The following is a 331,374-nucleotide window of genomic DNA, read 5'->3' as shown; positions in this document are numbered from 1 at the left end:
CAAGCGACTGTTTATCAAAAACACAGGTCTCTGCCAAGCCGAAAGGCGAGGTATAGGGGCTGACGCCTGCCCGGTGCTGGAAGGTTAAGGGGAGGGGTTAGCTAAAAAAGCGAAGCTCCGAACCGAAGCCCCAGTGAACGGCGGCCGTAACTATAACGGTCCTAAGGTAGCGAAATTCCTTGTCGGGTAAGTTCCGACCCGCACGAATGGCGTAACGACTTGGGCGCTGTCTTGGCGGTGTGCCCGGCGAAATTGTGGTACCAGTGAAGACGCTGGTTACCCGCGGTTGGACAGAAAGACCCCGTGGAGCTTTACTGCAGCCTGGCACTGTGTTTTGGTGTGCCCTGTACAGGATAGGTGGGAGGCAGAGAAGTGGGTGCGCCAGCATCCATGGAGCCGACGGTGGGATACCACTCTGGGTGCACTGGGGCACTAACCAGACACTCTGAACCGAGTGATGGGACACTGTCAGGTGGGCAGTTTGACTGGGGCGGTCGCCTCCTAAAAGGTAACGGAGGCGCCCAAAGGTCACCTCAGCACGGATGGAAATCGTGCGGTAAGAGTGCAAAGGCGGTAAGGTGGCTTGACTGTGAGAGGGACACCTCGAGCAGGGACGAAAGTCGGGCTTAGTGATCCGGCGGTTTCAAGTGGGAGAGCCGTCGCTCAACGGATAAAAGTTACCCCGGGGATAACAGGCTGATCTCCCCCGAGAGTCCACATCGACGGGGAGGTTTGGCACCTCGATGTCGGCTCATCGCATCCTGGGGCTGAAGTAGGTCCCAAGGGTTGGGCTGTTCGCCCATTAAAGCGGTACGTGAGCTGGGTTCAGAACGTCGTGAGACAGTTCGGTCCTTATCCGCCGCGGGCGCAGGGTATTTGAGGGGAGCTGACCCTAGTACGAGAGGACCGGGTTGGACGGACCGCTGGTTTACCAGTTGTCCCGCCAGGGGCACGGCTGGGAAGCCAAGTCCGGATGGGATAAACGCTGAAAGCATCTAAGCGTGAAGCCCACCCCAAGATGAGATACCCCACACCGTAAGTGGTGGTAAGGGTCCTGGAAGACTACCAGGTAGATAGGCCGCATGTGTAAGCGCCGCAAGGCGTTGAGCAAGGCGGTACTAATGGCCCGAGGAGCTTGACCAAGAGAGCTTTCCTCCTATTCACTTGCGAGGCTGCTTAAAAAGCTTTTGAAAAAATGAATATTGATAACAAATCCGGTGGCGAAAGAGCGAGGGAAACACCCGTTCCCATTCCGAACACGGAAGTTAAGCCTCGCAACGCCGATGATACTGTGCTGGAGACGGCACGGGAAAGTAGGTGGCTGCCGGATTTTTTATTTTTGTGTCCAAATGTTAATTGTTTAACAATAATGGGGCAAGATAAAACAGAGTTGAAAAAAGAGTTTGGATAAAGTAACGATAGTTATTTCGCGTATATGTTTTGGTGTATACTTTTTCAATAAGAAGATGTATAACTTGTAAAAATGTTCAAAGGCTTGAGTATAAAAAATCTAAGAGGTGCAAAACATTTCCTTGAAATTTCAATTCTATTTAAGTTTACAATTCTTTTATTATCATGAAACTCAGTTAGTTTGCGTTAATCTAATGTTCTCGATTCAAAAAAATATATGACAGAAAGAAGAAGTAGATGTAAAATAAAATTATAAAGGATGTATAATAAGGTGACTTAAAGTTTAAAACAATAAATAAAATAGAAAAATTGATGGCTTAATAGAAAAAACTAATACAAAACGAACTCAATCTGGATAAAAAATTCATGTATAAAATTTAATAACTTTTTCGTGAGGATTACTTTGGTGAAGTGCGAGTTTTCAAAGATTTACTAAATCAGGAGGCTTAAAAATGAAAATATTAATAGTTGATGACGAGATGTTTTCCCGAGAAAATATAAAAGAAATAATTTCAAGTTATGGGGGAAACAAGTTTGAGATTATAGAAACTGAAAGTTCGGAGGAAGCATTAGAATTTTGCAAAAGTTTTTTTCCTCAAATAATTTTTATAGATATTAGAATGCCTCATATGGATGGGATAGAATTAGCAGTAAGAATTAGACAGATCTTACCTTCTGCTGCAATAATATTTGTAAGTGCTTATCCCGAAAAAGAATATCTAAAAGCAGCACTGTCATTAAGAGCAATAAGGTTTGTTGAAAAACCGATAATTGCTACTGAACTTATAGAGGCATTCGAAGAAGCTTTAAGCCAAGTAAAAGAGAAGGAAGAACATATTTTGTCGTTATTTTCTGGTAATCGTGATACTCTTGATTGGATTAAGTTGGCGATAGGGACTTTATTAAGTGAGGGTGGACAAAATTCTTCGGAAATTTATAGTTTAGAAAAAATAATGGGTGCAGATGTTCTAAGAAATATAACTGCTGTTAGTATCGCGATAAAATTTTTGAAAAATGATGTTGCTTCTCTATCGAGTTATCTTCTCACACTGGTCAATTCCTTTCTCAATACAATACAAAGAAAAAAATGTTACGAAAATATTTGTGCATTTTATACTCTTAAAGATCATTTGGTTTTTATATACCTAATAAGTCCCAAAAAAGAAATTAGGACGAGTGTTTTGATTTCTTTTTGCAACGAATTGAAGGATTTTTTGGAAACATACAATTTAAAATTTCTAATAGGAGTGGGGAAAATAGTCTATGATATTAGAGAGATAAATTCTTCCTCAACTGCTGCTCTACTGGCTTTGGAAGATGCGTATATAAAAAAAGCAGGATATGTAGCGTTTTTTGAGGAGAGAAAATATGTGCCTTTTCCTTATGGAGAAAAAGAAAGGATATACTTCTTTAATCTTCTGAATCAAAAAAACTATGAACAAGCAAAAATTTTTGTAAAAAGCCTGGCTTTAGAAATAAGAAAAAGAGAAAATTTGCGTACAAGAGATATAAAATTATTTTTCTTCAAGCTTATAGAAATTTTGGATGAAAGAGAGGCAGAAAGAAAATTGGAGATTTATCTCAGAATACTTGATACAACTATATTGGATGAATTAGTAGACATCATAATAGAAGAAATAGATCGTTACAGAGTATCTGCACTCCAGAAGTACGAGAATGAGTACGTAAACAAGATGATAGAATTTTTAAATGAAAATTATTCAAAACCGGAATTGCGTATAGAAGATGTAAGTAGAGCAGTTAACTTAAGTACTTCATACGCATGTTTTCTCTTCAAGAAAGTCACAGGAAAGACCATAAAGCAGTATTTACTCGAATTAAGAGCACGAAAAGCAGAAGAACTTCTTAGAGGTGGAAGTGAAAAAATTAAAGATGTAAGCAATAAAGTAGGATTTAGATATAGTGATTACTTTACCAAAAAATTTAAAAAAATTACAGGAATTTTACCATCCCATATTAAAAACAAAAAAAAGAGGTGACTATTTGATGATAAACGTAATGAAAATGATAATGCAAAAAATTCTAAAAGGTAGTATATGGAGAAAATTCTTTTTTCTAAACTTGTGTTTTATGGCTTTTCCCCTCATAGCAGTAAATATAATTTCGTATATGACTATTGCAAAGACTTTGGAGTATAATACAAAGTATGCTGCATTTAAAAATTTTGAGCAAACTTGTTCCTATTTATCTTATAAGATTAACAATATTGTCCAAGAATGTTTGCCAATGATTGTTAATAATGATTTAAGAACTATTCTTGTGTCTGACTCAGAAACATATGAAAAAGATCCTCTTGCATTATTTAAAGCTGCAAAATCTCTGAAAATGTATATTCAAGAATACGAGAAAAAAGATGATATTTACAAAATCAGATTGTACGTAGATGAACGGCTAAAAGTTTTATGCGATAATAGAAATGTGTTTAGCATATCTGATATTGATTCTTCTCTTTGGTATAAAAAAATTAACAATTCCTTTACTTCTTACATTTTAATTCCTTCTCAGTATTTAAAAGGAGACCACACCTATTTAGAACAAACAGACTTGCCCATTACATCTACTATTTCCATCATATTCAAAATAGTGGATTTGTACGATTACAATAAAATTGTAGGCTATTTACGGTGCGATTTAAAAAAAGAGGATATAATAAGTATACTTAAAAATGGAACATCATCCAAAAATGATATTATGTGGATAGAGAACAAAGATGGTATTGTAGTCGCAGCAACATCGAAACTTTTCTTTCCAATGAGCATAAAGGGCATGTTAAATAAAGAAAATAATAATATTTTAGAAAGAATAGTAATAACGAAGGGAATAAAATATTTCCTTTTATCCTCTTTAATTGAAGGCACAGATTGGTGTCTTGTGGCAGCAATACCTCTTAGCGAAATCAGAAAAGAAGCCCAAGAAGTATTTTTGTTTGCCTTTGTAGGAATAACCACTACAGTAATGGCGTTTCTTATTTCATTAAAAAATGGAAAAGCAATTACAGATAAAATAAATAAGCTTGCTGCACAAATGAGAAACGTTAAAAAAGGTGAAATATTGCCACTTACTCATTTGAGAACTGAAGATAATGAGATAGGGAGTTTAATTGATAGCTATAACTATATGGCAAATAAAATTAAAGAATTAATGGAACAACAATACAGGTTAGGTATGGAAAAGAAAAGTGTAGAATTAAAACTTTTGCAGAGTCAGATAAACCCTCATTTTCTCTACAATACCTTAGACATGATAAACTGGTATGCAAGAATGTATAAGTGCTTTGATATTGTTGACATAGTGGAATCCTTAGCAAAATTTTATAAAATGAGTCTCAAAACCGAAACGGAAGTAGTGAGTATAAGGGAAGAAATAGAGCATGTTAACTATTATTTTTCGATCCAAAATAAAAGGTTTGGAAATCAATTAAGATTAATGGTAGAAATTCCAAAAGAATTATTGGACTACGAAATACCTCGGGTAACTTTACAGCCATTAGTTGAAAACTCCATTCAGCATGGAATTATGAATAAAAAAGAACGAACGGGAAATATCAGAATATGGGCGAAAAGGGAAGAAAATATTATTAATATTTTTGTAGAAGATGATGGTATTGGTGTAGAAGAAGAAAAACTCTTGGCGCTCAAAGAAGGTTTAGTACCAAGTAGTGGGTATGGTGGAATTGGTTTGAAAAATATTAATCAGAGAATAAAAACTCTTTATGGTAATGAATATGGTTTGGATTTTGAACACAATTCTTTAGGAGGACTTACCGTAATTATTACTCTTCCAGCTCACAAAATGGTCTAACGTCTTGAAGAAATCTTTAGAGTTATTTGAAATATATCATTTTAAAGGTAAATATATACAGTACATACATTAAAATAAAATAATTTTATACTGAAAATAAGAAAAAGGTACGTATGTTTTTATAAATTTTTTATTTATAATAAAATACGAATTGTAATTCACTAAGACAACTACAAGTAACATTTATAAAATTTACAGATCTAAAAAGGAGCGAGAAAATAATGGAAAAAGCACACAATACATTTTCACTTTTTCACAAAGACAGAAAAGTGGGTGTACATACTTTTTGGAAAAATATTTTAAAAAACAAAATACTGCTCCTTATGCTACTTCCCTCTGTTTTGTATGTAATAATTTTTAACTATATTCCAATGGGAGGCATAATAGTAGCATTTAAAAATTACAACTATCAAGATGGCTTTTTAAAAAGTCCGTGGGTAGGGTTTGAAAATTTTAGATATTTGCTTATATCTAATAAATTGTGGCTTCTCACAAGAAATACAATCTTATATAATATCGCCTTCATCCTAACCGGTATGATAGTAGAAGTAGGGATAGCAATTTTGCTTAGTGAAATGAGTGGTAGGTATTTCAAAAAAATATGCCAGTCTGCAATGCTTCTTCCTTTCTTCATTTCATGGGTTATTGTAGCAGCGATTGTTCTTAATATTTTTAGTTTTGAATATGGAGTATTAAACAATTTTTTGCGGTCGATAGGTGCGGAACCTTTTGATTTGTACAGTAATCAGTCTATATTTCCTTTGTTTTTAGTATTATTAAGGATATGGAAAAATACAGGATATGGCTCAGTCATTTACTTGGCAGCAATTACAGGCATTGATAGGGAGATGTATGAAGCAGCAGAAATTGATGGTGCTTCTATTTGGCAGAGAATTAGGTATATTACTATTCCATGTTTGCGACCAACGATGGTTATCATGTTAATATTGGCATTAGGCCAAATATTTAAAGGTGACTTTGGGATGTTTTATCAAATAGTAAAAAATAATCAAATTCTTCTTGAAGTGGCCGATATTATCGATACATTTGTTTACAGGTCCTTAATGTCATCAACAGATATTGGAATGTCTGCCGCTGCGAGTTTATATCAATCTGTGATGGGATTTATTACGGTGATAATAGCGAATAAAATAGTAAAAAAAGTGGAACCAGATTATGCTCTATTCTGATCAAAAATTTAAAAAAAAAAGGAGGCTAAAACATGCACAAAAGTTCAATTGTTGGGAGGGGACAAATAGATAAGATAATATTTAATTTTCTTTCATATACGATTGTTGGTATCTTTGCTTTGGCATGTATTTTACCTTTTTACTTAGTAGTAATTGGTTCCTTTAGTGATGAAAGAACAATTATTACAGAAGGGTATAGTTTAGTAATAAAGAAATTTTCGCTTGAGGCTTATAAACTCATCTTTAAAAATCCAATTTCAATTATACGTGCATATGAAATTACTATCTTCGTAACGGTCGTGGGGACAATTTGTAATTTATTTATTACCCTAATGACTGCTTACGTGTTGGCAAGAAAAGATTTTCCTTGGAGAAACGGCATTATGTTTTTCTTTTTCTTCACTACTTTGTTTAATGGTGGTCTTGTACCTTGGTATTTGCTTTGTAGTGAAGTATTAAAGTTTAATGATAAAATATATGCGTTAATTCTACCATTAATGTTCTCGGTTTGGAATATGATAATTGCAACAAATTACATAAGAAATAATATCCCATTTGAAATCATTGAATCAGCCAAAATTGATGGTGCAGGAGATTTTACAATGTTTATCAAACTAATAGTTCCTTTGTGTAAACCATTGACAGCAACGTTAGCGCTATTTACTGCGTTAGCCTATTGGAATGATTGGTATAATTGTATGTTGTTTATTCGAAATGAAAACATGTATACACTTCAATATTATTTGCAAGAACTTTTGAACAGTGCAGAAGCGATAAGAAGGATTGCTGAAAAAAGTGGAAGAATAGTCCAAGCGTTACCAATGGAATCTACAAAAATGGCCATGACAGTTATTGCTACAGGTCCGATTATTTTACTCTATCCATTTTTGCAAAAATATTTTATCAAAGGTATTACAATTGGGGCTCTTAAGGGTTAAAAACCCTTAAGGATTATAAAAAAATCATAGACAAGGAGGAGGAATTGAAAAATGCGTATCAAAAAAATTTTAGCCTTGGTAACAGTTATTTTGGTTGTCAGTAGCATTACATTAGGACTCTTTAACTGGCAAAGTGCAAATGCAACTAAACCAAACCAGAAATTAATTCATCCTACCGGAGTGGACCTTTCAAAACCAATAAAATTGGTTATCTATATGGTAGGAAACAAGCCAGATGACTTGGAGATGGTGCTAAAAGAAGCTAATGGAAAGTATTTCAAGCCTAAACTAAATACTACAATTGAAGTTCGTTTTATTCCTTTTGCTGACTTGCAAAATAAATACTCACTAATCTTAGCAGGTGGAGAACAATGTGATATTATATATACAGCAAATTGGTGTTATTATGCTCAGGAAGCAGCAAAAGGTGCCTTCAGAGAACTCACTATGAATTGGATCAAGAAATATATGCCTCAAACTTATAAGAGTCAAGATCCTGCCTCATGGGAACAAATGATGATAAATGGAAAAATCTATGCAGTTCCTAAAAATTCCTCTCCACCTGTGAATTATAAATTTGTGGTAATTAGAGAAGACCTAAGAGAGAAATACAAACTGCCCAAAATTACTAATGTCGCCACATACGAGAAATATTTATTCACTGTTGCTCAGAAGGAGAAAGGAATTCAGGCATTAGGTGTTGCAGGGAATAACTGGGAACTAAGACAAGTACTATGTAAGCAGCTTAACAAAATATGGAATATAGATGAAAGTTATGATTTCTATTATAAAATGAACAACAAACCTGATGCACCTGCTTCGTCAGAAATTTTTTATCTGTTTACTTCCCCCTATTTCAAAGAATATGTAAAGAGAATGGTCACATGGGCAGCTAAAGGAGTATGGCCTAAGAATGCTATAAACAATACTATCTCTCCAAGTGATTTATTTGCTCAAGGAAGAGCAGCTTCTTATGTTCATAACTTTGCAGTTTTTGGATCTGGTAAGCGTTTAGAAGAAGCTAAACTGGGGAAAGCTGGGTACTATGATCTTACACCTGATATTAAGTTTAAGCGAGCTTCATTTGCTAACGATGCTTTTGCTATTACCAGAAAATGTCAATATCCAGAGCGAGCAGCATTGGTTTTAGATATGATGAAAAATGATAAAAATCTCAATTTATTACTTATAGGTGGAATAAAAGGAGTGCATTGGATAGAAAAACCTGGCAATCTATATGCACGGGGTCCAAGAGCAGATAAGTATAGTTGGAATACGTGGGGTTGGGCATTAACAAGACCTGATCTTCCTCAGGATGCAGAAGCTAGTGCAGTCCAGCGTGCAATGGAAAAGAGCATAGGAGCAAGAGCTATTCCAACCCAAACAGATGGTTTTGTTTTTGATGAAAGACCTGTTAAAGCAGAACTTGCAGTAATAAACTCTTTGAGAGATGAATATGTACCTGCATTAGAATTAGGAATGTTTGGGAATAAAACGGATGAGAAGTTAAAAGAATTCGAGCAAAAACTTAAAAAAGCTGGTTTAGAGAAAGTTTTAAAAGAAGTAAGAAGACAATTTGATGAATATAAGAAGAGAAAAGGATTGAAGTAAGTTTGAGTTAAAAAACTAAGTTAAAAAGGGGAGTAATGTGACCTGATTTTCTTTTAAAAAATTTTGGTTGAGGAGAAGTTTACCAAAAGGGACATTACTTCCCTTTATTTCTTGAGATATTATTCCTTCGTTGCGAAAAGTAATTGAACTTTAACTAATCTTATAAAATGTTCCTGGAAAAGATACCATAGGGGGATAGGAAAATGAGGAAGTATGAAGATTTTGATACAGGGTGGAAATTTACAAAATGTGAAAAGTACGAGGCCGAGATTTTTTCTATTGATTATGACGATAGCGAATGGAGAATAGTAGATCTTCCTCATGATTGGAGTATAGAAGGGGATTTTTCAAAGGATCATCCTACAGGGGGAAGTGGTGGCTATCTTCCTGCAGGTATAGGTTGGTATAGAAAAAAGTTTATGATTTCAAAGGAATTGGAGAATAAAAAATTTTTTATTGAGTTTGATGGAAGTGCAGGGATTACAGATGTGTGGATTAATGAATTTCATGTAGGAACACACTATCACTATTATACTAGTTTTTACTTTGATATCACTTCTTTTTTGAAGTTTGGAGATGAAAATGTAATTGTAGTAAGAGTTGATAATTCGGAACAACCGAATTCAAGATGGTACACTGGTTCAGGTCTTTATAGGCATGTGAAGTTAATTGTTACGGAAAGAGTTCACTTTGAAGAGTGGGGGGTATTTATTAAAGCTACCTATGTGGATGAAAAGAAAGCAACATTAGAAATTGAAATGGAGCTTTGTAATGAAACACCTGAAGATTTTGAAGGAATATTAAAAACGGTAGTTTATGATCTTTCAGGAAAAGTAGTGGCAGAAGAAAGTGTTGCAATAACACTTGAGAAAAACAAAAAAGGAAAGAAAAAAATAGTTACAAATGTAGAGAATCCTCACTTGTGGAGCATAGAAAATCCGTATCTTTATTCAATTGAAAATATTATTCAAAAAGGAGAAGAAATAATTGATTGTATTTCCATACCCTTCGGAATCCGAACTATAAAATTTGATGCGGAAAAAGGATTTTTGTTAAATAGTAAGCAAGTAAAAATAAAAGGAGTTTGTTTACACCATGATGGTGGATGTGTGGGTGCTGCTGTGCCTGAAGGAGTATGGGAAAGAAGGTTAAAACTCCTAAAAGAAATGGGGTGCAATGCAATTAGAACAGCGCATAATCCTGCTGCTCCAGAATTCCTTGATATGTGTGATAGAATGGGATTTTTAGTAATTGAAGAAGCATTTGATGAATGGAAAATTGGAAAAATAAAAGAGTTTGGAGAGAATTTTTTAGAAGGAGATAGTAGATATGGGTATCATAAATATTTTGATGAAAACTTTGAAGCTGATTTAAGATCAATGATAAGAAGAGACAGAAATCATCCTTCCATCATTATTTGGAGTGTAGGGAATGAAGTACCTGAACAAACTACACCAGATGGACATCTTATTCTGAAAAAGCTAATAGAAATATGTCATGAAGAAGATCCTACACGGCCAGTGACGGCTGCATGTGACCAGATAGAGGCAGAACCGAAAAAAGCAACAGAAGAATTTTTAAATTTATTGGATGTTGTTGGTTATAATTATGTAGATAGATGGAGAAATAGAACAGAAATCTTTTATGCAGAAGATCATTTTAAACACCCGAATTGGAAAATAATAGGCACAGAGCATGCTTCTATTAATCAAGTCAGAGGAGAATATTCTTTTGAAGCAAGCCAATTTGGATGGTGGCGAGGTCCTTATTACACTTCAATGATAAGGCCAGAAAAACTGTGGAAATTTACAAAAGTTCACGACTATGTCGCAGGTGATTTTATTTGGACAGGATTTGACTATTTAGGAGAATCTCGTTGGCCAGCAAAAAATACAAGTTGTGGGATATTAGATACCTGTGGTTTTAAGAAAGATTCTTTCTATTTTTACAAAAGTCAATGGTCTGAAGAACCAGTGCTTCATATTTTTCCTCATTGGAATTGGAAGGGTATGGAAGGAAAAGTAATACCAGTTATATGTTATACAAATTGTGACTATGTAGAATTATTCTTAAATGGCAAATCACTAGGGAGAAAATGTTACGAGTTTCCTGCTCAAGGGATGACAAAAAGGTTTGGTCATTACGAAAAACCGTTTGTGTATGCTACAACTGGCGACTTGCATCTTTCTTGGGATGTTCCATATGAACCAGGTATCTTAAAAGCTGTGGGAGTGAAGGATGGTAAAGAAATTGTAAAAGAAGTAAAGACCACTGGAGAACCCCAAAGAGTAAAGCTTATATGTGATAAGCAGAAAATGAAAGCGGACGGTAAAGATGTTTGCCATATTACTGTTCTTATTGTAGACAAGGAAGGACAAATCGTACCCGATGCAAACAACTTGGTTGTTTTTGAAGTTAAAGGTTGTGGGGACTTAATAGGAGTTGATAATGGGAAACCGGATAGTCATGAATCTTATAAAGATGCGAAAAGAAAAGCATTTAATGGTATGTGTTTGGCAATAGTAAAATCAAGAAAACAAAAAGGGATGATAGAAATTGTTGCGACATCTGAAGGATTAGTAGGTGACTCAGTAGAGATTGAAGTTGATTAAGTTGAGGTGACCACCTTTCCTCATTTCTATGATGGGAAGGTGGTCGTATTTTCAAAAAATTCTTGTTTTTAGTTGCGCTTAAATATTTTCTATAGACACGTAAAATTTGTTCACAAAGGAGGAAAATAATAAATAATGTCGATTAATTTAAGTAACAAAGAGACAGTTCCAGTGGATAAATATGCTAATAATTTAGCTTTATTTTTTAAATTTTCTTTGCCGTTAGTAATTGAAAATGTGCTACGAAGTTTCCTTAGTAATATCAATATATTGATGCTAAGTAGATATTCCAATGAAGCTGTAGCAGCTGTAAGTATAGCCAGTCAAATTATTATGTTAGTTATTACCGTATATAGTATGTTTTCGGCTGGAACAGCCACTTTATTAAGCCAATATTTAGGAGCGAATAAGAAAGATATGGCTGAAGAAATTGCTGCTTTATCGTTTAGAGTGAATTTTTTAATAGGATTATTTTTAAGTATTTTTATTTCGGCTTTTGCTCGACCAATTCTAATTGGAATGAAAACTCCTTCTGAGCTTATGTCTATGTGTTTTGTGTATTTGACTATAGTAGGTGGTGGCTCATTTTTGCAGAGTATTTTGGGTGTTCTTTCGGCAATATCAAGGTCTTATAAAAATACTTTTTTGCCGATGTTTTTTTCTTTTGTTATGAATATTTTGAACATAGTAGGAAATTGGTTGGTAGTGTTTGAACCTATCAAGTTACCTGTTTCTAAAATAATGGGAATTTCCCTTTCTGTAGTTTTGAGTGAATTTATAACATGCATCTTCTTTCTATTCATTCTAAAAAGCTCTTATTCTTTAAATATTCTCTTTTTAAGAAAGAGAGGCCTTAGCTCTTATGTTGCTATCATAAAACAGCTTTTTAGTTTAAGCTTACCACTAACTGCAGAGGGAATATCTTACCCCTTGTCTCAAGTGGTAATAACATCGTTTATTGCAAGATTAGGTTCTGTGAGTCTTGCTGCTCGTACGTACGTTTCTAACATAGTTTTTTTTGTGTATATTCTTGGTTTTTCAATGGGACAATGTTCTCAAATAATTGTTGCTCATTTAGTTGGGAGCAACAAAATTGGTATTGCCCATAAATTTTGCATAATGATTTCAAAATTAATAATACTATCTAACATTAGCCTTTCGTTGCTTTTTATTATATTAGGCAAGAGAATAATTACCCTTTATACACACGACAAGGAGATAATTTATATAGCCTATTCTCTCTTTATTGTAGACTTATTCGTAGAAATTGGAAGAGGACTTAATCATGCGTTTAGCTTTGCTTTAAGGGGAGTGGGTGATGTAAAATTCATGATGATGTTCTCCCTTTTAGGCATGTGGGGGATAAGCGTTTTTCTTTCTTATATCTTGGGACTTTCACTTAAAATGGGGTTAATAGGAATGTGGATTGCATTTGCTTTAGATGAATGGACAAGAGGGATTGCTCTTGCAATAAGATGGATCAAAAAAAGATGGGTTTGTAGTATAACGAATTATAGCTAATAAAATAATGGTTTGTAATAAGTAGAAAAATACCTAATTAAGTCAATAAAAACTTACGGAAAACAAAAAATTTTTACACTTTCTTTGAGCCTGTTGAATAAATATTTTTACCATAAAAGCATGTATAAGGTTAACAAAATTGATTCCACACATATGCAAGAGTAAATTTACGTTTTTCCATTTTTCTAACAAATTCTTCAAATAAGTAAGTTGGGGTTGTTGAATAAAAGATACAACCATTGTAAGTAAAAATATCCATAGAAGAAATTAAAAAATATCCCCCTTGTGATAAAATTTTAAAGTGCAAGAAGACAACAAACACAAGGGGGATACACAACATGACTAATGATATTAAACCACAAAAGAGAAAATTTTTAAAGATCCTTTTTGCTATAAAGAAAGTAGCCCAAATCTTAAGAGTTTCCAGAAAATCAAATAAAAGAGGAAGACCAAGAAAATTTGAAGTATTTCAAATAATAGCGTGTTTGGTTTGCAAAGTAAAAAAACAGTATTACAAGTTTTAGAGAACTTGAGTACAGAATAAATGAAGATGTAGAATTTAGAAGGAGTGATAGGGATAGAAAAAAGCCCGGATTATTCTTATCTTGCGAAATATGCAGCAATGATAGAAGAAGAATATTTAGCTGATATAAAAGGAATACTGGTAAGTGCAATAAATCCAGACACAAGTATTTGTGTAATACGTTCAACACCTTTGAGAAGCAGCAAAAATGATAAGTAGGCAGTAACAGGTGTATGTGCAGTTTTGGGTTTTTACAAGGGATACAAATTACATTTGCTTGCCACAGGGAAAGACGAGATAATACCTTTAGCTTGGGAATTTTCTTGTGCGAACGAGCATGATAGTCAAAAGATAGAGTTTTTGTCCAGGGCATGTGTATATGGAGCCAAGATAGTTTTAGCAGATGCAGGATATAGCAGTAGAGAAATGGTTCAAGACAGCTCAAGAGTTTAAGATAAAATTTGTTGCAGAGATAAACAAAAGGAATATGAACAACAAGAATAATGTAAAAAGTGAAGTGAGGGCAGAGAATATGGAATATTTAGAGGCTGGGGAAGGGAAAAAGCTATACAGAAAAAGAAGGATAATAGAGGGGCTTTTCAATAAACTTAAAGGGGATATAAATTAAAAAATATGAGATTAAGAAGCTTTAGGACTTGTAAAAGGTACGTGGAGTGGATATTGATAACTTACTTATTTGAAGAATTTGTTAGGAAATTAGAAGAACATAAATTTATTCTTGCATATGTATGGAATCAATCTTGCTAACCTCATACATACTTTTATGGTAAAAATATTCATTTAACAAACTCATTTATAAGACTCTAAGAATAATTTTGTCCAAATTGGCATTTTTATAATATAAGCATCTTCCAAGTATTGAAAGCTTATATTATCCAATTTTAATTTTTGCCGAAAATAATCGCAAACGATATTGAAAACAATTCGAAAAACTTTTATAATAATCTTATACAACAATCACAGCAAAGGGGTTTACTTTTCATGGGAAAAATCAAGGCAGCTATTTTTGACATGGATGGTGTTTTAACAGATACTGTAAAGTTACATTTCAAAGCATGGAAGAAGATGTTTGAAGATCATGGTTATAAGTTTGAATATGAAGATTACAAATGGAAGGTTGATGGGAAGCCAAGGCTGGATGGGATAAGAAGCATTGCATATGATGTACCTGAAGACAAGCTCATAGAAATGGCAGAGGAAAAACAAAAGATTTTTTTGGAATTTGTTGAACAAGAAAATTTAAAAGCTTTTGAAGATAGCATATGGCTTTTAAATCATTTGAAGCAAAACGGTATAAAACTTGCTGTTGCTTCTTCAAGTAAAAATACCACCAAAATTTTAACCAAAATAGGAATTTACAATATGTTTGATACAGTTGTAACAGGGTATGATTTCAAAAAAGGCAAGCCTGACCCAGAGATATTCTTGACTGCTGCAGAAAGGCTAAACGTTAATCCAAAAGAATGTGCAGTGTTTGAAGATGCCATAGATGGTGTTAAGGCAGGCATTTGTGCGGGGATGCTTACAATTGGTATCTGTAGAGATGGTCAATTTGATAGGCTAAAAGAGGCTCATTACGTGGTTGATAGATTAGATAAGATTAGTTTAGAACTTCTTGAAAATCTTCATGAAAAACTTTTCAAAAAGGTTTAGGAGGTTTTTGATAATGAAACTTTCGGAAAAAAACTGGCTGATTGAGCAGGAAAGTTTTGGAGTTTCACATAGATATGAAACATGTTTTGCTCTTACAAATGGGTATATAGGAATAAGGGGAATCAATGAAGAGGTTTTTTGTGATGAGATACCAGGAACTTTCATAGCAGGTATATTTGACAAAGATACAGCTCAGGTTACAGAGCTTGTGAATTTGCCAAATCCAATAGGTCTTAGGATATATGTAAATAGAGAATACTTAAATCCTTTAAAATGTGAAATTCTTGAGTTTAAAAGAGTTTTAGACTTAAAACAGGGGCTACTTTTCAGAAAGTTGAGACTAAAAGATGAAAAAGGCAGAATTACATCAATAGAAGGATTCCGATTTGTCAGCATGAAAAATAAAAATCTTATTGTTCAAAAATATAATGTAGTTTGTGAGAACTACTCAGCAGTCTTAAATGTAGAAAGTTTTATTGATGCGAACACCATGAACTCCAAGGATACTCCAAACGATAGAGTAAAACATTATGAAGTAGAAGATAAAAAGGATTGCAAAAGCTGTATATTCCTTGGCATTACAACAAAGGATAAAAGGTACAAAGCAGGAATAGCGAGTTCTACAGAGGTTTTATTAGATAGCCAGAAATGTTATTTTAATAGATTTGTAAAAGATTTGGGAAGCGTTATTACCGAAAACCTTGAGGTTGAGGCAAAAGAGGGAAAAAGTTATGAGATTGTAAAGCTGAGTGTATTGGTGTCCTCGAGAGAAAAGGTTGATGATATTTTTAAAAGTTCTACAAGTAAGCTTGAAAGAACAAAAGAATTAGGTGTTGAGAGGTTGCTTTCTGAGCATATAGAAGAGTATGACAAGCTCTGGGATGTTAGTAAACTTGAAGTAATTGGTGATGAGGTTGCAGATAGAAGTCTTAAATTTAACGTTTTCCATCTACTTAGTATGGCAAATCCAGAAGATGAACATGTAAGCCTTGGTGCAAAAGGCCTTCACGGAGAAGGTTACAAGGGACATATTTTTTGGGACACAGAGATATTTATGCTCCCGTTTTACATTTACACAAATCCGAAAGCTGCAAGGTCAATGCTGATGTACAGGTACAATCTTTTGGACGCTGCAAGAGAGAACGCAAGGAAAAATGGGTACAAAGGTGCGCAGTTCCCTTGGGAGTCTGCAGACACTGGACAAGAGGAGACGCCAAAGTGGGGGTACGATTATCTTGGCAAACCTGTTCGAATATGGACAGGGGATATAGAATATCATATTTCAGCAGACATAGCCTTTGCAGTTTTAGAGTATGTGCGTGCAACAGATGATATAGAGTTTCTTTTAAACTATGGTGTGGAAATTGTGATTGAAACAGCAAGGTTTTGGGCTTCTATTTGTAAATACAATGAAGAAAAGGATAGGTATGAAATAAATGATGTGATAGGTCCGGATGAGTTCCATGAACATTGCAACAACAATGCCTACACCAATTATCTTGCAAAGTGGAACTTGGAGAAGGCCTTTGAACTTTTGACACGCTTAGAGAAAAATTATCCCAGCCATTTTGAAAGGTTAGTAAAAAAAATAAACTTATCAGAAGATGAACCTTTGAACTGGCTAAAAGTTGCATCAAAGATTTATATTCCATACCATCCTGAAACAAAGTTGATTGAACAGTTTGAAGGATATTTTAATCTTAAAGATTTTGTTATTGAAGAATACGACAGCAATAATATGCCAGTCTGGCCGAAAGGTGTTGAGCTTGACAGGCTAAATGATTATCAGCTCATAAAACAGGCAGACGTTGTGATGCTTTTGTATTTGCTCGGCGACCAGTTTGATGAAGAGGTTATAAAAATAAACTATGACTACTATGAAAAAAGGACAATGCACAAATCGTCATTGAGCCCGAGCATCTATGCCCTGATGGGAGTAAGAGCGGGTGAGACAAAAAGAGCATATATAAACTTTATGCGTACCGCTTTGACAGACCTTGAAGACAATCAGGGCAACACAGCTTTGGGGATACATGCTGCATCTTTGGGCGGTACATGGCAAGCTTTGATATTTGGTTTTGGAGGTTTAAAAGTGGAAAAAGATGATGTTCTATCTGTCAACCCATGGCTGCCTGAAAAGTGGGAAGCTTTGAAATTTAGCATCTGGTGGAAAGGAAACTTGCTGGATTTTGTCATAACCCAGGAAAATGTTGAGGTCAAAAAAAGAGTGGACAAAAGCAAGGTGAAAATCAAGGTAAGAGGTAAAGAAGTAGTCTTATAGCCTTTTGAGTCGCAACTCCCTGTGGAAAAAATTCTCACAGGGAGTTTAATTTCACGAAAAGATTTCGAAAAAAGTTTGAAAGCTGGAGAATATGAAGCAGCATTGATTATGCTTAATAAACAAAATTCAAAAATTAAATTAAAAACCTATAGACAAAATTACTAACTTGTTGTATAATAAAATCATCGAAAACATTTCCGAAATATTTAATTCAAAAAGGAGGTTTGTTTTATGAAAAAATTTCTAACAATTTTATTAACGCTAATTTTTCTACTTTCCTTAGTTGCGGGAATGGGTGCTGCGCAAAAAGATGTTTTTGCCACTTCCAAGATAACTTTAAAGCTGGGTGCGTGGGCATCTTCTCCTGCTGAGAAGAAGATTGTTCAAAACCAAATCGCAGCATTCAAAAAGCTGTATCCAAATGTTGATGTGAAAATTACTGAAATTGTCGGTGACTACAACCAAAAGATGCAGCTTCTCATGGCATCTAAAACAGAACCTGATATCTTTTACATGGATTCAATGCCAGCATGGCAGTATATTGCAAAAGGTGTTTTAGAGCCGCTTGACAGCTGGATGAAAAAGTACAATGTCAAAACAATTGGTTATGAGTCATCACTTCTCCAGCCATTCATCTACAAAGGAAAAGTGTATGGACTTCCAAAAGACTACAATACATTAGTTTTGTTCTACAACAAAGAGATGTTCAAACAAGCAGGTCTAACTCTTCCACCAAAGACATGGCAGGAGCTGAAAGAGTATGCTAAAAAACTTACAACAGACAAGGTTGTAGGTCTTACCATGAACCTTGAACTTGCAAGAATTCAACCTTTTGCATATCAAAATGGTGGTAAAGTATTTGATGGCACAAAACCAGTCTTTACCGACCCGAAAGCCTTGGAAGGCTTAAAATTTGCACTTGACCTTTTCAAAGAAGGAATATGCAAGACTCCAAAGGATTTAGGTGCTGGCTGGGTTGGGGATGCATTTGCTGACAAGAAAGCTGCTATGACAATTGAAGGTGGCTGGATGATTCCATTTTTAAACGACAGAAAGATACCAAAAGATCAATATGGAATTGCAGAACTTCCTGCAGGACCAGCTGGCAAGTCAACAATGGCATTCACCGTTGCATATGTAATGAGTAAAAATTCAAAGCACAAGCCGGAAGCGTTCAAGCTTATAAGATTTTTGACTGGTGAGGGCGGACAGAAGTTTGTTGTTGAAGCAGGCTTGGCACTTCCTTCATTAAAGAGTGCAGGTGTAAACTTTGCTAAAACTTATCCAGAGAGAAAAGCGCTTGTTGATGGTGCAAAATATGCACAGGTCTACTTCTATGGTCTGGATGGCACGAAAGTTGTGGATGTCTTCAACAAAGCATTTGAAGATTATGTAATTGGCAAAAAGTATGACCTTAAGAAGAACATTGAAGAAAGAGTAAAGCAAATCATGAAGTAAAATAGAAAATACTACCGGGAAAATAATCAAGGCAGGTAAAAAAGCCTGCCTTGATTTATAAGAATATAACTGTAAGTTATAGGGGGATGTGAATAAAAAATGAGAAATAGAACAAAAGCCCAAGAATACTTGACAGCTTTTGTCATGCTGCTTCCTTATATACTGTCTTTTTGTGTATTTTTTGCTTACCCACTTGTAAAAGCTTTTATGATAAGTTTTCAGAACTTTTCATTCTTAGGAGATGTTCCACCTAAATTTGTAGGCCTTGCTAACTATAAAGAAGCGCTGACAAACAAGATGTTTTTAGATTCTATTTTTAACACAATTTATTATTCGGTTTTAGTTGTTCCTACTCAGCTTATTATTGCTCTCATTTTAGCTGTGATAGTAAATGACAAGGTAAAATTCAAGGAGTTTTTCAGAACAACATATTATCTTCCCACAGTTACATCACCTGTAGCAGTATCAATTATATTTCTGTTTTTGTACAAAACAGATGGGCTTGTGAATCAGATTTTAAGCCATATTGGGATTACTCCCCGAAACTGGTTCAATGAACCTTCTTTTGTGATGCCGGCAATTGTCAGTGTTGCTGTTTGGGGGTCTGTAGGGTTTTATATGGTTACATTTTTGTCTGGGCTTTCAACTATTCCAGACCAGCTTTATGAAGCTGCAGAGGTTGAAGGTGCAGGAGAATTTATTAAGCTTGTTAAAATCACAGTACCTCTTTTAAAACCGATGATATTTTTCAATACAGTTGTATCTTTTATTAGCACTCTCCAGATGTTTGATTTGTCATACATTATAGGTGGTTCTGATGGTGGCCCCATGGGAAAAGCAATGACAATGGTTGTGATGATATATAGAACAGCTTTTAAAGAATTCAACATGGGAGTTGCCTCAGCTATGGCGTTTGTTGTGTTTGGGATTATATTTGTGTTTACGTTAATTCAGCGAAAGTTTTTTGGTGAGGAAATGTCGTATTAAGTAGTGATTTTTCTTGATTATCGAAAAAGGAGATGATAAAAAGGTGTGGAGGAAGGAAAATACCTATGGGATTGGAGTCAAAATAGTGCTATATACAATCTGCATTTTATGGGCACTGATAACCTTGGTACCGTACCTTATTGCCGTTATAACTTCTTTAAAACCTGTAGAAGATGTGACAAAATTCTCAGTTGACTTTGGAAAGCTGAGCTTTAGTAGCTATAAATACATCACAACAGAGTTTCCGTTTATGAGGTGGCTTTTTAACAGCTTTGTAGTTGCAGTGGCTGTGACAGCTGGTAATCTACTTTTTAATTCCATGGCAGCCTATGCTCTTGCAAGGTTAAGCTTTCCATTTAAGAAGGTTATTTTTTACATTATCATAGGTACTATGATGATTCCTGGGCAGGTACTCTTAATTCCTATTTACCTTATTCTAAACAAACTTGGCTGGATTGATTCGTACAAGGGACTAATTATTCCATGGCTTGTGAGTGCATTCTATATATTTTTTATGCGCCAGTACTTTTTGACAATCCCTAAGGATTTAGAAGAAGCTGCATTGATTGACGGACTGTCACGGTTTGGAATATTCTTTAAAATATTCTTACCGCTATCATTGCCAGCTTTGGCCACTCAAGCTATATTCATATTTGTGGGCAACTGGAACAGTTTCATGTGGCCAAGCATCATAGCTTCGTCTGAAGAGCTGTATACCCTGCCAGTAGGCCTCAACTCGTTTTACGGTCAGTACTATCAGTTTTGGAACCAGGTTTTAGCAGGAGCAATCCTTCTTTCTTTGCCAACCATAATAGTTTTCGTAGCATTTCAGAAATATTTCGTCAGGGGGATAGTAACAACAGGGCTTAAAGAGTAATAAAAATGTTGAAATAGAAGACAAAGAAAGTGTATAATTATTTTCAAGGTTTTAGTGAAACATTTCAAAAATAAGAGGGAGACACGAAAAAATGAGGAAGAACAAGAATGTGACCATAAAAGATATTGCAAAAGCTTTGGGACTGTCACCAAGCACTGTTTCAAGGGCGCTCAATAATTACTCAGATATAAACCCTGAAACAAGAGACAAGGTAATAGAGATGGCCAAAAAACTAAACTACACACCAAACATCTTTGCAAAAAGCCTTGTCACAAACAAGACAAAAAGAGTTGGACTGTTCATTGAAGACATGGAGAGGGAAGGCATATACGGTGTTTTTTATTATGAGATACTTATAAGTTTCAGGAAAGCTGCAATGGACAATGGTTATGAGGTTGTTTTGCTCTCAACATCTTCAGAGGAGCAAAAAAGAATCTCTTTTGATGCGGTTATGCAGGAAAAAGGGCTTGAAGGCGCATTTATCATGGGACTTAAGATGGATGATGAGTATCTGAATGAAATACAAAAAAGTACCTATCCTGTTGTTTTGCTTGACATTCCAATAAAAAACTCAAATATAGGTTATGTGACAACAAACAATCTAAAAGGTGCGCAGCTTGCAACAGAACACTTGATTAACCTTGGACACAAAAAAATAGGATTTTTGAATGGTCACAAAAAAGCATATGTCAGCCAAGAAAGATTAAACGGTTATATATTGGCACTGAGCAAAAACGGACTTCAGGTTGACAGTGAACTTATTTATGAAGGTGATTTTACAGAGGCAAGCGGGTTTGAAGCAGCAGACTATTTTATTAAAAAAGGTGTCACAGCAGTTTTTGCTGCATCAGACATGATGGCAATCGGTCTTATAAAAAGATTAAAGGAACTTGGTGTGGATGTGCCTAAAAAAGTTTCGGTTGTTGGATTTGACGATATATCCTTGGCACGTTACATCACCCCTACTCTTACAACAATAAGACAGAACAAGAGTGAAATGGGCAAATCAGCTTTTTACCTGCTTTTAAACCTGATTTCAAAGCAGCCCATAAACCACATTATCTTAGAGCCAGAGCTTATAAAAAGAGAATCAACAGCAAGGCTGCGCTAAATATCTTTTTAAGCTTTACAAAAAAACGGCTGTGAGGAGAAAACACAAATCTTCTCACAGCCTTTAAAATTTTAATTGGCAAGGATAAATTCTTTAGTCTGTCCTCTTTTCAATTCAAAACTGCTACCATAATGTGAAAGCTGAACACTTTCACCTTCCAAAAGTGTATAGGAAGCTTTGTCTTTTGTGATTTCCACTTTCAAAACTTTTCCCTTGTATCTTACTTTAAACGATAAACATTCAAGCCTTTGAGGAAGCTTTGGTGAAAAAGAAAGCCTGTCTTTGTTTGTTCTCATTCCACCAAAACCAAATACCAAAGCTTGCCAAGCTCCGCCCATACAAGCGGCGTGAATTCCATCTTTTGTGTTGTCATTTAAATCGTCAAGGTCCATTCTTGCTGTATATACAAAGTATTCGTATGCTTTGTCTAAATATCCAAGTTCTGCTGCAAGGATGCTAAAGATTGCAGGTGAGAGTGATGAGTCATGTGTTGTAATTGGTTCATAATATTCATAGTTATTTTTTAAATCCTCAAATGTAAAGTTTTCTCTCAAAAGATAAATGAGCAAAAGGACATCTGGTTGTTTGCAAACTTGATATCTATAAATGTCTAAATAATGCCAGTTTAAAAGAAGAGGAAACTGATTCTCTGGGATTTTTGACAAATCAAGCCTCTTTTTATAGATGAATGAATCGTCCTGAGGAATAATTTTCAGCTCTGAATTGTACGGCAAATACATGTTATCAGCAATGTTTTTCCACAGTAAAACCTCATCTTTTAAGAGCTCAATTTTTCTACAAAGTTTCTCAAGAGCATTACTATCTTTTTCTTTTAATATATTATAAAGCTCTGTAGCAAACTCAAGGGTCATCTTTACCATATAGTTTGTATAAGCGTTGTTGTCAACAAGTGCAGTATACTCATCAGGGCCGGTGACACAGAATATGCAGAACTTTCCGCCCTTTGCTTCACTGAAATGGCCAAGTTCTGAATAGAATCTTGCAACTTCAAATACAATCTCTGCACCATAGTTTTTTATAAATTCCAAATCATCTGTTGCTTCAAAATACTTTTTTATGGCATACACAATATCAGCGTTTATGTGGTATTGGGCAGTCCCAGCGGGGAAGTATGCTGAACACTCTTTTCCTGCAATGGTTCGCCAGGGATATAGTGCTCCTCTGTGGTGAAGCTCTCTTGCCCGCTTTCTTGCTGTATCTAAAATGCTGTATCTATATAAAAGAAGCATTTTTGCAATTTCTGGCTGGGTATATATGAAAAACGGCATTATATAAATTTCAGAGTCCCAGAAATAATGTCCGCCATAGCCTTCACCGGTCAAGCCTTTTGCAGCAATGTTTGAAATACCGTTTCTACCTGTTGATTGAAGCAGAGAAAATAGACTAAATCTTATAGCTTGCTGAATTTTAAAATCTCCTTTTACCACAACATTAGCGTTTTTCCAAAAGGTTTCCAAAAATTTTCTTTGTTCTTTCAAAAGGTTTTCAAATCCAATCTTTTTTGCTTCAAGTATTTCAGCAGCACAGAGCTCTTCAATCAAATCTTCTTCAACATCTCTTTGTGTAAAATATGAAAAATATTTTGTCAAGCTATATTCCATATCTTGTTTAGCATCAAACTCAATTTCAAATATAACAAGATTTTTCTCTTTGTCGGCAAAAGATTTGCAGAAAAATTCTTTGATGCTCAAAACATGATCTACCATGCAGCCATACGAGAGTCTACTCTTTTTAGTTTTCTGCATCAAAAAACCATTAAGTTTATTACAGGAAGCTTTAATTGTCTCAAAAGGAAATTTTTCTATTCCAGAACTAACCCTCACATCTTCTGTCTCAAGCAGATTTGAAGAGTTTCCATCTATTTTACTTACAATCTTTATTCTACCAGAAAAATTGAGAGGTTTTATTCTAATATTAATTGCTCCTAAATGCTGCCTTTTAAAACATGCAAGCCGCTCAAAAGATATAAAAATTTTTCTGCCACGTTCGGATTCCCAGAGTATTTCGCGTACTACCGTTCCGCTCTTCATGTTTAGTTTTCTGATATGTTTATAAATTTTCCCACTGAACAGATTAAATTTTTCATCCTCAATGCTTATTTCAAATGTCTTCACATCAGCAACATTTACCATTGCCTCGCCACGCTTTGCAAATCCATATCCACCCTCTGGATAGGTTATATCATACTCTTCATAAAAGCCGTTAATATATGTTGCTTTAAAGCTCTGGCTTTTGTCAGGAAAATCTTCATCCAAGTTTCCCCTCAGCCCTAAATATCCATTTGCAACTGTAAAAATGGTCTCAAGCAAAAAATTCTTTTCAGGATGAAAGCCCTCCTCTATTATGTTCCACTCATCTGGCAAAAATATAGGTTCCTTTTTGGGAAGCCTTCTCAAGCTGAACTCTCCTTTCGCAGCAAAATCTTTTTTATCAAAATCTAGCAAGAAGACTCCATCTTCTATAAGATGGAGATGAATTGCTAAAAATATGATACAATATTTTTCAGGTGATTTCAAATGTACAAAACACAGAAGAATCATATAAGGTGTGATAAACAAACATACAAACTTCTGCGTCTGCTGTGTTACTTTTCCAAAAACTTGTACAACTATGCTTTGTATCATATAAGGCAACATTATTTTAAAACTCAGGAATATCTGCCATATGAAAGTGTATATCATCTTGTGAGGGAAAACGAAAATTACAGACTTTTGCCTTCTCAGGTTGCCCAGCAAACTCTTATTTCTGTGGACGAAGCTTTTAAATCTTTTTTAAGTATTTTGAAAGCTAAAAAAGAAGGGAGAATAGATAAAAAAATTTCAATACCGACATACCTGCCAAAGGAAGGGATGTACCAGATTGTTTTTCCTAAAGACCAGTTCAAGGTAGAAGGGAATAAACTGAGACTCAGTCTTGGTAGAAATTTTTATAGGGAATTTGGGGTAAGGTACTTGTATTTTGAGTTGCCACAAAACATTACAGGCAAAAAGCTCAAGGAAGTCAGGATAATACCGAAGTTTTGTGGCAGGTGGTTTGAGATTGAGTATGTGTATGAAGAGGAAGAAAAGTTTTGTAATCTTGACAGAAGCAAGTACTTATCGATAGACTTAGGGCTTAACAATTTTGCAGCAATAGTTGATACCATTGGGACTGCCTTTTTGATAGAGGGTAGGTTTTTAAAATCAGTCAACCGATGGTACAACAAACAAAGAGCAAGACTTCAAAGTGTATACTCAAAACAGGGAATCAAATCAGGTTTAAAACTTGCAAAGATTTCTCTTAAAAGGCAGCATATAATTGACAATTTTTTAAATCAGGCTGTGAATTTTGTAATCAAGCACTGTTTAGAAAACAGGATAGGGAGCATAGTAATAGGTCAGTTAGAAGGTATAAAACAAGAGATAAATCTTGGCAGGGTGAACAATCAAAATTTTATGGGAGTACCGTATGAGAAATTTAAGAGAAAGTTAGAATCGAAGTGCAAGTATTATGGTATAGGGTATATGGAAGTGGATGAAAGTTATACATCACAGACATGCAGTAGATGTGGGACAGTAAGCAAAAGTAACAGGAAATACAGAGGATTGTACGTATGTAAAGATTGCGGGTATGTAGTTAATGCGGATATAAACGGGGCGCTGAATATACTTGAGAAAGTAGCTGGTGAGTCTGCTGCGGTGCAGATAACCAGTAGCGGGTGTGTGAACCACCCTGTGAGAATAAGGGTAGTTTAAACCTACCAAACTTCTCGCGAAGCCTCCACTTCTTTAGGTGGACGGTAGTTCACGTAATCATACCTTATTATAATTTTACGGAATATTTTCGGCAACATTTATGTTTAAAAAAGATTTTGATGGGTAAAAAAGAAATGAAATTTATTTTAAAGGAGGACCCGATTTATGAGCGTAAAGAATGATATGACAATAGGATTTTTGAGGTCTGCATATGGTGGGGAGAGCATGGCTCACATGAGGTATTTGCTATGGGGTGACATTGCTGAAAAAGAAGGTTTTCCAAACATTGCAAGACTTTTTAGAGCAATCTCATATGCTGAGCAGGTCCATGCGAACAACCATTTTAAAGTACTTGGCAACATCAAAGGTGGGCATATGGTTGCATCTGATGCAGTATTTGGAGTTGGCACAACAGTGGAAAATCTTCAGGGAGCAATTGACGGCGAACTTTTTGAGGTAAACCAGATGTATGATGTTTACTTAAATGCTGCAAAATATCAAAACGAAAAAGATGCTGAAAGAAGCTTTTATTTTGCAATTGAGGCAGAAAAGATTCATGCTCAGCTTTTTAAAATGGCTCAAGATAGCGCAAAAGAAGGAAAGGATATAGAGATTAAAAATGTGTATATCTGCCCTGTTTGTGGGCATACAGTTTTAGATGAAGCACCTGAATATTGTCCAATCTGTGGGACAAAGAGAGAGATGTACAAAAAGTTTTAATAAACCTCAAAAATATATGAAAAAATAAACAAAAAGGGGCAACTCCCAGACTTGTTTCTTTTCGGGAAAAGCCCCTTTCACTTTTTAATTATGAGTTTAAAATCTCATCAATCTCTCTCAGCTCTTCTTCTGAAAACTCAAGATTATTAATACATCCCACATTATCTTCAATCTGAGATACCTTGCTTGCACCAACAATTACTGAGGCTACAACTTTGTTTCGCAAAATCCACGAAAGTGCAAGCTGTGAAACTGTCTGACCACGCCTTTTTGCAATCTCAGATAACTTTTTAACTTTTTCAATTCTCTCAGGTGTTATATCACTTTCTTTCAAGAACACTCCTGATTTTCTTACTCTTGAGTCTTCAGGAATTCCGTCCAAATAACGCTCTGTCAGAAGCCCCTGGGCAAGAGGAGAATATATCACAGCTCCCATGCCAAGCTCATTTAATGTATCAAAAAGACCATTTTCAACATCTCTTGCAAACATATTGTATCGAACTTGATTTACTATAAGCTTTAGTCCCATTTGTTTTGCAACTGAATACGCTATTTTAGTTTGTTCAGGATTGTAATTTGATATACCAGCATACAAAGCTTTTCCGCTGTGCACTGCCTGATACAAAGCCTCCATTGTCTCTTCAATTGGTGTTTCTGGGTCTGGTCTGTGCGAATAAAAAATATCGACATAGTCAAGGTTCATTCGTTTAAGGCTTTGGTCTAAGCTTGCAAGAAGATACTTTTTTGAGCCCCAATCACCGTATGGACCTTCCCACATCTTGTATCCTGCCTTTGTTGCAACAATTATTTCATCTCTGTAAGGTCTTAAATTAAGTTTAAATAATCTACCAAAATTTTCCTCAGCAGCACCCGGTGGTGGTCCGTAGTTGTTTGCAAGGTCAAAGTATGTTATTCCGAGATCAAAAGCTCTTTGAACAATTTTTCGCATGTTGTCAAATGGGTCACCATCTCCAAAATTGTGCCAAAAACCAAGAGAGATAGCAGGAAGTTTTAAGCCACTTTTTCCACAGCGAAGGTATATCATGTTATTGTATCTGTTCGAATTTGCTACATACATGCTAAGTTATCTCCTTTTAAAGTATTTTTAATAATTTGATTTTATCCTTTTGAATTAAATAATACAAGTACTTTTCCAAATCTCAATTGCAAAGAATACTAAAAAAAACTATAATATAGATAACAACACTTTCAAAGCTTTTTAAAGGATTGTGAACCGATGGATGAAAATATCAGGAGAGAAGATAATTTGAAGAGAATTGAAGTGAAAATTGCGGGTATGAATTATGTATTAAAGACTGACGAAGATGAAGAATACATAATGAAGATTGCAAATTATATAAACAAGAAGATGTCTGAGGTTGTAGCTAACGAGCCTCAGCTTTCAACATCTCTTTCTGCAATGCTCACAGCTTTTTTGGTGGCAGATGAGTATTTTAAACACCTTTTAGAATGTGATGAGAAGCTTTCAAAGATAGGTGTTGAAAGCGAGAAATATCAAAAAGAGGTAGAGGAATATAAAGAGAAATTAAAAGTGGCAGAGGAAAAAATTTTGCTGCAAAGTCAAGAGATTGAAAAATTAAATGAAATTATTCAAAATCTTAACCAAGAACTTGAAAAGACAAAGCAGGAACTTGAAAAGACCAAAAAAGAACTTGATGATTTTATAAATGCATTTGACGGTGATAGATAAAATGAAAATGCTTTTTGTATTTTTGGACGGTGTTGGAAAAGGGGAGAAAAGTGAAGTTAACCCCTTTTTTTATTATCATCCAAAAGCATATGAAATATTTTTGAAAGAAGGCAATGTCTTGTTTTTGGACGCAACGCTCGGTGTTGAAGGTCTGCCGCAAAGTGCCACAGGCCAGGTTACAATCTATTCAGGCATAAACGCAGCAAAGGAGGTAGGGTTTCATATCAATGGGCAGATTACGCTAAGCCTCAAGAAAATAATTGACAAACAAAATATCTTTACTACTCTTTCCCGGCACGGTTTGAAAGTAGACTTTGCAAATGTTTACAGAAACGAGTATTTGCAAAAGATATTAAATGACAAGAATTTTAAGATGTCTGTGACAAGTTATATGGCTTTAACGGCAGGCATAAGGTTCAAAACAGTGGGAGACCTTTTGAAGTCTGAAGGGGTATATTTTGACATCACAAATCAAGTCTTAATTGAAAGTGGATATAAAGTACCAGTTTTTTCCCCTGAAAAAGCAGCTGAAAATCTTTTGAATATACTACAGAAAAATAATTTTGTTCTGTTTGAACATTTTAAAACGGACATCATAGGACACTCATGTGACATGGAAAAAGCTTTAGAACTTTTAAAACTTTTAGATGAGTTTATAATCAGCTTAATTGAGAATCTTCCTAAGGATGCTTGTCTTGTTGTGACATCTGACCACGGTAACATAGAAGATTTGTCAACAAAGACACATACAAAAAATAAAGTACCTTTTTTAGCATATGGAAATAAAAAAGAAATCTTCGCTATTGAGTCAATTGAACAGATTTATAGCAGTATTTTAAAATACTTCGAAATAAGAACGCAGAGGGATGACAAAGAAGAATGAAAAAGGTAGAGCTATTATCACCAGCAGGCGGATTTGAAGAATTAGTTGCAGCCATAAAAGCTGGGGCTGACAGCGTGTATGTTGGTGCAAAAGAGTTTTCAGCAAGGGCGTATGCAAAGAATTTTTCAGAAGATGAGCTCAAAAAAGCCATAGATTTTTGTCATGAGAGAAGAAAAAAGATATATCTTACAATAAATACCTTAATTTACAATGATGAGATGCACAAAGCTATAAATCTTGTAGAATTTGCATACAAGGAAGGAATTGATGCTGTAATTGTGCAGGATTTGGGTCTACTCTTTATTATTTTAAAAGAGTTTCCGGGTATGCCTGTTCATGCAAGTACACAGATGACGGTTCATAACTTGGCTCAGGTAAAGTTTTTGGAAGGCTTAGGAGTAAAGAGAGTTATACTCTCAAGAGAGCTCTCAATAGATGAGATAAAAAACATAAGACAGCAAAGTAATATTGAACTTGAGGTTTTTGTGCATGGAGCTTTGTGTATTTCATATTCTGGTCAGTGCCTTTTTTCAAGCATAATTTTCAAAAGAAGTGGCAACAGAGGGCAGTGTGCCCAGCCTTGCAGGCTTTATTATAAGCTTTTAGGTAAGGAGAAAAAAGAAATTGATGAAGGATATCTTCTTTCACCAAAGGACATTTGTCTTTTGGAAAACGTAGATAAGCTAATTGAAGCAGGAGTTGACTCTTTCAAGATAGAGGGAAGATTAAAGGACCAATATTATGTGTACACTGTGAGCTCAATCTATAGAAAATATATTGATATGTATTACGAAAAAGGTACAATAACAATCGACAGCACTGATAGTCGAAAACTCTTGCTTGTTTTCAACAGGGGGAACTTTAGTACTGGATATTTAGAAAATACTGATATAGACAGCATAATCTTCAAAAAAGCGCCTAACAATACAGGGCTTTTTATTGGAAAATTTTATTTTGAGAATGAAAAACTTTTTTTGCAGACTTCATATAACCTTTCAAACGGCGATGTAATTTCTTTTAGAAACAAAAATTTTGAAGAGATTCTTCTTGAAATAAATAACAATATTGTTAAGAAAGATGACGAAAGATTTGAGGTGAAAGTTGATTTTGAGAGAAAAAAGAGATTGAAAGAATTTTCACAGGGTCAAGTGTTTATTGTAAGAAGTAAAGAATATGAAAAAGAGATAGAAAAAGATCTGAAGATGGAGAAAAAATTTAGGAAGGTCGATTTCAAGGTATGGATAGAAAAAGGGAAAAGGATAAAAGCTTTAGCAAAAAGTGATGGATTTGAGGTAGAAGAGGAGGGGGGAGTTGTTCAGCAGGCAAAAGAGAAAAAGCTTACATCTGCTGCTGTAATTAACAGCTTTTCAAAACTGGGTGGAACAATTTTTGAGATGGGAAATTTTGATGTGCATATTGAAGATGGCTGTTTTGTGAAGGTTTCAGAGCTAAACAGGCTAAGAAAGGTGTTGATTGAAAAACTTTCTCAAAAGATAATTAACTCTTGCAAAAGAAGTATAAAACAAGATATTGAAATTTCAAGGTATCTTGGTGATGGTGGTGTAAGGTCATTTAATAAGAGTTACAGGTTTTCTTTCATGGTAGATTCACTTTGGCAACTTGAAAAGCTTAAAAAGTGGTGTGAGACGCTAAGTCTTTCAAGCTATGAAATCTATGTGCCTTACAATGTAATCTTTGATATGGAAACAGATGACAACATGGTTGCTTATTTTGACAGAATAACACACGATGAAGATTTGAAAAAGGTTGAAGTTGAGAAGATAAAAGAAAAAGGTATAAAGAAAGTTTTGGTAAGAAACCTTGGACAGTATGAGATATTTAAAAATCATTTTGAGATTTATTTTGATTTTAGTTTAAACATTACCAACTCTGCATCATTTAAATTTTTAGAACTTCTTGGTGGCAAAAGAATCTGTCTTTCGGTTGAGCTATCTAAAACAAGAATTATAGAAATTTACAAAAACGCACAAGAAAGTGAGATAGAAGTAATTGTCTTTGGTAGAATTCCTCTGATGATAAACAGGCTTAAATTTTTTGAAAGGGGAGAATATTTGCAAGACAGAAACGGTGAGCTTTTAAAACTCATAAAAACTCAGCATGGGAAAAACGAAATTTTAAACCCTGCATTTTTGTATATAAACGACAAGGATGTACCGGCTGATGTGTTAAGGATTGACTTTACAGGCATGAATAAAAAAGAAATGGAGAAAGCTTTGAAAGGATATTTTGATAACAAAGAGATTGGTCTAAAAATTACAAAGGGGTATTATTTGCCATGATGAAAGAGTTTACAAAAAACCGGTTTGTGGTTGCTATGATTTATGTCATCCTGATTAGCGCATTTATCTTTTCGTGTGCATATTTAATAAAGACATTTGACCTTTTTGTGAGGTTTGTGATAAAAGCTTTCATTCCGGTTATTATTGGACTTTTTATTGCAGAGGTGTCTGAACCGCTTTTAAAATACTTGGAAAAAAGAAAGGTAAGCAGGACAATCTCTGCAATTCTTATACTGATTGTTTTGAACATAATACTTGGTTTTATGCTTGCCGAGGGCATATATATTCTTGTAAATGAGTGTATGAGTTTAGTTACAAGCCTTCAAAACATTGATTATGACAAAATCTACCATACTTTGGATAAGCTCTTTGCAAGTGTAAAAAATATATATTCAGGATTGCCAGGACCTATTGTGAATTTCATTCAATCTGGTGTTGATGAGCTCACAAATGTACTCAACCAGATTGCCACAATGAGTTTAAAGGTAATAAAAGTTATACCTGCAACCTTAAAAGGTATCACTGTATGGTTTTTTTCTATCTTATCAGCCTTTTTCTTTATGCGCGACAGACACAAAATGAGAGCATGGCTAATTCAAAATTTTTCAGTCCAGCTTTACAGAGAACTTTCTTCAATTGCTTTTAAAGTTATAGACTCTGTTGTAGACTATGCAAAATCTCAGATAATTTTGGCAATTTTAATGTTTCTCTCAGGACTTGTAGGACTTTCTATAATAAAGGCGCCTTACTTTTTGGTGGTAAGCCTTCTTCTGGGGCTGTTGAGTATAATTCCAATCATAGGATCAGGCATAATATTACTTCCGTGGATCGCAGGCAGTTTTATAGCTGGAGACACTAATTTTGGAATCAAACTTTTGGTTGTTTATCTGATAATTTTAGGTATTCGAGAATTTGCGTCTATCAAGATTGTTGCAAGTCAAGTAGGGATTTCAACATTTACAACACTTGTCTCTATCTATGCAGGTGTTGAAGTGTTTGGCGCGTGGGGATTTGTGATAGGTCCGCTTTTGGTTGTGTTTTTGAAAGCAGTGTATGAGACAGGTGCAATTAAAAAGGTAAGAGAAAATCTTTTTTTGTCAAAAAGGAGTGAAAGTGTATAAAATGCCAGTTGTAAGAGTTTACGCAAAAAATGAGATTGTTGTAGAGATAGAAGTACAAAAGTGCTCAAATCTGTTGGATGTACTACAAAAAAATTCATTTGACATTGAAGCAAGCTGTGGTGGAAAAGGTGTATGTGGAAAGTGCAAAGTGAGAGTTAAAAAGGGTCAAAAACCTTATTTAGAAAATCTTACGCAAGAAGAGAAAAGACACCTGAGAGAAGATGAGATATCAAGTGGTGTTCGACTTGCATGCAGAGTAGAGATTAGTGAAGATTTAGATGTCTTTTTGAAAAAATCTTCTGAAAAGACAAATATACTTTCACATTTTACCTTGAATGATTTTGAGCGTGAAGATAATATAATTGTAAAAAAGGTAGTTTTGCAGCCACCTTCCTTAGATGATCAAAAGAGCTATGAATTGAGACTGAAAGAGGCTATAGGTGATTGCAATCTAAAAATCTTGCCAAGAACCTTACAAAAGCTTGCAAGACTAAAAGAACAGGAGTTTTATGCAATTATATATTCAGATGAGGTTGTGGATGTGAAAAATTCTTCCTTGGCATTTGGTCTTGCTGTGGATGTTGGAACAACTACTGTTGTTTGTTATCTTGTTGATATGGTTAAAAAAGAAGTAGTAGATTTTTACTCTTTTATAAATCCACAAAAAAAATTTGGTGCAGATGTCATCTCCCGGATAGATTTTGCAAAGGAAAAAGAAGAAGGGCTTTTTATTCTTCAAAACGAGATTATAAAAGCATTAAATGAATCAATTCAAATTCTTACTAGTAGAAACTATATCTCTCAAGATGATATTCTTCGCATAGTTTTTGTTGGTAACCCAACAATGCTACACCTTCTTTTAGGAGTTGACCCTCAGACAATTGCTGTTTCCCCTTTTGTTCCAGTTTTTACTGAAAGTGTTTATGCAAAACCGAATGACTTGGGGCTTGAAATAAATCCTGCAGGTGCTATTGAGATTTTAAGCAGCATCTCAGCATATGTTGGATCAGATATTGTTGCGGGAATACTCTCAACAAAATTGCATAAGAGTCCCAAGGTTTCTCTTCTTTTGGACCTTGGGACAAACGGTGAGATGGTGCTTGGTAGTAGTAGCTTTATGCTTGCATGTTCAACTGCCGCAGGGCCTGCATTTGAAGGTGTTAACATCTCGTGCGGGATGGGCGCAGTGGAAGGTGCAATTGACAGTGTTAAAATAGAGAATGGCAAAGTACATTTTACCACAATAGGATCAAAACAGCCAGTTGGAATTTGTGGTTCTGGAGTAGTGGATGTCATTGCTTATATGCTGAAAGAAGCTATAATAGATGAAACTGGCAGGTTTTGCGATAAAAATAATGTTTATAAATCATACATAAAACAAGTAAACAATCAGCAAGCTTTTTTTATCACCGACTCAGTTTATATAACTCAAAGAGATATAAGAGAAATTCAGCTTGCAAAAGCAGCAATCTCAGCTGGGATAAAGACAATGATTGAATATGCAAAAATTACTGAAGATGATATAGAAAATGTGTATTTAGCTGGTGGTTTTGGAAATTACATAAATCCATGGTCAGCCGTTGAAATTGGTATCATCCCCAAAAAATTGCAAAACAAGATAATTCTTGTTGGAAACAGTGCTGGTGCGGGAGCTTTACTTGTACTTTTAAGTAAAAAAATGGAGTTTGAAGCACAGGAGATAGTAAAGAAAGTAAATTATATAGAACTTTCAAATTCTGCAGAATTTAACAAATTTTTTATGGAAAGTATGATATTTGAGAACCTCAGCTAAGAGGGTGATTAAAATCAAAATGGTTGAAGAAATAAGAGTGAAAGATAAAATAAAATTGTGGATATTTATCTTTATCATGGTACTTTCCATATTTGCTCTTATATATGCTGAAAAACAACATCAGCTAAATCCCAAGTTTATAAAACAGTATATTACCCATTTTGGTGTTTGGTCACCGATTGCATTTTTAATTCTATACTCAGTAAAATCTTTTGTGATATTTATTCCTGCCGGAGTATTTATGCTGGCGGCAGGACTTTCATTTGGCACATTACTAGGTTCACTTATTTTAATTGTAGGTACTCTTCTTTCATCTACCATTGGCTTTGTGTTTGCAAGGTATTTTGGTAAAGACTATGTACAAAAAAAGTTAAAAAACACAAAGTTTTCTAATGTTAGCAAGAAGATAGCCCAGAAAGGTTTTTTAATCATACTACTTTTGAGGCTTGTGCCTATCCTCCCTTATGACGCTATAAACTATATATGTGGTCTTTCAAAGATAAGGTACAGAGACTTTATACTTGCCACCTTTATTGGAACAGTACCTGCATGTTTTTTGTATGCTTATCTTGGTGAAAATATCTTAAGACCGTTTTCTAAAGGATTTTATTTGAGCTTGTGTTTGGTGATTGTTATATCCCTCACGCCAGTTCTTTTTGCAAAGACAATAAAAGAATTTTTGCAGAATGATAAAGAAGAAGAGGATGAGCATAAAATTTAATTATGAAAATAGGAGATAAAGATAAAGGAAGGCATAAGGAGTTGAAAAATAAAAAAGTAAAGCTATTTTCAGTTTACGTGGCAATTTTAACTTTTATAGTTTTTAAAGTTTTTTTATTTTTGAATACCAATATTTCAAAAATTGCTGAGATATTTAGCGAAAATAATTATCAAACACGAAATCTAATTATTATTGACCCTGGACACGGTGGTTTTGACCCGGGTGCAGTGAGCGGTGATATAAAAGAATCTGTGATAAACCTTCAGATTGCGAGAAAATTGAAGGGATATTTTGAGATGTTTGGCTTTAAGGTTCTTCTTACACGTTCAACAGAAGACGATTTGAGCGAATATGATAAAAAGGCGCATGACCTGAAAAAGAGAAAAGAGATTGTTTTAGAAAATAATCCTCAGATTTTTATTTCTATTCATTTAAACAGCTTTCCAGTGAGCAAGTACTTTGGTGCTCAAGTGTTTTATGACAAGTCAAATGAAGAGGCGAAAAAACTTGCTTTGTTTGTTCAAAATGAGCTAAGATATATGCCAAATGGACTTGTAAATAGACGACAGCCAAAACCAATAGATGTGTATATCCTAAAAAACCTCAAAATTCCTGCTATATTGGTGGAATGTGGTTTTATGTCAAACAAGATGGAGCTATCTTTGCTTCAAAGCCAGCAGTATCAGGATTGGCTTTCATACTCAATATTGAAAGGAGTTTTAAACTATTTAGACCAAAAAAAGGAGATGGAAAAAAGTGGATGAAGTAAAAGCATTGATAGACAAAGAGATTGAAAATTTAAAAGATGAAATAGTAAATGCTACTTTACAGCTTATAAAAATCAGAAGTGTTGAGGATACACCTGCACCTAATATGCCGTTTGGTAAGGGAATAAACGATGCGCTACTTACGTGTGAAAATCTTTGCAAAAGATTAGGATTTGAAACAAAAAATTATGATGGATATGCGCTTGAAGCTTTCTATGGGAATCAGAATGAGGATGTGAGTGTTATAGGTCATTTAGATGTTGTACCCGAAGGGGAAGGATGGAGTGTACCACCTTATGAAGGAGTTATAAAGGACGGTAAAATTTTTGGACGCGGTGCGGTTGATGACAAAGGTCCAACTGTGGCAGCTCTTTATGGCATGTATGTGGTTAAAAAACTTGCCGAAGAAAAGAAGATTTCTCTTAAAAGAAAGCTAAGGTTTGTTTTTGGTACAAACGAAGAGGGTGGCTCTAAGTGTCTTCAGTATTATTTTGAAAGAGCAAAATATCCAACTGTTGGTTTTACTCCGGATGCGGATTTTCCTGTCATTCAAGGTGAAAAAGGTTTTCTGGTGTTTGAGCTGGCAAAAGATGTGAAAGATACATTTGAGATTGAAGGTGGACAGCGGCCTAACATGGTGCCTGACAGGTGCAGGTTCGAAGGTAGTTTTGATGTTAAGAAAGCTAAAGAAATTATTGTTAAAAAAGGGCTAAGTGATAAGGCTGAGGTTTTTGAAGAAGCTGGTAAGACATTTATAATTACAAGGGGAGTATCTGCTCACGGAAGCCTGCCTTTTAAAGGTGAAAATGCTATATCGTATATGTTTAATATCTTAGATGAGCTTTGGGCGAAAGAAGATGAGTTTAGAAGATTTATTGACTTTTACAATAATCACATTGGATTTGACGTATTTGGCGAGAAACTCTCAATTGGATTTGAGGATGAAAAATCAGGAAAGCTCGTATTAAACGCAGGGGTAATACGCAAAGAAAAAGGAAGAGTTATCCTTACAATAAATGTTCGCTATCCAGTTGACACCTCATATGAGGAGATAGAAAATAAAGTAAAGAAAGTGCTGCAGGATCATAATATTGAATATCGTTTGGTGACAAACGTTCCTCCACTTTATTTTGAATCTGACCACTTTTTAATCAGGACTTTGATTGAGGTTTACAGAGAATTTACAAATGACGATACACAGCCGCTTGTGATTGGCGGTGGAACATACGCAAGGTGGGCAAAAAATGTGGTTGCTTTTGGACCAAATATGCCAGGTGATGAAGAGGTTGCCCACCAAAAAGATGAATATATCTTTATAGATAGGCTAATCCTTTGTAGCAAAATCTATGCGAATGCTATTTACAGGCTTGCAAAAGAATAGTAAAAAGCAAAGAGGCTGTAGTCTTGGTATGCACAGGACTTTTCAGCCTCTTTGTCTTTTTAAAATAGATTGTAAATTCCAAGAAGAATCAGAACAATTCCTGGGATGTAATTGGTAATAAGGAATTTTCTAAAAATTTTGAAAAAGCAGGTAAAAACATTTCCTAAAGAAATAGCCACAAATTGGAAGACTGGTATGAGAAGTATTTGTCCTATGTTTGCAAGGTTTGAAAGACCAAACGAGAATGAAGCTGAGAGACTGTCAAACGAAAGCGCAAGAGCAACCAGGAATGCTTCTACCGGTTCTATTGTGCCTGAGCTGTCAAAGTCAGACAGCAGCGGTTCTTTTATTACTTTTACCGTTAGTCCGAGCGATTTCAATGAAAAACTAACAAGTGTCTTAGGTAGAGGGGTGTTGTTCTTCTTCTCAATCAGTGTTCTAATTACAAATGCTATACCGATTATTATCATAAAAACAGCACCTAAGTGTGAAGAAAGTTGTGGTTCAAGAAAATTACCGAACCATTTTCCCATGAAGAACGAAACTGTGGTGATGATCGTAGATGTAAAAAAGATTATCAATTTTGATTTTGTCAGGATTTTAATTCCTTTTGTACCAAATGCAACTCCAAAGAAAAGTGCGTCAATATTAAGTGACAAGATTGCCACAAAGAACTGGTATATATTCATTCTAAAATCTGTGCACCCACCATCTTTTGGTCTTTATTATTATACGAGCAAACAAGTTATTTTGGTAACGAAACGAAATTTTTGCTTTTCGCGTTATAATAAATATAGTAAAATTTAGGTGTGTGATAAAAAATAAACAAGAGGGGATTAAAAGTAGACAATGGATGAGAGAGAATTGGTGGAAAGAGCAAAGAAGGATAAAAAGTACTTTGAAAAGTTATATGAGATATATTTTGACAAGATTTATTCTTACATATACTACAGAACATTCAACCATCTTATTACAGAGGACCTGACCAGCGAAACCTTTATGAAAGTGCTAAGGTCGCTTGACAGGTTTGAATGGAAAGCAAATGGCTCATTTTCAGCATGGATATTCCGTATTGCCCAGAATGTTGTAAATGACTATTACAGGAGCAAAAAAGAGTTTGTTGATATTGAGAAAATTTCGGACAGTTCATGGTTGAAAAATCCTGAGGACGAACTTTTAGATAAAATTGAAAAAGATGAGATTAAAAATGCACTTAAAAGGCTTACAAAAGACCAGCAAGAAGTTGTGATTTTACGATATGGTGCTAATATGAAATTTAATGAGATTGCGAAGATAAAAAATAAATCTGATGTAGCTGTAAGAGCCCTATTTTTCAGAGCAATGCATTCGCTCAAAGAAATGCTTTTAAAAGAGGTGCATGAAAGTGAATGATGAAAAACTTGACAGAATTTTTGAAGAGGTTTTTAAAGTGGAGTATCGGAAAGAGTTTAAACAGGAATTAAAAGATTTGCTGTTAAAAGAATATGATAAGAGAAAAAAAGGAAGGTTTTTTTTGAGAATATCAACAGTGGTTGTAGCATGTATAGTTTTAGCCATTGTTGCATTTGGATCAATAAAACTTGATTTGATGAGATTAAATGTTAAGGACACTTCGTTAGTAAAGACAGAGATGGAAAAAGTTTTTCAGCAACAAGTTGCAAGTACAAGAAAAGAGACAAAACAAAATGATAACAATGATAAAAATAGCAGTCTTTTCAACAAACAAGAAACTTTGAAAAAAAGTGATGGAGTTGAGAAAAGTCAGACACAAAGTACAGATAAAAAGCAACCTTCAAATGATATTAAAAGGGCAAGTAATAGTAGTAAAGAAGCATTTGCAACATCTTTTTCAGGAAAACCAGATGCTGAAAAATCTCACAGCGAAAAAAAACCAAGTTCTTCTATAAATGAGGAAAAAAATAATTTAGACAAAAAAGTTTCAGATGCAAGTGTATCTTTTCGGAATACTGTAAACCCTAAAATTACTAAAGGTGATTTTGAAAGTAAAACAAAGCAGAGCATAGAGAAAGATTTTTATTCAAATTCTAAAAACGAAGTTTCAGATACATCTGCGATTGTTACAAAACAGAGTAAAGAGGTTAAAAAAGACAAGCAAGATATGATAGTAAAAGAGCAAGATGAGAATGTGTTACAAAGTGTTTATGTTTTAAAAGAGGATGAACTTAAAATAGATGAAGAACATGTTTTAGATGTTTTATCAAGCATTGTTTTATCTGGTGTGTATGAAAAAGTATATTTTACTCCCAAAAATATTGTTCAAGCTGATGTATATGATGGTTATTTTAATTTTGTGGTAGGCAAAAGCGATATGCAGGTTTCAATTTCCCGGTTCTCAGAAAACCAAGCACAAGAAGATGTTTTCAAGAGTGTTTATAATAAGACCGACCTTATTTTACAAAAACTTGGTATAAATAATTACAAAATATCTATCTTTCCTAAAGAGGAGGGCTACAGGGCGGAGATTGCCATTTATTTTGATGGATACAGGATATTTGATGTAGACAGTTTTATAGATTATTCAAACAATGCAGATGTTATTGGGGGTAGGATTTATCTTAAAAGCTTTTCGATATTAAAGAGTGTAAAAATGATAGATACAAAGACGGCAGCAAAAGAATTTGAAAAAACATATAATCTTAATGATATAGACCCATCTGATATTGATATTGTATATAAGAAAACAGGAGAATTTTATATACCAGTATATATTTACATTTATGAAAACAAAATATACTGGTTGGAAAAGTAGAGTTTAAAATGATATAATAAGATTACAAAATTGTTTACGGAGGTTTTTATGATGAACCTTGATTTAAAAGAAAAGATTTCTGAAAATGGTGTTGTTATAGAGCTTAAAGGTGAGCTTGATATATTTTCTTCACCGACATTGAAAGACAAGCTATATTCATTGATTGATACATCATCAAGTGACGTCATTGTTGATATGAATGATGTAAGTTATATAGACTCAACAGGCCTTGGGGTATTTGTTGGTGCATTAAAAAAATCAAAGCAAAAAGGTACAAACATTGTTCTTAAGAACTTAAAACCCAACGTGAAAAAGGTTTTCACTATCACTGGGCTTGACAAGGTGTTCAGAATTGAATGAGGGGGAAAAAGTCAAATATGGACCAAATTATGTTAACAATTCCGCCTAAGGCTGAATATATTATTGTAGTAAGACTAACATTGTCTGGGATAGCAGCGCGAGCAGGCTTTGATTTTGAAACAATAGAAGATTTGAAAATGGTCATATCAGAGGTTTTTAACCTTTTTGAGATAGAAAAGCTAAAAGGAAAAATATCTATTGAGTTTAACATTGCAAGTGAGTTTTTGGACATAAAAATTGATTTGCCTGGTGGTGTGTTGACAGATAACGAGCTTGCGAAGATGATTCTTCAAACTTTGATAGATGAAGCAGAGTTTGAAAAGACTGAGGATGGTCATAGAGTAAAGCTAAAAAAATATCATCGAGGGGTCTGATTTGATGGTTGATGAAAAAAGGACATTAGAGATTGATGATGAAAAAATAGATAGACTCTTCGAAGAATATCAAAAGACTAAGGCCATTGAACTTAGAAATGAACTTGTAAATAAGCACCTTTATATAGCAGAGATTATAGCAAAAAAATTTGTGGGAAGAGGACTGGACTATGAAGACCTTTATCAGGTGGCATGTATTGCACTTATAAATGCTGTTGAGAGGTTTGAACCCAACAAGGGTTATAAATTCACAAGTTTTGCCACCCCAACCATAATGGGTGAGATAAAAAGATATTTTAGGGATAGAGCTTCAATCATCAGACTACCAAGAAGAATCTATGAAACCTCTGCGAAGATAAAACTTGCAACAGAAGTGCTTTCTACAAAATTAAAAAGACCACCGAAGGTTGAAGAGATTGCTCAGCATCTTAACATGAGCACAGAAGAAGTTTTAGAGATAATGGAAGCTTCTAACAACTATCTTCCTCAGTCTTTAGAGCAGACCATGTATGAAGATGAAGAGATGACGCTTGGGGATGTTCTTGGCAAGAGCGATGAGAACATCTTGCAGGTAGAAAATGTCGAAGCTGTAAAGAAGGCAATTGAAAGGCTTTCACCTTTTGAGAGAGAGTTTGTTCAAAAGCGATTTTTTGAAGAGAAGACTCAAAAAGAAATTGCTGAGGAGATGAACGTTTCACAGATGTACATTTCACGGCTTGAAAAAAAGGTGCTGAAGAAATTGAAGGATTTCATTGAAGAGAAAAAAGAGGAATAAAAAAACATACAAGACTGCCGTGGAGGACAAAACCCAATTTTTTCCTGCGCGGCAGTCTTTTTTATCTTCCTTTTTCTAAACATTTTCCAAAAAACATGATATAATACCTTATATAAATGCTGTGAAGGAATACAAATATTGAACAAAGGAGAGAACAGCAATGTTAAAAAGATGGGGTAAGAGACTTTTTGCTTTTCTAACCTTGCTGAGTTTTCTGTTAAGCTTTTTGGTAAGTACTTCATTTTCTCAAAACCTTTCTTACTATCAGCAGGCAGCCCATGTTTTAAAACAAAAAGGAATAATGACAGGTGACACAAAAGGAAATTTGAATCTTGACAAACCTCTCAAACGTTCAGAGATTTCCAAAATGATTATCATTCTGCTTGGCAAAAAGCCTTTAGCTGATTTTTATGCAAATCAAAAAAAATCTTCTTTTAAAGATGTTAAGACAGATTACTGGGGACTTGGCTACATAGAAGCAGCAAAGGCAATAGGATTGATTTCAGGGTATACAGATGGTACTTTCAAGCCAGAACAGTACTTAAAAATTGAAGAGTTAACTGCTATAGTTGTAAGAGCACTTGGTGTGAAGGAGTCGGAGCTCAAAGGCAAGTGGCCACTAAACTATATCCAGAAAGCATATTCGATGAACATTTTTTATGGGATAGAATCCGAAATTGAGATAGGAAAGCTTGTCACAAGAGGCCAGACGGCAGTTATACTTTACAATGCATTTTTAAACGAAAGCTTAAAAGCTGCAAAACCTGTCGGGCTTGAAATAATTGACCTACAAACTTTAAAGGTAACATTTGATAAGGAGCTTTCTTCAATTGTTAAATCTGACTTTTCGTTTGATGGAGGACTTTCTGTTTTGGATGCAAAGTTTGCAGACTCAAGCAAAAAGGTTATTGAGATAAAAACATCTGCCCAGCAAGAGGGAAAAGAGTACACCCTTTTTTATAAAGGGCAAACTACAACTTTAAAGTTTGTGGCAAAGACAATGCCTTTTTCCTTTGCAGAGGATATCAAAATAGAGAGTTTAAAGAAAATTGATTTGAAGTTTACAAAGGCCATTTCAAAGAGCCAGCAAGATAACTTGCCGATAAAAATCTATGTCAATGGCAAAGAAGTTACAGATATAGGAAAGATTATTTCGAGCGATTTTAAGACTGTGAGTATAATCTTCCCAAGCAGATTAAATCAAACTGACAAGCTGATGGTAGAGATTTCAAACCTTCTTTCAGAAACAGGACAGATCTTAAGCATAACAAAAGAGCTAACAGTTATTGATGCAATCCAGCCAAAGGTTGTGGATTTTAAGGTGGTAAATAGCAAAAGGTTTAAGATTATTTTTTCTGAGCCTATGAATATTGATTCTGCAAATACTTACAAGGTATGTGATTTATCTTCGGTTGGAGCAAATATAAGAATTGATTCAAGTTATGCATATGCAAAACTTATACCTAAACTTCAAGAAAATGCTATTGACATTGAACTTTTATATCCTCTTGCTGATGGGAATCACACAGTTGAAATAACAGAAGCGAAAGACTTTGCAGGATACAAAGCTCCTGACTTTAAAACTACATTTACAACAATGCTTGAAAAAAATCCGCCAAAGCTTGTGTCCTTGGACCTTGTTTCAAACAATCGAATAAGACTTGTATTTGATGAAGAGATAAGAAGCTTAAATGGTTTGGTTCCAACAGGTGAGTATGAGGTTTACCAAGCACAGGACAGTACCAACCATGCAATTGGCGCAAAAATAGCACTTCTTTCAAATGAAAAAATGATTGACATTCAGTTAAATCCACAATTAAAGCTAGATAGCAGGGCACTTGTTTCATTTGAAGTGAGATTCCGATATGTTGAAGACCTTCTTGGCAACAAGGTATCAGATTGGGTCTCAGTTACATCCAAAGCTCAGGATGATCCTACAAAACCGGCAGTCAAGAGTGTCGAGGTTTTGGATGGGAATATAATTAAGGTAACATTTACTGAAAACGTGAATGCTGATGGCAAGGTTCAAAGTTTTTCTTTGCTTTCAGCAGATGGTACACAGATAGTAGAAGCTCTGGCAAAAAGCGTAAAACCGCTTAAAGAAGAAGATAACTCAATGTTTGCTGTTGAGTTTTCAACACTTGCAGCAATAAATGGTGGAAGATATCTTTTGAAGATTTCAGGCATTTGTGATACCTCTGTGAAGGAAAATGTTATGGACGATAGCACATATGCGATAGATGTAAAAGACACACTTGCACCAACCATAACTGCTGCAATTGCCAAGTATGATTCTTCTTCGGATATGGACAAAATAGACATATTTTTCTCAGAACCTATGGATGTTGAAAAACTAAAGAATTTGAGTAGTTATTTTGTAGGGGCATCAAGTGCAACAATTCCACTTTCGAGTATCAAAGGTGCAAAAATTGATTATATTTCACCAACCGGCGACAGAATCACTCTTTTAATTCCAGGGGCAGACGATACATTGCCTGGCAAGTGGAGTCAATCTGGAGCTGTAGTTGACAAGTTGGCAGCTCCTACCCTCACTGACAAGGCAGGCAACTTTTTAGCAAATGCTACAATAGCAATGCCAGTGTCTGTATCGGCAAACTTTAGAGGGATATCTGCCCAAGACATAGAAGTTGTTGCAGTAGACAAAAATACAATTGAAATAAGAAGCTTGAATGGATACATCTTTGCATCGTTTGACCCTGCAGCAATAATGTTTAGAAACGCATATTCGACTTCAAGTTTAAATGGAAATCCTGACAACGATAAAGTTGTCAGTCTTGGAATTGTAAGTTATACAATTTCTCAGGACAAAAAGACCATTACTTTAAAAACATCAATTTCTTTGACTTCAAGTGCTATGGCTGATACAAATGATTCAGGTCAAGATGCTGAACAGCTGAAAATATTTACAGTGAATTCAAATATAAAAGACCAGTTTGAACAGAGCCTTGTAATTCCACCAACACTTGATATTAACTTTTATCCTTCGATATTACTCAAAGACAGAATCTGTCCACAGCAGACAGGTGTTTCTGTTGGAAGTGGAAATCAATCAGACACAATAGCTATTACATTTGATGAACCAGTTTTTGCTCTGTCAGGTATAAATAATACAGTGCTGGCTGCAGGAATTGAGCTAAAAGTTGGAGGTATTACTTTAATTCCTGACGTTGATTACACAGCTTATATCCAAAACGGTACAGTTTATGTGAAGGTCAAAAAACCGGGAATTGTAGACAGCAAGGTAAGCTTGGAGATAAAGAGACCAGACTTAATAGTAGATAACAATGGAAATCCTTCTGTTGTGTTAAAAACTCAGACTATTGAACATGTGACAGAAAGGACTTCACCTGATGTCACAGCAGAGTTTTCTTCGACTGATACAAGAAAAGTCAAACTCACATTTTCTGAACCTATGGATGCTTCAACGCTAATTGCTCAAAACTTCTCATGCATTGCAGGCGGCAGCATTGTAAGCTTTGTAAAGTCTTCTGATAACAGAGTTGTTGAAATTACATTCACAAACCCGCTTCCGGCAGGAAGCATTGTAAATATATCACCAAATGTGAAGGACTTGGCGGGAAATTCAGTGTCAGTCCAGGCGGTGAGAAAATAGGGGAAAGAATAAGGGAGGAGATTGTGTTATGCTTCTCAAAAAAATCTTCAAATTTGATGCAGCGCATAATCTCACAAAGTACAATGGAAAATGTGAAAACCTTCACGGGCACACATACAAGCTTGTTGTGACAGTGGAAGGAAAACCCGATAACCAGGACATGGTGATAGACTTTGTGCTTTTAAAGAAGATTGTACAGGATGAAGTGATTGACATCTTAGACCATGCATATATAAACGATATTATAGAAAATCCTACTGCTGAAAACATTGCAAAGTGGATATGGGGAAAACTGAGCAAAAAGATAGAGGAACAAGGCGTCAAGCTTTATGAAATTGAAGTGTGGGAGACAGAGGACAGTAGCGTCATATACAGGGGTGAAGATGAATGATTGATGTTCAGAGCCAGAAAGACCTTCGTGGTATCAGTATTCAAAAAGTTGGGATAAAAGATTTAAACTGGCCGATTGTTGTAATGGATAGAGAAAACAAAACTCAGACAACAATTGCAAAAATCACTGCTGCTGCAGAGCTAAAAGGTGATATCAGAGGCACGCACATGTCCAGGTTCATTGAAGCTATAGATGAGCTAAAAGTTGTGGGACCTAAAGAGATAGAAAAACTTTTGGATAGAATAAAAGAAAAGCTTAATTCAGAAAAAGCCTATATAAAATTTGATTTTCCTTACTTTATCAACAAAAGAACACCTGTGACAGGGACCCTCTCACCACTTAAAGTTGACTGTTATTTTGAAGCTGAAAAAGACCAGAAATTTGACCTTAAAGTGGGTGTGATTGTTCCTGTTCACACTCTGTGTCCATGCTCAAAAGAAATTTCGGAGTATGGGGCTCACAACCAGAGAGCTTATGTGACGATAGAGGTGAGGATGAAGAAGTTTATGTGGATTGAGGAACTTGTTGAGATTGCAGAAGCTTCTGCATCATGTCCTCTTTATTCTATTTTAAAAAGACCTGACGAGAAATGGGTAACAGAGAGAGCTTACCAGAACCCTCGCTTTGTTGAAGACCTTTTAAGAGAAGTTGTTTTAAAAGTAAAGGAAGATAATAGAATAAAATGGTATAGGGTTTTTGTGGAGTCAATTGAAAGTATTCACAACCACAATGCCTTTGCGTATATTGAAGGTGAAATAACAAAATGATACAATTAAAGTAACAATCTGTTTTGAAAAGCGAGGGAAGGTTTTTAAAAACCGATTGTTATGAAGATAAAGATTTATACAAAAAGACTTGGGATAAGTATTGCAGCGTTTGTATTTGGAATTTTGTTTATAATCCTTCTAATTAGAAATTTTATAATCAAAGATATACCAACCCAAAATGACAACATAACCTATATAAAAAATATGTTTGAACTGAAAAATGCAAATCTTGTTGAAGACAACATTGTTGTTGAGAAGTTACCTGACGATACCTTTATGTTCAAATACCTTTTTGAAGACTCGAAATCAAAATATGAAATATACATGAAAGAAGACCAGTCGATAGTATATTTTAAAAAATTTACTCCTTCAGATACAGTTACCAGGTTTTCGATTACCGATGTAAAACCAAAAGCTTTCAAGCTTTTATACAAATTTGCGCCGTACACAAAAGGAAATGTTGAGATTGAGGTAGCATCAATGCAAAACGCCTACATTTGTGTTTTTAATCGATATGAAGGCGACAAAAGGGTTTTAGGGAACTGGGCAACGGTTGTACTTAACAAAGATAATGGTGAACTTTTAGAGTTTAGTATAAACTGGCATCAAGATATTAACTTTAAAAATGCAGGCAAAAAAGGCAATGAGGAAAACAAAGTCTTGAACAGTATAAAGGTAGTTCCTGTTTTGAGCAGTGATTCTTTTTTGAAGTATACAACAATGAATAATATACTTGGATTAAAGGATGTCTACTATGACTTTGTTGATGGTAAAGTGTATCCACAGATAAATCTAACTCCAAGCGCTTTAAATATTCGGGATTACAATAACTATGTTGAGTATGCTCAAAAAAAAGCACAAATTGAATATGTAAAGTTGAAATTTGGAAAGATTTTAAATCTACTTTCTTCACAGGCAAGACGTATTTCTTTTTCTTCTACCGAATTCAGTATTTCTTCAGGCGGTGAATACTCATACAATAAAAAAAGTTTTTTTGGCACTGTAAAGATAGCTACCGACAAGTACGGGAACATATTAAAAGCTATAGCAGATTTAAAATCATCTGGTGAAATAAAAAAGGTTGACTCAAAGGTCTTAAACGATAGAGCTGAACAGATTATGCAAGTGCTTACTGGAAAATATGTTGTTGCAAAATCTTATATATTCGAAAATGACAATCAGCACACTGTGAGTTACAAGCTCTATATAGGAAATGCCTACATAATAAATGGGAAGCTTGAAATTACATTTGATAAACTTTCTGGAGAAGTATTAAAACTTGATTTTGATTTGGGCATAAGACCAGAGTTTATGGAGAAGATAAAAACTCTAAAAAGTCCATCTGAGTATATAAATCTCATAAAATCAAGTGGATTTGAAGAGGTTTATGTTTTGACAAAAGAATATGGGAATGTGTACCTATACCAGAAACCTGTTGAGGCACATTTAGCGCTAAAACCTAAATTTGATATGACCTATCTTATGCATGCAACAAAATAAACTTGCAATATGTTCAAAGGAGGAAAGCTGCAACGATGGACATTTTAATAAAAAATGCAAAAATTTACACAATGGATGAAAAAGGAATTATTGAAAAAGGCGATATACTTATTAAAGATGGCAAGATAGCAATGGTTGACCAAAACATAAATGAAGATAGTAGCATAGTAATAGACGCAACAGGCAGGCTTGTCTTTCCAGGGTTTATAGATGCGCACTCACACATAGGAATGTGGGAAGACTCTGTCGGGTTTGAAGGTGCTGATGGTAACGAAGACTCAGACCCTGTCACGCCACACTTAAGAGCAATTGATGCTATAAATCCGTTTGACAGAAGTTTTCAAGAGGCAATTGAAGGTGGTGTTACATGTGTTGCAACAGGACCGGGAAGCGCTAACGTGATAGGCGGGCAGTTTTGTGTCATCAAGACGTTTGGCAAGAGAGTTGACAAAATGGTTGTGAAAGAACCTGCTGCAATGAAGGTTGCATTTGGTGAAAATCCAAAGAGCGTATACCACGAAAAACATCAGATGCCTCAAACACGCATGGCAACTGCTGCAATCTTAAGAGAGGCACTTTTTAAAGCAAGAGAGTACCTAAATAAAAAACTTGAGGCTCAGCAGGATGAGGAAAAAGATATGCCAGAGTTTGATATGAAAAGTGAAAGTCTTATAAAGGTTTTGACAAAAGAAATTCCGCTGAAAGCACATGCTCACAGGGCAGATGACATATTCACGGCAATAAGAATTGCCAAAGAATTTGATGTAAATCTCACCCTTGACCATGTCACAGACGGATATTTGATTGTGGATGAACTAAAACAAGAAAATATTCCGTGTATTGTTGGACCAAACCTTACTGATAGGTCAAAGGTTGAGCTTAAAAACCTTGATTTTAAAAATCCAGGTATACTTTCTAAAGAAGGCATTCTTGTTGCTATTATGACAGACCATCCTGTAATTCCGCAAAAATATCTTATTTTATGTTGCGCGCTTGCATGCAAAAGCGGAATGGATGAAATAGAGGCTCTAAAAGCAATTACCATAAACCCTGCAAAGATTTTAGGAATTGATAACAGAGTTGGGAGTATAAAGGAAGGCAAAGATGCTGATATTGTAATATACAAGGGTCATCCTTTTGACATATTTTCTGAGGTTGAATATGTCTTGATTGATGGTAAAGTTGTATATCATCGCAAATAAAAAGGGGAAATTATGAAAAATGAAGGAGATAATGTCTTATTCGTATGATGAGACAGTGTCGATTGGCTATAACATTGGAAGAAATCTTTTCAAAGGTGCTATTATTACTTTAGAAGGAGAACTTGGCAGCGGAAAAACTGCACTGACAAGGGGGATAGCCAAGGCTTTTGGAATTGAAGATATTTCAAGTCCAACATTTACTATATTTCATGTTTATGAAGGGGAAGATGACATTTTAGTTTATCATTTTGACATTTACAGGATTGAAGAGACAGAGCTTGAAGATATAGGGTATGAGGAATATTTTTATGGTGATGGTATTGTGATAATTGAGTGGGCTGATAAGTTGAAAAGGCTTCATCCAAAGGAATATTTAAAGGTTGAGATTCTGAAGATAGATGAAAATGTTCGAAAAATATTAATAACAGGTGTTGGAGAAAAATACAAAAATGTTGAGGATGTGATAGAAAAAGATGAAGATATTGGCGATTGAGACATCTGGCAAGGTTGCAAGCGCTGCTTTGCTGGAAGATTACAAGATAATTTCTGAGATAGTTCTTAACACAAAACTTGTCCACTCTGTGATGTTAATCGACTTAATTGACAAGGTATTAAAAAATGCCTCAAGTGAAATAGATGATATTGACCTATTTGCGGTATCAATAGGACCTGGTTCTTTTACCGGACTTAGAATTGGTGTTTCAACAATAAAAGGTTTTTGCTATGCAACTTCAAAGCCATGTGTAGGCATTGATACTTTGATGGCTCTTTGCTATAACTTTTGGGCTTGTTCAGATTTTCTGATGCCCATTTTGGATGCGAAGTCGCAAAAGGTATTTACTGGAATTTTTAAATTTGAAAATGGTAAGCTTAAAACATATCATCCGACTTCAATACTCGATATTGAAGAAGCAAAAGAGCTTGCAAAAAAGTATGAACCTATTTTGCTTGGCGAAGGTTTGGACATTTATGATTTTTCTGAGTTTAAAATTTCGCCTAAGTTTTTGCAGTATCAAAAAGCATCAAATGTTGGAATTCTGGCTTATGAATTTGCCCAAGAAGGTAAGGTTTGTTCGCACTTTAATCTTGTTCCTGTTTATTTAAAAAAATCATATGCAGAGAGGGATCACAATACATGATAAAAGGCAGAGTAAGAAGAATGACAAGAAAAGACATTGATATGGTGCACGAGATAGAAGTTTTATCGTTTCCTGTGCCATGGAGCAAAGAAAGCTTTGAGTATGAGGTTCAAAATGAGTCGGCTATATATTATGTATATGAAGAAGATGGCAAAGTTTGGGGGTTTGCAGGAATGCATCATATTGTAGACGAAGGGCACATTACAAATATTGCTGTACATCCTCAAAAACGAGGGCAGGGGATAGGGAAACTTCTTCTTTCTGCCCTCATTTCATATGCAAAAAAAAATGGTTTGGTTGGCCTTACGCTTGAGGTGAGAAGCAAAAACCATGTTGCCATTTCGCTTTATAAAAGTTTTGGATTTGTGGAGGAAGGTATAAGAAAAAATTATTATTCAAATCCACCAGATGATGCCATAATTATGTGGCTGTGGCTTTAGAATTTAATATAATTCAAAATCTCTTAGCAAATTCTATAAATTGGTCTTTTGGAAGAGGTTTTCCGAACAAATACCCCTGTCCAAAATCACACTCAAAAGATTTTAGTATTTCAGCTTGTTGACTATCTTCAATACCTTCAGCCACAACCTTTAGACCTAAGATATGAGAAAGGTTAATCAGACTTTCAGCTATTTTTTGTTCTTTTATGTCAATAATCATATTGGCTATAAAACTTCTGTCGATTTTCACCACGTCAATGGGAAGCTGCTTTAGATAATTAAGAGAGGAATAACCTGTTCCAAAATCATCGAGAAATACTTTCATACCTCTTGTTCTGAGAGTATTTAGAGTTTGTATAGTGCTTTGAATATCTGCCATTGCAACAGATTCAGTAATTTCAATGCCTAAGGAAGAAAAGTCGCCATTAAGCGAGTCAACTGTGTATATAATATCATCCACAAAATTTGCGCTTGAAAATTCTCTCAACGATGCATTAAATGATACATAAAAATTATAATCTATTGACTTTTTTATATTCTTCATATCAGAAATAACTTTTACAACCACCCATTTGCCGATTTGCGAAATAAGTCCTGTTTGCTCTGCTATTGGTATGAAAGAAGTAGGCGGAACAAGACCTTTTTGAGGATGAAGCCAACGAATAAGAGCTTCTGCACCGCATATCCTCATTTTTCTGAAGTCTATGATTGGTTGATAGTAAAGAATAAACTGACCTTTTTCGATTGCTTTTCTCAAATCTGACTCAAATTCCAGTCGTTGCTGAAGTATATTGTCCATTTCCAGATTATAAAAGCAGAATGTGTTTTTACCCTTTTCTTTGGCAAGTTTTAAAGCCTTATCAGCATTCTTTAAAAGTGATATGCTATCCTGTCCATCTGAGGGGTATATCGCAATACCCATGCTTGGTGTGATGTAAAAATCATATTCCATTATTTCCCATGAAGCTGAGAATGAGTTAAAGATTTTATAAATAAAATAGTTGAGAACATTTAAATCGAGAAAGTTGTAAATAATAATTCCAAACTCATCGCCTGTTAGTCGTGCAACAAATCCATTATCACTTACTATATTTTTTAATCGCTTTGCTATTTCTTTTAACACTACATCGCCTGTGGCATGACCAAGTGTATTGTTAATCTTTCCAAAGTCATCAATATCAATACATATAAGGGCTATTTGTTGTCCTTTAAAACTTGCATCTTTTATTGCTTTGTCAAGTGCCAATAAAAAGTGGTTTCTGTTTGGCAGGTTAGTTAACTGATCAAAGTAAGCAAGCTCTTTTATTTTTTCCTGATTTTTCACAAGTTTTTTGTATTGTATAACAAGTTTTTCTTGAGTTTTTGCAAGTTCTTTATTGGTTTTTTGGAGTTCTTCTAACGCAGTGTGAAGTTTATTTTCAGAAAGGTATAATGAGTAAATTTTTTTCCGTATGAGAAAATACAAAAGACTTGCTGTGACTGTTACAAAAAGTAATCCTTTTATAATAGAAAGAATAGCAAGAAAATTTTTGGTTGGGAAAATTTTAGCTGTGAGTGTATCTGAAATCAATATCCACAAAGCGCTAATTAATGCATACAATATAGAAATTTTTGCTGCATAGTTGTTTGCTTTGCAATTTAAATCTTTATTTTTTTCTGACATTATTTATCACCACTTTTATTTTAAAAATACATTTTCTTCAAATATTTATACCCACTAAAAATAATTTTAAAAACCAATTTAAAAATTTTGTTAATTATTAGACTCTACAAAAGGGTATATAATGATATATAATTTTTACTTGTTGCATAATATAACTTTTAGAAAAAGACAGGTGGTTGTAATGATAGTGAGAGCATATATAGATGATTTTGATGAGATAGTTGTTGTACTTTCTCAAATGGTTCACTCTGTTAAGAAAGAAGATTTTAAAGTGTTTTTAAATGATGAAGAAATAGACATACAAGGAATAGACAAAATAATTCCTCACTCTGACAATCCAGCTGAAGCGGAAACAAGAGGTTATGAGATATGCGAACAAAAGGGAAAGATAAGGTTTGTTTTAAAAGAAGGACATTTTAATTATCATAGAAAACCATACAGAAAACCAGTTTTTGTAATTGGTGAAATGAACGACTGGCAAATTTCACCTGAGTGGGAGATGACATATTCTAAATTGAGAAATAGATATGAACTTATAAAGGATTTAAAAGAAATAAAGATAGGTCAGAAATTCAAATTTGCAGAAGGTGCGAGTCAAAGACTTTGGTATCCACCGGGATTTGGTAATGATATTGTTATAACTGAGTACTTTGATAGAGAAACTGCTTTTGCAAATATGATAAAAATTATTACCTCAAAGAAGCTACTGCCAAATTTAAAATACAAGGTTGTCTATAAATTAGAACATATCTGGGCAAGACCAAGAGAAATTTTAACAAGGTCTGAGTTTTTTTATCCAGATGAGCTTGGAATGAAATATGAACCATATGGCACATACTTTAAACTATGGGCCCCTACTGCATATAAAGTTAAGGTTAAAATATTTGATGAAAGCGAAAATTTCAGATTCGAAAAAGAGATGGTACGTTCTGAGAATGGTACATGGAACATCTATCTTACAGGTGACTTAAAACACCACTACTATCTTTATGAGGTTTGGCATTACAATTATGATGAGGACGAAGGGTTTATAGTGTATGAGGTTCCTGATCCTTACTCAAAAGCTTCTTCCTCAAACTCTCAAAAATCTTTTATATTTGACCCGGCAGATACGCTTATTGAAGGCTGGCAACAGGATGAGTTTGTGAAAACGATAGAAAAACAACAAGATGCTATCATTTACGAGATGCACGTGCGAGACTTTACAATTGATAAAACCTCAGGTGTAGATGAAAAATTTAGAGGAAAGTTTTTAGGTCTTTGCCAGAAGAGCCTTTACAAAGAAAAGTTTTCAACCGGTCTGTTACATCTAAAAGAGCTTGGAATTACCCATATTCATCTTCTTCCCATTTCTGATTTTGGAAGTGTTGATGATAAAAATCCTGACAAAAAGTACAACTGGGGATATGACCCTGTTTTGTACCAGTGTCCAGAGTACTGGTATTCAACAAAAAGTGGTGGAATTGAGGCATTAAAAGAGCTTAGAACCATGATTAAGACCTTGCACCAAAATGACATAGGCGTTGTGATGGATGTTGTTTTCAACCACACGTACCATATAAAGGGTGAGAAATTCTCAATTTTTGACAAGATTGTTCCTGGATATTTTTACAGGATAGATGACTATGGTGACTATTCGAATGCGACAGGATGTGGCAATGAAATCGCGACAGAAAAACCAATGGTAAGAAAATTTATACTTGATACTATAATATACTGGACAGAAGAGTTTCATATAGATGGTTTTAGATTTGACTTGATGGGACTTATTGATGCACTTACTATGAGAATGATTGCAAAAGAAGTGCGGAAGCGAAATCCTAATGCTCTTATTTATGGTGAAGGGTGGGTTATGGGAGATAGTCTTTGCCTTTTGGAAGAAAGAACAACTATTGAATCTACAGCACATCAAGGTTACTCTATAGGTCTTTTTAATGATAGAATAAGGGATAGCATAAGAGGAGATTTAGATGGTTTTAAGACAGGGTATATGCATGGAAATCTTTCTGATGTTGAGAGACTAAAACAAGGTATAAATGCAGCCATTGATGATTTTGCAAAGGAACCAGATGAATGTGTAAATTATGTTTCATGTCACGACAATTTAACACTTTTTGACAAGGCACAAAAGACAATGGTTGGTGAAGATATATTCTGGATTGACCGTGCGTGTCGGTTGGCAAATGCAATCATTTTGACGTCTCAGGGCATTGCGTTTTTGCATGGAGGAGTTGAACTTAACAGAAGTAAAGGTGGACACCCAAACACATATAACGCAGGGGATAGTATAAACAAGATTGATTGGAGTTTAAAAGAAAAATTCTATGACACCTTTAAATTTTATTGTGACCTTATAAAACTGCGAAGGGAACATATGGCGTTTAGAATGCGTTCATCAGGTGAAATAAGAAAATATCTAAAATTCTTGCCAGCACCTGATGGTGTTGTGGCTTTTTTGATTTCATATCCTTATGATGCATGGAAAAGAATAATTGTTGCCTACAATCCTTTTAAAGAAAAGAAGTCAGTTACACTTCCTGAAGGAATATGGAAGATAAAAGCAAATGATGGTGTTATATTTTCAGAAGAAAATGAGCTGGAAGCGATAGGCAGTTTTGAAATTGCACCTATTAGTCTTTTTATAGCGTATCAGAAATGATATCTTTTTGGTATCCCAAAAAATATTAAGCCGCAGGTGCGAAAACAAAAATAGAATTTGCCTGCGGCGATTTTTACTTATACTCTGGCGCTTTCTAAAAGATGATGTTTTGCAAGGTAAATTCTTACATTTTCTGATTCTAAGTTTAAAGCTTTCTCATCATATTCAAGAAGAATAATAGTAAACTTAACTCCGAGCGAGGAATAAAGAAGAATAGAGTCCTCCATTTCCTTGTTAACAAAAGAAGTTATTATAAAAAGCTCACGAAAGTTGTAATTTCTTAAAACTTGATAAAGCAAAGCCTCAAAATATTCGTTTACCTGAATTTTAATGTGTGCAAGGGTTTCGAGAATTTTTAAAAGCTGATTTGAATCTTGGGATGGCAACAAAATCTCAAGCGGCTCAAGAGTTTCTTCATCTATACCATTGCAAACAAAACCAACTGGAGTATGAGCATCCAAACATTCTTTTGCCAAGCTTGCTGCAATTTTTATTCCAAGTTCAATAGCGTTTTTGTTAAAAACCTCTTTTCTTTCGTACTCTGAACTTTGGACATTTAAAAGTATTAAAGCATCACCTGATGAGGTATATTCGTACTTGTTTACCATCAAAGTATTATACTTTGCAGTCGCGTTCCAGTTTATTTTGTTGAAAGAGTCAAAAGACTGATACTCCCTTATTCCTGCAAAGTGAAATATATCTTCATAATAATGTCTTTTTACCACAACTTCGCCAGAAAGGCTGGAACGAGGCAAAAGATTTCTTTTCAAGTCCAAAAATGCAGGGTAAATGGTAATATTGGAATTCACATAGTAGCACCTGTCATCCATTGAAAGACCGAAAAGGTCACCAGTGACAAGATATATTTTGTCAAGCTTATAAAATCCTCTTTTTGTTGCAACAAACTTATGCCGCCTTACTATTTGCTGGTAAGGTAGAAGAAAGAAGATACTGATGTACCTTAGTTTATCACCTATTACGTAATTTTTTGCGTTTTCCATAAAAAATGATGCTGAAACTTCAAATTCAGATTTTACCCATGGAAGTGGTAGAGCCTTACCGTTGTAAATTCTTTCAACAATATGAATCTCATCGCCTTCAGATTTTTTGTTTTCTTCAAAGTAGATTTCATACTCTACACTTTTGAGTCCGAACTTTTTAGTTACAAAAAAGTTCAGAGCAAATAACAGAGAGCATATTATAAACAGCCAAAAGGTTTCCATACAAATAACCTCACGCTTTTTTTGAATTTATTTCTATTATAACCTAACAGTCTGAATATTAAAATTAGAAATTTCCACTTTTAGACCCTTGACTTTTTACCTTGAAAGACGGTAAAATGAAGTTGGTAATTCAATCTACCGGCAGGATTTTATCAAAATCTACCGCTTTGACAACCTCAAAAATTTATGATATAATCAATCTTGCTTGAAAATTCAAAAGGAAAATGTGCCGAAGTGGTGGAACTGGCAGACGCGCTGGACTCAAAATCCAGTGGCCGCAGAGGCCGTGCGGGTTCGACTCCCGCCTTCGGCACCAGAAGATGTAAAATAAAAAAACCCCTTTTTGGACCTTTTAATGGTTTTAAAAAAAGGGGTTTTTATTTTTGTTGTTTTTAAATTAAAAACAAGGGGTAATAAGAAATTAAGATGGTACTAAACATAGGAGAACAATCTATGATAGTTAAAAATGTATTGATTGCAGATGAAAATGAATACATAAGAAAAGCAATAATTGAAAGGTTTGAAAATTGTTTTGATTCAGTACATCACTTTGTATTTTTTGAGGCTGCTGATGGTGAAGAAGCTTTGAACAAAATTGGTGAAAATAATATTCATGTTGCAATAATAGATACAAACTTGCCTAAAATCAGTGGATTTGAAGTTTTGAGAACTATTAAAAAAAGTTCTGTTAAAGCTCACGTTCCAGTAATTTTGCTCAGTAGTAATATTCACCGTGCAACAAGATCAAAAGCGTACGAGCTTGGGGCTATTGGAGTTATCCCTAAGCCTTTTTCAACTTTAGAAGTTTATAATATGGTACGGTCATTATTGTATACTCAGGATGAATATTTGCATGTTAATGAGATTGTACATCTTATTTCTATTTTGAATGAAATGACGAACAAGCATATCTTTATAGTTCCCAAAATTGTAGATGAATTTTTATCGGAATATTTTGCTTCATATCGCTTCTTAGCTTTAAATAGTACCTCAAAAGAGGTGATTTATAACAGAGGTTTTGGTGAATTTGAAATTAAAAAGGTTATTGGCTATTTAAACGATGAGAATAAAATTAAAATAAATTTGAATAGTTATTCGATTATAAGACTTAATACCAAGGGAGAGACTTATTACTTTATATTCAAAATTTTGAGCGATAATAAAAGATTAATTCTTCTAAAGAAAGTTTTAGAACTTTGGAGTGAATTAAATGACAAATAATATTAATTTTGTTATCTTGTGTATTATTATTATTGTTATTCTTTTAGTTATAACTTCGGGAGTTGTTTTTTTATACAAAGTTGTAAATAGTATAAATCAAAAAAAAATAAAGCAAATTTTTAGGAATTATAGCGAAAATGTCTATGATGTAATAACAGGAAAGAAAAATAATATTGATTCTTCGAACATTTACATTCTGAGTGATATTATAAACATATATTATTCATGGGTAAATGGAGAAGAAAAAAATCGGCTATATACAGCTTTAAAGAATTTGAACTTTTTCAATATTGCTATTGAGATGGTTCAAAAAGGTAATAAAGTTCAAAAACTTAGGTTTGCAAAAGTTATAAGTATAGTGGGCGAAGAAGATGATCTTAAAAAGCTTTTAAAAATTAGTATTAAAGAGCCATATCTAATAGATACAACTGTAGAAGCCATTTTCAAAAACATAGATGAAATACAAAATTTAAATATTTTTAAACCTTATTTAAAGACAATTTTTCTAAACATTGATAAATATCCAGATGCAGTTAGAAGAAGAATGGAATTTTTTACAGTTTTTGGTGGTGAAAAAATAAAAGATATTATTTTATACGTCATAAAAGAAAACCCATCGGACAAGGTTCTAATATCATGTTTGAATATATTTTCAGAGATTGCAGCATTAGATGATTTAGAAAAGATTGATTTTCTTATAAACCATCCATCAGCAGAAGTCAGATCAGCTTTTTGCAGAGTGATTGAAAAAATAGGATGTAGAAACTGCAAAGAAAAACTTGAAACCCTTATACAAAACGAAAAAATAAATTTTGTGAAGTTACGTGCATTAAGAGCGCTGAGCAATATTTCGCCTAAGAGTTCATTAAAGTATTTACTTGCCTCTCTTGAAGACGACTGGTTTTATATGAGAGATTTTGCAAGAAAAATGCTTTCTGAATTTGGACCAGTTATATTAAATGAACTTCTAAAATTTTACTATTCAACAAACGATAAATTTGCAAAGGACAAATTAAGAGAAGTGTTTTATAGTCCAGAAAATTTTGATTATATTATTAAGAGTGCTTTGAATTACAGAACTGAACAAGAAAAAGATATAGCTTTAGAAATAATTAAAATACTCAAATTGTCTAACCCATACTGCTTTTATCAAAGACTGAACGATGAAGGATTTGAATATCTTATAACTGAAGAAAGAGGTAGTGAATAACAAATGCATCGGATAATAGGCTGGTTTTCATTATTTGTATCTTATTATGTTTTGGTTTTGAATACTATTTATGCTATTTTAATCTTAATTTCTCTTTTTGGTATCATTAATTACTCGAGAAATAAGATAAAAGGAAGAATTGTAGAGATTGTCTCATCAGACTTTGCGCCGCCTGTATCACTGTTAGTACCGGCATACAATGAAGAAAAAACAATAACAAAATCTGTAAAATCATTTTTACAGATAGAATATCCAGAATATGAGGTGGTAGTAATTAATGATGGGTCAAAGGATAGGACATTGGATGTATTAAAAAGCGAATTTGACCTTTACATTGTAGATAGGAAATTTAGAAAAATTCTATCAACAAAAGAGGTAAAAGCAATATACTATTCCAAAAAATATTCAAATTTAATTGTAGTAGATAAAGAAAATGGAGGAAAAGCTGATGCTCTCAATGCTGGGATAAACGTATGTACGTATCCGTATATTTGTTCACTTGATGCTGACTCGATTTTAGAAAGAGATTCAATAGCCAAGGTTATGCAACCATTTTTTGATAACCCTGATGAAGTTGTAGTCACAACAGGTATTGTAAGGATTGTAAATGGATGCAAATTAGATTCTTTCGGGAATATAAAAAAATTAAACCTACCAAATTCAAGTCTTGCAAGATTTCAGATAATAGAATACTTGAGAGCGTTTTTGGGCGCAAGGAAAGGTCTTTCTATGTTAGGAAGTCTTGTTATTGCGTCTGGAGCGTTTGCAGCATTCAATAAAAATGCTGTTATAAAGGTTGGAGGATTTTCTGATAAAACTGTTGGCGAGGATATGGAGATTGTTGTAAAACTGCGTAAAAACTCATATAAAGAAGGTATCATGGGCAGAGTTGAGTTTGTGCCAGATCCAATTGTGTGGACACAATGTCCTGAGACTTTAAATGACCTTTCAAAACAAAGAAGAAGATGGCAGAGAGGTCTTTGCCAAGTTATTTTCATGCATAAAGATGTTCTATTTAATCCTAAGTACGGCATATTAGGATTTTTTGCTATGCCATATCAGCTTATGTTTGAACTATTAGGGCCGTTTGTAGAGATGTTGGGTTATATTTTTATACCTATTTCGTATTTTGCTCGCATAATCAATTTAGAAGTGGCTTTATTTTTCTTTGCAGTTGAGATAATGTACGGAATAATTATTTCTATTTTAGCAGTTCTTCTTGGAGAATTTTCTGAAAGAAAGTATGAAGAATGGAGAGAGTTTGGAATACTTATATTATTCGCAGTATTAGAAAATTTCGGCTACAGACAGATGACAGTGTTATTCAGAATTATTGGTACATTTGAAGCTATACTTAGAAAGAAAGGTTGGTCAAAACCTGAGAGAAAAAGATTGTAACTTGTTACTTTTTAATTGATAAGGGTATATAATATATGAAAATAACTTCAATTTGAAAGGAGTGAAATAATGCCGCAAATAGAATGGCTTGACCAATATTCGGTAGGAGTTGAGTCGATAGACAATCAACACAAGGAACTTTTTGAAAGAATTAATAAACTGTTAGATTCTTGTGCTCAGGGTGAGGGGAAGAAAGTATTACCAGAAGTTTTAGACTTTTTAGGTGATTATGTTGTTTTTCATTTTTCAACTGAGGAAAAATACATGAAAGAGTATCTGTACCCAGAGTATCTGTCTCATAAAAGAGAGCATGATAACTTTGTTGACACTTACAAAAAGTTTCGAGAGGAGATAGAGAAAGAAGGAGCAGGAGTTGCGGCAGTTATAAAGACAAACAGGCTTGTTGTTGACTGGCTCAAAAATCATATCCTTGGAACAGATAGAAAACTAGGAGCTTTTTTAAAAGAAAAGATGCAATCAAAATAGATAAAAAATTCAAAAATTACAAAAAGCTGTCCACCAGAAGGGTAGACAGCTTTTTGTTTATATGCTGACAAGTTTTTTCTGCTTTATTCTTCCAATTGAAACATTGTCTTCTTTTCTGTTTCTCAAGCTTTCAACTGGGTGTGGAGCCATTTCCCACCTGTAATCTTCACCTTTTACCGTTTTGTGTTTATCAATTACCACATGGCTTGCAACCAAATTTATATCATAATTTACTTTGTTCTGGAACCAGAAAAATGTGTGGTTGTCTTGCAAATCATTTATATTTCTGAGGTCTTCTTTGTCGGCTGTGATTTCAACCATCTGGGAAAGAACTTTACGCACATATTCACGTGTATCGCGAAACATTAAAAGATTTGGGAACTGTCCGCCAGGGATAACTTCATGCCAAGATTTGTTTTCATGTTTTTGCAAAAGTTCTGCAGCTTTGTGAAGATGGGCAATTTCAGCATCAAGATGCATCTCCCAGATGGATTTTACATTTGAGTCAACCTCAGATTCGTAGAATGAGTAATACAGATAGCACTCTGTGTATTCATGCAAAAGAAGACTTTCGAACCATGTGAGTCTCGGGTCAATCAACGACCCATATTGGGTTACATGTTCTTCTTCCACCAAGGCTACTTCCAAGTAGAGCTGTCTTCCAAGGTCGTTATAATATGTGTTGCCAATATTGTTATAAAAATTCATTGTCTGTTGTTCACCGGCTGTTATGATAAAGATGTTTAGCTTTGTTCTAATATCTGCTTTTTTGAAATCAACATATTTGCTGACAGTATCATAAGGATGTCTGTGATGCGCAATTGTCGGCCGGCCTGGAATGATTTCGACATAGTTTTTTACCAGATTGTTTGCTTGGATGTTTGAATCCATGTCCAGAAGATTTGCATAGCGATAAAGGTGGTCAAAATCCTCAAGCAAAATAAAATCAAGTGTTTGTTTAACATAAGGGTCAGGCTCGTTTTGAGCAAGCCAAGCGGTAAGGTCTACAGCTACATGCTCATATCCTATTGTAGTTTCAAGAGGTGTTTCATCAATTGGCTTTAACCAGTTGATATGCTTTTGTTGCATTTGCTCAGTTCTTCTCACCATTGCTAAATCGCGTCTTACGTTGTTGTCTGTGCAGTGACGATGAAACTGATGGGAAAACATCAAAGCTTCAGCTTCAATCCCGTTCATGAGAATTATCCTTGTTTTTGTGTAAGGGTCTACTTTATTTTTATAATATGACTTGGGATATATTGTTTTCCAGTCCATAAGAAAATTCTCAATCGGCTTTGGTTTTTCTTCAAACGGGTTGAACAATTTTTTCAAGCCTCCTTTAGATTGAGTGTCGAATAAGCAGTAGTTTTTAAGTTTTCAATATATATTTTCTCAAAGACTTTATTAAATTATTATTTTCTTGCTATTAAAAAATGGTGTAAAATATTAAAGCAAAAAAACAAAGAAGTATCAGGGGGAAAAGATGTGGTAAAAAAATCACAAGAGTATATTGTTAAGATTGATACGCTTAATCACCAGGCACAGGGGATTGCAAGAATTGATGGGTTTGTAGTGTTTGTTGACAATGCTTTAATTGATGAGGTTGTAAAAATCAAAATAGAAAAGGTAAAAAAAGAGTATGCCAAAGCAAACTTAGTTGAAATTTTAGAAAAAAGCCCATATAGAAAAGACCCTGAATGCCCTTATTATGACTTTTGTGGCGGTTGTCATTTGATGCATGTAAAATACCAGCATCAGCTAAGCCTAAAAAAGCTTCTTGTTGAAGATGCTTTTAAGCGGATAGGGAAGCTCAGCACTAAAATAAATGATGTTATTGGAATGGAAAACCCATTTAGATACAGAAACAAAACTGCACTACCAGTTGGAGGAAATTATAAAAAACCCCAAATAGGATTTTATAAAAAGATGACACATGATATTGTTGATATAGATTACTGTCTTATTCAGCATGAGTTTTGCGATGATGTGATAAAAGGTATGAAAGAGCTGATAAAAAAACACAAGATAGATATTTACGACGAAAAAAAGCATCAAGGTGTTTTGAGGCACATTGTTGTTAGAAATTCGTTTGCATTTAATGAGATGATGATCATTTTTGTTTGCACAAAAGTACCTGAGAATTTAGAGGCTATCAAAAAAGACATTTTAGACAAGTTTCCCAAAATTAAATCACTCTATTTAAACTTGAACCCTAAAAGGACAAATGTAATTCTGGGGGATGAAGACATATTAATTTGGGGCAGTAGCACAATAAAAGATAAGATAGGGAATTTAACATTTGAAATTTCTCCAAAATCATTTTTTCAGGTAAATTCTGTACAAACAGAGGTGCTCTACAGTCAGGTAGTAAAATATCTGCGTAAAATTGAAGCAGAAGTTGTATTTGACATATACTCTGGGATAGGCACCATTTCAATGTTCATTGCTCCTTTTTGCAAAAAGGTTTACGCTATAGAGTTAGTTAGAGATGCAGTTGAAGATGCTAAAAAAAGCAGCAATGGTAACGGTATTTTGAACATTGAATTTATATGTGGCCGTGCAGAGATTGAAATCCCAAAACTATTGAAAAGCGGAATTATACCCCAGGCTGTGATTCTTGACCCACCGCGAAGTGGATGTGAAAAACAGCTTTTAGAAAGCTTGGTAGAGCATAAAATTTCAAACATAATTTATGTGTCCTGCAATCCTTCAACGCTTGCAAGAGATGCTAACATACTTTGTTCGGGTGGCTATGAGGTTGTAGAAGTTCAGCCTGTTGATATGTTTCCTCAGACATTTCATGTTGAGTGTGTGGCTTTATTTAAAAAGCGCAATGCTTAAAGAAGGTGGTTTATTTGGGCGATATAAAGAAAAAAGCAAAACTTTTGAAAAAGCAGATTCCAGCAATTTTTTTAGCACTAAAAAGAAAAGAGACACCGCTTATTGCTAAGATATTTGCTTTGGTTACCATTGCATATGCATTATCACCAATTGACTTTGTGCCAGATTTCATACCTATTTTGGGGTATCTTGATGATATAATAATTCTTCCATTTTTAGTTGCAATAACAATAAAGCTTATACCAGATTCTATTTTAAATGAATGCCAGAAAGAGGCAGAAAATCTTTGGCAAGAAGGAAAGCCAAAGAAATGGTATTATGGTATTCCTATTATTATTTTTTGGAGCTTAATTATTGGAGCGATTATATACAAAGTTGTTAAAAGTATTAGTTAAAAGAGCGGGGGAATTTAAATTGAAAAAATCTGTTGGTTATTTGCTGTCTCCAATTGGACTAATAAAGATTGTAGGAGAAGATGATAGCATAGTATCAGTGCAGTTTGTTACAAAAAAAGATGAAGAAGAGCTAATTTGCCCTGTTGTAAAAGAAGCTATTTTGCAACTTGAAGAGTATTTTGAGGGGAAGAGAACCAATTTTGAGTTAAAACTTCAGCTGCAAGGAACAGAGTTTCAAAAGAGAGTTTGGAGCAAGCTTATTGATGTTCCTTTTGGAAGTGTAATTTCTTACAGAGAGCTTGCGAAAAAAGTTGGAATGCCCCAGGGTTCAAGAGCTGTTGGAAATGCCGTTGGCAAAAATCCAGCTGTGATAATTGTTCCGTGTCACAGAGTTATAAAAAGTGATGGGACATTAGGAGGATTTAGTGCAGGGATTGACAAAAAGAAATGGCTCTTAGAACACGAAAGGGTGATATTTCGGAATAGCTGTGTTTGTTTTAGAAAATAAAATTGTGACTGTTCCAATTAATTTAGTAGTAACAAGAATAGGCTGGCTTATGCTAATTGCCAGCCTTAACAAGTTGAAGTTTTATGGGAACAAGAGCTGAGTATTTTATAGAGCTTTTTTCATTGTGCTTTGCGTTATCTCTTTCATTGTCATGATGGTCATTTTTTAACACAATTCCGCTTAAATCTAAATAAATTTTTTTTGTATTTTTGGCTTTGAATTTAAAGGTATATTCGAATGGGTAGTTAATATCAAGATTTAATACATTAGGGCTAATGAGCATTTTTTTGAATTGAGCGGGCAAGTCTTTAAATTTATTTATACTTCTTTCCCAACTTATACCATCATATGAAATGGAGATATCTTTTTGGTCAATTATTAAATTTCCCTGGGGTATTTTAACACGTACAAACAGCACTCCCTTATGCTCAAAAACATTTAAACTTAACGGTACCTGTTCATTTATGAAGGTAGTACCTATCTGATCCTGGTAAAAAATTATTTTTCTGGACTTTAGAAGAGAAAGTTGTTCGGAAGTTAGCCTACAGACATAGTCAGTATAAATATTTTCCTTATTAAATACTTTTTTATATTGCGCATAATCTTTTTTGTCTGCAGAAAAATAGATTCTAATAGGTAATACACTTTTTAGATTATTCATTAGTATAGCAGAGCCTAGATCCAAAAAATATGTTTCTCGAAGGTCTCCATAATAGCCGTATTTTCTCAGGGTGTATATATTATTTTCTGGATAATATACCAAATTTAATTCCAATTTCTTTCCAACATTTAGCGGATAGTTGGAATTTTGAATAAGTTGAGGTAAAAATGAGTACTGGTTCAAATCACCTTTGTAACCCAACAGTACATTTGTTGTGTTTAAAGTTAATTTAGTACCTGTAAGGTTTTCTATATATATTTTGAGCCTTATGCCTATTTTGTTTCCTTCTGGGAAAAGAGATGAGAGATTAGCCTTTATCTTGAGCCCTTTATAATCAATTAGTAAGGAATTTTTATCAAAATCGTATACAAGGTCTTTGACTGTTTGAAGAAATTCCACCTTTGTAGGGTAAAAATCAACAATGTATTTGCCGCTAATTACAGATTCTACTTTTCTGAAAAGGTTTATTAGATTTTCGGGCTGATTGTTGTACACAACAACAATGTTTGCAATAATCAAGGCTATCAATAGAAACAATGAGATAAGAATAACTGTTTTTTTCTTTTTGATCATTTTATTATTGTTACCTCCACCTAAAATATTGTTCCCTTAGGGGTTTTGCCCCTAAGGGAACATGTAAAAGTTTTTATATTATAGGCCATCTACAGAATATACAGCATAACCTCTTGGAGGTGCCCAAACTTCTACCCAACCGTTTGCATCACAGTACTTGTTTTGTGGTTGAACATTTTGACCTGATACTGTTGAAGACCATGCATAAGCCTTTAAAGTTTTACCTTTTAAGTAACTGTTGCTTGTTTGAACCCATGCACCTTTCCATTGACTTGGATGGTCATTTATTACAACGATATATCCTGGGCTTGAGGTTGAATAACCTTTGCTTCCATAAATAATTAGATCTCCATCATCACTTTTTAGAATCTCAATGTTAGGTGAACCAGCAGCAAGCTTTTCTCTACACCATACAAGTTGTTTTATACCATTTCCCCAGCCACCAGGTGATGCTCCACCGCCTGTTGCAAGACCGTAGTCATAATAATCTTTCCACCAGATGCATGGATAACCTTGATAGGTCAAAATGAAAGCATATGCCATCATCTTGTCATTGGCTATTTCATCTGTGTCGTGATTTGCCACAAAAGTAACTGCTTTGAAAGGATTCTTTGCAGCGTAACTCTTGCTATAATCAAACACATTTGGTAAGTACCCGCCGCCACTTGTATTGTTGCAAATGTCTCTCAGAGTATAGTAAAGTGCAAAGTCAAATACGTGAGCGCCGCTTGAATTTGCCCACCAGTCAAGGGTCGATGTGTTTGCGTCCCAGTATTCACCAACGCTGAATGTGGGTGATGTTGCTGCATTAAAATCTTTTACAACCCAATAGCCATAACCTTTTACATAGTCATATCTCCAGCTATCGAAACCAGCATTTGTGGATGATTTCAGCCAGTTCATCCATGCTTTCATGTCATTGTAAGCTGGACCTGAAGCATAGCAAACATCTGGAAAACCAGCAAATGTTCCTTCGTCACCACTACAATAATTATTAGGATGAAAAGCATCCCAGTGCCACTGACACATACCGCTTGCTGTATTTGTGAAATCTGTCCAAGTGTTTGTACCAGTCTTAGGGTTATATTCGCTCTTACCGCCAGAACGGTGATTCAGAACAATATCTTCTGTTACAGATATGCCATAGCTTTTATATTTTGAAATAGCATTTTTTAATTCAGCTTGGGACCCAAACCTTGTTTCAGTTGTTCCATCTTGATAATACTGGCCAAGGTCATAGTAGTCATGAGGATCATACCCCATTGAATAAGCTCCACCTTGGCCTTTATAGGCTGGAGGGAACCATATACGATTTATACCATAACTTCCTCCTACCATGTATTTAAGCTCATACGCTTTTGAAGCAAGAGTGTCCCACCACGTGCCTCCTGCTGGCACGTCCCAGTAAAATCCCTGCATCATCACACCGGCATAGATAGATAGTGAAGAAGTAAGTAAAAATACAATTATTACTATGAGAGAAATAATAGAAAGTTTTTTGGATAATTTTTTAAATAAACCTTTCATACCAAACAACCTCCTTATTTTGAGTTTGAATTAACGATATCAAACGTTTTCAATACATCTGACCTTAAAAATTTTTATTGTTTTATTCCTCCTTTCCTATATGAATGCAATCGTTTGTAATTATATTCTATAAAAAATAGCTGAAAAAAGTCAATAGTGGCTTAAATACTTTAGTTGTTTTGGCTTAAAAAAAATAGAATACTATTTATTTAATGTTAACAAAAGGATATTAAAAGTAAGAGAAAAATTTGAAAATATATTCAAAAACATGCAAGAATATTGGTATAAAAAATTTCTAAAATATAAAAAGGCTTTTGGAACAAAAACTCCTCCAAAAGCCTTTCTTTATTATTGCTTGTATTTACGAATTTTCCTTTATATACTGGTGATAAAAATAAAAGCTGTCTTTTTTAATCCTCTTTTGTGTTTCATAGTCCACAAATATAACTCCAAACCTTTTTGTATATCCCATTGCCCACTCAAAATTATCCATCAAAGACCACACAAAATAACCTCGCAAATCTACTCCATTTTCAATTGCTTTTCTTGCTTGTTCAAAGTGCTGTTTTAAATACTCAATCCTTTTACTATCGTGCACTTTTCCATCTTCAGTTACAATGTCGTTATAAGCAGCACCGTTTTCTGTTATATAAATTGGAATTTGTGAATAATTTTCTTTAATCCACATCAAAAGGTCAAAAAGCCCTTGCGGGAACACTTCCCAGCCCATTTCAGTGTATTCACCTGCAGGATGTTCCCATCTTATTGGGAATATCCAAGAAGAATTTTCATCGTAAAGTCTAACAGCACGTGTGTAGTAGTTGATACCAAGAAAATCAGGGAAGATGAAATTTTCTTTTACTTCCTTGAGCATCTTTTCGGCTTTTTGGCTATCTAACAAATCTTTTTGAACAAGATAATTTAGGAGCTTTTGCGGATAGCTTCCTTTGAGCACTGGGTCAAGGAAAAGTTCATTGTCAAGCTGGCTGCTGAGATTTACCATTTCTCTTTCAATTTCGCTTACCTTATATCCAAGTCGCTCTGTTTGAAGGTAAACTGGAGTTAAATTTAGTGTAATTCCTACCTCAACATCAATATTGTTTTCCTTTACAGCTTTTACAACTTTAAAGTGAGAAAGCATAATGTTGTGCACAACATCCATTGCAACTTTAAAATCTTTTATTCCTGGTGCATGAATGCCATAAAAGTGACCCAAAAAAGCAATGCAATAAGGTTCATTGAATGTTATCCATTTTTTTACTTTATCTTTGTAGCGGGTTATAAGAAGCATTGCATATTCGAAATAATGGTTTACAATTTCATTGTTTGCCCAGCCACCAATGTCTTGTAGTTTTTGTGGAAGGTCCCAGTGATAAATGGTGACAACCGGTTCAATACCGTTTTCAACAAGCTTGTTTATAAGTTTATCATAAAACTCAAGTCCTTTCTGATTTAAAGTACCATAACCATCTGGAAAGATTCTTGCCCATGCAATAGAAAACCTGTAGGCCTTTAGTCCAAGTTCCTTCATAAGAGAAATATCTTCTTCGAACCTGTGGTAATGGTCGCACGCAACATTGCCATTATGCCCATACAAGATATTTCCTTTTTGGTTTGTAAACCTGTCCCAAATAGATTCGCCTTTTCCATCTTCGTTCCATGCGCCTTCAATCTGATATGATGCAGTTGCAGCACCCCACAGAAATCCTTTTGGGAAACTCATTTTTGTAAACCTCCTTAAGTAATAAAACTTTTTTGTCGTGAAATCAATTACACTCATATCAAAATATATTGCCATATAAAATTTGAGTTTGCAAATAAAAATTTTAAATAAATATAGCAAAAATTTTAGATGTTTTTTACCAATAAATGTTTAAGAAAAGAAACAAAAAAAAAGAGACACACCACTTTTAAAATACAAGAGGTGTGCCTCTTTTCGTGCAGTTTTATTTTTCATACTTTAAAAGGTTATTTTCCCATCAAAACTTCAACTACATTTTCTTCATCAAGCAACTCTAATGGAATCAAATTACCCACAATCTCTTTTCCATTTACTAATATCTTTTTAACACCTTTTGAAATACGGTCTGGATTTGAAACCTTAATGGAAAGTTTTCTTCCTCTGAAAACTCTCTCAACTTCAAAACCGTCCCACTGCTGTGGTATACATGGGTCAATAATAAGCCCTTTATAGTGAGGTCTTATTCCAAGGATATACTGTGTTGCTGCAACAAATGCCCATGTTGCAGTACCTGTAAGCCATGGATTTCGCGCACGGCCAAAATAATATGGATGTTCTTTTCCGGTGATAAACTGGGAATAAACATAAGGTTCTGCTGTGTAGATTTCAGCAATATCATTTTTGTTTGCAGGAAGGAACGACATATAGTATTCAAAAGCATAATCGCCTCTTCCAAGTACAGCCTCTGCAATAATTACCCATGTATTAGCATGACAGAAAATTGCAGCATTTTCTTTTAATCCCGGTGGGAAAGAGGTTACAGCCCCAACCTCTATAATATAATCAACATAAGCTGGCCAGTTTTTGACACATCCATGTTCTGTTGCAAGGTATTTTTTAACACTGTCCATTGCCATTTTGCCTTTTTCATCAACAAAAGCGCCTGAGAATACTGACCATGACTGAGAATTTAGGAAAATCTTGCTCTGTTCACTTTCTTTTGACCCAAGTTTTTTACCGCTTGCCAAATACCCTCTTACAAACCACTCGCCATCCCATGTATACTCTTCCATTGCCTTTTTGATTTCATTTCTATAAGCTTTATACTTTTCAGCATCATCAGTCTTTCCAATATACTCAGCAAGTTCTATAAACTCAGATAAAGCTTTGTAATAAAGCTGGGTTGACCATGTACTCTCGCCACCGTCTTTGAGGTTGATACAATCATTCCAGTCAGCAGCAAGACCAAGCAAAAGTCCATGCTTTCCCCTATGCCTCCATGAAAACTCCAAAGCTTGTTTTAAATGCTCATAAACAGAAGCGCTTGACTTGTCCGCATATTCAACAACTTCATCTAAGATAGAAAAGTCACCTGTTTCTTTTATATAGTGTGGCACAGCAATCAAAAGCCATAAATGGTCATCTGAATAAATTCTATCTCGTGGAGGTATATTATGTTCTCCTTGAGCCCATGTAAGAGGCTGGAAATGATGCATCGCATATCCTTCAGACAGCTGAGCCTTCAAAAGATCAATGAGTCTTTTTCTTACTTCTTGAGGGATTGAATGTGCAACGCCCAGAATGTCCTGTGAAGAATCTCTAAAGCCAAGTCCGTCTCTTCCACCAGCTTCAATAAATGAAGCAGACCTTGACCAGTTAAATGTTGTATGGCACTGATACTGGTTCCATATGTTCAACATCAAATTCATCTTCTCGCTTGGTGTTGAGCATTTGAACTTGCTAAGCCGGTCATCCCAGTACTTTTGCACCTTTTCAAATTCTCTTTGGATATTTTCTTTTGATGCAAATAGTTTTTTATATTCTTTTCCTTCCTTATATGCATCTCCTATTCCCAGTACAAACACTAAGTATTCTTCTTGACCGGGCTGAAGTTCAATTTTTACCTGTGTTGCAGCACATGGATTTCCACCTATTGCAATTGACCCAAAACACCTGCCGTTTTGAATTGCTTCTGGATTAGCCTCACTGTTATATGGACCAATAAATACATCTCTATCTGTATCAAAACTTTCAATCTTTTTATTTGTGCATGTGAAAAAAGCTTTTGGTTCATAAGGACTCCAGAGCTTGATAGAATAATCTACAATTTCATCTTCTTTGTTGTAACCCATTCTGCAGGTGTAAAGAATATACTGAAAATCCATCATGTCAAGCATGGAATTCCAAAGACAGAACTCTGTATAAGTAAATACCGATAGTTCCTTTTTCTCACCCGACTCATTCTTGATTTTAACTTCCCAGATTTCAATTGGTTTGTCTACTGGTACAAAGATTTTTAAAGATGAGGTTATGTTGCTATATTTACTCTCAAATATTGAATATCCAAGACCGTGTCGACAGATGCTGTTAAAACTTTCAAGAGGCTTTCCAACAGGTTGCCAGCTTATTGACCAAAAGTCTTTTGTCTTTTCATCTTTGATATATACATATCTTCCAGGTCTGTCCATTGGAATGCTATTGAACCTGAAACGAGTGACCCTTCCAAGCTTAGGGGATTTGTAAAAAGAATAACCTGAGGCATTGTTTGAGATTATAAGACAATAATCACTTGTTCCTAAATAATTTACCCATGAAGTTGGTGTTTTGGGGTTTGTTATAACATACTCTCTGTTTTGAGAATCAAAGTATCCATAATTCATTAAAAAATACCCTCCTTAAAATTTTTCTATCCCATTATCACTTCAACAAAATGTTCTTTGCCATCTGAAAAAGCTGGTATTAAATTGGAAGACATTTCTTTGCCATCAACAACAACTTTTTTGACACCTTTTGAAACGCCATCAGGGTTCTTTACTTGTATATTGTAAATTGCATTTCTGAACACTCTTTTTACAGTAAATCCTTTCCACTCTCTTGGTATGCAAGGGTCTATCAAAAGACCGTCATAATCAGGTCTTATTCCCAAAATCCATTGTGTCATTGCAACAAAGTTCCATGCAGCAGAACCTGTGAGCCACGAATTTTTTGCTTCACCTGGCTTGTACGCATCTTTTCCAGCAATCATCTGGCAGTATACATATGGTTCAAGCTTGTGCACATCGCTTATCTCTTCTCTATATGATGGAGCAATCTTTGACCAGTACTCAAATGCTCTATCACCTCTTCCAACTATGCACTCTGCAATCATAATCCACGGGTTGTTATGACAAAACACCGCTGCATTTTCTTTGTAGCCTGGCGGATAGCTTGTAATCTCACCTAAATGAATTTTGTACTCTGTAAAAGCTGGCTGAACAAGAACTATTCCATGTTCAGTATCAAGATACTTTTTAACAGAATCAAGTGCACAGATAGCCTTTCCATCATCAAGTCCTATTCCTGCCATTACACAAAAACCTTGTGTCTCAATAAATATCTTACCCTCATCATTTTCTTTGCTTCCCACTTTGTTTCCAAAATAGTCATATGCTCTTAAAAACCACTCACCGTCGTAACCATAATTTAAAATTGCCTCTTTCATCTTTTCAATGTGGTATTGTGCATCTTTTGCAATATCTTCTTTGCCCAACCTTTCACAAATCTTTACAAATTCCTTTCCAACATATACAAACATCCCTGCTATCATAACAGATTCAGCAGTTTTGCCGTCTTTATTATCACATGTCTGGAACGACTCATCAGGGTTTGTTGAAAATGCGTTTAAGTTCAAACAATCATTCCAGTCAGCCCTGCCTATGAGTGGAAGTCCATGCGGTCCTAAGTTGTTCACCACATGGTAAAATGCTCTTCTTAGGTGTTCAAACATTGAAGCAGACTTTTGTGGGTCGTTTTCAAAAGGAACAATTTCATCAAGAATGGACCAGTCTCCTGTTTCCTTGATGTAATGTGCAGTTGAGAGTATGAGCCACAACGGGTCGTCGTTGAAATTGCCGCCTATTTCATTGTTACCTCTTTTTGTAAGAGGCTGATACTGATGGTAAGCACCGCCATCTTCAAGCTGAGTTGCGGCTAAATCCAGTATTCTTTCTCTTGCACGTTCTGGTATCTGGTGAACAAAACCAAGGATATCTTGGTTAGAATCTCTAAACCCCATTCCTCTTCCTATTCCAGACTCAAAGTATGAAGCACTTCTTGACAGGTTAAATGTTACCATACACTGATACTGATTCCAGATATTTACCATTCTATCTACCTTGTCTATGCCAGTCAGAACGTTAAACTTGTTCAATAGATTGCTCCAAAATTGTCTCAAATTTTCGAATGATCTTTGAACGTCTGCTGGGTTTTTGAATTTTTCTATCATTTTGTAAGCCTTTTCTTTGTTTATAACACCTTTTTTAATCCATTTTTTGTCTTCATCATTTTCTACATAACCCAGCACAAATACAAGCTCTTTTGTCTCCCCTGGCTGCAAATAGATTTTTATCATATGCGATGCAATAGGTGCCCAGCCGTGAGCTTCTGAATTAAAACTCTTTCCATTTTCAACTGCTAAAGGTGCATCAAATCCCCTGTAAAGACCAAGAAACGTGTCCCTGTCTGTATCAAATCCATCGATTGGAACGTTTACAGAATAAAAAGAATAATGATTTCTACGCTCTCTATACTCTGTTTTATGGTAAATTACAGAACCTTCTATTTCAACCTCACCTGTACTTAAATTTCTTTGGAAGTTTGTCATATCGTCAAGCGCGTTCCAAAGACAAAACTCAATCAATGAAAAGAGTGTCAAATCCTTTGCCTGGATAGATTTGTTTGTTATCTTAAGATAGTGTATCTCACAGTTTTCACCAACTGGCACAAAAAATGTTTGCTCTACCTCAACGCCATTTCTTCTTCCTGTTATGATTGTATATCCAAGACCATGGCGACATTCATAAAACTCAAGATCTTTTCTTGTTGGCATCCATGAGGGTGACCAGACATCCTCATTGTCTTTTATGTAAAAGTATCTTCCGCCCATATCAAGCGGAACGTTATTATAACGGAACCTTGTTATTCTTCTAAGTCTTGCGTCCTTATAAAAGCAGTAACCCCCAGCGTGGTTAGAAATTAAAGATAAAAAGTCTTTCATTCCCAAATAATTTATCCATGGATATGGGGTAAGAGGTGTTGTTATGACATACTCTCTTTTGGCATCGTCAAAATATCCAAACTTCATTTTTGAACTCCTTTCTCCGAAGATATTTGTTAAGGTCCTATGCCTACCTTTAATTATACCTTTTTTACCAAACTGCCAACTTTAATTATTTTGCTTTTATTTTGCACTATTTTGACATAAAACAATCCACCCAAAGCTTTGATTTTAGATATTAATAATCAACTCAAATTGTGGTATACTCAATATGAAAAAAATTTTGCATATGTTACATAAACAAAGCTTCAAGAAAGTAATCTTTAGAGAGGAAGAAGAAGATTGAAGAAAGTTTGGATATTTAATCACTATGCAATCCCGCCAAAAGTTGGGGGAATTACAAGGCATTTTGATTTTGCTAAGCAGCTTGCAGAAAGAGGCTATAGCGTTACCATCTTTGCTTCAAGTTTTGACCACAAACAAAGGGTTGAGATGTTAGAAAAAGGCAAGAAGTTTAAAATAGAGGAATATGAAAAAGTAAAGTTTGTGTGGATAAAGACGTTTCCTTATAAAAAGAATGATATAAAAAGACTTTTTAACATATTTTCATATGCCAAAAACCTTTATTTCATTGCAAGAAAATTTGAAAAACCTGATGTAATATTGGCATCTTCATTTCATCCTCTTGCATGGATTGTGGGGTATCTACTATCAAAAAAATTTCAATGCAGATTCATTGCAGAGGTTAGGGACCTTTGGCCCCAAAGTGGTATTGACCTTGGTGCTTTGAAGGAAGAGAGTATAATTGTAAAGCTTTTGAGAAGACTTGAAAAATTTATTTACACAAAAGCAGACTATGTTGTAACGGTATTGCCAAAGGCAGACCAGTACATAGAAAGTTTGGGTATTGATAAAAAGAAGATTGTTCATATTCCTAACGGATGTGATATAGAGAGATTTGATGGTCTTAAAAATGTTTTTTCAGAAGAAGCGAAAAAGATTTTAGACGAACATGAAGGATATTTTAAGGCTTGTTACTTGGGTGCGCTTGGACAGGCAAATGCAATGGAGACCATAATAGAGGCTGCAAAAATTGTCCAGGAAAATGTAGGCGATAAAGTCCATTTTTTGGTAATAGGTGACGGTCCTGAAAAAGAAAAGCTTGAGAACATGGCAAAGGAGCTTGGACTTAAAAATGTATTTTTTTATTCTCCTATCTCAAAACTTTCTGTGCCAAGCTTACTTGAGCGCGTTGACATAACACTTGTTTCTATGCACAATCTAAAAGTTTACAGGTTTGGAATATCACTTAATAAGCTTTTTGACTATTTGTGTGCTGCAAAACCGATTGTTTTTGCGGGAAATGTAGCAAATGATATTGTCAAAGAGTCGGGTGCAGGAATTTCCTGCCAAAGTTATGATAGCAAAGCATTTGCTGAGGCAATATTGAGCTTGTATGCTATGTCAGAAGAAGAAAGAGAGAGAATTGGGCAAAAGGGAAGAGAGTATGCCCAAAAGTACCATGATATAAAGGTGCTTGCAGATAGGTTAGAAAAAATATTATAAGCGGAGATGGTAGGAAATGAAGTCGTATATTAAAAGCTATCACAAGCTTAGCAAATTTTTTGTTGTACTTATGGACATTTTACTTATACACGCAGGTTACATTCTTGCATATATAATAAAATTCAACTTTACATTCCCAGAGAAAAATTTTATGCCTTATTATACATTAATTCCTCAAATAACTCTCTTTGCTCTTATACTTTTGAATATTTACGGACTTTATACAATAACAATGAAAACCATTAGCGAAATAGCATTTTCTCTGGGTCTGGCTCTAATGCTTCTACAATTTTTAACAGTTGTATCAACATTTTTTTACAGACACTTTGCTTTCCCACGGAGTATATTTATAATTGCCTTTTTTGTACAGTTTTTATTGCTTTTGGGTTGGAGAGGGTTTGTTTTATATGTCTTCAAGAGAGTTCAAGGAATCAAACATGTGCTTGTAATTGGTGAGATCTCAAAAGCGCAGGAGTTTGCTCAAAAGCTTCAAAATATTTCAAAAGGGTGGATTGATGTAAAGTATGTTCTTGAACCGAAGGCTATTGAAGAGTTGATACCATATATAAAAGTTGTTGATACAATTTATCTTTATTCAAAAATGGATGAGAATTTAAAAAGTGAGATTGTAAGAAAAGCAATAGAATTCAAAAAACATATTTTCATAGCACCAGACTTTAGAGATATATTGATTTCAAAAGCGAGGGTGATTCAGTTTGATGATGTTGCAACACTTTCAATTGAACAGCCGGAGCTTACTTCCGAGCAAAAGCTCATAAAAAGAGTGTGTGACATTCTTCTTGCATCAGTTGCGCTGGTTATTGCTTTTCCAATAATGATTTTAATTGCAATTGCCATAAAACTTGACTCTGAAGGACCGGTGATTTACAGGCAAAAAAGGGTCACTGAAGGAGAGAGAGAGTTTTATGTCTTAAAGTTCAGAACAATGGTAAAAGATGCCGAGAAGATGACAGGGCCGGTTTTGGCAACCGAGAACGACCCAAGAATAACAAGGGTTGGACGGTTTTTACGTGCAACCCGGCTTGATGAGCTTCCACAGCTTATAAATATTCTAAAGGGTGAGATGAGTTTTATAGGACCAAGACCAGAGCGTCCTTATTTTGTTGAGCAGTTTAAAAAGATCTATCCTGAGTATTCTCTTCGTCACAATGTAAAGGCAGGGCTCACAGGACTTGCACAGGTTTACGGCAAGTATGCAACAAGCCCAGAAGACAAACTCAGGCTTGATTTGATATATATAAAGAACTATTCTGTATTTTTGGATATTAAAATTTTACTGTTGACCTTAAAAACAATCTTTACCAAAGAGGCAGCTGAGGGGGTAAAAGCTAAAAATTAATAGAGCAGCTTTTGATTTTGAAAGGTAGCCTCTGTTTATAAAAAATTTCAATAAAAATGAGCAATCGGCATATTTGGCACTACCAATTGGGTAATGCACTGCCGACTGCTATACATTGTTCCATACCTCATCGTCAATATCGTTGTTCCAAAAATCTATACTACTCTCACTGGCGGACACCAAATCACTAAATAACTTTTTGTCTTGCTTGTGTTTTAAAAACAAAATAAAATTAATAACTTCTTCAAGTTGACTTTCCGGGATTTCCTCAATTAGCTTTAATAAAAGATTTTTATTTGCTTTCACTAATTTCACCTCTGAATTAATATACTATACCTCATTATTTTTCTAATGGGAGTTCTTCTTAGAAGTGTAGTCTCATAATCCTAAAACATTGTAGAATTGTTTATTTTGGCAAGTTAGGTGAATATAGATGCCATTCATTCCGAAGAATTTGCCTCAAAAGCCTTTTCATTAGCTTAGAGAATTAAAGTATGACTCAAAGGTTTTATATATGCCTTTCAATGGCTTTTTTGTATCTATATCCTTGCATTTTTCAAATATACCTTCAATATCATATCCTTCTTTATGAATAGCAATATTGTAAAGGCGTCCTTTTATAGCTCTTTGAGGACATCCATAAACACATCGGTAACATGCTTCGCATTTCAAGCCATGCTTGATCTTTCTTTTAAAATAAATGTTTTTTCGCGGACATATACGAATACATTTCATACATTCGTTGCATGCTTTCCCGACAATAAAATCTAACGGAACGGTTTTGATCGCTAACCTCACCAATAGTATTAACAGCCAACGAAACAAATAGGGGATAAAATGGTCGTTTCTAACTTTTACAGTATTTCCCAAAATGTCTTTTGTCATTATTTTTACTCTTTCAACTGCTGAATCATAAAGCCTTTTTATTATAGAATCATCATACTTAAGCAATATATTTGCTGGCATGCAAATAACCTTCTCATATATTACCTCATAGCCTTTCCGTTTTAAAATTCTCTTTATTCCAAAAAAAGCAACATTATTCAGATAACATGGTGCGGCACATGTCAGAAACAGAAATACTTTCACATGATTAACTTTTATTAAGTTTTTACAGAAATCTATAATAATTTTGGGAGGATTAAATCCATAGCTTGGTGCACCGATTCCTATGATGTCATAATTATATATATCCACTTCTATATCATTATTCAGTATATCTTCGACACGATATAAATCTATCGAAAGGTTAATCGAAAGGTTAATCATGTTATTTCTTATCAATTTTGCAATGAATTCAGTATTACCCGTGCCAGAAAAATAAAATATTGCGATTTTTCTCATTGCAAATCCTCATTCCAATTTTTTCTCTTAATACTACATACTACATTATACCATGCAGGAGGAAATTTGTGGATTGATTTCACAAATCAATTAACATTTATACTGCACAGTATAAAGCTAAAAACAAAAAGACTTTAACACGAGGGTTCAAGTCCTTTTGCTTCAATTTTGGTTGGTGGAGGCGGGGGGATTTGAACCCCCGTCCGAAGGCATCGAACCCCAAACTTCTCCGGGTGCAGTCAGTGTACTTAAATTCTCGGGAAGAAAACGCCCACTGACAGGCTTTTTCTTCCCCAGCCTGAGATTAGTCCCAAAAGTAAGGCTCAGGCGACCTTACTTTCGGTGCCCCACGACGGTTGGCGCCCGACTCGGAGGCCGTGGGCACCTCCGGCGGACGTTAGCTGCTTATTTACGCAGCTAAAGCGAGTTGTGGTTTTTCTGCAGTTATTTTTCTTCTCGGTTTTTTATAGTGGTTCCGAGAAAACCACTACCCGCTATTTGGAATCCGACTGCCCCCGTCGAATTCCAAAACACGCCCCCTTATCTTAAATACTCCTTCATTTTCTTTCTTATCTCAAGCTCAGCATCCCTTTTTGCTATTGCTTCACGCTTATCAAAAAGTTTTTTACCTTTTGCAACTGCAAGCTCTACTTTTATTTTACCTCTTTTGATGTAAATCTTCAATGGGATTAAAGTGTAACCTTTTTGCTGCACATAACCTGCAAGTCTGTTGATTTCATGTTTGTGCAAAAGTAGTTTTCTATCTCTCATTGGGTCTACATTGAAGATGTTGCCTTTTTCATATGGGCTTATATGCATGTTGTAAAGAAAAACTTCACCATCTTCTACTCTTGCAAAACTGTCTTTTAGATTTACATGACCAAGGCGCACAGACTTTACTTCGGTGCCTTTTAGCTCAATTCCTGCTTCGATTGTCTCTTCAATGAAGTAGTCGTGATAGGCTTTGCGGTTTGTTGCAATGATTTTTATGTCATTCTGTTTATTCTTTTCAGACATCTGATCAACTCCTGCAATTGATTCCAAACAATTATTCTTTGCAAACTCTCATTATATAATAGAAACAAATTTTTGTCAATCACCAATATGCATTACATTTGTTCTACATCTCATCATTCCAAAAGCTCCATTATTTCTTCTTTTGTGAGTTTTCCTATAAAAGATTGACTTGCTTCGATTAAACTATCAAATAGGTCTTTCTTTTTCTGTTGCAAAGCAAGTATTTTCTCTTCTATTGAATTTTTGGTTATAATCTTAAATGACTGAACAACATTTTTCTGACCCAGCCTGTGTGCTCTTGCTGTTGCCTGGTTTTCAACTGCCGGGTTCCACCATGCATCAAAGTGAATAACAACGTCTGCACCAGTAATATTGAGCCCAAATCCACCAGCTTTTAGAGAAAGTAAGAAGACATTTCTCTCTCCACTGTTGAACCTGTTTACCATTTCAACTCTGTCTTCAGATTTTGTTGTACCATCTAAATAAAAATATAAAATTTTTTCCTTGTCAAGCATTTTTTTGATAATAGATAGCATTGAAGTCCACTGAGAATATATAATTACCCTGTGCCCGCTTTCTAAACAGTCTTGTAAGATTTCTTTCAGTGCTTCCATCTTACCAGAGCTTCCTTTATAATCTTCAAAAACAAGCTTTGGATGACAGCAAATCTGTCTTAGTCTTGTTAATAAGGAAAATATTTTTATTTGACTTTTTTCAAACCCAGCTGAATCTATTTCTTTTTCAATTTCTTTTTTGGCTGAAACTAAAAATTGCTTGTAGATTTTTTCTTGTTCAGGGCTCATTAAAACTTGGATATTTGTTTCTATTAGCTCAGGAAGTTCGTTTAATACATCTTGTTTTACTCTTCTTAAGACAAATGGTTTTATTAGTTTTTTCAATTTTTCCAATGCATCATTGTTTCCGCTATAAATTGGCATCACAAATCGCTCAACAAATTTCTCAGCTCCTCCTAAATACCCAGGAAGTATAAAATCAAAGATCGACCACAGTTCTATGAGATTATTTTCGATTGGTGTACCTGTCAGGGCAAATTTAGCATCTGCACAGATTTCTTTTACAGCCAGCTTTATTTGTGAGTGAGGATTTTTTATGTACTGTGCTTCATCTAAGATACAAACACTAAAATCAATGTCTTTATAAAGTTCTATATCTTTTCTCAAAAGTGCATATGATGTAATTACAATATCATACTCTGGTATTTTTTCTATAGCTTTTTTGCGCTTTGCAGGTGTTGAGTCAATAATTAAAGTTTTCAGACCCGGTGCAAATTTTTCAATCTCTTGTTTCCAGTTATAAATAAGTGATGTTGGCACAATGGCTAATACCGGTTTTTTAATTTTTTGCTTATTTGCAATAATAAAGCCAAGCACCTGTAGAGTTTTTCCAAGCCCCATATCATCAGCTAAAATTCCACCAAGTTCATTTTCAAATAGAGAAGATAACCATTTTATTCCAAGTTTCTGATAATCTCTTAACACACCTTGAAGCTCAACCGGGATTTGGATATCAATTTCTTTAATATTTTCTATCTTTTCGATAATGCTTTTAACACTTTCAACTCCGGTTGCTTGAATTCCGCTTTCATCTAAAAGTTTTGTTATAGCTACTGCTTCTTGTAAAGAAAGCTCAGCTTTTTCTTTTATAAGCTGACCTATGTCAGATGCAGAATCTATAAATGAAACTAATTTTTTCATATTTGGACTATCTAAAATCAAAATTGAACCATCTTTGAGTTTGTAATACTTTTTCTTTTTCTTTATTGCATCAAGAATATTTTTAAGCTCTGAACTCTCAAGCTCATCACTTTCAAGCCAGAAGTCAATTGAGTGTTTAGAATATTTTAAGCAGGGAATAATTTTTACATCTTTTTTAATTTTAAGCTTTTTAAAATCTTCTGAATAATAAGCATCGGTTATATTTTGGATTTGCGGAACACCTTCTGCTAAAAATTCCATAAACAAATCAGGGTCAACACATTCATAACAGAATTCTTGGTCAGACTCTATCTCATTAAACCCATAAGCAAATAAAATGCTCTGAAGTTGGAACAAATTAAAGTAATCAAACAATGGGACTTTCTTTGTTTTTGATATTGTATCAAATATTTCATTCATTCCACCAATTTTTGCAACAAACCTTTCATTTTCAAATTCTAAATATAGTTTAGGTTTAATAATATAATCCTCCAATATTAATTTTTTGAGGTCTGGGTCAATTTCTAATTCAAAGTGTTCATTTAAAAATAGATAATATTTGTTCATGAACTCACAAAAGTCTTCTTTATTGAAGGTAAAAAATTTAACATATTCAACTTTGAAAAAGTTAAACACTCTATTTGCTTCAGCCATTTTTTTGATAATTGAAGAAAATATCTTCTGCTCTGGTGAAAGCTTATATAAAGTGTCACCTGAGACAAAATAACTACCATCGCTATATAAAAATTTTTTGTTGGCAGTGTCTATTAAATCACTATAAAGTCTTACCTGATTGTCTTCAAGTTTAAATGAAATCTTTGGTTTTACCTTAGTGCAAAGATCAACTTTTACTTTTTGAGCATCATAATAATTTGCCACAAAATAATCAAAAGATATAAAAATTTCTTCATTGTCAAGGATTTCGATTATTTCATTTGCAATTTTTACAGGTAAATAAATAGTATTTTTTTCTGTTTCTAAATCTAAAAAGTTCAGATACTTCAAAAGTACATCCAAAAATTTTTTGTCTTTTTCACCAAAAAAATGATAAGTAGGATTGTACACAAAATTCTTACCAAACTGAAATGGTTGTTTTTGTTCGTATGCTTTTAAAAATTCTGGTATATTTGAAACTACATAGTCTCTCTTTAAATCTGAAGTTTTTATTTTTAATTTTAAAGTTACTAAATCATTTGTAGAAGAACCAAAGTATTTTTCTAGGAATATATTAGGAGCTTTTTTAAATGAGTTATCAAGTAAAAACTTTATATAATTTTCTTCAAAATTGCTTGACATAAACTGATAAATGCGAGAGTTTTTTGTTTTTTCCTTTTCAATTGACTCATTTAGTTTTTGTTCTAACATCTGAAATAAAGTTTCTTGCATCTTATTTAGGCTATTGAGAATATATTTACCATCGGCAAAACTTTTTAACACAGCAATTATATGCCGACAAAAATCATCAAACTGAACAAAATCTTCTATATCAATATCTTCTTCTAATTCTAAATCAATATTTTCCAAACTGCATGTACACGCAGCACTTATGATTATATTTTCAATTTTTATATTACCAAAAAAGTCCTGAGCCATGTATGAAGGCAAATCAAAATCAACAAAAACCCAATATTCATTTTTGCCATCATCTACTTTGCCATATATTGCATTTTGTTCTTGGTCATATTGAATATCTTCTTTTTGTATTTTTCGAGAAAGAGATATACCTTTTTCAAAAGCTTTTCTGTTTTTTGCAAGTTGAGCAAGTTGATTGTCTGTTAAAAACTGCACAATAGTCTGATAGCTAAGCTCTGTTGACATTGTCTTTCACATCCTTTTTCATTTTAGTATTCATCACTCGGAATAAAGATTTTTATCCAAATATTAATTTTATCAAAAAATGAAGAGTATTTGATAAAAAAATTTTAGTTCTCATCATCCAAAACAAAAAGCCTCATCCCTTAAATTTTCAAGGGAAGAGGCATAAAGATTAAATTAATCGTCGATTGTTGCTCGAATAATCTCAAGCTTTTTCTCAATCATATCAGGTATTGGTAAATTATAGGGGCATCTTGTTACGCAAACTCCACATTTAATGCAATTTTTTGCTTTTTGATATGCATCATAAAACCAGCCACACTTTAATGTATTAAAAGGTAATCTTTTCATTGCAGAATCTGCATGGAGTATAACCCAAATAGGAATTTGTTGAGGGCATGGTTGACAATAATTGCATCTTCTGCAAAATTCTTTGCCAAGCTCTTTTCGAATATTTTCTATTTCTTTTATTTCATCATAAGTCAAAGGGCTAAGGTTCGTTGCTACATTTACGTTTTGTTCTAATTCCTCAATAGTTTCTATTCCAGGGTCGGGTACAACAAATTCTTTTTGCAAGACGTATTTTAAAGATAGTGCAGCATTTGGAATAACACCACCCCCAACTGGCTTCATTGCAATTATTCCAATATCTTTTTTGAGTGCTAACGGGAAAACTTTTTCTTCTACATCTGTTTCTATTATATTATAACAAAGCTGGATTACATCAAATTTATCTGTATTTATTAACTTTTCAAGAATTTCTACACTGTGGCTTGAAGCGCCGATAAACCGAATAAGGCCTTTTTCCTTTGCTTCAACCAGTCCCCAGTAAGCTCCATCTTCAGCAAAAACCCTATTGAATGTATCTATATCATTAACACCATGTAGCTGATAAATATCAATTTATTCAACACCAAAATTTTTAAGGCTTATTTCAATATCCTTCAAAATTCCTTCTTTTGTTCTATTTTGTGATTTAGATGCCAAGTATACTTTTTTGTTAATTCCTTTCAAAGCATTACCAATTTTTATTTCACTATCAGTATAACCTCTTGCAGTGTCAATCAAATTAATTCCAAGTTCAATTGCTCTTATGATTAATCTTATAGCAGACTCTTCATCGATTCTTTGTATTGGTATTCCACCAAATGCGATTGGGAAAACCTCAATATTTGTTCTACCAAGTCTGCGAAATTTCATAAATTAGTCCCTCCTGATTAGATTATCATTTTCATTTAAAAGCTGAACAGAACAAAGGGTATAATAAAGTCCTTTTTTAGCAATAAGCTCATCATGCGTACCAACCTCTACAATTTCACCTTCTTTCAAAACTATAATCTTATCAGCTTTTTTGACAGTAGATAACCTGTGAGCAATTATTAATATCGTCCTTGTTCCTGCCAAGTTGTTGATTGCTCTTTGAATCTCATTTTCAGTCTCTGTATCAACAGAAGAAGTTGCTTCATCTAAAATCAAAATCGGTGCATTTTTCAAAACAGCTCTTGCAATTGCCAAACGCTGTTTTTGGCCTCCAGAGAGCTTTACTCCTCTTTCGCCAATTACAGTATTGTAACCTTGAGGAAGATATTGAATAAAGTCGTGAGCACAGGCAATTTTTGCAGCTTGAATTATTTCATCCATGGTAGCATTTTCTTTTCCGTATGCAATATTTTGAGCAACTGTTCCATTGAACAAAAATACATCCTGCATTACCATACTGATATTATCATGCAGAGATTTCAATGTAACATCCTTTATATCAATATCGTCAATTTTAATTACACCTGAATCTGGGTCATAAAAGCGATTTAAAAGATACATAATTGTTGTCTTTCCAACACCAGTGGGGCCGACAAATGCAACCATTTGTCCAGGAAGAATTTCAAATGATATATTCTTCAAAACTTGAATTTCAGGGTTGTATGAAAATGATACATTTTCAAATTTAATTTTTCCTCTAACATTTTTGAGTTCAATAGCATTTTCTTTTTCTTTTATCTCAGACTCTGTTTGAAGAATCTCAAAAACTCTTTCAGCACCTGCTAAAGCCTGCTGAACGTTTTCAATAACTTGAGACAGCTGAGTCACCGGTTGGTAAAACATACTAAGATAAAGAATAAATCCGACAATATCTTGTACAGGCACTTTTCCTTTTAGAGCCATAAGTCCGCCAACAGAAACTACTATCACTGTTCCAACAGAGCTTAGAAAACTTACAGTTGGATGAAATACTGCTGAGAGCTTGAGGGCACTTAAAAGTGCGTGAATGTGTCTGTAAATTTTTTCTTTAATTTTTTTAAGTTCTTTTTCCTGTTTGTTAAAAATCTGTATTTCACGAATACCTGAGAGATTATCTTGCAAGTCAGCGTTTAAATCTGCTAAAGCTTTTTGTGCTTCTCTAAAATTTGGCAAAATCTTTTTAGCAAACACTGTTCCACTTAAAACAAGAAACGGAATTGGGATTAAAGATAGCGCAGCAAGCACAGGATTTATGATAAAAAGAATAATTGCAACTCCAACAATAATAAAAGCATTTGTAAACAGGTCTGGTACTGCATGAGCAATCAAGACTTCAAAGTTTGCAGTATCATTTACAACTCTTGACATAAGCTGCCCTGTTTGTTTGTCGACAAAATATCCGAAAGAAAGCTGTTGAAGCTTGCTATAAACCAAAGTTCTCACATGTGCAACTAAATTCCATGCTGCATAATGTGAGAGATAACTATTTAAAAACTGAAATACAATCCTTAAAATGTAAGATAAAATCAATATAAGAGAGATTTTGATTATCATTCTTTTTGCATTTGGGTACTTGCTAATATTTGTAATTATTCCTGTCAAATCCCTTACAAGCCACGGACCAAGAAGGTTAAGTGCTGTGATTGCAAGCATGGAGATACCAGAGATAATAAGATATTTCCAGTACGGTCTTGCCATCTTGACAAGTTTTATCAAATACCCCATTCAATCATCTCCTTGAAAAACTTACTCTATGATTTCGAAAAGTCCAAATCCCTGGGAGTTTTTTGAGCCAAGTCCGCAGTAATATGCAACTTCCATTATTCTTGGGTCAGTTTCAATTGTATAAAAACCAAGCCAGCCTTTTATAGGCGTCTTTTTAAAAAGCATGGGTTTAAAGTGTGTTTTTTCTTCAACCTTCAGTGGTTTTAAATCAAATCTAAAGCTTTTTTCGTCAAAGTCTTTTATTAAAAGCTTGCATTTTTTCATCAGGTTTTGAGAAATGAGGTTATAGAACTCATCCTCAAAAGGAGTAAAAAAGTGCTTGTATTCTGAATTTTCGTTTCTGATTGTTTTGTATGCACACATAGGAGACAACATTTTTATTTTATGAAGACTTGAAAATTTCGGTTTTTTGAGCATATTTACAGATGTCACATATAGTATATTATCTTTTAGATAGATTTGGTCTTTTTTTAAAAGCCCGGTTGAAAACTTTGTAATAAAATCCTCAACAGGTGAAGAGATTATAAGTGAAACCTTTTTGTCAAAGACTATCTTTTTATTTGAATCATTTCCCACAATTTTAAATGGTCCTTCTAAGCGAGAAAATGAAAAGAGTTTAAAGTTTTTCAAATCAACCTCATATCCCTTATCATGTAAAAATGTTGCATAAATTTTATCATCAATAGTATTGTAAATCATGGACTGGACAAAGTAGTTGTAATGAATGGGAAGTTCTATTGGCTTTTGTGATTCAAAATCTACTTTTATTCGCATTTTTTAATCCCTTTCCTTAATTTTATGTTTTGTTTTCCATAAAAATATTTTATCAGGAAAGTTAAGAATTTGCACGGTAGCTTTTAAAAAAACATATCAAAATTTTAGTGTTTATTTAATTTTTTTAAGTGAATATAGCAAAACATTTTCCATTAATGATATTATAAATTTTGAAAGTATAAGCTTAAAAAAAGGAGGCTAAAAAATGCCAATAACCTTTAACCCACAAACAAATATGTTTTTCATAGAAGCAAAAAACACAAGCTATGTTATAAAGCTTTTCAAAGGAAAGTTTTTGTCCCATGTTTACTGGGGCAAAAAGATAAAAGAGTTTGAGTGGACAGATTTTGATGTGACAGGCGAAAGAGCGTTTGGTCCAACACCTGACCTAAATGACAAAACATACACATTTGATACAATGCTTTTAGAATACCCTGCATATGGCAATTCTGATTTTAGGCATCCCGCGTATCAAGTTCAGCAGGAAGACGGTTCTCGTATCACAAACCTTGTTTACAAAACTCACAGAATCTATGATGGAAAGCCCAAACTTGAAGGTCTTCCAACAACATATGTCGAGTCGTCTGATGAAGCCCAGACACTGGAGATTGACCTTTATGATGATTTGATTGACTTGAAAGTCACATTGATTTATACAGCCTACAAAGATTATGATGCAATAACAAGAAGCGTAAGATTTGAGAACTTAGGAAAACAAAAACTAAAAATCCTTCGTGCAATGAGTGCATGTGTTGACTTTCCAGAAGGGGATTTTGAACTTTTGCACCTGTGGGGTTCATGGGCAAGAGAAAGATACATAGAGAGAACTCCTCTTATCCACGGAACTCAGATAATTGAAAGTGCAAGAGGTGAAAGCTCACATCAACACAATCCGTTTATAGCACTTTTATCAAAGGGTGCGACCGAAAAGTTTGGAGACGTTTTTGGGTTTTCTCTTGTCTACAGTGGTAATTTTGCTGCAATTGTTGAAAAAGACCAGTACAATCTTGTTAGGGTGACAATTGGTATAAATCCATTTGAGTTCACCTGGGTGTTAGATCCAGGCGAGAAGTTTCAGACACCCGAGGTTGTAATGGTTTATTCACAAGAGGGCTTGGGAGGAATGTCTCGCACATACCACAAGCTTTACAGAAAAAGACTTTGCAGAGGAGCATATCGAGACAAGAGAAGACCAATTCTGATAAACAGCTGGGAAGCAGCATATTTCAATTTCAATGAAGAAAAGCTTTTGGCATTGGCAAAAGAGGCAAAAGAGCTTGGGATTGAGCTATTTGTACTTGATGATGGATGGTTTGGCAAAAGAGATGATGACACAAGCTCGCTTGGAGACTGGTTTGTTGACAGAAGAAAGCTTCCAAATGGCTTAGATGGGCTTGGCAAAAAGCTAAATGAAATGGGGCTCAAATTTGGGCTTTGGTTTGAGCCTGAGATGATATCCCCTGATAGTGAACTTTACAGAAAGCATCCTGATTGGTGCATTCAAGTTCGAGGAAGAAGCTTGACTCAGTGCAGGAACCAGTACGTTCTGGACATTACAAGAGAGGATGTAAGAAAAGAGATTTTGAGAATGATGAAGGAGATTCTAAAAGCAGCTCCAATTGAATATATCAAGTGGGACATGAACAGACCCTTAACAGAGGTGGGTTCGCTTGAGCTTCCACCTGAGAGGCAAAAAGAGGTCTTCCACAGATATGTTCTGGGACTTTATCAAATGATGGAAGAGCTTACAACAGAGTTTCCGCACATCTTATTTGAAGGATGTTCTGGCGGTGGTGGAAGATTTGACCCGGGAATTTTGTATTACATGCCTCAAATTTGGACGAGTGATGACACAGATGCAATAGAGAGGCTTAAAATCCAGTTTGGTACAAGCATTGTATATCCAGCATCTACGATGGGTGCTCATGTATCAATTGTGCCGAACCATCAGGTTGGTAGGATAACACCAATGAAGACAAGAGGAATTGTAGCGCTTTCAGGTTGTTTTGGGTATGAACTTGATTTGACAAAGCTATCTTGTGAGGACAAAGAAGAGATTAAAAGACAAATTGAGCTTTACAAGAGAATATGGCATATAGTGTTTGAAGGTGATTTGTTCAGATTAATTTCTCCATTTGAGGGAAATAGCGCTGCATGGATGTATGTGACAGAGGACAAAAAAGAGGCAGTTGTATTCTATGTTGAAATTTTAAGGCAGCCAAACCCACCAATCAAAAGGTTAAAATTAGATGGTCTTGACCCCAGCAAGAGCTATTTAATTGAAGGTGAGCAAAAAACAAGGTTTGGCGATGAGCTTATGAACATAGGACTTATGATTCCTCAGATGTGGGGAGACTTTAATTCTCATATGTGGATTTTAAAAGCAGTTGATTAGATTTAAATTTGGTAGTATAATTGTAAAAAAGCAGGAAAGTGTGGTTCTATGATAAGGAAACTTTCAAATGCTGATTTTAAAACTCTTATGGATTTTGTCCGAAAGGAAAAAGAGTGGAATATTTTTATAATTGGCGATATTTTAAGTTTTGGTTTTGACTCACCAGTTGTTGAGGTTTGGGGAGAATTTGACGTTATTTCTGGGAATTTAAAAGCAGTTCTTCTTCGCTATCGCAGAGATTTGATTTTCTATTCAGATTCTGGCAGCTGGGACATTGACTCATTTTGCAACATAATACTTACAACAAAGTGCAAAGTTCTTTCTGGCAAAAAGGATGTTGTTGTGCCGTTTTTGAAAGCACTGAATGTGCTTAATAAAAGAGAGCAACTTTTTATGAAGCTTGACAGCAGTGTAGCTAAGAATAAATTTGAACTTTCTCAGGAAGAGTTTGAAAAGGTCAAGGTAATAAATAAGGATAATTTAGAAGAAAACCTTGACAAGCTTGAACTAATAGTATACTTATATCAGTCTATAGAAGAATTTTTAAATCCCTCAACGTTTGAACAACTAAGACAGGATGTTTTGATGGGAAGAAGCAGGATATATTATATAGAAGAAGATGGGATGGTTGTATCATCTGCACGAACGAGTGCAGAAATTGCAGACATGGCAATGGTTTTAAGTGTTTGCACAATGCACGAGTATCGTTCAAGAGGATACGCTACTATGTGCATGAAAAGACTTTGCAGTGATTTGATAAAAGAGGGCAAATCGCTTTGCTTGTTTTGTGACAATCCTAAAGCTGCTAATATATACAGAAAGATTGGCTTTCAGCAGATTGGTACATGGGTAACATTGGGATTGTAAAGTATTTGTTTTAGTCAATCTTAACCACCTGTGAATAGGCAGGTGGTTCTTACTTTTTTAAATTTTTGGTTGTGGTTATATAGATTTAGTGATATAATATAGAAAAGTTATAAATGGGGGTTTGAGGTTTTGAATAGTAAAAATATTACCTGTGTTATTGTGGCTTTAATTTTAGGAATTTCTTTGACAGTTTCATCTTACTTTTTATCAAACGGCCTTATAAATTTAAGGGCAGAAAGAAAGGTCATTACAGTAACAGGCTCTGCAAAAAAACAGCTTCGCTCTGACCTTGTCAAGTGGACAGGGATGTACACTGTTGTGGCAAAAGATTTAAAAGAAGCTTACAAACTTTTAGAAGAAAGTCAAAAGAAGGTGAAAGACTATTTCCTTTCGAAAGGACTTTCTGAAAAGGACTTAATTTTTTCTTCAATTTCAACTCAAACAATATACGAGATGCTTCCAAATGGAATATATTCAACAAAAGTTGATAGCTACAAGCTTTCGCAAAGCATTCAGATTACATCAAAAGATGTAGACAAGATTACAGATCTTTCTCGAAAGTCAACAGAGCTTATAAACTCCGGTGTTCAGTTTGAGTCTATGCCACCTCAGTATTATTACACAAAGCTTGCAGATTTAAAAATTCAGATGCTTTCTTTAGCGACAGAAGATGCTGTAAGAAGAGCAAAACAGATTGCAAAGAGCACAGGAAGTAGCGTTGAAAGATTAAAATCTGCTTCTATGGGTGTTTTTCAGATAACTCCGCTTTATTCAACTGAAGTTAGTGACTATGGAATAAATGATACAACATCAATAGATAAAGAAATAACTGCTGTTGTGAACTGTGAGTTTATAATAAAATAAGTGGCAAAAAGCCCCTTCCAGTTTCCTAGGAAAGTTGGAAGGGGTTTTAATATTCAAACTCAATCCCAAACGGTTTTAATGCTCTTGGCAAGATTCCATGGACATATGCAATCATTAGACCATAGTTTGTTATTGGCACACCCTGTTTTTTAGCAAGTTCTACTCTAAATAGCATCTCTCTTCGTGTTATCATACAGCCACCACAGTGGATTATAAGCTTATACTTTGTGAGGTCTTTTGGATAATTGTAGCCTGATACCCACTCAAAGTTTATATCAAATCCAGCTATCTGGCGGAGCCACCTTGGAATTTTAACAGTTCCAATATCATCTGATTGCCTGTGGTGTGTACATGCCTCGGCAATCAAAACTGTATCTCCAGGTTTTAAATCTTTAATTTTCCTGACTCCCTCAACAAACTCCACCAAATCCCCTTTGTATCTTGCAAACAAAATTGAAAATGAAGTAAGAGGAATATCAGGTGGGGTGTCTGCGTCAACCTTTAAAAAAGCTTGTGAGTCTGTTATTACAATTGCAGGTTTTTTACCAAGATTTTCGATAGTTTCTTTAAGCTCGTATTCCTTTGTCACAATTGCAATTGCATCAGAATCCAGAATATCTCTTATTGTCTGCTGCTGAGGCAAAATCAATCTTCCTTTTGGGGCTGCCTTGTCAATCGGCACAACTAAAACTACAAAGTCACCCGGGTTTATCAAATCTCCTACTATTCGCAAATCCTCTCCAACATCTGGCACAAGCTTTGAAAGTGAACTTTTTAGCTCATCAATGCCTTTTAAAGTAACACATGACACAGCTAAAAATGGCATTCCCAAGCTTGACTGCAAAAAAGAAAGTTTTTCTTTATAATTTGGGTCTTTGTCAATCTTATTCAAAACACCAATTTTTTGCACTTTTTTCTCGTCAAAAAGTTTTGCAAGCTGCTTTTCATACGTCAAATCATCTATATCAGATACCACTAAGATTGCAATATCTGTTTTGTTCAAAACCTCCAGTGTCTTTTCAACCCTGAGCTTGCCTAGTATACCTTCATCGTCAATTCCTGCTGTGTCAATCAAAACAACAGGCCCGAGCGGCAAAATCTCCATTGATTTGTAAACAGGGTCGGTTGTAGTTCCTGGCATGTCAGACACAATCGCAATTGGCTGGTTTGTGATGGCATTGATTAAGCTTGACTTACCAGCGTTTCGCTTTCCAAATATAGCTATGTGAAGCCTTTCACTGCTCGGTGTTGTGTTCATCTTAAAGTCAGTCCTTTCCATAATATTTCATTCTTTAAACTTTATAAACTCAAAAGGATTCAAAAGCTCTTGTGCTTCTTTTTCATCCATAATATTTAGCTCTTTGACAACATCAATTATTTGTTTGTTCTCAAGAATTGCCTTTTTTGTAATTTCTGCTGCCTTGTCATATCCAATCTTGTCGATTAAGCTTGCTGCAATAGCAGGAGTCTTTTTTGCATACTCTAAACATTTTTCTTTGTTTGCTGTTATACCATCTATACACTGCTGCCTGAAAATTTTAATACCGTTTTTGAGAATTTTAAGACTTTCAAGAAGATTGTTTGCTATCAGAGGTAAAAAAGCATTCAGCTCAAGCTGACCAGCCTGCGCTGCTAAAGTTATTGCAAAGTCGTTTGCCATCACCTGAAAAGCTATTGTGTTTATAAGCTCAGGAATTACAGGATTTACCTTTCCTGGCATAATGCTTGAACCTGCCTGAACAGCTGGCAGGTTTATCTCATTAAAGCCCGTGTTTGGTCCAGAGGAAAGAAGACGAAGGTCATTTGCAATCTTTGAGAGATTTACTGCCAAGGCTTTCAAAAGCCCAGAGCATTCAACAAAAACGTCTGCGTTCTGTGTTGCATCCATAAGATAGTCTGAACGAGCCAAGCCAATTTTGGTAAGGTTTCTTAGTATTTCTATCACTTTAAAGATGTATTTCAAAGGTGCGTTTACTCCTGTGCCAACAGCAGTTGCACCAAGATTGACAACTCTTAGCCGCTCTTCTACTTTATAAAGTCTCCATCTGTCGCGTGAGATAGCTTGGGCATATGCACCAAACTCCTGACCAAGTGTTACAGGTAGGGCATCCTGCAGCTGAGTTCTTCCTGCCTTGATCACATCTTCAAATTCATGCTCTTTTTTCTGAAGGCTTTTTTGAAGTTCTGCACATTCTTCTGAAAGTTCTCTTACATTCCATATAGTGGCAATTCGCAGGGCTGTAGGGTACACATCGTTTGTTGACTGTGACATATTTACATGGTTGATTGGATGAATTATGTCATACTCACCCGGTTTTCTTCCAATGTGAATTAAGGCTACGTTTGCAATAACTTCGTTTACATTCATATTTGTAGATGTTCCCGCACCGCCCTGGAATCTGTCTACAATAAACTGGTCATCATATTTTCCTGCCAGAATTTCGTCACATGCAAAGACAATAGCATCTTTAATTTTTTCATCCAAAAGACCAACTTCATAATTTGCAATTGCGCACGCTTTTTTGACCATGACAAGCGCTTTTATTAAATCTTTGTCAACGCTCTTTCCAGAAACGTTAAAATTAGCAAAAGCGCGTTTTGTGTGAATTCCGTAAAGCTCAAGGTCAGAAAGCTCAATACTGCCCAAGAAATCTTTTTCTATTCTTGACATTGCTGTATATCTCTCCTGATTAAATGTATTTTAAAATTGTCCTATATTAATCAACATCAAATATTATATCATATCGATGAAAATTCAGGTGAAAAAGACACGATTTTAAAAGCACTTTCTTTAATTGCGGAATTTTAAAGCTTTGCGATAGGTTTTTATGTCCAATAAAGGTAACTTTGAATCAGTTTACAATAGTCATTTAAGGTGACTTTTCCCTTTGGATTTGTGTTTGTTTTGTTAGTGTGTAATTAGAGTGCAAAAAATATAGTAATTGGTTTAATTTAAAAACAGAAAACAGTCCAAGGTAAATTTTTATCTTTGACAAGACAAAATAATGTAAAATTGAGTGCAAAATATTGCAAAAAAACAATATTGTGAATTGAAATTAAAAACAGCAGTTATAAATTATAATTAAAGGTTCTTAAATGAAATAGAATTAAAAAACGAAAGGGTGAGAAGATATGGTCAAAAAATTACTAAAAAAGGGAAGGTACAAAAGAATCGTGATTAGTGCTATTGTGTTTTTTACATTACTCTTACTGAACCTTAGTGATGCATTTGCAGAAAATACAATTACGTATGTTGAACTTCCAGTTAAAAAAGTAAGTCAGGCATATTCAAATTGGTGCTGGGCAGCAGGGTGTGAGTCGATATTGTACTATTGCAAAAACTATTTAGGTTTTGGGAGAGAGGCAACACAGTGGGATATAGTGAAATATATTTATGGAAGCTATGTAAATAAACCTGCATCTCTTTATGATATACAAAGAGCGCTGAGCTATTATGGTGTTGGCTCTTCACGCATGATACCAGTAAGTGGCTGGATAATTTCATATGGGCAAATTGCAGAGCAAATTGTAAATTACAGAAGTCCAATAGGATTAGTAATTACAGCAACAGTAAGTCAAAATCATTTTGTTGTTTTAAATGGTATATGGCAATATTTTGACTCAAATGGATATCTACAAAATTATATAATGATTATGGATCCAGCTATAGGTGGAGTAATTAGTATTCCTGATTCTGAGTTGAGAGATAATGACAATTACCAGGATTACTTAGATGCGATAAGAGTATTTAAACCATATTGATATAACGGGGGGTGAAATAGAATGAAAAAGAATAAGGTATATATTGGTTTTGTAATGACCTTTTTGTTGCTTTTCTTTACGACATTTTCAGCTACTGGAGCAAGCTATTCAATCGAACACAATGATGAAATTAATATACTAAGAAGGCAGTATTTAGCCGAGTCATGGCTCAAGCTTTATATCAGTACTCTTATTAAAAATTATATAAAAGACTCATCTACGCTGCAATCGTTAAATGAAATAACAAATATCAATGGACCGTATAACATTGAAAAATTCAAGTTGAGCAAAGAGTATGAATATTACAGGGTATTTCATATCCCAACTGAAGTTAAGATAGCTGAAAATGGGCGTCCATATCATATTGTAAGAGATGAGGTAAAAGAAAAAATAAAAAATTTGAGATTTAACTCTTGGAAAGATGTTTTTAATACTGAATTTGTAGACAAGGGATGGGCAAGAATTGTATATTACGATAATATACCTGTTGGATATCTTCTTATCGAGTGGGATAGTAAAATGAACAATTATATAGTGAATACTGGAGTGTTTGGGAATGATTCATTGGGTAATGCAGTAAATAATTTGGAAAAATATTTGGTACAACGAGGCATGAAGAGTGATGTAAAAATTGTCAATATTGAAGAAATAACATTATACGCAGTATCAGGTGATGGAAATTGGTGGTGTGCTGGTGCAAAAGGTTACGAAAATCATATATGGGATTTTGGCATAATAAAAGATGCATTAAATAAAATACCAGTTCGAATTTTAAACGCTTTAGAAGAAAGAAGTAGATTGATGAGGGAAGCTCCTGAAAAGATAATGATAGGTGGAGAAGATCCTTCAAAGACATTATACTTTGTTGCTGCCAAAAAAGAAAGAACTCAGAATGCCATGATTGCCATATACTTGCTAATTCTGACTGCTATTGTTGTTATATGCTCAAAGTGGAAATTTTCTTATCAGCATCTATTTTACAAAAATGTTAGAAATATACAAAAACAAAACTATATTCAAAAATAATTCAAACAAATATTTAAAGGGAGCTGTCTGAAGAATAGAATAAAGACTGCTCCCTTAATGCTTTTTTGTGGGTCTTTTTTAGAACAAATCAATTTCTTCCCACTCTTTTTTCATAAGGCTGTGGTACCTATCTTTAAAGAATTTCTCATGTTCCTCTTCCCACTTGGCAAGATGTAGAAGCAAACCTTTTACATTGCCATCTTCAACTTTTTCAGCAGCGTGTTTATAAAATGCTGCAAAATCGCTTTCAATCAGGTATGCAAGCCTTAAAATTGTAAGGTCTGAAAAGTCAGTTTCCAAAATTTTGGAGTTATCAACTAATATATGCGGGTCTACCATTTTGTTCTGGTCATCTACAACCCATGAAATTGAAATTGGTGGTTCTTGGCTGCCCAGACTTTTTAGAATATTCTCAAGATACTTATAATGTTCTTGTTCAATCTTTACAAACTCTTCAAAAAGTTTTTTTAGCCCTTCATCTTGCAAGCTATTTGCATAGAACGAATAAAAGTCTTGCGCATTTTTCTCCATCTTCATTCCAAACCTCAATATGTTCTCGATCTTTTTGCTCATCACAAGGTCTCTCCTTTTATAAAATTTTTCTCGAAGATATTTATACCCAAAAACAAGAATTGAAAACTTTAAAAAATCATAAAAATGAAAATTGCTTATTATTTTAATAAATGCAGGTACCACAGTTTAAGTTAATCTGTTTTGATAAAATCTATTATAAAGCTAATATTTGCTATTTAATTCTTTCATAAGGATATGCTATTAACTCTGCCTTTTTAGTATCCCATTTTTCAATGATTCTATTAAATAATTCAATACCTTTATAATTTCCTTTATTGTTAATATCTAATTTTGAAAAAAGGTCATGATACAAGAGCAATTCATTATAAATATCTTTTTTAGTCTTTATTATCATTTTGTTGCTATTAGGTAGATTAAAATGGGTTCCTCCATCTTTAATATACTTGTAAACTTCATTCAAAAATAAAAATAAAGTTTCAAATGTACTCTCTATTGAATGTAATCTTACAAAATAATCATCGTCCATATCAAGGTCTACACTAAGCAAGATGAATCTAATAGATTCATAAATAACTTTAGATTTATATTTTAAAAGCAATACGTTTCCCTCAGAAAAACTATCTTTGTCGAAATTAGATATCATATAATCTGTAAGTTGTACAGCACTTTGTATTTCTGAACATAATTTAACTTTTAAATTCTCCGAAGCCTTCTCAAAAGACGTTCTTTTTATTGAATAATTTCTATATAGAATAGATAAAATTAATACTATTATAATCAAGAAAATCATATGAATATAAATGATTTTTCTCTTCATTCATCTTCCTCCCGCTTTTTAAAAAACTTCATTAAGTTCAAATAGTTATATTAACATCTTTAAGTTCCTTGTGAAATAACAACTCTGTTTTTTTTATGTTCCACTTTTCAAGCATTTTATCAAAATACTTATCTGGTTTATTTAAAACTTTATCACTTTCTACGATTTTTCCATTTTCAGATATTATGTTTTTTACTAAACTGCAATAGTTTGATAAGATATTGCGAAGGTCTTCGTTTGTTAGTTATCTAAGTTTATTATCAACAAGTCTGGTAATCGGTGTTCCATTTGAAAGGTAAGAACTTATCTCAGATACAAGAAATTTAACACTCCTGATAGTAAACAATAAAGACGGAACCTTTGATTCATATTTTCTGTATTTGGAATTTATATTATACAATACTTCTAAGAAGCTTTCACTCTGGGTCAAAGAATCAAATAGATATAACATGTTATTATTAAGTACAAGATTATTATTATTTTTTTTCAAGTCTTGAATAACATTTAAAGCATTGTTATAAGAATTTCGTATTGACAAAAAGAATAAGTATTTAAAGTATTTAGCAGCCCGGCTCGAACTAACGAATCTATGTTTGACATTATAATAATCTCAGCTAATAACTACTAAAATCAAAGATAAAATAGTTAATAAAACAGCAAGTTTAAGAGTAAGATTTTTATTAATTAAAAATTTTCCCCCTGAAATGAGTGCCTTTTCGCTATAATAACTTTTTTATAACATTTAGTACACTACCATCTTTATTATCTTTATTAACATAACTATAACAATTTTAAAATCTTTTTGCAAAGTCTCACGAGCTCATTATTTATTTTTGAATTCTTTTAGAAGGGTATATTATTTTATCTGCCTTTTCAATGCTCCATTTTTCAATAATCTTATTAAATACCTCATTACCATAAACAGGTCCTATTACGTTTATATCTAATTTTGAAAAAAAATCATGATACAACAGCAATTCATTATAAATGTCTTTTTTAGTTTTTATTATGAATTTAATATCTTTGTCATTAGGTAAATTAAAAGGTTTTTCTCCATCTTTAATATAATCATAAACTTTACTCAAAAATGTTACAAAATTAGAAAATGTAGAGTACATTGAATGTAATTTTGCCTTGTAGTAAGGAACATTATTTGAATCGGTATCTATATACTCCAAAGCAGATATTATAAACGACATGCATTCTGCTTCAGATTTCAAATACAAAATGCGTTCCAGAATAATACTGTTTTTGTTAGATATTATATTATCTGGAGCAGAATTCCATAAAATATCTCGTATTTTTAAAAAGGCTTCTGCTTTCAGATTATTCAAAGCCTTATTGAAGTAATTTATTTCTTTTGAGTAATTTTTAAAGAGAATGAAAAAAATTGATGCTATTATAATCAAGAAAACTATATGGTTAAAAATGATTTTTCTCTTCATCCATTCTCCTCCTATTTCAAAATACCTCTATATGCAAGGTAGACATATTGAGCTTCATCTAAAATTTTAAGTTTTGTAGAACTATTTACAATTTACAATAATAGTATCTACATTATTTACCTTTACATTACTTGTGATAATCAATGGTGTTATTCCTGCATTTTTTTGCTCATCACAAAGTCTTTCCTTTTTATAAAATTTTTCTCAAAGATATTTATGCCCAAAAGCTTGTATTAAAAACCTTAAAATTATACCTCACATAAATAAAAAAGTATATAAATGCACTACATAATTCAAAGCTTATGTAGTGCATTTATATAATTAGATGATTATGCTTTAGAATTATTGAATATAATAATTTTTTGTAATTGTTTTGTCTACAGTTGCTTCCAATACACTATATGTTAACCAAACAGGATGACGAGAATAAATTTCAAAGTAAATTTTGTTATATACATCACGATATCCTATAACTTTTGGTGCGATATCAATTGGTGGGATAGCTTTAAAAGATAAATATAGACGTTGTGATTCAGTTGATAAATATCCGTTTGAATCCAAAGATGTTTTACAATATCTAATGACTTTTCCATATTGATATTCTTGGTCTTTTTTAGAGGCAGGGTAGCTAAAAGTGTCAAAAGTACTACCATTAACTACATAACTAATTGAAGAAAATATATCAGCAATAGTGGAATAAGTATTTCCAAATGGTAAAGCACCAATAAATGTAAACAAAGAAAAGTTCAAATTGCCTGAATTAGAGTCTGCTCCTCTTCTAACTTCAATTAATATATCTTTATTACCTGAGGCAAGTAAAGATTCTATATAAGCATTTCTTACTCTTAAATAGGAACTATTATCAAATAATTGAATGGAACCATTATATGCAAGGTAAATATATTGAGCTTCATCTAAAATTTTAAGTTCTGTAGAACCATTTGCAATAGTAGTATTTACATTATTTACTTTTCCAGCAATTGTAATAATCAATGGTGTTATTCCCCATTTTAGCAAAGTTGTAAGTCTATTTCCGCTTCCTACTGGCCACTCCACAGTGTTTTTATAGTAACCATAAGTGTCACTATTAGTATATACCTTCTTACCAATAGTAATAAAATCACTAACTGGAACACCAGGTACTGGAGATGTTGTTGTGAGACTAACAATTTGAGATTCCTTAAGGCTAACATCTTTGGTTTCTTCAATCTGTAAAGTATTACTATTTACGATAAAAGGCATAAACCAATTTTCAGAAAAACCTACTTTGTCAGCTTCGTCAATATTTGTTTTGCCAATTTCTATACCTGATTTATCAACTTCATCTTTATTATAAGTTTCAGCTGGCTCTTTAGCGAGATTATATAAGCTTGATAATTTATTTATACTGGGGAAAACATCTTCAAAATAGAAAATATCATTTGTGTTTGTGCACAATACTGCTACTTTAGCCACAGTTTTATTTTTAAGTTTTCTATTTACAGGAAGAAGAAGTCCTTCATTGGCGTTATTTTCAATTATAAATGATAATATTTTGTAATCTCCTTCATTGTTAAATAATACTGTTAGAGATCTTGTTTTCTTCAACATCATGTTTTGAGAATAATATATTTTTCCAGTTGCTTGAATTAAGTTTTGCATATTTTTATTTTCTATTACAGCTTCTAAAATAAGCTCATCATTTTTTATTTGCATTTTTTTAATTATCAATTTAGAATCCAGTTGATTTTCGGAATCAACTTTGACAAAATTTCCACCTTTATATTGTATTCCTTTTAAAATACCATTGTCAACAATCAATTCATTGTTTTCAGCATACGCTTTAATATTAAAGGCACTCGTAATAAGAGAAAAAGATATTATCATCAATACTGATAGTATTTTAGCAATTATTTTATTTCTAACTATCATAATATTCCGCCTCCTCAAGTTAATTATTTATATAACTGCTATTTACAATTTAAACAACAATTCCTTTCTTATATTATACTTTGATCAGAATCGGATATAAATGATGTTTCATTTATGCACCGCATGACACATACTACAAAATAAACTTCAGAAAGCCGAAGACGCCAAAGAACTTTTAGCAAAGACAAAAACCAATTTTTATTTTTTCTGCATATAAATTTTTGTTGTTACAGAAATAAGTTTTTCCCTTAATGTTTCTTTCTTCTGTACTTTTGTATAACTTAACCTAATATATACCATAGCAATATAGAATGCTATAAAGTTATTCTTTGTGCTTTTATAGTTTTTAGTCCGTTAGAATTTAGTAAATCACCCCTCGACTCTTTGGTATATTTGAAAATAGTATAAGAAGAACAAAGTTGTTGAATTAGAAGGCAAAAGTTTTAGATAATGAAATCACCTCTCAAGTTAATTATTTACTTTCATATTAGCAAAAAAAAAGAAAAAAACAATTAGCATTTTAAATAAAGTTTTAGATGAAGACAAAAAGAAATTTTGTGAATAATTAATAAGGAAACTATGGTAAAATATTAAAACTAGAGATAAGTTTTAAAAAATTTTTTGCTCCAGCAGTTGAGTCTATATAATTGTGTAAAAAGGGATTGAGCCACCCCTCACCCTCTGGTTAGAATAGAAATTAAGAAGAACCAAAAACCAAATTCTTTCAGGAGGGATGAGGAATGGCTCAATACAATATTACCATAGATTCTGAAATTTTGCATTACCTTTTTACAACAGGCACAAAAGACGAGAAATTAGCCAAGTTATTAGAATCAATACTTAATCAAATTTTAGCTGCTCAAGCTACTGAACAAATTAAGGCTGAACCTTACGAGAGGACAGAGGAAAGACAAGATTATCGTAACGGTTATTATTCAAGGAATTTAATTACCAGAGTAGGGACTTTGACTTTGAAAGTACCAAGACTGCGTAATGGTAAATTTACTACAGACCTTTTTGAACGTTATCAGCGAAGTGAACAAGCGCTTTTATTGGCATTGATGGAGATGGTGGTAAATGGGGTATCCACACGAAAGATTGAAGAAATTACTTATGAGTTATGTGGGACTGAGTTTTCAAAATCCACCATTTCAGAGCTTTGCAAAAATCTTGATCCTGTAATTGCGCAGTGGAATTCGGGGTCTTTGGAAGAAAAGAAGTTTCCTTTTGTGTAAGCCTATGCGATGGTTGTAAAGATAAGAGAAGAAGGTCGTGTTCGACAGAGAAGTCTTCTAATTGGTGTAGGTGTAAATGAAGAAGGTTACAGAGAAGTTTTGGGGGTTATGATAGGAGACAGCGAATCAGAAGAAAGCTGGGGAGAATTTTTCTCATGGTTAAAGGAAAGAGGGTTGCATGGAGTCGATTTAGTTGTTTCAGATCATCATAAAGGGCTTGTACAAGCGATTTATCGACATTTTCAAGGTGCGACCTGGCAAAGGTGTCAAACTCATTTTATGAGAAACATTCTTGACAAGACACCGAAGGGTTTACAAAAGGAACTACATGCTAAGATAAGAGCTATATTTGAAGCTCCAGATGCAAAGACAGCAAGGGTGTTGTTAAATCAAGTGTTGGAAGAGTACAAAAATAAAGCCCCAAAAGCAATGGAAGTTTTAGAAGAAGGATTTGAAGACGCGATAGCAGTTTTAGAACTTCCAGAGCCATACCGAAGGAGGCTGCGCGTAGGCTGATATGTTAGAGCGACTGAATGGAGAAATTCGTCGACGAGAAAGGGTGATAAGGTATTTGTTAGCCGAGAGTCGTGTATTCGCTTAATAGGTGCTTTATTAATGGAACAGGATGAAAGATGGCTATCTACGAGGAAGTACTTACAGATGAGAGAGTATTTTGAGTGGCAGGAAAAGGTGAAGGAAGGTGTTAGAAAAGAAATTGTTTTGATGAAATGAGCTTTTTTAAGGCTGTTAGTTTGTAAATGGGCGTAGAAGATATTTTAAGGCTTACAGGTAATAATTGGTAAATTATAATTTACAAAAAACCATATGGAATTTTATTCGACCGATTAAAATATACTAAAAAGCTTATATTCTAACCAGAGGGTATTTTACACAAAAATTTGGACTTGACCGCTCCAGCCACCTAAAAATGAAAAATACTTGCAATAATCAAATGAAAAATTTAGAAAAGAAAAAAGGAGAGTAGGAGAGTATGATTATAGACTTTCACACCCACTGTTTTCCAGATGAACTTGCACCAAGAGCAATGTCAAAGCTTTCACAAAATTCTGGTATGCCATATTATCACAACGGTACTTTGTCAGGTCTGAAAGACTCTGCTAAAAAAGCTGGAATTGACATGTGCATGGTTCTGCCCATTGCAACAAAACCTCAGCAAACAAGAACAATAAACAGATGGGCCTTGTCGGTAATGGAAGAAAACAAGCAGATAATTTGTTTTGGCACAGTTCATCCTGAGTTTGATGAGTGGAAAGAAGAGATAAGGTGGTTAAAAGAAAACGGGTTTGCTGGGATAAAATTTCACCCTGATTATCAGGATTTTTTTGTAGATGATAAAAAGATGTATCCAATCTATGATGCAATTTTCCAAAACGATATGATTATACTTTTTCACAGCGGAGTTGACCCGGCTTTTATGCCACCTTACCATTGTACACCAAAAAAGCTTCATAAGGTTCTAAAAGATTTTTCGGGTGCAAAGATAGTTGCAGCGCATATGGGTGGATATAGGTTTTTTGGTGAGACGCTTGAGTATTTGATAGGTGAAGATGTGTATCTTGATACATCCTTTTTCTTTGGTGAAGTTGATATACAAAATCCCGAAGAGGTTTTCAGAAGTCATGGGATAGATAAGATTTTGTTTGCAACAGACTCTCCATGGAAAGACCAGAAAAGAGAAGTTGAGTATGTAAATAGCTTAAGACTTTCTGAAGAAGAGAAAGAAAAGATTTTTTGGAAGAATGCGCAGCAGTTACTTGGACTCAAAATTGTTCATAGGGCAAGCTAAGATGTTTTGTATAGAGATTAGTAAATGGCAAATTAGAAAGAGAGGTTTTTAAAAATTGAGAGTCAAAATACTTGTCAACAACTGGACGTTCAAAGGTGGGTATTTAGCAGAGCATGGTCTTTCAATTTTGGTTATAAAAGATGACAAAAAGATTTTGTTTGACTGTGGGCAGACAAATGCCATTGTGAAAAACATTGAGAAGATGGGTATGGGCTTTGATTTTGATGCTGTAGTCCTTAGCCATGCCCATTATGACCACATAGGTGGTCTTAAATTTCTTATTGAAAGAACAGATTGTAATATTTGGGTGCACCATGGATTTTTTGAGAAAAAGTTTGCCAAAAGAGAAGGGGAGTATAAATTTATAGGTGAAAATTTTGAAGCGCTTGACATGGCAAGGTTTAAGGTTGTTAATGAAGATGTCTATGAGATATTTGATGGTATTTTTGTGGTGAATGTTACCTCAGGTAAGGAATCTAATGAGTTTTATATTCTCAAAGATGGTCGGTTTCAAAGCGATTTGTTTTTAGAAGAACAATCTCTTGTAGTTAAGGAAGATGACAAACTTATACTTATTGTCGGCTGCAGTCACAACGGAATTGAGAATATTATAGAAAAAGTGGAAAAATGTTTTTCTCAGAGCATCTTCGCAGTAATCGGCGGATTTCATTCAAAGAATTTTCAACAAGATGATTTGCAAAGGCTTTGTCAGTTTTTCAGGGAAAAGAGAATTTATAAGCTTGTACCTCTTCACTGCTCTGGGATAGAGACATTAATTTATTTTGGTAATAATATAGCAAATAAGTTAAAGGTTTGTGGTGTGGGAGATGTGTTTGAAATATAATTGACGTACGTTATAATAAATTTTAAAAGAGGTGATTTAGGTTGAAGACAATACCTGTAACAAAAGTAAGGCAAAACATATATAAAATTTTGGAACAGGTAAGAATAAGTAGCGAACCGATACAGATAACTTCTAAAAAAGGCAATGCAGTTCTCATCTCTGAGGAAGACTGGAACGCTATTCAGGAAACTTTATATCTGCTATCAATACCGAATTTGAGAGAAAGCATTTTAGAGGCAGATAAGGTCCCATTAGATGAATGGAAAGACGAGGAAGACTTAGGATGGGATATAGACTAAAGTTTTCAAAACAGGCGTTGAAAGATGCAAAAAAGTTGGAGGCTTGTGGGCTTGACAAAAAAGCAGATACAATTTCGTATCTTTCACAATTTCAACATTCCAAAGGGTGACAGTACCGCATGAGAAAAGACTTTTGGAAAGATAAGACCATCATCATTACAGGGGCAACATCTGGTCTTGGGAAGGAAATGACAAAGATTTTACTTGAAAAAGGTGCAAAAGTTGTTGCCATTTCAAGGTCAGAAGAGTCTTTAAAAGGGCTTCAGAATGAACTCATAATGTTTTCAAAAAATCTTTTTTTAATAAAGGCAGATATAAGCTTTAAGAAAGATTGTGAAGATGTATTTAAAATTATAAAAGATAATCTAAAAAAGGCAGATTTTTTAATTAACAACGCAGGAGTTGGCTTGAGATGTGAAGTGGAAGAAATCGATGAGCTTGATCTTAAAAAGGTATTTGATACTAACTTTTTTGGTGCTTTTTACATGATGAAGTATGGAATCTCCTTTTTCAAAGAACAAGGAGGAGGCACAATTGTGAATATTTGTTCGCTTGGTGTGAAAAGACCTGTGCCATTCACAAGCGGATATACAGCTTCAAAAGCGGCATTGTCGGTCATGGCTGATGTTGCAAGAATGGAGCTTAAAAAATATAACATAAATGTTTTAAATGCATATCCAGGTTCTATTTCAACAAGCTTTAGAAAAAAAGCTTTAGGAAAGCCATATCCAGAAGATGAAATTCGGCTTTCAAGGCTTTCGCCGGATGTTGCTGCAAGAAGAATTATCGTGGGTATTGAGAAGAACAGGAAAGAGATATACACATCTAAAAAAGACTATATATTTGTGCTTTTTACCCGCCTTTTTCCACACCTTTCAGATTTTATAGTTGAAAAAGCATTTAAAAAAAGTTAAAAAGATTGTAATAGTCTTTGCACCTAAATTCCTTGACACGAATAAAAATACGTGCTAAAATATTTCAAAATTTAATTTGAAAATAACAAAAAGCTATTGCAAGAAAGAAATTGTCCGACAAATTAAAGTAGCATGGTCGGACTTTTCATATATAAAGGGTGGGATTGTATTTATGGCAAAGATGACGGTAGCACGGGCAATGGTAGAGGTTTTAAAGAGCGAAGGTGTAGAGATTATCTTTGGCATTCCAGGTGCGGCAATATATCCATTTTATGATGCGCTCTATAGCTCTGATATTAAGCATGTCTTAGTACGCACAGAGCAGGCAGCAGTTCATGAGGCAAGTGGATATGCGCGCACAACAGGCAAGGTGGGTGTGTGCGTTGCAACCTCTGGGCCTGGTGCTACAAATCTTATAACTGGCATTGCAACTGCATATATGGATTCTGTTCCAATTGTTGCTATCACCGGTCAGGTAAATTCAAGTTTAATTGGGAAAGATGTGTTTCAAGAAGTGGATATAACAGGGGCAACAGCTCCGTTTACCAAGCATAACTATCTTGTAAAAGACCCTAAAAAAATTGTAAGGATTTTAAAAGAAGCATTCTATATAGCCTCAACAGGAAGACGTGGGCCTGTTTTGATAGATGTTCCTATAGATGTTCAAATGCAGGAGATTGAATTTGAAATTCCAAAAGAGATTGATATTCCTGGCTACAAGCCGAAAGAAAAAGGGCATCCTCTACAGATAAAAAGAGCGGTAGAAGCAATAGAAAATTCAAAAAGACCTGTTGTATGCAGCGGTGGTGGAGTTATTGCATCAGGGGCATCAGAAGAGCTTCGAATTTTAGTAGAAAAGCAAAAGATTCCTGTAATTTCAACTTTGATGGGAATTGGCTGTATTCCAACAGACCATCCTTATTATCTTGGCATGATAGGTTCACATGGTCAGAAAGAGGCAAATTTGGCGCTCAGGCAGGCAGACCTTTTAATTGTGATAGGTGCGCGGCTTGCAGACAGGGCCTTGGGTGATACAAAAATTACTGATAATATGAAGATTATTCATATAGACATTGACCCTGCCGAGATAGGAAAAAATGTTGATACAAACATTCCAATTGTTGGCGATGCAAAACAGGTGCTTTCAGAGATTAATAAAAGAATTTCAGAAAGAAAAGATTTTTGGGCTTATGAGATTAAAGCACAGAAGAAAGTTCTTCCAGATGATGACAAGCTTCATCCTTATGATGTGTTAAAAGAAATTTCAAGGGCGTACAATGGAGATTATATAATCACAACAGATGTTGGTCAGCATCAGATTTGGGCAGCTCATAATCTATATATCAAAAAGCCAGGAACCTTTATAACTTCGGGTGGACTTGGTACAATGGGATATGGCATTCCTGCGGCAATTGGTGCGAAGTTTGGAAGACCAGACAAAGAAGTGATTAGCATCACTGGTGATGGAAGTTTCCAGATGCTTTTGCAGGAGCTTGCTACCATTAAAAGAGAGCAGGTGCCGATTAAAATTGTCCTTTTCAACAACACAAGGCTTGGAATGGTATATGAGCTTCAGAAGAAAAGATGTACAGGCAGATTTATTGCAACATGCTTGGATGGTAACCCTGACTTTATGATATTAGCAAAAGCATATGGTATTGAGAGTATGAGACTTGAGAGCAAAGAAAAGTTAAAAGAGGCTATTGAGATTATGAAAATCCACGATGGTCCATTTTTGCTTGAAGTTGTGACAAGCCCTGATGAGCCAACTATACCTTAATGGTTTAATTGAGCTTGCTAAAATTTTTGTTGATAGGGGGATGTAAGAAGGTGAAGTACACACTTTCTGTTTTGGTTGAGAACCACCCGGGTGTACTATCTAGAGTTGCAGGGCTTTTTTCAAGAAGAGGTTTTAATATAGACAGCCTTGCTGTTGGCGTAACAGAAGACCCAACAATATCCCGCATGACAATTGTTGTAAATGGTGATGACTACATTGTCGAGCAGGTGACAAAACAGCTAAATAAGCTTATTGATGTTATAAAAATCAAAAAACTAAACCCGAAAGAAGCTGTTGAAAGAGAGCTTGCGCTTATAAAGGTTAATGCTAATTCTCAGACGCGTTCAGACATTATTCAAATAACAGAGATTTTCAGAGCAAACATTGTTGATGTGTCAAAAGAAACTCTTACAATTGAGATTTCAGGTGATGAGGACAAGATTGAAGCGCTAATTGAGCTTTTAAAACAATATGGTATTCGCGAGGTAGTCCGTACTGGACTTATTGCGATAGAGCGTGGAAATAAAGTTATATCAAAATCTAAGTCTGAGGAGGATGAGTAAAAATGGCAAAGATATTTTATGATAGTGACTGTAATTTAGACCTACTTAAAGACAAGACGGTTGCAGTGATTGGTTTTGGTAGCCAAGGTCATGCACATGCACTGAACTTGAGAGATTCTGGTATAAACGTTGTTGTTGGACTTTATCATGGTAGCAAGTCTTGGGCAAAGGCAGAAAGTCATGGTCTTAAAGTTATGACAGCTGATGAGGCAACAAAAGTTGCAGATGTCATTATGATTCTTGTAAATGATGAAAAACAGCCAAAGCTATTTAAAGAGAGTATAGAACCTAACTTAAAAGAAGGAAAGGCAATAGCATTTGCGCATGGGTTTAATATTCATTTTGGTCAGATTGTTCCACCGCCATACGTTGATGTTATAATGATAGCTCCAAAAGGACCAGGACACACAGTCAGAAGCCAGTATGAAGAAGGCAAAGGTGTACCAGCTTTAGTTGCTGTACATCAGAATTATACAGGAAGAGCTTTGGATATTGCCTTAGCGTATGCAAAGGGTATTGGTGCATCAAGGGCTGGGATAATTCTTACAACATTTAGAGAGGAGACAGAGACAGACCTTTTTGGTGAGCAGGCAGTTTTGTGTGGAGGTCTTACAGAGCTTATCAAAGCCGGGTTTGATACATTGGTTGAAGCAGGGTATCAGCCAGAAATTGCGTATTTTGAGTGTTTGCATGAGATGAAACTGATAGTTGATTTGATTTGGCAGGGTGGACTTTCACTTATGCGCTATTCAATTTCAGACACAGCTGAGTATGGCGACTACATGACAGGTAAGAGAATTATAACAGAAGAGACAAGAAAAGAGATGAAGAAAGTATTAGAAGAGATTCAAAACGGCACGTTTGCAAAGAAATGGATATTAGAGAACATGGCAGGAAGGCCAGAATTCAATAGCATAAGAAGAAGAGAGCAGAATTTACTTATTGAGCAGGTAGGGAAAGAGCTAAGAAAGATGATGCCTTGGATAAAACCGATAAAAGAATAAGGGTGAGGGGTTTTTAATGGGAAAAAGAGTTATAAAGATATTTGATACCACGCTCAGAGACGGTGAGCAAACACCAGGTGTGTCGCTCAACGTCAATGAAAAGCTTGAGATTGCAAAACAGCTTGAAAAGCTCAAAGTTGATGTGATAGAAGCAGGATTTGCAATAGCCTCTCCTGGCGATTTTGAGGCTATAAAGACAATTTCTGAAAACATCAAAGATGCAGTTGTTGTATCTCTGGCAAGGGCGATTGAAAAAGATATAGATAGGGCGTATGAGGCGCTCAAAAAGGCTTCATCTCCGAGGATTCATACTTTTATTGCAACGAGCGATATTCATATGAAATACAAGCTCAAAATGACAGAAGATGAGGTACTTGAGCGAGCTGTTGCAATGGTAAAGTATGCTAAAAAGTATGTCTCTGACGTTGAGTTTTCTTGTGAGGATGCTACAAGATCAAGAATAGAGTTTTTGATAAAGGTGTTTGATGCTGTGATAAAAGCTGGTGCAACAGTTATAAACATACCAGACACGGTAGGTTACACAACACCTGAAGAGATGAAAAGGATTATTCGAGCATTAAAAGAAAACATTCCTGACATTGACAAGGTTCAAATTTCAGTTCATTGCCACAACGACCTTGGCCTTGCTGTTGCAAACTCGTTGGCTGCTGTTGAAGAAGGGGTTCATCAGGTTGAGTGTACAATAAACGGACTTGGAGAAAGGGCTGGGAATGCTGCTTTAGAGGAGATTGTTATGGCGCTCAAGACAAGAAAAGACTTTTATGATGTCGATGTTTTGATTGACACAACTCAAATATACCGAACAAGCAAGCTTGTGTCTTCTCTTACGGGCGTATTTGTTCAGCCAAACAAGGCAATTGTTGGTGCAAATGCATTTGCGCACGAGTCTGGTATACATCAGCATGGAGTGCTCTCAGAGAGAACAACATATGAGATTATTGACCCTGTGTCAATTGGTCTTCCGAAAAACAGGATGGTACTTGGCAAGCATTCAGGTCGTCATGCATTTGAAGAAAGATTAAAAGAACTTGGATACACAGACCTCACAAGAGAAGAGATTGATGCTGCGTTTGAAAAGTTTAAAGTTTTGGCAGATAAAAAGAAGGTTGTGCTTGACAAAGACATTGAAGCACTTTTAGAGCAAAAGTCACTCAATATTCCAGAGACATATGAGCTTGTGAGGTTCCAGATAATAAGCGGCAATGGTCTTATATCAACTGCCTCTGTAAAGATAAAATCGGGTGATGAGGAGTTTGAAGAGGCGGCAACTGGCGATGGTCCTGTTGATGCAATCTTTAAAGCAATTGACAGAATAACAGGGCTTCAGGTTGAACTTGATGATTACAGTATAAAGGCTGTCACCCAGGGCAAGGATGCTCTTGGCGAGGTAACAGTCAGAATTAAGAAAGATGGCAAAGCGTTTTTGGGAAGAGGCTTATCTACAGATATTTTAGAAGCAAGCGCAAAAGCATATGTAAATGCTATAAATAAGATGCTGTATAAAATTTCAGAGGAGTAAAATTGACTCTTTACAATTTTTTAAATTGGGTTTAAAATAATTAGCAAATAAAACTTGAGGGTCAAAGGGGTGCAAAAAATGATAATACGAATATGCGGCGCAATCACAATAATTAGCATTATTTCAGTTATTAGAAAGAGAATAATTAAATGGATTTATAAAATTTCATATGCCGCATTGCACCCATTTTGGCCTGTGTATGAAAAAAGAGGGTTTTTGAAAAGGCCCTTAGGGCATCTTTAGAATTTGCAATCAAATTTGAGATTGAATTTTAAAAGCCCAGCCAAAAAATCACAGGCTGGGCTTTTTTGATATTCATAAAGGAGGGAAAATGAAGTGGAAGATAATAAGACCATCATCATCTATGATTCAACCTTAAGAGACGGTGCTCAGGCTGGTGGAATTTCATACACTTTGGAAGATAAGCTCAAGATTGTAGAGAGACTTGACAAATTTGGTGTAAAATTTATCGAGGCAGGGAATCCTGGTTCTAACATCAAAGACCAGGAGTTTTTCGCAAGAGTTAAAAAGATGAAATTGAAAAACGCGAAGCTTATTGCCTTTGGTTCAACAAGGCGAGTGGGAATTGACGTAAAAGATGACCCTAACATTCAGTCACTCATTGCAGCTGATACCGAAGCTGTTGCAATCTTTGGCAAGTCGTGGGATTTTCATGTCAAAGAGGTCTTGAAAACAACAGAGGACGAAAATCTTCAGATGATTTATGACACAATAAAATATTTAAAGTCCTTGGGCAAGTATGTTGTATTTGACGCAGAGCATTTTTTTGATGGGTATAAAAATAACAAAGAGTACGCTTTGGAGACTTTAAAGGTTGCAAAAGAGGCAGGTGCAGACTCTTTGGACCTGTGCGATACAAATGGCGGTACTTTCCCAATGGATGTTTACAACATCACGAAAGAAGTTGTTGAGATGTTTCCTGGGACATTGATTGGAATTCACTGTCACAACGATACAGGCATGGCCGTTGCAAACTCCATCATGGCAGTTTTGGCAGGAGCTCGTCAGGTACAGGGAACTATAAACGGATATGGTGAGAGATGTGGTAATGCAGACCTTATCACACTCATTCCAAATCTTCAGCTAAAGCTTGGGTTTAAATGTGTGCCTGATGAGAATATAAAACACCTGACCTCTCTTTCAAGGTATGTTGCTGAGATTGCCAATATGATTCCAAACGAGCGCGCACCATATGTTGGAGCTTATGCGTTTACTCACAAGGCTGGTATGCACATTGATGCTGTCAAAAAAAATCCAGCTTCGTTTGAGCATATTAACCCTGAGATTGTTGGAAACACAAGAAGAATAGTACTGTCTGAGGTTGCAGGAAGGGCTACAATTCTTGACAAGATTCGCGAGATTGACCCGACAGTTACAAAAGACTCACCTGTCACAAAAGAGATTATTGATGAGCTAAAGCGCCTTGAAAATGAAGGATATCAGTTTGAGTCGGCAGAAGCTTCATTCGAGATGCTAATTAGAAAAAAACTGGGACTTTACCAGCCGTTCTTTACTCTCAAAGAATTTAAAGTTCTCATTAATGAACCGGCAGTAGAGTACAGCTCATCTGCAATTGTAAAGATTGCAGTAGATGGGGTTACAGCAATCACTGCTGCAGAAGGTGATGGTCCTGTTCATGCTTTAGATAGTGCTTTGAGAAAGGCTTTGGAAAAGTTCTATCCCGAGCTAAAAGAGGTTCATCTTGTTGACTATAAAGTACGGGTACTGAATGCTGAGACTGCAACTGCTGCAAAGGTAAGAGTTCTGATTGAGTCAACAGACGGCAAAGACACCTGGACAACTGTAGGTGTTTCAACCGACATTGTAAATGCAAGCTGGATTGCACTTGTTGACTCACTGGAGTATAAGCTTTGCAAAGAAAAAGTGGGGAAATAGATAAAGCGGGGCTGTCAAAAATTTGGCAGCCTCTTTAACTTTAGTGTTTTGTTTCTGAGTTCTATATAGTAAGAAAGCAATGTGGAAAATTGAGTTTTTAAAGAGTCCTTTACTTGCTTTTTAAAAACGAATTTTATAGAAAGTGCTCTTGGTGTTACCTTTGTGATTAACAAGTGCTATATTTTTTCCATTCCAAGTTGGTTCAAATCTCCACATTTTTTATTATTAATATGAGGTTGTTGAATAAAAGAAATAACCATATAGAGTAAACATAGTAACAAAAGAAAAAAGCTCCCTTGTGTTATAATTTTAATTTAAGAGAAAACCACAACAAACACAATGGGTAAAAAAGATGTACTCAGGAATATTAAGGCACAAAATAAGAAATTTTCAAAGCTGCTTTTTGTAATAAAAAAGGTTACTGAAGTTTTATTGTGCATAGAATAAAGATTGAAAGACTATTTGGTAAATCCAAAGGAGAATAGAATCTTGAGAATGTGAGACTCAAGGGATTTAGAAATTATAAAAAGGTATATTGATTGGATACTTTTCTATTCAACAACCTAAATAACTATTTGAAATTACGACGAACAATTACAGTAATATTATTGTGTGTAGATATTAAATAAATTTTGAAGTAAAATGTGTATTATGATATAATAATCAAAAAAAACTGATTTAAATATTGAGGTAGAAAATGAGAAAGTTAATTAATTTAATTCTCTTAATTTGTTTTTTAACATTAGAGTTTTGCACATTTTCAGCAGAAGCTAGAGTAAATAAATATGTTTTTCTAAACATAAAAACTGATTTGCTACCAGATAAAATCAAAATTATATTTGGAACAAATGAACCAAATGTAAAACGTTCTAAAGAAATCAAGAATAAGAAAATAATTACTGATTTAATAGATATGCTTTCTAAATGTCAGTCATACAAGCTTGGAAACAACAAATTGAGTCAGTTTCGGGAAGGGCCAAATAAAATAATATTTTGCTGGGAGGATAGTAAAAAAGAGGGTATATTTTACTTTAATAATGGGTTTCCTGCTTATGATGGTGTAATTCTTATAGATGGAAAGAGTTATTTTTTAAATGATCAACTGGTTGTATATATTTTATCTATTTTGGAACACAAAAATCCTCAAACAGAAATTTCATCAGATGTAATTAATCTTTTCAGGAAGTACAGCTGGACGGTTGATTACTTGATAGCAAAAGGAACAGAGACTTTGCCAAAAAATTTAATTCACAGAGCTGGTGAGTATCCTTCAAAGCTTTTTTGGGCTTATGTCAATTATTTTCTTTCTGATTGTGGCTTTAGCCTAAAGCAATATCTTGGGGAAAATATAAACTATGAAATTTATAAGTTAAGAGAAATTACCATTATTGAGGGTGAACCTAAAGGTATTGTATATCGGCTTCCATCAAAAGGAATTGTTTTGAGATATAACAATAAAATAATTGGTGCTTATATTGACGCTGAGGTAGATTTATGTTCACTTAAAAGAAGTACATTTTATAAAATTACAAGAAAAAAGTGGAGGGAAATAATTTACCAGTATGTTGACTATAATAATGAGTGGGAGAAGAAAACTTCTACAATGTCTCCTGTAGATGTTATTAAAGATTACATAAAAGCTTTGGATAGTCATGACCGTAAAAAATTATGGGCATATGAACCAACTTATGATTTGTTTTATAATTTACTTACAAATTTAAGAGATGATAAGATTTACAACCATGAAAATGATTACTTATATCCTAACCATAATATCAAAAAGATTAAACTTTTAAGTATTTCTGAACCCCAAGAGTGGACATATGGTTCATTTAAAACTCTTAGATATGTAGTATTTGTTGACGTAGATTTTTATGAATTTGTTGTGCAACCTGATGGGAAGGGTAATGCTTTTGTTCATGTATATAAAGAAAATAAAAACTCAGGCTGGAAAGTATTTTTGTCATTTTGTGAATAAAAGAATAAGAAATATATCGCTAATAAGCAAGACAAGATATTTGTTATTTATACACACTTTTAATGTAATTCACCCATTCCTCGTATATTTCTTTTTCTGACTTTCCTAGCAGTCCTATGTAATTATAAGCATGGACCATTTCATGCGGAAGAGATTGTTTAATACTTTTGTAGTTGTGTAATCTTCCTGGATTTGCAGGTGAGGTTAATATAACTGTTGAACCTATATTGTCGCCAATATACCAATCAAGGTTAAAAAGAAGAGTTATTAATCCGTATTTTTTAGTTTGGAACGTGGATTGTTTGTCATAAATAAATATTTTTATTTTAGATTTTTCTTTAATACCTAATTTGCCCATAAGATATTCTGCTCTCTGTTCTGCTAAATTAAAACAATCTAAAGCAGCTGCTTCCTCCTTTTCGTAATATACATCTACCCACTTTCCCTTTTTTGCCTTCATATTTTTTGTTTTTAGTTGTAACGTTGGTATAAATGTAGTAACAAAGGCTATTATGAGAATTATAATCAAAATAAAGCTTATTATAGTTGCTTTTCTTTTTTTCATGGTGTACCTCCTTCAGCAATTAAGTAATGAGGCTTTGTCATATTTTATTTTTGGAGAATAGTTTTATTTTATCATGAATACAAATAATAGGCAATAGCCGTATTTATGAACGGCAGATTTTTGAGTAGATAATAATTTATAGCATAAATAAAAGGATAGAGGTAACAATAACAAAAATTTAGTTTGATTTGAGAAACTTTAAAACAAACAGCAAGGCAGAACATATAGAAAAAAATGCTTTGAAATAAGCTACGGATTTTTTTCTTGTATAAATAAAAACTGGGGACTATTTTTAAAAGATACACTCTTTTTGGTCCCCAGTTATTACTTTTCAAGCATTTTATTCTAACCCAAAATTAACCATTAGTATGGTCTTATGAACATCTGGGTCCAGTACAAAACTCCCTTACTGTTTTTTGCAACCCCAACACCAATTTCAGTAAAAGAGGGGCTTAGAATATTCGCTCTGTGACCTGGGGAGTTCATCCATGAACGAACAACCTCTTGAGGAGATTTTTGCCCGTACGCAATATTTTCTCCTGCTGCAGAAAATTTGAGACCAAAACTTTCCATCATCTTAAATGGTGAGCCATAAGTTGGGGAATAGTGTGAAAAATAGTTTTTGCTTGCCATATCCTGAGATTTGTATTTGGCAACGCGTGAAAGCTGCCAATTTGACTTAAGTATCGCAAGCCCAGCTTTTGCGCGCTCTTGGTTTGTGAGCCTTATTACTTCATCTTCAAAGGATTTAAAATCAGATTGACTGGGTATGTTTATCTTTTGTCCGGGAAATATTAAGTTTGGATTTTTAATCTGTGGATTTGCCGCTAAAAGTTCGCTTATACCAACTTGATTTTTGGCAGCTATACTCCACAAAGTGTCTCCGGTTTGGATTGTATAAATCTTTGTTTGTGCAAAGGCACTTGAAAAATTCAGAAAAAATAGTATGCTCAAAAATGCAACTATTTTTCTCATTTAAGCTTTCACCTCCTCATATCTTATTTTTCTTAAAAATCTTTTGCTTAATTCTTTCCTTTTAAAAACCTAATTAAAAATCTATTTTAAAAACCACAAAATCGTGGTATTATTATAGAAGTAAATCTAATTTCAAAAGGGAGGCAAAGATAAAATGGCATATTACATCACAGATGATTGTATTTCATGCGGCGCATGCGAGAGCGAATGCCCTGTTCAGTGCATATCCCCTGGCGATGGAAAGTATGTAATCAACGAAGAAGAATGCATCTCATGCGGTGCATGTGCAAATGTATGCCCAGTTGATGCTCCAAAGCCAAGAGATTAGTTCTTAAATTGCAAAATATCTTAGGACCGGGTAGAAAATCAAGTGCCCGGTCTTTAAATTATAAATTGAAACAAAATTAGAAAAATCTGTATAGTCGAAAGGAAGGGCGAAAAAGAAGTTGAACAGGATTTATGTTCCAGTTCAAAATCCTGAGGAGTTACAAAAGCTAAAATGTGGTCAAGAAGTTTTAGTGTGTGGCAAACTTTTTGTTGCAAGGGACGCTGCTCACAAAAGGCTTTTTGAAATGATTCAAAAAGGAAGTAAAATCCCAATAGATTTTAAAAACGGTGCGATATATTACATGGGTCCCTGTCCAGAAAAGCCGGGTGAAGTAATAGGACCATGTGGCCCAACAACAGCAGGCAGGATGGATGTATTTACTCCCATGATGCTTGAGCTTGGAATAAAGGTTTTAATTGGAAAGGGTAAAAGAAATGAAGCTGTAAAAGAGGCAATTAAAAAGCACGGTAGCATTTATCTTGCCACATTTGGCGGTGCTGCAGTTTTGATTCAAAGCTGTGTCAAATCTCAAAGGATAGTTATGTTTGAGGACCTTGGTGCAGAGGCAATTCGTGAGATTGAAGTGGAAGATTTGCCTTGCATTGTGGCAATAGATTCTCAAGGGGAAGATATATATGAAGTTGGACCAAGAAAGTATGCAAAGGATTTTAGATAATCTTAAAATTTTCAATGCTCTTAAAAAGTACGATTTTTTGCGTCTTCACATGCCAGGTCACAAAGGTAAAGAAGAGATTTTCCCAGATGCTATTAAAAATATATTTCCCAGCTTTGATGTCACAGAAACCTTCTGTACAGACAACTTATTAGACCCAAAAGGTTATATAAAGGAATTTTTAGAGGGGATAAATGAGTTTTTTGGTTCAAATTATAGTTTTTTGTCTCTTCAGGGTTCAACGCACCTTCTGCAAGCTTCAATTGCTGCATTTTCAAATCCGTATGACAGAATACTTATAAACAGGGATGCTCACAAAAGCATATATAATATTGCAAAGATTTTAAAACTTGACATTGAATATATATATCCACAGTACGATGATTCTTTAGGAATACTTACATATATAGACGAAAAGCACTTTGAAAGTGTTGTCAAAAATTCAAAATCTCAAATTGTTGTAATAACCTCACCATCATATTATGGCATTGAGCAGAATGTAAAAGCGCTATCAAGGATAGCAAAGAAATATCAAAAAAAGCTCATAGTTGACCAAGCTCACGGAGGTTATTATAAATTTGTAGGGAAAAAAACAGCCTTGGATAGCGGAGCTGACATATGCATTTTAAGTCTTCACAAAACATTGCCATGCCCAAACCAGTCTGCACTGCTTTTGTCAAACTTAGCAGATAATGATAATAAGAAACTTTCTGCCAATTTAAGTTATCTTCATACAACAAGTCCATCGTATGTGCTGCTTGCTTGGACTGAGTATGGGATAGAGTTTTCAAAAATGTTTGGCAGACAGCTTTTTAAAGAGCTCGAAAGAAAACTTGAAAAGATATGCAAGTCGGTCTTGGAGTATACAAACTATGTCTACAGAGATGTAGATGTTTTAAAACTTCTTTTGAACTTTGGCAAAGCAGGGAAAAATCAAAGTTTTGTAAAAAGTCTTTTGGAGAAGTATTCCATTGTTCCAGAGCTTTTTGATCAAAATAGGATTCTGTTTTATTTTTCTCTGGTGGATGCTCTTTCTAATTTTGAAATCTTGGAAAGCTTTTTTTATGATATAATAAAAGAAAAAGGAAAAGGAGAACCTGAGAAAAGGTTTTTATCACCGCCAAGACCAAAAAAGGTTTTAAAAGTATATGAAGTTGACAACGCGAAAAAAAGAAGGGTAAAGATTTGCGAGGCAGAAGGCTTTGTATGTGCGCAGGCAATCATTCCTTACCCACCGGGATTTCCGGTTGTTGTTGAGGGTGAGGTTATAGAAAAGGATACTATAGAATATTTACAAGAGCTTTTGGGTATTGAATTTATCAAAAAAAATGAGGTTGATGTGGTTGAGGAAGGGTAAACTCATAGTATTTGAAGGAAACGATGGTTCAGGTAAAACTACCCAGCTTGTAAAAGTTGAAAAATATCTTAAAGAGAAGGGATACAAAGTTCTCACAACAAGAGAGCCAGGTGGGACAGAAGTAGGATACAGAATCAGAAAGCTTCTTTTAGACCCTCAATATAAGATGGATGGGCTTACTGAAGCTCTGCTTTTAGCTGCAGACAGGAACGAACATGTGAAAAATGTACTCATTCCTGCCCTTGATGAAGGGTACATTGTGCTTTGCGATAGATATATCTTGAGTAGTGTAGTTTACCAGGGCATTGTAAGAGGGGTTGGTGTTGAAAATATTCTGAGATTAAATTCAATCTTTGAAGATAGAATAAAACCCGATCTTTACATTGTTCTTACCTTAGAGCCTGAAATAGCTCTGCAAAGAATTAAAATGGCTGGCAAAAACGACAGGCTTGACTTAGAAGATTTGGAGTTTCACAGGCGTGTGTACAGCGGCTTTAAAGAGGTATCAAAATGGTTTGAAAGATGTGTGAACATTGAGGCGCAAGGTTCAGAAAAAGAGGTTTTTGAAAAGGTGTGTCGTGAGATAGAAAGGCTATTTGAAAGCAAAGAGAAGTGGTAGAATATAGAGGAATGCTAAGTCGGCAAAGCTTTTCAAAGAGAGGAGAGAAGAGGAAAGATGAAGCTTATTGTAGCAGTTGTACAAAATGAAGACATTGGTAGGCTCTTGGACGCTCTTCAAAAAGAAGGCATAATGGCAACAAAGCTTTCAACCTCAGGTGGATTTTTGCGCTCTGGCAATACCACTTTGCTCATAGGCATTGATGATGAAAGAGTTGCTGAGGTGATTGACATTATATCTCAAAAGTGCAAGACACGCAAACAAATTGTCTCATCGCCTGTGACAAACAATCCGTCAGCAGGTGTATACCTGCCATATCCTGTTGAAATAACAATTGGTGGTGCTACAATATTTGTCCTCAATGTTGAGAGATTTGAGAAGGTTTAAAAAAATTTAAGAAGTGGGAAAGCAAAATGAGAGTAGAAGATGTTAAAAGAAACAATATAAATAATGTAGCGTTTTTTCAAGACCAGCGAAGAGTTGAAAGGCCAAAAGACTCTTTTTCAAACTATGTAAAGCAGCTTGAGAAAGATGAAATTATCAATAGAATAAAAGAGCTTATTAACAAAATAGACTCTCTTGGCAAGAGCCTTGCAGAGAGATTGGACCTTTCAACGCTCAAAGAGTACAAAAAGGCCATAAAAGAACTTTTGGGATATACAGTGTATTCTTCTCACGAGTATTTTAGTGAAAGCCTTTTTAGCAGAAAAGGCAGGCACAAGGTGTTTGGTATCATCAAGAAGATTGATGAAAAGATGGATATGCTGACCCAGGAGATTTTGAAAAAAGAGGCAGACAATCTCAAGGTTTTATCATATGTAGGAGAAATAAAAGGGCTGCTTGTTGACCTATTTATTTAGAAATTTGCACAGGGTGAGAGATGAATATGAATTTAGATACTTTCATAGGTCAAAATGGGCTTGTTGCTACACTCAAAAAGGCACTTATTCGGCCTTTTCACGCATACATTTTTGAAGGTGAAAAAGGACTTGGCAAAAAACTTTTGGCAATGACCTTTTCAAAGCAAGTTTTGTGTGAAAAAAAGCTTGCGTGCGGCGTTTGCAAAAGCTGCAGGCTCTTTGACGCACTCACACACCCGGATTTTAAATTAATAAAGAGAGATGAAGACAGAAAAGAGATATCTGTTGACGCTATTAGAGAGATTATAAAAGACATTTCACGAGGACCCATATTTGCAAGTAAAAAGGTATATATAATACAAGAGGCAGAGGAGATGTCAACAAGTGCTCAAAATGCACTTTTAAAGACTTTAGAAGAGCCTCCAGAGTATGCTCTTTTTATTCTCACATGCAACAATTTAGAAAGGCTTTTGCCGACAGTGGTTTCAAGGTCATTAGTGCTTTCATTCAAAAGGTACAGCTCAAGCGAAATCTCTGAGATTTTAAAAAATCATGGGCTTGAACCCAAAGACTATGTTTTAAAACTTTGCAGAGGGAATCCTAAAATTGCTCTTGATTTTTATGATAAAGAGGTTCAAAATAAAAGAGACTATATTTTTGATAAACTTCTTTCATACGACGGGGCAAGTTTTAGTTTGATAAAAGAATTTGAAAGTGATTTTGAAAAGTTTAAAGACGACTTTGCATTTTTATTTGAAACAGTTATATACTTTTTACGAGATGCGCTTATGTTCAAAAAAACAAACCTCGTTGAGCTTATTACAAACACAGACAAGTTAGAAAAGATAGTTGAGTTTGCAAACAAGCATACAATCTCTCATATATACAGGCTACTGCAGGATTTCATGATGTTAGAAAAGTACCCAGATGCAAATGTAATCTCAGACAATGTGCTTGACATGATTTTTTTAAAACTATCAGGGGGCTAAAAGAAGGATGGCAGAAGTTGTTGGAGTTAGATTCAAAAAAGCAGGGAAGATATACTGGTTTGACCCGAATAACATAGATTTAAAAGCCGGAGATGACGTCATTGTTGAGACAGTCCGCGGGATCGAGATGGGAAAAGTTATGATAGAAAAAAGAGAGGTGCCGGACGAAGAGATAGTCCAGCCTCTCAAAAAGGTTGTAAGAAAGGCAACAGAAGAGGATTACAAAAAAGCTCAAGAAAACATGGAAAAGGCGGCAAGAGCACTTGAGATTTGCAAGGAAAAAGTACAAAAGCATGGGCTTCCTATGAAGCTTTTGCATGCCGAGTACACATTTGACAACAACAAGCTTCTTTTCTATTTCACAGCAGAAGGAAGGGTTGATTTCAGAGAACTTGTAAAAGACCTTGCAGCAGTTTTCAGAACAAGGATTGAGCTAAGACAAATAGGTGTCAGAGACGACACAAAGTTCCGTGGTGGTTTGGGTCCGTGTGGACGTGAGGTTTGCTGTGCATTGCATCTTTGTGAGTTTGTACCAATCTCAATAAAGATGGCAAAACAGCAGGGGCTTGTTTTAAATCCTGCAAAGATATCCGGCCTTTGCGGAAGGCTCATGTGCTGCTTGACATACGAGCAAAAATTCTATGAGGAGGCAATGCTCAAACTTCCAGGGATAGGTGCAATTGTAAAAACAGCCGATGGTATAGGTGAAGTTGTTGAGGTAAGCGTCTTAAAAGAAAAGATAAAGGTCAGATTTGAAGATGAGATGCAAAATGTAGAGGTAAAAGAATACTCTGTTGGTGAGTTTGAGATTCTAAAAGACACCAAGAAGATTCAACAGCCGGTTGTTGCACTTGATGACGATGAGATAAAAGAGCTTTTGGATTTAGAAGAATAAAAATGAATTTGAACTTGAAAGAGGCAAAAAGGGCTGCTAAAAAGTTAACATAAAAGCAGCCCGTTTTTTAAATTTTAAGATTCTTTTTCTTGTGCAGAGGTGATAAAGATTGGAAGTAGTTTTGCTAATTGTTGCTATTGTTCTTGTCATATCAAACTTGCTACTGCTCATAAGGCTTAAAAATAATATAAATTCTTCTTTGGATACTCAAAATAAACTGTTAGAGATTGAAAAAGAACTTGAACAAATTCAAAATTCTATCTCACAGCAATTTTCTCAGAATAAAAATGAAACGCAAAGTATGATAAGCTCATTTGGCAGCATTTTAATGACAAGATTTTCAGATCTATCCAATCAGATAATAAATTTTACATCATCAAGTCAGGAGAGGCTTGACAGTATCCGAAAAGAGATAGATAGCAAGCTTGAGAAAATACGAGAGACTGTTGACAGCCAGCTACAAAGCACATTAGAGACAAAACTTTCGCAGTCTTTCAAGCTTGTATCAGAACGGCTTGAGCTTGTTCATAGAGGCCTTGGTGAGATGCAGGCACTTGCCGGAAGTGTGGGAGATCTCAAAAAGATTTTGAGCAATGTAAAAGTTAGAGGCACTCTTGGGGAGATTCAGCTTGGCAATATCATAGACCAGATTTTGGATCAATCACAGTACGAAAGAAATGTCAGGATAAAACCGCACACTCAAGAGCAAGTTGAGTTTGCAATAAAGATTCCTTCTAAAAATTCAAAAGATAATGAATTTATATACCTTCCAATAGACTCTAAATTCCCCATAGAAAGTTATCAGCGGCTTATTGAGGCGCAGGAGAAAGCGGAGACAGAAGAAGTTGCAAGGTTTTCAAAGGAGCTTGAAAATAGTATAAGGCAAAATGCAAAGACTATAAAGGAAAAGTACATAGACCCGCCAAAAACAACAGATTTTGCTATCATGTTTTTGCCTTCTGAAGGACTTTATGCAGAGGTTTTGAGGATACCCGGGCTGTTTGAGTCTGTGCAAAGGGAATACAAGGTAATCATTGCGGGACCCACAACAGTTGTTGCAATGCTCAACACTATTTCGCTTGGATTTAAAGCCCTTGCCATTGAAAAGAGAACAAGCGAGGTTTGGGAGCTTTTGTCCGCGGTCAAGACTGAGTTTTCAAGGTTTGCTGAGATACTTGAAAAGGTTAAAAAGAAGCTTTCTGAGGCACAGGATACTATTGACACTGCAACAAGAAAGACAAGAACCATAGAAAGAAAGCTCAAAAGTGTTGAGTTCCTCTCTTCAGAAAAAGATATAGATAAGATTCTTTATGATGAGGAAGCTATTGAAAAAAGTTCAGGGTAATAATCTCACATATGAAGATTTTAAATTGCCATCTTGCAAAATTTCGCTCAATATCTTAAAATATACACTTGCGCAAAAGAACAATTTGCAATGTCCTATTGTCAAAAATGCAAAAGTAGAATATAATATATCTCATAACACTTGATTGTATACATATATACAATGTGGAGGGAAGCTTAAGTGGCAAGAGTAGAATTTAATCCCAAGACAAATCTGATTGAGCAGGCAGCGTATAAATATACACTCCAGGATGTTCCAGAGCCGAACCTCTATAGAGAGATTTTCCCGTACACAGAGATACCCAAGATAGCCTTCAACCACAGGCATGTCCCTATGTTTGTGCCTGATGAGATATGGATAACAGATACAACATTCAGAGATGGTCAGCAAGCAAGGTCTCCTTATACAGTTGAACAGATTGTAAGGCTTTTTGATTATCTCCACGAACTTGACAACGACTCTGGCGTGATCCGTCAGACAGAGTTTTTTCTATATTCAAAAAAAGATAGAGAAGCTGTTATTAAATGCATGGAAAGAGGTTATAGGTATCCAGAGGTTACCTCATGGATAAGAGCAAGAAAAGAGGATTTTCAACTTGTGAAAGAGATGGGCATCAAAGAGACAGGAATTTTGGTATCATGCTCTGACTATCATATATTCAAAAAGCTCAACATGACAAGAAAACAGGCAATGGAAATGTATCTTTCTATTGTTGAAGCCGCTCTTGAACATGGAATTATTCCGCGCTGCCATTTTGAGGACATCACAAGAGCAGACTTTTACGGCTTTGTTGTTCCGTTTGCAAATGAGCTTATGAAACTTGCGCGCCAAGCAAATATGCCGGTCAAGATAAGAGCATGCGATACCCTCGGGCTTGGTGTGTCTTACCCGGGAGTTGCTCTGCCAAGAAGTGTCCAGGGAATAATTTACGGGCTAAGGCATTACGCAGAGGTGCCGTCTGAGTGGCTTGAGTGGCACGGTCACAACGATTTTTACAAGGCTGTTGTTAACTCTGGTACTGCATGGCTTTACGGTGCATCTGCAGTCAACTGTTCGCTCTTGGGTATTGGTGAGAGGACTGGTAATACTCCGCTTGAGGCTATGGTAATTGAATATGCCCAGCTTCGTGGAACAACAAAGAATATGAGGCTTGAGGTAATCACTGAGATTGCAGATTACTTTGAAAAAGAGCTTGACTATGAGATTCCACCAAGAACGCCGTTTGTTGGCAGAGCATTTAATGCAACAAGAGCAGGAATTCATGCTGACGGTATTTTAAAGGATGAGGAGATCTACAACATCTTTGATACAAAGAAGATTTTAAACAGGCCAATTGTCATTGCAGTTGATGCACACTCTGGGCTTGCAGGTATCGCTGCATGGATTAACACATATTTCAGGCTTGAAGGTGACAAGAAGATTGACAAGCGCGACCCAAGAGTTGCTAAAATCAAAGAGTGGGTTGACAAGGAGTACGAAAATGGAAGAACAACTGTTATTGGCGACGATGAGCTTGAAATGGTTGTTCGAGAAATCATGCCAGAGCTTTTCAAGATGCATGAAAGCAGGGTAAAATAACAGGGTAGAATTAAATAAAAGCTGCTGCAAGCATATTCATTTTTCACAAAACATGGATTTAAAATTCCAAAAACTTTATCTAAAATAAAATGCAATTTTGGTATTGACAAATTGCAAAATGAAGAATATAATGAGAGTAAACAAAGAGAATAAAGAAAGAAAGGCAAAGGCGCCTTTCAAAAGGTTGCCTTTGCCTTTTTTAATTACCCAATTTTATCCGTCTCCACACATGCCTTTGGTTTTTCAATCTTCTCTTTTTAAAAATTGCGTGCTTTTTCATTATACCAGAGAATCTTTACTTTGAAAAGGGGGCGCAGGGCAAGTGAACAAAGTTGTATCAGTAAAAAGTTAGGTTTAAGGAGGGTTTTTAAAGATGAATAGACTCATTAAAAACTACAAGGCCTTTTTAATCCCGGTAGGAACAATTGTAACTTTGCTACTTTTTACATCAATAGCAAAAGCAGACCAGGTTACACCTGATAAAGTGGCAACTGCTGTTGATAATGTCTGGGTTCTTGTTACAGCATTTTTGGTGTTCTTTATGCAAGCAGGATTTGCAATGGTCGAAGCAGGCTTTACCAGAGCAAAAAATGCGAGCAATATTGTTATGAAAAACCTAATGGACTTTGCGATAGGCTCTGTAATATTCTGGCTCTTTGGATTTGCATTTATGTTTGGGAAAGACACAGGTGGGTTTATCGGTACGTCTGGATTTTTCCTGAATGATTCATTTAAACACTTGGGCCTATCTATTCCGCTTACATCATTTTTGATGTTTCAAACAGTGTTTGCTGCAACAGCTGCAACAATTGTCTCAGGTGCTATGGCTGAAAGAACAAAGTTTATTGCGTATTGCATTTACAGTGCTGTAATTTCGTTTATCATTTATCCTGTTGTAGGTCATTGGGCATGGGGTGGCGGTTGGCTGAGCAAACTTGGATTTATCGACTTTGCAGGTTCAACTGTTGTACATTCTGTTGGTGGCTGGTGTGCTCTAATTGGTGCAGCATTGCTTGGGCCAAGAATAGGTAAATACACAAAAGATGGTAAAGTAAATGCTATACCTGGTCATAGTATAACCTTAGCAGCACTTGGAACGTTTATATTATGGTTTGGTTGGTTTGGATTTAACCCAGGTTCAACCTTATCTGGTATGAATGAGAAGATTGGTGATATTGCTGTCAACACCAACCTGGCAGCTGCGATGGGTGCAAACTTAGCAATGATATACACATGGCTAAAGTATAAAAAACCAGACGTCAGTATGACACTAAACGGTGCTTTGGCTGGTCTTGTTGCGATTACAGCAGGTTGTGCATCTGTCAACCCATGGGGTGCGGCAATAATAGGTGGGCTTGCAGGTATACTGGTTGTAATGGCCGTTGAGTTTATAGACAAGAAACTCAAGATAGACGATCCAGTTGGTGCAATTTCTGTTCATGGCGTATGTGGAGCTTTTGGAACACTGATGGTTGGACTTTTTGCTCTAGATGGCGGACTTTTCTATGGTGGAGGAATAAAGCAGTTTTTGGTTCAGCTTGCTGGTGTTGCATCAACATTTGTATGGACCACTGTGACAGCATTTATACTCTTTGCAATCATCAAAATAACAGTTGGGCTCAGAGTTTCTGAAGAAGAAGAAATAGAAGGTCTTGACGTTGCAGAACACGGCGCAACAGCGTATAGTGACTTTGTAATGAAGTCTCAGGCAGTAAAGTAAATTTTGATTTTAAGATAAATTTTATTTGAAAAGGGTGAAAATTAATGAAAAAGATTGAGTGTATAATTAGACCTGAAAAGCTTGAAGAAGTGAAGGATGCTTTAAATCAACTTGGGATTAAAGGTATGACAGTGTCACAGGTTATGGGCTGTGGTCTTCAAAAAGGAAGAACTGAATACTACAGGGGTGTGGAGATTAATATAAATCTTTTGCCAAAGGTCAAGATAGAGCTTATTGTAAAGGACTCAGAAGTGGATAGAATTGTTGATACCATTGTTAAAGTAGCACGCTCTGGAAAGATAGGCGACGGCAAGATATTCATTTATAACGTAGAAAATGCAGTGAGAATAAGAACTGGCGAACAGGGCGAAACTGCAATTTAAACCTTCCCTCATTCCTTGAGTTTATAATTTGGCAACAGCAGGCATCCAAAACACCCCCAAATTGAGAAGATAAATCTGCCTTGCCTCTTGCGCCCCTCTTTTTAAAAAAGTGAATAGCGTGTTTTGTGCCTGCCATTGCCATGTGTTATTCGCCATAGCAAGGCTTTGATGTCTGCTGTTGCCATTTTTCATAGATTTTAGCTCATTTTTGTTGGAAATACAGGGGGAGAAGAATAAAAAGTGCTTCCTCTACCTTGAAGCTACTTAGTAGATTTGCACAACTTATCTCCCCCTGCCTCGCAAAAAAATTGATTTATTGTCCCATTTTTAAGTTTACCATATCAAAACACATAATTCAACAATTTTAATCTTGCTGAAAGGAGGCAATTAGCTTATGAGACAGATTGCTATTTATGGAAAAGGCGGTATTGGAAAATCAACAACAACTCAAAACACAGTTGCAGCTCTGGCAACTCTTGGTAAAAAGGTAATGATTGTTGGATGTGACCCAAAGGCTGACTCAACACGCCTTATTTTAGGTGTCAAGTCTCAGGTGACGGTTATGGACACTGTGCGAGAGGTGGGTGAAAGCAATGTCAAGCTTGACAAAGTGATGTTCACAGGTTTTGGCGGTGTGAGGTGTGTGGAGTCTGGTGGACCAGAGCCGGGTGTTGGTTGTGCCGGGCGTGGTGTTATTACTGCCATCAATCTTTTAGAAGAGCTTGGTGCATTTACTGATGACCTTGACTTTGTGTTCTACGATGTTCTGGGCGACGTTGTGTGTGGTGGTTTTGCAATGCCAATCAGAGAAGGCAAGGCAAACGAGATATATATTGTTGCATCTGGTGAGATGATGGCACTTTATGCTGCGAACAATATCTGCAGAGGTATCTTGAAATTTGCTGAGACAAGTGGCGTTCGACTTGGCGGAATTATCTGCAACTCAAGAAGAGTGGAAAACGAAAAAGAACTTTTAGAGGCGTTTTGTAAAAAGCTTGGCACACAGCTTATAAAGTTCATTCCACGCGACAACATTGTCCAGAAAGCTGAGATTAACAGAAAAACTGTTATTGAATACGACCCAGAGAGTAATCAAGCAAAAGAATATTTGGACTTGGCAAAAAGGATAATTGAAAATGACATGTTCGTCATTCCAAAACCTATGCCAATGGATGAACTTGAAAAACTCATTGAAGAGTATGGACTGGCAGATTAGAAAAAAGGAGGTTTTGAATAGTTATGAAGATGATACGAGCAATAATTAGGCCAGAGATGCAAGAAAAGGTTGTGAGGGCACTTGACTCAAACGGTTTTGTTTCAATGACAAAGATTGATGTATTTGGGCGTGGAAAACAAAAAGGCATCAAAACAGGGAACATCGTCTATGACGAACTTCCAAAAACAATGATCATGATGGTGGTAGAAGATAGTGACTGCCAAAAAGTGGTTGATATAATCTTGCAAAATGCGTATACCGGCAATTTCGGTGACGGCAAGATATTTATAAGCCCTGTTGAAGAGGCTTATACCATCAGAACGGGAGAAAAAGGTCTGTAGTAAGAAGGAGGTATTTTTTGAAAATGAAAGAGATTGTAGCTATTATCCGAATGAACAAAGTGGGTGTGACAAAAGATGTGTTGGCTGCAGCGGGATATCCCGCTGCCACATTCCAAAAAGTCATGGGGCGTGGCAAACAGCGTGGGCTTGTGGGTGAGGTAAAGGCAGTGGAGGTTGACAAAGCTACAGAGATGGTTCTTTCATCCACCGCTATGGAGTTTATTCCCAAAAGAATGGTTACAATCATCGTAGATGACAGAGATGTTGAAAGAGTTGTCAATATTATTATTGCTGTAAATCGCACAGGTCAAATTGGCGATGGAAAGATATTTGTTCTTCCTGTTGAAGATAGCATAAGAATCAGGACAAGAGAAAAGGGCTATGAGGCCCTGATATAAAAAATCAATCCTATCTTTAAAAAAAGGGAGGTTGACAGTTATGCCATTTGTGACTTTAGACTGTGACAAGTGCATAGAAGAAAGAGGAAAACACACATATATAACTGACAAAAATAATCCTGTTGTACCTTTGTGCAATATAAGAACCATTCCAGGTGACATGACAGAGCGTGGTTGTGCATTTGCAGGAGCAAGAGGTGTTGTTGGAGGACCTGTTAAAGATGTGATTCAGATAGTCCATGGGCCAATTGGCTGTGCATATTATACGTGGTCTTCACGAAGACACCTATCCGATAGTGAATTTCATAGAAAGTATTGCTTTTCAACTGACATGCAAGAAAAAGACATAGTTTTCGGTGGAGAAAAGAAACTTTACAATGCAATAATTGAAGCAAACCAGCAGTTTCCTGAAGCCAAAGCGGTATTTATATATGCAACATGTCCAACTGCCCTAATTGGTGATGATTTAGAAGCTGTTGCTAAAAAAGCTTCAAAAGCAATAGGAAAACCAGTCATTGCATTCAATTCACCGGGTTTTTGCGGTGTTTCTCAGTCTAAAGGTCATCATATCGCAAATCACACAATCTTTGAAAAGATTGTTGGGACAAAAGAACTTGAAGACCCAACACCGTATGACGTTAATATTATAGGCGAGTACAACATTGATGGAGATTATTGGGTGCTTGAGAAGCTATTCACAAAGATTGGCTTGAGGATTATAACAGCATTTACTGGAAACGCTTCTTATGATAATCTGTGCAAGATGCACTATGCAAAGCTCAACATTGTCCACTGCCAGAGGTCAGCAACATATATTGCAAGGCTTATGAAAGAAAAGTACGGCACGCCATTTATCAGGGTAACACTTTTTGGAATTACCGAAACAATTAATTCTCTTAGGGAAATAGGAAAGTTTTTTGGAATTGAGAAAAAGGTGGAAGAAGTGATTGAAGAAGAGCTCGAAAGTATTATGCCAAGGCTTGAGTTTTACAGAGAAAAGCTTCGTGGCAAGCGTGCAATGATTTACGTTGGAGCACCGAGAGTCTGGCACTGGATACCGCTAATGCGTGACCTTGGAATAGAAGTTGTTGCATGTGCTACAACATTTGGGCATGAGGATGACTACGAAAAGATAAACGCAAGAGCAGACGATGGAGTTTTGGTGATCGACAATCCTAACGAGCTTGAACTTGAAGAGGTTATAGAAAAGTACAAACCCGATATATTCCTCACAGGATTGAAAGAGAAATACCTTGCACACAAGATTGGTGTTCCATCTTTGAACTCACATTCTTACGAAAATGGGCCATATGTAGCTTTTGAAGGACTGGTCAATTTTGCAAGAGACCTTTACAAGTCGCTATATGCTCCAGTTTGGAAATTTATTGACAGGAGGTGGGCATCACAATGGCAACAAAACTTGAGAATACGCTAATTTCGAAAGCAAACAGGCATGTTACCATAAATCCTCCAAAGATGTGTCAACCAATTGGTGCAATGTATGCAACGCTTGGTATTGACAAGGCAGTGCCACTTGTTCAAGGTTCTCAAGGATGCTGCACTTATGTTCGATACCAGTTCAATAGACACTTCAAAGAACCTGTGAACATTGCAGTGACATCTTTCCACGAAGATGCGGCTGTGTTTGGCGGAAGGAGAAATCTTATAGAAGGAATAAGAAATCTTATTTTTAGATATGCGCCAAAGGTGATAGGTGTTGTTACAACATGTTCAAGCGAAACCATAGGAGACGATATAGAAGCTTTTATAAAAGAGGCATATAAAAAGGTGAGAGAAGAACTGGGTGATGAGGTTGCACAAAGCGTGTTTGTTGTGCCAATTCATACACCAAGCTACGCAGGAACACATGTAAAAGGCTATGACACAGCAACAATTTCGTATATTAAGTACTTTGCAAAATCAAAAGAACCAAACCAAAAACTATATATTATTCCAGGAATGATTAATCCCGGTGACATCGAAGAGGTAAAACATCTTCTAAATTTAATGGGCATAGAATATTCAGTTTTATTTGATATTTCAAAAACTTTAAACTCACCACTGATGCCTCCAAAACCGCTCTATCCAGAAGGTGGCACACCATGGCAGGAACTTGAAGACTGTGCAAACGGAAAAGCCATCTTAGCTCTTTGTCCTCATGCAGGTGGGTCTGGTGCAAGTTATTTGGAAAGTGAGTTTGGTGTAAAAAGTATTCTTGGTCCGTTCCCGGTTGGAGTAGAAAATACAGATAAGTTTGTCAAAAATGTTGCTTTAGTCTGCGGAATCGAAATTCCAGAGGAAGTCAAAGTTGAAAGAGGTCTTCTTTTAGATGCTATGGCAGATACTTGCCAGTATACAATGCTGAGAAGGGCAGCTGTGTTTGGTGACCCTGACATTGTAATAGCTGTTACCAGGTTTTTGTGTGAACTTGGGATGGATGTAAAGGTGGTGGAGACAGCAACGCCTTCTTCTACCTTTGCCGATGAGATAAAGAAAATCTTTGATGAGTATAACATTGAAGGTGAAATTCTTGTAGACAGCGACCTTTATGAATTTGAATACTTAGCAAAAGAAGCAGGGGTTGAGGTCATACTTGGCAACTCAAAAGCAGTTGAAGTTGCAAAATCAGTAAAATGCCCTGTTGTGAGAATAGGCTTCCCTGTATACGACAGGGTTGGATATTTCAGATACGGAATAACAGGGTATAAAGGGAGTATCTGGCTTTTGGATTTGATTGTAAATACAATCTTGGATTATTCTTATCCGCATGATAAACTTCACCAGTAAACAAGATGAAAAGTGGTGTATTGAAATGGTTATAAAAGCTTTTTTAGATCAAAGACAGGGACACATCAAACAAAGCGGAATACCTCAGTGTTCAAGACCAACAATTCCAGGTGTGATGTCCCAGCGCGCTTGTACCTATTATGGAGCGCGCTGGGTCCTTGCCCCTGTAAGAAATTCAACTCACATTGTGCACGCACCTGTTGACTGTGCATATTATGGTCAGAATGTAAGGAAAAAGAATTATTTAATACTTTCAACTGATATGAATGAAAAGGATGTTATCTTTGGTGCGCATGAAAAGCTTGAAAGGTGTATTGAAGAAGCAGCAAAAATCTTTCCTGAACACAGTTTGATATTTGTATATTCTACATGCACATCTTCTCAAATTGGAGAAGACATAAAGTGGGTTGTAGAAAGAGTAAAAGAAAAAGTACAAAAACCTGTTATCCCTGTTGAGGTTCCTGGGTTTGGAGGGTTTTCTCAATCAGACGGGCACCACATAGCGCAGAGGGCTATTATAAGCTATCTTTCAGGGTATTGCAGAAAAGAAAGTACAAAGCCATTTTCTGTAAACATAATTGGGGAGTACAATGTAGCAGGAGAGACGTTGGTTATAAAAAAACTGTTAGAAAAGATAGGAATAAAGGTTATATGTAGCTATACAGGTGATTGTGATGCAGACCTTATGCAAGAAAGCGTAACTGCTGCGCTTAACTTGCTTGTTTGTAAAAGCTCTGGACTTTTACTTGCTCAGTTTATGAGAGAAAAATACTCTATTCCTTTTGTAGATGTCTCATTCTATGGACTTAGCAATACTATAAATTCTCTTAAAAAAATTTCGAAATTTTTTGGTATTGAACATAAAGTTGAGATGGTCATTTCGGAAGAGTATGAAAAAATAAAAGATAGGCTTGAGAAGTATAAAAAGAAGATTTTTAGCAAAAAAGCGGTTATTCTTCTTGGAGGTTCAAGGATAGGCTTTATGGCTGGTGCATTTAAAGAAGCAGGACTTGAAATTTGTGTATGCGGCAGTCAGTTTGGATGCAATATTGATTATGAGGCTGCACGGTTTGAGCTTCCTTCTGCACTTTTTATTGATGATTTTAACTGTGCAGAAATAGAGGAAATTCTTTTGAGGATAAAGCCTGATGTATTTATTGGTGGAACAAGAGAATGGTATCTTGCACACAAGTTTGGAATACCCTTTTTGGTTCTTCCTCAGGAGACAAAACCCTATGCGTGTTTTGAAGGTTTTTTAAACATGTGTGAGGATTTATCCAAAGAAATACATGCACCTGTATGGAGGTTGATTTGAGATGGAAAGCAGACTTTTGGGTCATCCGTGTTTCAACAAAGATGTTATATATAAAATTGGCAGAATACATCTTCCTGTTGCAAAGTCTTGCAATATAAAATGTAATTACTGTGACAGGAACATATCATGCCTAAACGATCACCACCCTGGCGCATGCTCAAAAGTATTAACTCCTCAAGAGGCGCTTTTAAGGTACAAGGATATCACAAGCAAAGACCAAACTATAAAGATAGTAGGAATTTCTGGACCGGGCGATCCTCTCTTTAATCAAGAAACGTTTGAAACTTTTGAGCTTATAAGAAATTATGACGAACAGGCAGAGTTTTGTATAAGCACAAATGGACTTTTATTAGAAGATTTGGTGGAAGTGCTTTTAAATTACAATGTCAAATATGTGACGGTCACAGTCAACGCAGTAGATAGCAATATTGCTCAGAACATTTATGAATTTGCCATGTACAATGAACTTATATATTTTGGCAAAGAGGCAGCAGAACTCATTGTCCATAAACAGCAATATGGTATCCACAGAGCATCCGAGTTTGGACTTGTGGTGAAGGTAAATACAGTTTTGATACCTGGAATAAATAGCCATCACATTGAGAAGATCGCTGCAAGAGTCAAAGAACTTGGTGCTAAGGTGATGAATATAATGCCGCTCATGCCCTATGCAAAATTTTCTGATATTGAAAAACCATCTTGTAGTGTTCTTGCTCAAGCAAGAGAAAAGTGTAGTAAAATAATTCAGCTTGTGACCCATTGCAGACAGTGCAGGTCGGATGAAGCTGGATTGCTTGTGTGAAAAAGTGGTGGTGGTAAAAAGATGAAGAAAAAGAGAGTGGCAATTGCAACAAGTGATGGAAGACTTGTAAATAGGCATTTTGGAAATAGCGAAAATTTTCTAATAGTTGACCTTTTCAGCGATGGAAGCTGTGAACTTATATGTGTTAGAGAATTTAAAGACAAAGAAGAAGATTGTTCTAATGAACAGAGGATAGAAAAGAGAGTGGTTATGCTAAAAGACTGTGATGTAATTGTAGCAAATAGAGTCGGGCTTTGTGCCTTGGAAAAACTTTCAGACAAAATTGTCTTGGAAAGACAAGGATTTATAAAAGATGCCTTAAAAGAGATTGTAGAGATTTTTATGTAAAGTAAGCTGGTCATGCATTTTGCAAGATGAAAGGAAGATGTAGGAAATGATTAAGAAACTTTTTATTTTTAAGATGCGATGTGTCTATTTTTTTATAATAGCATCTTTTCTCCTATCAACAGTTTCTAATGTATCTTTTAGTAAAGATAAAAACACAAAAGAAAGTTTGATTGTTTTTGTACCTCATACGTTGGAAAGCATTGTAAAAGACATTTCTAAGCAATTCGAAAAACAAAAATCATGTAAAGTTGTTCTAAATGTGGCGGGGACTCATGTGCTTGTTACACAGCTGAAAAATGGAGCAAGGTGTGATGTATTTTTTTCTGCAGACAGAAGGTATATTGATAGTCTAAAAAAGGCCAAATATATAGATAAATACGAAATTTTTGCTAAAACAAAACTCTGTGTTATATCAAGTTCCCCAAGTATAAAAAAGTTTGAGGATATTTCAAAAAAGGGGGCAAGGCTTTGCATAGCTGATCCTGTGTCTCCCATTGGCATGTATACAAAGATGCTAATTGACAAGATAAAAAATGATAACAAGAGTCTTTACAGCGGTATAATAGCCAACATTATTTCGCAGGAGTTTGAGCTCACTGATGTAATTCAAAAAGTAAAGGTTGATGAAGCTGACGCTGGGATTGTTTATTTTCCTGATGCAAAGCTTACAAAGCTCAAGATAATAGACATTCCAGAAAAATATAATGTAGCTACAATACACTATGTTGCAGCTGTTGAGAAAGCTAAAAATCCAAAGTTTGCAAAAGATTTTATATCTTTTATTAAGAGCAAAACCATTGCAAAGCTCTTAAGAGAAAAGGGGTATGAATGATTGGTCTTTTTTAAATAATGCAAAAAGTGTGTGAGCTTGATATGAAAAAGATATTCTTTTTATCAGTACCGTTTTTGCTGTTTTTACTCTTGCCTTTTATAAACCTAATCCTTGTTGTGCCATATACTACATTAATAAATGCTTTAACAAAAGAAGAGACCATAACTGCATTTGGTCTTTCATTTTTTACTGCTGCAATTTGCTCTATTTTAGCATTTTTGCTGTGCACACCGTTTGCCTATTTGCTTTCATCTTTGAAAAAGAAAAATGAGTTTCTGGAGATTTTAATTGATTTGCCAAATGTTCTACCGCCAATCATAACAGGTGTTTTGCTTCTTTTACTTTATGGAAGAATGGGTTTTTTAGGCAGGTATTTGAGCAAAATTGGTTTTGAGATTCCATTTACTACATCTGCGGTTGTACTTGCCCAGCTATTTGTTTCGATGGGATATTATTTAAAAGTTTCATATACTTCATTTTTAGCAGTAGACAAACAGCTCAAAGAAGAAGGATATATCTTAGGATTGGATGAATTGGGGCTTTTGTTTAAAGTGTATTTGCCTGTTTGCAAGAAAGGGATTGTGATAGGGATACTTGGGACCTTCTCACGAGCCCTTGGTGAGTTTGGGGCAACAGTTGTTTTTGCGGGGAATGTTTACGGCAAAACTCAAACAGTTTCTCTTTATATTTATAAGCTTTACGCTCAAAATCAGGATGAAGTTTACTGTGTAAGTTTTATTATGATAGCCATCTCATACCTTCTACTTTATATTACCAAAAAACTTTTGAACAATGTTGATTATTAAAGTTCAAAAAGTAAGAGGAGATGGGGAGTATGATAAAAATTGAAAATGAGGAATATGAAGTTCTATCAAGAAACGCACCAAATTATTTTAAAGATATATTTCCGTACACCTCAATACCAAAGATACCTTTTGAAGATACACCTGTTCTTTTAGATATTCCAGAAACTCTTTGCATTTCAGATAGCACATTCAGAGAAGGTCAGCAAGCAATTTCGTATATAGGAGAAGATAACGTGGAAAGGATTTTTGAATACTTCCATTATATAGATAACGAAACCGGGACAATAGAATACTCAGAATTTTTCCTTTATACAAACTATCACAGACGATGTGTTGAAAAGTGTTTAAAGAAAGGGTTCAAATTTCCACGGGTGGTGGGGTGGGTGAGAGCAAAAAAAGAAGAACTAAAGATTGCTAAAGAGTTGGGGCTTGATGAGGTTGGGATTTTGATGCCAGCATCAGACTATCATATTTACAAAAAGTTTGGCAAGACAAGGTTTGATGTTGCAAAAGAGTATATAGATATAATTGAAGAAGCTCTGGCTTTGAACTTAAAACCAAGGATTCACCTTGAGGATATTACAAGGGCTGATATCCAAAACTTTGTGATACCTTTTATTTTGTTAATTGAAAGTAAAACAAAAAACACAGGGATAGAGATTCGTTATAAACTTTGTGACACATTGGGATTGGGTGTTCCATACGAGTATGCAAGTTTGCCCCGAGGTGTTCCAAGGCTTATAAACGTCTTGCGGCTGCATTGCGGTCTTTCCCATCAAAAGCTTGAATGGCATGGTCACAATGATTTTTATAAAGCCCAGGCAAACGCAGTATGTGCATGGCTGTTTGGAGCATCAACTGTAAATTGTTGTATCAGGGGTGTGGGTGAGAGAACAGGCATAGCTTTATTTGAAATTTTGATTTTTGATCTTATTCAAATAAAAGAAGAGATTAGATTGAAACTTAATTTCGAAGCATATTATGAACTTGAAGAGTTTTTGGAAAAATTTCAATTTGTATAAGTTTTAGATTTGTTTATAAGATACAAGATTTAAAATGTTGAAAGCTATAAAAAATTATGCTAAAATATTTTCAGTATGACTTGGGAAAAAGGCAAAGGGGCCGCAAGAAGAGGTTACCTTTGCCTTTTTTAATATTCAAATCAAATTATTATATTAACGGGAGGATGGTAGGATTATGAAAAGGTTAAGTGTGAAGAGTCTGATTGGAATTGTTCTGGTCTTGATTTTATTAATTTCTCTTTTTACCAGTGTAGAATCTTCGAACACAAAAACAATACGACTTGGTGTAAATCTTGAACTATCAGGCGCAGTTGCACAGTTTGGCCAGAGGAATTTAGAAGGACTTAAAATGGCAATTGAAGAAATAAACAATAAGGGTGGAGTTTTGGGCAAAAAAATTGAGCTCGTGATTTACGACAACAAATCAGACAAAACAGAAGCATTGAATGTTGCTACAAAACTTGCTACAAAAGAAAATGTTTTTGCGATGTTAGGACCAGTTACGTCAGGGGCAACAAAATCAGCCTCTGTTGCTGCGCAGCGTTATAAAATACCTTTAATTTCCTCTACAGCAACAGATGACCTTGTTACAGTAGATGAACGTACAGGAAAAACAAAAGCTTATATTTTTAGGATTTGTTTTAATGACTCGTTCCAGGGTAGTGTTATGGCAAACTTTGCTCTAAAAACCCTCAAAGTCAAAACTGCAGCTGTGATATATGATGCATCTTCAGATTACAGCAAGGGTCTTTATAAGAATTTCAAAGAGGCATTTACAAAAAGTGGAGGGAAACTTGTAGCTGAAGAAGCATTTTCAAAAGGTGAACAAGATTTTAATGGAATATTAACAAAGATAAGAGACAAAAAACCACAAGCAATATTTGCCCCTGTATATTATGATGAGGCAGGACTTATCATCAAACAGGCAAGAGAACTGGGGATGTGGATACCTATTTTGGGTTCTGATGGTTTTGACGATCCAAAAGTTATAGAAAAAGCAGGCAGCAAATATGCAACAAATGTGTTTTTCTCAACACATTATTCTTCTCAAGACACAGACAAAAAAGTTCAGGATTTTAGAAAAAGATATCAGCAAAAGTATAAGATTGAACCAAACGCGCTTTCAGCATTGGGATATGATTTAGGCTATTTCATAGCAGATGCAATAAAAAGAGCGAATTCAACCACTGACAAAGAAAAACTTCGCAGGGCAATTGAAAACACCAAGAACTTTGTTGGTATTACTGGTATAATTTCAATAGATTCAAAACATAATGCTAAAAAGTCAGCTGTAATAATTGAAATCAAAGATGGTGTTCAAAAATTTAAACAAAAATTGAATCCGTAAGAAAGTTCCCCTCTATCGGCTATGGGCTGAGGAGGGGATTTATTTTTGCAAAGTCTTGTATACAGGTATACTTCAGTGATATAATATAAGAGATATTTTTGACAATGACAATCAATATTTTTGGGAGGTTTAAAAGCAAAATGGGTTTGACAGTTGCGCAAAAGATTATAAAGCAGCACTTAGTTAGAGGTGAAATGGTACCTGGAAAAGAGATAGCAATCAGAATTGACCAAACACTTACTCAAGACTCAACAGGTACAATGGCATATCTTCAGTTTGAAGCAATGGGTATTAACAGGGTGAAAACTAAAAGGTCAGTTGCATACATTGACCACAACACTCTTCAGACAGGACCTGAGAATGCAGACGATCATCTTTACATACAGACTGTTGCCAAAAAATATGGTATATACTTTTCCAAGCCAGGAAATGGAATCTGTCACCAGGTTCATCTTGAAAGGTTTGCAGTCCCAGGTCAAACACTTTTGGGTTCAGACAGCCACACTCCAACAGCTGGTGGAATAGGCATGCTTGCAATTGGCGCAGGTGGTTTGGATGTTGCCGTTGCAATGGGTGGGGGCGAATATTACTTAATTATGCCAAAGATTGTAAAAGTAATTCTCAAAGGCAAGCTACAACCTTGGGTTTCTGCAAAGGATATTATTTTGGAACTTTTAAGAAGGCTCACAGTTAAAGGTGGTGTGGGCAAGATTTTTGAATACACAGGTGAGGGTATAAAGACTTTATCTATACCAGAAAGAGCCACGATTACAAATATGGGGGCTGAACTTGGTGCAACAACTTCTATATTCCCATCTGATGAAGTGACATACGAATTTTTGAAGGCACAAGGAAGAGAGGCTGACTTTGTTGAGATTTTGCCCGATCCCGATGCACAGTATGATGAGGAGATTGAGATAGATTTATCGAGCTTGGTGCCACTTGCAGCATGTCCGCACAGTCCTGACAATGTTGTGCCTGTGAGTGAGTTAAAAGGTATAAAGGTTGACCAGATTGCAATTGGAAGCTGTACAAATTCATCTTACAAAGACCTCATGAAGGTTGCAAAGATTTTGGAAGGGAAAACCATTGCAGAGCATGTATCACTTGTCATATCTCCAGGGTCAAAACAGGTATTGAGTATGCTTGCTCAAAATGGTGCGCTGGCATCAATGGTTGGAGCAGGTGCACGGATTTTAGAGTGTGCGTGTGGTCCTTGTATAGGAATGGGGCAAGCACCAAGAACAGGGGGTATTTCGCTCAGAACTTTTAACAGAAACTTTGAAGGTAGAAGTGGCACACCTTCTGCTCAAGTTTACCTTGTATCTCCTGAAACTGCTGCAGCATCAGCAATTACAGGATATATCACAGACCCGCGGACCCTTGGTGATGAACCAGAAGTTGAAATGCCAAAAAGATTTCTTATAAATGACAACTTAATAGTGCCACCTGCTGAAAATCCTGACGAGGTTGAGGTTATAAGAGGACCTAATATAAAACCATTCCCGCAAGGAAAACCTTTGCCAGATATTGTTGTGGGAAAAGTGCTGATAAAGCTTGGAGACAATATCACAACAGACCACATTATGCCTTCAAATGCAAAGCTTTTGCCGTACAGGTCAAACATTCCGTATTTGTCTGACTACTGCTTGACACCATGCGATCCTGATTTTCCTAAAAAAGCACGCGAAAATGGCGGCGGGTTTATAGTAGGTGGAGTAAACTATGGACAGGGGTCATCCAGAGAACATGCAGCACTTGTACCACTTTATTTGGGTATAAAAGGGGTTTTGGCGAAGAGCTTTGCTCGAATTCACATGGCAAATTTGATTAACAATGGAATCATTCCAATGGTGTTTGAAAATCCGAGTGATTATGATACAATTGAAGAGTTGGATGAGCTCAAAATTGAAAATGCAAGAGAGCAGATAGAAAAAAGTGATGTTTTAATAATTGAAAATGTCACAAAAGGACTAAAATACAAAATGATTTTAAACCTGACAGACAGACAACGTCAGATGATTTTGCATGGCGGGCTTTTAAACCTCACCAAAGCTATGGGTATGAAATAAATAATGAAGAGGGGAGTTTAATCCCCTCTTTATTGAGATTATTACAAATCTTGATATGAGGAGGACAGATGATGTCATATAGAATCACACTTATTCCTGGCGATGGTATTGGGCCAGAGGTCACAGAGGCAGCACGAAGAGTTTTGGATGCATCAGGTGTAAAAATAGAGTGGGAAGTTGTGGAAGCTGGCGAAAAGGTTATGCAGGAGTATGGGACGCCACTTCCTGACCATGTTTTGGAAAGTGTAAAGAAAAATAAGGTTGCACTAAAAGGTCCTATTACAACACCAGTCGGGACAGGGTTTAGAAGTGTGAATGTTGCGCTCAGACAAGCTCTTAACCTCTATGCAAATGTAAGACCTGTCAAATCTTACGAAGGTGTCCCTTCAAAATACACAAATGTGGATTTAATCATTGTGAGAGAAAATACAGAAGACCTTTATGCAGGTATTGAATATATGGCTGGCGATGATGCGGCAGTTGGTGTTAAAATAATAACAAGAAGAGCAAGTGAGAGGATTGTAAAATATGCATTTGAACTTGCAAGAAGAGAAAAGAGAAGAAAAGTCACAGCTGTGCATAAAGCAAATATTCAAAAGCTCACTGATGGTTTGTTTTTAGAATGTGCAAGAAAAGTTGCGCAGGATTATCCAGATATAGAGTTTGAAGATATGATTGTTGATGCAATGAGCATGAAGCTTGTTCAAAGCCCAGAAAACTATGATGTTTTGGTGATGCCAAACATGTACGGAGATATTCTGTCAGACTTAGCAGCTGGGCTTGTGGGAGGACTTGGTATTGCGCCAGGTGCTAACATTGGCGAAGATGGAGCAGTATTTGAGCCAATCCATGGTTCTGCGCCAAAAAGAGCAGGACAGAACTTAGCAAACCCAACCGCAACCATACTTTCTGGTGTCATGATGCTAAGGTACTTGGGCGAACTTGAAGCAGCTGACAGAGTTGAGAAGGCAGTGGCTAAAGTTATAAAAGAAGGTAAAGAGGTTACATATGATCTTGGAGGTTCAACAGGAACAAAAGAGTTTGCAGATGCTGTCATACGCGAAATGGAAAGAATATAAAAATTTGGATTTTGAAGGTGGTTTTTTATGGTATATAGTTATTCAGATGACAAAGACTCAAGATATTCTCCTTTATATGAAAAAATTTTTGAAGTTATAAAAGAAAAGATTTTGATGGGAGTATTAAAACCTGGAGACCCGCTTGTTGAAGTAAAACTTGCAGAAGAGCTTGGAGTTTCTCGAACACCTATAAGAGAGGCGCTGCGCCAGCTTGAACTTGAAGGACTTGTATATTCAATTCCTCACAAAGGTGCGTTTGTGGCAGTTGTGACTGCTCAGGACATAGAGGATATATACACAATAAGAATGCTTTTAGACGGACTTGCTGCGCGCTGGGCTGCACAGAAAATTACAAAAGATGAAGAAGACGAGCTTACTGAAATTATAACTCTTATGGAACTTTATACAAAGAAAAAAGATGTTCCAAAGGTTATGAAAACAGATTCGCAGTTTCACCAGCTCATTTACAAAGCATCAAAGAGCAAGCCGCTTGAGCATGTTTTATCCACATTCCATAGCTATATAATAAGGGCAAGAGCAACTTCTTTTGAGACACCTGGCAGACTTGAGGAGGCTATGGAGGAACACAAGCTTATATTTGATGCAATAGTCAGCAGAGACCCTGATAAGGCTGAAGAATATATGAAACTTCATGTTAAAAACGCAGCAAAAAATCTAATTGAACAAAAGAAGAGTGAAGAAAAAACAGCAGCAGGGAAATAAGCATTTTCCCTGCTTATTTTTTTAGGTATTAGTTTTTTTTAAAGTGGAAGAATACAAAATAAAAAGCGAAAAGGAGAGAAACTTTTATTAATATGAAGATTGAAAAGATTAAAGTTTACAATTACAGAAATATATACTCAGACAAAAAAGTTATAGTATTAAAGGTAAAAGGAGACATCGAAGAAGCAAAAAACTTTGCAAAGCTTTGTATCCATATTCAAAACCTTTTAGGATATAACTTGGTTGAGTACAGTGAATGTTTAGATTTTGATGACTATATAGAAGTTGTAATTGAACATGACAATCAAATGCTTGTACACAAGGTCATAGAGTTTGCTTTAGAGTGTATAGAAAAAGGATTTGAGCCTGAACATTTTCCTGACAAGATTTCAAAATTAAAGAAACTTACAATTGAAACAGAACTTTCACCCAATACGAGGCTTTTAAAGAATGCTTGTATGAAAAGAGGCATTAGATTTACAAGAATCGGATATACTGATACATTTATGCTTGGTGAGGGAAAGTATGCAAAACTTTTTTCGTCTATTATAAGTGAACAGGACTTTAGCAAAGTTGGTTTGGCTGGTGACAGAGAACTTTTTCGGAGGTTTTTAAAGCTTTATTCTTTTCCTGTTGTACCATTTGATATAGTTTTTACATCTGACCAATTAATAGACAGTATAAAAAAATTAGGCTTTCCAGTTTCAATAAAAGGTTGTAGAAAAGATTCTCCCAATATAGGTAATATCAGAACAAATCAACAAGCATTAGAAGCATTTGATATGGTCAAAAGTATTGAAAATAGAGTAATTGTTGAGAGATATGTGCCAGGTAAAAGCTACAAGATCCTGGTTGTAAATGGAAAAGTTGTGGCAGCTATTGAAAGAACCTCTCCATACATTATAGGCGATGGTAAGAGGAGAATTTCAGAACTTTTAGACCAAGGTGAGAGAAGTAATAAACATATTCAAAAGAATATTTTAAAACAAGGTTTTACGTTAGATGATATTTTACCGAAAGGAATGAAGGTTTTCTTAAAGGAACCGAGTAGTTTTAAAACAGGATGTATAACTACAGATGTTACAGAAAAGGTAGCATACGAAAACCAACAGCTTTTTATTAAGATTGCAGAAAAGTTTGGATATATAGTGACCATTATAGACTTTGTTACAGAAGATATTTCCCTACCATATTCGGTTGTTGGAGGATATGTTGTTGATGTTGAGACAAGTTGCGACCTTCGTATATTTTCACAGACGTGCAACTGCGATATTTTCAACACTATTTTGGATGTGTATTTTGAAAAGATGCCAAATCCTGCTGTACCGATAATAGCTGTGTCAGGGACTTATGGGAAAAGCACAATTTTGCAAATAATGAGGTACATTTTACAAAGATGTGGTTTGGAAACATCAATTGATAGTGAAATCGAAAATTTCTATCTCAGAAATTTTGAAGACTTGTCAGACATAAAACTCGTTGAATTCAATCCAGAAAAGTGTATTGAGGAGATAGAGATAGAACCTTACGTAGGTATTATTACCAATACATTTTTCCAAAACCAGATAGAAAGAAACCTTTTGTTTTGTAAAAGTATTAAAGAAGATGGGTATTTAATTATGAACATCAACGATGCTTATAAATACCTATACAGTGCAAAAGCCAGATGTAAGATTGTATTTACATCTATCTCGAATCATCATCCAGATTTAAAGGCTCATATAGAAATGAAAAAGCCATGTGTGTATCTGGATAATGATGTTGTGAAGATTTTTGATGGTCAACAGATTTTTTCATTTTGCAACATCAAGGAGATTCCGTACTCATACGAAGGCAAGCTTATGTTTGCGGTTGACAATATTCTCCAGACGATTGCAGCGCTATATTTTTACGGCGTTGATATTGAGATTATATATAAATTTCTGACTGAGTACAAGAATGATTCACATCAAAATCCAGGGAAGTTTAATATATTTGATATAAATGGTGTAAAAGTAATTATTGATAGCGTTAACAAAAAGGAACATATAAAAATTCTTACTTTGAGCCTCAACTCAATTGGAATTAAAAATCTTTATTTTGTGTGCGAAGAAGGTAAAGAACAAAATTTGGATTTTATAGAAGACAGAAGTAAAATTATATATAAAAGAATAACAAAATTTGCAGATGTGGTTGAGATGGTATCTGAGGGCATAAAAAAGGCAAAGAAGGGAGATGGTGTTTTTATCATTCTGCCAGAGCCATTAAATAGAGATATTACGTTTGAAATAAGAGAGGCACTGGCAAAAAGGAAAAAGAATTTCGTAAACAATGCTTGAAAAACGAAATAAAGTTTAGTATCATATCCACTATGAAAAGTTTTTAAAATTTATGGTGATTAGGAGTTGATTTTGTTATGAGCCTACCACAGGTGTTCAAATATAGAGGGAGAGAGGTTTATAAAATTCGAAATAACCTTATCCACTATGGAAATCCAGACGACAAATTTGTTGCGGTGTTTGTTGTTCTGGGAACAGAAGATTACAAAGGATATAAAATATCTTCACCTATTTCGGTTGAACTTCAGATAAACAATCCAAAGCTCACTGTTAGAGAAAGAGTTGTGAAAAAAGCTGAGGCAGACAATCTTTACAAGGCACTTGAACTTGCTCATGTATGGCTTGTTCAGGCTAACGGCAAGTAAATTTTAGCAGTTGATTTTATAAGGTTTTGAGAGTATAATAGAATTGGCTGTGCTATGACGGGGAGGTAGCGGTGCCCTGTAACCCGCAATCCGCTAAAGCGGGGTCGAATAGCCAGACTGAGGTATAACCCTTTTGGCATTGAGGGCAGGCCGGGGTGAGGATGGTTGTGTCCTGCGCAACGCGAAGGCTGTGAACCCCGCCAGGTCCGGAAGGAAGCAACGGTAAGCAGTTTTTTGCGTGTGCCGCAGGGGTGCATGACAGGAGCCTGGCAGGTCTGCTATTTCACCAGGAGGGTTATATCGAAGCTGGTTGCACAGCCATTTTATTTTTGTCTTTTTCCAGGAATAAAAATCTAAAAGTAAATAATTTTATTGACAGGTACTTAGATTTAGAATATAATATAGAAAAGTATAACAGAGGTTTACAAAGGGAGGATAAGATACAAATGATAGTTCTTGAAGGACATGAACTTGTGACCTCCCATGCTATAACTGTTCTAAAACCCTATGTGGGAGAGGCTCATCTTATCTCAAGTATTCTAGTTCTTACACGACTTCTCGAACTTGAGAGGTTTTCTTTTTTTGGTTCTGAAAAGGTTTACCAGCGACTCAAAAAACTTCTTTTCCCAAACGTTTGCGTAGAGTTCTGGCAAGAATCCTTTGATGTTGCGTTTATCGATGTTACTACTATAAAAAACCACTTTGTAGATTTAAAACATTTAAAAGCTTGGAGTGAGACTTTGCATGCAAACAAAAAAATTTTGCTCTACGAGCTTTTTGCAGAAGGAAGTTTGCTCTTTGACTTGAGTAGTTTCATTTTAATTTCTGATGAGATGTTCAAAGTTGAATAATAAAAGAATTGGTCGAAAACCAAGGGAGATTTTGAAAAGTCTCCCTTTTAAATTTTATATGAAGTAGAGTATAATAAAAATCAATCCCACTTTTCAAGGAATATATTATTATGTGGGCGAATAAGAAATTTAAATGAAGGAATGATAAATTGATGAGTTCTCAGTTGGAATTCTGTCTTTATAAGCTTTTTGAAATGGTTGGTGTTGTCGCTATAAGTGGCATATTTATTGTTTCTGTTTTTTTAGGGAAGGAACTAAAAAATACATTGATTTATAGCTTTGGGAAGATATTTTTGTCACTTGTTATTTTAAAGTTTTTGTATGTACTAAACTTAGAAAAAGATGTTATAAACAAAGTTGAAAGAGTCCAGGCTCTTGTTTTTTTAAATATAACTTTAAAATTTTTAATGATATATGCACTTATATTTTCAGTTCTGTGCCAAGAAAAACTAAAAAAGTTTTTAGAAAAAACTGCAATTTTAATCAATATAGGTATAACAATGATAGTTTTTTTTGTGTTTGAAAAAATAAGAAACTCAAAATATTTAGTTTTTCTGACTTCTCAAATAACTGCCACAAACGTTTATATTTTTTGTGAAACAGTAGTTGCAATTGGAATTTTGATTTTATTATATTTAAGCTTTACAAATTTTTATTTCAAACAAACAAAAAGTTTTAGAATATTTGTTTTAACATTTGCTGCAGGAGAAGTTTTTTTGGCCATATTGAAAAGAAGAGGAATTTTATATACAGAAGCAATTCAAAACGGTGCTTTGCTTTATCTTTTTATTGCAATTTTCCTTGCAGTTGCAATGCAGAGGTTCAGGTTTTTACACAGTTTATCAAAATTTAGCACTGAAGTGTTAAAAGAAAGGCTTGATGTACAGAAGAGTTTTGAGCTTCTTGTAGAGTTTGTATATGAGGCGTATTCAAAGATATTTCCAAGGATGTGTTTTTATTACTGGCATGAAGATGATAACTACAGGCTTGTGGTATTTAAAGATGAAGACAAACAAAATAGTAATATAAGTTCAGACCTTCAAATTAAAGCAAGTCAAGAACTTTTGCAACTCAATAGAATTAATACCTTTACTATTGAAGACTTTGGGAGACTTTTTGACTGTGAAACTTTAGAAACTGTGAATTCTGAGATTTTCAAAATTGCCGTATTTGTTCCTGTTTTGATGTATAATAAACTTGTTGGATTTTTGATTTGTTATTCTAAGCTTAAAGACTTTAATCTTACAGATGAGATAAAGGATGGACTTACTATTTTTATGAATTTTTCCCAAGCTCTTCTTTTTCAAATTGATAGAATTGAAAAAATTAAAAATCTATCAACAGAAGATGAGCTGACAGGAATATATAATAGGAGATATTTTATGAAAGAGCTTATTTTGGAATCAATATCTGCAGATAGGTACAAAAGCAAGTTTTGTATAGCTTTCTTTGATATGGATAATTTGAAGCTTTTGAATGATTTTTATGGACACAGTGTGGGTGACAAAGCTATCAGGATGATAGGAAGGATTATAAGAGATAATATCAGAAAAACAGATATTCCTGCAAGGCTTGGTGGAGACGAGTTTGCAGTCATATTTAAAAATTGCAGTAAAGAGGTAATAGAAGATAGAATAAGTACAATAAAGCACCTTATAGAAAAAGAATCTGAACAGCAACTTCCAAAAAAGATAAAAGTAAGTTGTGGAATTGCCGTATATCCTGACGATACCACAAGTCTTGATGAACTTTTGAAGATTGCAGACTTAAGAATGTATGAAGAAAAACTAAAAAACAAGGAAGGTGACTTTGATGGGAAAACAAAGTAATACAGCAAAAGTCTTTTTTGAAGACGCAAACGTATATGAAGAGGTAGAATTGGGCACAAATCTTTTGACTTTTGTTCCTAAATTTGAATGTTACTTTAAATCTCCAATAGTTGCAGCAAAGGTGGACAATGAGATTAAAGAATTAAAATATGTAATTCATAGGGATTGTAGAGTAAAGTTTATTGATATGACACAGGAAGATGGTATGAGAATTTATAGAAGAAGTCTCATTTTTGTTTTAATAGTTGCAACAAGGATGCTTTTTGAGGAAACTATAAATGTTCAGCATTCTCTATCAAAAGGACTTTATTGTGAGGTTGAAAACAAAAAATTGACACCTGAAGATATAAATCTTATAAAACAACAAATGAAATGGATAATAGAACAGGATTTTCAATTTAAAAGAGAAAAGGTGTTAAAAGAGGATGCAGTTAAGCTTTTTGAAGAGAAAGGATTTTACGATAAAGCAAGAACAATAAAGTTTTCAGAAAACAACTATGTTTACATTTACTATTGTGGGGATTATGTTGATTATTTTTATGGACATCTTGTGCCCTCTACAGGATATCTAAAAATTTTTGATCTAATTCAATATCATGATGGTATGGTACTTTTGTATCCAGACAAAACAGACCCGTTTAAGCTTCAAGAGTTTGTTGAGAATAAAAAATTGTTTACAGTCTACCATGAATATAAAAACTGGGGCAAAATACTTGGAGTAAGCAGCATCGGTGAGCTCAATGAGGTGATAGCAAGCGGAAAAATAAGAGAATTTATAAGGGTTTCAGAAGCTCTGCACGAAAAAAAGATAGCATACTTAGCTGACCAGATTTCCCAAAATCAGCAGATAAAAGTTGTTTTGATATCAGGACCATCGTCCTCTGGGAAAACAACATTTGCACAGAGGCTTTCTATCCAACTTAAAGTAAATGGCAAAAATCCTGTTTATATAGGACTTGACGACTATTTCTTTGAAGATAGAGTTCCGCTTGACGAAAACGGCAAGCCTGACTATGAGTCCATTGAAGCTATTGATGTGGAGCTTTTTAACAAACAGCTAAAAGATTTGATTGATGGTAAAGAGGTTGTTCTGCCACGGTTTAATTTCATAGAACGTAAAAGGACGTTTGAAAGAACTGTGAAGCTTGAAAAGAACGATATAATAATAATTGAAGGGATACATGGATTAAATAATGCTCTTACTCCAATGATACCTGATGAAAACAAATTTAAAATATACGTAAGTGCCCTGACACACCTGAACCTTGACAAGCACAACAGAATCCAAACTACAGACTACAGGATATTAAGAAGAATTGTAAGAGATGCCAGGACAAGAGGCGCATCTGCTAAAAGAACAATTTCTATGTGGCCGTCTGTCAGAAACGGCGAGGAGAAAAACATTTTTCCATACCAAGAGATGGCAGATGCCATGTTCAATTCAGCTTTGATCTATGAGCTTGCAGTTTTGAAAAAATATGCTGTTCCACTACTTAAGACAATCACAAGAGAAGATGAGGAATATAGCGAAGCGCAGAGGCTTTTGCATTTTTTGAGTTTTATCCTTACAATTGAGGACGAAAGAGAAATTCCACCACAATCCATCATAAGAGAGTTCATTGGAGGGTCTTGTTTTTATGACTTCTAAGAAGAAAAAGGGCTTTTTTGGGGGATTTCCCCTCAAGCCCCTTATTTTTTAGAATGTCACATTTGTTGAGAAGTTATTAGAGTTCTGATTTGTTCCCTGATTTGGCCAAAATCCTTTCATTCTTGTACCAAATCCGCGCATCATGGTGCCGTCCATTCCTGCTGCACCTTTGAATTTTCTGCCAAATCCTCGTGGAGCAAATTCCTTTGAAAGATCCCAGTTTGAAATTTTTGTTTTGATAGCTTCTTTCATTTTGTCTGCCTGGTCTTTTGTTATTTTACCTTCTTGTAAGAGTTTATCAATTTTCGAAGTCTGCATTGAGATTAGTTTGTTTTTGAAGTCCGACTCAAGAATATTCTTGGACTTGATTAAGTCTGCAATGGTCTTTCCACTTTTCAGCTCATTTAAAAGGCTATCTTTTGTCATACCAAGGATTGTTGCAATATCACTTAACATGTCAAGGTTGTAAAAGTCTTTTAAGAATGCTTTGAATTTAAAACCAATGAAAGGAAGCTTTCCGTCCCAACTGTCTATTTTCTGTTTTAAGTTCTGTTTTAACTGGGTTGCTTTGTCATTTGTTATTTTGTTATTTTTAACAGCATCATCAATCTTTGCATAAAGACTTTCTAAAAGTTTTGATTTGAACTGGTCAAGTGTTAGACCTTTATCCTTTAAGATATCTGTGAAGGACTTTCCACTCTGAATTTGTTTTTGAATATCCTCTTTTTTCATGCCAAGGATACTTTCAATTGTGCCAGCGATGTCAAGGTTTATACCAGCAGTATCTTTTCCAAATTTTCCAAAACAAAGCTTTGTAAGATTGCCCTTGAAAGCTAGTGGAAGACTTGCTTTTGAAGAACCTGCAAATGCAAGGCTTACACTTAAAATCAGGATTGCAATAAGTCCTATACCAATTATTGTCTTTATCCTTTTCACTGAAAAATCACCTCTTTTTATTTTGAATTTTTCTTTCAATTATATTATCCCACATAAAATTGGGTTTTGTGTTTCGCAATTGTAAAAATATTTTTAAGGAAAATTTTTACACAAAGATATGTTTTTAAATGGATAGCAAAAGGGTATATTAGAATAGAAAAAACTTTTAAAAAGGATGGTGAAAATAAAAGATGAAGTATATAGTGATTGGTGCTGTCGCAGGTGGGATGACAGCTGCAATGAAGATAAGACGAAATGATGACAAAGCTGAGATTATTGTATATGACAAAGACACTGACATATCATATTCTGGTTGTTCTCTTGCATACTATATTTCGGGGGCGATAGATAACAGGAAAAGCATTGTTCCAAGAGATAAACAATATTTTAAGAAGTTTAATGTTGATGTAAAAACAGCTCATGAGGTTTTAAAAGTTGACACACAAAATAATAAGGTGATTGTCAAGGATTTAAATACTGGTAATGTTTTTGAGGATGGTTTTGACAAATTAATTATAGCAACAGGAGCACATCCTGTGATACCTCAGATTGATGGTATAGAACTTGAAGGCATATTTGTACTTCGAAATGTCAAGGATGCAGATAGAATAAAAGAGTTTATAAATACTTATTTTCCTAAGAAAGCCTTGATAGTTGGTGGCGGGTATATTGGACTTGAAATGGCCGAAGCTCTGAAAATTTTAGGAATGGATATACTTATTGTTGAAAAACAGGAAAATATTCTTTCTAATTTAGACAGTGATATGGCAAGGCTTGTTGAGAGCTATCTTGAAGAAAAAGATGTTATGATAAAAAAGAACACGTCAGTTTTGAGGTTTGAAGGAGACAAGAGAGTAAAAAGAGCTATTTTGAGCGACGGTAGTAAAATAGAGGCAGACTTTGTTTTGCTTGCAGTGGGAGTAAGACCTTCTACCCAGTTTTTGGAAGGAAGTGGAATACACCTTTTGCCAAATGGATCTATTCAGGTTGATGAGTATATGAGAACAAACATTGATGGAATCTTTGCGGCAGGTGACTGTGCTTCAGTGTATTTTAAGCTAAATGGCAAAACTATATACATGCCACTTGGATCTACTGCTAACAAAATGGGAAGGATAGCAGGTGAAAATGCAACAGGTGGGAGCATGAAGTTCAGTGGTATTTTGGCAACATCAATTTTCAAAGTATTTGACCTTACAGTTGCGCAAACAGGTTACACAGAAAAAATGGCACAGCAAGATGGAATTGAATATGAGGTAGGTCACATTACAAAACCACATATCACAACAGCATATCCAGGGGCTGAAAAAATGACAATAAAAGCTTTGGCAGAACTTTCCTCTCGAAAGGTTATAGGTGCTCAAATTGTTGGTACAAAAGGAGTTGACAAAAGAATTGATGTCTTGGCAACAGCAATCTTTGCAGGGCTTACAACAGATGACCTTTTCCAGCTTGATTTAGCATATGCACCACCATTTTCATCTGCAAAGGACCCTGTTCACTATGTTGGTATGGTTATGTCAAACTTTCTTGACAAGAGAAAATTTAATTGTACGCAGGAAAAACTTTTGGAAAAGATGCAAAAAGGAGAAGATTTTGTTGTTCTGGATGTTCGAACACCTGATCAGTATAAAATCAAGCATATAAAAGGTGCTGTAAATATTCCTCTTGAGATGTTGCAAAATAAAATGAATCTGCTTCCAAAAGACAAGCAGATAATTGTATACTGTAACAGCGGGGTAAGTTCAAATATTGCCCAAAATATCCTTCAGCAAAACGGGTTTAGAAAGGTTTATAACCTCTCAGGCGGAATTTCAAACGTGACTTTGGATCAGCTGCTTGAAAAAAATACTTCAGACTCTTTTCCTTCTTCTCCATAGCTTTAAAAATATGGTCCATGCTAATATTACAATAAAAACCAACACTAAGATGGCAAGCCAGAAAAGATGTGTGTCTTTTTTGTAAAGGAATTTGAAAAAACTATACCCATACCAATAAAAGTACACATAAAATGTTGCCCAGAGAGTATTTCCAATAAATGAAGATATAACATATTCATAGAAATTCATTTTACTAATTCCTGCCAAGAAAATAACGGGGGTACGAGGAATGCCTATTATTCTTGCTACTGGCACAGCAAATATTCCATACTTTATAAAAAAGTTATTGACGCTCTCAAGCGTCTCTTTTTTTATTCTCAAAAGCCTTTCAAAAAAACTTATTATTTTCTTTCTTCCACTTCTAAGAAGAAGGTTCACAACAACATTTCCACAAAGATTTCCCAGAGATATTACCATTATCAATGTAAAAGGTGTAAATTTGTGAAAGTTTAAAAGTGCTACTGCGCCAAGGTAAGCAATCTGGGTAGGGAATGGAATTCCAAGCCCTTCCACAGCCAATATCAAAAATATTCCCCAAAGACCGAAATTGTCAACCATGTATTTCAAAAATTCAATCATATTTTCATCATCTCTTAAAACAAGTTTTTACATTATCTATTTTACTCTTTTTTTCATAGAATAAACAGAAAGATAAACTTTGGATTTGTATATAAGACTTTTTTGAAATTTTGTAAAATACAAAAAAGAAAATTCAAACCAATAAAATACTTTCAAGGAACACAAATGGCATAAAAATTAGTTTAAAGTTGATAAAATTTTTGTATAGAATATGGGCAAAAGGTATAAAATTCATATATGAAAGGTGTTGCAAGTCAAGAAAATTTCTTGACTTTTAAGGTGATTTGACAAAAAATTTTTTTTAAATTAAAATAACAAAGAAGTTTTTTAGAAAACAAATCCATTTTGTAGGAGGTTGATTATGAATAAACTGAGGTGCCTTGTGGCAAGGCCAAGGGATATGAAGAAGCTTATCCTGGCTTTTGTCATTGTATTTGTTTTGTCAGTTCTGCTTGGCGCTATGACTGCACAGGCACTGGTGAAAGAAGTTAGCATAACAATTGACGGTAAGACATTTTATTATAAAACAATTAAGTCCACTGTAAGAGAGGTTTTAGAAGAAAATCAAATTCACCTGACTAAAGATGACTATATCTCGCCATCTTTGGATTCAAAGATAGATGAAAATACCCAGATTATAATAAAAAGATCTTTTGAAGTGAAAATACTTGTTGGTAACGAGGAAAAAGTTGTATATATTCCAAGCGGTACTGTTGAGGATGCAATCAAAAAAGCAGGGATTGTTCTTGGGAAGTTAGACAGGGTAAATCTGCCTCTTTCTCAGCTTCTTGACAAGCCTACTGTCATTAAAATTACTAAGGTAACAGAGAAGGTGGTCGTAGAAAAACAAAAGATACCTTTCAGTACAGTGACAAAAACAAACTACAATATGGACTATGGAAAGCAAAAGGTTGTCCAGCAAGGGCAAGATGGTATCAAAGAAATAAGATACAAAGTTGTTTTGGAAAATGGTAAAGAAGTTGAGAGAAAGTTGATTGAGGAAAAAGTTGTTAAACCTCAGAAGCCGAGGATTGTTGAAGTAGGAAGTATAAGGTGGTTCAAGACGTCAAGAGGAGAGGTTGTCAGATACAGAAAAGTTTATACAATGATAGCAACTGCATATTCTTTGACTCCCAGTGACACAGGAAAAAGTCCATCTCACCCCGACTATGGCAGGACTGCAACGGGTCACAAAGTAAAGCGCGGTGTTGTTGCGGTTGACCCGCGGGTAATTCCGCTTGGCACAAGGCTGTATGTGGAAGGGTATGGTTTTGCAACAGCTCTTGATACAGGTTCTGCTATCAAGGGGAACAGGATAGATGTGTTTGTCGAAAAGGATGCGTATAAATTTGGTGTGCGGCGTGTAAAAGTTTATGTGCTGGCAAACTAAAAAATTAGACAAAAAACAAGGCCTCCTTGACAAAAAGGAGGCTCTTTTGTTGTTAAAATGTAACATATCATTTTCAAAAATTTAGGTAAAGAAAAGTTCAGGTTATTTTTTCAATTGAAATTTTCAAAACTTGAATTAAAATTATGTGTTGAAGTTTCAAAAGACAATCATATGATAAAGAACCAGAGGGGGCGCAGGATACTTTTATGTTTAAACTTCAAAGAGTGACTGATAAACCAGTTTTAAAGCCAAAACATGAAAATGAGTGGGAAAGAAGTGCAGTTTTCAACGCTGCAGCAATATATCACAGAGGACTTTTTCATTTAATTTACAGGGCTACAAACATCCCACCTCACAAGGATTATGGTGAATATGTGTCTACAATAGGATACGCTGTATCAACAGATGGAATTAACTTTTACAGACTTGATAAGCCTATAATGGTGGCAGAAAACGAACAGGAAAGAAGAGGGATTGAAGACCCGCGTATAGTTGAAATTGATGGAACATTTTATATGACATATACAGGTTTTGGCGGAAGATATGATGGCGATTTTAGAATAATGATAGCGAAATCAAAAAATCTTATAAAATGGGAGAGAATGGGGATTGCACTTGACGAACCAAACAAAGATGCAGCACTTTTCCCAGAAAAGATAAACGGCAGGTATGTTATGTTTCACAGAAGATATCCAAATATGTGGCTTGCATTTTCTGACGATATGATAAATTGGACAGACCATGTTCAGATAATGACTGTAAGAGAAAATTCGTGGGAAAGTAGCCGCATAGGTATTGCAGGACCACCAATAAAGGTCAAATTTGGCTGGCTGGTAATTTACCATGCAGCAGACCACAAAAACGTTTACAGGCTTGGAGCAGTTCTTTTGGATGCAAAGGACCCAACAAAGATTCTGTCTCGTTTTTCAGAGCCAATTTTGGAGCCTGAACTTTCATGGGAAGTTGATGGATACATACCTAATGTGGTTTTCAGCTGTGGTCATGCAGAGGTTGGCGATGAGGTCTGGGTATACTATGGTGGTGCTGACACTGTAATTGGAGTTGCAAAATTTAATAAAGAGAAGATAAAATTTGATTGAAGTATCTTTCAATTTAGTGATAAACTTTATAATAGAAAATCCAAAACTTTATCAAAGAGGGTTTAAAAAAGACAATGAAAGCAGCCATATTTTATGGTAAGAGAAACTTAAAAGTAGAAGATGTTACCTTGCCAGCAATAAAAGAAGGAGAGATTTTAGTCAAGGTTGAGGCATGTGGCATTTGCGGCACAGATATCCATATATTCAATGGCGAAGAAGGGTCTGCAAAGGTCACACCGCCGGTAGTGTTGGGTCATGAGTTTTGTGGCACTGTTGTTGAGACAAAATCTAAACTTTTCAATGTAGGAGACAAGGTGAGTATTGATCCTAACATCTACTGTGGAGTGTGTAAGTTTTGTAAAAGTGGAAGACCTCAGCTTTGCGAAAATTTAACAGCGCTTGGTGTGAACATAAACGGTGGGTTTGCACAATATGCCGCTGTGCCAGAAAAACAGGCGATAAAATTTGATAATATAGATTTTGCTGAGGCGGCACTGGCAGAGCCTCTGGCTTGCTGTCTTCATGGACTTAATAGAATAAAGATTTTTCCCACCGACAAAGTTTTGATAATAGGTTTTGGTCCAATTGGTCTTATAATGCTTGAGCTTATAAAAATGTATGGGGCTGACAATATCTTTGGCTATGAGGTTGATAATTTTAGAAAAAATGTTGCTAAAAGCTATGGGGTTAAAGTAATTGTTGATGAAAATTGGGAAGAAGAAAGTTTTGATGTTGTAATTGAGTGTGCAGGAACAAAAGAGAGTATCGAAATGGCGTTTAAAAAGATAGGGAAAGGCGGCAGAATTTTGGTGTTTTCTGTACCGTCACCGGTTGTTGCTACTGAAATTTATCCGTTTGAGATGTTCAAAAAAGAAGCCCAGATTTTTTGGTCGTTTGTAAACCCATTTACACAAAAGCTTGCAATTGATCTTCTGCAACAAGGAAAAATAAATTTGAAACACATAATAACTCACAAAATTTCGCTTGATAAACTTTGTGAGGCACTTTCAAGAAGATTTGAAAATCAATTAAAAGTAGTTGTCCAACCTTGACAAGAACAAAAGGTTTGGGTATAATAATTAATGTGTCATTTAGAAGATGCGGAGAAGTACTCAAGTTGGTGAAGAGGCGCCCCTGCTAAGGGCGTAGGTCGGGTAAAACCGGCGCGAGGGTTCGAGTCCCTCCTTCTCCGCCAGCAAATAAAAAGTAAATGAGTTGAAATAAAAATATAACCTCTTCAAATGAAAAGCTGAAGAGGTTATATTTTTTTTGGCAGAATTACTCTAAAGGTTGTGTATCCTTCTTCCATTTTCTCAAGAGTCCTGTACTCTGAAAAAACGTCAATTTTACCTTTGTATTTTTCCACTGTTGATTTTACAATAAAAAGACCAAGCCCACTTGAATTTTTTGTGGAATATCCAAGCTCAAATATTTTATCTTTTTTACATTTATCTACATAAGAACCTGAATTTGTTACTGTGATTTCAATCCAATTTCCTTCATCTTCTATATTAAGCCCGACATATTTTGAAAATGAAGATTTTGCATAGAAAAATGCATTATCGATTAGATTGCCACAGATATTTATAAGGTCCATTGAATCAAACTTAAGATTACTAAAGTCTACGCTGTAATGGAATTCAAAATTTATATCGTACTTCTCAGCCAAAGCACTTTTTGCGAATATCAAAGCAGAAAGTTCTGCACACCCAAGCCCGTAAAATTTTGATGTATTTTTGAGGTTTTCGCTGATTTGCTCAATATAACGTACAGCGTCATTGTATTTTCCAACACAAATAAGTCCCCATATTATTTGAAGATGGTTGTTAAACTCATGTCTTTGAGCTCTTAAGATGTTTATAAAATTGTCCAGTGATTTTATATTGTCTTTATAAACTTGTGTTGTCTTTAGTATACTTAGTGCTGAAAAAAGGTTTTTGACAGTATACAAATTTAAGATTGCAAGCAGAGTAAAAGAATATATAACAAGTGTTCTTTGCCACTGAGGTATCTTTTGATGTTTAATGAATTCTGTGTTAATAAAGTATATCGAATAGATGAGTAAAAACATAATAAGTGCAAGTAAAAATAGCATTGATATCAAAAGCTTTGTATGGTCATTTTTCTTCATACTTTACCTCATTCCCTTTATCAATATGTGAAGGCAATATTTTGCAAATTTCAAATACCAAGTAGTTTCTACTCTTTATAATAACAAGAAGTACACTCATAACAGCTATTTCAATTACAAGTGTTGTTATGTCACATGCAAGCACTGATGGTGCCAGCGAGAGATTATTAGCAATTGTACTAATTATTGAATAACCTCCAAATTTTAGTGCCAGACATAAGGATTGCGAAATAAGTCCTAAGATGATACCATATAAGGGTAGAAGTTTGAGGTATAGGATATACAAAAGTATTAGGCAAGTAGTCATAAGTATAAGTCCCAGCATAAGATTTATATGGTTGCCAAATACAATAGTATCCCAAAAAGCTTGAATAAAGCTCACAACTATAACTTTTTTTATACTGTAGCATACACCAAACAAACTTAAAATTAGGCTTACAAGAAAAAATACTTTTAAAAAGTACAAACAATACAACACTATATATGTAGCCATTGTCTACCATCCTTTATTTTTATGGATTACAGAAACCTTCTATAATGATATTATATATTTTATTTGTGTTTTATTCAAAACTTTTGTATCGATATGGGGGTAGATTTTATGAAATTTTATAAAATAGACATTTCACACAAAAGAATTTTTGACCAGTATTTTGCTGAATTTGAGCCCGAAATTGCTGACCTGACGTTTACAAACCTCTTTATGTGGGATCCGTTTTATGATATTCATTTTACCGAAGAAGATAATTTTTTGCTCATCATGGCAAAGCCATACAACCAGCCTCCTTTTTTACATGGACCTGTGGGCAAAGATTTAGATAAACTTCCTATTGTAATAGAAAAAGCCAAGAGTTTTTTTGAATCTGAAGGATATAGTTTCATGATAAAAAGAGCTTCTAAAAAGACAGTGGATATGCTTTCAGAGTGTAAAATAAAGTTCAAAAGTATTTTTGAGAGAGACCTTTCTGACTATGTTTACAAAGTTGGAGATTTGATTCAACTAAAGGGAAAGAAATATCATCCCAAAAAGAACCATATTAACAAGTTTTTAAGGCTCTATTCAGATAGATGTGAGTGGAAAAAAATAGATGAAGAAATAATAAAGCTTTGCTGGGACTTTGAATGTGAATGGTATGAAAAAAGAAACGGGAAGGAGGATATAGGACTTACATTTGAGAAAATGGCCATAGAAAGGGCAATAAGAAATTTTGATAAACTTTCTTATGAAGGTATGGTAGTTTTTATTGATGGAAAAATAAAAGCTTTTACATTTGGAGAACCTTTAAATAAAAATACAGTGGTCATACATATAGAAAAGGCAGATCCAGATGTTGAAGGGCTTTATGCTTTTATTAACCAAAAATTTTTAGCAGAATTTTGGCAGGATTTTGAGTTTGTAAACCGTGAAGAAGATTTGGGGAAGGAGGGGATAAGAAAGGCAAAAATGTCTTACCATCCGTTTAAATTTGCAGAAAAGTTTACTATTCTTTTTGATTAACACTAACTGCAAGTTTACCATATAATGAAATTGAGCATTGAAAAAAATAGAATTTCATGGGAACTCTTGAACTAAAGTTAGTTGAAGAAAATTATTATCTAAGGATAGAAAAAATAAAGCAAATAAAATCTAATGCCTATTTTGTAAAGACAAAAGATGGTAAAGAATTTTTTTTAAAGGTCAGCAGAGTTGACAAAGAACATGTTGATTTTATTATCAAGATTTTTTCACACCTGAAAAATACAAGTTTCAAAAGCCACCTGATAGATTTTCAGAAGACCATTGACGGTGGCTTTTATTTTTTAGATGAAAATAAAAAGGTTTATCTTCTATGTAAGTGGATAGACGGCAGAAGCGCAGATTTTAGAAATGTTTTTGATTTGAGAAGAGCAGTTTCAATCTTGCACCACCTTCATTTAGCCTCGCTTTCTTTTGCTGATAAAATAGAAGGCAGTTTTTATCCATCTTATCAAGAAGTGTTTAGAAAAAAGTATTTACAAGTTATTCAAATGAAGAATATTATACATCGAAAAAATAGTCTTGGCTATTTTGATGAGATGTTCTTAAATATTTTAAGCAAATTTGAAGACAGGTTTGTCTACAGCATTAATATGATAAAAACAATAGAAAACTATTTCAGAAAAGAAAATAGGAGAGTACTCATTCATCATGACCCTGCCCATCACAATTTTATATTTTCTGAAAAAGGGGTATACCTCATCGACTTCGACTATGCCATGGTAGATTATAGTGTACATGACTTTGTAAACCTCGGTGTAAGAGTTTTAAAAACAAATGATTGGGACAGGAATATATTTCGAATTTATTTAAAATTTCTACATGATATAAATATCTCAAAAAAATTATGGTTGCAGATATTTTGGATTTTAATGTATTTTCCACAAGAGATATGGCAGGTAGGACTTCAATATTATTTCGAGAAACAGCCATGGACAGAAGAGTATTTTCTCAAAAGACTCAAAGGAGCAGAAAGAATACAACATGGGAAGGAGATGATAATAAAAGAGTTTTCAGGAGGGTGTTTTAAATGGCATTGAAACAAAAATTTAAGCTCTGCTATGGCTTTGACATAAAAGAGCTCAAGAAATTCAAAGATGGGTATTTGTTAAAAATGGGCAATGCTGAATACCTTTTAAAAAAGACCAGAATGTCGCCGGCTGAAATTGTCTTTATATTTCACTGTCATCAGCATTTAAAAGACAATAAATTTGTTAATTTTGAAAAAATTATTCCCACAAAGGATGGTTGTCCATATCTAAGGTTTAACAAGTTAACATATGTGCTGGTAGAATATTTTAAAAAAGAACCAGTTGAACTTTCTGAAAAACAAATACTCAACTGTATAGAATTTATAAATTCTTTTCATGCAGCGTCTACCAACTTAAAATTAGCTGTAGGTGCAAGGTACAATGTTCAATATGGAAAAGATAGGATTGCTGCACGAAATATGTATTCGATGTTCATTAAGCTAAAAGAAAAACCTCAGTTAATAAAAAATGAAAAGTTGAGAGACATAATTATAAGAACGATTGATACAAATATCGAATATGTAAAAAAAGCATTAGAAATTTTAGAAGATGATAGGTATCTTGAGGTAACCTCGCGCAGCATGCAAGAAAATAGATTCATACATGGCAAGCTGACTATTAACAATATATACAAATGCTACAACAAATTGAGACTTGGAAATATGTTTGACTTAGAGCTAAATGTGCGTGAAAAAGACATAGCCACATTTATAAAAAGCCTGCTTAGAATAGACAAAAATTTTGATTTTGAAGACTGTATAAGTAAATTTTACAATGCATCATATAACAATTATAAAAAATTGTTAGTCTTAGCTATGATACTTCTGCCGTATGAGTATTTTTCTCTTCTCAAGAAAATTATTAGGTTTAGAGATTTGGACTGGGCATCTGAAGGATTTGAAGAAAAGTTTAAAAGGTTATGTGAAAAGGACCAATATAAAAACAAAATTTTAGCCTCCCTGCATTAAAAAAGCAGTAAAATCATATAGTTTTTAATGGGAGGTGTTTTTATTATGATTGCTCTGAGAGAGGAGATAACCCAATTTTTTGATATAGAAGTTTTTTATTTTATGCCTATCCGTGATATTTTAGTTCTTTCAACAGACAGAGGACTTAAGTGTTTTAAAAAGATAGACTATTCGATAGAAACGCTTCTGTTTATTCACGGTGGAAAAGAACACCTTGTTTCGAGGGGATTTATAGACATTGACAGGTTTAATTTAAGCAAGGAAGGCTTGCCTTATGTTATGTTAGGTGATGAAATATATGTACTAACAGATTGGATTGATGCAAGAGAGTGTGAACTTGAAAACCCGATAGAACTGAAAGCTGCGACAGAAAAACTTGCTATGATGCACGAAGCATCAATAGGTTATACAAATGTTCCAGAAGGTGCAAGGGTGAGAGATGATTTGGGGAAACTTTTGACTAAGTTTGAAAAGCGCTGCAATGAATTTTTGCGTATGAGAAAAATGGCAGAGAAGAAAAAGAGTACTTTTGATTATGAATATTTATTTACATACTCATATTATTTTGACCTTGCAAAGGAAGCGCTTGAAAAACTTAAAAGTTCAAGTTACTTAAAACTTTGTGATGAGGCGAGAGAAAAAAGGGGATTCATTCATAGAGATTACTCTTATCACAATATTCTTTACACTCACGATGGAGATGTATATATTATAGACTTTGATTATCTTACCTATGACCTTAGAATAATTGACCTCACAAGCTTTATGCAAAAAGTGTTAAAAAGGATTCACTGGGATATAAAAACAGGTGAAAGTATTTTAAACTGGTATTCAAATGTATCGCCACTGAACAAAGACGAGCTTGAACTTGTCTATATAATTCTACTTTTTCCATACAGATATTGGAAAACATGCAACAGATATTATAATGGCAAAAAGAGCTGGTCTGAGAAAGCATTTACAAACAAGCTTCATGAAGTTATTGCAGAAAAAGAATTTCACTATGATTTTATTAGATGGCTTGAAAAACAGATATAAAAAGAAGGGGCAACAAAACCTGCTGTTTTTTTAAGGTTTTATTGCCCCGTGTTTATTTTTTTTATTCATTTCTAAACTGATACCTGTTTGTTTTTATAGTATATTATCCTTAGGCCTTCTAATGTCAAGATTGGGTTTACAATCTGAATTGTTTTTGATTCTTCAGCAATAAGCCTTGCAAGACCACCTGTTGCAATAACTTTTGCGTTTATTTCACCCATTTCTTCTTTTATCCTTTCCACCATGTAATCCACAAGACCAACATAACCATAGATGATACCTGACTGCATGGCATGTACTGTATTTTTACCAATTACATTTGGTGGCTTTTGAAGTTCTATTCTGTGAAGCCTGCTTGCATGAGAGAAAAGTGCCTCTGCCGAAATTTTAATGCCTGGTGCAATTGCACCACCTAAGTATTCTGATTTTCTTGAGAGGGCGCAGAAGGTTGTTGCTGTTCCAAAATCAATTATTACCGCAGGGCCTCCATAAAGTTCGTTTACTGCAACTGCATTGACAATTCTATCTGAGCCAACCTCTTTTGGGTTTTCAGTTTTTATGTTTAGTCCCGTTTTGATGCCTGGACCTACCACCATAGGGTTTGTTCCAAAATACTTTTGTATTGCTCTTTCGAATGAATACATTATTGGTGGTACAACTGATGATATTATGACATCCATTATATCAAGTGGGTTTATGCCGCTATACAGAAGCATCTGTGTCATAAGTATTCCAAACTCATCAGCAGCCTTTTCTTTGTCAGTCTTCATCCTGTAACTTGCTATTAAATCTTTCCCTTTGTAAACACCGAACACAATATTAGTATTGCCGATGTCAACAACTAAAAGTTTATCCTTCATTTTTTCTCACCTATTAAAGAGTTATTCCACAACAACTGCAGTTCCTGTAACTGAAACCATCAGCATACTTCCATTTGCACCCAAAACTTCATAGTCTATGTCAATTCCAACAACTGCATTTGCACCGAGCATTGCAGCCCTATTTTGAAGTTCTTGCAAAGCTTCTTCTCTTGCTCTTATAAGCTCATTTTCATATGTTCCAGACCTTCCTCCAAATATGTCTGTGATAGAAGCTATAAAGTCTTTTACAAGATTGACTCCGACAATTACCTCACTGCTTACAATTCCTTTATATTCCACAATTTTTTTGCCCTCAATAGATGGAGTTGTTGTAACAATCATCAAAAAAACCTCCTAAAATTCAAATTCCACATCAGAAAGTCTTCTTTTGAGTTCATCCATAACTCTTATTTCGTCCTCAGGTGTCTTTGCTTCAAATGTGACAGAGAACCTCACAAAATGTCCTGCGTCATCCCATGGAACTGTTGAGATGCACTTTTCTGTGATTAAGTATTCCGAAAACTCTTCAGCTGTCTCAAACCTTCGGCCATTTTTAATGCCCTTTGGAATCTCAACGTACAAATAGAAAGACCCCTTTGGCTTTTGAGCATCAAAACCAAGTTCTCTCAATGTTTTTACAAGAAGGTCATGACGGCGTGAATATTTTTCATTGATTTTCTCAGTAATCTCAGGATGCTCAAGTGCATAAATTCCTGCTTTTTGTATAGCCTTGAATTGACCAGAATCGTTGTTGTCTTTGACAGCTGCGAATGCCTTTACAACAAGCTCATTTCCTGCAACAAATGCAAGTCGCCACCCGGTCATATTGTACGCTTTAGATAGAGAATGAATCTCAACACCAACTTCTTTTGCCCCTTCAACCGACAAGAAGGATAGTGGCTTGTAACCGTCAAACACCAAAGCTGCATATGCTGCATCGTGCACAACTATTATGTTGTTTTCCATTGCGAATTTTACCACCTCTTCAAAAAACTCTTTTGTTGCAACAGCACCGCATGGATTGTTAGGATAGTTCAAATACATAAGTTTTGCCCTTTTTCTTATATCAGCCGGGATTGATGACAAATCTGGCAGGAAATTATTCTCTTTCAAAAGAGGTACGTTATACACTTCGCCACCAAGCCATTTTGTGATTGTTCCTAAAACAGGGTAGCCTGGCACAGTCATTATTGTTACATCACCAGGGTTTATAAATGCATAGGGCAAAAGTGCTAAGGCTGACTTTGAACCAATCGCGTGGTTTACCTCTGTATCAGGGTTAATACCCTTGACGCCGTACACTCTTTCTAAGTATTTGGCAGCTGCTACTTTAAATTCATAAATTCCATTGTCAGCATATCCTCTGTTTTCATCTTTTCCTGCCTCATAGGCAAGCGTTCCAATTATACCCATATCAGCTTTTTCATCAGGTTCACCGACACCCATATCAATAAGCTGCATGTCAGGGTGAAGCTCTTTTGCTTTTGCCTTTGCCCTTTTAATTTTTTCAAACTTGTAAAGTACTGTTTCTTTACCAAATTTGCTTCCGCCAATTCTGTCTGCAAACATGTTCTGAATAAAGCTTTCCACCGAGAACCCCTCCCTCAAGATTTAGTGTAACATCGTATAGTATTCTGACTGATATGATTTATTAACAATATTGATTTGCTTTAATCGAGTTTATAAAGTCCAAATTGGATTTAGTGATATTTTAACATAAAACATCAGATTTATGAAAGTGTAATTTAGTTTCGAAATTTACAGCAAAGATAAACTGATTGTGCAATTTAGAAAATTTATTTTTCACATTTATTAGCAAATTTCATAAAGGCTTTCTAATTGACATACAATACCTACCCATGGTATAAAAAATACCTGGAATGCATATGATACAAAAGAAAAATGTAAGGGGGTATTTGACATGGAAATACTGAAAAGAAAAAATAAAAAAAGATTGAATTTGGACAAAAGTCGCATTGAAAGGATGTTTTTGTTTTTTGTATTTTTTGGAGTTTTAGTAGTAGGACTTTTTTATCCAAAAATAGGCTTATTTGCATTTGTATGTATGACAGGTAGTGTTTTGCTAAGCTTTTACAAAGGAAGGTACTGGTGCTACAGGTTTTGTCCGAGAGGAGTGTTTTTAGATGAGTTTGTTGCAAAAGCAAGCTTTAATAAAAATATTCCTGCAGTTTTAAAGTCAAAGGTTGCAAAAGCATTTATGCTTACATTTTTTGTTGTGATGATGAGTGCAAATGCTATTTTAAGCGGGGGAGATTTAGAGAGATTTGGGAAAGGTGTTGTGATGCTTTTATGGGTTACAACTTTGATTGCAATAATTTTAGGAATTTTATTTAGAGCAAGGACATGGTGTGTTTTATGTCCGATGGGGACAGTTAGCGGAGTTGTGGGCAAAAAAAGAGGAGTGCTCAAGATAGATGCACAAAAATGTATAAGCTGCAAGCTTTGCAACAAAAATTGTCCGATGGAAGTAGAGGTTTGTTATTTCAAAGAAAATGGAAACATTGAAAGTGTTAACTGTATAAAATGCGAAAGCTGCAGACTGGTATGTCCTAAAAATGCAATTGAAATGGCTTGAGTAAAAGGTGGGCACCAATTTTTTAGAATATGCCTGCCTTTTGTTTTTTAAAAAATTTTTTGTTCCCCATTGATTTGGAAATAGGCTTGGAATATAATATATTGTGTTGAGAAAAAATAATCTACACAATATATAGTAGTTTGCAATAAAAAGTTTGCCGGTTCAAAAAAGTTTGCGAAAGGAGAAAATAAGGATGATAACAAAGGTAATGAAAAGGGATGGGACAATTGTTGATTTTGACCGCAAAAAGATAGAAAATGCAATCTTTAAGGCAGCAAAGGCTGTTGGTGGTTCCGACTACTCAATTGCTGAAAAGCTCACAGACCAAGTTATTGAAATCTTAGAGCAAAAATTCGGCTATTCAATTCCGCATGTAGAGGATATTCAGGATATAGTGGAAAAGGTTTTGATAGAAAACGGTCATGCAAAGACAGCAAAGGCTTATATTCTCTACAGGAAACAGCACCAAGACATGAGAGAGTTCAAAAACTTGTTTTTGGACATTGAAAACACCGTTGACCAGTACATTGGAAAGATGGACTGGAGAGTCAATGAAAACAGTAACATGAGCTATTCACTTCAGGGGCTCAATAACCACATATCAACGGCAGTTATTTCAAAGTACTGGCTAAACAAGATATACCCAAAAGAGGTTGCAGAGGCGCATATAAACGGTGATTTTCATCTTCATGATTTGGGAGTTTTAGGGGTATACTGCTGTGGCTGGGATTTGAGAGACCTTCTTTTAAACGGTTTTACAGGAGTTGAAGGAAAGGTTGCATCAAAGCCGGCAAAACATTTTAGAAGTGCTCTTGGTCAGATTGTAAACTTCTTCTATACACTTCAAGGTGAGGCAGCAGGTGCACAGGCATTTTCTAACTTTGACACATACCTTGCACCTTTTATATACTACGACAAGCTCACATACACTGATGTAAAACAGGCTCTGCAAGAGTTTGTGTTCAATACAAATGTGCCAACAAGGGTAGGTTTCCAAAGTCCGTTTACAAATATTACACTGGATTTAGTTCCACCTTCTACTTTAAAGGACGAGCCTGTTATTATTGGCGGACAGATTATGGACAGGACCTACAAAGAATTTCAGCGCGAGATGGATATGTTCAACATGGCATTTGCTGAGGTCATGATGGAAGGGGACGCAAAAGGGAGAATTTTCTCATTCCCAATTCCCACATACAACATCACAAAAGACTTCGACTGGGACAGTCCGGTTGTAAACAAGATAATGGAGATGACAGCAAAGTATGGGCTACCTTATTTCAGCAATTTTGTAAATTCAGATATGAAACCTGAAGATGCCAGAAGTATGTGTTGCAGGTTAAGATTGGATAACCGTGAACTCAGAAAACGTGGAGGGGGACTTTTTGGCGCAAATCCGCTGACTGGTTCAATTGGTGTTGTGACAATTAACCTGCCAAGAATAGGGTATTTGTCAAAGTCTGAAGATGAGTATTTTGAAAGATTAGCAAGACTTATGGACATTGCAAAGACAAGCCTTGAAATAAAAAGAGAGGTATTAGAAGATCTTACCAAGAAAGGTTTGTATCCATATTCAAGATTTTACCTGCGCGACATCTATGCACGTTATGGTGAGTATTGGAAGAACCACTTTAATACAATTGGAATTGTTGGTATGCACGAAAGCCTGCTCAACTTTATGGGTGTTGGAATTGATACAAAAGAGGGAAGAAAGTTTGCTATAAAAGTGCTTGACTTTATGAGAGAAAGAATAAGAAAGTACCAAGAAGAGACAGGTATTCTTTACAATCTTGAGGCAACACCTGCAGAAGGAACATCATACAGGCTTGCAAGAAAAGACAAGCAGATGTTCCCGGACATAATTACATCAGGCAAGGACGAGCCATTTTACACAAACTCAACCCAGCTTCCTGTTGACTATACAGATGACATATTCACAGCTTTGGACCATCAAGAAGAGCTTCAGATTCGCTACACAGGCGGAACTGTTTTGCACGGGTTTGTTGGTGAAAAGATTGATGATATTCAAGTTTGCAAAGAGATAGTCAAAAAGATTGCATATAACTATAGAATTCCATACTATACAATAACACCGACATTCTCTGTATGCCCAGACCATGGATATGTTGCAGGTGAACACTTTAGCTGTCCGACATGCGGCAAAGAGTGTGAGGTTTACTCAAGAGTTGTTGGCTACTACAGACCCGTTCAGTGCTGGAACAAAGGCAAGCAAGAGGAGTTTAAGTTCAGAAAAGAGTATAAGATTGCTGTGAGAAGGTAAAGATGAAAACTTTACTTTAAAAACAAAGAGAGCTAATCAGATGTGTTTTTTCACACACTGATTAGCTCTTTTTTATGTCCCGATTTTTCATTTTTTTATCAATTATGAAGATTGCTGCTATTGATAAGATTATTATGCTTACTACTAACAGAAGATAATCCATTGAAATTTTAGGTTCATAGTTTACTAATACTACAACTATGATAGCGCAGGCTATAAACCATGATATTTTGGACATATTCCACACTTTAAGTTTAACAGGGATATTTGTAGTAAAATTTTTGACAATGGTTTCAAAAAATAAAATACCGCTTATACTAACAATTAAAAATATTTCAATAAATAACATATTCTTTGAGGTTATTGAAAAATATATTCCAAAGATTAATAATAGAATTTGTGTTGCCCATACAAATATTCTCAAAAGTTTTACTATAGAACTTTTAGAAAACACTTTATTTCTCAAATTTCTCAGTCCCCTTAGGATTTTTATTTTACAGGTTTTTGTTTGAGATAAATTTAAGGATTAATTTATCTGCTATCAATACCAGATAAAACTACAAACCACTAATTGGGATACCAAAAAGATAGAAGAAGTTTTTAGTTTCGATTGTTTTCAAAATAGAAATTATTATTGCTGTGCAAAAGGATGTTAATAATACTACTCTAGTTAGTTTCCACGGTCTTGTAAAGTCAGGTTTTGCTTGAACTACAAATTGTTTCCATATCTCTTCAAATCCATATCTTCCTATGAGCAATGCTAATTCGGGTAAAAACAAATAGACAATTATAACACTTAGCATTAATAGCAAACCACCGAATGATTTGTTAATAATGGAAAGAATAGTACCCCCAATAAAGCCAATAAGGGCAGGAACTAAAACAAAATATTTAAAAAAGGCTTCAAATATTTTGCCTATTAATTTCATAGCTTCTCCTCTATATATGTTGCAGATTTTTTTTATAATATCAAAAAAACAATTCTTGTAGCTAACAAAAATATTTAATTTTTATGCAAACTTATTATGTAAAATATCTAAAAATAAAGGCTAAAAAGTCTATTTTACTTAATTTCTTTTTGTTGATATAATAAAATCAAAATCTTAAGAATTGGAAAGGAGAGAGAAGGTGTATTACATAGGAATTGACTTGGGAGGAACAAACATTGCAGCAGGCATTGTGGATGAAGAAGGGAAGATTATAAAAAAAGGTTCTGTGCCAACAGGTGCTCACAGACATTATACAGAGATTATGAAGGATATGGCTGAGCTTTCTTTAAATCTTGTAAAGGAATGTGGACTTACACTTGATGATATTCATTCTGTTGGAATTGGAAGTCCAGGTGCACCTGACAATGAAAAAGGCATGATTCTTTACAGCAACAACATTGCTTTTTTAAACGTTCCTATGAGAGAAGAGATACAAAAATATATTCCAAAGCCTGTTAACATAGAAAACGATGCAAACTGTGCAGCATATGGTGAATATATAGCAGGTGGTGCAAAAGGCACAAGGATTTCTGTTACAATCACATTGGGAACTGGCATTGGCGGGGGAATTATAATCGATGGGAAAATATACACCGGGGCACATCATGCAGGTGCTGAGCTTGGGCACATGGTGATTTGTGTTGACGGTGAGCAGTGCACATGTGGCCGAAAAGGGTGCTGGGAAGCGTATGCGTCTGCAACAGCCCTTATTCGTATGACAAGAGAGGCTGCAGCAAGAAATATCAATGGTACTATCATGAAACTTGTAAATGGCGATATTTCAAAGATTGATGCAAAAACAGCTTTTGATGCAAAGCGAATGGGAGACAGCACTGGTGCAGCAATTGTTGACAGGTATGTAAAATACCTTGCTGAAGGCCTTGCAAACATCTGCAATATATTTGAACCCGAAGTTATATGTATTGGCGGTGGAGTTAGCAAAGAAGGAGAGTATCTTTTAGAGCCTGTGAGAAGGCTTGTATATGAAAAATTCTACTGCAAACAGGTTCCAATGCCAAAAATCATTCCTGCCGTTTTGGGAAATGATGCTGGTATAATAGGGGCTGCACTTTTAGCAAAGCAGCTGTGAAATGTAAAATTACAAAAGAAGGTGGGTAAGTAAAAAATGAAGATTGAAAATGGAAGCAAACTTCTTTTTATTGGCGATTCAATTACAGACTGTGGCAGGGCAAGACCTGTTGGAGAAGGTCTTCACTGGAATAACCTTGGCAACGGATATGTTTCTATTGTACAAGCACAGATTCTTGCAAAGTACCCAGAAAGCGGAATAAGAGTTATCAATATGGGTGTTGGGGGAGATACAGTAAGGCATCTCAGAGCACGCTGGCAGACAGATGTTTTAGATTTAAAACCTGACTGGCTTTCTATCATGATAGGTATAAATGATGTTTGGAGACAGTTTGATAATCCACTTATTCCTGAATGTCACGTATATTTGGATGAGTACAAGTCTACTTTGGAGGAGCTTATAAACTTGACCAAGTCAAACTTAAAAGGGCTTGTTTTGATGTCACCATTTATTATAGAGGACAATAAAGAAGATGCAATGAGAAAGAAAATGGATGAATACAGGTTTGCAATGAAAGAAATAGCACAAAAACATGGTGCCATTTTTGTGGATGTTCAAGAGGCTTTCGATAGATTTTTAAAATACTATCATTCATATGCACTTGCGCTTGACAGAATTCATCCGAATTTAACAGGACATACGATTATAGCAAATGAGTTTTTGAAAGCTATTGGATTTTAATTACCCAAAATATGGGCAGGCACAGAAAGTAAGCCTGCCCATATCTATTTTTAGAAAATTAATCAGGAATTTCAACTCTTTTTATATGCCAGATTTCATCGGCATACTTTTGAATTGTGTTGTCGCTTGAAAAAATTCCAGATGCACCTATGTTAATTATCATCATTTTTCGCCAGCGTTTTGTGTCTCTATAAAGCTTATCAATCTTCATTTGAGCCTCATGATAAGAGTCAAAATCTTTCAATACAAAATATTCATCGTTATATGTTATCAAGTGATTATAAATATCCATAAACTCACCAGATGGCACGTCAAAAAAGTTTCCGATTAATTGGTCAATGAGCCTTCTGATTCTCAAATCTTTTTGGTAAAGCTGACTACTACTGTAACCGCCATTTTTATAGTAGTCCAAGACCTCTTCTGCCAAAAGTCCAAATATCACGATATTCTCATCACCCACTGCTTCTTTTATTTCAACATTTGCGCCGTCTAAAGTTCCAATAGTAATTGCGCCGTTCATCATAAACTTCATGTTGCCAGTGCCAGATGCTTCTTTTGAGGCTGTTGAGATTTGCTCTGAGACATCAGCTGCAGGAATAATCTTTTCTGCTAAGGACACGCAGTAGTTTTCTAAAAATACAACCTTTAACTTATCTTTTACATCTGGGTCTTTGTTGACCTTTTCAGCAATAGAATTTATGAGTTTTATAATCTTTTTTGCAAGAATATACCCAGGTGCTGCTTTTGCTGCAAAGATAAAGGTTCGCGGATAAATATCCAAGCTGGAATTTTCTTTTAACATATTGTAAAGATGCAAAATATGAAGAGCGTTCAGAAGTTGGCGCTTGTATGCGTGAAGCCTTTTTGCCTGCACGTCAAATATTGAGCGCGGGTCAACTATGATGTTGTATTTTTCTTTTATATACTTGGCAAGTTTGACCTTGTTGTTAAATTTAATATTCGCGACAAGCTCCTGTGTGAGCTTATCTTCTGCAAAATCTTTGAATCTAAGCATGAGCATAGGCTCTTTTATCCACCTGTCTGTCTGCAAAGTTTCAGAGATAAGCCTTGCCAAATCTGGGTTTGCTTCAACAAGCCATCTTCTGTGGGTAATACCATTTGTTTTGTTATTAAATTTTTCTGGGTATAACGTGTAAAAACATTTCAAAACTTCATTTTTTAAAATCTCTGTATGAAGTTTTGAAACCCCATTTACAGAGCTGCTACCAATAACAGCCAAGTGTGCCATATTTATTTGACCGTCATGGATGATAGCCATATTACAAACCTTTTGCCAGTCCCCACCTGTGCGTTCGAGCATCTCGCTGCAGAATCTCCTATTTATCTCTTCGATTATCGTATATATCCTTGGAAGAAGGGTTTTTACCATGTCAATTGGCCACTTTTCAAGCGCCTCAACCATGATGGTGTGATTTGTGTAAGCCACAGTTTTTGTTGTTATATCCCATGCATTTTCCCATGGAAGTCCCTCTTCGTCAATCAGTATCCTCATAAGTTCTGGTATAACGAGTGCTGGATGTGTGTCGTTGATTTGGATCATTACATAGTTTGGAAGTTCATAAATTGGTTTTCCACGTTTTTTGAACGACCTTATTATACTTTGAACACCGGCTGACACAAAAAAGTATTCCTGTTTGAGCCTCAAAATCCTGTTTTGCTCGTTTGTGTCATCTGGATACAAAACTTGGGTGATAGATTGGACCATATACCTGTATTCCACAGCTTTGATATAATCACCTCTTGAAAACGAAGCAAAATCAAATACATTTTCGAACGGTTCTGCACTCCAAAGCCTCAAGGTGTTTACGGTGTTACAGCCATATCCAATTATAGGAATATCATAAGGTATTGCCCACACAGGTTCATAGTTTTCATGGAATGCTTTTAGTTTTCCGTCAACAATATCAAAACGCACTGTTCCACCAAATTTTACAATGCAGGCTCTATCACTTCGTTTTACCTCCCATACGTACTCTTCAGAAAGCCAATTGTCAGGCACTTCAACCTGATATCCGTTTTGGATTTTTTGCTCAAAAAGGCCATATCGGTATCTTATTCCGTTTCCATGACCGGCAAGACCCATTGATGCCATAGAATCCAAAAAACATGCAGCAAGTCTTCCAAGCCCGCCGTTGCCAAGTCCTGGTTCTCTTTCTGCCTCTTCAATGTCTTCAAGAGTTATGCCCAGTTCGCTCAAAGCTTCTCTGCAGACATCACGAATCCCTAAGTTTATAAGATTGTTAACAAGAAGTTTGCCAAGAAGAAACTCTATTGAAAAGTAATACACCTGTTTTACATCGTTTTGCTTATAGTATTTATTTGTCTGAAGCCATCTCTCAAAAGAGTATTCTTTTATGACCTCGCCAAGAGCAAGATATTGCTGATAAGTTGTTGCTTCTTTTGGGTCAATTGCAAAAAGGGATATAATCTTTCGCTGAAAATCCTGCTTTATCTTTTCTTTGAGTTCTTCTTTTGAAAGACCCTTAATTCCACCTATCATCAAAAATTTTCCTCCTGAGTCTGAATTTTTATGAGTTTAAAAGACTTTCATAAACCTTTTGATATTCGTAGGCTGAAACATTCCACGAATTGTCTCTTGTCATTGCCTGATGAACAATAGATTTCCATTGACTTTTATCAGGGTATATTGAAAGTGCATATTTTATGATAGCAAAAAGTTCTGCAGGGTCATAGTTTGCAAACGAAAATCCCCAGCCCTCTCCTGTAAACTGATTATAAGGTTTTACTGTATCTTTAAGTCCACCTGTCTCTCTGACAATCGGTACACTTCCATACCTCATGGCAATCAGCTGAGATATCCCGCAAGGTTCTGTCAAAGACGGCATAAGATACATATCAGAGCCGGCATAAATTTTTCGTGCGAGTTCTTCGCTATAACAAATATTAGCCGACACCTTTGAAGGAAATGCTCCTGCGTATTGTTTTAACATCTGCTCATAATGGTAATCACCAGCCCCTAAGACAACAAGCTGAACTGGCAGTGTCAAAAGCCTACTTAAAATTTTTTCTATAAGATCAATTCCCTTTTCCTTTGTCAGTCTTGAGACCATACCAATGACTACAATTTCATCTGTAACAGGTAAATTTAACATTTGCTGGAGTCTAAATTTGTTTGTCTTTTTACGGCTTTCAAATGTATTTGCATCATAATTTACAAAGATAAATTTGTCCGTTGCAGGGTTGTAAACTTCATAGTCAATTCCGTTAACAATACCTATTAATTTTTCTCCAATTCCAGACAAAAGCCCATGTAGTCCTTCGCCGTGAGAAAGTGTTCTGATTTCGTTTGCATATGTTTTGCTCACAGTTACAACCTTGTCAGAGTAGATTATGCCTCCTTTTAAGAATGAAATTGCATCATAGAATTTGAGCCTGTTTTCATCAAAGTATTCATCAGGAAGGGAAAGGAGATCATGCATAACTTCTTTTGGGAAGACACCCTGATACTTCAAATTGTGTATCGTGAGAACTGTCTTTATTTTCCGATGCTTTTCAGAATGCATATAATGAGCTTTCAATAAAACCGGGATTATGCTTGTGTGCCAATCGTTTACGTGAATGATATCCACGTCAAAGTCAAGATGATACACAGCTTCACATACAGCTCTTGAAAAGAATGAAAACCTTTCTCCATCATCATAGTAGCCATAATATCCTGGTCTTTTGAAGTAATATTCATTGTCTATAAAATAGAATGGAACGTCATCTAAGTTTAAATACTCAATACCACAGTACTGGTTTCGCCAGCCAACAGGGACAGTAAAGTGACACAGATGTTTCATCTTTGTGGAAAAGTCGGAGCTAATATCACCGTACTTAGGCATAATGACTCTCACGTCAATTCCCAGTTTTCTTAGCGCTTTTGGCAGAGAATATGCCACATCTGCAAGACCTCCACTTTTGGCAAAAGGAAATGCTTCAGACACTGCAAATAAAACTTTCATACCCTTTTCACCTCTTTTAACTGGCTCAAATTTATAAAGCTTTGTTTTTCCATCACAAGAGGATTTTTGTTATGCCCGATAAGTGTCGCATTTTCATCTATTACCACGTTTTTATCTAAAATGACATTTTTCAATATGGCACCGCTTTTAATAATGCACTTTGAAAATATTATGCTGTTTTCAACAATTGCATCTTTTTCAATTACAACTCCTCTTGATATTATGCTATTTTTTACCTTGCCTGCAATAAGGCATCCGTTGGATATAAATGAGTTTTCAACTTCACATGTTGAAAAATATCTTGTCGGTGGCGAGTCGTTGGACTTTGTGTAAATTGGTCTTTCCTCTGAAAAAAGTTCACGCTGGATATCAACATTTAACATGTCCATTGATACTTTGAAGTATGAGGAGATAGAGTTTATACATCCTACATATCCTTTAAACTCATAAGCTTTTAAGTTAATATTCTGGACATTTTTGTATATAAAATCTCTAAACATTATGCAGTTGCCATTTTCAAGACATGTCAAAATACAATCAATTAAGAATTCTTTACTGAGTACAAACATGTCCAAAGATATGTTAACAGTTGTGCGTCTACCTATGTTTTTTCCAACTCCAATCACGTTTAAGTTTTGGTCAATCATCAAGGTAGGAAGTTCAAAAAAATGTTCATCTTCGTTAGTAATCTTTTTGTATACAACTGTCACATCGGCACCACTTTCTTCATGGAATTTTGCTACATCTTTAAAATCTATATTGCAAATCATATAAGATGAAGCAAAAATTACCATTTCCTTTCTACTACGAAGTAAAAATTCCATATTACTTTTCAAAAGTTTTATGTCACTTATGGAAGGCGGTTCATAGGAATAGTTGAAGATGTAAAGGCCATCAACCTTGCGGTTCAAATCCCAGGGTTTGCCTGTTCCAACATGGTCTATCAAGGACCTGGACTTAGTTGGAGCCAAAATCCCCACGTTTGTGATGCCTGCATTGACAAGATTTGAAAGCACAAAATCAATAACCCTGTATCTGCCAAATATAGGAATTGAGGCTAAAGGCCTTGTTGCTGTAAGGCTTTTGAGTTTACTTTCATTTTCTGTAAGGCTTACAATACCTAAGTAATTTGTAAGCATTTTAATCTCCTCCACTTTATTATTCTGAGATTATGATGTCAGAAGTCACCTTTTTGTTTTCAGAAACAACTGCAATTTTTCCCGGTTTTCCAATAACTTTGCAACCTTTTGTAACTCTTGCCCCTGAGCATACAATTGCATTTTCAACGATAGCACCATCTTCGATTGATGCGCTGCTAAGTAAAACAGAGCTTATAACTTTAGCATTTTGGCCTACGTACACGTTGTATGACAAAACTGAATTATAAACCTCACCCCAGATACTACAACCTTCTACTACCATAGACTTTTTGACCTTTGCACAAGGAGCTATGTATTGAGGTGGATATGCAATTGATGATGTATAAACCTTTGTCTCTTCATTATACAAATCTAATATGCAGCTTGGCTCATCTAATTTACACTCTTCATTTAAAAGGTCCATATTCGCCTCCCAGTAAGACTCAACAGTTCCCACATCTTTCCAGTAACCCTTGAACCTGTATGCAAATAATTTTTCACCACCTTTTAACATCTTAGGAATTATATTTTTTCCAAAATCGTGTGCAGATTCTTCATCTTTTGCATCTTCTTTCAGATACCTCTTTAGTTTGTCCCAATTAAAAATGTATATTCCCATTGATGCAAGATTGTTTTTTGGATGTTTTGGCTTTTCTTCAAACTCATATATTCTACCGTCTTCTTTTGTATTCATAATTCCAAATCTTGAAGCCTCTTGGATAGGAACTTCAATACATGCAATTGTCACATCAGCTTTCTTTTCCTTATGGAATTTAAACATCTCTTGATAGTCCATGGTATAGATGTGGTCGCCAGACAGTACTAAAAGATACTCAGGCGAAAACAACTCCACAAAGTTCATATTTTGGTAAATACTATCTGCAGTACCTTTGTACCAATTTCCACCACTGTCATTTGTGTGAGGTGGTAGGATGTAAACACCGCCTTTTGTGCGGTCCAAATCCCATGCAGTCCCGATTCCAATATGACAGTGTAATGTAAAAGGCTGGTACTGAGTCAAAACTCCAACAACGTCAATTGATGAATTTGTACAGTTGCTTAGTGTAAAGTCAATTATCCGATACTTTCCACCAAACTCCACAGCAGGCTTTGCATTTGTTTTGGTAAGGTCTTTTAGCCTGCTTCCTTGCCCGCCAGCTAAAATCATTGCTATAATCTCACGCTTGGGACCGTTCATTTTAATCACCACCCTATGTCTGAATAATATTGTCATTTTGATTCTTTTTTTCTTTAACATTGAAAAATTCAATAGGTTTAAAAATTAAACACGAAAGTGCAGGAAGCCTGAATTCTATACACTGGTTGTATCCATGCCACACTTCATCAATTGTTTTAAGTTTTTCTGTGTTTACTATATTATTACCACCAAATTCAGCTTTATCACTGTTAAATACTTCCAAATACATACCCTTTCTTGGCACGCCTATTTTGTAATTTTCATATGAAGCAAGACCAAAATTACAAATGACAACAAGGAAATCATCAGGGTCTTTTGAAAATCTCAGGTATGATATGACGCTCTGCTCCCAATTGTGAACGTCTATCCATCTAAAACCATCCATTTTATGGTCAAGCTCCCACAGAGCTTTGTTTTCTAAGTAGAATCTGTTTAAATATTTAACATAGTGCTGAAGCATGCGGTGCATGGGGTAGTCCAAAAGTAGCCAGTCAAGCGACGCATAGAATCTCCATTCGATGAACTGACCAAACTCTCCACCCATAAAAAGGAGCTTTTTGCCCGGATGTGTGTACATATAACCATAAAGAAGCCTTAAGTTTGCAAATTTTTGATTGTAATCACCTGGCATTTTATCAAGCAGAGATTTTTTTCCATGAACAACCTCATCGTGTGAAAAAGGTAATATGAAATTTTCAGAAAATGCGTACATTATGGAAAATGTCAAAAGATTGTGATGATGTTTTCTCTCGTTGGGATGTTTTTGCATGTACTTTAAAGTGTCGTTCATCCATCCCATGTTCCACTTGTAATTAAAGCCAAGCCCTCCATCGTATGTTGGATATGTGACCAAAGGAAATGCAGTTGACTCTTCGGCAATCATCAGGACATTTGGATATTTTGAGAATATTGCCTTGTTGAGCTTTTTTATAAATTCAATTCCTTCTATGTTTTCATGTCCGCCATATCTATTTTTCTGGTTGTTGTTCATGTAAATGATGTGAGAAACAGCATCTACCCTTATTCCGTCAATGTGATAAACATCAAACCAAAACATGGCGCTTGAGATAAGAAAGCTTTGCACCTGTGGTTTTGAAAAGTCAAATGTGGCAGTACCCCATGTGTAGTTTTCTCTCAAAAGCTCATTCTCATATTCATATAAAAATGTTCCGTCAAACTTATAGAGTCCATGCTCATCTTTGCAAAAATGAGCTGGTACCCAGTCAACTATTACTCCAATTCCATTTTGGTGCATATAGTCTACAAAATACATAAAATCCTCAATACTACCGTAGCGTGATGTGAGAGAAAAGTAACCTGTTGGCTGGTAACCCCATGACATGTCAAGAGGGTGTTCTAAAACTGGCAAAAGTTCAATGTAGTTATAGTTCATTTCTTTTATGTAGTCTGCAAGCATATGGGCAAGTTCCCGATAGTTAAAAAATTCTCCAGCTTTTTCTACAGTTCCATCTTTTTTCATTTTCCATGATGCAAGGTGCACCTCATATATATTGATGGGCTTGTCATACGGTGGAGTTGTTTTTCTTTTTTCCATCCATTCCTGGTCATGCCACTCATAGTCAGGGATATTTCTTACTATTGATGCTGTGTTGGGACGTTTCTCAGAGTAGATGGCATAGGGGTCAGCTTTTAAAACCCTTTTTCCATCAGCACCAATAATCTCATATTTGTAAAGTTCTCCTTCACCAATACCTTCTACAAACAACCACCAAAATCCGCTTCCATAGACTCTCATCATCTTGTGGTTTTCACCGCACCAATTATTAAAATTTCCAACAACAGATACGCTTTTAGCATTTGGTGCCCACACACAAAAAACTGTTCCAACCTTACCTCTATAGTTTATAACTCTGCTCCCCAAGAACTTGTAACTTTCGAAATGCTCTCCTGATTCAAATTTTTTTATGTCAGATAGGTAAATAGTAGATTTTACTTTTTTTATCATATTGTGCACCCCCATAGAATTTCATATATGGGAAAGATAAATGTTCACAAAATTTAAGTAAGTGTTAGTAGAAAATACCGTAATCAATTTTATTAAAACAACAACTAATAAATTATACAAAACAAACAAAATACAAATTCAATTATAACATTATTGTAAAATTAAAGCAACAAAAATTTTTTTCTTAAAATACTTAATACCCAAAATTTGTACATCATTATTACTAATTAATGATATAATCAAAATAAAATGTAATTAAAATATTCGAAGTAAAATTAATCAGAGGAGAGTGCATAAATTTGCCTCAGAACATGCATGAAGGACACAGAGAAAGGCTCAAAAAAAGATTTGTCGAACAAGGGCTTGATGGTTTTGAAGATCATCAGGTATTAGAGCTTCTTTTATTTTTCAGCATTCCAAGGAAAGACACAAATGAGATTGCACACAGGTTAATTTCAACTTTTGGGAGCATATCAAATGTCTTTGAAGCTCACCCAAAAGAACTTCAGAAAATAGATGGTGTTGGAGAAAATTCTGCCATTTTGATATCTCTTATTTCTCAAATATCAAGAAGATATCTTGCTGATAAAAATAGAAAAACCTTTCAGCTGAGGAATGTAGAAGTAGCAGCAGAGTACATAAAGAGTTTGTTTGTTGGCAGGAAAAATGAGGTGTTTTATGTTATTTGCCTTGATACTCAGTTAAATGTGATATATTCTGTGCCACTTTTTGAGGGTACAGTTAAAGAAGCAGTGGTATATCCACGAAAAGTTGTTGAGTGTGTTATTCGCTATAATGCAAGCAGTGTAATTTTGGCTCACAATCATCCAGGTGGGTCGGTAAGACCTTCAATGGATGACATTAAGACAACTCAAAAGATTGTTAATGCTCTTTCTACAATAGGTGTTGCCGTAAATGACCATTTTATAGTGGCCAAAGATGAGTATTACAGCTTTGCGCAAAATGGGATGCTGCCCCAACCGCAGATATGAAATAGCAAATATTTAATGGGGCTGCTAAAGTGAGCAGCCCCAGTTTATTTTAGTTACTTCAACCCTGCAGCAATTGAAACTGTCAGCTGATGCTGAGGGTCAATTTGACCATCTTTGTGGCGAAGTCCATTGAGTGTATACACATCAAAATGTCCATCCATTCCATTTACAATTGTATCAAGGTTTGGACCGTAGCCATATCCACCGCTTCTGTTTGCAACATTTTGATTGTAAGGAACGCCGTCCACCCCTGCGTGAGGCATGCCAGAAACTGACACGGCTATTCTTCTTCCATTTACTTCAAGTATGAACGGACGTCTTTCCCATGAAAAGCTGCCACCAAATGTCTCTTTCATGATTTGAGTGTCTTTAAAACTCAAGGTTTCAACATCGGCATGGCTTGCACCCATTGTTCTTTTTGCTAAAAAGTACTTTCCTGTCTGGATGTCAATAAACTTGCCAACGCTGCCGATCGGGAATACATAATTTCCCTGCGAAAACCAGTCGAGCATTTCAACTCCGTACTCATTTAAATGCACAGCAACTGTGTGAACAGGCACTTTTAAGGTTTGTCCTGCATAGATGTATGAGTTTTCATTCAAATTATTTGCCGACATAAGTTCATAGTCGGGTATTCCAAATTTTACTGCAATCGACCATATTGTATCTCCACTTTGCACCTTGTAGTATGTATAGCTTACATAGTCACCTGAAGTATCAACAGGTATATAAGAATAAAAATAGCTACTTGGTTTTGAGAGGTCAGAAATATCTTGTTTTATATCTACTGCCCAGATTGAAACAAAACCAGTTCCTTTTGCTGATGAAATTTTATAGAATTCTGATTGCTTTCCAATGATGTTTGCAGTTTGTCCTTGGGTAAGATAAAATAGATTTTGCGCTGACGAAGAAGGAGAAGTTTTTACATATGTCCACCACTTTATTATTCCAGTAATTTGGACAGGGTTAATACTTACCTTTTTTACAATTAGCTTTTGTCCAACATAGAGTGTGTCGCTTGTAAGGCTATTGAGGCTTTTAATAGTTTCAATAGATGTTCCGAAAGTTTGAGACAATATCCAGAGAGAGTCACCGCTTTGAACACTGTAGACTATGTAGTTTCCGTTTGGCTTGAATATCATTCGTTTTCCTGATGAATAATGACGATATTCAAATAAATTCAAGTAAGTTTTGAAAGTAGAATAAGGTACATAAATTCTATTTTGTATGATTTGCATTGGTCCGTCCATGTAAAAGTTTTTTCCATTAAATGTTACTACATTGCTATCAAGCTTGAATATAAGTTCATTTTGGTCAACGATAAGCTTTGACTGAAGAAAGTTATAGTCTTTTGGATCGAAAGCAAAACTTCCACTCAGTATCCTTGAAAGTTCATAAGGTGATAGGTACTCTACTGAGCTTTTGTTAATAATGGTAATATAAGATGGGTTGCCATTTGCATCAAAAATTAGAGCCTCTTCTTTTTGAATACCAGAGGCAAACGAAGGAAAAACTATGACTAAAGATAAGATTATAATAGTAACAACAAACAGCCAAAATCTTAATAAACTTTTCATAAAAACCCCGCCTTTTTCTGTTTAGGTTTTAATATATTTTCATTATAAAACCATGTTTTTACTCAACTCAAATGAAATGCTTTCCAAAATGACTGAGTGTCATAAATAACTTGTTAGCTGTCTATAAGTTTTGTGGTATACTAATAATTGAAGAAATAATAGGAGATGATTGCGATGCCAGCAATTTCGGTTGTCAATGGTTCTTTGAAGAATGAATTAGATAGAATATTAAACATAATTATTGAAAATTTCAATCCTGAAAAGGTGATACTGTTTGGGTCAATGGCAAATGGGAATTTTAATGAATCGAGCGATATTGACTTGGTGGTAATAATGCCTACTAACCTTAGGTTTATAGAAAGATTATTACATCTTGCGCAGACTGTAAAACCTGAAGCACCTGTAGATTTTTTGGTCTATACTCCAGAAGAGGAAGAAGAATTTATAAAAAATAACCATTTGTTCTACACGGAAGAAATTTTAAAAAAAGGAGTTATACTCTATGAAAAAAGGAAAAACTGAATTTGAACAATGGGTAATGTATGCAGAAAATGATCTAAAAGCTGCTCAAGAGCTGTTAAACTCAAAACTTTATAATATTGTGTGTTTCCATTCTCAGCAGGCAATTGAAAAATATTTGAAAGCGTTTTTGGTATATAATGGTGTAAATCCATCCCGAACACATAGCATAGTATATTTAATTGAGATGTGTGCTAATATTGAAAAGAATTTTGGAAAATTTGAAGAAGAGGCGCGTGTAATCGATGTTTTCTACATCCCCTCAAGGTATCCTAACGCGCCCCTTGGAAGCCTTCCAGATGGTTTGCCGAACAAAGATGATGCAGAAAGAGCATTTGAAATTGCTCGAAAAATTTGTCAATTTGTAAAAAATCTATTGCCAATTTAAGATTCAGAAATATTTTTCATCAAATTTGCCATCTCCAGGGCAGACAGAGCTGCGTCAAATCCTTTGTTTCCTGCTTTTGTACCCGCTCTTTCGATTGCCTGGTCGACTGTATCGCATGTTAGAACACCAAATATAACTGGGACTTCTTGTTCTAAAGAGACGTTTGCAATGCCTTTTGAGACCTCTGCACTCACATACTCAAAATGTGGTGTGCTGCCGCGAATCACTGCACCCAGTGCAATTATTGCATTGTATTTTTTTGACTTTGCAAGCTTTTTAGCAACAAGTGGTATTTCAAAGGCACCTGGTACGTAATATACGTCGATATTTTCACTGTCCACCTCATGCCGAGAAAGACCATCCAAGCATCCTTTTAAAAGCTCATCTGTAATAAATGAGTTAAATCTTGAGACGACAATTGCAAAATTCAAATTTTTTCCACAAAAGCTTCCTTCAAAAGTTCTCAAAGACACCCTCTCCTTTTATTAAGATTTCATGCTTTTTCTTTAATATTTTCGAATGTATATATTTCCTGTTATATGGATTTATAACAATCGGAATAGATATTCTCTTTAAAATTTCAATTCCGCAATCCTGCAAAAAAGAAACCTTTTCAGGATTGGATGTTGCAAGATTAATTTTGCTTATACCAAAGAACCTTAAAATATGCAGAGCATCGAAGTAATCTCTCAAATCATCGTCAAAGCCAAGTAGATTGTTTGCCTCATAGGTGTCAAAGCCTTGCTCTTGAAATGCGTATGCTTTAATCTTGTTGGCAAATCCAATTCCTCTTCCTTCTTGGTCAAGGTAAATAAGCATACAGTTTTTGTTCTCTGCCATAAACTGCAAGAAAAATTCAAGCTGCTGATGACAATCGCACCTCAGGCTATGAAAAACATCTCCTGTTTTGCAGGAAGAGTGTATTCGAACATTTACCGGCTGGCTTGGATTAAAAGTCTGGTTTATCAGCACAGCGTGTTCTTTTTGCGAAAAATGGTTTTTAAAAGCAAAAATCTTAAACTTTCCATACTGTGTTGGAAGGTCTGCTTCAGCTTCTTTTTGGACTGTGGGCTGGTTTAATAGAATATATTTTTCAATCTCATCAATTGTGGTAATAGGTATTGAAAATTTCTTTGCCAAGCTTTTTACATACTCTTTGTTGTGACTATCTCCTTTTTCGTCTAAGATTTCAATCATCACCGCAGCAGGAAAAAGCTTTGAGATCCTGCAAAGTTCTACAGCTGCCTCTGTGTGACCTTTCCTTGTCAAAACACCTCCTTCATGAGCAACAACAGGATTTACATGACCTGGAATTTTAAAGTCAGAAGCCATCGCATTTGGGTTTGCAAGCTCTTTGCTTGTTTTGCTTCTCTCGATAGCAGTTATACCTGTTTTTGTGTCTTTGTGGTCAACAGTAACTGTAAAAGCGCAACTGTCTTGAGTATTGTAAGGAACATACAAATTCAAGCGTCTTTGAATTTCCTTATCTATCGCAACACAGAACATTCCCTTTGCGTGATTCAAAACAAAGCTTATTTTATCTGGTGTTGAAAACTGAGCGGGCAGAATTAAGTCTGCCTCATCTTCACGGTTTTGGCTATCAAATACTATTACAAACTCTCCATTTTTAAGATTTTCTATTACATCTTTTAACACATACATGTCTATCACCTCAAATTCTCTTTCACAATCTTTGCAATGTAGTCAAACTCAATGTTTACCCAGCTACCTACCTTTTTGTACTTCAAGGTAGTATTTTCAATGGTATGTGGAATCAAAGATATTGTAAAGTATGTGTCAAAGCTATCTACAACTGTAAGAGAAATACCATCAATTGCAACAGAACCTTTTCTGATAACAAGGCCTTTAAAATCTTCAGATGGTTTTATCCCAATTATTCTACTTTTTCCCTGAATTTTTTGCATACAAATTGTGCCAATACAGTCAACATGGCCAAGAACAATGTGACCGCCAATTCTGTCTCCCATCTTCAAAGCAGGCTGCAGATTAACTGGCATCCCCTCTTTTAAAAATTTAAGTGTGGTCCTTTCAATTGTCTCAGGTGACAGGTCAAAATCAAAAATTCCATTTGAAATATTTGTAACTGTCAGGCACACACCATCAACTGCTATACTGTCACCAATTTTTGCATCTATCTTTTTTACTTCTACACTCAGCTTTACAATATCTTCAATTTTTCTCATTAGAACAACCCTGCCAACCTCTTCAACAATACCGCTAAACATAGGTTATATCTCCTTCAATAATAGTAGAGTTTTTAAATGTTGTAACTTTTGTATTTACAAGCTTTGGGAAAAAGTCCTCAAAGCCTTCTCCACCTACCACACTTTTTGTGTTCTGCCCACCGATGAAAACATTGAATATCAATGAATACCAGTAATCCACAACTCTTTGCTTCAAAAGAGAAAAATTTAATAAACTTCCTCCCTCAACAAGGACTGATACTATCTTTTGCTGTGCAAGTTTTGAAAATGCATCTAAAAGGTCAAGATGACCATCTTCTGACGACGTTGCAAAAATTATTTTTATTCCTTTTTTAGAAAGAAGTTCTATTTTTCGAACATCATTAACATTTTCACTGCACACAATGTAGGTAGAATACTTGTCAGAGGTTTTTACGATATTGCAATCTAAAGGAATTCGAAGCTTTGAATCAAGCACAACTCTTATAGGCTGCCTTACAATCGGGCCATACCTTGCATTTAAAATTGGGTTATCTGAAATTACAGTATTTACAGAAACCATTGTTGCCATATATTTTTGACGAAGACTGTGCACAAAGATGTTTTCGTCATCTGTGTTAAACAAAAATCGCTTATTTGAAGGTGTTGCAATTTTGCCATCAATACTCTGGGCAACTTTTATGGCAATGTAGGGAATACCCTTTTTCATGTATTTAAAAAAGTCTTTGTTGACACTTTCTGCTTCTTTTTCTAAAATACCTTCTATAACTTCTATTCCGTGCTGTTTTAAAATTTGTATGCCCTTGCCATTGACAAGAGGATTTGGGTCTTTGATGGCAACCACAACTTTTTTAATGCCACTTTTTATAATTGCATCCGTGCAAGGTGGCTGTTTGCCAAAATGACAGCATGGCTCTAAGGAGACATACATTGTTGCGTTTTTGAGCGAGTTGCCATTTTTTATTGCATCCTCGATTGCTAAAACTTCAGCATGTTTTTCACCATATTTTTGATGATATCCCTTTCCGATTATTGTTCCTTTTTTTACAATCACACATCCAACTCTTGGATTTGGCAGTACCAAAGGAGAAGCTTCTTTTGCCAGCTCAAGTGCTATGTTCATGTAGTAGCTATGTGAAAGAGTCCTCAAATGCTTCCTCCTTTCTACGGTGTAATTAAATGGACAAAAAACTAAAGCCTCGAAAGTGGATTTTCCACCTTCGAGGCTTTTTGGGCTTTTGACAAGATGTATAAGAAAATCATCCTTACACATCCATTCCTTCTCCCATCCGGACTGTAACCGTTGGCACCGGAATTCCACCGGTTCTGCAAAAGCCAAAAAGGCTTTTGCTCGCGGGCTTTTACCGCCAGTGGGGAATTTCACCCCGCCCCGAAGGATGGACCTTGAACAGAAATTTATATTCAATTTTACATTTCATTATATTCGTAAATTTACAAAATTTCAATAGCAAAATTTACCTTATATCCAAACTTTGTAGACCACAGCAAGGCTTAAGACCAATAATGGAACGCCAAAATATATTATCTCAAATTTCTTGCTTGTAATTCCTACAATCAAAAACACAATAATACTCAAAATTATACCAAAAGCTAAAAATAACCCTAAAAATTTTTTAAAATATTTCGCAGACTTTGTTCCAAAAACAAAGGGGAAAAGAAAAAATTCTATCATTAAAATATAAAATACACCAAGAACAATTGTTCCAACTATATAAAAAGCATTTTTTTCAAGAATTGAACTAATTACAGAGCCAATTGTAGCTAATATAACAAGCATGTAAAAGAAAATTCTATAAATTCTCAATAATTTTTCATTCATTTTACAGTTTTCCTCCAAAAAACTTTATTACCATCTAATATTTATGAAAACTCCAGCACCTACTTTAGCAGCAAGCCCGCCACTTATTGATATTCCGCTTGATGAAAAATTAAATTTACCTTCTGCTCTCAACGTACCAGCATAACCTTTTTTAGCCAACTTCGACAGTAATGCCACCAATACTCAACCCAAAACTTTGTTTAATTTCAATAGCAGACACCATAGCTTTTCCAATATTAATAGATGCCTCTCCATAAGCTGTAATTTGTCCTTGTTTATTAGTTCCAAAACTTGAAACGCCAATAGAAAACAAAGAATTTTTATTTGAAGAACCACAGTAGGCTTGAACTGCATACACTTTTTATCACCCCTTATTTTAGCATTTTTCTCATTTCAAATTCAAGTTCATCCTCGTACCCTTTGAATAGTACTTTATCAATGTCTTCCTTGTTAAAGAAAATGTTGTAATCAGCCGAAAGGTTTCCCTCAGGATAAAAACAAGCAACATAATCAAATTCATGCCCTGTTCGCGAATTGAACTGTTTTCGACCATAAATCATTAATGGTTTGTTTCCACCTTCTAGAACGACTACACTTCCAATTAGAAGCCATTCACTTTCCACCTTAATCACCCCCATAACCATTATTTCCATTTTGTTATTAGAGAAAGAAACGTCAATAAATGTTTTTGTAATATATAATTAAAAATTCAAATACCCTAACTTACTATTTTTAAAATTTTTGTTGATAAATCAACTGCCAATGTGATAAAGTATATAACAAAGAATAATCGAAATCGCTTGCAAAACCTGTATTTGATAAAGTTAAAAAAGAATAATGAAAGGAGGCAGAGTATTTGCCGTCGATAGAAGATGTTGCAAAAAGAGCAGGTGTTTCAAAGGCAACTGTATCAAGAGTTATAAATGGAACAGCAAATGTATCTGAAAAAAAGAAAAAGGCTGTCTTAGAAGCTATTAAAGCATTGAATTACACTCCAAATGTAACGGCCAAAAATTTAGCAAGAAGAAAAACAGATACAATTGGAATTATAATCCAACAGCTCAGCAGTTGGTTTTACAGTGAAGTTGTGGGTTTGCTCAACCAATACATAACCCAGCGTGGTTACGGGGCTATATTTTGTCAGCTAATAGATAATATTGACTACTTCAAGTTCTTGGTAGGAAGAGTTGACGGGGTCATAGTTTTTGGATATAAAAATATTGATAAACAAGCATTAAAACTTTTGAATGCTAACAATGTTCCAGTTGTTCTTGCTGAAAATAATACTGAGTTCCCCAATGTTCCAAGAATAAATGTAAACAATATGCAAGGGGGCTATATTGCAACAAAGTATCTTATAGAAAAAGGATGTAGAAAGATTCTACATATATCAGGACCTCTTGAGTCTTTTGAAAGTGTTGCAAGATATGAAGGGTATAAGGCAGCATTAAGAGACTTTGGACTCGAATTTGATGAGGAACTTGTTATTGAAGGCGATTTCATGTTTCAAAAGGCGTATGAAAATACTAAAAAGCTTTTACAAAACAAAAAAATAGATGGCATATTTGCAGCAAATGACCTTATGGCATATGCAAGTATGTATGCTTTGGATGAAATGGGAATATCTGTTCCAAATGAGGTAAAAGTAGTTGGATTTGACGATGTAGATTTGGTAGGACTTCAACTTAGCAAAATGCCAAGACTTACAACAATACGTCAGCCAATTAATCTTATGGCAAAAACTGCTTGCGATATTCTTTTTGAAAAAATAGATGATCCGGCCAAAAAATTCAAAAGTGAATATATTCTTGACACTCAGCTTATAATAAGACAGTCTGCGTAAAATATGTTTTTAATATAAAAATTCAAAAAAGGAAGGTGTATTTTGTATGTATTTTATTGGAATTGATGTTGGAACATCTGGAACAAAGACAATTCTGATTGATTCAAAAGGTGAGATTTTATCTTCTGCCACATTTGAGTATCCTCTTTATCAGCCTCAGATTGGCTGGGCTGAGCAAAATCCCGAAGACTGGTGGGATGCAAGCGTAAAAGGAATTAAAGCTGTGCTTGAAAAGTCAAAGGTAGACCCCAAAGAAGTCAAAGCTGTGGGACTTACAGGGCAGATGCACGGGCTTGTGATGCTTGACAAAAGCTACAACGTTATAAGACCATCAATCATCTGGTGTGACCAGAGAACGGCTAAAGAATGTGATGAGATTACAGAAAAAGTTGGCAAGGAAAGACTTATTGAGATAACAGCAAACCCTGCACTGACAGGTTTTACAGCGTCAAAGATTCTGTGGGTGAGGAACAACGAGCCTCAAAACTATGAGAAGGTTTACAAGATTTTGCTTCCCAAAGACTATATAAGATTTAAGCTTACAGGCGAGTTTGCAACAGATGTGTCGGATGCATCTGGTATGCAGCTTTTGGACATTAAAAACAGGTGCTGGTCTGATGAGGTTCTTGAAAAGCTTGAGATAGACAAGGATTTGTTGGGCAAGGTTTACGAATCACCAGAGGTTACTGGTAAAATAAATAAAGCTGCAAGTGAGATTACAGGTCTTTGTGAAGGGACGCTTGTTGTTGCAGGTGGAGGAGACCAGGCAGCAGGTGCTGTTGGAAATGGCATAGTAAAGACTGGAGTGATTTCATCTACAATCGGTTCGTCTGGCGTTGTGTTTGCTCATCTTGACGAGTTTAAGATTGACCCACAGGGAAGGGTTCATACATTTTGTCATGCAGTACCGGGAAAGTGGCATGTGATGGGTGTAACACAAGGTGCCGGGCTTTCTCTCAAGTGGTTTAGAGACAACTTTGCTCACATCGAAAAGGCTGCGTTTGAGTTTATTGACAAAGACCCATACATTTTGATGGACCAGGAGGCAGAACTTGCAAACCCAGGCGCAGATGGACTTGTTTTCCTGCCATATTTAATGGGTGAAAGAACACCAATTTTAGACCCATATGCAAAAGGAGTTTTCTTTGGAATCACAGCAAAGCATACACGAAGAGAGTTTATTCGAGCTGTCATGGAAGGTGTTGTATTTTCACTTAAAAACTGTCTTGATATTTTATATGAGATGGGAATCGAAGTAAAAGAAGTAAGAGTTTCAGGCGGTGGTGCAAAGAGTAAGCTGTGGAGACAGATGCAAGCAGACATATTTGAGATGGATGTGTGGACGCTGAATTCCAAAGAAGGACCTGCATTTGGTGCGGCTATTCTGGCAGCAGTTGGTGCCAACGAATATAACAAAGTAGAAGAAGCGTGTGATGTTATGATTCAGAAGGTTGAAAGCTGTAGTCCAAATAAAGACTTATTTGAAGTATATAGAAAGACTTACAAACTTTATAATAGCATATATCCAAGAGTAAAAGATTTATTTAATGCATAAGAGAGCCACGATTGGCTCTCTTTTTTGTCATTTTGTTTGAAGGATTTTTGTACCTTTTGTCGAAATAATAAGGTGTGTGACTTTTTTAACAGGGGGACTGAAGATTGAAGCTACAAAAGAATTTATGGATGAGGATTTTTGAATTTTTTCTCTTCTTTTTGATAAGTTTTCCACTGGCAGTTCAAATTGCTGAAATGTTTTTTCATGTTAAAAAACCAATCATTGAATATCTTCAAATTGTAACCCTGTTCTTTGCAGTGGTGTTTTTTACAGTTTTTTATATTCTCAGATATGGCAGTGTTTTGAAAAAATATAAAGTGTTTGAGAAAAAACAAAAGGTCATAATTAAAAAGCTAAAAGAGGAAAAAGATAGTATTGAAAAGAATTATATTGATAGTATTCGACTGAACAAGGAAATGACAAATATTGTAAAGAGGTTAATTGATACCGAAAGGGATTTAAGAGAAAAGAATGAATGGTTTAAAAATTTTTTTGAGCTTTCGACTAAAATTATTAGTCTTTCAAATGTAGAAAATATAGTTGAGGTTATTGGTGAGTATAGCCATAGAACTTTAAGGTTTTTTCGTATAAGCATTTATCATGATGGTGATGATAAAAGATTCAAAATTTTGGGGCAGTATGGGCAAAAGGATGTTCATGAAGAGATTCTTCTGAGCAGAGCAAAAGAGGATATCAATATAACTTACAAGATAGAAAATAATAACTTGGTAAAAGTAGCTATTCCGGTTGTTTCAGAAGAGAGATGTGAGGGCATTTGTTTTTATGGTATTGAATGCAAAAGTACCTCAAGCGAAGATGTTGAGTATTATATAAGCCTGTGCAATTTTATCACTATAGCCATTAAAAATGCTATCTATTATTCAAATCTTAAAAAACAGAAATCGGAAATAGAAGATTTATACGAGAAAAGCACTTACATGAACGAAAAGTTAAAAGAAACAATTGAGGAGTTAAATAAATCAAAGGCTGAGCTTGAAAAGAAAAACCAGGAGATTGAAAAGTTTTTTTATGAAACAATCTTGTGTTTATCCAAAGCAATTGAGTACAAGGATATGTATACAAAAGGACATTGTGAAAGAGTTCAAAACATTGCTTTGAAAATTGCCGAGGAACTATCACTTTCAGATGAAGAGAAAGATATTCTAAAAGTTGCTTGTCTTTTACATGATATAGGGAAGATTGGTGTGAAAGAAGATATACTGAACAAAAAAGGTTCTTTAGAAGCTCATGAGTATAAGGAAATACAAAAACATCCTCTAATAGGTTACAATATTTTGAAAGATTTAGAGTTTACTGACAGAATAAAAAAGGTTGTACTTCAGCACCATGAAAGGGTAGATGGCAGAGGTTATCCATTTGGTCTGAAAGATGAAGAAATAGACCTTCTTGCAAAGATTGTAGCTGTTGCTGATGCTTATGATGCAATGACTTCTGATAGACCATATAGAAGAGCTTTTGATAAACAAGCAGCACTTAACGAAATGAAAAAGTGTGATGGTAGTCAATTCGATACTACTATAGTGGAAAAGCTAATTAATTTAGCACAAAAGGGTTTAGTGATGTTTTTATAGAAAAAGAATAAGGAGTGTGTTAAAATTATTAAATAAGTATTGATAAGAGGGAAAAACAAAGATGTTCAAGGTGATTTTAGCAATAAAGAACAAAAAGTTGCATTCTGTTGTAAAAAATTCCCTTATTGAAAATGGTTATACTATTGCTGATACTGCTTCAGACTTTGCAGATTGTCTGAGGAAGATAAGAGTTTTAAAACCAGATATTGTTATTATGGAGTATGGTTTTAGTGTTGGAAGTATTGTAGAGATGATTGATATTCTAAAAAACGATAGAATATGTCCTGTTATCATTTTGGCAAACCAAGCACAAAGGTCTAATATAGAAAGTGTAATCTTAGAGGACGATGAATTTAATATTTTTTTGTATAGCCCATTTAATAAGTGGGCTTTTATATCTTTTGTTGAAACTATTGTCAAGAATTGGATAAGATTAAGAAAACTGGAAGAACAAATAAGAAAGCTTCAGGATGATTTAGAAACGAGAAAACTTGTTGAAAGGGCAAAAGGGATTTTAATGAAAGATCTAAAGCTTGATGAAGAAAGTGCAATGAAAAAACTTCAAAAACTTAGTATGGACCATCAGATGCCCATTAAAGAAGTTGCAAAGAGAATCATAGAATGGAAATTGAAAAATTCAAAATAGGTAAGGCAAATCTAATGAATGTACTTGTATTTGGAGGGTTTGATAGAGAAAATAGAAGACTTTATGTCATGAGTGAATATGTAGAAGTACTTTTAATATTAAATGCAAAACCTATAATTTTCCCAATAAGCGCTTTGTCAACCAAGTTTTTGAAAGAGTACATACAGATGTGTGAATGTGTTCTTTTTTGTGGAGGTGAGGATGTTCATCCTAAATTTTATGGCAAAGAACCTCAAGTAGGAATAAGAAAAATCAATCTTTTGAGAGATGAAATAGAACTTGAAGCAATAAAAATTTCATATGAGATGGACAGAAGGGTTTTGGCAATTTGTAGAGGTTTGCAGGTTATGAATGTTGCGTTTGGTGGGACTTTGATACAGGACTTAGAAAGAAAAACAACCATTTCTCATTACCAGAATCTTGATGGTATATATGGATATCACACTGTGGAGATTGTTGGAGGGTTATTAGCCAGCATCTTTGGGAGCCGAAGGATTTTAGTAAACTCTTTTCACCATCAGGCAATAGAAGAGGTAGCACCTGGTTTTGAAATAGAGGCTGTATCAGCAGATGGTATAGTGGAGGCAATTTCAAAAAAGGACAGAAGTTTTTTTGTAGGTGTGCAATGGCATCCCGAGCTTATGGTAAAAAATAACCTTTATCAAAAAGAGCTTTTTGAGAGGTTTCTGGAAGGGTGATGTATTTGAATATTGGTAAAATATCTGATATGATTTTGAAGTACAGTGGTAAAATAATCTACTCTTTAATCATCATAGTTGTAGGTTTTTTATTTTTGAAGTTTTCTAATAGAATGCTTGAGAAATGGAAGAAAAAACAGAGAAGTTCTGTATTTCCTATCAATCAAAAAAGGATAGATACTCTTGCAGCACTTTTCAAAAGTATTATAAAATACTCTATATATTTTTTGATAATTGTACTCATTCTTGAAAACTTTAACGTTTCAATCAAAACAATCTTAGCTGTTGCAGGAATAGGTGGACTTGCAATAGGTTTTGGTGCACAGAGTTTAATTAAAGATGTAATAGCAGGTCTTTTTTTAATTATAGAAGACCAGCTGTCTGTTGGTGACTATGTCACAATTGATGGGAGAAGTGGTACCGTAAAAGAAATGGGAATAAAGACAATTAAAATTCAAGACTACAACGGCTCAATCCATATTATTCCAAATGGTTCCATAGGGGCTATTACTAACTGGTCGAGGCACAACTCAAAGGCAATTGTGGATGTTAAGCTCAACACAAAAATGAACTTTGATGAGGTGTCTTTGAAGCTTCAAGAGGTGTTCAAAGAGATTGAAGAAGAATTCAAAGAAGACATTGTTACACCACCGCAGATTGTTGGTATTGTGGACACAAACTGGATAGAATATACACTCAGAATTGTGACAGAGACAAAACCTCTTCGACATTGGGATTTAGAGAGGGCGATGAGAAAAAAGATTATTGAAAAGCTTTTTGTAAACTAAAAAACTAAAAGCTTGGAAAGGGGTAGTATAGAACAAAGATGAAAGTTTCAGAACTTTTTATGCCAACAATGAAAGAAACACCTTCTGATACAGAGATAGAGTCGCACAAGCTTATGCTAAGATCAGGATTTATGAGACAACTTTCTTCAGGTATCTATGTTTATCTTCCGCTTGGTTATAGAGTACTCAGAAAAATTGAGAATATTGTTCGTGAAGAGATGGATAGAAGCGGTGCGCAAGAAGTTCATATGTCTGCACTTATGCCAAAAGAGCTTTGGGAAGAGTCAGGCAGGTGGGCAGTATTTGGACCAGAGATGTTTAGAATAAAGGATAGAAATGAAAGGGAGTACTGTTTGGGACCTACTCACGAAGAAGCATTTACTTATATAGTCAGGAATGAGATTTCATCTTACAGGGATCTTCCAAAAATTTTGTATCAAATTCAAACAAAGTTTCGTGATGAAAGAAGACCACGGTTTGGGGTTATGCGCTGCCGAGAGTTTACAATGAAAGATGCTTATTCTTTTGACATTGATGAAAAAGGCTTAGAAATATCGTACCAAAAGATGTATGATGCATATGTAAGGATATTCAAAAGATGCGGACTTGATGTAAAGATTGTCGAGGCAGACACAGGGGCAATGGGCGGAGCAAGTTCACATGAGTTTATGGTTCCATCATCTGTTGGCGAGGCAGAGATTGCATATTGTAAAGCCTGCGGATATGCTGCAAACTTGGAAAAGGCAGAGTGTTTGGACACACCAGTTGAAAACAATGAGGAGCTAAAAGAAAAACAGGAAGTCTACACTCCAAATGTAAGAACAATTGAGGAGCTTGTGAACTTCCTGGGTATTGACAGTACAAGGTTTGTAAAAACAATGATTTACAAGGCAGATGACAAGTTTGTTGCAGTGCTGGTGAGAGGAGATAGAGAGGTAAATGAAACAAAATTAAAAAATCTTTTAGGAGCTACAGACCTTGAGCTTGCATCGGCAGAAGATGTAGAGAAAATTACAGGTGCAAAGGTGGGATTTGCCGGGCCAATTGGACTGCCGATAGATGTGTATGCAGACAACGAGATAAAATATCTCAAAAACTTTGTGGTTGGCGCAAATAAGACAGATTACCATATAAAGAATGTTAATCTTTCAGATTTTAAAGTAACAAAGTTTGCTGACCTCAGGAATATAACACAAGACGACCTTTGTCCAAAATGCCACTCTCAAAAGGTGACAATTGAAAGAGGAATTGAAGTTGGACATATATTTAAGCTTGGTACAAAGTATACAGAGGCATTTAATTGTGTTTATACAGATGAAAAAGGCGAGAAGAAGCTAATGATAATGGGATGTTATGGTATTGGTATCAACAGGACAGCTGCAGCTATCATTGAACAGATGCACGATGAGGACGGTATAATCTGGCCAATTACTGTTGCACCGTATGAGGTAATTGTTGTGCCTGTAAATGTAAAAGATGAAAATCAGAACAAGATTGCATTTGAGATTTATGAAAACCTTCAGAAAAATGGAGTTGAGGTTTTGATTGATGACAGAGATGAAAGAGCGGGCGTTAAGTTCAAGGATGCAGATTTGATTGGAATTCCGTTCAGAGTTACTGTTGGGAAGAAAATATCAGAAGGAAAGCTTGAGATTAGAAACAGAAGAACAAAAGAATCTTTTGAAGTTGAAATTGAGAAAGCAATAGAGTTTGTAATGAATCTAATCAAGGAAGAAAAAGCAAAATACCAAATATAAGTTTGAAATGCTTGTCAGCAAAAGGGGCTTTAGACAGAAGCCCCTTTTTGTTATTTTTAAGAAAAATTTTTAGTTCAAGGAGGTTTTGAAAATGAGGATTATTGATGTTAGCAGTCCAATTTCAAATAGTATGGTTTATTTTCCTGGTGACCCAAAACCACAAATATCAAAGGTTTATAGCATTGAAAAAGGAGAAGCAGCAAACGTGAGCAAGCTCATACTTTCATCACACACAGGGACGCACATTGACGCCCCAGCTCATTTTATAAAGGATGGTAGGACAGTTGACCAGATTCCTTTGGAATACTTGATAGGAGAAGTCAAGGTTTTTGAAGTCTATGATAACGATAGTATAACCAGAGAGTTTCTTGAAAGCAAGGACATAGACTATGGTGATAGGATATTTTTCAAGACCAAAAATTCTCAGTATCTTAGCAACACCTCAGAGTTCTATGAAAATTATGTTTATTTGAGCTTAGAGGCAGCCCAGTTTCTCATCGAAAAGAAAGTTCAGGTTGTGGGGATTGATTGTCTTTCGATAGAGGAATTTGCTTCCTACGATTTTGCTGTGCACAAGCTACTTCTTTCCAATGATGTGGTGATTATTGAAGGTTTAGACCTTTCACAGGTATGTAGAGGGAAATACAGGTATGCAGCACTGCCGCTAAAAATAAAAGACTGCGACGGTGCACCTGCAAGGGTGGTGTTGATTGAAGACTAAGTTTCTTTGTTAATGTGTGAAATTAAGGATTTCAAAATTAAAGCGATTTTTAGAAGGCACCAATGTGGTAAAATAAATGTAGGTGCCATTTTTGTTTTTAAGGTTAAAGATTAAGTCATTTAACAAAGGGAGAGGGTTTTGAAAATGCTTTTTAAAGACAGGGTAGATGCTGGAGAAAAGTTAGCTAAGAAATTAGAAATATTTAAGGGAAGGCAAGATGTTGTAATTTTTGCAGTTCCAAGAGGTGGACTGGTTGTCGCAAAAGTAATTGCAGATAGGCTCAAAATCCCTTTGGATATTGTGTTGGCAAAAAAGATAGGTGCCCCTTTTAACAGAGAGTTTGCTATTGCCGCAGTGGACATAAATGGGGATGTGGTTTTAAATAATGAGTATTTAGAATATTTTTCTATGAAAGACGAATATATTGAACACCAAAAGAAAAGAGTCTTAGTGGGCTTGAAGGACCAGCTTATTGAGTACAGGGGTTCTATCGAATATAAAAGCTTGGAAAATAAGGAGGCTATAATAGTAGACGATGGAATTGCAACAGGCGCAACAACAAAAGCATGTATAAGGTTTCTTTCAAAACTAAATCCTAAAAAGATATACGTTGCAACACCGGTAATTGCACCTTCGACGTTAAAAGAACTGGAAAAAGAATGTGATGGTATCTTTTATATTGTAAGTAGTGAACCATTTTGGGCAGTTGGACAGTTTTATGTCAACTTTTCACAGGTCTCTGAAGAGGATATTAAAAAGCTGCTAAGTTAAAATTTTTTTGAAAACTATGTGCACAAAAATGTTAACATAAAGAGGCTTTTGTGGTAATATAGAATAAAACAAATGGCGGTTGAGTGTGATAAAGAAATGGATTTTTACAGGGTTGGTGATAAGGTCATAAGTCTTCAAAAAATAGTGGATGAAGTCAAGAAAATATTGGACCTTCGTCAAAAAGGATTTTCGCAGATTGAGGTTGCCGAAAAGCTGAAAATAGACAGGTCTTTTATCTCAAAGCTTGAAGGGCTTGGAGAAGTACGCAAGGGCAAAAAAATTGCTGCAATTGGATTTCCTGTAAAAAACAAGCATGAGGTAGAGCAGGTATTGAAGAGTTACGGAATAAACTACTATCTGTTAATGACAGAAGAAGAAAGAAATAGTTTTATAAACTCCCTTTCTGCTGCTGAGCTTTTAAATATCATGAGTGAATATATAAATAATTTTAAAATGTTTGACATTGTAATTGCCATGGGTTCGGACTTTAGACTAAACTGGTTCAAAGCTTTTCTTGATTGTGAGGTCATTACGATACCTCTGGGAAAATCTCCGCTCAAATATGATGTTGAAGTGGATGTGGAAGAGCTGAAGAGAATTTTAGATTCTATTGTGAAGTAGCAAGAAGGAAAAGGAGATGTTTTTTGCATGAAAAGGGTAGTGAGTGTCAGCATTGGTTCGAGCAAGAGAGATCACAAAACCCAAGCTAAAATAATGGGTATTGACTTTGAGATTGAAAGAATAGGAACGGATGGAGATATAAAAAAGGCAATAGAGATTATAAAGTCATTAGATGGTAAAGTAGATGCCTTTGGTATGGGAGGAATTGACATTGTACTTTACGGTGGAGGTAAAAATTATGTCATAAGAGAGGCTATTCCTATAAAAAATGCTGCTCAAAAAACTCCTCTTGTGGACGGCACAGGTGTTAAAAATACCTTTGAAAAATGGGTTATAAAATATCTTCAAGACAACAGCATAATAGATTTCAAAGGAAAAACGGCACTTGTTGTATGTGCACTTGATAGATACAAACTTGCAGAGGGACTATATGAAGCTGGATGTAAGCTTTTGCTTGGTGATGCCCTATTTGCCTTGGGAATTCCACTTATGATAAAGAGTCTCAGGGTATTTTACTATCTTGCGGCTTTGCTTGTCCCATTGATAATAAAGCTGCCTTTTAAAATGTTGTATCCCAATGATGACAAAAAAGAAGAAAACCCTAAAAAGCTTAGAAAGTATTGGAAATATTTTAAAATGGCAGACATCATTGCGGGAGATTATAAATACATTCAAAAGTACATGCCAGATAGTTTGGAAGGAAAGATAATCATCACAAATACCATTACAAAAGAGGATGTTGAAGAGCTTAAAAAAAGAAAACTAAAGATGCTTGTTACTACAACACCTGAATTTGAGGGCAGATCTTTTGGAACAAATGTTGTTGAGGCTATTTTAGTTGCCCTGACGGGTAAAAAATTGGAAGATATGAGCCAAAAAGAGATAGAAAAGCTCATAAAAGAGATTGATTTTAAGCCCAGAGTAGAAATATTCTATTAGTAGAAGATATTTTCTTGGGTTGATAAAAATTTATACTGTTACATTTGTTTTAGAAAGTGAAAATAGGATTTTCGTTCCAGAATATGCAAAGTTATTTCCTCTATTTTTAAGAAAAATTTTGGTTGCAAATTCACAACCTAAGTTTGAAGAATATATAAGGCTAATTAGTGGAATAGAGATGAGATTGGAATTTTTCATGTTTCCAGAAACAAAAAATATTTCTAAAAAACATAAAAAAATAAGACATTTTATTGACCAACAAAGAAAAGGAAGAGTTATACATTTTGATTGGACGTATGAACAAAACATTCACATTAATTGTTTTATTGCATATTATATTGTAAGAGAAGTATTAAAAAAATATGGTCAGCGTTTAAAAAACAGAAAAATAGGAATAATTGGACTTGAAAAAGCTAAAAAAAATGGACTTTTATATGAGCTTGCGGAAAATACAGATATTCTTTATACTTCATTTGCTTCATTTCAAGAGACAAAAATAGCTGATGAACTTTTGGGAGAGTTCGGAACAGTTATAATAAACTGCTGGGAAGAAGAGAAATTGTTTGAAAATGCTGATCTAGTGTTTGTGTTCAGAGAGTTAGACAAGACAGCTTATGCGTTAAAAAGAGGGATGGTATGCTATCCTGAAAAGGGTGTGGTAGAAGATTTTGAATTTTTGAAGAAGTTCTTTTTTCTTTCTGAGATTTGTGTTGATTTTCTTCCTCTGAAAGATATATGTATATATAACGTGACACCCTTTATCAATTTGCCTATTAACATGGTTGAAATCATTTGTGAAAAGCTTCTTTTTACAACAATAAATAACTTTTCAGATGCTAAAAAAATCTTTACAAAAGACCTCTTTGATGTTAAAATAAAGCTCAAGTAACATGAATAAGTTAATATTCTCTATTAAAAAGCGGTCAGAAAAGAGTTCAAAAGCTCTTTTCGGGCCTGGGGATTTTACCAGGCAGCAGGGATTAAAAATCCTGCGGGACCCATGTTTTTTACAAAACATGAGTCTTGGCAGGATTTTTTTATTGTTTTAATAGTTTTGCGAAGAAGATTATAATGAAAGGGGTTTTAATGAAGGTATATGGAAAAACAAGGTGCGGCGCTTTTGTCAGTTTTTTCTAATACAGCATTGGTTTTATTCAAACTTATTGCAGGCAGCATTATGGGTTCTGTGTCTGTTATATCAGAAGCGATTCATTCTGGCATTGACCTTTTAGCAAGCTTGGTTGCGTATTTTTCCATCAAACAAGCAAGAAAACCAGCAGACAGTGACCATCCTTTTGGTCATGGCAAGTTTGAAAATGTCTCTGGTGCATTTGAGGCAATATTAATATTTTTAGCAGCAGCTATGATTATTTATGAGGCAATAAAAAAGATTGTAAAGGGTGGAGAAGTTGAGAAAATAGAAGCAGGGCTTTTGGTTATGCTAATCTCAGCCGTTGTAAACCTTTTTATATCTTCAAAACTCTTTAAAGTAGCTAAAAAAACAGATTCTGTGGCTTTGGAAGCAGATGCTATGCATCTTTTCACAGATGTGTTTACCTCATTTGGAGTATTCTTAGGGCTTGTTGCAATAAAACTTACACATGTGTACATTATAGACCCAATAATTGCTATTGTTGTTGCTTTGATGATAATAAAAGCTTCTGTTGATTTGACTAAAAAGGCTCTATGTGACCTTGTTGACAAGAGTCTTCCACAAAGTGAGATAGAGATAATTGAAAATATAATAAAAAAATATTCTAAGGTTACAAGTTTTCACAAACTCAGAACAAGAAAGAGTGGAGACAGACGTGAGATTGACGTTCATATTAGAATGGAAAATTCAACTACTTTAATCGACGCTCACAACCTCTGTAACCAGATAGAAAATGATATAAAATCGGCTCTACCAAATTCGTATATCACAATCCACATTGAACCTGAGGATGAGAAGTAAAAAAGTCGCAAAAGTCTATATTGAAATCCGCTGTGTCAAATGGTATAATATTTAAGTGGCGATGGAGTCCGCCGTGCTTGTGCCAATGAAGGCTGATGACTCCTACAGATGCTGCAAAAGAGCAACATCTGTAGGAGTTTTTGTATTTTATTGGACTAATTTCATGCCGACTACTTTGATTTTACTGAAGGAGGCAAAATTATATGAAAAACATTGTTGCAATTGCTATTGGAGCTTTTTTTGGTGCTGTTTGTAGGTTTTTTATATCTCAGCTAAGCCTTGGCAGCTTTCCATTTGCAACACTTTTTATAAACGTTATTGGCAGTTTTGTTTTGTGCTTTGTTGCAGAGATAACGGTAGAACACATAAAGATTTCAACCGCATTAAGACACATGATAACAACAGGTTTTATAAGCAGCTTTACAACCTTTTCAACGTTTGTACTTGAAATTGTGAGGTTTTTAATGAAAGGAGAATTTACAGTTGCTATTGTCTATCCTCTTTTATCCATTGTGCTTGGGCTTTTAACTTCAATTTTTGGTTTTGAACTTGCAAGGGTGATTTCAGAAAGACAGCAAAAAGAGGAGTACGATGCAGCATGAACTATCTTGTGGTTGGTGCAGGTGGGGTCATTGGAGCAATTTTAAGATATATAGTTGGTAAGATATTTAGAGAAGTAATGGATAGAGATCATCCTGTTGCTACATTGTTTATAAATATGATTGGAAGTTTTTTAATAGGATATTTGTCAACAAAGCATCTTTCAAGTGAATACAAACTTTTTCTAATGACTGGTCTTCTTGGAGGTTTTACAACATATTCTACCTTTATGTTTGAGACATCAAGGTATATAAAGAAGGAAAAGCATATAAAAGCCATTATTTATATATTTGTTTCCATTATCTCTGGAATTACTGCAGCTTGTGTAGGAATTTGGTTAGCAAGCTTTGTTTAAGTATAATTGTATTTTGATTATTTTTAACTTTCCTCACTTGAAACCCTAAATTGAATTAATATATAATTTAAATATTGCAAATTCTAATCTTTTGATTATTTTGAGGAGAGAGTAGGAAATGAAAATCCAAGCGCCAAAAGGAACAAAGGATGTGCTTCCGGAAGAAAGTTATATATGGCAATATGTTGAGAATAAATTCAGAGAGGTTTGCAAGCTTTATGGATATCAGGAAGTTAGATTTCCTACATTTGAGTACACAGAGCTTTTCCAAAGAGGAGTGGGCGAGACCACTGATATTGTCCAAAAAGAGATGTATACCTTTTTGGACAAGGGTGGAAGGAGCATCACTTTAAGGCCAGAAGGGACAGCATCCGCAGCAAGACTATTTATCGAACATGGTTTTGCATCACGTCCAATGCCGCAGAGGTTTTATTACATTATTTCCGCTTTCAGATATGAAAACACACAAGGTGGAAGATTTAGAGAATTTCACCAATTTGGAATTGAAAATTTTGGTTCTTCTTCTCCTGTAACAGATGCAGAGGTGATTTCTCTTGCTTACAATTTTTTTACAAGCATTGGGCTTGACAATATTACTGTGAACATTAACAGCATCGGGTGTCCTGTGTGTAGGAAGGAGTATGTGAAAAATTTAAAAGAGTATTTTTCGGCAAATTCTCAAAAGCTCTGTACCACATGCCACCAAAGGCTTGACAAAAATCCAATGAGAATTTTGGACTGCAAAGAAGAGGGTTGCAAGCTTGTTACAAAAGATGCACCAAAACCAATTGATTATCTTTGTGATGATTGTAAAAGCCATTTTGAAAAAGTAAAGACTTATTTAGACCAGGCAAAGGTTTTATATAAAGTAGACCCCTTTATTGTTCGGGGCTTGGATTATTACACAAAAACAGTTTTTGAAATTGTTGCAACTGTCACAGAAAAAGAGCTTGCAATCTGTGGTGGCGGACGATACGACAATTTAATAGAACAGATAGGTGGGAATTCTACTCCAGGAATTGGTTTTGCAATTGGTGTTGAGAGACTTTTGATGCTGCTTGCTCAAAATGGACTTTTTCCTACAAGACCGCAAGTTCCAGAGGTATTTGTTGCAACAATAGGGGAAAATAGTCTCAAAAAAGCTTTTGAGATTGCAAGTAGACTCAGATTTGAAGGAATTTCCACTATAATTGAAGAGATGTCAAGAAGTTTAAAATCCCAGATGAAATATGCTGACAAGATTGGCTGTCAGTTTTCTATAATCATTGGAGATGAGGAAATCGCAAAGGGTGTTTGCAAAATTAGAAATATGAGAACATCGTCAGAAGATGAAGTAAATATAGAAAGTATTTGTCAGTATTTAAAAGAGAAACTTCAAAAATAACAAGGATGTGTTTATAACTTTAAAAATTTTCAAAGAAGGTGATAGATGTGGAAGGTATTAAAAACTTTAAAAGAACTAAATACTGTGGAGAAGTGTCGGTTGAAGATGTTGGAAAAGAGGTTGTACTAACAGGTTGGGTTGACACAAGACGAGACCTTGGCGGGATAATATTTGTTGATTTGAGGGATAGAACTGGTATTGTACAGGTTGTATTTGATGAAAAGATGGGAGAAGAACTTTTAGACAAGGCTGACTCATTAAGGTCCGAATACTGCATCGGAGTTAGAGGTATTGTGGAAAAAAGACCACCTGAGACAGTAAATCCTAAAATAAAAACAGGCGAGGTAGAAGTAAGAGCAACAGAGCTGAGGATATTTAACAAGTCTGAGACTCCTCCCTTCCCAATTGAAGAAGGAATAAATGTAAATGAGGCAGTGAGGCTAAAATACAGATATTTGGATTTAAGAAGACCTGATATGCAGAGGAATTTGATGTTCAGACACAAGCTCTATCAGGTTGTGCGAAATTTTCTTTCTCAAAATGGGTTTATAGAAGTAGAGACACCTATGCTCACAAAATCTACTCCAGAAGGTGCAAGAGACTACTTAGTTCCAAGCAGAATATTTCCGGGTAAATTTTTTGCGCTGCCACAGTCACCACAGCTTTTTAAACAGCTTTTGATGGTTGCAGGGTTTGACAGATATTTTCAGATTGTAAAGTGTTTTAGAGATGAAGACCTGCGAGCAGACAGACAACCTGAGTTTACCCAGATAGACATTGAGATGTCGTTTGTTGATGTTGACGATGTTATTGAGATAAATGAAAAGTTGCTTAAGGCCATTTTTGAACAGATGCTGGGGATAGACTTAAAACTTCCTCTTCCAAGACTTACCTACAAGGAAGCAATGGAAAGGTTTGGCTCTGACAAACCAGATACTCGTTTTGGAATGGAACTTGTTGATATTACTGACATTGTGAAAAACTGTGAATTTAAAGTATTTTCTGATGCGGCAAACAAGGGTGGGTCTGTTAGAGCCATCAATGCAAAGGGTTGTGCAGCTACATTTTCAAGGCGTGAGATTGATGCACTTGTTGAGTTTGCAAAAAATTTTAAAGCAAAGGGTCTTGCATGGATTGCAGTTGAAAGTGATGGTCTGAAATCCCCTATTGTCAAGTTTTTAAAAGAAGAGGAGATAAATGAAATTCTAAAGAGACTTGGTGCAGAGGTTGGAGATTTGCTGCTATTTTCTGCTGACAAGGATGAAATTGTCTTTGATGTTCTTGGGAACTTGAGACTTGAGATAGCAAGAAAGCTAAATCTTCTTGACAAGTCAAAATTTAATCTTTTATGGGTTGTAGAGTTTCCGCTTTTTGAGTATTCAGAAGAAGAGGGTAGGTTTGTTGCAAAACACCATCCGTTTACGTCGCCAATGGATGAAGATATAGAATTTTTAGAGACAGACCCGGCGAAAGTAAGGTCAAAAGCATATGATATTGTGTTAAACGGTACAGAAATTGGTGGTGGTTCTATTAGAATTCATTCACCTGAGATCCAAAAAAGAATGTTCAAAGCACTTGGATTTACAGAGGAAAAGGCGCAGGATAGGTTTGGATTTTTACTCGAAGCTTTCAAGTATGGTACTCCACCACATGGTGGAATTGCTTATGGATTTGATAGGCTTTGTATGCTGCTTTTGGGTCTGGATTCTATAAGAGATACAATTGCATTCCCAAAGGTAAAAGATTCGTCGTGCCCGCTGACCGATGCACCCTCTGAGGTTGAACCAAAACAGCTCAAAGAACTTCACATCAAAGTTGATGTTATAAAGTAATGGAGAATTTTTCAAGGCTCCTGTCCTAAGAGAGTTAAAGATTTTTGGAAGGACAGGAGCTTTATTTTTTGCAAAATTTTTATCTTGTCTTAGAACAAAATGCTTCAAATATCAAGTCAAAAATTTGAAACAGATATGAATTTTTTTTAATTTTAAACTTCTTGAATAAGAGTTATATTAATTTTACATAAAGATGATAACGATTACATAGGAGGTTATAACATTATGAAAAAAATTGTTCTAAAGACTTGTGTACTCTTGATGGTAGTTATTTTTATTGTTTCTATTTTAAAAATTTTACCTATGTTTGCTCAGAGCATACCGTATGAGAAAGAAAAATACCCAAATCTTCTTGGCAATCAGGCAGTTAAAAAACCATCGATTGCTGGTAGACTGCAGATTATTGAAAAGAACGGAAAAAAGTATTTAGCTGATCAAAAAGGTGAAATAATCCAGCTTCGTGGTATGAGCACACATGGACTTCAATGGTATGGTGATATTATAAACAAAAATGCATTTGAAGCTCTTTCAAAAGATTGGGAGTGCAATGTTGTAAGGCTTGCGATGTATGTGGGTGAAGGTGGTTATGCTTCAAATCCAAGTATCAAAGAAAAAGTTTTAGAGGGAATTAAGCTTGCTATTGAAAATGATATGTATGTAATTGTTGACTGGCATGTATTAAATCCCGGCGACCCGAATGCTGAAATTTACAAAGGGGCAAAAGACTTTTTCAAAGAGATAGCTACAAGTTTTCCTAATGACTATCACATAATATATGAAGTTTGCAATGAACCAAATCCAAATGAACCGGGAGTAGAAAATAGTTTGGATGGTTGGAAAAAGGTAAAATCTTTCGCACAGCCTATTATACAGATGCTCAGAAGTTTGGGGAATCAAAACATTATAATTGTAGGTTCTCCCAATTGGAGCCAGAGACCTGACTTTGCTATCCAAGATCCTATAAATGATAAAAATGTTATGTATTCAGTTCATTTTTACTCTGGAACTCACAAGGTTGATGGCTATGTTTTTGAGAATATGAAAAATGCATTCGAAAATGGGGTACCAATTTTTGTTAGCGAATGGGGAACAAGTTTGGCAAGCGGTGATGGTGGACCATATCTTGATGAGGCGGACAAATGGCTTGAGTATTTAAATGAAAACTATATTAGCTGGGTGAACTGGTCACTGTCAAACAAAAATGAAACATCAGCTGCTTTTGTTTCATATATAAGTGGTATAAATAATGCTACATCACTTGACCCAGGTGATGATAAAGTATGGGATATAAAAGAACTGAGTATATCTGGCGAGTATGTGAGATCAAGAATAAAAGGAATTCCATATAAGCCAATTGAGAGGAATAGCCAAAAAAAAGAAGGACAAAGTGCACCCTTAGGCGAAAAAGTTTTACCCTCCACATTCGAAGATGACACACGTCAAGGCTGGGATTGGGATGGACCATCTGGTGTAAAAGGTCCTATTACCATCGAAAGTGTAAATGGTTCAAAAGCGCTATCTTTTGAGATTGAGTATCCAGAGAAAAAACCACAAGATGGCTGGGCAACAGCTGCAAGACTTATACTTAAAGACATAAATACCAAAAGGGAAGATAACAAATATTTGGCTTTTGATTTTTATTTAAAGCCAGATAGAGCTTCAAAAGGTATGATTCAGATATTTTTAGCTTTTTCACCACCTTCCTTAGGTTACTGGGTCCAGGTGCAAGACAGTTTTAATATCGACTTGGCAAAACTTTCAAGTGCAAAAAAGATAGAAGACGGAATTTACAAATTCAATGTATTTTTTGACTTAGACAAAATACAGGATGGGAAAATTTTGGGCAAAGATACGCTTTTAAGAGATGTAATAGTAGTCATCGCAGATGGAAATAGCGATTTTAAAGGAAAAATGTATATAGATAATGTTAGATTTACCAATGTCCTTTTTGAAGATATCAATTTTGGGAGCAGCCTTTATGATGCTGTTGCCAAACTTTATTCTAAAGGAATCATAAAAGGAATTTCAGAATTTAAGTACTTGCCAGATAAAAACATTACAAGGGCTGAATTTGCTGCACTTTGTGTCAGGGCATTGAACTTGAAAATTGAAAAATATGATAATAGATTTTCTGATGTGAAAAGTGACAGCTGGTACACAGATATGGTTTATACAGCATATAAAAATGGGTTATTTGAAATAAATGGAAATAAAATATTTCCTGAAAATACAATGAAAAGAGAAGAAGTGGTGGCTTTAGCAATTGAAGTATACAAAAGATTAACAGGTAAAATAGAAGTTAGCACAGAAGATATTCAGATTGTCGATGAAAATCTTATAAATCCTCAATACAGAGAAAGTGTGAAGTTAGCTATTCAGCTCGGTATTATTGACCTGTATTCAGACGGAACATTTGCACCAAGTAAGAGCATTTCAAGAGGGGAGGCGGCAACAATTTTCTATAACATCTTGAACTTAGCAGGTAAGCTATGACACATGAAATTGAAAAAATCTTTAACAAAAAGCTGCCGGCTAAATGCTGGTAGCTATTTTTATATTATTTTGACACTCCAATATGACAAAATATTGCACATTTTAATATCAATAATTCACAAAAAGACTGCAATTTTATCAATTCATTTTAATTAAAATAGGATGTAAACTATAAACGGAAAGTCCAAAAAGCTGAATAAAAGCTTTTAATAATAACCTTGAGAAAGGAGACGGCATCAGAAATGGCAAGCAGTCATCGCACATATCGAAGCGGGTTTCTAAAAGAACTTAATAAGAATTTTCCACTATTCTTGATGGCATTGCCGGGGGTTGGTCTTTTAATAGCATTTTCATACTTACCACTGTTTGGACTAATCATTGCATTCAAAGATGTGCACTATAATTTGGGAATCCTTAAAAGTCCGTGGGTGGGTCTAAAGAATTTTGAGTTTCTTTTCAAAACACCTGATGCTTTTATTATTACAAGGAACACCCTTCTTTATAACTTTGCATTTATAGTGTTTGGGAACTTGGCAGCAATTGCAACAGCCATCGCACTGAGTGAAATGAGAGCAAGATTTATGGCAAAGTTCTATCAATCAGTAATGTTTTTACCATACTTTTTGTCGTGGGTTGTTGTTGCATATATGGCATTTGCGTTTTTGAGTATAGACTTGGGGATTTTAAATACAATGATTCTACCAAAGCTGGGCTTGCAGCCAATTGCCTGGTATTTTGAAACAAAACCGTGGCCTGTAATACTGATACTTGCTAATCTGTGGAAATATACAGGTTACAATGCAGTCATATATTTGGCAGCAATTACAGGGATTGACCCTGAATATTATGAAGCAGCTTTAATCGATGGTGCATCAAAATGGCAGCAGATAAGACACATTACAATTCCGCTTTTGTCCCCGCTTGTTGTTGTACTTGTTCTTTTAGGTATAGGCAGAATCTTTTATGCAGACTTTGGACTTTTTTATCAACTTCCGATGAATAGCGGTGCTCTTTTTGATGTTACAAATGTCATTGATACTTATGTTTATAGGACTCTTATGGGAATGAACGATATAGGAATGGCATCTGCTGCAAGTTTTTATCAATCAATTATGGGATTTATTTTGGTACTAACTTCAAATCTTATTGTTCGCAGACTTGATCCGGAAAAAGCACTCTTTTAAAAGCGGTTGTGTGAAAACAAACACCATAGAAAGGTGATGATATAGTATGCATACAAAGAGCAGATTTTTACAAATATCAGCAATATCAGAAGCTATTTTACACATTTTCTTTGGAATTGTAACGCTTGCATGTTTAATACCACTATGGGCTGTCATATCAATTTCGCTCAGTGATGACAACAAAATCAGACAAAGTGGATATAGACTGTGGCCTGTGGGCTTTAGTGCAAAATCGTATGATTTTGTTTTATCACAAGGAAGAGCAATTTGGCATGCATATGGTATTACTATTTTGGTGACTATAGTCGGAACGGTGTTGTGTGTGCTTGTAGTTTCAATGTACGCATATATACTGTTTAGAAAAGATTTTAAATACAGAAAATTCTTTACATTCATTGGCTTTTTTACAATGCTAATCAATGCCGGTCTTGTTCCATGGTATATAGTATGTGTAAATGTACTTCACTTAAAAGATACTATCTATGCGTTGATTTTACCGTATGTTATGAACATGTGGTATGTTTTGATTTTTAGAACGTATCTTTCGATGTCTCTACCTGATTCTATCATAGAGTCTGCCAAGATAGACGGTGCAGGTGAATTTACAACCTTTTTCAGAATTGTTGTTCCACTTGTGAAACCAGGACTTGCAACAATAGCTCTTTTTGCAGCAATAACATACTGGAATGATTGGTGGCTTCCGTTTATGCTAATCGAAAATGAAAAACTTTACAACCTTCAGTACATGATGTACAGAGTTCAGCAAAAAATACAGTATTTAGCAGAAATTGCAGGAAAACTTGGGGCATCGGGTATTGTTCCAACTGACCTTCCAACTGAGTCTGCACGAATGGCAATGGCTGTTTTGGGTATGGGACCAATAGTTTTGGCATATCCATTCTTCCAGCGCTATTTTGTAAAAGGTCTAACCATTGGTGCAATTAAAGGTTAGTGTTTATTTGAACGGGCTATAAGCTTCAGTAAGCTGCAAATTTTACAGCGGTTTATTGAAGCTTATAAATAAAAAAGATGTGGGAGGTTGATTTTTATGAGACTCAAAAAGTTTTTTGTGGTAATGCTTGTGTTGGCGTTTGTAGTGACAAGCGTTATAGGCGTGGTGACAGGGTTTGGTGCATCATCTTCAAAACTTCCTTATGTAAAGCTTACATGGTATGTTATTGGAACTCCGCAAAAAGACTGGGATTTAATTAATCAAAAGGTAAATGAGTACATCAAACCAAAACTAAATGCTGAAATTAAAATGACGATGTTTGATTGGGGCGAATATAATGATAAGCTCCAGACAAAAATTGCAGCTGGTGAGCCATTTGATATCTGTTTTACAGCAATCTGGACAAACAATTATAGAACTAATGTTGCAAAGGGTGCATTTTTACCACTCAATAAGCCCGGAAATGACCTACTTTCAAAGTATGCGCCAAAGACAAAGAAGCTTCTTGGGGATGATTTTATAAAGGGTGCATCCATCAATGGAATTTTGTATGCAATCCCAGCAAACAAAGAGAAAGCTCACAACTGGGGATTCATTGTAAGAATGGACTTAGTAAAGAAATATAAGTTGGAAGACATGTTTAAAAAGGTTAAGAAATTAGAAGATTTAGAGCCATATCTTAAAGTAATCAAGCAAAAAGAACCAGGTATATATCCGCTTGGAGCATATGCTGGTGAGTCTCCAAGATTCCTTTTAGACTGGGATAAGGTAGTTGATGATGATGTTCCTGTATCACTTTATCCAAACAACAAGAGCACAAAGATTGTCAATGAACTTGAGCAGCCTAATACAAAAGCACTATTTAAGACTGTAAGAAAATATTACTTAGCTGGATATATAAGGAAAGATGCGGCAAGTGTAACAGACTGGATGTCTGACTTGAAAGCTGGAAAAGTCTTTGTAATGCCACAGTCATTAAAGCCTGGAAAGGATGCTGAAATGTCCATTTCAACAGGCTATGAGTGGAAACAAATAGATATAACACCACCAGTTATGTCAACAAGAGAATGTATAGGGTCTATGCAGGCAATCAATGCAAAGTCTAAAAACCCTGAAAGAGCTTTAATGTTCCTAGAACTTTTCAACACAGACAAGTATCTTAACAACCTTGTAAACTTTGGAATTGAAGGTCAGCACTATGTATTTAAAGACAAAGCAAAAGGCATTATTGCTCCAGGACCAAAAGCAAAAGACTACAGTCCAGGACTTGGCTGGATGTTTGGAAATCAGTTTATAAACTACATCTATGAGAATGAAGATCCTAACAAGTGGAAAAACTTTGAAGAGTATAACAAAAAAGCATTGCCACTTCTTAGCCTTGGATTCAACTTTGATGACTCCAAGGTTAAAACTCAAGTTGCAGCATGTAAGAATGTATGGAAACAGTATATTCCAATGCTTGAAACAGGTAGTGTAGACCCAGATAAATACATTCCACAGGCAATTGACAAGTTCAAAAAAGCAGGTGTTGACGCTATTATAAAAGAAGCACAGAAACAGTATGATGAGTTTCTTAAAAAGACTGGAAGAAAGAAATAATGTAAAAAAATATTTAAGCGGGATACTGGTGCAAAAATTAAAGCATCAGTATCCCTTTTGTTGCTAAAAATTAAAATAAACGGATTGTGATTTTGTATCAATATGAGCTAAAATAGAATAAAGTACTCAATGTTGAAGAGTTTTAGGGTTGTGATTTTTATGAAAGAATTATTTAATAAAAGACATATTCTTTCTATAGGTTTTTTTGTACCTCTTGTAACTACGATTGTGCTAATAATTGTGTTAATCTTGAACACTCAAAAAACTGTTGAAGAGAGTGTGACTATTGAAAATGAGGAATTAGAAGTTAACACAAAAATAAGGTTTCTAAGTCCATGGGGAGGGAGTGATCCGTATGCTGATACGCTATCGTTTGTTCTTCAAAAGTTTCAAGAAGAAAATACTGGCATAACTATTGTAAACGAATCTCTGTTTGGTGATGATTTTTTGATAAAACTCCAAACAGATTTCGCATCTGGAAATCCGCCTGATGTTTTTGGACTTTTTCCAGGTTCTGTTAGAGATTTGCTAATACAAAGACATCAAATAGCTGATTTGACAGATGTAATTAAAAGAGATGTAAAGTGGTATCAAAGTTTTTATCCTAACATGTGGAAGTATGTAACTTTCAATAAAAGGATTTATGGTGTTCCACTTGAAACAATAGTTGAGTGCTTATTTGTTAACAAGGACATATTTGAAAAATACAATTTGCAAGTTCCTAAAACACTTAATGAATTAATAAATGTCTCAAAAATACTGAAGAGTAAAGGGATTATTCCAATTGCATTCAATGCCCAGCCAGAAGGAACATACATATATCAGAATATTATTGTTTCGATTGGAACAAAACATGATGTAGAAAATCCAATAAAAAATGGAAAGTTTTCAGATCCTTACATAAAAGCACTTGATTATTTAAAGGAACTATACAAAGTCGGTGCATTTCCGACAAACTATTATTCACTTACCAGCAAACAACGAAATGATTTATTTTTAACAAAAAAAGCTGCAATGATTGTTCAAGGTTCATGGTTCATACCTAAATGTGATCCTAAGACAGTTGATATATATTTTTTTCCCCAAGTAAATGGTACTGACAAAAAACACTTAATTTATGGTCTTGGCGGGGGAACATTTTATGTGAGCACTCAAGCCTGGCAAGATAACACAAAAAGAGTCTGGGCAATAGAAATATTAAAATATTTGACATCTGAAAAAGTTGCAAGAATATTTGTTGAAAGGACAGGGTTGATTTCGAATGTAAAGATAAAAGATCAACCAAATGTCAAAAATCCTTTGAGGTCGAAGGTGGAAGGGCTTATAAAAGAAGCTAATGTGTTTGTTGCACCGCCTGACCATTTTGTTGATAGAACGGTTTGGGAAGAGGTTATTACAAAAAATATTCCTTATTATCTTCAAGGGACAATATCTTCAAAACTGTTTTGGGAAATAGCAATCAAAGCGTGGGAAGAGAATATAAAAAAATTGGGTGAATAAAGATGTTAAAAAAGATGAAGTTGATTTTCAAGAGCTTTATTAAATATTATCGTACCATTTCCATAGATAAAAAATTTTTAACCATTTCTTATATTCAAATATTCATTCCAATAATCCTCATTGGGGTTTTAAGTTTTAGAATTTCGTCAGATTTGATATTCAAAAAATACGTAGGATACACCTCTGATGTTATAAAAACAGCAAGACTGCGTATTGTTGATAAGATAAATGAACTTAACAGCATAACTCAGGACATTTTGTATCAAGCAGAACTGTACAATGTTTTAGATAAATCAATTAAAAATGTTGATTATTATGATGATGTCACTTCACTTACAAACAAGTTTCGCAAAATAATCTTAGGACACCTTGATGTTCAGTCAATAGGTATATTTACAAAAGATAAGAAGCTGTGTATAGTTGATAACACTTCAAAAGAAATAGGACTTGACGAAATAATATCGTCTCAGATATCTTTAGAGGAAATATACAAAATAGCTGCAAAAGGAAATGGGAAACCTGTTTGGTATGTAACTTTGCTTAAAAAAGACAAAGAGAGCAAAGCGGCGGTCTTAATAACAAGGTGTATAAATAACCCTAAAACATTAAAATTTGAAGGAATTTTAGCTGTTATGGTAAACACAGAGCTTTTTAACAAGACATTTTCTGAACTTGTTGCAGAAAAAAGTCAGGCAATTGCAGTGGTAGGAAGTGGTATATTTATTTCAACAAAGGGTGAAATAAATAGAGGAAAGATTCTCAAATTCATGTCGCGGGCAAAAAATAAGAACGGGGTTGTTACATATACCTCAAGCGAATATATTGTCAATATTTTACCTATAAAACAACTGGATTGGTATATAGTAACATCTATTCCTGTTAAAATATTGTTCAAAGATATAGAAAAGCTAAGAATGTGGCTTATAGTTTTATGTTTTTTGTCGTTTGTAATAACGTCTGCAATGTCGCTGATGCTTTCAATGGACTTATTAAAACCAATTAATGCTATTGTGGAAGCAACAAAGAAAATAAGAAAAGGTGAATACAAGACGATAGAGAATCTTGAGAGAAAGGATGAACTTGGTATTCTAATTGATAACTTTAACAGTATGGTTGTGAAAATAAATCATCTGATAAATTCAATTTATAAGGAACAAATAACACGAAAAGAAGCAGAAATAAAAGTTTTGCAAACTCAGTTAAATCCACATTTTTTGTTTAACATTTTGGAATCGATTAACTGGCTTGCACAGCTAAATGGTGTATCCCAAATAAGCGATGTTGTCATTGCACTTTCAAAGCTCTTAGAAGTGAATCTAAAAGAAGAAAAGTTCTTAACCTTAGAGGAAGAGATAAAATACATAACCTCTTACATTTCAATTTTGAAGATAAACTTTGGTGAAGAGAACTTAAAGCTTGAAATAGATGTAGACAGAAAAGCTTTAAAACTTAGAATTCCTAAACTGCTAATTCAGCCTCTTGTAGAAAATTCTATCTTTCACGGCATAAGACCAAAAGGTTTTGGCAGAATATTTGTAGGTGGTTATATTTGGAACGACAAGCTTACCATAATTGTAAAAGATGATGGGGTGGGGATACCAGCTGAAAAATTAAAAGGGATACGTCAGGATTTAGAAAATAACAGTGAGGTTTTGCTTGAACAGGAGGAAAGGTCATACACAAGAATAGGGCTTGTGAATGTGGTAAAAAGATTAAAACTTATATATGGGAAGGATGCAGATTTTTCAATTGAAAGCTTGCCACAGAGAGGCACTACTATAAAGATTGAAATTCTGTTAGACGCTCTTTCAAGAGTGGTAGAAGAAAGTTTACAGGAATTTTCTGGTGAAGGGGAAGAGAACAATGTATAAAATTGTAATAGTGGATGACGATATGCTTATTCGAAAAGGAATTAGAAATGTAATAAGATGGAAAGATATAGAATGTGAAATTTGTGCTGAGGCTTCAAGTGGAGATGAAGCTTTAAAAGTGATTGAAGAAGTAAAACCAGATATTGTAATAACAGATATAAAAATGCCTAATATGGATGGAATTGAACTTATAGAAAGAATTAGAAAGATTATTCCTCAGTGTAAGATTGTGATTTTAACGGCTTACAGAGAGTTCGAGTACGCACAGAGAGCTATAAAATACGGTGCTTTTGATTTTCTTTTAAAACCAACTAAGGTGGAAGATATAATAAATGTTGTGCAAAAAGCTATAAACGAGATTAAAAAAGAAAAGACAATAGTTGAGGAGTTAGAAAAGATAAATAACATTTTGAAAGAGAAATTGCCAATTTTAAAAGAAAATTTTTTGTTCAATGTCATATTTGAGATGATTTCCAATGAAGATGAGATTCTCCAGATGGCATCTCTTTATGAGATTGATATTGGTAAATTTTTAATGATTTTAGCTGAGTGTAGTACAAAAGAAGAAAGAGAGAGAAAAAATTCTCATTTATATCTTTTGGGAATCTCAAATATGCTAAATGATTTTTTGAGCAACAATTTTACAATTTATACTATTTATTTGAATAACTCTCAAGCGGTATATATTGTAAATTCAAATAAAGAATTTGAAAAAGAAGAAGAGAAAAAATTCTTTGATCTTTTGAGCCAACTTAAAAAAGCTGCAGTTGAATGTTTCAATATTGATTTGACACTTGCAGTAAGTACGTGTGGTAATGGAATTGTGCAACTTCCAGATAAATTTAAAGAATGCATTGATGCAATAAATTACAGATTTTATTTTGATGAAGATGATATAATATATTATAAGGACCTTTCACATTTTTTCATGTATATGGATGACAGAAAGTTAAAGAATCTTAAGAATGAAATTTTGTCAAGTGTCAGATATGGAAATTACTCAAATATAAATAATCTCTTGCTTGAGCTCGAAGAGACCTTGAAAAAGTCAAAAGCAGATAAACAGTATATCTTTAATTTTTACTATCTTCTTCTCATTGAAATAAATATGATAAAAGCTCAACTTTCTTCGGCTGTTAATAAATCCGAAAATCCAGAGATGTTTGAAGATATAGATTATTTCAATGAGATTATTAAATGCAAAAATTTGTCAGAATTAAGTAGTATCCTACGAATGTCTATTCAACAAACTATCGAAGAAGTTCAAAAACACAACCAAAACAAAATGGGGAGCTTAATAAAAAAGGTGATTGACTACATAAAAGATAACTATAACTCAGGTGAGATTTCACTCAGTGATATTTCAGAAAAATTTTTTGTAAGTCCATCATATTTAAGCAGGTTGTTCAAAAAAGAGACAGGGAAAAATCTTTCGGATTTTATAAATGAGTATAGAATAGAAAAAGCAAAGCATCTTTTACTTACAACCGACCTTAAAACATATGAAGTTGCTGACAGGGTTGGTATTCCAGATCCACACTATTTTTCAAGACTTTTTAAACGCTACACTGGCTATAGTCCTTCTGAATACAAAGAAGGTATAAAACTAAAAGGCGAAAAAGTAAGCGATTAAAAAGGGGGTACGCAAGAATTGCCCCTTTTATTTTTTTAAATTAAAAGTATTCTTGTTTCATGGTCACTACTTTAAGAAGCATTATTGAGGACATAATAGCAAGAATAGCACCAAATATAAATGGTGCAGAAGGACTTATATATTGCCACAAAAGTCCTGCAATCAAACTTGCTGGAAAGGCGAAAATTCCAACAGCACCATTGTAGAGACCATAAGCTGTGCCTCTTTTCTCAGGGGGGACTAAATCTGCAACTAATGCCTTTTCAACACCTTCTGTAAGTCCATAATAAAGACCGTACAAAATGTACAGTGCAACTATTTGATATGTTTTTGTTGCAAGTCCAAAACCTAAATATATCAAGGCATAAACAATCCAGCCTATCACAATCAAATATTGGCGTTTTATTCGATCTGACAAAATTCCAGCAGGATAGCTGCTGAGAGTTGTTATCAAATTGAATGCGGCCAACATCAAAAATATTTCTAAAACTGTCAATCCTCTGTTTTGAGCCTGGAGTATCAAAAATGCATCTGAAGAATTTCCAAGGGTAAAGATGGAGATTGTCAAGAGATACAGTTTAAACTTTTTATCAAATCCTTTCAATGAAAGGTTAACCTTTGCGGTCAATGAGTTTTGTTTTTTAATATCTACTGCAAATGCAATTATTAAAAAAAGTGCAATAAAGACTGGAAAGATTGATACTAAAACAAGAATCTGAAATAGATGCTCTGTGAGTTTCGAGGTGTTTTTAGATGTATGATATATTATCAAACTGCCTACAATCAAAGCTAAAATTGCCCCTGCCGGGTCCATTGCTCTGTTAAATCCAAATGCCTTTCCAAGTTCTTCTTTTTTGGTTGTATTTGCAATCAAGGCATCACGAGGAGAGGTTCTTATGCCTTTTCCAACTCTGTCCAAAAACCTTATTACCAAAACAAACATCCAGTTGTTAGCAAAATACAAAAGTGGTTTTGAAAGTGCAGAAAAGCCGTAACCAATGGTTACAAGCCACTTTCGTTGATTTAGTTTGTCAGAAAGATACCCTGAAAAGATTTTTAGGATTGTTGCAGTTGAATCAGCTACGCCTTCAATAAGGCCTATTACAGAGGTTTTTGCATTTAAAACGTTTTTCAAAAAGAGAGGGAGAGTTCTGATTGTCAGTTCGCTTGAAAAGTCGTTGAGAAAACTTACAAAACCGAATATAAAAGCGTTCCATGGTATGCCAAGAATCTTTTTTTCCTCAAGATTGTTCATTTCATTCTTCACTCTCAATTTCTCCTTTCTCATCAGTTTGCCATTCAAACTCGAGTTCAAACTTTATAGTGTCCGTTCTTTTTTTAATTTTGACCTCCATTTCAACATCTTCTGGGAAATCGAACCTTCGATTTTCAATAGTAATAGACCTTTCGCGAGAGATTATGTCAAGAATCTCTTTTGCATGAAAAATGAGATTTTCAGTCTTTCCTTTTCTTGTCTCTTCAAAACGAGATATAGTCTGATTTTTAAAATAATCTTTTGACGATCCTCTTCCAAGCCAGTCAAGCAAAGCGTGCTTAGAAAAACGCCACTCTCTGCCTATCTTTCTTGCTGGTATATCTTCATCTTTTAGAATTTGATTGAGTGTTTTTGTAGAGATTTCCAGAAACTCAGCCGCTTCTTCAAAGTTCAAAACTTCTTTTTCCATTTGTATCACCTCATATTACACCTAAATTCTATTCAATTTATAGTTATATTATAAACAAAATACATTCATCGTGCAAGTTGAACTGACAATCTGTTATTATTTTTTGCAAAATAATCTTTGTTTTATAGAAGGATTTTTTGAAAAAATGAAGAATATATATTATAATGATGTTAGTTTGTTTAATAAACAAACTAAGTGTATGTATGTTGCGTTAAGCAATAAAACTTACTCAAAGATTATATATCTCTAGAAGGAGTGTGAAATTACAAAATGAAGTACTTCAAAGATATTCCAAAAATAAAATATGAGGGTCCACAGTCAGACAATCCATTTGCTTTCAAGTACTATAATCCTGATGAAATTATTGACGGCAAACCCTTAAAAGACCATCTTCGTTTTGCTATTGCTTACTGGCATACATTCTGTGCAACTGGTTCTGATCCGTTTGGACAAGCTACTATTGTTCGACCTTGGGATAAGTTTTCAAACCCAATGGACAATGCAAAAGCAAGGGTTGAGGCAGCATTTGAATTTTTTGAACTGTTAGATGTACCATTTTTCTGCTTCCATGACAGAGACATTGCACCTGAAGGGGAAAATTTAAGAGAAACAAATAAGAATTTGGATGAGATAGTATCTATGATAAAAGAGTATCTAAAGACAAGCAAGACAAAAGTATTGTGGGGAACAGCAAACCTATTTTCACATCCGCGATATGTTCATGGTGCTGCAACATCCTGCAATGCAAATGTTTTTGCATATGCAGCAGCTCAAGTTAAAAAAGCGTTAGAGGTTACAAAAGATCTTGGCGGAGAAAACTATGTGTTCTGGGGCGGAAGAGAAGGATATGAAACACTTTTGAACACCGATATGGAGCTTGAGCTTGACAACTTGGCGAGGTTTTTGCATATGGCAGTTGATTATGCAAAAGAGATAGGGTTTGACGGTCAGTTTTTGATTGAACCAAAGCCAAAAGAACCAACTAAGCATCAGTACGATTTTGATGCTGCTCATGTATATGGATTTTTGAAAAAGTATGATCTTGACAAATACTTCAAGCTCAACATAGAGGTAAACCATGCAACTTTAGCAGGACATGATTTCCACCATGAGTTGAGATTTGCACGAATAAATAATATGCTTGGTTCAATTGATGCTAACATGGGCGATTTGCTTTTGGGCTGGGATACAGATCAGTTCCCAACAGATGTAAGACTTACCACACTTGCTATGTATGAGGTTATTAAAGCTGGCGGCTTTGACAAAGGCGGACTCAACTTTGACGCAAAGGTAAGAAGAGGTTCGTTTGAGCTTGAAGATTTAGTAATTGGTCACATTGCCGGTATGGATGCTTTTGCTAAAGGCTTCAAGATTGCTTACAAGCTTGTTAAAGATGGCGTATTTGATAAATTTATAGATGAGAGATACAAGAGCTACAAAGAAGGAATTGGCGCTAAGATTGTAAACGGTGAAGCAAACTTCAAGATGTTAGAAGAATATGCTCTTTCACTTGACAAGATAGAAAATAAATCGGGTAAGCAAGAGCTTCTTGAGATGATTTTAAATAAATATATGTTCACTGAATAATACCAATATTGTAAACTAAAGGCTGGAAGGGTTTCCTTCCAGCTTTTTTTCATGCAACAATACTTTGAGATTTTGCTGTGAGCAGTAGAAGGAGTTTTAAATTTATATCTTCACTTTTTTTGTGTTCAGGTGAGAAAAACTGTGCAGGTGGTTCACCACAAATATCTGCTCCAACTATTTCAAAAGCTGATGAAAAATATGAAACTATTTCAATTAAGGTTTTTGGCTGGCAATGTCCCTGGTCCCAAGTTGTGTTTATTGAGGACTTTGTCAAAATGTCCTTGTCAATGCTAATATAAACTGGTAGGCAAGGTTTTATTTTTTTGTATTCAAGTGGTGAGAAAATTTTAACCTTATTGTTATGGACATTTCTTTTATCCTCTGAGAGAACAAAGATTTCGGCAATTTGGTTTAATCTAGCTACATCTTTTAACCATGAACCGCATGTTATAAATCCTTGGTATGTATCTGAATAGTCAATATGTTTGTCTATGACTATTAAAGAAATGGTTTTATCAAATTTTTTTAAGAGCATATATGTAAAGTGATGAAATTCGCCAGCACCAAGAAAAAACAAAGAATTTTCAACTTTTTTTATCTTTTCTGAGATTGAGTCGAGTACCTTTTTTGAACACATGAATCTAATTGAAGAAAAGTCTTTAAGGTCAATGCAACTGCACATCTCTTTGAGCCTTGGCTGAAAAGAATAATATTCATCAAACATCAAAATGTATGAAGAAGATAATAAGCTTTTCATGCTCATCATCTCCTTCTTTTGAAAAGTCTACATATATAATTATATCACTTTAAAGTAAAAGAGATTGTTACAAAGAACAAAACGTGGGTATAAAAATCTATTGAAAGATAGGTTTGTAAAAATTAATAATACGGAAGGAGATGACATTTATGAATGCAAAAGAGATGGTATTAGAAGCACTGAAAAATTCTACTAAGCCTATGAAAACTCAAGATATTATGCTAAAAACAGGACTTGACAAAAAAGAGGTTGAAAAAGCTATCAAGGAACTAAAAAGTGAAGGACTGATAGAGTCACCAAAAAGATGCTTTTATACGGCAAAATAAATATTAAAAAAGCTTGCTGCCTGTCCATTATTTCAAAAGAGAAAAATCAACATGGACAGGCTTTTTTAAATTTTAGATACTAAAAAAGTTTACATGGTGTATAATATTCAAGTAGAAAGTCTACAAAAAATTGTGCAAGATTAGCTTTTTTCACTGTTGGGAGGAAAACAAATAAAATGTTTAAACTTTTAATTGTAGAAGATGAAAGAATAACAAGAGAAAGTCTTGAAACACTGATACCATGGAATGAGTTTGGGATTGGAGAAATTAAGAGTGCTAAAAATGGTCAAGAAGCTTTAGAAATTGTAAAAACTTACACTCCCGATATTCTGCTGTGCGATGTAAGAATGCCACGGATGGATGGTATAGAGTTTTCTAGGAGATTAAAAAATATTTTCCCAAAATGTAAAATAGTTTTTATAAGTGGCTATGCTGAAAAAGAGTATCTTTTATCAGCCATTCGTTTAAATGCAGTTGACTACATTGAAAAACCTCTCGATATAGAAAAGATTAAAAGCACTATGAAAAAAGTTGTGGAGATTATAGAGTTTGAGAGAAAAGAAGAGGAAGAAAAAGAAAGACTGAAAGAACATTACAGTGAGAGTATATATTATGCTGCTACACAGCTTGTTCAGCAGCTATTAAAAGACTATACAGATTATAGCATTTTCCAAAAACATGCTGCCGAACATTTTTTAACATCAACATTAGATGTTATTGTTGGATTTGTAGACTGGAAGACTGAAGAGGCTTGTTCGGATGGGATAATATCAAAAGAAATTTATAAACAAGTTTTGGGTCAAGACTTTGCATCAAGAATTTCTGTGTTATTTTCGTTTTTATCACAGAGCAGTTTTGTTCTTATCTGCAGCGAAAAAAGTGGGATTGACATAAACAAGGCAGTAAATATACTAAAAGAAGCTTTATTACAGAAAGCAGAGATTTCTTTGATGATTGCTAACTCAATAAATACAAGTCAAGCAAAAGAAACCGTAGAAAGCATGTTCAAGTTGCTCAAGAGAAATGTATTTTATAATGGTTTTGGTAATATATATACATATGAAGGTTTTGTTGGCAAAAGAGAACAGGAAGTTAGTTTTGACTTTGAAAAATTTGAGGAGTATCTGAAAAAGGATGAGATAAAAAAAGCAAAAGAAGAAATTGAGAAACTATATTTTTGGCTAAGGTCAAACCAGAATATTGAGATTGAAAAGGTTAAAAATATATTTTTTGAGATGATATTGATTGCATACCAAGTAGGGAGACAAAGAAAAATAACGCAACTTTTGGATGAGGCTGGGAGATCAAAAAAGTGGCATGAAATAGAACAAAAGTTTACTTTAAACCAGTTAAAAGAGGTTATTTATGAGACGCTTGACGAGATATTTGATCTATTTACAACACGTGTCAATTTAAATCGAAAGGTATATAGAATAATGAGGTTTATTGAAGAAAACTTCTATGACAAGCATCTGAGTGTTCAAAAGATAGCTAACCATTTTTATTTCAGTCCGAATTATTTATGTAGTATGTTTAAAAAAGCAACTGGTAAGACACTTAACGATTATATAACTGAGGTCAGAATTGAAAAAGCCAAACAGCTTCTAAAAGATAATAGCATCAGGCTATATGAGATTGCAGAGAGAGTTGGGTTTGGAGACCCGAATTATTTCTCAGCCTTGTTCAAAAAGAAGGTTGGGATGACTCCATCTGAATTTAGAGAGAGGTATTATGTATGAAAATGATCGCAAATACTTTTTCAAATATGAGTATAAAATACAAATTGTTTGCTTCATATATGTTTGTGATTTTAATATCATTTGGTATATTTTCTTTTATGAACTATGTTATTGTTGGAAGGGATGTGGAAAAACAGGCTATTTATTCTTCTGGCAAGATTGTGGACCAGACAGTTTCTTTCTTAGAAAACAGGGTCTCATCAGTCAAAAATGTACTGAACATTTTAGCTCTTGATTCAACTGTGCAAGAGCTTGTAAACAGGCCAGATGATTATTACTACGAAAATATAGGTAACTGGCTTGTAGATTCCCAAAGATTAACAAAACTTTTTTACAGCACATGCCAAAATTTCGATATACTTAGCATCTCAATTTATATGACACAGGGATTGGCAAAACTTAGCGAGACAGACAGCTATTTTCTCTTTGAACGGATAGAGAAGCTTCCATGGTATCAGCAGATGGTTTTAAAAGGGGAGCTTTTTGCTTGGGTTACCCCCAAAATGCTTAATGTTGCACGAAAAGATATTGTGTCTTTGATAAGACTGATTCCAGACCCTAAGAATATTAGTGAATACAGAGCTGCCCTCAGAGCTGATATCTCAATTACTGAAATTGAAAGAATACTAAATCAGGCTTTATTTACAAACAGAACACTTGCTTTTATTGTCAATTCAAATAGTGAAGTTGTTGCACGTTCTTTAAATGGAACAAATTTATCTGTGAAAGATATAATAAAAGGAATAAAAGAAAATATATTATCTCAAGAGGCAAATGTTGTTGAAATGGAAGTAGAGGGTGAGAAACTTCTTATTCGAACAAGGAATATTAGTGATACAGATTGGTATCTTGTACTTGTTACACCTTACAAAGAGATTCATGAGCTTAATATAAAGACTATTAAACAGGTATTTTTCATGATATTCTTGATTGCACCTTTTACTTTAATATTTTCTTTTTGGGCAGCGACATCAAGTACATCAAGAATTAAAAGGCTTACTTATAATATGAAAAAAGTAATTGAAAAAGGTGATTTTAATATAGAACTGGATTCACACTCTCAAGACGAGGTTGGACAGCTCATATATACGTTTAACTATATGCTAAAAAAGATAAAAGAACTTTTGCATGAACAATACCAGCTTGGGAAAGAGAAGAAAAATTTAGAGCTCAAAGCTCTTCAGTCCCAGATAAATCCGCATTTTTTGTACAACACCCTTGACCTTATAAACTGGATTGCAATTAAGAACAAAAATGAAGATATTTCAAGGCTTGTAACCTCTCTTTCTCAATTTTATAAATTAAGTCTTAGCAAGGGTGAGGATGTAGTAACAGTGGAAAATGAGATAGAACATGTAAAAGCCTATGTGATGATTCAAAATTACAGGTTTGACAACTGCATTGACCTTAAGATAGATGTTCCACAAAAACTTCTAAAAGCGCGGATACCAAAACTGACACTTCAGCCGCTTGTTGAAAATTCTATTCACCATGGAATTTTGGAAAAAGACGAGCAGAAAGGTACTATAATCATAAAAGGCGAAATATTAGATGACAAAATGGCTGCGATATGTGTCATTGACGATGGCGTTGGAATCAGTAAAGAAGTACTTGAAAAGATAAAGAAAGGAGAAGTTGAGACGTCAAAAGGACATGGTTTTGGTATAAAAAATATAAATGAGAGATTAAAAATCTATTTTGGAAATGAAGCTGGACTGTTTTACGAGAGCAAAATCAACGAGAAAACAGTTGTAAAAGTCCTGTTTCCTGTGGAAGAATAGCCACAGCAGCATTTTAATTTTTTCTCCTTGCAATGCTCAAAAAGATAGGAAAGCTGGTTTTGAAAGGCCAGCTTTTATTTTTTTGCAATTTTTATCATCTTAATTTTACAAAGAAAATATTAATTTTGTCTGATATGAATTTTTAACTGACCTTTTATAATAAGAAATATAAGAAACTAAAATAATTGATTTGTTCAATCACTACAAAGGAGTGGCAGAAATTGAAGAAGAATGGTTTTTGGCACGAAATAAAAAAGAACAAAGTACTTTATGCCATGTTCTTACCAGTAGCAATTTACTACATTCTGTTTGCCTACATACCAATGGGTGGAATTGTTCTTGCTTTTAAAGAGTTCAACTATCGAGATGGAATACTTTTCAGTCCATGGAACGGCTTCAAAAACTTTGAGTATTTCTTTGCTTCGGGCAGAGCTTGGCTTGTCACAAAAAACACTATTCTTTACAACTTAGCTTTTTTAGCTGCATACACAGTATTTTCAGTTGCGTGCGCAATTTTTATAGCTGAGCTTGCAGGTAAGATATTTAAAAAGTTCATCCAGTCTGTCATGTTTTTACCGTATTTTGTATCGTGGGTTGTTGTAGCAGCCATGATGTATAACTTTTTCAACTATGATTATGGTCTTATTAACACCTTGATAAAAAACCTTGGTGGTGAGCCTATAGATATCTACTCAAATCCTACTTACTGGTATTTCCTTTTGCCAATGTTATATGTATGGAAATGGGTAGGTTACGGAAGCGTTTTATATCTTGCAGCTATAATGGGATTTGACGAAGAGTGTTATGAGGCAGCAATAATTGATGGCGCAAATATCTTCCAGAGAATCTTTTATATCACAATCCCGATGTTAAAACCGACAATGATAATATTGATTTTGCTTGCACTTGGAAGAATTTTGCGTGGCGAGTTTGATATGTTTTATCAGATAATAGGTAATAACGGTCTTTTGCTTGACTATACAGATATCATAGACACTCTTGTGTTCAGAAGTCTCATGCAGGTTCAGGATATTGGGATGGCGTCAGCAGCAGGTGCTTATCAGTCTGTGCTGTGCTTTGTAATTATAATGTTTGTCAACTGGCTTGTCAGAAGATATGACAAAGACTATGCACTGTTCTAAATCTTGACTTAAAAGGGGAGAGAACATTGAGAAAGGGTAAGGATTATATCCTCTTTAACATTATTGGATATATATTTATAACAATAATCGGGCTATTTACCTTCATACCTTTTGTTGTGCTTGTGGTAAGTTCGTTTGCTTCAGAAAACTATATTATAAACCACGGTTACACTTTGATTCCACGAGAATTTTCACTCAGTGCATACAAGCTCATTTTCCAAAATCCTCAAAGAATTTTCAGAGCTTATTTGGTAACCATTATAGTAACAAGTGTTGGCACAAGTTTGTCGTTGTTTCTTTCCACAATGGCTGCGTATGTTATGTACAGAAAAGATGTAAAATATAGAAATACATTGGCTTTCTTCCTATACTTCACAACACTTTTTAACGGTGGCCTTGCTCCGTACTATATAATATTAGCAAATTACTATCATTTAAAAAACAATGTACTTGTTCTCATACTTGTGCCACTTTTCAATGTATTTTACATTTTAATCTTGCGCAACTTTATTAGAGGTTCTATTCCAGACTCTTTGATAGAGTCAGCAAAAATTGACGGCGCAGGAGATTTTACAATATTCTTAAGAATTGTTTTGCCACTTTCAAAACCAGCTTTGGCATCTATTGGACTTTTTATAGCTCTTAATTACTGGAACGATTGGTGGACACCGATGATGTTCATCGAAAAACAGAGCTTGTATCCTTTGCAGTATACGCTGTATTTAATCCTGTCAAGTGTCAATGTTGCGGCAAATATTCTACAAAATGTTGTGCGAATAGACATGCCCAAAGAATCTTTAAAACTTGCAATGACAGTTGTTGCAACAGGTCCAATAATTTTCTTGTACCCGTTTGTTCAAAGGTATTTTGTCAGAGGTATTACACTTGGTGCTGTAAAAGGCTAAAAATGATATCAACAGGTATTTTTTGTAATGCCTGTTGATATAGATTAAAATGAATCAGGGAGGTTGATTGTATGATGAAAAAGAACTTCAGGCTTTTAGTGCTCATCTTGACGGTATGTTTTGTATTTTCAACCATTTTAGTTTCAATGTTTGCGGTTGGTTTTGGTGCACAAACAAAAGCGAAAAGAACTGCACCCGGTTTTGACCCGAGCATTGATGTATCAAAACCTGTCAAGATTGTTGGTTATCTTTTGGGTGATGCACCAGCTGAATTTCCAAACGTTATGAAAGAGCTTAACAAAAAACTTCAAAAAGATATCAACGCAACAATGGAGATTAACTACATTGGATGGGGAGATTTGAACTACAAATATCCACTTATTTTGGCATCAGGAGAGAATGTTGATTGGATGTATGCAGCAAATTGGTGTTTCTACTTCCAGGAAGCTGCAAAAGGTGGATTTAAGGAACTTACAATGGATATGATCAAAAAATACATGCCAAGACATTACAAAGCAACACCTTCTGTTGCATGGCAGGAAGCAAAGGTAAAAGGGAAAATCTACATGATTCCGACTGCAACACCCGACAGAAAAGCTGATGTTGTAATTTTGAGAGGAGATTTGAGAGAAAAATATAAGCTGCCACCAATCAAAAAATACAATGATATAGAGCCGTTTCTTGCTGCAGTAAAGAAAAATGAAAAAGGCATGATGCCAATGAACTTGGACAACCAGTATGATTTGAACTCAGTTATGTGGAGACTTTTGGTTGAAAAAACAGATTACTTAGAAGATGTTGCAAGAGTTTCAACAGGTGGAACAGGTCTTTTCACAACCATATACGACACTAAACCAAAAGTTTACTATATAATGGACAAAGAAATTTTGCCTGCTTTCAAAGAAGCAGCCAAGAAAGTAAAATCATGGTACGACAAAGGATACATCAATAGAAATGCTTATGCTAATAAGGTGAGAAGCAAAGATGCTTTTGACCAAGGAAAATCGGCAGTTGCGTTTGGAAATAGCCAAGACATCCAGTCCAATCTTGCAAATGCAAAAGCTAAAGGTTGGAAGGTTGAGATTATTCCAATATTTGATAAAAGAGGTCACAGACCAGCAGACCCATATATAAATAATGGCGTTGCTCTTGTTGCAAAGACAAAAAACGCAGAGAGAACACTTATGGCACTTGACCTTATTATGGAAGAAAAGTCTTACAACTATCTTGTATACTTTGGAATTCAAGGCAAGAACTATATAATCAAAAACAACAAAATTGACTTACCAAAAGGTGTTACACCAGATAACAACACTTATCCGCCAGATGCTGCAGGGTTCTGGTTCACAAATAAAGACCAGTTCTTACCACTTGCAAGCTGGGATGATAACTACATTGCACTAAGAAACACAATCAAGAAGGCGCTTGTAAGCTCACCACTATCTTCATTCTCACTTGACCAGACAAAGGTAAAAACTGAGATTGCAAACCTAAACAGCGTTATGACACAGTATTACAATCCAATCTGTTTGGGTATGGTAAAGAATGTGGATGAAGCTTTTGCAACACTTGACAAAAAGCTCAAAGCAGCAGGTGTTGACAAGGTCAAAGCTGAAGCGCTAAGACAGCTTGAGCAATACTTCAAGGAGAGAAATCAGTAAATTTATAGAATAGTTTTTTGAAAAAGAAAGAGGCTACCAGTGCTCAAGAGATGGGTGTGTTTTGCTGGTAGCCTCTACACTAATTAAGTTAGAAAAAAGAGCATAAAGAAGTTTTATTAATTAAATTATAGAGTAGCTTATTGTGAAATGCAAATTTTTGAGGTAGATTCTTGCCTTATTTTAAACAACAATAAAGGAGTGAAACAAAAAATGAAAAGAACATTTGCTATTTTTGTATTCTTCATTTTTGTCATTTCTTTTGCTTTTCCTTTGTTGCCAACCAAGGTCTTTGCACAGAGTTCAGCTCAGGTAAAGAAGCAAATTGGGATAAAAGTTGACCCAATTGGTCCTAATATAGCTGTAGGCAAAAATATTTTTTCTGACAGTGAAGCCCCAACACATCAGGCAACCCTTGCAAATGACGGTGATGAGACTACTTTTTGGAGTGCACAGGATGCAGGCATTCATTGGCTGAAGATTGATTTGGGAGATGTTTATAAAGACCTTTTTGCAACCGAAATAGTTTTTAATGGTAATGGGAGCTATCAGTATAAAATTGAATATTCAATAGATGACAATAGGTGGACAGTATTAGTAGACAAATCAAACAATACTGACACTTCACAAACACAGTATGACAAGTTCATACCATCTGCCTCAGGGATAAGATATATCCGTGTCACAATCACCTCAACACCAAACAATCAGCCAGCTTCAATAAAGGAGCTGAGAGTATACAAAATGGTTGGTGATACTTTCATAAAGGGCGCAGATGTATCAATGCTAAAACAAATAGAAGATTGTGGCGGTAAGTTCTATTTGAACGGAGTCCAGATGGATGCACTTGAGATTTTGAAATATTTTGGAGTTAACTGGATAAGGCTTAGAATATGGAATGATCCAAAAGATGTCAATGGTAATCCATTGGGAGGTGGAAATTGCAGTGCAGAGAATATGCTGGAAATTGCAAAAAGAGCAAAAGCTTTAGGTATAAAACTTTTGCTTGATTTTCATTATAGTGACTTTTGGGCAGACCCGGGAAAGCAAGACAAACCAAAAGCATGGGCAAATCTTTCATTTGACCAGCTAAAACAGGCAGTTTACCAGTATACTTATGACGTCATAAAAATGTACAAAGATCAAGGTGCACTTCCTGACATGGTTCAGGTTGGAAATGAGGTTAATGGCGGTATGCTCTGGCCGGACGGAAAAACATGGGGCGAAGATGCTGGAGGATATGACAATTTTGCAGAGCTTCTAAAGGCAGGGATTAGAGGTGTAAAAGATGCAGCTGGGGCGGATAATCAGGTAAAGATTATGATTCACCTTGCAAATGGCGGGGACAATGAATTATACAGAAGAGTATTTGACAATTTGACCCAGCGCGATGTTAAGTTTGATGTAATTGGACTTTCATATTACCCATACTGGCATGGAAAGCTTAGTGATTTAATCTACAATATGAATGATATTAGCAAAAGATATAACAAAGAGGTAGTTATTGCAGAAACAGCGTATGCATACACTTTAGAAAATGGAGATGGACTGAATAATATCTTTGGCACAAGGGAAGCTGCAACAGCCTGGTATGAGCCATCAGTCCAAAATCAAGCACTGGTTATTAGAAACATTGCAAACGCTGTAGCACAAGTTCCAGATGGCAAAGGACTTGGCATATTCTATTGGGAGCCTGATTGGATACCAGTTGAAGGTGCTGGATGGAAGACAGGTGAAGGAAATGGATGGGATAACCAAGCTATGTTTGATTTTAATGGAAATGCTTTGGATTCTCTGTATGTGTTCAAGATGCTCAATAACATCATGATTGTAGGTTATAAACCAATTGTTGTTGGAACAACTCCAGGTGAGATGCCAAAACTTCCTGTTAAAATCACAGCCATTTTGAGCAATGGTCTTACAAAAGAGGTTGATGTCACATGGGACGGTATTGATCCGTCAAAATATACTCAAGCTGGTAGCTTTGAAGTTTACGGGCATGTTGAAGGAAGTGAGGTTACACCTGTTGCAAAAGTAAAAGTAGCTAATCTAATACAAAATTCTGGATTTGAAGAAGATTTAACTGGCTGGAACATAGAAGGGCAGACTGGAGCTGCAAATGCAAACAGCAACGCCCCTGTCCGTTCAGGTAATAAGAAATTAAATATTTGGTATAACTCACCATACAATCTTGTAATATCTCAGACAATTACAGGCTTAGGGCAAGGCAAGTATACATTTAAAGCATGGTTTGTTAACACTGGTAGTGCTCAAAAACGTGATATTGTAATAAAGGATTATGGTGGACAGGAGATAAGAATGCAAATTCCACAGTCAGCTTCATGGGATGCTTGGACACCTGCTGAAATAAATGATATTAGTGTGACAACAGGAAAGTGCACAATTTCATTTGAAATTACTGCTGATTCAGGTTTCTGGTGTGCAATAGACGATGTTCTGTTCTATCGCCAGGACCCAGATATCGAAAAGAATATAGTGAGCATTCAAAGATTAGATATTACAACAGAGGTAGGGCAAAAGCCACAGCTTCCGCCAACTGTCATGGTGGTTTATGATGATGATACATCCTCTGAGGCAAGTGTTACATGGGAAGCTATTGATGAGAGTAAATACTCAGCGATTGGTGAATTTACTGTGACTGGTACTGTAGAAGGCACGACTCTAAAAGCATATGCCAAAGTCAAAGTTATCAACAGCAAAAACCTTATAAAAAATTACAGTTTTGAAGAAGGACTAAAGTATTGGATAAGTGAAGGAAATACAAATGCAGTCAAAACTGAAAGTGGTGGGCATTCTGGGACAGCGCAGCTTACTCACTGGAGTGACAAACCTTACAAGGTGGTCACATATCAAACAATTGAAAATATACCAAATGGTATATACATCTTCAGAGCCTTTGCAAATGGTGGCGGCGGTCAGAATGCTAACTACTTGTTTGTAAAAGACTATGGCGGGGAAGAACTGAGAATAAATATGCCAACCAAATGGGTTGCTGAATGGCATAGAATGGTAATTGCTAACATTAAGGTTACCACTGGACGCGTTACAATAGGGCTTTATTCAGATTCAGAGAATGCAGGAGGGACATGGTGCAACCTTGACGATGTAGAATTTTTCAAGGTTGCTGACAGGGAATTTGAAATTTCAAATGCAAGCATGCAAAAAGATAAAGGACTTATTGCAAGTGTTACGGTAAAACAATCAGAAGGTATTCAGCACGATAGCAGAGAAGTTGTGGTGTTTGAACTATTAAAAGGGACAACTCCTGTTTCAGTTGTTGCTGTTGAAAAGGATGTAGTAGAAGCTGAAGATTTTAAGGCCTATTTTAATGTAAGTGATTATCTGAGCACTGACTACAGGGTAAAAGTATTTGTATTTGACAAATTTGACACAAGCCTTTCTGTTCCAAATAGTCTTGCTGAGCCTGTTGATCTTCGATGAGGTTTTAACCGCCCGGCAACTATTTTTAGTGGTTGCCGGGCAGATTTTAAAGGTTTTATAAGGCTATAATCCTAAAAGGAGGATTTTAGTAATGGAAAAAAGAACAAGGATTGTTTCAAGTATATTGTTAGTTTTTGTGTTATTAGTCCCTTTATTGTCTATAGGATATTCTGCCCAAGAAGTTATTTTAAATTCCATACCTGATAAAAGTCCAGGTGAAGACGTTGTAATTTCTGGACAAACAGTGTTTGATGAGATTGTTATCAAAGTGTTGAGACCAAATTCTACCATACTTTATATAAATACAGTGAAGGGGAAAAACTTCAGTGACAAATTTACTTTACCAGCAGACTCGCCTGAGGGTACTTACACGGTTGTGGCAGGTAAAGGTTCTATTGTCGATATAAAAACTTTCAATGTAGTAAGGAAACAACCATCTTTACCTACTTCGTCTCCTGAGATTTTAATCCCTAATTTCAATGAAGCTAAAAGGCAGGTAGGTGCGCAATCATCTCAAAAGGAAGATATTAAACAAAGTGATAAAGAGGCTTTGCCTGAAATTACGATTGACAATAATGGGATAATTAGGCCCAAAATATCTCAGCTGTCAGAGGGAAGATTAGACGTTAGATTAGATGAGTCTTTAGTACAAAAAGCACTGCAGATGCAGGTGTCAAAAAACAAAATTTTAACGTTGGATCTAAAAAACAGCAAGCCTTTAGTACAGTACAATATTGTGCTTCCATCGAAAGTATTTACAACTTCTTTTGATGTGCATGAAGTTTTAATTGATACAGATGAATTAGATTTGAAACTTCCAGCTGACCTATTAAAGGAAAAGAATATAGACAAGAATAAGCAAATAGAGATATTGATAAAAAAAGTAGAAAATTCTAATATACCTTCAGAGATTCGCGCGGCAGTTGGGAAAAGACCAATATATGAAATTGGGTTTTATCAAGATTTGAAAAAGGTGAATGTTGAAAGACCTACAAATTCTATAAAAATATCTATTGCTTATACTCCTGGAGTAGAAGAGCTGAGCGGTATTGAAAACTTGGTTTTATTTCATATAAATGATGATGGGAAAGTAGAGATTGTATCAAATAGCAAATATGTTGCTAATTCTAAACGTATGGTTGCGAATGTGAACAGTTTTAGCAAATTTGCAGTGGGATATATTAGCAAAAAATTTGACGACTTGAAGAATTATTCGTGGGCTGAAAAAGCTGTATCTTCGCTGGCCACGAGAAATATAATAAGTGGTGTTGACCAAAATAGTTTTAGACCCCAAGAATATATAAAGCGTGGAGAGTTTGTCAAGTGGCTGGTAAATGTTCTTGGCCTTGATGCTCAGTATTCTTCGAACTTTGAAGATGTTAAAAAAGATAGCAGCTACTGGCGTGAAGTTGCAATTGCAAAAGCACTTGGTATTGTAAAAGGTTATGCAAATAAATTTAAACCAGAAGATTATATAACAAGGCAAGATATGATGGTACTTGTACAAAGAGCATTGGAGGTTGCAAACAAACCAATTGTAAAAATAAAAAGTAACCTTGCAACTAAATTTTCTGATTCGTCTGATATATCTACGTATGCTCAAGATAGTGTTTCTGTTTTGGTTGCAAATGATTTAATAAAAGGAAATAATAAAAATCAAATACTGCCGCGAAAGTTTGCAAATCGTGCAGAAGCTGCTCAGCTTTTGTTCAGGATATTTTTCAAATGGGAATAAAAAATAAACTTTACAACTTTTCTATACGGCAGTCTTCCAGTGTGTGGAGACTGCTATTTTTATTTACTTTTCATAAATTCAAGTCTTTAATTTATTCAAATTGCAGCATATTGACAATTTTAATAAAAAGATATATAATCATTACAAAGTTAAGGCAAACCTTTGCATTCATAAAAGACATTTTAGAGTTTCGGGTTTATTATTTGTTGCGTTGTTTCAAAAAAACTAATTAAATTAACTAGGAGGTAGGAAAGATGGTGAAATATTTTGAGAGCAAACGTTTTATAAGCCTTTTGATGGTGGTCCTATTTATTGCTACTCTAATTTTTCCAATTTCTATTCTGGGGGCAGATGAAAAAACAACTCTCATCATTCACTACTACAGGTACAATGAAGACTATCAGGGTTGGAATTTGTGGATATGGCCTGTTGAGCCAGTTGGTGCAGAAGGCAAAGCTTATGAGTTTACTTCCAAGGATGACTTTGGAGTAAAAGCAGTAGTTGAACTTCCTGGGAAAGTAACAAAAGTAGGTATCATAGTTAGAAAAGGTAACTGGGAAGCAAAAGATGTTGCCGTTGACAGGTTCATCTCAGGAATCAGCGGTTCAAAAGAGGTTTGGCTGATAGAAGGTGAAGAGCAAATCTATACATCTCAGCCCCAGAAAACTCCGAAAATGACAGCTTTTGTTGATGGTCTTAATACGATCGTTGTAAGGCTTGCAAAGAAAGCAGACATTCTTTCGAATAATAAAACTCAAGGTTTTAAAGTGACAGCTTTTTATGATGAAGTTCCTATCAAAAAGGTTGAACCAGTTTTGCCGAAGATAAACAAGAATTTTAAACCAGAGGATGCAGGGTATGAGCTAATTGATGGCGGCACAAAAGTGAGATTTATATTAAAACCTGGTGCAGGTGATTTTAAATTTACAGACACATCTGGCAAGCTTGAGGTATATGTCTCTGGAACTATGAACGACTGGGGCGGAACGGCTTCTTCTGAAGGAAAGTACAAACCACTTCCTGCATGGAAAATGACATGGAATGCACAGAAAGGTTACTATGAACTTGTCAAAGAGCTTGGCAAAGACGGCGTTGTAATTGGTGCTAAGTTCAAGTTCACATCATGGGATGGTACATCTGCAAAGTGGTATCCAGATGGAATGGGAAATGACAAAGTAATTGAGGAGCTTTACACAGGTAATGAAAAGATAACAAAAGTTGACACCTTTAAGATTACAACTGAAGATGAATTAGAACCACAAGTTCCTTATGTTGTGTCAAAGGATGGTTTCAAACCAACAGTTGCTCAGGCAAGAAATATTTTAGACAATCCAAAGTACTACTACAAAGGCAATGATTTAGGATGCACCTATACAAAAGCTTATTCAACATTCAGATTGTGGGCTCCAACAGCAATTGGAGTTATATTGAGACTCTACGACGATTATAAGACTACAAAATACAAAGAGTATGAAATGCAGCAGTCGGTAAACGGAACATGGTATCTTAAGATAAATGGAGATTTGAAAGGTAAATACTACCAATATGAAGTTTGGCATGCTTCTAACTCTATAACCGACGATACAATCAGAAAATATGTTGTGCCAGACCCATATTCAAGAGCAACATCTGCAAATTCTGAAAGGACTTTAATCTTTGATCCCAAGGATACAAACCCTGTTGGCTGGGAAAAAGATACTTTTGTGACGCTAAAAAACCAAGAGGACGCAATAATTTATGAGACGCACGTAAGAGACTTCACAATAGATGATTCAAGTGGTGTAAGGCCAGAGTTTAGAGGCAAATACTTAGGCTTTACCCAAACAGGGACAAAAGGACCAAATGGCGTAAAAACAGGTATTGACCATTTGAAAGAGCTTGGTATAACTCATGTACATCTTCTTCCAACATATGACTTTGGTTCGGTGGATGAAACAAATCCTGATAAAGGCTATAACTGGGGTTATGACCCTGTTTTATATCAAAACGTTGAAGGTTCATATGCTACAAATCCAAATACAATTGCAAGAATTAAAGAGTACAAACAAATGGTCATGGCACTGCACAAGGCTGGGATAGGCATCATTCAGGATGTTGTTTTTAATCACACGTTTCAGATAGGTGATGCAAAATTCTCAATATTCGACAAGATAGTACCAGGATACTTCTACAGAAAAGACAAAGATGGTAACTATTCTAATGCATCAGGTTGTGGTAACGAAGTTGCAACAGAAAAGCCAATGGTAAGAAAATTTATAATTGATACCTTGACATACCTCACAAGAGAATATCACATAGATGGTTTTAGATTTGACTTAATGGCAGCAATAGACAGAGTTACAATGGCAAAAGCTCAAGAAGAGATAAGAAAGATAAATCCGTCGGCAGTTATCTATGGCGAGGGATGGCTTGCAGGGTCAACACCACTTGATAGCTCACTTAGAATGGAAATAGGCTCATTTAATCAGGCAGGCCTTCACATAGGACTTTTTAACGACAGAATAAGAGAAGCAATAAGAGGTAACCTTGACAATGAATCTAAGGGATTCATGCAAGGAAACTACTCATTTAGGCTTGAAGACCTCAAAAGAGGCATTCAGGGTGGACTTGGTGATTTTGCTGCAGACCCGGATGAATGCATAAACTATGTTTCGGCACATGACAACCTAACTCTTTGGGATAAACTTCAAAAGAGTGTGCCAAATGAACCAGATTACATCAAGGATAAAATGGGCAGACTTGCGAATGCAATTGTTTTGACAGCACAGGGTGTTCCATTCTTGCATGGTGGAGTTGAATTCAACCGAACAAAATATATGAATCATAACTCATACAATGCGGGCGATAAAATTAATAAGTACAACTGGAACCTTAAAGTAAAGTGGTACAACACTTTCAAGTACTATCAGGGTCTGATTGCACTAAGAAAGGCTCATCCGGCCTTCAGAATGACAACTGCAGAAGACATACAGAAATATCTTACATTTATCCAAACACCGAAAGGAACATTAGGATTCAGACTCACATATCCAAAAGATACATGGAATGACATTATAGTTGTTTACAACTCAACAAAGAAAGTACAAGAGGTCACACTGCCAGAAGGGAACTGGGTAGTTGTTGCAAATGGAGATGAAGTTGGCACAACACCAATTAAGAATCTTACAAACTTTGTTGCTGGCAAAGCATTGGTTGCACCAATTTCTATGTTTGTTGCATACAAGAGCAATGAATTTCCACAAGGTTTTGCTAAGGTAACCGGTAAGGACCCTGTATCATTAGAAAGCTCAAGTACAGTAGCAGTTCCAAAAGTTTATGGTAATGGAAATATTGAAGTCACATTTAAAGTAAAGGTACCAGCTGGGACAGATGATGATGTTATCTATTTGGCAGGTTCGTTTGGGAAAGCTGGACTTTCTGATTGGAATCCAGGAGATAAGGATGGAGCAATAGAACTTGTAAGATTGCAAGATGGGACATATACTGTGACTGTTAAACTTAACGCAGGTGAAACATTCGAATATAAATACACAAGAGGTAGCTGGTCTACAGTCGAGAAAGGTGCAAATAAAGAAGAGATAGAGAATAGGAAACTAACAGTTAAAGATGAAGGCAGCGGAAAGATGATAGTCAGCGATACAGTTTTGAACTGGGCTGATAAATAAAGCAAGATTATTTGCCTACCTTGCACACCATCCAATCTCTAAGTGAGATGGATAGGTGTGCAGGGTTGGGTATTCACCCCTAAAACCAAAATAAATAGAAGGAGGTCAAGAGAAGGATGAGAATGCTATTAAAAAGGTCTCTTGCTCTGCTGGTAAGTATTTTTTTTGTATTTTCGTTGGTTTTAAGTATTTTTCCACAGCAAGCAAGAGCACAAGATACCATAAAAATTGTAGGTAGCTGGCAAGATGCTGGTAACTGGAATTTTGACAGCTCTAATATTGTTTTGAGTGAAACCTCAACTCCGGGACTTTATTATGGTGAGTATACTTTTAAAACTGGTGGTTCTTATGAGTTCAAAGCAGTTATAAATGGTAGTATATGGTGTACAGGCGCTCCAAAAGTAGCAGATAATAATACTAACATACCTCTTAATGTTACAGATGGTCAGACAGTTAAGTTTTGGTTTTTCAAAAATTCTCAGCTTGTAATTGACAGTACTCATTTTCCCAATGGACCTGAGAGTTTAGTAGGGCAAAATTCTTTTAAATTTGTAGGAGTAAATAATGAATGGAACCCTAATGATGGTAAATATCAATTTGTAAAAGTGCCAGATGCCACATATACCTATGTATATGATAATACTTCCAATGATTTCTCGATTCCATGGGGATTTAAGATTGTAATAGGTGGTTTTGGGAACCTATCATGGGCATGGAATGGTGCAAAAGAAGGTTCAGTTGTTAAATTTAAAGACGGTGGAGATAATATTGACCTGACAGAATTTAAAGAATCTAATGGTAATCTTCTCAAAACAAAATTTTACCTTGATATCCTAAACGGCTGGCTCTTTACCGAAAAAGATTTGACAAACATCCGACCAGTGGATTTTGCAAATAACAGCTCTGTAATTGGTGGAAGTTCAGTTCACCTTGCATGGGCACCATATACACCAAATGCAAATCCTCTGTTAGCCAAGCTTTACTACAAAATAATTGATGTGAGCAATAATAGCGAGTTGGTAAGCCTGAGTGATTACAGCACGAACAACAAAATAGATATTCCGAGAGAGTGGATAGGAAAGACAGTTAAAATTGTTGCAAATGCCAAGATAGGTGAAATAACAGGACCTAATGTTGAGTTTACATTGAATGTTGTTGATTTACCCCAAAACTTAATAGTTGAGACAGCTAACTATATCACGTATACCTCTATAGATGAAACATTTTTAAATCTGGCTCAAGGTGATACAATTCAAAGCATAACTTCAAATTTCTCAGTTGTTACTTCATACGTCTATAATGTCGTGTACGAAGGGAATAGTTACCCATTAACATTTAATATTGACTGGGAGAGCAGCAATTCGTCTATATTAGCAATAAATGGAAATGCAGTTACAGTTACAAGGCCAACCCAAGGTGACCTTCAGGTTGAATTGAGAGCAAGAGCAAGGTTTGGTGCTGTTTTAGCAGATGGACAGAAAATATTTACTCTTACAATAAAGAAATTCCTATTAGGAGTAGATGGTGGAATACCTGTTACGTTTAATGTGACAGTTCCAGATTATACTCCTGCTAATGACAATATTTATATTGCTGGAGATTTTAAAACTGACAAACTACCAAAATGGGATCCTTCAGGAATTAAATTAACAAAAGTTGGAGAGAAAAAATATAGTGTAACAATGTATCTTCCACCGAATGTAACAATTGAATATAAATATACCCGCGGAAGTTGGTCAAAAGTAGAAAAGGATGCATTTGGCAATGAAATATCAAATAGAGTTCTGCAGATAAATACTCAGGCTGTGACGAAAAATGATGTAGTTGAAGCATTTGCAGACCTTGAAGCAGTCAAGCAAGGTCTTCCGACAGTGAATCTGGTCATCAATGTTCCTCAACAGACCGTAATTGATACAGGTGATGGTGGAAAGGTAATAAAAGCAGAAGGTGGTGCTATTTCAGTTCCAAATGCTAAGAATATTGTTTTGATAGATAGTCGAAGTGCATTAAATGCTATTATTAAAGGAGAAAATTATACTGTAGCCGTAAAAAGCTCTCAACAAACTTATCCTCTGGTAAGTATTGAAAAACGAGCAGTAGAGAGTTTAAAGCAAAAAGGTGCAAAGAATATAGAGGTTAAATATTCTGATACATCAGTCTTTGTGGATATATACAATTCGGCTCCAAGTGATATTCAAGTTCAGGCCTTCCAAGTACCAAAAGAGAAAATAAAGATAGAAGAGTCAAAGCTTTTAACAGGTGTAGATGATTACACAAATATAAAGATTTTTAGTATGAGGAACTTTAAAATAGTACGTGGAGAAGAAGTTGATAAATCTAATAATGCAATCTACGTGTTCAAGCTCAGTTCACCAATTGATGATGGTGTTGTACCTGTTACATTCAATGACAATGGAATAACACCAATAAAGGACTTCTATATAGAAGGCGAATATGTCATAGTAAAGGGCAAAGGTAGTCAAACAATAGGTTTTGCTAAAGTTGAAAAGAAGTTCAGTGATGTTGACTCAATTGAAAATAGTGTAGCTACTCTTGTGAGTCTTGGCATAGTTCAAGGCGATAATGAAAATTGCCTCAATCTTGACAAGTTTGTCTCACGTGCTGAGCTGGCAGCATTGCTTGGCAGAACTTTTGACCTATCTCAGAAGTACTACAGGGGTTATTTTGCTGATATTTCGAAGTACAATTGGTATGCACCATATGTAGAAGCACTAAAAGAAAATGGCATTTTAGATGGATATAATAATAAGTTTAATCCTAATGGTCTTGTCACAAGAGAACAGCTTTCTAAAATTGCTGTTAATATTGCTGAAAAATATGTAAGTGAAACATTACAGAAGAAAGATATAGCTGATTTGGAGAAAGCGTCGGGATGGGCAAAAGAATATATTCAAAAAGCCTTGGCATATAAAGTTATGGATGTAGATGATCAGGGCAATTTCAGACCACAGGACTATGCAACAAGAAATGAAGTTTTCACTACACTTTATAACCTGATAGTGTTGAGAAACAAAGGTTTAAAGAATTATATAACATCTGATTTAAAACCCTTGGGTGTTGAAGTAACGTTTAAAGTTAAAGTTCCACAAAATACACCGGATGATAACATTCATATTGCTGGAACCTTCAGTTCAATTGGGTACAGCGATTGGAATCCGTCTGATAACAATTTGAAGCTTTCAAAGAATGCAGATGGTACTTATTCAATCACAATGTATATTCCTGAAGGAACAACCATTGAGTACAAATACGTCAGAGGCGAGTGGAGCAAGGTAGAAAAAGGGCCAAATGGTGAGGAATTATCAAATAGAAGTGTAACAATCAAAAAAGGAACAGATAACAAAATGCTCATTGAAGATACTGTTTCTAAGTGGGCAGATAAATAGAGCAATATTTTGTGATTTTTTAGAGATAGGATTGAGAGGTACCTCTCAATCCTATCTTGCTATTTAAAAAATAGTAAACAAATTTTCATACTATATAAAAAAGTAAAGGTGTGAATACTACATGAAATTTTTCAGAAATCTATTTGAGAGATTTAAAGAGTATATGAAGAACAAATTGAATTTTACAAAAGTAATAAGCTTTTTTCTTACTGCTTTGTTAGCGTTTATGATATTAGTTTCTACATATTATGTTGCTAAAAACATAGCTATTTCAGCCGAATTGAAATCAGCAAAAAACGTTGTAACATCTGTTAACAAGTATTTGGAGTACAAACTTAACTTAATTGAGGTTCAGGCTGATTCATTTGCCAGCAACCCGCAGGTGGTAAAATTAGTGACACAATATGACAGTCTTGATGATTATGAAAAGTATGCAATTGATAATGCAATTCAGCAATATCTTAATGCTATTTCAGATACTGCAAAAGCTATTTCATTTATCTTATATATTCCAAAGCATCCTAATATAACTCCCCAATTGAGAGGACAAAGTCCTTACAATGTGAATGATATAGGGCAAAATAGGAATTTAATAAGTCAATTAAAAGAGGAAGGTTGGGGAATTCTCCCGTCTGATTTAGAGATTAAATTTGGAGCTGATAAAGATACAGTAAATCAATCTATTTGTTATTTTAAGTGGATTGGAGATAAAAACAAAAAAGAAGGAATAGTAGTATTTGGAGTTAATTATGAATTACTTAACGAATTGCTGGATGAAGCTTATGGTAGCAGTACTGATGAATTTATGCTTGTTTCTAATGAAAAAGTTGTTTATAGCAAGACAAAAATAAGCTTGAATGCGGTAAAGCATATTGGATTAGATGAATTTATTGTAAAAGATAAGAAGTTAATTTATCACTATAGAGTAGCAAATTTTCCGTTGGATATATATGTGGCAAAACAAGTTGAATTCAAAGGTTTAACATATATTCCTTTTATAATATTTTTATTTATAACATTATTGGCATGGAGAATTCTATCTATGATAATGAAAAACATAAAGAAGGAACTAACAGCAATTGAAACATATATGAATACATTGCAACCGACAAACGAAATAAAGTTATTAAATGAGTTTTACAACTCTGCTCAAGAATTGATTGAAACTAAAGAAGAAATTTCAAGGATGAATGTTGACGTAACCAAAAAGTTTAGCGTATATTTGGAGAATGCATTAAAAAGTGTTAATATAATGATTGAAGAAATTCGTAGTATTGAGGACAATATGGGAAGCATAGAAGGAATATGGTATAAAATGAAAGAATTATTTTTGAGCATCTCAGACAATATAAATAAAATAATGGCAACAGAAGATAAATTTTCTAAACGTTTTATTGAAGATAATCAAAAAATTCAAGAAGAAGCTCAGAAATTGGGAGACATTATTAGTGATTATAAACATAAGATAGAAGATATAGTAAATAAGAAAAGGGTGGTATCTACAAAGATAGATCGAATTTCCTCACAACTTGAAAAAATAAAAGAATTAGAGAATTTCAATAGACAGAACATAAATTCAGTTGAACAACTGGACATAATATCGCTAAATTCTATAATAAAAACAGCAAAAGAGGAATCAAACAGAACATTAAATATGATTAGTCAGCAGTTGATTTATCAAACGAAATTATTAAAGTCGGATTTAGTAAACATTACAAAAATAATTCAAAATATAATAAAAAGTACGCCTTCTATATCAAAATATAACAACGTTATGAATAACATAGATTCATACACAAATTATGACATGCATTTTGATGAAATAAAAAGAATATTACGTGAAATGTCAAAAAATGTTGTAGAAGTTAACGATAAGACTAAACAACAGAAAGATGTTTTAAGAAAGATGATAGACAACTATAATACAGCGTTTGATGAGGTTACAAACATGAAAGATTATTTTTATGAGCTTACAAGTAGTTTAAGAGCATATAGAACATCTGTAGATGGTCTGAAAAACCAGCTGGAAGAAATAATGGAGATAATAACAAAGTTAAAGAAGCATTGGAGTGAATAAAAATGGTAGGCACAACAAGACTTTTAAGGAGACAAGTAGCAGGATTTTTGTTTTTTTTGTATACAATTTTGTTGACTATTTCGATATTAACAAATTATGCTGTTCCCAAAAGGACCTTGGAAAAAGAGCTTAAAAAAAGCTTTGATGGTGATGCTAAGGCAATAGCTGAGCAATTTGAAAGTTATTTTAAGTTTGTGAATGACATGCTTTTATCGTTTTCGTTAAATAGAGAGGTTTCAAGAATTCTTACTTTGCCTCAAGAAGATGCTAAAAGTAAAGATAATATAGCGTCGTATGAAATAATACTTTCTAGCTTAAAAGATGCAGCTCAGCGATTGGGTGGAGATTTATATCTTCATGTTAAAGATACTTATTTGTTTGCAAATCTTAGAGGAGAAATTGAGAGTGCTAAGTATGAAGAACTTACTAAGTTAGAAAAAGTTGCTTCTATAGAAGCAGATATTCCGCTTACTGTATATTCTGACAAGGATAAATTAGTGTTTGAAATGCCAGTCTTGAATTTTATGACTTTTAGTAAGATTGGAGAAATATATCTTGTAATGAATAAAGCAAGTATATTGCAAAATATACTCAAAATCTATAAACACTATCAGTTTGTTGTAAAAACGAAAAACGGGCAAGTATTAATAAGCATGGGAAAAGCAAGCAGAGAACAATTTGTATATTCGCAAAATGTAGTTGGTGGCAATTTTAACTTGTCTGTAGGTGGTGCTAAAGACTATATATACAGACAAATAAGCTTTGTTCGTTGGCTATTTTTGATACTAACTTTTATATCAATGATCTTTATTATTGTACTATCATTGTTTATTTCCAATGTTGTAGTTAATCCTTTAAAAGGATTGGAACATTTATTCAAAAAAATAAAGCAGAAAGATTTGAGTGTTGAGAAAAAGATAAGTCAAATTAATGATGAAATTGACAAGATTTATGATTCCTTCTTTAGAATTCTACAATCCCTAAAAAAGCCAATAATGTATTTTAATGAAATAGCATATAATCCAAATATATCCAAAAGTAAATTTGAAAATGTGATTCAACAGAGTGAAGATATAAACAAAGAGATTAATGAGAAATCTATAAAATTTTTAAATTCATTAGAAATGCAGAGAGATTGCTTGAAAATTTTAAGTGAAAGCATGGACGTGTATATGCATAACCTGGAAAATATAAAAGTATATTTATTGAACCAAAGTAATAAATTAAAAGCATTAGATAGTTTATGCAGTTCATTCAAGTTAGAGATAGGAAAAGTAGAAAATTACACTAATGAGATCGAAGAAATATTGTTTCACTATAATAATATTGTTAGCGATTTAAGCAATAAAACAAAAGAATTAATAAAATTAGCCTACAATTCTGGAATATTAGCAAGAGGATTAAAAATAGTGCAAATTTCAGTTAAGATAGAGTTGATGAATAATAAAATTACAAATTTTTTAAATATTTCCGAACTTGAAAAACTAATAACCAGTATAGAACAGCTAATTACAAGATTTTATGATGTGCTAAAAAATATTGATGGTATAAATCAAAATGTTATAAAGGAAATCTGGAATTTACACAGTGATTTAAAAAAAGATAAAGATTTACAAGAACAATTTTTGTGGATACTAAACAAGATGGAAATCACTATTTTGGGAGTATACCAAAAAATTAATGATATAGTTAATGAAATTGATACATTGAAGTCAAAGATTCAAGAAGTTAACAATGAGATTGCTATTGACATTGCAAAACTAAATAATACCAAAAATAATGTTCAGCAAGTGCTAACTGATTGTTTTTCAATAAAAGAAAATATAAAACATATGATGAATGAAATTTCAAAGGTTGAACAACTTGCAAAAGCAATAAAAGAATATGTGTCTGCATACAAGCTTTAAAGAAAAAAGAAGGCTGTCCAACACCATTGAACAGCCTTCTTTTTAATTGTTCTTGTAGTAATTACAAATTAATCTTAAACAGCATTTGTTACAAATTGGCTTTTTGCTTTTACAAATTTCTTTGCAATGCTTTACAATAAGTGCATGAAACTCATTAAAAAACTTGGTTTGAGGAGTCAGATTGGCCATAATAATTGCTTGTAAATCATTATATGATATTTTTTCACTTTCTATTAAACCCAGCCTATAAAAAAGTCTTTTTGTATAACTGTCTACCACAAAGATGGGTTTTTCAGCACCATACAAAATTATGCTATCAGCTGTTTCAAATCCTATACCTTTTTGAGAAAGTAGAACCTGTCTCAAACTTGAGATATCAAGAGCAAACAATTTTTCTAAGTCAGAGTTGAATTCTCTTTCTAAAAAGTTGCAAAATTCCTTCAACCTTTTGGTTTTTTGGTTATAATAACCTGCTGGTTTGATTAATTCAGACAACTTTTCATCAGAAGTCTGTAAAATTCCTTCAACTGACAGGATATTTGATCTTTTTAGATTACAAATAGCCTTTTCCACGGAGTTCCAAGAGATATTTTGAGCTAAGATTGCGCCTATGACCATCTCAAATTTGGTTTCAGCAGGCCACCAGTGCTGTGGTCCCCAAAATTCATAAAGCTTGTTATAAATATTGTAAAGAAATTGCGAAATCTCAGTAGGAAGAGGTAATTTTTTAATATCTTCTTGTTTCATAGCGTTTTTCTAATCCTCTTCTCCTTTCTTTATCACAGTAAATTTATAAACCGACTTTAAAAACACATTAAAAAAGTCATTTGGGCTGTGGTCTTTTATCACAGATAAGAGCGAATATTCTTCTGGTTTTTTACTTCTATCGACAAAGACTGTAAGGACAATCATTTCACCATCAATTAGGGAATTTTTGCTACTTTCAATCTTTTCTAAAGGATAAAACATCACGGCAGCGTTTATGTACTTTGATGAAACATCGATTTTTTCGATGTACACGTCGTAAATTCCTCTTTCAAAGACATTCGACATCAATATTTGAGACTTGATAAAGCTAATAACTGGATTATAATGTTTCATTTCAGTTGCAGAAACCTTATTTCTATAGTAAATTTTCTGAGTTGTTGTCCCATTTGAATTTTTGCTACTTACAATATAAATGGAATCTGAAACCTTTTGTGTATAAATAGCATCTGGAATAGTAAAATTTTCATTTGCCTGTTGGTTTTCATATGGCTTAGAATATACAGAAGCTAAAAGCTGTGAGTTCTTGTTAGAAGTTTTATTTGGGGCTGTTATATAATATTGACGATTAGAAGAATGTTGAATCTCATTTTTTAACTTCACATTATTGACAATAGCGGTTATGATGTACATAGGTACAAGTAAAAACGCAAGTATAGTAAAAAACTTTACTATTGTTTTGTTCATAGCTTTAAAATCTCCTCAATTAAAATGTATAGTGAAGTATCTAATTTAAATTATAAAGCATTTCAGTTAAAAAATCAGCCTAAAAGGCTTATTTAAAGTTATTAATATTTAACAAATCAAAGCCATATATTTCATTATAAGAGTTAATAAATGTTATACAAAAATATCTTTAAAACAACAAATTATTTAATAATAATTAACGAAAGATTAAAAAATCAAAGAAGGAATTTTAAAATTTGCAGCGAAATATATAAATAGTTTGTTTAATAAATAAACAAAAAAGGAGTGGTATAATGTGAAGAGATTCGGAAGAATTGTGGCAGTGGTGACTTTGGTTGTTTTCGTGTTAAGCTTAGTTTTAGTTTTTTCACCATCTGAAAAGGCTTTCAGCTCAGCAGGTAGCACGAAGAAGATTGTATTTTGGCACATCACAACTGATGCTGTCGGAAAACAAATGATTCAAAACCAAGTAAACAGATTTATGAAAGCGCATCCAGACTTTAAGGTTGAAGTTGTTCCGCTTCAGAATGATTCATTCAAGACAAAATTAAAAATTGCTATGGGTTCTAACCAAGCACCGGATGTATTTGTTACATGGGGTGGCGGTCCTTTCTTTGAATATGTAAGAGCTGGTAAAGTAAAAGATATTACAGCTTATATGAATGAAAATAACTACAAAAACAGATTTGTTGATGCAGCGTTTGGGCCAATTACTTATAACAATAAGATATGGGCTGTACCAGTTGAAGGTGCCGGTGTTGCACTTGTTTGGTACAATAAAGAGATATTCAAAAAATACAATTTGAAAGTACCAAAAACTTATGATGAATTTTTAAATATCGTAAAAGTTTTAAAATCAAAAGGAATAACACCTATTACACTTGCTAATAAAACAAAATGGCCTGGTTGTTTTTGGTACTGGAATTTGGTAAATAAATTAGGTGGTGCATCAGCATTTGAAAAAGCTGCTGAAAGAACAGGTGGCAGCTTTGCAGATGAACCGTTTGTGAAAGCAGGTCAGATGCTTCAGGATTTAGTCAAAATGGGCGCATTCCCAAAAGGATTTAATGGACTTGACTGGGATACAGGGCAATCAAGAATGCTTTTGTACTCTGGTAAAGCTGCAATGGAATTAATGGGAACTTGGCAAATACCTATAGTAAAAGCAGAAAAGAAAGAATTTTATGAAAAGAATCTTGATTTCTTCCCATTCCCATCAATTAAGGGTGGGAAAGGGGAACCAACAAGTTTAGTAGGAATGGCATCTTCAAACTATTATGCTGTGACAACTACATGTAAGTATCCTAAAGAAGCATTCAATATGATACAATACTTGATTGATGACCAGGCAGTAAAAGAAAGAATAAACTATGGTCAAATTCCACCTGTAAAAGGATTGAAATTTACAGATCCAATGTTACAAAAAGTATATGATGTAATTTCAAAAGCAAAGAGTATTCAGCTTTGGTGGGATCAATACCTTCCACCACAACTTGCAGAGACCCATAAGGATATTGTTCAGTCTTTATTTGGCTTGACAATTACACCAAAAGCTGCTGCAGAAAAAATGGAGAAAGCGGCAAAGGAATATTTCAAGAAGTAAAAATTAAATATTTGTGCTGATGAGGAAAAATTGGTATTAGCCATGGATAGTAATCTCCATGGCTAATACCAATTCAATTTTCTATAAAACTGTTTAAATTAAAACTTAATTTTGGGGAGTGAAGTTAAAATTGCCGAGAGATAAGGCATCAAAACTAATGCAAAATTTAGGAATTTTATTGTTTTTGGCTCCCGCCTTAATTCTTATTGGAGTTTATATAATTTGGCCAATAATAATGTCTTTTAATCTCAGTATGTACGAGTGGGATGGCGTTTCTCCTCAAAAATTATATCTTGGTTTTAAAAACTGGATTGACCTTATACATGACTCGATATTTTGGCATGCATTTGGTAATAATATTAAGTTTATATTTTTATCTATAATAATCGAAATGCCAATTTCAATATTGATAGCTGTAATGCTCGACAGAGGTGGCAAAAAATTTGATGCATTTAAGTCACTATTTTATCTTCCAATGCTAATGTCATCAGTAGCAATTGGTGTGCTATTTAAATATATATATGATCCATCATTTGGGCTTTTAGCTGGAATACTTAACTTTTTACATCTTGACTTTTTAAATCAGGATTGGCTGGGTGACCCAAATGTAGCTTTTTACTCTGTTGTTGCTGTTATATGTTGGCAATATATACCTTTTTATATGATATTCTTTATAGCTGCAATTTCTAATATTCCGCATGAACTTTACGAAGCAGCAAGAATAGATGGAGCAACACAAGGTCAGTATTTTTGGAAAATAGAACTTCCTCTCTTAGCCCCCTCAATAAAGACTGCTTGTATTTTATCTTTGATTGGTTCTCTTAAATATTTTGATTTGATTTATGTTATGACAGAGGGCGGACCGTCAAACGCAACAGAACTTATGGCAACTTATATGTATAAAAACGCTTTTGCCTCATTTAAGATGGGATACGGCAGTACAATTGCCTCAGCAATGTTCATAATAATTACAACAGCAGGAATATTAGCATATTTTGCAACAAAGAAAAAAGAAACTTAAATTACAACTTTGTGCCAAAAGGAGGTACGACACTATAATGGGTTCTGCAAAAGAAACCAAAAAATGGTATTTCATATTTTTAGCTATATGGACATTAATAGCAGATGTGCCATTTTTATTTATGTTTTTTACATCAATAAAAACACAATCAGAACTACTTGAAGGTAATACATGGCAAATACCAAAACAGCCTACTGTTGGAAATTACTCAACTGTTATTCACGGTAGTTTTTTCAATTACCTCAAAAATAGTATTATTGCAGTTTCGATTTCAGTAGTTTTAATACTTATTATATCTTCAATGGCAGCGTATGTATTTGCCAGAATGAAATTTTCTTTGAATAATATTTTGTATTCTCTTATAATTGCAGGAATGGCAATTCCTATTCATGTTACTTTAATTCCAATTTATGTTCTTACTAATAAAATTAAATTGTATGATACTATATTTGCATTAATTGGACCTTACGTAGCATTGAGTTTACCAATGTCTATATTTATCCTGACAGAGTTTATGCGAGAAATTCCTGTTGAACTTGAAGAAGCAGCAAAAATAGATGGATGTTCCATGTTCAGATTGTATTCTGATATTCTTCTTCCTCTATCAAGACCTGCATTAATTACAGTTGGTATATACAATGGAACATATCTTTGGAATGAGTTTGTTTTTGCTTTGGTATTAACAAGTTCACCAGATAAAAGAACATTACCACTTGGTATTTGGGATTTTCAGGCAAGATATGGTTCAGACATTCCAGCCATCATGGCATTCTTGACATTGTCGCTTTTGCCAATGCTGATTGCATATATCCTAGGTCAAGATAAAATCATAAAGGGTATGATGGCAGGTGCCGTAAAAGGATAAAGAAATGTTTCTGTGGTAAAAAACATTTTCCCACAACTTATTTTTGTTGTATAATATTTTGCAAAGTTTAAATTAGCAAAGGAAAATGACAGGATGGGTAACCACACACTACTAAAACAAATAAATAAACTTTTAGTTTTAAAAACAATTTTAGACAATAAAATAATATCCCGTGCGAAAATATCAAGGCTTGTTGATTTAAATAAAGCAACTGTGTCGAACCTCACCGATGAACTCATAAAAGAAGGATATATAGTAGAAAAAGGATATGGCAAGTCCAAAGGTGGAAGAAGACCTGTACTTTTACAGGTAAATAAAGATGTGGGTTCAATCATTGGAATTGATTTAGGTGTTGACTATATTCATATAATTCTTTCGAACTTTGTGGGTGAGATTATTTTCGAAGAGTATGCTGATATAAAAATGGGAGAAAACAAGGAAAAACTTTTTGAACTTCTTTTTGAGTTGATTGAAAAAGCAATAGATAAATCTCCACAAACACCGAAAGGAATTTTAGGTATAGGAATCGGTGTTCCAGGTATTGTGGAAAAGAAGTCTGGGATAGTACTTATTGCTCCAAATTTGAAGTGGAAAAATGTTCACTTAAAGTCTATTGTTCAGCAAAGGTTCAACCTCCCTGTTTATATTGACAATGAAGCAAATGCAGGCGCACTGGGCGAAAAGTGGTTTGGCGAGTGGGGAAAAGTTAGTGATTTGATTTACTTAAGTGTTGGCATTGGCCTTGGAGCAGGGATTATTATTGATAACAAGCTTTTCAGGGGCGCTGCAGGATTTGCAGGTGAGGTTGGACACACAACTATCAACTTTCAGGACGATGTTTGCAGCTGTGGTAACATCGGCTGTCTTGAAAACTTTGCCTCTGAGAGGGCTCTTTTGAGTGTTATCAAAAAACTTGTAAAAGAAGGAGCAGAGGATAGGTATATAAGCTGTGAAAATGTAGATGAAATAACTCCTTTTCAGATAATACAAGCAGCAATGGATGGAAGCAGAGTTTGCAGGATGGCTGTACTTGAGGTTGCTGAAAAGATGGCAATAGGAATTGCGAATCTTGTAAACATTTTTAATCCTGAAATAGTAATTATAGGAAACAAAGCGTCGTTTTTTGGTGATTTGTTTTTGGAAAAATTGAGAGAGATAGTTAATCAAAAGTCTTTTATCGCCCAGTTCTATAATCTTAAGATTGAGGTTTCAAAACTGAAAGACAGAGCTGTGGTCTTGGGGTGCATAGCAATGGTAATCTCTGATATGCTTTCTTTTCCAGAGTATGCATGAGGAGGAAGTGAAATATGAAATCTGATTTTTATAGAAAAATGAAAAGGTTTTCAGTTAAAATTTTAATAGTTTTAGTTTTATTTACAACTTTTGCAGAGATAGATAGTGTTAAAATTGATAAAGTCATCGGAGCAACAAAAAAGAGTTTTGTGGAGTTTAATTTTGAAAATAAATTTGCAACGCCATTTAAAGCATCAGGCAAATCTATGACTTTAAAGATTGACAATACAACTGCAGCAGAAGGAACCTTTTCACTTCTTGCAAGTGGCCGAAAGCAAATAGATGATGGAGTTTTGCTTGATGTAACCAATCTTATAGATTATGCAAATGAATATATAATTACTCTATATGTTTATCAAAAGTCCAGCAAGCTGCAGCGTTTTGTTGTGAGTAGCGAAATTGAGACAAAAAGCGGAAAAGAAAATAAACTGCTGTGCGAAAAAGTTATTATTCCAAACAGTTGGAAAAAACTTGATGCAAGTTTAAATTTGACTGAGCTAAAAGGGATTAAAAAAGTTTGGCTAAAGGTATATGTGCCAACCTCAACCACAAATTTTTACGTTGACCTTTTTACACTCAAAGTTGCCGGCAGCTCTCATCTCATAAAATTTGAAAGCTTTGAAGACAAAAACATAGCAGGATTTATCTCTCAAGACAAAAAATGTAAATTATCCATTTCAAAAGAAAAAGCTTATCAAAGTACATATAGCATAAAACTTCAGCAAACTGCAAAAAGACAAAACACAACAGTTATCTTGCCCGTAAAAGGCACATTTGAAAGGGGTAAGAACTATTCAATATCTTTTTATGTATATCAGCCCATTTTAAAGAGTTTAAACTTGGCAGTTGGCGTTAGGTTTCTGGAAAATGGGAAGAGCACGAGAGAGATTGTGCTTGAAAAAGTAGCTGTTCCAAAGAATAAGTGGACAGAAGTATTTGCAAGTTATACGCCCTCTTTGGATTCAAAGATAAAAGACTTTGTGATTTTCATAAGACCCCTTTCAGATATTTCCTATTATTATTTTGACAACTTCACAATTTCAGATGATGGGTGGTATTCAGCTGTGCCTGATTTAGATTTACCTTCTTTAAGTGAGAAATACAAAAACTACTTTAAAGTTGGTGTTGCTGTACCCTACAAGGCTTTGACAAATCCTGTTGATATTGCACTCATAAAGAGACATTTTAACAGTATTACAGCAGAAAATGAGATGAAGCCGGAAGCAATAGAACCATATGAAGGAACTTTTAACTTTTCAATTGCTGATGAGTATTTGAATTTTTGCAAGAAAAATAATATAGCTATTCGTGGACACACTCTTGTGTGGCATCAGCAAACGCCAAGCTGGTTTTTTGAAAACCCTCAGACAGGGGAAAAGCTTACAAATAACGAAAAAGACAGAAAGATACTTTTAGAGAGGCTAAAAAAGTATATCCAGACAATTGTTTCAAGATACAAGGGCAGAATTTATGCCTGGGATGTTGTAAATGAGGCCATTGACGAAAACCAGCCGGACGGTTTTAGAAGAAGCGAGTGGTTCAATATATTAGGTCCAGAGTATATCGAAAAAGCGTTCATCTACGCTCATCAAGCAGACCCAAACGCACTGCTTTTTTATAATGACTACAGTACAGAAAATCCAATAAAGAGAGAATACATTTACAAGCTTATAAAAAACTTAAAAGAAAAAGGAGTACCTATTCATGGCGTTGGTCTTCAGTGCCATATCTCTGTGAGCTGGCCAAGCGTTGAGGAGGTGGAAAAAACCATAAAACTTTTTACCAGCATTCCTGGTATTAAGGTACATATAACAGAAATTGATATAAGTATCTCAAAAGAATTTGGTGAAGATATAGATGAAGAAACAAAAAGATATCTTTTGATTCAGCAGGCAAGAAAGTTAAAAGACCTTTTTGAAGTGTTTAAAAAATACAAAAATGTGGTGACAAGTGTTTCGTTCTGGGGGCTTAAAGATGACTATTCATGGCTGAAAGGTGATTTTCCACTTTTGTTTGACAAGGACTATCAGCCAAAATTTGCTTTCTGGAGCTTAATAGACCCGTCAGTTGTGCCAGAGGAGTAAAAAGCGGATAGAATGGGGAAGCACCACAAGAAGGTTTTAAACTTCTTTAGAAGTGGTGCTTTCCTATTTTTTGTGTGGTTTTGAAGTTGAAAAAACTGAAAAATTGTTATATTATGAAATAGAAAATTTTATAGAAAGGAGTCAGGGAAAATGCTTGATAATTTAGAGACAATTGCACAGAACGACCCAAGCGGTATGTTTGAAGCGGTGTATAATCTTCCTGAGCAAATTCAAAAAGCATATGAGATAGGCAAAAATATTAGCGTGAATGTAAAAGCAGAAGATATAGATAAGGTTGTGATTACAGGTCTTGGCGGTTCAGCAATAGGTGGGAACCTTTTAAGAGTATTTGTCCTTGACAAGTGCAAAATTCCTGTAATTGTTAACAGAGACTATGTACTTCCTGCGTATGTAGACTCTAAAACTCTTGTCATAGCGTCCAGCTATTCAGGTAATACCGAAGAAACGCTTTCTGCATACCAGGATGCAAAGGCAAAAGGAGCAAAAATCATTACAATCACAACAGGCGGAAAGTTAAAAGAGTTTGCCGAAAAAGATGGGTTTGATGTAATCACAATTCCAAGCGGGCTTCAGCCAAGAGCTGCACTTGGATACTCATTCATTCCACTCTTGATGCTATTTGTCAAACTTGGTCTGATTGAACCTGTTGATGACCAGATAGAAGAGACAGTAAAGGTTTTGAGTGACCTAAGAGAAAGATATAAACCAGAGGTGCCGGAAGAGAAAAACCTTGCAAAGAGACTTACACTAAAACTTTGGAACAAGCTCCCAATCATATATGGCATTAGTGGAACCACAGAGGTCATTGCAGAGAGATGGAAGGGTCAGATTTGTGAAAATTCAAAGTCACCAGCATATTTCAATGTGTTTTCAGAACTCAACCACAACGAGATAGTTGGAACTGAGTCGCCAAAACATATTCTTGGACTTTTTGAAATTGTAATGCTCCATGACACAGAAGACCACAAGAGAAATGCAATCAGAATGGATATTACAAAAGACCTTATAAAGGGTGTTGTGTCTGGTGTAAATGATATATACTCAATCGGAAATTCAAGACTTGCAAGAATGTTTTCTCTAATCTACTTAGGCGACTATGTATCACTTTATCTCGCAACACTTTACCAAAATGACCCAACTCCTGTGAAAAAGATTGATATTTTAAAGAACAAACTTGCAGAGATTAAAGATTAATATTTAACAAAAATTTTTGATGCGAGCTGAGATGAAGATGTTTTTGGAAGTTGAGACGCACTGTCATACTATTGCAAGCGGTCATGCTTACAATACCTTGGAAGAGATGGTACTTGAGGCACAAAAAAAAGGTTTAAAAGGGATATGTATAACTGACCACGGCCCTGAGATGCCAGGGTCGTGCAGTAGTTTATATTTTTACAATCTAATTGTTGTACCGAGAAAAATAAATGGTATAATGGTATTTAGAGGGTGCGAGGCAAATATTGTTGACTATGAAGGCAAGATAGATATCCCGGAAGCGGCATTGAGAAGGCTTGATTTTGTGATTGCAAGCCTGCACGATGTTTGTATCCCGAGCGGGACAGTTTCTGACCATACCAGGGCACTCATTGGTGCTATCAAAAATCCTTATATACATTGTATAGGGCATCCGGGGAATCCCTTATATGAAATTGACAAAGAAGAGGTTGTGCTTGCTGCAAAGGAATATAAAAAAGCAATTGAGATAAACAACTCTTCGTTCTATGTTCGTGAAAAGAGTAAGGAAAATTGCATAGAGATTTTAAAGCTGTGCAAAAAACATGGTGTGTATATCGCCATGGGCTCAGATGCACACTATAAGACAGACATCGGCAGATGCGAAATTACCCAGAAACTTGTGTGTGAATATGAATTTCCGCCTGAGCTTATTGTCAACAAAAGCTTAGAAAGCTTTATAAGCTTTCTAAAGCTTCATGGAAAGGATATTGAGATTTAAAACAAAAACTTTGAGGAGGTAATTTAAAATGCCGTTAGTTACCACAAGAGAAATGTTTAAAAAAGCGGCGGAAGGCAAGTACGCAATAGGTGCATTTAACGTCAACAACATGGAGATTATCCAGGGAATTGTTGAGGCTGCAAAGGAGGAACAGGCACCGCTTATTTTGCAGGTTTCAGCTGGCGCAAGAAAGTATGCAAAGCACATCTATCTTATCAAGCTTGTTGAAGCAGCACTTGAAGATTCTGGAGATCTTCCGATAGCCCTTCACCTTGACCATGGTGAGGACTTTGAAATATGCAAAGCTTGTATTGATGGTGGCTTTACTTCTGTTATGATTGACGGGTCAAGGCTTCCTTTTGAGGAAAATATTGCTCTTACAAAAAAGGTTGTTGAATATGCTCATGAACGCGGGGTTGTGGTGGAGGCAGAACTTGGCAAGCTTGCCGGAATTGAGGACAATGTAAAGGTTGCAGAGCATGAAGCGGCTTTTACAGACCCTGACCAGGCGGCAGAGTTTGTTGAAAGAACGGGTGTTGACTCTTTAGCTGTTGCAATTGGAACAAGCCATGGGGCATACAAATTCAAAGGCGACCCAAGGCTTGATTTTGAAAGACTTCAGAAGATTGTTGAAAAGCTTCCAAAAGATTTTCCAATTGTTCTTCATGGTGCATCAACAGTCTTGCCTGAATTTGTTGAGATGTGTAACAAGTATGGAGGAAATATTCCAGGTGCAAAAGGTGTACCAGAGGATATGCTCAGAAAAGCAGCAGAGCTTGGTGTGAGGAAGATTAACATTGACACTGACTTGAGACTTGCAATGACCGCAGCTATCAGAAAACACCTATATGAGCATCCTGACCATTTTGACCCAAGACAGTATCTCAAAGATGGCAGAGATGCAATAAAAGAGATGGTAAAACACAAGCTTAGAAATGTTCTTGGCTGTGCGGGCAAGGCTCCCGAAATTTTAGAGGAGATAAAGAAAAACAGAGGATAAAAAATACTGCCAAATAAAGGGCGAGGGAAAAACCTTGCCCTTTTTCTTTTGACAAAATTGTATTGTAAAATAGTTTGTGGTAAAATACTATATGTTGTTTATGCGTATAACGCATATTTTTGCTAAAAAAGAACAAGTTTTATACTTTAAAAAGGAGGTTTGGGTCTTTATGAAGCATATAAAGGTTGTTGTAAAAAATGCTCTTTCAAAAACAGTTGTTTCTGGCGGCTGTGGTGAGTGCCAGGCATCCTGCCAGTCAGCTTGCAAGACATCTTGTACTGTTGGAAACCAAATTTGCAAAAACAGAAAATAATCTTCTGTGAGTGGGCTGTCAAAAAAATTTTTTTGAGGGCAGCCCTGCGCAAAACTTTTTTAATTTAAAATGTGATAAAGCAGGAGGAAGACAAATAGGAAGAGATGGTTCATACGTTTGAGAAATTCGGACTCAAAATTGTAGTGGATGTGGCGTCAGGTTCAATTTTCACAGTTGATAGTGTTGCTTATAAGGTAATAAAGTATTACAAAGAAAATGGAAGTTTTGATGGAGTAGAAGATGTACTTGATTTTGATAAACAGCAGATAGCTGAGGCAGTTTTTGAAGTAAAAAGCTTGATTGAACAAGGGATTCTGTTTTCTGAGGATACTTATAAGGAGATGAACTTGATTGAAAAAAGAAATCCGGTTATAAAGGCAATGTGCTTTCATGTTGCTCACGACTGTGACCTTCGGTGCAGGTACTGTTTTGCATCAAGTGGTAGTTTCAAACAAGAGAGAAAACTTATGAGCTTTGATGTTGGCAAAAAGGCAATAGATTTTCTGCTTCAAAATTCTGGTTCAAGACAGAACTTAGAGGTTGATTTTTTTGGTGGAGAGCCACTTTTGAATTTTGATGTGGTAAAAAAGATTGTTGAATATGCAAGAGAAGAAGAGAAGAAGTATAACAAGAAAATATCTTTTACACTGACAACAAATGCAACAAACCTTTCAGACGATATAATTGAATATCTAAACCAGAACATGGAAAATGTTGTACTCAGCCATGATGGAAGACCTGAAGTCAATGACTTTATGAGGATTGACAGGGACGGCAATGGCACTTATAGCAAAATCACAAACAACATTTTGAGGTTTATCCAAAAAAGAAATGGGAAAACTTATTATGTGAGAGGAACATTTACAGCAAAGAACTTGGATTTTTCAAAGGACGTTTTACACTTATACAGCCTTGGGATAAAAGAAATTTCGGTTGAACCTGTTGTGCTGGAGAAAAACAGTCCCTGGGCGATACGTGAGAGTCATATCGAACGGATAAAAGAAGAGTATGATATGTTGGCTGAGGAGTATATAAATGCAAAACTTAAAGGAGAAGGTTTTAACTTCTTCCATTTTAATATAGACCTTACAGGTGGGCCTTGTGTTTCAAAAAGACTTTCAGGGTGCGGTGCCGGGTTTGAGTATGTAGCAGTTGACCCTGAGGGTAATATATTCCCGTGCCACCAGTTTGTTGACAAACCAAGTTTCAGATTAGGAAATGTATTTGAAGGCATAAAAAGACTTGATTTGGTTGAGGAATTTAAGAAAAATACAGTGTATGAAAAAGATGAATGTTCAAAGTGCTGGGCGAGGTTTTACTGCAGTGGTGGGTGCGCTGCTGCAAACTATAATATGAACGGTGATGTGAAGAAATCTTACATTGTTGGTTGCGAACTCGAAAGAAAGAGGGTGGAAAATGCAATAGCTATAAATCTTTATCTTATGGAAAAGGGGATAAGAATCTAAAATGATAATTACTTATAAAGGCAAAACACCCAAAATTGCGAGTTCTGCTTTTGTTGCAGAAAATGCGGTTATCATAGGCGATGTCGAAATTGGAGAAAATTCAAGTGTATGGTTTGGTTGTGTTTTAAGGTGTGAAGAGAATAGAATTATAATTGGAAAGAATACAAATATACAGGACCTTACGACAATTCACACAGATCACTGCTGCTCTGTTATAATAGGCGACAATGTTACAGTTGGTCACAATGTGGTTCTTCATGGTTGTGAGATAGGCAACAACGTTTTAATTGGAATGGGGACTATCATTATGAATGGAAGCATAATAGGAGACAATTGCTTGATTGGAGCAGGAAGTCTTATAACTCAAAACATGGTTATCCCGCCAAATACCCTTGTGTTTGGCAGACCTGCTAAAGTGATAAGAGAGCTCACTCCAGAGGAGATTGAAAAGATTGCAATTTCTGCAAAGGAGTATATAGAGCTTAGCAATGAGTATAAAAAGATAAAAGATTATTAAATTTTGTTTGTTGACTTTTTATCAAGTAGAAGATTATAATTTTACTGAATGAGTATTTGTCTGAGTATATATTAGATTTTCTACATGTTTTTCTTAACCTTCTAAAAAGAAAGGAGAAAGGGTTATGCAAAATAAAAGCTTAGCAAAGTTTCTGATAGGATGCTTAGTAATAGCCTTTGCATTTTACATAGTGTTTTTTGGGCTGGAAATTGGAACTGCAAGCATCCCGTCAGTCCAAAAAGTTATAAGGTATGGGCTTGATTTGAAAGGCGGCGTTTACATTGTATATGAGGCAGCAAAAGAGAATCCAACAAGAAGAGAAATGGAATCAGCGTTGCAACTTATCAGAACAAGGCTTGACATGAGAAACTTTTATGATGCAACGGCGACAATTCAGGGCTCAAAGAGAATAAGGGTAGAAATTCCAGGTGTCAAAGACCCTGATGAAGCTATACAGTATATAGGAAGAACAGCTTTGATTGAATTCAAAGGACCTTCTGGAGATTTGATTGTTTCAGGTAGAAACGTTGTTGATGCATATGCACAGCAGACAACATCAGGATACGTTGTTGCACTAAAGTTTGACAAAGAGGGAACAAAAAAGTTTGCAGAAGGGACAAAAAAATATTTGGGTCAGAACATTGGAATTTATCTTGATGGCAAGCTCATTTCAAATCCTGTTGTTCGGGCAGAGATTGACAGTGGTGAAGCTGTGATTGAAGGTATGAAAGATCTGGAAGAGGCTAAAACACTTGCTCAGCAGATAAAAGCTGGTGCACTGCCATTTGCTTTGAATGTGATAGAGAGCAAGGCTATAGGACCTTCACTTGGAAATGAGGCTTTTAAATCAACTTTAAAGGCTGGAATTATTGGAATCTTGCTTGTGTTCCTATTCATGATAATTTTCTACAGACTGCCAGGGCTTGTTGCAGATATAGCTTTAGTTGCTTATATAGTTATTCTGGTTGCAATTGTGGGGTATGCAAAGATAACTTTGACCCTCCCTGGTATTGCAGGTATAATTCTGTCTGCTGGCATGGCAGTTGACGCGAATATCTTGATCTTTGCGCGGTTGAAAGAGGAGCTGAGAAGTGGAAAAACTTTAAGGGCTGCTATGGATGCAGGTTTTAGGCGAGCATTAAATGCTGTTATTGACTCTAACGTGACCACTATAATAGCAGGAATTGTGCTTTTGTTCTTAGGAACAGGTCCTATTAAGGGCTTTGCTTGGACGCTCACCATAGGTATTGTGGTATCGTTCTTCACAGCAATCACTGTTACAAGATTTTTACTTACTTCAATTATAAATACAGGGTTATTTAAAGATATCAGGTGGTATGGTGGCAAGAAAACCAGGGAGGTGGATGCTTAAATGACCAAGATTGATTTCATGGGGAAAAGAAAATACTTTTATATAGTTTCAATTTTGGTTATGGTAGTTGGGTTGATTTCATATTTTGTACAAGGTTTTAACTATGACATAGACTTTACAGGTGGTACAGTTTTGGAGATAAACCTTCATAAGGTTCCGACAGCTCAAGAGATATCAGAACTTGAAAAACTGACAAAGCAAATTACAGGAACTCAAACTCCAATTGTGAGAAAAGTTGAAGATGGCAAAAAGATAATGATAAACGCACATGAGGTTCATGGCAAAAACAAGACAGAGCTTTCAAAACAGACAAGAGACAAGCTCTTTGGAGAGATTGCAAAAAGATATAATCTGAAAAAAGAGGATTTAATATCTTATCAAAATGTAGGAGCTACTATTTCATCTGAGCTAAAATCTCAGGCTATTTGGGCGGTTGTGATTGCATCAATTTTGATGCTCATTTATATTGCTATCAGATTTGAGTTCCGGTTTGGTACAACTGCTGTAGCAGCCCTGATTCATGACCTGTTGATTGTTTTGACTGTATATACTCTCTTTAAAATTCCACTAAATTCTACTTTTATAGCGGCAATCCTTACTGTCCTTGGTTATTCTATAAACGACACTATTGTTGTATTTGATAGGATAAGAGAAAACAGAAGGATAGCAGGGAAGATGGAACTCAAAGATCTTGTGAACCTTAGCATGAACCAGACGATAGGAAGATCAATTGCAACAGCAATGAGTGTCATTGTAGTTCTTGTTGTTCTGTATACAATGGGTGTTCAGGCAATAAAAGAATTTGCATTTCCTCTTTTGATTGGTGTTATATCAGGTACTTATTCGTCCATATTTATAGCAACTGCGCTGTGGTTTGATTGGGAGCTCAGCACAAGAAAGAAGAAACTCCAGGTAAAGCCGAAAAGAGCATAAAAGAATGCTGATTTTTGACTTATTTTTAAATTCTTCAAAAAGCTCTTGCGAAAGCCATTTTCGTAAGGGCTTTTTTAAAATGTCTTTTTACCTTTTGTACATTTGATTTTTTTTGGAGGAATTCTTTATGAAAAAGAAACAAGAACATAAAATCAAAATTATACCACTTGGTGGGCTAAATGAGATTGGCAAGAATATGACAGTCATAGAAGTAAATGACGAAATAGTTGTCATTGATTGTGGTCTTGCTTTTCCAGAAGATGAGATGCTTGGCGTTGACCTTGTAATACCTGACATATCATATCTTATAAAGAATAAAGAAAGGGTAAAAGCATTAATTTTAACTCATGGTCACGAAGACCACATTGGAGCAATACCATATGTTCTACGTGACTTGAACGTTCCGATATATGGTACAAGACTTACACTTGGGCTTGTTGAGATAAAACTTTTAGAATTTGGCATAGATTTGAATGCAATAAAATTATTTACTGTTAGGGCAGGGGATGTAATTAGTTTTAACAATATGCGCATTGAGTTTATCAGAACAACACATTCGATAGCTGACTCTGTTGCTGTTGCTATACACACACCGCTTGGTCCCATTGTTCACACAGGTGATTTCAAGGTGGACTTTACACCAATTGAAGGTGAACCAATTGACCTTATAAGGTTCGCAGAACTCGGCAAACAGGGAGTTCTTGCGCTTTTGTGCGACTCAACAAACGCAGAGAGGCCTGGTTTTACATTGTCTGAAAAGACTGTTGGTGCGACATTTGACAGGATATTTTCCCAAGCTCAGGGGAGAGTAATTGTTGCAACATTTTCTTCGCACATTCACAGAGTACAGCAGGTCATAAACTCGGCTGAAAAGCAAGGAAGAAAGATTTGCGTCTTGGGAAGAAGCATGGTGAATGTTGTGAACAAAGCACTTGAACTTGGATATCTGAAGATGCCAGATGGGATGCTGATTGATGTTGATGAGATTGACAACTATCCTTTGAACAAGATTGTTCTTATCACCACAGGAAGCCAAGGCGAGCCTATGTCTGCACTTTCACGAATGGCTTCTGCCGAGCACAAAAAGGTAGGGATTATACCCGGTGATGTTGTTATAATCTCAGCAGCGCCCATTCCTGGAAATGAAAAGTTTGTAAATAGAGTAATAAACGATTTATTTAAGCAGGGTGCACAGGTGATATATGAAGACATTGATGACATTCATGTGTCAGGTCATGCCTGCCAGGAAGAGATAAAGCTTATACACAATCTTACAAGACCAAAATACAGTATTCCCGTGCATGGAGAGTTCAAACACTTGATACACCATGCAAAGCTCGCAATGGAGCTTGGCGAAAAAAACGTATTTGTATTAGAAAATGGGAAGGTTTTGGAGATTACAAAAGACGGTGCAAAGGTTGTTGGAATGGTGCAAGCAGGGAATGTGCTTGTTGATGGACTTGGAGTTGGAGATGTAGGAAATGTTGTTCTGCGCGACAGACGTCATCTTGCCCAGGACGGGCTTTTCATTGTTGTGCTCACAATTGATTCGTCAACAAGAGATGTCCTTTCTGGACCGGATATTATCACAAGAGGCTTTATATATATAAAAGAATCTGAGCCCCTGATTGAAGAGGCAAAAAGAGTGATAAAGGATGTTCTTTACTTTTGCTACAAAAACGATATTACTGAGCCTAACGCAATAAAGGTAATTTTAAAAGATAATCTAAGGAATTTCTTGTTTGAAAAGACAAGAAGAAACCCAATGATAATTCCAATCATAACTGAGATTTGAATATACTTACTCATGCTTAATAGAGCCGCAGGCAAATATGGAATGTACCTGCGGCTTTTTGTTCAAGTGAAATTTTCACATGAACAAAATTAATGCATATAATAGTAAAAGACAACAGTGATTTAGGATGAGAAAAATAATATGTATAAATCATCGGATTTGAGAGAAAAGGATGTTATAAACGTCTCTGATGGTAAAAAACTTGGCAAGGTCTGTGATTTAGAAGTTGATGTAAAAACCGGCAAGATAGATGCAATAGTTGTCCCGGCACCATTTTCTGTGGGCAACATCTTCTCAAAAGAAAAAGATTATGTGATTCCATGGGAAAAAATAAAAAAGATTGGTGAAGACGTAATACTGGTTGAGATATAGTCATCATATTTCTGCAGTCAAAAGATGTTCCCCAGCTTCGTCTGCTTCACACACAATACATCCCCTTTTATCCACAATTAGGCTATGACCAAGGCTTATCATGTTAAAATGAGCACCTGTGGCGTTTGCCAGAAACACATAATATTCATTTTCAACAGCTCTTGCAATAGGGATACTTCTATTTTTGTCTATTTTCCAGCGTGCTTCATTCGGACTGTAATAATGTGCAGCTAAAATAAATACACCATCGCATCCCCTATCTTTGTATTCTTTAAATATGTTATAAAAATTCTGGTCTCTGCAGATGGCAATACCAAAACGTTTTTGTTTGTATTCAAAAACAAGAGGACCTTTCCCTTCAGAGAATATTTTCTTCTCAATCTCAGTTGGATAGAGTTTGTCATATTTTTCATATCTGCCGTCAGGGAATAATATCGATGCACGATTTTTTAACTCTTTACCTTCATAAAATGGATGTCCAATTATGCAACAGACTGAATATTTACTAACAAGTTTAGAGATTTCATCAAGAGCAAACAAAATTTTATCATTCATATCTATTGATTTTAGGAACTGGACATTGTAGCCAGTCAGTGCCATCTCAGGAAAGCAGACCAAGTCTACCTCATCAACTTTTGCTTTTTTTAAGAAATTTACAATCTTGAGAATATTATTATCAATCTTGTTTGAAATTTTCATTTGTACCACACCAATTTTCATCTTTTGTTTCCCCTTAAACAAATATTTTTTGACTTATTCTTATTATATCATTTTTTAGAAAATTACACTACTTTTTCATTTCAAATAATATTTTCAATTGGCTTGATAAAAAGAATATTCTTCTTTTCAGATTTCACAAGAAAGAATATAATATAAAAGAATGGGAAAATAAATAAAAGCTTTTTGAAAAGAGAGGGTGCAAGAGTTGAAAGAAGCTTATGAAAAACTTGTGATAGAAGGTGGCTACCCGTTAGAAGGTGAGGTTGTAATAAACGGTGCAAAGAATGCTGCAGTTGCTGTAATTCCCGCAGCTTTAATGGCTGACGGGGAAAGCGTTATAGAAAACCTTCCTTTAATTGAAGATGTGTTTGCAATGGATGACATTTTGCTCAAGCTTGGAGCAAAGATAGAATATGACAATCATTCTCTTAAAATAGATGCGAGGAACTTGCACAATTACATAGCACCATATGAAAGTGTCAAGAAGATAAGAGCTTCATATTACCTCATTGGAGCACTTCTTACCCGGTTTGGCAGGGCGGAGGTTGCCATGCCAGGTGGGTGTAATTTTGGTTCAAGACCAATTGACCAGCACATAAAAGGTTTTACAGCGCTTGGTGCTGATGTTAAAATTGAAAATGGTATGATAAAGGCATATGCAGACAGGCTTGTTGGCACAAAGATATATTTGGATGTTGTGTCTGTTGGTGCAACAATCAATCTTATGCTTGCTGCTGTCAAGGCAAAGGGCATAACAATAATAGAAAATGCTGCAAAAGAACCGCATGTTGTTGACACCGCAAATTTTCTAAACAGCATGGGTGCAAAGATCAAGGGTGCAGGTACTGACGTTATCAGGATTGAAGGAGTAGATAAACTTTATCCAACAAAGTATGCTATCATTCCTGACCAGATAGAAGCAGGGACATATATGATTGCTGCATGCGCAACAAAAGGACATGTAATTGTAAAAAATGTGATTCCTAAGCATTTAGAGTCGCTCACAGCAAAGCTTGTTGAGATGGGTGCAGAGGTTATAACTTATGAAGACAGCATCGAGGTCATTTGCAAAAGTAGGCTTAGAAGTTCAAGCATAAAGACAATGCCATACCCAGGTTTTCCCACAGACCTTCAGCCTCAGATGACAGTGCTATTAAGTCTTTGTAGCGGTACAAGCGTTGTGACAGAGGGTGTGTGGGAAAATAGATACCAGTATGTTGATGAGCTCAAAAAGATGGGAGCAAACGTTAAGGTTGAGGGAAGAGTTGCTGTTGTTGAAGGTGTAGAAAGTCTTCAAGGTGCTGAGGTTGTTGCTGTGGACCTTCGGGCAGGTGCTGCTTTGGTTGTTGCAGGGCTTGCAGCAAAAGGAAAAACTGTGATTTATAATGCCAAAAATGTGGATAGAGGTTATGAAAATATAGATTTGAAACTATCACGGCTTGGTGCAAAAGTTTCAAGAACATAAGATAAAAGGGGAAAGATAATAATGTCAGATGAAGTGCTTTTCTGTCCGCTGTACAGTGGAAGCAGTGGAAATAGCATTTTAATTTCATATAAAGACACCTCAATCATAGTTGATGCTGGTGTGAGCTTTAAAAAAATTGCACAGGCACTTGAAAAAATAGGATTTAATAAGAAAATTGATGCAATTTTACTTTCTCATGACCACTCTGACCATGTTAAATGTGCAGGCATTTATTTTAGAAAGCTCAATGTTCCCATTATAACAAATTACAAAACATGGGAAAGTATAAAGAGGTTTCTTGGTAAAGTGGACGAAAGCTATGTAAAGCTAATTGAGACAGGGACAAGCTTTTCGGTAGGTAGCATTGGAATTGATACATTTTCAATACCTCACGATGCATCTGACCCGATGGGGTTTTGCTTTTATGTCAAAGACAAGAAAGTTTCAATTTGCACAGATGTTGGACATGTAAGTGACAGCGTTGCCAGAATGATAGATTTTTCAGATATTATTTTGCTTGAATCAAACCACGACGTTGAGATGCTGATGTTCGGACCTTATCCATATTATCTTAAGCAGAGAATAAAGAGTGACAAAGGTCATCTTTCAAATGAACAGGCAGCTCAGATGATTTTAAGACTGAATCTTGCTCGTACAAGAAGGATTTATTTAGGACATCTGAGTGAGGAAAATAATCACCCGGATGTTGCGCTTTTGACAGTGAGTTCAATTTTAAAGCAGCATGGTGTATTTGAAAGCTATAATTTTTCTCTTGAAGTTGCAAAGAGGTACCAACCATCTCTGTGCTCTTTACTATAAGGAATTTTTTGAAAGGGGAGAATTTAAAAGTGAAGATTGCAATAGGTTCTGACCATGCAGGATTTTCTTTGAAAGAGGCGATCAAGAAACATCTTGAGAAAAAAGGGGTTGAATACAAGGACTTTGGAACGTATTCTCAGGAGTCTTGTGACTACCCGGACATTGCAAAGGATGTGGCGCTGGCAGTAAAAAACGGGCACTTTGACTTTGGTATACTCATCTGCGGGACAGGAATTGGAATCTCTATTGCTGCGAACAAAGTTAGGGGAATTAGAGCTGCGCTTTGTCATGACACATTTTCTGCTAAGGCTGCACGAGCTCATAACAATGCAAACATTCTTGCGATGGGTGCAAGGGTTATCGGTGAAGGGCTTGCATGTGAGATTGTAGATGCCTTTTTATCTTCAACTTTTGAAGGTGGAAGGCATCAGAGAAGAGTTGATAAGATACATCTGATAGAAGATGAACAGAGATAGAAAAAATCCTCACAAATTTTTAGAAAGGAGTAAAGAGTATGGTAGAGTACAAGAAAAATGTATACGTGTTTGACCATCCTTTAATTCAGCATAAACTAACATTAATTCGTGACAAAAACACAGGGGTTAAAGAGTTCAGAGAGCTTGTTGAAGAGATAGCAATGCTCATGGCGTATGAGGTTACAAGAAATCTACCTTTAAAAGAGGTTGAAATTGAAACACCTGTTGGAGTTGCAAAGTGCAAAGTGATCTCTGGAAGAAAACTTGCAATTGTGCCTATTCTGCGCGCCGGGCTTGGCATGGTAGATGGACTTTTAAAGTTAATTCCTGCTGCAAAGGTGGGGCATATTGGTCTTTACAGAGACCCTGAGACTTTAAAGCCTGTTGAGTATTACTGCAAACTTCCACAGGATGTCCACGAAAGAGACATAATTGTGCTTGACCCGATGCTTGCAACAGGGGGGTCTGCATCTGCTGCGTTTGACTATATAAAAAGATACAATCCTCAAAGTTTGAAGCTCATGTGCCTCATTGCAGCACCAGAAGGGATTGAAAGGTTAACTCAGGATCATCCGGACGTTGAGATTTATTGTGCAGCAGTTGATGAAAAACTAAATGACCACGGCTATATAATACCCGGACTTGGTGATGCCGGTGACAGACTGTTTGGTACAAAGTAGCATTGGATAAGTTACAAACACAAGTTCAAAGAAGTTGTATGGAGGATTTTTGAAATGAGACCTACATGGGATGAATACTTTATGCAGATTGTGGATATAGTAAAAGAGCGCTCCACTTGCCTCAGAAGGAAGGTTGGAGCTTTGATTGTAAAAGACAAAAGGATTCTTGCAACAGGGTACAATGGAGCACCGACAGGCCTTCCTCACTGTGAAGAGGTTGGGTGCTTAAGAGAAAAGCTAAATGTCCCTTCAGGGCAGAGACATGAGCTTTGCAGAGGACTCCATGCAGAACAAAACGCCATAATCCAGGCAGCAAAAATGGGTGTTGTGATAGATGGAAGTGTAATTTACACAACAACATATCCTTGTGTGATATGTGCAAAGATGATAGTAAACGCAGGGATAAAAAAGGTCATATACAAAGGTTTGTATCCAGATGAGATGAGCCAGAAGATCTTTGATGAAGCGGGAATAGAGGTTGTAAAGTTTGAAGAAAATGGTGAAGGTGATTTGAAATGAAAAGACAAACGTTTATTGTACTTGCTGCTGGTGAAGGCAAAAGAATGAAGTCAAAGTATTCTAAGGTTGTTCAAAAAATAATGGGAAAACCAATGATACTTTATCTGATTGACGAGATTGAGAAAAACTTTGAAAATAGCGAGATAGTGGTTGTTGTTGGCAACAAAAAAGAGGATGTCTGCAAGGTTTTAGAAGGCAGGAATGTAAAATTTGCTTATCAAGAAAAGCAGCTTGGGACTGCCCACGCGGTGATGTGTGCAATGGACATGGTCTCAAAGCAGGCAGAAGATGTATTTGTTCTTTATGCAGATGCACCTTTTATTAAAGCAGATACACTAAAAAGAATTTCTGAAAAAAGAAAGAAGGAAAACGCATCGCTCTGTCTTTTGACTGCCATCTTCGAAAATCCGTATGGTTATGGGAGAATAATTTCTGATGAGAATGGTAATGTTTTAAAGATTGTCGAGGAGAAGGACGCAACAGATGAACAAAAACAAATAAAAGAGATAAATCCTGGATTTTATTGCTTTGCAAGAGATGCGCTTGAAGATGTTTTGGCAAAGATAGACAATAACAACAGCCAGCACGAGTATTATCTTACAGACAGCATTGAGATACTAAATAAAGAAGGCAAGAAGGTGGTAAAAATTGCATGTGATGATAATTTTGAGGTAATGGGCATTAACTCAAGGTATGAGCTTTTTTTGGCTGAGCAGGAGCTGAAAATAAGAATAAATAAAAAGCACCTTGCAGAAGGTGTTCAAATGATAGATATGTATTCTGTCTACATTCATCCAGATGTGCAGATAGGTAAAGACACAGTGATATATCCCGGCACATTCATACTTGGCAACACTACAATAGGAGAAGAGTGCGTAATTGGACCGAACTCATACATTGTGAATTCAAAAATAGGTAATAAGTGTCATGTGTGGTTTTCGGTGATTGAGGATTCTGAGATAAAAGACAATGTAAAGGTTGGACCTTATGCGCACTTGCGACCAAACAGCATCTTGGAAGAAGGAGTCAAGATTGGCAACTTTGTTGAGGTGAAAAACTCAAAGGTGGGCAGAAACACAAAGTCAGCTCATCTTACATACATTGGAGATGCTGACATAGGCGAAAATGTGAATTTGGGCTGCGGGACCATATTTGTAAACTACGATGGGTATAAAAAGCACAGAACGGTTGTTGAAGATAATGCGTTTATTGGCTGCAACTCAAATCTTGTAGCACCTGTTAAAATTGGGAAGAACGCCTACATTGCGGCAGGTTCTACAATCACAGATGATGTTCCTGCAGATGCTCTTGCGATTGCCCGTGAAAGGCAGACTATAAAAGAAGGCTGGGTTTTAAGGCGCAAGAAGATGTATGAAAGCCACAATAATAAATAATAAAATGAATAGATTTTGTAGACATTTTAAGATAAATTTATTAAATATTTTGTGTTATAATATAGTTTGCGTGGGAAAAGGGTAGAAAAATTAACTTTTGTGCTGGGGGTAAAAAAAGTGATAACACATGGTAAAGAGATAAAAATATTTACTGGTAATTCAAACAAGGAGCTTGCAGAAGAGATAGCCAGTCACCTTGGTAAAAAACTTGGTGATGCAGAGATTGGCAGGTTTTCAGACGGTGAGATATCAGTTAGAATAAACGAAACTGTGCGCGGTGCAGATGTTTTTGTAGTCCAGTCAACCTGTCATCCTGTGAATGAAAATCTGATGGAACTTTTAATCATGATTGACGCTTTCAAAAGAGCTTCGGCAGGAAGAATAACAGCTGTGATACCATACTATGGATATGCAAGACAGGACAGAAAAGCACGAGCACGCGACCCAATCACAGCAAAACTTGTTGCAAATTTGATAACATCTGCAGGGGCAGATAGGGTCCTGACAATGGACCTTCATGCACCTCAAATTCAAGGGTTTTTTGATATACCACTTGACCATCTAATTGGTGTTCCAATTTTAGCAAAATATTTTATGGAAAATGTGAACTTAGAGAATGCTGTGGTTGTATCGCCAGATCTTGGAAGTGTGACACGTGCACGCAACTTTGCAACAAAGCTTGACCTGCCGCTTGCCATAGTTGACAAAAGAAGACCCAAAGCAAATGTTGCTGAGATTATGAACATAATTGGTGATGTGAAAGACAAGACATGTTTGATGGTTGATGATATGATAGATACAGCAGGTACTATTGTTGCTGCAGCTCAGGCTCTTATGGATTATGGTGCAAAGGAAGTTTATGCATGCTGTACGCACCCGGTTTTATCCGGACCTGCTGTTGAGAGGATACAACAGTCGCCTATTAAAGAGCTTGTTGTGCTCAACACCATTCCACTTCCGCCTGAAAAGAGGATAGATAAGATAAAGGTGTTGTCTGTTGCAAGCCTTTTTGCTGAAGCAATAACAAGAATATACGAAGATGTGGCTATTTCTACCCTTTTTGACGAATATATAAGCACAAAAGGAAACAGATAAAAATTAGTATTAAGAAGATAAATAAAGGCTGTCTTTTGAAATGTTTTAAAAGGCAGCCTGTTTTTGTAAATAAAAGGAGTGAGTAGAAATTGGATTATATCATTGCAGGACTTGGGAATCCTGGTGAAAAATATACCTTTACAAGACACAATGCAGGTTTTTTGGCGATTGACTATTTAGCTCAGCTTTTCAATACAAAGGTAGATAAAATAAAGTTCAAAGGTTTGGTTGGCAGCTTTGAATATGCCGGTAAAAAGGTTTTGCTTTTAAAGCCAATGACATATATGAACGCAAGCGGAGAAAGTATCATAGAGGCAGTGAACTTTTATAAGATAAAACCTGAAAAGCTTATTGTGATTTACGATGACATAGCCTTTGATGTTGGAGTTGTGAAGATGAGGAAAAAAGGGTCTGATGGAGGGCACAACGGCGTAAAATCAATAATACAGCGCCTTGGCACAGTAGAATTTCCAAGAATCAGAATAGGCATTGGCATTCCAAAATATGATATGGTAAAATATGTTTTGTCTGAATTTGAAGATGGTGAAAAAGAAAAAATATTCAGAGCAATTGAAAAAGCATCAAACGGTATAAAAATCTTGCTTGAAAGTGATATAGATAGGGCAATGAATTATATAAACGGGGATGTGGTGGTGTAGGCTTGTTAAAGGTTTTAGAAAAACTTGAAAGTTTCAAAAGGCTTGAAGAAGATGTAGTAAAAAAGAGCCTTCCTCTTGTTGTTACAGGCCTTGGTGAGATGGGGAAAGCGCTTGTGGTCAAATCTCTATGTGAAAAGTTTAACAAAAAGGCGTTGTTTATCACAACTCAAAGAGCAAAGCTTGAATGGGAAAGAAGGTTTATGAGCCTTTTTAATAGTGTGGTGAGTCTACAAGAGAGAGAAAATCCTTTTGTGGTATCTTTTGCAAAGAGCAGAGATTCTGAAATTAACAGAATGGAACAATTTGTGAAGATTTTTGAGGACGGTTTTGATGTTCTCATATTAAGTAGCCAGAACCTTTTTGAAAAGTACACAAATTTAAAGTTTGATTATATCTATCTTACAGAAGGTCTTGATATTGAGCTTGGTATCCTTATAGAAAAGCTTTTAAAATTCGGATATGAAAGAGTGAAAACTGTAGAAAAGAAAGGACAGTTTTCGCAAAAGGGTGGCATAGTTGATATATATCCTGTAGCAAGTAGGTACCCTGTGAGGATTGAGTTTTTTGGAGATACGATAGACACAATTAGACTTTTTGATGTTGAAACTCAGAAGTCTTTTGAAAGAATAGATAGTGTGAAGATTTACAAGGCAATTGAGTGGGATTTGGAAGAGGACTTTTCAGAAGGTTTAAAACGCGTTAAGGAAGACTACAAAAAAATGAAATTGAAATTGAAGGAAGATGGCAGAAAGAATTTAGAGGAGAGTTTCAGAGAGGTTGTAGAAGAACTTCAACTAAATGTTGAAAGACTGTATCCCTATTACTACCAACAATTTTTCTCAGTTATTGATATTTTTGGTGAATGTCTTATCTTTGTTGACGAGTACAACCAAGTCTATAGCAGCTTGAAAACTTTCGAACAAGAGACACAAGAGATGTTTTCAGACCTTTTAGAAAAAGGATTTGTGCTTCCAAAAATGGCAGAGTGTTATTTTACCACGAGCGAAGTTTTAGAAAAGCTTTCGGGGTCGATAATTCTTCAAACATTTGTCTCAGTTATAAAGGAGCTTGAACTCAAAGATATCATTTCTTTCAATTTTCTCAGGGAGCTTCCTTCTTATAATGGGCAGAAGGAAGTTTTAATAGACGATTTGAAGTATTACATGTCCAAAAGATATACCATAAACATCTTTACAGGAAGTCGGACATCACTTGAGGACTTGGCAGATGCACTTTTAAGAGAAGATATACAGTTTTCTGAGGCTGAAGAACCAGAAGTAGAAAGAACGGGAGTGTATCTAATAGCCCGGTCTATTGAAAAGGGCATTGAAGTGCAAGATCTCAAATGGGTTTATCTTTCGTTTTTCCACCTTGAAAAGAAGAAGGAAAATGAGACAAAAAAGAGGGTAAAATCTAAAAAGGATGCCTTTTACACAATTGAAGATTTAAAACCAGGCGATTTTGTTGTTCATAGGACACACGGTATTGGTAAATTTTTAGGATTCGAAAAGATTACTGTTGAAGGCACAACAAGAGAATATGTAAAGCTTGAATATGCCAATTCTTCTTATCTTTATGTTCCAACTACTAACTTAGATGTAATTGAAAAATATATTGGAACTGATAATGCACAGCCTAAACTATCAAAACTTGGATCCCAAGAGTGGCAAAAGCAAAAACAAAAGGTGAGAAAATCTCTTGAGATTGTGGCAAAAGACTTAGTTGAACTTTATGCAAAAAGACAGCTTAGAAAAGGTTTTAAATTTTCGAAAGATACTGTGTGGCAAAAAGAGTTTGAAGAGAAGTTTCCATATACAGAGACAGAAGGTCAGCTTCAGGCCATAGAAGAGATTAAGAGGGATATGGAAAGTGAAAAGCCAATGGATAGAATACTTTGCGGTGATGTTGGTTATGGCAAGACTGAAGTTGCAATGAGAGCAGCGTTCAAAGCTGTGATGGATTCAAAACAGGTAGCAGTGCTTGTTCCCACAACAATCCTTGCTCAACAACATTACATGACATTTTCTGCCCGAATGAAAGATTTTCCAGTAACAATTGAGGTCCTTTCGCGTTTAAAAAGTGAGACACAACAAAAGAAAATTATAAAAGGGTTAAAAGAAGGTACAATTGACATTGTGATTGGTACACACAGGCTACTTTCGAGTGATGTTAAATTCAAAGACCTTGGACTTTTGATTATTGATGAAGAGCATAAGTTTGGCGTTGAAGCAAAAGAAAAGATTAAAAAGCTAAAAACAAATGTTGATGTTTTGACCCTCACTGCAACGCCCATACCAAGGACGCTTAACATGGCACTTTTGGGAATTAGGGATTTGAGCGTGATTGAAGACCCGCCAGAAGATAGATACCCTGTGCAGACGTTTGTAATTGAGTACAATGAGAGGATAATAAAGGAGGCTATTTTGAAAGAAATTTCAAGAGGAGGTCAGGTATTTTATCTTTACAACAGGGTAAAAGACATAAACGATGTGGCAGCTAAACTTCAAAACCTTGTGGGCGATAGTGTGAAAATTGCGTGTGCTCATGGGCAGATGGAAGAAGAGGAGTTAGAAAGAGTCTTACTTGATTTTATTGAGGGCAGGTATGATGTGCTTGTGTGTACAACGATTATAGAGTCTGGGGTTGACATGCCAAATGTTAATACACTTATTGTGGAAGACAGCGATAGACTGGGTCTTGCTCAGCTTTATCAGCTAAGAGGAAGGGTTGGTCGGTCTTCAAGGCTTGCGTACGCATATTTTACATTTAGAAAAGACAAGGTGCTGTCCGAACAGGCACAAAAAAGACTTGCTGCAATAAAGGAGTTTACAGAACTTGGAGCTGGTTTTAAAATTGCCATGAGAGACCTTGAGATAAGAGGTGCTGGGTCTTTGCTTGGAAAGCTTCAGCATGGGCATATAAACAGTGTTGGGTATGATATGTATATAAGACTTCTCTCAGAAGAGATAAGGCGTGTTAAGGGTGAAAATATCCAGCCAGAGATTGAACCTCAGATAGATATAAAGGTCAGTGCGTTTATTAGTAGCAGCTACATTGATGATGAAAAAGAGAGAATTAATATGTACAAAAAGATCTCGTCAATTGAATCAAAAGATGATGTAAACGATATTTACGATGAGCTAATAGATAGGTTTGGAGATGTTCCAAAAGAGGTTGACAATTTAATAAAGGTTGCATACTTGAAATGTTTATGTAAAAAGACAGGGATAATAAGTATTTGGCAGTTTCAAGAGGATTGTTTTAAACTTCAGTTTTTGAATATAAAAATGCTTGAAACTGCAAAAAAGATTTTTTTGGAAAAAGGACTTTCATATTCACAAAACAAGGATGATACGTTACAGCTCTTGCTTGCAAGTAACTGCCTCGATACTTTAATAGCTATTTTAGAAGATTTACAAGAAAATTAAAAAAGTTTTTACAATTGGGGTGCTTTAAATTAATCATTTATTGTTTTATAATATTGATATTATCAAAATACTTTTAACAAAGGAGAAGGGATGTATGGATAAAAGAACAAAAATTGTACTTTTTTCTATTGTAGCAACTGTACTTCTGATAATTCTTATTGCTGTAACACCAGAAATAGTAAAGTACGTAGATGAAAACAGAGCAGTTGCCATAGTAAATGGCGAGAAAATAACAAAAAAGGAGTTTGCCATCAACTATAAGTCTCAGGTAAACTACTATGGACTTGACAAAGCATTTTTATCTCAAAAGGTTGGAGATAAGACATATGAGCAGCAGATAAAAGAAAATGTTTTGGATGGTCTTATAATACGACAGATTGAACTCCAGCAGGCAAAAAAGAGAAATATTACTTTAACAGCAGAGGAAAAGAAGGCAATTGACCAGCAAATTCAGCAGTATAAATCAGACTCTCAATCAGGGGCTGAGTTCAAGCAATATCTTCAGACAATTGGTGCAACCGAAAATGAATATAAGGACCAGGTAATAAAATCCCAGATTGTTTCTAAATTGTATAATGAGGTGACAAAAAATCAAAGAGCGACAAATGCTGAGATTGAAAATTATTACAATTCACATAAATCAGATTTTGTCCAGGTAAAAGCAAGCCATATTTTGTTTAAGGTAAATGATTCTAAAGAGGAATTAGAAAAAAAGAAAAAGGCTGAAGAAGTTTTACAGATGATAAAAAGCGGTCAGAGCTTTGAAAAGCTTGCACAAAAGTATTCTGAGGATGAGACTACAAAACAAAAAGGTGGCGATCTTGGGTATTTTAGGAAAGGACAGATGGTAAAAGAATTTGAGGATGCTGCATTCTCTCTTAATATTGGTGAGATAAGTAGCGTTATCAAAACAAGTTACGGCTTTCATATTATAAAGGTGACAGATAAAAAACAGCTTCTTCTCAGCGATGTCAAAGATGAGATAAAATCAACAATTGAGAGTCAGAAAAAAGAAGAGTATTATCAAAGCTTGATTAAGAAATGGAAAAAAGGAGCAAAGGTAAAGAAGTTTGAAGATGTTCTAAAGAGTGTATCAATATAGGTTTGTTTTTAGCTTTAAAATTGAGGTGTGAATTTAAAGTGAGTCTTTTGGAGAAGGTAAAAATCAATATAGAGAAATATTGTATGTTAAAAGAGGGGTTTAAGGTACTGATAGGATGTTCAGGCGGCGTCGATTCGATGGTATTGCTTGATTGTATCTGCAGGCTAAAAAATGAGTACAATTTGGATATAACTGTTGCACACCTTAATCATATGCTAAGACCTGAGGCAGATGATGATGAGAAATTTGTAATTGAAATGTGCAAGAGGTATAATATTAAATGTATTACTCGAAAAGTTGATGTTGCGCAACTTAAAAAAGAAAAAGGACTTTCTGAAGAGGAAGCTGGAAGAAACGCAAGGTATAGTTTTTTTTATGAGATAGCCCAAAAGTTTAACATCGACAGAATACTTCTGGGACATAACAAAAACGATGTAATTGAAACTTTCTTTTTGAATTTATTTAGAGGAAGTGGTTTGGAAGGTCTTGCATCTGTCCCTCCTGTACGTGATATTGTTGCAAGACCTCTTATAAATATCTCAAGGGAAGAGATTGAAGAGTATGCCAAAATAAATAATATTCCATTTGTTGTTGATAAAACAAATTTTAGTCTTAAATATAAGCGAAACATTGTAAGGAATGAAATTTTGCCATTTATAAAAGAGAAATTTGGCGAAAGTGTATTAAATATCATTTATCGAACTGTCGAAGTAATAAGAGAAGAAAATAATCAGATAGAAGCACTTGCCAATAAATATTTTCAGGAATGTGTTCAAAAGGAAGATGTTTATTATGTTTTAAATATCGAGAAAGCAAAAAATCTTCCAGCATTTTTGCGAAGAAGAATTATAAAAATTATGCTTGAATATTATAATTCTACAATTTCGTATGATATGTTAAAAGAGGTTGAAGAGCTATTTTTTCTTTCGTCTGGCAAGAAAAAGGTATATAAAGATGTGGTTGTTGAGAAGCAAAATGATTCGCTGGTATTTTACAGAAAAGCTGAAAAAAGTTCTTTTTGTTTTGAGATTTGTTTAGATAAGGAACATCAAATATTTTACAAAAATTTCAAGTTTAATATTAAAACTACTCACAAAATTGAAAATCAAAAAAGTATATACATCGATATCCAACAGATATCTGAAAAAAAGTTATTCCTCAGAACAAGAAGAGATGGTGATTTTATTTATGTTAAAGCAGGCAAAAAGAAATTAAAAGAATGGTTTATTGATAAAAAAATTCCTAAACGATGGCGTGATTCTATTTTGCTTCTTGCAAAGGATAGTGAAGTGATTGCTATATTTGATATTTATTCCGATACAGTTACTATAAATCAAAATTACAAGATAAAACCAGATTCAAAAATTTATTTAGAAGTAAACGTACGAAAAATGGAAGGAGACGGATGACAGTGAAAGATTTACCACTTAAGGTTAAAGAAATTTTGATAACAGAAGAGCAGATAAAACAAAGGGTAAAAGAGCTTGGACAAAAAATTTCTGAAGATTATAAAGAAAGTAGCGATTTTTTAATGGTTTGTATCTTAAAAGGCGGAGTAATTTTTATGGCAGACCTTTTAAGGCAGATAACTATTCCTGTTAAGATAGAGTTTATGGCTGTGTCAAGTTATGGTAACTCAACATCTTCATCGGGAATTGTAAGAATACTAAAGGACCTTGATACAAGCATAGAAGACAAAGATGTTTTACTTGTTGAGGATATTGTTGATACAGGTTTAACTTTAAGGTATATAACCGAATATTTAAAAGGAAGAAGGCCAAGGAGCCTAAAAATTTGTACTATGCTTGATAAACCCAGTAGACGTAAGGTGGATGTAGAAATACATTACAAAGGGTTTGAGATACCAGACAAATTTGTGATTGGTTATGGACTTGATTATGCAGGTCTTTACAGGAACCTGCCTTATATAGGTGTTTTAGAATAGAAAGAAATTCAATTTAACAATATTTGAAGGGAGTGCCTATTTACAATTGAGGAACCTATTTAAAACAGCAACAATTTATATCCTAATAGCTCTTATCATTCTGTTACTTGTAGATATTTTAAGTGGAGGGCTTTCGTACAATCAGCTTTTCTCAAATTTGAGCGAAAGAAGGGAGGTAATTTATTCAGAACTTATAAACGATATAAACGATGGTAAGGTGACAAGAATTGTTTTAAGTTACAATAATGTGTCTGGGCAATATGCTGATGGTACCAAGTTTGACAATGTTTTTGTTCCGTCTCCAGACAAATTTTTAGACCAGATACAGCCAGCAATCCAGGCAAAAAAGATTCAAATAGTGACAAAAGAACCTCCGCAGGTTCCATGGTGGCTTTCGACCTTTTTGCCAATGTTAATTTTTGCAGGGCTAATGATTTTTGTTTGGATATTCATGCTGCAGCAGACCCAGGGCGGCGGTAGCAAGATAATGTCGTTTACAAAATCTCGAGCAAAGACAATTCAAGACCTCAAAAAGAAAGTCACTTTTGCAGATGTTGCGGGGGCAGATGAAGAAAAAGAAGAGCTCAAAGAGGTTATTGACTTTCTCAAAAATCCGAGGAAGTATATTGAACTTGGTGCAAGAATTCCAAAAGGTATTTTGCTTGTTGGACCACCTGGAACTGGTAAAACACTTTTAGCAAAAGCAGTTGCAGGCGAGGCAGGAGTGCCCTTCTTTAGCATATCTGGGTCTGACTTTGTTGAGATGTTTGTTGGTGTTGGTGCAGCGAGAGTAAGAGATTTATTTGACCAGGCAAAGAGAAATGCTCCGTGTGTTGTGTTTATAGACGAGATAGACGCAGTTGGAAGACACAGGGGTGCAGGGCTTGGCGGAGGACATGATGAAAGGGAGCAAACATTAAACCAACTTCTAGTTGAAATGGATGGATTTGGCACAAACGAAGGAATAATTGTAATGGCAGCAACAAACAGACCTGATATATTGGACCCTGCACTTTTGCGACCTGGTAGATTTGACAGGCAGATTGTTGTAAATGTTCCTGATGCAAAGGCAAGAGAGGAGATTTTAAAAGTTCATGCACGAAACAAGCCTCTTGGTGAGGATGTTGACCTTTCTCAAATAGCAAAAATAACTGCTGGATTTACTGGTGCTGACCTTGAAAATCTTTTAAATGAGGCTGCACTTTTGGCAGCAAGGAAGGGTAAAAGACAGATTAACATGGAAGAGGTTCAGGAAGCTGTGGCAAAAGTGTTGATGGGACCTGAAAAAAGAAGCAGGGTTTACACTGAAAAAGAAAAAAAGCTTACAGCATACCATGAAGCAGGTCATGCAATTGTTCGTACAATGATTCCAGATTCAGAACCTGTTCATGAGGTTTCAATTATACCAAGAGGATATGCTGGCGGATACACTATGTATCTTCCAAAGGAAGATAAGTTCTATGCGTCAAAATCTGATATGATGAGAGAAATTGTAACACTTCTTGGTGGAAGAGTTGCTGAAAAGCTTGTTTTGGAAGATGTATCAACAGGTGCAGCATCTGATATAAAAAGAGCTACCAAGATTGCAAGGGACATGGTAACAAAATATGGAATGTCTGATAAGCTTGGTCCTATGACTTTTGGAACAGAGCAAGAAGAAGTGTTCTTGGGAAGGGACCTTGCGCTTGCAAGAAACTACTCTGAGGAGGTTGCTGCTGAAATAGACAGGGAAATAAAAAGTATTATTGAAGAAGCCTATAAAAAGGCTGAAGACATACTAAAACAAAACATTGATAAGCTTCATAAAGTAGCAAACGCACTTTTGGAAAAAGAAAAACTTACAGGTGAGGAATTCAGAAAACTTGTTTTTGAGGACGCTCAGCCACAGATGATTTAATGATGTGAAAGATTATAAAAATGTAGTTGCATTTTTTCGAGAAATATAGTATAATAGAAATGAAAGGACAAAGGCGTCCTGAAATTTAAAGTGGGCGTCTTTGTCCTTTTTGTTTATGTATCAAAAATCTTTAAATGGAGGGGAATTTGGTAATGAAGAATTACACCAAGGAAGACATTATTCGCATATGCAAGGAGCAGGATGTAAAATTTATAAGGCTTCAGTTTGTGGACATTTTCGGAATTTTAAAGAATGTTGCTGTCCCTGTTGAGCAGCTTGAAGCAGTGTTGAACAATGAAGTTATGTTTGATGGTTCTTCAATCGAAGGGTTTGTGAGAATTCAAGAATCAGACATGTATTTAAGACCAGACCTTAACACATTCACAATCTTTCCATGGAGACCGTCACCAAACAAAGTAGCAAGGTTAATTTGCGATGTTTATCTTCCAGATGGAACACCTTTCCCTGGGTGCCCACGCGGTGTGCTAAAGAAAATGCTCAAAAAAGCTGAGGAGATGGGATTTAAGTTTTTTGTTGGACCAGAGATAGAATTTTTCTTGTTCCTCACAGATGAGAATGGTAACCCAACTTTGCATACACATGACCAAGGCGGATATTTTGATTTGGGTCCTGTTGATTTGGGTGAGGATGCAAGAAGAGACATGGTATTGACCTTAGAAGAGATGGGATTTGAGATAGAGGCATCTCACCATGAGGTTGCGCCTGGCCAGCATGAGATTGACTTTAAATATGACGATGCACTTTATACAGCTGACAATGTTGTGACATTCAAGCTTGTTGTAAAGACAATTGCACAAAGACATGGTCTACATGCGACATTTATGCCAAAGCCAATATTTGGTATCAATGGTTCTGGTATGCATACAAATATGTCTCTTGCAAGGGTATCTGATGGGAAGAATGCATTTTTAGACCCAAATGATAAGCTTCAACTTTCAAAAGAAGCATATTACTTTATTGGTGGTCTTATGAAGCATGCAAGAGAGTTTGCGCTTGTTACAAACCCACTTGTAAATTCATATAAGAGACTTGTGCCAGGGTATGAAGCACCAGTTTACATTGCATGGTCACCAAGAAACAGAAGCCCGCTTATAAGAGTTCCAGCTAAAAGAGGCCAGGCAACAAGGGTTGAGCTAAGAAATCCTGACCCATCAGCAAATCCATATTTGGCATTTGCAGCTGTTTTAGCGGCTGGACTTGATGGCATTAAGAACAAGATTGAGCCACCAGAACCAGTTGAAGAAAACATCTTCATAATGAGCGAAGAAGAAAGAGCAAAACGCGGAATTGGAAGTTTGCCGGGAAGCTTAGAAGAAGCTATAAAGGAATTTGAAAACAGTGCTCTTATGAGAGAGACACTTGGAGATCATATCTTTGAAAAGTACTTAGAAGCAAAGAAACTTGAATGGGATGATTACAGAACAAAAGTACATCAATGGGAGATTGACTCATATCTCACAAAGTACTAATAATAATAAAGGCTGCCTTCTCAAGATAAAAGAGGCAGCCTTTATTGTATTTGATATAAATTCAAAAATTTTTATGCCTTTTTAGCATTTAAATATCTATCAATGCTCTCTGCAGCTTTTTTACCCATTCCCATTGCAAGAATGACAGTAGCTGCGCCTGTGACAATGTCGCCTCCTGCAAAAACACCTTCAATATTTGTCATAAGGGTTTCATCTACTTTAATAGAACCGTTAGGATTTAGCTCAAGGTCAGGTACGGCTTTTTTGATAAGAGGATTTGGGCTTTGTCCGATTGCAACAATGAAGTTGTCTGCTTCAAAGACAAAGTTTGAACCGTCTATAGGTTTTACACTTCGCCTGCCTGAGGAATCTTCCTTTGATAACATCATTTTTACAAGTTCTATAGCTCTGACATGTCCTGAATCATCACCTATGAACCTCACAGGACTTACAAGCTCAACTATTTTTATTCCTTCTTCTTTTGCGTGAACGATTTCTTCTTTTCTTGCGGGCATCTCAGTCTCAGTTCTTCGATATAAGATATATACCTCACTTCCAAGGCGTCTTGCCACTCTTGCAGCATCCATTGCAACGTTCCCACCGCCAATTACACCGACCTTCTTACCAAGTTTGATTGGTGTATCATATTCAGGAAACTTATATGCTTTCATGAGGTTTATCCTTGTTAAAAACTCATTTGCTGAATATATCCCGTTTAAAAACTCACCCTCAATGTTCAGAAAATTGGGAAGTCCAGCGCCAGAGCTTATAAATACAGCATCAAACCCTTCCTGCTTTAAATCTTCCAACTCAAATGTCTTGCCGAATATCATGTTTGTTTTAAACTCAACGCCCATCTTCTTTAGATTTTCAATCTCCCACTCAACAACCTCCTTTGGAAGTCTGAACTCAGGTATTCCATAGTATAAAACCCCACCAAGTTTATGGAATGCTTCAAATACTGTAACTTCATAACCCATCTTTGCTAGAGACGAGGCACATGAAAGTCCTGCAGGTCCTGAACCAATTATTGCAACCTTTCTGCCGTTTGGCTGAGGCTTTGAAAATTCAAATTTACAGTTTTGTCTGAACCAATCAGCCACAAATCTTTCAAGTTTGCCAATAGCAATTGGTTCACCTTTTATTCCACGGACACAGTTCTGTTCGCACTGAGTTTCCTGAGGACATACACGCCCACATATAGCGGGAAGAAGGTTTGTCTCAAGTATCTTAAAGTAGCTTTCTTTGAATTTTTTTTCCTTTATAAGCTGAATGAACTCAGGAATTTTAACTCCAACAGGGCAGCCTTTTACACACGGTGCATTTTTACACTGCAAACATCTTTGTGCTTCCATAACAGCTTCATCAGATGTGTAGCCAAAACACACTTCATCAAAGTTGTGTATCCTCTCAATAGGTTCCTGTTCCCTGATAGGAACTCTTTTTAACATGTCCAATTTTTCTATTCCCCCAATCCAATTTTGCATTTATGTTCATTGTACGAAATATTTTCAAGGTCTTGATAGTAGGAATTTTTTTTCATAAGTCCATCAAAGTCAACCTCAAATCCATTAAAAATAGGACCATCAACACAGGCAAATTTTACTTCATTTCCAATCTTTACTCTACATCCACCACACATACCTGTTCCATCAACCATAATTGGATTGAGACTGACCAAAGTCTTGATTGAAAACCTTTTTGTAATGTCAACAACTGCTTTCATCATTGGAACTGGTCCTACAGCAAATATTTCATCATACCTTTTGCCACTTTCTAAAAGATCATTTAATATATCAGTTACAAATCCTTTTTTTCCATAGGAGCCGTCGTTTGTAGAGATGTAGAGATTATTGCAATATTTTTTTAATTCATTTTCAAAAAAGATATTTTCTTTTGATCTTCCGCCAACGATAATATCTATGTTTTTGCCTTCACTGTAAAGCATCTTAACTTTTGAAAATATTGCTGGTATTCCAAGTCCACCCGCCACAAAAAGGTAATCTTTATCTTCCGGGCTGTGCTCATATGGCATACCAAGTGGACCAATAAAATCAATTATTTTGTCACTGAGGTTTAGCTGGGATAAAAGCAATGTTGTTTTTCCTACAACCTGAAATATGATGTATACAATTCCCTTTTCATTGTCAAAATCTGCAATTGTAAGAGGAATCCTTTCTCCATTTTCTGTAACCCTTAAAATTACAAACTGGCCGGGCTTTGCCTTTTTTGCAACCTGTGGGGAGTATATGCCCATCAGCCATACATTTGGTGCTAAGTTTTGCTTTACAACAATCTCATTCATTTTACATCACCTATGTTAACACAGATTTTAATATATAGTATCAAAAAAGCTATAAAAATTCAAACATAAAGTTTGACAAAAACTTGACTATTACTCTTTTGTAGGGAAAGCTTCTCTGTTGTGTAGCATATAATCCTAAATAAGAGAAATGTTCTGGAGGACAAGAGATTGAAAAAGGATATTGAAAAAAGAGTAATATTGGCAGCAGAAATAATGATTAAGTACAATGCAACTGTGAGAAAGGTTGCAAGGATTTTGGGTGTGTCAAAGTCTACAATTCATAATGACCTTACAGAAAGGCTTTTGTACATCGACAAAGGACTTTACAGACAGGTAAGAGCTATATTGGAAAGAAATAAGCAAGAAAGACATATAAGGGGAGGACTTGCAACTAAGAGAAAGCATCTTATCAAAAAATCACAGCTTCTTTCTAAAAATAGTGGTATAATATAGCTTATAAAAATTTTGTGCAGGAGAGATCAAAAGATGAGAGCAAGTTTTGACAAACTTGTGGAAATTATGGATATACTAAGAAACAAATGCCCATGGGATAGACAACAGACACATGAAAGTCTTAAAAAGTACCTTATTGAAGAGACATATGAAGTTATTGAAGCTATAGATGAAAAAGACTTTGAAAAACTCAAAGAGGAACTTGGTGACCTGCTTTTGCAGGTAGTATTTCATGCCAAAATTGCTCAGGAAAATGGTAGATTTGATATCTACGAGGTTGTTTATGATATCTGTCAGAAGATGAAGAGAAGGCATACACATGTATTTGGTAGCGACAACTTTTCAACCGCTGAAGAGGTTCTTCAGAACTGGGATAAGATTAAAAACAATGAAAAAGAAATTGAAACTATTACAGATAGTATGAAAAGAATACCGAAACATCTTCCAGCTCTTATGAGAAGTTTTAAAGTTCAAGAAAAAGCAGCCAAGGTAGGTTTTGATTGGGGAAGTTATGAGGGAGCTTTAAATAAGCTATATGAAGAGATTGAAGAACTTAAAGAGTGTTTGTCAAAAAATGATGAAAAAGAGAAAATAGAAGAAGAAATTGGCGATATTCTTTTTGCAGTTGTAAATATTGCAAGGTTTTTTGATGTTGACCCTGAAGAAGCCTTGCACAGAACAGTTAAGAAATTTATAACCAGATTTTCATATATAGAAGAAAGTGTTTCCAAACAAGGCAAAAAATTGGATGAAATATCCCTTGAAGATATGGACAAATTTTGGGAAGAGGCAAAAAAAGTTTAGAAAAGGCTTGAAAAAAGAAGGATTTTTGATATAAATATAGAATAGAAATATTTAGAATATCACAAAATACGCGAGGAGGTAAGAAAAAATGAACAAAACAGATTTGATTTCGGCAATGGCAGAGAAGAGTGGTCTTACAAAGAAGGATGCTGAGAAGGCACTAAATGCGTTTGTAGATGCTGTAACAGAAGCACTCTCTAAGGGGGAAAAGGTTCAGCTTGTTGGTTTTGGTTCATTTGAGGTAAGAGAGAGAGCGGAAAGAGTTGGTAGAAATCCTCAAACTCAAGAAGAGATAAAGATTCCAGCAACAAAGGTCCCTGTGTTCAAAGCAGGTAAAATGTTGAAAGATGCTGTTGCAAAATAGTTTTTGGTCAAGATAGAATTTTCAAAAAAGAGGGGTATAAAGTTTTTGGTATTAATTCGGCTGCAGCCAGTTTTAGCTGCAGCCATAAATTTTTCACTACTTTTTGGTTTTTCGAAAAGGTTCAAAAAAGGTGGGGAGTTTTAAAAATGCGAATAGATAAATATCTGAAAGTGTCGAGAATTATCAAAAGAAGGACTTTGGCTCAGCAAGCATGTGAAGCAGGAAGAGTATTTGTGAACGGAAGAGTAGCAAAACCATCGACTGATATCAAAGTTGGTGATATCATTGAGGTACACTTTGGTGATAGGGTTTTTAAATGCAAAGTAGCAAGCGTTGATGAGAAGGTTCAAAAAAATTTAGCAAATTCCATGTATGAAGTGATTGAGTAAAGCTTTCAGGTGATGTTTTGACATAATTTTAGGTCAAAGGGAATATAGTTATTATGTAACATTGAAAGTATTTTTAAAGGATGCCACATGGTAATGGATGAAAGAAAAAATCTAAAATCTAAAATTCATAATGTGCTTATCGAAAACAGGGAAAAGATCACGATAAATGGTGTTGATGATGTTGAGAGCTTTGATGAAAACAATATCATACTTATTGTCAATGATGAATTGCTTGTAATAAAAGGGTTTGACCTTAGAATAAATAAAATAAACACAGAGACAGGTGAGGTATTCATAGAAGGACAGATTTATTCACTTGAGTATGGCGAAAGTTCTAAAAAAGGGTTGCTATCACGACTTTTTAAATGAGAGGCGAAAAGAATTGCCGGCAAGCGTATTTGATCAAATTTCAGATTTTACAAGTTGTTTTTTCCTTGGATTTGCTGTAGGAATTGTATTTGATTCATTCTTTTTCAAGAGAATTTTGAAGCGCCGAACAAAAGAGATTCTGTTTTTTATATCATCAGTTTTATCCACTGCAGTATTGATAGTAGGTCTTATGTTTATAAATTTTTATACACTCAAATGGTACACTTTTTTGGCAATAGCTTGCGGTATTTATGTTTATAAAAATACCATTTCGCCACTCTATAAAGAATTTTTAAAAAAGGTGAACAAAGTTTTATCTTTTAATAAGAAATGAATTGTGATAGAATATAACTACACTTTTGAGAGTTTCCGAAAAGGAAGACAAGCCATGAAAAGAATATTTAAAGTTTTAAAGAGAGTTTTTGTGCTTGTATTTATAATAGCCTTTTTTGTATATTCTGCTACTACAATTTTTAAGCAGCAAATGATTTTAAGACAGGTAAAGGCTCAGCAGCGGGAAGTCATTGTCCAGATAGAAAAAATCAAAAAGGAAAATGAATATCTAAAAAGGCTTGCGCAGTATGTTGGTACAAAAGACTACATTCAGCAAGTGGCGAGGGAAAAGCTTGGGCTTGTGGGTAAGGATGAAATTGTGTTCATAGATAAGAACAAAAAGAAGAAGGAGTAGAGGAGGCAATTTTGTGTCTATAAAAAGAGGTCAAATATTAGAAGGTGTTGTAAAAGGTATAAGAGAGTTTGGGGCATTTGTTGAATTACCAGGAGGCAAAGTTGGGCTTGTCCATATTTCAGAAGTTGCAGAAGAATATGTTGAGGATATAAGAAAATATTTAAAAGAAAATCAAATAGTTAAAGTAAAGGTTATTAATATCAAACAAGATGGTAAAATTGGCCTATCGATAAAAAAAGCTAAGGAAACAATGAAAAGAGAAAGTGGGAAAAAAAGATCTAAAGATGATTTTGAAGAGAAACTTTCAAGGTTTTTAAAAGAAAGTAATCAAAAGCTCAGTGAGTATAACAAAAGATTTGACGGAAAAAGAAGATAACAGCCTGTTTTAAAATTGAAACAGGCTTTTAATTTAGAATAAGTATGTCAAAAAAATATCAAAAGAAGGTAAGGGGGAGAAAAATTGTTCAAAAAAAAGAACATCTCACTTGCAGTTATAAGAAGACTACCAAGGTATCTTCGGTATGTTGAAGATCTCTTAAACCATGATGTAATGAGAATATCCTCGTCAGAGCTGAGCCAGAGAATGGGTTATACTGCTTCTCAGGTAAGGCAGGATTTTAACAATTTTGGCGGGTTTGGTCAGCAAGGATATGGTTACAGCACACAGGTTCTTTATGAGAATCTTGTAAAAATTTTGGGACTTGACAGGAATTTTAAAATGGTCATTGTGGGAGTAGGTAACTTGGGGCAAGCACTGGCAAACTATGCTAACTTCTATAAAAAAGGGTTTAGACTCATTGGACTTTTTGACATTGACCCTCAAAAGGTGGGTAAAACTATACGTGATATAAAGATTGAACATATTGACAGGCTTAAAGATTTTATAAAGAAGAACGATGTTGATATAGGTGTTTTATGTGTACCAGCAGATGTTGCGCAAGAGGTTGCAGATATAATGGTTGAAGGTGGAATAAAGGGTATTTGGAATTTTACTGCAAAAGAGATTGAAGTAAAAGGTGATGTGGTTGTTGAGAATGTGCATCTGATTGACAGTCTGATGGTCTTGTCGTACAAGCTAAATGAAAAACTTCTTGAAAAAGAGAGAATAAAGTAAGGCTTGAGGTGAAATTAATGCAATATATAAGTACAAGAGGAGATAAAGAGGTAAAGGCAAAAGAGGCTATTTACAGGGGAATAGCTGAGGATGGGGGGCTTTACACCCCTGTTTTCATTCCTCATATTGATTTGAGTAAGATAAAAAATATAGAATCTTATGCAAATCTTGCAAAATATATATTTGAGCTCTACCTTACTGATTTTACGAATGAAGAAGTTGCTGATTGCATTGACAAGTCATACAGCCGTGGAAAGTTTGATGCAAAAGATGTTGTTGTTGTAAAAAAGCTTGACAGCCGCCTTTTTGCGCTTGAACTTTGGCATGGTCCGACATACGCTTTTAAAGATGTTGCATTGCAGGTGCTTCCTCATCTTTTGTTAAAATCAATGCCAACTTTTTACAAACAGGCACTCATACTTGTTGCAACATCAGGCGATACTGGCAAGGCTGCCTTAGAAGGTTTTAAGGATGTTGATAGAACAAAAATAGTCGTGTTTTATCCATCTGAGGGTGTATCTGATGTTCAAAAAAGGCAGATGACAACCCAGGAAGGCAGAAACACTTTTGTTGCTGGGATAAGAGGCAATTTTGATGATGCCCAATCAGGAGTGAAAGAGATTTTCACAAGCAAAAAATGCATAGACACAATCGAAAATCTTGGGTTTTTCTTTACCTCCGCAAACTCAATAAATTTTGGTAGATTATTGCCACAGATTGTATACTATATTTGGAGCTATCTTGTACTTTTTAAGAATGGTGATATTCGCGAAGGTGAAAAAATAAACTTTGTTGTTCCGACAGGTAATTTTGGCAATATATTGGCAGGTTTTATTGCAAAAATCATGGGAATTCCTATAAATAAGCTTATTGTTGCTTCTAATATAAACAGTGTAGTTGCTGATTTTATCAGGACAGGCTTATATGATAGAAGAAGAGAGTTTTACAAAACAATTTCACCTTCAATGGATATTCTTGTTGCAAGTAATTTGGAGAGGTTATTATATTTGGTAACAAAAGATTCAAAAAAAGTTAAAAAGTACATGTTAGATTTGAAAGCTGAGGGGTATTTCAAAGTTGAAGAAGAAATTTTAAAAGAGATTCAGGAAAGTTTCTGGGGTGATTTTTCCACAGATGACCAGACAAGAAATAGTATAAAGAGCATTTACCACAAGTATGGCTATCTTGTTGATCCGCATTCTGCTGTTGGGTTTGATGTTTACAGAAAGTACCAGAAGCAGACATTTGATAATACAAAAACAGTTGTACTTCAAACCGCAAATCCTTACAAGTTTGCAAAAGATGTTTTGAACGCTTTGTTTGATGGTGAATATAATAATATTGACCCGTTTGAAGCTGTAGATGTTTTGTATGCAAAGACAGGTGTCGACATTCCGGAGGGGATTAAAAGCCTTCTTGCAAAACCGATTTTACATCCTGATGTGATAGAAAAAGATAAGATGTTTGATTTTATATTAGAGAAAATAAGAGATAATTGAAGAAATTTTAAAAAATAACCCGAAAAATATATAATTTTTGACGATAAAGGCTTGAAAAAAGAAAAAAATGTGCTAAAATAGAGGTTGAAAAATGAATATTGAAAGATGGATATCTCGGTAGGCGAGGCTCCTACAGGGATATAGGCTGCTGCCGCGAAAGATTGGAGACAATCTGAGCTGGTAAACAGGTTTTGCCGAAACCAAGGCATAACCTAATGCAGCTTTTTATGCCGTGTAGTGCCAAAGCTTGTACGAGGTAGCTTTAAAAGGGCGAAAAATGTGCTTTCACCTCGTTTTTAAGCTTTGGGTGAAAGCACTTTTTGTTTCTAATATCAATGTATAAAGTTTTGCTATTGCGAAAATTTTTTTAAAGAAGGAGTTGAGAGGAAAGATGGATTCTGGTCCTGTGAGTAAGCAGGATTGGACAACAAAAAACAATTGTACCTTAAGAGAGTGGAGGGGTGCTAATTTATCTCTATTTTAGAAAAATAAGGGGATAAATATACCCTTTTAGAAATATATTTCAGGCTTTTAGCACTCCTCCACCTAATGACACCAAAAATAAAAATTCAAAAAAGGAGGGGTGCTAAAATGCCAAACGTCACAAGCTTTTATCTTAGCAGAGTAATTGGGAACAAGGTTTTTTCAGAAGAAAAGAAGGTTGTGGGAAGGCTTTTAGACTTGATTGTTGATGCAAGTTATATTAGACCCAAAGTGATTGCTGCAAAGGTAAAAAGTGGCGGTCAAACTCAAATTGTGGACTTTTCGTTTTTCATAATCTATAAGGAAAAAGGTCAGTACGTGATTGAAACAAGAAATTTAAAGCCAATCGATGTGAAAAAAGAAGATACCATTATGCTTGTTCGTCATATACTTGACAAGCAGATTGTTGATATGAACGGCAGAAAAGTTGTGAGGGTTAATGATATAAGACTTGCAGTACTTTCTACAGGTGTTTATGTAATAGCTGTAGATATCGGTTTTGAAGGACTTTTGAGGAGGCTTGGTCTTGCAAAGCCCCTGAAAAGGGTATTAAAACCGCTAGGTAAAAACATTCCTTCGCGTCTTATTTTGTGGGATGATGTTCAGCCACTTGCATCTCCAAGACTTGATTTAAAGCTTTCAACCACATATTCAAAGCTCGCTACATTACATCCTTCAGATTTGGCAGACATTATTGAAGAACTTGACAAAAAGACGCAAGCTTACATTTTTTCTACCTTAGATGAAGAAAAGGCTGCAGATGTTTTGGAAGAGCTTGAGGTTGAAGCACAGAGAAATGTTTTAGAGAGTCTTCCTGTTGAAAAAGTGGCAGATGTGCTTGAAAAAATGCCGGCTGATGAGGTTGCGGATATTCTTGATGAGATAAAAGAGGAAAGGGCAGAAGAGCTTCTAAATAGTATGGAAAAAGAAGCATCAGAAGAAGTCAAAGAACTTATGGAGTATCCCGAAAACAGTGTAGGTGCTATAATGACCACCGATTTTATCTCATTCAAGACACATTTTACAGTTGAGCAGACAATAGAGGAATTAAGACGTTTAAAACCTGAGCCAGATGAGATTTATTATTTGTACGTTGTGGACAACGAGGAAAAGCTTTGCGGAGTCGTGTCTTTACGCGACTTAGTAATCTCTGAGCCTCAAACACCGCTTTATGAGATAATGAACAGGGATGTGGTTTGTGTCAAAGACACTGACAATGTTAATTCTCTTGTTGAGATTATTTCAAAATATAGTCTTCTTGCTGTGCCTGTTGTGAATGAGAGCAAGAAACTCATTGGAGTTGTTATTATAAACGATATTGTATATGAACTATTAAAGATGAAAAGAAAACTGTTGCTGTAGATAATAGGTTGATATGAAAGAGGTGATATAAAGATGGCGCAGACAACAAGAAGCACCAGACTAAAAAATATTCTTTTAATTTTAAGTGTAATTGGGCCAGGTCTTGTAACGGCAACAGCCGACAATGATGCATCAGGTATCGCAACATATGCAATGGTAGGTTCCATGTTTGGTTACAAGATGCTGTGGGGACTTTTTCTGATAACCATAAGCTTAGCAGTAATTCAGGAGATGGCAGCAAGAATGGGTGTTGTAACTGGCAAAGGACTTTCTGACCTTATTAGAGAGAACTTCGGTGTAAAGATGACATTTTTTGCGATGGTAACTCTTTTGATAGCTAACTTTACAACAACAGTTGGCGAATTTGCAGGAATTGCGGCAAGTCTTGAGATATTTGGTATATCTAAATATATTTCTGTACCTCTTACTTCTTTTTTTGTCTGGTATATAATTAATAAAGGTTCATATAAAAAGACTGAGAAATTCTTTTTAGGTCTCATGGTGATTTATGTTAGCTATATAATTTCAGGATTTTTAGCCAAACCGGACTGGAAAGAAGTATTTAAAAACACGTTTATTCCCTCATTCAGTTTTGAGCCAAGTTTTGTATTGATTTTTATTGCGATGATTGGGACCACAATAACCCCATGGATGCAGTTTTATTTGCAGTCATCTGTTGTGGATAAAGGGGTTAGTGTGAAAAATATTAAGTATCAGCGATGGGATGTATTCTTAGGAGCATTCTGGACAGACTTTATTGCATTTTTTATAGTTGTTGCAACAGCAGCAACACTCTATAAGCATGGAATTAGAATTGAAACAGCAGAAGATGCGGCAAAAGCTCTTGAGCCGTTTGCGGGAAAGTATGCATCAGGCCTTTTTGCAATAGGGCTTTTTGGTGCGTCACTTTTGGGTGCACATATTCTGCCGCTTTCAACAGCGTATGCTATAACTGAAGCGTTTGGTTTTGAAAATGGACTTGACAAAAAATTCAAGGAAGCACCTGTATTTTACGGAATAATTCTTCTTTTTATTGTAATAGGTGCGGGAATAATTTTACTTCCCAATATACCACTAATTAAACTTATGATAGTAGCTCAGGAGATAAACGGAATTTTGCTTCCAATTATTCTTGTTTACATGCTCAAGCTTACAAACGATAAAGAAATCATGGGTGAGTATGTGAATTCAAAACTATTTAATGTAATTGCATGGGTAACAGTTGTGTTCATAATAATTTTAACATTGATTTTGCTTGTGCAGCCATTTTTAAATATATAAATAGACTATTTTGGGACTGTTTTTTACGCATTTGTTTTTGTAATATAAGGTTTTAAACTGTTATGATAGGTTTTGTCGCAGATAGTTTTTATCAAAAAACTGTCTGCGGCTTTTCTTTTTCTTCACTTGACATGAAGCACTTCTTTGGTTTATAATTGACAAAAGTTAAAATGTACAAGCATAAATTGAAACTCTTTGAATTAAAATTAATCATAAAAATTATTATTTTCTTTTTGAAAAAGGGGAGGAAAAAATGGCAAGAGAAATGGATACAGCAAAATATCAATTATCTCGTGAAGCGTATGAAAAGTACTTAAAAGAACTTGAGAATTTGAAAACAGTAAAAAGGAAAGAAATAGCAGAAAAGATAAAAGTTGCACGTTCGTTTGGTGACCTTTCAGAAAACTCCGAGTATGATGAGGCAAAAGCAGAACAAGCAGCTTTAGAAGAAAGAATAGCATATTTGGAGCAGCTTATCAATAATGCTAAGATTATTGATAAAGATGAAGTTTCAACTGATTTTGTTGGAATTGGTACAAACGTAAAAATTCAAAATTTAGATACTGGGGATGTATTTGAATATTCAATAGTTGGATCAAAGGAAGCCGATCCTTTAAATTTTAAAATTTCTGATGAGTCACCTGTTGGAAAGGCTTTAATGGGTAAGAAAGTTGGAGATGTTGTTGAGGTGAATGTACCTGCAGGGAAGTTCAGATATAAAATACTTGAAATCTCAAAATAAAAAAGACGGAGTTGGTGAGTGGGGATGCAGGATTTTGAGTTTACACAGGAAGAGCTAAACGAGCAGATACAAAACAGGATAAAAAAACTAAAAGAACTTCAACAGAATAAATACAATCCATATGAAAAGGTAAAGTACGATCCTACACATTATTCTACTGATATTAAAGAAAACTTTGAAATATATGAAGGCAAGTTTGTCTGTGTTGCAGGAAGAATGCTTTCAAAAAGAGGTCATGGCAAGGCTTCGTTTGTGGATATTTTAGATGCAAAAGGGAAAATACAGGTATATGTAAAAATTGATGAAGTTGGAGAAGAAAAGTATGAGGAGTTCAAAGAATATTATGACATTGGAGATATAATAGGGGTAAAAGGTGAGGTTTTCAAGACTCACAAGGGAGAAATTTCTGTAAAGGCAAAAGAGATAGAGATGCTCACTAAATGTTTGCGTCCACTTCCTGAAAAGTGGCATGGTCTTAAAGATATTGATACAAGATATAGAAAAAGGTATCTTGACCTGATTGTAAATCCACAGGTTCGCGATACTTTTATCAAGAGAAGTTTAATAATTCGTTCGATACGCAAGTTTTTAGATGACAGGGGTTTTTTGGAGGTTGAAACTCCTGTTTTAAGTCCTGTGGCAGGTGGTGCTGCTGCAAGACCATTTATTACACATCACAATGCTCTTGATATTGACTTATATTTGAGAATTGCAACAGAGCTTCACTTAAAAAGACTTATAGTTGGCGGTTTTGATAAGGTATACGAGCTTGGCCGAGTGTTTAGAAATGAGGGTATTTCAATAAAACACAATCCTGAATTTACAACCATTGAGATTTACCAGGCATATGCCGACTACAAGGACATGATGGATTTAACTGAAAAGCTCATCACAACAGTTGCTCAAGAGGTTTTAGGTACGTTAAAAATAATATATCAAGGACAAGAAATTGACCTGACACCGCCATGGCAAAGATTTACCATGGTTGAAGCAATAAAAAAGTATATTGGTGTAGACTTTGAAAAGGTTTCTTCGTTGGATGAGGCAAGAAAAATTGCAAAGGACCTTGGGGTTGAAGTTGAAGAAAGCTGGCAGGTAGGTCATATTATTAATGAGGTGTTTGAGAAAAAGGTTGAGGATTACCTTGTTCAACCTACATTTATAATGGACTATCCAGTTGAGGTTTCTCCGCTTGCAAAGAGAAAAAAAGACAATCCACAATTCACAGAGAGGTTTGAACTTTTTATCACTTGCAGAGAATTAGCCAATGCATTTTCTGAGCTAAACGACCCGTTTGACCAGAAGGAGAGATTTTTAGAGCAGCTCAAAGAAAGACAGAGAGGTAACCAAGAAGCCCACATGATGGATGAGGATTTTATAGAAGCGCTTGAGTACGGTATGCCGCCGACAGGTGGGCTTGGAATAGGAATTGATAGGCTGGTTATGCTACTGACAGATTCGTATTCAATCAGAGATGTATTGCTTTTCCCCACAATGCGACCGAAGGATTAGTTAAAAAAGAGAGGGGCAGTTTTGTTTATTTTTAAAAAAAGCTGCCCCTTTTTTTAGAATACTATAATCTTTTACTTGTGCTATAATAGTTAAGGAAGGTAAAATGGAGAAGAAGGAGATTTTAAATAGCATGAAAATTGCTATTCCACATTCACTTTTATATTACTACTACTTTCCTTTATGGGACACCTTTTTTAAAGAGCTTGGGTTTGAGGTTGTAGATACAGGTCCAACAACAAAGGAGATTCTTGATAAAGGTGCAAAAGCGGCTGTCTCTGACATCTGTGCACCTATAAAAATATTTACAGGACACGTTATTGAAGGTTTAAAAGTAGCTGATTACGTATTTGTTCCAAGATTTGCAAGAATAAAAAAACCTGAATATTTTTGTCCAAAGTTTATGGGGCTTCCAGATATAATTGAGGGAACGGTAGAAGAAAGTAAAGGAAGAGTTATCTCACCTATAATAAATGAAAAGAATAACGAGAATATAAGCTCACTAAGAGTTTATGAAATCGTTGCTGAAATGTTTGGCTTTTCTCACAGAGAGATACGACTTGCAATAAAAAGGGCCGAAGAGGTTTTTGAAAGGTTTAAAAAACTGATGTATGGTGGACTTTCTTGTGAAAAAGCTCTTGAAAGCTATAAAACAGGCAGATGGGAAGAAGATTTAGAAAAAATAAAAAAAGATGGCGATGTGACAATTGCTGTTTTAGGATATGTGTATGATGTGTACGATTCTTTTATAAGCATGGACGTTATTAAAAAACTTGAAGCTTTAAATGTAAATATAAAAACATTTGAGATGATACCCCAAAAGGTTGCGTATGACAATTTAAAACATTACAGAAAGAGACTATTTTGGACTTTTTCTAACAGAGTTCTGGGAGCAGGCCTTCATTATCTAAAAGACCCGACAGTAGATGGAATAATCCATGTGACAGCCTTTGGATGTGGTCCTGATGCAATTGTTGGAAGGTTTTTGCAGTATGAGAGCGATATTGCAGGAAAGCCGTTTACCACTTTAAGAGTAGATGAGCACACAGGCGAAGGGCATATGGTTACAAGGATAGAAGCTTTTGTTGATATGCTCAGGCGAAAAAAGTGGGCGAAAGTGTCGGAGGTATTACAAAAATGAAAGTATCGTTTCCGTATATGGGTTCTGCTATAGTCTACAAAAAGCTTTTTGAGTTTTTAGAACATGAAGTGATAATGCCACCAAAACCAAGTCAGAGGACTATGGACCTTGGTGTTAAGTACTCACCAGAGTTTGCTTGTATTCCTCTCAAAATGGTCATGGGGACATATTTAGAGGCTATTGAAAAAGGTGCAAAAGTGCTTGTGACATCTGGTGGACATGGTCCGTGCAGAGCAGGTTTTTATGGTGACACTCACAGGAATATATTAAAATCTCTTGGTTATGACGATGTTGAGATTATTATCTTTGACGCTCCACAGGACAACTGGAGGGCATTTTTCAGGAATGTTCAAAAAATCAGAAATGGAGTTCCATGGCATAAGGTTATAAACAGGATGTACACCTTATATAGATTTGTCCAAAAACTTGATGAGCTTGAGAAGATGGTTCAAAAGATTAGACCATATGAAGTCAACAAAGGTCAAACAACCCAGATATGGAATCAAATCCAAGAAAAGTTTGACAAAATAAAGACAAGAAAACAACTGTATAAAGTTTATGAAGAATGCAAGCAGATGCTTCTTAATATTCCAACGAGAGAGGTTGATGAAAAAGACAGAATAAAAGTTGGGATTGTAGGCGAGATTTACGTTGTGATGGAAAGTTCTATTAACTTTGGGATAGAAGAGATTTTGGGCAATCTTGGGGTTGAGGTAGAAAGGAGCTTGTATCTTTTTGAATGGATAAACGACAATCTTGTTCCATGGATTTTGAGACCCAAGAGGTTTAAAGAGATTATAAAAAAGGGTCAAAGATACATCAAGATTTTAATTGGTGGTCATGCGGTTGAGACTGTGGGACATATTATAGACTTTAAAGAGAGAGGGTTTGACGGAATTGTTCATCTTATGCCCTTTGCATGTTTGCCAGAACTTGTAACCCAGAGTTTAATTCCAAAGATATCGAAAGAGGTTGACATACCAATTTTGTCACTTCCAATAGATGAGCAGACAGGAAAGGCGAATATGCTCACCAGGATAGAAGCTTTTGTTGACCTTTTGAGAAATAGGAAAAGAGGAAAAACAAAAGAAGTCTTTATTGACAACATACAAGAACATGTTCAAGAAGAAAGGGTTGTAATGGTATGAAGGAAATCTACATAGGGGTTGACGTGGGTTCTGTTTCAACTAACGTTGTTGCCATTGATAGAAATGTAAACGTACTTTTTAAGACGTATATAAGGACAAACGGGCAGCCTATAGATTCGGTCAAAGAAGGTGTAAAGCAGTTAAAAGAGACTCTTGGAGATGTAGAAGTTTTAGGAGTAGGTACAACTGGGTCTGGAAGACAGCTTGCAGCTGCTATTCTGGGTGCTGACGTTGTGAAGAACGAAATTACAGCTCATGCAACAGCTACAATTCATTTTGTGCCTGATGTGAGAACTATTTTTGAAATAGGGGGGCAGGACTCGAAGATAATAATTATAAAAGACCAGATGGTTGTAGATTTTGCAATGAACACTGTGTGTGCTGCAGGAACTGGATCTTTTTTGGACCATCAGGCAGAAAGACTTAAAATTCCTATTGAACAGTTTGGTGATTTGGCACTCTCTGCAACAAGGCCAGTTCGAATTGCAGGAAGATGCACAGTGTTTGCAGAATCTGACATGATTGCAAAGCAGCAGTTTGGATTTTCAAAAGCTGAGATAATAAGAGGGCTTTGTGATGCTCTTGTCAGAAATTATTTGAACAATGTTGGAAGGGGAAAAAACTTGGAAGCGCCATTTGTTTTTCAAGGCGGTGTTGCGGCAAATATGGGTATCAGGGCTGCATTTGAAAGAGAACTTCAAACCAAAATTATTGTGCCGGAACATTTCAATGTGATGGGGGCAATTGGCAGTGCAATTTTGGCAAAAGATTACATCGAAAAGACAAAAGCAAGAACAAATTTTAGGGGATTTGATGCTGCTGACATTGATTTTTCAACATCTTCTTTTGAATGCAAAGGTTGTTCAAACAGGTGCGAGGTTGTAAAAGTTTCAATGGATGGAAAGGTCATTGCAATGTGGGGTGACAGATGTGGTAAATGGACAAATTCGCTGTAAGATTTTTTAAAACAAGGCCATGGAGGGATTGTTCCATGGCGTTTAGTTTTTTGTTTACAGGTTTATTATTTTTTTATTTAAAAAGTGATATAATAAAAGTAGAAAATAATTTCATAACTAAGAAGGTTTTAATCATGTCAGAGGGGTAAGGGATTATATAAGGTCAATTCTTTTAAAAATGTGTGCTTTAGAGTCATATCCGGGCAAGGAAGAGGAGTTAAAAGAGTTTGTTGAAAATGAACTTTCAGAGATGCTCATCTTTTACGACGACGATATGCAAAACAATCTCTTTGGCGAAAGAGGCAAAAATCCTAAGGTGGTTTTAAATGCTCATCTTGATTCGTATGGTTCAGAACATGTAGGTAAAAACTGGATGTTCGAAGTTATTTACGATGAAAAAACAGATAAAATAAAGGGAAATGGTATACGTCCAATAGGTGCTGATGACAGATGTGGTATTGCTATAATCTTAGCTCTTTTGAGGTTTACTGATTATCAATTTAAGTTTCTTTTCACTACATCTTGTGAAGATGAACATCAAGGCGTAAAGTTTTTTATTGAAAATCATCCAGAATTTTTTAAGGGTGTAAATCTTGTGATTGGTCTTGACAGAAGAGGGTTTGGAGATGTTGTATGTAGTTATGGTGGAAAAGACATATGTTTTAAAAATGAATGTGTCGACAAAGTGATAGATATTGGTAAGTCGTTAGGAATACCTGCTAAGAAAGAAAGAAGCCCTCATGTTGCAGATATAAGATTTATTGCAGACAAGTTTGGAGTAAGTAGCTTTTGTCTTTCTGTTGGATATTATAACCCTCACACAATATCTGAGTATGCTATTTTAGGTGAGATTGTTAAGACATATGAATGGATGTGCAAAATCTTAGAGTGCGTACAATAAGATGACATAAACACAAGATAACTTTTTAAAAAGGACCTCTTTTCTAAGGTCCTTTTTTGTTATTGTAATTTTTCCTTTGCTCAAGTATAATGTATTAAAAACGATTATTTATACATCTTCTATATATTTAAGCGAAAAAATCGTTAAAAAAAATTGGGGATATTATAAAAAACATGTCGACAAAGATTTTCAGGTATTATACAATAAATAATTAATCTTTTTATGAACATCTCAAACTATTCAAATAGGGGGAAATGTTTTAATGGAAGAAAAACTAATATATATTGATGGCGAGTTTTACAAGAAATCAGAAGCAAAAATTTCAGTGTTTGATCATGGTTTTTTGTATGGCGATGGTGTTTTTGAAGGAATAAGAGTATATAACGGCAAAATTTTTAAGTGTAAAGAACATGTGGACAGGCTGTACCAGGCTGCAAAAGCCATCTATATGGAAATTCCAATCTCTAAGGAAGAGATGATTGAAGCCCTAAAGAAGACTTGCAGAATAAATAATATCAGGGAAGGATATATCAGACTTGTTGTGTCACGAGGGGTGGGTGATTTAGGTCTTTCACCAGCAAAGTGTCCAAAACCGACAATTGTAATAATTGCTGATTCAATTGTTTTATATCCACAAGAAATGTACGAAAAGGGAATGAAGGTAATAACAGCATCCACAAGAAGAAATAGTCCTCAGTGTGTTGACCCGCAGATAAAGTCACTAAATTACCTGAACAACATCTTGGCAAAGATTGAGGCAAACAGAGCAGGTGTTCCCGAAGCAATAATGCTTACACAAGATGGTTATGTGACAGAGTGTACAGGTGATAATATTTTCATTGTTAAGGATGATGAGCTTATAACACCACCTGTTTATCTTGGAGCTTTGGACGGGATAACAAGAAGAACGGTAATGGCTTTGGCAAAAGATTTGGGAATACCTGTGTATGAAAAGGTATTTACACTTTATAACCTTTACAATGCTGATGAGTGTTTCTTTACAGGAACTGCAGCAGAGGTTATCGCTGTGACTGAGGTTGATGGCAGAAAGATAGGAAATGGTGAGGTTGGACCAATAACAAAAAAACTTATGGAAGAGTTTAAAAAACTTACCCTTGTTGATGGTGTTGATATATATGAGTAAGGAGATGAAAACATAAGATGAGAAGCGATATTGTCAAGAAAGGATTTGAAAAGGCTCCTCAGCGTTCACTTTTCAAAGCAATGGGATACACTGATGAGGAGATAAGAAGACCGCTTATTGCAGTTGTAAATTCATGGAATGAAATTGTTCCAGGGCACATTCATCTTGATAAGATTGCAGAGGCGGTAAAAGCGGGTATAAGGCTTGCCGGTGCAACTCCAATGGAGTTTAACGTCATAGGTGTATGTGATGGTATTGCAATGGGGCACATTGGTATGAAATATTCTCTTATCACAAGAGAACTCATCGCAGATTCAATCGAAGCAATGGTAATGGCGCATCAATTTGATGGTATGGTCTTGATTCCAAACTGTGACAAAATAGTACCTGGAATGCTCATGGCAGCGGCAAGGGTGGACATTCCTGCTATTTTAATAAGTGGTGGGCCCATGCTTGCAGGTAAAGTTGATGATAGGATATGTGACTTAAACTCTGTGTTTGAGGGTGTAGGCGCATATTCTGCTGGCAAGATTTCTGAAGAGGATTTATATGCTTTAGAAGAAAATGCATGTCCTGGTTGTGGTTCTTGCTCGGGGATGTTCACAGCAAACACCATGAACTGTTTGAGCGAGGCTTTGGGGCTTGCTCTTCCTGGAAATGGAACAATTCCAGCTGTAATGGCAGCACGAATCCGTCTTGCTAAAATGGCGGGAATGAAGATAGTTGAGCTTGTTGAAAAGGATATAAAACCGTCTGATATTTTAACAGTTGAAGCATTTGAAAATGCCTTGGCAGTTGACATGGCGCTTGGGGGGTCAACAAACACTATTTTGCATCTTCCTGCTATAGCAAATGAAGTTGGGATAAAGTTAAATCTTGATATAATCAACACTATAAGCGATAGAACTCCAAATCTTTGCAAGCTTTCACCGGCAGGACAACATCATATCGAAGACCTTTACTTTGCAGGTGGCGTTCAGGCTGTTATGAATGAGCTGTCAAAAAAGAAGTTAATTCACTTAAATCTTATGACAGTTACAGGCAAAACAGTTGGTGAGAATATTAAAAATGCAAGTGTTAAAAACTACAATGTCATAAGACCAGTTGATAATCCATATTCTGAAACAGGTGGGCTTGTGATTGTAAGAGGTAACCTTGCACCAGATGGTGCTGTTGTAAAGAAAAGTGCTGTGCCGCCAAAGCTAATGAAGCACAGAGGACCTGCGCGCGTGTTTGAAAGCGGTGAAGAGGTATTTGAGGCAATCTTGAAAGGAAAAATCCAAAAAGGAGATGTTATTGTTATAAGATATGAAGGGCCAAAAGGCGGACCTGGTATGAGAGAAATGCTCTCGCCTACATCAGCTTTGGCGGGTGTTGGGCTAATTGAAGATGTTGCACTCATCACCGATGGAAGGTTTTCCGGTGCTACAAGAGGTGCTTGTTTTGGGCATGTATCACCAGAAGCAGCAGAGAGAGGTCCAATTGCAGTTGTGAAAGATGGAGATATAATTTCAATTGATATAGAGAGCAAAACTCTTACCTTGGAAGTTCCTGAGGATGAGATAAAAAGAAGACTTGAAAACCTTCCACCATTTGAGCCAAAAATAAAAAAAGGGTATCTTTACAGATATTCAAAGCTTGTAAGGTCAGCGTCAACTGGTGCTATACTTGAATGAAAATCTTTTTTTGGGGGTTGTGATATTTTGAAGTTGACAGGTGCAGAGATTATAATCGAATGTTTAAAAGAACAGGATGTAAATGTTGTTTTTGGGTATCCGGGTGGTGCTGCTTTAAATATTTATGATGCTCTTTACAAACATCAGAATGAAATAAAACATTATTTAACATCTCATGAACAGCACGCGTCACACGCTGCAGATGGATTTGCAAGAGCGTCTGGTAAGGTTGGTGTTGTGTTTACAACCTCAGGCCCCGGTGCGACAAATATCGTCACAGGTATTGCAACAGCATATATGGATTCAGTTCCGGTTGTTGCAATTACTGGGCAAGTACCAACAAATCTTCTTGGGAAAGACTCTTTCCAAGAAGTTGATATTACAGGTATTACAATGCCAATTACAAAGCACAATTTCATTGTTAAAGATGTAAATACACTTGCAGACACAATCAGACGCGCATTTGAGATTGCGCAGAGTGGAAGACCAGGACCTGTTTTAGTTGATGTTTGCAAGGATGTCACTGCACAGTATGCTGAGTATGAGAAGAAAGAACCCAAAAAGATAAGAAAGAATGTTTTGGCAACAAAAGAAGAGATTGAGAAGGCAATAGAACTTATCAATGCAAGCGAGAGACCTTTTATCTGTTCAGGCGGAGGGGTTATTTCGTCAGAGGCATCAGAAGAGCTCATTGAATTTGCAGAAAAGATAAATGCACCTGTTGCCACAACTTTGATGGGTGTTGGTGGATTTCCATCAACTCATCCGAACTATACAGGACTTGTTGGGATGCATGGCACAAGGGCTTCTAACTATGCAGTTTCGCACTGTGACCTTTTGATTGCTATTGGTGCGAGGTTCTCAGACAGAGTAATTAGCAAAGTAGATAAGTTTGCACCAAATGCAAAGATTATTCACATTGATATTGACCCGGCTGAAATAGACAAGAATGTGAGTACAGATATTGCCCTGATTGGTGATGTAAAGCAGATATTAAAAATATTGGTTGAAAATGTACAGAAGAAGACTAACACAGACTGGATTGAGATGATTTACGAATGGAAGAAAAACTATCCTTTGAGCTATCCTCAAGATGGCAAGCTCCATCCCCAGTATGTTGTTGAGAGAATTTCTGCTCTTACCAACAACGATGCAATAATCACAACAGAGGTTGGACAAAACCAGATTTGGGCAGCACAGTTTTACAAATACCAAAGACCAAGACAGTTTATTTCTTCTGGTGGTCTTGGTACAATGGGTTATGGTTTTGGTGCGGCAATTGGAGCAAAGATAGCAAGACCAGACAAAGTAGTAATTGATATTGCAGGTGATGGGAGCTTTAGGATGAACTGTGGCGAGCTTGCAACAGCTGTTCATTACAATATTCCTGTGATAGTTGCACTACTTAACAATGGTGTGTTGGGCATGGTACGCCAGTGGCAGGATCTCTTCTACGGAAAAAGATTTTCACAGACAACACTTGACAGACCACCAGATTTTGTAAAGCTTGCAGATGCATACGGTGCACTTGGCATAAGAGTTACATCACCAGATGAGGTTGACAGAGCTATTTTAAAAGCGTTAGAAGCAGGAAGACCAACTGTGATTGACTTTGTAATTGACAAGGACGAAAAAGCTCTTCCAATTGTCCCACCCGGTGCGCCAATTGATGAGATTATTGATTAGAAAAGACCAATAAGTGGAGTATGATTTTTTACAGTGTTTTTTGTATTAATTATTATAGCGCGGAAATATATCAGAAAATAATAAGGTAGGAGAAGAATAGTAGAATATTATATTACCGGTATTTTTTATCTTTTTGGTTTTGGGAATTATAGATTAATTTGACTTGAAAAAAGTATTTTAATGAGATAGCAGTATTCTTATTTGTTTTATATTTATTATATTTAAACACAATAATAACATACACAAATGAAAAAAAGAATAAATACATTAAAATGTAAAGTTAGAAAATCAAGTTCAAAATAAAAATAAAGATAAGAGGGGCTTTTCACAAAAAATTTGAAAAGCCCCTCTTTTAACTATATAAATATCCAAAAAGATTGTTGTCAATATTATCATTTTAACGATGAATTGATTGCTTACAAAACAAATTAGTTGCATATTTTGGTTTAACCCTCTCGGTAGTTCAATCATGGCAATTTGTTGGCACGAAGAACAAAATATCAAAAAGAGGTTCAGAAATATTGCGAAGAGTATTGTTCTGCGGTAAAAAATATATTCAAAATTTTTTAAAAACCTCTTGCTTTTAATTAGCTGGTCTTTTTTTGTTATTAAAAAAGTTTTTTATTTGGGGTATGTTGAATATCAAGATTCCTGTAAGATAACCAAGTAAATTAATTATAATGTCTAAAATATCAAATACACCCCTTTTTGTTAAAAACTGTAGCAATTCAACTACTATAATCCATACTAAAAAAATAAAAATTGTGATTTTTGGTTTATTTTTTATTCTAAAAGAAAGGTAAAAACCAGCTGGCAAATACAAAATGAAGTTTTCAATTATTTGAGATAAACTATAATTAATTATTTCATTTAAATTAAAGTTGATGTAATGTTCTGATCTGCTTATCCGGAAAAAGCTAAGCGAAATAACTAAAACAATATAACTGGTAAATAAAATATCTAACATGTAATAATATAATTTTCCGTTAAATATAAGATGCAAGAGAGAAAACAATAAAATAGCTACAAAAACTCTCAAAAATATAAAGCTAAATGCTTCAATTGAAAAATGTAACCAGATATCATCTAAAACATAATAACATAAAAACATTGACAAAACAAGAGAACATATAACTATAAATGCATTTTTTAAGATTTCTTTAAGTTTCATAATGGTCCCCCTGCTAAAATTTCTAATATTACTTATCGTCATATACAATACCATCAAAATCTACATTATCTTTATAAGTGGACTGGAAGTATATTTTATAAGTTCCGTCAGAAAGCTCAGTAAATGGAAGTGTATAATATGATGTATCATTTGGACTAACTTGAATTGTTTGAGCTTTATTACTTACAGCCTTGTATCCCAACCATTCTTTTTTAAGAGGAGTTAATTTCATTTCAGCATATGTCCCAGTATTCTATCGAGTTGATTTAGTTATTCTGTGATAACAATAAAAATCACCTTTTGTAATTGTAAAACTGTCAACAGATTCTTTGCCGACATCAGTAAATCCTGTTCCTTGATAAGTGTCTAATTTATTTGATAGTGCAAAGACAATGTTGGTCATTAATGGTAAGCAAAATATTGCAGTTAAAGTAAGAATAATAAGATATACTTGTTTCTTGTTATACATTGGCAATCACACACCTTTCTATTTTTAGTTATTATAAAAAATTTTTGTTGCTATTATTATATACTCTAATATTGATGAAGTCAACAATATATACCAGTAATCTGGCAACAATGCTGTAAGAATGTATAAATATCTATCTAAGTATATTAAACTAAATCAATACATTGTGTAAAAAATATTATTCTGTTAGGTTATAACAGGAATTTGGAAATAAAATACAGTTTTAATGATAAACCATTTACAATTGAATTTTCAAAATTTCAAATGTGATAAACTAACAAATAATTATAGATTGCTCTATAAAAAATAATTATTTTTATCTTTCAGTTAGGAGAAAGCTAATTTATTATGTTTCAACAACAGAAATGAGTGTTAATAGCAAACGACAAAGTAGTAGAATGGTATTTAATGTAAAGATTTTAAGAAACAAAAAATATTAAATTAGTTTTTTCAGAAAAAATTAAAACAAGAAAAAACTAATAATACAAAATTAAAAGTTAAATTTGCAACTATTAATAAAATTTTCTGTACATACGGGAAAGATGCAAGAATAGTTAAAAAGTAACCTTATCTTTAACCTATTTGAGTATTTTCTGAGAAAGCCATTACAGAAGATGAAGCGGTGGCTACTTTTGATGTAGTTGTTTCAGATATTGAATATTAATAAAGGGACTTCCACAAACGATAAGTTTGATATGCTCTACTTTTAGTAAGCAATAAAGAGACAAAACTTTTGATAAAAGGGAGCATATTTTTTTAGTAAAAGTATTTAAATTAATTTTTAATTTTAAAAATTGAGAAAATCGAAGAGATTTAAAGTTAATTAAAGAAATATGTATTTTTTGCTCAAAATTTAGCTAAAAATTGGCTAAAAAAAAAGAAAAAACGGGATTGACAAAGAGAAAATATATAAGATATAATTTACATAAAAATTCCAAGAAGAGATTTACAGAAGAAATAATTTAAGCATAGAATAGTCTTAAAAAAAAATAAAAGAATGAATATATAAAAAATCAAGTTGATTGAAAAGATAAAAAGAAGATGCTATTATGTAAGGCACAAGATATAACAGACTGTGCTCAAGAAGGCTTATCAACAATTTGTTTGCAGTGTAGGGGAAATAGATGAGCTAAGAAATGTATGAGATGCAGATAGAGTTTTAAATAGGCCTCGTGTGATATTTGAAAAATCTTTAGAATAAAAAAAAAATTAGAATTTTTTAAATCTAAGCTCTAACCTTTTATCAGCCGGCTGAAAAAGGTTGAGATAAATATCAAAACAAAAAAGAGAAGGAACCATTTTATGAAAAAAATTAAAAAAATATTTGTTTTCTTTTAATTATATGCTCATTATCAATATTATTATGCAACTGTTGTTCTTGCTCCAAAAGTTGTTGATGGCAATTGGTATGAAGTTGGTGCCAAGTATACTCATACTTTTACAACTACACAGACAACAATTAGTTTATCTAACAAAATTGATTACGGAGGTAGCGGAGTAGTGAGTGGCTCAATTGGTTATACAGTAACAATAAATCAAATAGAGCAGATGTGGGAAAAAGCAGCTGACAATGCTTTTAAATACTAGTAAGGGGGTTATTCGTTAATTGAAAAAAACTTATTTGTGCAATATTTTAGTAATTATTTTTTTAGCATATTTAATTTTGAGTGTGATTATAGGAGGCTTTTTGTTTAGTAGAATAAACAAATTGGAAGTGTTTAAAGTCAATTATAATGCAAAAATTATTAATATATTTTTTGTCGAATATTCTCATAAACTCTCTGATGCAAGTAATATTCTGGAATATCTCATCAAAGATGAAAATATGGATTTTTCATATCTAAACGGAAGACTTGAGGCATATTTTTTAAATAATACATTGACGATGTTAATTGCAAAAGAGCCAAACATATTTGAAGATAAGGAAATAGGTAAAATAATTAACTCAAGATATGAATTAATTATCAAAATGGTTGATTTTCTAAAGAAAATTAAAACAAAAATAGTTGACCCTAAAAATAAAGAAAAAATTATTAATATTCAACCTGATATTGAAAAGACAATATTTTTATTAAATGCTTTAAACGAAGATTTGCAGTCATTCAGAAACTCAAAAACCAAAAAAGTATATGAAGAATATGAAAAAGAACTCTTAGAATGTATAGCAAGAGTTGAGAAAAATATTTCTCAATAACTTTGATGCAATCATAGAATAAAAGTTAAAAAATGTCAATTAAACTAAAAAGTTTTCTATTTTTCTGAATGAAATTTTTTGTAATATTTTTCAATACTATAAAGATTTATCACTCCACTGATACTTGAAAATAAAATTATAGTTTTGAATAACAATACAATACCGTCAAAATCTATGTTATCTTTATAGATTGACTGAAAATATATCTTGTAAGTTCCATCAGAGAGTTCAGTAAATGAAAGTGTATAGTATGAGGTATCGTTTGGATCAACTTTAATTGTTTGAGCTCTATTGTTTACAGCATTGTATCCCGACCATTCTTTTTTAAGAGGAGTTAATTTCATTCCAGCATATGTTCCTGTATTCCATCGAGTTGACTTAGTTATTCTATGGTAACAATAAAAATCACCTTTTGTAATTGTAAAACTATCAACAGATTCTTTTCCAACATCAGTAAATCCCATACCTTGATAAGTGTCCAGTTGATTTGATAGTGCAAAAACAATGTTGGTTATTAGTGGTAAGTTAAATAATGCGAATGGAAAAATTAGGAGGTGTATGTTAATAAGAAGTCTTAAATTCAAAAGTTTAATTTCAGTACTATGTTTATTTGCTTTTGCTTTAACGTTTGTATTTGCACTAGCAGTAAGCGGTTATTTCAACGTAATATTGCCAGCTTTTAAAGGTGATACAAAAATTAATGGAGCAAATAAAGTAACAAATGATCAGTTTGTACAAGTAAGAGTTATTAGTAAAGGAACTTCATTATTAAGTAGTAACAACCAAGTAGATTTTTGGGTCACTGATTCAAATGGTAATTATCTTACAAATGTTGTAGCAGTATCTCCTCAAAACGGTACTGTTAATATTGGTTTTAATACTAACAATTATATTAAAAGTGGAACCTATATCAATTTATGGGCTCAAAATGACGCTGTAGATGTTGTGTCTGTCCAAGCAAGTGGTTGGTATGACTTGCGCTAGTTTAATAAAGCTATTTGTAGGGTTATAGCATTTATTGCTATAGCCCTACATTATCAAATGTTTGGGAGTGATTGTAATTTGATTAATGTGTTAAAATATGAATTGAAGAGGTTATTTAGTAGAAAGGAATTTTTTATTGTAATGGTAATTGCTTTTTTTTACATAAGTGTCGATTTTATTTATCATTCAGTAATGTTAATCAATTCACCTATTTTTGAACTACCATCTGCATATCAGATGTGGTTGTTGTACAATAAAGTTCGTGGACAATGGGGGCAACTATTTGCTTATTTCTTAATTCCGTTATTTGCAACTATACCGTATTCAGATTCATATTTAGAGGATAAAAGGGCAGGAGTTATAAATTATATTATTACGCGCTGTAATAAAAGAGTGTATCTTTTTTGGAAGGGAATAGTTGTCTTTTTCTCTGGTTTTATTGTAGTTTTTGCACCATTGCTTTTTGATCAATTACTATGCTTTTGTCTATTGCCAGTTTATTCTCCGTCGGAAAACGTATTTAACCAACCAACATATAATGCTTATCAATTTTTAAGTACAGTACAACTTTCAGAATTACATTCGATAAATCCTTATTTACATAATTTATTTTATATGCTTTTAAATGGCATTTGTGCTGGTATCATTGCTTTGGTTTCATATTCTATATCCTTCTTTAGAAAAATGAACAGATATTTGGTGGTTATTTTAGCTTTTTTATTCTATCTGCTGGAAAATTTTATTGGAAAATTAATTAGTTCGTCAACTATATTTTCAATAGCTGATTATTTAATAATTCTTCCATTTTCTTCTGAAATTACGAATTACCAATATTTCCTAATCTTTATGACTATGTTGTTCTTTATAAGTCTTATTATTATAAATTTTAAATGTAGTAGGGATGAAGTATAATGAAATTCAGGCGAATTTTCTATTTAAACTTAGCAAGAAAATTTATAGCTTATTTTGCAACTTTATTTGTGGAATTAGTACTTTCGATTTTTTTGTTTAAATTTTTGAATAAGAATAAAGCATGGACGATTGATTTAATTCTAAGTCAAATATTTAAAGCAAACGTAATCACGTTTTTTTATGTACCCATATATCTTCTTTTGGTCAGTTCGCAAATACATATGGATAATTGCCTGATTATTCTGAAATATACTTATGTTGAGGATTGGTGGAAGGAAAAAATAAAAATTTTACTAAAAGATACCTTAATCTATCTATTGTCTATATACACAATACCTTTGATAGTAACTGTTATGTTGAGTTCAAAGTATTTAAAAGCTTTAAGCTACAGGGAGTTTATATTCATTTTAGAGTTTCTATTTATTGCGCTTCTTTTGTTAGTTGTATATGGAACAGTATATCTTATTGTATTGGCTATTATTAAAAGAGCTATTACGGCGTATATAGTTGGTATATTAGTGCCTTTCATAGATTTTGTCTTTATATATATATTTAAAACAGTGAATTTTTCTGGTATTACCTTAGGTATGTTAATAAATTTTCTGATGAGCTATAGTTTATCGCTAAAAAAGCATCTTTTTTTATTTGGAATATACCTTAGTTATTTTTTGCTGCTTTTTACCTTCTTGAACATTATTATGACAAATACATTGAAAAAAATAGATATTTACAGAGGTGATAAGAAATCAGAAAACTGATAAATAGTATTGTCAGTTCCTTAGTTATCTCTTTGTTAATTGATTTATATTGGCTGATGTCTTTGAAATTTTATAGAAATACTTCTGTTGAGATTTTTTTGATTTTGAGTTTCAATTATTTACCTTTTCCGGGTAAAGTAACTTCATTTATATATCCTTTAATATATGCTTTGCCCAGATTATATCTTATAGCTACCTTAGGAAATGTTTTTTCTCATGATTTTAAAAGATGTGCAGTTTACATTTTTACAAGAAAAGATAGTAGGCTCTCATGGTATTTTAATAAGCTTTATTTTATATCTTTATACATTTTATCTTTTCTGATTACATTTGTAATAACCACAACACTATTTGCTTTAGCAAATAAATTTAGGGTGGACTCTTTTATAAAAGGTCTATTGTGTTGTGCAGTAATGGTTCTGCTAAATTTTATTTCTGTAATATTGTTTGCTATAGTTGCAAATATATTATCATTATATATGAGTTCAAGAATATCCTTTTTGTTTACTATAATAGTTTGGCTGATATTCTTTGTTCCCCTTTTTATATCTTTAAATGATTTCAATTATCTTTTAATAAAATTCAGTCCTGTTTTACAAGCTGTTTTGAGTTGGCATAGTGATAGATTTATTGTAGATATAACTGGAATTTATGGGATAGATAGCATAAATGGTTTTAGCATATGTTGGTCAATGTTTATACTTGCTATTTATTTTTCGATTGTAGTGATAATAGGAATAAAAGTAGTTAAAAATATCGAAATATTCGAGAGAGATTGACAGGAAAGAGGTGTTTTTAAATATGAAAGCAATAGAAGTTAGAAATTTAACGAAGATAATCAAAGGAAAAGTTATTTTAGATAATGTTAATCTTGAACTTGAAGAGGGAAAGATTTATGGATTTTATGGTAGGAATGGTTCTGGCAAAACTATGTTATTTAGAGCTATATGTGGATTAATAAAACCAACATTTGGAGAAGTTATTGTTTTTGGAAAGAAAATAGGAAGAGATATTTCTTTTCCTGAAAGTGTAGGGGTAATTATAGAAAATGTTGACTTGTGGGATAATTTAACAGGTTTTCAAAATCTCAAATTATTGGCTTCTATAAAAAATGTAATTACTGATGATGAGATCAAAAATGCAATAAAAAGGGTTGGGCTTGATCCAGAAGATAGAAGACCGTATAAGAAATATTCGCTTGGTATGAAACAAAGATTGAAAATTGCACAAGCTATAATGGAAAAACCTAAATTGATTGTTCTTGACGAGCCAACAAATTCTCTTGATGAAGATGGTGTTAAACTTGTAAGACAAATTTTGTTAGAGGAAAAGGGAAGAGGAGCAACAATTTTGTTAGCAAGTCATATAAAGGAAGATATAAATTTGCTATGTGATTATAAGTTCAGAGTAGATTCAGGGAAAGTTTACTATTCGGAGGATGAAAGCAAAGATGAATAGAAAGTGGTTTGTGGTGATATTTGTTATTTTAGCCTTAGATATGGTTGTAGGCTTTTTAGTAAAAAAATCATTTATTAATATTGAGACACAAACTATCAGTGAAAATATAAAAGACCAATGCGTTTTTTTAAATGGTGGCAGTTTTAAAGGGTGCAATAATGAAAATTTTTCGTTGTTGGAAAAGATTATTAGAGATTCTGAGGTAATTGTAAAGGGTACTGCACTGAGCGATAGAATTTATGTGAAAGGTTCAATACTGACAGCTTTCAATGTTATCAAGATTTACAAAGGAGGCATAAAGAATTCAAAAATTTATATATTTGAGCCAAGTTATTTTAATTTGGGTAAATACAACAATTTCTTTGCATACTATGGCTATAATCTTATGAAACCAGGCCATAAATACATTCTTTTTTTGAAGAAATGGAAGTATACAAATTTTGTTAGATATAATCCATATTATAGAGGCAAAGAGATTTATATCTTTACTCATAATTCTGCTATTGATAAATTTGAAATTAATAAATCAAATATTACAAAAGTGATTAACTTTGAAGATGATATTATTAGATATGGTCAAGTGAAAGATTATGAGGTTTTTGTATATAACAAAAATGAATTAACTGAATACTACCAGCTAAAAGAGAATGTATTGAATTGGATTTCTCAAAATTGATCGGTGCTTGGTGAAGACATATTTATCGCCTATTTATTACAAAGCAAAGAATAAAAGGTATCAGCTTTTTTAAATATATCCTCTCTCTCTCAATGTATTTTTGATTTTCTCAAAATATCTTGCGATTTCTTTAAATTTCGCTATCGAAACAAATAATTTTGTTCTTGATATTGTTATTATTGCTTTATTCTAACATATCCAGCTTAGACTTAGCCTCCATCTTGTATTTATCTTGTTGCTCTACCATATTACGGCGGGTTTCTATCCACAATAACCATGGTGTTTACCCTCTCATGTCTCTCAGGGTCTTTTCTCACTTGCCCTCAATTCCCTTGTCCCATCTACCATGGCATGGATGTCGGTTATGCTTGTATGCAACGTCTTCGCCCCTATAAAGGATGTTACTTTGACAACCCGCTCTCATTTTTCAATCTACCTATAAAAAATCATTTAATCTTTTCTCTTTATTTCTTAACCATCAATCAATTTCCTAAAATGTGAACAAAGGGAGTTAAAATAAAATTGTGTCTACTATATAATTAGTATTGAAATAATTACCAAAGGGAGTTCACAATTATGAAAAAAAAATGAAATTTATGAAACCACTAAAAATATGGCTATCGAACAAGAGCTAAATATGTATTGCTTCCTGTGATGATCCTACTCGCCCAGCTCTAAAACAGCTAAGAGTAAAATTTGCTCGATTACTTTATGTTATCAGAAAGAACTGTTTACCTTGCTAAAAACGAAAACGACAAAGGCAATGGCTTCTATGAGAGAAAACTTGCAACACCTGCCTTTTGTCTTGAAATTTCTGTTCCAAAAGAGTTGATGGTTCAACTACTTCCCTTCTGATGTCACAAGTATATCAATGGTTGTTCTTGAGCGTTCCCTTGTTCGGACTTTGAAAGCTTTGAATTTTCCGTATTCCGAAAATGACTCACTAAAAAATCAAAGAAAGTTCTCAAAAATGAGCTTCAGTTATTCAAACAAAGAGAACTACCAACAAGTGCTTTTGCTACTTTTCATCGATGGCTATTCAAAAGTGAAGTTAAGGATAATTCTAAGATAAAACTTGCTACTTGCAATGCCTGCCTTGGTATCGACTCAAGAAAGGTAAAAAAGACATTTTCGGTGTCTACACTTTCTTCGTCAAGGAAAACGAGGCTGATTGGATGAAAGTATTTGACGGCTGAATTACGAGTAAGATAAATTGATTTTTTATTATAAACTTGAGAAAATTGAAGAAATTTTAAGCCATTTAAAGAAAAGTACATTCTGAGCTCAAAATTTAGTTGAAAATGAGCTAAAAAAAAAACGGGATTGACAGAGTGAAAATGTATAAGATAAAATTTGCATAAAAATTCCAAGGAGAAATTTGTTGGCAAAGTAATTTAAATATAAGTTGCCATAGATGGGTAAGAGGTGTAAAACAACATGAAATTATATATACCAAAAAATAAAATAGAAATAAAGTAGAATAACAGGCAATTTGTACTAATTCCAGATGGGTTTTTATATTTTACTTCCCAAAATAATAAAATATAATGATTATTTTGAATTGGTTTACGATGATTCAAAAAAGATCACTACAAGTAAGTATATCACAGAAAATATGGACAAAAGTTTATGCGTTAAGAATATAAAAACATGCTTAGATTTCTACATTGATAGTAATGGTAAAATATTGCCATTGAATGAGAAGAAGGTCTTTTTTAGAAACGATAGGGAGGTGATAATCTGGGGAGAGGTTGAAGGTGTTATATATAATTGTCCTTTATATCTTGAAATTCGATTTGACGAAAAAATTATACTTGTGGACATTCTTGAATTACCTTGTTCTCAAATTGAAAATAATTATCATCGAACTTTTTTATACAGCATTTTTACAAATTCTTTTATAAAAGAAGGTTATTATTCTGTAAAGTTAAAGTCATTAACAGGTAAAAAACTAAGTGAACTGAAGTTTTATTTTAAAAGCCAAAATAGGAGTGAAAATATAGATGTTACTCACTATATAAAGTTTGGAGATTATTTTTTTAGAAACTCTTATAATATCTAATTAAGTCACAATATACACAATAATATAGAGTTGAGAGGTGAACAAAATGTCAATCATAAATTCTGTAAAAAATTTTGTAGATAGAGCCTCTTATGCTCTAAAACAGGGAATAAAAGAAGAAGTAAATTCTTGGACAGGTGGTGTTGACAACTGGATATCTCATGGAGCATCTGGGGCATGGGGTGCAGCAAAAGCAGCAGTTGCTACATATAAGGCAGAAACGACAGGACTTCGTTTTGCGGCAGAAAAAACAGCAACTGCAATTGCTACAAAAGTTGCTGAAAAAGCTATTGTGAAAGGCATAGCTGAGTTTATTGGTGGACCTATAGCACGGGCTCCAGATATATATCATATTATTCATGGAACTGTTGTTGGGTGGAAAGCTTATGGCAAATAAATTTTTTGGAAAGGAATGTAATAAAGAATGATTAGAATAAAGAATGGGGCATGGTTTTTTACCACATTTGTGCTACTGATTGCTATAATATGGAAATATATCAAGGGTAGAAAACTAAACAAAGATTTAATAGGATATTATATACCAGCCTTTTTACTCTTTTTAATTTTAGGGATATTAGATTTATTTAGCTTAAATAAAAATACTTTTAATATTATTGCAATATGTTTATTTGTTTTGTATTTAATGTATTTAATTACAATGGTGTTACAAAAACACAAAAGGTAAGATCAAAAAAGCAACATTTAAAATAAAATTAAAAAATAAAGACAAAAGGGGCTTTTCACAAAAATTTTGAAGAGCCCCTTTTTATTTTACCTGCAAATCCCCCTCAATCAATATAGACAAAATCTGGTCAATCTCGGCAAAAGCAAGAGCAATACAAGAGTCAGCAGCTCCATAGTAAAGATAGATTTGGTTGTCTTCAACAATTGCTCCACAGGTGAATACCACATTGTTGACATCTCCAATTCTCTCATATACCTCTTGTGGGGATAAAAGCCACTCAGGACATCTTTTTTTAACCTTTGCCGGATTTTCTAAGTCCAAAAGCGCAGCACCAAGTCTGTAGATTGGTCCTGATGGCATCATTTTAACACCGTGATAGATTATTAGCCAGCCCTCTTGAGTTTTTATTGGTACAGCTCCTGCCCCAACTTTAAAGCCGTCCCACCAAGGCCCTCCTTTTTCAACAAGCACAACCTCATGGTTTCCCCAGTGGATTAAGTCTGATGAATATGCAATCCAAATGTGTTCAATGTCCCCTGCAACAGGTCTGTGAAGCATGGCGTACCTACCATTAATTTTTTCAGGAAACAAAACAGCATCCTTGTTGTTGGGAGGATAAATTAATCCCAATTTTTCAACTTTTTTGAAGTTCTTTGTTCTTGCAAGAGCAACCGCAGGGCCATAACGAGAGTATGCAGTATAGGTTATATAATAGTAATCATCTTCAGGAATATAGGTTATTCGCGGGTCTTCGCAGCCAAACTCTTCATATATGAGCACTGTGGGTTGGGGATAAATCAGAGGTGACTTTTCAATCTTCCAGTTAGTTTTGCCATCACTGCTTCGAGCAACAGTCAAATGCGATTTTCCTTGTCTGTCCTCAACTCTCAAAAGTAGTAAGTACTCATTTTTATATTTTATTGCACCAGCGTTAAACACAGCATTTGCTGAGTATGGAATATCATATACTGTAATTATTGGATTTCCGCTGTAGCGTGTAAATATGTCTTTTTTTGCAAAGACCTTTTTCATTGTTTTAATCCCCCCACAAATAAATTGTCTATACATTGAAATATACCACATTTGAAGTTGAATAATTACAAAAAAATTATGTAAAATATCTTTGAACCCTGTCAATAAACTTAACTAATTTTTACAAAAGAGGTGAAAAAGAAAAGATGAAAACTTACAGAAAAGAGCTATGGTTTGAAATACCAACAAGAAGAGCATTTATAAACATTACAGATACTCTTCAAAAATGTGTTGATGAAAGTGGTATAAAAGAAGGACTTTTACTTTGCAATGCTATGCACATAACTGCAAGTGTGTTTATTAACGACGATGAACCGGGGCTACACAGAGATTTTGAGGTATGGCTTGAAAAGCTTGCACCTGAAAAACCTTATTCTCAGTACCACCACAATGTCGGTGAAGACAACGCAGATGCGCATCTTAAAAGGACCATCATGGGAAGAGAAGTTGTGATCGCTATAACAAATGGCAAGCTTGACTTGGGACCATGGGAACAGGTGTTTTATGGTGAATTTGATGGCAAAAGAAAAAAGAGAGTGCTTGTGAAAATTATAGGAGAGTGAAAGATTGACAATTATTTCTATGTGTATTAAGATACACATAGGGATGTGTATAAAATGAGGACCAATATTTTTATAAAAATTTATTAAAAAAAGTGATGGAGATTGCTGGGGTAAAGACAAAAAAAGAAGCAGTTGAGATTGCCTTGAAGGAGTACTTAGAAAATCACACACGAAAGAATTTGTTAGAGTTAAAAGGCAAAATAATGTTTGCAGAAGATTATGATTATAAAAGTATGAGGGCAGGGCAATGACTTTAGTTGGCACTTCTGTGTTGATAGACTTTTTTAAAGGAATAAAAACGAAAATGTAAAAAAGTTTGAATGGGTATGCTCTATTTTAAGTGTAAAAAACAGGGCATAAATCTCAGAAGCCCTATAGATGAGATAATAGCCCAAATAGCTATTAAAAATAATCTTTACTAGCTTCACAATAACAGAGATTATTCTAAAAATTGCTGAAGTTGAAAGCGGGTTAAAAGAGTATTGAATGTAATAACATTTCCGGTTGACAATACCCTTTTGTTTTGTTAATATTAATGAGGCAAATTTAAAAAAATTGAATATGGTGAATATGATAAGGGTTATCCTTATCAAGAGAGGTGGAGGGAAAAAGGCCCGATGAAACCCGGCAACCGGCAAAGCTTTTAGCTTTGCAATGGTGCCAACTCCGTCAGAAAGCAAAATATCTTAGCTTTCTGAGAGATGAGGATAAAACTTTTGCAAAATGAAGTTTTGCCTCTTCTTTTCAGAAGGGGCTTTAAATTTTTAGAAATTATAGAAAAGTTTTTATTTTACTTAAAAGGAGGTAAAAAACCAGATGAAAAAACTATTTACATCAGAGTCGGTAACAGAAGGTCACCCAGATAAAATCTGTGACCAGATTTCTGATGCTGTGTTGGATGCTATATTAGAAAAAGACCCATACGCAAGAGTTGCATGTGAGGTTGCAGTGACAACAGGTCTTGTTTTGGTTATGGGAGAGATTACAACAAAATGCTATGTAGACATACCAAAGATAGCAAGGGATACAATAAGAGAGATTGGCTATACACGTGCAAAATATGGATTTGATGCTGACACATGTGCTGTTATAACATCAATTGACGAACAGTCACCTGACATTGCAATGGGTGTTGACAAAGCTTTAGAGGCAAAACTTGGGGAGATGACAGATGACGAGATTGAGGCAATTGGTGCCGGCGATCAGGGAATGATGTTTGGGTTTGCATGTGACGAAACACCAGTTTTGATGCCAATGCCAATTTATCTTGCACACAAGCTTGCAAGAAGACTTGCTTATGTGAGAAAGGAAGGTATTCTTCCTTATCTTCGACCAGATGGAAAAACTCAGGTCACAGTTGAGTATGAAGATGACAGACCTGTTCGAGTTGACACGGTGGTTGTATCCACACAGCACAGCCCCGAGGTTACACATGCTCAGATAGAATCAGATGTTATTGAGCATGTTATAAAGCCTGTAATTCCAGAAGGAATGCTTGATAAAAACACAAAAATTTTTGTAAATCCAACAGGAAGATTTGTGATTGGTGGACCTCAGGGCGACTCAGGACTTACAGGAAGAAAGATTATTGTTGACACATATGGTGGGTATGCACGCCACGGTGGTGGAGCTTTTTCTGGTAAAGACCCCACCAAGGTTGACCGTTCTGCAACATATGCTGCAAGGTATGTTGCTAAGAACATTGTTGCATCAGGACTTGCTAACAAATGTGAGGTTCAAGTTTCATATGCGATAGGTGTTGCAAGACCACTTTCAATCAGGGTTGACACATTTGGCACTGGTAAAATCAGTGATGAAAAAATTGCCGAAATTGTTAAAAGAGTTTTTGATTTACGTCCTGCCGCAATAATTAGAGATTTGAACTTGAGACGTCCTATATACAAGCAGGTTGCTGCATATGGTCACTTTGGAAGAGAAGATTTGGATCTTCCATGGGAGAGAACAGACAAGGTAGATGTAATACTCAAAGAAGCTCAAAATGTTTGAAATTCTTAAAGAATAGTTCTAACTTTTGATAAATTTTAATAATGTTTATTAGAGATTATTTTAAGTAGATTTGAGCAAGTTTAATGGATAAAAGGAATGCAGCAGTTTCAGTTTATCAATATATATGGGTCATAGTAAAGTCTTTGTTTATGGTTTGCTTCCTAATCTTCATTATATCTGTTTTTGTAATGTATTTTTCTATGCCCGACAGGGTTGCACTTTTTCTTACGTTATTTTCTATTTTTGTAGGGATAGCATTTTCAGGCTATGAAGCGGCAACATTGTCACTGAATAATAAAAAATTGGCAGCGTTTTTGGTTTCGACTTTTGTTGCGATTATCCTTTTTGCCTTAGGTATTATATTTAAAAAAGGCTTTAATGTTTCAAAATACCAATTTTATATTCTTCTATGTGGACCGCTTGTAGGATTTTTAGCAGGTGTACTCAATTCAAGTAAAGTAAAAAGACCAAGAACAAAAAGAAGATAAAGTTCAAAACAATACGTTCCCCTTTTGTTTTTTAAAAACAAAAGGGGTTTATTTTTTGCTTTTAAGCCACTTATAGTATATGGTGGCAAAAATTAATAAACGGTTTTAAACATATTAGAATTTTTAATAAAATATATTTGCCTGGCTTCTAAATTGTGCTATAGTATTTATGGGTGATATAAATATGAAAGCAAAAGAAGTTCTGGAATTATTAAAAATATCAAGACCAACCCTAACTAAGTATGTAAAAGAAGGGAAAATAAGAGTAACGGTTATGCCAAATGGATTTTATGATTACAACTATTTATGCAAGGGTTTCAACTCCAAAACAAAAGAGGGATTTAGAAAATCAAATTGAATTATTAAAACAGTTTTGTTTTAATAGTGGCTATAAAATACGCGGAGTATTCTCTGAACAAGCATGGGGAATTAGCTTTGAAAAAAGAAATGAATTTTTTAAAATGCCCGATAGATATTCTTGCAGGTAAGGTACAAAGGGTTGTTATAGCCTATAAAGATTAGGTTGAGCAGAGTGGGATTTGAATTGTTTAAACGCTTATTTAGAAAATTTAGCACTGAAATAGTAGTTGCATCGGAAGTTGGAAGCAAGAAGCTTGATTCTCAGGAAATAATTGAAGAAATTATAAGTTTGCTCTACTGTTACAGTATGAAATTTTATAGCAAAAGAAAAATTCAAAAAATAAGAAAGCTTTTAGAAAGTGAGGTGTTTGAAGATAATACTCAAGAGGACAGAGCAAATACAGATAAACAAGAACCATGAGTTATGGAATTATTGTGATAAAGTGTGTTTTGCAGCAAAGAATTTATACAACTTTGCAAACTACACTGTAAGACAGGAATTTATAAAAAGTGGCAGGTGGATAAGATACAGAGAACTTGACAAAATGTTAAAAGACCATGAGAGTTATAAGAGCCTGCCAGCTCAGACTTCACAGCAAGTGCTAAGACTTCTTGATAAAAACTGGAAGTCATTTTTTAAAGCAATGAAAGAATGGGGCAAAGATAAAAGTAAATTTTTGGGTAGACCTAAATTACCAAAGTATAAGAAAAAAGACGGCAGGGCTATTTCTATTTTTACAAATCAGCAGTGCAAGATTAAAAATGGTTATTTGACTTTTCCGAAGACAGAATTAAAGCTAAAGACAAGGATAACAGACAAATTAAAAGAAGTCAGGATAATTCCAAAAGGAAGCATTTATGTAGTTGAAATAGTTTATGAAAAGGAAATAGCCAAGGTAAAAAGACCACCAAAGAGGATAGCAGGAATAGATTTAGGGCTTAATAACTTTGTAACATTAGTAAATAACATAGGCATAAAGCCTATTGTTATTAATGGCAAAGTTATTAAGTCAATAAATCAATATTACAACAAGAAAAGAGCACAGCTTATGAGTTATGTAGGCAATAGAGGAAGTAGCAAAAGAATAGAGAAGATGACTTTAAAGAGGAACAACAAGATTAAGGATTTTATGCACAAAGCAAGCCGTTTTATAGTCAACTGGTGTAAGCAACACGAAATAGACACCCTTGTTGTTGGTTATAATCCAAACTGGAAGCAGGAGATAGAGCTTGGCAAAGTAAATAATCAAAATTTTGCTTCTATACCATTTAATCAGTTTGTAAATATGCTCAAGTATAAGTGTGAAGAAGAAGGGATTAGTGTAATAATTACAGAGGAGAGCTACACAAGTGGCTGTAGTTTTTTAGATGGGGAAGAAATCAAAGAAATAAATTATAATCCACGTCGAAGAATAAAGAGAGGCTTATTTAGGAGCAACAAAGGGATATTAATAAATGCGGATGTAAACAGTGCGTATAATATTATAAGAAAAGTATTTCCCGAAGCATTTGCTGAGGGGATAGAGGGTGTGGGGTTACACCCAGTTAGGTTGAATGTAGCCTAACAAAGAATAGTGTTTAGCAAAATTTTAAATAGTTTTTAATACTTTAAACACTATTCATAACCTAATAATCTCAAGGAAAAGATTAATCTTTTTGGGGGAAAAGATGATGAAACAAAAGATTGCATATCTTATCAGCACTCTTTTTACAGTCCCTATGGTAGCACTACTTGTTTTTACTATAATGTGGTTTGATAATAGTAATAAAAACTTTAACGGAAATTTCTACTACTATTTAAATTCGATATTCTTTTTCACTATAATTCCTTTTTGTGCATATATTGTTGCAAGAAGTTTTCCAAAATTTAAAGCTGGGGGAAGAGAAACTGAGAGAAGACTTGCATTTATATTTGGAATAGTTGGCTATGTACTTGGGAATATAAGTTTATTGTTTATGAAAAAACCAACAAAAGCAATGATAGGACTTTATTTATCATATCTTATCTCAGCCTTGATTTTAGCGTTTGTAAACAAGGTGCTGAAGTACAAAGCAAGTGGTCATGCATGTGGAATTACCGGTCCGATTGTTGCAATAAACTTTATTGCGGGGATAAAGATGATTTATTTGGCTTTGCTTATTCCTCTTGTCATGTGGTCAAGACTTATACTAAAAAGACATGATACAAAACAGCTTCTGGCAGGTGCTGCCACCTCCTTTTTTGTAACGCTCGTAATTATGATTTGTATATATTGAGTTTTTTAAAAATTTATTTTCTACACCTGAGGAGGATTTTTTGAAATATGATTTTCCAGAAAAAGAGATGGATTTTGAAAGATAACAGTAATATTGAAAATGTAGATATTGAAATTAATGGAAAAAAGATTAAACCTCAAGTTATAAAAGTTTTGAACAATAGAGGAGTCAAGGCAAAAGAAGAAATAGAGAAATTTTTAAATCCTTCACTAAAAAATCTTCACAATCCATTTCTTTTACCTGACATGAAAGAAGCAGTTAGGATTATAAACCAAGCAATTTTACACAGAAGTAGAGTTCTTATATATGGTGATTACGACTGCGATGGTGTTACAAGTACATATTTACTTTATTCAGCTTTGAGAAATTTTTTGCCAACAACATATTATATTCCCAATAGATTTAAAGATGGATATGGTCTCAATCTTGATGTTTTGAAGAAACTAGAGGATAAGTTTGATATACTAATAACTGTAGATACAGGTATTAGCAGCCATAATGAGGTAAAGTATCTAAAAGAAAAAAGAAAAAATATTATAATTACAGACCATCATGAACCGAAGGAAGTCTTGCCTGATGCTGATGCTGTGATAAATCCCAAAAGAAAAGATAGCATTTATCCTTTCAGAGATTTGGCGGGTGTAGGTGTTGCGTTTAAGCTTTTACATGCACTAAAAAAGTCAGGGGTAAATCTTAAACTGTCTGAATATCTTGATATTGTTGCGATTGGTACAATTGCCGATGTTATGCCACTCGTTGATGAAAACAGGATTTTTGCAAAGTTCGGGCTTAAGATTTTAAAAAATACGAAAAATGTTGGACTCAAGAAACTCATAGAAGTAGCGGGACTTTTGTCAAAAGAGGATTTGAAACCCTATGATGTATCATTTATAATAGGTCCAAGACTCAATGCTGCTGGGCGAATTTCTGATGCGAATCTGGCTGTATCACTTCTTTTAGAGCAAGACGCTATAAAAGCAGAAAGTATTGCAAAAAAACTTGATGAAGAGAATAGAAAGCGTCAGGAAATAGAGGAAAAGACAATTAAAGAAGCTCAGAGTTTGATTAGTGAAAATAAAAATATTTTAAGGAAAAAGATATTTGTTCTGAGCAAAGGTTCATGGCATGCTGGTGTTGTTGGCATAGCTTCTTCAAAAATTACAGAAAAATATTATAGGCCTTCACTTTTGCTGACACTTGCTGACGATGGTGTTTTAAAAGGGTCAGGAAGGTCTATTAAAGGTTTCAACTTGTTTGAAGCACTTAGAAACTGTACAGAAATTTTACTCAAGTTTGGTGGACATGAACATGCAGCTGGGTTGTCACTTCATATAGAAAATATTGATAAGCTTGATGAAACTTTAAATTTAATTGCTCAGGATTGTCATTTTATGATATTCAAGCCGGCAATTGAAGTTGATCTTGTATTATCTTTGAATGAGATTGATGATGAACTTATCGACCAGGTTTATCTTTTAGAACCGTTTGGGGTTGGGAATCCTGAACCTACTTTTTTGATTAAAAATCTTGTTGTAGAGAATTTTAGGTTCATGGGTGATGGAAACAAATATTATAAATTTTTTGCTGGCAACTCAACAAAATATGATGTTGTGTGTTTTTCCAACTTGGAAGACGAAGATGAGCTGATTTCAATGAAAAAAGTAGATATTGTTTGCAAACTCGAAAAAAATCTTTTTAATTCTTTGAGAAGAAACCAGTTCAATATTATTGATATTTGTGAAAATATTAGTTTTGGGGTTATTAAAGACTTATATAATAATTTGAAGGCTGTTAGAAATAACCGTTTAAGTTTTAAGAAATATGAAATAAAAAGAGGAAGTTTGCAGGACATAAAGGGTAGAAGATGTGTTTTTGTAGCTTTTTGGCCACATATTGTTCTCAATTTTCTTAAATTCTTGAAAGGAGAAGATATAGAGGGTGAATTTTTTGAATTTTTAAATAAACAAGGTAGGATAATTCAGCATCAAAGTAGTCTAAAGGAAGTGTATTTTGACGACATTTTTGCAACAAGGCTTGATAAGTTAAGTGCTTTGGTGGATGAAATAGATTTAATTGTTGCTCTCGATGTGCCTTCTTATCAGTATGTCAAAAATTTTTATCAAGATATTAACACTCTTTTAATTGACCTTGATAATAAATTTGATGAATTTTCTTTACAGATAAATGAAGAGTGTGTTAATGTTTATAAAACACTCAGAGATTGTGAGTTTATATCTTACAATTTTTCGGGTATATATGAATCAGATCCATTTTTAAAAGTGGCAAAATTGCTTTTTATTATCCAAATGTTTGAAGAGGCAGGAATAATTCTTACAGAGATTACTCACGATGGAATTGAAGCAAAAGAATTTTTTAAAACACAAGAAAAAGTGAACCTGAAATCTACAAAAGTATACAGTTTTTACAGAACATTGAAAGGATAAGAGATGAAAGGAGGAATTTGGTTGAATGTAAGTATTTATGACTTTATATGGCTTGGGATTGCTCTTGCAACTCTTGCTGCTGATATGTTTATAGGTTTTGTTTTGTTTCCAATTTATATATCTGCTTTTATAGTGTTTATTCTTGATTTATTTATCAACCACATAGCGGTTGAAGTAGGAATATTTATTGTCTTGACAGTCATTATTTTCTTAATTTTCAAACCCAAGATAAAAAGGTTTCTCCAAAACATGCCAAGGATAGAAAATAAAAGCTTTGTGTCTTTAGGGGAAGAATTTTTTGTTGAAGAAGTATCTGAGGATGGATATTTTGGCAAGATAAAAAAAGACGGAATATTTTACAATGTCTATAGTCAAGATAAACTTCAAATTAGGGATAAAGTAAGGGTTACAAAGGTTGATGGTCTCAAAATCTTTGTTGAAAAAATTGACGATAATGTATAAGGAGGGGAAAGCAAATGCCAACAATGGGTTGGGTAATACTTGTTGTGGGACTATTTTTAATATTCTTCTTTTCAAGCATCAAGGTTGTAAGGACAAAATACTGCTATGTTGTTGAAAGAATTGGACAGTTTCACAGGGTTTTGGAACCTGGCGTTCATATCATCATACCGTTTATTGATAATGTCAGAGCAAAGGTAAATATGCAGGAAAGAATATTAGATGTTCCACCACAGGATGTTATTACAAAAGATAACGTTAGAATAAAGATTGACTCTGTTGTGTTTTTTGAGGTATTTGACGCAAAGATGTGTACTTACAACATTCAAAATTATCAGGCAGCCATTATGTATTCAGTGCTCACAAACCTTAGAGATGTTGTTGGTAACATGACACTTGATGAGATATTTTCATCAAGAGAAGTAATTAACTCAAGGCTCACATCTGTTTTGGACCAGATAACAGATAATTATGGGGTTAAGGTTAAAAGGGTTGAGATAAAAGATATTATTCCGCCAGCAGAAATTACCCAGGCAATGGAAAAACAGATGAAAGCTGAACGAGACAAAAGAGCAATGATTTTAGAGGCAGAAGGTGTAAGAGAAAGTGAAATTGCTAAAGCAGAAGGGTACAAGCAAGCTCTTATAAAAAGAGCAGAAGGTGAAAAGCAGCAAAAGATTTTGCAGGCAGAAGGTCAGGCTCAGGCAATAGAGATGGTAGCTAAAGCTCAGGCAAATGCTATTGCATATGTCAACAGGGCAATAAAAGAAAGTGGAATAGATGCGGTTGTGCTTGCGATGAGACAGATTGAGGCTGCAATTGAGATTGCTAAAAATCCGGCAAATAAAGTGTACATCCCAACAGATGCCTTCAAAAATCTTGGAACTCTTATTGGTGCATCTGAGTTGATAAGAACAAATGATAATACAAACTCTCAATCATCATCACAATAAAAAATGATGAGAGGTGACAAAACGAAAGATGAGGAATGTGTATGACATTGCATATGAACTTGCCACTGCTTTGAAGGAGTCAAACGAATTTAAAAGGTTTAAAGCTGCAAAAGAAAAGATTGAAAAGGATGAAAAGCTAAAACAGATGATTTCTGATTTTAAAAAGAAACAGTTCGAACTTGAACAAAAGCGCCTCAAAGGAGAGGAAGTTACAAGCTCTGACGTGTACTCCTTGCAGCAGCTTTATCAAATAATATCACTAAATCCTGATATAGAAGAATACCTTTCTGCTGAGATGATGCTGGCAAAAATCATTGCTGACATTTCAAAAATCATTGCTGACAGTATTGAGTTTAAAGAGGAGCTATGGGGATTTGCAGATAAATAAGTAATAACAAAAGTGAGGGGATTTGTTCGAAGATGGCAGATAGAATAATTTATGATTACAAAAGGGAAAAGACGAAAAGGATTTTAAAAAGAGCAGGGTTTGTTTTGGCGCTGCTGATTTTGGCTGCAATTGTGTTTTCAATCGCATTTGATTTGTTTTTGGAACTAATCCAGATAAGAGAGATTGGTAAGAATTTTATCAGTGTGTTCTGGAAAAATTTCTATGTGAAACTTTCTGTGCAAATAGTTTCTTTTGTTATATTGTTTTTTGTGTTCTTTACTAACAATGCAATTGTGAAAAAGAATGTAGAAAGAATTGTAGGGAAAATTGGTTTTTTGAAGAAGAATATTCTCAACATTATTCTTTCTATTTTCTTGGCACTTGTGACAAGTAAATATTTGGAAAACAATCTCTATATAAAGTTTTTGACATTGACACATTCAAAACCTTTTAATATCAAAGATCCAATCTTTAAGAAAGACATAGGTTACTTTGTATTTGAAAGACCTTTTTTTCTGACTGTGGTAAATTTCCTCTTTTTCTTGATGATATTTGTATGTATATACACAGTGGTGTTATATTTGCTTCTTTACACAGCTTCATTTGTTAGCAGAGCAAGTTCGTGGGATATTCTATCTGACAAAAAAGTCAGGTCTCATATATTTTTCAATCTTATACTCATATTTGCTGTAAAAATATTCACTTTAAAGTATGAAATGGAAGGTCTTTTATACTCTTTCTTTGGAGAGGTTGTCGGTGTTGGGTATACAGACTATTATATTAGAATGAACTACTTTAAGCTTTCCTATATAGTCTTGGCTGCAGTTATTGTACTGAGTATTTCCTTTTTTGCAAAAGGAAAGTACACAAACATCGGAAAAGTTATGCTTTCTTATGTTGGATGGGCAGTTTTAGGGACCATAATTTCAGCAGGTTTTCAGTACTTTGTGGTATCACCAAACGAACAGGTATATGAAAGGCCATTTTTAGAGAAGAATATAAAGTTTACACGTCTTGCTTACAATTTAGAAAACATCGAAGAGAAATATTTTCCTGTAGACACATCAAATAATATAACAGCAAAAGATTTACAACAAAATAAAGCAACAGTTGAAAATATAAGGATAACAGATTTTCCAACTACCTTGGATATACAAAACCAGATTCAGCGGTTTAAACAATATTATATCTTTAATGACGCAGACATTGCAAAATACACCATAAACGGCAGGGTAAAATCTGTATTTATTTCTGCAAGAGAGATTAATTACGAGGGCATTCCTACAAAGACATATATAAACCAGAAATTTCAGTATACCCATGGTTACGGCGTTGTTATGAGTCTTATGACAGAGGTCACCCCAGAGGGTCAACCAAAGTTCATTATAAAGGATATTCCAGTAAAAAGCTTGGATGGTGCACCAAAGGTTACCCAGCCGCGCATATACTATGGAGAAAAGACAGACCCATATGTAATAGTCAATACAAAGGTTGATGAGATTGATTACCCGGAAGGTGATTCAAACAAGCTCTACAGATACACAGGTCAGGGAGGAATAAAACTCTCACTGATAAACAGGCTGATATTTTCATATGTATACAAAGATTTTAGGCTTCTTGTTTCCTCTGCGATAAATTCTAACAGCAAGATTCTTATAAACAGAAACATTGTTCAAAGAGCCAAAAAGGTTGCTCCGTTTTTGGAGTTTGACCCAGACCCATATATCCTGATTGATGGGAAAGGCCGTTTAGTGTGGGTTTTGGATGCATATACAAAGACAGGCTATTTCCCATATTCAGAACCAACCGAAGAGGGTTTTAATTATATCCGAAACTCTGTAAAGGTTTTGATTGATGCGTACAATGGTACATTGAAGTTCTACATTATTGACAAGAGCGACCCGATTGTAAATGTCTACAGGAGCATATATCCTCAGCTTTTTGAAAAAGAAGATATTCCAAAGGATATCGCTGAGCATATACGATATCCAGAGTATATCTTCAAGGTTCAGGCAAGTGTGTTGAAAAGATATCACATGACGAACCCTAATGTATTCTACAACAAGGAAGATTTGTGGGATTTTGGAAAACATAAAACGCCTGATGGGGCTATCGACTACATTCCACCGTATTACAGTGTTATGAAACTTCCAGATTCGCAAAAAGAAGAGTTGATATTGATGGTGCCATTTACACCTCTGAAATACAATACAATGATTGCATGGCTTGCAGCAGGTAGTAGCCAGGAAAGTTATGGCAAACTTGTACTTTACAAGTTTCCAAAAGGTTCAACTGTATATGGACCACTACAGGTTGAAAATATGATTGACCAGGACCCTCAAATCTCAAAAGATTTGTCTCTTTGGAACCAGGGAGGCTCTAAAGTAATAAGAGGAAACTTATTGGCACTGCCAATAAACCAGAAGATTTTGTACATTGAACCAATCTATATTGCATCTGACAACGCATCAGCTTTGCCAGAGGTAAAAAGGGTAATTGCCGCCTGCAATGGCAAAGTTGTAATGGGAAGCAGCTTAAGTGATGCTCTCACGCAGCTGATTGGACAGCAGCTTACGCAAACTAACCAAGATTTACAAACGACACAGCAGCAACAAGGTATTCAGGAAATTCAAAACTTTTCTGATCAGATCTTAAGGCTAAAAGATATATTTGAAGATGCTAAGAAAGCATTGAAAGAAGGTAATTGGGAAGAATTTGGGAGGAAGTTTAAAGAACTTGATGAAATGATGAAAAATATAAAATAAAAGGAAAGGCTCTTTGTGGTTAATGCTTTTACAAAGAGCCTTTATTTTTTATTACGTTTTTCACAAATAGAAAATATACAGGCAGGCCAAGTAAAGTAATTAAAACAGAAAAAATTGAGTCTGTAGGGTTTGAAAATATGTTGTTTACAAGAATGTAAAAACCACTGAAGATTGCAACAAGTGGGGTTATCGGGTACAAAAATGTGTTATACCCTTCCTTGTTTTTTCCTTCTCTTTTTCGCTTGATAAATATTCCAATAAAAAACAGAACATAGAATATCCACGTTGAAAACATGGCAAGATCTGTAAGCCTGTTAAAGCTTCGTGTGAAAGTATACAAGATTGAGAGAATATAAACAAGTATGCTTGAGTTCAAAGGTGTTGCAAAACGAGGATGAAGCTTTGAAAATACATTGTTTGCAATAAATCGCTGATTTGTTGCCATGGCAAAAGGAATTCTAATGCCTGTCAGGGCAAAGCCATTTAAGGTTCCAACAATAGAGATAATTATACCAAGTGATATTAGAACCTTTCCAATTTGACCGAATAACTTTTCAGAAATAATGTTTATAGCGTTTTCAGATGTTGCAAGCTTTCCAATTCCAATGACATTAATGTAAGCAATATTTACAAGTAGATAAACTACCATGACAAACAACATTCCAGATATTAAAACCAAGACTAAATTTCTCTTGGCATTTTTTATCTCTCCAGCTACATTTGGTACAGAGAGCCAGCCATCGTAAGCCCACAGTGTAGATAAAACTGCAAGTCCAAAATTTTTTGTAAAATGTTCATAGGACATAAAATTCGCAACTTCAATAGGTCTTGTAAGACCGAAAAATATAATTAAAAAAATTGGTATTAGTTTAAAACCGTAGCTAAAAGTTGAAAAGCCCCACTATATTTGTTGCCAATAACATTAATTGTAACTATAACCGTCAAAATGCAGATGGCTAAAATATCATGTATTATTTGATTTAAATTTAACATAATTGATACTTGGTCTGCAAACAGAACTGATAATGCAGAGAGTATGGCGGGCGTATAAATTAGAGTATTCATCCACCCGAACAAAAAAGAAATTTCATCACCATAAATCTTTTCAAGATAGACATAAAGCCCACCTGTGTGAGGATATCTTGCTGAAAACTCAGCAGCAACAAGTGCACCGCAAAGTGACATCACCCCGCCTAAAAGCCATGCTAAAAAAATAAAAACAAAACTTCCAGAGTACTTTGCAACAGGTGTTGCTTTGAAAAATACCCCTGAACCGATTACCATTCCCACAACTAAAGATAGTGCCATCCATATGTTTAAATTTTTCTTAAGAAGAATATTTGTTTCCATCTTGCGCCCCCTTTTTGGAGAATATGTTCCGATAACTGTAGAAGCTTTGTTGCATTTAGCTAAAAATATAGCACATGAAAAACCTTTGCGCAAGAAAAATATTGTCGGGTAAAACTTTTTTTGTAGTGGTTTATTTTGAAATGATTTTTGTGTATTTTTAATAATCTCACAACAATTTGCAGATTAAATTAACAATTTAATTAGTTTAAATTTTAAATAAATTATAGTGACAAAATATCTGAGTTGTATTATAATAATTAATAAAAGGCATCAAAATCAAATATAAAAACACATAAATACAAAACTATTTAACTTTAGCTTTAAAAATCAAGCATAATTAAACATAAAATCAAAATTGCACAAATATCGGTTATAGAAAGGGGAAAAAATTATGAAATTTGAACTACTACACCCAGCCGACCAGATAGTAATGATAATGGAAAGAATATACGGCTATGGTATGACAACAACATCTGGTGGCAATATATCAATTAAAGATGACAATGGCGATATCTGGATTACACCCTCTGGTATAGATAAAGGAAGTTTAAAAAGTAACGATATAGTTCAGGTAAAAGAAAATGGAGAGATTATTGGGAAACACAAGCCTTCTGTCGAACTTCCGTTTCATGAGATGATATACCGTGCGAGGCCTGATATAAAAGCAATAATTCACGCGCACCCGCCAGCAATTATGGCATTTTCGCTGGCACGCAAAATTCCAAATACCAAGCTTATTCCAAATGTCCATCTAATATGTGGCGAGGTTGAGCTTGTTGAGTATGCTTTACCTGGAAGTACTGTTCTTGGTCAGAAGATAGCTGATACATTCAAGAAAGGAATATCAACAGCTGTTTTGGCAAACCATGGGATTGTTGTAGGTGCAGAAAACCTTTTCAAGGCGTTTATGGCGTTTGAAACGCTTGATTTTTGTGCTCAGCTTGAGATAAGGGCAAGGCTTATTGGTGAGCCTAGACAACTCAGGCCAAAAGATATTGAGATTTCAAAAGCAAAACAAGATATTCAAATGGATGAGTTTATTCCAAAAACATATTCAAGTTTTGAAAGATTGTCAAGAAAAAAGATGTGTGAACTTATCCACAGGGCATATGACCAGAGGCTTTTTACAAGTACCCAAGGAACATTTTCACAAAGGCTTAGTGACAATTCTTTTATAATAACACCATACATGGTTGATAGGAAGTATATTCAGCCAGAAGATATTGTAAGAGTAGAAAATGGGTATAAGGAGGCTGGGAAAAAACCAAGCAGGTCGGTTCTGTTGCATAAGTTTATTTATGAAAAGCATCCAGAGGTCAACGCGATAATCATTGCTCATCCGCCAAACATAATGGCATTTGCAGTTACAGACAATGATTTTGATTCAAAAACAATACCTGAAACTTATATTTATCTCAGAAAGGTTAAAAAAATTCCATTTGGTTCATCGTTTATGCAGCCTAAAATGACTGCAGACGTATTTTCCAAAGAAACTCCAGCTGTGATTGTTGAAAATGACTGTGTAATTGTTGTAGGCAAAGACCTTTTAGATGCATTTGACAAACTTGAGGTGTTAGAGTTTACTGCAAAGGCAATAATAGATGCAAAAAAATTAGGTGATGTTGTACTAATAAGCCAAGAAGAGATTAAAGAGATAGAAAGTGCATTTAAACTATGAAAAAATACTTTGAAAGGGATGATGAGATGGAAAAAAGTAAAAGTTTGCAAGAGCTTGTATGGCTGTGCCAGAAGATTGGCAGGAAAATTGACTATGTTCAGGGTGGCGGGGGAAACATTTCTGTAAAGCTTGATTCTCAGTATATGGCAATAAAAGCCTCTGGTTTTAGGCTTGACCAAGTGACAGAAGAAGATGGCTACGTTGTTGTAGATTATCAAAGAATAAAAAGCTTTTATGAGAGTGTAAATATTTCGGTGGTCAAAGATTATGAAAAAGAAAGTTTAGAAATTGCCCAAAAAAGTGTTTTGAGTTTTTCAGGTAGGATTTTAAGACCCTCAGTGGAGGTAGGATTTCATTCAATTCTTGACAGATATGTAATTCACTCTCATTCTGTATATGCAAATATCCTAACTTGCTCACGTGAAGGCAGACAGTTGTGCTATAAAATATTTGAAAATAGAAATTTTAGCCTTATCTGGGTACCTTATATCAATCCTGGTTTTTCGTTAACCCTTGAAATTTCAAACCAGCTTAGAAGTCTGCCAGCTATAGATAAAAGACCAAAAGTAATCTTCATGGAAAATCATGGGCTTGTTGTGTCTTCAGATAATTTGAAAGAAGCATATGAAGTACACGAAATGGTTAACCTTTTGATAAAAAGATGGTTCAAAATAAGAGGACGATATCCTTCATGTGTATTAAAACAAGTTGGTGATAAAAGATATCAGAGCAAAACAAGGTTTATTTTGGATTTTATAAAGTCAGAAGGGTTTGAAGTTGATCTATTTGAGAAGTATCCTCTTTATCCTGACCAGCTTGTTTATATAAATTCAAGTATGTATACAGAGAATCCAAAGATAGAAATAGATTTACCACGAGGAACAGTTATCTACAACTCAACCTATTCAGAGGCGGTTGCAATCGACGAAACTTTACTTGCTTATCTTTATCTGATAACTAAAATAAATAAGTTTGGTCTTACTATAAAAAGTATGTCACGTAATGAAATGGAGTATATCAAAAACTGGGAAAGTGAAAAATATAGAAAAGAAATATTAAAAGAATTTGCAAAATAATAAGGCAACAAGTAGGCACAACTGCTTGTTGCCTTTTAATATTGGGGGAAAGTGTCATTTTTTAGTTTGGTTTTGCCACATTTTCAATCCAATATTTTTAAAATACTCAATTCTATCTTTCAAACTTGGAAATTTCTCTCGTATTTTGTCTGAAAAAAATCCAAACTCTTTATCCTCTGTTGCCATTATCTCATGTCCAATCAAAGCCCATGTAGTGTCTATCAAATGTTTAAACTCATCCTGTTTTAATGCTTCACATATAAACCTTTGGCGGGGTGAGTTTATGTCTTCTCCGCTTATCTGGAGAAAGTCATATTTTTCACATAAGTTTTTAACTCTTTTGAGCTGAGAAAGAGTATTTCTTGAGGGCATGTATGTTACTGCTTTTATGCCAAGCTCATTTAAAACCTCAAACAGAAGTTCAAGATAATCATCTTCAAATTTTTCTCTTCTTTTATCGCCTGTGACAGATTCAACAACATCACCAAGGTAGGCATATGCAATTATTGCACCTATCTTATGTGAAAACTCTACAACCTCTTTTATGTCAGGGCACTCATCTGTGGCATTTATGTAGAACTTTGGAGTAAAATCGCTCTTAAGAAGACCTAAAAGATCATACTCATAAAAAGGATTTTGCTCATCATTGAGAAAGCTTTCTACTTTTGGGTTAATATCAATTTCGAGCTCATTTTTAAGAAATCTTATCAGCTTCTCTCCTTTTCCAAGTATTTCAACAAGTTTTTTTGCCAGAGCAAAAAGTATGTGCCTTTCTGTGACAGTGCCCCCTTCTTTATATTTTGAAATACCCACAACATCCTTTTCAAAATCCAAAGCAATTTCGTACTTTGAAAGAAGGCTATTAATGTTTTCTACCATCAGCCTATTTCTTCTCATTCTCCTCTCCACGTACGGCTTAAAAAAATTCATTACAGTTTCAATTTGGTTATGTGGAATTCCATGAATTGCAACATAAGCAATTGAATGCTGGTCAGGATTATTTATCTTTTTGCCAGAAAGCAAAGTTTTTGAAAAATCAGCTCTGCATTCAACACCAATTGTTGTTGCAATACCTGCTAATTTACCAGCAACAATAAATTCATTGCTACCTGCTATAGTATCATGGTCCATTATGCCTGCTGTCGGAAGACCGCTTTTTGCGGCCATATAGATTGCCTTTGAAGGAGAGTATGGTGAAAATGAGTAAAATGTATGTATGTGATTGTTTATGACGCTACTTTTTGGTGGCAGGGCAATCTTGCCTTGCCTGACAAGCTTAAAGAAGTTTGAAAGAGCTTCAAGTCTTCTTTCCTTATCTTCATGATTTAGCTCTTTTTCAAGATCAAACTCAACTTGTGCCATGTTTCAAATCTTTCTCCTTTTTCAAGATTTATCTCATTTCCTGACCACCTGTTACATTTATAGCCTGCCCTGTCATGTAGCTTGCCTCATCAGATGCTAAAAATACTAACACGTTTGCAACATCGTCATATGTGCATGCACGCCTTAAAGGTACCTGGCTCAAATACTTTTCTCTTATCTGTTCTGGTGTAAGTCCCTGATTTTTGGAGTACTGCTCATAAAGGCTGTTTACCCACAAAGGTGAGTCAAGCAAATTTCCCGGGCATATAGCATTTACTCTAATCCCGTACTCTGCAAGCTCAAGTGCCAAGCTCTGGGTAAGACCAATACCACCAAACTTTGATGCAGAGTATGCGGAGTTTTTGTATGATCCTTTCTTTCCAGACTTACTATTTATCTGGATTATATTTCCTTTTCGGCGTGGAATCATCACTCTTGCTGCGGCTCTTGCACACAAGAAATATCCAATGAGGTTTACATCGATTACCTTTTTCCACTCAGCAAGTGAAAATTCTGTGATAGGTTTTGCAATAAGTATTCCGGCATTTGCGACCATCAAATCAAGCTGGCCAAAAGTTTCAATTGTCTTGTCAACCATTGCTTCGACATCTTGTTCGTTTGTAACATCACACTTTACAGCAATGGCACAAGACAACTCACTTGCAACTTTTTGAGCACCTTCGATGTTTATATCTGCAACAACAACCTTGCATCCTTCTTTGTCAAGTCTTCTTGCTAAAGCCTCGCCAAGCCCCTGGGCAGCCCCTGTAACAATCGCAACCTGTCCTTCTAATCGTTTGCAGTACATATTATAATACCCCCTTTGATATTGTTTTAACATGTTGTCTTTTTGCTTTGTCTACAATTAATTATACAATATATGTTGTGTTTATGTCTATATCAATTTGATTTATTTTTGACTTTATTGATTTTTTGGCTAAGATATATTATCATTATCTTATAACAACCCTAATGTTATAGATAAGATTTTGATTTATAAAGGAGGATATAAAAATGAAGA

General features: G+C 34.8%; 282 protein-coding genes, 2 tRNA genes, 2 rRNA genes, 2 other RNA genes, 9 pseudogenes and 5 riboswitches (2 of these 302 running past the window's edge). Of the genes and pseudogenes, 231 read left to right on the top strand and 66 right to left on the bottom strand.

Annotated features, from left to right (window positions below):
- The 16 genes and pseudogenes from CaldiYA01_RS10235 to CaldiYA01_RS10160 form a co-directional block, all read left to right on the top strand.
- Positions 1-1,143: ribosomal RNA gene (locus CaldiYA01_RS10235) — 23S ribosomal RNA — on the top strand (it extends 1,829 nt beyond the left edge of the window).
- A gap of 70 nt (positions 1,144-1,213) precedes the next feature.
- Positions 1,214-1,330, top strand: a 5S ribosomal RNA gene (rrf, locus tag CaldiYA01_RS10230).
- A 532-nt stretch (positions 1,331-1,862) separates the two neighbouring features.
- Positions 1,863-3,410, top strand: coding sequence for a response regulator (locus CaldiYA01_RS10225; protein WP_207179381.1), 1,548 nt, complete (start codon positions 1,863-1,865; stop codon positions 3,408-3,410).
- Between the two features lie 7 nt (positions 3,411-3,417).
- Positions 3,418-5,232, top strand: coding sequence for a sensor histidine kinase (locus CaldiYA01_RS10220; protein WP_207179379.1), 1,815 nt, complete (start codon positions 3,418-3,420; stop codon positions 5,230-5,232).
- A 221-nt stretch (positions 5,233-5,453) separates the two neighbouring features.
- The gene (locus tag CaldiYA01_RS10215; protein ID WP_207179377.1) at positions 5,454-6,422 is read left to right on the top strand and encodes an ABC transporter permease; all 969 of its coding nucleotides are present in this window, start codon (positions 5,454-5,456) and stop codon (positions 6,420-6,422) included.
- Between the two features lie 32 nt (positions 6,423-6,454).
- Positions 6,455-7,360: a carbohydrate ABC transporter permease gene (locus CaldiYA01_RS10210; protein ID WP_207179374.1), complete on the top strand. Its 906-nt coding sequence runs from the start codon at positions 6,455-6,457 to the stop codon at positions 7,358-7,360.
- Positions 7,361-7,411: 51 nt separating this feature from the next.
- The gene (locus tag CaldiYA01_RS10205) at positions 7,412-8,971 is read left to right on the top strand and encodes an ABC transporter substrate-binding protein (RefSeq protein WP_207179372.1); all 1,560 of its coding nucleotides are present in this window, start codon (positions 7,412-7,414) and stop codon (positions 8,969-8,971) included.
- A 203-nt stretch (positions 8,972-9,174) separates the two neighbouring features.
- Positions 9,175-11,583: a glycoside hydrolase family 2 TIM barrel-domain containing protein gene (locus CaldiYA01_RS10200; RefSeq protein ID WP_207179370.1), complete on the top strand. Its 2,409-nt coding sequence runs from the start codon at positions 9,175-9,177 to the stop codon at positions 11,581-11,583.
- Between the two features lie 135 nt (positions 11,584-11,718).
- Positions 11,719-13,104 carry an MATE family efflux transporter gene (locus tag CaldiYA01_RS10195; RefSeq protein ID WP_207179368.1) on the top strand — a complete coding sequence of 462 codons (1,386 nt, stop codon included), beginning with the start codon at positions 11,719-11,721 and terminating at the stop codon, positions 13,102-13,104.
- A gap of 338 nt (positions 13,105-13,442) precedes the next feature.
- Positions 13,443-14,395 (top strand): annotated as a pseudogene (locus CaldiYA01_RS10190) (transposase).
- A 234-nt stretch (positions 14,396-14,629) separates the two neighbouring features.
- Positions 14,630-15,301, top strand: coding sequence for an HAD family hydrolase (locus tag CaldiYA01_RS10185; RefSeq protein WP_207179367.1), 672 nt, complete (start codon positions 14,630-14,632; stop codon positions 15,299-15,301).
- Positions 15,302-15,314: 13 nt separating this feature from the next.
- Positions 15,315-17,582 (top strand): glycoside hydrolase family 65 protein, encoded by a 2,268-nt coding sequence (locus tag CaldiYA01_RS10180; protein ID WP_207179365.1) that lies wholly within the window; start codon positions 15,315-15,317, stop codon positions 17,580-17,582.
- Positions 17,583-17,813: 231 nt separating this feature from the next.
- Positions 17,814-19,040, top strand: coding sequence for an ABC transporter substrate-binding protein (locus CaldiYA01_RS10175; RefSeq protein ID WP_207179364.1), 1,227 nt, complete (start codon positions 17,814-17,816; stop codon positions 19,038-19,040).
- Between the two features lie 99 nt (positions 19,041-19,139).
- Positions 19,140-20,027, top strand: coding sequence for a carbohydrate ABC transporter permease (locus tag CaldiYA01_RS10170; protein ID WP_207179363.1), 888 nt, complete (start codon positions 19,140-19,142; stop codon positions 20,025-20,027).
- A gap of 43 nt (positions 20,028-20,070) precedes the next feature.
- On the top strand, positions 20,071-20,904 hold the full coding sequence (locus tag CaldiYA01_RS10165; protein WP_207179362.1) for a carbohydrate ABC transporter permease: 834 nt from the start codon (positions 20,071-20,073) through the stop codon (positions 20,902-20,904).
- A 91-nt stretch (positions 20,905-20,995) separates the two neighbouring features.
- Positions 20,996-22,015 (top strand): LacI family DNA-binding transcriptional regulator, encoded by a 1,020-nt coding sequence (locus CaldiYA01_RS10160; protein ID WP_207179361.1) that lies wholly within the window; start codon positions 20,996-20,998, stop codon positions 22,013-22,015.
- Positions 22,016-22,086: 71 nt separating this feature from the next.
- Here the strand turns inward: CaldiYA01_RS10160 and CaldiYA01_RS10155 are convergent, their stop codons facing one another.
- A complete protein-coding gene (locus tag CaldiYA01_RS10155) occupies positions 22,087-24,432 on the bottom strand; it encodes a glycoside hydrolase family 65 protein (RefSeq protein WP_207182831.1) in 2,346 nt (781 codons plus the stop codon).
- A gap of 120 nt (positions 24,433-24,552) precedes the next feature.
- Here CaldiYA01_RS10155 and CaldiYA01_RS10150 point away from each other — a divergent pair, with 120 nt between their 5' ends.
- Positions 24,553-25,770, top strand: coding sequence for an RNA-guided endonuclease InsQ/TnpB family protein (locus CaldiYA01_RS10150; RefSeq protein WP_207179360.1), 1,218 nt, complete (start codon positions 24,553-24,555; stop codon positions 25,768-25,770).
- Positions 25,771-25,935: 165 nt separating this feature from the next.
- Positions 25,936-26,490, top strand: coding sequence for a rubrerythrin family protein (locus CaldiYA01_RS10145; protein ID WP_207179359.1), 555 nt, complete (start codon positions 25,936-25,938; stop codon positions 26,488-26,490).
- A gap of 88 nt (positions 26,491-26,578) precedes the next feature.
- Here the strand turns inward: CaldiYA01_RS10145 and CaldiYA01_RS10140 are convergent, their stop codons facing one another.
- Positions 26,579-27,568: an aldo/keto reductase gene (locus tag CaldiYA01_RS10140; RefSeq protein ID WP_207179358.1), complete on the bottom strand. Its 990-nt coding sequence runs from the start codon at positions 27,566-27,568 to the stop codon at positions 26,579-26,581.
- A gap of 189 nt (positions 27,569-27,757) precedes the next feature.
- Between CaldiYA01_RS10140 and zapA the strand changes: the two genes are divergently transcribed.
- From zapA to pepV, 8 genes are read left to right on the top strand one after another with little or no spacing between them, the layout of a single operon-like run.
- Entirely contained in the window at positions 27,758-28,201 is a 444-nt protein-coding gene (gene zapA, locus CaldiYA01_RS10135; protein WP_238480519.1) for a cell division protein ZapA, read from the top strand.
- 1 nt (position 28,202) lies between these two features.
- On the top strand, positions 28,203-29,084 hold the full coding sequence (locus CaldiYA01_RS10130) for an alkaline phosphatase family protein (RefSeq protein ID WP_207179339.1): 882 nt from the start codon (positions 28,203-28,205) through the stop codon (positions 29,082-29,084).
- On the top strand, positions 29,081-31,384 hold the full coding sequence (locus CaldiYA01_RS10125; protein WP_207179330.1) for a peptidase U32 family protein: 2,304 nt from the start codon (positions 29,081-29,083) through the stop codon (positions 31,382-31,384). Before CaldiYA01_RS10130 ends, CaldiYA01_RS10125 begins: the two co-directional genes overlap by 4 nt.
- A complete protein-coding gene (gene ytvI, locus CaldiYA01_RS10120; protein WP_207179327.1) occupies positions 31,384-32,505 on the top strand; it encodes a sporulation integral membrane protein YtvI in 1,122 nt (373 codons plus the stop codon). Before CaldiYA01_RS10125 ends, ytvI begins: the two co-directional genes overlap by 1 nt.
- Before the next feature lies 1 nt (position 32,506).
- The gene (locus CaldiYA01_RS10115) at positions 32,507-34,297 is read left to right on the top strand and encodes an ASKHA domain-containing protein (RefSeq protein WP_207179324.1); all 1,791 of its coding nucleotides are present in this window, start codon (positions 32,507-32,509) and stop codon (positions 34,295-34,297) included.
- A 19-nt stretch (positions 34,298-34,316) separates the two neighbouring features.
- The gene (locus CaldiYA01_RS10110) at positions 34,317-35,018 is read left to right on the top strand and encodes a TVP38/TMEM64 family protein (RefSeq protein WP_207179322.1); all 702 of its coding nucleotides are present in this window, start codon (positions 34,317-34,319) and stop codon (positions 35,016-35,018) included.
- Between the two features lie 41 nt (positions 35,019-35,059).
- On the top strand, positions 35,060-35,782 hold the full coding sequence (locus CaldiYA01_RS10105; RefSeq protein WP_207179319.1) for an N-acetylmuramoyl-L-alanine amidase: 723 nt from the start codon (positions 35,060-35,062) through the stop codon (positions 35,780-35,782).
- Positions 35,775-37,166 (top strand): dipeptidase PepV, encoded by a 1,392-nt coding sequence (pepV, locus tag CaldiYA01_RS10100; RefSeq protein WP_207179318.1) that lies wholly within the window; start codon positions 35,775-35,777, stop codon positions 37,164-37,166. The genes CaldiYA01_RS10105 and pepV overlap by 8 nt, the downstream gene beginning before the upstream one ends.
- Before the next feature lie 59 nt (positions 37,167-37,225).
- Here pepV and CaldiYA01_RS10095 read toward each other — a convergent pair whose 3' ends face one another.
- Positions 37,226-37,855, bottom strand: coding sequence for a manganese efflux pump (locus CaldiYA01_RS10095; protein ID WP_207179313.1), 630 nt, complete (start codon positions 37,853-37,855; stop codon positions 37,226-37,228).
- 160 nt (positions 37,856-38,015) lie between these two features.
- On the opposite strand from CaldiYA01_RS10095, the gene CaldiYA01_RS10090 reads away from it, so the two are divergent.
- The 13 genes from CaldiYA01_RS10090 to rimI all read left to right on the top strand — a co-directional run bounded on the left by CaldiYA01_RS10090 (position 38,016) and on the right by rimI (position 50,518).
- Positions 38,016-38,558 carry a sigma-70 family RNA polymerase sigma factor gene (locus tag CaldiYA01_RS10090; RefSeq protein WP_207179311.1) on the top strand — a complete coding sequence of 181 codons (543 nt, stop codon included), beginning with the start codon at positions 38,016-38,018 and terminating at the stop codon, positions 38,556-38,558.
- Entirely contained in the window at positions 38,551-39,936 is a 1,386-nt protein-coding gene (locus CaldiYA01_RS10085) for a hypothetical protein (RefSeq protein ID WP_207179309.1), read from the top strand. The genes CaldiYA01_RS10090 and CaldiYA01_RS10085 overlap by 8 nt, the downstream gene beginning before the upstream one ends.
- A gap of 51 nt (positions 39,937-39,987) precedes the next feature.
- Positions 39,988-40,296 carry an STAS domain-containing protein gene (locus CaldiYA01_RS10080; RefSeq protein ID WP_207179306.1) on the top strand — a complete coding sequence of 103 codons (309 nt, stop codon included), beginning with the start codon at positions 39,988-39,990 and terminating at the stop codon, positions 40,294-40,296.
- A gap of 17 nt (positions 40,297-40,313) precedes the next feature.
- The gene (locus tag CaldiYA01_RS10075) at positions 40,314-40,670 is read left to right on the top strand and encodes an ATP-binding protein (protein WP_207179304.1); all 357 of its coding nucleotides are present in this window, start codon (positions 40,314-40,316) and stop codon (positions 40,668-40,670) included.
- Between the two features lie 4 nt (positions 40,671-40,674).
- Positions 40,675-41,445, top strand: a complete 771-nt coding sequence (locus CaldiYA01_RS10070) for a SigB/SigF/SigG family RNA polymerase sigma factor (protein ID WP_207179302.1) — start codon at positions 40,675-40,677, stop codon at positions 41,443-41,445.
- A 160-nt stretch (positions 41,446-41,605) separates the two neighbouring features.
- Complete coding sequence (locus CaldiYA01_RS10065; protein WP_207179300.1) at positions 41,606-45,079, top strand: Ig-like domain-containing protein; 3,474 nt, start codon at positions 41,606-41,608, stop codon at positions 45,077-45,079.
- Positions 45,080-45,107: 28 nt separating this feature from the next.
- On the top strand, positions 45,108-45,470 hold the full coding sequence (queD, locus tag CaldiYA01_RS10060) for a 6-carboxytetrahydropterin synthase QueD (RefSeq protein ID WP_207179298.1): 363 nt from the start codon (positions 45,108-45,110) through the stop codon (positions 45,468-45,470).
- Positions 45,467-46,237, top strand: coding sequence for a GTP cyclohydrolase FolE2 (folE2, locus tag CaldiYA01_RS10055; protein WP_207179296.1), 771 nt, complete (start codon positions 45,467-45,469; stop codon positions 46,235-46,237). Before queD ends, folE2 begins: the two co-directional genes overlap by 4 nt.
- A 60-nt stretch (positions 46,238-46,297) precedes the next feature.
- Positions 46,298-47,737, top strand: coding sequence for a hypothetical protein (locus CaldiYA01_RS10050; RefSeq protein ID WP_207179294.1), 1,440 nt, complete (start codon positions 46,298-46,300; stop codon positions 47,735-47,737).
- Between the two features lie 35 nt (positions 47,738-47,772).
- Positions 47,773-48,939 (top strand): amidohydrolase, encoded by a 1,167-nt coding sequence (locus tag CaldiYA01_RS10045; protein WP_207179292.1) that lies wholly within the window; start codon positions 47,773-47,775, stop codon positions 48,937-48,939.
- A 19-nt stretch (positions 48,940-48,958) separates the two neighbouring features.
- A complete protein-coding gene (gene tsaE / locus CaldiYA01_RS10040; protein WP_207179290.1) occupies positions 48,959-49,432 on the top strand; it encodes a tRNA (adenosine(37)-N6)-threonylcarbamoyltransferase complex ATPase subunit type 1 TsaE in 474 nt (157 codons plus the stop codon).
- On the top strand, positions 49,413-50,078 hold the full coding sequence (gene tsaB / locus CaldiYA01_RS10035; protein ID WP_207179287.1) for a tRNA (adenosine(37)-N6)-threonylcarbamoyltransferase complex dimerization subunit type 1 TsaB: 666 nt from the start codon (positions 49,413-49,415) through the stop codon (positions 50,076-50,078). The genes tsaE and tsaB overlap by 20 nt, the downstream gene beginning before the upstream one ends.
- Positions 50,075-50,518 (top strand): ribosomal protein S18-alanine N-acetyltransferase, encoded by a 444-nt coding sequence (gene rimI / locus CaldiYA01_RS10030; RefSeq protein ID WP_207179284.1) that lies wholly within the window; start codon positions 50,075-50,077, stop codon positions 50,516-50,518. Before tsaB ends, rimI begins: the two co-directional genes overlap by 4 nt.
- A gap of 13 nt (positions 50,519-50,531) precedes the next feature.
- Here the strand turns inward: rimI and CaldiYA01_RS10025 are convergent, their stop codons facing one another.
- Positions 50,532-52,181 (bottom strand): putative bifunctional diguanylate cyclase/phosphodiesterase, encoded by a 1,650-nt coding sequence (locus tag CaldiYA01_RS10025; RefSeq protein ID WP_207179281.1) that lies wholly within the window; start codon positions 52,179-52,181, stop codon positions 50,532-50,534.
- Between the two features lie 181 nt (positions 52,182-52,362).
- On the opposite strand from CaldiYA01_RS10025, the gene pulA (CaldiYA01_RS10020) reads away from it, so the two are divergent.
- Positions 52,363-54,840, top strand: a complete 2,478-nt coding sequence (pulA, locus tag CaldiYA01_RS10020; protein WP_207179279.1) for a type I pullulanase — start codon at positions 52,363-52,365, stop codon at positions 54,838-54,840.
- Between the two features lie 77 nt (positions 54,841-54,917).
- Here the strand turns inward: pulA (CaldiYA01_RS10020) and CaldiYA01_RS10015 are convergent, their stop codons facing one another.
- Positions 54,918-56,063, bottom strand: coding sequence for a DUF58 domain-containing protein (locus CaldiYA01_RS10015; RefSeq protein WP_207179276.1), 1,146 nt, complete (start codon positions 56,061-56,063; stop codon positions 54,918-54,920).
- 228 nt (positions 56,064-56,291) lie between these two features.
- Here CaldiYA01_RS10015 and CaldiYA01_RS10010 point away from each other — a divergent pair.
- The 5 genes from CaldiYA01_RS10010 (at position 56,292) to CaldiYA01_RS09990 (ending at position 60,378) form a co-directional block, all read left to right on the top strand.
- Positions 56,292-56,379: transfer RNA gene (locus CaldiYA01_RS10010), tRNA-Leu, on the top strand.
- 137 nt (positions 56,380-56,516) lie between these two features.
- Positions 56,517-57,284 (top strand): response regulator, encoded by a 768-nt coding sequence (locus tag CaldiYA01_RS10005; RefSeq protein ID WP_207179273.1) that lies wholly within the window; start codon positions 56,517-56,519, stop codon positions 57,282-57,284.
- The gene (locus tag CaldiYA01_RS10000; RefSeq protein ID WP_207179271.1) at positions 57,274-58,494 is read left to right on the top strand and encodes a HEAT repeat domain-containing protein; all 1,221 of its coding nucleotides are present in this window, start codon (positions 57,274-57,276) and stop codon (positions 58,492-58,494) included. Before CaldiYA01_RS10005 ends, CaldiYA01_RS10000 begins: the two co-directional genes overlap by 11 nt.
- 3 nt (positions 58,495-58,497) lie before the next feature.
- Positions 58,498-59,892, top strand: a complete 1,395-nt coding sequence (locus CaldiYA01_RS09995) for a glycosyltransferase family 2 protein (RefSeq protein ID WP_207179269.1) — start codon at positions 58,498-58,500, stop codon at positions 59,890-59,892.
- 69 nt (positions 59,893-59,961) lie between these two features.
- Positions 59,962-60,378, top strand: a complete 417-nt coding sequence (locus CaldiYA01_RS09990; RefSeq protein ID WP_207179267.1) for a bacteriohemerythrin — start codon at positions 59,962-59,964, stop codon at positions 60,376-60,378.
- Between the two features lie 57 nt (positions 60,379-60,435).
- On the opposite strand, the gene CaldiYA01_RS09985 is transcribed toward CaldiYA01_RS09990, so the two are convergent.
- Entirely contained in the window at positions 60,436-61,701 is a 1,266-nt protein-coding gene (locus CaldiYA01_RS09985) for a hypothetical protein (RefSeq protein WP_207179265.1), read from the bottom strand.
- Between the two features lie 162 nt (positions 61,702-61,863).
- Between CaldiYA01_RS09985 and rlmD the strand changes: the two genes are divergently transcribed.
- Genes rlmD through CaldiYA01_RS09970 form a run of 3 tightly spaced genes read left to right on the top strand, consistent with a single transcriptional unit; the run spans position 61,864 to position 64,122 of the window.
- A complete protein-coding gene (rlmD, locus tag CaldiYA01_RS09980; RefSeq protein ID WP_207179262.1) occupies positions 61,864-63,219 on the top strand; it encodes a 23S rRNA (uracil(1939)-C(5))-methyltransferase RlmD in 1,356 nt (451 codons plus the stop codon).
- Between the two features lie 14 nt (positions 63,220-63,233).
- The gene (locus tag CaldiYA01_RS09975) at positions 63,234-63,614 is read left to right on the top strand and encodes a YkvA family protein (protein WP_207179260.1); all 381 of its coding nucleotides are present in this window, start codon (positions 63,234-63,236) and stop codon (positions 63,612-63,614) included.
- A 19-nt stretch (positions 63,615-63,633) separates the two neighbouring features.
- On the top strand, positions 63,634-64,122 hold the full coding sequence (locus tag CaldiYA01_RS09970) for a methylated-DNA--[protein]-cysteine S-methyltransferase (protein ID WP_207179258.1): 489 nt from the start codon (positions 63,634-63,636) through the stop codon (positions 64,120-64,122).
- 52 nt (positions 64,123-64,174) lie between these two features.
- Here CaldiYA01_RS09970 and CaldiYA01_RS09965 read toward each other — a convergent pair whose 3' ends face one another.
- The 5 genes from CaldiYA01_RS09965 to CaldiYA01_RS09945 form a co-directional block, all read right to left on the bottom strand.
- Positions 64,175-65,278: a hypothetical protein gene (locus CaldiYA01_RS09965; RefSeq protein ID WP_238480518.1), complete on the bottom strand. Its 1,104-nt coding sequence runs from the start codon at positions 65,276-65,278 to the stop codon at positions 64,175-64,177.
- A 156-nt stretch (positions 65,279-65,434) separates the two neighbouring features.
- The gene (locus CaldiYA01_RS09960) at positions 65,435-66,883 is read right to left on the bottom strand and encodes an alpha-amylase domain-containing protein (protein WP_207179255.1); all 1,449 of its coding nucleotides are present in this window, start codon (positions 66,881-66,883) and stop codon (positions 65,435-65,437) included.
- Positions 66,884-67,244: 361 nt separating this feature from the next.
- Complete coding sequence (locus CaldiYA01_RS09955; RefSeq protein ID WP_207179254.1) at positions 67,245-68,606, bottom strand: GH1 family beta-glucosidase; 1,362 nt, start codon at positions 68,604-68,606, stop codon at positions 67,245-67,247.
- 245 nt (positions 68,607-68,851) lie between these two features.
- Positions 68,852-71,224 (bottom strand): GH36-type glycosyl hydrolase domain-containing protein, encoded by a 2,373-nt coding sequence (locus CaldiYA01_RS09950; protein WP_207179253.1) that lies wholly within the window; start codon positions 71,222-71,224, stop codon positions 68,852-68,854.
- 26 nt (positions 71,225-71,250) lie between these two features.
- Entirely contained in the window at positions 71,251-73,686 is a 2,436-nt protein-coding gene (locus CaldiYA01_RS09945) for a GH36-type glycosyl hydrolase domain-containing protein (protein WP_207179249.1), read from the bottom strand.
- A 255-nt stretch (positions 73,687-73,941) separates the two neighbouring features.
- On the opposite strand from CaldiYA01_RS09945, the gene CaldiYA01_RS09940 reads away from it, so the two are divergent.
- Together CaldiYA01_RS09940 and CaldiYA01_RS09935 are read left to right on the top strand one after the other, a co-directional pair.
- Complete coding sequence (locus CaldiYA01_RS09940) at positions 73,942-75,165, top strand: glycosyltransferase family 4 protein (RefSeq protein ID WP_207179247.1); 1,224 nt, start codon at positions 73,942-73,944, stop codon at positions 75,163-75,165.
- A 16-nt stretch (positions 75,166-75,181) separates the two neighbouring features.
- Positions 75,182-76,525 (top strand): sugar transferase, encoded by a 1,344-nt coding sequence (locus CaldiYA01_RS09935; protein ID WP_207179245.1) that lies wholly within the window; start codon positions 75,182-75,184, stop codon positions 76,523-76,525.
- 108 nt (positions 76,526-76,633) lie between these two features.
- Here the strand turns inward: CaldiYA01_RS09935 and CaldiYA01_RS09930 are convergent, their stop codons facing one another.
- From CaldiYA01_RS09930 to cas6, 9 genes and pseudogenes are all read right to left on the bottom strand, one after another.
- Positions 76,634-76,831, bottom strand: coding sequence for a DUF2281 domain-containing protein (locus CaldiYA01_RS09930; protein WP_207179243.1), 198 nt, complete (start codon positions 76,829-76,831; stop codon positions 76,634-76,636).
- Positions 76,832-76,999: 168 nt separating this feature from the next.
- Positions 77,000-77,869 carry an EFR1 family ferrodoxin gene (locus CaldiYA01_RS09925; protein WP_207179241.1) on the bottom strand — a complete coding sequence of 290 codons (870 nt, stop codon included), beginning with the start codon at positions 77,867-77,869 and terminating at the stop codon, positions 77,000-77,002.
- 173 nt (positions 77,870-78,042) lie between these two features.
- Positions 78,043-78,409, bottom strand: a transfer-messenger RNA (tmRNA) gene (ssrA, locus tag CaldiYA01_RS09920).
- Positions 78,410-78,886 (bottom strand): SsrA-binding protein SmpB, encoded by a 477-nt coding sequence (gene smpB, locus CaldiYA01_RS09915; RefSeq protein WP_207179239.1) that lies wholly within the window; start codon positions 78,884-78,886, stop codon positions 78,410-78,412.
- Between the two features lie 113 nt (positions 78,887-78,999).
- A complete protein-coding gene (locus tag CaldiYA01_RS09910) occupies positions 79,000-82,419 on the bottom strand; it encodes an SNF2-related protein (protein WP_207179236.1) in 3,420 nt (1,139 codons plus the stop codon).
- A gap of 174 nt (positions 82,420-82,593) precedes the next feature.
- On the bottom strand, positions 82,594-83,049 hold the full coding sequence (locus CaldiYA01_RS12345) for a 4Fe-4S dicluster domain-containing protein (protein WP_238480631.1): 456 nt from the start codon (positions 83,047-83,049) through the stop codon (positions 82,594-82,596).
- A pseudogene (locus tag CaldiYA01_RS12340) lies at positions 83,035-83,616 on the bottom strand (aldo/keto reductase); the annotation flags it as partial. The gene CaldiYA01_RS12345 and the pseudogene CaldiYA01_RS12340, both read right to left, overlap by 15 nt.
- A 3-nt stretch (positions 83,617-83,619) precedes the next feature.
- The gene (locus CaldiYA01_RS09900) at positions 83,620-85,380 is read right to left on the bottom strand and encodes an ABC transporter ATP-binding protein (RefSeq protein ID WP_207179235.1); all 1,761 of its coding nucleotides are present in this window, start codon (positions 85,378-85,380) and stop codon (positions 83,620-83,622) included.
- Positions 85,381-85,401: 21 nt separating this feature from the next.
- Positions 85,402-86,154, bottom strand: coding sequence for a CRISPR-associated endoribonuclease Cas6 (cas6, locus tag CaldiYA01_RS09895; protein WP_207179234.1), 753 nt, complete (start codon positions 86,152-86,154; stop codon positions 85,402-85,404).
- Between the two features lie 205 nt (positions 86,155-86,359).
- Between cas6 and CaldiYA01_RS09890 the strand changes: the two genes are divergently transcribed.
- The 3 genes from CaldiYA01_RS09890 to CaldiYA01_RS09880 all read left to right on the top strand — a co-directional run bounded on the left by CaldiYA01_RS09890 (position 86,360) and on the right by CaldiYA01_RS09880 (position 90,280).
- Positions 86,360-88,549: an alpha-galactosidase gene (locus CaldiYA01_RS09890; protein ID WP_207179233.1), complete on the top strand. Its 2,190-nt coding sequence runs from the start codon at positions 86,360-86,362 to the stop codon at positions 88,547-88,549.
- Between the two features lie 48 nt (positions 88,550-88,597).
- Positions 88,598-89,416, top strand: coding sequence for a GNAT family N-acetyltransferase (locus CaldiYA01_RS09885; protein ID WP_207179232.1), 819 nt, complete (start codon positions 88,598-88,600; stop codon positions 89,414-89,416).
- 129 nt (positions 89,417-89,545) lie between these two features.
- The gene (locus tag CaldiYA01_RS09880; protein ID WP_207179230.1) at positions 89,546-90,280 is read left to right on the top strand and encodes an SIMPL domain-containing protein; all 735 of its coding nucleotides are present in this window, start codon (positions 89,546-89,548) and stop codon (positions 90,278-90,280) included.
- A 46-nt stretch (positions 90,281-90,326) separates the two neighbouring features.
- On the opposite strand, the gene hydF is transcribed toward CaldiYA01_RS09880, so the two are convergent.
- Positions 90,327-91,538 (bottom strand): [FeFe] hydrogenase H-cluster maturation GTPase HydF, encoded by a 1,212-nt coding sequence (gene hydF / locus CaldiYA01_RS09875; protein WP_207182829.1) that lies wholly within the window; start codon positions 91,536-91,538, stop codon positions 90,327-90,329.
- A gap of 27 nt (positions 91,539-91,565) precedes the next feature.
- Positions 91,566-92,951 carry an aspartate ammonia-lyase gene (locus CaldiYA01_RS09870; RefSeq protein ID WP_207179229.1) on the bottom strand — a complete coding sequence of 462 codons (1,386 nt, stop codon included), beginning with the start codon at positions 92,949-92,951 and terminating at the stop codon, positions 91,566-91,568.
- 461 nt (positions 92,952-93,412) lie between these two features.
- On the opposite strand from CaldiYA01_RS09870, the gene CaldiYA01_RS09865 reads away from it, so the two are divergent.
- Complete coding sequence (locus CaldiYA01_RS09865) at positions 93,413-94,042, top strand: papain-like cysteine protease family protein (RefSeq protein ID WP_207179227.1); 630 nt, start codon at positions 93,413-93,415, stop codon at positions 94,040-94,042.
- Between the two features lie 21 nt (positions 94,043-94,063).
- On the top strand, positions 94,064-95,068 hold the full coding sequence (locus CaldiYA01_RS09860) for a hypothetical protein (protein ID WP_207179225.1): 1,005 nt from the start codon (positions 94,064-94,066) through the stop codon (positions 95,066-95,068).
- Between the two features lie 78 nt (positions 95,069-95,146).
- On the opposite strand, the gene CaldiYA01_RS09855 is transcribed toward CaldiYA01_RS09860, so the two are convergent.
- The 4 genes from CaldiYA01_RS09855 to CaldiYA01_RS09840 form a co-directional block, all read right to left on the bottom strand.
- Complete coding sequence (locus CaldiYA01_RS09855; RefSeq protein ID WP_207179223.1) at positions 95,147-95,641, bottom strand: ferritin-like domain-containing protein; 495 nt, start codon at positions 95,639-95,641, stop codon at positions 95,147-95,149.
- Positions 95,642-95,813: 172 nt separating this feature from the next.
- On the bottom strand, positions 95,814-96,419 hold the full coding sequence (locus CaldiYA01_RS09850; protein WP_207179221.1) for a hypothetical protein: 606 nt from the start codon (positions 96,417-96,419) through the stop codon (positions 95,814-95,816).
- A gap of 827 nt (positions 96,420-97,246) precedes the next feature.
- Positions 97,247-97,864, bottom strand: a complete 618-nt coding sequence (locus CaldiYA01_RS09845; protein ID WP_207179219.1) for a hypothetical protein — start codon at positions 97,862-97,864, stop codon at positions 97,247-97,249.
- Positions 97,865-98,206: 342 nt separating this feature from the next.
- A complete protein-coding gene (locus tag CaldiYA01_RS09840) occupies positions 98,207-99,775 on the bottom strand; it encodes a hypothetical protein (RefSeq protein WP_207179217.1) in 1,569 nt (522 codons plus the stop codon).
- 740 nt (positions 99,776-100,515) lie between these two features.
- Between CaldiYA01_RS09840 and CaldiYA01_RS09835 the strand changes: the two are divergent.
- The 13 genes and pseudogenes from CaldiYA01_RS09835 to CaldiYA01_RS09780 all read left to right on the top strand — a co-directional run bounded on the left by CaldiYA01_RS09835 (position 100,516) and on the right by CaldiYA01_RS09780 (position 113,656).
- Positions 100,516-101,742: pseudogene (locus CaldiYA01_RS09835) on the top strand (IS256 family transposase).
- A 259-nt stretch (positions 101,743-102,001) separates the two neighbouring features.
- Positions 102,002-102,817 (top strand): amidohydrolase family protein, encoded by an 816-nt coding sequence (locus tag CaldiYA01_RS09830; RefSeq protein ID WP_207179215.1) that lies wholly within the window; start codon positions 102,002-102,004, stop codon positions 102,815-102,817.
- Positions 102,818-102,872: 55 nt separating this feature from the next.
- Positions 102,873-103,661, top strand: a complete 789-nt coding sequence (locus CaldiYA01_RS09825) for an MBL fold metallo-hydrolase (RefSeq protein ID WP_207179212.1) — start codon at positions 102,873-102,875, stop codon at positions 103,659-103,661.
- Positions 103,662-103,702: 41 nt separating this feature from the next.
- Complete coding sequence (locus CaldiYA01_RS09820; RefSeq protein ID WP_207179210.1) at positions 103,703-103,960, top strand: type II toxin-antitoxin system Phd/YefM family antitoxin; 258 nt, start codon at positions 103,703-103,705, stop codon at positions 103,958-103,960.
- A complete protein-coding gene (locus CaldiYA01_RS12410) occupies positions 103,945-104,070 on the top strand; it encodes a hypothetical protein (protein WP_269076399.1) in 126 nt (41 codons plus the stop codon). The genes CaldiYA01_RS09820 and CaldiYA01_RS12410 overlap by 16 nt, the downstream gene beginning before the upstream one ends.
- Before the next feature lie 9 nt (positions 104,071-104,079).
- Positions 104,080-104,874, top strand: a complete 795-nt coding sequence (locus CaldiYA01_RS09810; protein WP_207179208.1) for an SDR family NAD(P)-dependent oxidoreductase — start codon at positions 104,080-104,082, stop codon at positions 104,872-104,874.
- 172 nt (positions 104,875-105,046) lie between these two features.
- Complete coding sequence (ilvB, locus tag CaldiYA01_RS09805) at positions 105,047-106,654, top strand: biosynthetic-type acetolactate synthase large subunit (protein ID WP_207179205.1); 1,608 nt, start codon at positions 105,047-105,049, stop codon at positions 106,652-106,654.
- Positions 106,655-106,704: 50 nt separating this feature from the next.
- Positions 106,705-107,217, top strand: coding sequence for an acetolactate synthase small subunit (gene ilvN, locus CaldiYA01_RS09800; protein WP_013404018.1), 513 nt, complete (start codon positions 106,705-106,707; stop codon positions 107,215-107,217).
- A 2-nt stretch (positions 107,218-107,219) separates the two neighbouring features.
- Positions 107,220-108,221, top strand: coding sequence for a ketol-acid reductoisomerase (ilvC, locus tag CaldiYA01_RS09795; protein ID WP_207179203.1), 1,002 nt, complete (start codon positions 107,220-107,222; stop codon positions 108,219-108,221).
- 16 nt (positions 108,222-108,237) lie between these two features.
- A complete protein-coding gene (locus CaldiYA01_RS09790; protein ID WP_207179200.1) occupies positions 108,238-109,761 on the top strand; it encodes a 2-isopropylmalate synthase in 1,524 nt (507 codons plus the stop codon).
- Positions 109,762-110,097: 336 nt separating this feature from the next.
- Positions 110,098-111,678, top strand: coding sequence for a citramalate synthase (gene cimA / locus CaldiYA01_RS09785; RefSeq protein WP_207179198.1), 1,581 nt, complete (start codon positions 110,098-110,100; stop codon positions 111,676-111,678).
- Between the two features lie 440 nt (positions 111,679-112,118).
- A pseudogene (locus CaldiYA01_RS12590) lies at positions 112,119-112,227 on the top strand (ISNCY family transposase); the annotation flags it as partial.
- Positions 112,228-112,375: 148 nt separating this feature from the next.
- Positions 112,376-113,656 carry a DUF4830 domain-containing protein gene (locus CaldiYA01_RS09780; RefSeq protein WP_207179196.1) on the top strand — a complete coding sequence of 427 codons (1,281 nt, stop codon included), beginning with the start codon at positions 112,376-112,378 and terminating at the stop codon, positions 113,654-113,656.
- 43 nt (positions 113,657-113,699) lie between these two features.
- Here CaldiYA01_RS09780 and CaldiYA01_RS09775 read toward each other — a convergent pair whose 3' ends face one another.
- Positions 113,700-114,221 (bottom strand): hypothetical protein, encoded by a 522-nt coding sequence (locus tag CaldiYA01_RS09775; RefSeq protein WP_207179194.1) that lies wholly within the window; start codon positions 114,219-114,221, stop codon positions 113,700-113,702.
- A gap of 363 nt (positions 114,222-114,584) precedes the next feature.
- Entirely contained in the window at positions 114,585-115,196 is a 612-nt protein-coding gene (gene safA / locus CaldiYA01_RS09770) for a SafA/ExsA family spore coat assembly protein (RefSeq protein WP_207179192.1), read from the bottom strand.
- Positions 115,197-115,350: 154 nt separating this feature from the next.
- On the opposite strand from safA, the gene CaldiYA01_RS09765 reads away from it, so the two are divergent.
- The 34 genes from CaldiYA01_RS09765 (at position 115,351) to CaldiYA01_RS09600 (ending at position 148,043) form a co-directional block, all read left to right on the top strand.
- Entirely contained in the window at positions 115,351-115,524 is a 174-nt protein-coding gene (locus CaldiYA01_RS09765; RefSeq protein ID WP_013404011.1) for a DUF362 domain-containing protein, read from the top strand.
- A gap of 118 nt (positions 115,525-115,642) precedes the next feature.
- Positions 115,643-116,200 carry a FumA C-terminus/TtdB family hydratase beta subunit gene (locus CaldiYA01_RS09760; RefSeq protein ID WP_207179184.1) on the top strand — a complete coding sequence of 186 codons (558 nt, stop codon included), beginning with the start codon at positions 115,643-115,645 and terminating at the stop codon, positions 116,198-116,200.
- Complete coding sequence (locus CaldiYA01_RS09755; RefSeq protein WP_456298372.1) at positions 116,160-117,554, top strand: aminotransferase class I/II-fold pyridoxal phosphate-dependent enzyme; 1,395 nt, start codon at positions 116,160-116,162, stop codon at positions 117,552-117,554. Before CaldiYA01_RS09760 ends, CaldiYA01_RS09755 begins: the two co-directional genes overlap by 41 nt.
- Positions 117,541-118,173 (top strand): dTMP kinase, encoded by a 633-nt coding sequence (gene tmk / locus CaldiYA01_RS09750; protein ID WP_207179182.1) that lies wholly within the window; start codon positions 117,541-117,543, stop codon positions 118,171-118,173. Before CaldiYA01_RS09755 ends, tmk begins: the two co-directional genes overlap by 14 nt.
- A gap of 57 nt (positions 118,174-118,230) precedes the next feature.
- The gene (locus tag CaldiYA01_RS09745) at positions 118,231-118,560 is read left to right on the top strand and encodes a cyclic-di-AMP receptor (protein ID WP_013404007.1); all 330 of its coding nucleotides are present in this window, start codon (positions 118,231-118,233) and stop codon (positions 118,558-118,560) included.
- Positions 118,561-118,586: 26 nt separating this feature from the next.
- A complete protein-coding gene (locus CaldiYA01_RS09740) occupies positions 118,587-119,033 on the top strand; it encodes a YaaR family protein (RefSeq protein ID WP_207179180.1) in 447 nt (148 codons plus the stop codon).
- Positions 119,034-119,059: 26 nt separating this feature from the next.
- Positions 119,060-120,022 carry a DNA polymerase III subunit gene (locus CaldiYA01_RS09735; protein WP_207179178.1) on the top strand — a complete coding sequence of 321 codons (963 nt, stop codon included), beginning with the start codon at positions 119,060-119,062 and terminating at the stop codon, positions 120,020-120,022.
- Positions 120,023-120,029: 7 nt separating this feature from the next.
- Positions 120,030-120,917, top strand: coding sequence for a PSP1 domain-containing protein (locus CaldiYA01_RS09730; protein ID WP_207179177.1), 888 nt, complete (start codon positions 120,030-120,032; stop codon positions 120,915-120,917).
- Between the two features lie 109 nt (positions 120,918-121,026).
- Positions 121,027-122,262, top strand: coding sequence for a DNA recombination protein RmuC (locus tag CaldiYA01_RS09725; RefSeq protein ID WP_207179176.1), 1,236 nt, complete (start codon positions 121,027-121,029; stop codon positions 122,260-122,262).
- Complete coding sequence (locus tag CaldiYA01_RS09720) at positions 122,243-122,407, top strand: hypothetical protein (RefSeq protein ID WP_207179175.1); 165 nt, start codon at positions 122,243-122,245, stop codon at positions 122,405-122,407. The genes CaldiYA01_RS09725 and CaldiYA01_RS09720 overlap by 20 nt, the downstream gene beginning before the upstream one ends.
- A 35-nt stretch (positions 122,408-122,442) precedes the next feature.
- Positions 122,443-123,840 (top strand): beta/alpha barrel domain-containing protein, encoded by a 1,398-nt coding sequence (locus CaldiYA01_RS09715; RefSeq protein WP_207179174.1) that lies wholly within the window; start codon positions 122,443-122,445, stop codon positions 123,838-123,840.
- A 373-nt stretch (positions 123,841-124,213) separates the two neighbouring features.
- Positions 124,214-125,560, top strand: a complete 1,347-nt coding sequence (locus tag CaldiYA01_RS09710; protein ID WP_207179173.1) for an ammonium transporter — start codon at positions 124,214-124,216, stop codon at positions 125,558-125,560.
- Positions 125,561-125,604: 44 nt separating this feature from the next.
- Positions 125,605-125,943, top strand: coding sequence for a P-II family nitrogen regulator (locus CaldiYA01_RS09705; RefSeq protein ID WP_013403998.1), 339 nt, complete (start codon positions 125,605-125,607; stop codon positions 125,941-125,943).
- 394 nt (positions 125,944-126,337) lie between these two features.
- Positions 126,338-127,159 carry a nitrogenase iron protein gene (gene nifH / locus CaldiYA01_RS09700; RefSeq protein WP_013403997.1) on the top strand — a complete coding sequence of 274 codons (822 nt, stop codon included), beginning with the start codon at positions 126,338-126,340 and terminating at the stop codon, positions 127,157-127,159.
- 23 nt (positions 127,160-127,182) lie between these two features.
- On the top strand, positions 127,183-127,500 hold the full coding sequence (locus tag CaldiYA01_RS09695) for a P-II family nitrogen regulator (RefSeq protein ID WP_013403996.1): 318 nt from the start codon (positions 127,183-127,185) through the stop codon (positions 127,498-127,500).
- 23 nt (positions 127,501-127,523) lie between these two features.
- Complete coding sequence (locus CaldiYA01_RS09690) at positions 127,524-127,898, top strand: P-II family nitrogen regulator (protein ID WP_207179172.1); 375 nt, start codon at positions 127,524-127,526, stop codon at positions 127,896-127,898.
- Positions 127,899-127,938: 40 nt separating this feature from the next.
- The gene (locus CaldiYA01_RS09685) at positions 127,939-129,333 is read left to right on the top strand and encodes a nitrogenase component I subunit alpha (RefSeq protein WP_207179170.1); all 1,395 of its coding nucleotides are present in this window, start codon (positions 127,939-127,941) and stop codon (positions 129,331-129,333) included.
- Positions 129,306-130,685, top strand: a complete 1,380-nt coding sequence (locus CaldiYA01_RS09680) for a nitrogenase component 1 (RefSeq protein ID WP_207179169.1) — start codon at positions 129,306-129,308, stop codon at positions 130,683-130,685. Before CaldiYA01_RS09685 ends, CaldiYA01_RS09680 begins: the two co-directional genes overlap by 28 nt.
- A complete protein-coding gene (locus CaldiYA01_RS09675) occupies positions 130,666-132,000 on the top strand; it encodes a nitrogenase component 1 (RefSeq protein WP_238480517.1) in 1,335 nt (444 codons plus the stop codon). Before CaldiYA01_RS09680 ends, CaldiYA01_RS09675 begins: the two co-directional genes overlap by 20 nt.
- Before the next feature lies 1 nt (position 132,001).
- Positions 132,002-132,802, top strand: coding sequence for a radical SAM protein (locus tag CaldiYA01_RS09670; RefSeq protein ID WP_207179167.1), 801 nt, complete (start codon positions 132,002-132,004; stop codon positions 132,800-132,802).
- Between the two features lie 21 nt (positions 132,803-132,823).
- On the top strand, positions 132,824-133,150 hold the full coding sequence (locus CaldiYA01_RS09665; RefSeq protein ID WP_207179166.1) for a NifB/NifX family molybdenum-iron cluster-binding protein: 327 nt from the start codon (positions 132,824-132,826) through the stop codon (positions 133,148-133,150).
- Between the two features lie 46 nt (positions 133,151-133,196).
- On the top strand, positions 133,197-133,982 hold the full coding sequence (modA, locus tag CaldiYA01_RS09660; protein WP_207179165.1) for a molybdate ABC transporter substrate-binding protein: 786 nt from the start codon (positions 133,197-133,199) through the stop codon (positions 133,980-133,982).
- 41 nt (positions 133,983-134,023) lie between these two features.
- Complete coding sequence (locus tag CaldiYA01_RS09655) at positions 134,024-134,788, top strand: molybdate ABC transporter permease subunit (protein WP_207179164.1); 765 nt, start codon at positions 134,024-134,026, stop codon at positions 134,786-134,788.
- Positions 134,789-134,817: 29 nt separating this feature from the next.
- Positions 134,818-135,810 (top strand): beta/alpha barrel domain-containing protein, encoded by a 993-nt coding sequence (locus tag CaldiYA01_RS09650; protein ID WP_207179163.1) that lies wholly within the window; start codon positions 134,818-134,820, stop codon positions 135,808-135,810.
- A gap of 175 nt (positions 135,811-135,985) precedes the next feature.
- Positions 135,986-137,158, top strand: coding sequence for an ABC transporter substrate-binding protein (locus CaldiYA01_RS09645; protein WP_207179162.1), 1,173 nt, complete (start codon positions 135,986-135,988; stop codon positions 137,156-137,158).
- A gap of 140 nt (positions 137,159-137,298) precedes the next feature.
- Positions 137,299-139,230 carry an aconitate hydratase gene (locus CaldiYA01_RS09640; protein WP_207179159.1) on the top strand — a complete coding sequence of 644 codons (1,932 nt, stop codon included), beginning with the start codon at positions 137,299-137,301 and terminating at the stop codon, positions 139,228-139,230.
- A gap of 71 nt (positions 139,231-139,301) precedes the next feature.
- Entirely contained in the window at positions 139,302-140,309 is a 1,008-nt protein-coding gene (locus CaldiYA01_RS09635; RefSeq protein ID WP_207179158.1) for an isocitrate/isopropylmalate dehydrogenase family protein, read from the top strand.
- Between the two features lie 27 nt (positions 140,310-140,336).
- Positions 140,337-141,032 carry a GntR family transcriptional regulator gene (locus tag CaldiYA01_RS09630; protein ID WP_207179157.1) on the top strand — a complete coding sequence of 232 codons (696 nt, stop codon included), beginning with the start codon at positions 140,337-140,339 and terminating at the stop codon, positions 141,030-141,032.
- A 92-nt stretch (positions 141,033-141,124) separates the two neighbouring features.
- Positions 141,125-143,350: a Mur ligase gene (locus tag CaldiYA01_RS09625; protein WP_207179156.1), complete on the top strand. Its 2,226-nt coding sequence runs from the start codon at positions 141,125-141,127 to the stop codon at positions 143,348-143,350.
- Positions 143,351-143,427: 77 nt separating this feature from the next.
- Entirely contained in the window at positions 143,428-143,715 is a 288-nt protein-coding gene (locus tag CaldiYA01_RS09620) for a hypothetical protein (RefSeq protein ID WP_207179155.1), read from the top strand.
- Between the two features lie 47 nt (positions 143,716-143,762).
- Positions 143,763-144,033: signal recognition particle sRNA large type (gene ffs, locus CaldiYA01_RS09615), an RNA gene on the top strand.
- A 128-nt stretch (positions 144,034-144,161) separates the two neighbouring features.
- Positions 144,162-144,566, top strand: coding sequence for a hypothetical protein (locus tag CaldiYA01_RS09610; RefSeq protein WP_207179154.1), 405 nt, complete (start codon positions 144,162-144,164; stop codon positions 144,564-144,566).
- A 152-nt stretch (positions 144,567-144,718) separates the two neighbouring features.
- A complete protein-coding gene (locus CaldiYA01_RS09605; protein ID WP_207179153.1) occupies positions 144,719-146,395 on the top strand; it encodes a GGDEF domain-containing protein in 1,677 nt (558 codons plus the stop codon).
- Positions 146,379-148,043 (top strand): nucleoside kinase, encoded by a 1,665-nt coding sequence (locus CaldiYA01_RS09600; protein WP_207179151.1) that lies wholly within the window; start codon positions 146,379-146,381, stop codon positions 148,041-148,043. The genes CaldiYA01_RS09605 and CaldiYA01_RS09600 overlap by 17 nt, the downstream gene beginning before the upstream one ends.
- A gap of 48 nt (positions 148,044-148,091) precedes the next feature.
- Here CaldiYA01_RS09600 and CaldiYA01_RS09595 read toward each other — a convergent pair whose 3' ends face one another.
- Positions 148,092-148,979: a hypothetical protein gene (locus CaldiYA01_RS09595; protein ID WP_207179149.1), complete on the bottom strand. Its 888-nt coding sequence runs from the start codon at positions 148,977-148,979 to the stop codon at positions 148,092-148,094.
- A 191-nt stretch (positions 148,980-149,170) separates the two neighbouring features.
- Between CaldiYA01_RS09595 and CaldiYA01_RS09590 the strand changes: the two genes are divergently transcribed.
- Positions 149,171-150,859, top strand: coding sequence for an FAD-dependent oxidoreductase (locus CaldiYA01_RS09590; RefSeq protein ID WP_207179147.1), 1,689 nt, complete (start codon positions 149,171-149,173; stop codon positions 150,857-150,859).
- On the opposite strand, the gene CaldiYA01_RS09585 is transcribed toward CaldiYA01_RS09590, so the two are convergent.
- Positions 150,833-151,438, bottom strand: coding sequence for a DedA family protein (locus CaldiYA01_RS09585; RefSeq protein ID WP_207179144.1), 606 nt, complete (start codon positions 151,436-151,438; stop codon positions 150,833-150,835). The genes CaldiYA01_RS09590 and CaldiYA01_RS09585 overlap by 27 nt on opposite strands.
- Positions 151,439-151,799: 361 nt before the next feature.
- Between CaldiYA01_RS09585 and CaldiYA01_RS09580 the strand changes: the two genes are divergently transcribed.
- The 4 genes from CaldiYA01_RS09580 to CaldiYA01_RS09565 all read left to right on the top strand — a co-directional run bounded on the left by CaldiYA01_RS09580 (position 151,800) and on the right by CaldiYA01_RS09565 (position 155,123).
- Positions 151,800-152,828, top strand: a complete 1,029-nt coding sequence (locus CaldiYA01_RS09580; RefSeq protein WP_207179142.1) for a ubiquitin-like domain-containing protein — start codon at positions 151,800-151,802, stop codon at positions 152,826-152,828.
- A gap of 206 nt (positions 152,829-153,034) precedes the next feature.
- Complete coding sequence (locus CaldiYA01_RS09575; protein WP_207179138.1) at positions 153,035-153,928, top strand: glycoside hydrolase family 130 protein; 894 nt, start codon at positions 153,035-153,037, stop codon at positions 153,926-153,928.
- A gap of 74 nt (positions 153,929-154,002) precedes the next feature.
- On the top strand, positions 154,003-154,980 hold the full coding sequence (locus CaldiYA01_RS09570; protein ID WP_207179137.1) for a zinc-dependent alcohol dehydrogenase family protein: 978 nt from the start codon (positions 154,003-154,005) through the stop codon (positions 154,978-154,980).
- 50 nt (positions 154,981-155,030) lie between these two features.
- Positions 155,031-155,123 (top strand) — tRNA-Ser (locus CaldiYA01_RS09565).
- A gap of 63 nt (positions 155,124-155,186) precedes the next feature.
- Here the strand turns inward: CaldiYA01_RS09565 and CaldiYA01_RS09560 are convergent.
- Positions 155,187-156,059 (bottom strand): sensor histidine kinase, encoded by an 873-nt coding sequence (locus CaldiYA01_RS09560; protein ID WP_207179136.1) that lies wholly within the window; start codon positions 156,057-156,059, stop codon positions 155,187-155,189.
- Complete coding sequence (locus tag CaldiYA01_RS09555; protein ID WP_207179135.1) at positions 156,046-156,552, bottom strand: hypothetical protein; 507 nt, start codon at positions 156,550-156,552, stop codon at positions 156,046-156,048. The genes CaldiYA01_RS09560 and CaldiYA01_RS09555 overlap by 14 nt, the downstream gene beginning before the upstream one ends.
- 108 nt (positions 156,553-156,660) lie before the next feature.
- Here CaldiYA01_RS09555 and CaldiYA01_RS09550 point away from each other — a divergent pair, with 108 nt between their 5' ends.
- The 4 genes from CaldiYA01_RS09550 to CaldiYA01_RS09535 are packed head-to-tail and all read left to right on the top strand — an operon-like array spanning position 156,661 to position 160,612.
- Complete coding sequence (locus CaldiYA01_RS09550) at positions 156,661-157,557, top strand: DUF2156 domain-containing protein (RefSeq protein WP_207179133.1); 897 nt, start codon at positions 156,661-156,663, stop codon at positions 157,555-157,557.
- A 56-nt stretch (positions 157,558-157,613) separates the two neighbouring features.
- Positions 157,614-158,615, top strand: coding sequence for a phosphotransferase (locus tag CaldiYA01_RS09545; protein ID WP_207179131.1), 1,002 nt, complete (start codon positions 157,614-157,616; stop codon positions 158,613-158,615).
- Entirely contained in the window at positions 158,606-159,574 is a 969-nt protein-coding gene (locus CaldiYA01_RS09540) for a protein kinase family protein (RefSeq protein WP_207179128.1), read from the top strand. Before CaldiYA01_RS09545 ends, CaldiYA01_RS09540 begins: the two co-directional genes overlap by 10 nt.
- A 45-nt stretch (positions 159,575-159,619) precedes the next feature.
- Positions 159,620-160,612 carry a CotS family spore coat protein gene (locus CaldiYA01_RS09535; RefSeq protein WP_207179127.1) on the top strand — a complete coding sequence of 331 codons (993 nt, stop codon included), beginning with the start codon at positions 159,620-159,622 and terminating at the stop codon, positions 160,610-160,612.
- Positions 160,613-160,683: 71 nt separating this feature from the next.
- On the opposite strand, the gene CaldiYA01_RS09530 is transcribed toward CaldiYA01_RS09535, so the two are convergent.
- From CaldiYA01_RS09530 to CaldiYA01_RS09520, 3 genes are read right to left on the bottom strand one after another with little or no spacing between them, the layout of a single operon-like run.
- Positions 160,684-161,472, bottom strand: coding sequence for a type III pantothenate kinase (locus CaldiYA01_RS09530; RefSeq protein WP_207179124.1), 789 nt, complete (start codon positions 161,470-161,472; stop codon positions 160,684-160,686).
- A 21-nt stretch (positions 161,473-161,493) separates the two neighbouring features.
- Positions 161,494-161,814, bottom strand: coding sequence for a heavy metal-binding domain-containing protein (locus CaldiYA01_RS09525; RefSeq protein ID WP_013431005.1), 321 nt, complete (start codon positions 161,812-161,814; stop codon positions 161,494-161,496).
- A 12-nt stretch (positions 161,815-161,826) separates the two neighbouring features.
- A complete protein-coding gene (locus CaldiYA01_RS09520; protein WP_207179122.1) occupies positions 161,827-163,062 on the bottom strand; it encodes an LL-diaminopimelate aminotransferase in 1,236 nt (411 codons plus the stop codon).
- A 331-nt stretch (positions 163,063-163,393) separates the two neighbouring features.
- On the opposite strand from CaldiYA01_RS09520, the gene CaldiYA01_RS09515 reads away from it, so the two are divergent.
- Both CaldiYA01_RS09515 and CaldiYA01_RS09510 read left to right on the top strand, forming a co-directional pair.
- Positions 163,394-164,068 carry a 4Fe-4S binding protein gene (locus CaldiYA01_RS09515; protein WP_207179120.1) on the top strand — a complete coding sequence of 225 codons (675 nt, stop codon included), beginning with the start codon at positions 163,394-163,396 and terminating at the stop codon, positions 164,066-164,068.
- A 193-nt stretch (positions 164,069-164,261) separates the two neighbouring features.
- Positions 164,262-166,349, top strand: a complete 2,088-nt coding sequence (locus CaldiYA01_RS09510) for a ribonucleoside triphosphate reductase (protein WP_207179119.1) — start codon at positions 164,262-164,264, stop codon at positions 166,347-166,349.
- A gap of 61 nt (positions 166,350-166,410) precedes the next feature.
- Here CaldiYA01_RS09510 and CaldiYA01_RS09505 read toward each other — a convergent pair whose 3' ends face one another.
- Positions 166,411-166,815, bottom strand: coding sequence for a hypothetical protein (locus tag CaldiYA01_RS09505; RefSeq protein WP_207179118.1), 405 nt, complete (start codon positions 166,813-166,815; stop codon positions 166,411-166,413).
- Positions 166,816-166,906: 91 nt separating this feature from the next.
- Positions 166,907-167,278 carry a hypothetical protein gene (locus CaldiYA01_RS09500; RefSeq protein ID WP_207179117.1) on the bottom strand — a complete coding sequence of 124 codons (372 nt, stop codon included), beginning with the start codon at positions 167,276-167,278 and terminating at the stop codon, positions 166,907-166,909.
- A gap of 199 nt (positions 167,279-167,477) precedes the next feature.
- On the opposite strand from CaldiYA01_RS09500, the gene CaldiYA01_RS09495 reads away from it, so the two are divergent.
- Positions 167,478-168,428 carry an ROK family protein gene (locus tag CaldiYA01_RS09495; protein WP_207179116.1) on the top strand — a complete coding sequence of 317 codons (951 nt, stop codon included), beginning with the start codon at positions 167,478-167,480 and terminating at the stop codon, positions 168,426-168,428.
- A 36-nt stretch (positions 168,429-168,464) separates the two neighbouring features.
- Positions 168,465-169,109: an SGNH/GDSL hydrolase family protein gene (locus CaldiYA01_RS09490; protein WP_207179115.1), complete on the top strand. Its 645-nt coding sequence runs from the start codon at positions 168,465-168,467 to the stop codon at positions 169,107-169,109.
- Positions 169,110-169,167: 58 nt separating this feature from the next.
- Here CaldiYA01_RS09490 and CaldiYA01_RS09485 read toward each other — a convergent pair whose 3' ends face one another.
- From CaldiYA01_RS09485 to glgB, 5 genes are read right to left on the bottom strand one after another with little or no spacing between them, the layout of a single operon-like run.
- Positions 169,168-171,630 carry a glycogen/starch/alpha-glucan phosphorylase gene (locus CaldiYA01_RS09485; protein ID WP_207179113.1) on the bottom strand — a complete coding sequence of 821 codons (2,463 nt, stop codon included), beginning with the start codon at positions 171,628-171,630 and terminating at the stop codon, positions 169,168-169,170.
- A 28-nt stretch (positions 171,631-171,658) separates the two neighbouring features.
- Positions 171,659-173,095, bottom strand: a complete 1,437-nt coding sequence (gene glgA, locus CaldiYA01_RS09480) for a glycogen synthase GlgA (protein WP_207179111.1) — start codon at positions 173,093-173,095, stop codon at positions 171,659-171,661.
- Positions 173,092-174,234 carry a glucose-1-phosphate adenylyltransferase subunit GlgD gene (gene glgD / locus CaldiYA01_RS09475; RefSeq protein ID WP_207179109.1) on the bottom strand — a complete coding sequence of 381 codons (1,143 nt, stop codon included), beginning with the start codon at positions 174,232-174,234 and terminating at the stop codon, positions 173,092-173,094. The genes glgA and glgD overlap by 4 nt, the downstream gene beginning before the upstream one ends.
- Positions 174,235-174,253: 19 nt before the next feature.
- Complete coding sequence (locus tag CaldiYA01_RS09470) at positions 174,254-175,432, bottom strand: glucose-1-phosphate adenylyltransferase (RefSeq protein ID WP_207179107.1); 1,179 nt, start codon at positions 175,430-175,432, stop codon at positions 174,254-174,256.
- Positions 175,433-175,445: 13 nt separating this feature from the next.
- Positions 175,446-177,398, bottom strand: a complete 1,953-nt coding sequence (gene glgB / locus CaldiYA01_RS09465) for a 1,4-alpha-glucan branching protein GlgB (protein ID WP_207179105.1) — start codon at positions 177,396-177,398, stop codon at positions 175,446-175,448.
- A 311-nt stretch (positions 177,399-177,709) separates the two neighbouring features.
- Here glgB and radC point away from each other — a divergent pair, with 311 nt between their 5' ends.
- Positions 177,710-178,390, top strand: a complete 681-nt coding sequence (gene radC / locus CaldiYA01_RS09460) for a RadC family protein (RefSeq protein ID WP_408612172.1) — start codon at positions 177,710-177,712, stop codon at positions 178,388-178,390.
- 53 nt (positions 178,391-178,443) lie between these two features.
- Here radC and CaldiYA01_RS09455 read toward each other — a convergent pair whose 3' ends face one another.
- Positions 178,444-179,967, bottom strand: coding sequence for a LysM peptidoglycan-binding domain-containing protein (locus CaldiYA01_RS09455; protein WP_207179103.1), 1,524 nt, complete (start codon positions 179,965-179,967; stop codon positions 178,444-178,446).
- Between the two features lie 174 nt (positions 179,968-180,141).
- Between CaldiYA01_RS09455 and CaldiYA01_RS09450 the strand changes: the two genes are divergently transcribed.
- Both CaldiYA01_RS09450 and CaldiYA01_RS09445 read left to right on the top strand, forming a co-directional pair.
- Complete coding sequence (locus CaldiYA01_RS09450; RefSeq protein ID WP_207179101.1) at positions 180,142-180,489, top strand: nucleotidyltransferase domain-containing protein; 348 nt, start codon at positions 180,142-180,144, stop codon at positions 180,487-180,489.
- Positions 180,470-180,874, top strand: a complete 405-nt coding sequence (locus CaldiYA01_RS09445) for a HEPN domain-containing protein (protein WP_207179099.1) — start codon at positions 180,470-180,472, stop codon at positions 180,872-180,874. Before CaldiYA01_RS09450 ends, CaldiYA01_RS09445 begins: the two co-directional genes overlap by 20 nt.
- Here the strand turns inward: CaldiYA01_RS09445 and ribH are convergent.
- From ribH to CaldiYA01_RS09410, 8 genes are all read right to left on the bottom strand, one after another.
- Positions 180,871-181,341: a 6,7-dimethyl-8-ribityllumazine synthase gene (gene ribH, locus CaldiYA01_RS09440; RefSeq protein ID WP_207179098.1), complete on the bottom strand. Its 471-nt coding sequence runs from the start codon at positions 181,339-181,341 to the stop codon at positions 180,871-180,873. The genes CaldiYA01_RS09445 and ribH overlap by 4 nt on opposite strands.
- The gene (gene ribB / locus CaldiYA01_RS09435; protein WP_207179097.1) at positions 181,328-182,536 is read right to left on the bottom strand and encodes a 3,4-dihydroxy-2-butanone-4-phosphate synthase; all 1,209 of its coding nucleotides are present in this window, start codon (positions 182,534-182,536) and stop codon (positions 181,328-181,330) included. The genes ribH and ribB overlap by 14 nt, the downstream gene beginning before the upstream one ends.
- Positions 182,537-182,541: 5 nt before the next feature.
- Positions 182,542-183,120, bottom strand: a complete 579-nt coding sequence (locus CaldiYA01_RS09430) for a riboflavin synthase (RefSeq protein WP_207179096.1) — start codon at positions 183,118-183,120, stop codon at positions 182,542-182,544.
- The gene (ribD, locus tag CaldiYA01_RS09425; protein ID WP_207179095.1) at positions 183,113-184,228 is read right to left on the bottom strand and encodes a bifunctional diaminohydroxyphosphoribosylaminopyrimidine deaminase/5-amino-6-(5-phosphoribosylamino)uracil reductase RibD; all 1,116 of its coding nucleotides are present in this window, start codon (positions 184,226-184,228) and stop codon (positions 183,113-183,115) included. The genes CaldiYA01_RS09430 and ribD overlap by 8 nt, the downstream gene beginning before the upstream one ends.
- Positions 184,229-184,351: 123 nt before the next feature.
- Positions 184,352-184,480: riboswitch (FMN riboswitch) on the bottom strand.
- A 78-nt stretch (positions 184,481-184,558) separates the two neighbouring features.
- A complete protein-coding gene (locus CaldiYA01_RS09420; protein ID WP_207179094.1) occupies positions 184,559-184,918 on the bottom strand; it encodes a hypothetical protein in 360 nt (119 codons plus the stop codon).
- Positions 184,919-184,945: 27 nt separating this feature from the next.
- The gene (locus tag CaldiYA01_RS12405) at positions 184,946-185,077 is read right to left on the bottom strand and encodes a hypothetical protein (protein WP_269076398.1); all 132 of its coding nucleotides are present in this window, start codon (positions 185,075-185,077) and stop codon (positions 184,946-184,948) included.
- Positions 185,070-185,276 carry a hypothetical protein gene (locus CaldiYA01_RS09415; RefSeq protein ID WP_207179092.1) on the bottom strand — a complete coding sequence of 69 codons (207 nt, stop codon included), beginning with the start codon at positions 185,274-185,276 and terminating at the stop codon, positions 185,070-185,072. The genes CaldiYA01_RS12405 and CaldiYA01_RS09415 overlap by 8 nt, the downstream gene beginning before the upstream one ends.
- A 13-nt stretch (positions 185,277-185,289) precedes the next feature.
- Positions 185,290-185,556 (bottom strand): DUF4176 domain-containing protein, encoded by a 267-nt coding sequence (locus CaldiYA01_RS09410; protein ID WP_207179090.1) that lies wholly within the window; start codon positions 185,554-185,556, stop codon positions 185,290-185,292.
- A 218-nt stretch (positions 185,557-185,774) separates the two neighbouring features.
- Here CaldiYA01_RS09410 and CaldiYA01_RS09405 point away from each other — a divergent pair, with 218 nt between their 5' ends.
- The 24 genes from CaldiYA01_RS09405 to CaldiYA01_RS09290 all read left to right on the top strand — a co-directional run bounded on the left by CaldiYA01_RS09405 (position 185,775) and on the right by CaldiYA01_RS09290 (position 214,206).
- Positions 185,775-186,761, top strand: a complete 987-nt coding sequence (locus CaldiYA01_RS09405) for a LacI family DNA-binding transcriptional regulator (RefSeq protein WP_207179089.1) — start codon at positions 185,775-185,777, stop codon at positions 186,759-186,761.
- 46 nt (positions 186,762-186,807) lie between these two features.
- Positions 186,808-188,316: a xylulokinase gene (xylB, locus tag CaldiYA01_RS09400; protein WP_207179088.1), complete on the top strand. Its 1,509-nt coding sequence runs from the start codon at positions 186,808-186,810 to the stop codon at positions 188,314-188,316.
- A 104-nt stretch (positions 188,317-188,420) separates the two neighbouring features.
- Positions 188,421-189,908, top strand: a complete 1,488-nt coding sequence (locus CaldiYA01_RS09395; RefSeq protein WP_207179087.1) for an HD-GYP domain-containing protein — start codon at positions 188,421-188,423, stop codon at positions 189,906-189,908.
- A 61-nt stretch (positions 189,909-189,969) separates the two neighbouring features.
- Positions 189,970-190,554: an ANTAR domain-containing response regulator gene (locus tag CaldiYA01_RS09390; protein WP_207179086.1), complete on the top strand. Its 585-nt coding sequence runs from the start codon at positions 189,970-189,972 to the stop codon at positions 190,552-190,554.
- Positions 190,530-191,252 carry a gamma-glutamyl-gamma-aminobutyrate hydrolase family protein gene (locus CaldiYA01_RS09385; RefSeq protein WP_207179085.1) on the top strand — a complete coding sequence of 241 codons (723 nt, stop codon included), beginning with the start codon at positions 190,530-190,532 and terminating at the stop codon, positions 191,250-191,252. The genes CaldiYA01_RS09390 and CaldiYA01_RS09385 overlap by 25 nt, the downstream gene beginning before the upstream one ends.
- A complete protein-coding gene (locus CaldiYA01_RS09380) occupies positions 191,252-192,040 on the top strand; it encodes a mechanosensitive ion channel family protein (RefSeq protein WP_207182820.1) in 789 nt (262 codons plus the stop codon). The genes CaldiYA01_RS09385 and CaldiYA01_RS09380 overlap by 1 nt, the downstream gene beginning before the upstream one ends.
- A 38-nt stretch (positions 192,041-192,078) precedes the next feature.
- The gene (locus tag CaldiYA01_RS09375; protein WP_207179084.1) at positions 192,079-193,797 is read left to right on the top strand and encodes a proline--tRNA ligase; all 1,719 of its coding nucleotides are present in this window, start codon (positions 192,079-192,081) and stop codon (positions 193,795-193,797) included.
- A gap of 91 nt (positions 193,798-193,888) precedes the next feature.
- Entirely contained in the window at positions 193,889-194,518 is a 630-nt protein-coding gene (locus CaldiYA01_RS09370; protein ID WP_207179082.1) for a cyclase family protein, read from the top strand.
- Between the two features lie 144 nt (positions 194,519-194,662).
- Positions 194,663-195,289: a phosphoribosyltransferase gene (locus CaldiYA01_RS09365; protein WP_207179080.1), complete on the top strand. Its 627-nt coding sequence runs from the start codon at positions 194,663-194,665 to the stop codon at positions 195,287-195,289.
- Between the two features lie 96 nt (positions 195,290-195,385).
- Positions 195,386-195,910, top strand: a complete 525-nt coding sequence (locus tag CaldiYA01_RS09360) for a helix-turn-helix domain-containing protein (RefSeq protein WP_207179078.1) — start codon at positions 195,386-195,388, stop codon at positions 195,908-195,910.
- 27 nt (positions 195,911-195,937) lie between these two features.
- A complete protein-coding gene (locus CaldiYA01_RS09355; RefSeq protein ID WP_207179076.1) occupies positions 195,938-196,849 on the top strand; it encodes a quinate 5-dehydrogenase in 912 nt (303 codons plus the stop codon).
- Between the two features lie 19 nt (positions 196,850-196,868).
- Positions 196,869-197,738, top strand: a complete 870-nt coding sequence (locus CaldiYA01_RS09350; RefSeq protein WP_207179073.1) for a hypothetical protein — start codon at positions 196,869-196,871, stop codon at positions 197,736-197,738.
- Between the two features lie 20 nt (positions 197,739-197,758).
- Positions 197,759-197,851, top strand: a riboswitch (NiCo riboswitch).
- A gap of 94 nt (positions 197,852-197,945) precedes the next feature.
- Positions 197,946-198,803 carry a cation diffusion facilitator family transporter gene (locus CaldiYA01_RS09345; protein ID WP_207179071.1) on the top strand — a complete coding sequence of 286 codons (858 nt, stop codon included), beginning with the start codon at positions 197,946-197,948 and terminating at the stop codon, positions 198,801-198,803.
- A gap of 48 nt (positions 198,804-198,851) precedes the next feature.
- A riboswitch (Fluoride riboswitch) is annotated at positions 198,852-198,915 on the top strand.
- A 91-nt stretch (positions 198,916-199,006) separates the two neighbouring features.
- Positions 199,007-199,405, top strand: a complete 399-nt coding sequence (gene crcB, locus CaldiYA01_RS09340) for a fluoride efflux transporter CrcB (RefSeq protein WP_207179069.1) — start codon at positions 199,007-199,009, stop codon at positions 199,403-199,405.
- Positions 199,402-199,758, top strand: a complete 357-nt coding sequence (gene crcB / locus CaldiYA01_RS09335; RefSeq protein ID WP_207179067.1) for a fluoride efflux transporter CrcB — start codon at positions 199,402-199,404, stop codon at positions 199,756-199,758. Before crcB (CaldiYA01_RS09340) ends, crcB (CaldiYA01_RS09335) begins: the two co-directional genes overlap by 4 nt.
- Before the next feature lie 118 nt (positions 199,759-199,876).
- On the top strand, positions 199,877-201,142 hold the full coding sequence (hisS, locus tag CaldiYA01_RS09330; RefSeq protein WP_207179066.1) for a histidine--tRNA ligase: 1,266 nt from the start codon (positions 199,877-199,879) through the stop codon (positions 201,140-201,142).
- A gap of 47 nt (positions 201,143-201,189) precedes the next feature.
- The gene (aspS, locus tag CaldiYA01_RS09325; RefSeq protein ID WP_207179065.1) at positions 201,190-202,974 is read left to right on the top strand and encodes an aspartate--tRNA ligase; all 1,785 of its coding nucleotides are present in this window, start codon (positions 201,190-201,192) and stop codon (positions 202,972-202,974) included.
- Between the two features lie 225 nt (positions 202,975-203,199).
- Entirely contained in the window at positions 203,200-205,467 is a 2,268-nt protein-coding gene (locus CaldiYA01_RS09320) for a cellulase family glycosylhydrolase (RefSeq protein ID WP_207179064.1), read from the top strand.
- A gap of 242 nt (positions 205,468-205,709) precedes the next feature.
- Positions 205,710-206,651 carry an ABC transporter permease gene (locus CaldiYA01_RS09315; RefSeq protein WP_207179063.1) on the top strand — a complete coding sequence of 314 codons (942 nt, stop codon included), beginning with the start codon at positions 205,710-205,712 and terminating at the stop codon, positions 206,649-206,651.
- Between the two features lie 46 nt (positions 206,652-206,697).
- On the top strand, positions 206,698-207,603 hold the full coding sequence (locus tag CaldiYA01_RS09310) for a carbohydrate ABC transporter permease (RefSeq protein WP_207179061.1): 906 nt from the start codon (positions 206,698-206,700) through the stop codon (positions 207,601-207,603).
- Between the two features lie 96 nt (positions 207,604-207,699).
- Entirely contained in the window at positions 207,700-209,202 is a 1,503-nt protein-coding gene (locus CaldiYA01_RS09305) for an ABC transporter substrate-binding protein (protein WP_207179060.1), read from the top strand.
- A gap of 159 nt (positions 209,203-209,361) precedes the next feature.
- Entirely contained in the window at positions 209,362-210,702 is a 1,341-nt protein-coding gene (locus CaldiYA01_RS09300) for an ABC transporter substrate-binding protein (protein WP_207179059.1), read from the top strand.
- A gap of 2 nt (positions 210,703-210,704) precedes the next feature.
- The gene (locus CaldiYA01_RS09295) at positions 210,705-212,573 is read left to right on the top strand and encodes a sensor histidine kinase (RefSeq protein ID WP_207179058.1); all 1,869 of its coding nucleotides are present in this window, start codon (positions 210,705-210,707) and stop codon (positions 212,571-212,573) included.
- Positions 212,566-214,206: a response regulator transcription factor gene (locus CaldiYA01_RS09290; RefSeq protein WP_207179057.1), complete on the top strand. Its 1,641-nt coding sequence runs from the start codon at positions 212,566-212,568 to the stop codon at positions 214,204-214,206. The genes CaldiYA01_RS09295 and CaldiYA01_RS09290 overlap by 8 nt, the downstream gene beginning before the upstream one ends.
- A 40-nt stretch (positions 214,207-214,246) precedes the next feature.
- On the opposite strand, the gene CaldiYA01_RS09285 is transcribed toward CaldiYA01_RS09290, so the two are convergent.
- Both CaldiYA01_RS09285 and CaldiYA01_RS09280 read right to left on the bottom strand, forming a co-directional pair.
- The gene (locus CaldiYA01_RS09285; RefSeq protein WP_207179056.1) at positions 214,247-215,473 is read right to left on the bottom strand and encodes an MFS transporter; all 1,227 of its coding nucleotides are present in this window, start codon (positions 215,471-215,473) and stop codon (positions 214,247-214,249) included.
- The gene (locus tag CaldiYA01_RS09280) at positions 215,463-215,891 is read right to left on the bottom strand and encodes a helix-turn-helix domain-containing protein (RefSeq protein ID WP_207179054.1); all 429 of its coding nucleotides are present in this window, start codon (positions 215,889-215,891) and stop codon (positions 215,463-215,465) included. Before CaldiYA01_RS09280 ends, CaldiYA01_RS09285 begins: the two co-directional genes overlap by 11 nt.
- 270 nt (positions 215,892-216,161) lie before the next feature.
- Here CaldiYA01_RS09280 and xylA point away from each other — a divergent pair, with 270 nt between their 5' ends.
- On the top strand, positions 216,162-217,478 hold the full coding sequence (gene xylA, locus CaldiYA01_RS09275; RefSeq protein ID WP_207179053.1) for a xylose isomerase: 1,317 nt from the start codon (positions 216,162-216,164) through the stop codon (positions 217,476-217,478).
- A 49-nt stretch (positions 217,479-217,527) separates the two neighbouring features.
- Here xylA and CaldiYA01_RS09270 read toward each other — a convergent pair whose 3' ends face one another.
- Positions 217,528-218,235, bottom strand: a complete 708-nt coding sequence (locus CaldiYA01_RS09270) for an arginase family protein (RefSeq protein ID WP_207179052.1) — start codon at positions 218,233-218,235, stop codon at positions 217,528-217,530.
- 149 nt (positions 218,236-218,384) lie between these two features.
- Between CaldiYA01_RS09270 and CaldiYA01_RS09265 the strand changes: the two genes are divergently transcribed.
- From CaldiYA01_RS09265 to CaldiYA01_RS09210, 12 genes are all read left to right on the top strand, one after another.
- Positions 218,385-218,561, top strand: coding sequence for a phenylalanine--tRNA ligase subunit alpha (locus CaldiYA01_RS09265; RefSeq protein ID WP_207179051.1), 177 nt, complete (start codon positions 218,385-218,387; stop codon positions 218,559-218,561).
- Between the two features lie 176 nt (positions 218,562-218,737).
- Positions 218,738-220,300, top strand: a complete 1,563-nt coding sequence (locus tag CaldiYA01_RS09260) for a response regulator (protein WP_207179050.1) — start codon at positions 218,738-218,740, stop codon at positions 220,298-220,300.
- The gene (locus CaldiYA01_RS09255; RefSeq protein ID WP_207179049.1) at positions 220,297-222,081 is read left to right on the top strand and encodes a cache domain-containing sensor histidine kinase; all 1,785 of its coding nucleotides are present in this window, start codon (positions 220,297-220,299) and stop codon (positions 222,079-222,081) included. Before CaldiYA01_RS09260 ends, CaldiYA01_RS09255 begins: the two co-directional genes overlap by 4 nt.
- A gap of 221 nt (positions 222,082-222,302) precedes the next feature.
- The gene (locus tag CaldiYA01_RS09250; protein WP_207179047.1) at positions 222,303-223,223 is read left to right on the top strand and encodes an ABC transporter permease; all 921 of its coding nucleotides are present in this window, start codon (positions 222,303-222,305) and stop codon (positions 223,221-223,223) included.
- Positions 223,224-223,249: 26 nt separating this feature from the next.
- Positions 223,250-224,128, top strand: a complete 879-nt coding sequence (locus CaldiYA01_RS09245; protein ID WP_207179045.1) for a carbohydrate ABC transporter permease — start codon at positions 223,250-223,252, stop codon at positions 224,126-224,128.
- A 71-nt stretch (positions 224,129-224,199) separates the two neighbouring features.
- Positions 224,200-225,789 (top strand): ABC transporter substrate-binding protein, encoded by a 1,590-nt coding sequence (locus CaldiYA01_RS09240; protein WP_238480515.1) that lies wholly within the window; start codon positions 224,200-224,202, stop codon positions 225,787-225,789.
- A gap of 210 nt (positions 225,790-225,999) precedes the next feature.
- On the top strand, positions 226,000-229,248 hold the full coding sequence (locus CaldiYA01_RS09235; RefSeq protein WP_207179042.1) for a glycosyl hydrolase 53 family protein: 3,249 nt from the start codon (positions 226,000-226,002) through the stop codon (positions 229,246-229,248).
- A gap of 91 nt (positions 229,249-229,339) precedes the next feature.
- Complete coding sequence (locus CaldiYA01_RS09230) at positions 229,340-230,983, top strand: S-layer homology domain-containing protein (RefSeq protein WP_207179040.1); 1,644 nt, start codon at positions 229,340-229,342, stop codon at positions 230,981-230,983.
- A gap of 254 nt (positions 230,984-231,237) precedes the next feature.
- The gene (gene pulA / locus CaldiYA01_RS09225; protein WP_207179038.1) at positions 231,238-234,648 is read left to right on the top strand and encodes a type I pullulanase; all 3,411 of its coding nucleotides are present in this window, start codon (positions 231,238-231,240) and stop codon (positions 234,646-234,648) included.
- A gap of 116 nt (positions 234,649-234,764) precedes the next feature.
- Positions 234,765-238,055 carry an S-layer homology domain-containing protein gene (locus tag CaldiYA01_RS09220; RefSeq protein WP_207179036.1) on the top strand — a complete coding sequence of 1,097 codons (3,291 nt, stop codon included), beginning with the start codon at positions 234,765-234,767 and terminating at the stop codon, positions 238,053-238,055.
- Between the two features lie 121 nt (positions 238,056-238,176).
- The gene (locus CaldiYA01_RS09215) at positions 238,177-240,132 is read left to right on the top strand and encodes a coiled-coil domain-containing protein (RefSeq protein ID WP_207179034.1); all 1,956 of its coding nucleotides are present in this window, start codon (positions 238,177-238,179) and stop codon (positions 240,130-240,132) included.
- A 2-nt stretch (positions 240,133-240,134) separates the two neighbouring features.
- Positions 240,135-242,039, top strand: a complete 1,905-nt coding sequence (locus CaldiYA01_RS09210) for a methyl-accepting chemotaxis protein (protein WP_207179032.1) — start codon at positions 240,135-240,137, stop codon at positions 242,037-242,039.
- Between the two features lie 42 nt (positions 242,040-242,081).
- Here CaldiYA01_RS09210 and CaldiYA01_RS09205 read toward each other — a convergent pair whose 3' ends face one another.
- Together CaldiYA01_RS09205 and CaldiYA01_RS09200 are read right to left on the bottom strand one after the other, a co-directional pair.
- Positions 242,082-242,786, bottom strand: coding sequence for an endonuclease III domain-containing protein (locus tag CaldiYA01_RS09205; RefSeq protein WP_207179030.1), 705 nt, complete (start codon positions 242,784-242,786; stop codon positions 242,082-242,084).
- Between the two features lie 9 nt (positions 242,787-242,795).
- Positions 242,796-243,491, bottom strand: coding sequence for a hypothetical protein (locus tag CaldiYA01_RS09200; RefSeq protein ID WP_207179029.1), 696 nt, complete (start codon positions 243,489-243,491; stop codon positions 242,796-242,798).
- Between the two features lie 295 nt (positions 243,492-243,786).
- Here CaldiYA01_RS09200 and CaldiYA01_RS09195 point away from each other — a divergent pair, with 295 nt between their 5' ends.
- The 15 genes from CaldiYA01_RS09195 to CaldiYA01_RS09125 all read left to right on the top strand — a co-directional run bounded on the left by CaldiYA01_RS09195 (position 243,787) and on the right by CaldiYA01_RS09125 (position 260,100).
- Positions 243,787-245,094 (top strand): extracellular solute-binding protein, encoded by a 1,308-nt coding sequence (locus CaldiYA01_RS09195; RefSeq protein ID WP_207179026.1) that lies wholly within the window; start codon positions 243,787-243,789, stop codon positions 245,092-245,094.
- A 130-nt stretch (positions 245,095-245,224) separates the two neighbouring features.
- Positions 245,225-246,115 carry a carbohydrate ABC transporter permease gene (locus CaldiYA01_RS09190; RefSeq protein WP_207179017.1) on the top strand — a complete coding sequence of 297 codons (891 nt, stop codon included), beginning with the start codon at positions 245,225-245,227 and terminating at the stop codon, positions 246,113-246,115.
- Between the two features lie 37 nt (positions 246,116-246,152).
- A complete protein-coding gene (locus CaldiYA01_RS09185; RefSeq protein WP_207179015.1) occupies positions 246,153-246,980 on the top strand; it encodes a carbohydrate ABC transporter permease in 828 nt (275 codons plus the stop codon).
- Between the two features lie 93 nt (positions 246,981-247,073).
- The gene (locus tag CaldiYA01_RS09180) at positions 247,074-248,273 is read left to right on the top strand and encodes an ROK family transcriptional regulator (protein ID WP_207179013.1); all 1,200 of its coding nucleotides are present in this window, start codon (positions 247,074-247,076) and stop codon (positions 248,271-248,273) included.
- Positions 248,274-248,287: 14 nt separating this feature from the next.
- Positions 248,288-250,357, top strand: coding sequence for an endo-1,4-beta-xylanase (locus CaldiYA01_RS09175; protein WP_207179010.1), 2,070 nt, complete (start codon positions 248,288-248,290; stop codon positions 250,355-250,357).
- A gap of 150 nt (positions 250,358-250,507) precedes the next feature.
- A complete protein-coding gene (locus CaldiYA01_RS09170; protein ID WP_207179008.1) occupies positions 250,508-251,572 on the top strand; it encodes a bifunctional phosphoglucose/phosphomannose isomerase in 1,065 nt (354 codons plus the stop codon).
- Positions 251,573-251,609: 37 nt separating this feature from the next.
- Complete coding sequence (locus tag CaldiYA01_RS09165) at positions 251,610-252,332, top strand: phosphatase (RefSeq protein WP_207182818.1); 723 nt, start codon at positions 251,610-251,612, stop codon at positions 252,330-252,332.
- A 28-nt stretch (positions 252,333-252,360) separates the two neighbouring features.
- Complete coding sequence (gene fba / locus CaldiYA01_RS09160; RefSeq protein ID WP_013289899.1) at positions 252,361-253,332, top strand: class II fructose-1,6-bisphosphate aldolase; 972 nt, start codon at positions 252,361-252,363, stop codon at positions 253,330-253,332.
- A gap of 169 nt (positions 253,333-253,501) precedes the next feature.
- The gene (gene scfA / locus CaldiYA01_RS09155; RefSeq protein WP_013289901.1) at positions 253,502-253,645 is read left to right on the top strand and encodes a six-cysteine ranthipeptide SCIFF; all 144 of its coding nucleotides are present in this window, start codon (positions 253,502-253,504) and stop codon (positions 253,643-253,645) included.
- A gap of 104 nt (positions 253,646-253,749) precedes the next feature.
- A complete protein-coding gene (gene scfB / locus CaldiYA01_RS09150) occupies positions 253,750-255,111 on the top strand; it encodes a thioether cross-link-forming SCIFF peptide maturase (protein WP_207179006.1) in 1,362 nt (453 codons plus the stop codon).
- 1 nt (position 255,112) lies between these two features.
- Positions 255,113-255,628 carry a gamma carbonic anhydrase family protein gene (locus CaldiYA01_RS09145; RefSeq protein ID WP_207179004.1) on the top strand — a complete coding sequence of 172 codons (516 nt, stop codon included), beginning with the start codon at positions 255,113-255,115 and terminating at the stop codon, positions 255,626-255,628.
- Positions 255,629-255,752: 124 nt separating this feature from the next.
- Positions 255,753-257,000: a protein translocase subunit SecD gene (gene secD, locus CaldiYA01_RS09140; RefSeq protein WP_207179003.1), complete on the top strand. Its 1,248-nt coding sequence runs from the start codon at positions 255,753-255,755 to the stop codon at positions 256,998-257,000.
- Positions 257,001-257,933 (top strand): protein translocase subunit SecF, encoded by a 933-nt coding sequence (gene secF / locus CaldiYA01_RS09135; RefSeq protein WP_207179002.1) that lies wholly within the window; start codon positions 257,001-257,003, stop codon positions 257,931-257,933.
- A 127-nt stretch (positions 257,934-258,060) separates the two neighbouring features.
- Positions 258,061-259,728 carry a ribonuclease J gene (locus CaldiYA01_RS09130; protein WP_207179001.1) on the top strand — a complete coding sequence of 556 codons (1,668 nt, stop codon included), beginning with the start codon at positions 258,061-258,063 and terminating at the stop codon, positions 259,726-259,728.
- Between the two features lie 141 nt (positions 259,729-259,869).
- A complete protein-coding gene (locus tag CaldiYA01_RS09125) occupies positions 259,870-260,100 on the top strand; it encodes a YlmC/YmxH family sporulation protein (RefSeq protein WP_207179000.1) in 231 nt (76 codons plus the stop codon).
- A 3-nt stretch (positions 260,101-260,103) separates the two neighbouring features.
- Here CaldiYA01_RS09125 and CaldiYA01_RS09120 read toward each other — a convergent pair whose 3' ends face one another.
- Positions 260,104-260,820 (bottom strand): carbon-nitrogen hydrolase family protein, encoded by a 717-nt coding sequence (locus CaldiYA01_RS09120; RefSeq protein WP_207178999.1) that lies wholly within the window; start codon positions 260,818-260,820, stop codon positions 260,104-260,106.
- Positions 260,821-261,025: 205 nt separating this feature from the next.
- On the opposite strand from CaldiYA01_RS09120, the gene CaldiYA01_RS09115 reads away from it, so the two are divergent.
- The 14 genes from CaldiYA01_RS09115 to glnA all read left to right on the top strand — a co-directional run bounded on the left by CaldiYA01_RS09115 (position 261,026) and on the right by glnA (position 277,789).
- Positions 261,026-262,285: a UDP-N-acetylglucosamine 1-carboxyvinyltransferase gene (locus CaldiYA01_RS09115; RefSeq protein ID WP_207178997.1), complete on the top strand. Its 1,260-nt coding sequence runs from the start codon at positions 261,026-261,028 to the stop codon at positions 262,283-262,285.
- A gap of 21 nt (positions 262,286-262,306) precedes the next feature.
- Complete coding sequence (locus CaldiYA01_RS09110; protein WP_207178994.1) at positions 262,307-263,104, top strand: MBL fold metallo-hydrolase; 798 nt, start codon at positions 262,307-262,309, stop codon at positions 263,102-263,104.
- 29 nt (positions 263,105-263,133) lie between these two features.
- The gene (rpiB, locus tag CaldiYA01_RS09105; protein ID WP_207178993.1) at positions 263,134-263,580 is read left to right on the top strand and encodes a ribose 5-phosphate isomerase B; all 447 of its coding nucleotides are present in this window, start codon (positions 263,134-263,136) and stop codon (positions 263,578-263,580) included.
- Between the two features lie 38 nt (positions 263,581-263,618).
- On the top strand, positions 263,619-264,260 hold the full coding sequence (gene upp / locus CaldiYA01_RS09100; protein WP_207178992.1) for a uracil phosphoribosyltransferase: 642 nt from the start codon (positions 263,619-263,621) through the stop codon (positions 264,258-264,260).
- A 54-nt stretch (positions 264,261-264,314) separates the two neighbouring features.
- Positions 264,315-264,779: a deoxycytidylate deaminase gene (locus CaldiYA01_RS09095; RefSeq protein WP_207178991.1), complete on the top strand. Its 465-nt coding sequence runs from the start codon at positions 264,315-264,317 to the stop codon at positions 264,777-264,779.
- Positions 264,776-266,173, top strand: coding sequence for a bifunctional UDP-N-acetylglucosamine diphosphorylase/glucosamine-1-phosphate N-acetyltransferase GlmU (gene glmU / locus CaldiYA01_RS09090; RefSeq protein WP_207178990.1), 1,398 nt, complete (start codon positions 264,776-264,778; stop codon positions 266,171-266,173). The genes CaldiYA01_RS09095 and glmU overlap by 4 nt, the downstream gene beginning before the upstream one ends.
- 117 nt (positions 266,174-266,290) lie before the next feature.
- Positions 266,291-267,268, top strand: a complete 978-nt coding sequence (locus CaldiYA01_RS09085) for a ribose-phosphate diphosphokinase (RefSeq protein WP_013403879.1) — start codon at positions 266,291-266,293, stop codon at positions 267,266-267,268.
- 89 nt (positions 267,269-267,357) lie between these two features.
- Entirely contained in the window at positions 267,358-267,927 is a 570-nt protein-coding gene (gene pth / locus CaldiYA01_RS09080) for an aminoacyl-tRNA hydrolase (RefSeq protein ID WP_207178988.1), read from the top strand.
- Between the two features lie 2 nt (positions 267,928-267,929).
- The gene (mfd, locus tag CaldiYA01_RS09075; RefSeq protein ID WP_207178986.1) at positions 267,930-271,355 is read left to right on the top strand and encodes a transcription-repair coupling factor; all 3,426 of its coding nucleotides are present in this window, start codon (positions 267,930-267,932) and stop codon (positions 271,353-271,355) included.
- A gap of 94 nt (positions 271,356-271,449) precedes the next feature.
- Positions 271,450-272,457: a peptidylprolyl isomerase gene (locus CaldiYA01_RS09070; protein ID WP_207178984.1), complete on the top strand. Its 1,008-nt coding sequence runs from the start codon at positions 271,450-271,452 to the stop codon at positions 272,455-272,457.
- Between the two features lie 38 nt (positions 272,458-272,495).
- Positions 272,496-273,866, top strand: a complete 1,371-nt coding sequence (tilS, locus tag CaldiYA01_RS09065) for a tRNA lysidine(34) synthetase TilS (protein WP_207178982.1) — start codon at positions 272,496-272,498, stop codon at positions 273,864-273,866.
- Positions 273,863-274,402 (top strand): hypoxanthine phosphoribosyltransferase, encoded by a 540-nt coding sequence (gene hpt / locus CaldiYA01_RS09060; RefSeq protein WP_207178975.1) that lies wholly within the window; start codon positions 273,863-273,865, stop codon positions 274,400-274,402. The genes tilS and hpt overlap by 4 nt, the downstream gene beginning before the upstream one ends.
- A 46-nt stretch (positions 274,403-274,448) precedes the next feature.
- Positions 274,449-276,299 carry an ATP-dependent zinc metalloprotease FtsH gene (ftsH, locus tag CaldiYA01_RS09055; RefSeq protein WP_207178973.1) on the top strand — a complete coding sequence of 617 codons (1,851 nt, stop codon included), beginning with the start codon at positions 274,449-274,451 and terminating at the stop codon, positions 276,297-276,299.
- A 152-nt stretch (positions 276,300-276,451) separates the two neighbouring features.
- The gene (glnA, locus tag CaldiYA01_RS09050) at positions 276,452-277,789 is read left to right on the top strand and encodes a type I glutamate--ammonia ligase (protein WP_207178971.1); all 1,338 of its coding nucleotides are present in this window, start codon (positions 276,452-276,454) and stop codon (positions 277,787-277,789) included.
- Between the two features lie 71 nt (positions 277,790-277,860).
- On the opposite strand, the gene gltA is transcribed toward glnA, so the two are convergent.
- The gene (gene gltA, locus CaldiYA01_RS09045; RefSeq protein WP_207178968.1) at positions 277,861-279,276 is read right to left on the bottom strand and encodes an NADPH-dependent glutamate synthase; all 1,416 of its coding nucleotides are present in this window, start codon (positions 279,274-279,276) and stop codon (positions 277,861-277,863) included.
- Positions 279,252-280,094 carry a sulfide/dihydroorotate dehydrogenase-like FAD/NAD-binding protein gene (locus CaldiYA01_RS09040; RefSeq protein ID WP_207178966.1) on the bottom strand — a complete coding sequence of 281 codons (843 nt, stop codon included), beginning with the start codon at positions 280,092-280,094 and terminating at the stop codon, positions 279,252-279,254. The genes gltA and CaldiYA01_RS09040 overlap by 25 nt, the downstream gene beginning before the upstream one ends.
- Positions 280,095-280,262: 168 nt before the next feature.
- On the opposite strand from CaldiYA01_RS09040, the gene CaldiYA01_RS09035 reads away from it, so the two are divergent.
- From CaldiYA01_RS09035 to CaldiYA01_RS08930, 22 genes and pseudogenes are all read left to right on the top strand, one after another.
- On the top strand, positions 280,263-280,547 hold the full coding sequence (locus tag CaldiYA01_RS09035) for a sporulation transcriptional regulator SpoIIID (protein WP_207178965.1): 285 nt from the start codon (positions 280,263-280,265) through the stop codon (positions 280,545-280,547).
- 33 nt (positions 280,548-280,580) lie between these two features.
- The gene (gene mazG, locus CaldiYA01_RS09030; RefSeq protein WP_207178964.1) at positions 280,581-281,351 is read left to right on the top strand and encodes a nucleoside triphosphate pyrophosphohydrolase; all 771 of its coding nucleotides are present in this window, start codon (positions 280,581-280,583) and stop codon (positions 281,349-281,351) included.
- A gap of 88 nt (positions 281,352-281,439) precedes the next feature.
- The gene (locus CaldiYA01_RS09025) at positions 281,440-281,715 is read left to right on the top strand and encodes an HU family DNA-binding protein (RefSeq protein ID WP_011916753.1); all 276 of its coding nucleotides are present in this window, start codon (positions 281,440-281,442) and stop codon (positions 281,713-281,715) included.
- A 146-nt stretch (positions 281,716-281,861) separates the two neighbouring features.
- The gene (locus CaldiYA01_RS09020; RefSeq protein WP_207178963.1) at positions 281,862-282,104 is read left to right on the top strand and encodes an RNA-binding S4 domain-containing protein; all 243 of its coding nucleotides are present in this window, start codon (positions 281,862-281,864) and stop codon (positions 282,102-282,104) included.
- A 93-nt stretch (positions 282,105-282,197) separates the two neighbouring features.
- Positions 282,198-282,473, top strand: a complete 276-nt coding sequence (locus CaldiYA01_RS09015) for a YabP/YqfC family sporulation protein (protein WP_207178962.1) — start codon at positions 282,198-282,200, stop codon at positions 282,471-282,473.
- A gap of 13 nt (positions 282,474-282,486) precedes the next feature.
- Positions 282,487-282,807, top strand: a complete 321-nt coding sequence (gene yabQ, locus CaldiYA01_RS09010; RefSeq protein ID WP_207178959.1) for a spore cortex biosynthesis protein YabQ — start codon at positions 282,487-282,489, stop codon at positions 282,805-282,807.
- A 54-nt stretch (positions 282,808-282,861) separates the two neighbouring features.
- Positions 282,862-283,161 carry an FtsB family cell division protein gene (locus CaldiYA01_RS09005; protein ID WP_207178956.1) on the top strand — a complete coding sequence of 100 codons (300 nt, stop codon included), beginning with the start codon at positions 282,862-282,864 and terminating at the stop codon, positions 283,159-283,161.
- Positions 283,162-283,174: 13 nt separating this feature from the next.
- On the top strand, positions 283,175-283,537 hold the full coding sequence (locus CaldiYA01_RS09000) for a S1 RNA-binding domain-containing protein (protein ID WP_207178954.1): 363 nt from the start codon (positions 283,175-283,177) through the stop codon (positions 283,535-283,537).
- A gap of 84 nt (positions 283,538-283,621) precedes the next feature.
- Entirely contained in the window at positions 283,622-284,275 is a 654-nt protein-coding gene (locus tag CaldiYA01_RS08995; RefSeq protein ID WP_207178953.1) for a redox-sensing transcriptional repressor Rex, read from the top strand.
- A 17-nt stretch (positions 284,276-284,292) separates the two neighbouring features.
- Positions 284,293-285,774 (top strand): threonine synthase, encoded by a 1,482-nt coding sequence (thrC, locus tag CaldiYA01_RS08990; protein WP_207178950.1) that lies wholly within the window; start codon positions 284,293-284,295, stop codon positions 285,772-285,774.
- A 106-nt stretch (positions 285,775-285,880) separates the two neighbouring features.
- Positions 285,881-286,037: riboswitch (M-box (ykoK) riboswitch) on the top strand.
- Positions 286,038-286,365: 328 nt separating this feature from the next.
- Positions 286,366-287,619 (top strand): magnesium transporter, encoded by a 1,254-nt coding sequence (locus CaldiYA01_RS08985; protein ID WP_207178948.1) that lies wholly within the window; start codon positions 286,366-286,368, stop codon positions 287,617-287,619.
- A gap of 33 nt (positions 287,620-287,652) precedes the next feature.
- A complete protein-coding gene (locus CaldiYA01_RS08980) occupies positions 287,653-288,900 on the top strand; it encodes an Nramp family divalent metal transporter (RefSeq protein WP_207178946.1) in 1,248 nt (415 codons plus the stop codon).
- Between the two features lie 265 nt (positions 288,901-289,165).
- Positions 289,166-289,642, top strand: coding sequence for a transcription elongation factor GreA (greA, locus tag CaldiYA01_RS08975; protein ID WP_307729603.1), 477 nt, complete (start codon positions 289,166-289,168; stop codon positions 289,640-289,642).
- Between the two features lie 24 nt (positions 289,643-289,666).
- The gene (lysS, locus tag CaldiYA01_RS08970) at positions 289,667-291,154 is read left to right on the top strand and encodes a lysine--tRNA ligase (protein ID WP_207178942.1); all 1,488 of its coding nucleotides are present in this window, start codon (positions 289,667-289,669) and stop codon (positions 291,152-291,154) included.
- A 103-nt stretch (positions 291,155-291,257) separates the two neighbouring features.
- The gene (locus CaldiYA01_RS08965; protein WP_238480513.1) at positions 291,258-292,292 is read left to right on the top strand and encodes an acyl-CoA dehydratase activase-related protein; all 1,035 of its coding nucleotides are present in this window, start codon (positions 291,258-291,260) and stop codon (positions 292,290-292,292) included.
- The gene (locus CaldiYA01_RS08960) at positions 292,289-293,440 is read left to right on the top strand and encodes a 2-hydroxyacyl-CoA dehydratase (protein WP_207178940.1); all 1,152 of its coding nucleotides are present in this window, start codon (positions 292,289-292,291) and stop codon (positions 293,438-293,440) included. The genes CaldiYA01_RS08965 and CaldiYA01_RS08960 overlap by 4 nt, the downstream gene beginning before the upstream one ends.
- Entirely contained in the window at positions 293,437-294,396 is a 960-nt protein-coding gene (locus CaldiYA01_RS08955) for an acyl-CoA dehydratase activase (protein ID WP_207178939.1), read from the top strand. Before CaldiYA01_RS08960 ends, CaldiYA01_RS08955 begins: the two co-directional genes overlap by 4 nt.
- Positions 294,397-294,574: 178 nt before the next feature.
- Positions 294,575-295,297 carry a M28 family peptidase gene (locus CaldiYA01_RS08950; RefSeq protein ID WP_207178937.1) on the top strand — a complete coding sequence of 241 codons (723 nt, stop codon included), beginning with the start codon at positions 294,575-294,577 and terminating at the stop codon, positions 295,295-295,297.
- A gap of 262 nt (positions 295,298-295,559) precedes the next feature.
- Entirely contained in the window at positions 295,560-296,441 is an 882-nt protein-coding gene (gene ilvE, locus CaldiYA01_RS08945; protein WP_207178935.1) for a branched-chain-amino-acid transaminase, read from the top strand.
- 17 nt (positions 296,442-296,458) lie between these two features.
- Positions 296,459-298,117, top strand: coding sequence for a dihydroxy-acid dehydratase (gene ilvD / locus CaldiYA01_RS08940; protein WP_207178933.1), 1,659 nt, complete (start codon positions 296,459-296,461; stop codon positions 298,115-298,117).
- A 27-nt stretch (positions 298,118-298,144) separates the two neighbouring features.
- Positions 298,145-299,803, top strand: coding sequence for a biosynthetic-type acetolactate synthase large subunit (gene ilvB, locus CaldiYA01_RS08935; protein WP_207178931.1), 1,659 nt, complete (start codon positions 298,145-298,147; stop codon positions 299,801-299,803).
- Between the two features lie 425 nt (positions 299,804-300,228).
- A pseudogene (locus CaldiYA01_RS08930) lies at positions 300,229-300,342 on the top strand (transposase); the annotation flags it as partial.
- Positions 300,343-300,386: 44 nt separating this feature from the next.
- Here the strand turns inward: CaldiYA01_RS08930 and CaldiYA01_RS08925 are convergent.
- Both CaldiYA01_RS08925 and CaldiYA01_RS12335 read right to left on the bottom strand, forming a co-directional pair.
- Entirely contained in the window at positions 300,387-300,974 is a 588-nt protein-coding gene (locus CaldiYA01_RS08925) for a VanZ family protein (protein WP_207178928.1), read from the bottom strand.
- 28 nt (positions 300,975-301,002) lie between these two features.
- Positions 301,003-301,176 (bottom strand): hypothetical protein, encoded by a 174-nt coding sequence (locus CaldiYA01_RS12335; RefSeq protein ID WP_238480512.1) that lies wholly within the window; start codon positions 301,174-301,176, stop codon positions 301,003-301,005.
- A 1,873-nt stretch (positions 301,177-303,049) separates the two neighbouring features.
- Between CaldiYA01_RS12335 and CaldiYA01_RS08915 the strand changes: the two genes are divergently transcribed.
- Positions 303,050-303,637: a hypothetical protein gene (locus CaldiYA01_RS08915; protein WP_207178926.1), complete on the top strand. Its 588-nt coding sequence runs from the start codon at positions 303,050-303,052 to the stop codon at positions 303,635-303,637.
- Between the two features lie 56 nt (positions 303,638-303,693).
- Here the strand turns inward: CaldiYA01_RS08915 and CaldiYA01_RS08910 are convergent, their stop codons facing one another.
- Entirely contained in the window at positions 303,694-304,101 is a 408-nt protein-coding gene (locus CaldiYA01_RS08910; protein ID WP_238480511.1) for a hypothetical protein, read from the bottom strand.
- A gap of 94 nt (positions 304,102-304,195) precedes the next feature.
- On the opposite strand from CaldiYA01_RS08910, the gene CaldiYA01_RS08905 reads away from it, so the two are divergent.
- From CaldiYA01_RS08905 to CaldiYA01_RS08865, 9 genes and pseudogenes are all read left to right on the top strand, one after another.
- Entirely contained in the window at positions 304,196-304,621 is a 426-nt protein-coding gene (locus CaldiYA01_RS08905; RefSeq protein WP_207178924.1) for a hypothetical protein, read from the top strand.
- An 87-nt stretch (positions 304,622-304,708) separates the two neighbouring features.
- Entirely contained in the window at positions 304,709-305,533 is an 825-nt protein-coding gene (locus CaldiYA01_RS08900) for a hypothetical protein (RefSeq protein ID WP_238480630.1), read from the top strand.
- A 353-nt stretch (positions 305,534-305,886) separates the two neighbouring features.
- Positions 305,887-306,291 (top strand): hypothetical protein, encoded by a 405-nt coding sequence (locus CaldiYA01_RS12330; RefSeq protein ID WP_238480510.1) that lies wholly within the window; start codon positions 305,887-305,889, stop codon positions 306,289-306,291.
- A 413-nt stretch (positions 306,292-306,704) separates the two neighbouring features.
- Positions 306,705-307,070, top strand: coding sequence for a hypothetical protein (locus CaldiYA01_RS08890; protein WP_207178918.1), 366 nt, complete (start codon positions 306,705-306,707; stop codon positions 307,068-307,070).
- 22 nt (positions 307,071-307,092) lie between these two features.
- Positions 307,093-307,749, top strand: a complete 657-nt coding sequence (locus CaldiYA01_RS08885; RefSeq protein ID WP_207178916.1) for an ABC transporter ATP-binding protein — start codon at positions 307,093-307,095, stop codon at positions 307,747-307,749.
- Positions 307,742-308,425 carry a hypothetical protein gene (locus tag CaldiYA01_RS08880; protein WP_207178914.1) on the top strand — a complete coding sequence of 228 codons (684 nt, stop codon included), beginning with the start codon at positions 307,742-307,744 and terminating at the stop codon, positions 308,423-308,425. Before CaldiYA01_RS08885 ends, CaldiYA01_RS08880 begins: the two co-directional genes overlap by 8 nt.
- Positions 308,426-309,038: 613 nt before the next feature.
- Positions 309,039-309,615: pseudogene (locus tag CaldiYA01_RS08875) on the top strand (IS256 family transposase); the annotation flags it as partial.
- A 371-nt stretch (positions 309,616-309,986) separates the two neighbouring features.
- Positions 309,987-310,487 carry a hypothetical protein gene (locus tag CaldiYA01_RS08870; RefSeq protein ID WP_207178912.1) on the top strand — a complete coding sequence of 167 codons (501 nt, stop codon included), beginning with the start codon at positions 309,987-309,989 and terminating at the stop codon, positions 310,485-310,487.
- 46 nt (positions 310,488-310,533) lie between these two features.
- Complete coding sequence (locus CaldiYA01_RS08865; RefSeq protein WP_207178910.1) at positions 310,534-310,884, top strand: hypothetical protein; 351 nt, start codon at positions 310,534-310,536, stop codon at positions 310,882-310,884.
- A 369-nt stretch (positions 310,885-311,253) separates the two neighbouring features.
- Here the strand turns inward: CaldiYA01_RS08865 and CaldiYA01_RS08860 are convergent, their stop codons facing one another.
- Positions 311,254-312,204 (bottom strand): glycoside hydrolase family 130 protein, encoded by a 951-nt coding sequence (locus CaldiYA01_RS08860; protein WP_207178908.1) that lies wholly within the window; start codon positions 312,202-312,204, stop codon positions 311,254-311,256.
- A 146-nt stretch (positions 312,205-312,350) separates the two neighbouring features.
- Here CaldiYA01_RS08860 and CaldiYA01_RS08855 point away from each other — a divergent pair, with 146 nt between their 5' ends.
- From CaldiYA01_RS08855 to CaldiYA01_RS08800, 12 genes and pseudogenes are all read left to right on the top strand, one after another.
- Positions 312,351-312,767, top strand: a complete 417-nt coding sequence (locus CaldiYA01_RS08855) for a secondary thiamine-phosphate synthase enzyme YjbQ (RefSeq protein ID WP_207178906.1) — start codon at positions 312,351-312,353, stop codon at positions 312,765-312,767.
- 54 nt (positions 312,768-312,821) lie between these two features.
- Positions 312,822-313,018, top strand: a pseudogene (locus CaldiYA01_RS08850) (type II toxin-antitoxin system VapB family antitoxin).
- 332 nt (positions 313,019-313,350) lie between these two features.
- A riboswitch (SAM riboswitch) is annotated at positions 313,351-313,475 on the top strand.
- Between the two features lie 108 nt (positions 313,476-313,583).
- A complete protein-coding gene (gene metK / locus CaldiYA01_RS08845; protein ID WP_207178904.1) occupies positions 313,584-314,774 on the top strand; it encodes a methionine adenosyltransferase in 1,191 nt (396 codons plus the stop codon).
- A gap of 83 nt (positions 314,775-314,857) precedes the next feature.
- On the top strand, positions 314,858-315,262 hold the full coding sequence (locus tag CaldiYA01_RS08840; protein ID WP_207178902.1) for a TIGR04086 family membrane protein: 405 nt from the start codon (positions 314,858-314,860) through the stop codon (positions 315,260-315,262).
- Positions 315,263-315,446: 184 nt separating this feature from the next.
- Positions 315,447-316,043 (top strand): annotated as a pseudogene (locus CaldiYA01_RS08835) (IS607 family transposase).
- The gene (locus tag CaldiYA01_RS08830; protein WP_207178901.1) at positions 315,991-317,187 is read left to right on the top strand and encodes an RNA-guided endonuclease InsQ/TnpB family protein; all 1,197 of its coding nucleotides are present in this window, start codon (positions 315,991-315,993) and stop codon (positions 317,185-317,187) included. Before CaldiYA01_RS08835 ends, CaldiYA01_RS08830 begins: the two are co-directional and overlap by 53 nt.
- Before the next feature lie 106 nt (positions 317,188-317,293).
- Positions 317,294-317,878 carry a hypothetical protein gene (locus tag CaldiYA01_RS08825; RefSeq protein WP_207178899.1) on the top strand — a complete coding sequence of 195 codons (585 nt, stop codon included), beginning with the start codon at positions 317,294-317,296 and terminating at the stop codon, positions 317,876-317,878.
- A 47-nt stretch (positions 317,879-317,925) separates the two neighbouring features.
- A complete protein-coding gene (gene recJ, locus CaldiYA01_RS08820) occupies positions 317,926-320,322 on the top strand; it encodes a single-stranded-DNA-specific exonuclease RecJ (protein WP_207178897.1) in 2,397 nt (798 codons plus the stop codon).
- Positions 320,323-320,343: 21 nt separating this feature from the next.
- Positions 320,344-320,784, top strand: coding sequence for an NfeD family protein (locus CaldiYA01_RS08815; RefSeq protein WP_207178895.1), 441 nt, complete (start codon positions 320,344-320,346; stop codon positions 320,782-320,784).
- A 14-nt stretch (positions 320,785-320,798) separates the two neighbouring features.
- Entirely contained in the window at positions 320,799-321,734 is a 936-nt protein-coding gene (locus CaldiYA01_RS08810; RefSeq protein ID WP_207178893.1) for an SPFH domain-containing protein, read from the top strand.
- A 28-nt stretch (positions 321,735-321,762) separates the two neighbouring features.
- Positions 321,763-322,122: a YlbF family regulator gene (locus CaldiYA01_RS08805; protein ID WP_207178891.1), complete on the top strand. Its 360-nt coding sequence runs from the start codon at positions 321,763-321,765 to the stop codon at positions 322,120-322,122.
- A 32-nt stretch (positions 322,123-322,154) separates the two neighbouring features.
- Positions 322,155-324,887, top strand: a complete 2,733-nt coding sequence (locus tag CaldiYA01_RS08800) for a UPF0182 family membrane protein (RefSeq protein ID WP_207178889.1) — start codon at positions 322,155-322,157, stop codon at positions 324,885-324,887.
- A 28-nt stretch (positions 324,888-324,915) separates the two neighbouring features.
- Here CaldiYA01_RS08800 and CaldiYA01_RS08795 read toward each other — a convergent pair.
- A pseudogene (locus CaldiYA01_RS08795) lies at positions 324,916-326,171 on the bottom strand (APC family permease).
- 457 nt (positions 326,172-326,628) lie between these two features.
- On the opposite strand from CaldiYA01_RS08795, the gene CaldiYA01_RS08790 reads away from it, so the two are divergent.
- Together CaldiYA01_RS08790 and CaldiYA01_RS08785 are read left to right on the top strand one after the other, a co-directional pair.
- Positions 326,629-327,915 (top strand): class II aldolase/adducin family protein, encoded by a 1,287-nt coding sequence (locus CaldiYA01_RS08790; RefSeq protein ID WP_207178887.1) that lies wholly within the window; start codon positions 326,629-326,631, stop codon positions 327,913-327,915.
- Positions 327,912-328,991: a class II aldolase/adducin family protein gene (locus tag CaldiYA01_RS08785; protein WP_238480509.1), complete on the top strand. Its 1,080-nt coding sequence runs from the start codon at positions 327,912-327,914 to the stop codon at positions 328,989-328,991. Before CaldiYA01_RS08790 ends, CaldiYA01_RS08785 begins: the two co-directional genes overlap by 4 nt.
- Positions 328,992-329,045: 54 nt before the next feature.
- On the opposite strand, the gene CaldiYA01_RS08780 is transcribed toward CaldiYA01_RS08785, so the two are convergent.
- Together CaldiYA01_RS08780 and srlD are read right to left on the bottom strand one after the other, a co-directional pair.
- Positions 329,046-330,353 (bottom strand): PHP domain-containing protein, encoded by a 1,308-nt coding sequence (locus CaldiYA01_RS08780; protein WP_207178885.1) that lies wholly within the window; start codon positions 330,351-330,353, stop codon positions 329,046-329,048.
- Positions 330,354-330,381: 28 nt separating this feature from the next.
- Positions 330,382-331,161 carry a sorbitol-6-phosphate dehydrogenase gene (srlD, locus tag CaldiYA01_RS08775; RefSeq protein WP_207178883.1) on the bottom strand — a complete coding sequence of 260 codons (780 nt, stop codon included), beginning with the start codon at positions 331,159-331,161 and terminating at the stop codon, positions 330,382-330,384.
- Positions 331,162-331,367: 206 nt separating this feature from the next.
- Between srlD and CaldiYA01_RS08770 the strand changes: the two genes are divergently transcribed.
- A protein-coding gene (locus CaldiYA01_RS08770) for a zinc-binding dehydrogenase (RefSeq protein WP_207178881.1) crosses the window boundary here: on the top strand, positions 331,368-331,374 show its 5' portion. It continues 1,259 nt past the right edge of the window; 7 of the gene's 1,266 nt are visible here — the first part of the coding sequence; it begins with the start codon at positions 331,368-331,370; its stop codon lies beyond the right edge, outside the window.

Source organism: Caldicellulosiruptor diazotrophicus (assembly GCF_017347585.1).
GTDB lineage: Bacteria > Bacillota > Thermoanaerobacteria > Caldicellulosiruptorales > Caldicellulosiruptoraceae > Caldicellulosiruptor > Caldicellulosiruptor diazotrophicus.
Note: the sequence above shows the minus strand (reverse complement) of the source record. Positions and strands in the feature narration are given on the sequence as shown.

What these genes read in the sequence shown, in the direction of transcription:
- CaldiYA01_RS09070 (WP_207178984.1), top strand. Translation starts at nt 271,450, where the DNA reads ATGGATAAAAGAACAAAAATTGTACTTTTTTCTATTGTAGCAACTGTA.
- CaldiYA01_RS09695 (WP_013403996.1), top strand. Translation starts at nt 127,183, where the DNA reads ATGAAGATGATACGAGCAATAATTAGGCCAGAGATGCAAGAAAAGGTT.
- thrC (WP_207178950.1), top strand. Translation starts at nt 284,293, where the DNA reads ATGCAATATATAAGTACAAGAGGAGATAAAGAGGTAAAGGCAAAAGAG.
- CaldiYA01_RS10005 (WP_207179273.1), top strand. Translation starts at nt 56,517, where the DNA reads ATGATAGTTAAAAATGTATTGATTGCAGATGAAAATGAATACATAAGA.
- CaldiYA01_RS08805 (WP_207178891.1), top strand. Translation starts at nt 321,763, where the DNA reads ATGAGGAATGTGTATGACATTGCATATGAACTTGCCACTGCTTTGAAG.
- mazG (WP_207178964.1), top strand. Translation starts at nt 280,581, where the DNA reads ATGAGAGCAAGTTTTGACAAACTTGTGGAAATTATGGATATACTAAGA.
- CaldiYA01_RS09550 (WP_207179133.1), top strand. Translation starts at nt 156,661, where the DNA reads ATGAAATTTTATAAAATAGACATTTCACACAAAAGAATTTTTGACCAG.
- crcB (WP_207179069.1), top strand. Translation starts at nt 199,007, where the DNA reads ATGAAAAACATTGTTGCAATTGCTATTGGAGCTTTTTTTGGTGCTGTT.
- CaldiYA01_RS09675 (WP_238480517.1), top strand. Translation starts at nt 130,666, where the DNA reads ATGATAAACTTCACCAGTAAACAAGATGAAAAGTGGTGTATTGAAATG.
- CaldiYA01_RS10025 (WP_207179281.1), bottom strand. Translation starts at nt 52,181, where the DNA reads ATGTCAGAAAAAAATAAAGATTTAAATTGCAAAGCAAACAACTATGCA.
- ilvD (WP_207178933.1), top strand. Translation starts at nt 296,459, where the DNA reads ATGAGAAGCGATATTGTCAAGAAAGGATTTGAAAAGGCTCCTCAGCGT.
- CaldiYA01_RS09255 (WP_207179049.1), top strand. Translation starts at nt 220,297, where the DNA reads ATGAAAATGATCGCAAATACTTTTTCAAATATGAGTATAAAATACAAA.
- CaldiYA01_RS09450 (WP_207179101.1), top strand. Translation starts at nt 180,142, where the DNA reads ATGCCAGCAATTTCGGTTGTCAATGGTTCTTTGAAGAATGAATTAGAT.
- folE2 (WP_207179296.1), top strand. Translation starts at nt 45,467, where the DNA reads ATGATTGATGTTCAGAGCCAGAAAGACCTTCGTGGTATCAGTATTCAA.
- CaldiYA01_RS10130 (WP_207179339.1), top strand. Translation starts at nt 28,203, where the DNA reads ATGAAAATGCTTTTTGTATTTTTGGACGGTGTTGGAAAAGGGGAGAAA.
- CaldiYA01_RS09470 (WP_207179107.1), bottom strand. Translation starts at nt 175,432, where the DNA reads ATGAACGGTCCCAAGCGTGAGATTATAGCAATGATTTTAGCTGGCGGG.
- glgD (WP_207179109.1), bottom strand. Translation starts at nt 174,234, where the DNA reads ATGCTTACAAATTACTTAGGTATTGTAAGCCTTACAGAAAATGAAAGT.
- CaldiYA01_RS08810 (WP_207178893.1), top strand. Translation starts at nt 320,799, where the DNA reads ATGCCAACAATGGGTTGGGTAATACTTGTTGTGGGACTATTTTTAATA.
- CaldiYA01_RS10185 (WP_207179367.1), top strand. Translation starts at nt 14,630, where the DNA reads ATGGGAAAAATCAAGGCAGCTATTTTTGACATGGATGGTGTTTTAACA.
- CaldiYA01_RS09910 (WP_207179236.1), bottom strand. Translation starts at nt 82,419, where the DNA reads ATGTCAACAGAGCTTAGCTATCAGACTATTGTGCAGTTTTTAACAGAC.
- CaldiYA01_RS08950 (WP_207178937.1), top strand. Translation starts at nt 294,575, where the DNA reads ATGTGTGCTTTAGAGTCATATCCGGGCAAGGAAGAGGAGTTAAAAGAG.
- CaldiYA01_RS08880 (WP_207178914.1), top strand. Translation starts at nt 307,742, where the DNA reads ATGAATAGAAAGTGGTTTGTGGTGATATTTGTTATTTTAGCCTTAGAT.
- CaldiYA01_RS09510 (WP_207179119.1), top strand. Translation starts at nt 164,262, where the DNA reads ATGATAACAAAGGTAATGAAAAGGGATGGGACAATTGTTGATTTTGAC.
- CaldiYA01_RS09730 (WP_207179177.1), top strand. Translation starts at nt 120,030, where the DNA reads ATGGCAGAAGTTGTTGGAGTTAGATTCAAAAAAGCAGGGAAGATATAC.
- CaldiYA01_RS09020 (WP_207178963.1), top strand. Translation starts at nt 281,862, where the DNA reads ATGCGAATAGATAAATATCTGAAAGTGTCGAGAATTATCAAAAGAAGG.
- CaldiYA01_RS12345 (WP_238480631.1), bottom strand. Translation starts at nt 83,049, where the DNA reads ATGAAGCCAGTTGGGGGTGGTGTTATTCCAAATGCTGCACTATCTTTA.
- CaldiYA01_RS09320 (WP_207179064.1), top strand. Translation starts at nt 203,200, where the DNA reads ATGAAAAAAATTGTTCTAAAGACTTGTGTACTCTTGATGGTAGTTATT.
- xylA (WP_207179053.1), top strand. Translation starts at nt 216,162, where the DNA reads ATGAAGTACTTCAAAGATATTCCAAAAATAAAATATGAGGGTCCACAG.
- CaldiYA01_RS09580 (WP_207179142.1), top strand. Translation starts at nt 151,800, where the DNA reads ATGAATAAACTGAGGTGCCTTGTGGCAAGGCCAAGGGATATGAAGAAG.
- CaldiYA01_RS10125 (WP_207179330.1), top strand. Translation starts at nt 29,081, where the DNA reads ATGAAAAAGGTAGAGCTATTATCACCAGCAGGCGGATTTGAAGAATTA.
- CaldiYA01_RS10000 (WP_207179271.1), top strand. Translation starts at nt 57,274, where the DNA reads ATGACAAATAATATTAATTTTGTTATCTTGTGTATTATTATTATTGTT.
- safA (WP_207179192.1), bottom strand. Translation starts at nt 115,196, where the DNA reads ATGAGAAAAATAGTTGCATTTTTGAGCATACTATTTTTTCTGAATTTT.
- CaldiYA01_RS10150 (WP_207179360.1), top strand. Translation starts at nt 24,553, where the DNA reads ATGTACAAAACACAGAAGAATCATATAAGGTGTGATAAACAAACATAC.
- CaldiYA01_RS09220 (WP_207179036.1), top strand. Translation starts at nt 234,765, where the DNA reads ATGAGAATGCTATTAAAAAGGTCTCTTGCTCTGCTGGTAAGTATTTTT.
- CaldiYA01_RS09200 (WP_207179029.1), bottom strand. Translation starts at nt 243,491, where the DNA reads ATGAACAAAACAATAGTAAAGTTTTTTACTATACTTGCGTTTTTACTT.
- CaldiYA01_RS10215 (WP_207179377.1), top strand. Translation starts at nt 5,454, where the DNA reads ATGGAAAAAGCACACAATACATTTTCACTTTTTCACAAAGACAGAAAA.
- CaldiYA01_RS09525 (WP_013431005.1), bottom strand. Translation starts at nt 161,814, where the DNA reads ATGATTGTTACAACAACTCCATCTATTGAGGGCAAAAAAATTGTGGAA.
- CaldiYA01_RS08960 (WP_207178940.1), top strand. Translation starts at nt 292,289, where the DNA reads ATGAAAGTATCGTTTCCGTATATGGGTTCTGCTATAGTCTACAAAAAG.
- CaldiYA01_RS10075 (WP_207179304.1), top strand. Translation starts at nt 40,314, where the DNA reads ATGGACCAAATTATGTTAACAATTCCGCCTAAGGCTGAATATATTATT.
- CaldiYA01_RS09445 (WP_207179099.1), top strand. Translation starts at nt 180,470, where the DNA reads ATGAAAAAAGGAAAAACTGAATTTGAACAATGGGTAATGTATGCAGAA.
- CaldiYA01_RS09355 (WP_207179076.1), top strand. Translation starts at nt 195,938, where the DNA reads ATGAAAAGGGTAGTGAGTGTCAGCATTGGTTCGAGCAAGAGAGATCAC.
- fba (WP_013289899.1), top strand. Translation starts at nt 252,361, where the DNA reads ATGCCGTTAGTTACCACAAGAGAAATGTTTAAAAAAGCGGCGGAAGGC.
- CaldiYA01_RS09095 (WP_207178991.1), top strand. Translation starts at nt 264,315, where the DNA reads ATGAGACCTACATGGGATGAATACTTTATGCAGATTGTGGATATAGTA.
- tsaB (WP_207179287.1), top strand. Translation starts at nt 49,413, where the DNA reads ATGAAGATATTGGCGATTGAGACATCTGGCAAGGTTGCAAGCGCTGCT.
- CaldiYA01_RS08840 (WP_207178902.1), top strand. Translation starts at nt 314,858, where the DNA reads ATGGATAAAAGGAATGCAGCAGTTTCAGTTTATCAATATATATGGGTC.
- greA (WP_307729603.1), top strand. Translation starts at nt 289,166, where the DNA reads ATGGATACAGCAAAATATCAATTATCTCGTGAAGCGTATGAAAAGTAC.
- CaldiYA01_RS09420 (WP_207179094.1), bottom strand. Translation starts at nt 184,918, where the DNA reads ATGAATGAAAAATTATTGAGAATTTATAGAATTTTCTTTTACATGCTT.
- CaldiYA01_RS09300 (WP_207179059.1), top strand. Translation starts at nt 209,362, where the DNA reads ATGAAAGAATTATTTAATAAAAGACATATTCTTTCTATAGGTTTTTTT.
- CaldiYA01_RS09490 (WP_207179115.1), top strand. Translation starts at nt 168,465, where the DNA reads ATGAAGATTGAAAATGGAAGCAAACTTCTTTTTATTGGCGATTCAATT.
- CaldiYA01_RS09315 (WP_207179063.1), top strand. Translation starts at nt 205,710, where the DNA reads ATGGCAAGCAGTCATCGCACATATCGAAGCGGGTTTCTAAAAGAACTT.
- ilvC (WP_207179203.1), top strand. Translation starts at nt 107,220, where the DNA reads ATGGCAAAGATATTTTATGATAGTGACTGTAATTTAGACCTACTTAAA.
- CaldiYA01_RS10090 (WP_207179311.1), top strand. Translation starts at nt 38,016, where the DNA reads ATGGATGAGAGAGAATTGGTGGAAAGAGCAAAGAAGGATAAAAAGTAC.
- CaldiYA01_RS09305 (WP_207179060.1), top strand. Translation starts at nt 207,700, where the DNA reads ATGAGACTCAAAAAGTTTTTTGTGGTAATGCTTGTGTTGGCGTTTGTA.
- scfB (WP_207179006.1), top strand. Translation starts at nt 253,750, where the DNA reads ATGGTTCATACGTTTGAGAAATTCGGACTCAAAATTGTAGTGGATGTG.
- CaldiYA01_RS08790 (WP_207178887.1), top strand. Translation starts at nt 326,629, where the DNA reads ATGAAATTTGAACTACTACACCCAGCCGACCAGATAGTAATGATAATG.
- CaldiYA01_RS10050 (WP_207179294.1), top strand. Translation starts at nt 46,298, where the DNA reads ATGAAGATAAAGATTTATACAAAAAGACTTGGGATAAGTATTGCAGCG.
- CaldiYA01_RS10160 (WP_207179361.1), top strand. Translation starts at nt 20,996, where the DNA reads ATGAGGAAGAACAAGAATGTGACCATAAAAGATATTGCAAAAGCTTTG.
- CaldiYA01_RS10170 (WP_207179363.1), top strand. Translation starts at nt 19,140, where the DNA reads ATGAGAAATAGAACAAAAGCCCAAGAATACTTGACAGCTTTTGTCATG.
- CaldiYA01_RS09605 (WP_207179153.1), top strand. Translation starts at nt 144,719, where the DNA reads ATGAGTTCTCAGTTGGAATTCTGTCTTTATAAGCTTTTTGAAATGGTT.
- ilvB (WP_207179205.1), top strand. Translation starts at nt 105,047, where the DNA reads ATGGCAAAGATGACGGTAGCACGGGCAATGGTAGAGGTTTTAAAGAGC.
- CaldiYA01_RS09665 (WP_207179166.1), top strand. Translation starts at nt 132,824, where the DNA reads ATGAAGAAAAAGAGAGTGGCAATTGCAACAAGTGATGGAAGACTTGTA.
- CaldiYA01_RS09575 (WP_207179138.1), top strand. Translation starts at nt 153,035, where the DNA reads ATGTTTAAACTTCAAAGAGTGACTGATAAACCAGTTTTAAAGCCAAAA.
- CaldiYA01_RS08890 (WP_207178918.1), top strand. Translation starts at nt 306,705, where the DNA reads ATGGTTCTGCTAAATTTTATTTCTGTAATATTGTTTGCTATAGTTGCA.
- CaldiYA01_RS09620 (WP_207179155.1), top strand. Translation starts at nt 143,428, where the DNA reads ATGAGCCTACCACAGGTGTTCAAATATAGAGGGAGAGAGGTTTATAAA.
- CaldiYA01_RS09990 (WP_207179267.1), top strand. Translation starts at nt 59,962, where the DNA reads ATGCCGCAAATAGAATGGCTTGACCAATATTCGGTAGGAGTTGAGTCG.
- CaldiYA01_RS09235 (WP_207179042.1), top strand. Translation starts at nt 226,000, where the DNA reads ATGAAAAGAACATTTGCTATTTTTGTATTCTTCATTTTTGTCATTTCT.
- CaldiYA01_RS09260 (WP_207179050.1), top strand. Translation starts at nt 218,738, where the DNA reads ATGTTTAAACTTTTAATTGTAGAAGATGAAAGAATAACAAGAGAAAGT.
- CaldiYA01_RS10110 (WP_207179322.1), top strand. Translation starts at nt 34,317, where the DNA reads ATGGTTGAAGAAATAAGAGTGAAAGATAAAATAAAATTGTGGATATTT.
- CaldiYA01_RS09375 (WP_207179084.1), top strand. Translation starts at nt 192,079, where the DNA reads ATGAAAGTTTCAGAACTTTTTATGCCAACAATGAAAGAAACACCTTCT.
- CaldiYA01_RS09890 (WP_207179233.1), top strand. Translation starts at nt 86,360, where the DNA reads ATGCCAATAACCTTTAACCCACAAACAAATATGTTTTTCATAGAAGCA.
- CaldiYA01_RS09500 (WP_207179117.1), bottom strand. Translation starts at nt 167,278, where the DNA reads ATGAAATTAATAGGCAAAATATTTGAAGCCTTTTTTAAATATTTTGTT.
- CaldiYA01_RS10145 (WP_207179359.1), top strand. Translation starts at nt 25,936, where the DNA reads ATGAGCGTAAAGAATGATATGACAATAGGATTTTTGAGGTCTGCATAT.
- CaldiYA01_RS09570 (WP_207179137.1), top strand. Translation starts at nt 154,003, where the DNA reads ATGAAAGCAGCCATATTTTATGGTAAGAGAAACTTAAAAGTAGAAGAT.
- CaldiYA01_RS09650 (WP_207179163.1), top strand. Translation starts at nt 134,818, where the DNA reads ATGATAAAAATTGAAAATGAGGAATATGAAGTTCTATCAAGAAACGCA.
- CaldiYA01_RS10070 (WP_207179302.1), top strand. Translation starts at nt 40,675, where the DNA reads ATGGTTGATGAAAAAAGGACATTAGAGATTGATGATGAAAAAATAGAT.
- CaldiYA01_RS09710 (WP_207179173.1), top strand. Translation starts at nt 124,214, where the DNA reads ATGAATAGACTCATTAAAAACTACAAGGCCTTTTTAATCCCGGTAGGA.
- CaldiYA01_RS08905 (WP_207178924.1), top strand. Translation starts at nt 304,196, where the DNA reads ATGTTAATAAGAAGTCTTAAATTCAAAAGTTTAATTTCAGTACTATGT.
- CaldiYA01_RS09590 (WP_207179147.1), top strand. Translation starts at nt 149,171, where the DNA reads ATGAAGTATATAGTGATTGGTGCTGTCGCAGGTGGGATGACAGCTGCA.
- CaldiYA01_RS09870 (WP_207179229.1), bottom strand. Translation starts at nt 92,951, where the DNA reads ATGTCAAGAATAGAAAAAGATTTCTTGGGCAGTATTGAGCTTTCTGAC.
- CaldiYA01_RS10205 (WP_207179372.1), top strand. Translation starts at nt 7,412, where the DNA reads ATGCGTATCAAAAAAATTTTAGCCTTGGTAACAGTTATTTTGGTTGTC.
- CaldiYA01_RS09950 (WP_207179253.1), bottom strand. Translation starts at nt 71,224, where the DNA reads ATGAATTATGGATACTTTGATTCTCAAAACAGAGAGTATGTTATAACA.
- CaldiYA01_RS09410 (WP_207179090.1), bottom strand. Translation starts at nt 185,556, where the DNA reads ATGGGGGTGATTAAGGTGGAAAGTGAATGGCTTCTAATTGGAAGTGTA.
- crcB (WP_207179067.1), top strand. Translation starts at nt 199,402, where the DNA reads ATGAACTATCTTGTGGTTGGTGCAGGTGGGGTCATTGGAGCAATTTTA.
- CaldiYA01_RS09215 (WP_207179034.1), top strand. Translation starts at nt 238,177, where the DNA reads ATGAAATTTTTCAGAAATCTATTTGAGAGATTTAAAGAGTATATGAAG.
- hisS (WP_207179066.1), top strand. Translation starts at nt 199,877, where the DNA reads ATGAAAATCCAAGCGCCAAAAGGAACAAAGGATGTGCTTCCGGAAGAA.
- CaldiYA01_RS09385 (WP_207179085.1), top strand. Translation starts at nt 190,530, where the DNA reads ATGGAAATTGAAAAATTCAAAATAGGTAAGGCAAATCTAATGAATGTA.
- gltA (WP_207178968.1), bottom strand. Translation starts at nt 279,276, where the DNA reads ATGCAAAATTGGATTGGGGGAATAGAAAAATTGGACATGTTAAAAAGA.
- tsaE (WP_207179290.1), top strand. Translation starts at nt 48,959, where the DNA reads ATGAAGGAGATAATGTCTTATTCGTATGATGAGACAGTGTCGATTGGC.
- metK (WP_207178904.1), top strand. Translation starts at nt 313,584, where the DNA reads ATGAAAAAACTATTTACATCAGAGTCGGTAACAGAAGGTCACCCAGAT.
- CaldiYA01_RS09040 (WP_207178966.1), bottom strand. Translation starts at nt 280,094, where the DNA reads ATGAATGAGATTGTTGTAAAGCAAAACTTAGCACCAAATGTATGGCTG.
- CaldiYA01_RS09110 (WP_207178994.1), top strand. Translation starts at nt 262,307, where the DNA reads ATGTCAGATGAAGTGCTTTTCTGTCCGCTGTACAGTGGAAGCAGTGGA.
- scfA (WP_013289901.1), top strand. Translation starts at nt 253,502, where the DNA reads ATGAAGCATATAAAGGTTGTTGTAAAAAATGCTCTTTCAAAAACAGTT.
- CaldiYA01_RS09690 (WP_207179172.1), top strand. Translation starts at nt 127,524, where the DNA reads ATGAAAGAGATTGTAGCTATTATCCGAATGAACAAAGTGGGTGTGACA.
- CaldiYA01_RS09390 (WP_207179086.1), top strand. Translation starts at nt 189,970, where the DNA reads ATGTTCAAGGTGATTTTAGCAATAAAGAACAAAAAGTTGCATTCTGTT.
- CaldiYA01_RS08910 (WP_238480511.1), bottom strand. Translation starts at nt 304,101, where the DNA reads ATGGGATTTACTGATGTTGGAAAAGAATCTGTTGATAGTTTTACAATT.
- CaldiYA01_RS09365 (WP_207179080.1), top strand. Translation starts at nt 194,663, where the DNA reads ATGCTTTTTAAAGACAGGGTAGATGCTGGAGAAAAGTTAGCTAAGAAA.
- CaldiYA01_RS09180 (WP_207179013.1), top strand. Translation starts at nt 247,074, where the DNA reads ATGGGTAACCACACACTACTAAAACAAATAAATAAACTTTTAGTTTTA.
- CaldiYA01_RS10065 (WP_207179300.1), top strand. Translation starts at nt 41,606, where the DNA reads ATGTTAAAAAGATGGGGTAAGAGACTTTTTGCTTTTCTAACCTTGCTG.
- CaldiYA01_RS09625 (WP_207179156.1), top strand. Translation starts at nt 141,125, where the DNA reads ATGAAGATTGAAAAGATTAAAGTTTACAATTACAGAAATATATACTCA.
- pulA (WP_207179279.1), top strand. Translation starts at nt 52,363, where the DNA reads ATGATAGTGAGAGCATATATAGATGATTTTGATGAGATAGTTGTTGTA.
- CaldiYA01_RS12330 (WP_238480510.1), top strand. Translation starts at nt 305,887, where the DNA reads ATGTTGAGTTCAAAGTATTTAAAAGCTTTAAGCTACAGGGAGTTTATA.
- CaldiYA01_RS09125 (WP_207179000.1), top strand. Translation starts at nt 259,870, where the DNA reads ATGTATAAATCATCGGATTTGAGAGAAAAGGATGTTATAAACGTCTCT.
- CaldiYA01_RS09205 (WP_207179030.1), bottom strand. Translation starts at nt 242,786, where the DNA reads ATGAAACAAGAAGATATTAAAAAATTACCTCTTCCTACTGAGATTTCG.
- CaldiYA01_RS10175 (WP_207179364.1), top strand. Translation starts at nt 17,814, where the DNA reads ATGAAAAAATTTCTAACAATTTTATTAACGCTAATTTTTCTACTTTCC.
- ytvI (WP_207179327.1), top strand. Translation starts at nt 31,384, where the DNA reads ATGAAAGAGTTTACAAAAAACCGGTTTGTGGTTGCTATGATTTATGTC.
- CaldiYA01_RS08855 (WP_207178906.1), top strand. Translation starts at nt 312,351, where the DNA reads ATGAAAACTTACAGAAAAGAGCTATGGTTTGAAATACCAACAAGAAGA.
- CaldiYA01_RS09830 (WP_207179215.1), top strand. Translation starts at nt 102,002, where the DNA reads ATGATTATAGACTTTCACACCCACTGTTTTCCAGATGAACTTGCACCA.
- CaldiYA01_RS10115 (WP_207179324.1), top strand. Translation starts at nt 32,507, where the DNA reads ATGCCAGTTGTAAGAGTTTACGCAAAAAATGAGATTGTTGTAGAGATA.
- glmU (WP_207178990.1), top strand. Translation starts at nt 264,776, where the DNA reads ATGAAAAGACAAACGTTTATTGTACTTGCTGCTGGTGAAGGCAAAAGA.
- CaldiYA01_RS09740 (WP_207179180.1), top strand. Translation starts at nt 118,587, where the DNA reads ATGAGAGTAGAAGATGTTAAAAGAAACAATATAAATAATGTAGCGTTT.
- CaldiYA01_RS09810 (WP_207179208.1), top strand. Translation starts at nt 104,080, where the DNA reads ATGAGAAAAGACTTTTGGAAAGATAAGACCATCATCATTACAGGGGCA.
- CaldiYA01_RS09935 (WP_207179245.1), top strand. Translation starts at nt 75,182, where the DNA reads ATGAAGTCGTATATTAAAAGCTATCACAAGCTTAGCAAATTTTTTGTT.
- CaldiYA01_RS09270 (WP_207179052.1), bottom strand. Translation starts at nt 218,235, where the DNA reads ATGAAAAGCTTATTATCTTCTTCATACATTTTGATGTTTGATGAATAT.
- CaldiYA01_RS10210 (WP_207179374.1), top strand. Translation starts at nt 6,455, where the DNA reads ATGCACAAAAGTTCAATTGTTGGGAGGGGACAAATAGATAAGATAATA.
- CaldiYA01_RS10220 (WP_207179379.1), top strand. Translation starts at nt 3,418, where the DNA reads ATGATAAACGTAATGAAAATGATAATGCAAAAAATTCTAAAAGGTAGT.
- CaldiYA01_RS09610 (WP_207179154.1), top strand. Translation starts at nt 144,162, where the DNA reads ATGATAGTTCTTGAAGGACATGAACTTGTGACCTCCCATGCTATAACT.
- CaldiYA01_RS09630 (WP_207179157.1), top strand. Translation starts at nt 140,337, where the DNA reads ATGGTATATAGTTATTCAGATGACAAAGACTCAAGATATTCTCCTTTA.
- CaldiYA01_RS09755 (WP_456298372.1), top strand. Translation starts at nt 116,160, where the DNA reads ATGAAGTTGGACCAAGAAAGTATGCAAAGGATTTTAGATAATCTTAAA.
- CaldiYA01_RS09145 (WP_207179004.1), top strand. Translation starts at nt 255,113, where the DNA reads ATGATAATTACTTATAAAGGCAAAACACCCAAAATTGCGAGTTCTGCT.
- CaldiYA01_RS09925 (WP_207179241.1), bottom strand. Translation starts at nt 77,869, where the DNA reads ATGAGAAAAATCGCAATATTTTATTTTTCTGGCACGGGTAATACTGAA.
- CaldiYA01_RS10225 (WP_207179381.1), top strand. Translation starts at nt 1,863, where the DNA reads ATGAAAATATTAATAGTTGATGACGAGATGTTTTCCCGAGAAAATATA.
- CaldiYA01_RS09380 (WP_207182820.1), top strand. Translation starts at nt 191,252, where the DNA reads ATGTATTTGAATATTGGTAAAATATCTGATATGATTTTGAAGTACAGT.
- srlD (WP_207178883.1), bottom strand. Translation starts at nt 331,161, where the DNA reads ATGTACTGCAAACGATTAGAAGGACAGGTTGCGATTGTTACAGGGGCT.
- CaldiYA01_RS09295 (WP_207179058.1), top strand. Translation starts at nt 210,705, where the DNA reads ATGTTAAAAAAGATGAAGTTGATTTTCAAGAGCTTTATTAAATATTAT.
- CaldiYA01_RS09515 (WP_207179120.1), top strand. Translation starts at nt 163,394, where the DNA reads ATGGAAATACTGAAAAGAAAAAATAAAAAAAGATTGAATTTGGACAAA.
- CaldiYA01_RS08825 (WP_207178899.1), top strand. Translation starts at nt 317,294, where the DNA reads ATGAAACAAAAGATTGCATATCTTATCAGCACTCTTTTTACAGTCCCT.
- glgA (WP_207179111.1), bottom strand. Translation starts at nt 173,095, where the DNA reads ATGAAAGTTTTATTTGCAGTGTCTGAAGCATTTCCTTTTGCCAAAAGT.
- CaldiYA01_RS09855 (WP_207179223.1), bottom strand. Translation starts at nt 95,641, where the DNA reads ATGAGCAAAAAGATCGAGAACATATTGAGGTTTGGAATGAAGATGGAG.
- CaldiYA01_RS09865 (WP_207179227.1), top strand. Translation starts at nt 93,413, where the DNA reads ATGGTCAAAAAATTACTAAAAAAGGGAAGGTACAAAAGAATCGTGATT.
- CaldiYA01_RS09600 (WP_207179151.1), top strand. Translation starts at nt 146,379, where the DNA reads ATGGGAAAACAAAGTAATACAGCAAAAGTCTTTTTTGAAGACGCAAAC.
- CaldiYA01_RS10095 (WP_207179313.1), bottom strand. Translation starts at nt 37,855, where the DNA reads ATGAATATATACCAGTTCTTTGTGGCAATCTTGTCACTTAATATTGAC.
- CaldiYA01_RS09165 (WP_207182818.1), top strand. Translation starts at nt 251,610, where the DNA reads ATGTTTTTGGAAGTTGAGACGCACTGTCATACTATTGCAAGCGGTCAT.
- CaldiYA01_RS09540 (WP_207179128.1), top strand. Translation starts at nt 158,606, where the DNA reads ATGGCATTGAAACAAAAATTTAAGCTCTGCTATGGCTTTGACATAAAA.
- CaldiYA01_RS09735 (WP_207179178.1), top strand. Translation starts at nt 119,060, where the DNA reads ATGAATTTAGATACTTTCATAGGTCAAAATGGGCTTGTTGCTACACTC.
- CaldiYA01_RS10195 (WP_207179368.1), top strand. Translation starts at nt 11,719, where the DNA reads ATGTCGATTAATTTAAGTAACAAAGAGACAGTTCCAGTGGATAAATAT.
- CaldiYA01_RS09705 (WP_013403998.1), top strand. Translation starts at nt 125,605, where the DNA reads ATGAAAAAGATTGAGTGTATAATTAGACCTGAAAAGCTTGAAGAAGTG.
- CaldiYA01_RS09120 (WP_207178999.1), bottom strand. Translation starts at nt 260,820, where the DNA reads ATGAAAATTGGTGTGGTACAAATGAAAATTTCAAACAAGATTGATAAT.
- CaldiYA01_RS09640 (WP_207179159.1), top strand. Translation starts at nt 137,299, where the DNA reads ATGGGTTTGACAGTTGCGCAAAAGATTATAAAGCAGCACTTAGTTAGA.
- CaldiYA01_RS10200 (WP_207179370.1), top strand. Translation starts at nt 9,175, where the DNA reads ATGAGGAAGTATGAAGATTTTGATACAGGGTGGAAATTTACAAAATGT.
- queD (WP_207179298.1), top strand. Translation starts at nt 45,108, where the DNA reads ATGCTTCTCAAAAAAATCTTCAAATTTGATGCAGCGCATAATCTCACA.
- glnA (WP_207178971.1), top strand. Translation starts at nt 276,452, where the DNA reads ATGAAGAATTACACCAAGGAAGACATTATTCGCATATGCAAGGAGCAG.
- upp (WP_207178992.1), top strand. Translation starts at nt 263,619, where the DNA reads ATGGTAGAGTACAAGAAAAATGTATACGTGTTTGACCATCCTTTAATT.
- CaldiYA01_RS09280 (WP_207179054.1), bottom strand. Translation starts at nt 215,891, where the DNA reads ATGGAAAAAGAAGTTTTGAACTTTGAAGAAGCGGCTGAGTTTCTGGAA.
- CaldiYA01_RS09265 (WP_207179051.1), top strand. Translation starts at nt 218,385, where the DNA reads ATGAATGCAAAAGAGATGGTATTAGAAGCACTGAAAAATTCTACTAAG.
- ilvE (WP_207178935.1), top strand. Translation starts at nt 295,560, where the DNA reads ATGGAAGAAAAACTAATATATATTGATGGCGAGTTTTACAAGAAATCA.
- cas6 (WP_207179234.1), bottom strand. Translation starts at nt 86,154, where the DNA reads ATGCGAATAAAAGTAGATTTTGAATCACAAAAGCCAATAGAACTTCCC.
- CaldiYA01_RS09430 (WP_207179096.1), bottom strand. Translation starts at nt 183,120, where the DNA reads ATGTTTAGCGGTATTGTTGAAGAGGTTGGCAGGGTTGTTCTAATGAGA.
- CaldiYA01_RS09210 (WP_207179032.1), top strand. Translation starts at nt 240,135, where the DNA reads ATGGTAGGCACAACAAGACTTTTAAGGAGACAAGTAGCAGGATTTTTG.
- lysS (WP_207178942.1), top strand. Translation starts at nt 289,667, where the DNA reads ATGCAGGATTTTGAGTTTACACAGGAAGAGCTAAACGAGCAGATACAA.
- CaldiYA01_RS09780 (WP_207179196.1), top strand. Translation starts at nt 112,376, where the DNA reads ATGAGAAAGTTAATTAATTTAATTCTCTTAATTTGTTTTTTAACATTA.
- CaldiYA01_RS09960 (WP_207179255.1), bottom strand. Translation starts at nt 66,883, where the DNA reads ATGAAAGGTTTATTTAAAAAATTATCCAAAAAACTTTCTATTATTTCT.
- smpB (WP_207179239.1), bottom strand. Translation starts at nt 78,886, where the DNA reads ATGTCTGAAAAGAATAAACAGAATGACATAAAAATCATTGCAACAAAC.
- CaldiYA01_RS08985 (WP_207178948.1), top strand. Translation starts at nt 286,366, where the DNA reads ATGCCAAACGTCACAAGCTTTTATCTTAGCAGAGTAATTGGGAACAAG.
- rimI (WP_207179284.1), top strand. Translation starts at nt 50,075, where the DNA reads ATGATAAAAGGCAGAGTAAGAAGAATGACAAGAAAAGACATTGATATG.
- CaldiYA01_RS09240 (WP_238480515.1), top strand. Translation starts at nt 224,200, where the DNA reads ATGATGAAAAAGAACTTCAGGCTTTTAGTGCTCATCTTGACGGTATGT.
- CaldiYA01_RS09635 (WP_207179158.1), top strand. Translation starts at nt 139,302, where the DNA reads ATGTCATATAGAATCACACTTATTCCTGGCGATGGTATTGGGCCAGAG.
- hpt (WP_207178975.1), top strand. Translation starts at nt 273,863, where the DNA reads ATGACAGTGAAAGATTTACCACTTAAGGTTAAAGAAATTTTGATAACA.
- modA (WP_207179165.1), top strand. Translation starts at nt 133,197, where the DNA reads ATGATTAAGAAACTTTTTATTTTTAAGATGCGATGTGTCTATTTTTTT.
- glgB (WP_207179105.1), bottom strand. Translation starts at nt 177,398, where the DNA reads ATGATAAAAAAAGTAAAATCTACTATTTACCTATCTGACATAAAAAAA.
- radC (WP_408612172.1), top strand. Translation starts at nt 177,710, where the DNA reads ATGCATGAAGGACACAGAGAAAGGCTCAAAAAAAGATTTGTCGAACAA.
- pulA (WP_207179038.1), top strand. Translation starts at nt 231,238, where the DNA reads ATGGTGAAATATTTTGAGAGCAAACGTTTTATAAGCCTTTTGATGGTG.
- CaldiYA01_RS08965 (WP_238480513.1), top strand. Translation starts at nt 291,258, where the DNA reads ATGGAGAAGAAGGAGATTTTAAATAGCATGAAAATTGCTATTCCACAT.
- CaldiYA01_RS09310 (WP_207179061.1), top strand. Translation starts at nt 206,698, where the DNA reads ATGCATACAAAGAGCAGATTTTTACAAATATCAGCAATATCAGAAGCT.
- CaldiYA01_RS09840 (WP_207179217.1), bottom strand. Translation starts at nt 99,775, where the DNA reads ATGATAGTTAGAAATAAAATAATTGCTAAAATACTATCAGTATTGATG.
- CaldiYA01_RS09545 (WP_207179131.1), top strand. Translation starts at nt 157,614, where the DNA reads ATGGGAACTCTTGAACTAAAGTTAGTTGAAGAAAATTATTATCTAAGG.
- CaldiYA01_RS09360 (WP_207179078.1), top strand. Translation starts at nt 195,386, where the DNA reads ATGGATTTTTACAGGGTTGGTGATAAGGTCATAAGTCTTCAAAAAATA.
- CaldiYA01_RS09955 (WP_207179254.1), bottom strand. Translation starts at nt 68,606, where the DNA reads ATGAGTTTCCCAAAAGGATTTCTGTGGGGTGCTGCAACTGCATCATAT.
- CaldiYA01_RS08925 (WP_207178928.1), bottom strand. Translation starts at nt 300,974, where the DNA reads ATGAAACTTAAAGAAATCTTAAAAAATGCATTTATAGTTATATGTTCT.
- CaldiYA01_RS09485 (WP_207179113.1), bottom strand. Translation starts at nt 171,630, where the DNA reads ATGATAGGTGGAATTAAGGGTCTTTCAAAAGAAGAACTCAAAGAAAAG.
- CaldiYA01_RS08865 (WP_207178910.1), top strand. Translation starts at nt 310,534, where the DNA reads ATGTCAATCATAAATTCTGTAAAAAATTTTGTAGATAGAGCCTCTTAT.
- CaldiYA01_RS09290 (WP_207179057.1), top strand. Translation starts at nt 212,566, where the DNA reads ATGTATAAAATTGTAATAGTGGATGACGATATGCTTATTCGAAAAGGA.
- CaldiYA01_RS08980 (WP_207178946.1), top strand. Translation starts at nt 287,653, where the DNA reads ATGGCGCAGACAACAAGAAGCACCAGACTAAAAAATATTCTTTTAATT.
- CaldiYA01_RS09860 (WP_207179225.1), top strand. Translation starts at nt 94,064, where the DNA reads ATGAAAAAGAATAAGGTATATATTGGTTTTGTAATGACCTTTTTGTTG.
- recJ (WP_207178897.1), top strand. Translation starts at nt 317,926, where the DNA reads ATGATTTTCCAGAAAAAGAGATGGATTTTGAAAGATAACAGTAATATT.
- CaldiYA01_RS09790 (WP_207179200.1), top strand. Translation starts at nt 108,238, where the DNA reads ATGGGAAAAAGAGTTATAAAGATATTTGATACCACGCTCAGAGACGGT.
- ribB (WP_207179097.1), bottom strand. Translation starts at nt 182,536, where the DNA reads ATGTATGTGTTAAAAGATGTAATAGAAAATCTTAAAAATGGAGAGTTT.
- secF (WP_207179002.1), top strand. Translation starts at nt 257,001, where the DNA reads ATGACCAAGATTGATTTCATGGGGAAAAGAAAATACTTTTATATAGTT.
- CaldiYA01_RS09670 (WP_207179167.1), top strand. Translation starts at nt 132,002, where the DNA reads ATGGAAAGCAGACTTTTGGGTCATCCGTGTTTCAACAAAGATGTTATA.
- CaldiYA01_RS09655 (WP_207179164.1), top strand. Translation starts at nt 134,024, where the DNA reads ATGAAAAAGATATTCTTTTTATCAGTACCGTTTTTGCTGTTTTTACTC.
- CaldiYA01_RS08780 (WP_207178885.1), bottom strand. Translation starts at nt 330,353, where the DNA reads ATGGCACAAGTTGAGTTTGATCTTGAAAAAGAGCTAAATCATGAAGAT.
- hydF (WP_207182829.1), bottom strand. Translation starts at nt 91,538, where the DNA reads ATGAACACAACACCGAGCAGTGAAAGGCTTCACATAGCTATATTTGGA.
- nifH (WP_013403997.1), top strand. Translation starts at nt 126,338, where the DNA reads ATGAGACAGATTGCTATTTATGGAAAAGGCGGTATTGGAAAATCAACA.
- CaldiYA01_RS08885 (WP_207178916.1), top strand. Translation starts at nt 307,093, where the DNA reads ATGAAAGCAATAGAAGTTAGAAATTTAACGAAGATAATCAAAGGAAAA.
- CaldiYA01_RS08785 (WP_238480509.1), top strand. Translation starts at nt 327,912, where the DNA reads ATGAAAAAATACTTTGAAAGGGATGATGAGATGGAAAAAAGTAAAAGT.
- CaldiYA01_RS10045 (WP_207179292.1), top strand. Translation starts at nt 47,773, where the DNA reads ATGGACATTTTAATAAAAAATGCAAAAATTTACACAATGGATGAAAAA.
- CaldiYA01_RS09005 (WP_207178956.1), top strand. Translation starts at nt 282,862, where the DNA reads ATGAAAAGAATATTTAAAGTTTTAAAGAGAGTTTTTGTGCTTGTATTT.
- CaldiYA01_RS10080 (WP_207179306.1), top strand. Translation starts at nt 39,988, where the DNA reads ATGAACCTTGATTTAAAAGAAAAGATTTCTGAAAATGGTGTTGTTATA.
- secD (WP_207179003.1), top strand. Translation starts at nt 255,753, where the DNA reads ATGCAAAATAAAAGCTTAGCAAAGTTTCTGATAGGATGCTTAGTAATA.
- CaldiYA01_RS09775 (WP_207179194.1), bottom strand. Translation starts at nt 114,221, where the DNA reads ATGAAAAAAAGAAAAGCAACTATAATAAGCTTTATTTTGATTATAATT.
- CaldiYA01_RS09645 (WP_207179162.1), top strand. Translation starts at nt 135,986, where the DNA reads ATGAAAAGGTTAAGTGTGAAGAGTCTGATTGGAATTGTTCTGGTCTTG.
- CaldiYA01_RS09170 (WP_207179008.1), top strand. Translation starts at nt 250,508, where the DNA reads ATGCTTGATAATTTAGAGACAATTGCACAGAACGACCCAAGCGGTATG.
- CaldiYA01_RS09535 (WP_207179127.1), top strand. Translation starts at nt 159,620, where the DNA reads ATGATTGCTCTGAGAGAGGAGATAACCCAATTTTTTGATATAGAAGTT.
- CaldiYA01_RS09900 (WP_207179235.1), bottom strand. Translation starts at nt 85,380, where the DNA reads ATGGGGTATTTGATAAAACTTGTCAAGATGGCAAGACCGTACTGGAAA.
- CaldiYA01_RS09995 (WP_207179269.1), top strand. Translation starts at nt 58,498, where the DNA reads ATGCATCGGATAATAGGCTGGTTTTCATTATTTGTATCTTATTATGTT.
- xylB (WP_207179088.1), top strand. Translation starts at nt 186,808, where the DNA reads ATGTATTTTATTGGAATTGATGTTGGAACATCTGGAACAAAGACAATT.
- CaldiYA01_RS09130 (WP_207179001.1), top strand. Translation starts at nt 258,061, where the DNA reads ATGAAAAAGAAACAAGAACATAAAATCAAAATTATACCACTTGGTGGG.
- CaldiYA01_RS09685 (WP_207179170.1), top strand. Translation starts at nt 127,939, where the DNA reads ATGCCATTTGTGACTTTAGACTGTGACAAGTGCATAGAAGAAAGAGGA.
- CaldiYA01_RS09885 (WP_207179232.1), top strand. Translation starts at nt 88,598, where the DNA reads ATGATAAGGAAACTTTCAAATGCTGATTTTAAAACTCTTATGGATTTT.
- CaldiYA01_RS08955 (WP_207178939.1), top strand. Translation starts at nt 293,437, where the DNA reads ATGAAGGAAATCTACATAGGGGTTGACGTGGGTTCTGTTTCAACTAAC.
- CaldiYA01_RS09025 (WP_011916753.1), top strand. Translation starts at nt 281,440, where the DNA reads ATGAACAAAACAGATTTGATTTCGGCAATGGCAGAGAAGAGTGGTCTT.
- CaldiYA01_RS09015 (WP_207178962.1), top strand. Translation starts at nt 282,198, where the DNA reads ATGGATGAAAGAAAAAATCTAAAATCTAAAATTCATAATGTGCTTATC.
- CaldiYA01_RS09230 (WP_207179040.1), top strand. Translation starts at nt 229,340, where the DNA reads ATGGAAAAAAGAACAAGGATTGTTTCAAGTATATTGTTAGTTTTTGTG.
- CaldiYA01_RS09370 (WP_207179082.1), top strand. Translation starts at nt 193,889, where the DNA reads ATGAGGATTATTGATGTTAGCAGTCCAATTTCAAATAGTATGGTTTAT.
- CaldiYA01_RS09345 (WP_207179071.1), top strand. Translation starts at nt 197,946, where the DNA reads ATGGAAAAACAAGGTGCGGCGCTTTTGTCAGTTTTTTCTAATACAGCA.
- CaldiYA01_RS09945 (WP_207179249.1), bottom strand. Translation starts at nt 73,686, where the DNA reads ATGAAGTTTGGATATTTTGACGATGCCAAAAGAGAGTATGTCATAACA.
- CaldiYA01_RS09185 (WP_207179015.1), top strand. Translation starts at nt 246,153, where the DNA reads ATGGGTTCTGCAAAAGAAACCAAAAAATGGTATTTCATATTTTTAGCT.
- CaldiYA01_RS12410 (WP_269076399.1), top strand. Translation starts at nt 103,945, where the DNA reads ATGGGATATAGACTAAAGTTTTCAAAACAGGCGTTGAAAGATGCAAAA.
- CaldiYA01_RS09455 (WP_207179103.1), bottom strand. Translation starts at nt 179,967, where the DNA reads ATGAAAAGTTTATTAAGATTTTGGCTGTTTGTTGTTACTATTATAATC.
- CaldiYA01_RS10180 (WP_207179365.1), top strand. Translation starts at nt 15,315, where the DNA reads ATGAAACTTTCGGAAAAAAACTGGCTGATTGAGCAGGAAAGTTTTGGA.
- CaldiYA01_RS09585 (WP_207179144.1), bottom strand. Translation starts at nt 151,438, where the DNA reads ATGATTGAATTTTTGAAATACATGGTTGACAATTTCGGTCTTTGGGGA.
- CaldiYA01_RS08860 (WP_207178908.1), bottom strand. Translation starts at nt 312,204, where the DNA reads ATGAAAAAGGTCTTTGCAAAAAAAGACATATTTACACGCTACAGCGGA.
- CaldiYA01_RS08800 (WP_207178889.1), top strand. Translation starts at nt 322,155, where the DNA reads ATGGCAGATAGAATAATTTATGATTACAAAAGGGAAAAGACGAAAAGG.
- CaldiYA01_RS10140 (WP_207179358.1), bottom strand. Translation starts at nt 27,568, where the DNA reads ATGTATGTAGCAAATTCGAACAGATACAATAACATGATATACCTTCGC.
- CaldiYA01_RS09850 (WP_207179221.1), bottom strand. Translation starts at nt 96,419, where the DNA reads ATGAAGAGAAAAATCATTTATATTCATATGATTTTCTTGATTATAATA.
- CaldiYA01_RS09175 (WP_207179010.1), top strand. Translation starts at nt 248,288, where the DNA reads ATGAAATCTGATTTTTATAGAAAAATGAAAAGGTTTTCAGTTAAAATT.
- CaldiYA01_RS09765 (WP_013404011.1), top strand. Translation starts at nt 115,351, where the DNA reads ATGGCATATTACATCACAGATGATTGTATTTCATGCGGCGCATGCGAG.
- CaldiYA01_RS09530 (WP_207179124.1), bottom strand. Translation starts at nt 161,472, where the DNA reads ATGAAGGATAAACTTTTAGTTGTTGACATCGGCAATACTAATATTGTG.
- CaldiYA01_RS09560 (WP_207179136.1), bottom strand. Translation starts at nt 156,059, where the DNA reads ATGAAGAAAAATGACCATACAAAGCTTTTGATATCAATGCTATTTTTA.
- CaldiYA01_RS09680 (WP_207179169.1), top strand. Translation starts at nt 129,306, where the DNA reads ATGGCAACAAAACTTGAGAATACGCTAATTTCGAAAGCAAACAGGCAT.
- CaldiYA01_RS10015 (WP_207179276.1), bottom strand. Translation starts at nt 56,063, where the DNA reads ATGGAAACCTTTTGGCTGTTTATAATATGCTCTCTGTTATTTGCTCTG.
- CaldiYA01_RS09745 (WP_013404007.1), top strand. Translation starts at nt 118,231, where the DNA reads ATGAAGCTTATTGTAGCAGTTGTACAAAATGAAGACATTGGTAGGCTC.
- CaldiYA01_RS09555 (WP_207179135.1), bottom strand. Translation starts at nt 156,552, where the DNA reads ATGGCTACATATATAGTGTTGTATTGTTTGTACTTTTTAAAAGTATTT.
- CaldiYA01_RS09845 (WP_207179219.1), bottom strand. Translation starts at nt 97,864, where the DNA reads ATGAAGAGAAAAATCATTTTTAACCATATAGTTTTCTTGATTATAATA.